Below are 450,898 nucleotides of genomic sequence, written 5' to 3'. Positions count from 1 at the left end.
GGCGGACTCCAATCGAACAAGATCAACAAAAGAAAAGAAACAAAACTGTATGATTCAGGATCATCTTTTTGACACAGATTACCGTGATGCAACCTGCGAACCGCCTTAAACGGTTTTTCCCGCGACGGATCTCGCGGAGATCCCGCCAGGGAGTGCGGATAATAACGCAAACCGCGCCACAGATCCTCCTCTTCTACACAGTTTTCATCCTTTTTATCCACAGGGTAACCGGGCGCTTGGGAGTGTACCTGATAATCTCCCCGCTGGATAAAAAGTAAGCCTTATGATCGACAAAATTAAGCATAGTCTGAATTTTTCGACCGGGATCGCGGACATGTAATCCTGACAGGAATAGACTAGATCCCGCAGGATCCTTGCGCTTTGGCGGGAACCCCGTATAATTCTCTGCCCTACACGTGACGTCTGTTGTCCTGTCCGACTTGCCGGACGGAGATTCTTGTATGGACACGGGTATTCAGGAGGCGGGCAAGCGCGATGTGAATTGACTCGGGACTGTACAATTATTACAATCCCGCCTCTTTAATCGTTATGCGATTGAGGCGTCGGTCGTTTTCACACCGAGCGGCCAAACGCGTTTACTGATCAGTAATTATCAAAGTTTAGGTAGAAATCGCTATGAAACGCACTTTCCAACCGTCCGTATTGAAACGCAACCGTTCCCACGGTTTCCGTGCTCGTATGGCAACGAAGAACGGTCGTCAGGTTTTGGCACGTCGTCGTGCAAAAGGCCGTACACGCCTGACCTTATCTTCCAAGTAAGAAAGCTTGCCCACCGGGTGGTTAAGCTCGCATTTCCCCGGGAGTTACGGTTGTTAACTCCCAATCACTTTACTTTTGTCTTCCAGCAGCCTCAATGGGCCGGCACGCCGCATGTTACCATCCTCGGCCGCCTGAACACGCTGGGGCATCCCCGCGTCGGTCTCACGGTCGCCAAAAAACATGTAAAACGGGCCCATGAACGTAACCGGATCAAGCGCTTGACGCGCGAAAGTTTCCGCCTGCATCAGCATGCCCTGCCCACCATGGATTTTGTGGTCATCGCCAAAAAAGGCGTGGCCGATCTGGATAACCATACCCTGACGGAAGCGTTAGAAAAATTATGGCGCCGCCATTGTCGCCAGTCTCAAAGCTGCTGATCGGGTTGATACGCGGTTATCAACTCGTCATCAGCCCGTTGCTGGGGCCTCATTGCCGGTTCCGGCCCACTTGTTCGCAGTATGGAATTGAGGCAATACGCAGGTTTGGTATGTTAAAAGGCAGTTGGTTGACATTAAAACGCGTATTAAAATGCCACCCTTTGAACCCAGGTGGCGAAGATCCCGTGCCACCAAAAAACTTTGACAACAGAGAACACTAACAATGGATTCGCAACGCAATCTTCTTGTCATCGCTCTGCTGTTCGTGTCTTTCATGATCTGGCAGGCCTGGCAGACGGACCATGCTCCTACGCCTACCGCCCAGACCACGCAACAGACCGCGAACACCACTGCGGCAGACCCGAACAGCCAGGGTGTGCCCGCCAGCGGACAAGGCCAGCTCATTACGGTTAAAACCGACGTGCTGTCGCTGAAAATCAACACTCGCGGCGGTGACATCGAACAGGCTTTCCTGCTATCCTATCCCGATAAACTGGGTTCACCGCAGCCTTTCCATTTGCTGGAAACGTCCCCGGAATTCGTCTATCAGGCGCAAAGCGGCCTGACAGGCAAAAACGGCCCGGACAATCCCGCCAACGGCGAGCGCCCGCTGTTTACCACGAACCAGGACACCTATGTTCTGGCGGATAACCAGAGCGAATTGCGCGTGCCGTTGACCTACACCACCCCTGACGGCGTGGTGTACACCAAGGCCTTTATTCTGAAACGCGGCGATTTCGCGTTGAATGTCAATTACGATATTAATAACGCCAGCGCGCAGCCGCTCGAGCTGACGTTATTCGGTCAGTTGAAGCAATCCATTGATTTGCCCAAGGCGCGTAATACCGACAGCAGCAACTTCGCGCTGCACACCTACCGTGGCGCGGCCTATTCCACCACCGACGACAAATATCAGAAGTACAGCTTCAAGGATATCAAAGGCGAGAACCTGAGCGTCAGCACCGAAGGCGGCTGGGTCGCCATGCTCCAGCAGTATTTCGCCACGGCCTGGGTGCCTTTCACTCCGGGTAAAAACACGTTCTACACCTCGGACTTAGGCAACGGCCTGGCGGCGGTCGGCTTCAAATCCGCCCCCGTCACCGTCGCGGCCGGCGGCCAAAGTGAGCTTAAAGCCACGTTGTGGCTCGGTCCTGAGATTCAGGACAAGATGGCGGCCATAGCCCCGCATCTGGATCTGGCGGTCGATTACGGCTGGCTATGGTTTATTTCCCAACCGCTGTTCAAGCTGCTGAAATTCATCCACAGCTATATCGGCAACTGGGGCTTCTCCATCATTATCATCACCTTCATCGTGCGCGGCATCATGTACCCGCTGACCAAGGCGCAGTACACCTCGATGGCCAAGATGCGGATGCTGCAACCGAAACTGGCGGCGATGCGCGAGCGTCTGGGTGACGATAAGCAACGGCAAAGCCAGGAAATGATGGCGCTGTACAAGGCGGAAAAGGTCAATCCGCTGGGCGGCTGTCTGCCACTGGTGATCCAGATGCCCATCTTTCTAGCGCTTTATTACATGCTGTCAGGCTCCATTGAATTGCGCCATGCGCCGTTCGCGCTGTGGATCCATGACCTGTCGGCACAAGACCCGTACTACATCCTGCCGCTCTTGATGGGCATTACCATGTTCTTCATCCAGAAGATGTCGCCCACCACCGTCACTGATCTGATGCAGCAGAAGATCATGACTTTTATGCCGGTCATTTTCACCGTGTTCTTCCTGTGGTTCCCGTCAGGTCTGGTGTTGTACTATATCGTCAGCAACCTGGTGACCATCATCCAGCAGCAGCTTATTTATCGCGGCCTGGAAAAGCGCGGCCTGCATAGCAGGGATAAAAAAGCCAAGTAACAGCGCATGCCCGGCCAGATAGCCACGCTGATAAGGCGGTCATCAATATGACCGCCTTTATTTTTTACAACCGCGCCCCGCGGCGCAAAGCGAGCGTTTCAATGAGCCAGACGGATACCATTACTGCCCTTGCTACTCCGCCCGGACGCGGCAGCGTCGGCATATTGCGCGTCTCCGGCCCCTTAGCCGCCCCGGTAGCCCGCGCGCTGCTGGGCAAGCTGCCGCGACCGCGTCAGGCTGAATATCTGCCCTTTCGCGACGACGACGGCACGACGCTTGATCAGGGCATCGCGCTGTTTTTTCCCGGCCCCCACTCCTTTACCGGCGAAGATGTCCTGGAATTGCAGGGCCATGGCGGCCCAGTCATATTGGATTTGTTGCTACAGCGTATCGTCGCGATGCCCGGCGTGCGCATTGCGCGCCCCGGCGAGTTTTCGGAACGCGCCTTTCTTAACGACAAACTGGATTTGGCCCAGGCAGAGGCTATTGCCGATCTCATCGACGCCAGCTCGGCTCAGGCCGCACGCTCGGCGATCAATTCGCTACAGGGCGCGTTTTCCGGCCGTATTCATGAATTAGTGAAAGCGCTTACTAATCTACGTATCTATGTCGAAGCGGCCATCGACTTTCCCGATGAAGAGATTGATTTCCTCTCCGAAGGTAAAATTGAAGCCAGCCTGAACGACGTTATCGCCAGACTGGAACGGGTGCGCACCGAAGCGCGCCAGGGCAGTCTTCTGCGCGAAGGGATGAAAGTGGTAATTGCCGGTAAGCCGAACGCCGGTAAATCCAGTTTGCTTAATGCGCTGGCGGGGCGCGAAGCGGCTATCGTCACCGCCATTGCGGGCACGACACGCGACGTGCTGCGTGAACATATCCATCTCGACGGTATGCCGCTGCATATTATCGACACCGCCGGCCTGCGCAACGCCGGCGACGAGGTGGAGCGGATCGGCATTGAGCGCGCCTGGCGTGAAATTGAACAAGCCGACCATGTGCTGCTGATGGTGGACGGCGCTGCCACCCCCCTCAGCGACCCGGATATGCTTTGGCCAGCGTTCATCGCCCGTTTGCCTTCCGGAATGCCGGTTACGGTAGTGCGCAATAAAGCCGACCTCACCGGCGAAAGCGTCGCTATTAGTGATATAAGCGGTTACTTACTTATTACCCTATCCGCCCAGTCCGGTGTGGGCATGGACCTGCTGCGTACCCATTTGAAACAGAGCATGGGCTTTACCGGCGGCACCGAGGGGGGTTTTTTGGCCCGCAGGCGTCATCTCGACGCACTGGAGACTGCCGCGACCCATTTACAACAGGGAAAAGAACAGCTAGTAAGCGCTTGCTATGGAGAGTTGCTCGCTGAGGAGCTGCGTCTGGCGCAGCAGTCTCTGAGCGAGATAACCGGCGAATTCAGCTCAGATGACCTGCTCGGCAGGATTTTTTCCAGTTTTTGCATTGGAAAGTGAGTCCAGTTCCATCAACATCCTCACTATTCCGCTTTATCCCCAGCGGGCAAATTTCCCCCCTTCGCTGATTAAATCCATCCTGCCTGTGACCGCATGATGGTCTGCGGCAGGAGATTTGGGAAAATCCGTTAAAACATAAATACGATTTCTGTCGCCGACGGCACGCGAAAACCGGGGAATGGCTAACGCTACCCGATGGCAATGCGGAACGTGGGGATCTACCAGCGCCAAATCTATGAGGTGGTTGTCTTTCGCCCACTCCGGCGCTTGCGAAACCCGCGTGAAAGCAACAAGGTAACCTTTAATCGGTTCTATGTGAAAAGGTTACCCATGTCCGCGAAATGCGTATTAATTTGTTTATGCATCTGGCGGCGATGATCGAACGACTGATGACCCACGATGGCTTAAATCATCGTGAAGATAGAGAGCTGCCCAAGCAGCAGCGCCATTTTATCGCCCTGACGCCGGAAGCCTCCCGACCGCTCATCAACAAGTAACATTTTGCCATGACCACCACGGAATGCCTAATGATTTATGAGCTGATGGAGCCCTGGATCACTGTTGACCAGTCTCTGCTAGTGTTGAAAGCGGACAAAATATAGTGTGCAGGCTTCCGGCGAAGTCTAAATACTAACTTTAACTATATGAAAATAAAGTAAAATAAAAGCTGGCACGCCTTTTATATTATCTCTAGCACTACCTGGCTTCAACTTCATTTGGAGAGAATGCAATGGCGTCGAATAAGTGAATAGATCTTGATCAGCGGGTCGTTATCGTTACCGGTGGAAGCTCCGGGATTGGTGCGCATATTGTCAGCGACCTACTGGAAAATAATGCCCAGGTCATTGTTGCTGATATCCAATTACCGGACGCGGCCAACCGCGCGACCGGCGTAGATTACCGCTTATGCGATATCACCGATCGCACATCATTTAAGAAGTTTGTCGACGACGTCTATCATCAGTACCAGCGTATTGATGGTTTGGTCAACAATGCAGGGGTCAACCGCGCCCGGTTGTTGGTCGACTATTATAGCGAAACGCCGCAGTATAAATTAAGCAACGATGATTTTGACTTTATGGTGCGAGTCAACCAAAAAGGGCCTTTTATTTGCACGCAGGAAGGTGAATATCCTTTCCGAGGCCGGCATCGAAGGATCTGTTATTCCGCGACCAAAGCCGCCGTGCATGGTTTCACCCTATCCTGGGCGAAGGAGCTGGGTGAGTTCTGTATTCGGGTAGTTGGCGTTGCACCCGGCATCAATGAGCCGACGCCTATGGGGGATGCCAAGCACCGCGAAGCGCTGGCCTACACGCGAGGTATAAAGACGACGAACATTGATGAAGATTACAGCCAAAAAATACCTCTTGGCCGTCAGGGAAAACTGGATGAAATTGCCAATCTGGTTACCTGTCTGCTGTCCGATAAGTCCAGCTATATCACAGGCACCATCATAAACATCACGGGGGGCAAATCTCGCGGCTAATCCTTTTCATTTCTGGCAGGAAATTTTATGGATAAATCAAACGTGGTTCCCTGGTTATTTGTCATTTCACATGGTCGCTTTGGCAACGAATTGGTTAATAGCTGCGAAATGATCTTGGGTAAAATTGAGAATATTTATTGTTTTTCATTAATGCCGGGCATGGCGCCTGAGCAATTAATGAAAGAAATGAGCGAGGTGTTAAAACGGGCACCCACCCATAGCATTATCTTTACCGATATCTATGCCGGCACGCCATCAAACGTAGCAACGGTATTCGCCAAACGCAAAGGGTTTCCGGTGATTTGCGGCATGAATCTACCCATGCTAATTGAAGCCGAGATGTACCGTAATGAATTAAATATTGAGGAACTGGTAAACCGAATTATTGAAGCAGGCGGTGAAAGTATCAAAAACGTGACATCAATAGCTAACGGGAATACCTATGAATAATATAAAACTGGTACGGGTCGATTTTCTCCTCATTCATGGGAAAGTCATTACAAAATGGCGAAATATTATTTCCGCAACCGAAATCGTTATTGTGGATGACAAATTATCCAAAGACTCTTTTTTGGCCGAAATTTATGTGATGGCGCCACCACTAGGCGTCGATGTCCATGTCATGGCTGAAGAGGATTTTATTAAAGCCTCTCAGGAGGGGTACTTCGACACGAATAAAATCAACATACTGGTTTTATTCAAATCCATCGGTAACATCAAGCATCTGATGGCAAAGGATATCGTATTTAATGCAGTTCAGGTTGGGGAACTCGGTGGTGGTGTAAACCGGCGCAGCGTAGTGAACGACATATCTATTGATGATCAGGATTTACAGGATCTCAAATTTATTCAGTCGCAGGGAACCGCCGTTTACTTCCAGGTCACCCCGTAGGAAGTCAAATTAACGTTGGATAAGGTCATTACGCGTCTGGAGGGTTGACTATGTGGGAAGTCGCGATTTTTACAGGGCTTTGGTATTGGATATGTAAAACTGATGTCGGTTATGCCATTACCCACGCCATCCGCCAGCCATTATTTGCGTCGGTGCTGATTGGCTTGATAATGGGTGACGTCACACAGGCGGTCATTATCAGTGCGGCGATTCAAATTTTGTACATCGGTCTGGTAGCGGCGGGCTCCAACCTGCCGGCCGATGACTGCCTGGCCGGCCTTATCGCCATACCACTCGCTTTGAATACCGGTCTTTCGCCGACGCTGGCTATCGCTATAGCGGTGCCGGTCGGGGTAATGGGCGTTTTTCTTGGCCAATTAAGGAAAACCGTCAACGCCGTCTTCGTGCATATGGCGGATAAATACGCCGAAGAAGGCAATGTACGCCAGATTAAGTTGTGCACCATCATCTGGCCGACCCTGCTTGGCTTTTTCATCCGTTTCCCGGTCCCCTTCCTGGCCAATCTTTACGGGAAAGACAGTATCAATGCATTTCTGAACAGCGTACCGAAATGGCTGATTCATGGTTTCAGCGTCGTGGGCGGCCTGCTCCCTGCGCTCGGCTTTGCCTTGACCATTTTTGTTATTGGCAAAAAGGCGTTGCTACCCTGGTTTTTCATCGGCTATTTCCTGGTGCAATTCAGCGGTATTCCCGTTTTCGGCGCGGCAATTTTCGGCCTCAGTGCAGTATTGCTCATTTCTTATTATCAAAATAAAAAAGAAGCGTGAGGATCTTACCTATGTACCCTAAAGAGATAACAGAAAAGCAACTGTCTTGAACGATAAAATTATAGAGAAACGTGATGGTACGATTCATCCTACTCTTCTGTTTTTGGGAAAAAGATTCATGCCAAAGCCGCCTTTGACGCCAGTCATTGCTTGGGCTCGTACGCTGTCCTAGTCCTTACGCTTTCGGAGTTAGCTTATGGCATTGTGGTTAATTCCCAGTGTGTTATATCCTGCACGCCATGGGGCATTGTTCACGCGGGGTCCGTCATACTTCATCATATATAGCACTTTACAAGTAAACATCTTGCAATTGATGATTAATTTACTTTAGTATCATTTTTATGATAACTATCACAGCACTATAAGTTCATTTTGGAAATTACATAGCGGAATGACCCAATAAAAAATGTCATTTTACCGATTGTAAGTATCAAATTGAACCGCTCTTTGTTCAGAAATGGCTAAAAAGGTAGAGGGAAGTTAAGCATGCCAGCTCGTATTCCACCCCAAAACATTGTCATTCTCTGCATTCCGCCGATCGACCTTTTTAATGTTGTGGGGCCGATGGAGGCATTCCGGTTGGCAAACCAGCTGGCGAACAAAAAATCCTCTTATCAAATAGAACTGGTTTCTACCAGGGCGGATCTGGCTATCGAGAGCGAGACCGGCATTAACCTGCAAGCCAACTACTCGCTGTCCGATGACAGATGGCAAACAAGCAAAATCGACACCCTGATTATCACCTCGAATATCCTATTATCCAGCGGTAATCCTCCAGAGGCGATAAAATGGATCAATACGCAAACGAAAAACGCGCGCCGCATATGCTCGCTGTGCGGCGGCATTTTCGCTCTGGCGCAGACGGGAATGCTCAACGGTAAGCGGGTAACCACCCATTGGCGCGTTGTGGAGCAATTCGCTCAGCAGCATCCGCAAATCAAGGTCGACGATCAGCCCGTTTGGGTGAAAGACGGCAACATTTATACTTCGGCGGGAATGTCCGCCAGTATTGATATGGCTCTTAGCCTTATTGCCGAGGATCGCGGGGATGCGCTGGCGGCTGAAGTGTCGCGCGAAATGGTGCTTTTTTTGCGACGCCCCAGCCATCAACCTCAGCAAAGCTTGTCCCTGCTGGCGCAAAGCAGCAACAACCGTAATCTGAAGGCGCTGCAGCCCTGGCTTCAGGAGCATCTGACACAAGAGTTGAGCGTTGAGATACTGGCCGATCAGTTGGCGATGAGCCGCAGCACGTTAATTCGCATCTTTAAAACCGAGCTGAACACCACACCGGCGAAATATGTAGAGAATGTGCGCTTGGAAACCGCGCGACGCTTTTTGCTTATGACGTCGATGAATCTCGACAGGATCGCCGCCCGCTGCGGTTTCACCAGCGCCGATGTGATGCGGCGGGTCTTTATGCGCAATTTAGGCATTAACCCGCTGCATTACCGTCAACAGTTTGGCAGCAGCGAATAAGTCGTCGTTCCGATTCGCCTGTACGTAGTGCTTCTCACTGGCGAGGCCGTTAGCCGATGCGATTATTACTGCCGCCGCCGTGGTCTTAACGCGTAAAATAGCTGGACGCGACGGTTAAAGGCTACAGTACCGACTTAACCAAAGGGCTAGCGCCGGTTGTCGCAGCGGTGGTCTGCGGTGCATTGGTGCTGGCAATCGCCAATGCGTCTTTCTCGCTACTCACCCCATTTCGCATTGCAAATTGCGGATCGTTAATTTCCTGAGCCACCCATTGGGCGATATTCTGATAAGGAACGAAAATTGTTTGTCTCCGCTTGGGATGCGTCGCCGTCAACACGCCGATAATTGCGCCGTCTTTGCCGTAAACTGGCCCTCCACTCATACCCTGAATACCGCCAGCGTTAGATAACCCCATCAGACAACTGGTGCCGGGCTGTTTCCACCAGCCAAATTCTTGTACGGTTCCGCTGGATGAGGTCGGCATCGCCGTGTAGGCATTGTAACCATACATATTGAGTTGCTCGCCTTTATTAGCGGCCTCCAGCCGCGGCAGGGCCCGGCGTTTATTGTCATGATAGATAATGGCGACATCACAGATCGGGTTGTATGCTTTTACCCTGACCATCATCACTTTCGCCACATGCCCTGCGGTAAGGCTGTATTATTCATTGATAGGAAAACTGGAGCCAATTGCCCCCGCAAGAACGGGTATTCCGAAGCTTTGTTGAATAAATATAACTTTTAGGTGATCGTCTGCTCAGATCACTACCGTCATTTCAACATCTGCACTCCATGGCAAAGCAAAAGTTTAAAATAACCAACTAGTCGCTGATCAGCAAGCGAGCAAAGACAGTTAAGATCAGCATAAAAACGCCGACCCGTGGTGAAATCTCACCTCTAGTCATTGACGGAACCGAATGGAAAGTCCGACAGCATGGTGCCGACAGACGGAGGGTGTGGCGTAAGCTGCATATGGCCGCAGACAGTGTAATGCATGAGATTATCTGTGCTGACTTATCGCTCAGCGGTACGACGGATGCTCAGGCCCTACCAAGCTCTGATAAACCAGACCCAGCGGAAAATCAGGGAAGCGTTGGCTGATGGCGCTTACGATACCCGCTACTGTCATGATGCTCTGCTGAGGAAGAAAATAAGGTCTCTTATTCCTCCACGAGGTGGGGCGCAATATTGGCCAGACCGATACCATGAGCGTAACTACGCCGTTGCGAATCAGCATATAAGCGGCAGTAACGATGTATGGAAAAAGCAAGTGGGCTATCATCGACGCCAGTGGCTGAAACAGCTATATTCCGGTTCAAAACGCTTATGGGCGATCATCTAAGTCTGCGTGACTATTATGATGCGCAGGTAGGTGAGGCAATAGCGATGGTCAAAGCGCTTAACAAAATGACGCTGTTAGGAATGCCGAACAGCATCCGGATCGCATAACAATCGATCTGCTAGGGGGGCGTAGTCACACAAGTTCTGATTTATTCAACAAAGCCGTATTCCGACAAAATGGAAATCTGCTTTATCCGAGGCTGTTTTATCGACATTATAATGTCCCACTGCGCTGCAGCCGGATAAAAATAATGACAACACGATGACAAACAAAAAACTTTTCATGAATATCTCCAGGAGATATAAGTAAATAAGATGGATATCGCAGTAGGCTACTAGCTTTTGCGAGGTATAAGCTCTCCCTATGCCAAGAACGCAGGCATATCGCTAGGTAAACGTAATTACACCGACGAACGACTTTATTGCGCCCCGTGAAATATGGGGGGCATCATACATAAAATTACTCATCCATCAATCATATCGATGATTTATTAATAATAATATAACATAAGTATCAACGTTATTATCATTATATAAAGCCTCTGCGCGGCGGCGAACAAAACCCATGAATAACATGAGATTATGTCTCTCCTCTACGCCCGGATTTACACAGAAACGAATTCACTACACATTGGCACAAAAAATAATCAACATAATTATAATACATATTTTTATACTATATTTAATATAATTTATATTAATTTTATGTAGCATAAATCCTCACCGAATTTACGGCGTAATAACTCTCATCACTGGCATTTTCCATACTTGGCTAATTTTGCTAAAAACTCACCCCGCCGTCGAAATAAACAGCGCTAAGCTTCCAGGCAAAGATTATCTGTTTGTTACGCGAACGATATGGCACGCTAATGTATTGTTTCGCCCTTGCAGCCATTCGCCAAAAATTATTTACATTGTGTTAATCTCGTATACTCATGTCTTATCAGACGCTATTTGCCTGGCGGTAAACTTCAGGAGGCCCCCAGCGGCCGTGCCCGCACCGACAGGGTTATTGCCTGCTTTGGCACGCCCATTCCAGGGATTGTGCCCGAATTACCCAACACAGCGTTATGATGCTGATGGCGACCTCATGAATGAGTTTTCTCAATTCAATTCATAAAGCATGCTAAAAACATGCTTATTCTTATGTTCATGAACATCGCTGTTTTAACGCCACTCTTATGACTCTTCCCCGCCGCAGCCGTGACGACATCGCCCTGCAAACGAGAGAAGATAAGTCTTTTCAACCGTCGTGAAAGCACCGGAATTTTCAACGCCGCTTATCATGCGGCGCAAGAGGCAACTGTATACGATTGAGTGACGTTATTGGCGCCCGTTGGCGCTATCAAGCAGCCTTAATCACTATATGATATTCACGCTGAACCACTACTAAACGTTCTTTAATAGCTTCAGTCAAAGTGATGCGGGCCTCAATCGGATTTATCACACGAGTCAGAGTGCGAGAATGCGCGTGTCTTTTGTGATCGACTCGGGGGAGCTGGCGGCTTTCTATTAATCGGTTATGCCGATAAAAACTGTAGCCGGAAATAAACGCACCGACGAACAATGCAAAAATGAAATTCATGATAACGACCTCAATATGCTGGCGGCAGGAGGTATTCATTCCTGTGTGTGCCGATAAATAACGAATGTTTTATCTGACGATACCGTGGACTAACGCAGGGCATCCTTGATAGACATCATTATTAGCAGGACAATCCTGTCATGCATCATCGCCCGCAGGCGCGGTTTGATGCTTAATGTGCTCGAATAATAGTGAGGCCACCCGATATGTTAAGACGAATTAGGAAATAAAGAATCTTTCTTTATTATCGCTTTGTATGTCAACCATTGGACCAGCACGCAAAAAACCCTACACAACATTTGACAAAATTCTCGATAATGGCTCACATTGCATGCAATAATTTAACACCCCCCTGGTCAAACGTCCGTTGCATGGACGGCAGCTCTGTACTTAATTACAAACCAGGCTCGATTAACAGGGTGTGAGCGTAGGAATCTGGGGAGTTGAGAACATGGAGAGTTGGACGTTAAAGGTTAAAAAGTCAGGAAGTTAGGGCGTTAAGGAACGGAAAAGAGGAGCAGGAGAGGAATAATAGGGATTATGGAATAGGAGATTTGACAAAGAAAAGAACCATAGCAGAGTGAGGTAGGGTCAGGCAGTAACAAGATCTCGCCGTGAGGGGATAATTCACGTCGGCGCCTGCGCGAACTTTAGCGGGACAGAAGGTAAGGGCTGCCGGGTCGCTCAGCCGAATTCGGCAAACGGCATAATGCGAACGCGCCTGGCCCCACGCCTACGGTCGCCGTACGGCCGCGTATCAGGCGTCGTGGCCTTAATCTAACCCGGTCTGGGGCGCCAGGGGCCTCTTTGCAGAAGCGCTCAGCCGCGTGCTGGAGAGCAGCCCGACATAAACCCGCTACTCTTCTTCAAACCATTGACTATTGCGCTGGGCTATGGTAATGATAGTGAGGATCATTTGCTGCAGGTGACGGCGCAGCGCATCCTCCGCTGTATCGGCATCACGCGCTTTAACGCATAGAAAATTTCTTGATGCTGACCGATCAATATCTCCGGCGGCGACACTTCGCTTGGTAAGAAAGCGTACGCGGTCCAGCGCAGCTTTGATATTTTCCACGGTTTCACAGGCCAGCTCACAATCAATACTTTGCGCTATCAGGCGGTGAAATTCATCGTCCAGCCGCAAAAACTCATGGCTATTGTGGTAGGACGCCGCCAGCGACTGCTGCTGTAGGTAGATTGTGCTCGAGCTGCATTAACGATGCGGGCGACATTTGCAGTGCGGCCCGACGCACCACCACCGTTTCCACCGCCACGGATGAAGCGGCCGTCTGCGACCCGCCGTGCGGAAATCTTGCGTACAAAGGTACCGCGCTGGGGCAGCCCTGCACCAGACCCGCTTCGGTCAGCTTGATAAACGCCTCCCTCACCAGCTGGCGCGAAACGGTAAACCGCAACGCAATCTCTTTTTTCCGACAGCAGCGAACCCGGAGGAATCGCACAGGTGACGATATCATGACGCAGAAAACGATAAATCTGCTGATTGACGGGTTCACCGGCGGTGATGGCATAAGAAATCGACATTCGATACGATCCGTTTTGTCAGTAGTAGCCACAAGACAGGCTTTTGGACGATAAGTCTAAGGTGGGGGCGGCGGCAAACGCCAGACTTTTTTGTCGGATCCTTGCACTAAAAGGGATACAAGCCATCCCAAGACGCGGCGGATGGCGCAATGACCAGTGGCCACCAAATGGACGGAACGCTGCCGTGATGACGCCGCAGCCATCGCAGCCCTCTGGCGGTGTGCGCTGGGACCGATTGTTGTCGTGAGGCGCCGCCACAGCGGCAATAAACTTTGCGCGCATGGCGCTCGAATGCTGGCCAGCGCCATCACTTCCGGCAGGATGGAGGGATGGTAGGCGGCGTCAATGATGAGCGTCGGACGCAGACCGTCCAGCTGTTCCGCCAGCGGCGTTTGACTGTTATCTAGCACCTGATCTGCCCCGTTGGCGCGCGCCAGCGTCAGCCGCTCTTCGATCCGATCGACCACGATGACCTTAGACACATCATATATCCCCTTCAGCACCTGAATGGCGGCCAGCCAGCCCCATCGGGCCCGCGCCGTAAATCAGCGCCACATCCGCCGGTATCGGTTTGAGGTAGGCAGTAATATTGGCGGCGATGGTGAAAGGCTCGATCAGGCTGGCGAGTCCGCCAGAAAGGCTTTTTTCTTGCCGGCGGGGAAAGTTGCGGGCTCCTCAACCGGCACCGTTAATGACAATCTCTTTGCCAGCACATGCAGCCATAACAGCGTGGCTAGACTGCCGATAGGGGTGATTTTCGGCCCTAAATCGCAGCCGATGACGTTGGCATAAACATTCCCTGCCTTACCACGCCGGCGGTATGGCTGCGTCGATGGAGAGCGCGCCAACCAGCACCGAAGGCAGGTTGTTCATTACCAGTGACAACAGCGCGGTAAGCACCCCGTACCCAGGGTGGCGGTCCATAACCCTTTGGCCGCCAGCCAATTTAACGCGCTGGCCAGGACATCGGTCAATCCGGCGTTGCGCAATCCGTAGACCACCAAATACATACCGAGGGAAAAAATGACAATTTGCCAGGGGGCGTGACGCAACACGCGAGTGATATCGATGATCCTTGTGCGGCGCGCCACGCAATACAAGATGAGTGCCGCCACGGCGGCGATCAGACTAACGGGAACCCCGAGCGGCTCCAACGCAAAAAAACCCACCAATAACAGCGCGAGCACGCCCCAACCGGTCATAAACGTGCGCCGATCTCGAATGGCCTCAGTCGGCGGTTTTAATTTCGCCAGCGAATAGCCGGAGGGAATATCACGGCCGTAAACCAGAAACAGTATGCTCAGAGTCGCGATCACGGCGACGATATTTACCGGCACCATTACCGCGGCATAATGATTGAACGGCAGGGCAAAGAAATCGGCGGAAACGATATTGACCAGATTGGAGACTACCAGCGGCAAACTGGACGTATCGGCGATAAAACCTGCCGCCATGACAAAGGCCAATGTAGCGCGCCAGCTGAATCCCAGCGCCAGCAGCATCGCCATCACGATAGGCGTGAGGATCAGCGCGGCGCCATCGTTGGCAAACAGGGCCGCGACGCAGGCACCGCCCAGTACGATGAAAATAAAAAGACGTCTGCCGTTGCCCTTTCCCCAGCGCCCACATACAACGCCGCCCATTCAAAAAACCCCGACTCATCCAGCAGCAGGCTGATAATGATAATGGCGATAAAGGTGGCGGTAGCATTCCAAACGATGTGCCAGACAAGGGGAATATCGCTCAGATGCACGATGCCGCCCACCAGCGATAGCGCCGCGCCGATGAGCGCGCTCCAACCAATAACGAGCCCCTTGGGTTGTGCGATGACTAATATCATAGTCACCACAAATATCGCCGACGCCAGCCACATATCTCCCTCCGGGAATTTTTTGCTGCTTATTACAATTCAATCACGCCGGCGGGCGCATCACGGCGGGGACTTTCCCTGTCGTTAAGGCGTGTATTCTCCTGGGCCCGATCCGCGTTTGCGCAGACGACGGCGCAAAAGCCCCAGACGCCAGCAAAACCCGGTTTTGGGTAGAAAACCTTTTTGCAGACACGATATTAATTGACATGGGGATGTTGATCGATAAGGGTTTGCCGTTTTTTCTGTAACACTATAATTTCAGCATCGATTTCGTCAATTTGCTGCTCAATGGTGTCATAACCCTCTTGCAGGATCTCCTTGGCTTCTGCCCGATCGGTGGCGGAAGGCTTGGCGCCTTTCAGCGGCCGGTTGGCCGTTTCCGGCATGAACAGACCCGTCGCCAACCCGATTACCGCAATCACCATCAGATAGTAAGCCGGCAATCAAAACCGAAATATTAAAGGAAATCGCCAAAGCACTATAGCGGATTTGCGTGGGAAACATGGCCGGGAGTGTGGAAGCCATGACGCCGATAAAGGCGTTAAGCAGCAGACCGAGGAATATCAGCCCCAGCACATTGCTGTTTATCAGGGAAAAACAGGGGATCTCCAGGATAAACAGGCCAATACTGCCGCCGATGACAAAGGCTTTACAGCCCACTTTATCGCTCCACATCCCGACCACCGGCTGCACGAACAGCATGCCGACCATAATGGCGATAATAATCAATACGCCATGATCTTCCGAATAGTGCAGATTGTGCAATAAATAGCTGGGCATGTAGGTCAACAGCATGTAATAGGTAACATTGGTGGCAATCACCAGCCCCACGCAGGCCAACAATCCTTTCCAGTGTTTGGACGCGACCTCACGTACCGAAAGGCGCGGCCGCTCTTTCAGCGTTTCGCGATCGGCGGACTCCATTTTATCCATATGCTGCTGGAGGGTCGGCGTTTCCTCTAGCGCATTGCGCAAATACAGGCCGATGATGCCCAGGGGGCCACCAGGAAAAAAGGGATTCTCCAGCCCCAGTCGAGGAAATTTTATTCGCTGACAATGCTTGAGATCAGCACCACGAGACCGGCGCCTAAGACAAACCCGGCGATGGAGCCAAAATCCAGCCAGCTCCCCATGAATCCGCGCTTACTGTCCGGGGAATATTCAGCCAGAAGATGGCCGCGCCGGAATATTCGCCGCCGACCGAAAACCCCTGCGCGAGCTTGGCCAACAGCAGCAGCACCAGCGCCCAGATACCAATTGAGGCATAAGAGGGGATGAGCCCGATACAGAAGGTGCTTATCGCCATGATGATAATGGTGATCGAGAGTACCTTTTGCCGGCCGAATTTATCGCCCAGCGCGCCGAAAAAGACACCGCCCAACGGACGCACCAGAAACGGCACCGAGAAGGTCGCCAGTGCAGCGATCATTTGGATTCCGAGAGCGGCATCCGGGAAGAAAACTTGCCCTAAGGCAAAGGCTACAAAACCATAAACGCCAAAATCAAACCACTCCATCGCATTTCCCAGCGCGGCCGCGGTAATGGCTTTTTTTAATTTGGCGTCGTCAATAATGGTGATGTCGTTGATGCGCAGCGGCTTATGTTTGCTTTTCCCTAATTTCATTAACGCGATATCCTGTAAAACATTGTAAATGAGCCTTAAACCTCATTTTAGTTCAGGTATCGGCACCTGTCACAGTGCAGCGATCTTCGGCGCCGTGCTGACACGTTATTTGCCGCGATTCCCGTTGACGATTGACGAAAACTCGCATACCACCGCGTGATGCTTCCGTGGTAAAGCGATAGCACGCAAATTTCGCCGCAAAGAGAAGAAACTAGGCCTGCGGCTAACAGGACGTCCAGTATGACGGGGTATCGTTTGACGCTATCTTCCTGGTTCGCGCGCGCCATAACGGCGATAGCGCAATATCACCACCCCTAGCAGCAGCAAAATCAACAGCAAAGTGAGGCGTGGATTGCCCGTAAGCCAATAGACGGCTAACGTTCCACATTCGCCCAATGCACCCGCCAAGGAGAGCAGGCCCAGATAAAGCATCATCCTGCCGCGATAACAGACATTCAGCGCCTGTTGATAGAGATAGCCGAACGCGAGATGGACCCCGGCGGTCTGCACCGCCACCGCCAGCATCAGCAACAGACCGGTCACGGCGCTGCCGCCTGCCCGTCTGTGAAACCCCTTTCTCTCCAGCAGGGTGAGCGCGGCCATGTTGACGGCGTACCAGGAAAACCAGAAATTGATGCCGTCATTACCGAAGAGATGGGCGTCGAAAGACGGTAAGATAACATACAACACCGCTCCGCCGGACCATGCGCTGCAGGTCGCGACCACAGTTTAAGAAAACGCCGGTCCAGACCTTTGCCGTCCGAGGGCGGCAGCGCCAAATTGTGCACGGCGTGATAGCCCTCACCCGTTGCGTTCGCCGCCTCCGGCACGCCCAGCCGATAGAGATTCCACAGCAAAAACAACAGCACTGCCGCCACCAGGATGATAAACGCCCGGTAATCGCCGATCGGCAGCCAGCCACAGCCCGGCGCCAGAAAGGCAGCCGTATACAGCAACAGCCGGCAGGGATCGGCACAGGGGACCAGACCCCAGCGTTTTTCCGCCGCCGCGCGCGGCCCACCGGGAGCAAGCAGGCCATTTAACATAGCGGGCACGCCCCCGGCGCCTAGGCCGGCAAGGGCATGCTTGCCGATAGCGCCGCGCATGGACTACGGGAACCTTTGCCGCGGCACGCAGGAACCGCGGCTGTCCGCACGTCGGCGCACGGCGCCTGGCTTGTGCCCGCGATCGCTATCCCGATTACATAGTTGCGGCCGCGCGATGATTCCTTTCATAAGCGCCCCTTGCCAATGCCAGAAGATTGATCGCAGTGCCCGTGCAGACGGCGCGTTGACCCCTGCCGACATCGCCGGGTAAGGCAGGGCACGCCGCGAGGAAAGCCGCCGGTGGATGGCGCCCGTTGCGGGACCACGAACCCATTTAACCTATATGCTCCCTGATATTACCGCTCAAAAGGTAAACAGTACTCCAATGAGAACATGACATGAAACGGACGCCGGCGCGACATGCGCGGGATCGTTCTGTCAGTCACTGAGCGGCCTTTCATGGCGTCAGATCCCTTTCAACACAAGTCTTCATCGAACTGCATACTCGGGCTGGTCTGGGTGTGACTGGCACCGGTACCATCGTACCATAGGGTAGTTAGAGGGCGGGGAGGCAAAGGGTCGCGGCGTGGGTTACCTCTGGGTTCACCGTCCCCCATTGCGGCGCACTGGCTGAACCGGCTGAACCGGCTGAACCGGCTGAACCGGCTGAACCGGCTGAACCGGCTGAACCGACGCCACGCTATTCACGACTACAGGAGCAGTCCAATAAAAAGGGGCTCATGTTTTCTCTCTGGTCGAAGCCGGAATTTCCGCGACGAAATAACTATAACGGGTGGCCGCCAATAGCTTACCCGCTTCAGGTGTGTGCCATCGCCACAACATGGGGCGTAGTGGTGCGGAAGCTCGCCCATTGCTAAATTTGCCATCGGGCTCACACGCGACATGGGAAGCCAACTCGGGCAAAATCGATACCAGCTTTTTTGTTTTCACCCATCCTGTGGAAATCAGCGTGACGTAAAATGCGATTCCCCCCTCTTCTTTAAGTGCACCAGGTGCGGTATTTCCGCTTTCGCTTGCAGGTGAAACGAAAGTGTTTTTAATCACTTAGCGACAAAAAATAAGCTGTGACCGTGCTCACAACACGCTCCTACGGCCTTTGCTGTAATAGAGTCGAGGTCAAGTGTAATCCTTTCACCTCCCTCACCTTGCAGGCTGACATTGCAGTAACCGGGAGTAGAACAACATGGCGCTGGACACCCTGAGTCGTCGTGAAAAAATCATCGAAACACGCCGGCGAGGCGAGCCTCAATCGCACCATGTGCGAAGTCGCGCACGAAATCATCGCCGTGGCGGACGCCAGTAAATTTAGTCGCAAGAGCTTTTGCCTGATCCGTCCTGCGCGCGGGATCCAGCGGCTGATTACCGATAGCCGCATCCCCGATGATTACCGATTGGCGCTGACCAATATGGGTGTCGAGGTCATTATCGCCGGCGACTAGCCCCTATCGAATTGTTTTTGTCCCGGGTCTGTGTTCCTGGGAAGCAAGGAGTATGAAGATGAAACAGCTGTATTCCTATCCCGAGGAGTGGTTGCGCCAGCGTCAGGCGCTGCACACCGCCCGCGAGATCCACCAGCAACCCTGGCTTTGGCGCCAGGTAGTCCAGCACGTGCAACAGCTTCAGCCTGACTGGCAGCCGTTCTTGCAGACACTTCTGCGCCAGCCGGATCTGCGCATCGTGCTGTGCGGCGCCGGCTCTTCAGACTTTATCGGCCGTGCTCTGGCGCCCTGGCTCCTTGAGGCGACAGGCCGGGATGTCGTCGCGTCCAACACTGCTGGTTTCCTACGACCGCTCCGGCAACAGCCCTGAGAGTCTGGCCGCAGTAACGCTGGCAGAGCGCGTGCTGCCCGACTGTCATCATCTCGTTATTATCTGTAACGCCGAGGGAGAACTGGCTCGTTTCGGCTAGGATCGGGAGCGCGTGTGTACTCTGCTCATGCCGCCGGAAGCGCTGGATCAGGGGTTCGCCATGACCTCAAGCTTTAGCTGCATGCTGCTGGTGCTGGGTCCTTGGTCACTGGCACAGAGCGGCGAGATGTTGCATTCGGTCGCCGATTGGTGCGACCACCAGCAGGCGTCATGGCAGCAGCAGATCAAGCCATTGGCGCGCGGTGGGTTCACGCATGTCATGTGTCTCGGTGCTGGTTGTTTGTGCGGCGTGCCGGAAACGCTGGCCGTCGCCGGCGCGCAGCAGGATATCTGGCTGAGCTTGCCCTATTTGATGTTCCTGCAGCTGTTGGAGCTGGAAACCTCGCTAACGCTCGGCGTCACCCCCGACAATTCCTGTCCTACCGGCGAGGTAAACTGCGTCGTGCAGGGCGTGACACTTTATCCCTATCCAGCCGGCCAAGGCGCCGGTCAACGCAAACAGCAGGAGGAAGACGCATGACCGCGCCAAATATCTTACTGACCCGGATTGATAACCTGCTGGTACATGGCCAGGGGGTGTGACCTGGGCCAATTCCCTGAGCGCGAATTTATTGCTGGTGGCCAACGATCAGGCCGCCGCCGATCCGATACAGCAAAGTTTAATGGATATGGTGTGTCGCCGGGCGTGGAAACCCGCTATTTCACTCTGCAAAAAACCATCGACGTTATTCATCGTGCCGCACCACGTCAGCGAATTTTCATCGTCTGCAAAACCCCGCAGGACGTGCTGACGCTGGTGCGCGGCGATGTGCCAATCCAAGCGGTCAACGTCGGTAATATGCATTTCGCCGAGGGCAAACGGCAGATTCATAAGACTGTCTCGGTGGATGACGACGATATTGCGGCATTTCGCGAACTGGCGCGTCTGGGCGTGCGATGCGAAATTCGCCGGGTACCGGACGAAAGCGGTGAGCCAGTCGACCGGCTCTTGGACTGACGGAAGGAGAAGTCTATGTTTACCGAGGCGCTGTTGATTGGTCTGCTGGCGGGCCTGGCCGGCGTGGATATGTTTAACGGGCTGACGCACTTTCACCGACCGGTGGTGGGGCTTATTTTAGGCGACGTGCATACCGGTCTTTTGGTGGGTGGGACGCTGGAGCTGGTGTGGATGGGCATGGTCCCGCTGGCCGGTGCGCAACCGCCGAATGTGGTGATAGGCGGGATTATCGGCACCGCTTTCGCCATATTGATCCACGCGGACGCCAATTTACCCTGTTCTCGCCGCTGATGCATCATTGCGACCGCCTGGTCAGCCGCGGCGATTGGCGCGGTATTGACCTGACGGGCCTTCCCACGCGATCTCATAACGACCGCTAACGGAGATCCCCACCCAGTGCAGTTGACACCGCTCCAGGCAACCCAGCTTACGCGGCGGATGGCGGCGAAGCCCGGTACTGGCGATAGAGGGTGGCGGAACCGGAAAGCGCGATGCTGGCAGAGTGACGATTTGGCGTTTTATGACTTGCACAGGCTCGGTGGACACCACCCGCCGCGATGCTGAGTCGTGCCGACCTTAACCGGATGGCGTGGCGCTCGCTGCTACTACAGGCGTCTTTCAATTATGAGCGTATGCAGGCCCGGAGGCTGGCTTTATACCTTGATCCCGGGATTGCGTAAAATCCACCGTAACGAACAGGATTTGTCCAACGCCATGAAAATGCACATGGTGTTTATCAATGTGCATCCGTTTGACGTGACGTTTCTCAGCGGGCTGGTACTGGCCATGGAGGGCGCTAAAGAAAATTTATCGACGATTCGCGCCGTTAAGGTTGTGCTAATGGGACCGCTTGGCGGAATCAGCGATGCGTTATTCTGGCTAACGCTACTACCGGTCTGCGCAGGTGTCGGCGCCTCGCTGGCGCTCTCAGGCAGCCTGTTCGGGCCGCTGGTATTCCTTTTGATGTTTAACGTGGTGCATTTCGGGTTACGTTTCGGTTTGGCGCATTATGGCTATCACGCCGGCACTAGCGCGCTTGCCAAGCTAAAGACCCATACCCGAAATATTTCCCACGCCGCCTCCATTATCGGCATGGCGGTTATCGGTGCGCTGGTGGCGTCTTATGTGCAATTGTCGACGCAGCTGGTGATGCATGCCGGTAAGGCAAGCGTAGCGCTGCAAACCAACGTCTTGGATAAACTGATGCCGAATCTGCTGCCGCTGTGCTTCACGCTGCTAGTGTATTGGCTGATGAAACGCGGTTTTTCGCCGGTTAAGCTTATTGGACTGACGGTAGTCATCGGCGTCGCCGGTAAAGCCATCGGCCTGCTGTAAGTAAGGAGGAACTATGTTGGGTGTAATCATTACCTGACACGGCACATTCGCCAGCGGTTTATTGCAGGTGCTGGAACAAGTCCCAGGCCGGCAAACGCTGTGCGTGGCGGTAGATTTTCCCGAGGGGCACACCTGGGCAAGCGTCTGACGGCCGCCTGTTCCCGCTGTGACGACGGGGAAGGCGTCATCTTCCTGAGTGATATGCTGGGTGGAAGCCCCTTTCGTGAAGCGGCCAATATCGCCCTCGCCCGCCCGGGCTATGAGGTCATTACCGGCACTAATCTGCAAATGGCGGTGGAAATGATGTTGGATCGCCAGCATTTGGATACCGAGACATTCCGCGACCGGGCGCTGGAATGCGGACAGTGCTGCATTACCAGCCTCTGGCACCAGCAACATCGATCTGCGCCCGTATTGTCCACAGAATCGGGGATTTGAACAATAAGGCAACGGGCAGCTTGACCCTCCGCGGCGTCTTCTGACAGCGACCGACCCTCCCCTCGGTGCGACCGTCGGAGGATGCCGGTTGGGTCGGTGTGTCTGCTGCCGCCCGAACCCGCCCTCGCCTGCCATCCCCTCATCAGGCGTGTGAAAAGAGCCGGTCGTAGGATCTCGCTACTATCTGCGTTGCAAAAGCACTCCCCATTATCATTAAAAGTCTTCAATGTAATAAAAAATCAACTACTATCAATCATAAAATTAACATAAAATATTATTAATATAAATATCATCACCTGAAAAAAATGCCTGGAATATACGGTTTTGATAAAGATTTTATTTACTTCTCTGCCGCAATTGCTATTATCGTCTCGTCACTGCAGTACTGTGTCATCCTGGATGCATACTGTGTCTAGAGCATCCGGGAATCGTTTATTCAGTAATATTATATACTTTGAAAATAAAGTAATAGTTAAAAATACCCGATATATTTCTCCCGCTGTTTTTCATTTCCACTTAACAGCCCGCGCCTGACGCAGCGTTCTTTTCCCTCACCGGTCCCTGCACACCTAACGCTAGCCGGCGCCAAACACCCTGATCCCCTTTGTTTATCACCATGCCTTGAAATCGTGTAAAGTAAAGACAATATACCGCGGCACTTCCGCAACGAGGCGGCACTCATGACCGATATTTCCTACGTATTATTTGACTGTGATGGCACGTTGGTTGACAGCGAGACTCTCTGCTGCGAAGCCTACACCGTGGTGTGTGCCCTCTATGGCATTGATATCAGCCTTGAGGAGGCAATCAAGCACTTTAAAGGCATCAAGCTCTATCAGATCTTTGACGACTTCCGGCAGCAATATGGCCTCACGCAGCCGATTGAGGTGTTGGAACGCCAATATCGTCAGGAGGTGGCGCGGTTGTTCGATCTCGGCCTGAAACCTATCGAAGGTATCCGCGCGCTGCTGGAGCAAATTATGGTGCCGATGGCGGGGTCTCTAACGGGCCGGTCAGCAAAATGGAACACTCGCTGGGGCTGACGTCATTGCTGCCCTTTTTCAACGATCGGCTCTTTAGCGGTTATACTCTCGGCCGCTGGAAACCAGACCCTGCGCTCATCCATCATGCCGCCGCGGAGATGTCATTGCCGGTCCGAGCGCTGCATTTTGATCGAAGATTCCCTGGCGGGTGCCCAAGCCGGCATGATGGCGTGAACGCGGCTGGATCCTGACGCACGCGCCGGCCCCGTCACTGTAACCACGGTTCAGAAAAAACGGACGGGTAAAAAAGGGTTGGATAACACCGACGACGTTGGGAAGGCGCCATCGCAGGGAAATCCGCTGGCCACGCAGACAGGTGCGACGAGCGGCCTCTGGCTGATGAGACGTTACTCCATCGCCGCCGGGTCTTCCGGCTTGTCGGTCAACAAACTTTCCAGCGCGTCACCGCCGAGATGGCGGAAATCCTGACCTTTGACAAAATAGAAAATAAATTCGCAAATATTCTGGCAACGATCGCCAATGCGTTCGATAGAGCGCGCGCAAAAGAGCGCAGTCAAAACGCTGGGAATGGTGCGGGTATCTTCCATTATATAGGTCATCAACTGACGAACAATCCCTTCGTATTCTTTATCGACTTTGTGATCTTCACGATAAATCCGCACCGCTTCATTCAAATCCATACGGGCGAAGGCATCAAGGACATCGTGCAACATCTGCATAGTATGGCGGCCGAGGGATTCCAGGCTGACCAGCATAGGTAAATGCTGTTGGGAATACTTTTCCAGCGCGGTGCGGCAAATTTTATCGGCCACGTCGCCGATGCGTTCCAGCTCGGAAATGGTCTTAATAATAACCATCACCAGGCGCAGGTCGCTGGCGGTCGGCTGGCGTTTCGCGATGATATGCGCACGCAAGCTTCGTCGATCGCCACTTCCATCATGTTTACCTTGGCATCGCCCGCGATGACGCGTCGGGCCAGCTCCCATCCTAGTTGTGCATGGCGCTGATGGCGTCGGTCAATTGCTGTTCAACCAGTCCCCCCATCGCCATCACCTGGGTGCGGATATGCTCCAGTTCAGCGTTGAACTGGCCGGAAATATGTTTGTTAAGATTCAGATTATCCATAGCATGCCCCGTGATTAACCATAGCGGCCGGTGATGTAGTCTTCGGTCTGTTTGTGCTGCGGCGCGGTGAACAGACTGTCGGTATCGCTGAATTCGACAGTTCTCCCAGGTACATAAACGCCGTATAATCAGAGCAGCGCGCCGCCTGCTGCATATTATGCGTTACGATCACCAGCGTATAGTCAGTTTTCAGCTAGGAAATAAGCTCTCCGATACGCCCGGTCGAGATCGGATCCAGCGCCGAGCAGGGTTCCATCCAGCAGTAGCACGTCGGGGCGGACGCGATGCCGCGCGCGATGCATAGACGCTGCTGTTGGCCTCCCGAAAGGCTGTAGCCGCTTTGATGCAGCTTATCACGCGTTTCGTTCCACAGGGCGGCTTTGGTCAATGACCATTGTACCCGTTCATCCATATCCGCACGCGACAGCTTCTCGAATAAGCGTACGCCAAAGGCGATATTGTCATAAATCGACATGGGAAAGGGGGTAGGTTTTTGGAAAATCATTCCCACCCTGGCGCGTAATAGAGACACATCGCCGGTATCGGCCAGGATATCCTGTCCGTCGAGCATGATTTCTCCCTGCGCACGCTGATCGGGATAAAGCTGATACATTTTATTAAACGTACGCAACAGCGTGGATTTACCGCAGCCGGACGGTCTGATAAACGCTGTAACCTGATTACGTTTGATATTGAGGCTGATATTTTTCAGCGCATGATATTTCCCATAATAAAAATTAAGATCCCTGACCTGTAGCTTACTCTTACCGGCGGGGTGAATCGGGTTCATACTTCTCTCCTGGCCGCGGCGCACAACGCCGCCGGCGCTTAATGGTTTTTCCTGGCAAATATTGTCCGGGCGATAATATTTAGCAGCAGCACGCACAAGGTGATAATCAATACCCCGGCCAGACCAACTGCTGCCATTCCACAAACGGGCTCATAGCAAATTTGAAAATCGTGACCGGCAGGTTGGCGATAGGCTGTATCAGGTCGGTGCTCCAGAATTGATTGGACAACGACGTGAAGAGCAGCGGCGCGGTTTCGCCGGCAATTCGCGCCACCACCAGCAGCACCCCAGTCAAAATACCGGATAGGGAGGCTTTCAGGGTGATGGCCGAAATCATTTTCCATTTTGGGGTACCCAGCGCATAAGCCGCTTCGTGCAGCGTATCGGGAACCAGCCGCATCATATTTTCGGTAGTCGGATAACGATTGGTACCTGCATCACCCCGGGGCCCAGCCGGAGAAATGCTGCATCCGTGTCACCACCAGACTGTAAACAAACAGACCAATTACGATGGAGGGAGCAGAAAGCAGGATGTCGTTGATGAAGCGGATCACCTCCGCCAGCCAGGATCGACGGCCATACTCCGCCAGATACACCCAAGCCAGCACGCCGAGGGGGGTACCGATTAGCGTGGCCCACAAAATCAGCAGGCCGCTACCCATCAGCTCATTCGCCAGCCCGCTGCCGGCGGTATTCGACGGCGGCGTTATTTCTAAAAACGTAGCGGCCGACGGTCGCAATCAGGATCCAGCATAGCCAGAATAGCCAGAATAGGCCAAAGGCCATGGTCAATAGCGATAAACACAGCGCGATACGGTTTTTCATCCGCCGCCAGCTTTGGCGTTTGCGCAGCGCTTCTTGTTGCGGCACGTTACGTACCAACGGTTCCATCGTCGCCATTATCTGCCTCCTTCATGTTTCGCCAGCCGCTTTATCATTAATCGCGAACAGGCCAGTACAATAAAGGTGATGACGAAGAGAATAAGGCCCAGCTCCATGAGCGCCGCGGTGTGAAGCCCTTCTTGCGCCTCGGCGAATTCATTGGCCAACGCCGACGTGATACTGTTCCCCGGCACAAACAGCGACAGGCTGTCCAGCTGGTAGGTATTGCCGATAATAAAGGTCACCGCCATGGTTTCCCCCAGCGCCCGCCCCAGCATCACGCCGCCTATCACACCTTTTTTGGTGAACGGCAAAACGATGTGCCATATCACTTCCCAGGTGGTGCAGCCGATACCGTACGCTGATTCTTTCATCAGCACCGGCGTTTGTTCAAAGACGTCACGCATGACCGCGGTGATATAGGGAATAATCATGATGGCGAGTACGATACCCACCGCCAAAATACCGATACCAAATGCCGGGCCGGAAAACAGCACGCCCACAAAAGGCACCGCCGACAGCACATCTCCCAGCGGCTGCTGGAAGTAGCGGGCGAACAGGGGGGCAAAGACAAACAGCCCCCACATGCCATAGACGATACTCAGTATGGCCGCCAGGAGCTCGATAGCCACTCCGAGCGGACGTTTTAACCAACTTGGCGCCAGTTCAGTGAGAAACAGCGCGATACCGAAACTGACCGGTACCACAATCAGCAGGGCGATAAACGAGGTCATCAGCGTGCCGTAAATGGGTACCAGAGCGCCAAAACGTTCCGCTGGCGCATCCCATTCACGGGTCCACAAGAAGGAGAAGCCAAACTTTTTTATACTCGGCAAGGACACGACGAAAAGCGAGACGATAATGCCGCCCAACAGCAGCAATGTGACCAGCGCTGCCGCGCGCACCAGCGTGCCAAATAACAGATCGCCCCTTTTTCCCGGCGCGCGTGTCACCGATTTCATTTCCGCCATAGCTTGCTCACATCAAGGTGATTCTCCCGCAGGAGAGAAAACGCCATTACCAAATGCTCTTACCGTCGCTGCCTTTAAGTTCGGTTTTCCAGGCCGCGCGGATACGAGTAGTGACCATATCGGGCAGTGCCGCATAGTCCAGTTCGCTCGCCTGTTGCACACCGTGGCTATAGGCCCAGTCAAAGAATTTCAGGACTTCTTTTCCTTGCTCAGGACAATTTTGTTGTTTATGCAGCAAAATGAAAGTGGTGGAGGTAATCGGCCATGCGTCGTTGCCCGGCTGGTTGGTCAGGTCCCGGGCGAAAGAGCTTTCCCAATCGGCGCCTTTCGCCGCCGCGCTGAAGTTTTGCTCGGTAGGCGATACCGGCTTGCCGTCGGCGGTGATAAGTTTGGTATAGGCGAAATGATTTTGTTTGGCATAGGCATATTCCACATAGCCGATGGCGCCCGGTAAACGCTGTACAAAATCGGCCACGCCGTCATTGCCTTTGCCACCCAAACCGACCGGCCAGTTAACCGTTGAGCCAGCACCGATTTTCTGTTTCCAATCGGGATTGACCTTGGAGAGATAGCTGGTGAAGACGAACGAGGTGCCTGAACCATCGGCGCGGCGTACGACCGCAATCGCCTGATCTGGCAGATTCAGCCCGGGGTTAAGTTTGATGATAGCCGGATCGTTCCATTTTTTGATTTGACCGAGATAGATATCACCCAGCGTTTTACCGTCCAGCGTCAGCTCACCGCTTTTTACGCCCGGCACGTTAATGGCCAGTACGACGCCGCCGATAACAGCGGGGAATTGGAACAGGCCATCTTTATTAAGCTGTTCATCGCTAAGCGGTGCGTCAGAGGCGCCAAAATCAACGGTATTGGCGACGATTTGTTTTACTCCGCCGGAGGAACCGATGCCCTGATAGTTGACTTTTACGCCGGTGGATTTTTGATAAGAATCCGCCCATTTAGCGTAAACCGGCGCCGGAAAGGTCGCACCTGCACCGGTCAGGCTGGCGGCGGCAAAAGCGGGAACCGCCGCCATCGTGAAAGAGGCTGCAACATACCGGCTAGGGTGGTACGAATCAGTTTCATAATCCCTCCTGTGGGATAAACAATGTCGACATCGGATACTTGTTGTTAGTAAAGATGACTGCCGTGCAGGAGGGAAAATAGGTCAGTTTGGTGACAGCAAGATGTACGAAATATGACTGCTAGATGACAATGGCGCCGTTGACCGTTGCGCTCGATGACAAGCGTCAATTTCCCGGCCGGGGTATCAGCCAGTAACGGGCGGATATCGCTAATCGCTTCCGGCATGACCGCGTGGCCATTGACTTCACGGAGCTGGTCGCCATTTTGCAGACCGTAGCGGGCCAGGTCCTGCGGTTGATTATAGAAAATCTCCACCCGTTGCTGGTGAAAGCGTATACCGATATTGCGCAACGGCGCTTTATCATTACGCGTGAATTGGCGGGCGTTATAGCAAAACAACATTTGGTCCGGGACAAACAGATAATTGTCGAAACGGCCGAAGAAATCCATACCCAAGTTATACATGTCGTTTTTATTGCCGCTGATTTTCATGCGACCCACCGGCATACCCGTTAAAGGTCAGGCCGTCTATCAAGTAGTCATTATCGTGGCCCAGTCCGCTGGCGGTGGCGCTGGGAGATTGCCGGTAGCTAGAGGTAACATTGTGATACTGCTTTTTCATTCTGCCGATAAGATCTTCGCTGACGAAACTTTGTACCGCGCCGGTATCTATTGCGCCGCTGGCCCGTCCGCATCGCCGCAGACACCCCGAGTCAGACGTGCAGCGGCATCCCGGCGTAGTAGTCGCTATGGTTTTTTCGCCTTAAAGGGGCAAAGCGAGGAGCACAGGGCGGCGCTGAGAGCCCCCTTGACCTTGATGACAGCGGGCGCCGCCGGCACGCTGTCACCGACGACGACGCCGCACGTGATAAGGTTATTCTACCGTTACCGATTTGGCCAGGTTACGCGGCTGATCAACGTCAGTCCCCTTAATCAGGGCGATATGATAGGCCAGCAGTTGCATGGGTACAGTGTAGAAAATAGGCGCCACAATCTGCTCCACGTGCGGCAGGGGAATAATCTTCATATTCTCGCTGGCGGTGAAACCGGCATCCTGTTCCGCGAACACATACAGTAAACCGCCCCGGGCACGAACTTCCTCGATATTGGATTTCAGCTTTTCCAACAGTTCATTGTTCGGTGCGATGACAATGACCGGCATATCGGCGTCAATTAGCGCCAGCGGCCCGTGCTTGAGTTCTCCCGCGGCATAAGCTTCCGCGTGGATATAGGAGATTTCTTTCAGCTTCAGCGCCCCTTCCATGGCGATAGGATAAAGATCGCCGCGACCCAGGAATAGCGCGTGGTGTTTATCGGAGAAACCTTCGGCCAGGGTTTCAATAGGCTCATCCAGCGACAGCATCTGCTCAATCCGGCTCGGTAGCGCTTGCAGAGCATGAACGATATCTTCCTCCACCCGTTTTTCCATACCACGCAGGCGACCAATACGGACCACCAGCATCAACAACACCGTCAACTGCGTGGTAAACGCTTTGGTGGAAGCGACGCCGATTTCGGTGCCGGCCCGGGTCATCAGCGCCATATCCGATTCGCGCACCAGTGAGGAGCCGGAAACATTACAGATAGCCAGCGAACCGAGATAGCCCAGCGTTTTGGTCAGCCGCAGCGCCGCCAGCGTATCAGCGGTTTCGCCGGATTGGGACAGGGTAATCAATAGGCTGCCCGGGCGCACCGCGGGTTTGCGATAGCGGAATTCGGAGGCGATTTCTACATCGCAGGGTACGCCGGCCAGCGCCTCGAACCAGTAACGGGACACCATGGCGGAATGATAAGACGTGCCGCAGGCGATAATTTGCACGTGCTGCACCTGGCTCAATAACGCATTGGCGCCCTCACCCAGTTCCGACAGCGTCACCTCACCGTGGCTGAAGCGGCCTTTCAGGGTATTTTTGATCCCCTGCGGCTGTTCAAAGATCTCCTTTTGCATGTAATGGCGGAACAGCCCTTTATCTCCGGCATCATATTTAACCTGGGATTCGATTTCCGGGCGTTCCACAATCTGGCCCGCCTTATCCCAAACCTGAACGGTACGACGGGTGATTTCAGCAATATCTCCCTCTTCGAGGTACATGAAGCGGCGGGTGACGGGCAGCAGCGCCAATTGATCGGAGGCCAGGAAGTTCTCGCTGACGCCGAGGCCGATGACCAGCGGACTGCCGGAACGCGCCGCGACCAGCATGTTGGGATCGCGGCTATCCATGATAACCGTTCCGTAGGCGCCGCGCAGCGCGCCGACCACCCGCTGCATTACCTCGACCAGCGCGCCGTTCTGCTGGCGCTGCTCCCAATGCACCAGATGCGCGATCACTTCGGTATCGGTTTCCGTAACAAAAGTGTAACCACGTGAGCGCAGTTGCTCGCGCAGAGGTTCATGGTTTTCGATGATACCGTTATGGACGACCACGATATGGCCGGAGACGTGGGGATGCGCGTTGTTTTCCGTCGGCTCGCCGTGGGTCGCCCAGCGGGTATGGGCAATGCCGGTACCGCCGGACAGAGGATGAGCCTGGGCCGCTTCGGTCAGGGCTCTCACTTTCCCCACGCGGCGCAGGCGTTGCAGATGACCGTCTTTATCCACCACCGCCAGCCCGGCGGAATCATACCCACGATACTCAAGACGACGTAATCCTTCCAACAGGATCTCGGCAATATCACGCTGCGCAACCGCGCCTACTATTCCACACATCTCGGTTATTCCTGATTGAACGGCGGCAGTCGCCGTTATGAGCTAGCACAAAATCCGACCGGTGCGGCGCCGCAACACGCCAAGGGTTTTGCCGGCCGTGGTAACGTTAGGCGGCGGGCAAAATCGCCCGCAGGGGCGGCCGCATCCTCATTTTTTCTTCACCGGTCGCGTCCAGTTGGCAAGGGGAAACTGACGTATCCGGCTGATAATCATTTCACCCTCGGCCACATCGCGCGTCACGGTGGTGCCGGCGCCGATGGTGGCGCCGCGGCCGATGGTCACCGGCGCCACCAGCTGACTATCGGAACCGACGAAAACATCGTCGCCGATGTGGGTCTTATGCTTGTTGGCGCCATCGTAATTGCAGGTGATGGTACCGGCGCCGATATTGACCTGAGCGCCAATTTCGGCGTCCCCCAGATAGCTGAGGTGGCCGGCTTTCGAGCCCTTACCCAGGCGGGCCTGTTTCATCTCGACGAAATTCCCCACGTGTGCGTCTTCCTCCAGCTCGCTGCCGGGGCGCAGGCGGGCAAAGGGGCCGAGAGTACTGCGCGCCGCCACGCGCGCGTCTTCAATCACGGTATAAGGGCTGATGATCACATCATCACCGATGACCACATTCTTCAGGACGCAGCCGGTGCCGATAATCACCCGATCGCCCAGCGTGACCTGCCCTTCGAGAATGACATTGGTATCAATGGATACATCCTGCCCGTGGCGAAATTCGCCGCGCAGATCGAAACGGTCAGGATCGGACAACATCACGCCGGCCAGCAGCAGACGCTCCGCCTGCTCCCGCTGAAAGAGCCGCTCCAGCCGCGCAAGCTGCAGCCGATTGTTCACGCCTTCGACCTCAGTCTGCCGGGTGGGCTGCACCGCATTGATTTTACGGCCTTCATGCCAGGCCATGGCGATGATGTCCGTCAAATAGAACTCGCCCTGCGCGTTCTTGTTGGTTAACTGTCCAAGCCAGCGTTTGATATCCTCGCCGCCGGCGACCAGAATGCCGGTGTTGATTTCCTTAATCTGCCGCTGTTGCTCGCTGGCATCTTTCTGCTCGACGATACCGGCCACCTCACCGTTAAGACGCACGATACGGCCATAGCCCTCAGGATTATCGAGCGTCACCGTCAGCAGGCCGATGCCCCCCTGCGGACGCGCCGCCAGCAGGCACTGCAATGTGTCAGGAGAGATAAGCGGCACATCGCCGTACAGGATCAAGACATCTTCTTCGTCGCGCAGGCAGGTCAGCGTCTGCTGAACGGCATGACCTGTGCCGCGCTGTTCGGCCTGCAGCACCCAATTCAAAGGCGCATACTGCCGGGCAAGCCGTTCGCGCAGCAGCTCGCCGCCGTGACCATAGACCAGGTGAATGCGCGACGCGCCCAGCCGCATAGCGGTATCGATAACGTGTTGCACCATGGCTTTGCCGGCAAGGGGATGCAGCACTTTCGGCAAGGTGGAAAACATACGACTTCCCTTGCCCGCGGCAAGGACAACCACGCTTAATGCTCGATTCGACATAACCATCCTGTGGAACCTTATTTATCAGACGAAAGTAAACCCGTTCGCACGCGGGATTTCTACATATCTTGGCATGAAAAACACTTTACAGGGCGTCGTCGTCCAGCGCTAAGGCTATTTGTCACGATTGTGTTGCCAGAAAGGAAAATGGCGGTGCTCTTGACGTTTTTTTCAGCATTACAGGCGCGAAATCCCCTTTGCTGACCTCACTTTGGCCGGCCACTTAATTAAAGATAAAAAAAGCCGGTCATGATGACCGGCCTCTTTACATACGCTCTTGATTACATCGCTTTTTTGGTCAATTCGATGACCCGCAGCTTCGCCAGCGCTTTGGAGAGCTCGGCAGAGGCCTGGGCATAATCAATATCACCGTGGGAGTTATTGATATGCTCTTCCGCTTTACGCTTGGACTCCATTGCTCTCGCTTCGTCAAGATCCTCGCCACGAATGGCGGTATCGGCCAATACGGTAACCGTACTGGGCTGCACTTCGAGCACGCCACCGGACAGGTAGATATACTCTTCGTTGCCGTGCTCTTTAACGATACGCACCATACCGGGCTTAATAGCGGTGAGCAGCGGCGCGTGGCCGGGGAAAATCCCCAGTTCGCCTTCGCTGCCCGTCACCTGGATTTTTTCAACCAGCCCGGAAAACATCTGTTTTTCGGCGCTGACCACATCCAGATGGTAAATTTTTGCAGCCATATCACCCTCCTCTCAAGGCGTTACAGTTTCTTGCCTTTTTCCACGGCTTCGTCGATGGAACCCACCATGTAGAACGCCTGCTCCGGCAGATGATCGTATTCGCCGTCCATGATGCCTTTAAAGCCACGGATCGTGTCTTTCAGCGCCACGTACTTGCCGGGCGAGCCGGTGAACACTTCCGCCACGAAGAACGGCTGAGACAGGAAGCGCTGGATCTTACGCGCGCGCGATACCACCAGCTTGTCATCTTCGGACAGCTCGTCCATGCCGAGGATAGCGATGATGTCTTTCAGTTCCTGATAGCGCTGCAAAATGGACTGCACACCACGGGCCACATCATAATGCTCCTGGCCTACCACTAACGGATCCAGCTGACGGCTGGTGGAGTCGAGCGGGTCAACCGCCGGGTAAATACCCAGTGAGGCAATTTGGCGGCTCAGAACCACGGTTGCGTCAAGGTGGGCGAAGGTGGTCGCCGGCGACGGGTCAGTCAAGTCATCCGCGGGGACGTAAACAGCCTGCACCGAGGTAATAGACCCAGTTTTGGTGGAAGTGATACGTTCCTGCAACACGCCCATTTCTTCCGCCAGCGTCGGCTGGTAGCCCACCGCGGACGGCATACGGCCCAGCAGTGCAGACACTTCGGTCCCGGCCAGGGTATAACGGTAGATGTTGTCGATGAACAGCAGAACGTCACGACCTTCATCACGGAATTTCTCCGCCATGGTCAGACCGGTCAGCGCCACGCGCAGACGGTTGCCCGGCGGCTCGTTCATCTGGCCATACACCAACGATACTTTATCGATAACGTTGGAATCGGTCATTTCATGATAGAAGTCGTTACCTTCACGGGTACGTTCACCCACGCCAGCGAACACGGAATACCCCGAGTGCTCGATAGCGATGTTGCGGATGAGCTCCATCATGTTAACGGTCTTGCCCACGCCGGCACCGCCGAACAGGCCGACTTTACCGCCCTTGGCGAACGGACACATCAGATCGATAACCTTGATACCGGTTTCCAGCAAATCCTGGGAACTGGCCAGCTCTTCATAGCTCGGCGCTGGGCGGTGAATGGACCAACGCTCTTCCTCGCCGATATCGCCCTTCATGTCGACCGGCTCGCCCAGCACGTTCATGATGCGGCCCAGGGTAGCTTTACCCACCGGCACTTCAATCGCGCGTTCGAGATCGGTCACTTTCAGGCCGCGACGCAAACCGTCGGAGGAGCCCATCGCGATGCAGCGGACGACGCCGCCGCCCAGCTGTTGTTCTACTTCCAGCACCAGTTTCGCGGCGCCGTTTTCCACTTCAAGAGCATTGTACACCTTGGGTACGGCGTCTTGCGGGAACTCGACGTCGACCACGGCGCCGATAACCTGGATAACATTTCCAGTAGCCATCTTGAATCCTCTACGTAATTCGTAACCTAAACCTAAACCGCGGCGGCTCCCGAGACGATTTCGGTGAGTTCCTGAGTGATGCTGGTCTGTCGAGCCTTATTGTAAACAAGTTGCAGCTCTTTAATCAGGCTGCCGCCGTTGTCCGTTGCGGCTTTCATCGCTACCATACGCGCGGCCTGTTCGCTGGCCAGGTTTTCAACGACGCCCTGATAAACCTGCGATTCCACATAACGACGCAGCAGGGTATCCAGCAGCGTTTTGGGATCGGGTTCATACAGATAATCCCAGGATTTGATCTTCAAATCCGCTTCTTCCGCAGGCGGCAGAGGCAGGATTTGCAGAATCTGCGGCACCTGGGACATGGTATTGACAAATTTGTTGCTGACAATATAGAGCTTGTCCAGGCGGCCTTCGTCATAGGCCTGTAGCATAACCTTTACCGGCCCGATCAATTCAGACAGCATGGGGTTGTCCCCCATGCCCGTCACCTGTGCAACCACTTTGCTTCCGACCGAATTGAAGAAAGACACCGCCTTGGAGCCAATCAGCGCCAGTTCGGTTTCCACGCCTTTCCCGTTCCACTCTTTCATGTCGGCCAGCAGCTTTTTGAACAAATTGATGTTCAGGCCGCCCGCCAGACCGCGGTCGGTTGCCACCACCAGGTAACCTACGCGCTTCACGTCGCGCTCGTCCAGGTAGGAGTGTTTGTATTCCAGATTACCCAGTGCAAGGTGACCAATCACTTTGCGCATCGTTTCTGCATAAGGACGGCTGGACGCCATGCGTTCCTGAGTTTTACGCATTTTGGAGGCGGCGACCATTTCCATCGCTTTGGTGATCTTTTGCGTATTCTGGACGCTTGCAATCTTACTACGTATCTCTTTTGCGCCGGCCATTTCTGCTTCTCCTTATTGCTTTATGGCCTGCGTGAGCAGGCCATAGCGCGTTACCAGGACTGGGTTGCCTTGAAGGTATCGAGAATGCCTTTCAGCTTGCCTTCGATATAATCGTTATAAGCGCCGGTCTGGTTGATTTGTTGCATCAATTCGCCCTGCTCGCGGTCCACGTAGGCCATTAGCGCGGCTTCAAAATCGCCGATTTTCGCCAGCTCGACATCTTCCAGATAACCGCGTTCCGCCGCGAACAGCACTAGCGCCTGCTGGGCGACCGACATCGGCGCATACTGTTTCTGCTTCAGCAGTTCGGTCACTTTCTGACCGTGATTCAGCTGTTTACGGGTCGCGTCATCCAGATCGGAGGCGAACTGGGAGAAAGCGGCCAATTCACGGTACTGCGCCAGCGCGGTACGGATACCGCCGGACAGTTTTTTCATGATCTTGGTCTGGGCGGCGCCGCCGACGCGGGAAACCGAGATCCCCGGGTTAACGGCGGGACGGATACCGGCGTTGAACAGGTTCGATTCCAGGAAGATCTGACCATCGGTGATGGAAATCACGTTGGTCGGAACGAAGGCGGAAACGTCACCTGCCTGGGTTTCGATGATAGGCAGCGCGGTTAACGAACCGGTTTTGCCCTTCACTTCGCCCTTGGTGTAGTTTTCAACGTATTCCGCGTTAACGCGGGAAGCGCGCTCCAGCAAACGGGAGTGCAGGTAGAACACGTCGCCGGGATAGGCTTCACGGCCGGGCGGACGGCGGAGCAGCAGGGAGATTTGGCGATACGCCACGGCCTGCTTGGAGAGATCATCATAAATGATCAACGCGTCTTCACCGCGATCGCGAAAGTATTCGCCCATGGCGCAACCGGCATACGGCGCCAGATACTGCAGCGCAGCGGATTCGGATGCGGTGGCGACCACGACGATAGTATTCGCCAGCGCGCCGTGCTCTTCCAGCTTACGCACCACGTTGGCGATAGTCGACGCTTTCTGGCCGATGGCGACATAGATACATTTGATGCCGCTGTCGCGCTGATTGATGATGGCATCGATGGCCAGCGCCGATTTACCAGTCTGACGGTCGCCGATGATAAGCTCACGCTGACCGCGGCCGATAGGAATCATGGCGTCGACGGATTTATAACCGGTCTGTACCGGCTCATCGACCGACTGACGCTCGATAACGCCCGGCGCAATCGCTTCAACGGCGGAGAAGCCGTCGTGCTCCAGCGGGACTTTACCGTCGATAGGCGCACCCAGGGTGTTCACCACGCGGCCAAGCAGGCCGCGACCGACCGGCACTTCCAGAATACGGCCGGTGCATTTGACTTTCATGCCTTCGGCCAGATCGGCATACGGTCCCATAACCACGGCGCCGACGGAATCGCGTTCCAGGTTCAGGGCGATGGCGAAACGGTTGCCGGGTAGCGCGATCATTTCACCCTGCATAACTTCGGCCAGGCCGTGTACACGGATGATCCCATCGCTGACGGAAACGATAGTACCTTCATTGTGAGCTTCGCTCACTACATTGAACTGAGCAATGCGCTGCTTGATCAGTTCGCTGATTTCGGTGGAATTCAGTTGCATGCTCCAGTCCCCTTAAGACTGCAAGACGTCTGCCAGGCGCTCCAGACGACCGCGTACACTGCCGTCTATCACCATATCGCCCGCGCGAATAACGACGCCGGCCACAACAGACTTATCAATTTTGCAATTCAGCTTAACTTTGCGTGACAGACGTTGTTCCATCGCGGCGCTGATTTTTGCCAGTTGTTCTTCTTTCAGCGTGCTGGCGGAAATAACGTCCACTTCCACAGTCGCCTCCTGCGCCGCGCGCCAAAGGGTGAACTGCTCCAGCACATCCGGCAAAACCGTCAGACGCCCGTTTTCCGCCATCACCCGTATCAGGTTCTGGCCGGCGGCATCAAGCTCCTCGCCACAGACCGCGATAAACGTCTCCGCCAACTTCTCGGGCACAACCGCGCCTGATAACAGTTCGGCGATCCGCTCATTGCGGCTCACCTCGGCACAGAACGTCAGCATCGCCTGCCAGTGCGCCACAGCCTGGTGCTCGACGGCAAAGTCAAAAGCCGCTTTGGCGTAGGGGCGAGCTACAGTTACCAGTTCAGACATCGGCCCCTCCCTCCTTACAGTTCAGCGACAATTTTATCGACGATGTCGCTGTTGGCAGCGTCATCCACGGAACGTTCGATGATCTTCTCGGCACCCGCTAAAGCCAGCATAGCGACCTGCTTGCGCAACTCCTCGCGGGCGCGCTTGCGTTCGGCGTCAATTTCCGCCTGTGCCTGCGCCAGGATTTTGTTGCGTTCCGCTTCCGCTTCGGCTTTGGCTTCATCGACCACTTGCGCTTTACGCTTGTTGGCCTGTTCAATGATTGCCTGGGCTTCCACCTTCGCTTGCTTCAAATGATCGGTTGCTTCGGCCTGGGCGATGTCCAGATCTTTTTTGGCGCGTTCCGCGGAAGCCAGACCGTCAGCAATTTCTTTCTGACGTTTCTCGATGGATGCCATCAACGGCGGCCATACATACTTCATGCAGAAGAGCACAAACAGGACAAACGCGATAGCCTGGCCGAGGATTGTTGCATTAAGATTCACAGCACAATGCCTCTTGTAAAGTTAACGGTTCGATGTTGGTTAGCTTGGCGTTTAACACTACGCTACGGCGAACATTACGTACAGGCCCAGGCCCACGGCGATCATGGGGATGGCGTCAACCAGACCCATAACGATAAAGAACTGCGTGCGCAGCAGAGGGATCAGATCAGGCTGACGCGCGGCACCTTCCAAAAATTTACCACCCAGGATGCCGATACCGATCGCAGCACCGATTGCCGCCAGACCCATCATCACAGCGGCAGCCATGTACAGCAGATCCATATTCAGGTTTTCCATGACAGTCTCCAGTTTGTTTCAGTTAAACGCAGTATTAAAGTGAATAAAAATCAATGTTCTTCAGACGCCATCGCGAGATAGACAATCGTCAGGACCATGAAGATAAAGGCTTGCAGCGTAATAATCAGGATGTGGAAAATGGCCCAGGGCACATTCAGAATCCACTGCGACCACCACGGTAACAGACCGGCAATCAGGATGAAGATCAACTCACCTGCATACATGTTGCCAAACAACCGAAGGCCCAGCGAAACTGGTTTGGACAGCAGGCTGACGCCTTCGAGAATCAGGTTGACAGGAATGAAAATCGGATGATTGAACGGTTGCAGGGTCAGTTCTTTAACGAAGCCGCCGATCCCCTTCATCATCACGCTGTAATACAGGATGAGAATAAATACGCCCAGCGCCATCGACAGCGTGATATTGACGTCAGCCGAGGGAACCACACGCAGCGCCGGCAGGCCCAGCACGTGCTCGCCAAGGTAAGGCAGCAAGTCGATGGGCAGCAGATCCATCAGGTTCATCAGGAATACCCAGACGAAGATGGTTAGCGCTAGCGGGGCGATGAGCTTGCTTTTGCCGTGAAACATGTCCCGTACGCTGCCGTCGACAAAGCCCACTACCAGCTCGACGAAGGTCTGCATCTTGCCGGGTACGCCGCTGGTTGCGCCTTTGGCGACGCGGCCGAAGATCAGCAGGAAAATCGCGCCGAGCAGCAGTGAGAAGAACATGGAATCAATGTTCAGGACCCAGAAAGACGATGCCGTGTGGTGATTGACCAGTTCAAAAGTACGCATGTCCAGCTGAAGGTTGTTCAGGTGGTGGCCTATGTATTCCTGTGGAGTAGAGATTTCTCCTGATGCAGACATGATGCCTCTTACCCTTTGTTGTTAATTACGGCCGGTGCCAATATCTGCACAATCAGCACCGATAAATAGGTCAGGCCCAATGGGACAAACGCAGCCTTAAACATACTAAGCGCGACGACCAGCAAGGCGATGGTCGCCACCATTTTCAGCCCCTCGCCGATAGCGAACGACAAGGCAATGTGACCCGGGACCGCGGCCAGCGCCTGATGACGACATGCGTGCAGCATGAACGCGACATTGGGCAACCAGGCCGCCAACCCGCCCCCCGCGGCAGATGCGGCGGCGCGGGGACTATGCAGAGCGAACAGAGCGCTGAACAGCACCAAAGTCATCAACTGGGCAAACAGCAGCTTTCCAGCGACTTTGACGCTGTAAAGGGCTAAGGTCATGACTTTGAGACTCTCCCTACCCGCTCAACTTCGGCTGAGTGTGTATAAAACTGCTTTTGCCGCGATCAGTCAAGCGGTGAAAAACGTGCAAATTATACGGGTCAGTACTACGAATTCAATCGATAAGTAGCGAAAAGGTGAACAATAATTTAAAGATTGCCGTTTTCATCTTTTTTACCGCAAAAGCGCGGGAATCATAACACGCAAAACTTTCTAACGCTTCACCAATTATCGCCTGTAAAACTGTGTACAAGATCACATCACAGCACATTTTAAATCGCAGCCCACGCGTTAATTCAATTGATATTTAAAATAACCATTGAAAAAATATGTTAAAATTCAGTATGTTAAATATTTTTCTCACGCTGGGCGCTCTTATTTGCCTCACTACATTGCCACACTTGTGCCGCTCAGGTTTATATTGCCGTGCGGTTTAGTAATGTGGGTGTAATTTTTTTATTACATATATTTAATGTAGTTACTATTATTACATGTACTATTTAGCGGCGGGATTCAATTGCTAATAAAATGTAAAGCAGAAGTAAAGGAGTTTCGGGAGACATACATTATCGCCGACGAATTTATTAATAAAGCGCGCGGCGCTTCTATTTGCCTTTTTGTTGACGAAAAACAAATTAATTTGCAGCGAGCACCACGATATGCCGTTCGCCTTCCAGGCACGGCACCTGAAGTCCGATCACCGATTCAACCCGAAAACCTGCCGGCAGCGCGTTCAGCTCCTCCTCGGACAGCTGGCCTTTGAGAGCGTAAAATCGCCCTTCTTCTTTACGCGGCAGCGCCGCACACCAGGTCAGCATGTCGCCGAGCGAGGCGAAAGCACGGCTTATTACGCCGTCAAAGCCGGCAGGCGGCGCAAAGCTCTCCACCCGGCTCTGTACCGCCGTAATATTGTCGAGCCCTAGCTCATGCTGTACCTGGCGTAAAAAACATATGCGCTTGCCCAGACTGTCCAACAGGGTGAAATGTGCATCGGGACGTACGATAGCCAACGGAATGCCCGGCAAGCCCGGACCGGTGCCGACATCGATGAAACGATCCCCACGCAAGTGCGGATTCACGACAATACTGTCCATGATATGGCGAACAAGCATCTGTTCAGGGGAGCGCACCGACGTCAGGTTGTAAGCCTTGTTCCATTTATGCAGCAGCGCCACATAACCCAGTAGCTTCTCTTTTTGCGCCGAGGTTAGCGCCATATCCGCCTGCGCCAGCAGGGACTCCAGTCTCTTGAGCATCGATGCTTTCCGTCGTTATCAGGGGCTGCGGTGCCGCAGCCCCTGTTTTTTTAGCCAGACCAGCAAGATAGAAATCGCCGCAGGCGTGACGCCGGAAATGCGTGACGCCTGACCGATAGAATTGGGTTTATGATCGTTGAGCTTGGCGATCACTTCGTTGGACAGACCCGACACGGTGCTAAAATCCATCGCCGCCGGCAGCAAGGTATGTTCATTGCGCATCTGACGTGCAATCTCCTCCTGCTGACGGGCGATGTAGCCTTGGTATTTGATCTGGATTTCGACCTGCTCTGCCGCCTGGCTGTCGACCAGCGCCGGGCCAAAACGTTCCAGGTGGGTCAGGCGCGCGTAATCCATCTCCGGGCGGCGCAGAAGTTCTTCGCCATTGGCTTCGCGCGTCAGCGACGCTTTAAGCAGCGGATTAAGCTGCTCGACGCCATCGCTACCGGGGTGTACCCAGATATCGCGCAGGCGCTGACGCTCGCGCTCAATTTGCTCCTGCTTGGCGCAAAAGCGCTCCCAGCGCACGTCATCCACCATGCCTAGCTGCCGACCGGTTTCCGTTAGGCGAAGATCGGCATTGTCTTCCCGCAGCAGCAGTCGGTATTCGGCGCGCGAGGTAAACATGCGGTAGGGCTCTTTGGTGCCCAGCGTGCATAAATCGTCTACCAGCACGCCGAGATAGGCCTGATCGCGTCGCGGCGACCAACCGTCTTTCCCCATGGCCAGCCGTGCCGCGTTCAGACCAGCCAGCATGCCTTGGGCGGCGGCCTCTTCATAGCCGGTGGTACCGTTGATTTGACCGGCGAAAAACAGCCCTTCGATCAGTTTGCTTTCCAGCGTCAGCTTAAGATCGCGCGGATCAAAGAAGTCATACTCGATCGCATAGCCGGGCCGCACAATACGCGCGTTCTCAAGCCCCTGCATGGAGTGGACGATTTTCATCTGCACGTCGAACGGCAGGCTGGTCGAGATGCCGTTAGGATAAATTTCGTTGCTGGTCAGTCCTTCCGGCTCAAGAAAGATCTGATGGGCATCGCGATCGGCAAAGCGCATCACCTTATCTTCAATGGACGGACAATAACGCGGCCCGACGCCTTCAATGATGCCGGCGTACATAGGACTGCGGTCCAGGTTCTGGCGGATGACCTCATGTGTCTTGTCGTTGGTATAGGTGATATAACAGGGGATCTGTCGCGGATGCTGATCCGCCGAGCCCAGGAACGAGAAAACGGGCAGCGGATCGTCGCCGTGCTGTGTCGCCAGCCGTGAGAAGTCGATACTGTGCGCATCAATACGCGGCGGCGTACCGGTTTTTAAACGGTTAACCCGGAAAGGCAACTCGCGCAAACGGCGAGACAGGGAAACCGAAGGCGGATCGCCTGCCCGACCGCCGCTATAATGATCCATGCCGATATGGATCTTGCCATCGAGGAAGGTTCCCACGGTCAGCACGACGGCACGGGCGCGAAATTTCAGCCCTATTTGGGTGACGGCGCCGACCACCCTGTCGCCTTCCATGATCAGATCCTCAACCGCCTGCTGGAAGATCATCAGATTAGGCTGGTTCTCCAGCGCGCCGCGTACCGCTTGCCGGTAAAGCACGCGATCCGCCTGTGCGCGAGTGGCCCTGACCGCGGGTCCTTTGCTGGCGTTTAATATCCTGAACTGGATGCCGCCCTTATCGATAGCCTGAGCCATCAGACCGCCCATGGCGTCGATTTCCTTGACCAAATGCCCCTTGCCGATACCGCCGATCGCCGGGTTACAGGACATTTGTCCTAGCGTATCAATGTTATGCGTCAGCAGAAGGGTTTGGCATCCCATTCGTGCCGACGCCATTGCCGCTTCCGTACCGGCATGGCCGCCACCGATAATGATGACGTCAAAGTGATCGGGATAAAACATGGTAAAAACACCTCATGTGAAAGCGAAGGATCGTCAAGGGGCTCGGGGAAGAGGATTCTACTCAAGTTTAAGCGGGATACAAGCCCGGAAGATCCGCAGGTAATTAAAGAAAGATCTTTTTATTTAAAGATCCCTTATTATGTCTACTACTAGGATCGCGATCCTCTGTGGATAAGACGTTTTTGATCAACCGATACAAGATATTATAGATCCACTGAGCCTGTGAATGATCGATGATCCCCGCCGGTATAAGCTGGGATCTTCTGTCCTGTTTATCCACAGGTCCTCGTGGTGATAAAGGTTATACATTGGATAACTACCGGTTATCTGCGGTTTTTAACGAGAGTTATACACAAAAAAGTGATATCAGCGTGCTTTTATTTGCGTGATCCACTCCGCCACCCAGACTTCCGCCGGATCCTCCGGGATTTCATGCTGGGTAATGTCGATCTTAAGCACGTCGCCGATCCGTTTGGCGCCGAGCGAAGTAAGCTGACGATCCAACGTGTCGATCGCGCCGCAGAACGTATCGTATGCGCTGTTGCCAATACCGATAGCGCCGAAGGTAACCGTGGATAGCGAAGGTGTTTGCGCCTTTAACTCTTCCAGCAGCGGCTGAAGATTCTCCGGCAATTCGCCGGCGCCGTGGGTCGAAGTGACCAGCAGCCACATACCTTCAGTACTCAACTCCGCCAGTTCGGCACCGTGCAAGATATCGGTGCTGAGCCCCTGCTGTTCCAGGATGCCGGCGACATGCTCGGCAACATATTCGGCGCTACCCAGGGTGCTGCCGCTAATGATGGTTACGTCGGCCATGATGGTCCCGTCAGATAAATGAGCCGGTATTGTACGCTGTGTACCGGCTGGGATCTACCTGTGGATAATTGTGGGTATTGTCAGAGCCGTTAAGGCACGATGGTACGGCTGATGGGGTTTTGCAGCGAGATCAGAGTCTCGGTGGATTGGATTTCGTCGATAGTCTGGATCTTGTTGATAAGTACCTGCTGAAGGGTGTCTATAGAGCGGCACATCACTTTGATGAAGATACTGTAATGACCGGTGGTGTAATACGCTTCCACTACCTCTTCCAACGCCTCCAATTTCTTAAGCGCCGATGGGTAGTCCTTGGCGCTTTTAAGGATAATGCCAATAAAGCAGCACACGTCATAGCCTAGCTGTTTCGGACTGACATCCACCCGAGCCCCGGTGATGATGCCCGCCTGTTTCATTTTTTCCACCCGCACGTGCACGGTGCTGGGACTGACGTTAAGGTGCTTGGCCAGCTCGGCGTAGGCGGTGCGCGCGTTGGCCATCAGCGCCTGCAAAATGGCGCGATCGAGGGCGTCGATCTGATAAGTTTCCGCCATGGTGATGTCCTCTGTGGCAATCCCGGCGGCAGATCCATTGTTCGCCCGCGGGATCACGCTTTACGGCGCCAGCAGCGCATAAGCCGCTGTTTCAGTCCGGTGTCGAAGCGCCAGATGTGATCGAAGATCTTCATAATACCGGGTTTTCCCATCGACGATAGCGCAACGGCGTGAAAGCGTTGCTGGCGATGGCGATGGCGATGGCGATGGCGATGGCGATGGCGCTGCTCGCGTATGCGTAGTTGGACCGTTTCAGACAGGCGGCCAGATCGGTGCCGCCGCGAAAGCGCTGGCCCAGGAAGCGGATAGCTTGCTCCAAGCCGCCGTCGGCGTTCAGTTCGTAATCCACCTGACCCGTAGAGAATAGGCTGATGAAGCAGCGTCGATTATCGGCCAGCGCTATCCGCATCAGCGCCAAACAGAACCCCTTCGCGCAGGCTTCGTTGAGCCGCCCATTGAACCGAAGGTATACACGCAGACAATCATCGGCCCACTCGGCTGCTGATCGTGCTGCTCACTGCTGGCCGGCTGCAGGATGCGTTGCGTCTGCCAGGCATCACCGTGCAGGCGGTAGGTCAGAAGCCGTTTCTCCAGCAAACGGCGGTAAAACTCGTATTCCAGCTCGTCGATACCGAGAGCGGCCAGCTCCCCCGGCAGTAGCCGCAGCAAATTGTCGCTCTGGTGGATGCCGCTTATCTCTTCCGGTTGTACCGCCGGCTCACGTACCCGCTTTATCACTTCGCGCTGCAACTTGTGTGGCGCGGCGACAAAGTGCGCCTCGCGGCTGCGTCCCAATTGCTCGGCCAACTGCTGCAGCTCCGGTTGCTGGTGCAGAAATTCGCCGTAATGCACCAACAGGCGATAGTCACCCTGTTCCACCCGGCCGGCAGTCATGTCCCATAACCGCCGGCGGCGTGCTGATTCTCCGCCAGCAACGGCGCCAGCGAGCCGCTCATCGCCAACTGCCGCTGTAGCTCGTCAAGCAGCCTTTCCCGCTCTTTTTCCAGCAACTGATGCTGTAGCGTCGTAGCCTGCAGCGTCAAACTGATGCACCAGCGCTGTAAAAATAAGGTTTGAAATGCGCTATCGGGACGCGCTGTTTCCCTTGATGCGGCCTGATAAAGTCTTTCCGCTTCAGAGCAAAAAGGCGATGTGAGACTGGCGAGCTGCGCCAGAGTTTCCGGCAACTGGGCGGCAAATACGTGATGATCTTGCAGTTAGCTTTGTTGAAAGAGATAAAATTCACTCGCAAGCGAAGGAGGTACTTTCCCCTGACGCAGCGCCTGTTCCAGTCGCGGTTTCATCAGCGGCACCCATTTCATCAAGGTTTTCTTCAGCGCTGGAAACTGTTCCAATAACAAAACGACCTGTGGACTGCCAAGCAAGGTCAAAATGATGTCATCCAGCAGCTGTCTCTGATCAATGGATAACAGGAGATTAAGCGTATCCAGCGTCACCACAGCGCGTTAGTCCTGCCTGGCCTGGGCTAACTGCTGGGAGAGGTCCAGCAGACTGGCTTCAATCCGCGCCACCCAATCCTGGGTAATAAAGAGACAATGTTGCTGTTCGTGAAACAAGCTCCGCTGTTGATGATAAAGGCGTGTGGCTTCCTCAAGGTCATCCAGCAAGGCTGCCGGTATCGCCTGCGCTGGCGTAGTTTCCGTCAGCGCCAGCAATGAGGGTTGCAGGCTGATATCGACTATCTCAAGCTGATGCTGAGCATTAATGCGCGCATCCACCCCCTGGGCGAAACCGATACCATTCAGTCGGGCCTTGAAAGCGCCTACTTTATTCAGCCACTGTTGCAGGGCATCACGCTCGACCGTGAGATGGTCGACGTGACCAGAGGCGTTTGCAGCAGAAAGGTCAATACCGGCTCGGTCAGCGATGCAGGCAGGCTGTAATGGGGTTTACGGCTCATCAGGGTTTTGGCGGGCGTAAGGGTTAATGCCCGCTGGGCCTGACTTTGCGCGATATGTTGACGTTTTTGCCGGTTGAAAGTCTGAATTTTGGTCAAAATCGCCTGTTGTTGATAGCCCTGCTCCACCATCAGCAGCTCAAATTGCTGATTGATAAGCTGGTAACTGGCAGGGTCATGCCACAAGCACTCTTTCAATAGGATGATATCCACCGGGGTAATACTTTGTCGATCGCTGAAAAACGCGCTGGCCTGAAGCAGGCGCAACGCTTTCTTCCAGCGCCGATAGGAGATTGTATGGCGCATCGGGTAACGCTTCCAGCCGCTGACGCAGTTGATAAATAAGCTCAAAACAGGCTGCCGGCAACGTCACCCGGTCGATTTGCCGTTGCCAGTCCTGGTATTCCTCGTCACTCACCCTCAACTGTGCCGGAACATCCTGCGGCTGGCTGTCGCCATGGCTTGTCGGCAGCGCGTGAAAATTGCTTCTTCTCCTTGACCTTATCCAGCCACAGGCGGATTAACATCCGGTCATACAACGCCTCCAGCCCGCTATCGGCCTCCGGCAATTCGTTGGAGGCGGTGATAAGCAGCCGCAGCGGCATCGTCTGCTCCTGATCGCCGTTACGGAACCGCCGTTCATTAATCGCGGTAAGCAGGGTGTTTAAAATTGCCGGGCCCGCTTTCCATATTTCATCCAGAAAGACAATTTCCGCCTCCGGTAAATACCCTTGGGTCATGCGATGATAGCGGCCATCCTCTTTCAGCGCCCGAATGGACAGAGGGCTGAACACTTCCTCCGGCGTAGAAAACTGGGTCATCAAATAATCGAAAGCGCGCGTATGGCTGAATGCCAGCTTCAGACGGCGGGCGATGAGGCTTTTGGCAATGCCGGGCGGTCCCAGCAAAAACACTCTTTCGCTGGAAAGCACCGCCAGCAGGCAAAGTCGCATAGTATGCTTGCGCTCATATAACCCGCTTTCCAGCACGCTGCTAAGGCGAGAAATTCTTTCCGCCAGAAGGGGCATAGAAGCCATAGTGTGATAGGTTATCCCTGTAAGTGGTGAAAACGATACAATAAACCAGCGCATTTTATAAAGAAATGCCCAGTTAATTTTATCCGTTATCAAATTTTTTGCGTTACACCCTTCAACGGGGGGTAATCAGGATTAGAATTAGGGTTTCGGCATTTTTCAGGCATACTGTGCGCTTTTGGTTTTCGAGGAAGTGCATTCACGCATGCTCCTGGACGACAAAATAGCTCGGGAAAGGTTATGAATAAAGATCATAAGCAGTCGCTGCCGGCGGTCACGCTTGCCGCCATAGGTGTCGTGTATGGTGATATTGGTACCAGTCCTCTCTATACCTTACGTGAATGTCTTGCCGGCCATTATGGTTTTGGCGTTGAACGCGTGGCGGTATTTGGTTTCTTATCCCTCATTTTCTGGCTTCTGATCCTGATCGTTTCCCTGAAATATCTTCTCTTCGTCATGCGCGCCGACAATGCCGGCGAAGGCGGTATTTTGACGCTAATGTCGCTCGCCGGCAGAAATACCGGCGCCAAATTGACCCCGGTACTGGTGATAATCGGGCTTATCGGCGGCAGCTTCTTTTACGGCGAGGTCGTTATCACGCCGGCCGTCTCTGTGATGTCGGCGATTGAAGGGCTGCAAATCGTGGCCCCCTCGCTACAGGAATTTATCGTTCCTCTCTCCGTGGTGGTGCTGACGTTGCTGTTTTTCATCCAAAAGAAAGGGACCGGCAGCGTCGGCAAACTTTTCGCGCCGGTGATGTTATTATGGTTTCTCACGCTGGGTGTACTGGGCGTGCGCGGTATCATCTATAATCCCGAAGTGCTCTATGCCCTTAATCCGAAATGGGCTATCGCCTTTTTTGCCGAATATCGAACCGTCTCCTTCTTCGCTCTGGGCGCGGTAGTGTTGGCTATCACCGGCGTAGAGGCGTTGTATGCCGATATGGGCCATTTCGGTAAATTGCCTATTCGCATCGCTTGGTTTAGCGCGGTGCTACCGTCCTTGGTGCTTAATTATTTCGGTCAGGGCGCGCTGTTATTGTCCAAGCCGGCGGCAATCAAAAACCCTTTCTTTTTACTCGCCCCCGATTGGGCGATGATTCCATTGCTTATTCTTGCCACGCTTGCAACGGTCATCGCTTCACAGGCGGTGATCTCCGGCGTATTTTCCCTGACTCGCCAGGCGGTGCGCCTGGGGTATATGCCGCCGATGCGCATCATTCATACCTCCGAGATGGAGGTGGGCCAGATTTATATTCCTTTCATCAACTGGCTGCTGTATATCGCCGTGGTGCTGGTAATTGTCAGCTTTGAGCACTCCAGCAATCTGGCGGCGGCCTACGGTATCGCGGTGACTGGCACCATGGTGCTGACCAGCATCCTGTCTTGTACCGTGGCCAGAAAAAACTGGCACTTGAATCTGTTAATTGTGTCCGTGCTGCTGCTGGCGCTGTTGTGCCTCGATGTGTCTATGTTTGCCGCCAACGCCCTGAAGATTTTCTCTGGCGGCTGGCTACCGTTGCTGCTGGGTTTCCTGATGTTCATCGCCATGATCACCTGGAAAAGCGAACGGTTCCTCTTGTTGCGACGGATCCATGAACATGGAAATTCCCTGGAAGCGCTGATTGCCTCTTTGGAAAAATCGCCGCCGGTGCGGGTCCCCGGTACGGCCGTGTTTATGTCGCGCGCTATGAACGTGATCCCGTTTGCCCTGCTACATAACCTCAAGCATAACAAAGTGCTGCATGAGCGCGTTGTGCTGCTGACGCTGCGTACAGAGGATGCCCCTTTTGTCCATAATGTACGGCGGGTCACTATCGAAGCGCTATCGCCCACTTTCTGGCGCGTCGTGGCAAGCTATGGTTTCAAAGAGGCGCCGGATATGGAGGAGATTTTCCACAGCTGCGGGCTTGAGGGGCTATCCTGCCGGATGATGGAAACGTCCTTTTTCATGTCTCATGAATCGCTTATTCTCGGCAAGCGGCCCTGGTATCTGATGATACGGGGCAAACTTTTCATGGTGTTAAGCCGTAACGCCCTGCGCGCGCCGGATCAATATCTCATACCGCCTAACCGGGTCATTGAGTTGGGAACGCAAATAGAGATCTGACGATTCAATCATTTTCAGCCAGCAACTGCTGGCAGGCGGCGAAAGCGCCCGGACCATCGCCGGCGAAAATGGCATCCACGATGGCCTGATGCCGGCCAAGCTTGATGACATCATCGCTGGCAATAGCGCGAAAGTAGTTCTGATAAATTGAACTGAACACATTAGCGAACGAAGACAGAAACGGGTTACCGCTGATTTCATAAATATGGTGGTGGAAATCCGCATCGACGCTTATCCAGCGCTCGCGGTCGAAATGCTGGTGAAGCCTGCGCATCTCTTCCATTAACGTTCCCAGCCGCTACCGTTCACCGCTGCCAATGCGCAGGCTTGCGGCTCCAGGCTGATCCTCATAATCAGAAAATGCGCCAGGATACGCTGGCTTAATTTTTCAGCCAGTACAATAGGAGAGGTTGCGTTGAGCGGCCCGTTGCTGCATGGATAAATGCATAGCGTTATTCCCTATACCCTCATGACAATTAACCTATACATACTATGCCAGCGTGGTGATTGCGGGGGGGGGGGGGGGGAATTCCCGTTTCTGGCGCATGATAACGCCATTTTTATTGCTTTTGCTGAAAAATAAATCAATCAGATCGTATTTGTGAAATAGCGCTTGTCACCGGCCGTGAAGGCCCTATAATGCGCCTCCACTGACCGGAAACAGTCGCTACGGCGCACCGGTTCAGCCAGAGGCAGGCGGCCCGCTACGGGAAAATAAAAGCTTGACTTTACAGCAGAAAAGCGTAATATGTGCCACTCGTGCGGGTCGAGAAAACAGCCGGCACTGCTCTTTAACAATTTATCAGACAATCTGTGTGGGCACTCACAAGACGATATCGACATACCGAAATATCAAGTCTTGAAGAGTGAACAACAAATATTCATATGAATACCAGTTTTGATTCTTTGAGCATCAAGCTTTTAATTGAAGAGTTTGATCATGGCTCAGATTGAACGCTGGCGGCAGGCCTAACACATGCAAGTCGAGCGGCAGCGGAAAGAAGCTTGCTTCTTTGCCGGCGAGCGGCGGACGGGTGAGTAATGTCTGGGGATCTGCCCGATGGAGGGGGATAACTACTGGAAACGGTAGCTAATACCGCATAACGTCGCAAGACTAAAGTGGGGGACCTTCGGGCCTCACACCATCGGATGAACCCAGATGGGATTAGCTAGTAGGTGGGGTAATGGCTCACCTAGGCGACGATCCCTAGCTGGTCTGAGAGGATGACCAGCCACACTGGAACTGAGACACGGTCCAGACTCCTACGGGAGGCAGCAGTGGGGAATATTGCACAATGGGGGAAACCCTGATGCAGCCATGCCGCGTGTGTGAAGAAGGCCTTCGGGTTGTAAAGCACTTTCAGCGGGGAAGAAGGCGTTAGCGTTAACAGCGCTATCGATTGACGTTACCTGCAGAAGAAGCACCGGCTAACTCCGTGCCAGCAGCCGCGGTAATACGGAGGGTGCAAGCGTTAATCGGAATTACTGGGCGTAAAGCGTACGCAGGCGGTCTGTTAAGTCAGATGTGAAATCCCCGGGCTTAACCTGGGAACTGCATTTGAAACTGGCAGGCTAGAGTCTCGTAGAGGGGGGTAGAATTCCAGGTGTAGCGGTGAAATGCGTAGAGATCTGGAGGAATACCGGTGGCGAAGGCGGCCCCCTGGACGAAGACTGACGCTCAGGTACGAAAGCGTGGGGAGCAAACAGGATTAGATACCCTGGTAGTCCACGCTGTAAACGATGTCGATTTGAAGGTTGTGGCCTTGAGCTGTGGCTTTCGGAGCTAACGCGTTAAATCGACCGCCTGGGGAGTACGGCCGCAAGGTTAAAACTCAAATGAATTGACGGGGGCCCGCACAAGCGGTGGAGCATGTGGTTTAATTCGATGCAACGCGAAGAACCTTACCTACTCTTGACATCCAGAGAACTTGGCAGAGATGCCTTGGTGCCTTCGGGAGCTCTGAGACAGGTGCTGCATGGCTGTCGTCAGCTCGTGTTGTGAAATGTTGGGTTAAGTCCCGCAACGAGCGCAACCCTTATCCTTTGTTGCCAGCGATTTGGTCGGGAACTCAAAGGAGACTGCCGGTGATAAACCGGAGGAAGGTGGGGATGACGTCAAGTCATCATGGCCCTTACGAGTAGGGCTACACACGTGCTACAATGGCGCATACAAAGAGAAGCGATCTCGCGAGAGTCAGCGGACCTCACAAAGTGCGTCGTAGTCCGGATTGGAGTCTGCAACTCGACTCCATGAAGTCGGAATCGCTAGTAATCGTGGATCAGAATGCCACGGTGAATACGTTCCTGGGCCTTGTACACACCGCCCGTCACACCATGGGAGTGGGTTGCAAAAGAAGTAGGTAGCTTAACCTTCGGGAGGGCGCTTACCACTTTGTGATTCATGACTGGGGTGAAGTCGTAACAAGGTAACCGTAGGGGAACCTGCGGTTGGATCACCTCCTTACCTAAGCGATACGTTGAGTGACGTGTCCACACAGATTGTCTGATAACTGTCACGAGCAAAGCAGCCCGTCGGCGGCTTTTTCCTGTTCACCCGGCGAGCAAGGTAAAAGTCATTGGCGGCTGAGCGAAGTTACCACCGCTTTTGCGGTCAGGGTTACCCGCTTTGCCTTACTGAAAGCGGTGCCTTCCACGCCAAAGTATCGCGATGCCCGCGCTTTTCGAGTCCCCTTCGTCTAGTGGCCTAGGACACTGCCCTTTCACGGCGGTAACAGGGGTTCGAACCCCCTAGGGGACGCCACTTTGCTTGTTATTTCAGAGCGCGTTTATCAAGCGCGCTGCGAAATACCGCTCTTTAACAATCCGGAACAAGCTGAAAATTTGAAACACATGCTGAAGTGCAAACTCAGTATGCGAGTCTCTCAAACGAAGTAAGCAAACCTGAGGTAACGCGCAAGCGTTATCACTGTAGCGCGCAGACAGCTCAGGGTTGTGAGGTTAAGTGACTAAGCGTACACGGTGGATGCCTAGGCAGTCAGAGGCGATGAAGGACGTGCTAATCTGCGAAAAGCGCCGGTGAGCTGATATGAAGCGTTATCAGCCGGCGATGTCCGAATGGGGAAACCCGGTGCAACTCGTTGCATCATTGTCAGGTGAATCCATAGCTTGACGAAGCGAACCAGGGGAACTGAAACATCTCAGTACCTTGAGGAAAAGAAATCAACCGAGATTCCCCCAGTAGCGGCGAGCGAACGGGGAACAGCCCAGAGCCATCATCAGCTTGCGCATCAGGAGAACGGTCTGGAAAGTCCGGCGACAGAGGGTGATAGCCCCGTATCCGAAGGTGCGCTTGTTGTGAGCTCGATGAGTAGGGCGGGACACGTGATATCCTGTCTGAAGATGGGGGGACCATCCTCCAAGGCTAAATACTCCTGACTGACCGATAGTGAACCAGTACCGTGAGGGAAAGGCGAAAAGAACCCCGGCGAGGGGAGTGAAATAGAACCTGAAACCGTGTACGTACAAGCAGTGGAAGCATCCTTCGGGGTGTGACTGCGTACCTTTTGTATAATGGGTCAGCGACTTATATTCTGTAGCAAGGTTAACCGTATAGGGGAGCCGTAGGGAAACCGAGTCTTAACTGGGCGTCTAGTTGCAGGGTATAGACCCGAAACCCGGTGATCTAGCCATGGGCAGGTTGAAGGTTGGGTAACACTAACTGGAGGACCGAACCGACTAATGTTGAAAAATTAGCGGATGACTTGTGGCTGGGGGTGAAAGGCCAATCAAACCGGGAGATAGCTGGTTCTCCCCGAAAGCTATTTAGGTAGCGCCTCGTGAAGTCATCTACGGGGGTAGAGCACTGTTTCGGCTAGGGGTCCATCCCGGATTACCAACCCGATGCAAACTGCGAATACCGTAGAATGTTATCACGGGAGACACACGGCGGGTGCTAACGTCCGTCGTGAAGAGGGAAACAACCCAGACCGCCAGCTAAGGTCCCAAAGTCATGGTTAAGTGGGAAACGATGTGGGAAGGCCCAGACAGCCAGGATGTTGGCTTAGAAGCAGCCATCATTTAAAGAAAGCGTAATAGCTCACTGGTCGAGTCGGCCTGCGCGGAAGATGTAACGGGGCTAAACCATGCACCGAAGCTGCGGCAGCGGACGTATCACTTAAAACGCTCCACGCGACGATGAGCGGGCGCGTGCAAGCCACATTCCCGTTAAGTCGGCAACAGCCGGACAAGGGCAAGGCGTTTTAAGGATACGTCCGTTGGGTAGGGGAGCGTTCTGTAAGCCTGTGAAGGTGGCCTGTGAGGGCTGCTGGAGGTATCAGAAGTGCGAATGCTGACATAAGTAACGATAAAGTGGGTGAAAAGCCCGCTCGCCGGAAGACCAAGGGTTCCTGTTCAACGTTAATCGGAGCAGGGTGAGTCGACCCCTAAGGCGAGGCCGAAAGGCGTAGTCGATGGGAAACAGGTTAATATTCCTGTACTAGGTGTGACTGCGAAGGGGGGACGGAGAAAGCTAGGTTTGCCGGGCGACGGTTGTCCCGGTTCAAGCGTGCAGGTGGAAAGAGCAGGCAAATCCGCTCTTTCATAACACTGAGGCGTGATGACGAGCTACCACGGTAGTGAAGGAATTGATGCTACGCTTCCAGGAAAAGCCTCTAAGCTCCAGGTCACATCGAATCGTACCCCAAACCGACACAGGTGGTCAGGTAGAGGATACCCAGGCGCTTGAGAGAACTCGGGTGAAGGAACTAGGCAAAATGGTGCCGTAACTTCGGGAGAAGGCACGCTGGCATGTAGGTGGAGGGCCTTGCGCCCCGAGCTGAAGCCAGTCGCAGATACCAGCTGGCTGCAACTGTTTATTAAAAACACAGCACTGTGCAAACACGAAAGTGGACGTATACGGTGTGACGCCTGCCCGGTGCCGGAAGGTTAATTGATGGGGTTATCCGTAAGGAGAAGCTCTTGATCGAAGCCCCGGTAAACGGCGGCCGTAACTATAACGGTCCTAAGGTAGCGAAATTCCTTGTCGGGTAAGTTCCGACCTGCACGAATGGCGTAATGATGGTCAGGCTGTCTCCACCCGAGACTCAGTGAAATTGAACTCGCCGTGAAGATGCGGTGTACCCGCGGCAAGACGGAAAGACCCCGTGAACCTTTACTATAGCTTGACACTGAACATTGAGCCTTGATGTGTAGGATAGGTGGGAGGCTTTGAAGTGTGGACGCCAGTCTGCATGGAGCCAACCTTGAAATACCACCCTTTAATGTTTGATGTTCTCACTCAGGCCCGTCATCCGGGCCGAGGACAGTGTCTGGTGGGTAGTTTGACTGGGGCGGTCTCCTCCCAAAGCGTAACGGAGGAGCACGAAGGTTAGCTAATCACGGTCGGACATCGTGAGGTTAGTGCAAAGGCATAAGCTAGCTTGACTGCGAGAGTGACGGCTCGAGCAGGTGCGAAAGCAGGTCTTAGTGATCCGGTGGTTCTGCATGGAAGGGCCATCGCTCAACGGATAAAAGGTACTCCGGGGATAACAGGCTGATACCGCCCAAGAGTTCATATCGACGGCGGTGTTTGGCACCTCGATGTCGGCTCATCACATCCTGGGGCTGAAGTAGGTCCCAAGGGTATGGCTGTTCGCCATTTAAAGTGGTACGCGAGCTGGGTTTAGAACGTCGTGAGACAGTTCGGTCCCTATCTGCCGTGGGCGCTGGAAGATTGAGAGGGGCTGCTCCTAGTACGAGAGGACCGGAGTGGACGCACCACTGGTGTTCGGGTTGTCATGCCAATGGCATTGCCCGGTAGCTACGTGCGGAAGAGATAACCGCTGAAAGCATCTAAGCGGGAAACTTGCCTCGAGATGAGTCTTCCCTGAGGCCTTGAGCCTCCTAAAGGGACGTTAAAGACGATGACGTTGATAGGTCGGGTGTGTAAGCGCTGCGAGGTGTTGAGCTAACCGATACTAATGACCCGTGAGACTTAACCTTACAACACCTGAGCTGTTTGAGAGAGGGCGAAAGCCAGAGCTGTAACGAACGTTAGCGGCAAAGCGCAAGCGACATGAACGCGAGCGCCAGAAAGACGATATCAGCGATGTTCCGGATAACGCCCGATGGTCACGCAAGTGAGGGTTGGGCAGCAAGAGCAGTCTGCATGGTGAAAGCGGTGCGGAAAACGAATTTGCCTGGCGGCACGAGCGCGGTGGTCCCACCTGACCCCATGCCGAACTCAGAAGTGAAACGCCGTAGCGCCGATGGTAGTGTGGGGTCTCCCCATGCGAGAGTAGGGAACTGCCAGGCATCCATTACGTCCTAACGGGTAGCCCGTGACGAGCAGTATCAACAGGTAGCGCGAGCTGCGGTAACACCCGGGATGGTCAACAGGCGTCTGACCTCGCTCATGTTAATCTGGTGTGTGTGTGTGTAGTGATTCGGTGGTGCGGTAGTTCAGTCGGTTAGAATACCGGCCTGTCACGCCGGGGGTCGCGGGTTCGAGTCCCGTCCGCACCGCCACCCTATTTAGGGGCGTAGTTCAATTGGTAGAGCACCGGTCTCCAAAACCGGGTGTTGGGAGTTCGAGTCTCTCCGCCCCTGCCAGCCATGGAAAACCCTTCGCAAACGCGAAGGGTTTTTTTCGCCCGTTGGTTTTTCCCCGCACAGCAGCTGTTGCCACATCACCGCCTGATCTGAATCAGCTAAACATATGCACAAAAACACTGTTCGTTCAGGGTGTGATACCGCTCATCATAATTATTTCTATTAAAACTAATTAATACCTATAGACAATAAGGGAGATGCATCCATTACTCATCCAGCATTACCGTCCCAAAAAGCGCCCGGCCATTAGCCGCTGGCCGAAGGCTGGGTGCGCCTCACCCCTGCAAAAAGAGAAAAATAAGGAAGGTCACATGATGGTCAAGCGCATGATAATTGCTTTGGCGGTAAGCGTTGCCTTGGGTCAGACGGCGCAGGCGGCAGCACCGGTGGTGGGTTTCTACCAAATTGGTTCGGAATCCGGCTGGCGTTCGGCGGAAACCAAAGTCGCGAAAACCGAAGCGGAAAAGCGCGGCATTACACTGAAAATCGCCGATGCGTAGCAAAAACAGGAAAACCAAATTAAAGCGGTACGCTCCTTTATCGTACAGGGGTGGACGCCATCTTTATTGCGCTGGTGGTCGCCACCGGCTGGACGCCCGTATTGCAGGAGGCCAAGGAAGCCAAAATCCCCGTCTTTTTGCTGGACTGCATGATAGAGGTCAATGACCCATCGCTTTATACCTCCGCAGTCGCCTCTGATAGCGTGCATGGAGGGTAAAGTCGCCGGCGAGTGGTTGGCGAAGGACGTAGGCGATAAAGCCTGTAACGTGGTGGAACTGCGGGGCACGGTCGGAGCCAGCGTCGCTATCAACCGTAAAAAAGGGTTTGCAGAGGGCATCAGCGCGCATTCTAATATCAAGATCATTCGTTCGCAGTCCGGTGATTTTACCCTTAGTAAGGGAAAAGAGATGATGGAAAGCTTTATCAAAGCGGAACAAAACGGCAAGAATATCTGCGCCGTTTACGCCCATAACGATGATATGGCCATCGGCGCTATTCAGGCGATTAAAGAGGCGGGTCTGAAACCGGGTTTGCAGATTAAAGTGATCTCAATTGACGGCGTTCCGGATATTTTTAAAGCCATGATGAATGGCGAAGCCAATGCCACGGTCGAGTTGACGCCCAACATGGCAGGCCCGGCTTTCGATGCTCTGCTGGCGATGAAGAAAGACGGTAAAGCACCGCCGAAGTTTATCCAGACCGACTCACGATTATTGCTGCTCGATACCGCCAAACAAGAATATGACGCCAAGCAGAGCATGGGCTATTAACAAACGGTGACGACTTCGCCGCCTGCCAGGGTAGCGGCTGGCGTATCGATGACGGGGGGAAACAGGCATGGCATCCGCACCGCTATTGGAGCTTAAAAGCGTCAGCGTGGAATTTCCCGGCGTAAAAGCCCTCAAGTGGACTTTACCCTGCATAGTGACGAGGTGGTTGCGCTGTTGAGTGAAAATGGCGCCGGCAAGTCAACGCTGATTAAAGCGCTGACCAGCGTTTATCGCCGCTCGGCCGGCGAGATCATGCTTGCCGGTCGGAGGGTGGATCCCGAGGGTACCGCCGACGCGCAAGCCATGGGTATTGGAACCGTCTATCAGGAAGTTAATCTACTGCCGAATCTGTCGGTAGCGGCCAATCTTTTTATCGGCCACGAGCCTGTTTCCTTAGGCCTGGTTTCGCATCGGAAAATGAACGCCCGTGCCCGGCAGATTTTGGCTCAATACGGCTTGGCGGTCGATGTCAGTCAGCCCTTGGCCAATTACTTCATCGCGATACAGCAAATCGTGGCTATCGCCCGGGCGGTCGATCTTTCCGCGCGGGTATTGATCCTCGACGAGCCTACCGCCAGCCTGGACGCGAATGAAGTAGCGATGTTGCTTGCGATATTGCGTCAGTTGCGCGATGAAGGGGTCGGGATGATCTTCGTCACGCATTTCCTCGATCAGGTCTATTATCAAATCAGCGATCGCATTACCGTGCTGCGCAACGGTCAACTGGTCGGCACCCGCGATGCCGCCACGTTGCCGCGGTTGGAACTGGTGCAAATGATGTTGGGTAAAATGTTCAATGAGGCTGACTTGAAACGTTCCGACCGGCCGGTGAGCCACGTGGATCCTCTGGTGGCTTTCCACCGGTACGGCCGGCGCGGCATGGTGGCGCCCTTTGATTTGCAGGTGCGGCCTGGCGAAATCGTCGGCCTGGCCGGGTTGCTGGGATCTGGCCGTACCGAGACCGCGCAACTGCTGTTTGGTATTAAACCTGCGGACAGCGGTGAAGCCCGCCTGGCCGGAAAACGTATTCATCTCTCGAACCCGCGCCGCCCATCTTGGTTTCGGCTATTGCCCGGAAGACCGGAAAAACGAGGGCATTATCGGTTCCGCCACGGTGCGTGAAAACATCATCCTGGCGCTACAGGCGCAGCGCGGCTGGTTCCGGCCGTTACCGTTACGGAGCAATTGCGCATCAGCACCCCGGCACGGAACAGGAGATTCAGTATCTCTCCAGCGGCAATCAGCAGAAAGTATTACTGTCACGCTGGTTGGCTACACAGCCGTGCTTTTTGATTTTGGATGAACCCATCCGCGGTATCGATCTCGGCGCCCATGCGGATATCATCCGGGCGATCGAGGCGCTGTGCGCCGACGGCATGGCGCTGCTGGCCATCTCTGGTCTCGCCGCATTTTTTTTCACTGCGTATTCATGACGGTAGGCTGTTCGGAGCGTGATCGATCTCATCAACCGCGGAGCGCCGGTGCGGCGCAGATGATTACCGAGGACCAGATTGTCACTTTCGATAATGCGGCGTTTGGCGAAATCGGCCACGGGGCGTTGCTATGGTTACCGATTCCGGTGATTATCGCCGTCGCGATGCTGCTGCTGTTGTGGGGGCTGACCCGCAAAACCGCGCTAGGGCTCTTTATCGAGGCGGCCGGCATCAACATCCGTTCGGCGCATAACACGGGGGTGAACACGCGTCTGGTGCTGATGGTGGTGTATATGCTGTGCGGGCTGTGCGCCGCCGTCGCCGGAATTATTATTACCGCCGATATTTCAGGGGGCAGATGCCAACAATGCCGGTTTGTGGCTGGAGCTGGACGCCATTTTGGCGGTGGTCATCGGTGGCGGCTCGCTTTTAGGCGGCCGTTTCTATTTGCTGTTATCGGTAGTGGGAGCGCTGATTCTTCAGGGGATGAACACCGGTATTTTGCTTTCCGGCTTCCAGCCCGAATTTAACCTGGTAGTGAAAGCGATTGTGGTGCTGCTGTTTTTGATGGTGCAGTCGCCGCGAATATCGCTGTCGATGCTGCGGAGGCGCCGCTGATGCTGAAACGAAACTTGCCGCTGGCGATGACTATCGTGGTGTTCATTGCCGGTTACTTGTACTGTCTGAGCCAATATCCCGGCTTTGCCTCTACACGGGTCATTGGTGATTTACTGACGGACAATGCTTTTCTGGGTATCGTGGCGGTGGGAATGACCTTCGTTATTTTCTCCGGCGGTATTGATTTGTCGGTGGGATCTACAATTGCGTTTACCAGTGTGTTGCTGGCGAAGATGATTGGGGAATATGACGTTCCGCCCGGACTGGCCTTTGTTATCGTGCTGGCGCTGATCATGTTGTTGGCCGCTGGGGTGCTCTGGCGCACCGTACACGCTTCGGCCTTACGTTTACGCGATGGGCGGCAACGGTTATTCAGCCGCTCTGATGGGCGTGCCGGTGAGGAGCACGACGGTGCGGATCTACATGCTATCAAGTTCTCTGGCGGTGTTATCAGGTATCGTGTTTTCTCTTTATACCTCAGCAGGCTATGCTCTGGCGGCCAGCGGCGTGGAACTGGATACTATCGCGGCGGTGGTCATTGGCGATACGTTATTGACCGGTGGCGTCGGCACCCTGTTAGGCGCCTTGTTTGGGTCATGATCTAGGGGCTGATTCAAAAGTATATCACCTTTGACGGTACGCTCAGCTCCTGGTGGACCAAGATCGTCATCGGGATCCTGCTGTTCGGTTTTATCGGCTTACAGAAAGGATTAAACGCTTTCTGGCTGGCGCGCCGTGGAAGCGGTACCGCAGTAGTAGCCCGGCCCACGCCAATGAGCGAAACCGCGCCAACCGATGCAGCGCGCCGCGAACCTTTATAGCACGGCGGTTTTTAATAGCTGTCTAATCATCGGACGCTGATCGCTGTTTTGTAACCACACCGCATACAGCGGACGGACTATCGACGGCACATCGTTGACAGATCGCAAATCCGCGAAGCGTTGGGCCCAATGACTGGGCAGAAAGGCGCAGGCGGCAGTGACCTGCAATAGTTGGCGCGTCAACTGCGCCGAAGTCGTTGTGACGAGCGGCGCCTGCTGGTTTAACTGCAGCCGGTTTTCATGCGTGTGAAAATCGGCGCCCCATTCAAGCTGAATATAGGGACGTCTGTCGCTTACTGACGCGCCGTTGACATCGGTAAACAGCGTCAGGGAGAAACTGCCGAGCTGCTGACTGGCTAACTCTTCCATTTTTGGCGCTTCGGTGGTAATCAGCAAATCCAATTGGCGTTCGTGCAGCTCTTTTATCAGCCCCTGACGCAGGGCAATGCGTGCTTCCAATTGTAGATCCGGCCATTGTTGATAAAGATTTTGCAGCCAGTCCCCCAGCCATGCTTCCCACAGCGAGGCGCTGGCGCCGATGGACAGCGGATTGTGCTGTAACGAGCGCGTCACTTCCTGCTTGGCGACCTGCCAGGTAACCATCAGATTTTCAGCATAGGGCAATAGCCGTTCGCCCGCCGCCGTCAAGCGAATATTATTCCTATGGCGGGTGAAAAGGCTGACGCCGAGCTGTGTTTCCAACTGGCGGATGCGAAAACTTACCGCCGATTGTGTCAAATAGAGTGCTTCCGCCGCACGCCCAAAATGTCGGGTACGGCTTACTTCCAAGAATGTTTTCAGTAATTCCGAGTCCACTACGCTCTCCAAAAAAATTTTGTCTTACTGATTAAAATGTTTCGTTTTACAGAAAGTCAAGCCTAACTAATACTCCGCGCCATAAACAGCATGGCTTATGTAGAGGTGGGAGCGCGTAAGATGGCGGACAGCTTTTTTACTACTAATCGTTATTTTGATAACAAAAATTATCCTCGCGGCTTCTCCCGGCATGGTCATTTTACCATTCGGGAAGCGCAATTATTGGAGCGTTGCGGCCATGCCTACAATGATCTTGATAGTGGCAAACGAGAGCCGGTAACTGAGGATGAGTGGCAGTTTGTTGCGGTGTGCCACGGTGAACTTGCCCCCACCAATGAACATGAGAAGGTTTGGTTCAAGTACATAGAGCATACTCGCCGTCCCAAGCGTTTTCATACCCTTTCCGGCGGTAAACCGCAGATGGATGTGGTGGAAGACTACACCGACACCGAAGATTGATAAAGAAGGGGCTGCGGCCCCTTTAATCTCTCTGTTATTCCCGCTGCTGCCACAGTTCGTGCAGCAGCCGGTCAATGCAGCGATAGCTGAGCGCTTCCGCCAGATGAATCCGGCTAATGTGGGCTTCACCCGCCAGATCTGCTAGGGTACGGGCTACCTTTAATAGGCGATGCCAGGCACGTACCGATAATCCCAGCGCCGTTAGCGCATTTTCCAGAAATAGGCCATCGGCTTCCGACAAATGACAGCATTGCGCCAGCTGCGTATTGCTCAATCTGGCGTTGAGGCTCTGCGCGCGCTGTCCTCGCCGGGCTGCAGCAGCGGAACGTCCACCGACAGATCGAAGCGATCGAGAAATGGACCCGACAGGCGATTCAGATAGCGTACTATCTCGGCGGCTCCACAGCGGGCGTGTACGCCGCTGCGATCGCCGGAAGGGCTGGGATTCATCGCCGCTACCAGCTGGAAGCGCGCCGGCAGGCAGATGCTGGCCTGGACCCGTGCGATATGGATTTCGTCCGTCTCCAGCGGTTCGCGCTGCTGATGCTGACCAGGCTGGTGATGGTGGCGGTTTCCATGGCCTCGTCATCCGACAGCGGCGGCAATTTACAGCGCGCGCCTGGCGTGCTGCTGGCCGATAACCTCCGCAAGATCACCGCCGTCAGGCGGGGTCAGCTGGGTGAATGCAGTCGGATCGGCGAAGGTCAGCGCGTCGTTGCCCTGTAGGAAACGGCACACCTGGTGCAAACAACCGGCGAGATAGGCCTGGCTGTCCGGCAGCAGCGCGATTTCCTCACTATTGGCTTGGGGCAGGATAAGCTGCCGCCCGTCGGCCGCCGCGCCATGGGCGGCCGGTATAGCGCCGTACACCCCCCCGCAACTCCCCGGCGAGCGACAGCTCGCCAAGAAACTCGTGCTGGTCAAGCCGCGTACAGGGAATCTGTTGCGTTGCGGCAAGGATAGCGAGTGCGACCGGTAAATCGTAGCTCGCCCCTTCTTTCGGCAGATCCGCCGGCACCAGATTCACGGTGATGCACCGGGCGGGGAATTGATATCCGCTGTTAAGGATGGCGCTGCGCACCCGATCCCGCGCCGCGCGCACGGTGCTTTCCGGCAACCCCACCAGGGTGAAAGCGGGCAGCCCTTTACCCGCATGTGCCTCTACCGTCATAAAGGGCGCATGGATGCCGATCAACCCGCGGGTATAAATTGTCGCCATTGCGATGAGGCCTTCCTTTTTAACCGGAGCTGAGTATGTCAGTCATTGTGGTGGCGTGGAGGGGGGGTGATGGGAAGTGCAGCACAACCGTGAAAAAAAACATTGCCATTGCAGCATTGCGGCAAAAGACACAATGGCGATCGTCTTTTCTGGTTGCAGGGGCGGGTCTCCCGGACTCGCTGCGCCACTATCCTGTCTTATACCCGTAGCGACATCCAGGACGCGTGAAAAGAGGGAGGCGGACAATGATCGCTTTCCGCCTAACCCCCGCCTATATCCAACTTCTCCCCCACCTAACTCCCATCAATGCGTATACACTCTTGCAACGGCCTGCATATCACTGGTCGTGCACGCTCCCCTTCCTATCACAAATGATCTGCGCCTAGGGTGCCTCAAGGGAGTTATCCCCGGCTAACATGAAAAATTTTCACTTAAAAATAACCCAATATAAATCATAGGTTAGAAGCATGATTCCTGGTCATGTCTGCTATGGTGAAAACGAAATTAGTTGTCACGCTTACACTAACTGTGATAACTCTATAGGTATTCATTCGATGCCAACATAATGAAAACCTATTTATGAAAGCTGTTGTTCAAGTGATTAGCCTAGTCGTGATTAGCGTGGTGGTGATTATTATCCCACCGTGCGGGGCTGCACTTGGACGAAGAAAAGCTTACTAAACAAGCTTAAATCTCAAGAAAACCCCCGTACCAACTGGTCGGGGGTTTTTTTTGGGGCATCAATCAAGCGACAGGAGAACACTCAATGATAATTAGAATATTGTTCTGTCCCTGCGGCGCGAAGGCGGGGAACTAACCATGAATGGAGCTCAATGGGTAATACAGGCGCTGCGGGCACAGGGTGTGGACATGGTTTTCGGCTACCCCGGCGGCGCTATCATGCCGGTATACGACGCGCTATTCGACGGCGGGGTGGAACACCTGCTATGCCGTCATGAGCAGGGCGCGGCCATCGCAGCAATCGGCTACGCACGGGCTACCGGTAAAGTGGGCGTGTGCATCGCTACCTCCGGCCCTGGCGCCACCAACCTTATTACCGGGCTGGCCGATGCTTTATTGGATTCGGTGCCGGTTGTGGCGATCACTGGGCAGGTCGGGTCGGCGTTCATCGGCACCGACGCTTTTCAAGAGATTGATGTACTGGGCCTGTCGCTCGCCTGTACGAAACATAGCTTTCTGGTGGAGTCGCTGGACGCGCTGCCAGGCATCATCACCGAAGCCTTCGCTATCGCCACCAGCGGGCGCACGGGACCCGTTTTGATTGATATTCCCAAAGATATTCAATTGGCGGACGGCGATCTGACGCCGCATTTACTGAGTCTCGACGATCAGGCCAGCAGCATTCAGGGCGATCTGGATGGCGCGCGTCGGCTGATGCGCCAGGCGACACGCCCGATTCTCTATGTCGGCGGCGGCGTCGGCATGGCCGGTGCGGTTCCGGCGTTGCGGCAATTGATTACCCAAACCGGCCTTCCCGCCGTGGCGACGCTAAAAGGTCTGGGTGCGCCGGATGTCGATGATGCTTGTTATTTAGGCATGCTGGGTATGCATGGCAATCAGGCCGCCAATCTGGCGGTACAGGCCTGCGATTTGCTGATCGCGGTTGGCGCGCGTTTCGACGATCGGGTGACCGGCCGGCTGAATGCGTTTGCTCCCCATGCCAAGGTGATTCATCTGGATATAGATCCTGCCGAGTTGGGCAAGTTGCGCCAGGCGCACATCGCGCTGCTGGGAGATTTGAATCATCTGCTGCCGGCGCTGGCGCAACCGTTGTCTATCGACGCCTGGCGCGTTGAGACCCAGGCGCTGAAAGCGGAGTACCGCTGGCGCTATGACAATCCCGGCGCGGGGATTTACGCCCCGGCGCTGCTGCGGGCCATCAGCGATCGCGCCCCCGACGAGGCTGTGGTGACCACTGATGTCGGGCAACATCAAATGTGGGCCGCCCAGCATATGCGTTTCAGCCGGCCGGAGAATTTCATCACCTCCAGCGGCCTGGGGACTATGGGATTCGGCATTCCCGCCGCGATAGGAGCGCAAATTGCGCGGCTGGAGGATACCGTCATCTGCATCTCCGGCGACGGCTCCTTCATGATGAATGTGCAGGAGCTGACCACGATTAAGCGAAAACGGTTACCGCTGAAGATCGTGCTGCTGGATAATCAGCGCTTAGGCATGGTCCGTCAATGGCAGCAATTGTTCTTCGATAAACGTTATAGCGAAACCACCCTGACCGATAACCCCGATTTTCTCACGCTGGCCAGCGCCTTCAATATTCCCGGCCTGCATATCACCCGTAAAGACCAAATCCCGCAGGCGCTTGACTCCCTGTTTAACCAACCAGGACCGTTCCTGCTGCATGTCTCTATCGATGAGCTTGAGAATGTCTGGCCCCTGGTGCCTCCCGGCGCCGGTAATGAAACCATGCTGGAGAAATCATTATGATGCAACATTCCCTTTCCATTCAGGCGCGCTTTCGCCCGGAAGTCGTGGAACGTATATTGCGGGTTGTCCGCCACCGCGGTTTTGAACTGTGCGCCTTAAATATGACGCCGCGCGCGGAGGTTGAAAATATAAATATTCATTTGACCGTTGCCAGCAAGCGGTCTGTGGACTTATTGTCTGCACAATTAAGCAAACTAATGGATGTTTCCTGTGTCGAGATCCAGCAATTAACAACACAAAAAATACGTGCCTAAGGCCGGGTAAGGAAAGAAAAAAATGACAACGAAGAAAGCTGATTTCATTTGGTTTAACGGTGAAATGGTTCCGTGGGCAGAAGCCAAAGTCCATGTAATGTCGCATGCGCTGCATTACGGGTCATCAGTCTTTGAAGGTGTACGTTGCTACGATTCGCATAAAGGCCCGGTGGTATTTCGTCATCGTGAACACATGCAGCGCCTACACAACTCGGCCAAAATCTATCGCATGCCGGTCACGCAAAGTGTCGATGAGCTTATGGCGGCCACGCGCGCCGTTATACTGAAAAATAACCTGGTCAGCGCCTACATCCGACCGCTGGTGTTTGTCGGAGATGTCGGCATGGGCGTTAACCCGCCGGCGGGCTATACCACCGACGTCATTATCGCCGCGTTCCCCTGGGGCGCTTATCTGGGCGAAGAAGCCCTGGATCAGGGGATCGACGCGATGGTGTCTTCGTGGAACCGCGCGGCGGCCAATACTATCCCTACCGCGGTCAAAGCCGGCGGCAATTACCTGTCTTCAATGCTGGTGGGCAGCGAAGCCCGCCGCCATGGTTATCAAGAGGGTATCGCGCTGGACGTACATGGTTATGTCTCCGAAGGTGCCGGCGAGAATTTGTTTGAAGTGAAGGACGGTATTTTGTTTACGCCGCCGTTCACCTCATCCGCGCTGCCCGGCATTACGCGCGACGCCATTATCAAGCTGGCCATCGCGGCCGGGCTGGAAGTGCGGGAACAGGTCTTGTCCCGTGAGTCCCTCTATTTGGCCGACGAAGTCTTTATGTCCGGTACCGCCGCCGAGATTACCCCGGTGCGCAGCGTTGACGGCATCAAAGTCGGCATCGGTAAATGCGGCCCGGTGACCAAGCAATTGCAGCAGGCGTTCTTCGGCTTGTTTACCGGCGAGACTGAAGATAAATGGGGCTGGCTGGATCCGGTCAATCAATAACGATAACGCTTTCGTGCCGCGGCGCTGCGGCTGCCCTGGCCATCTGAATAACTGGAGTTATGAGCATGCCTAAGTACCGTTCCGCTACCACCACGCACGGCCGAAATATGGCCGGTGCACGCGCCCTGTGGCGCGCCACGGGAATGACCGACGACGATTTTGGCAAACCGATTATCGCCGTGGTCAACTCCTTTACCCAGTTTGTGCCGGGCCACGTCCATCTGCGCGATTTGGGTAAACTGGTCGCCGAACAGATCGAAGCGTCCGGCGGCGTCGCGAAGGAGTTCAACACCATTGCGGTGGACGACGGTATTGCGATGGGGCACGGCGGCATGCTGTACTCTCTGCCCTCGCGCGAGCTTATCGCCGATTCGGTGGAATACATGGTGAATGCCCACTGTGCCGACGCCATGGTATGTATTTCCAACTGCGATAAAATCACTCCCGGCATGCTGATGGCGTCCTTGCGCCTGAACATACCGGTCATCTTTGTCTCTGGCGGCCCGATGGAAGCCGGGAAAACCAAGCTGTTGGACAAAATCATCAAGCTGGACCTGATAGACGCCATGATTCAAGGCGCTAATCCCGACGTCTCGGATGAAGATAGCAACCAGATCGAGCGTTCCGCCTGTCCGACCTGTGGATCGTGCTCGGGGATGTTTACCGCCAACTCGATGAACTGTCTCACCGAGGCGCTCGGCCTTTCGCAGCCGGGCAATGGTTCACTGCTGGCGACCCACGCCGACCGCAAGCAGCTGTTCTTGAACGCCGGCGAGCGTATCGTCGGCTTAGCCAAACGCTATTATGAACAAGATGATACCAGCGCGTTGCCGCGCAGTATCGCCAGCAAAGCGGCGTTTGAAAACGCCATGACCCTGGATATCGCCATGGGCGGCTCGACCAACACTGTGCTCCATCTGCTTGCCGCGGCGCAGGAAGGCGAAGTGGACTTTACCATGGCGGATATCGATCGCCTGTCGCGCAAAGTGCCGCACTTATGCAAGGTTGCGCCCAGCACCCAAAAGTATCATATGGAAGATGTACACCGCTCCGGCGGCGTTATCGGCATTCTCGGCGAGCTGGGCCGCAGCGGGCTGCTTAATGGCGATGTGCACAATGTGCTCGGTTTGTCGCTGCCGGAAACCCTGGCGCGCTATGATGTCATGGTGAGCGATGACGCGGCGGTAAAAAGCATGTATGCCGCGGGGCCTGCGGGCATTCGTACCACACAGGCGTTTTCCCAGGATTGTCGCTGGCCGTCGCTGGACACCGACCGTCAGGAAGGCTGTATCCGCGCCCGTGAATTCGCCTACAGCCAGGACGGTGGGCTGGCGGTGCTGTACGGCAACATTGCCGAAGACGGCTGTATAGTGAAAACCGCCGGCGTTGACAAAGGTAGCCTGGTATTCCGCGGTCCGGCCAAAGTATATGAAAGTCAGGAAGCCGCGTCGGAGGCGATTCTTGGCGGTAAGGTGGTTGCCGGCGATGTAGTCGTTATTCGCTACGAAGGCCCGAAAGGCGGTCCGGGGATGCAGGAAATGCTCTATCCGACTACCTTCCTTAAATCCGTGGGACTGGGTAAAAGCTGCGCTCTGATTACCGATGGCCGCTTTTCTGGCGGTACTTCGGGACTGTCTATCGGCCATGTGTCGCCAGAAGCCGCCAGCGGCGGCCTGATCGGGCTGGTGCGCGATGGCGATATTATCGATATCAATATCGCCGGCCGCGGTATTGTGCTGGATGTGGCCGACAGCGAACTGGCGGCACGGCGCGAGACCGAACTGGCGCGCGGTGCTGCGGCCTGGACGCCGGTCGCGCGTGAACGGCAGGTGTCGTTCGCCCTGAAAGCCTATGCCAGTTTGGCGACCAGTGCAGACAAAGGCGCGGTGCGCGATAAAGCCAAGTTGGGAGGATAAGGCACCATGGCTGAGTCTCAACCGTTTTCCGCCGAGCCCTGCCCTGCGGAGTACCTGCGCGCGGCGTTACGCGCGCAGGTGTATGAAGTGGCCCAGGTGACACCGCTGCAGGTGATGAATAAAGTGTCGGAACGCCTCGGCAATACCGTACTGGTGAAACGTGAAGACCGTCAGCCGGTGCACAGCTTTAAACTGCGGGGCGCTTACGCGATGATTGAGGGGTTCAGCGAAGCACAGCGCGCGTGCGGCGTCATTACCGCCTCGGCGGGCAACCATGCCCAAGGGGTGGCGTTGTCCGCCAGCCAGCTCGGCATTCCGTCGCTTATTGTCATGCCGACCAACACCGCCGATATCAAAGTGGATGCGGTGCGCGGCTTCGGCGGCGAGCCGCTGTTGTTCGGCGCCAACTTTGATGAAGCTAAGGCCAAAGCCATTGCGCTGGCGCGCGAACGCCATATGACTTTTGTGCCGCCGTTCGATCATCCTGCGGTGATCGCCGGGCAGGGGACGCTGGCGATGGAGCTGCTTCAGCAAGACGCCCATCTGGACCGCATATTTGTGCCGGTGGGCGGCGGCGGTCTGGCGGCGGGCGTGGCGGTGTTGATAAAGCATCTGATGCCACAGATCAAAGTCATCGGCGTCGAAGCGGAAGAGTCCGCCTGTCTGGCGGCGGCGCTACACGCCGGCGAGCCGGTGGATTTACAGCGGGTCGGTCTGTTTGCTGAGGGGGTGGCGGTAAGGCGTATCGGCGATGAAACCTTCCGTCTTTGCCGCGATTACCTTGATGATGTGGTCACCGTGGACAGCGACGCGATTTGCGCGGCGGTAAAAGATTTGTTTGAGGACGTACGGGCGATTGCCGAACCCTCCGGCGCGCTGGCGCTGGCGGGGATGAAAAAATATGTCCAACAACACGGGATCCGGGATGAGCGTCTGGCGCACGTACTGTCCGGCGCTAATGTCAATTTCCATGGCCTGCGCTATGTCTCGGAGCGCTGCGAGCTGGGCGAGCAACGCGAGGCGCTGATGGCGGTGACCATTCCGGAAAGGAAGGGCAGTTTTCTGGCCTTCTGCGAGCTCCTAGGCGGTCGGCCGGTAACGGAGTTCAATTATCGCTACAGCGATGCCGACAACGCCTGTATTTTCGTCGGCGTCAGGCTGACGCGCGGGTGCGAGGAGCGCGAGGAAATCCTGGCGGAGATGGTTGCCGGCGGCTATCAGGTGGCGGATCTATCCGACGACGAAATGGCCAAGCTGCATGTCCGCTATATGGTGGGTGGGCGACCGTCGAAACCGCTGCGCGAGCGTTTGTACAGCTTCGAGTTCCCCGAATCCCCGGGAGCATTGCTGAAATTCCTCTACACGCTGGGCACGCGCTGGAATATCACCTTATTCCACTACCGCAGTCACGGCACGGATTTCGGCCGGGTCTTGGCGGGCTTTGAACTGGCGGAGCGTGAGCCGGAGTTCGATCATCACCTGTTGGCATTGGGCTATGAATGCCACGATGTCACCGCCAATCCGGCGTTTCGTTTGTTCCTGGCGGATTAACCGCGCTGGCGGCCGGGGCGAGTGCATCTTCTGGCGCCGGTCAGCGTTCCAGCAGTTGCCAGAAGGCGTCGATCAGCGGTTCATGTAGCCGCTTTATTTGCGCGCAAACCCCGAGCGCCAGCGGCGCGACCGGGGTGCCGTGCTCCAGCAGGGTAATGCGGCTGCGCACCGGCTCCGGCGAATTGTCCATCACCACCGACGGGATCAGCGCGATGCCGCAGCCCAGTGCCACCATCGACACAATCGCCTCATTGCCGGCAACGGTAGCGTAAATCAGCGGATTGCTGATATGGTTGCTGCGAAACCACAGTTCAATACGCCGGCGCGCCGGACCGTGCTCCGGCAGTATGAACGGGGTGTGCGACCAGTCAGGCTGAGGGGTCTTCACCCGGGCGCGAACCGGGCAAGGCAGCGCCGGCGCGATTAATATCATGGGAATTTCGCCGATCGGGGTGAAATCAATACTCGCTGGCAGGATTTCGGGATGGCCGGCAATCCCGAAATCCGCTTCGCCGGACTGCACTTTATCTAGTGCATTGGCGGCGTCGCCGGTGGTGAGTTTGATTTCCACCAGCGGGTGCTCGGCGCGGAACAGATCCAGTATCGGCGGCAAATGACTGTAGGCGGCGGTCACCGAGCAGAACAGCCGCAGTTCGCCGCTGAGCGAGGGGCCATTCTGGCCGAGGCGGTGGCGCAACTGCTGGTATTGCAGCAGGGTTTGCTGCGCGAACTCTTTAAGTTGCTGGCCGGCTTCGGTCAATTGCACCGTGCGGTTGTTGCGTAGAAAAAGCGTCTGCCCGACGTTCTCTTCCAGGCGCTGAATCTGGCGCGACAAGGTCGACGTGCTGACGTGCATCGCCTTGGAGCTACGGCCGAAATGGCGGCTTTCCGCCAGGTGGAGAAACAACTTGAGGTCGCGGATATCCATGAATTCGCCCTGAGAGAGTGAATGAACCCACCGTCGTGTATTGTCGGCAAGGTGTATTGCAGATTCTGCAAGGTCAGATTGTTAATATATCAATTTAAGCAATGCTTTTCCTGCTTTATAGTGGTCGGCAGAGAAGAATCCTGTCCGCGGGCGAACGCCTGCGGCAAGCCCTAATACCTGATGATGGAGTTGCTACATGGCTAACTATTTCAATACCTTAAACCTTCGTCAGCAGTTGGCGCAGTTAGGTAAATGTCGTTTCATGAGCCGGGATGAATTCGTCGATGAAGCGGATTACTTGAAAGGCAAAAAAGTGGTGATCATTGGCTGTGGTGCCCAAGGCTTGAACCAAGGGCTGAATATGCGCGACTCCGGACTGGATATTGCCTATGCGCTGCGTAAAGAAGCCATTGCCGAGAAACGTCCCTCCTGGCGCAAGGCGACCGAAAACGGTTTCCGCGTCGGCACCTATGAAGAGCTGGTGCCGGAAGCAGGCCTGGTGGTCAACCTGACCCCGGACAAGCAACATTCCGCCGTGGTGCAGGCGGTACAGCCGCTGATGAAGCAAGGCGCCGCATTGGGCTATTCCCACGGCTTCAACATCGTTGAAGTGGGCGAGCAAATCCGTCACGACATCACCGTTATCATGGTGGCGCCGAAATGTCCGGGTACCGAGGTGCGTGAAGAGTACAAGCGCGGCTTCGGCGTGCCGACCCTTATCGCCGTGCATCCGGAAAACGATCCGAAGGGTGAGGGCATGACGCTGGCCAAAGCCTGGGCGGCCGCGACCGGCGGCCATCGCGCGGGGGTTCTGGAATCCTCTTTCGTCGCCGAGGTCAAGTCAGATCTGATGGGCGAGCAGACCATTCTGTGCGGCATGCTGCAGGCCGGCTCGCTGCTGTGCTTCGACAAAATGGTGGCCGATGGCGTCGACCCGGCCTATGCCGGAAAACTGATTCAATTTGGCTGGGAAACCACTACCGAAGCGCTGAAACAGGGCGGCATCACGCTGATGATGGACCGGCTGTCCAACAGCGCGAAATTGCGCGCTTATGCGTTGTCCGAGCAGCTCAAGCAATTGATGCAGCCGCTGTTTGAAAAACATATGGACGATATCATCACCGGTGCCTTCTCCAGCGGCATGATGGCCGATTGGGCCAACGGTGATGTTAAACTGCTCGGCTGGCGTGAAGAAACCGGCCGTTCGCCGTTCGAGAATGCACCGCAGTTCGACGGCAAAATCAGCGAGCAGACCTACTTCGACCACGGCGTATTGATGATCGCCATGGCAAAAGCCGGCGTGGAACTGGCGTTTGAAACCATGACCCGTTCCGGCATTATCGCCGAGTCGGCCTATTACGAATCGCTGCACGAATTGCCGCTCATCGCCAACACCGTCGCGCGCAAGCGTTTGTATGAAATGAATGTGGTCATTTCTGACACCGCCGAGTACGGCAACTATCTGTTCGCCAATGCCGCCGTGCCGTTGCTGAAAGAGGCGTTTATGGGCAACCTGCAGGTGGGCGATCTGGGTAAACCGGTGGCCGACGGTGAAATCGATAATGCGCGTCTGCGTGATGTCAATGAGGCTATCCGCCAGCATCCTATTGAAATCGTGGGCGCCGAACTGCGTGGCTATATGAAGGATATGAAACGCATCGCGGTCGCGAACTGACCGGCGGGAGGGGCATCCCGACGGGTGACGCTCCGTTCAAACTTCAGCCTCCACCGTCCGGCGGGGGGGGGGGCCGCCGTGGGGATAAACCCCGGCGCCGCTTTCTGCTACAATCCCCCTCCGTTCTCCTCCATCGTTTTTGCCCGGGATTCATTTATGCGCCTTAATCCAAGCCAACAACAAGCCGTCGAATTCGTCACCGGACCCTGTCTGGTGCTGGCCGGCGCCGGCTCGGGCAAGACGCGGGTTATCACCAATAAAATCGCCCATCTGATCCGCGGTTGCGGCTATCAGGTGCGGCATATCGCGGCGGTGACGTTTACCAATAAAGCCTCCAGGGAGATGAAGGAGCGGGTGGCGCAAACGCTCGGTCGTGCAGAGGCGCGCGGGCTGACCGTCGCCACGTTCCATACGCTCGGACTGGCTATCATCAAGCGCGAATATAAAGCGCTGGGCATGAAGGCCAAATTCTCTCTATTTGATGAGCAAGACCAACTAGCGCTGCTAAAGGATCTCTCCGAGCAGTGGCTGGAAGGGGACAAAGACCTGCTCAAGTCGCTGACTTCCGCCATTTCCAACTGGAAGAACGATTTGCTGTCGCCGGCGCAGGCGGCCGACGCCGCCCGTTCCGAACGGGATAAGCTGTTCGCCCATTGCTATGCGCTCTATGACGACCATCTCATCGCCTTCAATGTGTTGGATTTCGATGATTTGATTCTAAGGCCGACCCAGCTGTTGCAGCGCGACGAGGCGGTGCGCGAGCGCTGGCAAAACCGGCTGCGCTATTTGCTGGTGGATGAGTATCAGGATACCAATACCAGCCAGTATGAACTGGTGAAGCTGCTGGTAGGGCCGCGGGGCCGTTTCACCGTGGTGGGCGACGACGATCAATCGATCTATTCCTGGCGCGGCGCGCGGCCGCAAAATCTGGCGTTGCTGCAACAAGATTTCCCGACGCTTGCGGTTATCAAGCTGGAGCAGAATTATCGCTCCACCGAGCGCATCCTGAATGCCGCCAATATTCTTATCGCCAACAATCCACATGTCTTTGAAAAGCGTCTTTTTTCCCGGCTGGGCTATGGCGACATCCTGAAAGTCATCACCGCCAATAATGAAGACCACGAGGCTGAGCGGGTGGTGGGGGAGCTGATCGCCCACCACTTCATCAACAAGACCCGTTATCGGGATTACGCCATTTTGTATCGCGGCAATCACCAGTCGCGGCTGTTTGAAAAGATGCTGATGCAAAACCGCATTCCTTATCGCATCTCCGGCGGGACGTCGTTTTTTTCACGGCCGGAGATTAAGGACTTGCTCGCCTATCTGCGCGTGCTGACCAATCCCGATGACGATAGCGCGTTTTTACGGATAGTGAACACGCCACGCCGAGAGATAGGCGCGGCGACGCTGGCCAAATTGGGCACCTGGGCGACGCAGCGCGATAAAAGCTTGTTTACTGCCAGTTTTGATTTGGGCCTTGGGCAAACGCTTAGCGGCCGCGGCCTTGAGTCGCTGCAACAGTTTACTCACTGGCTGGATGGCGTCGCCCGTCAGGTGGAACGAGAGCCGGTGGCAGCAGTGCGTGAACTTATCCACGGCATCGACTATGAAAGCTGGTTGTATGAGAGTTCCACCAGTCCGAAAGCGGCGGAAATGCGAATGAAAAATGTTAATCAACTGTTCAGTTGGATGACCGAAATGCTTACCGGTTCCGATTTGAATGAGGCGATGACGCTGGATCAGGTGGTCACCCGATTCACTCTGCGCGATATGATGGAACGTGGCGAGAGCGAGGAGGAACTCGATCAGGTGCAGCTGATGACGTTGCATGCCTCCAAGGGGCTGGAGTTTCCTTATGTGTTCCTGGTCGGCATGGAAGAGGGGTTATTGCCGCATCAAGGCAGTATCGATGAGAACAATATCGAAGAGGAGCGCCGGCTGGCTTATGTCGGCATTACCCGCGCGCAAAAGGAATTAACCTTCACCCTGTGCCGCGAGCGGCGTCAATACGGTGAACTGGTCAAGCCAGAGCCGAGCCGCTTCCTGCTTGAATTACCTCAGGACGATGTGCAATGGGAGCAGATACGCAAACCGGTTAGCGCCGAGGAGCGCATGAGCCGCGGCCAGGGGCATTTGGCGAGCCTGCGCGCCCAACTGGCCAAGGCACGCGGCGAGGCCGACTAACTTTCCCCACGCTGAGCGGGTAAGCGGTTAGGCGGGCGGCATCCTCAGGGCACTTCCTGCGGCAGAACGGTTGACGGTGAGGGGAGAGCAGGCGGCTCAATGTCGGGGCATTTCCAGCGGCAGTCGCCGTCAATGGCAAGGTGGCATTCGCCAGCTCAGACTTGCGACGTTTCTTCCAGCAATAAGGGCCAGTGGACATAACTCTGCCATTGGCTTTCTTGCTCAAGGTATTCCGCCCGCAGCGGATGCTGGCTCAACCAGCCCTGGGGCAAGATGACATACAATGTCTCTTCCGCGGCGCGCAGCTCTACTGCGGGTAACGCGTCGTCGCGGCGGCGGCTGGCAAAGATGATCGCCAGCCGCATCAACCGGCACAAACGCTGGGCGATGCGCGGTGCCAGACAGTTTTGCTCATTGAGCTGGGTTAAGTTGATATGGTTGCTCTGATTTTGCAGCAGCGTGGCGATGAGCTTTTGCTGGGCGGGGGTAAAACCGGGAAGGTCGGTATGGCGGACGAGATAGGCGGCGTGTTGCGGAGCGCGTTTGATATCAATACTGAGACCGATTTCGTGGATCATGCTGGCGCAACGCAAGAGGGTGAAACATCGCTCGTCCAACTGCCAGGCTTCGGCCACCTGACGGGCAAATCCGTCCGCCAGCCAGGTCACCCGCTGCGCCTGCTCGGTATCCAACTGGTAGCGGCGCTGCAGATTTTCCAAGGTACGCTGGCGGATATCGCCGCCGACCGGCAGCGCCATCATCCCGTACATCATGCCCTCGCGCAGCGCGCCGCCCGCCAGGGTCATGGTCGTGATGCCAAGCTCGGCAAACACCGCCAGCAGAATCGCCAGCCCGCTCGGGAACACCAGCGCCCGCTCCAGCGTTAAACCTTCTATTTCCAGCTCTTCGAGCTTGCCGCAGTGAATGGCGCGCTGTTTGAGCTGCAACAGCTTGCTGAGCGTAATGTGCTCATCCATCCCCTGGGCGACCATAATTTCCTGTAGCGCCTGAACGGTGCCGGAGGCGCCGACGCACACTTGCCAGCCTTGTGCCAGCAGCCGGAAGGCGACCGGCCGGATTTTTTCGCGCGCCGCCTGCTCCGCCCGCTCGAAGTTTTCCCGGGTCAGGCTGCGATCGTTAAAATAGCGCTCAAGCCAGGTGACGCAGCCCATTTCCAGACTGAACAGCTCTAGCGCCTGCGCGCCGCGCCCTACAACCAGCTCGGTGCTGCCGCCGCCGATGTCCACGACCAGACGCTCATCAGAGCCGCCGGTGGTATGGGCGACGCCCTGATAGATAAGCCGTGCTTCTTCTTCGCCGGAAATGACCTGCACCGGGCAGCCTAGAATGGCACTGGCCGGGCCGAGAAACTCCGCCGCGTTGGTGGCCAGACGCAGGGTGGCGGTGGCAACCACGCGTACCTGGGTGGGGGGAATATCCTGCAAATGTTCGGCAAACAGACGCAGGCACTGCCAGCCCCGCTGCATCGCGTCGCTGGACAGCCGGTTATCGCCGTAAAGTCCGGCGGCCAGCCGCACTTTACGCTTGATACGAGCCAGCGTCTGAAGGGTGCCGGCCACCTCACGCACGACCAACATATGAAAGCTGTTGGAACCTAGGTCAATGGCGGCATAGAGAGAGGTGGCTCTTATCATCTGTGTTTCAGCCCGGACGTTTACGGTTATGGCGCGGTGCGCCGCTGCGGCGGCGGGTCAACCGTTTTGGCGCGGGCAGGTCGGTCAGCAGCGCGTCGCTGTTATATTTACTGACGGGGATCTGATGGCCAATATAGCTTTCAATTGCGGTAAGATTCAACGCATATTCTTCGCACGCCAGGCTGATGGAGCAACCGCTCTCGCCGGCGCGTCCGGTGCGGCCGATGCGGTGCACATAATCTTCGCAGTCGTCGGGTAAATCGTAGTTGAATACATGGGTCACGGAAGGAATATGCAGTCCGCGGGCGGCCACGTCCGTCGCCACCAGTATATCCAGCGCGCCCTGGGTAAACTTCTCCAAAATGCGCAGGCGCCGTTTCTGCGAAACATCGCCGGTCAGCAGTCCGACGCGATGACCGTCAGCGGCCAGATGGCCCCAGATATCTTCACAGCGGTGCTTGGTATTGGCGAAAATTATACACCGGTCGGGCCATTCTTCCTCGATCAGCGTTTGCAGAAGCCGCATTTTTTCTTCGTTGGAGGGGTAAAACAGTTCTTCTTGTATGCGGTGACCCGTTTTTTGCAGCGGTTCCACTTCGACATATTCGGCGTTATTCATATGCTCGAAGGCCAGCTCACGCACCCGATAGGAGAGCGTGGCGGAGAACAGCATATTCAGCCGTCCGGCGGCGGCGGGCATCCGGCGGAACAGCCAACGGATATCCTTGATGAAACCGAGGTCGAACATCCTGTCGGCTTCGTCCAGCACCACTACCTGTATGGCGCTCATATTGACGTAGTTTTGTTTGGTATAATCAATCAGCCTGCCGGTCGTGCCCACCAGGATATCGACCCCGGCTTCCAGCACTTTCAACTGCTTATCATAACCATCGCCGCCGTAGGCCAACCCCATTTTCAGGCCGGTCGCCTGGGCTAATGGTTCAGCATCGGAATGGATTTGCACCGCCAGCTCGCGGGTGGGCGCCATGATCAGCGCGCGTGGCTGATTGGTTTGACGTCCCTCGGCGGCAGGGTGGGTGAGTAGATGATGAAACGTGGCCGTTAAGAAGGCCAGCGTTTTGCCGGTACCGGTTTGCGCCTGGCCCGCGACGTCTTTGCCTGCAAGCGTAGTGGGCAAAGTCAGCGCTTGAATGGGTGTACAATTGTTAAAGCCTTTAGAATCAAGCACTTCAACGATTGGCGGGTACAGGGCGAAGTCGGAAAACTTCTTTTCTGTTAAGTGTGTTTTGCTCATAGTGTGGTAGAATAACAGTTAACTATTGCATTACGAAAGTGTATACAGTGAAATAAAGTCAACCTGTTGTTGGGCATTGCTGCAACGGCAGGTAACGATAATCCTGTGGAGTAAAACATGAGCGATAAAATTATTCATCTGAGTGACGATAGCTTCGAAAAGGACGTATTACAGGCCAAAGGGCTATTTCTGGTCGATTTCTGGGCAGAATGGTGTGGTCCTTGTAAAATGATTGCGCCTATTCTGGCAGAAGTCGCTGATGAATTCGACGGCAAACTGACCGTCGCTAAATTGAACATCGACGAGAATCCGGCCACTGCACCGAAGTATGGTATCCGCGGCATTCCAACCCTGTTGTTGTTCCGCGATGGTGAAGTGGTAGCCACCAAGGTTGGAGCCCTGTCTAAAGGACAGTTGAAAGAGTTCCTTAACGCAAATCTGTAAGCGGTATTGCGAATCTTCCTCTGGGCGCTGGCGTTCATAAGCATTTCTCATATTGACCGCTAGACGCCCATCAAGAACCATGCTAAGTTTATGCGCACTGCATTGTGATCTTACCTGTAGTTTGAATCTGAGCTTTACTCTTTGCCCGCACCCCGTTGCAAGAAAGCACCAAACGTGACCAACGAGGCGTTAGGCAGGCGGGATTTAAATTAATCCGTTGTTCGGCACTCTTAATCTCAGTCTTCTTGTTATTCATAATTGCATGAGTCGCTGTTCATCAGCCCAAACGGGATATACCGGGATTAAATGCCATAGACAGGCACGATTTTACGCTGCCATACCATCCACAAAATCAGTTCGAGCGAGCGAGATATACCCCGAGTTTAAGAACCCACCATTATGAACCTTACCGAATTAAAAAATACGCCGGTTTCAGAGCTAGTGACCCTCGGCGAAAATATGGGGCTGGAAAACCTGGCCCGCATGCGTAAACAAGACATCATCTTCGCCATCCTCAAGCAGCATGCCAAGAGCGGCGAGGATATCTTCGGCGATGGTGTACTGGAAATTTTGCAGGACGGATTCGGTTTTCTCCGCTCCAGCGACAGTTCCTACCTTGCCGGCCCCGATGATATCTATGTTTCTCCCAGCCAGATCCGCCGTTTCAACCTGCGTACCGGCGACACCATTTCGGGCAAGATCCGCCCGCCGAAAGAGGGCGAGCGTTACTTTGCGCTGCTGAAGGTTAACGAAGTCAACTATGACAAGCCGGAAAACGCCCGCAACAAGATTTTGTTTGAAAACCTGACGCCGCTGCACGCCAATTCGCGTTTGCGCATGGAGCGCGGTAATGGCTCTACCGAAGACCTGACCGCGCGCGTTCTGGATCTAGCCTCACCTATCGGCCGTGGCCAGCGTGGGCTTATTGTGGCGCCGCCGAAAGCTGGTAAGACCATGCTGCTGCAAAATATTGCCCAAAGCATCGCTTATAACCATCCCGACTGTGTGCTGATGGTGCTGCTGATTGACGAGCGTCCGGAAGAAGTCACCGAAATGCAGCGTCTGGTGAAAGGCGAAGTGATCGCCTCGACCTTTGATGAGCCGGCGTCCCGCCATGTTCAGGTCGCCGAAATGGTGATTGAAAAAGCCAAGCGCCTGGTCGAACATAAGAAAGACGTTATTATCCTGCTAGACTCCATTACTCGTCTGGCGCGTGCCTATAACACCGTAGTGCCTGCTTCCGGCAAGGTATTGACTGGTGGTGTGGATGCCAACGCCCTGCATCGTCCCAAGCGTTTCTTCGGCGCCGCGCGCAATATGGAAGAAGGCGGTAGCCTGACCATCATCGCCACCGCGCTTATCGACACCGGCTCGAAGATGGACGAAGTGATTTACGAAGAGTTCAAGGGAACGGGCAACATGGAATTGCACCTGTCGCGTAAAATCGCCGAGAAACGCGTCTTCCCTGCGATCGATTACAACCGCTCGGGGACCCGTAAAGAAGAATTGCTCACCACTCAGGAAGAGCTACAGAAAATGTGGATCCTGCGCAAAATTATTCATCCTATGGGTGAAATTGACGCAATGGAATTCCTGATGAACAAGTTGGCGATGACCAAAACCAACGACGAATTCTTTGACATGATGAAACGTTCGTAAGTCACAAAAACTCGGGTAGCGCCACGTGAGAACGTGGCGTTTTTCGTTTCTGATGCTAGGATAGTCACATCTTTGGTGTGCCCGGTTACATGCTTCTCAGCCTGTCCGGGCGATTTTGATCTTATCTGCACGCCTGACGGAGATTCGGGTGGAAAATAAAGAGATAACAGAAACCCTATTTCGTTGTCACAAAACTCAGTGACGGGTAAGGCATCGGAGTTAAGGCATAAACTATGGTGACGCATTGAACGGCCTGATGGATGCAGAGAGCTTTCTATTGTGAACATACTCAATATGAGTACTGATTTTGTTGCTATTTTTCTGTTTTCTTTGCTCTTTTTGTTTTTAGCGCGCAAGGTTGCCAAAAAAATAGGCCTGGTTGACAAGCCCAACTACCGCAAACGCCATCAGGGGCAGATCCCCCTGGTCGGCGGCATTTCCATTTATGCCGGCATCTGTTTCGCCTTTCTCTATACTGATCATTATATTCCCCATGTCGCGCTGTATCTTATGTGCGCGGGCGTCCTGGTAGTGACCGGCGCGCTCGACGATCGATTTGATATCAGCGTGGTAGCGCGCGCCATTATCCAGGCCTTGGTCGCGGTGGCGATGATGGTGTTCAGCGGCCGCTATATCAATAGCCTGGGCTATATCTTCGGACCGTGGGAGATGGTGCTGGGTCCTTTTGGCTATCTGGTGACGCTGTTTGCCGTCTGGGCGGCGATCAACGCCTTCAATATGGTGGACGGTATCGACGGACTGCTGGGCGGGCTCTCCTGCGTGTCCCTCGGCGCGATGGGTATCCTGCTTACGCTTGATAATAATCCCGGCCTGGCGCTGTGGTGCTTTGCAATGATTGCTGCCATTTTGCCCTATATTTTACTGAACCTGGGGGGTTTCGGCCGGCGCTATAAAGTGTTTATGGGCGATGCCGGCAGCACAATGATTGGCTTTACCATCATCTGGCTGCTGCTGCAAAGCACCCAGGGCTGGGGGCATCCGATGAATCCCGTGACCGCGCTGTGGATTATCGCCGTGCCGCTGATGGATATGATCGCCATCATGTATCGCCGGATGCGCAAAGGCATGAGCCCGTTTGCGCCGGACAGGCAGCATATCCACCATCTCATCATGCGCGCGGGTTTCAGCTCGCGCCAGGCGTTTATCATTATCACGCTTACCGCCGCGCTGTTAGCGTTTTTCGGCGTGGCGGGAGAGCGTTGGCTGCGCTGGCCGGAGTCGGTCATGCTGTTGCTGTGGATCGGAGTGTTTTTGTTGTATGGCTATGTACTGAAATGCGCCTGGCGGGTTGCCCGCTTCGTCAAGCGGACCAAGCGACGGCTCAGCCAATATAAAAAAAGCACCACCTTAAACGGAAATTCAGGGCGAAAATGACACCTGCAAGCTCACCATCTTCCGCCGGCCGGGAACAGGCTATCGACAATGAACTGGACTTGCGCGGCCTGCTGTGTTCCCTGTGGCGCGGCAAACTCACCGTTATCGCCTGTGCTGTCGTGTTTGCACTGGGCGCATTGATTTACTCCCTGGTGGTGCGCCAGGAGTGGACCGCCATCGCCATTACCGACAAACCTACGGTGAATGTGCTGGGCAGCTACTTCTCCCAGCAGCAGTTTCTGCGCAACCTGGATGTGAAAAATACCGCGCTGCCGACCACCGACACCCTTTCGATTGCCGACGAGGCCTATCAGGAGTTTTTGCGCCAGCTCGCTTCCTATGATACCCGGCGGGATTTCTGGTTCGCCAGCCCCTATTACCAGTCGCGCAAAAAGGGCGACGTTCATGCCGACGCGGTGCTGCTGGATGAATTAATAAACGCCATTCAGTTCTTGCCGCACGACGACGTGAAAAAGCTGCCGGACAGCGCGCGGCTGGTGGTGGAAACCGCGCCGGACGCCAATCAACTGTTGCGGCGCTATGTGGATTTCGCCAACCAGCGTGCGGCCAACCACCTCAATGAGGACGTTGTGGCCGCCTGGGCTGCGCGCACCGTCTCGCTCAAGGCGCAGGTAAAACGGCAGGAGGCAGTGGCTGCGGCGGTTTACCATCGCGAGCAGCTACAGCTTAATCAGGCGCTGAAACTGGCGCACGCGCAGGGCATCGATCGCAGCCGAACCAATGTCGTCGCCGACAGTTTGCCTCAATCCGAAATGTTCCTGCTGGGCCATCCGCTGTTACAGGCACGTTTGGACGCTCTGCAGGCGGCCGGACCGGCCTATGATACCGATTACGACCAAAACCGCGCGATGTTGACTACCCTCAATGTAGGGCCGGTATTGAACAAGAGCTTCAAGACCTACCGTTATTTAAGGACCCCTGAAGAGCCGGTAAAACGCGATAAGCCACGCCGCCTGTTCCTGCTTATTCTGTGGGGCGCTGTGGGTACGTTGATCGGTGCGGGAGTCGCGCTGGCGCGCCGTCGTTAATGCCGCCGACAGGCATTAAACTGTCGGAATAGACCGCTGCCATTAGCCGCGCGGCCCACCGAATTCTAAGCCGTAGCCGGCTTTGCTCAGAATGAAGGGAACTGTTGTGAAAGTGTTGATCGTCTTTGGCACACGGCCGGAAGCCATCAAGATGGCGCCGCTGGTTCTGGCTTTGGCCAATGATCTGGCCTTTGAAACCCGCGTCTGCGTGACGGCCCAGCATCGTGAGATGCTGGATCAGGTATTGCGCCTGTTCGCGATCGTGCCTGATTACGATCTGGATATCATGCGCCCGGCACAGGGCTTGAGTGAGATAACCAGCCGTATCCTGACCGGCATGCAGCCGGTATTGGAAGATTTCCGCCCGGATGTCGTGCTGGTGCATGGCGATACCACCACGACCTTGGCCGCCAGCCTGGCGGCGTTTTACCAGCATATTCCCGTGGGACATGTAGAAGCGGGCTTGCGCACCGGCGATCTGCTTTCCCCGTGGCCGGAAGAGGCGAATCGCAAATTGACCGGCCACCTGGCCCGCTGGCATTTTGCGCCCACCGAAAATGCGCGCGCCAATTTGCTGGCGGAGGGACTGCCGGCGGCACGAATTGCTGTGACCGGCAATACGGTTATCGATGCGCTGTTCTGGGTGCGTGATCGTGTCATGAGCGACGCGGCACTGCGCGCCAGTCTGGAGCGGCGTTACGCATTTCTCGATGGCGTGCAGAAGATGATTTTGGTTACCGGCCACCGCCGAGAGAGTTTTGGTGACGGCTTCAAGCGCATTTGCGCCGCCTTGGCGCGCATTGCGCTCGATCATCCCGACGTGCAGGTGGTCTACCCGGTGCACCTCAATCCTAACGTCAGCGAACCGGTTAACCGTATGCTTAGCGGTATCGCCAATATAAAATTAATTGATCCGCAGGACTATTTGCCGTTCGTGTATTTAATGGATCGCGCCACGATTATTCTGACCGATTCCGGCGGGATCCAGGAAGAGGCGCCTTCTCTGGGAAGGCCGGTTCTGGTGATGCGTGATGCCACCGAGCGACCGGAGGCGGTGGCGGCCGGCACCGTACGGCTGGTAGGGACGGACGAGCAGGCGATTCACCAGGCGGTATCGCAACTGCTGAATGATTCCCAGGCGTATCAACGGATGAGTCGGGCACATAACCCCTACGGCGACGGCCACGCCTGTGAGCGGATTATCACGGTATTAAAAAAAGATAGCAGGTGAATCCATGAGTTTTGACACAATTTCCGTAATTGGACTGGGGTACATCGGTCTGCCCACCGCCGCGGCGTTTGCCTCGCGCCGCAAGCGGGTAATAGGGGTAGACACCAATCAGCACGCGGTGGATACCATTAACCGCGGCGCGATTCATATCATTGAACCCGATTTGGACCGGGTCGTAACCGAAGCCGTGCACGAGGGGCTGCTGCGGGCGGTAAGCCAGCCGCAGCCGGCGGACGCGTTCCTTATTGCCGTACCAACCCCTTTTAAAGGCGCTCATCAACCCGATCTCAGCTATGTGCAGGCGGCGGCGTTAGCGTTAGCGCCGGTGTTAACGCCGGGCTGTCTGGTGATCCTCGAATCCACCTCTCCGGTGGGGACAACCGAACAGATGGCCGACTGGCTGGCCGGTGCACGTCCCGATCTGACCTTCCCACACCAGGTGGGCGAAGCGGCGGATATCAATATCGCCTATTGCCCGGAGCGCGTGCTGCCCGGTAAGGTAATGGTGGAACTGATTAAAAATGACCGGGTGATCGGCGGTATGACGCCGCGCTGTTCGGCACGCGCCGCCGAGCTGTATCGCATTTTCCTGGAAGGGGAGTGCGTCGTAACACATGTCCGTACCGCCGAAATGTGTAAATTGACCGAAAACAGCTTCCGCGATGTCAATATTGCCTTCGCTAATGAACTGTCGGTGCTCTGTGCGGAACAGCAGATTAATGTCTGGGAACTGATAGCGCTGGCCAATCGCCATCCGCGGGTCAATATTCTGCAGCCGGGGCCAGGCGTCGGCGGCCATTGTATCGCGGTGGATCCCTGGTTCATTGTGGCGCAGAACCCGGCGCAGGCGCGGCTTATCCGCACCGCCCGCCAGGTCAACGATGATAAGCCCGACTGGGTGGTGGAAAAAGTAAAGGCGGCGGTGGTGGATTGCCTCAACGACAGCGGGCGCGGCAGTAGCGATGTGACCATCGCCTGCTTCGGGCTGGCGTTCAAGCCCGATATTGACGATTTGCGCGAAAGCCCCGCGCTGCACGTGACGCAGCTGATTGCCCGTTGGCATCGCGGCCAGACGCTGGCGGTGGAGCCGAATGTCCATGCACTGCCGGCATCGCTGGACGGGCTGGTCACGCTGGTTGACCGCGATCAGGCGCTGGCGACCGCCGATGTGCTGGTGATGCTGGTGGATCATCAACAGTTTCGCGCCATGGCGCCTGGTGCAATTCACCAGCGCTGGGTGGTGGATACCCGGGGAGTCTGGCGATGAGATGCCTGCTGATTACCGGCGGCGCGGGGTTTATCGGCTCGGCGCTGGTGCGCTATATCCTTGGCGCTACCGACTATCGGGTGCTGGTCGTCGACAAGTTGACCTATGCCGGCAATCTGGACTCGCTCGCGCCGGTGGCAGGGCATCCCCATTATCGCTTCGCCCGCGCCGATATCGGCGATGGCCCGGCGATGGCGCGGCTGCTCGCGGAGTTTCAGCCTTACGCCATCATGCATCTGGCGGCGGAAAGCCATGTCGATCGCTCCATTGACGGTCCGGCGGCGTTTATCGATACCAATATCACCGGGACCTCGATCCTTCTGGAAGCGGCGCGCGAATATTGGCAGGCTTTACCCCCCGCTGCCCGCGCCGCTTTTCGCTTTCATCATGTCTCCACCGATGAAGTATACGGCGATTTGCCCGATGACGGCAGCCGGTTTAACGAAAGCTCGCCCTATGCGCCCAGCAGCCCGTACTCCGCCTCGAAAGCCGCCAGCGATCATTTGGCGCGCGCCTGGATGCGCACTTACGGTCTGCCGGTGCTGGTAACCCATTGCTCCAATAATTATGGACCCTATCATTTTCCGGAAAAGCTGATTCCGCTGATGATTATCAACGCGCTGGCGGGCAAGCCGTTACCGGTTTACGGCGACGGCGGCCAGATTCGTGACTGGCTGTATGTGGAAGATCATGCCCGCGCGCTCTATCAGGTGGTGACCCGCGGCCGTCCCGGTGAAACCTATACCATCGGCGGCCATAACGAGCGGCGCAATATTGAGGTGGTCGAGGCGCTGTGCGCGCTATTGGAGCAGGCTGGTGCGCCTCATCCTGCCGGCGTCACGGCGTTCAGGCAACTCATTACGCTTGTAGAAGATCGGCCGGGGCATGACCGGCGCTATGCGATTGACGCCGGCAAAATTGCCCGGGAATTAGGCTGGCGGCCGCAGGAAACGTTTGACAGCGGCCTGGCGAAAACCGTGCAGTGGTATTTGACCCATCGTGAGTGGTGGCAGCGCGTTCTGGACGGCAGCTATCGCGGCGAACGTCTCGGTCTCGGGCCAGGCTTGTAAGGCGAGGAGTGCAGATGAAAGGTATTGTCTTGGCGGGCGGCAGCGGCAGTCGCCTCTATCCGATTACCCGCGGTATTTCCAAACAGCTGTTGCCCGTGTACGACAAGCCGATGATTTATTATCCGCTATCTGTACTGATGCTGGCGGGGATCCGCGACATTCTGATTATCACCACACCAGAAGAGATGCCATTATTCAAGCGGTTGCTCGGCGCGGGCGAGGCGTTTGGCGTTCGTCTGACTTATGCCGCCCAGCCGAGTCCCGACGGCATAGCGCAGGCGTTCCTGATTGGCGAAAGCTTTATCGGCGGTGACCGTTGCTGCCTGGTGCTCGGCGATAATATCTATTTCGGTCAGGGGTTCAGTCCCAAGCTGCGGCAGGTGGCGTCACGCGAGCAGGGCGCGACGCTATTCGCCTATCAGGTGATGGATCCTGAGCGTTTCGGCGTGGTGGCGTTCGACGACGATTTTCGCGCCGTCGCGCTTGAGGAAAAACCGGCCCATCCACGCTCACGCTGGGCGGTGACCGGGCTTTATTTCTATGATCGTCAGGTGGTGGATTTCGCCAGGCGGGTCACGCCTTCGGCGCGCGGAGAACTGGAGATTACGTCGATAAACCAGATGTATCTGGAGCAGCGCGGGCTGCACGTCGAGCTGCTGGGGCGGGGTTTTGCCTGGCTGGATACCGGCACTCATGACAGCCTGATTGAAGCCAGTACCTTTGTGCAGACCGTTGAGAAGCGCCAGGGGTTTAAAATCGCCTGTCTGGAGGAAATCGGTTGGCGCAACGGTTGGCTCGATGATGACGGCGCGCGGCGCGCGGCGCAGGCACTGGCGAAAACCGGTTATGGACAATATCTGTTGGATCTGCTCAATGTCCGTCCACGCCAATACTGATCTCCTGACCTGGGAGAGCGACTTTTTTGGCCGCCGTCTGGGCCGTGTCGCATTTGATGATGCCGCGCCCTGTCTGACGTCCGGGGGACTTACGGCGTTTGCGTTGGTGCAGGCGAAAGTGGCGGCGCAGGCAACGGCGCAAATGGATGCGCTCAGCGCCCTAGGCTTTCGGCCGGTAGAAGGTGAAATAGACTGCTGCTATACCTTGCCAGCCAGCTCCGGCGGTGCGCCCGTCGCGGCGTTGCCGGCGGCGGAAATGCGCGTGGCGGAGGCCTCCGATATTCCCGCGCTGCGCGCGTTGGCGGCGCAGACGCTGACGCTGAGCCGCTTTCGGCCGCCGTGGTTTAGCGATGAGGAGCGCCAGCGTTTTTATGCCCAGTGGGTGGAAAACGCCGTGCGCGGCAGTTTTGATCATCTCTGCCTGGTGGCGGACGGGCCCACCGGCCTGGAAGGGCTGGTGACGCTCAGGGATATCGGCGAACAAACGGCGCGTATCGGCCTGTTGGCGGTGTCTTACGCCGCCCGCGGTCGCGGTACCGGCAAATTGCTGTGCCGCGCGGCGTTGGGCTGGTGTCGCAGTCGCGGCTTCAGTCAACTGCGGGTGGCGACGCAAACCGCCAATCTGCCGGCGCTGCGGCTTTATCTGGCAAGCGGCGCGCAGATTGTGCATGCCGCGCATTGGTTATACCGAGGACCTCATGATTCCATTTAACGCGCCACCTGTGGTCGGTACCGAACTGGGCTTTATGCAGGCCGCCATGGGCAGCGGCAAGTTGTGCGGCGACGGCGGATTTACCCAGCGCTGCCAGCAATGGCTGCAGCAGCGCTTCGGCAGCGCGAAGGTGTTGCTTACGCCTTCTTGCACCGCCTCGCTGGAGATGGCGGCCATCCTGCTGGATATTCGTCCCGGCGATGAAGTCATTATGCCGAGCTACACTTTCGTTTCCACCGCTAACGCCTTTGTACTGCGCGGTGCGACCATTGTGTTCGTCGATATCCGCCCGGACACCCTGAATATCGATGAAACGCTGATAGAGGCGGCGATTACGCTAAAAACCCGCGCCATTGTGCCGGTCCACTATGCCGGTGTAGCCTGCGAAATGGATACTATAATGGCCATCGCCGAGCGGCATCGTTTGTGGGTCGTGGAGGATGCCGCCCAGGGGGTCATGGCGACCTATAAGGGGCGCGCCCTGGGCACTATCGGCCATATCGGCTGCTTTAGTTTCCACGAAACCAAAAACTATACCGCCGGTGGTGAAGGCGGCGCGACACTTATCAATGACGCGACTCTGGTCGAGCGGGCGGAGATCATTCGCGAAAAAGGCACCAACCGCAGCCAGTTTTTCCTCGGGCAGGTGGATAAATATACCTGGCTCGATATTGGTTCCAGTTACTTGATGGCCGATTTGCAAGCCGCCTACTTATGGGCACAGCTGGAGGCGGCGGACACCATCAATCTACGCCGCCTGGCGCTGTGGCATCGCTACGCTTCCGCGCTGGAACCTCTGGGCGGCCTGATGTTGCCGTCCGTTCCGGCGACTTGTCAGCACAATGCGCATATGTTTTACGTCAAATTGCGCGATATCGATGACCGCGACGCCTTCATCCGCCATATGAAAGCGGCGGACATCTTGACCGTGTTTCATTATATCCCGCTACACGACAGTCCGGCGGGCCGCCGCTTTGGCCGGTTCCACGGCAGCGATCGCTACACGGGTAGCGAAAGCCGACGCCTGGTGCGTCTACCGCTGTTTTATAATCTGAGCGACGACGATCAGCAACGCGTCATCGACGCGATACACGGCTACTACCGCTGATATGCCGCTGGTGAACGCCTCGGTCTGGACTGCACTGTCCACGCTGATTAAAATCGGCGCCGGCCTGCTGGTAGTAAAAGTGTTAGCGGTGGCCTTTGGCCCCGACGGCGTGGGGCAGGTGGGGAATTACCGCCAGTTGGTCACGGTGCTGGGCGTGTTGTCCGGCGCCGGCATCTTCAACGGTATGACCAAATTGGTGGCGGAGCACCAGCATCAGCCGGAGCAGCTGCGCGCGGCGTTGGGCACCGGTTCGGCGATGGTCCTCGGCTCCTCGCTGCTGCTGGCGGCCGTGTTCATCTTTGCCGCTGATCCGGTCAGCCGCGCACTGTTCGGCCACGAGCGATATCGGGGCGCCATTGTTGCGTTGGCGGTGATCCAGCTTGGCATCGCCTGCGCCAATCTGGGGCTGGCTATCTTGAAAGGATACCGCGACGCCGCCGGCAATGCCCTTGCCGTCAGCGCCGGCAGTCTGCTCGGCGTCGCGGCCTTCTTCGCCTGCTATCGCCTGGGTGGTTATGCGGGGGCGTTGGCCGGATTGGCGCTGCTGCCGGCGATGGCGCTGTTGCCGGTAGTGTTCATGTTGTGGTACCGGCGTCGACTGCCGCTGTCATTCTTGTTGCCCGCCTGGGACAGCGGCTATGCCGCCTTGTTGAGCAAGTTCACCGTTATGGCGCTCATTACCGCGGTCACGCTGCCGGTGGCCTATGTGATGATGCGGAATTTACTGGCGCGCAGCGAGGGGTGGGCGGCGGTGGGGATCTGGCAGGGCGTCAGCAGTATCTCGGACGCCTATTTGCAGTTTATCACCGCCTCGTTTACCGTTTATTTATTGCCCACGCTTTCGCGATTAACCGATAAACGGGCGGTGGCACGGGAAATCGCGTGCGCGCTGCGGTTTGTCTTGCCGGCGGTGGCGGCGGTCAGTCTGGCGCTTTGGCGGCTGCGCGATGTGGCGATACGGATTTTGTTTTCCGCCGAATTCAGCGCGATGAGCGGCTTATTTGCCTGGCAACTGGTGGGGGATGTTCTTAAAGTGGGCGCCTATGTTTTTGGCTATCTGGTGGTGGCCCGGGCGGCGCTGCGAGTCTATTTATTGGCTGAAATCACCCAGTTTGTCCTGCTGACCGGGTTTTCCCACTGGCTTATTCCGCGTCACGGCGCGCTGGGCGCGACCCAGGCCTATATGGCCACCTATATCGTCTATTTCGCGCTGTGCGGCGGTTTGTTCTTACTCTATCTTAGGAAAAAATGAGTAATTTGATCCATGTGCTGGGTTCCGATATCCCGCATCATAATGTGACGGTGTTGCGTTTCTTTAACGATACGCTGGCGGCAATTTGCCCGCCGGCGCAGACCCGGCGTTTTATGGTGGTTGCCCGGGACAACGCGCCTTTTTCCCATTGCGGCCAGCTGGATATTGAACGGTTCGACAGCAAACGGGCATTGACCAAAGCGCTGATCCGCGGCGCCGCCGCGGCGCCGGACGAACGCTATTTTCTGCACGGCCAATTCAATCCCTCGCTCTGGCTGGCGATGCTGACGGGCAAAATACGCCCGGCGCGCCTGAGTTGGCACGTATGGGGCGCGGATCTGTATGAAGATTCACGCCGTCTGCGCCACCGGTGGTTCTATCTGCTGCGCCGCCGTGCTCAGGGACGGGTTGGCCATGTGCTCGCGACCCGGGGCGACCTGGCCTGTTACCGCCAGCGTCATCCGTCGGTACCGGCTTCGCTGCTCTATTTTCCCACCCGTCTGGCCACGGATATCGCGCGGGCGACGCCTGATAAGGCAGACAATCGGCCGCTGACGCTGCTGGTGGGGAATTCCGGTGATGCGTCTAACCGCCACAGTCAGGCACTGCGCGCCATTCATCATCACTTTGGTACCGGAGTAAGCATAATTGTGCCGATGGGCTATCCCGCCGGCAACGATGCCTATATTGCCACGGTGCGGGCGCAGGCAGAGCGCTGCTTCCCGGCTGGGCAGGTACAGATTCTCACCGAACAGTTGGCCTTTGACGATTATCTCGCGCTACTGCGGCAGTGCGATGCCGGCTATTTTCTGTTTCCACGCCAGCAGGGTATCGGCACGCTGAGCCTGTTGATCCAGCTTGGCCTGCCTTTCGTGCTCAGCCGGCACAATCCGTTCTGCCAGGATCTTCAGGCGCAGCAGGTGCCGGTGCTGTATGAGGATGACGCGCTCGACGCCGCCATGATCCGCGAGGCGCAGCGGCGCATGCTAGCGCTGGATCCGGCGCGCATCGACTTTTTTTACCCCAATATCCTGCAAGGCTGGCGCCAGGCGCTCTCCATCGCCGCGGGAGTACCGCTATGACCCTTGCGCAGTTCGGCGGCCTGCTGGTGGTCTATATATTATCGCTCACGTTGGTGGCGGCGCTGACCTACCGGGAGTTTCGGTGGGTCAGGTTTAATTTCAATGTCTTTTTCTCCTTGTTATACCTGTTGACGTTTTATCTCGGCTTCCCTTTTACCTGCCTGCTGGTGTTTCGCTACGGCGTTGAGGTGGTCCCGGTGGACAACCTGCTTGAGGCATTATTGGCGGCGACCTCCTTCTACGGCATCTATTATGTCAGCTACAAAACCCGTCTTTTCGCTCGTCCACGCGGCCCTCGGCCGCCCTGGTTCAGCATCAGCCGCACCGAAATTCATTTGCTTTGGCTGCTGCTTGCACTCATTGCCTTAGCAACGGTTTTAATCTTCTTCATGCAGAACGGTTTCCTGCTGTTCCGGCTGCGCGCCTACAGCCAGATCTTCTCAAGCGATGTCTCCGGCGTTGCGTTAAAGCGCTTCTTTTATTTTTTCATCCCCGCCATGCTGCTGATTTACTTCCTGCAGCCGACCCGGCGCCGCTGGATAATATTCCTCATCACCACGGTCGCCTTCGGTATTTTCACCTATCTCGTGGTGGGCGGCACCCGCGCCAATATCATCATTGCCTTCGCATTGTTTTTGTTTATCGGTATTCAACGCGGCTGGATCACGTTGTGGATGCTGGCGGGCGCTGGCGTTGTGGCGATCGGGGGCATGTTCTGGCTGGCGCTGAAACGCTATGGTCTGAATGTCAGCAGCGATGAGGCGTTTTATACTTTTCTCTATTTAACGCGTGATACCTTCTCGCCCTGGGAAAATCTGGCGCTGCTGCTGCAAAACTATGGCCATATTGATTTTCAGGGGTTGGCGCCCATCGTGCGTGATTTTTACGTCTTTATTCCCGGCTGGCTGTGGCCTGACAGGCCATCATTGGTGCTCAATACGGCGAATTACTTTACCTGGGAAGTGCTGGTCAACCATTCAGGATTGGCGATATCACCCACGCTAATCGGCTCGCTCGTGGTGATGGGCGGGGTAGGTTTTATCCCGCTGGGCGCTGTCGTGGTCGGGCTTGTTATTAAGGGGTTCGATACGCTCTATGAACGCGGCAAGGCGGCGGGGGATCGCTACCGCGCTTCGTTGCTGCAATCATTTTGCTTTGGTGCGGTATTCAATATGATTGTATTGGCGCGTGAAGGCGTGGATGCGTTTGTTTCACGGGTGGTGTTTTTCTGTCTGATATTCGGGCTATGTCTGCTCGTGGCCAAACTTTTGTTCCTGCTGTTCCGACATGCGGGATTCATTCGGCCGCGCACCGCCGGATTAAACGACTACAACGCTATGCCGTAACCGATTACACCCCATGGGAAAAAGAGAATGCATAATAACGACGGGGTACCCCACTATCAAATCCGCGGCCTGTCCCTGTGGGGATTTCGCGATCGGGCTGACTTCATCGATTATCTGTTTGCAGGCGGACGGCTTAAAACCGGCACGCTGGTGGCGATTAACGCCGAGAAAGTGCTCAACGCCGAGCGGGATGCGGCGCTGAAAAAGTTGCTCGACGAGGCGGAATACAAATATGCCGATGGTATCAGCATCGTGCGTTCGATCCGCCGTAAATATCGCCATGCCGAAGTAAGCCGTATTGCAGGGGCGGATTTATGGGAAGATTTAATGGCCCGCGCCGGCAGGGAGGGTGTGCCGGTGTTTTTGGTCGGCGGCCGCCCGGTGGTGCTGATGCGGACCGAAGCGCAACTGCGCGCACGCTGGAATGTCAACATTGTCGGCCGGCAGGATGGTTATTTTAGCGTCGACGCACAGCCGGCCCTGGTTGAACGCATCCGCGCCAGCGGGGCCGCCATTGTCACCGTTGCCATGGGGTCGCCGCGTCAGGAGCAACTGATAGCGTTAATCCGGCGGGAGCATCCTGCGGCGCTGTACATGGGCGTGGGCGGTACCTATGACGTGTTTACCAGACACGTCAAGCGCGCGCCCAAGGGATGGCAGGATCTTGGTCTGGAGTGGCTTTACCGTCTATTAAGCCAGCCGTCACGCCTGCAGCGCCAGCTTAAACTTTTACGTTATCTGGGCTATCATATCAGCGGACGCCTGTAGCGAGTGGAAGGAAAAGGCGCGCCGTCGACGTAAGTGAGCAAAGGGTAATCGAACGCATCATTTCTTTGAAAAATCACTAGACAGCCGGCGCGTAAATCCGTACTATCCCCACCCGCAACGGCGCTACGCGCCCGTAGCTCAGCTGGATAGAGCGCTGCCCTCCGGAGGCAGAGGTCTCAGGTTCGAATCCTGTCGGGCGCACCATCACATTTGTGCGCAGAGCCGTGGTAAGTCTAATGCCGCGTTGCGATAGTAATCAGTAATGGTGATTGTAGCTCAGTTGGTAGAGCCCTGGATTGTGATTCCAGTTGTCGTGGGTTCGAGTCCCATCAGTCACCCCATTATTAGTGGGCATGCGAAGGTGGCGGAATTGGTAGACGCGCTAGCTTCAGGTGTTAGTGTCTTAACGGACGTGAGGGTTCAAGTCCCTCTCTTCGCACCACATCCTTGATTTGCCAGTATTACATGCCTGTCGGTGCCCGGTATGAGCTTGCTCACGGTGGCATGCGTAGCGTATCATCTCGGCGAGTAGCGCAGCTTGGTAGCGCAACTGGTTTGGGACCAGTGGGTCGGAGGTTCGAATCCTCTCTCGCCGACCATATTCCCCAAAGAGCTTGTTAGACGATGTCCAGGAAATTTTTCCAATAGAAACAGCAAGTTATTATGGCTTGTTGTTGTTTTGGCCCGCATCCTCTGATGCTAACGCTTAACTCACCTTTGCCGATAAGGCGTTCGCTACCCCTTGGATTAGGGGCTTATTACGGCGGTTTGTCCCGCTTGGTGTGTGATGACCAAGTCCCACAACACGGCCCAATACACCCGCTGAGACAAAGATGAGTCCCGCCATAGCGCTTATCACTCGCTCTTTTTTAAAAGAGTCCCTTTTTTTCGATTAAAATAGGTTCGAGTAAAACACGATGGCACATCCACTGCTCTTTTAGCGCGATGGCAACACGTCAGCAAAATGAAATATTGTTTATTATTAATATAATAAGTAAATATATTAGCGCTTATTCGCCTTATTAATCCCTAACTCAAATTAATGCTTTTATACCAGTAATAAAATAAGTGATAAGCTTAAATAAGTAAATAAGACCTGAGATTTACTGATCTTTGAAAATAGAGACATAAAATTATAAAAAAAGTCATTACTTAATTGTAAAAAATACTTACATCATATATTTAGTTAAATATGACATGATATGGCTATAAAAAACAACATGAGTATTTTTATTATTTCCTTACTTGACTGCAATCTAATCATATAACTACCATTAATGTTGTAGATAATGAAATGAATATTCCATCTAACGGAAATAGGATTCGTCATTTAATGGATAGTGGAAACGGGTATGGAAAGGATTCTTGTTACAGGTGGAGCTGGCTACATCGGTACCCATTTAGTGAGACAGCTACTTTCTCAGGGTCACTTTGTCCGCGTTTTGGATAATGGGACATTCGGTCTGTCAGGATTACGGCCCTTTTATGGATTGAATCGTTTTGAGATGCAAAAAGGGGATATACAAATCACAGCGCATCTTCGCAAATCGATCAGCACTATTGATAAAATTATTCATTTGGCTGGGATTGTAGGCAATCCGGCATGTTCCTTTGATAAAGATTTTTGTCATGAAGTTAATGTCGTTGCCACCAGACGAATCTTTGATGAGGCCGCCAGAGGAAATGTCAAAAACATAGTCTTTGCCTCCAGCTGTAGCGTGTACGGTTATGGTGATGATATTTTTACCGAAGATTCAAGATTGAATCCGTTCGATTACTACTCAGAAACCAAAGTCAAAGGTGAAGCTATCGCGCAGGCCTACAAAGATGACTTAGTCGTGACGCTATGTCGATTCTCTACGGTTTTTGGTGCATTCACGGAGAATGCGATTTGATTTAGCGGTGAATGGTATGACCGCTAGTGCAGTCAACAGGGGAGAATACGTGATTCATGGCGGGCAACAATGGCGTCCGTTTATTCATTGTCGGGATGTGGCCAAGGCCATAACCCTAATCCTGGATTCGCCGGAGGGGAAGGTGAGCGGGAAGACGTTCAATATCGGTGATGACCAATTGAATATGACTTTGTCTGAATTGGGAAATATGATCTGCGGCTGTCTTCCTGACATCCTGCTAAAAAATGAGTCAACAATAACAGATAATAGAAGCTATCGCGTTTCTTTTGGTAAAATCCGAGACGAACTAGGGTTTTCTGCTGATTATGACATAAGCAGAGGTATTAGAGAGATAGAGATGCTGGTGAGAAGCCATATGGTGCCAGATCCTGATCTGACTATCTACAGTAATGTTAAAACCCTGAAACATAACTTACCTTAAAAGGAATTTCCTTCGATCGACACCCTGCAAGAGAGAATAGCGGAAATCATGACGTCGGGCATGCTTACCAAGGTAAAGTATCTACAGGTATATTAACAGATGGCTAAAGAGTATGCGGAAGACCCGCGTATGCATGTCGTTGCCGTATCTTCTGTCACGATTGGCCTCACCATCACGCTGGAAGCGCTTGGCATAACCGGGGAAGTATTGGTGCCATCATTTACCTTTTGTGCATCGGCTAATGCCATTGTTCAAGCAGGCGCCACGTCTGTGTTTGTGGATAGTTGTCCAGAAACCTATAATATCAGCGTCAGTGATTTGGAGAAGAAAATAACCAAGCAGACGGAAGCCATACTTGCAGTTCATGTTTTCGGCGTGCCAGCCGATTGTCTTGCCCTCGAAAAAATTGCCAAAGGCAATAACATCAAGCTTATATTCGATGCCGCCCATGGTATGGGATCAACATTGAATAACGTGAAAATGGGGCGTTTTGGTGACGCTGAAGTCTTTAGCACTACCCCGACGAAAACGCTGGTGACGGGAGAAGGTGGCCTTGTTTTCACGCGGGATGCTGCCTTGGCCCAACGGTTACGAATCTACCGAGAATACGGCAATCCCGGTGATTGCACCTATATAGGGACTAATGGAAGACTCAATGAGATAAGTTGTTTGATGGGTATTGCTTCCTTCGATTTGCTGCCGGAGCACCTTAGATTAAGACAGGCAGCCGCTAAAGCCTATGCCGAAAAATTAACCTCGATACCCGGTATTCACCTGCAGCAGATACCAGCTTTGTTGAATAAATCATAACTTGTGTGACTACGCCCCCCCTAGCAGATCGATTGTTATGCGATCCGGATGCTGTTCGGCATTCCTAACAGCGTCATTTTGTTAAGCGCTTTGACCATCGCCATTGTCTCACCTACCTGCGCATCATAGTCACGCAGACTTAGATGATAGCCCACTTGCTTTTTCCATACATCGTTATTGCCGCTTAGACGCTGATTCGCAACGGCGTAGTTACGCTCATGGTATCGGTCTGGCCAATATTGCGCCCCACCTCGTGGAGGAATAAGAGGCCTTATTTTCTTCCTCAGCAGAGCATCATGACAGTAGCGGGTATCGCAAGCGCCATCAGCCGACGCTTCCCTGCTTTTCCGCTGGGTCTGGTTTATCAGAGCTGGTAGGGCCTGAGCATCCGTCTTACCGCTGGGCGATAAGTCAGCACAGATAATCTCATGCGTTACACTGTCTGCGGCCATATGCAGCTTACGCCACACCCTCCGTCTGTCGGCACCATGCTGTCGGACTTTCCATTCGCCTTCGCCAAAGACCTTCAGGCCGGTTCCGTCAATGACTAGAGGTGAGATTTCACCACGGGTAGGCGTTTTTATGCTGATCTTAACTGTCTTTGCTCGCTTGCTGATCAGCGAGTAGTCTGGGTATCTTAGCGGCAGCACCATCAGTTTAAAAATGGCGTCAACGAAGCCCTGTAAAGCGCTTAACGAAAGGCCAAACACGCGTTTCATCATCAGAACAGTGGTGATAGCCATATCTGCGTAGTGAAGCGGCCGGCCACGCCGTTCAGGCGTTGTTTTTTCCGTCCATGCAACAATTGCCGACTCATCCAGCCATATCGTCAGAGCCCCGCGCTGCTTGAGAGCTTTGTTGTAAGTGGACCAGTTGGTTATTTTAAACTTTTGCTTTGCCATGGAGTGCAGATGTTGAAATGACGGTAGTGATCTGAGCAGACGATCACCTAAAAGTTATATTTATTCAACAAAGCCGTTTACACCGCTCATCGCGACCTCACTGGCGCGCTACGACGGCGGCCGCGCTGTATGTGACCGCCGCGTCGATGGTCACCGTACTCACAGCCTTCTTCTTGAAAGAACGCCACGGCCGCCAGGCTGAAAAAGCCGTAACACGGCAGGGAAATGTGTCCGTTGATGCCGCCGACTAATAAAGCGGGGGCGCGCAATATTCATTATTCATATGGTAGTTAATTACAGGAGTAGGGCATGTGTAAGTCTTTCCCGGGTGGGGTATGGCCAGTGATGTTGACGCCCTTTAAAAAAATGGCGACGTAGATTATGAGTCATTAAAAACATTGGTCAATTGGTACATTGACCAGGGCGTAGCGGGACTTTTTACCGTCTGCTAATCAAGCGAGCAATTCTTTCTGACGCTTGAGGAACGCGTTAACGTTACCCGAACGGTGAAAGACATCAGCGCGGGACGCGTGCCGGTCATCACCTCCGGTCACGTCTCGGATGATATCGGTGATCAAATAACGGAAATGCAGGCGATGGAGAAGACCGGTGCCGAGGCGTTGATCTTAATTACCAACCGCTTGGCGCGTGAGAATGAAAGCGATGAATGCTGGATTCGGAATTGCCAGGCATTGCTGGATAATCTGGATCCGGAAATGGCGCTGGGCTTATACGAATGTCCTTATCCCTATAAACGCCTGCTGTCTGATGAGATCATTAAGTTTTGTTTGTCAACCGGCAGGTTCTATTTCATTAAAGATACCTGCTGAGATGCGACAATATTGTTGCGAAGAATTGCGTTAACCCAAGGTAGTACCATAAAGATTTATAACGCCAATACCATCACCTTGCTTGATTCGTTGAAACAAGGAGCAGCGGGCTACAGCGGCGTCATGGCTAATTTCCACCCGAAACTGTATGTGTGGTTATGTGAAAATTACCAGGATGAAAGGGCACAAGAATTGGCGTAGGACCTGTCGATTATGTACTTAATTGAACGGCAATATTACCCGGTCAATGCCAAATATTATCTTGCCAGCGTCATGTATTTGCCGATGGGTACCACCAGCCGGCAACAAAATGATAATGGCTTAACCGAAACCTTTAAAAAAGAGACCTCTTATCTTTCCCATCTTACTGAAAAACTAGAGAAGCGTTTTTATTAAGGAGTAGACAGAATGAAAAGTTTTAAATCAGAATATGATGTCATCGTTGTTGGCAGCGTACCGGCCGGCGTTATGGCCGCATTGGCTTCAGCCAAGACGGAGGCGAAAACGCTTGTCGTGGAACTGTTGGGCTTTCTCGGCGGTACCGCTACAAACTCGCTTATCGGGCCTATTTCACCTTTTCATTATGGTGATGAGCAGGTCATTGACGGCATTCCGCAGGAATTCATGGATGAGCTGATGGCGGCCGGCGGCAGCACCGAACATCTTAAAACCTTGGATCCCTACGGTAGCGGCGCGTCGCTGGGCTTTTACGATCGTGAGAAATACAAATACGTAGCGCAGGAAATGCTGGTGGAAGCAGGTGTTGATATCTTTTTTCACGTATTTATCCGCGATATTCTCAAAGAAGGAAATAAAGTTACCGGCGTAACCATCTCCGCCAAGGACAAAGATTATACGTTCCGCAGTAAAGTCGTGATCGATTGCTCGGACGACGGCGATGTCGCCATTAAAGCCGGCGCGGATTATGTTTACGGCGATGTGGTAACCCATAAAGCGCAGCCCGGTTCGGCGATGTTTGAAATGGCGGACTTGGATGTAGATAAAGTGTATGACTATATCTGCGCCAACCCGGACGATTTCGAGTTTAAAACCGATTGTGTCCCGCTGCGTCCGTATGACGATCGTTTAAAGCAGCACTATTTTGTGGCACAGGGCTTCAAGAAACTGGTGAAACAGAGGCGGTAGACGCCGGCGAGTTGAAATTCGGCCGCGATAGCATCATTGTCCTCAATAGCGTACACTCGGGCAGCATCCACTTTAACGCTACCTGCGTTTATGGCTTCGATTTATCCGATTCGGAATAACGTTCTCTCGCCGAGCTGGAAGGACGCCGGCAGCTTGAATCGGTATCGGAGTTCATGATCAAGTATGTTCCGGGCTTTGAAAAAGCTTGGGTGAACGATACCAGTAACGAAGTGGGCTCGCGCGGCTATTTCCAGATTTATATTCACAACCCCAACGGTGCCGAAGGTTACCGCCAAGATGGACAAGGCGGTCACTGGATCGATCTGAAAGACACCTATGATATTCCGCTGCGTTGCCTGGTGCCTGCGAATATCGATGGCATCGTCTTGAGCGGTCGCTGTATTTCCGGTACTAGTCAGGCGCACGGATCTTACCGTACCCAAGGCGGGATTATGGGCATTGGTCAGGCTTCGGGCGTAGTAGAGGGACTGTGCGCAATAAAGGGCGTACAACCGCGTGAAATCGACGTTAAAGCGGTTCAGGAACAGCTGCTGGCTTTCGGTGCGTCACTCTGGCGCGATAAGGAAAAAACTGCCCGTGAACAGGCTCACACGACGGAATGTGTGAAAGCGTATATCAAAGGACGGGATAAATTCATTACCCGTGACGATGTGTTGAAAAAATTTCAAGACTAGCCGTATTGCCATTCTGGCCACTGTCAATGCCCGCCATGAAGGCGGGCATTTTTTTTGCACCGGCGCCCTGTGAGCGGTCAGCCGTTTAGCGCGTTGGAGCCTGCTATAAGCATGCTAACCCCTCTTGCCCACTGTCATCGTGCGCTACGCGCGGCCCATATTTTAACTATTATTTAATTAACATAAAGTTGAAGCTAGACAAGCGTCATGGGAATAATGCGGAGCACGTGTCGGGGCGCTTCCCGCTGCAGGATGTGCAGCATGGTATTGAAGGCTTCATCGGCCCAGATATTTTCATCCTGTTTGACCGACCAGAGATTGTTGGGCAGAAAACTCAGCATGGGATGTTCATCGAAAGTGCCGATGTTGATGTCGCGGGAAATATAGCCGTGCAACGTTCTTAACTGGCTTAATGCCCCTTCCAGCACCTGCAGCGATGAGGCAATGAAGGCGTTCGGCGGCGTAGCGTGCTGCGACAGATAATCATGCATCATTTTTTCGCCGTCCATTCGGCGGTTATGGGCGCTTTCCAGGATCCATTGGGGCTGTACAGGCAACCCATGATCCGCCAACGCTTGCTGATATCCCTGCAAGCGCGCGCGGATGCTGGGCTGCTGAATGTCGCCTCCCAGAAAAATGATCGGTTCTGCGCGCGCGTTCAGCATGGCGCGGGTGAGTTCCGCGCTCCCGTTGAAGTTATCACTCACGACCAGGGCGCAATTATCCAGGCCGAAATCCCGGTCGAGAACTACGATGGGTTTCTTGGCGCGTTCAACGTGATATTTTTGTGCGGCGCGGGACGAGGGGACGATAAACAGCCCATCGATATTGCGCTGCACCATGGATTCCACCAGTTTCTTTTCGCGCTGTGAATCGCTATAGCTACTGCTAATGACCAGGTGATAGCCTTCTTCACGACAGCGTAACTCAAGTTTTTCTGCCAAATTGGAGAAAAAGGAGTTTGATAATCGGGGAACGATTAACCCCAGAGTATCGGTTTTATTTAGCTTCAGGCTGCGCGCCGTATAGTTGAGGGTATAGCCATGTTCTGCGACATAGCTATTTATCCTTTCCTGTGTACGCGCGCTGATCCGATATTGTTCGGCCTTTCCATTAAGTACCAGCCTGATGGTGGTGATGGATAAGCCTAATTCAGTTGCTATTTGCTCTACACTTTTGGCCATAATCCAGCATGATAAAAAAAGTCCAGAACGCCAGTATAACGCTTTTTCTGCGTCGGCGCAGCTTAAGACAAATTCAATGAGATCTCACGCAGCTTGGAAAAATCATGCCGGACGGGTATCATCACGGCAGGCAAACGTTCCCGCGTCCGGGCCAGGTCGTATTCGGTATCGTTGCGGTGGCCGGTTTCCTCAGGAAGCGGCGCATGGGCGATTGGCAGCCTAAGCAGGGGCGGCATCTGGCGACGTTCGCTCATCCGTTAATTCATTATCGCAGGTCATTGTTATGCTTATTTATCCGCTGATGCACCATCCCCGTATCGCTTAATCCGGCAGTGAAAGTTGAACGTGCTTTCACTGCTGCGGAATGACGTTCCGTGGCTTTTATCCCTTTATGAGATTTAAACCATATCTGACAACATTAAACCTTGGTTCAAGGTAGAATATCTTCACCAGACGGTGACCAACTCGAATATTCACATCTCGGGCGAACACAGTTATTACAGCGAATACTGGGATGACGGCTTTGAAAAAAGCGTGGTCCGCTACCTGCACGGCGACAGCGTCAGCCAGCAATGGGTGCCGCTCGGCACCCTTGACCAGCTGTGGATTGGCGATTACGTTTGCATCGCTGATGGGGGGGAATAACACCCACCGTGCTGATTGGTTTTCTTTATATCCGTTTATGGAAACCATTCAAGCGTCCTATGTGCCGAAAGGCGATACCCGGCTCGGGGATGGCTGTTGGCTCGGCATGCGCGCCATGATTATGCCCGGTGTCACCATCGGCGAAGGGGCAATCATCGCCGCCGGAAGCGTCGTAACCCGCGACGCTTCCGGCCGCCGGGGCGGTTGAGGCGGAGGGGTTGCTGGCGACGATTATTGAAGAAATACAATTGACCGACCGTCCCGTCAGCCCTAAATTGATTCTGGCGCTGTTGCTGGTGCGTCTCTGGAAACCGAACATGATCCGCAGAAGCAGGATCGCTATCGTGAGGTGTTTAATAGCTTCATGCATGCCAGCGTCATGGACGATATTTGACCTATCACGCCGGCACGCGCTGTCCCCCGCCGTGCGGCGCAATGCCCATAAAGCGACGCGGGACAGGCATCGCCGGCTACGTCGCACGGTTTCTAGGCCGTATCAGTAAGGCGCCGACGCGATAAGGCGACGCCTGTTCAGGTTTTCTACGCAGCCCGGATAGGGTCACCCATGCCACCGCCTTTCGCGGCGCGTGGTTCATCCGCATGCGAGGTGTACAGATGGCAATCGATTTTCACGCTGGCTCTAATCAATATACCTATGCTAAGTGCGTAGCCCATGCCGGCTGGGGCGATTTTATTCAACAGCGGGTGGATCCCGCCTGTAAAGCGATTGCTGATATCGGCGGCGGCATTTACAGCGCTGTCTGGGCTGGATTGGGCGCCCAGCAGGTCACCGGCGTCGATTTTTCCGCGCAGATGTTACAGGATGCGCGGGAAACCGTGCAGGGATTGACCAATGTCCCGTTTGTGCAGGGCGACGCGGCCGCTACCGGGCTGGCAGATGCCAGTCAGGATATCGTTTTCGCCCGCGCCCTAATTCATCATTTCGCTTCGCCTCCCCCTTTTTTGCATGAAGCATGGAGCATCCTCTCGCAGGGGGGACTTCTGCTGATTCAGGATCGAACGCCGGAAGATATTTTTTTGCCGGGATCGCCCGATCATATGCGCGGCTGGTTCTTTGATCTGTTCCCGCAGCTGGCCGCCTTTGAAAGGGAACGTCGCCCCGCCCGCGGTGCGATTGAGGCGGTGCGAGTACGCCGTAGCACCGCGTTGGCAGCCGATTTGCGCGGCCGTACCGGGCGCTCGATTCTGCATGAATTAAGCGATGAGGCGCTGGGGCAGTTGATTGCTTATATCCTTGCGCGCTTGCCGGCGGGACAGCGGATTGTGGAAAACGACCGCTGGACGTTTTGGTGGGCGCGAAAATCGGATGTTGCTGGCACGACGGCCACCGACCCTGCGTCGGCACAATAGCGACTGGTGCGCGCCGGCGTCAGGGCTCGTACGACCGTGCCGCAAACATTATACCGCCTGCTGCGCGGTGAGGGATACTCACGCCCGTTCGGGAACGAACATGCCGCCTGCCGCTAGACACTCACGCTTGTGCGGAAAGCAACGTGCCGTCTGCTGTGCTCTGGCTGGCAGAGTAAGCTTATACTAGAGCAAATACACCGCTGGTCGCCTGAGAAGGATACCCCGCTTGGGGCTTGGAATGGGCGATAGATAAAAAAAGCCGGTGGCACCTGGAACGTCCTGTTCCGGCCCCCAGCCAGTAAGCAAATTCCCTACGCCGTTAGGCGTTTTGCTATAAATACAAGTTGGTAGAAAGCAAAAATGCACTGCCCGGTCATTTTTCATCGCCGGGCAATTTTCGTCAAGCTGCACTAAAGGATAGGCTCACGTCTGACGGGGCCTGTAGCGCTGTTATTTTACTCGCAGGTTAGGAGGCGATGTATGAAGCTATTACGTTACGGTCCGCCGGGCGAAGAGCGTCCGGGTCTGCTGAACGGGACTGGTCAACTCCGATCCCTCGCCGGGGTGATAGACGATATTGCCGGCGGGCCTGATGATTTGCTTTGCGGCATGGCCAGCGTCAACCCCTCGCGCTGCATCTGCGCTGTATGCAGCCGGTCAAGCACGTCCGCTAGCCAAGCGTAGTCATGGGCATCAGGGCACTGCTTAAGCGCGGCGCGGAAGGCATCGGCGGCGGCCTGCCATTCGCCGCGTTTCATTAACAGTTGCCCCAGCGTACTGTTTAACAGCGGCGTATCCCCCTGTTGGCGGATTTGTTGCCGCAGTGCTTTTTCAACCTGCTCCGGATCGCAGCTTTTCAGCCGCGGCAGCAGCAGGAGCAATCTATCGTCGGCGTGATGCTTAAGCGCTTTGACGATAAGGCTCTGTGCGGTGTTGTGATCGTTACATTCGATAAGATGTTCGGCCAGCTCCACTTGCAGAGGGACGTCGTTGCGCACCTTCCGGCTCTGCTCGCGCCACCAGCGGTTTAACCCCTCGCTGCCCTGATCTTCCATAATCTGGTCCATTAGCCCGTTGAAAGCCTGGTACTGCAGGCAGTTCAACATCTCTTCGTCATACACCTGCCCCTTACGCATTGCCGGCAGAATATCCAGCAGCGATTGCCAGGCACGGGTACGGATAAATGCCTGTTCCGCCAGACGCAGCATCTCCGGATGGCGCAGCGCGGTCTCCAGAAACCGGTCGACGTGATCGGCATTGCGCACCAACAGTTTTTCCAACTGCGATAATCCCCTTCGGCCAGCTTCATCAGTGCCGCCCGGGTATGCTTGTGGGCGCGATGATTTTTGCGACCGTGGAACCAGCGGCGGGTACGTGCGCCGGTCCGAAACAGTCGGCGGATGGCCCATTCGATGATAAAGAGGACGATAAACGCCAGAATGAGAATAATCACCAAACCGGTAACGCTGGTTTCAATATTGTAATTGTCGGTCTGAATCAGCACATAACCCTGATGACCGGCGACAAGCGGACCGAGTACAACGCCCGCGAACAGCAGGATGAACAGCAATAAGACCTTGAGCATCGCTTATTCTCCCTGTGCGGCGGGGACCGCCGGCTGGGCCAGCAGGTTGCGCACCCGGGTCTGCATCAGTTTATCCAGCAGCGGCTGGCTTTGCAGGCTGTCCGGCAGGTTCATGGTGATATCCTCCTGACTCAACGCGTCGAGCTGGCTCAGGAAGGCGCGGGTATTGGCGTCGTCAGTGTCGAAATAAGCGCGCCCCCAGGTGGAGACCGAATCTAGCGACTGCTGGTAGATTTCATTTTGATGGCGCGGCACCGCCTGGGCTGCAACCAGTAGCCGGGCACGGATATTTTCCCGCAGGTAGACATCTTGATTCGGCGCCAGCAGCGGCTCGGCGCCGGTGTCGCGGCGGTGCACGGTAATAAATTCGTTCATAAAGTTGTGCCAGCTTTTGCTAAGATTCTGTCTCCACTCCTGAATTGATCCCGACAATTCACCGCTGTCGCTATCCATGGGCGCTTCATCGCTGTCGTTATCCGCCAGACGCAGGTTATCTACCTGATTGGTTAACTGATTGAGCTTGAGAATAATGCCGTCGAAGTCAATCTGGCTGACGCCGGCCAACGTGCCGATATCTTCGGTGATCGCACGTCGTGCTTCGGTCAGGCTGGGATCGTTCATTTGCGCCAGACTGGCGTCAGCGCTTTTCAGCAGAGCGCCGGCGGTAACGACATCCCGGTCGCTCCACAATTTACGCCCGGCCATTTTTACCAGAAAATCCGCCTGCGACAGCAGCCAGGTATTGGCGTTGGTCCTGGTAATCGCCGTCAATTTATTTTGCAAATCTTCCAGCTCGCGCCCCTGCGCGTCTTGCTGCGCCCGTGCCACGTCGAGCGCCCGCCCTTGGGCGGCCAGCGCGTCCTGGTATTGCTGGCGTTGCCTCTGCTGGGCCTGACTGAGCGCATCAAGCACCTCTTGCAACTGCGCACGGGCGGCCTCCTGTTGATGTGCCTGCTGGCGCGCGGCGATATAGACGCCCAGCGCCAATAATAGCGCAATGATCAGCGCCAGCACCGCCACTATCAGCGCGAGCGGCCGGCGTCCGCCGGCCGTCTTGCCCAGTTTGCCATTATCGACCGGAGGGGTTTTCTCCCCCGCGGCGCGTGTTGAGGCGGTGGGCCGAGGCCCGGCATCGCCGGATAGTGGGGTCGAAGCATGCGGGCTATCAGTCTTCCTGGTCGCGTCATCCTGCGGGATCGTTGGAGTAGTGTGTTCCGTCATGTTGGCCTGTCCCATGTTTAAATTTAGAGCAATACGCGCATCAAAGCATCGTTGTCGGCCGCGTTCGCTACGACGATATCCGTCCAGCCCAATTGGCGGGCAAGTATGGCTAAACGTTCGCTGATGACTATCAGCCGGCAGTGCATCAGCCAGGCGTGGCGATAGTATTCAGGCATTAAAGTATAGAATTGTTGTAACATTTCGCCGCTGGTAATTACCAGCGTGTCGATGCTCAGCGTTTGCACCCGCCGGCCCTGTTCTTCGCCGTTGTAGTGGATCGGGCTGCGGCGGTAGCATTCGCAATAGGTGGTGTGCACGCCGCGCTGGCGCAACGTTTGCTCCAGCACTTCCCGCCCGCCGTTACCGCGTAAGATCAGGGCGCGCTTGCCCTCGATGCGCGCAAGCGCCGGCAGGCGCAGCAAATCCTCGCTGGTTTCCCCCTCATCGGGATAGCTGACCGGCAGCCCGCATAGACCGTGCAGCCGTAGGCCGGTAGTGCGGCCTACGGCAAAATACTGTAGCCCGGCAGGCCAGGTGACGCCTTGTTGCGTCAGCCAGGGATGGGCGTAATTAATTGCATGTTGGGAGACGATAAACAGCAAATCCCCCGCACTCAGATCGGCGAGGCGCTGGGCGAGTTGCGGCAGATCGTTGCCCGGAGTAAATTCGATAAGCGGCAGATGCCAGGCGGATTTGCCGCGTGCGCGCAGCCTGTTCACCAGCTGTTCGCCCGCGGGCGATGGGCGGGTGACGAGGATGCTCATTGCGGGGGATTATCCTGATAAACGTCGGCCAGGATGGCGCGGGCGCCGCGATTCAGCAAATCATCCGCCAGACGCAGGCCAAGCTGTTCCGCCTGCGCCAGCGGCGCGCGTCCTTCGCTGCGGATGACGGTGGTGCCGTCAGGCGATCCCACCAGCGCGCGCAGCCATATCTCCTCGCCGTCAAGCACGGCATAACTACCGATAGGTACTTGACATCCGCCCTGCAGGCGGGCGTTCATGGCGCGTTCGGCGCCGACGCGCAAGGAGGTTTCCCGGTGATGCAGCGGCGCCAGCAGCGCCAGCGTGCGGGCATCGTCCAGCCGGCATTCAATGCCGACCGCCCCTTGGCCCACCGCCGGCAGCGAGTCTGCCGGATCGATAGCGTGGCGAATGCGATCCTCCAGACCCAACCGTTTCAGGCCGGCCACCGCCAGAATGACCGCATCAAAGTTGCCCCGATCGAGTTTCGCCAGCCGGGTGCCGACATTGCCGCGCAAATCGTGCACGATCACATCGGGACGCCGCTCGCGCAACTGGCATTGCCGGCGCAGGCTTGAGGTGCCCACAATCGCGCCCGGCGGCAGAACGTCAAGATTGGCGTAACGCGGACTGACGAAGGCATCACGTGGGTCGTCGCGCTCGCATAGCACGCAAAGCCCCAGGCCGGCGGGGAATGACACCGTGACATCCTTCATCGAATGGACGGCGATATCGGCGCGATGCTCCAGAAGTGCCAGTTCCAATTCCTTGATAAATAATCCTTTTCCGCCGACTTTTGCCAGCGGCGTGTCAAGGGTGATGTCGCCGCGGGTCACCAGTGGCACCAGCTCGACCTGCAGATGCGGGTGATGGCGCAGTAATTCATCGCGCACGTACCCCGCCTGCCAAAGCGCTAAGGGACTTTGCCGGGTGGTGATTCGTAGAAGGTTGTCTTGCATAGTCATTACCGATTTTATCATTCACTCACCATCCTAACACCGATAGTGAAGCACTGTCAGTTTTCGGCGGCGGTGAAACGAGGCGGTAAAGGGGAAAAAAGGAATAACAAGTTGCCGTTGGGGAAAGTAATTTATTATCTCCATGCTTGTAAATGCTTTTCATAAATCCATTGATAATCATGACTATATATTAAAATATTCTTTCTTGTTGTTTCTATGCTTTTTGATGCTTGTGCCATTTTGCAGTAAATTGTGCATAACAATTCGAGTAACACTTTGGAGCAGTGCATGGGCGGAGAACTTAACAAACTCTCGGATAAGAAGCTAAGAAATCTATTGGGTGTACCCAGGGATAAGTACGAATTCTTTGCCGATGGTGCGGGGCTTAGCGTTAGGGTATCGACGGTAGGCGGCATTAGCTGGACGTTCACTTATCGTAACAGTGGTACGATACAGCGTGTGACACTGGGACGTTATCCGGATATGAGTCTCAAGAGAGCAAGGGAGAAGCGTGACGAGTGCCGCACATGGTTATCAGAAGGTAAAGACCCTCGGCGGCAATTGAAACTGATTAAGCAGGAATCACTGAAGCCAGTTACCGTTAGAGAAGCAATCGAGTATTGGATAAAGCATTACGCGATGGATAATAGAACTGATATTGGTGACCGTGTATTACAATTAAAAAAGCATATCTATCCTTACATCGGAGAGATGGCTTTATCGGACTGTGAAACACGCTATTGGTTGCAATGTTTCGACAGAATGAAAAAAACGGTTCCTGTTAGCGCAGGGAAGCTACTTCAATTGTGTAAGCAGGCACTTAAATTTTGCCGCGTGCGTCGATATGCCGTCAGCAATGCTCTTGATGATTTAGTTGTATCTGATGTCGGCCAGAAGGAATCAAAGCGCGACAGAGTCTTAACTGATGTCGAAGTTGGACAGATATGGAATGCTATAAACAACACAAATACCTTTCAGCCTTATTATTCTGCGTGGTTGAAAATATTAATATCGTTTGGCTGTAGAGGTGCTGAGGCTAGATTGTCACGCTGGGATGAATGGGATTTTAATAACTGGCTATGGACAGTACCTAGGGCGCATAGTAAAAGCGACACACCAATAGTAAGGCCGGTACCAGAAAAAATGCGACCATATATGGAAAAATTAAAAGCTTGCAATTACAAAACAGGATATTTATTTGGTGAGATAAAGCATGACGTCAGTGTCAGTTCATGGGGTATTAGAATATGAAAGAAGTTGCAGCATGATAAACACTGGACACCTCACGACCTGCGACGGACGCTGGCAACCAAGCTCAATGACATGGGCGTAGCTCCACATGTCGTAGAGCAGCTTCTAGGCCACGCTATGCCGGGGGTGATGGGTATCTACAACCGGAGTCAGTACTTGCCAGAGAAGCTTGATGCGCTGAATCGCTGGGTGGATAGGCTAGATGAATTGGCAGCACAGCATGGCGATGTAGTCCTACAGCCGCACAGAAAGGGCAGGAGGATCAGCTAGGAAGAATAATTTCCCACGTGAGAAAAATATCAGTAGTTTAGGTGGTTTGGAAGGGTGTTGGTTATCATTAATATAATGATTTTATTTGCTTTTATTATTTGATAACTAAACCACTGAGGCCGGTTTTAAAACCACTAAACAGGAGCGGTATCTATCAGTAATGGCGGCTATGTGGCATGGGGGAGGATGCTTTAGATCGGGATAGGGGCGGCCAGGGCCGATCCCCTCCCACACCACCCGGCATGCGGGTCCGCACCGGGCGGTTGGAATGGTTGAGGTCGCCGGGTTTGTGTCACTGCCGACCTGACGCCCGAGTTCGCCTTGATCTGATTCGGCGGATTCGATTCCTCGCTGCCACGGCCTGTTGGGCTTCACCCTCTGGAACCCTCTGGCGAGCTTCGCTTTCGCGAACATCTGAAGCGCTTCGCTTCCGATAATCAGAGAGCTTGCCCTTCCAATCCTTCGGTCCTTCGCCGTTTGACTTACGGACTCATCGGCCCCGCTACTGCGGCTACTACGACATCTGCTGATTTCTCACTCCAGCTTTAACTGTTGCCCTTTCAGGCACGAGGCGAAAGAACGTACTCCTTCATCGCACAACCGCCGCATCTACGCCACCTCGCCTTGATCACCAGAGCTTCGCGGTTTCTGGCCCGCTCGCCCTACTTGGCAACGCCTTCTATGCGGTTCTTGTTCATCGGCTCGCGATTTATGCTCCACGCTTCCTTCCCACGATCAGTCACCCTCACGCAGTTGCGCTTCGCTTCGTTCGTCGTGATCAACTTACGGCGGGACTTGCACCCGCAGTAGTGCGCCCATGCTGGGCGCACCAGAAAAGCCTCCTCTCTGGCTGGCTAATTATTGAGCAAATAGCGCACCCACGTCTTGATCTGCTGGCATACCTTCGTCAGAGTGAATAGTCCAGAACATAGCCATACGTTTAGCCATTTTTCAATGGCTAAAGAGTTTTTAACATAAAGTATAGGTATACATATGAGCTTGCCAGAATTGAAATATTACTCTTTAACAAAAGCTGCTAAATTTTTAAAATGTGAAACAGATGATATTCTCTACTATGCTTCTGTTGGTTTATTAGATGTTGGTGTTAGATTAGATTTCTCTGAGTTTATTAAAAAAACAAAGTGGTTGTCTCAGCAACAACTATAAAAGATAAAGGAAGAGTGATTCCACACGAGTCGTGTGGTTTGAAAAGAAGGAGATTAAAATATAAAACGAATCATGCACAAATATTAGAAGATGCATTATATTATGAACAGGATGGAAAAGTAATAATACAAGATAGAAAAGTAATAACTGCAAAGGGAATATTCTCAATAAACAAGAGGTGGTTTTTTGAATCAACAAGTGATATAAGAAAAGTAAAAATTGAAGGTTTTCTCATAAGTCGCCTTCCTGAATTTCTTATCGAAGAACTTGAGGTTTATACTCCATATGCCGTAAATATTATTGATGACTTTGTTGAGTTATAATTAGATGATCTAATTATAACCAGTGAAGAAATCGAGTTAATAAAAAATGGAGGGATAACCACGAACTTCAGATTAAATAAAGGCCATTTCAAAGGGCTAACCGAAGAAATGATAAAAAAATCCCTGGGAAAGATAAAAAGGTAAATGAAAGAATCTCAAGTAATATGATTTCTTTTTTAGGGCTGCTTTTTTATTGCCATCCAGATTTGGGATCTGAACTTGCAAAAACACCATATAAAGCTGTAAATGCCATGGCTAAATCCTCGGGAAAAATATAACTATTAATGCAGAAACTCTAAAAAACTGTTTGATAATATCTGGTCTATTAGAACCCTAAATTAAGCTAACAATGATTTATTTTTTAAATTTCTTGGTGATTATGTCTCTGCATCCTAAGTTTGGACTTTGCTAGAGGTTAATTGACATGACTCGCAAGAAAGAAACGATGATATCGAAAAAAACATTCAAATTAATTGTGCTTTTGATTTCCCCCTCTGATGAAGGGGATTCTTTATGAGTACATACACCCACCCAACACCAGAGCAGTGCCAACGCGTGCTTACGGAGTACGGCGAACTTCAAGACCGCCTCGTTCGTGAACCAGAGCGCAAGCGCATCACGTCTATCTGTCGTTCCACATCACACAAAATGGAAAAGGAAGGTCGCTTCCCTGCCCGTAAGTTTATCGGGGGCAATTCCTGCGCGTGGTTACTCAGTGATTTGTTGCACTGGATGCACAACATGCCGGACGTGGAAAAAGTTAACAGCCCACATAATCACGTAGCTAAATAACCGAGATTTAAATATGAAAATGCCAAACATGGCTAATGGCCGTGACGGGTTTCCCTGCGCCTTAAATCCAGTGGGCGATATATTCCCGCGTGGCACGCTTCCGTTTGAAACGGAGAAGTCAATAGACTTGGGGGATGCCAGCCAGAAAGGAGGTTTCCCCTTGCTGGCCCACTGAGCTTAATATTTAGCTCAGTCAAAGTGACGGCCTCGAAAGAATCAACGGATAGCGCCGAGGTCACTGTATCGATGACCTCGGGAGCATCAAAGACTTCCGGTAAATGTGATTCTGGCTCCCATTTGAGTTCGCCGAAACTGGCGAGCGCAAAATATCACTAGCACCACAGCCTCATGCCGGGGGTCACTGTGACCTCTAGCAATGCAATCAATGGGTTAGCTTCCGCTCATATTGTGGAGGTGCGTGCAGGCCACTTAATGAATATCAAGACGGATTCGGAATTTGTCCAGACAGCAAGCAGCGGAAAAGAGCCACGTACTCACCTTACCCTTGCAAGCTACCGGTGATCTATCCTATAGTCATCACCAGCACCCCTGGTAAAACGGGTGCCGGGTTTAGTAGCCCGAGTGTCAGAGCGGACAGAATAAGCCGCTCAAAAGTGCGGTTTTTTTACGTCTGTTTCCTGCGTTGTGCCCCTATAATGGTGAGGCGTAACGAGGGAGCCTCTGCGCTCGCCGGGTTCTCTGACACCGGTCTACTAACCTCGATACGTCTCTCCACCCCGTTTAGTAGCGGGGAGCGAGGTTCTAAGGAATTTGTCAGAGAGGCCACAGCTATGGCTACCACCCAAACTCGCCCTGAATTTATTGATACCTACTGGATTATTCCCGAATACTCATCTGCGCCCTACGGCAAAGTGTCGTTTACCCGTCAAGATCGCCGTACCTTCATCGCCATGTTCAAAGATAGCCGCCTAATCTGGGCAGGGCATCAACGTGTGCAGGACTTCACTGAGAACGTTAAACGTACCGAGTCGCCAAAGCTGCCCGTCGAAGGGACAGAGTCACGCTCACAATTCAACCAATCTCCCGGACTATTAGTCCGCAAGATGCCGCATGAAGGCATAGAGGAAATCTCTATTCCCCAAGGTATGGTCAACATCTCCACCTTCAACCCCAGCCATAACGAACATCGTTACAGTTCAGGGGGTGGCTCATGTCTAACTTCGTCGCTATCCAGAACACCGCCATGCCTGTAGTCGAGTACCAAGGTAAGCGCGTGGTCACCTTCGCCATGATTGATAAGGTGCATGGTCGTCCGAAGGGAACGGCATGTGCAGCCTTTAACCGTAACCGTCGTCGGTTTGTTGAAGGTCGAGATTTCTTTAATGTAACCTCATACGTTAAACGTATGAGGTCGTTGGAGGGGGTATTCCCCGCTCGTTCCTCGAAAGGGATCCTCATCACAGAGTTCGGCTATTTGATACTGATCAAGTCATTTAACGATGATCTATCCTGGGATGTACAAAACCAGATGGTCGAAAGCTACTTCCGCCGCAACACCCTGGGCGAACTCCGTCACGTCGAGATACCCAGTCTTGAAGAATTAAGCCAAATGCCAGCGGAGAAAGCCCAGCATATTGTTGCCAAGGCCGAGAAAGAATTCTCCTTCGGTCACGGTAAGCCCGGAAGTGCCGCCATGACATTACGCCGCAAGGAATTAAAGCAGATACGTCCGGCTATCAGGACATTCATTGATTTGCACCAGATTTCCATTTGCGACTTAGGCGATTTTGTCAAAGTGAAAAATAACACCTAACTGTTTGTACCGATGGATAGGAGTGGTTCTATCGTTACTAACATCTAGGGCCTATAAAGACAGGAGGGTTATTCTAACCGGGTGGCGGAATTATCACTTTTTAAAGGTGATGATATCGAGATAAATAAAAGAGGGTGCTCTTAGCAGCAATAGTTAGTACTAATAAATGAATAGGTGATTTTAAATGATGCGGAATAACCGCAGGGCACCCCCTTAGCTAAATACAGGATGCGACATGAGTAACTTATATTACGAAGAGGCTAACCACGCCGTAGAGATGGAAAGGCAATGCCATAAAGTGGCTGAATACGCATGGACGCGGGCAGCGCAATATGCCAAAAACCCTAAAAACAAGGCATATGCTCTAGGGCGAGCGTTACTAAACAGTAAACGTCATTCGCTGGACGAACGTTATTGGCTGTTGAAACTGGAAGGCCAGCGATTACATGCCGAGCAAAAACAAAAGAAAGCTATTGCAGACGCTTTGCAAGCCTATCTTTGCGAGGAGAAGGTCTCATGAAGGATTGGACACGCCTTGCCGAGACTGCTGAGCGACTGGAGTGCAGAGGGCTTTACCGTCGGGCTGTGCCGCTGTCCCCCTAACATGAAAAACAGAACATCTGTATTAACGCCATCAAGCGTTGCTCCGGGCGTAAAGGGTATTAATGAATCAGGAGTCATACGAATGAATCTAGATGAAATGAGTGAAAAAGAACTGGTGGAATTTATCAGGAAAAGCGGTGTCGAGGTGCCCAATGGTTGCTCGACATGAAGCCCGGAGAAAAATATCGCCAATTGACACGCGAACAGCAATTAGAGTTTGCCGAAATTCACTGCATCTAGCTAAGGGCTTGTGCTGCGCTCTACTATATCGGCGAGTGTATTAAACGCTTTGGCCGTGGCCCGGACGGACAACTGATTTTTTGCCATGAGAATACGGTGGTGGAAATCAACAAACCGGTGATTGAAAAGCTGCTCAAGGTGCAAATTGAAGACGTCCTGATAGATGAAATGCCCGAGGATAAATATATCTCCGTCATGAAGTTCTATAAGCGGGATGAAATTAACCGCAAGCGTAGCTCGTCGCCCTGGCTGGTTGACTTTATCGACGCACCTAAATCTAAACAAATTCATTAAGGAAAGAATCATGACCCAGATTATCACTATTCAGAATACCCAACTGCCTGTTATCGAATATCAGGGCCAGAGTGTGATTACGACCGAGCTGTTAGCTCAGGGGTATGGCGCTGAAGTAGATAGCATACGCCAAAATTTCAAACGCAACAAAAACCGCTTTATCGAAGGGAAGCACTACTTTCAGATAGAGGGTGAAGAACTGAATGTTTTGTGCGTGACTTATAGTCACGCACAAATTTCGAGCAAAGTACGTTATCTCACCCTCTGGACTGAGCGCGGGGCCTCCCGTCACGCCAAGATGCTGGAGACCGACCAGGCGTGGGAATGGTATGAGGCGCTGGAAGATAACTACTTCCGCTTACGCGAACAAAAATCCCCCGTCGAACTCGGCCTACCGAACTTCCTTGACCCGGCAGAAGCGGCTATCGCATGGGGCCAAGAGCGCAAGACTGTGCAACTGATTTCCTTCGAGCGTGACCAGGCAATCCGCACCAAGGCCGAAATTGGCAGCCGCCGTGAAGCAACCGCGATGGCAACGGCTTCAGTAGTGGTACGTGAGCGCAACAAGTTGGCGGCCCGTCTGGGTGAATGCACCCGTCACGCAACGGTGCTGGCAGTGATGAATAAAACCGGCAAGGAATACCCGTGGCGTCCACTGCGTAAATGGTGTGCCGACCATGATGTCGCGGTTATCCGCATCCCAGATGCCCGCTACGGCTCCGTCAACGCATGGCCCATACCGTTCACGGTATCAATCTGCCTGAACTGTTTGGTGAGGTAGCCCATGTATAACGCCACCTTGCGTCGTCAGGTCATTTCCGGCGTCTCCGTACATGAGGCTGATAGCGATACCGGGTTGACGGGCAGCGATAAGGTATCGCATGAGTATCACGAGGGGATATGTCCAGATAATAAACTGAATAGTAAGGATTATTTTGGCTTTGTCCACCCACATAAAATTGATGATTACTGCCTGAATATCCTAACCAATAGCGCCGCACATGCCATTTTTGAGCAACGAAAGGATGGTAAGGCACTGGCAACTTTTGCCTTACAGTTCTCCGTCAACGAACGCAAGAAAGCGGCTGATGGTTGGGCGCTTTACCGTAACCTTATCCAACCGGACAAGTACACGATATTCGACACAAAGCGTTAGTCGATGAAGTCCGCGCTGCGTGGGTAAGACTCGCTACCGCTTCGACGATTTAGAGGGCCGCGGCACTCACTATTGCTCTCACTGTGGCGCAGGGAAGGGGCTGGATTTGGTGATGAAGGTCAAGCAATACACTGCACCCGCGGCTGCCACGGTACGCCCGAAAGCTGGCGGGATAACGTGGCCCGTCTGGTCGAGGGGAATCCGTCAATGATGACGGCGGTTGCAGCAGTATTGGCCGCGCCATTGATTGGTCTGGCGGAGAATGACGGCTTCGGCATTCACTTCTTTGAGCAATCGAGCTCAGGGAAGACAACCACCGCCAATGTTGCCAGTAGCTTGTATGGCAATCCTGATGCCCTACGTCTGACCTGGTACGGGACCGCGCTGGGATTGGCCAATGAAGCCTCCGCCCACAATGACGCGCTGATGCCACTGGATGAAGTGGGGCAGGGGGCAGACCCGCACAGCGTCTCGCAGTCCACCTACGCGCTGTTTAACGGCGTAGGGAAGCTACAGGGGGCGAAAGAAGGCGGTAACCGCGACTTGAAGCGCTGGCGCACCATTGCCATCAGCACCGGTGAGATGGATATGGAGATTTTTATCGCTACCTCCGGGCGTAAGGTCAAGGCAGGACAGCTGGTACGCCTGCTGAATATCCCGCTGTGCAAGGCAGTATGTTTCCATGAGCACGCTAACGGTAAGCAACATGCCGATGCCCTGAAGGCGGCCTATCAGCAACACTACGGTGCTGCGGGCCGTGCATGGGTGAAATACCTCGCCGACCACCAACAAGACGCGGTAGCGGCAGTAAGGACGGCTGAAGCTAGCTGGCGCAGTCTGATACCCGCCAACTATGGTGAGCAGGTACACCGGGTAGCGGCACTGGAAGCAGCGTTATTGCTGGGACGGATCATGACGGGCTGGGATGAGCAGGGGTGTCGAGATGCCATTCAGCACAGCTACAATGCATGGGTGAATCTGTTTGGCACTGGCAACAAGGAGTACGAGCAGATCATTGAGCAAGCCGAGGCGTTTCTGAGTGCATACGGCATTAGCCGCTTTGCGCCACTGGATTATAACGAGAAGTATACCCAATCTTGCCGGATACCGCGTCTGTAAGCACTATGGTGACCCGGTGATGTTCTACGTGCTGCCCAAGCCCTTCAAAGAAGAGATGGCGAAGGGTTTTGATTCGACACAGTTTGCCAGGACGCTCAACGAGTCAGGACGCCTGAAGAAGCCAGCCAAGGGAAAGGGCTATCAGACTCTCACGCCACGCCTTGAGCACCTGGAGGGTATTCAGCAAAGAGCCTATCTGGTAGTACAGCTTACAGCAGCAGAAGAGTAATCTCTCACGTGAGGAAAAAATAGGTTGTTTCAGTTGTTTTAATGAGTGGTTTTTCATTTAACTAACTGTTATTAAATGGATTTATTTTCCATCCTGAAACAACTCAAGGGGTTTTGAAACAACCGCCCCGGAAGCACAGCTATCAACACATTGAGGATGCTGGGGCATTGGGGAGATGATTTAGCAGAAAAGCTCTTTCCTTGGCTGGCCCCCATGCCAATGCATCGTTTACCAGACAGGCATTCTATGAACACAGGGTGTGCAAATGAACAAAGACAGCAAGTGTGACATTTTACAATTAAAGCAAGAAGGTAAGGGCTACAAGACGGTTTCCCGCTTGACCGGCGTCAATATCAATACCGTCAAAAGTCTATGCCGCCGTTCGGGTTTATTTCAGGATAATCCCGAGCACAAACGACTTTTCACTATCCCGGAAAGGCAATACAGCACAGCGGTATCGGAGCCAAAACCCTTACCCCCCCAGCGGATCATTACCGGTCATAAACAAACGGATGCATATCTATGGATACTGGAGGTGATTAAACTAAATGAGCCTGCCCACTTGCCCGCAGCCGAAGAAGCGCTAACCAGGCTCACCATTACGCCGAAAGAAGCGCAAGAAAAATATACTGAATATCTGATTAGCCACGGCGTGAATGGTTTTCAGTTGGTATTTAGCACTATGACGCTGGATAATCCTCAACATTTTATTGACCAAGCAAAAGCGCAATTTATTCAGGCAGAAGAAGTCCGCTCTGTATTCGGTAGCTGCGAGGCTGCTTACTATGAATTCACCGAACCGGAAAAGCGCTTGGAAGATACGCTGGGCTATCTTTACGATAATTGCTTAGGTTGGACAAAGGCAGAGAAGAAGCGTGGAAGCATTCAAGGTAAACGGGTAAACGGGTAAACGGGTAAACGAAGTCGATGAATTGCGCAAAAAGGAAGCTTTCAAGGTCATGAAGGATATCTTGCCTGAACCGCATACTTTATCTGATGTAGTACGCGAATTTCAGTATTGGGACTGGCGTTATCGTATGCGCAGTGCTGCGGGGAAAGAGATTGCTCCCAATGCATTGGGTGATGGCGAGGGACCAATTTATGTGCGTGAATCCTGGCTTGAGAAGAAGTTGGCAATTATTCATCCGCGAACGCGTTAGGAGGCAATAGACGTATTGAAATAGTATATAGACTTTCCACACTTTGAGGACGGGAATAGCGATAACGTTTATCTCAATCTTATTGGTCAGCATCAGGTCGAATAGGCCTTACTGGCCGTGCCTTATTATGAGATAATTAATCCATTAGAAAATACTGAATAGCTTGTCGCAAGCGTTGAATTGATTTGAGTTCAACGGTCTTCTTTTTGGTACCGTCAAAAATTTATTATGGGAGGCAGCATGAAAGATATTCGATACCTGTTGACGGCATGGGGACATTGGAGCGGCTCACGCATTGGCACCGAGTACAAGGCTGCATGGCCCATCGTCACGGCAAGCAGCGATATCCGGCCCATGCTGTCCGATGAGGACGGGGAGATAGTTGACCGGGCGGTAGGGCGGCTGAAGGTCTTCGACCCGCTGGGCTACGATATCGTGGTGGCGTATTACAAGGGCAAAGTGTCGTGCAGGGCGATAGGCCGGGAAATTGATCGGGACCACAAGTATGTTGCTGCTATTCTAACTCGCGCTGAAGCATACATTGCTGGTCAAGTGGACGCTATTTCGGTTGTTGCATGAAAATACTGATCAAACGATCAGTTAAATGCTTGACTGGGTCCCCGGGACCCCACATAATACCCCCATTCGCGGCAAAAGCGCGCAGGACATGAAGCCTCAACTCCCTCTGGTGGTTGGGGCTTTTTGCTATTGACAGCTACTGATTTCTGAATAAAATTATTGGGTCGCACATCTGATTGTTGTCCAGTCCGTATCAGTTTTGCACAGATGTGCGATAGGGCCTCGGCTAATACCGGGGCTTTTTATTTTGATTCGGACACGATGGGTCAATGCATTTAAAATGGCAGAGGAATGAAATGAATCACATAGGACAGCACAGGTGTACGCTTTTTGCAGGGCTAGATAGCGACACACCTAAGATATTTTCGCTTGAGTTCAAGTCTTGCTCTGTCATTACTACGCTAAATGCAATGGAAAGAGCCATAACAGAGTTAAGATATCGGCAGTTTCAATTCGGTAATAAAAATAGTGATGGTGTAAAGGCAATCGTTCGTCATTCCTGAACTTTTTTTCCAACCTTTGCAGGTAATGGGATTAGTATTTCCCAGAATGGAGGAGTTCCCTCAGATGTTTGATCAGTCATTCCTTTCCAATACAAGTCAAGTCGATAAGATAATTCTACAGGTGTGCAATTCATGTTAAGAAGCCTCATATCGCCTCTGTGCCAGCCGGTTAAAGCGTGAATCTCAAATATTGGGGTATCGATGGGGGATTTTGAAAAACCACGAAACCAAGCAGCGTCTCTAACTGATTTACACACGAATAAAGATTGAAAACGAGATGGTTTTTCGGGGAAACTATTTCTTCTGCGTTCTTCAAGAAGCATTTCAATGGTAGCACCAAACCTTTCTTCTGATTGGACTAGATTAATTTGATAATTGAAGAAATAGTTGTTTGCATGATAAGATGCTCCACTGTTAAATATTGACAATGCATGAGCTACCAAGGGTTTTATGGGACATGATGGTGTGACTAAATCTAATATGTCTCCTGTATTAAGGCACAGCCCTCTATCCTCTGAGTAAAAAAATACTCACATAATTCTCCATATCTGAATAGTAAACTTTTGCGAATTAACGATATCAGATGTGGAAATGCGCCGCCAGACGCTATCTGGCACTTGTTCCAAGGCTACGCTCCCGCGTGGCCTTTTTCTTGGCTGGAATTTACAGAAGGAGCGAACATGCTATCCGCTATCTGCGCAAATTCGTCCATCACCCCCACCATCCGCCCTTTACCCAGTCGCACGACGTTGAATCCGCTAGCGGGAAGTATTGCCAGTGTCCGCAACCGGGCGGTAGGCTTTGACAGCAAGCCCTCGTGCTGGTCGTTAGTTACGCACATTGGCCTCATTGCTTCGTAAGGTAGTGCGTGTCTGCCAGACCATCCCTGAAGCGTTGGCGACCCTGGCGTCATGCCGGGGGCGAACTAAAAACAGTCCATCAAAGCCGGATATGGCTCGCACACGCCTGATGACGAAGAAACCCTAAACGGCGGGCATACTGCGCTATCTCGACCATCTGGTTAAAGAGACGGATATCGGTTGGGCTGAAGTCAATCACGATAATCCTGAGCGCCTGTGTGACCAGGTTGCCCGGCGCAACTTTAACCGCACAGTGCTGACGGCAGAGCTTGAAAGCCAGTCGTTTAATGCCTGTACCCGGATGCTAGCGCATCTGGAAGGGGGATACGGCCAACACCTTCGGGGTGTACTGGACTTCGCTGCCGAGCAGGTAGGGCAGACGGAGGAAGATCCGGTGAAAGTCTCTACCGCTTACAAGTACCCCACCCTCGTTGAGGACGTCATCATCGCCTTGCACGAACGGCTGGGGCGCTACGATGTACTGGTTGACCCTGGCGCCTATATCCAGCAGCATAGTGAGATGACTTCCAAGGACATCAAGGCGTTATCCTCTGTTGGCATTGGCACCGACTTGTTGACAGCGAATGCCTGATTGTATGGCTACCACTGAATGGAAAAATACACACCGGCTCTGCCTACAGCTGGGCCCTTGTCACGTGTCTGCTGAGTGCGTTCTCGCTCAGTGAATGGGCATTGATTACCGGTATCGCCTGTACGCTGGCGACCTTCCTGCTGAACTGGATTTACCGGCACAAGGAATACCGTTTTAGGACGAAAAGCGATGAGCATTAAACAGGCTGCCGCCCCGATGTGCGCCGTGACCGCCATTATTGCGTTGGTCGTTTCACACGGACAGGTGCGCACCAATACCGATGGACTTAAGCTTATCGGCAATGCGGAAGGTTGTCTCCAGGAGCCGTATCGTTGCCCCGCCGGTCGATTAACCGACGGCATTGGCAATACCCATGGCGTCAAGCCCGGCACTCACAAGACCGACCAGCAGATAGCCGCAGACTGGCAGCGTAATATTCTGGATGCAGAGCACTGTATCAACACCTATTTCCGCGGGCGTGAGATGTCGGACAACACCTTTAGCGCGATGACTTCCGCCGCATTCACCACGGGTTGCTACGGCTTGCGTACTTACAAAGGGGAGGACGGCCAGCGCCATGAGACGACCCTTCATAAACTGGCGCAGCAGGGAAAATGGCGTGAGATGTGTGAGCGCCTGCCAGAGTCAACAACGGCGGTAAGTACCCCGGACTGACGACGCGCCGGGAAGCCGAGCGTCAGCTGTGCCTGAAAGGGCGGCCATGATGCACTGGAAAATTTCCCTCGTCATTGCCGCCTTGCTGACGTCGATGACCGGCGCGGCGCTTCACTATCGCGCCCTGTATCTGGGCGCAGAGCAAGCCCAGCAACACATTCAGGCGCAGGCCGAAGCCCAACACGCGGCGCTGGCGCAGGTCAATAGACAGATGCAGACCGTCGCCGCGCTGGATTTGCAACACACGCGGGAGCTTGAGAATGATAAAAAACATATTGCGCAGCTTGAGCACGATGTGGCTGCTGGTCGTCGTCGGTTGCACGCAAAGGTAACTGTCCAGTCGGCACTACCCGCCCCGGCAGCCTGGGCCATACAGGAACCATCGAACTCTCTTAAATTGCTGGACGAAACGTTCTCGCTATCAGATCTGGAATCATCAGCGACCAAGCAAAAATAAAATACCTCCAAGATTACATAAGGCAACTTTGTTTTAATAAATAAAATTAATTTTTATCATCATTAATATCACGTGAACTGGATGTATCCATAGCATCAGCAACTTGATTGACTACCTCTTTAAATAATTCCATGCCACTTATTTTGTCTAATAATTCTGCTGTTATACGAAACATCTCTGCATCAAAACCAGAGGAATTAGCATCCTTTACAGATAAATCGACAATGGTTGCGATGGCATCTAATTGTTCTTTTGTCATTGGCTATCCCTTTGTTATGTGTTAACTGTAACAATAAAGAGATTATTATGCCAAGCAGAATCCCCAGACCTTGCCACAAGCATGGATGCGCAGGAACAACGACCGATAATTCCGGTTACTGCGACAAGCACCGGAATGAAGGTTGGGTACAGCACCAACGCGGCAGATCTCGGCAGCAACAGGGCTACGGACGTGCTTGGGAAATTCTTCGAGCAAGAATATTGAAGCGCGATAAGTACCTTTGCCAAACGTGCTTACGACAAGGGATCGCTACCGAAGCCAAAGCCGTTGACCACATTAAGGCGAAAGCGTTTGGAGGAACGGATGAAAAGATAAATTTGGAATCAATTTGTAAACAATGTCACCTCATTAAAACAGCAAGAGAAAGGTGGGGTGGGTAAAATATCTAAATAAACAAACACTTAGTAGCGACGCCCTACCTTTTTTACATCTCCGCAGGTTAGAAACCTTTTTATGGGTATCCCTAACAGCGTGATTAATAGGAGTTTTCAATTGTGTCAGGGCCACCAAAAACCCCGACCCATCTACGTTTGGTCAGGGGTAACCCTTCAAAAAGGGCAATCAATAAAAATGAACCACAACCCGAAAAAGGGATCCCCTCAACACCAAAACACTTCAATAAGCAAGAGCGATACTGGTTTAAGGTTCTCGGCGAACGCCTAGAAGCTATGGGAGTGATTACTGTTCTTGATCGTATAGCGCTTGAGCTACTGGTTGGTGCTTATATCGAGTGGAGACTTCACCGTGACATTATCGAGCAGGAAGGGGATTCTTATAAAACAACCTCAGCCGATGGCAGCATGATGATCCGTCCTCACCCTCAAGTCGCATGATGGCTGATGCGTGGAAGCGTATTTGCAGGATGCAAGCCGAATTCGGCATGATTAAAAACGGTGAAGAGTGCGGAATTTATTTCAGCTAGCCTCGCGCCCAGCATGTACTTAATTTCTATAAAGTTATCCCACACGTCAAAGGCAACCTTGCGGGTCAGCCGATTGAACTGATGGATTGGCACACCTTTATTCTTATCAATATTTTTGGTTTCGTTATCCCATTAGTTGACGAGAAAACAGGTGAAATCGTTCTCAAGTCTGACGGCAGCGGCAAGCCTGTGATGATGCGGCGTTTTCGTACTGCCTACAACGAAGTGGCGCGAAAGAACGCCAAGTCCACGCTTTCATCGGGGATTTCCCTGTACATGACGGGGGCGGACAGCGAAGGTGGCGCAGAAGTCTATTCCGCTGCGACCACGCGAGATCAGGCTAGGATTGTATTTGAGGACGCCAAGAGCATATTAAAAAGGCTCCGCTAACACTTGGACGCTTTTTTGAATTTAATAAGCTGACTATCTATCAAGAACATTCTGCCTCTCGATTTCAACCGTTATCGTCAGATGCTCACAGTCTCGACGGGTTAAATATTCATTGCGGAATAGTCGATGAGCTTCACGCTCACAAGACCCGTGATGTTTGGGATGTGCTGGAAACAGCAACCGGCGCACGTCTGCAATCGCTGATTTTTGGTATCACAACCGCGGGATTCAACAAGGAGGGCATTTGCTACGAGTTGCGAGATTATGCCATTAAGGTATTGCGCGGCTTTGATAGCAAGGTTGAAGGAGCCATCAAAGATGACGCCTTCTTTGCAATCATCTACACGCTCGACGAAAACGATGATCCCTTTGATGAAAGCATCTGGTTAAAAGCGAACCCCGGCTTGGGTACCTGTAAACGCTGGGATGATTTATGCCGTTTGGCAAAAAAAGCACAAGAGCAGGTATCTGCACGTGTCAATTTCTTTACAAAACACATGAATATGTGGGTGACGGTGGAATCGGCATGGATGGATATGATCAAGTGGGAGAAATGCGAATATATCGCGCCACAACATGAATTAAACACCTATCCACTGTGGGTAGGCGTTGATCTGTCAAACAAAATTGATATTTGTGCGGCGGTCAAAGTCTGGCGGACGAATGAGGGGCATGTCCACGTCGATGGCAAATTCTGGCTACCGTCGTCAGGACGGCTAGAGCGATGCTCGCGCCAAATGGCCGAAATGTACCGTAAGTGGGCGGCGCTGGATAGGCTCACTTTAACGGAGGGGGATGTTATCGACCATACGCAAATCAAGGAAGAGCTACAGGCTTGGGTGTCAGGTGAAAGCCTGAAGGAAATTGCTTTCGACCCGTGGAGTGCGACCCAGTTCAGTTTATCGCTTGCTGAAGAGGGCTTGCCGCTGGTTGAGGTACCGCAAACGGTAAAGAATTTATCCGAAGCCATGAAAGAGGTGGAAGCGCTGGTTTATAGCGGACGTTTTCACCACACACAAAACCCGTTAATGAACTGGATGATGTCGAATATCACGGTAAAAATCGATAAAAACGACAATATTTTTCCCAATAAATCAACGCCTGAAGCAAAAATAGACGGCCCGGTTGCCTTGTTTACCGCGATGAGTCGAGTCGTGCTTAATGGTGGCAACAAAACCGATTTTCTCTCAACACTGGATCCGACCGAAGATCTCCTTATGCTATGAAAAATTTGATCATTGATATTGTCGGGCTGGTCGGTTTTGGCTTGCTCTCCGCTGGGGTGTACCTGCGATTTGGCTTGCCCTGTTTACTGATGTTTTCCGGCGCTCTCGTGCTGGCATGGGCGCTATTAGCCGCCATGAGGAGGAGAAATGCTACTTGATGCAATTTTCCGCCATGAGCCACTGGAAAACCCACAAACAGGCATTAGTGCAGAGATGACAGAGGAAGACGGATTATTCCGATCTGGCACCTACGTTAGTCCGGAAACCTCGCTGAAACTGGCCGCCGTCTACTCCTATATCACGGTGCTGGCGTCAAACATGGCACAGATGCCGCTGCATGTGATGAGAAAGACGGATAAAGGCGTCGATATTGCCCGTGATCATCCGGCGTTCTATCTGGTTCATGATGAGCCAAATACGTGGCAAACGAGTTACAAGTGGCGGTAATTAACCCAGCGGCATATTTTGGGCTGGGGCAATGGCTTTACTCGCGTGATGCGCTCTCGTCGGGGCGAGGTGCTATCACTGGAAAGCCTGTATGCCGTGGGAAACCACGCTGATTAATACAGGAGGACGCTATACCTACGGCGTTTACAACGAGCAAGGCAATTTTGCCGTGCCAATGGACGATATGATCCACATCCAAGCGCTGGGCAATAATCAGAAAATGGGGCTAAGTCCGATTTTGCAACACGCAGATACGATTGGCATAGGCATGAGCGGCCAACAATATACCGCCAGTTTCTTTGCCGGTAATGCGCGTACCGGTATTGTGTCAGTTAAAGGCGAACTTCAGGAGGAAGGCTGGAAACGATTAAAGGCGATGTGGGCGAATGCACTGTCGGCATTACGGCGCGAAGAAAATAAAACGCTGCTTATCCCGGCAGATCTGGATTACAAGGGGCGCTAACCGTTTCGCCTGTCGATGCGCAAATTATCGATATGATGAAACTGAATCGTTCAATGATTGCCGGTATTTTTAATTTGCCATCGCATATGATTAACGATTTGGAGAAAGCCACTTACAGCAATATCACTGCGCAAGCCATTCATTTTGTGCGTTATATAGCATTATGCCTTGGGTGGCTAATTGGGAACAGGAGCTTAACCGGCGTCTATTTACTCGCGCTGAACGACGGGCGAGCTTTTACGTACGCTTTAATCTTGCTGGTTTGATGCGAGGAACGCCACAAGAGCGCGCCCAATTTTATCACTATGCGATTATTGACGGTTGGATGAGCCGCAACGAAGCACGTGCGTTTGAGGATATGAATCCGGTTGATGGACTCGATGAAATACTGGTCAGTGTCAACGCCGCTAATCCCTCGTTATTCGCGCCTGAAAATGAAAGCAAAAACAAAGAGGAACTTACCGATGTGTGACAGGGAAACGCGCTGTTACAGCGGAGAAATAAGGGCGGAACAGCAGGATACCCAACCCACGCGAATTATTGGCTATGGCTCCGTGTTCAATAGTCGCTCCGAGCCGCTATGGGGTTTTAGAGAAATCATCAAGCCCGGCGCATTTGATGGTGTGCTAAATGATGATGTCAGAGCGCTATTTAATCATGATGCCAATTTCATTCTTGGCCGCACCGTGGCGGGAACACTGGCGTTATCGGTTGATGAACGTGGTTTGCAGTATGATATCTCGGCACCCGATACCCAGACAATCCGCGATTTGGTGCTGGAGCCAATGCGACGAGGCGATATTGACCAATCATCATTTGGATTTTGCATAGCTCACGATGGTGAGTATTGGTATGAGGACGATGAAGGCATTGTAATACGTGAAATCAACCGATTTTCCCGGCTTTTCGATGTGAGTCCGGTCACCCATCCCGCCTATCAGGATACGGATTCGGCTGTCCGATCATTAAAAGCATGGCAGGAAGCAAAAGAAACAGGCGCACTTCAACACGCCATAAACCAACGAATGGCGCGCGAGCTCCTGCTGACTTTACTTAACGTTTAAGGAAACAACATGAAACTCCACGAATTAAAGCAAAAACGTCAGACTATTGCGACGGATATGCGGGCACTCAATGAAAAAATTGGCAATAACGCATGGACAGAAGAGCAGCGCACCGAATGGAATAAGGCCAAGGCGTCACTGCAAAACATCGATGAACAGATAAGCCGGGAAGAGGAATTGCGCCAACTGGATCAGGTTGTTGTCGATGAACAGGCCGACGAACAGCGCCAAGCACTGGATAAAGCCAACCCGGAACAGCAAAGCGAGCGACGCACTGCTGCGTTCGACAAATTCTTGCGTTGCGGGCTGGGTGATATGAGTCCAGAGGAGCGGCAAGCATTGAGAGAGCTTCGCGCACAGGGTACGACGCCTGACGATAAAGGCGGCTATACCGTGCCGAAAATCATGTTAAACAAGATCATCGATTCAATGAAAGCGTATGGTGGGATCGCCAGTGTTGCGCAAATCCTCAATACCGCCAACGGGCAAACTATCACCTGGAGTACGTCGGACGGCACAACAGAAGAGGGTGAGCTTCTGGGGGAAAATACACAGGCCAACGAAGGTGATGTCACTTTTGGCACGGCTAACCTTGAGGCCAAAAAACTTTCATCAAAAATCATTCTCATATCAAACGAACTATTACAGAACAGTGGCGTAGATATTGAAGCCTATCTTGCCTCACGCATCGCGCAACGCCTTGGGCGTGGTGAATCCCGGTATCTGGTGCAAGGGACAGGAAAGGGCAATCCTCAGCAGCCCAACGGACTGGAAGTCTCCGTTACCACAACGACCGCCACTGCCGACGCGAAGAAATTTAGCTGGCAGGAGGTGCTGGCGCTGAAGCACAGTATTGATCCGGCCTACCGCAAAGGCAGTACCTTCCGTCTGGCGTTTAACGACAACACCTTAAAAATGCTCAGTGAAATGGAAGATGGTCAAAAACGTCCGCTATGGTTGCCGGATATCGTTGGTGTAGCTCCGGCATCGGTGCTGAATGTCCCCTATGTCATTGATCCGGCTATTGCCGATATCGGCGCGGGCAAGAAGTTTATTTACTGCGGCGACTTTAACCGTTTTATCGTGCGGCGCGTCAGCTACATGACATTAAAACGACTGGTTGAACGTTATGCCGATTATGATCAAACGGCGTTTCTTGCTTTCCATCGCTTCGATTGTGTACTGGAAGATTCTGCCGCTATCAAGGCGCTGGTTGGTAAAGTCTGACATCACCTTAAATTCTGGCTTTATCCTCTACCGCTTTGGCGGTTTTTTTATGCCCGTCATGCGGCGGGCATAGGAGATGCTTATGCTATTAACGCTTGAAGAAATTAAGGAGCATTGTCGTCTTGAGGCCGATTTTGACGAAGAAGATAGCGTCCTTGATTTGATTGGCCGCGCTGTTCAGCAACGCACAGAGACGTACTTAAACCGAAAGTTATACCCCTATGAAGCAAAGATACCGCCAGAGGATAAAGACGGTATATGCCTGACGGATGATATTAAAATCGCTATGTTGCTATTGGCTTCTCACTATTATTTAAATCGGACGGCCTCATCCGATTTTGAAAAAAGCGATTTGCCAATGGGGTTTATCTGGAATGTACAACCGTACCGAATAATACCGCTATGAAACTTCATCACACAGAAATTATCACAACGTATCGCTATCCAGATTGCGGAGAGATGAATCATCGCATTACTGTGCGTCGCCGCACTGATGTTCCGGGAACGGGGGCCGGATTAGAGCCAACATTTACCGAAACCTTTAAAGCATGGGCAAAAATAGCGCAAGTGAGTGCGACGGCCTACCAAAACTCAATGCAAATTAACCATACCATCACCCACAGGATCACACTGGACTATCGTCGCGGGCGAACGATTACGACAGATCATGAGGTTGTCTTTGGCGATACCGTTTTTAAAGTGAAACGCATTATCGATATCAATCATACACAACGTTTCTGGGTGCTGGAATGTGAGGCATTAGGAAGCACATCGTCGGAGAATTATCTTTATGCACTTGCATATTGACTTTCAACAACCGAAAGAACTCGTCTTTAACCGCGCACGATTGAGGCGGGGATTTGCCGAGATAGGCAAGGCACACGTCGCGGTGACTCGACGGTTATTAAGACGAACGCGGAGACACGCGTCTAAGCCGGGGGCCAATCCTGCGATGCAAACCGGGAAACTGGCACGTTCTATTGCCTACAACGTGCTAAGGGCATCGGCGCGCCGTCCGGGACTCATGGTCAAAATTGCGCCAAGCTGGAAAGGGGGAAAAGAAAAAGCTTTTGGGGTAAAGGGCATCGCATTACACACAAGTCCTAAGAGCTATCTGCCGTGCATAGCAGGCACCCTCAACGAAGATTGATACCTCCTGTAAGCCAAGCCAGAGCGTCCTTGTGCCCGGTTCACCATCACCTTTTCGGCCTAGAAAACCGCCGCGTCGTGCGATCAAACGAATGACTTGGTTCAGTGTGGGCATGGTCTTTGGGATCGGCTTTTTGTTCAGTATGAAGGCCGCTCGCCACTCATCAGTCTCAAATAACAGATCTGCATCCAGTTCAGGGAGATTGCGCCCTAGGCGCATCAGGCGGTTGATACGCCACGCAATTACCATGTAGAGGGCCAGAGCCGTTTCTAGTCTGTTTTTATTGCCTAACTGCAGGCGCTCAACTCGACAGCCTTCTTTGAGCACGAGGAAGAAGAGCTCAATTTCCCAGCGGGCCCGGTACCTGGCGATTAGACAACTCACTTCGAGCTTCCCCCCGACACCATCCGAAATACTAAGGTATTGCAGCCGGATTTCCTGCTCTACTTGGCGCGTTTTGCGCCCGCGCCCGCGCGGCAACTCGAAACGTATGCGGCCCAGTAGTGGAGCAGCCTGCACTTGGTCCCAGAGCTTGCCACTCCCAGGCAGGGCGTGGTTGTGCCGATTGCGGATCAGGTAGTCCACGGGATAGCCGAGATTACGTGCACAGAGCATCAATTCTATCATATCCGACTCACGGTCACCCACACAGACGTGCCGTGTGGTCGGCAGAGCAGCCGCACTTTCAGCCATTCGCTCGTAGCTCTCGATCCAGCGGATACTTTCAGTTATACCACCGCGTACGCCCTCATCATCTTTGAATTTGCGTGCCCAACTCCAGGCATTGGTTACGCCCAGCGGCTCGCGCTGAGTGCTCACGACATAGGTTGGGTGCAGGTATAGTCCGCGTTGCGTTTCATAGTTCAGGGGACCCAGCCCCTCGATATCCTGGCCGTTGTAGTTCAGCTCTGTGGTGTCTTGCAGGCATAGTACTACTTCGTGCTGCCCCATACGCGCCTGGCTGGCTTGCCAGTGAGGCTCCATCACCCTGTTCCAACGCACATCATCGTTGCGTAGGAATCGATACGCTGCTGCTGTCTCTGCCCAACATTCACATGCCCTTGGAATGCTTGCTGAGGGCTTCTGATCGAGCCGCTCCAGCAGCAAAACTGCGCGGCGATCACGTCTCGCATCACCAAGATTTACAGTCCCTAGCTCTTCTTCTGCCCAGCTCATCGTTTTTGCTCAAATTTAGTTGCGGATAGGCTGAAGTTTACCAGCGGAGACTTGTGTGTAATGGGATGGGTAAAGGGGGAATGCCCATTCAAGGTACTTACTATCCGGCAATGCTTTATTACGGTGTAAGAAACGCGTCGTATCGTCTTTCAAAACAGCAGTGCCGTAACAAGATACACCACAAATATGGCGGATGGCGTATCGAGCCTCGCAAAAATTACATGACCGAGGCAGTAGAAAAACTTCAAGGCTGGACGCGGCATAAGCTGCTTCATGATTTAAAAGGCTCATTAAGATCCGAACGTCGAAAAAGGAATAAAAAATGAAACTCAGTCCAATTATCGGGGCGATCCGCACCTATTGCCCACGTTTTGAGAGCCGTGTAGGAGGTGCGGCGGAATATGTTGCAGCACTGGAAACCAACTATCTTCCATTACCCTCGGCCTACGTGATCCCCGGCGAAGATGCCACTGGCGAACAGCGCTCACAAACGGATTATTGGCAAGCGCTAACTGAAAATTTCAGCGTTGCTGTGTTTCTCAGAAATACCGATGAGCGCGCGCAAGAAGCCGCCTGTGATATCATCGATGAGGTACGCCGTGAAATTTGGCATGCCATTCTCGGTTGGGAGACAGAATCAGGCTGCTGCGCGATTGAATACGACTCAAGCGATCTTATCGATGTTAACCGTGCCAGACTGGTTTGGCAGTTTAATTTTAAAGTAGACACCGACATTCATTTTGAAAGTACCCGGCAATATGCCGACATTAACAATCTGCATAATTTACATACTGTATCTATCGACTTGACCGAGCAATCAAGCTCAATTCACCACAATACTACCGTTCATTACGACGAGGCAGGCGCTTAATGACTAATCTTGTTTTTATCAAGCCGAAGCACGGGAGCATGGTACCGATGCCTCTCTATCTTTGTCCTCCGGGGCGTCCTGACATGCTCGTTCCTCCAGAGGGCATTAGCGTTATCGAGGATGCCTACTGGTGGAGGCGAATGCAGGATGATGACATCGAGGTGTTCAGGGAGGGCAGTGAAGGTGAAATTCCCGACAACAACAACACCAAAAGCAAAAAGCTTAAAGCAGAGGGTGAAAAATGAGTCTGAGTTTTAATGTTATTCCGAGCGATCTCCGCGTCCCTCTGTTTTATGCAGAGATGGACAACAGCGCCGCCAATACGGCGCAGGACAGCGGCCCGGCACTACTAATCGGTCATGTCTTGCCGGGTGCGGATATTCAACTTAATTCGCCCGTGATTATGCCCTCTGCGGAGATGATGCAAGCACATGCTGGGCGCGGCAGCCAATTGCACCGCATGGTAACCGCCTATCGCCGTATCGACCCCATCGGCGAGCTTTGGGTGATTGCCGTGCCCGAGCCAAAAGGCGCAGCAGCGAGTGGCAAGATTACGATGAGGGGACAGCACAAGATTCAGGTGTTGTCACATTGTATATCGGTGATCAACGCATAGTAGCTAGCGTTGCCAAATCAAACACGGCGAACACGGTTGCGACCGAATTAAGCAATGCCATTAATAGCAATCAGGCTTTGCCGGTAACGGCTGCGGTTGAGGCGGCAGAGATCACCTTAACAGCAAGGCACAAAGGGCTAATCGGCAATAATATTCCTTTGGCGCTTAACTATTATGCGCCAGCGGGAGGGGAAAAGACGCCGCCAGGACTGAATGTATCCATCGCGGCCATGAGCGGAGGCACAGGATCGCCCGATATGACCGCTGTGATCACCGCGATGGGCGATACCCTCTTTGATTTTATCGGACTCCCCTTCGGCGATACTGACTCTTTGTAAAAAATCAGCGGCGAGATGAATGATACCAGCGGGCGCTGGAATCCTTATCGGCAATTGTACGGGCATGTCTACACGGTAAAAACAGGCACGGTCGCTGAACTTATCGCCTTTGGTGCGGCGTTTAATGATCCACACCTCACTATCGCGGGATACGAAACCACTATCCAGACCGCATTAGTAGAAGGTGGCGCATTGCGTATTCAACGTGACGTCACAACCTACAAGAAAAACAGTTACGGGGTTGCCGATAATAGCTATCTGGATAAGGAATATGCCGCCCGCGCCGCGACGACGGCAAATGCGATACAACTGTTCAAAAATCAGATGTACGCCGCCAGCGTCAGTATGGGTGAAATATTTCTTCCAACGATAAACAGAACAATCAAAAGATTCATGCCGTTTATCGAGAAGTTTAGAGAATGGGCAAAAACGCATAAAGAAGTCATCAAATCCGTTGCCAAGATGGGCCTTTATCTGCTGGGAACCGCAACCGCCGTTGGTGTGGTCACTCGCGCTTTCAGGATTTTTAATAGCGTGATGAAAATGTCAACGTTAGGGAAGCTGATAACGCTGATGGTGATAGGCGGTGGGCTTATCGTCGATAACTGGGATACGATTGGGCCGATAGTAAAATCCGTCTGGCATAATATTGATGGCGTTATTCAGGCAATTGGCGGTTGGGAAACCGTGCTCGCAGGTATTCTGGTTTTTGTTACGACAAAATGGGCTGTCGATATGGTGAAATCGATTCGGAATGTCACCCGTGAGATGAAAACATTGGCTAAAAACAGTCCCTCTGGCATCAAGGGCGTACTGGGAAAAGCCGGGCTGATTGAGGGGATATCACTGGGAGTCGAACCGCTTGTCGACAAGGGTCTTAATGCTGGCGGCAATGAATGGTTTCAAAACCTCCGAACAGCGCGGGATTGGGGCGAGTTTGGCCGTTCACTCATGGCAATAGTCACCTGGTTAAAGATGACAAGGGTAACTGGCAATTTACGGAAGCCCCCAAAAATGCCCTAGATTCACTAGGCAAAACTGACCCCCGAGACGGTGAAGTCAGGCTGATCTTTGAAAATACCCCACTAGGTATGCGTGTCTCCCCCGTTGGCAATGCACTACCCTGGCTAAGTTACGATGTCGGCTATAACCGATTTTCCAGGCAGTAAGTAAAAATAAAGGAGAAGTAACATGAGTTTTTTAACAATAGAAGTTGATAATTACGACAATGGCAACGCCTACGAATCAACGAAAACGATAGGGATTAATTTTGAGGCTATAGTAGAAATAAGTAAAAAGGTCATTTTAGGCATCCCTCAAATATTAATTTTATCAGAAAGAAAATCTTTTAAAACCATCAGGGAGCGTGATGATTATTTTGATTATATAGTCAGTAAGTTAGAGATCATTGATTTATCACCAAAAGAAAATAATAAGGAATGATAATCATGAAATTTGTAAGAGTAAAATATCGTGAAGATAGTGAAAACCAAGATGTGATAGTTAACTTATCAAAAATCCCCTATGTTAACAGGACTTTTTCCGATAAACTCAATCCTAATCTTACTTGTGACATTTTATTTTCTGCGCCAGGGAGCGGATTTTATCGATTAAAATTTAATAATAAAGCAGATACCGATAATTATTTTAATTATGTGATGGAAAAACTTCGTACTGTTGAGCTGAAAAACAAGCCGTGGTAATACTATCTTCATTGATTAACACTTAAATGTTTCCTACATTTTTTAGATTAAGGGAGGTGAGATAACGGTATGGAAAAATAAACTCCATCCGGCATCCTTTCGCGGCGTGCCGTTTCAGGTAGACGATGACGAGGGGACGTTCGGACGGCGCGTACAGGTTCACGAATACCCCAATCGCGACAAGCCGTATACGGAAGGTTTAGGGCGTGCAACAAGGCGTTTTAACATTGGCGCTTATTTGGTCGGTGATGATTTTTTCGAGGCCAGAGATCGGCTTATTGCGGCTATCGACACGCCAGGGCCAGGGACACTGGTATATCCCTACTACGACGAAATTGCGGTTTGTATTGATGGCGAGGTCAGAGTCAGCCATAGCGGACGCGAAGGCCGCATGTGCCGCGTCAGTTTTAGTGTGGTCGAAGCCGGTGAATTATCTTTCCCTATTGTGGGTATCGCCACGAGTTACACACTGATTTCTTCCAGTTCCACGCTCAATGATCGAATTGGGGCTGTTTTTGCTGATTTAGGGTTAAAAGGATTGGCAGATTTTAGCCAGAATGGTGTGTTGAATCAGGCTAAATCCATGATCAGCCATGTTACCAAAGCTTTTGACACTATCGATAGCAGCATTACCACAGCATCAAGACTGCTACACGGTGATATTTCGGTACTCTTGAAATCTGGCTCATCCGGTAAAAGTGTTGTGGAAGCGATACAGCGGATGTGGCGTTCTGGCAGGCGTACTATTCAGGATGCCGCAACACTAGCACAGCAAATTAAGACGCTATCCGGTGTAACGTTGGGGCATGATTTAGCGCCACGGGGTGTATGGAAAAGCGACAGACCCAGTATTCAGGCTGAACGTATGCGCCGTAATCGTATTGCCGCTTTGTTGCGTACCAATGCCATCCATGAGGCTACGTGGCGATTAACACAACTCCCCCTACCACGTACCGCTACGTTACCGGTTAATCAACTTGAGAAACGTCAGGTACACGTCAATATTTCCCATCCTGCATTACACGCGGTTTCTCATGCGGCAGGCAGCCATCTTGAAGGACTGGCGGCGGTAACGTGGGATACTTTGGTCACCGTGCGAGAAACGCTGAATCAAGCTATCGAACACGAACAGGCATTAACGCTTGATGATACTCTGTTCCTTGCCTTGCAACAGGTGAAAACCGATGCTAACCGGGATATTGCAACACGACTGGCACAGGTTGAAAAAACCGTCACACGCACCCCAGAGGCGGTGCTACCCGCTCTGGTTCTGGCCGCTAAGTGGTATGATAATGCGGCACGGGAAACCGATATCACCAGCCGGAATGCCGTTAATCATCCTGGCTTTATGCCGGTTAAACCTTTGAGAGTACCCGCAAGATGAGTAATCACGTGATATTGCGCGTCAACGAGCGCGAATGGGGAGGCTGGACTCGGGTACAGATTTCAGCAGGCATAGAGCGACTCTCACGCGATTTCAATGTAGAAATCACCCGCCAATGGCTTGGTGAATCAGGAAGAGTACCGTTACAGCCCAGAATTAAAAAAGGTGAACTTGTCGAAGTCCTCATCGGTCAGGATAAAGTCCTAACCGGCTGGATTGAAGCCACACCGATACGTTATGATGCTAAAAGTATCCAGGTTGGTATCAGTGGTCGTAGTAAAACAGCAGATTTAATCGACTGTGCTGCGAATACGACGCTTTTTACGGGCAAAACCTTACATCAAATCGCGTCAGAACTGGCAAAACCGTTTAGCATTAAGGTCATTAGCCAAAAGGCCCCAAAAACGCCGCTACAGGCTTTTCAGGCCGATTACGGCGACAACAGTACACGAAGTATTAAACAAGGCGCTAGGAAGCCAACAGGCGCTCGCCTGGGATGACGAAAACGGCAATTTGTTAATTGGTTTGGTTGGTAATGACAAAGCCACCACCGCGCTGGTCTGGGGTGAAAATATTCTGAGCTGTGATACCGAGCAGAGTATCCGTGAACGTTTTTCGGAATATCAGGTTGCAGGTCAACGCTCAGGTGATGATGACGACTTCGGGGAAGCAACATTAACCGCAATCCGAGCCAGAGCCAGGGATAGCGAAATCAGGCGCTATCGCCCTCAACATATACAACAATCCGGCAATGCCACAGGGGCCAGTTGTCGCGCACGGAGTAAATTTGAAGCGCAGCAACGGGCAGCCAGAACCGAAGAAACCACTTATACGGTGCAAGGTTGGCAGCAAGGTGACGGCAGTCTGTGGAAACCTAACCAGCGAGTTATCGTCTTTGACCCCGTGTTAGGTTTTAACAATAGGGAACTGGTCATTAGCGAAGTTGTTTATACGCAGGATGAGAGTGGTACGTTATGCGAATTACGTATTACACCCGAGGCCGCGTATATTCCGCCGCTTGAAGCGTTAAAGGAAAAAGAGACAGACAATATCGGCGATCTATAGAAATTTTAAAATATTCTTTTTTCTTCAGTTTAACCTATTAATGAGTGAAACAATGCAAAATATTTTTTCTCGTTTGCAGCGAAACCTTGCGCGCCTCTGGTCGCGAGCGGTAATACAACGTCTGAATAACACGACCGCTTGCCAACAGGTTGATATATCCATAATGGCGGGCGAAACGAAAGACGGTATGGAATACCTCGAGCCTTATGGCTTTACCTCGACCGCGCATTCTGGCGCAGAAGGTGTCGCGCTATTCGTTTCCGGTGACCGTTCTCACGGCATTGTGATTAACGTCGATGACCGTCGCTATCGGCTTAAGGGGCTGAAAGAAGGCGAGGTGGCTATCTATACCGATGAAGGCGATAGCATCTTGCTCAAACGCGGACGGTTGATAGAGGCGACGACGGAGACGTTCATCCTGAATGCTAAAAACAAGGTGGTACTTAATACCGCATTAATTGAAACATCCAGTGCAATCAAGGCGGAGAAATCGATCACATCTGCCGCAGAGGTACAAGATAAAGTGGGTTCATTAAGTACGATGAGGAAACAGTACAACAGCCAGCTCACTCGGGCGATAGCGACGGCATGACCGGAACACCCACTCAAGGTATGAAATAAAATGACAGGCATTCCCATTCAACATGATGACCGATTAAGCCGTGCCGTGATTGTCTCGCTATTCACCTGGCGACGTGCTGAGCCGGATGATGACACCGATACGCCGTTCGGATGGTGGGGAGATACGTGGCCAACTGTGCAAAATGACCGTATTGGCTCCCGCTTGTATCTACTGAGACGCAGTACACTCACGAACCAGACGGCGCAAAAGGCGAAGGAATATATCACGTAAGCACTGAAATGGATGACAGACGACGCTATCGCATTTCGGATTGATGTCGACGTGGTGCGCACAGGCATCGATAAGTTAACCGCAACCGTTACCCTTACTTAATCATTATACAAAAAAGATGAATATCAATAATTTGTGGAGCGTAATTTATGCAAAATAGCGGTTTCTCGCGCCCGACACTGCCACAACTGATAGACACCATTCGCGGTGATTTGCTCACGCGATTTAATGAAGATAGCGTGTTGCGCCGTCTCGATGCTGAAGTGTACGTAAGAGTACAGGCTGCCGCCATTCATACTCTATACGGCTATATCGATTATTTAGCGCGCAATATCTTGCCGGATTTAGCCGATGAAGATTGGTTGACCCGACACGGTAATATCAAGCGTTGTCCACGAAAAGGGGCAACCAAAGCGAGTTGATTTGTTCGGTGGGAGGGTGTACAAAATGCAGTATCGATACCTTCTGATTCTGAAATACACCGTGATGATGGTCAAATATACACCACAACACCATCAGCAAAGGGTGTACTTCGCGTGCCCGTCGTTGCAAAAAGCAGCGGTCAGGCTGGCAATTGTGAGGACGGCATCGCGCTACGACTTGCTACGCCTATTTCTGGTTTATCTTCGACCGGTTATGCCGATAACATCAGGACAGGAACCGATATTGAAGACCTGGACAGCTGGCGACAACGTATCATGGCGCGCTGGTACGATACGCCACAAGGCGGTGCGGATAGTGATTATGTTCGCGCTGGGCGAAAGAAGTCCTGGGCATAAGTCGCGCATGGACACATCGACATAAAAACGGTATCGGCACGGTTGGGGTCATGGTGGCGAGTGATGATGTAGACCATCCTGCCCTCACACAGGAAATCTTAACCAAAGTCAGAGAGCATATATTACCCCTTGCCCCTGTTGCCGGAAGTGGCTTGACTATTTTCCCCGTTACAGCAAAAACCGTTGCTATTTCGATAGCCTTATCAACGGATACGCCAGAAATGCGGGCAGCGGTTATCGCAGAAATCAAAGCCTTCTTACAGCGAGAAGGCGAACCTGGCAGCAAGCTTTTTCTTTCAAGACTCGCTGAAGCCATCAGTCTTGCGGCAGGTGAAATCGCCCATCGTCTTATTGCGCCAACGGCAGATATTGAATTGGCCAATACGGAAGTGCTGGTATTGGGCGAGGTCACGTGGGTAAAATACAAGGAGTGAGCGTCATGATAAATCTGGGCGACGAATATACGCAATTGTTGAGAACGTTATTACCGCCTGGCCCCGCATGGGATGAAGAAGATGCGCTGATTAAAGGGCTAGCCCCTTCACTGGCACAAGCCCATCAACATGCTGATAGCCTGATGATTGAAATTAACCCGGCCCAATCGGTTGAATTAATTAACCGCTACGAAAAATTATGCGGGCTGCCGGATAAATGCCTCGCTAATAGAGCGCAAACGCTAGAAGAAAGGCAACAAGTGCTTGATGCCAAGGTGAATACTGTGGGCGGTATTAATGAGGCTTTTTTCAAAAAGCAGTTGGAAATATTGGGCTATCCAGCAGCAACAATAGAACAATTTCAACATCTTGATAGTACGCCAGATCCGACATGGGGAGACAGCGCCGTTGAATGCGTTATCGAGCGCCAGTATCCTTCGCATACCAAAGTTATTTTTGCTTACCCAAAAGGAAGAAGTGATGCATCGCATTGATACACCGACAGCACAAAAAGATAAGTTCGGATAGGGAAAAAACGGCTTTACCAATGGTGACCCAACCACAGGCACACCATCAACAGGTTTGGATGAGGCCATATTTGATGCGTGGCAGGAAGAGGTTTGTGCCGTTATCGAGCGCAGTGGTATAAAGCTGAACAAAGATCAGCATGACCAACTCTATAAGGCCATTCGCACGTTATCGAAGGGGGATTTCTCTAAAGCACTGGCGAAAGACCAGAACGGCGCAGATATTCCCGATAAGCTCGTCTTCAGAGAAAATCTCGGACTGATGGAAGCCGCATTACGCAGCGTGGGCACGGGTGAAAACCAGCTACCCGATATGAGTAGTTTTCCCAATAGGTTCAACGTTAATGGATTTCAGGAATTCCCTGGTGGACTGATTTTACAGTGGGGGCAAGGAGGCACGACCAGCGCAGGCGTCACCATCCAGTTTCCTACGTCATTTCGTCATCAATGCTTCTAGGCTATCGGAAGTGATGTGCATGACGGCGCGCTTTCCTACGGATTTGGTGAATACACCCAATCCACCATGAAAGTCTGGTCAAATAACAATGCTGGTTCAGGTTTTCGTTATGTGGCCATAGGCTATTAATGTTTCGGGTAATGATGATGAACAATGAAAGATATGTATTTAGCGGCACGACCGGCGCATTTTATCCGCTCAGCCGCAAACAAGGTTATGTCGATGCCGGCTCGTGGCCTGATGATGGCGTGGAGGTGAAAGAAGATATTTTCATGAAATTTCAAAATCCGCCGCCCGGAAAGCTGCGTGGTGGCGACGCCAACGGCTACCCGTGTTGGGTCGATACACCGCCGCCCACGTTGGAAGATGAAAGGCGAAGCGCAGCGCTCACGAAAAAGAGCCAGCTGGATGAGGCCGGACGCATTATTGGGCCGCTTCAGGATGCGGTAGACCTCGGCATGACGACGAACACCGAAAAAGCGTCATTGCTGACGTGGAAGAAATACCGCATGCTGCTTAACCGTGTCGATATTAGCACAGCGCCAGATAAACTGGCCGACGCCGCCCAACGCGGAAAAGGTGGGGGATTAATGCCCGTCATCGAACAAGGGAAGCCAGCTCATCATCGGAAAGGCCCGTCGACATTTTGACGATAGCGCGATCGACGCCGTTGGCGATAAGTTGCCTTGCAATTTTCAGCGAGGCGCTATGCTCGCCTTCTTGGCGTGATTGTTCTGCAATAGTCATCACATCCTCCCGATAATCCTGTGTCTGTGCTGCTATGGTACTATGGTATGCAAAAATTGTCTGGTGTCTGAGGTTTCGCCTCGACCTACAATGTAGTACATCAGGCTACGGAACTGCTCTTTCGGTATCGCCCATAAATTGAGCAGACGGGCGATATCAGCGGCTATTTCTAACATATCACGGGTCCGGATGTGCTTCTGCACCAATTCCAGCAGAGCCACCCGCCGATGGGACAGTATTTCATCATCCGGCATAGCCGTGATGTCAACCAGCGGGAATGCTTGCCTGTAGACTGATTCTGCCAGTTCGGGGTCAGTAAAGCAATTGAGCCATTGGGTGCTGTAGGGATAGGGCGATGTAGTGCCGTGGTAGAACAGAAGCGGTATCACCACCGGCAAAGCGTCATTGCCTTGTTCAAGATGCCGTTGCATCGCGGCGACCGCATACCGTAGCAACCGAAACGCCATCAGCTTTTCCGGTCGGCTCTGGTATTCAATCAGACAGTAGACGTAGCCATCATGGCCCGTCGTGGTCTTCATCGAATAGAGCATATCCGAGCACTGGCCCCTGAGGTCGTCTTCGATAAAGCTGCCGGACTCCATTGCCAGGGTGCTGAAATCGCAGCGCTCACGCAGATGAGGTGGTAGATGCACTTCCAGAAAGTCACGAGCTACAGCAATGTCGCCGAGGAATTTTTTGAACAGGGCGTCGTGTTGTGAGAGTGAGGATTTTGTCATCGGTGTAGTATATAGCTTGTTCAGATTGCGGTATTCCATCGAAATCCCCGGCCCCTCAACGAGCCGGGGCAGCTGTCAGTGCCTCTGTGCGAACTGGCTGAGCTCGGACTTATGCCAGCGTGTCATGGTATCGGTGAGCATGAAGGCGTTGCTCTGGCTGGCGTCCTTCTTTTGCTGTAGCTCTTGATCTTCATGTTCACTGCGAGCCATTTCATGTAACTTCCAGCCTGAATACTGACCATAGATACGATGGACTTTGTCGAGTATAGCTGCTTCATCAGGCGTAAATTTGCTCATGTCTATCTTGACTGGTGGGACTGGTAGCGGCTCATTTTTATAGTATCGGTATCTTAGTTTCAGTGCATGCACAACAGGACCATCGGGGGAGGCTTCAACTTTTTCATTGAATAATGGTTTTCCAAGCAGCGATAGGGCAAAGACCTGCGCATAGTAAACAAGTCGTTGCAATTTAGTGCTGGTCATCACATCCCCGCAGCCCTCGTTTTGATTTCGGACCAGAAAATAATTTGCTAAATCGAAACAATCTTTCATACACCACTCCTTTGTATAAACGAAAACCAAATAACCACACATCCTTGTAGATGAACTCCAAGTATTTCATACCTTGACAGAAATTAATTTTATATTTCGCTTGATGTTGTTCGTGTAATATCTACAGATTAAGATAGAGTTTTTTGTTCGTATTCAACGCAATGCATCCGATTCCGTTGACTGTTGCACTCCAACGCAAAGTAATATGTACACTGGCGTTTAATCTTTGTTGAACATCCACGGTAGCCACAGCCTCTCTGACTTCAATTCCTCTCCCAACAGCATCAGGCATGCATCCATTCACCGATATCGATTTTAAGGCACCTGTTAGCTTGATAGAGACGCTTTGCCAATGTCTGACATCGATTACCCCTAGAATAGAAATCTTCTCACAATGGCGCACAGACGCTCTCAGGCATGATCGCGTGAGCAGTGAAGTGATTGACGATGTCGGTTGACGTGCACCTGTCTATATTTTGAACTACGAAAATTTTGTAGTTCAACTTTTAAGCAGAAATCAGCTTCCACGACTCCACGGCAGTGGAACTTTGCAAAATCCGGTAAAAGCTGCCGATGAGCACTACTTTTGAGGGTGGCAAGGGGGTTGTGTGCAGCAAAAGCCGCAGCCGACAAGGCTTCCGGGGCAGTTGTCCAGCACATGAGCCAGCCAGAGAGGGAGCTTTTCCAGATGATTTTATCGATAGCTCGGTAGTTTCAGGGGGAGGATTGATTGTTTCAAAACGGGGGCTGGTTGTTTCAAGATTTTCGACAATGTCATTATATATCATGAAGATAATGATTTTGAAACAACTGAAACTACCAAAACAACCCTCTTTTGCTTATATTACAAAAAAGTTGCTGTCGCGTGTTTAGTGTTCGTTTATCTTTCACCATCCCACGGAGCCATCCCTCCGTTTCAAACGGGCTGATGAAAATGTCGCCACCAAGCAGCCATAGGGGGCTTGCGCACAGATAACTCATTGAATATCAGTGCAGATTTCGGATTTGTCCAGCGGTATAGCATGGCAATTAATTTTCCCCCGTTTCGGGGAATAATTACGCACTTGAAAGATGAAAATCACATAGTCGCATTGCAGCGAGATTATTCTACGGGTTATTTGAAGTTTATCACTTGTTAGAAGCGGAGTTTCATATTTACGATTTTCTGGTTAAAAAAGTATCAAAGCATTGATTTTTTAATGTGAATAAAAAATTAGCACCCTATGATAACTCAGTAACCCGTGGCTTTTTTTACTTTTTACAAAAAAATTCCAGCCTACATTTAGTGGGTAAATCCCCGCCCCATCGGATGGTTAAAATATAACCATTCCTCTTAAAGAGGGTTACCTGCCTCCAACCACGTTGCTAAAAGATACGCGGTTAATGTCGCTTTGACTTACGTACGTCTGAAGGACTTGTCCAGCGTCCCCACCCGAAATGATTTCCCGCTTCCTATATCCAACGGCCGTACGCTTCACGGAGATCTACAATATTTTTGTAGGTCGTGTGGTATGTCCAGCAGAATCCGCGTAGCACAAGGGCTGAGGAGATTTTGTGCAGCCATGCGTGAGCTTGGTAGGCATGAACGTAAGCGCCCCATGTAGGACGTCTTGAAATGTTGATTAATATATTGTATGGGCTGCCAGCATCTATCTAACTTCGATGCTTGCTAACACCGCAATCCATAAGGGACTGTGCTCAGATCACCGACAATCCGGCGATGATAGTATCCACTTAAATTTAAGTGGACACTATCACTGGTGTCAAACTCACTAACTTCATCTCGCTTAAATTTAATGAATTAATAAGATAAATAAAATCAATATCTTACTGTGGATTACGTGTGATGTCGGTTTACTGACTACAACAAAACAGGCAATAACGCAAGACGTCCTACATGGGGCGCTTACGCATGAACTCCGTGTGTGCATGGGGAAACTGCTTGTAGGTATGACTATACTAAAGCCATCATTGTCAGAAAAAGTTGTTTCCAAGCGTTCGAGAACTTGCGAGGTTGTGCAGGAAGTTATGAGTGACCATTCGTATAACAAATAAATAAAATTGCTTTATTATTTATTTATATATTTGTTTTTATTGATTTTTATATTACTTTCTGTTGGGGAAAGTAATATACTCACTGGGTAGCTTAACTTTCTTTACGGTCAATCAGCAAGGTGTTAGATTGATCACGTTTCCAGCATTTACCGGCAATAACTCTATAACTCACTACGCCGGTCGGGTGGAGAAACGGGTTCTTATGACACCGGGATAATCAGGCGAGACGTCTTGTACTTCTACATCGAGACCTTGAAACAGAGACTGGACGCGATTAACCAACTACGGGTGGATCGCGCGTTGGCGGCCATGGGGCCGGATTTTCAACACGTATACAGTCTGCTGCCAACCTTACTACATTTTCATCATCCGATGCTTCCGGGTTACCTGGATGGCACCGTGCCCCACGGCATCTGTTTTTATTCCCCCGATGAGACCCAGCGCGCCTGGCTCGACGACATCGGCCGTCAGGCCGGCGCGGCGGTGGCGGCGCCGGACAGCGGTGAGCAGCCCATTACCGGCGTTTACTCCATGGGCAGTACCTCTTCCATCGGCCAGAACGCTAACTCTGATCTCGACATCTGGGTGTGTCATCAGTCCTGGCTGGACAACGAGGAACGCGCTCAATTGCAGCGTAAATGTCATCTGCTTGAGCAGTGGGCGAATCGCCGGGGCGTGGACGTCAATTTCTTCCTGATCGATGAAAACCGTTTTCGCCATAATGAAAGCGGCAGCCTCGGGGACGAGGACTGCGGCTCTACCCAGCACATCCTGCTGCTGGATGAATTCTATCGCACCGCTGTGCGCATGGGCGGTAAGCGTATACTGTGGAAGATGGTGCCCGGCGACGAAGAAGCGCACTACGATGAGTATGTTCTGTCGCTGTACGCCCGCGGCGCGCTGACGCCTAACGAGTGGCTGGATTTGGGGGGCCTCGGCACCCTGTCCGCGGAAGAATACTTCGGTGCCAGCTTGTGGCAGCTGTATAAAAGCATCGATTCTCCTTATAAGGCGGTGCTGAAAACGCTGCTGCTGGAAGCCTACTCCTGGGAATATCCCCACACCGAACTGCTGGCGATGAAAATCAAACAGCGGTTGCATGACGGCGAAATCGTTTCCTTCGGCCTCGACCCCTATTGCATGATGCTGGAGCGGGTGACCTACTATCTGACGCAGATAAACGATATGACGCGGCTGGATATGGTGCGTCGCTGCTTCTATCTGAAGGTGTGCGAAAAACTGTCGCAGGATCCGGCGGGCACGCCCTGGCGGCGGGAGATTCTGACACAGCTGGTGACGAGCTGGGGCTGGGATGACGCGCGGCTGAAGATGCTGGACGATCGCGCCAACTGGAAGATTGCGCAGGTGCGCGAAGCGCACAATGAGCTGCTGGACGCCATGATGCAGAGTTATCGTAATCTGATCCGGTTTGCCCGCCGCAACAACTTGAGCGTCAGCGCCAGCCCTCAGGATATCGGCGTGCTGACCCGCAAGCTGTATGCGGCCTTCGAGGCGCTGCCCGGTAAAGTGACTTTGCTCAATCCGCAGATCTCGCCGGATCTGTCGGAACTGCATCTGACGTTCATCTATGTGCCGCAGGGCCGCGCCAACCGTACCGGCTGGTATTTATACAATCAGTCGCCGTCGATGGATTCCATCATCAGCCATCAGCCGCTGGAATATAACCGCTATCTTAATAAACTGGTGGCCTGGGCCTGGTTTAACGGGCTGTTGACCCGGTCGACCCAGGTGCATATCAAGGGCAGCGACACCTGCGATAGCGCCAAGCTGAATGAGCTTATTGCCGATGTGGCCGGCCACTTCCCGCTGCGGGTGCCGACGCCGACGCCCAAGGCGCTCTGCAGCCCGTGCGAAATCCGTCATCTGGCGATTATTGTCAATCTTGAGCACGATCCCACCGCGGTATTCCGTAATCAGGTGGTGCATTTCGACTTCCGCAAACTGGATGTGTTCAGCTTCGGCCAGCAGCAGCAGTGTCTGGTGGGCAGCATCGATTTACTTTACCGCAACTCCTGGAATGAAGTGCGCACCCTGCATTTCAGCGGCGAGCAGGCGGTGCTGGAAGCGTTGAAAACCATTCTCGGCAAAATGCATCAGGATGCCGCGCCGCCGGATACGGTGGAGGTGTTCTGTTACAGCCAGCATTTGCGCGGGCTTATCCGCACCCGGGTGCAGCAGCTGGTTTCCGAATGTATCGAGCTGCGCCTCTCCAGTACCCGCCAGGATCCGGCGCGGTTCAAGGCGGTGCGTGTGGCGGGACAGACCTGGGGGCTGTTTTTCGAGCGCCTGAGTGTTTCGGTGCAGAAGCTGGAAAACGCGGTGGAGTTTTACGGCGCGATATCCAACAATAAGCTGCACGGGCTGTCCATCCAGATGGAGACCGAGCAGGTCCATCTGCCTCCGGTGGTGGACGGATTCGCCAGCGAAGGCATCATCCAGTTCTTTTTTGAGGACACCACCGACGACAGCGGTTTCAATATCTATATTCTCGATGAAACTAATCGGGTGGAAGCCTATCATCATTGCGAAGGCAGCAAAGAGGAATTGGTGCGCGACGTCAGCCGGTTCTACTCCTCTTCCCACGACCGCTTCACCTACGGCTCCAGTTTCATTAATTTCAATTTGCCGCAGTTCTACCAGATTATGAATCTGGACGGCCGCATCCAGGTTGTGCCGTTCCGCAGCAGCGTTCTGTCCCATTTATGCGGCGCGCCGTTTGACAATGGTGCGCCGCCGCTGGCGCAAAACGCGCGCAGCAGCTAATTCGCCGGCGGGGCACGCTTTCCCCGCGCCCGCCGCGTCGCTTGCCAACGACAATTGCTGTTGCTTTTCAGATGCCAACTGCGATGATAGGAGGCTGAGACGGATGAACAATAGGTAATGGGTGAAATGAAAAGCGAATTGCGCCGTGCGGCGTTGGGGTTGATGCTGCTAGGACTTTACGGCTGTGGCCTGAAAGGTCCCCTTTATTTTCCGCCGGCGGATAAAAGCGAACAGAAGCGTCAACTGATGACCACGCGGTCCTCGACCCAGTCCCCTGTGCAGACCGCCTCGCCCGGGGATGACGGCAGCACCGCCGTCGGGACCGAACAGCCGTAATCGCGACGCAGTCGCTTCCTGCCGGCAGACGCGCTATGCTGCGTTATCGGCTACTCAGCGGAGTGGGATATGCAGTTCTCCAAAATGCACGGCCTGGGTAACGACTTTATGGTCGTGGATGCCGTGACGCAAAATGTTTATTTCTCACCCGAAATGATCCGCCGCCTGTCGGACCGGCATTGCGGTGTAGGGTTTGATCAATTGCTGGTGGTGGAACCACCCTATGATCCGGAACTGGATTTCCATTATCGTATTTTTAACGCCGACGGTAGCGAAGTGGCGCAATGCGGCAACGGCGCCCGCTGTTTTGCCCGTTTTGTGCGCATGAAGAATCTGACCAACAAACGCGATATCCATGTCAGTACCCAAACGGGACGTATGGTATTGACCGTCACTGAAGACGATTCGGTACGCGTTAATATGGGCGAGCCGAATTTCGACCCGCAGCAGGTGCTGTTTCGCGCTGCTAGGGTTGAAAAAACCTATATTATGCGTGCGGCGGAGCAGACGGTGCTCTGCGGCGTGGTGTCCATGGGCAACCCGCACTGCGTAATCGCCGTGGACAGCGTAGACAACGCGCCGGTCGCGACGCTTGGACCGGTATTGGAGAGCCACGAGCGTTTTCCGGAACGGGCCAATATTGGTTTTATGCAGGTGTTGAACCGCGGGCATATCCGCCTGCGGGTCTACGAACGCGGCGCGGGAGAAACCCAAGCCTGCGGCAGCGGCGCCTGTGCCGCGGTCGCGGTGGGGATCTCGCAGGGTCAGCTGGCGGAACAGGTACAGGTGGAACTCACCGGCGGCCGACTCGCCATCAGCTGGCGCGGACCGGGTCATCCGCTGTATATGACTGGCCCGGCCACCCATATCTATGACGGATTTATTCATCTATGAAGCAAGTCGGCGAACAGGCGGACAGCGCGCAAACGCTGGATGACGAACAGGTGGTGCAGTATCTGCTCACGCACCCGGATTTCTTTATCCGTAATGCCCGGATCGTGGAGCAGATGGTGGTGCCGCATCCGGTGCGCGGCTGTGTGTCGCTGCTGGAATGGCAACTGGGACGTCAGCGTGCCCATATTCAGCAGTTGGAAGACGATATTACCCGCCTCATGGAACACGCGAGCACCAACGAGCCGCTGTTCTATCGGTTACTGCGGCTGCAGTCCGATCTGGCGGCGGCAGGGAGTTTGCAGGAGCTGCTTAATCGCCTGCAGCGCTGGGCGCGCGGCCTGGGACTCGCGGGCGCGCATGTGCGGCTGTTCAGCGACCAATGGCAGTTGGGCGCGCCGTCCGGATTCACCCATTTGGCGCTGGCGCGCAGTGCGTTCGAGCCGCTGCGGATCCAGCGCCTCGGCCAGGGCAACCATTATCTCGGCAAGCTTAATGGTCCGGAACTGCTGCTGCTGCCTCAGGTGCGGCAGGTTGGCTCCGTTGCCATGTCTCTGCTGGGGGATGACGGCTCCCTCGGCGTGCTGATGTTTACCAGCCGCGACAGCCAGCATTTCCAGGACGGGATGGGCACGGTGTTATTACAGCAGTTGGCCACGCTGTTACCGGGGCTGCTGGAACGTTGGGTCAGCCGGGCATGACCGGCACAGGCTCTCCGCTGCAGCTGCAGGTAGACGCTTTCCTGCATTATCTGCGTGTGGAGCTGCAACTGAGCGCCAAAACGCGGGAAAGCTATCAGCGGCAGCTGTATACCGTTATCGTCCTGATCGATGAAATGGGGCTGACGGAATGGAGACAGCTGGAGGTGAGCCAGGTGCGTGCGCTGGCCGCGCGCAGCAAGCGCCAGGGGCTACAGTCCGCCAGTTTGGCGCTGCGGCTCTCTGCGCTACGCAGCTTTCTCGACTGGCTGGTGAGCACCGACGCGCTGGGCGCAAACCCGGCACGCGGCGTTTCCGCGCCACGCCACGGACGGCATTTGCCAAAAAACATGGATGTGGATGAAGTTGACCACCTGCTGGATATCGATACCCGCGACCCGCTGGCCCTGCGCGACCGCGCGATGCTTGAAGTGATGTACGGCGCGGGCCTGCGTTTGGCGGAGCTGGTCGGCCTGAATTGCGCGGATGTGGATCTCGGCGGCGGCGAAGTGCGGGTGGTGGGTAAAGGCAACAAAGAGCGTAAATTGCCCATCGGCGCCACCGCCGTCACCTGGCTGACGCGCTGGTTAACGCTACGTGACCGTTACGCGCCCAAGGATGATGCGGTGTTTATCGCCAACAGCGGACGTCGCATTTCCGCGCGCAACGTACAAAAACGTTTCGCCGAATGGGGTGTGAAGCAAGGGGTAAACAGCCATATCCATCCCCATAAGCTGCGCCACTCCTTCGCCACCCATATGCTGGAGTCAAGCGGCAACTTGCGCGCGGTACAGGAGCTGCTTGGCCACGCCAACCTCAGTACCACCCAGATTTACACTCACCTCGATTTTCAGCATTTGGCATCGGTGTATGATGCCGCGCACCCACGAGCCAAACGGGAAAAAACCTGATGCATTTCTATCGTCCTTTGCGACCGCTGCGCGCGTTAACCTTTGATCTCGATGATACCCTGTACGATAACCGGCCGGTGATTGCCCGCACCGAATATGAGTCGGTGCGGTTTCTACAGCATTACCATCCTGCGCTGCGCGACCTGAGGCAAGAAGATTATCAGCGTTTGCGCCGTGAGCTGCGTCAGCGCGAGCCGGAAATCTATCACGATGTGAGCCATTGGCGCTGGCGCTCGATCGAATTGGCGATGCGTAACGCGGGGCTCAGCGAGCACGACGCGCGCGCCGGCGCCGATGTTGCCATGGAGGTCGTCTTGCTCTGGCGAAGTCAGATTGATGTCCCGGCAGACACGCACGAAACGTTGGCGGCCCTTGGCGCCCGCTGGCCGTTGGTGGCGATCACCAACGGCAACGCGTCTCCCGAGGCCTGCGGGCTGGCGGGCTATTTCAGCCACATTCTGCGCGCCGGCCCGGACGGCCGCGCCAAGCCCTGGCAGGATATGTACCATCTGGTGGCGACGCTGCTGAATGTGCCGCCCGAGACTATTTTGCACGTGGGCGACGATCTGGAAGCGGATGTCACCGGCGCCATTCGCTACGGGATGCAGGCCTGCTGGATCAACGATCGCGGCGGTAATTTCGCCGCCGATGCGCGTCTGTTGCCGCATCTGGAAATTTCGCGGTTGGCATCCCTGACAGCCTTGTTATAATCAACGCTAACTCTGTATAAATGACCAGTGTTTCGCCGCCGCCGGGCGGCGTTCCTCATCGCATGTTAAAGGCCACCTATGGACGTTTCTGATTTGCTCAACAGCTTGAACGACAAGCAACGGGAAGCCGTGGTGGCGCCGCGCGGTAATTTGCTGGTGCTGGCCGGCGCCGGCAGCGGCAAAACGCGGGTGCTGGTGCATCGTATCGCCTGGCTGCTGTCGGTGGAAAATTGCTCGCCCTATTCGGTAATGGCGGTCACCTTCACCAACAAGGCGGCGGCGGAGATGCGCCACCGCATCGAACATCTGGTGGGCACCAGCCAGGGCGGCATGTGGATCGGTACCTTCCATGGGCTGGCCCATCGCCTGTTGCGTGCCCACCATCAGGATGCCAACCTGCCGCAGGATTTTCAGATCCTCGATAGTGAAGATCAACTGCGCTTGTTAAAACGCCTTATCCGCGCCATGAATCTGGATGAGAAACAGTGGCCGCCGCGCCAGGCGATGTGGTATATCGGCGGCAAAAAAGACGATGGACTGCGTCCGCAGCATGTGGAGAGTTACGGCAATCCGGTCGAGGCGACCTGGCAGCGCATCTATCAGGCCTATCAGGAAGCGTGCGACCGCGCCGGGCTGGTGGATTTTGCCGAGCTGCTGCTGCGCGCCCACGAGCTGTGGCTAAACAAGCCGCATATTCTGCGCCACTACCGCGAACGTTTTACCAATATCCTGGTGGATGAATTCCAGGATACCAACCAAATTCAATACGCCTGGATCCGCATGCTGGCCGGCGATGACGGCAATGTGATGATCGTCGGCGACGATGACCAGTCGATCTACGGCTGGCGCGGGGCGCAGGTAGAAAACATCCAGCGCTTCCTGGACGATTTCCCCGGCGCGCAGACCATTCGATTGGAGCAAAATTACCGCTCCACCAGCAATATCCTGCAGGCGGCCAACGCCCTTATCGCCCACAACGGCGGCCGGCTGGGCAAAAATCTGTGGACCGAGGGCGCTGAAGGCGAACCGATTACCCTTTACTGCGCCTTTAACGAACTGGACGAGGCGCTCTTTGTGGTAAACCGCATCAAGGTAAGCCAGGAGCAGGGTGGGGCGCTCAAGGACTGCGCCATTTTGTATCGCAGCAACGCCCAGTCGCGCGTGCTGGAAGAGGCGCTGTTGCAAACGGGGTTGCCTTACCGGATTTATGGAGGTATGCGCTTCTTCGAGCGTCAGGAAATCAAGGATGCGCTGGCCTATTTGCGGCTTATCGCCAACCGCAACGATGACGCCGCCTATGAACGGGTCGTCAATACGCCGCCGCGCGGCCTCGGCGATCGCACCCTGGATGTCGTGCGTCAGACCGCCCGCGACCGTCAGCTGACGCTGTGGCAGTCGAGCCGGGCGCTGCTCGCGGAGCGCGTGCTGGCCGGTCGCGCCGCCGCCGCGCTGCAGCGGTTTCTGGAGCTGATTGATGCGCTGGCGGAAGAGACGGCGGAGCTGCCGTTGCATGTGCAAACCGATCGGGTGATCAAAAACTCCGGCCTATGGAGCATGTACGAGCAGGAAAAAGGTGAAAAGGGCCAGGCGCGTATCGAGAACCTGGAAGAGCTGGTCACCGCTACCCGCCAGTTTAGCTACAACGATGAAGATCAGGATTTGCTGCCGCTGCAGGCGTTCCTGTCTCACGCCGCCCTGGAGGCCGGCGAGGGCCAGGCCGACTCCTATCAGGACGCGGTGCAATTAATGACGCTGCATTCCGCCAAAGGGCTAGAATTCCCCCAGGTGTTCATTGTCGGTATGGAAGAGGGAATGTTCCCCAGCCAGATGTCGCTGGACGAAGGCGGGCGCCTAGAAGAAGAGCGCCGCCTGGCGTATGTCGGCGTCACCCGCGCGATGGACAAGCTGACCATTACCTATGCGGAAACCCGCCGGCTGTATGGCAAAGAGGCTTACCACCGGCCGTCGCGCTTTGTCGGCGAACTGCCGCCGGCGTGCGTGGAAGAAGTGCGGCTGCGCGCCAGCGTGACCCGTCCGGCCAGCCAGCAGCGCATTGGTGCGCCGTTAAGCGAAAGCGATAGCGGTTTCACCCTTGGCCAGCGGGTTCGCCATCCGAAATTTGGTGAGGGTACGGTAGTCAATCTGGAAGGCAGCGGCGAACATAGCCGTCTGCAAATTGCGTTTCAAGGCCAGGGCATCAAATGGCTGGTGGTTGCTTACGCCCGCCTGGAAACCGTTTGACCCGCCGCGCTATTGTACAGAAACTGGCCAAACGGTTTTTCTCACGTATTGACAGCCTTTTTCTTCTCGGCGTAACATGCGCGCACTACTATTAGGAGAGGATTACGCCTTGGACACCCCCAGTAGATACTGGCTCGATAATCTGTTTATCAGGTACATCCACTAAGGCTGCCTCCAGCGCTGGCCGCCTCAGTGCTTGTCAGCGGCCTTCAATGAATGTCGCGCAGAGTCGGTCTTTGACGGTCTGAAACTCGACGGTGGCTCCTCACCCCGTATTTCTGTGATCTAATGCGTTTCCCGTTGGTTACCGTGAAGGAAACGAGGGCGTATGCTTAACGCATTTCAACTGGAAAACCATCGTTTGTCGCGTCTTGACGCTGATGAGCAGGGCACCTTACTTGATGCGGTATGGGTGGATCTCATCGAGCCCGGCGATGACGAGCGCGAACGGGTGCAGCACGAGCTAGGGCAGAGCCTAGCGACGCGTCTGGAGCTAGAGGACATCGAAGCGTCCGCCCGCTTTTTCGAGGACGAGGACGGGCTGCATATTCATTCCTTCTTCTTTTATGCCGACGCTGAAGATCACGCCGGTAACGCCACTGTGGCATTTACTATCCGCGACGGTCGGCTTTATACCCTGCGCGAGCGTGAACTGCCGGCGTTTCGCCTGTACCGGATGCGAACCCGCAGCCAGACGCTGATTGACGGCAACGTCTACGAGCTGCTGCTGGATTTGTTCGAGACGAAAATCGAGCAACTGGCGGATGAAATTGAAAATATTTATAGCGATCTGGAAGCGCTGAGCCTGGTCATCATGGATGGCCACCAGGGCGATGAGTATGATAACGCGCTCTCCACGCTCGCCGAGCTTGAGGACGTGGGTTGGAAAGTCAGGCTGTGCCTGATGGATACCCAGCGTGCACTGAACTTTCTGGTGCGCAAGGCGCGGCTGCCGTCGGGGCAGCTGGAGCAGGCGCGGGAGGTGCTGCGCGATATCGAGTCGTTGCTGCCCCATAACGAATCGTTGTTCCAGAAGGTGAACTTCCTGATGCAGGCGGCAATGGGATTTATCAATATCGAGCAGAACCGCATCATCAAGATATTCTCGGTGGTCTCGGTGGTTTTCCTGCCGCCGACCTTGGTTGCCTCCAGTTATGGTATGAACTTCGAGTTTATGCCCGAGCTCAGATGGTCTTTCGGCTATCCGGGCGCCATTATGCTGATGATTTTGGCCGGGCTGGCGCCGTATTTGTATTTCAAGCGCAAAAACTGGCTGTAGGGAGTGGCGGAGGAGACGACGACGGCGGCCGGTCAGGGCGCCGATCCGGACGCAGGATATTTTCCCTCCGCGGCCGCAATGTGATAAAATGGCTACCTACGCCTGCTTTGAAACGACCTTCATTCATGAAAGCTTTGCCGGTTTATCTCCAATTGCTGATCCTGTTGGCGTGTTGGCGTGTTGGCGTGTTGGCGTGTTGGCGTGTTGGCTGGCGCTGGGATTTATCCTGCAACATTACCACGTTCCCGCCGCGCTGCTCTAGGTCCCATGATGGTTGGTCTGGTGATGGCCTTGTCCGGCTCCCGCATCGCCATATCGCCCAAGGTGTTCATCGGCTGCCAGGCCATCCTGGGGTGCATGACTAGCCGGCGCTCTCTCACCTTCCATTTTGGCGGTGCTGGTCAGGTTTAGCAGCCTGCCCGGGCCAACCGGGGGGCTGTCGCGCCGGCGGAATGTGGTTTCCGCCGTTGGACGCTCTGCTTTATCGCCACGCTGGCGGTGGCGGCCCGTGGGGGCGATACTCTCGGCCGCCGGCTGCGTATTCCCGCCGGTCCGCTGCTGCTGGCGCTGGCCTATGCATTTTCGGCTGGAGCGTTGGCCTGCGCTTCACCCGCGCTATCGTGCTGTTGGCGCTAAAAACGCTACCGCAGATGCTGGCGTCCATCGTCGGCCTGATGCTGCTGTGCGGCGCCATGGCCTGGCTGTTGAATAAACTGCTGCCGGTGGATTTGCTGACCGCTTATCTGGCCACCAGCCCCGGAGGCTTGGATATCGTGGCGATTATCGCCGCCGGCAGTCAGGTAAACATCGGTTTTGTCATGGCGATGCAAAGCCTGCGTTTATTCGCCATTCTGCTGTTCGGGCCTGCGATGGCGTGTTTTATCTCCTGCATCTCTGTCCGGCGTCCGACCAGCCAGTCGCGCAGCTGAGGCAGCCTCAAGCGACCGAAAGCCGCCGCCGCTGGGTCAGAAGGGCGTCGGTAATGAAAACCCCGAGCGCCAGCCAAATAAAGGCGAAGGTATAGAGCTTATCGGCGCTTAATGCCTCGCCATAAAATCCTACCGCCAGCAGGAACATCAACGTCGGCCCCAGATACTGGAAAAAACCGAGCGTCGACAGGCGCAGTCGGTTCGCGGCAGTGGTAAATAGCAGCAGCGGTACCGTGGTCAGCACGCCCGCGGAGGCGAGTAGCAGATTAAGATGCCAGCCGTTGGCGCCGAGATGGCTGGTCGGGCTATCGGCGACGATAAACAGGTAATAGGCGGCCGCCGGCATCAGCCAGAGGGTTTCGATGAGCATGCCGGTTTGCGCGTCGATACCGATCGTTTTGCGCAACAGGCCATACAGGGCGAAAGTGAGCGCCAGCCCCAAGGCGATAAGCGGCAGTGAACCGAACATCCACAGTTGTACCAGCACGCCGGCGAACGCCAGCATCCCCGCCAGCCACTGCAGCCGGCGAAACCGTTCCCCCAAAAACAGCATGCCGAGCAATACGTTGACCAGCGGGTTGATAAAGTAGCCGAGGCTGGCTTCCAGCATATGGTGGTGATTGACCGCCCAAATAAACAGCAGCCAGTTGCTGCCGACCAGCACAGAGGTCAGCGCCAGGGCCAGCAGCAATTTGCCGCGCCGTAAAGACTGGCGCACCTGCGGCCAGCGGCGGCCAAGGGTCAGCAGCACCAACATAAACACCACCGACCATAAAATACGGTGCGCGAGAATTTCGTTGGCGGGCACCTGGGCTATCAATTTGAAATAGGCGGGCGCCAGGCCCCAGATAAAATAGGCTCCGAGGGCGCACAACACACCCTGACGGGCGCTATTGTCACTCATCGGTCAGCCTACCAGATAGTTAGCGGTGGCGGTGGCGAGATGATGCCCCCGGTCATTGCGCAGCTCCGCACGCGCCACGGAAATCTTGTTGCCGCCGCGCAGCAGATGGCTGGTGACGATAAACCGCTCACCGTGGCCGGGCAGCAGATAATCCACCCGCATGTCGATTGTGCCCATGCGCGCCAGACGGTGGCGCAGATCCTGCTCCGAAAGCGCGGGCTGGCGCAATAGCGCGCTGGTCACGCAGGTGATCCCGGCGGCGACGTCCAGCACCGACGCGATCACGCCGCCGTGAAGAATGCGCTGAAGGGCGTTGCCCACCAGCTTTTCATCGCGCTCAAATTCGAGTTGTGCGGCATCGCTCTCATGGCGAGTCAAGTTCAGACCCAATTCGCGGTTGAACGGCATATGATAGACAAAGATATCCCTGATCAAGCGGCGGACGTGATCGGCGGTAAGCGGTGTTGCAGACATAGTTAATTCCGGATTGGGGCAACGCTTAATGCGCGGAGTGATGTAATATTTATGTTCATAGTATGCTTAATTAATGTGGATTACCAGCCTTGGGTGGCGCCGTTAACTTTAGGCAGTTTTCCCTAAAACAAAGTTCTAAGAGCGTGTAAAATGATTAGCTTTGAATGATTTTGTTGGTGGGTTACGCGCTTTCGGAGAACATTTTATGCGCAAACTTTGGGGGGCAACCGCTTTCTTGCTGGGATCGACTTCTTTCGTTTACGCTCAAGAAGCCACGGTTGAGAAGATCCATGATACACCGGCGGTGAAGGGAAGCATCATTGCCAATCTGTTACAGGAGCACGACAATCCCTTCACGCTTTACCCGTATGAGAGCAACTACCTGCTCTACACCTATACCAGCAACATCAATAAACAGGCGATAAGCAGCTACGATTGGGCCAATAACGCCAAAAAAGACGAAGTGGCTTTCCAATTAAGCCTGGGATTTCCGTTGTGGCGCGGTATCGCGGGCGATAATTCGTTGCTGGGCGCGTCCTATACCCAGCGCTCTTGGTGGCAGTTATCCAACAGTGAAGAATCGTCGCCCTTTCGCGAAACCAACTATGAACCTCAGCTGTTCATTGGCTGGGCAACGGATTATGATTTCGCAGGCTGGACCTTGCGCGATGTGGAGCTGGGTCTGAACCATCAGTCCAACGGCCGCTCGGATCCCACTTCGCGCAGCTGGAACCGCGCCTATACGCGGCTCATGGCGCAAAACGGGAACTGGCAGGTAGAAGTGAAGCCGTGGCTGCGGCTGGACGACAGCAGCGATAATCCCGATATTATCAAGTATATGGGCCACTACCGGCTGAAGATAGGTTATGCCTGGGGAGAAAGTATCTTCAGCGCGGAAGGACGCTACAACTGGAACAGCGGCTACGGTGGAGCGCAGGTGGGCTGGAGCTATCCCGTCAGCCGGCACGTCCGTTTTTATACCCAGGTGTTTAGTGGTTATGGCGAGTCGCTAATCGATTATAATCATCGCCAGACGTGTATCGGGATGGGCTTTATGCTCAATGATATGATGTAATTCACAGGGACTTAACCACGGACGCCGCTGCGGCGTTCGTTTGAAGACAAAGTTGGAGCAGATGTGTCTACGGCGGAAATAATCCAGCGGGAAGTGTTGGCGGAGCAGGTGTTGCACGACACCTTCGGCTACCAGCAGTTTCGGCCGGGCCAGCAAGCGATCATTCACGCGGTGCTCAGCGGCCGAGACTGTCTGGTGGTCATGCCCACCGGCGGCGGTAAATCGCTGTGCTATCAGATCCCTGCTCTGGTGATGGACGGGCTGACGCTGGTAGTCTCGCCGCTGATTTCGCTGATGAAGGACCAGGTTGATCAACTGCTGGCCAACGGCGTTGCGGCGGCCTGCCTGAACTCCACCCAAAGTCGCGAGCAGCAGTACGAGGTGATGGCGGCGTGCCGCGCCGGGCGCATTAAAATGCTCTACATCGCCCCCGAGCGTCTGATGATGGACAACATGCTCGAGCAATTGCAGCAGTGGCGGCTGGCGATGATCGCTGTGGACGAGGCGCACTGCATTTCTCAATGGGGGCATGACTTCCGCCCGGAATATCGCGCGCTCGGACAAATCAAACGTCATTTCACGACGCTGCCGTTCCTCGCGCTGACCGCCACCGCGGATGAAGCGACGCGGCAGGATATCCTGCGCCTGCTGGACTTACGCGATCCGCTGGTCCAGCTCAGCAGCTTCGACCGTCCCAATATCCGCTACACGCTGGTGGAGAAGTACAAACCCTTTGAGCAGCTCTGGCACTTCGTGCAGGGCCAGCGCGGTAAAAGCGGTATTATTTATTGCAATAGCCGTTCGCGGGTGGAAGATCTGAGCGCGCGTTTGCAAAGTCGCGGCGTCAGCGTGGCCGCCTATCACGCGGGCCTGGAAAACGCTCGCCGCGCTCAGGTGCAAGAGGCGTTTCAGCGTGACGATTTGCAGGTCGTGGTGGCGACGGTCGCCTTCGGCATGGGCATCAATAAGCCCAACGTGCGCTTTGTGCTGCACTTCGACATCCCGCGCACCATCGAATCCTATTACCAGGAAACTGGACGTGCCGGCCGCGACGGTCTGCCGGCAGAAGCCATTTTGCTGTATGATCAGGCGGACATGGCCTGGCTGCGGCGCTGTCTGGAAGAGAAACCTATCGGCCAGCAGCAGGACATCGAGCGCCATAAGCTCAACGCAATGGGCGCCTTCGCCGAGGCGCAGACCTGCCGGCGGCTGGTGCTGCTGAACTATTTCGGCGAAGGTCGTCAGATGGCATGCGGCAACTGCGGCAACTGCGGCAACTGCGGCAACTGCGGCAACTGCGACATCTGCCTTGATCCGCCCAAGCGCTACGATGGGCTGGAAGAAGCGCGCAAAGCGCTCTCCTGCATTTACCGGGTCGGGCAGCGTTTCGGTATGGCCTATGTCGTTGAGGTACTCAGAGGCGCCAACAGCCAGCGTATCCGCGAAAATGCGCACGACCGGCTGCCAGTTTACGGTATCGGCCGCGAGCGCAGCAATGAGCATTGGATAAGCCTGCTGCGGCAATTGATCCATCTGGGGCTGGTCAGCCAGAATATTACTCAGCATTCGGTGTTACAGCTAACAGAGTCGGCGCGGCCAGTGCTCAGGGGTGAGGTGGACTTGATGCTGGCGGAGCCGCGGGTGACCAATCTGAAAACCCGCTCGGCTCCCAAAACCTACGGTGGCAACTATGATCGCCCGCTGTTCGCCAAGCTGCGCAAGCTGCGTAAAGCGCTGGCGGATGAGGCCAATGTCCCGCCCTATGTGGTGTTTAACGACGCCACGCTCTTGGAAATGGCAGAGCAGCTGCCCACCGACAGCGGCCAGATGCTGCGGGTTAATGGGGTGGGCAACCGCAAACTGGAGCGTTTCGGTCTGCCGTTTCTGGCCCTTATCCGTGAACACCTGTCTGATGAGGGCTCGCGGCCGACCCTGCGTTAAAGGCGGTAAGGCCGATAGGTTCGCCAGGCTTTGGCAGCGGCGTCCCGGGATAGGTACCCCCTGACGCGTGGGGCATCGTGCCTCGGCGTTTTATTTCTGGAGCAGGAAAACTATGTTTATGCTGTTTGTTACCGTGGCGCTGGTGCACCTGATTGCCCTGATGTCGCCCGGTCCCGATTCCTTTTTCGTCTCGCAGACGGCCGCCAGCCGCTCGCGTCGCCAGGCGATGTACGGCGTCCTGGGCATTATCCTTGGGGTAGCCATCTGGGCGGCGGTCTGTATCTTTGCTGGATGGGCTGGCAATTGCTGCGCGCAGCGCGCCGACGGGCGCCCGCGGGTGACGCGCCGGCCGTGGAGGTTGCCGCCAGCGGCGGGTGGGAACATCGCTTTTTGCGCGGTTTGTTAACCAATCTAGCCAACCCCAAGGCGGTCATTTACTTTGGTATCGTCTTCTCGCTCTTCGTTGGCGATGATGTGGGCGCCGGCGCCCGCTTAGGAATATTTGCCCTGATTTTGGGCGAAACCCTGCTGTGGTTTTCCCTGGTGGCGGTGGTATTCGCCCTGCCGGCGATGCGCCGCGGCTATCAGCGTCTTGCGCGCTGGATTGATGGCGTGGCCGGTGTGTTGTTTGCCGGCTTCGGCATTAATCTCATTTTGTCGCGCTGAGGCGACGCCGGGCGATGTGCCGGGTGCGTAACGCGGAGTGGTTAACCCGTGAACGGCAATTTGCCGCGTTCTCTGCCGGCGAGCTGCTGGATTTTTGGCGCGGGCGAGAAGAAGGGGAATTCGCCGGGGCGCAGTCGCTGCCGATTCGCTTTGTGCGCTTTTGCGCCCCCGATCATGATAAAGTGGTGGTCATCAGCACTGGCCGTATTGAAAGCTATGTCAAATACCCTGAAGTGGCTTATGATCTGTTTCAGTGCGGCTATGATGTGATGATTATTGATCACCGTGGACAAGGGCTTTCCGGGCGATTGCTGGCGGACAGCCACCGCGGGCATGTATTGCAGTTCGCTGATTATGTCAGCGATTTCGCCCATTTCTGGCAACGGGTTGTCCAACCGGCGGGTTACCGCCGACGCTTCGCGCTGGCGCACTCCATGGGCGGCGCCATATTGGCGCTGTTTCTGGCCCAGCCATGCGCGATCTCTATGCGGTAGGTACCGGCGCCTGGCGGCCCCGGCCGTTCATGGTCAATATGCTGACGCACAGCAGGTGATGGCGCAGGCTGAGGCTATCACCACGCCGGTGCTGCTGCAGGCCGGAGAAGAAAAAATCGTCGACAATCGTAGCCACTGGGCGTTCTGTCAGGCCATGGCCCGGGCAGGTCATCCCTGTGAAAATAACGGCCCGATAACGATGACGGGCGCGCGTCACGAAATTTTATTCGAGACTGACCCGCTGCGCGCGCAGGCGCTCACGCTAATCGCTGATTTCTTTATGCGGCATCATTAATCTGCGGCGCTGGTTTCGCCGCATACACCAGAGGTTCTATCGCCCCATGTTCCATATTGTTGCATCCGATCTAGATGGCACACTGCTTTCCCCGGCCCATAGGCTTACCCCCTACACCAAACAAACCCTGCAACTGCTGACCGCGCGCGGGATCCACTTCGTGTTCGCCACCGGCCGCCACCATGTGGATGTAGCGCAGATGCGCGCCAATCTGGAAATTGACGCCTATATGATCACCTCTAACGGCGCGCGGGTGCACAACACCGCCGGCGAGTTGATCTTCTCCCACAATCTGGACGAGGACATTGCGGCAGAGTTGTGTAGCGTAGTGCATCAGGACCCGAGAATCCTGACCAATATCTTTCGCAATGATGAATGGTTTATGAACCGCAATCGCGCCAATCAGGAAGATTTTTTCCGCGAGTCCACCTTCAAATACCAGGTGTATCAGCAAGGGGCACTGCCCACGGACGGCATTTGCAAAGTGTATTTCACCTGCGACGATCATCAGCGGCTGCTGGTATTGGAAGAGGCGCTCAACGCCCGCTGGGGCGATCGGGTCAACGTCAGTTTCTCACTGCCGGTTTGCCTGGAGGTCATGGCGGGCGGGGTTTCCAAAGGGCATGCACTGCGGCAGGTGGCCGGTTTGCTGGGCTATCAACTACAGGATTGCATTTCCTTCGGCGACGGGATGAATGACCAGGAGATGCTGGTGATGGCCGGCAAGGGCTGCATTATGCAAAACGCCCAACAGCGTCTCAAAGAGGCATTGCCGAACCTGGAGGTCATCGGCAGCAACGAAGATGACGCGGTTCCCCGTTATCTGCTGGCAATGTACCTGGGCGATCGCTAAAAAACTTTACAAGTGCGAATGATAATGATTACTATTTTTGTGCTTACCGGCCATTGCGATCCTGGCACGGGAGCACGACATTGCTCACATTGCTTCCAGTAATTTCAGCCAGCTTGTGCGCTGGCTTTTTTTGTCCCCGATTCGTCCTTTCACGCAGATGTTTCATTCTAATTTTTTGAACTTAGCGATGATATTTTTCCGCTATTATTCTTTCAGGCCGCGTTTAGACTAGAGGAAAACAGTGAGGAGAATATGAATATCCTGCGCGCCGCCAACGATCGCGGTTATGCCCACTACGGCTGGCTGACCAGCTGGCATAGTTTTTCCTTCGCCGATTACTATCACCCGGATTTTATGGGTTTTTCCGCGTTGCGGGTGATAAACGAGGACATCATTACCCCCGGACAGGGTTTCGGCACGCACCCGCATAAGGATATGGAAATTCTGACCTATGTGCGCTCCGGCACGGTCGCGCATCGGGACAGTATGGGCAATCAGGCGCAGATTCACGCCGGTGAGTTTCAGATCATGGGCGCCGGGACCGGGATACGGCACTCCGAATACAATGCCCGCGACGATGCGCCCTTGCATCTCTATCAGATCTGGATAACGCTGGCGCAAACCGGCCTGCCGCCGCGCTACGAACAGCGTCGCTTTGGGGCGCCCGAAGGCCGCTAGTTGGTGCTATCGCCCGACGGCCGCGACGGCTCGCTGCGGGTGTTCCAGGATATGACCCTGACCCGCTGGGCGCTGCCGCGCGGGTGGTCGTATTCGCTGCCCATCGCCCCCGGCCGTCGGATGTGGCTACAGGTCATCGCCGGCGCGTTGACTGTGAATGATATCAATGTGACAACCGGCGATTCGCTCGCGGTAGAGGACGAAAGCCGGATTGCACTGGCGGTGCACGACGACAGCGAAGTGCTGCTGTTTGATCTGTCCCCGGTTTGACCGGAATAAAAATACTCGGCAGCGGATTTTTTTGTTAAACTTAGCTGAATCGTCGGTGGAGGTTAACAAGTTAATAATGAAGAAAAAAAGGCCGGGACTGCAGGATGTCGCCGATCAAGTTGGGGTAACCAAAATGACGGTGAGTCGCTATCTGCGCGATCCGGATCGGGTCTCTCAGGCGCTGCAGGCGAAGATCGCCGCGGCGCTTGATAGCCTGGGTTATATCCCTAACCGGGCGCCGGATATCCTCTCCAACGCCACCAGCCGCGCTATCGGCGTGTTGCTGCCTTCGCTGACTAATCAGGTTTTCGCCGAAGTCCTGCGCGGGATTGAGCAGGTCACCGATGCCAACGGCTATCAGACCATGCTGGCGCACTACGGTTATTCGCCGGAGCTGGAAGAGCTGCGGCTGACCTCGCTACTGTCTTATAACATTGACGGCCTTATCCTGTCCGAACGCCATCATTCCCCCCGTACGCTGAAAATGATCGAAGTGGCCGGTATTCCGGTGGTGGAGATCATGGATTGCGTCTCCCCCTGTCTGGATATGGCGGTGGGGTTTGATAATTTCGAGGCGGCACGGCAAATGACCCGGCTTATCGTCGAGCGTGGGCATCATCAAGTGGTGTATTTCGGCGCCCGACAGGATGAACGTACCCTAATTAAGCAGCAAGGGTATGAGCAAGGCATGCGCGACGCCGGCCTGCCCGCCTATAGCGTCATGATGGCGGACTCCTCCAACTATTCCGCCGGCGTGGAATTACTGTGCCAGACGCAGCGGGAGTATCCCGGTATCAACGGCATAATCAGCACCAATGACGACTTGGCCATAGGCGCATTGTTTGAATGCCAGCGCCAGGGGATTACCGTGCCCGACAGGATGGCGATAGCTGGTTTTCACGGTCACGACTTCTCCCGCGTTGCTCATCCACGCTTGGCCAGCGTACTTACTCCCCGTGAAGAAATGGGGCGCCTGAGCGCCGACTGCCTGTTGGCCCGCCTGCGGGGCGAACCGCGCGCCGACGGGCAAATCGACGTCGGTTTTACGTTACTGACCGGGGAAAGTATTTGACCCTTACAGCGTAGCAGGCAACTTACCGTCGCAACGTTCATAGGAACAGGGCCGTCCACTTTCTTCCTTCACCCTGCCGACCGGGAGAATTCTCTGACCCTGCGCCTCAGGCCATAATATGATCCCGCTCCCAAAACGCTAATTTAGTTCCCCTATCCATTCCTTAGCGCAGGATGTTACCGGTATCATGATACCGGTAACATCATATCATAAGATATGATTTGAAGACTATCATATATTGACCGGCGCGCGACTCACCGGTTCGGACAGATATCCATTGGGGGAATTATCATGCCACTTTTTATTGTTGCCATTGGGGTAGCACTCCTGTTGCTCCTGATGATCCGTTTTAAACTAAACGGTTTCATCGCGTTAATCCTGGTTGCACTGGCTGTAGGGATCCTGCAGGGCATGCCGGTCAACAAAGTCATCGAATCGATCAAAAACGGCGTTGGCGGCACGCTGGGCAGTCTGGCGCTGATTATGGGTTTCGGCGCCATGCTGGGAAAATTGCTGGCGGATTGCGGCGGTGCTCAGCGTATTGCCACCACGCTTATCGACAAATTTGGACAGCTTTATATTCAATGGGCGGTGGTATTAACGGGTTTCACCGTCGGTTTCGCGCTGTTTTATGAGATTGGTTTTGTGCTGATGCTGCCGCTGGTGTTCAGTATCGCCGCCAACGCGCGTATTTCGCTACTGTACGTGGGCGTACCAATGGCCGCCGCGCTGTCGGTAACGCACGGCTTCCTGCCGCCGCACCCTGGCCCTACCGCGATTGCCGCCATCTTCCACGCTGACATGGGCAGAACGCTGTTATACGGCACCATCCTCGCCATTCCGACGGTCATTCTGGCCGGACCGGTCTATTCGCGTTTCCTGTTCCATATTGACAAGCCGGTGCCGGAAGGTCTGTATAACCCGAAAAAGTTTACCGAGCAGGAGATGCCGAGCTTTGCCGTCAGCGTCTGGACTTCGCTGGTACCGGTGGTATTAATGGCGCTGCGTGCCGTTACCGAAATGGTATTACCGGCGGGCAATCCCATCCTGGCGTATACCGAGTTCTTCGGCGAACCGATTATGGCCACGTTTATCGCCGTGCTGATCGCCATCTTCACGTTCGGTCTTAATCGCGGCCGCTCTATGGATGAGGTGATGAATACCATTACCGATTCCATAAAAATTATCGCCATGATGCTCTTGATTATCGGCGGCGGCGGGGCCTTTAAACAGGTCCTGGTAGACAGCGGCGTGGATAAATATATCGCTTCGCTGATGGAAGGCAGCACCATTTCACCGTTGTTGCTCGCCTGGACCATCGCCGCTACGCTGCGCATTGCGCTGGGTTCGGCGACGGTCGCCGCGATCACCGCCGGCGGTATCGCCGCACCGCTTATCGCCACCACCGGCGTCAGCCCCGAGCTGATGGTTATCGCCGTCGGCTCCGGCAGCGTGATCTTTTCTCACGTCAATGACCCCGGCTTCTGGCTGTTCAAGGAGTATTTCAACCTGACCATTGGCGAGACCATCCGCTCCTGGTCAGTGCTGGAAACCATCATCGCGGTCGGCGGCCTGGTGGGCTGTCTGCTGCTGAATATGGTGATTTAAGCTTTAGCGAATAGCACGTGGTAACACGTGCGGTCCGGCGTGGCAGTGTGCCCGCCGGGCCTTATTTTATCTTGTCGGCCTGCCGGCTCCCTTACCCGAGCTGCTTGGAAACGTTTACGCCCGGTCAATTAGCCGGCGATGACGTTTCCCCCTCAGGCGTGCAGGTAGGTGCGGACGCCGTCTAAAAACATCTGGGTCGAGATCATCAACAGCAATAACCCCATCAACCGCTCAAGCGCGCTGACGCCTTTATTGCCCAACAAGCGTAAAAAGACGTTGGACAGCATCAGTATAACCACAGACAGGCCCCAGGCTATCAGCAACGCCAGCAACAAATGATTGATTTGTAGGGGATATTGATGCGATAGCAGCATTAATGCCGCAATGATAGACGGCCCGGCGACCAGCGGAATCGCTAGCGGCACCAAAAACGGTTCCTCTCCCGCCGGCAGGCCGGAGCTATTGCCTTCCTGTGACGGAAAGATCATTTTGATGGCGATTAAAAATAAAATAATGCCGCCGGAGATCGACACCGTTTCGGTGCGCAGGTTGAGGAACGACAGAATATGCTTGCCGGCGAACAAAAAAATCAGCATCAGCAGCAGCGCCATCAGCATTTCCCGGATGACGATAATACGCCGCCGCTTCGGCTCCAAATGTTTAAGCACCGACATGAAAATGGGCAAATTGCCCAAAGGATCTATAATCAAAAATAACAAAACGGTAGCCGATATCATTTCGCTCATTATCACCTCGACGTCATCAGCGCCGGCATCCCGGCAACGGAAGAGTATAAGCGCCGTTGCTGAAAAAGGGCTTAAAATCGAATAATTTCACTTGCGGCATTTCAACCACATTTTGTAAGGTGGACAAAGTGTTTCCTGCTGAGGCTTCGCAGTAAGAGCACGCGGAATAGTTTGTCCACCCCCCTACGGCAGGACAGTTAAACATGAAAAACGTTGGTTTTATCGGCTGGCGCGGTATGGTCGGTTCAGTGCTGATACAGCGCATGACCGAAGAGCGCGATTTTGACGCCATCCGCCCGGTATTTTTTTCCACTTCCCAGCATGGCCAGCCCGCGCCGGCGGTAAACGGCCAGCAGGGTGTGTTGCAAGATGCGCGGGATCTGGCGGCGCTCAGCGCGCTGGACATTATTGTTACCTGTCAAGGCGGCGATTATACCAACGAAATCTATCCCCAGCTGCGTGAAATTGACTGGCAGGGCTACTGGATTGATGCGGCGTCGTCGCTGCGTATGCGCGATGACGCGATTATCATCCTGGATCCCGTCAATCAGGCCGTCATCCAGCAAGGGCTGGAACGCGGCATTAAAACCTTTGTCGGCGGTAATTGCACTGTGAGTCTGATGCTGATGTCGCTGGGCGGTTTGTTTGCCCAAGATTTGGTGGAATGGGCCTCGGTGGCCACCTATCAGGCGGCATCCGGCGGCGGCGCGCGCCATATGCGCGAGCTCTTGGTACAAATAGGACAATTACACGGCGCGGTAGCCAAACCGTTGCAGGATCCGGCTTCGGCCATTTTGGATATCGAGCGTCGGGTCACCGAACTGACCCGCAGCGGTACCCTGCCGACGGATAATTTTGGCGTACCGCTGGCCGGTAGCCTGATCCCCTGGATCGATAAGCAGCTGGAAAACGGCCAGAGCCGCGAAGAGTGGAAAGGTCAGGCGGAAACCAACAAGATCCTTAATACCCGCCAGCCGATACCGGTGGACGGGCTGTGCGTGCGTATAGGCGCTCTGCGCTGCCATAGCCAGGTGTTTACGCTGAAGCTGAAGAAGGATGTACCGCTGGCGGAAATTGAGCAACTGCTCGCTACCCATAATGATTGGGTGACCGTGGTGCCCAACGATCGTGAATTGTCGATGCGGGAGCTGACGCCGGCAGCGGTGACCGGCACACTGAAAACCCCGGTCGGTCGGCTGCGGAAATTGAATATGGGCCCGGAGTATCTTTCGGCCTTTACCGTCGGCGACCAGCTATTGTGGGGCGCTGCCGAGCCTCTGCGCCGTATGCTGCGCCAATTGGCGCATTAAACGACCCTCGGCGGTTGCCGCCTGCGCTGTGTTTCCGGTTGCCGTTAGCTGCCGCCGACGCATTGTGATGGGGCAGGGGCCGTTTGTCGCGTGAAGAAAGACACCTTTTTGCTGCCGATGGGCGAGATTATTCCCTTAATGCTTTCACTCTGTCCTTGGCTGAAACGCGTCGCACTTTAAGCGCTATCGTGCGCTAACGATTCATGTACGCTGCTACTTTCTTTCCTTTAGCGGAAGAGGGGGACAAGGCGGCCCATCGCCTGCTCCTGCCTGAGCGTGGCCAACCCAGCGTCGCCGTCGCAAGTGGCCGCGGTGACGATAATCCGCTCATCCGTTAACGCATTACCTGCTGGTGCAGGACATTGACTGCCCCTGATGCCGCACCTATCGCCAACGTGTTTTTTTGGATGATAAAAAATTTAACTTAGCGAAGTTAAGTTTTTCATAGGCTTAATAGTTAATAAAAAATTTCGTTAAGCAAGCCTGAACGCGCCGTAAAAATTTGTCTATGATTATTATTTATATTTACATGATTACGTCATCATCATAATCGTCTCTCACTATGGCATTTTCTGCTCCCTTGTCACGTACGTTAACCGCCAACGAGCCATTGCGCGCGCGGCTGACGGTGCGAGACTGTACTGGCGGGTAGGTTATAGGCATTTATCTTTTTGCAATATCCTTTTATTTCATGGAGTAAGAAAAGGAAGAATACATGGCAGGATATCCCGACCAAGACGTTATTACTGCACTGGTGGCCAGCCATTATGCCGATCCATTTTCTTTATTGGGCATGTATCAAACCGCTGCGGGATTGGTAGTACGCGCCTTATTGCCCTAGGCCAGCGCGGTAACGGTAATTGAGGCTAAAAATGGACGCCGTGTCACAGAGTTAACCTGTGAAGATCAACGCGGCTTTTTTAGCGGGATTGTCCCGCGGCGTAAAAATCCTTTCCATTATCAACTGGCCGTCACCTGGCATGACCATAACTATATTATCGAGGATCCCTATCGTTTCGGTCCTTTGTTGCAGGATATTGACAGTTGGCTGCTGGCGGAAGGAACCCATTTACGTCCCTGGGAACGGTTGGGGGCGCATCCGGAAGTGTTGGATGAGGTCGCCGGCATGCGCTTCGCCGTTTGGGCGCCTAATGCGCAGCGGGTTTCGGTGGTCGGAGAGTTTAATTTTTGGGATGGCCGCCGCCATCCGATGCGCCAGCGGCGGGAAAATGGTCTCTGGGAATTGTTTCTGCCGGCGGTAACCCTAGGGCAATTATATAAATATGAAATTATCGATTGCCACGGGCAGACGCGACTCAAAGCCGATCCCTATGCGTTTGAGGCGCAGATGCGTCCGGACACGGCGTCGCCTGATGCGGCACGCTGCCAGGCCAATCTGATGAACCAGCCTATCGCCATTTATGAAGTGCATCTTGGCTCCTGGCGCCGCCACGACGAGAACAATTATTGGCTCAGTTATCTGGAGCTGGCAGAGCAATTGGTTAGTTATGTCAAGTACATGTGCTTTACCCATATCGAATTGCTGCCGATTAACGAGCACCCTTCGATGGGAGCTGGGGGTATCAGCCTCTCGGCATTTATGCCCCGACCCGCCGCTTCGGCACGCCGGAGGATTTTCGTGCGCTGATTGATGCCGCTCATCAGGCCGGACTGAACGCGCTGCTGGACTGGGTGCCGGGCCATTTCCCGAGCGACGAGTTCGGGCTGGCCCAGTTCGACGGTGAATATGCCGATTGCCGGACGTGATTGTCGGACGCTCCTGCCGGCTGCGGCGATGTATTGTCGACCGCGCCTGCAAGATCCCTGATGACATGATAATTGGCGAAGATGCGGATTTGGATCGGCAACGCTTTCACCTTACGGAGGAAGGCATTGTGCTGGTCACCCGCGATACGTTGGCAAAACTCAGTTAGGGAAGACCCCAAACTGTCACTAGGAAAGCACTAAGCCACAACAGGAGCGATGATGCAGGTTCTACATGTTTGTTCTAAATTGTTCCCTTGCTAAAAACCGGGGGACTGGCAGATGTGGTAGGGGCGCTCCCGCTGCGCAAATCGCAGAGGGCGATGATGCGCAGGTATTATTACCAGCCTTTCCGGATTTACGTAAAGGCGTTCCCGATAGCCGGGTGGTAAAAGAATTTGATGCGCTGTCCCGCCACGGCGTGCTGCTGTACGGCCGCTTCAATGGCGTCGGTATCTATTTGATTGATATCCCCGATCTCTACGATCGCCACGGCAGTCCTTATCACGACCTATAACCGCGATGGGGCTGACGGTGGATGAAAAGGTGCCGCTTTTTGCCGTCGTCAGCCGGCTGACCAGCCAGAAAGGGTTGGATCTGGTGCTGGAAGTCCTGCCGGACCTGCTTGAGCAAGGGGGGCAGCTTACCCTGCTCGGCGCCGGTGACGCCACGTTGCAGCAAGGCTTTCTGGCCGCAGCGGTGGAATATCCCAGCCATGTGGGTGTAAATTGGGATACCATGAGGCGTTTTCGCACCGCATTATCGGCGTCGCAGACGTGTTGATGGTGCCGAGCCGCTTTGAACCTTGCGGTCTCACCCAGCTTTATGCTCTAAAGTACGGCACCCTGCCGCTGGTACGCCGTACCGGCGGGCTGGCGGATACCGTCACCGATAGCTCGTTGGAGAACCTGTCGGACGGCGTCGCCAGCGGTTTTGTGTTTGAGGATGCCACCGCCGCGGGCCTGCAGCGCGCTATTCGCCGCGCTTTTGTCTTGTGGTCGCGGCCGTCGCTGTGGCGTTATGTACAGCGGCAGGTGATGGGACTCGATTTTAGCTGGCGCGTTGCCGCGAAAGCGTATCAGTCGTTGTATCAATGCCTTTAAGGTTAATCAGGGGAACACGGGCATGAATTCACCGTTTATCTATGCGTCACCTACCCTCAGCGTCGAGGCGCTTAAACATTCCATCGCCTATAAGTTGATGTTTACTATCGGCAAAGATCCGGCCATGGCGAATAAACACGAGTGGCTCAATGCCGTGTTGCTGGCGGTAAGGGATCGCATGGTGGAGCGCTGGCTGTGTCCAACCGCGCCCAGCTGTCGCAGGATGTGCGCCAGGTTTATTATCTGTCGATGGAATTTTTGCTCGGCCGCACGCTGTCTAACGCGCTGCTGGCGATGGAAATTTACGAGGATACCCGGGTCGCGCTTGATGAAATGGGGCTGGAACTGGATGACCTGCTGACCGAGGAGAACGATCCCAGTCTGGGAAACGGCGGCCTGGGGCGGCGGCTGGCGGCCTGTTTTCTCGACTCTATGGCGACGCTGGCGCTGCCGGGACGCGGCTACGGCATCCGCTATGAATACGGCATATTCAAGCAAAATATCGTCAACGGCCAGCAGGCCGAATCCCCCGATTATTGGCTGGAGTACGGTAACCCCTGGGAATTCCCCCGCCACCCCAGCCGCTACAAAGTCCGTTTCGGCGGCAGGTTGCAGCATGAAGGCGCCAAAATACTCTGGGTGGAAACCGAAGAGGTACTGGCCTGCACCTATGATCAGATAATCCCGGGGTTTGATACCGATACCACCAACACCCTGCGGCTTTGGAGCGCGCAGGGAGCAGTGAAATTAATCTCGGTAAATTCAATCAGGGAGACTACTTCGCCGCGGTGGAAGATAAAAACTATTCCGAAAACGTCTCCCGCGTACTCTATCCCGACGATTCAACGTATTCCGGCCGCGAACTGTGGCTGCGGAGGAATATTTTCTCGTCTCCGCCACGGTGCAGGATATCCTTAATCGGCATTGGTTACTGCACAACACCTTCGACAATCTGGGCGATAAGATTGCTATCCATTTGAACGACACGCCCCCGGTGCTGGCGATTCCCGAACTGATGCTTCTGCTCATTGATGAGCATAAGTTTGACTGGTCACGCGCCTGGGAGGTGGTTTGCCAAGCGTTTTCCTATACCAATCATACGTTGATGAGCGAGGCGCTGGAAATCTGGCCGGTGGATATGCTGGGCAAGATCCTGCCGCGCCATTTGCAGATTATCTTCGATATCAACGATCACTTCCTGAATCAGGTTCAGACGCAGGTACCGGGAGACAGCGAGTTGCTGTCGCGAGTGTCTATCATCGATGAACATAACGGCCGTATGGTGCGTATGGCCTGGCTGGCGGTGATCGCCAGCCATAAGGTCAACGGCGTTTCCGAACTGCATTCGGAGCTGATAATGCAGTCGTTATTTGCCGATTTCGCCCGCCTGTTTCCCGATCAATTTGCAATAAAACCAACGGCGTTACCACACGGCGCTGGCCAATCCGCCTCTGTCGGCGGTGCTGGATGCCACCATTGGCCAGACCTGGTGCACCGACCTCGGGCAGCTGGAGGAATTAAAAGGGCATATCGATTTTCCGGCGTTTATCGTGCAACTGCAGCAGGCCAAATTAAGCAATAAAAAACAGCTGGCGGCCTATCTGGCCAACCAACTGGACGAGGTCGTCAATCCGGCGGCGCTGCTCGACGTGCAAATCAAACGCATCCACGAATACAAACGCCAGCTGCTTAACGTGCTGCATATCATCACCTGTTATAACCGTATCCGCGAAAATCCGGACGGCGATAGGGTGCCTCGGGTGAATATTTTCGCCGGCAAAGCCGCGTTGGCCTATTGCATGGCTAAACATATCATCCGACTCATTAACGATGTGGCGGCGGTTATCAATCGCGATCCGCTGATGAAAAACCGGCTCAAGGTAATTTTCGTGCCGAACTATAGCGTCAGCCTGGCGCAGCTGATTATTCCGGCGGCGTATCTCTCCGAGCAAATCTCCCTGGCGGGGACCGAGGCGTCAGGTATCAGCAATATGAAGTTTGCCCTTAACGGTGCTCTGACTATCGGCACCCTCGACGGCGCGAATATTGAAATGCGCCAGAATATGGGCGAAGAGAATATGTTTATTTTCGGCAATACCGCTCTATAGGTCGAGGCGCTGCGCAGCGACGGCTACAATCCGCGCAGCCATTACGAGCAGGATGCGGAGCTGCATTTGGCACTGTCGCAGATAGCCACCGGCGTATTCAGTCCCGGCGAGCCGGGACGTTATAGTAATCTGTTAGATTCGCTAGTCAATTTGGACGACCATTATCAGTTGTTGGCGGATTACCGCAGCTATGTGGACAACCTGGATGAGGTGGACGGACTGTATCAGCGCCCGTATGAGTGGACGCGGCGCGCGGCGCTGAGTATTGCCAACATGGGGTATTTCTCCTCCGATCGGACTATCCGCGAATATGCCAAGGAGATTTGGAAAGTGGCGCCCGTCCGCCTGTAGAGGAGCCAGCAGGCGGGAGGGGTTTAGGACGCCAGCGACAGCCGCGCCGGGCTGACGTGCTGACCAGCCAGTCGGTAATTCGCGTCTGCTGGGCTTCGTCCAGCCACATGCCGAGCTTGGTGCGGCGCCAGATAGCGTCGTCCAAGGTGACCACCCACTCCTGCGCCACCAGATAACGGAGTTCCGCTTCATACAGGCCGTGACCAAAATCTTCGCCGAGATCCGCAAGACCGGTCACGCCGGCCAGCAGCTGTTCGCTGCGGGTGCCGTATGTGTGGCTGTAGCGCCGCGCCAGCGCTTCCGGCAAAAAGGCGAATTTGCGGCGCAGCACGGCGGTGTAGTCGTCGCGGGTACCGGCGAAATCGCCACCCGGCAGCACCGCGTTGCTGGTCCAGGCGCCTTTGGCGTGAGGATAATAATGAGCCAGTTTTTCCAGCGCATATTCGGCCAGCTTGCGGTAAGTGGTGAGTTTGCCGCCAAAAACTGACAGCAGCGGCGCCTGCCCGTTTTCGTCGCTCAGCGACAGCGTGTAGTCGCGGGTCACCGCCTGGGGTGAATTGGACTCGTCGTCGCACAGGGGGCGGACGCCGGAAAAGGTCCAGACAATGTCTTCACGGCCTAGGGGACGTTGGAAATGGGCGTTGTAGACCTTGAGCAGATAGTCAATTTCACTCTCGTCGATATGGACCTCGCCCGGATCGCCGTGATATTCCACGTCGGTCGTACCGATGATGGAAAACGTTTCCATCCACGGAATGACGAACACAATGCGGTGATCCTCGTTTTGCAGGATGTACGCCTGCGGCTGGTGATGGACGCACGGTACGACGATGTGGCTGCCTTTTATTAGGCGGATGCCATATTGCGACGGCAAATGCAGGCTTTCATCGATGAAATGTTTCGCCCAGGGGCCGGTGGCGTTAGCCAGACCTTTTGCGTGCCAGCGATGCTGTTTGCCGGTCAGACTATCCCGGGCCTCAACCTGCCACAGTCCGTTTTTCCGCCAGGCGCGGGTTACTTGGGTACGTGTCTTGACCTCACCACCGTGTGCCACCACTTCCTGAGCGTTGAGCACTACCAGGCGCGCATCGTCTACCCAGCAGTCGGAATACTCGAAACCGCGCATGATTTCGGGTTTCAGGACCGAATCCGCGCCAAAGCGAACGCTCTGACTCGCCGGTAGGCTGGTGCGTTTGCCGAGATGATCATACATAAACAGGCCGACACGGATCATCCACGCCGGCCGCAGGTGTGGGCGGTGCGGCAGCCGGAACCGCATCGGAAAAGCGATATGGGGGGCCATTTTCAGCAGAACTTCCCGTTCAGCCAGAGCTTCGCTCACCAAACGAATCTCATAATGTTCGAGATAGCGCAGGCCGCCGTGAATAAGTTTGGAGCTGGCGGAAGAGGTGGCGCACGCCAAATCCTGCGCTTCCAGCAATAATACGGACAGTCCGCGCCCGGCAGCGTCGGAAGCGATGCCGGTACCGTTGATCCCGCCGCCGATGACGATCAAGTCTTTGGTTTCCACGTTACCTTCCTCCAAATGCGCGTTATAGTTCTTTTATGTTCGTTTTTGCTCACAATTGTACGCGCAAACAAACATTCACGCCACGTTCTCTGTACAAAAAATCTGTCATGCGTGACGAAGGTAACGTTTTTACCCTTGCGGCGCGCGTCGCTGCCAGGATGATAAGGTCAGGTGGCACGATTCAAGCGTCGATATTGCGCGGCCGATCGCCGCTGAAAAGCGCTGCACGCCGGCCCGAGCCTTGCTACACTTCATGCGCTGCCGTAAGGCGCATTCCCTTTTGGTGAAACCGAGGCGTCAGTTTATGGATCAATTTGCAACAATCAGCATGGAGCAGGCCAGAGAACGCTGGCGGCAAGGGGAGGCGGTGCTGGTGGATATCCGCGATCCTCAAAGCTTCGCTGCAGGCCACCTCCGCGGCGCGTTTCATCTGACCAACGACACCCTACCGGCATTTTTGGCACAGCATGACCTCGCACGTCCGGTCATGGTGCTGTGCTATCACGGTAACAGTAGTAAAGGCGCCGCCCAGTACCTGTTAACGCAGGGGGTGGAGGTCGCTTACAGCGTGGATGGCGGGTTTGATGCCTGGCTGAAAGCCTTTCCGCTGGAAACGGAATCGTTATAACGTCGGTCCGCGAAATACCGGGCGCTGCGTACCGTTAACCACCCCTATGGGAAAGAGACCTGTTTGCCCGCTCGCCCGGCCTTGCGATGAGATATAGATCGCAAAATCGGCGGGTATCGGCGCGGCGCAATCTGCCGTAGCAGGGTTTCGCCTGATGGCCTTTTTCCTTTATCCTCAGGGGATTGCCTGGCGGCGTCGGCGCCAGGGGTGAATCGTTGTCGGACCGCACGTCCAGTCTGCGGATCCTGTATTTTGTTCCCCCATTACCTCATTATGGAAGCGTAAGAGAACCATGATTCGAGTTACCGCCTTGTCTAATGCGCGCCTGGCCCTGGCCTTCATTGATTATATGAAAACGCAGGGGGTGGACATGGAGCTGCGCCCGCAGGGGCGTTATGCCGAGTTGTGGCTGGCGCAGGACGAGAAACTGGCACAGGTTGAATCAGCGCTGGAAGCGTTTCTGCTTGACCCGCAGCATCCCCGTTATCAAGCCGCCAGCTGGCGCACCGGCTCATTACATTACCGCGGCGAGACCGGCGCCGGTCTGCGTGGCTGGCTGCCGGCGCTACGCCAGCAGGCGGGCCCTTTAACGCTAGGCGTGACGGCGCTGTGCGTGCTGGTGTTTTTCCTCATGGCGCTAATCGGTGACGATCGGGTAATGGCCGCGCTGTTGTATCCCGCCGGTCCGGCCCAATACGGTCAGATTTGGCGCTGGGTCAGCCATGCCTTTTTGCATTTCTCACTATTGCATCTGCTGTTCAATGTGGTGTGGTGGTGGTATCTGGCCGGCCTGACGGAGCGCTATCGCGGCAGGGCGTCATTGGCTATTTTGTTCGTGCTCTCTGCGGTGGTCAGCGGCATGGTGCAGTCGCACTTCAGCGGGATTTTTTTCGGCGGTCTGTCCGGCGTGGTGTATGCGCTAATGGGCTATGTCTGGTGGCACGGCGAGAAAAATCCGGGCGGGCCGCTGTTTATGCCGCTCGGGGTCATCGTTTTCGCCCTGTTGTGGCTTATCGCCGGCTATTTCAATATTTTGGGTATCGCCATTGCCAATGCCGCGCACGTGGCGGGTCTGGTCACGGGCCTGCTAATGGCATTCTGGCAAACGCGGCGGGGTCAGAGTCACGGCTATCAGCGCTGATCGGCCGGCAGCAGAGGAATCAACGTGAAGCAAACGCAGCGGCATGATGCCATCATCGATCTGGTTCGCCAGCAGGGCTACGTCAGCACCGAGGAACTGGTAGATCACTTTGCCGTCAGTCCGCAGACGATACGGCGCGATCTCAACGATTTGGCCGAGCAGAACAAGATCCAGCGTCATCACGGCGGTGCGGCGCTGCCGTCGAGTTCGGTTAACGCCGCCTATCATGACCGCAAAGTGATGTGGTCGGCGGAAAAGGCGCGCATTGCGGCGCGTGTCGCGAGCCAGATCCCCGACGGGGCAACGCTATTTATCGATATCGGCACTACGCCGGAGGCGGTGGCGCATGCGCTGTTGGGTCATAAAAACCTGCGGGTAGTGACCAATAATCTCAACGTGGCGACGCTGCTTACCGCCAAGGAGGATTTCCGCCTGATCCTGGCCGGGGGGGAAGTGCGGACGCGCGACGGCGGTATTATCGGCGAGGCCACTCTCGATTTTATTTCTCAATTCCGGCTTGATTACGGCATTCTCGGCATCAGCAGTATCGATTTGGACGGCTCACTGCTGGAGTTCGATTATCACGAAGTACGCACCAAACGGGCGATTATCGACAATTCCCGCTGTGTGATGCTGGTGACAGACCATTCCAAATTCGGCCGCAGCGCCATGGTGAACCTCGGCAAAATGGATCTGGTGGACTATCTGTTTACCGACCAACTGCCACCCCCGGGCGTGATGACGCTTATCGAACATTCCGATGTCAAACTGGAGCTGTGCTGAGCGCAAAAGCGACAGCATAAAAATCCTCGCCGGCGCACTCTTTTTCAACGGCGTTGTCTATTCTTTGATCATCACGACGTTAGCCAGACTCTTCCGCTATCCTTCGCAAGACAATAGGGACTGCCCCCGAGGGTGCTGCCGGGGCAGCCGTGTTTTGTTGGCGACCTGCTCGGCTATTGCTTGTGATGCGCCACCGGCATCGCCGTGACGATGGCGGGCTCATGGGGTGGGGCGCCGGTTTCGGCGCTTTCCACGTTATGTCGACAGGAGAGAGACGTTCATATGCCAAAACCCAAACTCGATAAAGCTGCCTTCCAGGTCGCGCTTGACCGCCAATGGCAACGTTACGGTCTTGCCGGCGCGCGGGAAATGACCCCGTTACAATGGTGGCAGGCGGTCAGTACGGCGGTCAATGAATGCCTCCCCCTTCAACCGCTGCCGGACGGGGTATCCGGGACTTGGACGCTTATCGAGGAATCGGGCAGGCAGCATCACGGGTAGACCCGGGCGGAGCCTGTGGCCGGCGACGATGCATCCGGAGTCGCGGCGAAGCGTGGTGCGCATCATCTGACGCTGTCGGCGGGGATGTCCGATGGTTACCACCGGTTGACGCTATGTACCGCAGATCATAGCTGGGCGTGTAAGGTGATTGTCGCCCCCGAGCGCTGTTATGAACCGCTGGCGCTCCGTGCGGGCCAGCGGCTTTGGGGCAGTACTGTCCAGCTCTACACGCTGCGTTCGGCGCGCAATTGGGGCATTGGCGCTCTGGCGCAAATGATCGCAGGCGTCGCTAAGCTCGGCGGAGCATTCGTCGGCATCAATCCGCTGCATGCGCTGTATCCGGCACTGCCTGACTGGGCTAGTCCCTACAGTCCCTCCTCGCGCCGCTGGCTGAACATTATCTATATCGATGTTGGCGGAGTGGACGACTTTTTACAAAGTGAACCCGCGCAGCAATGGTGGCGGCAGCCAGAAACCGGGCATCGCCTGTAGGCGTTGCGATCGGATGACTACGTTAACTATGCGCAGGTGATGCAGCTCAAGCTGACGGCGCTGCGTTACGCCTGGACGCAATTCAAGCGGCGGCCGGAAAGCTGTCCTGAACGTCGCTCTCTGGCGGCGGCAGTCTGTATCAGCAGGCCACCTTCGATGCGTTGTACCTGCAACAGGTGGCAGTCCGGGATGGCGTGCCTGGCCGGCGGACTATCCCGTCAGGCGATGGCGACGTTGACCACCCATGATCTCGCGACGTTAAGCGGCTTTTGGCAGGGGGCGGACATCGACCTGGCCCATCGGCTGGGCCTGTATGACGACGAGCAAACCTGGCAACGGCTACTGGCAGAGCGTCATCAGGAACGGCAGGCACTATTGGATGTGCTGCGGCGTGCGGACTGCTTGTCGGCCAATACTCCTGCGCGGGCGGAGGAGGTCGCTATGTCATCCACGTTGAACGCTGCCATACACCGTTTATGGCGCAAAGCCGCAGCGCGCTGCTGGGATTACAGCCCGAAGACTGGCTGGAAATGGCGACGCCGGTCAATGTGCCCGGTACCACCGATGCCTATCCTAACTGGCGGCGTAAACTGACGCGGGATCTGGAAACGATGTTTAGCGACCCTGACATAATCCGGCTGCTGACGGTGTTGGGAGACGGGCGACGCCTTGCTTTGGCGCCTGCGCCCGTTCTGGGCCGTTCGGTTAGAAGAGCGCAGGACGGTAACGACGATCGTCCGGGGTAATGGCGTTAATAAGATAGTCGTCACCGGGTGCAGGGGCCCGCAGTCAGCAGCACAGCGCAAGCCTTTTGCCCGGGCACACCGATCCAGGAGCGTGGCGGCTGGACGACCCCCACCTGCTTGAGGGCCGTCAGGCATTAATAGTAGGAATGCTCTCCGCGCTGATGCTCGGTGAGATCGCGCACGCCCTTCAGTTCAGGGAATTTTTCCAGCAGCTCTTTCTCAATCCCTTCTTTAAGGGTGTAGTCCACCATTGAGCAGCCATTACAGCCGCCGCCAAACTGCAGGATGGCGAGCATATCGTCGGTGATTTCCATCAGCGTCACCTGGCCGCCGTGGCCGGCCAACTGCGGATTAATCTGCGACTGCAGCAGATATTCCACGCGCTCGATAAGCGGCGCTTCGTCGCTCACTTTGCGCATCTTGGCATTGGGCGCTTTGAGGGTCAGCTGAGAGCCAAGCTTATCCGTAACGAAGTCAATTTCCGCATCCTGCAGATAAGGGGCAGAAAGTTCATCCACATAGGCAGAGATCTTATCGAATTTCAGTTCGGTATCTGTGGCTTCCACCGCATCCGGCGGGCAGTACGAGACGCCGCATTCCGCATTGGGCGTGCCAGGATTGATAACGAACACGCGGATCTGGGTGCCCGGTTCCTGATTGGACAGTAATTTGGCAAAATGTTCCTGGGCAGCATCAGTAATACGGATCATAATATTCACTCAATAGTTGACTAAAATAGTCGGATATTATACGCCCTTTCCCCTACAGACTACAAGGTGCGGCAAATGCTCCATAGCCGCACTTCACGGGCATGATGACGCAACAATAGACGGCTGATTTCACCGGCTGTGCTGCCCGTGGTAACTCACATCATCCACCAGCGCCACCCGTTTGCCGGCTACATCGGCGAGGCACAGAAAGGCGCCGCAAAGGTTATGCCGGCGTTGGCGGGCGCCTAATCGCTGCTGAGGTGGCCCGCCGCGTGCGTGAAATAACCCTTGAGCCTGCCAGGGCACCCGCAAACATGTGCCAGGGCGCGGGTGAGCAGTTCGGTTTGATTATAGCCTCTCCGTCAGTGACGGTAAGCTGCAAAGGCACATTAAGCAACAAATCCGGCTTCTCCTCACCCGCGGCGGCGCGCTCGCTCCAGCGCAGCCATAGCAGACGGGCAAGCACGCGGTCAAAGCCGGTGTCGCCGTGATATTTAAGTTTTTTCACCAGGCGGCTGAGCGGCGGGCGGTAATCCCCCCACCGCAAGCAGGCTGTGCCAGGGCGGGGCCCACAGCTGGCAGCGTCCGCACGGCTGCCATTCGCTGCGCGCCGGCAACCCGTAGCGTGGGCAGGCGGTTTCCCGTTCCGCCAGCAGAACGCTGACGCAGCCGCGGCAAATGCCGTGATGGCTAAACCAAAGTGGCTGTCGGCATAGCCAACAGAGGGCGCCGATTGTTAGCATGGTGTCATACTTCCTTGTTTCCGACTTTTGGACAATAGCAAATGGTGTCACTGTTTTGGCAAACAACCGGTACCGGCGATCGCGATCTTGTGCTGCTGCACGGATGGGGATTGAATGCCGAGGTCTGGTCTTACATTGTTCCGCGGCTGGCGACGCACTTTCGCCTGCACCTGGTGGATCTGCCGGGTTATGGCCGTAGCCGCGGTTATGGCGCGCTGACCCTTGAGGAGATGGCGGAGGAAGTGGCGTCGCGAGCTCCCCACGGCGCGTTATGGCTGGGCTGGTCACTTGGCGGACTGGTGGCGACGACGGTAGCGCGCCGGTGCCCACATGCGGTCGCGGGTTTGGTAACCGTTGCCTCTTCCCCGCGTTTTTGCGCCGACGGTGACTGGCCGGGGATACGACCTGAGGTGCTGGAAGGGTTTGCGCGCGAGCTGCGCCAGGATTTCACCCGCACCGTCAGCCGTTTTCTCGGTCTGCAAACGCTGGGAACGGCGTCCGCGCGTCAGGATACGCGCTGGTTGAAGAGCGTGGTACTGGCGCACCCGGCGCCCGCGATCGAGGTTCTGACCGGCGGGCTGGCGCTACTGCGCACCAGCGACGTGCGCAAGGCGCTGGACCAACTTGACGTGCCGCTGCTGCGCCTATACGGCTATCTGGATGGTCTGGTGCCGCGTAAAGTGGTCCCGCTGGTGGATGAATTGAGCACCGCCAGCCACAGCATTGTCTTTGCCGGCGCGGCGCATGCGCCGTTCATTTCCCACCCGGTGCCGTTTTGCCAGGCGCTGTGCGATTTCAGTCAGCTCGAATCCTGAGCGTTGGCGGCCGGCAAGGGTTTAGCTATGAGACGGTTTAGGGCGCAGAGCGAGCAGATTCACTCGGTCGCTAACGATCGCTAAGCGTTTCCAGCCAATAGAAAGAATAGGGTGCGAGGGTTAGTGGGCCGCCGCTGACCGTACCCTCGGCGGTCAGCAGGCGATAATCGCCGTCAGGTAAGGTGCAACTTACCGTTTTATTCGCCAAATTAAAGAGACACAGCAGCCGCTGGCCGGCGGCGCGGTAAAAAGCGAGCAGGGTATTATCCCACTCCAGGACTTCCATGGCTGCATCAGGATGAAACGCCTGTTGTCGGCGGCGCAGGCGAATAAGCGCGCTCAACGCCTGGAAAACCCGCGAGCGCAGGCTGGTTTCATCATCCAGCATCGCTTCAATGGTTTTCAGCGGGTACTTCTCTCGATTAACCGCGCGGTTATGGCCGGCGGCCTTGACCTCTTCATAGTCATTACGCGACCCAAGGATACTTTGCACATAGATCGCCGGCACGCCGGGAAACTCCAGCAGGATGGCATGGGCGAGAATAAAGCGGCCAAGCCGCGTCTCGTCACTATCCTCGCGCCGATTGAACGCATCCAGATAGGTGACATTGATTTCATAAGGGCTGGTGGTACCGTCAGTGTTTTGTTTATACGAAACCAGGGCGCTTTCCGACTCCAGATCGCTCACCAGCCGGATGATCTCCGCCTCCGGCAGAATGCCGAGCAGCGGGTTCATCTCGATCCCATCATGGGAGGCGAGAAAATTGAAGAATAATGTAGTAGCACCGCTACCGATCTCAAGCCCTGCAGCCCAATGACGCAGGGCGCGGCGGCTGCTGTTGTGCAGGGCGTGTAACACCAGCGGCGGAAGCGGGAACTGATAGACCATCTGCGCTTTATCTCGGCCATTGCCGAAATAGCTGATATTGTCCTTATGGGGCACGTTGGTTTCGGTAATAATCACCGTTCCCGGCGCCACCTCATCGCAGATGGCGCGAAACAACTTTACCAGCAGATGGGTATGGGGTAGATGGAGACAACGGGTGCCCACCTCTTTCCACAAGTAGCCCACCGCGTCCAGACGGATATAGTCCGCCTCCTGTATCAGGTAATGTAGCAATACGCCGATAACGGCGATCAAAACCTGGGGGTTGTTGAAATTGAGATCCACCTGATCGGCGCTGAGGGTGGTCCATAAATAACGGGTGCTGCCGTCCTGTGCGGTAAAAGGCGTCAGCAGCGGTGATGTGCGCGGGCGCGTCACGCTGGCAGTCGCGGGGGGAAGCGCAATAAAAAAATCGTCATAAGCCTGTTGGCCCGCCAGATAGCCTTTCACCCACCGGCTTTCGGCAGACATATGGTTGCAGATGAAATCGAACATCAGCCGGGTGGTGAGATTGAGTTCGCCTATCTGCTGCCAACTGCCGACGATAGGATTGACCTGCTGATAATCGATGACGGAAAAGCCATAGTCGGAAGAGTAGGGATAGAACGGTAGCAGATGCACCAGGGAAAAGGTGTTGCGCAGGCGATGGTTGAAAAAGGTGGTAAAGGTATCAAGCGTGGGTTTTTCAGCCTCCATGAACTGGTCGGCATAGGTAATAAGCACGACATCATCCTCATCCCAATGCGCTTTGCGCGCCTGATGCGGCGTGGATTTGGTGAAGCTGATTTGGCCCTTGATGGTATCCAGTTGCCCCTGGCTTAAGGTGGCTGGGTAAATCTTTCTCAGCAAGCGGGTTATGGCTTCCATCATGGCACCTTTTTAACGTGACACCCGACGTTGGTGCAACGCTACTAGCATCACCGGCGAGAGGGTAGCTGGCGGCGGCTGCGATCGCATGAACGGCAGGCACAGGGTGCGGGCATCCCCTTGGCCCATCAATTAGACCGGACACCGCGTCTCCTTAGTGACAGCTTTCGCCGCCGGCGGGTTGGCAACAGGGTGTCGATTCCGACGCGCTTAGCTCCGGCTGGAAACGATCCCGACAACGGTAAAGACAAGCGATCAGCAGCCGTTGACGACGATAACGGTGGCTATCGCAATCGCGCTGTACAGCGGATGGTGCATGAAGGTGGCCGTCTGATAAAACAGCGTTGCCGCGAATAGGCACATTGACGCCCCACAGGGCGGACAGCAGCATCCAGCCACGACTGCTTTCGCGGGTGATGGCGCCCAGGACCGAAATACAGGGCACATACAACAGGACAAAGATCAGATAGCTATAGGCGGCAATGGCGCTGCCGAACTTACTGCTCATCATTCCCATAGCGTCACCGCTCATCTCGCCGTCGCCTTTGCTGGCTTCGATAGGGTTGGCGAGGACGCTGAAACTGAAGAAATCCTGTAGACCTTTCCAGGTTTCCGTCATCGCGCCGGATAATTCATCCAGCAAATCGAACGCCTCCGGTCGAACGGGGTACGGGTGATCTGTTCGGCGGTATATAACGTATTCAGCATCCCCACCACCACCTCTTTTGCCATTGCACCGCTGATAAGACCGACCGTAGCCTGCCAGTTATCCTCATGAACGCCCATCGGTTTCAGCAGGGGGGTCTTGCTCACCGCTGCCAGCGCTGAATGGTTAACGCTGTCCGCCGCTTCGCCGTGCAGGGTGAAGCTGTTCAAGGTGCCAATCACCATGCTGGCGAGGACAATGACTTTACCGGCCCGCAATACGAAGCCCTTCAGCCGCTGCCAGGTTTGCAACAGCAGGCTTTTGATATGCGGCACGTGATACACCGGCAGTTCCATGATGAAGGGAGTCGCTTCGCCCCGCATCAGCGTGTATTTCAGCATCAGGCCGGTCAGGACCGCGACCACAATGCCCAGCACGTACAGCGAGAACACCAGTGTAGCGCCATGTCGGCCGAAGAAGGTCGCGGCGAAAATCGCTAGCCGTGCGCCGCAGGACATGAAGGGCGCCATCATGATGGTCATCAGCCGCTCGCGCGACGCGTTGGTACATTGCAGCCGAAACCGACAATCAGCGGAACAAACGACTTGCCCGGCAGACCAAGGGATTGCATCAAGCGGTCGATGACGAACGCGGCGGACCCGCCCTCGAACATCGGCTGCAGGGCGCCGCCAAGGTTGATGGCGAGGATGAACATCAGATACATCACCATAAAAAACAATGGCACGCCAAGTCAGCGGTTGAGCAGCAGGGCGTTAAGTCGCGCGGTCAGGCGATTTGCCGGCGTCAAATGGCCGTTACTCACGGCCTGACAGAGGGCGATGATGGTGGTATAGCGGGCGTCGGCGATCATCAACGCCGCATCCTGCTGCATGACTGCGCGCAGACTTTCCAGCCGCTGGGGCGAGGTCAACAGATCCCGGCTGTGAATATCCCTTTCCAGCATGTGCAGTACCAGCCAACGTCGCTGTCGCGGCGTGTAGTAGCCGGGGGTAAACGGCTGCAGCTGTTCTACCGCTTGACGGACGGCGGGCGGATAGTCAATTGTAAGGGACGGTGCTGCCGGTAGCGGACTGTCAAACTCCGCCTTCAACGCTTCAATGCCTTCGGCGCGGGTGGAAACCAGGGGAATTACCGGCAACCCAGCCGCCGCTCCAGCGCCGGAATATCGATGGTAATGCCCTGGCTGCGGGCGATATCCAGCATATTCAGCGCCACGATGCAGGGAATACCTAGCTCCAACAATTGCAGCGTCAGGTAGAGATTTCGCTCCAGATTGGCGGCGTCGACCACGTTGATAAGCACATCGGCCTGCCGTTCGAGGATGTAGCGACAGGCGATTTGCTCGTCAAGCAAGCTTTGCTGCGACAGCGTCGTCAGGGAATAGGCGCCCGGCAGATCAACGAGCGTTATGCGCTGCGCGGGGGGTGGTGAAAAAGCCTTCTTTGCGTTCCACCATAACGCCGGCCCAGTTACCGACCCGCTGGCGAGCGCCGGTCAACTGGTTAAAGAGGGTCGTTTTGCCGGCGTTGGGATTACCGATCAAAGCCACAGTGCGTGTAGTGATCATTAATGAAACCTATAAGCAGAAACAAATACAACGGATTGTCCCGAGCGAGCGGCGCGAGCGGGCGGATCAATGGCCGGTACGGCTCAACAAGAGCAGTGACAAATCTTTTTTTCGCAGCACCAGCAGCACCCGTCGCACCTCTATCTGCACGGGATCGCCCAGCGGCGCGACACGCACTACCTGAAACGAGCTACCGGGCAACATGCCGAGCGACAGCATTCTCTGCCGAAAGGCAGGGGGGATCTCTTTGGCATAGCCGGTAATTTTATAATGGTGCTGCAATTGCATAATGACCTTCTTGATGGCGACCGTAAGCGCGTTGGAAACGGCAATAACCTCGATACTCGTCAGTACTGCCTGTTGGGTCGGGCTGGCGCGATGTTAAATAATGCAAATGGCAAAAGTAATAGTTATTAATAAGAATAATTTTAACATCTTATCACCCGAGTCAAATAAAACAAAACCTCAACAAAATTCTTTTTTTCAATGACGGATGGAAAAACATATTGCTGGTTATGTGATATAACTTCATGTTTTTAAGGTAATAATTGTCGATTTTCGGCATAAGGGTATCTTTCGTGCAGGTGGGATGCTGTTATTTTATTTTGCAATAACGCACGGCGAAGAAATGAAAATAACCCTGCGCTCCTAGGCCATAAATATTAAATAAGCGACGGAAATGGGTTAATAAAAATATTATGTTAATTATTAAAATTGAATTAAATTAGCCGGCAAATGGGGTTATATTTAATTTAAAATAATTTCATAAATTATTTATTTACTCCCTTACCATTTCCGAGGCCGATGCCGTAAAGTCGCCTTGGCGCCATTTCACCGCTAAAAGCCAGTGACCCATCCCTGACCACTAGGGGTCAGGCATCACCAGGCGGCGCCGTTGGGCCGACGCCTCGCTAACGCCTATAGCGCGGGCCTGCTTGCGTATCCCACAGGCCCGTTGACGCTAGCCGGCGTATTAACGCCGTTTGCCCAGCGCGGTCGCCAGCGCGTCACCCATGGCGCTATTACCGCCCGCGGCAGGGCCGGATTGACGGCCGCCGCTGCGCGCGGGTGGGCGGGACGCCGTCGTATTGCTATCCCGCCGGTACTCGCCCGGGTCACGGCGCGCCGGCGCCTCCCCCGGTCGCTCATCGAGCCGCATGGATAGCGCGATGCGCTTGCGCGCAATATCGACTTCCATGACCTTCACTTTGACAATATCGCCGGCTTTCACCACCTTGTGCGGATCGTCGATAAACCGATCGGACAATGAGGAGATGTGCACCAATCCGTCCTGATGCACGCCTATATCCACAAAGGCGCCGAAATTGGTCACGTTGGTCACCGTGCCTTCCAGCACCATGCCCTGCGCCAGGTCCTGCAGCGTTTCCACGCCGTCGGCAAACGTGGCGGTTTTGAACTCCGGCCGCGGGTCGCGCCCCGGTTTCTCCAGCTCTTTGATAATATCGGTCACGGTGGGTAACCCGACGCGCTCATCGGTGAAGCGGGACGGGCTCAGGCCGCGCAGCGTCGCGGGGTCGCCCATCAGATCGCTGAGTGATTTCTCCGTGGCCTGTAAAATCCGCTGTACCACCGGATAACTCTCCGGATGTACGGTAGAGGCGTCGAGCGGATTGTCGCCGTGATTGATGCGCAGGAAGCCGGCGCATTGTTCAAACGCTTTGGGGCCCAGGCGGGGAACTTTCAGCAACTGTTGACGATCGCGGAAACGGCCATTCTCATCCCGCCAGCTGACGATGTTTTGCGCCATCATGCGCGTCAGGCCGGCGACGCGAATCAGCAGCGGCACCGAAGCGGTATTCAGATCCACGCCGACGGCGTTGACGCAGTCCTCGACTACCGTGTCCAGCTTTTTCGCCAGCATGCTTTGGCTGACATCGTGCTGATATTGACCCACGCCGATGGATTTCGGGTCGATTTTGGCCAGTTCAGCCAGCGGATCCTGCAATCTGCGGGCGATGGAAACCGCCCCGCGCAGCGAGACGTCCAAATCGGGAAACTCCAACGCCGCCAGCTCCGAGGCGGAATACACCGACGCGCCGGCCTCGCTGACGATGACTTTTTGCCCTTTCACGTCGGGATAACGCTTCTGGACTTCGGCATAAAATCGTTCGGTTTCTCGCGACGCGGTCCCGTTGCCGATGGCGACCAGTTCCACGTTATGTTTCAGACATAGCGCCGCGACGGCCGCCGCGGCTTTGTCGGCCTGGCCGGTGTGGGGATAAAGCGTCTCTGTCGCGACCAGCTTGCCGGTGGCATCCACCACCGCGACCTTGACGCCGGTGCGCAGCCCCGGATCAAGGCCCATGGTAGCGCGCAGCCCCGCCGGCGGCGCCATCAGTAAATCATGCATATTGCGGGCGAAGACCTGTATCGCTTCTTCCTCGGCCTTTTCACGCATGCTGCCCATCAGTTCGGTTTCCAGATGCATGAGGATTTTGATGCGCCAGGTCCAACTGATGACCGTTTTACGCCAGCTATCGGCCGGCGCCTGACCGAAGCACACTTGCAAATGATCGGCGATCATCTGCTCGCAGTAGCTGGCACGTGGCGGCTCGTCGACGTGCGGATCGGCGTTCAGCGCAAGCTTCAACACACCCTCGTTGCGTCCGCGCAACATGGCCAGCGCACGGTGTGAGGGGACCTGAGACAGCGGTTCGTGATGATCGAAGTAGTCGCGGAATTTGGCGCCTTCTTCCTCTTTACCGGGCACCACCCGCGCCACCAGATGAGCATTTTTCCACAGATAAGCGCGGATTTTCGCCAGCAGCGCGGCATCTTCGGCAAAGCGCTCCATCAGGATATAACGCGCGCTGTCAAGGGCCGCTTTGGCGTCGGCCACGCCGGCATCAGGGTTAACAAAACCGGCCGCCGCGGTATCGGGGTCCGTTGACGAGTCCTGCCAAAGCCGATCTGCCAGCGGCGCCAGCCCCGCCTCGATGGCTATCTGGCCGCGGGTGCGGCGTTTGGGTTTATAGGGCAGGTAGAGATCTTCCAGCTCGGTCTTGCTCAAGGTCGCCTGGATAGCCGATGCCAGCGCCTCGGTAAGCTTGCCCTGTTCGTCGATGGATTTCAGAATACTCTGGCGCCGTTCATCGAGTTCGCGCAAATAACCCAGACGCGTTTCCAGCGTACGCAGCTGTGTGTCGTCCAGCCCGCCGGTAACTTCTTTACGATAGCGGGCGATAAAAGGCACGGTGTTGCCTTCGTCCAGGAGCCGCACCGCAGCGTCCACTTGCTCCTCCCGGGCTTTCAGTTCGCCGGCGATAAGATGGTTCAATGACTCTCTATTCATGCGTTAACGTTCATTTTGTCATAAGGATTGCTTGGGCCTGCACAGTTATACGGTTTGCGGCGGCAAAATGCCAGCCGCCCGCGTCCGTTCACCCCCGCCGCCGCTATGGTATATTGCCGTTGTTGGCCACAGAGTTCGACGACAGGTGACGATGAAGACCAACCTTATTACCCGCCAGGGCTATCAGGAATTGCAGGATGAGCTGGACCATTTGTGGAAACGCTACCGGCCGGAGATTACCGAGAAGGTTGCCTGGGCCGCCAGTCTGGGCGATCGCAGTGAAAATGCGGATTATCATTACAATAAGAAAATTCTGCGCGAGATTGACCGTCGGGTGCGTTATTTGCGCCGTGTGCTGAAGGAGGCGCGGGTGGTGGATTACTCCCCGCAGCAAGAGGGACGGATATTTTTCGGCGCCTGGGTGGAAGTGGAGAACGCCGAGGGGGAAACGAAACGCTTTCGTATCGCCGGTCCCGATGAAATTTATAAACATAAGGACTATATCTCCATCGATTCACCCATGGCGCGCGCCTTGATCAAAAAGGCGGTGGATGATGAAGCGGAAGTGGTTACCCCCGGCGGACATCGCACCTGGTATATCAACGCCATCTCTTATTAAGGTTGACGTGCGCGGGGCGGTGGAGGAAACGTCGTGGCCGTTAATTATTATTCGCGGCGGCGCGACAGATGTTATTATCGTGGAGATTACGTGCGGAAAGTGTTGATAACTAAGCATCTTTATATGCTTTGTAACAATTTCGCTTAGAATGGTCACCTGAATTCGCTGTCAGTGATCCACCGGTTTTTGAACAATATCCTTTATGGGCGTTTCGCCTTTGGGAGAGAGATAATGCAAGAGAATTACAAAATCCTAGTTGTGGATGACGATATGCGCCTGCGGGCGCTCCTTGAGCGTTATTTGACCGAGCAGGGCTTTCAGGTACGCAGCGTCGCCAACGCCGAACAGATGGACCGTTTGCTGACGCGTGAATCCTTCCATCTGATGGTGCTGGATTTGATGCTGCCGGGAGAGGATGGGCTGTCTATTTGCCGCCGGCTGCGCAGCCAAAGCAACCCGATGCCGATCATTATGGTCACCGCCAAGGGGGAGGAAGTGGACCGCATTGTTGGCCTGGAAATCGGTGCCGATGACTATATTCCCAAGCCCTTCAACCCCCGTGAACTGCTGGCGCGTATCCGCGCGGTACTACGCCGGCAGGCTAACGAGCTGCCGGGGGCGCCGTCGCAGGAAGAGGCTATCATCGCCTTTGGCAAGTTCAAGCTTAATCTCGGTACCCGTGAGATGTTCCGCGAAGATGAGCCGATGCCGCTGACCAGCGGTGAGTTCGCGGTGCTTAAAGCGTTGGTCAGCCACCCGCGGGAGCCGTTGTCCCGTGATAAACTGATGAATCTGGCGCGCGGCCGTGAATATAGCGCCATGGAACGCTCAATCGATGTGCAGATCTCGCGTCTGCGGCGCATGGTGGAAGAAGATCCCGCCCATCCGCGCTATATTCAGACCGTATGGGGTCTGGGCTATGTCTTTGTGCCGGATGGCAGTAAAGCATGATGCGATGGCGCATCTCTCCGCGCAGTTCCTTCGCCCGCAGCCTCTTGTTAATCGTTACCTTGCTGTTCGTCAGCCTGGTAACGACCTACCTGGTGGTCTTGAATTTCGCCATCTTACCGAGTCTGCAACAGTTCAATAAAGTGCTGGCTTATGAAGTCAGAATGTTGATGACAGACCAGTTGCAGCTGGAGGACGGTACCTTACTGGAAGTGCCGCCGGCGTTCCGGCGCGAAATTTACCGTGAATTGGGTATCTCGCTGTATACCAATCCAGCCGCGGAAGAGAGCGGCTTGCGCTGGGCGCAACATTATGAATTCCTGAGCCAGCAAATGGCTCAGCAGCTCGGCAGCCCGACCGATGTACGCGTCGAAGTCACCAAAAATTCCCCAGTTGTCTGGCTGAAAACCTGGTTATCGCCGGATATCTGGGTACGCATTCCGTTGACCGAAATCCATCAGGGCGGCTTCTCGCCGTTATTCCGTTACACCCTGGCGATTATGTTGCTGGCTATCGGCGGTGCCTGGCTGTTTATCCGTATTCAAAACCGGCCGCTGGTGGATTTGGAACATGCCGCGCTGCAGGTGGGTAAGGGCATCATTCCACCGCCGCTGCGGGAGTATGGCGCCTCGGAGGTGCGCTCGGTGACGCGGGCGTTCAACCAGATGACGGCCGGCGTCAAGCTATTGGCGGATGACCGGACCTTGTTGATGGCCGGCGTCAGCCATGATTTGCGCACGCCGCTGACCCGTATCCGCCTGGCGACGGAAATGATGAGTGCGGAAGACGGCTATCTTGCCGAGTCGATCAATAAAGATATCGAAGAGTGCAACGCTATCATCGAGCAGTTCATCGATTATCTGCGCACCGGCCAGGAGATGCAGACCGAAATGGCGGATCTCAACAGCATCCTGACCGAGGTGGTGGCGGCGGAGAGCGGCTATGAGCGCGTGATCGAAACCGATATTTGCGGCGAGGAGCTTATTGTTAACGTCAATCCGCTGTCCATTAAACGCGCGGCGCTGAATATGGTGGTGAATGCCGCGCGCTACGGCAACGGCTGTATAAAGGTAAATAGCGGACGCGAAACCAATCGGGTCTGGTTTGAGGTCGAGGATGATGGTCCGGGCATCCAGCCGGATCAATTACAATATTTATTTCAACCGTTCGTGCGCGGCGACAGCGCGCGCAGCACCAGCGGTACCGGCCTCGGTCTGGCCATTGTCCAGCGCATCATCGATGCGCATGCCGGTAAGCTGGAAATCGGCCGCAGCGCGCGGCAGGGCTTGCGTATCCGCGCCTATTTGCCGCTACCGGTCGCGTCGGTGGATCACGGTGCCAGCGTCAGTAAAGCCAAAGCCGCCGGCAAAAGCGCCGACTAAGCGGCGGCTTAGGCAAAGTGCGCCGCCGCCGGGCCGGTCAACGTCATACGCGTGACGGTATGGCCTCTTCCTGAGCGGCTGTCTTACCAAGGTGTCAGGGCGCGGCTCTGCCGGTTCAGCGCTGCGGACCCGCGCTCACCAGCGCCACCCCGGCCGGCGTGTCGGTGAACTTGCTGAAATTATCGATGAAGCGCTGGGCCAGATCGTCCGCCTTGGCCCGCCATTCGTCGACGCTGGCGTAAGTAGTGCGCGGATCGAGTATCGCGCCGTTCACGCCCGGCAGCGCGGTCGGGATCGTTAGATTGAAAACCGGCAGGGTAGCGGTTGGCGCATCGTCGATATCACTGCGTAGTATGGCGTTGATAATCGTCCGGGTATCTTTGAGGGAAATCCGTTTGCCGCTGCCGTTCCAGCCGGTATTGACCAAATAGGCGCGGGCGCCGGCGGCGTGCATGCGTTTGGCCAGGACATCCGCATAGGCGGTGGGATGTAGCGACAAAAACGCCGCGCCAAAGCAGGCGGAGAAGGTGGGTACCGGCGCCACCACACCCCGCTCGGTTCCCCCCAGTTTGGCGGTAAAGCCGGACAGAAAATGATACTGTGCCTGTTCCATCGACAGGCTGGCGACCGGCGGCAGTACGCCGAAGGCATCTGCCGTCAGAAAGATGACGCGCGTAGCGTGTCCGGCGCGTGACACCGGTTTAACGATATTATCGATATGATCGATGGGATAGGACACGCGGGCGTTTTCGGTTTTGCTGCCATCGTCGTAATCCACGCTACCGTCCGCCCGCACTACCACATTTTCCAACAGCGCGTTACGGCGAATCGCTTGATAGATCTCCGGCTCCGCCTCGGGCGAAAGGCGGATGGTTTTGGCGTAACAGCCCCCTTCAAAATTGAAGACGCCGTCGTCGTCCCAGCCGTGTTCATCATCGCCTATCAGACGGCGGCGAGGGTCAGTCGATAGCGTGGTTTTGCCGGTGCCGGACAGACCGAAGAACAGTGCCACGTCGTCATCGGTGCCGACGTTGGCCGAGCAATGCATGGAAGCGATTCCTTTAAGCGGCAGCAGGTAATTCATCACCGAGAACAGGCCCTTTTTCATTTCGCCGCCGTACCAGGTTCCCCCGATAAGCTGAATGCCTTCTGTCAGGTTGAAAGCGACAAAGTTTTCCGAATGCAGACCCTGTTCACGCCAATCGGGATTGGTACATTTGGCGCCGTTAAGCACCACAAAATCCGGTTCAAAGTCGCGCAGTTCTTCGTCGCTTGGCCGAATGAACATGTTTTTAACGAAATGCGCCTGCCAGGCGACTTCGGTCACAAAACGCACCCGCAGCCGGCTGTCCTCATTGGCGCCGCAGAAAGCATCAATGACAAACAGGCGCTTGCCGCTTAGCTGCTTGCCGACCCGCCTTTTGAGGTGAACCCAGGTCTGCTGGTCAAGGGGATGATTGTCATTGGCGCCTTTGCCCTGGTCTGACCACCAAAGAGTGTCACGGGTTTTGTCGTCACGCACCACATACTTATCAAAGGGTGACCGGCCGGTGAAAATTCCGGTGTCGACCGCCACAGCGCCCGATTGGGTTAGCGTGCCGCGTTCAAAACCGCTGAGGGCGGGGTCGATTTCTTCTGCAAACAACTGATCGTAGCCCGGGTTGTACACCAGTTCGCGGTAGCCCGTTATTCCATAACTGATCCATTGCTGCGGGGTAATACTCTCACTTACCATGTCACTGCTCCTTAGTTCAATAAGTACCGTTAGCGATTGTAGGGATTAGCGGTGGGCCGCGCCGAGAGATAAATCAAGGATTAACCTGAGCGTGCAGGCTTTACATTATTTTGCAGACGGGCGCACGGAAAATAAGTTATTACCTTAACATACGCCGCTGGAGAGGCAATCGTCCGGCGGGGCAATAGGGTAAATCCTAAGCCTGCGGCGAATATCCCTGCGCTGCCTGCTGTTGCAGGTCAGCAATGGCGTCGGCATCGAAACGATAATGGCTACCGCAAAAATCGCAATGCATATCCACTTCGCCGTCCTGCTCAAGCATGTCGTGCAACTCTTGCTCGCCCAAGGTCATCAGCGCATCGGCGCAGCGCTGGCGTGAGCAGGTACAAAGGAATTGCACCGACTGCGCCGGGTAAACGGTCACGTTATCTTGATGATAAAGGCGATACAAAACGTCGTTGGCCGGCAATGCAAATAGTTCGTCGCCCTTCACCGTTGCGGTGAGCTGCGCCAGATGATCGAAATCGTCGGCGTGGGCATCTTGGCCGGGTAATACCTGCAGCAGCAGACCGGCGGCGGCCACCTCTCCCTGATACTCGCCGGTGCGGATAAACAGCCGCGTTGGCAACTGCTCCGATTGCAGGAAGTAGTTTTCCAGGCAGTCAGCCAAACGGGGCCCTTCCAGGCCAACTACTCCCTGATACCGCTCGCCTTCGGCAGGGGTCAGGGTAATCACCAAATACCCGTTGCCCACCATTTGTGCCAGGGTGGCGTCGTCGGCGATATCGCCGTTGATGCACGCCAGCCCGCGCATGTTCTGCCGATCGTCGCCGTTAATGACCGCCAGCCGCAGCGGGCCATCTCCTTGTAACTGCACGGTAATTTCGCTGGTGAATTTCAACGTGGCGGTTAGCAGGCTGGTAGCGACCAGGAGTTCCCCCAGCAGCGTTTTCACCGCCGGCGGATAATTGTGCTGGCCCAGCACCTGGCGGTAGGTTTCTTGTAAGGACACCAGTTCACCTCTGACGGCATAGTCTTCAAAAAGGTAACGGTGCAGTTGGTCTTGATGGGTCATCATGGTCTCTCATGCCTGCGGCGCCGGGAGGGGTTATTCTGCCTCGCCCGATTCGCCATATTTAAATTTAATCAGATTGCGGCGTTCTTTTTTGTCCGGGCGCCGGTCCGGATGGGGCATGGTCAGGGCGTTATGTTTTCGCGCCTCGGCCATTTTCTCCCGTTTGGCGATACTGGTGTCGGTCTCCTGATACAGTAGCTGCGCATCGCTGGCAGGACGGCGTTGATCGCTTAACGCACGCACGCGCACCTGACGCTCGTCGTTGCCTTGGCGCAGGGTGATTTCCGCGCCCAGCTCCATGGTTTTACCGGGTTTGCTGCGCTGGCCATTGTAATGGACCTTGCCGCCCTCAATCATCTCGCGGGCCAGGGCGCGGGTTTTATAAAAACGCGCCGCCCACAGCCACTTGTCCAGCCGTACGGCCGGAGTATCGCCGTTAGCGTCTTTGGGTTTCATTTCGCCTCCTGAGTGTCAGCACATCATTCCAGCCAGCGCAGGCAGCAGCGTCCGATAATCATTCAGTGACGAATGTCGCCGGAAGGTTTGCGGCGCCACTCCGGAATCAGGATTACTGACGCCGAGACAATAGCGGATACCAAAGCGGCTAGCCGCATCGAGAATCGGCTCGCTGTCATCGATGAACAGAGTTCGCGCCGGATCAAAACCGGTATGCGTTTGAACGCGTTGCCACAAATGCTGATCTTCCTTGGGATAACCAAATGTATGGGTAGAAAGTAATAAATCAAGGTGTTGACCCAGACCGGTGTGGCGCATTTTCACCGCCAGACCGTCGGGGTGGGCGTTGGTCAGCAGGATGGAGCGGCGGCCGTGCTGACGCAATGCGCTCAATAGCGGCAGCGTATCGTCGCGCAACCGTACGGTATGACCAAATTCAGCGTTCATGGCGGCGATATCCAGCGTCAGCCGCCGGCTCCAGTAATCGAAACAGTACCAGTTCAAGGTATGGCGCACGCTGTGGTATTCGCGGTCTATCAAGGCGCTGGCCTCAGCCGGGGTGATACCGCGCCGTTGGGTAAGGGCTGCCGGTACGCGAGCCAGCCAGAAGTCACGATCGAAGGCCAAATCCAGCAGCGTGCCGTCCATATCAAGAATGACGGTATCAATATGGCGCCAGTCGATGACTGTGGACATGCGGACTCCAGAGCATAAGCAGGGCAAGGGGGAGGGTCTGTGGCATGGCGCCAAACGGCCCGGTCAACATTCAGAGTAGCATACTTGCCGCCCGCCCGGGGATGACATTGATGGCTATCAGTCGCGCCAAACGCGGTTGCCGTTCGCGGCTATCGCCTCGTGGCTGAAGCAACAGTCATAATAGCGCTGGATGTCCCGCGCGCGGCGCCGGCCGTTGTGCAGGCGACGCACCAGCAGGATAGCGTTGAACGCGGCGAGCGTCAGCAACAGTATCAGCAGCAGGGTTGCGCCCACGTTGCGCCACAGGGATACCCTTTCAGGCTCATTGTGCAGCGCAATATGGCGGGTGCCGTTGGCGTCGACGGTAATATTGGTGATGATGCCCTCGGCGTTAAACGGTGTATGCAACAGTTGGGTAGATAGCCGCTGCAGCTCGTGCCATTGCGCCAGGCCATTATAATCGTTGAAATTTATGGCGGGGGGTGGGGTCTCGACCAGCTGTTTGTCTTCATCGCTGCGGATCAAAAACCCGCCCGGTGGCGGGCTGTTGAGCGCGTTGGTGGCGTTGCGAGTCTCGCTGGCAAAGTAGTACGAGGTAGCGGCGTTGACCAAGGCTTCCAGCGTATCGGCGCTTACCGGCCGCAGCAGCACATTTATTCCTCTCAGCGATCCGGCGCGGGCGCGTTTGACGATAGTCGGCCAGTCGCGCCCATTGGCCAGATTTACCAGAGCCGCCTGCAACCGTTGGCAGGGCGCAGCGTCATCCTGACACAACTCCTGGGTTTTCAGCACAATGTCGCTGAAATCATCAAGCAAGATCATGCCGGATTTCTGAATGGCGGAGGCCAACCCCGGGGTTATTTTATTTTCATTGTCCAAAGCCGGGTGCAACTGGTTATTCACCGTCGTCAGCAACGCTTCGGCGCGATCGACGGTATCGGACTCCGGCATCGGCAGCGGTACCGCGTTGTTCCAGTAAATAGCTGAACAGTCAAACGGAAAAAACGGGGTTCTGCCGCCGTCGCTTTGTACATAGCACATCCCGGTACCGCGGGCCGACAGAGTATCGCCAATGCGCAGCATCGCCTGGTTCAAGGTAGCGACGCTGTCGACGGGCACCGTTTGCGCGCCCTGAAGCCAGGTAACGCTCAATTTCAGCGGCAGCGAGAGCGGGACATAGGCCAGCAGCAACGACAAGACCAGTAGCGAACTGCATAGCATCATCAGATTTCCGCCCCAGCGCTGAAGGGGGAAATAAGTGACTTCGTCATGAAGCGACAGAAAGCGGCCCTGGCGCACCACCTGGCTGTTGACGTATATATCGATGTCGGTTTTCTTGTCCAGATCGCGGGCGATATACGGCTGCCAATGTGCCGGGTATTTCAGATCGAGGCTGCTGAGGGAAATATTGCTGATACTGCCCTGACCAGATTCGCCGAACAGCCCCCAGCGCCGGGGGATCCCACGCAGGCAGTTAACATCCTGCCGATTGCGCTGCGGCGTCGGGCGAAATCGCAGCCAGGCGGCCAGTGCGGCCGGTAACGCGGCCAATGCCGCAAGCCAGAGCTGCGCCATGATGGGTGCCAGCAGACTCAGAAGTATCAATAGCAGCGCCGCGCTGCACAGTGCCGCTTCGCGTTGTCCGGATGGCTGGCTGATAGCGCGCTCCTGCGGCGTTTCCTTGCGCACCTTGAGCAGCTCAACCTGTTCATTGCCCTGCTCGCGCATCGATGAATTTGGTACCGCCGCATGTGCTGGCGCAGGGGTCAACGCAGACGGCGCGTCATTCAGCAACGAGTGGCCATTGAGCGAAATCACCAGCGGCATGCTGTCGGTGCGGATCAACTCGACATGGTTTTCTTCCGCAATGTATTGTTCCCATTGCGCTGGTAAATGAATTTCAATGCTGTCGAGATAATAACGCCATTTATGTGGCGCATCGGTCGCCAGACCATAGCGGGTGATGGCGTGGGTCCCGGCATAGACGTTATCGCTGCGGGGCGTCAAAGGCACACTCGCCGCCGCGGGTTCCGGCGCGCTGAGGGGTGTCGTGCGCGTAAGCGGTTGACTATGATGAAAGTAATGTTCAATGGCCGCGCGCTCTTCCGCGGTCAACTTTCGGGGAAAGGGTTTGATAAACGACAGACGTTTGACGGATACAGGGCGGGCACGCCGGCGATAGAAGCGCCAGCCGATAACGGAAACAATCGCACAGGCAAGCACGCCAGCCAGTACATAGACGATTGCGCTCATGCTAACCCCACCCACAACTTCATAATAATACACCAAAATTTACCGCCGCTGCAAAGATTCTCGTCACCGCCGCTGTTTGACATGGGCCTGCGCAGGCGGTCATCGGCGAAAAACAGGCATACTAACCAATATTATGGCGAGAGTAACAAGCCCGCTGCCGAGGATATATCAGCATTTTCCTATTTTATTCGCTGCTAGACGTATTTACCTATTGCCGATTTGACGTGGCCAGAAGTCATGCTGTGAAGACAGGTTGCGGCCCGGTCCATTCTTAACGCACAATGTTGACCAGGCAGGCCGATGGGCGGGCATCTCCTGGCCATCCAGTGCGCAATCTCGGGAACGATATGGATAAGAATCTGCAAAAACCCAAAATACATCGCGTGGCGACCGTTGCCCAGTCCCGCCTGTTCACGGTTGAGTCCGTCGATCTGGAGTTCAGCAACGGCGCGCGGCGGGTCTATGAGCGCATGAAGCCTTCCCATCACGAGACGGTGATGGTCGTACCGGTGCTGGACGACCATCTACTGCTGATCCGTGAATACGGCGCCGGCATCGAGGATTATGAATTGGGGTTTCCAAAAGGACTTATCGACCCCGGCGAAGTGGTGATGGAAGCGGCCAACCGCGAGCTGATGGAGGAGGCGGGCTTTGGAGGGCGCAACTTTACGTTTTTGCGCCGCTTGAGTATGGCGCCGTCCTATTTCTCCAGCAAAATGCACATTGTTGTGGCGCAAAATTTGTATCCCCAGCGGTTGCAGGGCGATGAGCCGGAACCGTTGCCGCTGGTGCGCTGGCCGATAAGCCGTATGCTGGCGCTGCTTGACGAGCCCGATTTTTGCGAGGCGCGTAACGTGAGCGCGCTGTTTCTCGCCCATGCCTGGCTTAATCGTACACCGGGAGAAGAGTAAGCCCGGGCCGGGTCCAAAGACATCCGGCCCGGCGAGCGGTCAGAACAGTTCCTGCTGCTGGCCGTTGTCCATCAGCGTCGTGCCGACTTCATGTACTACCCGGTATTTCGGCTGGGTACCGTCGATAAAATATTCCGGCCGGCTGTTGCCGCCGCCGTCGGACAATTTGCCGCTGCTCTTATCGATGGTGACGGTAACGACGCCCGGCGGCGGATCCTGTTTCTCTTCGGGGATACCTTCCAGCGCTATCTTCATATAATCATCCCAGATAGGTTGGGCGCTTTTAGCGCCGCCCTCGGCACCGGAAGCCGTGCTTCTGCCCAAATTGCGGCGGTGATCGTCAAACCCTATCCATACCGTGGTGACCGTACCGGGGCCGTAGCCGGAGAACCAGGCGTCTTTAGAGTCGTTGGTGGTACCGGTTTTACCGCCGATATCATGACGCTTCAGATCGCGGGCGGCACGCCAGCCGGTGCCCATCCAGCCGGGTTCGCCAAAGATGTTGCTGTTAAGGGCATCGCGCATCAAAAACGACAGCGGCGTGCTAATTACGTGAGGGGCGTACAGTTGTTCGCCGTCTGCCGCGGCCTGTGCCGGTGAAACCCGTTCCAGTCGCGGCATGGGTACCGTGCCGTTAGCGTCAGCCTGGCGGGAGACGGCTACGTTTTCCATACTGTCGTCCGACAGCACCGCCGATTTCGGTGTATCGCCATAGATGACCGGCAAATCGCAGCTGCTGCACACCACTTTAGGTTTGGCGGTAAACAGCATCTGATCGTTTTCATCGGTGATTTTAGTGATGAGGTAGGGGTCGACCAGATAACCGCCATTGGCCAGCACCGCATAGCCCCGCACCAGCTGGAGAGGGTTGAAGGACGCGGATCCCAGCGCCAGGGATTCGGTGTGGACGATGTTCTGCGCCGGGAAGCCGAAGCGTTGCAGATATTCCGCGGCATAATCCACGCCCATGGCGCGCATGGCGCGAACCATTACCACGTTTTTCGACTGCCCCAGACCCTGGCGCAGGCGAATCGGGCCAGCATAGGTCGGCGGCGAGTTGCGCGGCCGCCAGTCGGAGCCGGCGCCGGCATCCCAGCGGGAGATAGGTGCATCATTGAGAATGGTCGCCAGCGTCAACCCTTTATCCAGCGCGGCGGTATACAGAAACGGCTTGATATTGGAACCCACCTGACGCAGCGCCTGGGTGATACGGTTGAATTTGCTCTGATTGAAGTCGAAACCGCCGACCAGGGCTTTGACCGCGCCGTCCTGCGGATCCAGCGACACCAGCGCAGAATTGACGTCCGGGACCTGCGAGAGCGACCAACCCTCGTCCGTTTGCCGCACCCAGACTTGTTGTCCCGCCTGCACCACATCGGTGACTTTTTTCGGCGTCGGCCCCTGCTGTGTATCGCTTCTAAACGGCCGCGCCCAGCGCATGCCCGCCAGCGATAATGCCACGTTACTGCCATCGGCCATCATCGCCACCGCGCCGTCGACGCCGGTTTCGGTAATGACCGCCGCGTGCAATGGACCGTAAACCGGCAGGGTTTTCAATCTGTCGCGGATATGCTGCGCGTCCCAGGGCGACTCTCCCACTTTCCACAACACGCTGCTTGGACCGCGGTAACCGTGGCGCATATCGTAAGCCAGCACGTTGTTGCGCACTACGTTCTGCGCCGCCTGCTGCAGCGGTTTGGTGATGGTGGTATACACCTTAAAACCGTCGGTATAGGCATTTTCTCCGTAGCGCTTGAGCATATCCTGGCGCACCATTTCCGATACATAGGGCGCGGAAAAGTCGATTTCCGTCGCGTGGTAACGTGCCACCAGCGCCGCGTCGCGTGCCTGCTCATATTCAGCCTGGGTGATGTAGTTTTCATCCCGCATACGCGCCAGCACAGTGTTGCGCCGCGCCAGCGCCCGTTCAGGAGAATAGAGCGGGTTGAAGGTGGAAGGGGCTTTCGGCAAACCGGCAATCATGGCCATTTCGCTCAGCGTGAGCTGGCTGACGTCCTTGCCGAAATAGACCTGCGCCGCCGCGCCCACGCCATAGGCGCGGTAACCCAGGTAGATCTTATTCAGATACAGTTCCAGGATTTCATCTTTGGTTAGCAATTGCTCAATCCGTACCGCCAGAAACGCCTCTTTGATTTTACGAATAAGCGTCCGTTCCGGGCTGAGGAAAAAATTGCGGGCCAGCTGCTGGGTGATGGTGCTCGCGCCCTGTGAGGCATTGCCGGAAAGCAGGGCGATGGAGGCTGCGCGCAAAATCCCCACCGGATCCACGCCGTGATGCTCGTAAAAGCGGCTGTCTTCGGTGGCGACAAACGCATGCACCAGTTCGGGCGGCATCTGATCGAGCCGGAGCGGGATGCGGCGTTTCTCACCGTACTGAGCGATAAGCTTACCGTCCGCCGAGAAGATCTGCATCGGCGTTTGCAGGCGGATGTCTTTCAGCGTCGCCACATCGGGTAATTGGGGCGCAATATAGCGGTACATACCATATATCGATGCGGCTCCCAACAAAATGCAACACACTGCAAAGATAAATAAATATTTTACGAACTTCACCTGAGAATTCCCATTTTTTGTCATTTGGGCAGTTTATAAACAACCGCGCGCTAGTATAAAGGTTAGCCTTGCTATTGGATACGTAATTTAAGTCCCGGGCCTCAGGGAACGAGGAACCATGGCGTTTGACCGTTGGCGGATCGGTATGGATATGGAGCCGGACGTCCTGCGCGCGCTGGCCTGGGACTGGAGCCTTGACGCCGCGCACCCTGAGCGCGTGCTGATCATCAGCGCCCGGCTGTCGGCGCTTATCACGTTGCACCGCTGGCGCAGCCGTTGGACTTTGTCTTTGGCGCCGAATCGGCGGCGGCCTGCCATTTTACCCGTACCGAACCCGGCCCGGTTCCCGAGGGCGGTGAGCTCTGGTCGCTATTCGACGTCTTGCGCGCCGCTTCCCGACGGCCTGGGTGATTGCCGCCGGGCTGGCGCTGGCGCCGGAAGAGCGGCTGTGGAGCAGGTGAATCTGTGGCCTGGCGGCAAATACGCCGGCGACGTCGTGTCCGCGCTTCCAGCAGCGGTTGGGCGTCGGTAATCAATGCTATTTGCGTCTGTTTCGCCAACTCTCCTGGCGCTGCTGCCGCAGCAGCTGTGGTTCACGCATATCGAGCAGCGCAACGGCCGGATCTATTTCAGCGACTGCAGCGAGGGGTATTCGCCAGTGGTTGTCCTGCGGCGCCGGCTGTCTGACTACCCGCTGCTGCCGAGTGTGCGCTGGCGCGAGGTCAGGCGGCGGGATGCGGTACGCTGGCAATTTTTTCTGGAAGCGGACTGGCCGGCGGAGGATGCAGCATGACTTTGCCGGCTGCGGAAACAGGGTGCGATCGACGGATCATAAAATGGCTGGGGGGGCTATGCGCTGCTGACGGTCGCCTTTATGTTTGCCGGGGGCAGTAGGTCCTGCTGCCGGAAAAACGGCGCCTTGAGCAGGTGCAACGGGCGTTCAACGCTCAGCCGCTGCCGCACGATGGCTGCAGCAACATTGCCCAGCCGTTGAACGCGGAGAAGGCTGGGGCCGTGCCGCGGTTGTTCGGTGAGGCTGCGGGAACGTGGCCGCCGCCATCCGCCGTAAAAGCCGGCGCTGCGTCGGCTTCCGCGGGCGGCACAACGCAAACTGCGCCAGCCACCGGCGACGACGCACGGGTGCGGCGCTGCCAGCGACTTGCGAAGGATCCTATTTCGCTGTTCATGACGCCGGAGCACGGTCCGCCCGCCGCGCTGCGCTGGCGGGTGACGCCCACGGGGATTGATGCGAACAGGCGGGGCTGGTCGGTCGCACTCACTACGGATTATGCCGGACTTGAACGCTATCGCGGCGCTCCAGGGCTGTCTCGGCCTGCAGGCGTTAGCGTTGAAAGCGACACCCGAAGGATTGATGCTGGAATTCAGATTAACGTCTGCAGACAAAAAGGAGGGCGACAATGGGTAGAGGCCGGCTGGGGCATAGCGGAACATGCCGCGTAAAACCGGGGACGGGTCGACATGACGCCAGGTTCGATCCAGCGCTGTGTCCGTGGCTGCTGTTGGTTGTTGTTTTCGCCGTTGCGAGCGTTTCACGGGGCGTATCTGCGAATGGAGTGCCGGCGGTGGCAATCGGTACCTCGGCGGCTGCAGCGGATGACGTAGGCGCGGCGGTGCAGGATCCGTTCCAGCCGTCCTCTCCAGGCTCATCGCAGCGGGAAAGCGCCGGGGTAAAAGCCGGTCTGCCGGCCGACATGCCGCCGTCCACTCTGTTTTCTCTGCGGCGCGGCGCCGCATCGGGCACGTTGACGCTGCGTGCTGATGATGCGCCGGTACTGCAGGCGCTGGCCTCCCTGCGTGGGCTGAATCTGGTGGTGACGCCGGGTGTTGAAGGCGAGATTACGCTGCGGCTGTACGAGATGCCCTGGCGCCAAGTACTGGAACTGGTTCTGACGGCAGGCGGCCTGCAGCAAACGCGTCAGGGACGCACGCTGGTGGTATCGCTGCAAGAAGAGCGCCGGATGACACGCGGCCGGAAAAAGCCGCGACGCCGGCGAGGGGGGAGGGCGTGCCGCTGGTTAACCGGTTGATTACCCTGCAATACGCCGATGCGGCCGAGGTGGGGCGCAGCATTGACGCCCAGCGCAGTTCGCTGCTGTCACCCCGGGGAAGCGTTCGGCTCGATAAGCGCACCAATTCGCTGGTGCTGCGCGATATCGCCTCCGCGCTGGCCGCCGTGGGGGATTGGATCGCCGTCTGGGATGTTCCGCTGGAGCAGGTGCTCATTACCGCCCATATTGTCACCATCAGCCGGGAAAATTTGCGCGAAGTCGGGGTCAACTGGCGCTATCCGGCGGAGAGCGCGCAAGCGGATGCGCGTACATTAGTAAAAATGCCCGTCGGCGGACATCTAGCCCGCATCGGACTCCCGTTGGCGCGCCTGAATGGTCGTATGCTGGAGCTGACCGCGCTTGAGCAGGAAAATAAGGTGGATATCCTGGCGAGCCCGTGGCTGTTACTGCCCATCAGCAAACCGCCAGCATCAAGCAGGGGGCGCAAATTCCGTATCCGATGACCAGCGGCCACGGCAAACACCCTTCTATCCAGTTTAAGGAGGCGGTGCTGTGCATGGAGGTGACGCCGCGTATTCTGCGCAACGGGCGCATTACCCTGGATTTGCGGCTGAGCCAGAACGTGCCGGGCAGTATCATCAAGCAAGGAGACAGCCAGGGTGTTCCATCGATACAGAAGAAATCAAAACTCAGGTAACGATTGCCGACGGTGAAATCATCGTGCTCGGCGGCATATTTCAGCATCAAAAGCAGCGCAGCCACGATCGGGTACCGCTATTGGCCGATATCCCGCTGGTCGGGGCGTTATTTAAGCACAAGCGAGCTAATTATAAACAACATGAATTAGTTATTTTTATTACGCTCACCCGCATATGAGGATAGACTACCGCCCCTTGCATCTAACAAAAGCGGGTACGCGGCAACAATTTATGCGTTTTTTTCGTTATCAATTTGACGCTGTCGGCGATTTCGCTTACAAGGGTAACCCATTGAGCAACGCTGATTTTGCGTCAAATGTCATACCGGTGGTGATACCGGGAATTCCGCTTGCGGTGTGGGCATCGATTTAATCGGTTGCCAAACTACCCGGAGTGTTGAGATAATTTTCGCCTGATTCTCGCACTAACGCTCATGAGGTTTCAGTTTAGGTCCCGCCGCTAATTTGATTGGCGGGGCGGGTTGTCATTAACGAATAATCTTAGTAATACCGAAAAACATGGCAGAGAAACGCAATATCTTTCTGGTTGGGCCTATGGGTGCCGGCAAAAGCACTATTGGTCGTCAGTTGGCTCAACAACTTAATATGGAGTTTTTCGATTCTGATCAAGAGATTGAGCGACGCACCGGGGCTGATGTAGGCTGGGTATTTGACGTGGAAGGCGAAGACGGCTTCCGCGATCGAGAAGAAAAAGTCATCAACGAACTGACCGAAAAGCAGGGGATTGTGCTGGCTACCGGCGGTGGCTCCGTGAAATCGCGCGAAACACGCAACCGCCTCTCCGCCCGCGGTGTGGTTGTCTATCTCGAAACCACCATTGAAAAACAGCTGGCCCGTACGCAGCGTGATAAGAAACGCCCGCTGTTGCAAGTCGAAGCTCCGCCGCGTGAGGTACTTGAAGCGCTGGCTCGCGAGCGCAACCCGCTGTATGAAGAAATAGCGGACGTGACTATCCGTACTGATGAACAAAGCGCCAAGGTTGTTGCTAACCAAATTATCAATATGCTGGAAAGCAGCTAATCTAAATTAACGAGATGCCGAAAAGGTCACTGAGCGTCCCATGGAGAGGATTACCGTTACATTAGGGGAGCGCAGCTACCCGATTACCATTGCCGCCGGATTATTCAATGATCCGGCGTCTTTCTGGCCGTTAACGCGCGGCGATAGCGCCATGCTGGTGACGAACGACCGCCTCGCTCCCCTGTATCTGGAATCCCTGTGCGAGCGGCTGACCCAGGCCGGCGTCAAGGTCGATCGGGTCGTATTGCCTGACGGTGAACAGAATAAATCGTTGACCGTGCTGGATCAGGTTTTCACCGCGCTGCTGGCTAAATCCCATGGTCGCGATACTACCCTTATCGCGCTCGGTGGCGGCGTCATCGGCGATCTGGCCGGTTTCGCCGCCGCCAGTTATCAACGCGGTGTGCGTTTTATCCAGGCACCTACCACGCTACTCTCACAGGTTGACTCCTCAGTTGGCGGCAAAACCGCCGTCAATCATTCTCTCGGCAAGAACATGATCGGCGCCTTCTATCAACCTGCGTCAGTGGTCATTGACTTGGACTGTCTCAACACGCTTCCGCGGCGGGAACTCTCCTCGGGCCTGGCGGAAGTTATCAAGTACGGTATTATTCTTGATGCGGCTTTTTTTGCCTGGCTTGAAGACAATCTCGAAGCGCTGTTGGCGCTAGAGCCGCAAGCGCTGGCCTATTGCATCCGTCGCTGCTGCGAGCTGAAAGCCGACGTAGTGGCTGCCGATGAACGCGAGCAGGGCCAGCGTGCTCTGCTGAATCTTGGCCACACCTACGGCCATGCCATCGAAACCCACATGGGTTATGGCAACTGGCTGCATGGCGAAGCCGTGGCCGCCGGCATGATGATGGCGGTGCGCGCCGCGCGTCGGCTCGGTCAATTCAGCGATGCTGATGCTGAACGGGTGAGTGCGCTGCTGCAGCGCGCCGGCCTGACGATGAGCGGTCCGGCGGAAATGGCGCCGGAAGATTACCTGCCGCATATGATGCGTGATAAAAAAGTCATCGCCGGCCGGCTGCGTCTGGTCCTGCCGGTGACGCTGGGCAATGCGGAAGTGCGTACCGGCGTGGCTGATGATATGGTGGTGGCGTCTATTAAGGATTGCCAGGCCTGAGCCGGCCGGCCGCGCGCCAGGGCGCGTCGGTGAAGCCCGGTTTAATGTGATAAACCCTTCCCGCGCTCCGGCGCTGGAAAAACCCCTCTCATGTCGGAGAGTTTTATATGGATGAGTTCAAGTCGGAAGACGAACTGAGACCCGATAGCAGCGACCGCCGTCCCCCCCGCCAGCGGAAAAGACCTACCGTGCCGAAAGTACCTGTATCCAGACAGCATTTGATGATAGGTATCGGTATTTTGGTGCTGCTGTTGCTGGTGATAAGTATTGGTTCAGCGCTGAAATCTCCGTCCCGAACCGATTCAGGCCACCAGGGCGCGGACAATAACGGTCAGCGTAATATCGATCTCTCCGGCTCCGACGCGGGTCCGTCTTCGCCTGGCGCTACCGCGCCGACAGCAAACAACGCACAGAACGGCGCGCCGGTGACTACGCCGAGCGGACAGCAACGCGTGGAATTACCGGGCAACATGGCCGATGCCTTGTCGCAGCAGGGAAGCCAGGTCAACGGCGGGACCGCACAAATGAACGGCCAAGGGCCGGTTTCCACCTTGCCCACCGCTGCCCGCTGGGAGCCGAAACAAACGCCGATGGTGCCGAGTGCCGACCGCCAGACCGCCAGACCGCCAAAAGCGGCTGCGAGCTCTCGCGCCCCTGCGCCGTCCGCTTCTTCCACGTCCAGTGGGGGCGCCGCGGGTTCGATACAGTCTGCGCCCGCCGGTTATTACACGCTACAGTTGAGTAGCGCTTCGCAGCCGGCGACGCTCAACGCCTATGCGCGTCAACAGCAGCTGAGCCATTACTGGGTTTATCAGACCCGCCGCGACGGCAAGCCTTGGTACGTGTTGGTAAACGGGGTTTATCCTTCGCTATCGCAGGCCAAAAACGCGGTGGCAAAATTGCCCGCCGATGTACAGGCTAAAAAGCCCTGGGCGCGGCAAATTGGTCAGGTTAAAAAGGACCAAAATAATTAAGCGTTCCTGAAGATAGCACTGTAGCGTTATGGTAAACAGGGTACAATCCGCGGTTCTGAAGAGTGTGAGTAAGTAGCGAAGGCATGAAGAAGAACCGCGCATTTTTGAAATGGGCCGGCGGCAAGTATCCGCTGATTGAGGATATTCGCCGTCACCTGCCGGAGGGTGATTGTTTAATAGAGCCTTTTGTCGGCGCCGGTTCGGTGTTTCTCAATACCGATTACGACCGATACATCCTCGCCGATATCAACAGTGATCTCATCAATCTGTTCAATATCGTTAAAGAGCGCCCGAACGATTTTATCCGCGATGCCCGGGCTTTATTTGCCGCCGACGCCAACATCTCTGAGGTGTACTACCTGCTGCGCAGCGAGTTTAATCTCTGCACGGACGCCCATCGGCGCGCAGTGCTGTTTCTATATCTCAACCGGCATTGCTACAACGGTCTGTGCCGATATAACCTGAGAGGTGAGTTCAACGTTCCTTTCGGCCGCTATAAAAAGCCGTACTTTCCGGAGTTGGAACTGCACCGGTTCGCCGAGAAGGCCAGTCGGGCGATGTTTGTTTGCGAGCACTACCAACAAACGCTATCCCGCGCCGTACCGGGTTCGGTGGTATATTGTGATCCGCCTTATGTGCCGCTCTCGACCACCGCAAACTTTACGGCATACCATACCAACAGTTTTAGTCTGACCGAGCAGAAGAACCTGGCGCGCCTCGCCAGCAAGCTGGCTCGTGAAAGCCGGATACCGGTTCTGATTTCCAATCACGATACCGCGCTGACCCGGCAATGGTATGGCGATGCGGTGCTGCATCATGTCACGGCACGCCGCACCATCAGCAGCAATATTTTCGGGCGCAGCAGCGTGAATGAACTGCTGGCGTTATATCTCTGAGCGGGGCCGCCCCGCCGCAGACTGACCGTAACTGACGGGAGACATGGATGAAAAACTATTTAATCGCTCCTTCCATCCTTTCCGCGGATTTTGCCCGCCTGGGTGGAGATACTGCCCGGGTGTTAGCCGCCGGGGCGGACGTGGTGCATTTTGATGTGATGGATAATCATTATGTTCCGAATCTCACCATGGGGCCGATGGTGCTTAAAGCGCTGCGTAACTATGGCATTACCGCCCCCATTGACGTGCATTTGATGGTAAAGCCGGTCGATCGCCTGATCCCGGATTTTGCCGCCGCCGGCGCCAGTTACATTACCTTCCACCCGGAGGCGTCGCAGCATGTTGACCGCTCACTGCAGCTCATCAAGGAGCACGGCTGCAAAGCCGGGCTGGTCTTCAATCCCGCCACGCCGCTAAGCTGCCTTGAGTATGTGATGGATAAACTTGATGTCATTTTGCTGATGTCGGTCAACCCCGGTTTTGGAGGCCAGTCTTTCCTGCCTTCGACCCTGGATAAATTGCGCCAGGCGCGTCAGATTATCGATCGCAGCGGCAGGGATATCCGGCTTGAGGTGGACGGCGGCGTCAAAGTGGACAACATCGGCGCTATCGCCGCCGCGGGCGCCGATATGTTCGTTGCCGGCTCTGCTATATTCAGCCAGCCGGATTACCGACCCGTTATCGACGCCATGCGTCAGGCATTAGCGGGAGCGGCGGGGAATGCGTGAAGAACAGCCTATCCGCGGTATCGCATTCGATCTTGACGGCACTTTGACCGACAGCGCCCCCGGCTTAACGGTCGCTCTTGATCGAACGCTGTCAGAGCAGGGGCTGCCCCAGGCCGGTCTGGCGCGCATTGCCACCTGGATTGGCAACGGCGCCGATATGTGCTGGTGGAGCGCGCGCTGCAACGCGCTACCCGTCTGCGCTTCGATGAACATTATGCCGGGACGGTGGCGTCGGGCAGTTTGCTGTTTCCCGAGGTCGCGGATATGTTGGCGCAGTTGGCGCTTCAGGGGCTGCCGATGGCGGTGGTGACCAATAAGCCCACACCCTTTGTCGCACCGTTGCTGGCCTCGCTCGGCATCGAGCGCCATTTTGTGCTGATTATCGGCGGCGATGATGTTACGGCCAAGAAGCCGCATCTCGCCCCGCTTTATCTGGTGCTCGGACATTTGGGGCTTTATGCCCGTGAGCTGCTGTTCGTCGGCGATTTGCGCAATGATATCCTCGCGGCCAAAGCCGCCGGCTGCCCAAGCGCCGGCATGACCTATGGCTATAACTATGGTGAAGCGATCACGCTGAGCCGCCCGGATTACGTTCTGGACCGTTTTGCCGATCTTTTGCCCGTGCTCGGGCTGCCACCTTTCGTTAATCAGGGCCGTTTAAAATGAGTAAGCCCATCGTATTCAGCGGCGCGCAGCCGTCAGGGGAACTGACTATTGGCAACTATATGGGTGCGCTGCGTCAGTGGGTCAGCATGCAGGACGAGTATGACTGTATTTATTGCATCGTCGACCTACATGCCATTACCGCCCGTCAGGATGCCCAGCAGCTGCGTAAGGCAACGCTGGACGTTCTGGCGCTGTATCTGGCCTGCGGTATCGATCCGGCTAAAAGTACGGTTTTCATTCAGTCGCATGTGCCGGAGCATAGCCAACTGGGCTGGTTGCTGAACTGTTATACCTATTTTGGTGAACTGAGCCGGATGACCCAGTTCAAGGATAAATCGGCCCGTTACGCCGAAAATATCAATGCCGGGCTGTTTGATTACCCGGTGCTGATGGCGGCAGACATTCTGCTTTATCAGACCAACCAGGTGCCGGTCGGGGAGGATCAGAAACAGCATTTGGAGCTGAGCCGCGATATCGCCAAACGGTTTAACGCGCTGTATGGCGAGATCTTCACCATTCCTGAACCGTTTATTCCCAAATCCGGCGCGCGCGTGATGTCGTTGCTGGATCCTTTGAAAAAGATGTCGAAATCCGATGACAACCGTAATAACGTCATCACCCTGCTGGAAGATCCCAAATCCGTAGTCAAGAAGCTTAAACGGGCGGTAACCGACTCCGATGAACCGCCGGTGGTGCGCTATGATCCTGTGGCCAAACCCGGCGTCTCCAACTTGCTGGATATTTTATCCGGCGTGACCGGTACGCCGGTGGCGGAACTGGAACAGGCGTTTGCCGGAAAAATGTACGGCCATCTGAAATCCGCCGTGGCCGATGCGGTGTCGGAAATGCTGACCGCGTTACAGGCTCGTTACCACGCCCTGTGCGCCGACGAAGCTTATTTGAATCAAGTGTTACGGGACGGGGCGGAAAAAGCCCGCGCTCAAGCCAGCGTGACCTTGGCCAAGGTCTATGAAGCCGTCGGCTTTGTCGCCAAACCCTGAGTCATTTATACCCCTCGCGCGCCCGGCCTGATCCCGATAGGGCCGGGCGGCACGTCACTACGCTTTTTCCGCGACTCCCGGCAAAGGTAATGAATTATATGCGGTTGTTATTCTGCCGCGGTTACGCTATCTATCAAGCAGGCACCTGATAAAAGCGAGGTAACCCGTGCCAAATCCCCTGCTGCATACTATCAGTCACGTCCGGCGGCTGCCCTGGCGTGAAGGTTTATGTCAAATCACCCTCGAGCAGGGAATCATCTGCCGTCTGGCGCCGCAAAATCATGGTCAGCAGGACGGCGAAGGCGTCCTTAATGCCGAGGGCGGATTAGCAATACCGCCGTTTGTCGAACCCCACATTTATCTGGATACTACACAGACCGCCGGAGACCTCCACTGGAACGATTCCGGTACGCTGTTTGAGGGCATTGCCCGTTGGGCCGAGCGCAAAGCGATCCTGACCCATGAAGACGTCAAGACGCCGCCGCGCTATGTTATCCGTCACGGGCAGGTGATCGCGGAAACCCCGTCATCGCCATCGCGGCTGTATTTAGCGCAGCCGGAGACCGTGGATTTCCGCTGAGTAGGTGGGGTATTACTGTTCGTCCTGCGCCGTTTCCGCTGCCGGGTTCAGCCTGGCGCAGGCCTACAACTGCTGTTCCACCGTTTCGCCGATGCATTTTACAGCGGTTTCTATTGCCGGCATCATACGGTTGGCATAATTGAGGCGCAGGCAGTGGCGGTATTTCCCGGAGGCTGAGAAAATGGGTCCAACCGCCACCTGCACGCCCTTGCTTTCCAATTGACGGTTCAGCCGCATGGTATCAAACGCCGGCGGTAACTCTATCCACAGCAGGAACCCCCCCCCTGCGGTCGGCTTATCCGGGGCCCTTGCGGAAAATAACGCTGCACCCATTCCGTCATGATGTCGCGATTAAGTTGATAGCGGGCGTGCATCCGGCTCACGTGCTTGAGGTAGTGCCCCCCTGACGCAGAAATTCGGCGATGGCCAGCTGCGGCTGCGTGGCGCCGGTGCCGATATATTTCATGTGCAGTACCTGCTCCATATAGCGGCCTGGCTCGATCCAGACGATACGCAATCCCGGCGCCAGCGTTTTGGAAAACGAGCTGCACAGCAGCACCCGCCCATCTTCGTCAAAAGATTTTATCGTCCGCGGATAGTGATAGGCCAGATTGGCATAAACATCGTCTTCAATGATCGGCGTATCGTAACGTTGCGCCAGGGTCAATAACGCCACCTTGTGGGCGTCCGGTATGATATACCCGAGCGGATTATTGTAATTGGGCGTCAGTTGGATAGCCTTGATTGGCCACTGTTCGAGAGCAAGTTCCAATGCCTCCAGGCTGATGCCGGTAAGGGGATCGGTGGGAATTTCCAGCGCCTTCATGCCAAACCCTTTTAGGATTTGGGTGACACCATGAAAGCTGGGTGAGTCTACCGCCACAATATCCCCCCGGCCGGCATAGCGCATGAATGGCGATAGACAATGCTTCGTGACAGCCGGTGGTGATGATGATCCCCTCCGGCGCCACGTGGCTTCCGCTGTCTATCATGAGGCGCGCGATCTGCTCGCGCAGCGGAGCCGTTCAGTTCATCATAGTGCATGCTGCGCAGGTCCGGGTGTAGCGCCACGCGGCTCATGAGGGTCCGCAGCGGTTTCAGGGTGGTGGCGGTAACGTCAGGTACGCCGGGCCCTAAATGAATGACGTCGCGGGCGATGAGGGTACGGGTGAGTTGCAGCATCATGTCCCATTGCGAAATCTCCACCGGTCGCTGTGCGGGCCGGCACATTTCCGGCAGTCCGTGCTGCTGACAGACGAAATAGCCGGATTTGGGGCGGGCGGTGATTAACTGGCGGTGTTCGAGCACGCGATAGGCTTGCTGTACGGTACTGATGCTAACGCCATGTTCCACGCTTAGCGCGCGCACAGAGGGCAGGCGCTGGCCGCGGTTGTAAAGCCCTTGTTCAATGCGTTCGCCGATGATGTCGGCCAGATGATGGTAGCGGGTCATAGTTGCCTCATACAGATGGCCGTGTTAGCGGGAAAACCAGTACAGATCGCGCTTCAGAATACCATTACAGATGAAATAATCGCAATCTGTATGCTTAAAATAGTGCCTTTATGAATCTGTACCGTATTAGGGCGATCTTTCGTCATAGTCCTGTCCCCCAGCCACAGAAGCTATGATGAAAACGCCACCAAAATACTGTACCGCCTCACTAATGGCGCAATCCGACCATGCCGTTTGCCCGGCCGCCCTGGGTCGGTCAGGCTTTGTGCGCCGCATCTGGGCGCGGCTCCGCCGCTGGCTGCTCTACCGGCGCGACAAACGTATCCTGCTCGGCCTCAGTGACGACCAGCTACGGGACATCGGGTTGACACGCGACGACATTCATCGCGACAACGAGACGCTACACTCGCGCTGGAGCACCCGTCGGCGCTAAAGACGTCAACGCGGATGCTGTCAGGGCGTCTGGCCTGTAAGGCGCCCACGTCGGGCAAGGATACCGGCCATGATGGGCACATCAGGGCTGATGGCGCCATCGCCGGGCTTCGCGCGCCTTCAGGCCGCCAGCGGTAGTTAAGCACCGAAATTCCCCAGCACACGGCAAACAGTCCTATTGCCACAAAACCGGCGTTGCCCAAATGATCATTGAGCGAGGCTACCAGCCGCCAGGGGGCGCCCTCCAGATCAAACTTTTCCGCTAGCAGTCCTGCCGCCTCGAGTCCGCCGATGACCAGCGCCACCAGCACCGAGGTGGCGGTGACCGTCATATTGTAATAAAGCCTGCGCTGCGGCTTATTCAGCGCCCAACCATAGGCGTTAATCATCATCAGATTATCTAGGGTGTCCACAGCGCCATGCCGCTGGCGAACAGCGCCGGAAAGATCATTATCGACCAGATAGCGATACCCGCCGATGCGTCGGTGGCCGACAAGCCAAGCAGACCCACCTAGGTCGTGGTATCAAACCCCAGCCCGAATAGAAAACCTACCAGGTACATATGCCAGCTTTTACGCGTTAACCGGATTAGCGCGCCGAATAGACGGTACATCAGTCCGCCGCCCAGCGGCTCCTCGGGCGTCACGCCGCTTCCTTGCTTAAGCTTGCGAAAACGGCGGGGGAAGCTCCGGTCATGGTTACAAAATCCTTATAGACAGGGAAAGGGTAAACGTTTGTGCGCTCGTGGACATCGTGGACATCGTGGACACCGCGGCGGCTGACGGCGCACCGGGTCTCGTGACGGCCTTTCCGGCGGCGGACGGGTGCGGGCGCAGCATGCCACTGCGCAAACGATTGCGAGTCAGATCAATCCAGCCCCTTACGGCGCGCGAAACTACTATGACATGATGAAGGAAAGTGGATAAATAGATGATGTTGAGTTGCATTAACGCGGCGCCGTCAGAACCCGGCGCGGCGATTGTTTCCGGCAACGGTCGGCATGGAAAGGGTCTGGCCTTGGGCGCGCAGTGCTCGCCGGACTACCGTAGAAGGGGAGAGTGGTGAAAGAGGCCGGCTTGGGCAACAAGCCGGCCTAGACATTAGCCGACGGCCTGGCTATGGGTACGGTAACGACTGACAAAGCCCAGTAGCAAACACAGGACAAACACCGTCACATACAACAGATTGGAGGCTTGCAGCGCCGCGCCGACGCCATAACGGGCGACAATAGGACCGGTAATGACAAATGGCAGCATGGTGCCGATCGTGCCGTAAGTCAGAATAAAATTGACCAGTTTGGGCGATGTTACCGGGTCTGCTGCGATCCCAGCGTGATAATCGTGGTGTAAATCGCGCTGGAAACAAAGCCCAGCGCCAGCGAACACCAGGACAACAAAGTGGGGTCGCTGGCGTGGATAAACAGATACATGAAAAACGCCGACAGCGCTGCAAGCACCGTGACAGTACGCTGCAAATCGAAAAAGTGCAGCAGTGCGCTAAAGACCCACATCCCGATCATATAGGCGGTCCAGAAATTACCTACCAGTCCGCCGGCCTGTTGAATATCCATATCAAAACGCTACGTGGCGTATTCCGGCACCCAGGAGATGAAACCGAGCTGACCCAGGATGTAGCAGAGTGCGGCCAGTGCCAGCAGTGCCACGCCCGGCCCCCCAAGATTCCCGTGTTTGCTGCCTCTGCTCGCCCGCGGTGTCGGCGTCGCGCGCACTCAACACTGGAAAATCAGATAGTAGGATAAAGATCACCATATACCCCCGCCAATGCAGGCATACACCCAGTACCAGGTAATATGGCGCGCCAGCAGCACGCCGGCTAGCATGGGGAATAGCGTACCGGCCATACTGAAGAGTCGGTAAACAACAGGTGCGAGCCGCGCTGCCGCCCCGCATACAGATGGGTGATAAGATAGGTGCCGATGGACATCGTGATGCCGCTGACGACCCCTAAAACAAACATCGACAGGGAAAATATCGTCAGAGCTAATCCATGTTAGTCTTAATTTATTGTTTTAATTCATTTTAAACCTAGTTTTAATCTGATATCGACCGATGAAAGCCTGGCCTCTATCTAAAGTGATGACATCCTGCTTGTCTGCGAGAGGCGCAATCCTATCATGGCTTATTTATTATTTGCTGTTAAATATCTGGCAGATAATATCTTCACCGGCAGCAGGTGGGAAGGGTGGGCGTTTCATCACACTTTGGTCGGCACCGACGTAAATACTCCGTTACGTAAAAAAAGGTAAATGGCTGGCACTGCCGGAAACGGCTCTTTAGAATCTAATCGCTTCCCGTGGCCTTATCTCTTAAAAGGAATTCTTATGCTCAAACGCTCTCTGGCGACCGCTACTACCCTGCTTGCCCTGACATTTTGCTCTGCGGGTGCGTATGCCGCGGCACAGGACTCTCATGTGCTGTTGACCACTTCGGCGGGTAATATCGAGCTGGAATTGGACAGCGCCAAAGCGCCGGTTTCGGTAAACAACTTTGTGCAATACGTGAACAGCGGGTTTTATAACAACACCATTTTCCACCGCGTGATCCCCGGTTTTATGATCCAGGGTGGCGGTTTCAACCAGGACATGTCGCAAAAGCCCACCCAGGCGCCAATCAAAAATGAAGCCGACAATGGCCTGCGCAACACCCGCGGCACCATCGCCATGGCGCGAACCGCCGATAAAGATAGCGCGACCAGCCAATTCTTTATCAACGTGGCGGACAATGCTTTCCTCGATCACGGCCAGCGCGATTTCGGCTATGCCGTGTTCGGCAAGGTGGTGAAAGGGATCGAGGTGGCGGATAAAATTGCCCAGGTGCCCACCAAGAATGAGGGGCCATACCAGAACGTGCCGGTTGAGCCGATTGTCATTCTCTCTGCCAAAGTGCTGCCCTAGAGCTGAACCTAAAGTAAAGGTATCGACGCATAGCGGCCGGGCTTGCAGCAGGTCCCGCCGTGATGCTGCCTGGCGCGAGCTGACGTCCTACACCCCGCGGCGCAGGTTTTCTGGCGCGGATCTTTCCTACCCGTTGAGGCCGTCCCCTCTCTCTGCGTATCCGTGTCGGCGGGAGCGGCGCTTTTGCCTGACGTGCATCCCCGCCGCAGATTTTCAATCGTTCGTGGCCGTATCTACCCTGATCTCTTTCTCCCTGTTATGCCATGATGTCGGCTCGCTCAGTCTGTCCCAATGAAGCCGCTAATGCGGTTTATACTTACTCTTTCCAGGAACCCGGCAGTCTCTGACAGGAGCGACTGATGAAAAAAATGACCAAGAAACAAAAAGCGCGGCTATTCGCACAGCGCCGGAATGAAAATTTTTGCGCCAGTACCCCTTGAAGGTTATGACATCGTGCCAGTCACGCTGGAAGGCGAAGCACTCTCTGCCCGTCTGGACGCGCTGAGGAGGCACTATGAACGATAAAATCGGCGACGATCGCGATCCTTATCTTTATCCGGGCCTGAAGGTGCTGCGTAATCGCCTGAATATTCATGAAGCCGCAGGACTGCAAGAGGCGGAACTGGCGCTGAGAGCGCCGCGCGCCGCCTCGCTGGAGCTCGGACCGGCCACGATGGGGGTTGCCCTGGTTGTGCGCTATTTATACACCAGCTTTTCCAGGATATTTGTCCCTGGGCGGGCCAGTTGCGCAGCGTGGATATCTATCAAAACGATACCCGCTTTTGCCACTTCGCCTATTTGGAAACGGAAGGTAATGAGGTTATGCAGCGTTTGGAAGAAGAAGATTATCTGCGTGACCTGGCGTTTGAGCCGTTCTGTGACAAAGTGGCGACCTATTACGCTGATATCAATATGTTGCACCCTTTTCGGGAGGGGAATGGGCGTGCGTAGCTGATTATCCATGCCGGCTATGATATTCACTGGCATCCCATCAACTGGCAGGACTGGCTGAATGCCAACGAGGCCGGGGCGTTTGGCGATCCGGCGCTGCTGGCTGCATTATTCCGGCTGGCGGTGAGCGAGCCGGAGGAGCATCGTTAACCCCCTCCGCGTGGCGACCTGCTCTTTCGCGATATCGGCGCTCGCAGGGTAGCCGCACCTCAATGTGACACCTTGACCGCCTGGCGACAGGCCTGCCTAAGGCCTCCCCATCCGCGCGGCGTTAACGCCCCCTGTTGGCGCGGTATCCCACCGCTAACCCCTGAACCCGTATTGCCCGCTGTTGATCGGCGTCCGATACCGGGTTGCACCTCAGCCTGTGCCAGCGAATATCGCCTGCGGCTAACAGGAAAGCGCGGCTGTTTAACCGCCGAATCCCGGTTCTCCCCGTGTGTGATACCCCGGCCAAACATCTTTTCATACTGGACTTTTGCGGCAGTGTCCGTAGTCATGTCGCCGCCGTTGTCATACACTCGTTGCTAATCGGGATTCGGCGTCGAGCGGTGCGCGAAGGTGTGGCGGCAGAGGCGCATGAGCTATAGTTTAAGGAGAGTTATGAACGGATTGCTGATAATCGATAATTACGACTCATTCACCTGGAATCTTTATCAGTATTTCTGTGAACTGGGGGCGCAGGTGATGGTGCGCCGTCATGACAGTCTGGATCTCGCGGATATTGAGCGGCTGGCGCCGGCGCGTCTGGTCATCTCCCCCGGTCCGGGCAACCCGGACGAGGCGGGGATCTCCCTTACCGCTATTCGCCATTTTGCTGGCAGACTGCCGATCCTGGGGATCTGTCTGGGGCATCAGGCTATCGGGCAGGCGTTTGGCGCGCGTATCGTTCGTGCACGTCGGGTTATGCACGGTAAAACCTCCGTTATCCGGCACGATGGCCAAGGGGTGTTTGCCGGCCTGGCGCAGCCGCTGACGGTAACACGCTACCACTCGCTTATCATCGACGCCGCCAGTGTGCCGTCCTGTCTGGCGGTGACCGCCTGGAGCCAGCGTGAAGGGGAGCTGGATGAAATTATGGCCATCCGCCATCGTTCCTTGCCGCTGGAAGGTGTACAGTTTCATCCTGAAAGCATTATGAGTGAACAAGGTCATTATTTGCTGGCGAATTTCCTCAACCGTTGACATGGGTGTATTTTATTCTTTGACGGCAATGGCTCTTGACTTGAGTGTGACTTTTTATTCATATTATATGATTATATTTTCATTTCTTATCACGCCTTAGACAGAGTAAATACCTTATGAAAACAGACGATTCGGCAGTCACTCGGGAAACGTTCGATCAGGTTATTTTGCCGTTTTATGCACCCGCGCAGTTCATTCCGGTAAAAGGAGCCGGCAGCCGGGTTTGGGATCAGCAGGGCAAAGAATACGTCGATTTCTCCGGCGGTATCGCGGTTACCGCGCTGGGGCACTGTCATCCGGCGCTGGTGGCGGCGTTGAAAACGCAGGGGGAAACGTTGTGGCATACCAGCAACGTTTTTACTAACGAACCGGCGCTGCGCCTGGCGCGTAAGCTTATTTATGCAACCTTTGCCGATCGCTTATTCTTCGCCAATTCCGGCGGCGAGGCGAACGAGGCGGCGTTTAAACTGGCGCGCCATTACGCCATTACGCCATTACCCGCCACAGTCCGTACAAGACCAAAATCATTGCGTTTCATAATGCCTTCCATGGCCGCACGCTGTTTACCGTGTCGGTGGGAGGACAGCCCAAGTATTCGGACGGGTTTGGGCCGAAACCGGCGGATATCGTCCATGTGCCGTTCAACGATCTCGACGCGGTGAAAGCCGTCATTGATGATCACACCTGCTCTATCGTCCTTGAGCCGATACAGGGGGAAGGGGGCATTACCCCGGCGACGCCGGCGTTTTTACAAGGCGTGCGTGAATTATGCGATAAGCATCAGGCGCTGCTGGTGATGGATGAAGTGCAATGCGGCATGGGCCGCAGTGGCAAATTGTTCACCTATATGCATTACGGCGTGCAGCCGGATATCCTTACCGCCGCCAAAGCACTGGGCGGCGGTTTCCCCATTAGCGCGATGTTGACCACCGAAGACATTGCTTCTGTCATGGCGGTCGGCACCCACGGCACGACTTACGGCGGCAACCCGCTGGCCTGTGCGGTGGCGGAAGCCGCGCTGGACGTCATTAACTTGCCTGAGGTGCTGGCCGGTATCAATGAGCGTCATGAGCGTTTCATTCAGGCTTTGCATGACATTAACGCAAAGCATCATGTTTTCACCCAGGTGCGCGGCATGGGGCTGCTGTTGGGCGCGGAGTTGGCGCCGGGCTTTCAGGGACGGGCACGGGATTTCCTGCATGCCGCCGCGCTGGAAGGGGTCATGATCCTCAACGCCGGCCCCGATGTGATTCGCTTCGCTCCCTCGCTGGTGGTGGCGTTTGACGATATCGCCGAGGGGCTGGCGCGTTTTGAGAAAGCCGTGGCGCACGTCACCCGCTCGGCTTGACTGCCGTCGAAGGTTCCCCGCCTGCGGCGTATCGCGCAAGCCAAAACCCGTGCTGGGGCCGCTGCGGCCAGGCTACCGACGAAATGGTGTGCATCACGCCCAGATGGAACAAAATGCGCCGTAAATGGCGCTCCATCAGCGTTACCGCCTGATCCTGTGGTCCGTCGGTATTAAAATTTCCCGGGTTCTCGGTGCTCGGGCCGTCATATTCCAGCCGCTGCTGACAGCTTTGCAGCGCCACCTCGCAGGAGGCCAGATAATCGGCCGCAAGCGTAGCGGTCAGCATATAGTGATCGCGCGCCAGCGTGGTCATGGCGTTGATATATTCCACAATAAACTGACTGTGGGTGACCCACAGGCGCATATCGCTCAGGTACCGGGAGTTAAACCCTAGCTCCTGCATAGCCTGGCTTAGGGAAGTGAACAGGGCATTATGCGCCTGATTGACCCGCATGCGGGCATAGGCCAACGCCGGCGCGGTGGGGTCAGGTTGCAGCAGCAACCGTAGCGCTTCCTGATCGCGCTCCAGCGCCTGGTGGGCGTTTTTGCGCAGCAGACCGCTCTGCCATTGCGGCCACAGCCATAGCGTGCCGCCAAACGCCAGCATACAGCCAATCAAGGTATCGACCAGCCGCGGCAGCAGGAAATGCGCGCCGTTTAACGACAGCAGTTGCAGGGTATACACGGTCACTAGCGTCATGCCGGTCATCGCCAGACCGTAATTTTTACGCAGCACCAAATAGCCGGCAAGCGTCACCAGCAGCATGCCGGTCAGGATAACGCCATCGCCCATCTGCAACTGGAGCGTCCCCGTGGCGATGACCAAGCACGCCAGGGTGCCCAGCGCCCGATGCTGAATGCGCACCCGGGTAGCGTTATAGCCATTCTGGCTGACAAACATGATAGTCATCAAGATCCAATAGGGTTTCGGTAGGTTGAACACCAGGCCCAGACTACTGCCGACAGCCAGCATAAGGCCTAGGCGGGCGGCATTACGCAGCGCCATGGATTTAAGGGAACAATAAATTTTCAGCGCCGGCCAGAACGGCAAACGCTGCTGGTTATCCGCCATCACATCACGACGATAAAGAGGACGTTGGGAGCGCAACAGGCGGTAGATGCGGCTGAAATGGAAATAGCAGAACTGGCCTACCGGATTATCCGGATTGGTGGCGGGCGATCTTTTCCAGCGCCGACAGGCCGGCATCGGCAGAAAAACGGTCAGGCGGGCGATGATAAAGAATATCGTCCGCCAAGACGCGCAGCCGGGCGGCGGCGACACGCGCGTTATAGCGCAATACCCGCCTCGGCGTGGCTTTGCTGCACCAGCTTTTGCACTTCGTCCGGCTGGTGCAGGTTCACCGCGATATGCTCTTGTAAATCCAGCGCAACCTGGAAGGCGCGTAGCAGTTTCTTGTACTGGGTGAGATGGTTAGCGGAGAGCATATGCAACTGCTGATACACTTGCGATATCTGGTCGATAACTTTCTGCTGGCGGGCAAACAGCGGCGGCAGCGCGCTGTCGGGATCGGTATGCTGAGTCAGCAGGCTGTATTTTGCTTCAATATAATCCGCTAGCTCTCGGTACAGCAAACTGAGCGCTTCGCGCATCGGCTGCTCTTGCCACAGCCGGAACCACAGCGCGTTGAACAGCCCATACCAGGCGGGGTCCCCGCACATAGAGCAGCGGTGGCAGCCAGAGCGGCACATTGCCGGTCAGTCCCAGGGTAAATACCGCAGCGATAAGCGATGCCGGCAGCAGGAGGCCATGCAGCGGACTGATTTCGCCGCTGACGCCGAACAGGAGCGCCAGGCCCAACATGACAAACGGCAGCGGGGCGCCGTGCGCCAACAGCAACTGGATAAATATACTGCTCAGGGCAAACAGCGAGCCGCCGACGGCCAGCCGTTTAAAGAAACGCTTATGGAGCTGATCCAGGCCGGCGATGTTACAGCAGGCGGGCACCAGAGAGAACAGCAGCCCCTGTTGCAGACTGTTGAACATTAGGCCGATAGCGACCGGCAGGCACAGGACTATCGTTTGCCTCAGGGCATAATTTACTTCGGGGTGATAAATGAGTCTGCGCCACATAAGTCAACTAAAGGGGCGTGGCCGTCCTGACCATGCCCGTGGTGAGAGAGATTAGCGGGTACCGTAAACGACAATGGTTTTTCCGTGGGCGGAGATGAGATTCTGATCCTCAAGCATTTTCAAAATACGGCCGACCGTTTCCCGTGAACAGCCGACAATCTGGCCGATTTCCTGCCGGGTAATTTTGATTTGCATACCGTCCGGATGGGTCATGGCGTCCGGCTGCTTGGCCAGGTTCAGCAATGTTTGCGCGATTCGCCCGGTCACATCCAGGAAGGCCAGGTTGCCGACTTTCTCTGAGGTTACCTGAAGGCGGCTGGCCATTTGTGAAGACAGACGCATCAAGATGTCGGGATTCACCTGGATCAACTGGCGAAATTTCTTATAGGAGATTTCCGCCACTTCACAGGCCGTTTTCGCCCGCACCCAGGCGCTGCGCTCCTGCCCTTCTTCAAACAACCCCAGCTCGCCGATAAAATCGCCCTGATTAAGATAGGAAAGGATCATCTCCTTACCCTCTTCATCCTTGATAAGCACCGCGACGGAGCCTTTGACGATGTAGTAGAGCGTTTCAGCCTTTTCACCCTGGTGAATCAACGTACTCTTCGATGGATACTTATGAATATGGCAATGAGACAGGAACCATTCGAGAGTCGGGTCTGTTTGCGGTTTGCCAAGAACCATTCGCTGTTATCCTCTTTTGTCATCGCTGTCCTGTGTCAGGAGCAACGTATTCCCTGTAATGTAAGGTGTTATTATGATGTCATTCCGTTCATAAACGGAACCTATAAAGGGAACTTATCAGGTCCAATGTTGGTGACGTTTCGATCGCTCTCTTGCTCTTTCACTGTCAGTGAGTTCGATCCTGCCTTGTTTTTAGCATAGCTTTGAGAGGCTGTCTTGTATTGTCTCGCTTCAGCATGATGCATCTGCGGTTACATTGCCAGTTTGCCGGCAAAAAGGTAGTCTTTCATAAAGAATTTTATCAGGAGTTAACGCTATGCAAGCGCGAGTGAAGTGGGTGGAAGGGCTGTCATTTATCGGCGAATCCGCCTCGGGCCATCAGATTATCATGGATGGCAACAGCGGCGAAAAGGCCCCCAGCCCGATGGAAATGCTGCTGATGTCCGCCGGCGGCTGTAGCGCTATTGACGTGGTATCGATTCTGCAAAAGGGCCGCGCCGACGTGCGCGACTGCGAGGTCAAACTGACGTCGACCCGCCGCGAAGAAGCGCCGCGCCTGTTTACCCATATTAATCTGCATTTCGTTGTCACCGGCCGCGACCTGACGGACAAGATCGTGGAGCGGGCGGTCGCGCTTTCGGCGGAAAAGTACTGTTCGGTATCGCTGATGTTGGGCAAAGCCGCCACTATTACGCACAGCTTCGAGGTGCGTAATCTCGACTGAGAACAGGGATTGGCGTCGCCTGCAACGGGGACGCCATCGTTGCCCTTTAGCGAATTCGTTTTCCTTCCAGCAATTGTTTGACCAGCGGCGCCATAATCAATTCCATTGCCAGACCCATTTTGCCACCCGGCACCACCAGCGTGTTGATGTTGGAAATAAACCATCCCTGCAGCATGGCCAATAAATAGGGAAAGTCGATGTCGTCCAGGTCGCGGAAGTGAATGACGACAAAACTTTCGTACAATGACGGAATCGCTTTAGCTGCAAAGGGATTGGATGTGTCCACCGTCGGCACCCGCTGAAAGTTGATATGGGTACGGGAAAATTGCGGCGTGATAAAATTGATGTAATCTTCCATGGAGCGCACCACGGAATCCATAACGGCTTCGTGTGAATGACCACGTTCATTAGTATCGCGCACCAATTTTTGGATCCACTCCAGGTTGACTATCGGCACCACGCCCACCAGCAAATCCACATGGCGCGCAACATCATTTTGTTCGGTCACGACGCCGCCGTGCAGCCCTTCGTAAAAGAGAACATCGGTCGGCTCCGGCAGTGGCTGCCAGGGGGTAAAGGTACCAAGTACCTGATTATAGGGAACCGCTTCGCCATAGGTATGCAAGTATTTACGCGCTTGTCCGCGCCCGCTTTCCCCATAATGGTAAAACGTTCTCTCCAGTAGGTCGAAGTTATTCGCATCCGGGCCGAAATAACTCACGTGCCGGCCTAAATCACGCGCTTTACGAATAGCCAGATCCATTTCCGGCCGGGTGAAGTGGTGAAAGCTGTCGCCTTCCAGCTCCGCGGCGCGGATAGTTAATTGCTGAAAGATTTTGCGAAAAGCCAGGCTGGTGGTGGTACCGGCGCCGCTGGAGCCGGTGACCCTAATAATGTTGATAACCTCTGTCAAATGACGTGCGGTCGGGCGCAGGTTATCGTTATCACGTTTGGCACCGCAGGGCCACCGCGAGGCTTGCTCGTTTCCGCCGTGCGTTAGCCGGGAGCGGGGTTGACCGCACCGGCGGCGCCGCTAATAGGGACGATATTGGCCGCGCGGCATAATGTTAATGCTTTCATGCAGTTCCGACCACACCAGCACCGCTTCGCCGGATTGCACCTGGCGTAACACATCCGCGACCTTTTGCTGCAGGCTTTTTTCCTGTAAGCCATAATCCGTGCCTTCGCGCAGCACAAACGATTCGATCAAATTATACAGCGTGGTGGGATCAATCTGTTGCCAGGGAATGATCATGATCGGTATTTCTCCAGTGGTTGGCGGGCCGGCGGCGCGACGAAAATTCACCGACAATTCGCTTGTCGAATCGGCACCGCGCTGTTAATTTCATAAACGTCATTGCCGGGAGCAATAGTGCGGGATATATGGAGCTGGGTCTGTTTTTATCGATGCTGGGTTTTCTCTGGGTTGCCGCTATCACTCCCGGTCCAAATAATATGCTGCTTACCGCCTCGGCCGCCCATTTCGGCTTTTGGCGTTCCATGCCGCTGATGCTCGGCATGCAGTGCATGCTGCTGCTGGCCTGCGGCGTCGGTAGCCTCATCACGCTCTATCCCGCCCTGCATTCTACGCTAAAAGTGGCCGGCAGCCTCTACTTGCTGTGGCTTTGTTGGAAAATCGCGACCGCCGTTTATGAAAAGCTGGATACCGATACGGCGCCGCTGCAGCCGGTGCCATTTTATCAGGGCGGCCTGCTACAGTTTCTCAATCCGAAGGCGTGGCTGATGGCCCTGGGCGCGGTGGCCAGCTTTAGCCTGGCCGGGGAAGCGTACGCGGGTTCGGTGATGGCGATAAGCATCGGTATCGCCGCCGTCAATATTGTCTCGGGCGCCATCTGGCTGGCCTTTGGCACGGTGATTGGCCGCTGCTGAAAAGCCGGCGTGCCTGGACGCTATTCAATCTGGCCATGGGGCTGCTGACCGCCGCCTGTGTCGTGCTGATTTGGCGTTAAGCGCGGTCTGCGCGTTACCCCTCTGGCCCCGCGCGAGGTTTGCTCGCTACTTTCAGGCGCTGCGCACGGTGCGTGCGCTGCCACTGAAGCGCTCTGCCTATCGTCGCTTTGGTGTTGAGTGCGGCTACTCTGCGTCGAACGCCTTTGTCAGCGCCTCCAATTGTTCCTGCGCTTCCAGCCAGCCCAGCTCTGCCTCCTCCAGCGCCGATTTGAGTTTACCTTGTCGCTGCAGGCAGTCGTTTAGCTCGCTTTTGCGCGCGTTGTCGTACAGTGTGCTGTCGCCAAGCTGGCCTTCGACCTCGGCCAGTTCCGCCCCCAGCGAAGCCAGTTGTTGCTCATAGCGACCGATGGCCTGACGCAGCGGTTGGGTCTCTTTGCGGAATTCCGCCTCGCGCCGTTTCTGATCTTTGCGCGTCTGTGCCGTGTTCACGGTGGCAGGTGGGGCGTCCGTATCGTTATTTTGCCCGCGCGGCCGCTGTTGTTCCGCCAGCCACTGCTGATAATCCTCCAGATCGCCATCGAAGGGCGCGACCTGACTATCATGCACCAGATAAAATTCGTCAGTGGTGGAACGCAGCAGATGGCGATCGTGGGACACCACAACCAGCGCGCCGTCGAAGTCGATCAGCGCTTCGGTCAGCGCCTGACGCATGTCCAGATCCAGATGGTTGGTGGGTTCATCAAGCAGCAGCAGATTAGGACGCTGCCAGACAATTAATGCCAACACCAGCCGCGCTTTCTCGCCGCCGGAAAAACGCGCCGTCTGCTCCGTCACTTGGTCGCCCTGGAAACCGAAGCCGCCCAGAAAATCGCGCAGCGACTGCTCATACGCCTTCGGCGCCAGCCGGCTGAGGTGCTGCAGCGGCGTCTCATCGGCGCGCAAGAACTCCAACTGGTGCTGGGCAAAGTAGCCAAGCTTAATGCCTTTTGCCAGCGACAGCGTCCCTGACTGCGGCGCCAGGGTTCCGGCCAGCAGCTTGATAAGCGTCGATTTACCGGCGCCGTTGCGCCCCAGCAGACCGATGCGTGAACCGGGTACCAAGTTAAGCTTAATAAAGTGTAAAATCAGGTTATCGCCATAGCCGGCGCTGACCTTCTCCATCGCCAGCAGGGGATTTAGCAAATTCTCCGGCGCGCGAAAACTGAACTGGAAGGGATTATCCACATGGGCCGGCGCGATGAGTTCCATCCGTTCCAGCATCTTGATGCGGCTTTGCGCCTGCTTGGCCTTGGTCGCTTTGGCGCGAAATCTGTCGATGTAGTGCTGCAAATGAGCCACTTTTTCCTGCTGGTGCTGGTAGAGCGACTGTTGCTGAGCCAGTTTGGTCGCGCGCTGTAGCTCAAACGATGAATAGTTGCCGGCGTACTCATTCAGGGTCTGTTGCTCGATATGCAAGACCCGGTTAATGATAGGGTCAAGGAAATCCCGGTCGTGGGAAATCAGGATAAGCGTGCCGGGGTAATTTCTCAGCCACTTTTCCAGCCAGATGATCGCATCCAAATCCAGATGGTTGGTGGGTTCGTCCAGCAGCAGCAGGTCGGAGCGGCATATCAGGGCCTGCGCCAGATTCAGACGCATACGCCATCCGCCGGAGAATGCCCGTACCGGCTGCGTCAGCTGCGGTTGGCTGAAGCCGAGACCGCTCAATAGGCTGGCGGCGCGGGCGCGAATCGTCCAGGCGTCTATCGTGTCCAGTTTACCGTGTAGCGTGGCGATGGCATGTCCGTCATTTTTTTCATTGGCAATAAGTAATTCAGATTCAAGCTGACGATATTCCCGGTCGCCATCGATAACATACTCCAATGCCGGCACGTCCAGCGCGGTGGTTTCCTGATTGACCCAGGCCATCGCCCAATTCGCGGGCAGGTTAACGCTGCCGGCGTCGGCGCTGAGCTCTTTTTTCAGAAGCGAGAGCAGCGTGGATTTGCCACAGCCGTTTTTGCCGACCAGCCCGACTTTTTGCCCCGGATTGACCGTAGCGGTGGCGTTGTCCAACAGTACGAGGGTACCGCGACGAATTTGCAACGAGGAGAAAACGATCATAAAGCGCCGTAGTTAAGGTATGTTAAATTGACATAGTTGAATGTTAAACAGGATATCGCGTCCTGATGTTTACGTTGCGAAGCATAGTAGCGGAAATCCTGCTGCCTGACGACGCTTTAGAGGGGAATTGATCGCTGAGCCGCCCAAAGTTTTGCTGTTTTACGCGCATCCTGATGCCCAGGATTCGGTGGCGAACCAGGTGTTACTCAAGGTCGCGGCAACGCTCAATCATGTCACCGTACATGAATCTGTATGCGCATTATCCGGATTTTTTTATCGATATACCTCACGAACAGCAGCTACTGCGTGATCACCAGGTAATCGTGTTCCAACACCCGTTATACACTTACAGCTGCCCGGGATTGCTCAAGGAGTGGCTGGATCGCGTGCTGACCCGCGGCTTCGCCAGCGGCGTCGGCGGCAACGCGCTGGCCGGCAAACATTGGCGGTCGGTTATCACCACCGGCGATGCCGAGAGCGCCTATCAGACCCGCGGCGCGTTAGGGGTGGAGAGACAGATATCCTGCGTCTTTTCGCTCTGACCGCAGCACTGTGCCGCATGCATCGGCGCAGTGCTGGGCTATCTGGCCGCCGGCATCGCCATCGACCCCTGGGGCCTGGGCTTTATTCGCGATGTCGATGAGATACTGCATTTCTCGGAGCTGGGGGTGGTGTTCTTGATGTTCATCATCGGCCTGGAGCTGAACCCCGCCAAGCTCTGGCACCTGCGGCACTCGATATTCGGCGTCGGCGCCGCGCAGGTAGCCATCACCGCGGTGCTGCTGGGTGCCGCGCTTACCTTTACCGGTATGCGCTGGCAGGCGGCGCTTATCGGCGGCATTGGCATCGCCATGTCCTCTACCGCCATTGCGCTGCAGTTGATGCGCGACAAAGGCATGAACCGCAATGAGGGCGGCCAATTGGGGTTTTCGGTGTTACTGTTTCAGGATATGGCGGTGATCCCGGCACTGTCTCTGATTCCCTTTCTCGCAGGCTGCGCCGGCGGGCACGGCGATTGGATGAAGATCAGCATTAAACTGGCGGCATTCTTTGGAATGCTGGTCGGCGGGCGCTTCCTACTGCGGTCGCTGTTTCGCTATATCGCCTCGGTGAACGTGCACGAGGTGCTTACCGCCGCCAGCCTGCTGTTGGTGCTGGGTGCCGCGTTATTCATGGATTTGCGTGGCCTGTCGATGGCCCTTGGCACCTTTATCGCCGGCGTGCTGCTGGCTGAAAGCGAGTACCGCCATGAATTCGAGATCGCTATTGAGCCGTTCAAGGGGCTGCTGCTGGGATTGTTTTTTATCTCGGTCGGCATGGCGCTGAACCTGGGGATCCTGTATGTGCACGTCCTGACAGTGCTGGCCGGCGTCGCCATCCTGGTGGCCATCAAGGGAACGGTGTTGTATATCCTGGCGCGCCTGTCGGGGCTGAAACGTTCGGTCCGGCTGCAATTCGCCGGCGTACTGAGCCAGGGCGGGGAATTTGCCTTCGTTTTGTTCTCGGCGGCCTCGGTGCAGAAAATCCTCACCGGCGATCAATTATCGTTATTGCTGGTGATCGTCACCTTGTCGATGATCACCACCCCGATATTGATGCAATTGATCGATCGTATCCTGGTCCGGCGTTATAATGCAGTAGAAGAAAACGATGAAAAACCCTTCGTCAACGACGATGACCCGCAGGTTATCATTGTCGGCTTCGGCCGTTTCGGTCAGGTGATAGGTCGCCTGCTGATGGCAAATAAAACCCGTATTACGGTGCTTGAGCGTGATATCAGCGTGGTCAGCTTGATGCGCGGCTATGGTTATAAAGTGTATTACGGCGATGCCACCGAACTGGAGCTGTTGCGGGCGGCGGGAGCGGAGAAGGCCAGAACGATCGTCGTTGCGGCCAATACGCCTGAAGATAATATGGCCATCATCCGCCTGTGCCAGCAGCATTTTCCCCAGTTGCAGATTTTGGCGCGCGGGCGTGTCGAAGCGCATGAGCTACTGCAGGTCGGCGTGTCGCGATTTTCAAGGGAAACGTTCTCCAGCGCTTTGGAGCTGGGGCGCAAGGTGCTGCAATCGTTAGGTATGCATCCACATCAGGCCTACCGGGCGCAGCAGCATTTCCGCCGGCTGGATATGCGCATGCTGCGTGAGTTGATGCCCCAGGAGGAGGGGGGCACAGTTCGCGTGTAAAGGAAGCGCGGCGCGAACTGGAAGACATTTTCCAGCGCGAGATGCAACAGGAGCAGCGGCTGCTCGACGGCTGGGGCGAGGATGATCAACAGGGAGAACGACCCTATGACAGCAAAGCGTAAACGCTTCATCGCCGGCGCCACCTGTCCCGTCTGCCACAGCGCTGATACGCTGGCGGTATGGCGTGAGGATAATAGCTATCGGGTGGCTTGCGTCAAGTGCGGCTATACCCAGGGGCAGGACGACGACATGATTAGCGCAAAACGACCGGATAAAGAAAACATTATTGGTATTTTTCATCCGGAGTAATGTTATTAGCAGCTTTTTTACGGCTAAAGCGTACATACGTGCGGTTTTTAGTTAGAATCAGCGCCAAATGAGTTTCCAATGGTGGGAGAGAGCATGAAAGTAGCAAAAGATCGGGTGGTCAGTCTGGCCTACCAGTTGAGAACAGAAGACGGTGTGTTGGTCGATGAATCCCCGGTGAGCGCACCGTTGGAGTACCTCCATGGCCACGGCTCGCTGATTTCTGAGCTGGAAAAAGCGCTGGATGATCGCGGTGCGGGAGACATCTTCGATATCAGCATCGAAGCCAATGATGCTTACGGCCCTTACGATGAAAATCTGGTGCAGCGCGTACCCAAAGATGTATTCATGGGCGTCGACGAACTGGAAGTGGGAATGCGTTTCCTTGCCGAAACGGATCAGGATCAGGTACCGGTCGAAATTACTGAAATCGATGGCGATCATGTCGTGGTTGACGGTAATCCTATGCTGGCTGGCCAGAACCTCAACTTTCATGTGGAAGTCATCGCCATTCGCGAAGCCACCGCGGAAGAGCTGGCCCGCGGCCATGTCCATGGTGCGCACGGCCATGATCACGACCATGACCACGGTGATGGCTGCTGCTGCGGTCACTAAGCATGGGGTTCGGGACCCTGAGCGGGCCCCGGCCTCACCCGCTCAGTAATGGGGCGGGGGCGTTTCCTCGCTTTGCGAGGCGATGATTGAGGTGTTCTGCTCGCGCAATTTGTCCGACAGCAGGCGCAATTGCTCCTGTAGTCGGCTGATATCGCGCTGGTGGGCCACCACCGTCTGATTCAGTTCCTCAATCGTGACTTCCTGGAAAGCAACCCGTCCCTCTAACACTTCCAGACGCTGTTCCAGCTGCGATAGTTCCATCCTATTCCCCTCTCGGTACCGATCAAGACCAATGAAACCGGTGTCGCACCGTTCCCATTCCGCGGTTTGCTTCGCGCGGGCAATCTCAGTAGATTCTACCTTGCTTTACGAAGATCGCCCGCACAAAGGTCATCATTAGGCGGCGATATCAAACCAGGCCGCAATGAAATTGCATTATCAGGAAACTTCTTGTTGTAAAAAAAGCCCCAGAAAGGGTTAAGCAACCGGCATAGCGATTGTGTTGTGTTTATGCTTACAGCTATAGTATTTGCCTGACTTTGCTATCGACCCTCGGGACCGCTTACCCAGGAAAATGGAGATTTATGAAATCATTGATTAAAGTATCGCTGCTGGCCTCTACTATGGCATTTGCCTTTAACACGAGCAACGCCCTGGCCGCCGATGCGGCGCCTAGTGCTACCCCGCTGGCGACCGCAGCACCCGCCAGCGTCACCTCGGACAAATTCAAAAGCAGCGAAGATCAGGCCGCCTATGCCCTGGGCGCCTCCCTGGGACGTTACATGGATAATTCGCTGAAAGAGCAGGAGAAGCTGGGTATCAAGCTGAGTAAAGATCAGCTGATCACCGGCGTTCAGGACGCTTTCGCCAACAGCAGCAAGCTGTCCGATCAGGAAATTGAAGCCACGCTGCAAAGCTTTGAAGCGCGCGTGAAGCAGGCCGCCCAAACCAAAATGGAGCAGGAGGCCAAGGACAACGCCGCCAAAGGCGACAAATACCGCGTCGACTACGTCAACGAAAAGGGCGTGAAGAAAACCGCCAACGGCGTCCTGTATAAAGTGGATAAGGCCGGCACCGGCAACGCGCCGACCGATAGCGATACCGTCGTGGTGAACTATAAAGGCACCCTGGTCGACGGGACGGAATTCGATAATTCCTACAAGCGCGGCGAGCCTCTGTCCTTCCGCCTGGACGGCGTTATTCCTGGCTGGACCGAAGGGCTGAAACACATTAAGAAAGGCGGGAAAATACAGCTGGTTATCCCGCCGGAGCAGGCTTACGGCAAGACCAGCGTTCCCGGTATCCCGGCCAACTCGACGCTGGTGTTTGATGTGGAACTGCTGGACATCAAACCGGCCCCGGCCGCCCCGGCCGCCGGCGACGCCGATGCCGGTCAGTCCCCGGACGCGGGCGCGCAGCAGAAATAACGCTGCCGTCCCACCCAAAAGGGCCGCTGCCCGTATGCGTTTTGCAAGCCATCCCCGTGGGATGGCTTTTTTTTCGCCGCGCTGCCGGCCAAACGCTTCCACCGTTTATGGCTGCCGCGCGCGGTGGGCGGATAATATCACTGCCGAATAATAAAAAACTTCACCAAACACAAGGACAGTGTTTTGCCGGATTTGCTAGACTAGCGGCCGGATAACAGAATTACAGCCAAATCTGCCCGATACTATCCCGGCAGATTCACAACCACGGGTGGTATTTCCACATGTCTACGTCTCTTCCTCATTCTGATGCCGGCGAGCTGGATTTATTGGACGAACGTCCATTCAGCGCCGTGGATCATGAAATTCTCGCCTCTTATGAAGCCGTCGTGGATGGCCTGGCGATGCTTATTGGCGGACATTGCGAGATTGTATTGCACTCCCTGGAGGACCTGAAATGCTCGGCCGTGCGTATCGCCAACGGCGAACATACCGGGCGTAAAGTGGGGTCACCGATATCGGATCTCGCGCTGCGCATGCTGCATGATATGGCGGGAGAGGACAGCAGCGTCTCCCGCGCCTACTTTACCCGGGCCAAAAATGGCGTTCTGATGAAATCGGTCACCATTGCCATCCGCAATAGTGAGGAACGGGTGATAGGGCTGCTGTGCATTAACATGAATCTGGACGTACCCTTCTCGCAGATTATGCAAACCTTTATACCGCCGGAAACGCAGGACATTGCCACCTTGGTGAATTTTGCTTCCTCGGTTGACGATCTGGTGGCCCAGACGTTGGAGTTCACCATTGAGGAAGTCAACGCCGATCGCAACGTGTCCAACAACGCCAAGAACCGCCAGATCGTGCTCAATCTGTATGAGAAAGGCATCTTCGATATCAAAGACGCCATCAACCAGGTTGCCGACAGGCTCAACATCTCCAAGCACACGGTTTACTTGTATATCCGTCAGTTTAAGAGCGGTGATTTCGTGGGGCAGGAGCGATGAGCCTGGACTATTGCCTGATGGTCACCGGGCCGGCCTATGGCAATCAGCGCGCCAGCAGCGCGCTACAGTTCGCCCGGGCGCTGCTGGAGTGCGGCCACCGTCTCGGCACGGTGTTTTTTTACCAGGACGGCGTACATAACGCCAACCGCTTGAGTGCGCCCGCCGGCGATGAGGTGGATCTGGTGCGCGCCTGGCACGAGCTGGCGCAGCAGCATCAGGTGGCGCTGCATGTCTGCGCCGCCGCCGCCCTGCGTCGTGGCGTAACCGATGCCCTTCAGGCGTCGCTGCTTAAGCGTAGCGGCGAAAATCTTCAGCCCGGCTTTGAGCTCAGCGGCCTGGGCAGCCTGGTACAGGCGGCGCTCGGCTGCGATCGCTTTATCCAGTTCTAAGGCTTCCATGAACCGTATCGCATTTGTTTTCACCCACGGTCCGCACGGCGACGCCGCTGGACGGGAAGGGCTTGACGCGCTGTTGGCGACCTCGGCATTGGCGGAGGATATCGGTGTCTTTTTTATCGCCGATGGCGTATTGCTGTTGCTGGAGCAGCAGCAGCCGGCGCAAATCCTGGCGCGGGACTTTGTCGCCACCTTCGGCGTGCTCTCGCTGTATGATGTGGACAGTCTTTATCTCTGCGCCGAATCGGCGGCGGAGCGCGGTCTGGATGCCGATGCTGGCTGGGTATTGAACGCTGAATGGTTGTCGGCGGCGGACTGGCGCCAGCGTCTTAGCGCCTATGATACCGTGATGACGTTTTAACGCCGGAGGCGCCCATGCTGTATACCCTGAGCCGTTCTCCCTATGCCTGCGATCTGGCGGCGTTGCTGCGTATCGCGCAGCACGGCGACGACCTGCTGCTGCTGTCCGATGGCGTTATCGCCGGGCTCACCGGCTCACCGGCCGCGTGCGCGCTCGGTGCCTCTCCCCTGACGCTGCACGCGCTGGAAAACGATATTGTCGCTCGCGGTCTGTCTGCTCATCTTTCGCCCAACATCGCGATAATCAGTTATACTGATTTCGTCAGGCTGACCGAAAAACAGCCGCAGCAGATGGCGTGGTAAGCAAGGGTGAGTTGTATATTTCTTGACACCTTTACCCGTCAGCCATAAAATTCTGCGTCCTCGTACTTTGCCCCGCAGCATCACGAGGCGATTTATTACGTGTTTACGAAGCAAAACCCAGGAGCTTTATTGAATGGCAACGATTAACCAGCTGGTACGCAAACCGCGCTCCATGAAGGTTGCGAAGAGCAACGTTCCGGCGCTGGACGCCTGCCCGCAGAAACGTGGCGTATGTACCCGCGTATATACCACCACCCCGAAAAAACCGAACTCTGCGCTGCGTAAAGTATGCCGTGTTCGTTTAACCAACGGGTTTGAAGTTACCTCCTACATCGGCGGTGAAGGTCATAACCTGCAGGAGCACTCCGTGATCCTGATCCGCGGCGGTCGTGTAAAAGACCTGCCGGGTGTGCGTTACCACACCGTTCGTGGCGCGCTTGACTGCTCCGGCGTTAAAGACCGCAAGCAGGGCCGCTCCAAGTACGGCGTAAAGAAGCCAAAGGCTTAATGGTTCTCCGTTAAGTAAGGCCAAACGTTTTATTAACTTTGTCAAAGAACTCATTGAGTTTTGGACAACCCTGAATAACAACGGAGTATTTCCATGCCACGTCGTCGCGTCATTGGTCAACGTAAAATCCTGCCGGATCCGAAGTTCGGATCTGAGCTTTTGGCCAAATTTGTTAACATCCTGATGGTAGATGGCAAAAAATCTACCGCAGAAGCAATCGTCTATACCGCGCTGGAGACCCTGGCTCAGCGTTCTGGTAAAGGCCATCTGGAAGCTTTTGAAGTAGCCCTGGACAACGTGCGTCCGACTGTCGAAGTCAAATCGCGCCGCGTCGGTGGTTCTACTTATCAGGTGCCAGTAGAAGTCCGTCCGGTTCGCCGCAATGCCCTGGCAATGCGTTGGATCGTTGAAGCTGCTCGTAAACGCGGTGATAAATCTATGGCTCTGCGCTTGGCGAACGAACTTTCCGATGCAGCAGAAAACAAAGGTACTGCTGTGAAGAAACGTGAAGACGTTCACCGTATGGCAGATGCCAACAAGGCGTTCGCCCACTACCGCTGGTAATCGCACCGCAGTAGTCACGCTAACCCGGCGGACGCTCATGAGCTGTCCCAGCCGGGTTAGCTCGAAATGAACGCCCTAGTAATCGAGGATTCAAATGGCTCGTATAACCCCCATCGCACGCTATCGTAACATCGGTATCAGTGCACACATCGACGCGGGTAAAACCACCACGACTGAACGTATCCTGTTCTATACGGGTGTGAACCACAAGATCGGTGAGGTTCATAATGGCGCTGCCACCATGGACTGGATGGCGCAGGAGCAGGAACGTGGTATCACCATCACGTCCGCCGCAACCACCTGTTTCTGGGCCGGCATGGCCAAACAGTTTGATTCGCACCGCATTAACATCATCGACACCCCGGGACATGTTGACTTCACCATCGAAGTAGAACGTTCCATGCGCGTGCTCGATGGCGCCGTGATGGTTTACTGTGCGGTTGGCGGCGTGCAGCCGCAGTCTGAAACCGTGTGGCGTCAGGCAAACAAATACAAAGTGCCGCGTATCGCGTTCGTCAATAAAATGGACCGTATGGGCGCCAACTACCTGCGCGTCGTTGAACAGCTGAAAACCCGTCTGGCCGCTAACCCGGTTCCGATCCAGCTGGCTATCGGCGCGGAAGAAAAATTCACCGGCGTCGTCGACCTGGTGAAGATGAAAGCGATCAACTGGAGCGAAGCGGACCAGGGCGTGACCTTCACTTATGAAGACATCCCTGCCGATTTGACCGAGCTGGCCGACAAATGGCACCAGCATCTGGTGGAATCCGCAGCTGAAGCGTCTGAAGAGCTGATGGACAAGTACCTGGGCGGCGAAGAGCTGACCGAAGAAGAGATCAAACACGGTCTGCGTCAGCGCGTTCTGAACAACGAAATCATTCTGGTTACCTGTGGTTCCGCGTTTAAGAACAAGGGCGTGCAGGCTATGCTGGATGCGGTCATTGAGTATCTGCCGGCACCGACTGACGTTGCTGCCATTAACGGCGTACTGGAAGACGGCGAAACCCACGCTGAACGTCATTCCAGCGATGAAGAGCCGTTCTCGGCGCTGGCGTTTAAAATCGCCACCGACCCGTTCGTCGGCAACCTGACCTTCTTCCGCGTCTACTCCGGCGTCGTCAATTCCGGCGACACCGTGCTGAACTCGGTGAAGGACAAGCGCGAGCGTTTCGGTCGTATCGTACAGATGCACGCCAACAAGCGTGAAGAAATCAAGGAAGTGCGTGCCGGCGATATCGCCGCGGCCATCGGCCTGAAGGACGTCACCACCGGGGATACCCTGTGCGATACCTCCGCGCCGATCATCCTTGAGCGTATGGAATTCCCGGAGCCGGTTATCTCCGTTGCCGTGGAACCGAAAACCAAGGCCGACCAGGAAAAAATGGGTCTGGCACTGGGCCGTCTGGCGCAGGAAGACCCGTCTTTCCGCGTGTGGACCGATGAAGAATCCGGTCAGACTATCATCGCCGGTATGGGTGAACTGCACCTTGAAATCCTCGTCGACCGTATGCGTCGCGAATTCAACGTGGAAGCCAACGTCGGTAAGCCGCAGGTGGCCTACCGCGAAACGATCCGCTCCATTGTCGAGCAAGAAGGTAAATTTGTTCGTCAGTCCGGTGGTCGCGGTCAGTTCGGTCACGTTTGGCTGCGTATCGAACCGATGGAACCGGGTGGTAAAGGCTACGAGTTCCTGAACGAAATCGTCGGTGGTGTGGTACCGAAAGAATACGTTCCGGCGGTAGATAAAGGCGTTCAGGAACAGCTGAAAAGCGGTGTTCTGGCCGGTTACCCGATCGTAGACGTCCGTGTTGCCGCCTTCGATGGTTCTTACCACGAAGTCGACTCCTCGGAAATGGCGTTCAAGATTGCCGGTTCCATGGCGTTCAAAGAAGGCTTCATGAAGGCAAAACCGGTTCTGCTGGAACCCATCATGAAGGTCGAAGTTGAAACGCCTGAAGACTACATGGGTGATGTGATTGGTGACTTGAACCGTCGTCGCGGTATGATTGACGGTATGGAAGACACCACGACCGGTAAAACCGTTCGTGCGCAGGTCCCCTTGTCTGAAATGTTCGGTTATGCTACTGATCTGCGTTCACAGACTCAGGGCCGTGCTTCTTACTCCATGGAGTTCCTGAAGTACAATGAAGCACCGAACAACGTTGCTCAGGCCATTATCGAAACCCGCAGAGCCAAGTAAGCTTCAAGGGTTACAATTAATATCCCGTGCTCTCACCCCGTTGGTGAGAGCATAAGAGTAAGGAATATAGCCGTGTCTAAAGAAAAGTTTCAACGCACCAAACCCCACGTTAACGTCGGTACTATCGGCCACGTTGACCATGGTAAAACGACCCTGACTGCCGCCATCACCACCGTTCTGGCCAAGGCCTACGGCGGTAGCGCGCGCGCGTTCGATCAGATCGACAACGCGCCGGAAGAAAAGGCCCGTGGTATCACCATCAACACCTCACACGTTGAATACGATACCCCGACCCGCCACTACGCGCACGTAGACTGCCCGGGACACGCCGACTATGTGAAAAACATGATCACCGGCGCGGCGCAGATGGACGGCGCTATTCTGGTGGTTGCCGCGACAGACGGCCCGATGCCGCAGACCCGCGAGCACATCCTGCTGGGTCGCCAGGTCGGCGTACCGTACATCATCGTGTTCATGAACAAATGCGACATGGTCGATGACGAAGAGCTGCTGGAACTGGTAGAAATGGAAGTGCGCGAACTGCTGTCGCAGTACGACTTCCCGGGCGACGACACGCCGGTTATCCGCGGCTCGGCGCTGAAAGCGCTGGAAGGCGATGAAGCCTGGACCGCCAAGATCATCGAACTGGCAGAAGCGCTGGACAGCTACATTCCGGAACCGGAACGCGCCATTGACAAGCCGTTTCTGCTGCCGATCGAAGACGTGTTCTCCATCTCCGGCCGCGGTACCGTGGTCACCGGTCGTGTAGAGCGCGGCATCGTCAAAGTGGGTGAAGAAGTGGAAATCGTCGGCATCAAAGACACCACCAAAACCACTTGCACCGGCGTTGAAATGTTTCGTAAACTGCTGGACGAAGGCCGTGCCGGCGAGAACGTTGGCGTTCTGCTGCGCGGTACCAAGCGTGACGATGTAGAGCGTGGTCAGGTTCTGGCCAAGCCGGGCTCGATAAAGCCGCACACCCAGTTTGAATCAGAAGTTTATATTCTGAGCAAAGACGAAGGCGGCCGCCACACGCCGTTCTTCAAAGGCTACCGCCCGCAGTTCTACTTCCGTACGACTGACGTGACCGGTACCATCGAACTGCCGGAAGGCGTTGAAATGGTCATGCCTGGCGACAACATCAAGATGGTTGTTAATCTGATTGCCCCGATCGCCATGGACGACGGTCTGCGTTTCGCTATCCGCGAAGGCGGCCGTACCGTTGGCGCCGGCGTTGTTGCCAAAGTTATCGCTTAAGACAACACGTCTTACAGCCAATGCCGGCGTTAAGCCGGCAGTATAAAAGGGCGCCCGAGGCGCCCTTTTTTATGGTTGCGGCATCTGAGCGGCGGTTGCTGCCGCAGTCGGGTTCGCGGCACGCATTGGGCGTTGCGGCGCTATCGCGCCCGAGCGGGCACGGTGGTCCGATAAGTTTTCCGCTGGTTCACATCAACATTAGCGTATCTGATTGTCTCGCCACCTAAAGGCGTATAAGGCCACCATGGCCGCGGTAAATCCCGCCGCTGCGCCCAGGCCAAGCGCCCAGCGCGGGCCGAAATGATCGGCCACGCCACCGACAATAGGTGCGCCGATAGGCGCTCCACCCAAAGCGATGCCCAAACGCAGCGCCATCACCCTCCCGCGCATGGCCGGTTCGGCGGCAAGCAAGGCGCCCGATAAGGTACCGATAGCCATAATCTAGTACAACAGGCCAAAACCTCGGGCATCGGTATGGAACACGTTAACGGCCATCGTGGATATAAAGATGGGAAAATTTAGTCCAAAGGTGCCGATGAGCAACAACATGACCGGGATGACTTTTAAATCCGGACGGGACGCGACATAGCGGAACCCTTCCGTCAAACTTCCTCGGGTGCGACGCGCACGCGCATTCTCCTGCAGATCGGCGACACGTAGGAACGATAACGACACCAGTACCGCCAGGAAAGAGACGCCGTTAAGCAGAAAAGCCCAGCCGGTGCCGACCGAGGCAATAATGACGCCGGCGATGGCCGGTCCAACCACGCGCGCGCCGTTATACAGGGTCGAGTTAAGTGCCACGGCATTGGGCAAATCCGCATCACCCACCATTTCCGCGACAAAGGTTTGCGCACGGGGGCGTCGAACGTCGCCGCGCAGCCGAACAATAACGCGAAAAGATAAACATGCCAGAGTTGAACGACACCGAAAAGGGTCACCAGCGCAAGTATTCCCATCGACGCCTGGGTGGCGAGCAGAAGTCGATGTTGATTGAAATGGTCGGCCGCAAAACCGGTCCAGGGTAACAACAGTAGCTGTGGACCAAATTGTAACGCCATGACCGTGCCCACGGCCGAGGCATTATGCTGCGTGAGTTGGGTCATCACTAACCAGTCTTCCCCGGTGTTTTGCATCCAGGTGCCCAGATTGGAAACCAGGGCGCCGGCGGCCCACAGGCGATAATTGTAAAGCCGCAGCGAACGGAAAACCCCGCTTGTCGGGGAATTCATCGCCGTTGAACCGGATTCACGCCCTGCAGGCGGCCGAAATGCACAGCCAGAAACAGCGCCATTGCCAGCATGCCGAACCCGAAAGCGGCGGCGGCAATGCGGATGTCGAAATTGCCAATACGACAGAGAAACACATAACCGAGAACCAGATTAATCCACCCCCAAAGTACGTTGACCGGCGCGGAGGAAAGCCCGCGCGCCCTTGGTTTGGCAAAGGGGGTTGGGAACGCGTGGCCCGTCAAACCGCTGCAAAGGTGGGGCACAGCATTGCTAAGCAAGAGCCCGCCAGCGAACCAGGAAAACCAATAATGCTACATCAAAGATCTCCTTTCGGATCGCCAACGGTAGGGTGCGAGTTTGTTCCACGCTGATTCAGTCGGCCGCGAAAAGGCATCATCTATAGGGTAATTGCACGCTTTAACGGCCGTTCACGTAGCGCCAACCGCCAGGCTAAGGTTGAAAGCCCATAGGCCGGGTACCCCGCGATCTCATGCCGGTCGCGCGTGGCGACGCCTGTGAACGGAACGGGGAAACGGCATCGCCATCGGCGTTTGTCGCACCCCTTCGCGGTATCAGGCGCCACGTGCGTTGCTGCCATTATCCCTTTGCTCTGGCTAAGAACGGGTCAATAATCGGCAAGCCGCTTCAGCAACCTGACCGCGGCGGCGAGCTGAGCCTGCTCGGCGGCGGACGGCTGTGTTTCCAGGGCGCCGTGCAGCCAGTTGTTCTTCGCCGAGCGATGAGCCTGCAGCGCCACTACCGTGCTGCGCATAGACTGCGGACGCACGCTTTCGGCCCACGCCAGTGCTGACACGGTGGCGGGACCATCGCGATCCAGACGCAGCAACATCGATTTTTGCGCGGAGGTGAAATCGTTGGCCGGTGTTTGCTCGTGTAGCCGTCGCACCAGTTTACCCAGGGAAATACGCAGCTCGCCGGCCAACGCGGCTAAAGAAGTTTCTTCAGCGTTAAGATTAGGATTCGTCATACGCAGAGTATGGCCTGAACAGGGATAAACTGTACAGATTAACTGTTGATATTCATTTCCGCGCCTACAGGGCGCATAGCGTTCACAACACAGCGGCATTAACAACCGCCCGTGCAGAGATCGTTGCGTCCTGCCTATAAAAAAACTTCCTCATTAAGCGGTCTAGGATCAGCAGGTTAATCAACAAAACGCAAACAGCAATACTTTCGATATTGTAATGACACGCGTTCTCATCTAAATTGGCGTGAGATTAGCCAGTGAGTGCCAGCAATGTATGTTTGTTTATGTAATGCGGTAAGCGACAAAGCCATACGCGTCGCAGTGAGGCTGCACCAGCCCCAGACTTTCCAGCAATTGAAACGGTTGGTGCCGGTGGGTACTCAATGCGGAAAATGCGTTTGCGTCGCGCGCCGTATAATGGAGGATGAACTACAGCACATTGCGCCGTTGGAAAATATCGCCTAAAAAAGTAAGGTTATTCCTTTGCATTACTCTGTCGCGGTTATATTCTGATATAACACGCAACTGAGGAGCTTGTCATGAAAGGTGATGCACAGATTATCAACCATCTCAACAAGCTGCTTGGCAACGAGCTTGTAGCTATCAATCAGTATTTCCTACATGCCCGGATGTTCAAGAATTGGGGCCTGATGCGTCTCAACGATGTTGAATATCACGAATCCATTGACGAAATGAAACACGCGGATTGCTACATCGAACGCATTCTCTTCCTGGAGGGGCTGCCTAATCTGCAGGATTTCGGCCGGCTGAATATCGGTGAGGACGTGGAAGAAATGCTGCGCTCCGATCTCTATTTGGAATTGCAGGGCGCGCAAGATCTGCGTGAAGGTATCGTCTACGCGGACTCGATACGCGACTATGTGTCGCGGGACCTGATGATTGAAATCCTACCGACGAAGAAGAGCATATTGATTTTCTGGAAACCGAGCTGGCGCTTATTACCCGTATCGGCATTCAGAACCATCTGCAATCACAGTTGAAAGACGCCGCGCAATAAGCCGGGCCGCGATGGTCAATGTAACGGGGCGGCGGTGCCAGCTTCACTGCACCTCGCGCCGCTGCACAGGGCAGGGCGTCGCTTTCCTTTACCGTCCGCTGAGGGCAAGAGGCTTGGCGCATAACGTCAAGACCTTTCCACCGTACGCCCAGAAGAGGGGACTTTGCGCCCTACTGTCTATCCGAATAATATCAACCTAATGCGGCCAGCGCCGAGCATGGTCATTTCCGCCGCAGCGCTTCTCCCTTTTCACCGCCCGCGCTTGCTTCCTGTACAGATTTGCGTATAATGCGCGGGCTTGTCTTGTATAGTTATTCAACTTGACGAGCCGACCCGCTCGTTGGGTCCGCTCAGGCGGTAAGCCAGCTGACAACATCCCCAATTGGGGGATAAGACTGAACGATTGCACTCCCCCATCAATCGAAATGGGCGTGAGGAGTATTTTTTTACGTTTATAAATAATTGGAGCTCTGGTCTCATGCAGAACCAAAGAATCCGTATCCGTTTGAAAGCGTTTGATCATCGTCTGATTGATCAATCAACCGCGGAAATCGTCGAGACTGCCAAACGTACCGGTGCTCAGGTACGTGGTCCGATCCCGCTGCCGACCCGCAAAGAGCGCTTTACCATTCTGATCTCTCCGCATGTCAACAAAGATGCGCGCGATCAGTATGAAATCCGCACTCACAAGCGTCTGGTTGACATCGTTGAGCCAACCGAAAAAACCGTTGATGCTCTGATGCGTCTGGACCTGGCTGCCGGTGTAGACGTGCAGATCAGCCTGGGTTAATCAGGTCGTAGAACGATTGAGAGGTTGAAACAATGAAGGGTTTAATCGGACGTAAAGTGGGCATGACTCGCATCTTCACTGAAGATGGCGTTTCTATCCCAGTCACCGTTATCGAAATTGAAGCAAACCGCGTGACCCAGGTTAAAGATCTGGAAAACGACGGATACCGCGCTATCCAGGTTACCGCCGGTACTAAAAAAGCCAATCGCGTAATCAAACCGGAAGCCGGTCATTTTGCGAAGGCGGGCGTTGAAGCCGGCCGTGGTCTGTGGGAATTCCGCGTCGAAGACGGCGAAGAAGTCACCGTTGGCCAGAGCATCACCGTAGAACTGTTTGCTGATGTCAAAAAAGTCGACGTTACTGGTACCTCCAAAGGTAAAGGATTTGCCGGCACTGTAAAGCGCTGGAACTTCCGCACCCAGGATGCTACCCACGGTAACTCCTTGTCCCACCGCGTTCCGGGTTCTATCGGTCAGAACCAGACTCCGGGAAAAGTATTCAAGGGCAAGAAAATGGCAGGCCAGCTGGGCAACGAACGCGTAACCGTTCAGAGCCTGGACGTGGTACGTGTTGACGTAGAACGCAACCTGCTGCTGGTCAAAGGCGCCGTCCCGGGAGCAACCGGTGGTGACTTGATCGTTAAACCGGCTGTCAAGGCGTAACGTCGAGGAGATAGGAATGGAATTGGTATTGAAAGACGCGCAAAGCGCGCTGACTGTTTCCGAAACTACCTTCGGGCGTGACTTCAACGAAGCGCTGGTCCACCAGGTTGTTGTGGCTTACGCAGCAGGTGCCCGTCAGGGGAGCCGCGGTCAGAAGACCCGAGCCGAAGTCACTGGTTCCGGTAAAAAACCCTGGCGTCAGAAGGGTACCGGCCGTGCGCGTTCCGGTAGCGTTAAGAGCCCGATCTGGCGTTCTGGTGGCGTTACTTTTGCCGCCAAGCCGCAGGATCACAGTCAGAAAGTGAATAAGAAGATGTACCGCGGGGCGCTGAAAAGTATCCTGTCTGAACTGGTACGTCAGGATCGTTTGATCGTTGTTGAACAGTTCTCTGTCAAAGCGCCGAAAACCAAGCTGCTGGCACAGAAACTGAAAGACATGGCGTTGGAAGATGTGCTGATCATTACCGGCGAACTGGACGAAAACCTGTTCCTGGCTGCGCGTAACCTCTACAAAGTAGACGTACGCGATGCTAATGGTATCGACCCGGTTAGCCTGATCGCCTTCGACAAAGTTGTTATGACGGCTGACGCTGTTAAGCAAGTTGAGGAGATGCTGGCATGATTCGTGAAGAACGTCTGCTGAAAGTACTGCGCGCGCCGCATGTTTCTGAAAAAGCATCTACCGCGATGGAAAAACACAACACCATCGTACTCAAAGTAGCTAAAGATGCGACCAAAGCAGAAATCAAAGCCGCTGTGCATAAACTGTTTGAAGTCGAAGTCAATGACGTGCGTACCCTGGTTGTCAAAGGGAAAACCAAACGTCACGGACAGCGTATCGGTCGTCGTAGCGACTGGAAAAAAGCTTACGTCACCCTGAAAGAAGGCCAGAACCTGGACTTCATCGGCGGCGCAGAGTAAGTCGGAGGAGTAAGAACAATGGCAATTGTTAAATGTAAACCGACATCTCCGGGTCGTCGCCACGTTGTTAAAGTGGTCAACCCTGAGCTGCACAAGGGCAAACCTTATGCCCCGTTGCTGGAAACTCTCAGCAAATCCGGTGGCCGTAACAACAATGGCCGTATCACTACGCGCCATATTGGCGGTGGCCACAAGCAACACTATCGCCTGATTGACTTTAAACGCAATAAAGACGGTATTCCGGCAGTGGTAGAACGTCTGGAGTATGATCCTAACCGTTCCGCCAATATCGCGCTGGTGTTGTACAAAGATGGTGAACGTCGTTATATCCTGGCACCGAAAGGCCTGAAGGCCGGTGAGCAGATTCAATCTGGCGTCGATGCGGCAATCAAAGCCGGTAACGCTCTGCCGATGCGCAATATTCCGGTTGGCTCCACCGTGCATAACGTGGAAATGAAACCGGGTAAAGGCGGTCAGCTGGCGCGTTCAGCAGGTGCTTATGTTCAGATCGTGGCTCGTGATGGCGCTTATGTCACGCTGCGTCTGCGTTCCGGTGAAATGCGCAAAATTCAGTCCGAATGCCGTGCTACCCTGGGCGAAGTAGGTAATGCCGAACACATGCTGCGTGTACTGGGTAAAGCCGGTGCCAGCCGCTGGCGTGGCATCCGTCCGACCGTTCGCGGTACGGCGATGAACCCGGTCGACCACCCGCACGGTGGTGGTGAAGGTCGTAACTTTGGTAAGCATCCGGTAACCCCGTGGGGCATTCAGACCAAAGGTAAGAAGACCCGTAGCAATAAGCGTACTGATAAATTCATCGTACGTCGCCGTAGCAAATAATATTAGAGGATAAACCATGCCACGTTCTCTCAAGAAAGGTCCATTTATTGACCTGCACTTGCTGAAGAAGGTAGAGAAAGCGGTGGAAAGCGGTGACAAGAAGCCTATTCGCACTTGGTCCCGTCGTTCAACGATCTTTCCAACAATGATCGGTTTGACCATCGCTGTCCATAATGGTCGTCAGCACGTACCCGTTTTTGTCGCCGATGAAATGGTCGGTCACAAACTGGGTGAATTCGCGCCGACGCGTACTTATCGCGGCCATGCGGCCGACAAAAAGGCCAAAAAGCGCTAAGGTAGGAGGAAGAGATGGAAACTATCGCTCAACATCGCCACGCTCGCTCTTCTGCTCAAAAGGTTCGCCTGGTGGCCGACCTAATTCGCGGTAAGAAAGTGTCGCAAGCTCTGGAAGTTCTGACCTATACCAACAAGAAAGCTGCTGGTCTGGTGAAGAAAGTACTGGAGTCTGCCATTGCTAACGCTGAACACAACGATGGCGCAGATATCGATGATCTGAAAGTCGCGAAGATTTTCGTCGACGCTGGCCCGAGCATGAAGCGCATTATGCCGCGTGCCAAGGGGCGTGCAGATCGTATCCTGAAGCGCACCAGCCACATTACTGTGGTTGTGTCCGATCGCTGAGACTCTGGAGACTAGCAATGGGTCAGAAAGTACATCCTAATGGTATTCGCTTGGGTATTGTTAAACCCTGGAATTCTACCTGGTATGCGAATACTAAAGAATTCGCTGACAACCTGGACAGTGACTTTAAAGTTCGTCAGTTCCTGACCAAGGAATTGTCGAAAGCTTCGGTTTCCCGCTTGGTGATCGAACGTCCGGCCAAGAGCATCCGTGTGACCATTCACACCGCTCGTCCGGGCATCGTGATCGGCAAGAAAGGCGAAGACGTTGAAAAACTGCGTAAGGTCGTAGCGGATATCGCTGGCGTACCGGCGCAGATTAATATCGCTGAAGTCCGTAAGCCAGAACTGGACGCCAAACTGGTCGCCGACAGCATCTCTTCGCAGCTGGAACGTCGCGTTATGTTCCGTCGTGCGATGAAGCGTGCCGTGCAGAACGCCATGCGTCTTGGCGCTAAGGGGATTAAAGTTGAAGTCAGCGGCCGTCTGGGCGGCGCTGAAATCGCACGTACCGAATGGTACCGCGAAGGTCGTGTTCCGTTGCACACCCTGCGTGCGGATATCGACTACAACACCTCCGAAGCGCACACCACTTATGGTGTCATCGGCGTAAAAGTGTGGATCTTCAAAGGTGAGATCTTAGGTGGTATGGCTGCCGTTGAACAACCGGAACCGGCTGCTCAACCTAAAAAGCAGCAGCGTAAAGGCCGCAAGTAAGGAGAGTCGCTGATGTTACAACCAAAGCGTACAAAATTCCGTAAGATGCACAAAGGCCGCAACCGTGGTCTGGCAGTAGGTACGGATGTTAGCTTCGGTACTTTCGGTCTGAAAGCTGTTGGCCGTGGTCGTTTGACCGCTCGTCAAATCGAAGCAGCACGTCGTGCCATGACACGTGCAGTTAAGCGTCAAGGTAAGATCTGGATCCGGATTTTCCCGGACAAACCGATCACCGAAAAGCCGCTTGAAGTGCGTATGGGTAAAGGTAAAGGTAACGTAGAATACTGGGTTGCCTTGATTCAGCCGGGTAAAGTCCTGTACGAAATGGACGGCGTTCCGGAAGAGCTTGCCCGTGAAGCCTTCAAGCTGGCAGCAGCAAAACTGCCGATTAAAACCACCTTTGTAACTAAGACGGTGATGTAATGAAAGCAAATGAGCTGCGTGAAAAAAGCGCTGAAGAGCTGAACACCGAACTGCTGAACCTGCTGCGCGAGCAATTCAACCTGCGTATGCAGGCTTCCAGTGGCCAGCTGCAGCAGACCCACCTGTTAAAGCAGGTGCGCCGCAATGTTGCGCGCGTGAAGACGTTATTGACTGAGAAGGCGGGTGCTTAATGAGTGACAAAATCCGTACTCTGCAAGGTCGTGTGGTCAGCGATAAAATGGAGAAATCCATTGTTGTGGCCATCGAACGTTTTGTGAAACACCCGATCTACGGCAAGTTCATCAAACGTACGACCAAGCTCCACGTACATGACGAGAACAATGACAGCAACATCGGCGACATCGTTGAAATCAGCGAATGTCGTCCGATTTCCAAGACCAAGTCCTGGACGCTGGTTCGCGTTGTAGAGAAAGCGATTCTGTAAAACGGTAAGCGCGCTCTAAACAGATAAACGGCTCGTCCTTTGAGCTGTTTATTTTTCTACCCATACACCAGGAGCAGTGTTATAATACTGCACCCTGTATTTGGGTTTTTTCTTACGACCGATTCAGGTCATTAAGTATAAGTAGTAGTTGACATTAGCGGAGCACTAACATGATCCAAGAACAGACTATGCTGACCGTGGCCGACAACTCCGGTGCACGTCGCGTAATGTGTATCAAGGTTCTAGGTGGCTCGCACCGTCGCTACGCAGGCGTCGGCGACATTATCAAAATTACCATCAAGGAAGCGATTCCTCGTGGCAAAGTAAAAAAAGGTGATGTCCTGAAGGCGGTAGTGGTGCGCACCAAGAAGGGTGTTCGTCGCCCTGACGGTTCTGTCGTTCGCTTCGATGGTAATGCTTGTGTTTTGTTGAACAACAACAGTGAGCAACCTATCGGTACGCGTATTTTTGGGCCGGTGACTCGTGAACTGCGTACCGAAAAGTTCATGAAGATCATTTCCCTGGCACCTGAAGTACTCTAAGGAGCGAATCATGGCAGCGAAAATCCGTCGTGATGACGAAGTTATCGTGCTGACCGGCAAAGATAAAGGTAAGCGCGGTAAAGTAAAAAATGTCCTATCTTCCGGCAAGGCGATTGTTGAAGGTATCAATCTGATCAAGAAACATCAAAAACCAGTACCGGCCATGAACCAGCCGGGTGGCATCGTTGAGAAAGAAGCGGCAATCGATCTTTCCAACCTTGCAATCTTCAATGCGGCGGCCAGCAAGGCGGACCGTGTGGGCTTTAAGATTGAAGACGGCAAAAAAGTGCGTGTCTTCAAATCTAACGGCGAAACTATCAAGTAATTTGGAGTAGTACGATGGCGAAACTGCATGATTACTACAAAGACGAAGCAGTCTCTCAACTGATGAAACAGTTCGGCTACCATTCTGTCATGCAAGTCCCTCGGGTCGAGAAGATCACCCTGAATATGGGTGTGGGTGAAGCAATTGCCGATAAAAAGCTGCTGGATAACGCCGCAGCCGATTTGACCGCGATTTCAGGCCAAAAGCCGCTTATCACCAAAGCACGCAAATCTGTTGCTGGCTTTAAAATCCGTCAGGGCTATCCGATCGGTTGTAAAGTAACCCTGCGTGGCGAACGCATGTGGGAGTTCTTTGATCGACTGATTTCCATTGCTGTACCGCGTATCCGTGACTTCCGTGGCCTGTCCGCCAAATCATTTGATGGCCGTGGCAACTACAGCATGGGCGTGCATGAACAGATCATCTTCCCGGAAATCGACTATGACAAAGTCGATCGCGTTCGTGGCATGGATATTACCATCACCACCACTGCGAAATCCGATGATGAAGGCCGTGCGCTGTTGACCGCCTTTAACTTCCCATTCCGAAAGTAAGGTAGGGTTACTGATGGCTAAACAATCCATGAAAGCACGCGAAGTAAAACGCGTGAAATTAGCTGATAAATTCTTCGCCAAACGCGCTGAACTTAAAACCATCATCTCCGACGTGAATGCTTCCGATGAAGACCGTTGGGATGCGGTTCTCAAGCTGCAGACTCTGCCGCGTGATTCCAGCCCGTCTCGTCAGCGTAACCGCTGCCGTCAAACAGGTCGTCCGCACGCTTTCCTGCGGAAATTCGGGTTGAGCCGTATCAAGGTCCGTGAAGCCGCTATGCGCGGTGAAATCCCGGGTCTGAGAAAGGCTAGCTGGTAAATTGTCACCAATTGAATCACGGGAGTAAAGACAGATGAGCATGCAAGATCCGATCGCGGATATGCTGACCCGTATCCGTAACGGTCAAGCCGCGAACAAAACCGCGGTCTCCATGCCTTCTTCCAAGCTTAAAGTGGCAATTGCCAACTTGCTGAAAGAAGAAGGCTTTATCGAAGATTACAAAGTTGAAGGCGACACCAAGCCGACGCTGGAACTGGTACTGAAGTACTTCCAGGGTAAGCCGGTGGTAGAAACCATTCAGCGTATCAGCCGCCCCGGCCTGCGTATCTACAAGAAAAAAGATGCGTTGCCGAAAGTAATGGCAGGCATGGGTATCGCGGTGATTTCTACCTCTAAAGGTGTCATGACTGATCGTGCGGCTCGCCAGGCTGGTCTTGGTGGCGAGATTATCTGCTACGTAGCGTAATTGGGAGGAAAGAATGTCTCGTGTTGCTAAAGCACCCGTCGTCATTCCTGCCGGCGTAGAGGTAAAACTCAACGGTCAGGTTATTTCGATTAAGGGTAAAAACGGCGAGCTGACTCGTACTATCCACGAAGCTGTTGACGTTCAGCATGCTGATAACCAGCTGTCTTTTGCTCCGCGCGAAGGTCATGCCAACGGTTGGGCCCTTGCAGGCACCACGCGTGCGTTGCTGAACGGTATGGTGATTGGTGTGACCGACGGCTTCACTAAAAAGCTACAGCTGGTAGGCGTAGGTTACCGTGCTGCAGTGAAAGGTAATGTGGTGAATTTGTCTCTGGGATTTTCTCACCCCATCGACCATCAACTGCCGGCAGGTATCACCGCAGAATGCCCGAGCCAAACTGAAATCGTGCTGAAAGGCGCTGATAAGCAGATTATTGGCCAGGTTGCGGCAGATCTGCGTGCCTATCGTCGTCCTGAGCCTTATAAAGGCAAGGGTGTTCGTTACGCCGACGAAGTCGTGCGTACCAAAGAGGCTAAGAAGAAGTAAGGTAACACTATGGATAAGAAAGCAGCTCGTATCCGTCGTGCGACCCGCGCACGCCGCAAGCTCCAGGAATTGGGTGCTACCCGCCTGGTAGTACATCGTACCCCACGTCATATTTACGCACAGGTTATTGCACCAAACGGTTCTGAAGTCCTGGTAGCCGCTTCTACAGTGGAAAAAGCTATCGCGGAGCAATTAAAGGGTACCGGTAATAAAGACGCCGCCGCCGCAGTAGGTAAAACTATCGCCGTGCGGGCGCTGGAAAAAGGCATTAAAGATGTGTCCTTTGACCGTTCCGGGTTTCAATATCATGGTCGAGTCCAGGCACTGGCAGATGCTGCCCGTGAAGCTGGCCTTCAGTTCTAAGGTAGAGGTGTAAGATGGCACACATCGAAAAACAAGCTGGCGAACTGCAGGAAAAGCTGATCGCGGTAAACCGCGTATCTAAAACCGTAAAAGGTGGCCGTATTTTCAGCTTTACCGCACTGACGGTTGTCGGTGACGGTAACGGTCGCGTTGGTTTTGGCTACGGCAAAGCACGCGAAGTTCCGGCAGCTATCCAGAAAGCGATGGAAAAAGCCCGTCGCAACATGATGAATGTCGCGCTGAACAGTGGCACCCTGCAGCACCCGATTAAAGGTGTGCACACGGGTTCCCGCGTGTTCATGCAGCCGGCTTCCGAAGGTACCGGTATTATCGCCGGTGGTGCAATGCGCGCCGTCCTGGAAGTCGCAGGGGTTCACAACGTACTGGCAAAAGCCTATGGTTCCACCAACCCAATCAACGTGGTTCGTGCAACTATCGACGCTCTTGGCAATATGAAGTCTCCTGAAATGGTCGCTGCCAAGCGTGGTAAATCCGTTGAAGAAATTCTGGGGTAATTGACCATGGCACAGACTATCAAAATCACTCAGACTCGCAGTTCCATCGGTCGTCTGCCGAAACACAAGGCAACTCTGGTTGGCTTGGGCCTGCGTCGCATTGGCCATACCGTAGAGCGTGAAGATACTCCTGCTGTACGCGGTATGGTCAATTTGGTTTCCTATATGGTCAAAGTTGAGGAGTAAGAGATGCGTTTAAATACTCTGTCTCCGGCTGAGGGTTCCAAACACGCCTCTAAGCGTCCAGGCCGCGGTATTGGTTCTGGCTTGGGCAAAACCGGCGGTCGCGGTCACAAGGGTCAGAAGTCTCGTTCTGGCGGTGGCGTACGTCGCGGGTTTGAAGGCGGCCAGATGCCTCTGTACCGTCGTCTGCCGAAATTCGGCTTTACGTCGCGCAAATCCATGGTCACCGCGGAAATCCGCCTGTCCGATTTGGCGCACGTAGAAGGCGATGTGGTGGATCTGAACACGCTGAAAGCTGCTAACATCGTTGGCATCCAGACTGAATTCGCCAAAATCATGCTGTCCGGCGAAGTCAAACGTGCGGTAACCATACGTGGCCTGCGTGTTAGCAAAGGCGCGCGTGCTGCGATCGAAGCTGCCGGCGGTAAAATTGAGGAATAAGTAGCAGATGGCTAAACAACCGGGATTAGATTTTCAAAGCGCCAAAGGCGGACTGAGTGAACTGAAACGCAGACTTTTGTTTGTTATCGGGGCGCTTATTGTCTTCCGCATAGGCTCTTTTATTCCGATCCCTGGTATTGATGCCACCGTGCTTGCGAAATTGCTCGAACAGCAGCGGGGCACCATCATTGAAATGTTTAACATGTTCTCTGGTGGTGCGCTCAGCCGTGCTTCTATCTTCGCGTTGGGGATCATGCCGTATATTTCGGCATCGATAATCATTCAGCTGCTGACGGTGGTTCACCCGGCGCTGGCGGAGATAAAAAAAGAGGGTGAAGCTGGCAGACGTAAAATCAGCCAGTACACTCGCTATGGCACGTTGGTGTTGGCGATATTTCAGTCAATCGGTATTGCTACCGGTTTGCCGAATATGCCTGGAATGCAAGGTCTGGTGATTAATCCGGGCTTTGCGTTTTACTTTACTGCGGTAGTGAGCCTGGTCTGCGGGACGATGTTCCTGATGTGGCTGGGTGAACAGATTACTGAACGGGGTATCGGCAACGGTATCTCTATCATTATCTTCGCGGGTATCGTAGCGGGCTTGCCGCCTGCCATCGGCCACACTATTGAGCAAGCTCGACAAGGCGAAATGCACTTCCTCGTGTTGCTATTGGTTGCAGTTCTGGTGTTTGCGGTAACGTTTTTCGTGGTGTTCGTTGAACGTGGTCAGCGTCGTATCGTCGTTAACTACGCCAAGCGTCAGCAGGGACGTCGCGTTTATGCAGCCCAGAGCACGCATTTGCCGCTGAAAGTGAACATGGCTGGGGTTATCCCAGCAATTTTCGCCTCCAGTATCATTCTGTTTCCGGCCACGATCGCATCCTGGTTCGGAGGTGGCACAGGTTGGGACTGGCTGACTGCGATTTCGCTCTATTTGCAGCCTGGTCAACCGCTTTATGTGTTACTATATGCGGCTGCAATCATATTCTTCTGTTTCTTTTACACGGCGTTGGTATTCAACCCGCGCGAGACAGCAGATAACCTGAAGAAGTCCGGTGCATTTGTACCAGGCATTCGTCCGGGAGAGCAAACGGCAAGGTACATTGATAAGGTGATGACCCGCCTGACGTTGGTCGGTGCCATGTACATTACCTTCATCTGCCTAATCCCGGAGTTCATGCGTGACGCAATGAAAGCCCCCTTCTATTTTGGGGGCACGTCTTTATTGATCGTCGTTGTGGTTATCATGGACTTTATGGCTCAAGTGCAGACTCTGATGATGTCGAGTCAATACGAGTCCGCATTGAAGAAAGCAAACCTGAAAGGCTATAACCGCTAATTCAGGAAGCTTGAGAAGTTACGGAGAGTAAAAATGAAAGTTCGTGCTTCCGTCAAGAAATTATGTCGTAACTGTAAAATCGTTAAGCGTAACGGTGTCGTTCGTGTGATTTGCAGCGCTGAGCCTAAGCATAAACAACGCCAAGGCTAATATTTCCGGCATTTTTTTCTTGCAAAGTTGGGTTGAGCTGGCTAGATTAGCCAGCCAATCTTTTGTATGTTGCTGCAACATTGTTTGAGTATCCTGAAAACGGGCTTTTCAGAATGGTGTTGCCGTTAAAAATTTTAGGAGTGCATAGTGGCCCGTATAGCAGGCATTAACATTCCTGATCATAAACATACCGTTATTGCCCTAACGTCAATCTACGGTATCGGCAAAACCCGCTCGCAGCACATCTGCGCGGCTACGGGTATTGCTGAACATGTTAAGATCAGTGAGCTGTCTGAAGAGCAGATTGACACGCTGCGTGAAGCAGTTACCAAGTTTGTTGTCGAAGGCGATCTGCGCCGTGAAGTCACCCTGAGTATCAAGCGTCTGATGGACCTTGGTACCTATCGTGGTTTGCGTCATCGTCGTGGTCTTCCGGTTCGCGGTCAGCGTACCAAGACCAATGCCCGTACCCGTAAGGGTCCGCGCAAACCGATCAAGAAATAATCGGGGTGAGTAAATAATGGCTAAGGCACCTATTCGTGCACGTAAGCGTGTTAAAAAACAAGTTTCAGATGGTGTGGCTCATATCCATGCGTCTTTCAACAATACCATCGTAACTATTACCGATCGTCAGGGTAATGCGTTGGGTTGGGCTACCGCCGGTGGTTCCGGTTTCCGTGGTTCTCGTAAGTCTACTCCTTTCGCCGCGCAGGTCGCAGCAGAACGTTGCGCCGAAGCCGTGAAAGAATATGGCATCAAGAATCTGGAAGTTGTGGTTAAAGGACCAGGTCCAGGCCGCGAGTCTACCGTCCGCGCGTTAAACGCGGCTGGTTTCCGCATCACGAACATTACTGATGTGACTCCGATTCCCCATAACGGTTGTCGTCCGCCTAAAAAGCGCCGCGTATAACGCCGCTTTTAGGTTAGTTGGAGAAAGAAAATGGCAAGATATTTGGGTCCTAAGCTCAAGCTGAGCCGTCGTGAGGGCACAGACCTTTTCCTGAAGTCTGGCGTTCGCGCGATCGATTCCAAGTGCAAAATTGAGCAACCGCCCGGTCAGCACGGTGCGCGTAAACCGCGTCTATCTGATTACGGCGTACAGTTGCGCGAAAAACAAAAAGTTCGTCGTATTTACGGCGTGCTGGAACGTCAATTCCGCAACTACTACAAAGAAGCAGCACGCCTGAAAGGCAATACTGGTGAAAACCTGTTGCAGTTGCTTGAAGGTCGTCTCGACAACGTTGTTTACCGCATGGGCTTTGGTGCTACCCGCGCTGAATCACGTCAATTGGTCAGCCATAAGGCGATCATGGTGAATGGCCGCGTTGTTAACATCGCTTCTTACCAGGTTACTCCGAATGACGTTGTCAGCATCCGCGAGAAAGCGAAAAAGCAATCCCGTGTTCGTGCCTCATTGGAACTGGCTGAGCAGCGTGAAAAGCCGACCTGGCTTGAAGTCGACGCTGCTAAGATGGAAGGGGTGTTCAAACGTATTCCAGAACGTACCGATCTGTCTGCGGACATTAATGAACACCTGATCGTCGAGCTTTACTCCAAGTAAGGCTCGGTACCAAAGAGAGGACACAATGCAGGGTTCTGTGACAGAGTTTCTAAAACCGCGCCTGGTAGATATCGAGCAAGTCAGTTCGACGCATGCCAAGGTGACCCTTGAGCCCTTAGAGCGTGGCTTTGGCCATACTCTGGGTAACGCACTGCGCCGTATTCTGCTTTCATCGATGCCGGGTTGCGCGGTGACCGAGGTTGAGATTGATGGTGTACTGCACGAGTACAGCACCAAAGAAGGTGTACAGGAAGACATCCTGGAGATTCTGCTCAACCTGAAAGGGCTGGCGGTGAAAGTTCAAGGTAAAGATGACGTTATCTTGACCCTGAATAAATCTGGCATTGGCCCTGTGACCGCAGCCGACATCACCCATGATGGGGATGTCGAAATCGTCAAACCGCAGCATGTCCTGTGCCACCTGACCGATGAAAACGCCGCTATCAGCATGCGTATCAAGGTTCAGCGTGGACGTGGTTATGTTCCGGCTTCTGCCCGAATTCATTCGGAAGAATATGAGCGCCCGATCGGCCGTCTGCTGGTAGATGCATGCTATAGCCCCGTAGAGCGTATTGCCTACAATGTGGAAGCAGCGCGCGTTGAACAGCGTACCGACCTGGACAAGCTGGTTATCGAAATGGAAACCAATGGCACGATCGATCCTGAAGAGGCGATCCGCCGTGCGGCAACCATTCTGGCTGAACAACTGGAAGCTTTTGTTGACTTACGTGATGTACGTCAGCCGGAAGTGAAAGAAGAGAAACCAGAATTCGATCCGATCCTGCTGCGCCCCGTTGACGATCTGGAATTGACTGTCCGCTCTGCTAACTGCCTCAAGGCAGAAGCTATCCACTACATCGGTGATCTGGTACAGCGCACCGAGGTTGAGTTACTGAAAACGCCCAACCTTGGTAAAAAATCTCTTACCGAGATCAAAGACGTGTTGGCTTCCCGTGGGTTGTCTCTAGGCATGCGCCTTGAGAACTGGCCTCCGGCAAGTATCGCTGATGAATAACCCGATCACAGGTTAAGGTTTTACTGAGAAGGATAAGGTCATGCGCCATCGTAAGAGTGGTCGTCAACTGAACCGTAACAGCAGCCATCGCCAGGCCATGTTCCGTAACATGGCCGGCTCTTTGGTTCGTCATGAAATCATCAAGACGACCCTGCCGAAAGCGAAAGAGCTGCGCCGCGTTGTTGAACCGCTGATTACACTTGCCAAGACCGACAGCGTAGCAAATCGTCGTCTGGCATTCGCCCGCACTCGTGATAACGAGATCGTGGCAAAACTGTTTAACGAGCTGGGCCCGCGTTTCGCGAGCCGCGCCGGTGGTTACACTCGCATTTTGAAGTGTGGCTTCCGTGCAGGCGACAACGCACCGATGGCATACATCGAATTCGTTGATCACGCTGAAGCAACAGCTCCAGCAGCGGAAGCAACCGCAGAGTAATCTGCCGTTGTGCAAGCTTGTAAAAAACCGGGCCTGGCCCGGTTTTTTTATGCCCCAAAGTTGCCTGCCGCTTGGCGTAATAGGTGTGCCGCTGTGGTTGTTTTAGCGCGCAAAAGTCCATGGCGGGCATTTCAAGCCACAACCGTAGCCCGCATAATTTTCTGTTGGCGCGCGGGCCACCGTGGTCGGGCTGAAATTTCCCTTCTGCCATTAACAACTGCAAACGTCCCTCCAATGTTGCCGTCACCGTTTTCTATGGCCGATGATAAAGCCTATGTCGTTGTCCCAAACCAGCTCCTGGTCTAGCCCCTACGTCCGTCTTAGAAATGATTAATCAAGTAATAAGAACTGCATAAGATATGTGCCGACAGCGCCTCTTCCTCGGCGTGTTAATAAACTTTCGTTAATGAAAAAATGAACATACAAGATATATCATTCATTCAGATCACATTACGGTCAAATAAGTGATCACTTAACTAATGAGAGGGGAGAGAATGATGACAGTGTCCAGTACTTCATCTTCATTATGTCGTTATCCTTCTGCGACATCAGTTTCATCGGCGTTGATTTAAAGAACAAGATAGACACAGGCGATCATAACGCCTTTACCGCCTTTGCGCACCATATTGATCGACGCAGAGGGGTTGCCCGTTCCCGTCATCAGCCCATTTGCGCCCCGCACGACTTCTACCCGGTCATACAGTGCAGTGTCGGTGGCGGAATCACCCAGATTCCAGCGTGACTCAAAGTAGGTGGGAATGCCATCGACCATGTAGTTGTCGATGAGAAAACCGCGTGAATAATAAAGGTCGCGATCGGAGCCAGACAGATTTCTACTAATCCCGGTGGTGTAGGTCATCACATCACCCAACGACTAGAGTTGCTGATCTTCCATGCGCTGTTGGCTGATAATGCTGACCGATTGCGGGATATCGCGAAGTACCATTGGCATTTTGGTGCCGCTGGTGGTGGTGGGCACGCTGTAATCCTGATTCTGGCTGTCCGTCGCCGCACCGGCGTCTGCGGTTCCCTTTACTACGATGGTGTCATGGTGCTGTCGGTCGCAGTGGTGGCGGCAAAGGCGGCGCCAGGCATCAAAGCCAAGGCAATGGCGGCGGCCAAGAACGATGGACCTCGCCCCACTGATGAATCATTGGCGGCAAACATTACATCTCCTATCTCATTTGTTATCGTTGTTCGGCATCAAAGTGATGCCAAGCCAGAATTATGTTAAATTATTTAGCTTGTAACTAATATTTATTAAATAATAATTTTAATTACCATTGTAAATAGATGTTGCGTCATATAACTGATAATGGCCATCGTCGGATGCACTAGCTTGAAACACTTGCCCTCCTAGCACGGCCGTCGTCGCATCGCTTCGGCCGGAAAGCTTTATTGTTGTCTTGCGGAAACCTGGGTTAATCATCTCAATAACTAGGATGACAGGATACGCTGCTGCCGAGAGTTGAGCGCCTGAGACGCAGGAGCGCTGCCGTCGGTAGCGGCTCGCATCAGAGCGACGGATGTATCGTTGTATGTTACTGCGCACACGGCTTAAGGCCGGTTCACGCCGACGGCTTTCGCTCGCTCCGCAGGGGAGCTGCAAACCTTTTACGCTTCAAATCATATTAATAAAGTCTGGTATTTAAATTTTGTTGTCTCTAAACCCGGAGGGCGTTGTCACATTTCTATCTCGGAAAAGTTTGCATGATGAACGGCGTTAAACTAAAAAAACATAAATAATAGATGTGTTTACGAATTGATAGGTTGCGTTTATACACGGATCCTCATGCCTTACTCTCTAAACACCTGCGAGTGAATGAGATTAGAAACAAGCTTATGCTATTGAGAAAACAAAGGTAGCATGATAAATAAAGATATAAAATCATCAAATGATTGAGTCGGCGTAAGAATGCTAGTCTTCGCCACCTTAAGAAATTGATTTATTACGTTCTGACTCATGCACAACATCTACTGAGGCCCGAAAGAACTAAAAGATGCTAAAATGTACGCTCTATGGGGTACCAGGAATATTACATGTTGATTTAACTGGCAGCCAGAAAAAAGAATGATGAAAAATGAATACAATAGAATTTATTTTTATTCGTAATAAAATTTCGTGTGCAATCACTTCTGCTTTTGATAATGCAAACTATATCGTGAAAAAAAAGGAGGAGACTTTTGTAAGACTAACATGACAGCTAAAAATGGAAAATCTTACCATTTTAAGCGAAAGTCTCCTAACACTTATGCCGACATTAAACGTTGTGAAGTGACAGTCTTTTATGGGAGTTTTTTCCATCCCGTAGCCACTGTCATGATGAAGCTGGGGTTTAATCATTTAGGTCAGGTAAAGCTCCTGCGAGAAAATTTGTGCAACGATGACTATTTTCCGTTATGGCGTTATGCCTTCTATTGGGCAAGCTCCACTTAACATGTAAAGACAATTTTTCAGTCTTCCCCCTTGAATAAAACGATTTTAAATTGATCTTACCCAGATTAAACGATAGTGTGAACGAAGCTATGGACTTAATGCGTCAAGACGATTACCCTTATTTTGACAGTTATCGCTGAAGGATTAACCAAGATATTGTGAATGTAAAAATATTTCTATGTTGAAGATGGAGGATTTTTTCCCTAAGGCGAGTATGCGCCTGACGTTAATAATTACTGGCTCCTGTATTTATCAATGAATACAACAACTACCTGGCTCCTCGAATCTTTTTTATATCACTTTCTCACACGTAAGGAAAGGCTGTCAAGCGATGTGTATTGCTAGGGTCGCCAAAAATAGCTTTATTAGTCAGCCTGCTCAAGATAAGAGCCATTAGCCTGCTTAGCCTCAATGATCTGTCGTTATCACTACGTGGTCTGACCCCGACAATCCGTTTGAAGCGAATTGCTTATACAAAAGTTGAAATTACCATGATAATCAATAACAGATATTTTCTTTGACGCTAAATTATATGCGATAACTGATCACGCGTGAAATTTTTCGATACATAAATCGAGTGCCTCGCGATGATAAAACTCAGTGCATGCGTTTGAATTTAATATCGAATATAACGCCTGCCCTACACCTAACTAATGTTGAAAAGTCATTAGTCACTTTTTGATCTATTGATTAGTTACACTAACACTATTAAGTTAAATGATAGACATGGCAGCAGGACCTGCGATAGTGATGAAAATAGTTAAAGAAAGAGTTTTTCTTAAATAAAGTTAAAGATGACGATGTTTCTGTCGTTAAATTCTCGTTTAATTGCCAAACAACACGCCTCAATATTTTTTGAGTTAACCATGCTGATAGAATTCTTTCATCGGCAAGGAGGAAATTTCTGCTTCTATAATTCACTAAGCTTAATTTTTTATTTAAAGGAACACAATATGTCAATTAACTAAGATAAGGCTGGATTTACTCTTAATATTCGTTTGGTGGATAATATTAATGATGAAGAAGGTAAGTTTAAAATGTCTTTTAGTGGCGGTAGACTTGGTATCGTCGAGGACATCAAATCTGTTAAAGGCTTAGATGAATTGGGATATACTCCTTTGACGCCTGTTACCGAAGCTTCCTTGTACGAATGCAATATTTCTGTTGCTCGTTACCCGGAAAACGATTTGCATATCACAGGCAGGTAGGTATTCGTATTGATCCCATGATGGGAACAGTCAGAATTGTTAATTCTGAATTTAAAGGCCCCGGAAATATTGAATTGGTCGCCCAAAAAGCCGGCAAAGATAAGATTGATTTTGTGGTTTATTCAATTAGTAGATAAATATTCTTCTGCATTTATGTATAATTAGTCGTACCTCAAGACAGATTGAAAGCACTCTTATATTCCTCCAGCAATGTTATAACATTTTCATTCTTAAAGCGTCAGCGCCTTCGTCTTCCTGTAATGCGTAATCAACAGCACGCTGGCCCACAGAGGTATGCCGGTTGTTTTCGTCTAGTGCGAGTAAGCGGTAGCGGTATCCCCTTATGAGGTTGTGACATTATCTTCCGTTCGGTTAAGATAACGCTAATTTAACCCGGGCCGTGATTGGCGACTGCTTATGTTAAACACGTTGAGGTAACACAATGGGACTCATTGACGACTGGGCCGAACGTCATATACAGCAAGCGCAGCAGGCGGGAGAGTTCGATGCACTGCCTGGCCATGGCAAGCCGCTGCAGCTGGATGACGATAGCGCAGTGCCGGCAGAGCTGCAAGATCGTAAAGACGCTCTGCAGCTTGCGGACCTGCTCAAGACGCTGGACGAGGACGATCCTCTTGTTGCGCCTTTGGACGCCCGGCTATGGCTGCTGGATATGAAGCTTCGCCAGGCCGGAATGAGCACTGGCTTCCTCCATCAACATTACCAGCGACAACTGCGTGCGCGTTTTATCCGATCCGGACGTAGCTAGCGTTAGATCATTTTTCCAATCGACGAGAGAATAGCTATGAACGATAACTATCGCCACACCAAAGGCGCGATTCAGGACAATGCGCTTGCGCGCTGCTGCACGATCCGCTGTTTCGTCAACGGCGCGAAAAGAACAAGAAAGGGAAGGGCAGCTATAGCCGTAAGCACCAATCGAAAGGGAACTGGGAGGCCAGTGGCAAACGTATTATCGGTACGATTGCCACTGGTTTTCTTTATCGCATTCGGTCCCTGGCGGACAAAGGTTGTCCGCCTACAGCCGATAAATGATTTAGAGTTTAGGCGGCGCGGCATCTGGCCTCTTAATCGTCGTTGTACCCGGCGCCATGGCGTTGTTTTGTTGTTTCAAGAGATCGCGGATCTCGGTAAGCAGCGTCTCTTCCGCACTCGGTTTGGACGGCTCGGCGGGTTTTTCCGCCTCTTTGCGATGCATTCCTGTTAATCAGTTTGATGATACAGAACACGGCAAAGGCTACGATGATGAAATCAAAGATGTTTTGCAGGAAAATCCCATACTTCATTACCACCGCCGGCGTGTCTCCCTGCGCCGGCTTTAGCACCCAACTGAATTGCTTAAAATCAATCCCGCCGATCAGCAACCCCAGCTGCGGCATAATGACGTTGGCCACTAAAGATGAGACGATTTTGCCGAACGCGGCACCGATGATAATACCGACCGCCAGGTCGACCACATTGCCACGCATCGCGAATTTGCGGAATTTTTGTAAGAAACTCATAGGCTTTCTTCATCATTTATGAATGACCTAAGTCTAACAAAGGATGAATGATTTACCAGGGGGTATTTTTCCGAATAGGCCGGTGCATAGCGACGCTCAGAGGAAAAAGGGACTGGGCTGGAACAACCGTTCCACATCGCTGACGAATTTTTTATCGGTCAGGAACATGATCACGTGGTCGCCCTGTGCGATGCGACTGTTGCGGTTGGCGATAATCACTTCGTCGCCGCGCACTATGGCGCCGATAATGGTACCGGGCGGCAGCTTGATGGCATCGATATGGCGGCCGACCACGCGTGAGGTGCTCTCATCGCCGTGGGCAATGGCCTCAATCGCCTCCGCCACCCCGCGCCGCAGCGAGGAAACGCTGACGATATCCGCTTTGCGCACGTGCCCGAGCAGCGCGGAAATCGTGGCCTGTTGCGGGGAAATGGCGATGTCAATAACGCTGCCCTGCACTAAATCCACATAGGCGCGCCGCTGGATAAGTACCAACACCTTTTTCGCGCCCATGCGTTTGGCCAGCATGGCGGACATGATATTGGCTTCATCGTCGTTGGTAATGGCGATAAAGACGTCAATCTGCTCTATGTGCTCTTGCACCAGCAGCTCTTGATCTGAGGCGTCGCCGTAGAAGACGATGGTATCATGCAGCCTTTCCGCCAGCTCCGCGGCGCGTTCCTGATCGCGCTCAATCAACTTCACGCTATAATCTTTTTCCAGCCGATAAGCCAGACCGGCGCCGATATTGCCGCCGCCGACGATCATGATGCGCTTATAGGGTTTTTCCAGCCGCTGCATTTCACTCATTACCGCGCGAATATGCTGCGAGGCGACGACAAAAAACACTTCGTCGCCTGCCTCGATAATGGTCGAGCCCTGCGGACGAATCGGCCGGTCCTGGCGAAAAATCGCCGCGACGCGGGTTTCGATATGCGGCATATGCTCGCGTAGCGAAGAAAGGGCATTGCCCACCAGCGGCCCGCCATAATAGGCCTTTACCGCCACCAGGCTGACTTTGCCTTCCGCAAAATTGACTACCTGCAGCGCACCGGGATATTCAATCAGCTTGTAGATGTTATCGGTGACCAGCTGCTCCGGGGAAATCAAATGATCAATAGGCACCGCTTCGGGTGAAAACAACCGCTCCGCTTCGCGGACATAGTCGTGGGAGCGGATGCGGGCGATACGGTTTGGCGTTTTAAACAGCGTATAAGCTATCTGGCAGGCAATCATATTCGTTTCGTCGGAGTTGGTGACTGCCACCAGCATATCGGCATCCTCAGCCCCGGCATCGCGCAGAACCCGCGGATGAGATACATGTCCCTGAATCGCACGCAGGTCAAATTTGTCCTGCAGTTGGCGCAACTGGTCAGGGTTGGTATCGACGATGGTGATGTCATTGTTCTCACCCACCAGGTTTTCCGCCAGCGTGCCGCCGACCTGCCCCACACCAAGAATAATGATTTTCATAGAAGACCCGTTGTGTTCAGCCCGGCGCACCTGCAACGGGTGCGCATACCGTTATCATCTGTGCCGTTAGTCGGAGCGCTTACCGTTTATCATCTGCGTCCTCAGCAGGCCTGAGTCTCTTTTATCATCTTAGCGTAAAAGAAACCATCGCCCGAGGTCGGCACCGGCAAACATTGCAGGCCAGGTGCGGCGGCATCACCTGTTTCCTGCAGCAGGGCGTCGGGGTGGTCGGCGAGAAACGCAGCAATTTGCCCACGGTTCTCTTCCGGCAAAATGGAACAGGTGGCATACAGCAATGTGCCGCCGAGCTTCAGAACTCGCCAGGCAGCGCACAGGATTTGCCGCTGCAGTTCGGCCAGCTCGGCGATATCGCCGTCACGGCGCAGCCATTTAATATCCGGATGCCGACGTATGACGCCGGTCGCGGAGCAGGGGGCGTCCAGCAGAATGCGATCGAAAAGCATGCCGCTGCGCCAGGCGTCCGGTGTGCGGCCGTCGCCAATCACCACCTCCGCCTGCATGCCCAGACGCTGTAAGTTGTCATGGATTCGTGCCGCGCGCTGCCCATCCACATCCACCGCCATAACCCGCGCCGCGGGTGCGATTTCCAGTATATGGGTGGTCTTGCCGCCGGGGGCGGCGCACAAATCGAGAATGGTTTCACTGTTTTGCGGCGCGAGCAGCAGGGCGCAGCCCTGTGCCGAAGCATCCTGCACTGTTACCCAGCCCCGATCGAAGCCGGGAAGACGGCCGACGTTGCAGGGCATTTCCAGCCTGATGGCATCTGGTAACTGCGAGTGTGCGACGGCCGCAATATCCGTGCCGGCCAGCAGCGCCAGATAGGCGTCACGGCTGTGGTGCAGCCGGTTGACACGCAACCACATCGGCGGCCGTTGATTGTTGGCGTCGATGATCTGCGCATACTGCGCCGGCCAGGCGGCCAGGATCCGTTTTTGCAACCAGGAGGGGTGCAGATGGCGGATATCCTGCCGCTCGGCGTCGGCCAGCAGGGCTGGCTGCTGGCGTTGAAATTGGCGCAGCACGCCGTTAATCAGCCCCTTGAACTGTGGTCGTTTCATCGCCACCGCGCCCTCAACCGTCTCTGCCAGCGCGGCATGCGGAGGAATGCGGGTGTATGTCAGCTGATACAGACCAACCATCAGCAGATAATGTACCGGGCGTTGTTTCCCGGTCAGCGGCTTTGCCATCAGTTGGCGCAGTAACCATTCCAATTGCGGCAGGACGCGCATGATGCCAAAGCACAGCTCCTGCAGCAACGCGCGGTCCTTCTCGCTCAAAGGAGCCTGCAGCGGCGGCAACAGGGCTCCGAGGGACTGGCCCTGATCCAATACCTGCGCCACCGCTCTGGCGGCGATAACGCGGAGATTATAGTGTGTTTTCATAGCTGATCGGGCCGTGGGCGCTCGCTTTACAACCGATGGAAGAGGCCGTCGGCTCACCTCCAAGGTGAAGATTAATCCAGAACAGTGCCGGGAATAAACGATTCACGGCGTGAATTGAGCAAATCCTGAACCGACATCGCTTTTTTACCCGCAGGCTGCAACTGTGTCAGCGTCAATACACCCGCGCCGGTGGCGATGTGAATGCCTGCCTTGTCCGCAGCCAATATCGTCCCGGGCGCGTGTGAAGACGTCTGCCCGTCATCGACACCGGCGGCCCAGACTTTTATCGGCTGTTCTGCCAGCGAAAAATAGCTGATGGGCCACGGATTAAAGGCACGGATGCAGCGCTCAAGCTGCGCCGCGGGTAGACGCCAGTCGAGTCGGGCTTCTTCCTTGCTGAGTTTGTCTGCGTAGGTGGCAAGGGCGTTGTCTTGCGACTCTGCGACGGCGCGGCCTGCAGCGATCTGCGTTAGCGTGGATAAAAGAGCGTTTGGCCCGATTTGCGCCAGTTTGTCATACAGTGAGGCGCTGGTATCGTCATGCTGGATTGCGCAGACGGCCTTATGCAGCATGGCGCCGGTGTCGAGCCCGGCGTCCATCTGCATAATCGTCACGCCTGTGCGATCGTCGCCGGCCCATAATGCTCGCTGAATGGGTGCTGCTCCACGCCAGCGCGGCAATAACGACCCGTGCACATTGATACAGCCGAGCAGCGGCAGGTCCAACACGGCTTGGGGAAGGATCAGGCCGTAAGCCACGACCACCATGATATCCGCATTCAGTTCCGCCACGCTCCGTTGCCCCTCAGGTTTGCGCAACGAAGCAGGCTGAAACACGGGCAAGTCATGCCGCTCAGCCAATTCCTTCACCGGACTGGGTGTCAGACGGTTGCCGCGGCCTGCGGGCCGATCCGGCTGGGTGAAAACCCCGACCACCTGCTGTTTGGCATCTATCAAAGCGTCCAGATGACGCGCAGCAAAATCCGGAGTACCGGCGAAGATGATACGTAAAGAGTCAGACACGATGTTTCCTATGGCGTTGGATTACTTTTCCGCCCGCGCGGTCATACGCGCCAGTTTTTCCATTTTTTGACGAATGCGCTGACGTTTCAGCGGCGAGAGGTAATCGACAAACAGCTTACCTACCAGGTGATCCATCTCATGCTGGATACAGATCGCCAGCAGATCGTCCGCCTCCAGCTCGAAACTGTTACCGTCGCGATCCAGCGCCTGCACCTTCACTTTTTCGGCCCGAGGTACGAAGCCACGCTGATCGGGGATTGACAAACAGCCTTCATCAATACCGGTTTCACCGCTTTTCTCCAGTAATTCGGGATTGATCATCACCAGGCGCTGATCGCGACTTTCCGAGACATCGATCACGATGATCCGCTGGTGGATGTCGACCTGGGTGGCGGCCAAACCGATGCCCTCTTCGGCGTACATAGTCTCAAACATATCATCCACGATGCGGCGGATGGCGTCATTGACGTCGACGACGGGTTTGGCGACTTTGCGCAGTCGCTCATCGGGATAATGTAATACCTGCAATAATGACATAGTGGTCTGAATCTGCATCTGAGTATGAAATCGAAATTTAGCCTTATTCTAGACATTTCCAGCACTGATTGACAGCATTGGACAGAAAATGTCCGGGCGTTGGCCGGTCGCCAGGCAAGGGAAGGAGGGGGAATGCCATTAAGCGAAATGTGGCTGCGCATGGCGGCGGTAAAAGGTGTGAACGGCGCCCGGGCCAAGGAATATTTAAACAAAACGACGGATTCGTCGCCGTTGGACACGCAAGCGTTGTTAAAGACGGTTTTAACCCCGCGGCAGCACCAGCGCTACCAACATTGTCCTCCGGACGAACTGTAGGCCGCGCGCCGCTGGCCGCCGGGGGAAAGACCTTAGCGGTATTGGGCTTGTGGGATCGGTTACGGCTATCCGCGCCAGCATCGTCGGTTGGCCGCCGATATTGTCGCGCAGGACGGTGCGCTGGTATCAGAGTTTTTGCCTTTTGCACCGCCGCTGGCGATGCATTTTCCTTTTCGTAATCGTTTAATCAGTGGTTTTAGCCTAGGAGTGCTGGTAGTTGAGGCGGCTATAAAAAGCGGCTCGCTGGGCAGCCCTTCCAGTGCCGGCACCCACTGGCTTATCCGCCAGGGCGCGACGCTCATTACCCGTCCGGAGGAGATATTTGAACAGCTATGCGGTGACCTGAAAGGGAGTTATTATCAAATCTGGTGTATGGCGATCAGGCTACGTTCTGCTCTGATGCTTCGTGAATCTGTTCTCCATCCTGAAATTGGACGTTGTTTACCACCAGGGTCAGCAGGTCAAATCCTCTTAGCCGGTTCCAGCTTTTCTGAGCAGACTGGAGCAGCTTAAATACCATTGACAGGGTGGTTTCTCTCGAACCACACTTCTTTGCGCGTCTGCTTCGTAGCCTCATAGTCGCAAAAGCCGATTCAATCGGCTTTGTCGTTCTTATTGATGCCCAGAGCTCTGACGGGAAGTCGTAGAATGCCAGCAGTTCTTCTCGATCTTTCTCCAGCTTCTTCATCGCTGCAGGATACTTCGCTGAAAACCTTGCCAACAAAACATCAAAAGCGTCATTAGCGGCATCGCGGCTTTCTGCTAGCCAGATCTCCCGAAGCTCAGCCTTAACTTTCGGTTGCATGGTTTTGGGGAGTGAAGCTAGCACATTAGCCGTTTTGTGCACCAACAGCGTTGGTGCTGCGTGTCCGGGAATATCTTTGCCATTGCATTCCAAAAACCAAGGGCACCGTCTCCCGTAGCTAGCTTGGGAGATACGGTTAGGCCACCTGCTTGCAGGCCATGGAGAAGTTCGGCCCAGTTTGCTTCTGATTCTCGATAACCCTCTTCGACCGCAACCAGCTCCTGACGTCCATGCTCAGTGACGCCGGTAGGCAAAGGCGATCATCTTGCCTGACATGGCTGTATATGCCATCAGCCCAGAAATAAACGTAGCGCGTATCGCTTAAATCACGCAGGCACCATTGCCTGTGCACTTCAAGCCATTGCTGTTTCAGTCTGCTGATGGTACTCGCGGAGAGGCCATGGGCTTTTTCACCGAGTAGCGTCCCCCAGGGCTTCATGAAAATCACCGGTGGATATGCCTCGCAGATACAGCCATGGCAGCAACGCGCTGTTGAACGCTGTGGCAAATAACCGTTACGGACGACGGCATGACGCCCATCGTCAAGACGGCGTTCAGCATGGCTTCGAGCTCAGCCTCAACGACGGCGGCCATCAGTTGTCTGGCACCATGACGGATGAGTTCATGCAGGGATCACCGGTAATATCTGGTTCTGCGGAAACCTGTAGGGTAGACTTTTTCATGGCGTATCATCTCTCTGTTGTTGAAGTCATCCACGAAATCAATCAGCAGCATACGCCACCCTCTCCGAAAACTCATACACCAGAAATGAGCATAACTCGACCTGAAATGGTTGGTGTCGAACAAGACGGAAATTATTTCTGCACCAGAATGCGAAGTTAAATTGCCATTTGCCGATGTGTTGGCTAACGTAGGGGATGAGGTTACACCTGTTGACGTCGTCGCTGAACGTGCCGGCCAACCTGTGCCAGAGGTGGTGGTGAAACTGCTCGAACTGGAGTTAGCAGGATGGATCGCAGTTGTACCCGGCGGCTATGTCCGATTAAGGAGGGCAGGCCATGTTCGACGTACTAATGTATTTGTTTGAAACCTACATCCATAATGAAGTCGAGATGCGCGTGGATCAGGATAAATTGACCGATGACCTTACCCAGGCGGGCTTTCATCAGGACGATATTTATAATGCGTTAAACTGGCTGGAGAAACTGGCAGATTTGCAGGACGGGACGGGCAGAGCGTTTGCGCTCAATGCCGATCCGCTTGCCATGCGTATCTATACTGATGAAGAAAGTCAGTTCCTGGATACCGATTGTCGCGGTTTCTTGTTATTTCTCGAACAGATTCAGGTGTTAAACCTTGAGACCCGCGAGATGGTCATCGATCGTGTGATGGCGCTGGACGCGGCGGAATTTGATCTGGAAGATCTGAAGTGGGTTATTCTTATGGTGCTGTTCAATATTCCCGGCTGCGAAAATGCCTATCAGCAAATGGAAGATTTGGTTTTTGAAGAAGACGAACAGCATCTGCATTGATGCATCAAAGATGATTTAACGCTATGACCAAAGCTGCGCTTTTTGCCGCGAAGCAAACGAAGGCCTGCCCCGAATGCGGGGCAGAGCTTGTTATTCGCTCTGGCCAGCACGGCCCCTTTCTGGGCTGCTCTCATTACCCACAATGCGACTATATTCGTCCACTGAGGCCGCAGGGCGACGGACATGTGGTAAAAGTGCTTGAAGGGCAGCTTTGCCTCGCATGTCACTCCACGCTGGTATTGCGCCAAGGACGCTTTGGTATGTTTATCGGCTGCTCGAACTATCCCGAGTGCGAGCACATTGCACCCACGGCGGTGGCCGACACCACCGCTTTTACCTGTCCAGAGTGCCGTTCCGGTAAATTGGTGCAGCGTACCTCGCGCTTTGGCAAAAGTTTTTACGCCTGTGATCGGTACCCAGCCTGTAAATATGCCTTGAATAATCAACCTGTGGCGGGTGAATGCGAGTATTGCCATTTTCCGCTGTTGATGGCGAAAAATACTGCCCGCAACGTAAAGCGCTTTTGCGCTGATAAGCGTTGCGGCCGACTGGTAGCGATAAACGACAATGATGATTGAATCCTCCTCCCAGGACGTGGCGAGTCTGGTCATTGCGCTACGTCAACAGCAGGTTATCGCTTATCCGACGGAGGCCGTGTTCGGGTTGGGCTGCAATCCTGACAGCGAAAGCGCGGTCCAGGCGCTGTTGGCGTTAAAACAACGCCCGTGGCAAAAAGGGCTAATTCTAGTCGCCGCGCATTACGCTCAGTTAAAGGAATATATTGACGACGACGCGTTAGATGATGCTGCACGATCGCGGATCTTCGCCAGCTGGCCTGGTCCCGTGACGTGGGTGATACCGGTCTGTCCGACAACACCGAGCTGGCTTACGGGGCAACATGCATCCCTTGCGGTACGCGTCAGCGCGTTTGAACCCGTACGGCGTCTTTGTCTTGCGTTCGGCAAGCCGCTGGTGTCCACCAGTGCTAATCTGACCGGCCAACCGCCGGCGCGTAGCGCCGACGAAGTGCGCGGGCAATTGGGCGCCGCTTTCCTGGTGCTGGACGAAGCGGTGGAAGGACGACTCAATCCCACTGAGATACGCGATGCTCTGAGCGGCGAATTGATTCGACAGGGCTGATTATAACCGGAGTGTCACCATGGATACCTTTGCCGTTTTTGGTAATCCGATTAACCATAGTCGTTCACCGCGCATCCATGCGCTATTTGTCGCCGAGACAGGTATAACCCATCCTTACGGTCGGGTACTGGCGCCGCTGGATGGCTTTGAGCAAACGCTGCGGCAGTTTTTCGACGCGGGCGGCTTGGGGGCGAATATTACCCTGCCGTTTAAAGAACGTGCGTTTTCGCTATGCGATCAACTCACCGAGCGAGGCGCTTTGGCGGGGGCGGTGAATACCATCAAGAAACAGCCGGACGGTTCCTTGCTGGGGGACAATACCGACGGCATTGGTCTGGTCAGCGATTTGCAGCGTCTCGATCTACTGCGCCAGGACAGCCGAGTTCTGTTAGTAGGTGTCGGCGGCGCGGCGCGGGGCGTGGTCCTGCCGCTGCTGGCCTACGGCTGCAAAGTGGTGCTGACTAACCGCACTTTTCCGCGCGCGCAGAAGCTGGTCGGGTTTTATCACCATGTGGGCGATATTAGCGCGCTGCCGCTGGAGCGCCTGGGCACGCCGGATTATGATCTGATTATTAACGCGACTTCCACCGGTGTGCAGGGCAGTATCCCGCCGCTGCCGGCATCGCTCATTACATCATCGGTCTGTTGCTATGACATGTATTACCAACAAGGCGATACGCCGTTCATCACCTGGTGCCGTCGGCAGGGCTCGCTGCGCTGCGCCGATGGCCTCGGTATGCTGGTGGGCCAGGCGGCCTCGTCTTTTTTGCTGTGGCATGGTGTTTTACCCTCAGTTTTGCCGGTGTTGGAAACGTTGCGCGCGGAGCTGAGTGCATGAACCAGGCGATCCATTTTCCCGATCTTGAACAATGGGATGACGAGCGTCAAAGCATGTGTTTTCCGGCGTTGGTGAGCGGCATGCGCGTGGAGTGCCAGGTTAGTGCAGGCTGGTTATATAACCGGTTTGTCTCTGAGACTAATGGTGCTACTCCTCTGGTGATCTTCCATCAGCACCGCCTGGACGTAGAGGATGCAATCGAAACACTTATTGCTCAGGGGGCCGACCTCGACGGTCCATTTTGTTTATCGTAACGCAATGGCCCACGCCCATGCTATTGCCAGATTGCGACCCCGATGATTTCCTTTATGACAGCGCGCCGAAGAAAACGTCAGGGTAAAACCTCATGATCGGGTTCCTTCGGCGTGCGACCGCTCTTCATCCGCCTGCATAAGGTAGTTATCCTTCCACTGTACATAATTATTGACCGAGTAAATGAGATTGCCGATCTCAACAGGAGTCAGACGGCGTATTCGCCGCGCCGGACTGCCAAAATAGAGATAGCCACTGTGTAGACGTTTGCCGGACGCCACCAGGCTGCCGGCACCAATGATGACTTCATCCTCTACAACGGCGCCGTCTAAAATAATGCTCCCCATTCCAACCAGAACACGATTGCCAATAGTGCAGCCATGCAACATGGCTTTATGCCCTACTGTGACCTCCTCGCCGATGATCAGGGGACGGCCCGTCGGGTTACGCTCGGAGCAATGGGTAACGTGCAACACGCAACCGTCCTGAATGTTGGTACGCGCACCGATCTGCACGCGATTGACGTCGCCGCGAATAGCGGCCAGCGGCCAAATGCTGACATCGTCGCCGAGGGTGACATGGCCGATGACCACGCTGCTGGGATCGATCATGATCCGCTGGCCGAGCTGGGGGGAGGTACCTCGGTAAGGACGCAACGGTTCAACGTGTTGTAGCATGATTGGGATCCTTTTGTGGTGTGCTGGATAGACTGTATCGTCTCAAAAGTGCTCATGACAACCTTTCGCCGACCGCCATTTGCCGTTTTTGCGCAGACGATCGCTTAAGATCAAAGCGGAAAAAAATAAACAGTCAGCGGCAAAAGATCAAAAAAGGCTTGTGCAATAAATTCTGATCCTTATGATGCGCCTCCATCGACCGGTCATGTGAACATCATCACGGTGAACGGAAGGGTTCAGAAACAGGCGAAACTGCTTGACACTGAATGAGGAAGGCGTAATATGCGCCACCCGTGCGGGTCGAGAAAACAGCCGGCACTGCTCTTTAACAATTTATCAGACAATCTGTGTGGGCACTCACAAGACGATATCGACATACCGAAATATCAAGTCTTGAAGAGTGAACAACAAATATTCATATGAATACCAGTTTTGATTCTTTGAGCATCAAGCTTTTAATTGAAGAGTTTGATCATGGCTCAGATTGAACGCTGGCGGCAGGCCTAACACATGCAAGTCGAGCGGCAGCGGAAAGAAGCTTGCTTCTTTGCCGGCGAGCGGCGGACGGGTGAGTAATGTCTGGGGATCTGCCCGATGGAGGGGGATAACTACTGGAAACGGTAGCTAATACCGCATAACGTCGCAAGACTAAAGTGGGGGACCTTCGGGCCTCACACCATCGGATGAACCCAGATGGGATTAGCTAGTAGGTGGGGTAATGGCTCACCTAGGCGACGATCCCTAGCTGGTCTGAGAGGATGACCAGCCACACTGGAACTGAGACACGGTCCAGACTCCTACGGGAGGCAGCAGTGGGGAATATTGCACAATGGGGGAAACCCTGATGCAGCCATGCCGCGTGTGTGAAGAAGGCCTTCGGGTTGTAAAGCACTTTCAGCGGGGAAGAAGGCGTTAGCGTTAACAGCGCTATCGATTGACGTTACCTGCAGAAGAAGCACCGGCTAACTCCGTGCCAGCAGCCGCGGTAATACGGAGGGTGCAAGCGTTAATCGGAATTACTGGGCGTAAAGCGTACGCAGGCGGTCTGTTAAGTCAGATGTGAAATCCCCGGGCTTAACCTGGGAACTGCATTTGAAACTGGCAGGCTAGAGTCTCGTAGAGGGGGGTAGAATTCCAGGTGTAGCGGTGAAATGCGTAGAGATCTGGAGGAATACCGGTGGCGAAGGCGGCCCCCTGGACGAAGACTGACGCTCAGGTACGAAAGCGTGGGGAGCAAACAGGATTAGATACCCTGGTAGTCCACGCTGTAAACGATGTCGATTTGAAGGTTGTGGCCTTGAGCTGTGGCTTTCGGAGCTAACGCGTTAAATCGACCGCCTGGGGAGTACGGCCGCAAGGTTAAAACTCAAATGAATTGACGGGGGCCCGCACAAGCGGTGGAGCATGTGGTTTAATTCGATGCAACGCGAAGAACCTTACCTACTCTTGACATCCAGAGAACTTGGCAGAGATGCCTTGGTGCCTTCGGGAGCTCTGAGACAGGTGCTGCATGGCTGTCGTCAGCTCGTGTTGTGAAATGTTGGGTTAAGTCCCGCAACGAGCGCAACCCTTATCCTTTGTTGCCAGCGATTTGGTCGGGAACTCAAAGGAGACTGCCGGTGATAAACCGGAGGAAGGTGGGGATGACGTCAAGTCATCATGGCCCTTACGAGTAGGGCTACACACGTGCTACAATGGCGCATACAAAGAGAAGCGATCTCGCGAGAGTCAGCGGACCTCACAAAGTGCGTCGTAGTCCGGATTGGAGTCTGCAACTCGACTCCATGAAGTCGGAATCGCTAGTAATCGTGGATCAGAATGCCACGGTGAATACGTTCCTGGGCCTTGTACACACCGCCCGTCACACCATGGGAGTGGGTTGCAAAAGAAGTAGGTAGCTTAACCTTCGGGAGGGCGCTTACCACTTTGTGATTCATGACTGGGGTGAAGTCGTAACAAGGTAACCGTAGGGGAACCTGCGGTTGGATCACCTCCTTACCTAAGCGATACGTTGAGTGACGTGTCCACACAGATTGTCTGATAATTGTCACGAGCAAGAAAAACCTGCTATAGGCTTGTAGCTCAGGTGGTTAGAGCGCACCCCTGATAAGGGTGAGGTCGGTGGTTCAAGTCCACTCAGGCCTACCAGTTCTGCTTATTTCCGTGGGTTCCCGTGATGAGGAGGGCAGCATGTTGCCGACAGGCGGCATGAGAGGCTGTGCGTCAGGGGGGCGAAGAAGGCGAGACTGGCTGTCGTACTGTAACGTCGCGGTGCGGTATCGGGTTTACCGGCAGGTAAACGGTATCGTCGCGGGTGAGCGACGGCATATGCAAGGTAAACGACTTGGGGCTATAGCTCAGCTGGGAGAGCGCCTGCTTTGCACGCAGGAGGTCAGCGGTTCGATCCCGCTTAGCTCCACCATTTCGCTGTGGAGTCGGGTTTGGTCATTTGTGGGTATGAGAAGGTTTTTTTTGCTGTAGTGTTATTTCAGAGCGCGTTTATCAAGCGCGCTGCGAAATACCGCTCTTTAACAATCCGGAACAAGCTGAAAATTTGAAACACATGCTGAAGTGCAAACTCAGTATGCGAGTCTCTCAAACGAAGTAAGCAAACCTGAGGTAACGCGCAAGCGTTATCACTGTAGCGCGCAGACAGCTCAGGGTTGTGAGGTTAAGTGACTAAGCGTACACGGTGGATGCCTAGGCAGTCAGAGGCGATGAAGGACGTGCTAATCTGCGAAAAGCGCCGGTGAGCTGATATGAAGCGTTATCAGCCGGCGATGTCCGAATGGGGAAACCCGGTGCAACTCGTTGCATCATTGTCAGGTGAATCCATAGCTTGACGAAGCGAACCAGGGGAACTGAAACATCTCAGTACCTTGAGGAAAAGAAATCAACCGAGATTCCCCCAGTAGCGGCGAGCGAACGGGGAACAGCCCAGAGCCATCATCAGCTTGCGCATCAGGAGAACGGTCTGGAAAGTCCGGCGACAGAGGGTGATAGCCCCGTATCCGAAGGTGCGCTTGTTGTGAGCTCGATGAGTAGGGCGGGACACGTGATATCCTGTCTGAAGATGGGGGGACCATCCTCCAAGGCTAAATACTCCTGACTGACCGATAGTGAACCAGTACCGTGAGGGAAAGGCGAAAAGAACCCCGGCGAGGGGAGTGAAATAGAACCTGAAACCGTGTACGTACAAGCAGTGGAAGCATCCTTCGGGGTGTGACTGCGTACCTTTTGTATAATGGGTCAGCGACTTATATTCTGTAGCAAGGTTAACCGTATAGGGGAGCCGTAGGGAAACCGAGTCTTAACTGGGCGTCTAGTTGCAGGGTATAGACCCGAAACCCGGTGATCTAGCCATGGGCAGGTTGAAGGTTGGGTAACACTAACTGGAGGACCGAACCGACTAATGTTGAAAAATTAGCGGATGACTTGTGGCTGGGGGTGAAAGGCCAATCAAACCGGGAGATAGCTGGTTCTCCCCGAAAGCTATTTAGGTAGCGCCTCGTGAAGTCATCTACGGGGGTAGAGCACTGTTTCGGCTAGGGGTCCATCCCGGATTACCAACCCGATGCAAACTGCGAATACCGTAGAATGTTATCACGGGAGACACACGGCGGGTGCTAACGTCCGTCGTGAAGAGGGAAACAACCCAGACCGCCAGCTAAGGTCCCAAAGTCATGGTTAAGTGGGAAACGATGTGGGAAGGCCCAGACAGCCAGGATGTTGGCTTAGAAGCAGCCATCATTTAAAGAAAGCGTAATAGCTCACTGGTCGAGTCGGCCTGCGCGGAAGATGTAACGGGGCTAAACCATGCACCGAAGCTGCGGCAGCGGACGTATCACTTAAAACGCTCCACGCGACGATGAGCGGGCGCGTGCAAGCCACATTCCCGTTAAGTCGGCAACAGCCGGACAAGGGCAAGGCGTTTTAAGGATACGTCCGTTGGGTAGGGGAGCGTTCTGTAAGCCTGTGAAGGTGGCCTGTGAGGGCTGCTGGAGGTATCAGAAGTGCGAATGCTGACATAAGTAACGATAAAGTGGGTGAAAAGCCCGCTCGCCGGAAGACCAAGGGTTCCTGTTCAACGTTAATCGGAGCAGGGTGAGTCGACCCCTAAGGCGAGGCCGAAAGGCGTAGTCGATGGGAAACAGGTTAATATTCCTGTACTAGGTGTGACTGCGAAGGGGGGACGGAGAAAGCTAGGTTTGCCGGGCGACGGTTGTCCCGGTTCAAGCGTGCAGGTGGAAAGAGCAGGCAAATCCGCTCTTTCATAACACTGAGGCGTGATGACGAGCTACCACGGTAGTGAAGGAATTGATGCTACGCTTCCAGGAAAAGCCTCTAAGCTCCAGGTCACATCGAATCGTACCCCAAACCGACACAGGTGGTCAGGTAGAGGATACCCAGGCGCTTGAGAGAACTCGGGTGAAGGAACTAGGCAAAATGGTGCCGTAACTTCGGGAGAAGGCACGCTGGCATGTAGGTGGAGGGCCTTGCGCCCCGAGCTGAAGCCAGTCGCAGATACCAGCTGGCTGCAACTGTTTATTAAAAACACAGCACTGTGCAAACACGAAAGTGGACGTATACGGTGTGACGCCTGCCCGGTGCCGGAAGGTTAATTGATGGGGTTATCCGTAAGGAGAAGCTCTTGATCGAAGCCCCGGTAAACGGCGGCCGTAACTATAACGGTCCTAAGGTAGCGAAATTCCTTGTCGGGTAAGTTCCGACCTGCACGAATGGCGTAATGATGGTCAGGCTGTCTCCACCCGAGACTCAGTGAAATTGAACTCGCCGTGAAGATGCGGTGTACCCGCGGCAAGACGGAAAGACCCCGTGAACCTTTACTATAGCTTGACACTGAACATTGAGCCTTGATGTGTAGGATAGGTGGGAGGCTTTGAAGTGTGGACGCCAGTCTGCATGGAGCCAACCTTGAAATACCACCCTTTAATGTTTGATGTTCTCACTCAGGCCCGTCATCCGGGCCGAGGACAGTGTCTGGTGGGTAGTTTGACTGGGGCGGTCTCCTCCCAAAGCGTAACGGAGGAGCACGAAGGTTAGCTAATCACGGTCGGACATCGTGAGGTTAGTGCAAAGGCATAAGCTAGCTTGACTGCGAGAGTGACGGCTCGAGCAGGTGCGAAAGCAGGTCTTAGTGATCCGGTGGTTCTGCATGGAAGGGCCATCGCTCAACGGATAAAAGGTACTCCGGGGATAACAGGCTGATACCGCCCAAGAGTTCATATCGACGGCGGTGTTTGGCACCTCGATGTCGGCTCATCACATCCTGGGGCTGAAGTAGGTCCCAAGGGTATGGCTGTTCGCCATTTAAAGTGGTACGCGAGCTGGGTTTAGAACGTCGTGAGACAGTTCGGTCCCTATCTGCCGTGGGCGCTGGAAGATTGAGAGGGGCTGCTCCTAGTACGAGAGGACCGGAGTGGACGCACCACTGGTGTTCGGGTTGTCATGCCAATGGCATTGCCCGGTAGCTACGTGCGGAAGAGATAACCGCTGAAAGCATCTAAGCGGGAAACTTGCCTCGAGATGAGTCTTCCCTGAGGCCTTGAGCCTCCTAAAGGGACGTTAAAGACGATGACGTTGATAGGTCGGGTGTGTAAGCGCTGCGAGGTGTTGAGCTAACCGATACTAATGACCCGTGAGACTTAACCTTACAACACCTGAGCTGTTTGAGAGAGGGCGAAAGCCAGAGCTGTAACGAACGTTAGCGGCAAAGCGCAAGCGACATGAACGCGAGCGCCAGAAAGACGATATCAGCGATGTTCCGGATAACGCCCGATGGTCACGCAAGTGAGGGTTGGGCAGCAAGAGCAGTCTGCATGGTGAAAGCGGTGCGGAAAACGAATTTGCCTGGCGGCACGAGCGCGGTGGTCCCACCTGACCCCATGCCGAACTCAGAAGTGAAACGCCGTAGCGCCGATGGTAGTGTGGGGTCTCCCCATGCGAGAGTAGGGAACTGCCAGGCATCCATTACGTCCTAACGGGTAGCCCGTGACGAGCAGTATCAACGAGCCCTCTGCAACCGCAGAGGGCTTTTTGTTTTTGAGGACCATGGCGACCTGCTGCCGGCGACGCAACAGTCAACGCCCCGCCGGTCGACAAGCAAGCGATAGGTAAGTACAACAGCGCACCAGAACCGCAATGACGGGCGCCAAACGGGTCGGCCCGCCGCGACAGGTGCCCTCGATTGCGGGCGTTACACAGGGCGGCAGGCGCAGCCAAACATGTTGCTACACGAGTGATACTCAGGGCGACAGGTACACAGAGCCTCTCTATATTAATACGCGGCAGCATAGGGCAGGTACCGGTTGGCGGACACGATAACGCGTATGCAGGCTTAGGCGTGCGCGAGCCAATCGATGATAAAGCGGGCAATATCGGCAGGTTGATTGATATTCAGCTGCGGTAGCGCGCTGTCCAGCCGCACATCGCTGGCTATTGCGATAACATGGCGATCGATGAGCGTGCGCCAATCCTGACCGGTCGCAGAACGATGGAGAGCGATCTTATTGACCGGCTAGCCACTCTAAGGAAGGCATTTGAGTAGGCACGTTTTCAGTCATCAATGCCCAGCGCGCTGAATTCTCCACCATCGTCTGCCGCGCACCGGCCTTGCGTAACATGTAGCTGTCTTTGCCGGGCGTATCCACATCCATTTTATGATGGGTATGCTTGATGATTCCGACGCGCAGACCGTATTGGTCAAGCAGCGGGATAAGCTGCTGCAAAAGGGTGGTTTTACCGGTACCGCTATAAGCGGCAACGGCCAGCAAGGGAAGGGGGAAAGGCTCATGGCAGTAGTCCGTGTGTCCACAGGGCAAGATCCTGCGGCGTATTAAGATTCACGAAATAAGGTGGGGGAGACGTTAAACACTACCCGCTGTGACGGGATAGCAGACAGAAAAAGTCTGACCCGCCGCCCCCCGCGGTGCAAAAACGCTTCCAGATCTGGTGCCAAAGAGCGGTGCAGTAGCGTAAACGTGGGATGGTCATGGCTGTCATCACAGGCAAAAGCCGCCGGGGCCTGCTGTCGATTCGCCCAAAGATTCGCCACCAAATCCTCCGGAAACACCGGCACATCGCAGGGGACAAACGCAACCCACTCGCTACCGGCTTGGCTTAAATCTGCCAGCATTCCGGCCAGCGGTCCGGCAAACCCTGGGAACGTATCCGCCACCACCGGTAAACCACTTTGCCGATACTCGTCCTCGTGACGATTAGCGTTAATCATCAATAAAGCAACCTGCGGCGCGAGGCGTTCGGCTACGTAACGGTATAATGGCTTGTGATTAATTTGCAGCAGCCCCTTATCTTCACCGCCCATTCGCGTCGAGGGTCAACCCGCCAGGATCACGCCGGTAATGCTATTGTTGTCATGGCCCTCTCTAGGATGAAATTCTAAGGTGCAGGGATTACCCTTCATATTAGGATACAATGTTTTAGCGAATGCAGGATAATGATGTTTATCCCCGTTCGCGAATCTTGCTACAGTACTGTCAGACGTTAACTAAGGAATGTGTTATGAAATGCCATCGCGTTAATGAATTAGTGGAGTTGTTGCACCCCGCCTGGCAACAAGAGCCTGATCTTAACCTGGTACAATTTCTGCAAAAGTTGGCGCAGGAGGCTGGTTATCAGGGTAATCTGAACGGCCTGACCGATGATATTCTGATTTATCATTTAAAAATGCGCGGCAGCGATAAAACGGACGCTATTCCTGGCCTGGTGAAAGATTATGAAGAAGATTTTAAAACGGCCATTTTGCGTGCCCGCGGAATTATCAAGGAGTAAGCGGGGCTAATGAACTCTTTTACTAGAGCGTCCATTTTTTTCACACGATGGCATATCGCGGCGGCGGATTATGAGCACAGGATTTAATTTCCAGGCATTAATGCCCGATTTGATCATGGACGCCCTGCAACAGACGGGGATCGTCGTCGATTCTGGTTCGACCGCTCTAAACAGCTACGAAAATCGCGTCTATCAGTTTCTGGACGAAGAGAAAAAGCGCTATGTGGTGAAATTTTATCGTCCTGAGCGCTGGAGTGCCGAGCAAATTCTGGAAGAGCACCAGCTGGCGCATGAGCTCGCGGCAGCCGAAATACCTGTGGTGGCGCCGCTTGTGATTCATAATGCGACGCTGCACCACTATCTTGGCTATTATTTTGCCCTGTTTCCCAGCGTGGGTGGCCGGGCTTTCGAGCAAGATAACGATGACCAGCTGGAATGGGTAGGGCGCTTTCTTGGCCGTATTCACCGACACAATGGCAGTCGCTGCTTTAGCGCGCGACCCACCATGGGACTGGAAGAATATCTGACGCATCCGCGTCGCGAGCTGGAAAATAGCACTCTGATTGCTGGCCGGCAGAAAGCAATGTTTTTACAGGCCTGTGACCAACTGATAGCGCAGGTGCATGCGGTATGGAACACCGATTGGCGTCCGCTCCGTCTGCATGGCGATCTGCACGCCGGAAATATCTTGTGGCGCGACGGTCCGACATTTGTTGATCTGGACGATGCCCGCAATGGTCCAGCCATCCAGGATCTTTGGATGCTGCTTAATGGCGATCGCCGCGACAGACTTTATCAGCTGTCGCTGCTGTTGGATGCATATACTGAATTCATAGACTTCGATTCCCGTGAACTGGCGCTGATTGAGCCGCTACGGGCAATGAGGATGATCCACTATCTCGCCTGGGTTAGCCGGCGTTGGGATGACCCGTCTTTTCCGCGTAGTTTTCCGTGGATGATTGAGGGGGAATTCTGGTCGCAACAAACGGCGCTATTTATTGAACAGGCAACGCTGCTGCAACAGCCGCCGTTGCAGCTGATGCCGGTATATTAAACGTTTTATCGCCGATGTTATTCATTTTGGAGAGACACTATTTATGAAAAAAATATGGTTTGCGTTGGTGGTTATCGCGTTGGCGTTCAGCGCCTCGGCCGCGCAATTTACTGAAGGTCAGCAATATGTCCAGCTCGACAAGCCGGTGACCAGTGAACCCCAAGTGCTGGAATTTTTCTCGTTTTATTGCGCGAATTGTTATCAATTCGAGCAGGTCTATCACATCTCCAGCACGGTGAAAAAAGCGCTGCCTGCCGGCACCAAAATGACCAAATACCATGTGGATTTTCTGGGGCCGATGGGCAAACAGCTGACCCAGGCCTGGGCCGTAGCCATGGCGCTGGGGGTGGAAGACAAAGTAAGTCCGCTGCTGTTTGGTGGTCTGCAAAAAACGCAAACCATACAAACGCCGGACGACATCCGCGCGGTGTTTGTCAAAGCGGGCGTCAGCGCGGAAGAGTATGATTCCGCCTGGAACAGCTTTGTCGTGAAATCTCTGGTCGTACAGCAGGAGAAAGCGGCCACCGATCTGCAGCTGCGCGGCGTGCCGGCGATGTTTGTCAACGGCAAATATATGGTGAAAAACGATGGGCTGGATATGTCGTCAATGGACGCTTATACCAAACAATTTGCCGATGTCGTGAAATTTTTGCTTAGCCAAAAGTAAACTCTCCTGCGGGTGAATGACGTACAACGCCGGCAGATGCCGGCGTTGTCGTTTGTGGCGAAGCCGCAAACAGCCAGTATCTCCTTAATCTGCCGAAGGATAATGCTATTGCCCGCAACGGGCCATAGCAGGTTTATATCCACAATGGCAATACCCTTGTGATGATATTTGCTATTGCCAGGTTAATATATTAATCACTTGATAATAAAGATTTTTTGTCTAGAGACATCGAAAATATAGCGGCTGTCAATAAAAACTATATTTTTTACTCACAAAGTTATCCACAGCATGATCCTGCGGATCTGGCCGCATTTGCGGTATTTTTATCGCCCTTATGCTACGCTAACCATCGTCTCCGGCTGCCGGCTGTGGCATGCTACCCCTAATGTTTGCTGACTAAAAAGAACGAAATACGCTATGGTCCAAATCGCAGAAAACCCGATTATTTTGGTGGATGGTTCTTCTTATCTTTACCGCGCCTATCACGCCTTTCCGCCGCTGACCAATAGAGCGGGGGAACCGACCGGGGCGATGTACGGCGTATTGAATATGCTTAAGAGCCTGCTGGTACAGTACCGGCCAAGCCATGTTGCGGTGGTGTTTGACGCCAAGGGCAAGACGTTCCGCGATGAGTTGTTCGAGCATTACAAATCCCACCGGCCTCCCATGCCGGACGATCTGCGTAGTCAGATAGCGCCGCTGCATGATATGGTTAAAGCGATGGGTTTGCCGTTGCTGGCCGTTAGCGGCGTCGAGGCCGATGACGTTATCGGGACGCTGGCGCTGGCGGCGGCGCGCGGCGGCCGGGATGTGCTGATAAGCACCGGCGATAAGGACATGGCGCAGCTGGTGTCGCCCAAGATTACCCTGATCAATACCATGTCCAACACCATTCTCGGCCCGGAGGAGGTGCAGCTGAAGTTCGGCGTGCCGCCGGAGCTTATCATTGATTATCTGGCGCTGATGGGCGACAGCTCCGATAATATTCCGGGAGTGCCGGGAGTGGGTGAGAAAACTGCGCAGGCGCTATTGCAGGGGCTGGGCGGGCTGGAAAGCCTGTATCAACAGCTTGATAGCGTCAGTAGCCTGAGCTTCCGCGGCGCTAAAACCATGGCCGCTAAGCTTGAGCAGCACCGTGAGGTAGCTTTTCTCTCCTACCAGCTGGCGACCATTAAAACCGATGTGCCGTTGGACTTGCCTTATGACCGGTTAACGGTGGAAGAGCCCGAGGCCGAAGCATTGATGCTTTTGTTTCAGCGTTATGAATTCAAACGCTGGCTAAGCGATTTGGAAGCGGGTAAATGGCTGCAACGCAAAAGTGCCGTCGCGCCGTCGCCGCCGTTTACTGCGCCCCGTCCAGCGGCGGCCGAGGAGCCGACCGAGGCGTTGTCGAAAGACGGCTATGTGATTATCGACACTATGGCGACCCTGGAGATGTGGATCGGTGCGATTCGCCACGCTGGCGTGTTCGCCTTTGATACCGAAACCGACGGTCTGGATACGCTTACCGCCAATCTGATAGGGCTGTGTTTTGCTGTGAAGCCGGGTGAGGCGGCCTATCTGCCGGTGGGGCACGACTATCTGGATGCGCCGGACCAGCTTGACCGCGCGACGGTATTGGCGGCGCTGAAACCGGTTATGGAAGATCCCACCATCGGCAAGATTGGCCAAAATCTCAAATTCGATCGCGGGGTTCTGAAACGATACGATATCGAGCTGGCCGGCATTGCGTTCGATACCATGCTGGAATCTTACGTGTTGGACAGCGTCGCCGGCCGCCACGATATGGACAGCCTGGCAGAGCGTTTTTTACAGCACACCACCGTGAGCTTTGAGGAGATAGCGGGTAAAGGCCGCAATCAGCTTACGTTCAATCAGATAGCAATGGAGCAGGCCGCGTCTTACGCTGCTGAAGATGCCGACGTGACGCTGCGTCTGCACCAAAAGCTGTGGCCACGTATTGAGCAGGCCCCGGAGCTGAGGAGGGTGTTTGAGGAAATCGAAATGCCGCTGGTGCCGGTCCTGTCGCGTATTGAGCGCACCGGCGTGCTTATCGACGAATCTATTCTTGCTGCACATTCGGTGGAGTTGGCCAAACGCCTGGAAGAGCTGGAAGGGGAAGCGCATCAACTGGCGGAGGAACCGTTTAACCTCTCCTCCACCAAACAGCTGCAGGAGATTTTGTACGATAAGCAGAAATTGCCGGTGCTAAAGAAAACCCCCGGCGGTGCCCCTTCTACCAATGAAGAAGTGCTGGCCGAGCTGGCGCTGGACTATCCGCTGCCGAAGCTGATTTTAGAATATCGTGGCCTGGCCAAGCTAAAATCCACCTACACAGATAAGCTGCCACAGATGATCAACCCGCTGTCGAAGCGGGTGCATACCTCCTATCATCAGGCCGTCACCGCTACCGGGCGGCTGTCCTCGAGCGACCCGAACCTGCAAAATATTCCCGTCCGCAATGATGAAGGTCGGCGCATCCGGCAGGCGTTCATCGCGCCGCCGGATGCGCTTATCGTGGCAGCGGACTATTCACAGATTGAGCTGCGCATTATGGCGCATCTCGCGCGCGACCCCGGATTACTGAACGCCTTCGCTGCCGGCAAGGATATTCACCGTGCCACCGCCGCCGAAGTATTTGGTATGTCGCTCGAGAAAGTCACCCAGGATCAGCGCCGCAGCGCCAAGGCGATTAACTTTGGCCTGATTTATGGCATGAGCGCTTTCGGTCTGGCGCGTCAGCTGTCGGTGCCGCGATCGGAAGCGCAGAAATATATGAATCTCTATTTCGAGCGGTACCCCGGCGTTTTGGAATATATGGAGCGCACCCGCAGGCAGGCCAGCGATCGGGGTTATGTTGAAACCCTGGACGGCCGCCGGCTGTATTTACTGGATATCCACTCGCGCAACGGTATGCGCAAAAAGGGCGTGGAGCGCGCCGCTATTAACGCCCCGATGCAAGGCACCTCCGCTGATATTATTAAGCGGGCGATGATTGCAATCGATGGCTGGCTGCAGCAGGAAGCGCCGCCGGTTCGCATGATTATGCAGGTGCACGATGAATTGGTATTTGAAGTACAGCGCGATGCGGTTGAAAGTGCCAAAGCCCGAATTAAGGCGCTGATGGAAGGCTGCTTTAAACTGGATGTACCGCTGCAGGTGGACGTGGGCGTTGGAGAAAACTGGGATCAAGCTCACTAAGTGGCGAATGACTAAGCACTTTTTATAATTAAGCTACATTAAAGTGTGATGTATTATTTACAATAAGCATTCCTTATACGTAAAAAGGTGAAAGTAAACTACAAAAAATTCTTTTGCCCCATCAAAAAATAGGGTAAAGTTATCGGCGTAGGGTACACAGAGGTAAGATGTTCTATCTTTCAGGCCTTTTACTTCACGTAATCGGACTTGGCTAAGTATTAGCTGCCCCAGTCATTTAATGACTGGGGCGTTTTTTATTGGGCGCTGATAAACTCGACCAGGGGTGCCGCCGTCGCGACCATCAAGGCACTCGCGGCGGGCTGCACTCCTTAAACGATGGCTTCGATTCTATGATCCGAGGGCGTTAGCAGCGCCGTCTACTGATTAGGCTAGCGTGCCGGGTGCCTAAATGCACCGTCGCCCCTGTTAGGCTGAGATGTCGCGGACACGGAGGCTAATAGCGCTCTCGCCGCATAGAGCCGTGACGACCCAGTCAGGGCTTAAGCGGGGGACGTCAGGCTGCAGCGCCGCGGCACGGGCATTGAATGGCGCTATTATCGCCATCAGGCCGTGACGTGAGTAGATTTTAGCGCGTTATTCTGTCTCCGGGGACCCTTGTGCTGGCGGGATGGCGGCAAACCAATCGTCCAACTTTTGCCGCAGCTTATCTACCCCCTGTTTTTTAAGCGATGAGAAGGTTTCAACTTGAACATCGCCCATAAAGGCCAGCGCCGCTTCGCGCACTTGATTCAGCTGCTCCTTGCGTGAGCCCGAAGCCAGCTTATCGGCCTTGGTGAGCAGGACCAGCACCGGGATATTGACATCGACCGCCCATTGCACCATTTGCTGGTCGAGATCTTTCATTGGATGGCGGATATCCATTAATACCACCAGCCCCTTGAGGCTGTCGCGCATTTGCAGATATTCGCCCAGGGCGCGTTGCCATTTGCGTTTCAGTTCTTCAGGGACTTCGGCGTAGCCATAGCCGGGCAAATCGACCAGTCGGATGCCGGATTCCACCTCAAACAGGTTGATAAGCCGGGTGCGTCCGGGGGTTTTACTGGTCCTGGCCAGGCTTTTTTGATTGGTCAGGGTATTGAGCGCGCTGGATTTTCCGGCGTTGGAGCGCCCTGCGAAAGCGATTTCAATCCCGCTGTCGACCGGCAAATGGCGGATATCCGGCGCGCTGGTCACGAAATGGGTCAGCTTATAGTTATAGGATTTGGTCAACGGTATCCTCTCTCTGGAGATGGCATATTAACGGCAATTATACCGGTTATGGCCCGGGACGCGTTTTTTATCTTCGTCCGCGGGCGCAGTCACCTTTTTTCTTGCGCGGCTTTCTGATAGATTCCGCCGCAATGGTAGATGTGATTACCCTTACCCAAGAGCAAACATTATGAATCCATCAGAACGGGGCGGCCGCGGCAAGTCCGGCGACGCGCGCAAGAAGAAGCAGCGTAAAAGCCGCGAAGAATTGAATATCGAAAGGTGCGAGCGTAAGCGGCAGAAAAAACGCCGCGGGCTGGTCGCCGGTTCGCGCAGCCAGGGCGGCGTCGGCGACACCGTGCGCCAGAATACCCGTGCACCGCAGGATAGCCGCATCGGTAGTAAGAAGCCCGTGCCGCTGACGGTGGAGGGGGCGGTGACGCCACACAAAGAGCCCTCTGGCACGCCGCCGCCGCAAGAGCCGCTGGAAACGGCCGAGCAGGAGCTGGCTCGCCTGGAAAATGACGAGTGTCTGGATGCCTTACTACAGCGCCTTGAGCAGGATGAACCCCTTTCCACTGCCGAAAGACGTTATGTGGACCAGGCGCTTGATCGTATCGATGAACTGATGACCAAACTGGGCATCGAACTTATTGACGATGAGGAAGAAGAACAGACGCAGCAGGAAGATATGATGCAACTCCTCAAACGCGGCTTCGACAAAGACAGATCTTAACCCTTGCAGGCATTGATGCTACTGTTGGCGCTATTGTTAACCTGTTATCTTGTGTGGTTATCGGGTAAACTATGGCGCCTCTCGCGACGCAAGGCGCGGCTGCAGGCGGCGCGCGGCGCGGTACGCCGACCCGCTCTTCCCGTCAGACGGCGCCGTCGACGTCCCCCGGGTAAGGAGTAAGCTGTGAAATTACTGCCAGCAATCGAATAGGATTTGGCCCTCATTCAGAAATATAACCACTCCGTGCCGCGTTATTCCTCCTATCCCACCGCGCTGGAATTCAGTGAAAACTATGATGATGCCGCATTTGCCGCCGCGGCGAGCCGTTATCCCGAACGGTCCCTGTCGCTGTATGTTCACATCCCTTTCTGTCACAAGCTGTGCTATTTCTGCGGCTGCAATAAGATAGTCACGCGTCATAGCGAAAAAGTCGATGAGTATCTCGACACGCTGGCGCGAGAAATCCGCGCGCGATCGCTGCTGTTCGCCCGCAGGCGGGTCACACAAATGCACTGGGGCGGCGGTACGCCGACTTTTTTATCGGTGGCGCAGATGGCGCCGCTGGTAGCGGACGGGCTGGTGACGATGAGCGCTGGCGCCTTGGAAATAACCGCCCGGGGCCGCCTGCTGGTGCCGCAACATCTGTATGTGTTTCGATGCCTATCTGCGCGCCAGCCAGCGCCAACGGCAGTTTTCTCGGGTGATATGAACCGCCCCTTTCCGCCATCAGACAGAAAGGGGCGTAATGAGGGTATGAGGACGGCCGCTCACTTCAATGAATTAATGAGCGCGGCACACATGACCGACGCCAGCGCTGTTTGTGGGGCATGCCCCGCAACGATGACTGCGTCCAACCCATGCGTCACGTAAGTGATAAGTGTCTGCAACATGGCTTGTCTCCCGTTGTGCACAGAAATAATACTGAGCCGGCCCACAATGTAAACAGTTTATACGCCAATGTGGCATTGCCGGCGCACTCTGTGCGTCGCGATCGAGATTACTCCATTCCCAGCTCTTTCAATTTGCGCGTAAGTGTGTTGCGGCCCCAACCGAGCAAACGGGCGGCTTCCTGCTTATGGCCCTGGGTATGGAGCAGCGCGGTGGTCAGCAGGGTGCGCTCCATTTCCGGCTGTGCTTCCGACAGCAAATTTTGATGACCGGAACGCAACGCGCGATCGGCCCACTGCGCCAGTAGCGTGGCCCAGCTGTCCGGCAGCGATTGCACCACATTGTCCGGCGCGGTGGTTTCAAACAGCTCCGGCGGCAGATCCTGAATCAATACTTCTTGTCCGGCGGCCATCACTGTCAGCCAGCGGCAGGTATTTTCCAACTGGCGCACGTTTCCCGGCCAGGGCAGGTGGGTCAGCGCGGTCTCGGTCTCCGGATGCATATTTTTCGGCTCCACGCCTAGCTCCCTGGCCGCCACTTGCAGGAAATACCGCGCCAGCCGTGGGATATCTTCCCAGCGCTCGCGCAGCGGCGGCAGATGTACCCGGATAACGTTCAGACGATGGAATAAATCCTCGCGAAAACGGCCTTCCTGCACGCGTAGTTCCAGGTTCTGGTGGGTGGCGGCGATAATGCGCACATCGACCTTAATCGGGGCATAACCGCCGACGCGGTAAAACTGGCCGTCCGCCAGCACGCGCAACAGACGGGTTTGCACATCCAGCGGCATATCGCCGATTTCGTCCAAAAACAGTGTGCCGCCGTCGGCCTGCTCGAAACGGCCCTGACGGATTTGATTGGCGCCGGTAAACGCTCCTTTTTCATGGCCAAACAATTCCGACTCAATCAAATCCTTCGGAATCGCCGCCATATTCAGCGCGATAAACGGCGCCTTGGCGCGCGGGCTATGGCGATGCAGGGCGTGCGCCACCAGTTCTTTACCGGTGCCGGATTCGCCGTTGATAAGCACGCTGATTGATGAGCGCGACAGGCGGCCGATGATACGGAATACGTCCTGCATCGCCGGCGCTTCGCCAATGATATCGGCGGTCGGGCCGCTGGCGGGCTGACTGCGTGGGGGCTGCTGCTGCTCCAGATAGTGGCTGACCGCACGCTCCACCAAGGCAACAGCCTCGTCGATATCGAAAGGTTTCGGCAGATAATCGAACGTCCCTTGCTGGTAGGCGCTGACTGCGGCATCCAAATCTGAATGGGCGGTCATGATGATGACCGGCAGCATCGGATAACGCTGTTTGATTTGCTTGAGCAATGCCAGCCCATCTATGCCGGGCATGCGAATATCGGATAATAATACGTTCGGCGTTTGGGTGGCGAGCGCGTCCAGCACCTGGCTGCCACCTTCAAAGGTGGTGCAGGTCAACCCGGCTCCAGTGAGTGCGCGTTCAAGCACCCAGCGGATGGAGCTATCGTCGTCGACGATCCAGACTATCCCTCGTTGCATACAGAACCTCACTGGCGAATAGGCAGGTAGACCGAAAACTCGGTATGTCCCGGCCAACTGTTAAATTCAATCTTTCCTGAATTCTGATCGATCAGACTGCGGGCGATGGAAAGTCCCAGGCCGGTTCCCCCTTCGCGGCCGCTGACCATGGGATAAAACAGCGTATCCTGAAATTGCGCCGGGATTCCCGGACCATCGTCCTCGATATCAATGCGCGCCACCAGCCGGTAGCGCACCCCGTGCAGCGTCAGCTGAAAGGCGGTACGCGTTCTGAGGGTAATGGTGCCGCCCTGCTCGCCCAGCGCCTGCAGCGAATTGCGGGTGATATTCAGCAAGACTTGTTCCATCTGATCCGGATCATGGGTCAACTCCGGCAGGCTGGGATCATAATCCCGTACCAGCGTGACATTGTCCGGCATCTCAAGCGACACCAGTTTGAATACCCTCTCGCAGACCTGATGAATACTTTGCGTCACATGCATACCGGGCTGCTGTGGGCCCAATAAACGGTCGACCAGATTGCGCAACCGATCGGCCTGTTCTATGATCACCTTGGTGTATTCCGTTAACGCCGGGTCCGGCAGTGCTTTGGCCAGCAGCTGCGCGGCGCCGCGAAGGCCGCCAAGGGGATTTTTAATCTCATGGGCGAGGCCGCGCACCAAATCCCGCGCTGCAACCTGCTGTGCATGCTGCAGTTGTTCCTGGCTGAGGCGGCGCTGATTATCCATAGGCGCCAGCTCCATCAGAATAGTCTCTTCCGGCAGCCGCTGCGCGGTCAGCGACAGGATATGCGCCCTGCCGTCTACCACCAGCGTCACTTCGTTATCGGTGAATCCCTGTCCTGCGTCCAGACTTTCGCGCATTAGCTCGACATTGAGGGAAAAATAACCCAGCAATTCCGGCAGCGGAGTGCCGAACAGCTTACGCGAGCTTTGTGCCAGCAGCTGTTGCGCCGCCGGGTTAGCGTAATGCACCGCCAGATCATTATCCAGCAGCAAAATACTGGTAATTAACGAATTAAGGATCTGCCCAGCTTCGGGCAGTGTGCCGGTTGCCATTTAGCAGTCTCCCGCACTCTGTTAATGCAAAGCGCTTGATTATCGGTGATGGCGCATGGCATCGCGCCAGGTTTGGTGGAGAAAAAAGCCCATCCGAAGATGGGCTGAAAGTTTCCACGGCAACAAAAAACTCGGGTGATTAAACGCTGTAATACAGCTCGAACTCTACCGGGTGCGGCGTTATGCGTACGCGGTCGTTTTCTTCCGTGCGCAGCGCGATATAGGCATCGATAGTGTCGTCGGTAAACACGCCGCCGCGGGTCAGGAACTCGCGATCCGCATCCAGGGTGTTCAATGCTTCCTCAAGGGAACCGGCCACGGTTGGGATTTCGCTGGCTTCTTCCGCCGGCAGATCGTAGAGGTTTTTATCCATGGCATCGCCGGGATGGATTTTGTTGATAATGCCGTCCAGGCCGGCCATCAACAGTGCGGAGAACGCCAGGTATGGGTTGGCGGCCGGATCCGGGAAGCGAACTTCGATACGGCGTGCTTTCGGGCTGGCGACCACCGGAATACGGATGGAAGCGGAGCGGTTACGGGTGGAGTAAGCCAGCATGACCGGTGCTTCATAACCCGGGACCAGACGCTTGTAGGAGTTGGTGGTCGGGTTGGTCAGCGCATTGATGGCTTTTGCATGCTTGATAACGCCGCCGATGTAGAACAGCGCCGCTTCAGACAGGCCGCCGTACTTGTCGCCGGAGAACAGGTTGTTGCCGTCTTTGGTCAAGGACATATGGCAGTGCATACCGGAGCCGTTATCGCCAAAAATCGGTTTCGGCATGAAGGTCGCGGTTTTGCCGAACGCGTGGGCAACGTTATGAACGACGTATTTGTAAATCTGGATTTCGTCAGCTTTTTTAGTCAGGGTATTGAAGCGGGTGGCCACTTCGTTCTGGCCGGCGGTTGCCACTTCGTGGTGATGTGCTTCCACGACCAGGCCCATTTCCGCCATGGTCAAACATATGGTAGAACGCAGATCCTGCGAGGAGTCGACCGGCGGAACCGGGAAATAGCCGCCCTTCACGCCCGGACGGTGGCCTTTGTTGCCGCCTTTGTAAGCTTTACCGGTATTCCAGGCCGCTTCAATATCATCGATCGCGACATGCGAACCGGAGATGGAGGTGCCGAAACGAATGTCGTCGAACAAGAAGAATTCGGGCTCGGGTCCAAACAGGACCTGATCGGCGATGCCGGAGGACTTCAAGAAGTCTTCGGCACGTTTGGCGATGGAACGCGGATCGCGATCGTAGCCCTGCATGGTTGCCGGCTCAAGAATGTCGCAGCGGATGATAAGCGTCGACTCTTCATAAAACGGATCCATGACGGCGGAGGATGCGTCGGGCATCAGCACCATGTCTGACTCGTTAATGCCTTTCCAGCCGCCAATAGAGGAGCCGTCGAACATTTTGCCTTCTTCAAAGAAGTCTTTTACGTCTTCTTCGCTGACCGGCGCAGGGATCGTAACGTGCTGCTCTTTACCTTTGGTATCGGTGAAACGTAAGTCGATGAATTTTACTTCATGTTCTTTAAGCATCGACATGACTTGTTCAACGGACATAACTCATATTCTCCTTCTCCCGGATGTTGCTTGTCGTCGTCGTGGAACGAACGCCTATGGATTGAATTTTCTGCCTTATAAGGTCTATAGCTAAAACTGTGCCAACATTGCCAAACCGGCGCAAAACGCATCGCTGCGGACTTTTGCGGTGCGCCGGACTGCACCAGATTGGCCGGATTGAACCATGGTAGTGCATTTAGAGAGGGCGGGCACTATTTTGGTGCATGTGGCCGGGCGGAAGGGAATTTTGCACCGGGAAGGGGATGCGGCGGCGTGCAAAAAGACACAATCGCCAAGAACGACGGATCTTGTTTAGTCCCTCGCCTAATCCGTGTACAATAGCGCGCCATTTCTAACTCTAATGCCTGAGGCAAAGTTGTGATCGAAAATCTGCGTAACATCGCCATCATCGCGCACGTAGACCATGGTAAAACTACCTTGGTTGACAAATTGTTGCAACAATCCGGCACGCTTGGTGACCGTAACGATGCAACCGAACGCGTGATGGACTCCAACGATTTGGAGAAAGAGCGTGGGATTACCATCCTCGCTAAAAATACCGCCATCAACTGGCACGATTACCGCATCAACATCGTCGACACCCCCGGACACGCCGACTTCGGCGGCGAAGTTGAGCGCGTAATGTCAATGGTTGACTCGGTATTGCTGCTGGTCGATGCCATGGATGGTCCGATGCCCCAGACCCGTTTCGTGACGCAGAAAGCGTTCGCTTATGGTCTGAAACCTATCGTGGTTATCAACAAAGTTGACCGCCCCGGCGCGCGCCCTGACTGGGTAGTGGATCAGGTCTTCGATCTGTTCGTCAATCTGGGCGCCACCGACGAGCAGCTTGATTTTCCGATCGTCTACGCATCAGCGCTGCTGGGTATTGCCGGTCTGGAACATGAAAACATGGCCGACGATATGACGCCGCTGTTTGAATCCATCGTGAAAAATGTCGAAGCGCCGAACGTTGACGTCGACGGCCTGTTCCAGATGCAGATTTCCCAGCTGGACTATAACAGCTATGTCGGTGTTATCGGCGTCGGGCGCATCAAGCGCGGCTCGGTAAAACCGCACCAGAACGTGACCGTGGTGGACAGCGAAGGTAAACGCCGCAACGGTAAAGTGGGCCAGGTTCTGGGCCATATGGGCCTGCAGCGCATTGAATCCAAACTGGCCGAAGCCGGCGATATCATCGCGATTACCGGGTTGGGCGAGCTGAATATTTCCGATACCCTTTGCGATCAGGCTCAGGTAGAAGCGCTGCCGCCGTTGACGGTCGATGAACCGACCGTCTCCATGTCGTTCGGCGTCAACACCTCGCCGTTCTGCGGTAAAGAAGGGAAATACGTTACCTCGCGCCAGATCCTGGAGCGTCTGAACAAAGAGCTGGTACATAACGTGGCGTTGCGGGTGGAAGAAACCGAAGATCCGGATACCTTCCGCGTTTCCGGCCGCGGCGAGCTGCACCTCTCGGTGCTTATCGAAAACATGCGTCGTGAAGGGTTCGAGATCGCCGTTTCCCGCCCGAAAGTCATTTTCCGTACCGTCGATGGCGCTAAACAGGAACCTTTTGAATCGGTTACGCTAGATATTGAAGAGCAGCATCAGGGACCGGTCATGGAAGCGATGGGCATCCGTAAAGGTGAGATGCGCGACATGCTGCCGGACGGCAAAGGCCGCATCCGTCTGGATTATGTGATCCCGAGCCGGGGCTTGATCGGTTTCCGTACTGATTTTCTGACCATGACCTCGGGAACCGGTCTTTTGTACTCCACCTTTAGTCACTACGACGATGTGCGTCCCGGTGAAATCGGCCAGCGCCAGAACGGCGTGTTGATCTCCAACGGTCAGGGTAAAGCGGTAGCCTACGCCCTGTACAGCCTGCAGGATCGTGGTCGCCTGTTCCTGGGGCACGGTGCGGAAGTTTACGAAGGCCAGATCATCGGTATTCACACCCGCTCCAACGATCTGACGGTGAACTGTCTGACCGGCAAGAAGCTGACCAACATGCGCGCGTCCGGTACCGACGAAGCGACGACGCTGGTGCCGGCGATCAAGATGTCTCTGGAGCAGGCGTTGGAATTCATCGATGATGATGAATTGGTAGAAGTGACGCCGCAATCCATCCGTTTGCGTAAGCGTTATCTGACCGAAAACGAACGTAAGCGCGCCAATCGCTTGTAACGGTTGACGCCCCCCGGGCGGCACCGAAATCGCGATGCCGGTTGACCCAGTTCAACCGGCATTTTTTTTGCCGCGCGCCGCCGCGCGCCTTACTACGAAGGGATGGCACCCGCCTTCGCCTGGAAGCGCTTTTCCGTTATATCCCCTCATAGCGCAGCGTAATCGCCTGCTGCTGGCAATAATCGACAAATTTTGGCGCCGGCCGTCTGTCTGTGACTAACGTGGCAAAGGCAGTCAGCGGGCCGATGCGGGCGGGGCGGACGCAGTCGAATTTACCGTGATCGACCACCAGAATGGGGTGCTGCGCCATGGCGATCGCGCGTTGTTTTAACGCTAATTCATCGAAATGAAAGCAAGTGGCGCCGCTTTGCAGGCAGAGGCCCGCGGCGGAAAAGAACGATTTGGTCGGGCAGATATCGTCAAGCAGCGAGTCGGGCGTCAGCGGGGTAAAGGTGGCGTTGGCAGGATGATAGCGTCCGCCGCACAAAATGGCGTTACAGCGCGGTTTCTCCCTCAGCGCTAAAAAGGTGTTTAGCGAATAGCAGACGGCGGTAAACGCCAGAGCGTCGTCAATGGCATCGATGATAAAGGGCGTTGTGGTGCCGCAATCGAAAAACAGCGTGTCATCCGGTTCAATCAGTGCCGCCGCCAGATGGCCGGCCTGCGCTTTTTCGTCGACGTGACGCAGTTGCTGATCCGATACGAAATAGCGCGTCACCGCGTTGTTGCGCGGCGCAGTGACGACATAACCGCCCAGCAGCACCACCGACGCCGTTTCGGCGCTTAAATCCCGGCGGACGGTCATCTCGGAAACGCCAAGCAGCGCGGCGGCGTCTTTTAGATGCAGTTTGTCCGTTCGCTTCAACGCCTGCCTCAGTCTATTAATCCGTTCTTCGCGCCGCATTTCCATGGGACTATCCCGCTGTTGCCTGAAAGAAGGAGACCAGGGTCCGCCCTTTGAACTGAGTCGCGTTTGACTCCTCGCGCACCCTCAAGGTCCGTACGCGCCGTGCAGACCGTTGCGGGGATATTACCCGCAATGGCACTACCACGCAAATGGCCTCATTCACTATCCCCCCTGATTCGCAGGCCATTTGCAACCCAGACCGCAGAGGGGGATGACCCAGCAGGGTTTTGTCTGCCGATACAGGGGGGGGAGATTTAATGTTTATAGAATAATATCATTTATATTTAATAAGTAATTTACCAGCATATCCATCCTTAATAATCGTTATCTTTAAATCTAATTACATTTATCATTTGTTGATTTTGGCTAAATGACACTAGGAAACTTAACTCATGAAGAGGATATGGATATTACAGCCATCGGTGTCTTACGTTTCACTCCGCGCCACGGCAACGGCGGAATGCCCCGGTACCCTCAACGCCGGTATCTCGCCGACGTTACCCCAGCCGGCGACCTTGTGGTGCAACATTTACGCATTCCGGTAACAATACAGGTCATAAACCTTCCTGCCATTACCGTCATACTCCCAGCGGCGAGACATATTGCCGTGACGAGCGACGCTGTCGCCACGCCTGTTGAGGATTAGCCCATGCCTCAGCCAAGCGTACAATTAGCCGACGGTTACCTGAATAAAACGCCGGTGTTCCAGTTTATCCTGCTGTCATGACTGTTTCCGCTTTGGGGCTGCGCCGCCAGTCTCAATGACATTTTGATTACCCAATTCAAAAGCGTATTTGCGCTAAGCGATTTCGCCAGCGCTTTGGTGCAAAGCGCCTTTTACGGCGGTTACTTCTTGATTGCCATCCCGGCGTCGCTGGTGATCAGCAGCAGTTACAAACTTGCCATTATTCTCGGTCTGACGGGCTTTGTTGAATAAATCAGAACTTGTGTGAATACGCCCCCCTAGCAGATCGATTGTTATGCGATCCGGATTCTGTTCGGCATTCCTAACAGCGTCATTTTGTTAAGCGCTTTGATCATCGCCATTGCCTCACCTACCTGCGCATCATAGTCACGCAGACTTAGATGATAGCCCACTTGCTTTTTCCATACATCGTTACTGCCGCTTAGACGCTGATTCGCAACGGCGTAGTTACGCTCATGGTATCGGTCTGGCCAATATTGCGCCCCACCTCGTGGAGGAATAAGAGGCCTTATTTTCTTCCTCAGCAGAGCATCATGACAGTAGCGGGTATCGTAAGCGCCATCAGCCAACGCTTCCCTGATTTTCCGCTGGTCTGGTTTATCAGAGCTGGTAGGGCCTGAGCATCCGTCGTACTGATCAGCGAGTAGTCTGGGCATCTTAGCAGCAGCACCATCAGTTTAAAAATGGCGTCAACGAAGCCCTGTAAAGCCCTTAACGAAAGGCCAAACACGTGTTTCATCATCAGAACAGTGGTGATAGCCATATCTGCGTAGTGAAGCGACCGGCCACGCCGTTCAGGCGTTGTTTTTTCCGTCCATGCAACAATTGCCGACTCATCCAGCCATGTCGTCAGAGCCCCGCGCTGCTTGAGAGCTTTATTGTAAGTGGAACAGTTGGTTATTTTAAATTTTTGCTTTGCCATGGAGTGCAGATGTTGAAATGACGGTAGTGATCTGAGCAGACGATCACCTAAAAGTTATATTTATTCAACAAAGCCGGTCTGACGCTGTACATCATCGGTTGCGCGCTTTTTTATCCCGCAGCGCGTATGGCGACCTATACCATGTTTCTGGCGGCGATATTCGCTATCTCCATCGGACTCAGCTTTCTGGAAACCGCCGCCAATACTTACAGCGTGATGATAGGCCATCGCGACTAGCCACCCTGCGTCTCAATATCAGTCAGACTTTCTATCCGGTCGGCGCGCTTATGGGCATTGTGCTGGGGAAATACCTGGTATTCGACGAGGGCGGCAGTCTGGAAAGCCGCATGGCATCAATGACGGTCGAACAGATTCATGCGTTTCGGCTGTCGATGCTGGAAAATACGCTTGAGCCCTATAAATATCTGATTATGGTGCTGATGTGCGTGCTTTTCTTGTTTATGCTTACCCGATTCCCTACTGTAAACCCCAGGCCATACAGCGCTGCGCGTCGCCGGGCATGGGAGAAACCTTGCGCTATCTGGCAGCCAACCGCCGGTTTCGTCGTGGCGTGATGGCGCAGTTTCTCTATGTGGGGTTGCAGGTGGTGGTATGGTCGTTCACCATTCGTTTGGCGCTGTCGCTAGGGGCGGCGAATGAGCGCCATGCGTCCAATTTCATGATTTATAGTTTCATTGGCTTTTTTATCGGCAAATTTATCGCCAATTGTCTGATGACTCGCTACAACGTGCAGAAAGTGCTGATCGCCTATTCCGCCATCGGCGTCGCGATGCTGGTGCCGGATTTTAGCGCTGTCTATGCTGCCGTCGCCGTCAGCGCGTTGTTCGGCCCCTGTTGGGTCACCATTTACACCGGCACGATTAAAACGGTAGAGAACTGGTACACTGAAGTAGCGGGAGCGGTAATTGTGATGTCCATCGGGGGCGCGGCGATCGTACCGGCACTACAGGGTTATGTTTCCGATTACCTGGGCTCCCTGCAGCGATCTTTTGGCGTGTCGCTGCTGTGCTTTGCGTTTGTCGGCTATTATTTCTGGGGGGAGCTGCGTCATCAGGGGAGTCGGCGTACGGCACTGAGCGCCGCCGCGCAAAGCAAATTTTAGCCGGCGACCGCTGGCGGTGGCTTAAGTCGCTTCAGCTCGGCCGAAGGTCAGCAACGGGCTCCCCTGGGCGGAGGTTCGAGTCGATCCAGTCTGTGAACGGCGAGTGTCGGCTTCGTTCGGCGGCGCACCCAGCCCTGTCATGTGCTACCCGGCTCTGTTTGGCGGGTGCCTGATGCTCGCCCGCAGGTCCACAGCGCGGTGGCGGGAAGAATAGCCTCTTCGGGCATCCCGCCGGTTCGCTGGCGGCCTCGGTGGGGCCTCTTTTTTCCCTCCGGGAAGCCGCTCGCACTGTTCAGTCAGGCCGTTTCTCGCTACAGTGAAGATCTTACGAAGGATTCCGGAGGGGGACCATGCTATATATCTTTGATCTGGGGAATGTCGTCATTGATATCGACTTTAACCGCGTGCTAGGGGTCTGGAGCAACTTCAGCCGTGTCCCGCTGGCCATCCTGCAAAAAGAGTTTGTCATGGGTGAAGCTTTTGAACAGCATGAGCGCGGCGATATCACCGATGAAGCTTTCGCCGCTAAAATTTGCGGCGAACTGGGCATCGCGCTGAGCTTCGAGCAATTTACCGCCGGCTGGCAGGCGGTATTCGTCGGTCTGCGGCCCGAGATGGTGGCTATTTTGACCCGGCTGCGCGAACAGGGCCATCGGGTGGTGATCCTCTCCAATACCAATCGTTTGCATTGCGATTATTGGCCGAGCCAGTATCCCGAAGTGCAAGCCTGTGTCGATAAACTCTATTTGTCGCAGGATCTGGGCATGCGTAAGCCGGATCCGGCCATTTATCGCTACGTGCTGGCGCAGGAAGGGGCGACGGCCGACGGGGCGGTTTTCTTTGATGATAATGCCGATAATATTGCCGCGGCGCGTGAGGTGGGTATCCGCAGCATGCATGTGACGGACCGAGAGGTTGTGCCGGCATTTTTTGCCTGACGGCAGAAAAGCGTGGACGTCCTGCGCTGATGCGATCACCGCAAAGAGGGTGGCGATGATGGGTCTTCGGCTGCATAAGCTGCCGGTGCTGCACTTTATCCAGCACTTGGGCAAGCGGGTTTATCGTGATGATATTACTGTACTGGCAGGCCATCTGGCGTATGTGTCGCTACTGTCGTTGGTGCCGCTGGTGACGGTCATTTTTGCGCTGTTCGCCGCCTTTCCGGTGTTTTCCGACGTCAGTGTCGAGCTGCGCCATTTTATTTTCACCAATTTCATGCCGGCGACCGGCGACGTTATCCAGCTCTATCTGGAACAATTCATTCTCAATTCGAGCCGAATGACCGCGGTGGGCACCTGTGGCCTCATCGTCACCGCGCTGCTTCTGATTTACTCGGTGGATACGGTGCTCAATAGTATCTGGCGCAGTAAAAATAAGCGGCCAATTATTTTCTCTTTCGCCGTCTATTGGATGGTGTTAACCCTGGGCCCGCTGCTGGTGGGCGCCAGCATGGTGTTGAGCTCGTATCTGTTTTCGCTTACCTGGCTGAATGTCAGCGGCGCCAAAGGTATAGTGACGCTCCTGCTGCGAATTTTTCCGCTACTGCTTTCCTGCGCGTCGTTCTGGCTGCTTTATAGTCTGGTGCCGACGGTGCGGGTGCCGGCGCGGGATGCGCTGGTGGGCGCGTTGGTGGCGGGAGCGTTGTTTGAACTGGGGAAAAAAGGATTCGGGCTGTATGTCACCCTGTTTCCATCCTACCAGCTGATTTACGGGGTACTGGCGGTAATCCCCATTCTGTTTCTTTGGGTGTACTGGAGCTGGTGCATTGTATTATTGGGGGCGGAGATCACGGCGTCGCTCAGCGAGCACCGACAGGCCGCCGCGCATCACGCCGCCCAGATTGTAAGGGATACTGATGATAGCCTTGATACAACGGGTCACGCAGGCCAGGGTCACCATCGACAATGAGGTGGCGGGCGCGATAGGTCCGGGGCTCCTGATCCTGCTGGGTGTTGAGCGGCAGGACGATGAACAGAAGGCGGCCAAATTGTGTGAACGCGTGCTGGCTTACCGTATATTCAGCGATGAGCAGGGTAAGATGAACTTGAATGTGCGCCAGTCGGGAGGGAGAGTACTGGTCGTGTCCCAGTTTACTCTGGCGGTGGACACCGATCGGGGCCTGCGTCCGGGGTTTTCCCGCGGTGCGGCGCCGGCGGATGCCCGGCGGCTGTATGATGACTTTACCGACCGCTGCCGGCAAACCGGTATTCGGACCGAAACCGGCCGATTCGGCGCTGATATGCAGGTGGCGCTGGTCAACGACGGGCCGGTAACCTTCTGGCTGCAGGTCTGAACGGCCGGACGGCATATTTAATTAAGAGAGATCGGTATGTATCACTTGCGCGTTCCGGAAACTGAACAGGAGCTTCAACAATACTATCAGTTCCGCTGGGAGATGCTGCGCAAACCGCTACATCAGCACCCGGGTTCCGAACGTGACGCTTATGACGGTATGGCGCATCACCAGATGGTGGTGGATGAGCAGGGGCAGCCCCGGTGGCAGTGGGGCGACTTTATGTCAATGCTGATAATGAAGCCTCGATACGCTTTCTGGCGGTGCATCCGCAGGTGCAGGATAAGGGTCTCGGTACGCTGGTCGCAATGACGCTGGAGTCCGTGGCGCGCCAGGAGGGAGTCAAGCGGGTGGTGTGTAGCGCCCGTGAAGATGCGGTGGCTTTTTTCGCCAAACTGGGGTTCGTCAATCAAGGTGAAATTATTACCCCCTCTACCACCCCTATCCGGCATTTTCTGATGATAAAGCTCATCGTCACCCTGGATGACATCCTGCATCGACCTGACTGGTGCGGGCAGTTGCAGCAGGTCTGGTATCAGCATATACCGCTCAGCGAGAAAATGGGCGTGCGCATCAGTCAGTATACCGGGCAGAAGTTTATGACAACCATGCCCGAGACCGGCAACCAGAATCCACACCATACGCTTTTTGCCGGCAGGCCTGTTTTTGCTGGCGACGCTGACCGGCTGGGGGCTGATTTGGTTGCTGCTGCGCGAGCGCCAGCTGGGCGGTACCATCATTCTGGCCGATGCGCACATCCGCTACATCAAACCGGTGATCGGCAGGCCGGGGGCGATAGCGGATTTGGGATCGCTATCGGGCGATTTGGATCAGCTGGCGCCAGGGCGCAAAGCGAGAGTGCAGCTGTACGGCAATGATGTCAAGGGGCCATCTTTGAAGGCATTTTTCTGGTCCTGCCGCCGTCGCTGGATATTCCTCTTGAGCGAGGCGGCTCCAACGCCGGCTGAGGTTGAGCGCGGTGTTGTGCCTTACGGCGCGAGCGACCCTGTCAGGGCTCAGGCGTCGTCACAACGTCCCCGTGGCGCATGCTTTGATTGAGCAGTGCCCTGCACCTGCAGTGCGCCGTTCAGCGAGGGCTTGAGCGGCGCGGCCGCTGTCATCTGTCCCCGCAGTTGCAGTTTGAGATTGGCGTTGCCCGTCAGCGGCAGCGTCGGCCACCCCCAATTATGCAGCACGTTGACCAGGACCGCCCGCCCGTTGAGGTTGAGCGTAAAATCCCGCGCCGGGCGCTGGCTGACGGTCGCGTTGGCTTCCAGCAGACCCTCGCCGGTGAAAGCGCTCAGCTCGCTGATAGAGAGTGCATCACCGGTAGCGTCCAGCGTCAGCGACGGCTGGCGCACATCGGTTTTGTTGAATGTGGCATCGCTGCCGTTCAGGGTCAGGTTGCCGGACCAGACTCCCCATTGATGGTCGCGCGCCAGCACCAGTTGCCTGACGGTGACGTCCAGGGCGGTGATCTGGAAGGGAAAAGCCGGCGTAATATCAATAATCAGGTTGCGGTTGGCGCTCAGCCTGTCCACCGACACGCCCGCCAGCCAGGATGGTAGCGGCTGGAGCCAGGTCGTGCGCCAGTTCGCGGGCAAAGTATATTCCAGGCCGGCTATCATCAGCTCATCCAGAGCCAGCTTGCGATCCTGCCGCAGCCAGCGCCCGCTGGCGCGCAGTAACCCTCTTTCCCAGCGGCCGCTGAATTGGCGGATCTCAACGCCCTGCGGCGAAAAAGTCATATTGGCAAGGGTGTCCGTCAAATGCACGCCGCCGTTGATTAAATCGCTGGCGTTGAACGAGAGCGAACCGTCCTGCGCCGACCAGTCGCCGTTCTGGAAAGTCATCTCGCGCAGGGTTAAATCCAGATCGTTAAACGCCCAGTTGCGTCCCTCCATACGCGCATTAATCAAATCGACGCGGCGCAGAGTGATTTTGGGCACTGAGAACACCTGGCGCAAAAAATCGTGCAGCGTCTTTTCCGACTGCAAACGCACATTGCTCAGCCGTAGGGTATCGACCTGCCAACTGCCGTCGGGCGCGCGTCGGGCGGTGCCGGTGAGCTCCCCTTTATACAGATCGGCGCCGAGATTATCCAGGGTGAGCGCCTGATTGTTAACTTCCGCCTGGACCAGGACATTTTGCGCCGGAACGCCGTTGAGCGTGAGCGAACGGGCGCTGAGCTAGAAACGCGCCTGCCGGCCCAGAGGATAGCCGACCTGCGGCTGCCAGGGCGAGATGTCGGCGTTGACGTTCTGGCCGTTGAGCCGCCAGTCGCCGTGCGCTGACCGCCATGCCGTTGAGCTGTAGTGTATCCGCCTGCAACGGCCAGGCCGGCGCGGCCGGGTCAAGGTTCAGGGTTCCATCCTGCAATTGCAGGCGATTCACGTGCCAGGGGTCGGTGAGTGGCGCACGTCAAGCTCTGCCACTACCCGCTTGGCCACAAGCGTCGGCAGCGCGCCCTTCTTGCCGAGGGTGACGTTATCGAGCTGGATCTCGCTGAAATTGGTCCAGCTGTGATTGATGCCGCCGAGAGAAACCTGATAATCGCTATGCCGGGTCAACTGTTGGCTCAGCCGGCCGGCCCCCCAGGAGGTTTGCAGCAGCATATAGATAAGCACAATGAGCAATATGAGAACGAGGATCAGAGAGATCAGCAGTTTGCCTAGCAATTTCATTGCACATTCCACAGCGGTGAAGACAGATACACTGTTTATGCCGCAATTGACCGGCTATCTCAAGTGACAAAGGGGTGCTGCAACAAAAAAAAGACCGCGACGTTATCGCCGCGGTCTGAATTGTGCTCGGTCGCCCTAGTTAGTTTTTTCGTGCGGAAACAGGATGTTGAGGAAGATAGCGGTAATGCCGCCGGCGGCGATGCCGGACGAGAGCAGCGTTTTCAGCCACTGCGGCGCGTATTGCAGGATGAGCGGCTGCTGAGAGACGCAGAGCCCTACCGCCAGAGACAGGGCGATAATCATTATCGTCCGGCGGTTAAGACGCTCGCGGGAAACGATTCGTACCCCCGACGCTGCAATGGTGCCGAACATCACAATCGTCGCGCCGCCCAGTACCGGCTCGGGAATATGCTGCACCACGCCGCTCACCGCCGGGAACAGGCCGAGTGCGATAAGCATCAGCGCCACCACAAAACCCACATAGCGACTGGCGACGCCCGTAAGCTGGATCACTCCGTTGTTCTGACCAAAACAGGAGTTTGGAAAGGTATTAAACACCGCCGATAGCATGGAGTTCAGGCAGTTGGACAATACACCGCCTTTCTCAGGTGCTGCATGTATATAGGACCTCGCACCGGCTGTTCGGACACGTCCGAGGTAGCGGTGATATCGCCAATAGTCTCGATAGAGGTAACCATAAACACCAGCATCAGCGGAATAAGCAGATCCTAGTCAAAACCCAGACCGTAGTACAGCGGCGTCGGCACCACAATTAATGGCTGTGCCGACGCCGACGGCGGCAGCATTCCGGTCGCCCAGGCCAGCAAATAGCCCACTACCATGGCGATCACCAGCGAGGCGACGCGCAAATAGGGGTTGCGCTGTCGATTCAGCAAAATAATCACCAACAACACCGCGCCGGCCAGCATCAGATTTTTCGGTGCGCCGAAAGTATGGTCGTTCAGCGCCAGGCCGCCCATAATCAGCGGCGTCACGAAATTAAAGCTGGTGCCCTGAATGGACAGCAGGCCCGAACCCACCGGCCCCCAGGTTTTGATTTGCAGAATGGACGCCAACCCGCAGGCAAACAGCGACATGCTGATAATATGGCGGGTATCCTACGCCGGCAGGCCCAGCGCCTGGCAGATCAGTAGCGCCGGCGTAATGACCGCCACAAACATCGCCAGCAGATGCTGACAGGCGGCAAACAACGTTTGTGGCAGCGGCGGCCGGTCATCAAGGCGATAAATCAGTTCGCTGGGAGCGCCGTCGGCGTGGGGGAAGAGGTGTTAATCACGGGCGATGTCATGGCAAAGAACGTTCCTGGGAGGCAAAGAGGGCATTTTAATCATCCTGACCGGAAAAGCAATCGATTGCACCGCCCTCGGCACGGTTCATTGATATCGATCAATGATTCGCCCCAAACGGCACAGCAGCGGGGCTGTCACGCCAACGCGCCCGCGGGCGCTGGTCAGGCAAAGGTGTAGCGTACGTGCTCCGGCATCCAGCGTTCAATCAGGGCGCGGGCCGCGTCGGGGTGATGTTGATGGATATGCCGCGCCAGGCGCTGTACTTCCGGGATCATCCCCTGATCGCGCAGCAGATTCGCCACCCGAAATTCGGCGTTGCCGGTTTGGCGGGTGCCCAACAGTTCGCCAGGGCCGCGAATTTCCAGGTCCCGCTGGGCGATGACAAAGCCGTCGTTGCTGTTGCGCAGAACCTGCAAACGCGACTGCGCGGTTTTGCTCAGCGGCGATTTGTACAGCAGTACGCAGTGGGAGGCCACCGCGCCGCGGCCAACCCGTCCACGCAACTGATGCAGCTGCGCCAGCCCGAGGCGCTCGGGGTTTTCGATAATCATCAGGCTGGCGTTAGGCACATCGACGCCGACTTCGATGACCGTGGTCGCCACCAGCAGCTGTACGTCGCCCGCCTTGAACGCCTGCATGAGCTGCTGTTTTTCCAGCGCCTTCATGCGCCCATGCACAAGCCCGACGCGCAACTCGGGCAGGGAGCTTTTCAGTTCCTGCCAGGTGGCCTCCGCCGCCTGCGCCTCCAGTAGGTCCGACTCCTCTATCAGGGTACAGACCCAGTACGCCTGGCGTTGCTCCTGCAGGCAGGCCTGGCGGACGCGCTGAATAATTTCGGCGCGCCGGGTATCCGGAATAGCGACCGTGGTCACCGGCGTGCGTCCCGGCGGTAGTTCATCGATGACCGAGGTATCCAGGTCAGCATAGGTCGTCATCGCCAGAGTTCGGGGAATAGGGGTGGCGGTCATGATCAACTGATGCGGATGAAAGCCCTGCACGAGTCCTTTTTCCCAAAGCGCCAGCCGCTGGTGGACGCCGAAACGATGCTGCTCATCGATTATCACCAGCGCCAGGCCGGCAAAGCGCACCTGTTCCTGAAAAATGGCGTGTGTGCCCACTATCATCGATACCCGACCGTCACTAATAGCCTCCTGCTGCGCCTGACGCGCTTTCCCTTTCTGCTTGCCCGCCAGCCAACCGACCTCGATGCCCAGTGGCGCAAACCAGTCGCGGAAGTTCTGCGCATGCTGTTCGGCCAGCAGTTCCGTAGGCGCCATTAGCGCCACCTGCCGGCCATCGCTGATGGCGCAGAGCGCCGCCAGCGCCGCCGCCAGCGTTTTGCCAGAGCCGACGTCTCCTTGCACCAACCGCATCATCGGGACGTCGCGCGCCAAATCTTGATTGATTTCCGCCACCACGCGCCGCTGGGCGCCGGTCGGCGCAAACGGCAGCGCGGCAAGAAAGCGCTGGGACAGAAGGCTGTCGGCGCGCAGCGGCAGCGCGCGATCTTTTTGCACCCCGGCCCTGATCGCCAGCATGCTGAGATTATGTGCCAACAGTTCTTCCAGAATCAGCCGGCGCTGCGCCGGGTGACGGCCCAGCACCAAATCGTCTAGAGAGATTGCCGGAGGTGGGCGGTGCAGCATCCGTAAAGCATCGGGCAGGCTCATTAACCCGTCGCTCAGTTCCGGCGGCAGTAGCTCGGCGACCGGGGTGATATCCAGCAGTTTCAGGGCCTGGTCGACCGCGTTGCGCAGCGTTGCCTGTCGAACGCCCTCTGTGGTCGGATACACCGGCGTCAGCGCGGCGGCAAGCGTCACCTCGCTGCGCTCATTGATGACATGGTATTCTGGATGGATAATCTCGCCGCCATGCTGGCCGCGGCGGATTTCGCCATAGGCGGTGACCCATTGGCCGGGGGAGAGGCTATTTTTCATCGCCGCGTTGAAATGGAAGAAACGCAGCGTCAGCACGCCGCTGTCGTCACGCAGGCGACAGGTGAGCATGCATTTGCGGCCAAAACTGATGTCGCTGTTCAGGACTTCTCCCTGCACGGTCACCGTCATACCGGGCAGCGCCTCGCCAATAGGATACAGTTTGGTGCGGTCTTCATAGCGGGCCGGCAGGTGTAACAACAGATCCTGCAGGTTTTCCAGCCCGAGCCGGGCAAATTTGCTGACAAGACTCGGGCCGACCCCTGATAGAGTATTCAGCGGAATGGCGCTCAACAAGCGGCCTTCGGTCATATCAGCACTCCGTGGCGTGTAAAAAAGGCCCGCTATTTGGGGAAGCGATGGGCTCAGGCCGGGGTCTTGCCCATAGTGTGTTTTCGCGCCTCCTAAGAATACAGGTCGGGCGGGTATAATCAAGGGTGGGGGACCCGCCGTGCGCGGCTTAAGGGGGAAGATTCAGCGTTGACCGGCGGGCGCTCTGCACGGTCAACGTCTTGTAAAGCGTTCCAAAGGCAGGCTTTAGTTTCTGTTGCGGTTCACACGGATGACATCTGGCATGATGCGGATTTTGCGCATGATATTCGCCAGATGGATACGATCGCGGGTTGTCAGACGAATGAACGCGCTATATACCCGGCCGTCCTTCTCTTCGGTGTTCAGGCTCTGGATATTGGAATTGGCGGCGTTAATCGACGCGGTCAAATTGGTCAGCGCGCCTTGATGGTTGAACATATCCACCTTGATCTCGGCGATAAATTCCTGTTCACTCACCATCTCCCACTCTACCGGCATGAATTTCTCGGGTTCTTTCTGATAGCCCCGGATGTTGCGGCAGGATTCATGATGCACTACCAGCCCTTTGCCGGGGCTGACATGGGCAATAATCGGGTCACCGGGGATAGGCCGGCAGCATTTGGCAAAGGTGATTAGCACGCCGTCGGCGCCTTTGATCGGCAGCGTGCGTGGGCCGGTTGTTGGGGGTGTCAGGTTGGACCGATCGCCCTGTAAATTCTTGGCTATCACCACACTCATTGCGTTACCGAGACCGATTTCCGCCAGCAAATCATCAAGCGTCGCCAGTTTCATTCTGTCCAGCTCGCGCTGGATATCCTCCGCCGGCAGCTCGACGAGTTTGCGTCTGCCGCCCAGAGCATGGTTAAGCAAGCGGCGGCCGAGACTGACGGAATCGTCGCGCTTGAGATTCTTCAACATCTGGCGGATTTTGGCGCGCGCCTTGGAGCTTACGACGAAATTCAGCCAGGCGGCGTTAGGCCGTGCGCCGGGAGCGGTAATGATTTCCACGGTCTGGCCGCTGCTGAGCGACTGGGAAAGCGGGTAGGGCTGCCTGTCCACGCGGGCACCCACGCAGGCGTGGCCGATATCGGTATGCACCGCATAGGCAAAATCCACCGGCGTGGCGCCCGCCGGCAGTTCGACGATACGCCCTTCCGGGGTAAAAACATAAATTTCGTCAGGAAAGAGATCGGACTTAACGCTTTCAATGAATTCAAACGAGCTGCCGGCACTCTGCTGAAGCTCAAGAAGGCTTTGCATCCAGCGCTGGGCGCGGATTTGTGCCGTGGTGCCGGTTTCGCCCTGCTCTTTATACGCCCAGTGCGCCGCCACCCCCATCTCCGCCATTTGATCCATGTCCTCGGTGCGGATCTGCACTTCGACCGGCACGCCGTGCGGACCTATCATCGAGGTATGCAGCGATTGGTAGCTGTTGGCTTTGGGGATCGCGATATAATCCTTCACCCGTCCGGGGCGCGGTTTATACAGGCTATGCATTTGACCTAGCACCCGGTAACAGGTATCCACTTCGCTGACGATCACCCGAAAAGCGTAAATGTCCATGATGGAGTGAAAACGCTGCTCTTTCAGATGCATCTTGCAATAAATGGAGTAGAGATGTTTTTCTCGTCCGCTGACGCGACAAGGAATGCCTGCTTCGGTTAAACGACCCTCTATTTCGGCGAGGATTTTCTGGATCATTTCCTTGCGGTTGCCGCGCGCCGCTTTGACTACTTCTTTAATCACCCGGTAGCGGTTGGGATACAGCGCCTCGAAGCCCAGTTCTTCCAGCTCGGTCTTCAGGTGATGAATCCCCAGCCGGTGGGCCAATGGACTGTAGATTTCCAGCGTTTCGCGTGCGATGCGGCGGCGTTTATCCGGCCGCAGGGCACCCAGGGTGCGCATATTATGGGTACGGTCAGCGAGCTTTATCAGCACGACGCGGATATCCTGAACCATCGCCATGATCATTTTACGAAAGTTTTCCGCCTGGGCTTCTTTCTTGTCTCGGAATTTAAGCTTGTCCAGCTTGGATACGCCTTCCACCAGCTCGGCGACGCTTTTGCCGAACAGCTGTTCCATGTCCTGATAAGTGGCTGAGGTATCTTCGATAACGTCATGCAGCAGCGCCGCCATCAGCGTCTCGTGATCGAGACGCATCTCGGCCAGAATGCAGGCGACGGCCACCGGATGGGTGATGTAAGGCTCACCGCTGGAACGAGTTTGTCCCTCGTGCGCATCACGAGCGACAAGATAAGCCTGCTGGAGGAGTTTTATCTGATCCTCTGGCAGATAGCGTTGAATCAGTAGATTCAGACTTTCAAACAGATACAAGGTAGGGTAGTAACCTGCTGTTAGCGGCGGCCTTCAGCGATCGCGGTCACCGCTTGAATCTCAGCGGCTTCCTGCTCTTGCTGCTCTTGGCGATCCCGTAAATCCAGGATCTGGCTGGTAATCAGGCCTTCCTCGATTTCACGCAGGGCGATAACGGTGTATTTATCGTTTTCTTCTGCAACTAGTGGATCCTTACCGCCAACCTGAATCTGACGCGCGCGACGCGCGGCGACCAGCACCAGGTCAAAACGGTTACCTATTTTCTCGACGGCGTCTTGTACTGTTACGCGTGCCATATGTGAGCTACTCCACAGATGAAGAAATGACTGGGCATCATACTGAAAGTTGTGTCAGTCTGCCAACAATTTGCTGATTAATGCGTCATGGTGTAATTTCTGACGCCCAAGGCGCAGCCGTTCAGCCCGGATTATAGTTTTCAGATCAAGCAATGCGGTATTGAAGTCGTCATTGACGATTAAATAATCATACTCCGCAAAGTGGGTCATTTCAGCTACCGCCTGCGCCATGCGCCGGCCGATCACCTCTTCACTGTCCTGATCGCGGCCACGCAGCCGGCGATCCAGCTCCTCCTTGGAGGGCGGCAAAACAAAGATGCTGCGCGCGTCCGGCATTTTAGCGCGGATCTGCTGTGCGCCTTGCCAATCGATGTCGAGGAAGACATCGACGCCGGTGGCCAGCACCTGCTGAATGGCTTCGCGTGAGGTGCCGTAGTAATTGTCAAATACGCGGGCGTATTCGAGAAAGGCATCTTCAGCAATCATGTGCTCAAATTCCGCCACTGGCACGAAAAAGTAATGCTGACCGTGCGCTTCGCCGGGACGCATGGCGCGAGTAGTGTGGGAAATCGACACCTGGGTGTCATAGAGCGGCTGGGTTTTCAGCAACGCTTGGATCAGGCTCGATTTTCCTGCGCCGCTTGGGGCGGAAACGATATAGAGCGTACCTTGAATCATCATGAACATGAAATAGTCAGCTGAGGTTGAAAGAGCAACAGGGCGCGTTTCTATTATACACGGCATTAGAGGGTGTTGCAGCAATCAACGTAGCGGCAGGGTCAGCGTAGGGGGCAAACAAGACCGCGGGCGAGAACAAATAAAGGAGCACGGTCGCCGGAGAAGGCGTAAATCGCCCGTGCTTTCCCTTTTTGAACGTTTGAGATATTTAGGCAAAAATCCACCAGTAAAAAAGACCACCTTTGAGTATTAAAAACCGCAATAAAGTGTCTATTATCTGGTAGCCGGAATAGTCGGTCGTCCGACCCGTCAGTCCGGTCACGATAAATGACTACAACTATCCGGCCCTTTTTTTACTGCGGATTTCAATGCTGATATAACATTATAAGCCGTGCTATTTTTGCTGAGCTTCAAGTACATTGCAGACTTCGCTGAACTTTTCTAACTGCATCTCGGATAACGGGGCAAACATGCGATCCAGAATGACTTTGTGGGTCTGTTCGGCAATACGCAATTTCTCACGTCCTTTCTCCGTGATATAGACATACTTCACCCGGCGGTCGGTGGGGCTTTGCTGGCGCTGCAGCATCTCCTCTTTTTCCAGTGCATCGAGCACGGTCACCACGGTGCGGGATGAAAAGCCCATATAGTTCTTGATATCGGTGGCGCTGGTTTCGCCGGTGGTAATCAGGTGCAAAATTTTCATTTTCGACATCGAGAGACCTTCGTTCACCAGCTGACCATTCACTTCTTTTCGCAGGCGGTGATAGATACGTGATAGGGACTCTACCATGACTGAAATATCGGTTGATTTATCCATGTTCTAATCTCTATATGTTATTTATTCGCTATCAGTTATTCCCAAAGCACGTTAGATTTCCGTTTAGTATTACTGATGGCTTTAATGGCATAGGGTAAATATTACACTTATACAGAATCGATGACGCTGGGAAATATTCTAAATAAGCAATGTTGTTAGCTTACGCTAACAAGAAATACATTTTTTTAACAAAAATAGTGAAGTTCTCTGAACCTCCATTAAATAGGGGCATCCTGGAGACAGAAGAGTATGGGTTACTTCCAGGTTATTATTAACGCCCAATCGGAGTATGATCGGACCCCCTGCTTCATTACTGACTGCCCAAGCAGTTTATCGAAGTTTTTTTAAATTTGAAATATGACTATAAGAAAAAGGCGCATATATTATGAAAATATAATGGCAAATATATATTTTTATGTTTTATTAGTGATACTTTACATTAATACCATGCTAATCTTTACCAGAATTTACAGAGCTGAGTGATGCAATATGCTGTTGTAAAAGAATTTTTAAAAATTTTTTTAGATGAAACGACGTGCCGGTTTAGTTGCATTAGATCACAAAAAAATCGAGCTAACAAAAAATAATCGCAAATTAAAATCTCACAAAAAAGCTAAAAAATCCTCAATGCGCCTTAAGTCTTTATCGGCAATTTTAAGTAACCCATTGAAATTAATAGGTATGCTATTTTTATCTTTTTCTCTAAAAATCTAAATTAAGTAAACATTTATGGTATTTTTATCATTAAAATCAATAAATTGTAGAATTTATAATCTATTGGCGCGGCAATAGCCTTCGGCGACGACCATTGCTCTCCCTGTGCGGTGACAAAGGCGGCTGAAATAGTCCGCAAAAAGGCTTCTTTTCGGGCAATAATTAAAGCGGTCAGTGTCTACTCTTGCTTATGGATATGAGATAAAAAACGCGGAATACATCCCTGAAAATATCCCCTCATCATCCTGAGAGCGGCGTAATTCAATCGCGCTGCCGGCGTTTGTTGTGGCGATCTATGCCCTGCTGATTTTCTCGGTGTTGCTGAAATGGTTTCCGGCAATCGGCGCCGGCCATCACGGCGATCTGGCTTCGCAATTGCATGCGCTGGTACTGCTGACGGTGGCGCTGGGCTGGATCGGCTATCTTTCCCGGCTGGTGCGGGCCTCCATGCTCGAAGTTCTGAAGGAAAACCATATCCTCACCTTCCGCGCATTTGGTATGCCTGACCGGCTGATAGCCCTGCGTTATGAGCTGCCAATTGCGGTGGTACCGGAGTATCGGTGTTGGGGGTCGCATTGGCTCGCTGCTTTCCGACGCGGTGCTGACGGAAATCGTCTTCGCCCGGCTGGGGCTCGGCAAATTGGCGTTTGATTCGGTGATTTCCCGCAATTTTCCGGAGTGATGGGTACGGTAGTGGTGACGTCTGGCCTGTACGTTCTGGCTAACCTCCTCGCCGATGTGATTAACACCTGTCTCGATCCGCGCGTGCGGCAGGGGTTGTCATGATAGAACTGTCAACGCCGGTCGACGGCGCAGGCTGTCGACCACGCCGCCGCGGATAGGCATTGCTCGGGTACTGCGTCAGGTCTGGTCGACCGGTATCGGACGCTTCGCCCTACTATGCGTCATCGCGCTGTTATTGTGTGCGCTGTTCGCCCCATGGCTGGCGCTACATAATCCTATCGCTATCAAGGCTGTCCTGCGGTTGAAGGGACCGAGCATAAACTATTGGCTGGGCAACGTCAACTGGGGCGGGATATTCTCTCGCGGCTGATTTACGGCACGCGCGTTGCGATGATAGTCGCTTTTGCCAGCACGGGTGGCACCTTGCTGGTAGGTTCACTGCTCGGGCTGGTCGCCGGCTACGGGCCGCGCCAGCTCGATACGCTATTTATGCTGCTATGTGATTCGCTGATGTCGATTCCGATGATTTGTTTGCTCTGGCGGTAGTGACGCTGGCCGGCTCCAGTCTGGCCACCATTATTCTTATCATTATTACTTTCATGGGCCGGGGTATTTCCGGGTGGTGCGCAGCCAAACCCGGGTGCTCAAGCGGATGGAGTATATCGTCGCGGCCCGGGTCATGGGCGCGTCGCCGGTCAGCGTTGTCGTCCGGCATCTCATTCCCAATTTGACCGGCACCCTGCTTGTCATGGTGGCGATGGATATTCCCGCGGTGATCGCCATCGAGTCGGGTCTTAGCTTCCTCGGCCAAGGGATCCAGCCGCCGGACGCCAGCTGGGGCACGGTACTCAATGACGGCTACTCCTACATCCGCCAGGCGCCGCATATCGTTATCGCTGCCGGCATGCTGATCGTTCTCGCTACTCTGGGCTTCACCTCCTCGGCGACGCGCTGGATCCCCGTACTGCCACCCATACCGGAGGCGATCGCGCATGATATTGCTCACTATTAATCAGTTAACCGTCAGCTACGACTCTCCTAGCGGGCCGCTACAGGCGGTACGCAACATCAACCTTACGGTCAATAAGGGCGAAGTCCTGGGATTGGTGGGCGAAAGCGGTTCCGGAAAATCGACGCTGGTCAGCGCCATGTTGACCCTACTACCGCCCAACGCCCGGGCCAGCGGTGAACTGCGCTACCGCGGCGTCGACTTGCTAACGCTGCCGGAGGAGGGACGACGCAAACTGCGCGGCAACGGTGTCGCCACCGTCTCGCAGGATCCGTTTACCGCGCTTAATTCTGTGGTGACGATCGGTAAACAGCTGGTCGCTTTTCAGCATCACAAGGGCGGTATGCGTTCGGAAAAACGCCAGCGCGCCCGCCATATGCTGGAACGCGTGGGCATTTCCGATCCCGCTGGCCGGCTTACGCAATATCCCCATGAGCTGAGCGGCGGTATTCGCCAACGTATCACCATCGCCGCGGCGTTGCTTACCGAGCAGGAATTGCTGATAGCCGATGAGCCGACTACCGCGCTGGACGCCACGACGGAAATGCAGGTGGTGGAGGTCTTGAAGGCCAGCCGGAAACTGGTGGACGGCGCGATTATATTTGTCACCCACGATTTTCATCTGGTCAGCGCGCTGTGCGACAAGGTGGCGGTCATGTACGCCGGCGAAATTGTAGAGGCGGGGCCGATAGAGCGTCTGTTTTCCGCGCCATCGCATCCCTATACCCAGGCGCTGCTGGCCTGCGATCCGGCGCGTATCCCCGGGTCAGCCGCGAATTGCCGTTCATCGCCGGCACCGTTCCTCCGCCCGGCGGCGAGTGGGTCGGATGTCCTTTTGAGCCCCGTTGCGCCTCGGCCTTCGGGCCGTGTCGCGGTGTGACGCCGGCCTTGACCTGCCTGGGACAAGATGATTGGACGGTACGTTGCCATAAGGTCGGTTCTCATGCTTGAAATCAAAGATTTGTTGGTGCGCTACCGTACGGGTAGTCTCCTCAGCCGGCTCAAACCGGGCTCGGTGCGATCGGTGGATATATTGGCCGGCGTTAGCCTGCATGTGGCGCCGGGCAAAACGCTGGGCCTTATCGGCGAAAGCGGCAGCGGCAAAACCACCCTTGGCCGGGCGGTGATCGGCCTGACGCCGATTGGCGGCGGATGGTACAGGTCAACGGCCGCGAGCCCCGGGACGCCAGCGATTGGTCCTGGCGCGGGATCCGGCGCAACACCGGCCTGATCTTCCAGGATCCGATGGCGGCGCTCGATCCGCGCATGCGCGTGGAAAAACTGGTGACTGAACCTTTCAGTGTCAACGGTCGCGCGGGAGCTGGCACTCCGACCGAAACTCATTATCGCCGACGAGCCGACCGCCGGTCTCGATTTATCGGTACAGGGCGAGTTGCTGAATTTGCTCACTTCCCTGCAGCGCGAGCTGGGCATGAGCTATTTGATGATCACCCACAATCTGGCTATCACCCGCCATGTTACCGACGACATCGCCATCATGTATCTCGGACGCATCGTCGAAGGCAGGTCGACCGCGGCCCTGTTTTGCGCGCCAGCGCATCCCTACACCGCAGCGCTGTTAAGCGCCAAAAGCAGCGACGGCGCGGCGAGATCCTGACGCTTGCCCATCGTCCCACCGGTTGTGAATTTCATACAAGCTACTGCGGCCGATGACCGGCGGGCAGCACGTTGCCTGTCATTTTCCTCTTCTCCGCGCGGCACACGCTTCCGCCCGGTCCGGTGCCATTATTTTCAAGGAGATACATGCATGAAAGGCCTTTCGATGAACAGACGCGAGTTGATTAAAACGCTGGCGGTGCTGGCCGCCGGCGCGTCCGGCTCGCTGGTGGTGGGCGGTCAGCGGCGAGTTTTCGCCGCCGATAGCCATAACAAGGTGCTGTGGGTGCAAAATGACCTGGACATTACCAATCTAGACCCCGCCAACCGCAGCGGCTGGTATGACGAAATGGTGATGTTCGCTATTTATTCCGGGCTGTGCCAATACAAACCGGGGACCGAATGGGGCTGGCAACTGGATGCAGCACAATCGCTGGAGCAGGTCGACCCGCTCACTATCCGTTTCGCGCTGCGTCCCGGCATCCAATGGACCGGCGGGTTTGGCGAAATGACCGCCGAGGACGTGAAATACTCCTACGAACGGTTTTTAAACAAAGAGCTGGCGGCGATTTATGCCTCCGACTGGGAAGCGCTGGAAGCCACCCAGGATAAAAAAATCGGCACCGCGTCCGCGGCCTGCTCCGGGCATTACAAGATCGGCGATTGGCAGCCGCGGGAGCGGTTGACGCTGGTGCGTAATGAAGGATGGAACGGCCGCCGCAGCGAGTACGATCAAATTCAGCTGGTGCCGATTGGTGATTTGAATACCGTCCAGATCGCGTTTGAAGCCGGCGATCTGGATATGACCAAAATTAACATTAGCGCTATCGGTAAATACCGCGACGATCCGGGTGACAATCTCTGACCGTACGGCCTGCGCTGGCCTACACCTGGCTCGGCATGAATGTGGATCACCCAAACTGAAAGATGTGCAGGTGCGTTGGGCTATTCAGCAGGCTATCGACGTCCCTGGCATTCTGGATGCCACCTTCGGCGGCGCGGTAAAACCGGCCTATGGCCTGGTGCCGCCGCCGCTGGCCGGCGCGCGCAGCAAAAATATCTATCCTTACGATCCGGCGCAGTCGAAAGCGCTGTTGAAAAAGGCCGGTGTTACGGGGTTGCAGCTCCGTCTGGAACTTTCTACCTCTACCGATGCCGATGGCGGGACCGTGGCCCAGGTCATTCAGGCACAGCTGGCGGAAGTGGGGATCGATCTCAAAATCAACCAAATGGACGGGGCGGCGTTTGTCGCCGCGGGGCAGGAGTCGGAAGGGGATGCCTGGAAGGATTCCCAGTTGCGTCTCACCACCTTTACTACCGCGCCGGACGCTAGTTGGGTCACCGCCTGGTTTACCTGCGATCAGGTCGGTATCTGGAACACCCAGCGCACCTGCGACAAAAAGTGGGATGCGCTCAATGCCGCGGCCGCGGTTGAGCTGGATCAGGCGAAACGGGCGGCCATGTATGTCACGTTGCAAGACCAGTTGGAAGAGACCGGTGCCTATGTCTTTTTATACCACGGCAGCAACGCTTGGTTGACGCCGAAAACCGTGCATGGGGCCTGGACGCCCGATGGCCAGTGGCTGTTGTTTCGGGATGTTACCGGCGCCTGAAATGCCGGTTATCTGCCCGGGCGATGCAGCCCGGGATCTTGTCTCGCCGGCATTCCCCTTGAGGGAAGCTGTAGCGCGCGGCCGTTTGTGGGAGTTTCCTTGACTATTGCCCGTTTTTCCCTTTCGCCTAAAAAGGGATTGCGTCCTTCAGGCAACGCCTTGCGGCACGCCAATTATCGCCGATTTTTCGGCGGACAACTGCTGTCGGTTATTGGCAATTGGGTCCATACTATCGTCCTTGGCTGGCTTATCTGGCGTTTGGGGGTGTCATCGCCCGTATTGCTGGGAATGTTGGCGTTTTGCAGCCAGGGGCCGATTTTATTTTTCGGCTTGTTTACCGCATTTGATTTACCCGGCCGGCAGTCGCTGGTGGTCGATTTGGTGGCGCACGACGATTTGGCGAATGCGCTGGCGCTGAATTCGGTGATTTTCAACGGCGCGCGCCTGATAGGACCGGCGTTGGGCGGCGTATTGGTAGATACCGTCGGCGAGGGGTGCCCGCTTGACTGTGGCGGTAGCGCGCCAGAGTTTCAGGCCGATCAGCGCAGCGATGACGGCCTGTCGTTGTGCTTTGATACGCCGTGGCTGACGGCGCCGTTGTCGCTGGACGTTGCGGTGGCCTTCGATTACCCCTCGGCGTTGCTGGTGCTGCAGCTGAATGAAGTAAGCGCCGACGGACACTCCGCGCGGGTGACGTTCGGCGTACACCGGCTTACGCGTCCTAAGGGCGTCGCGCCGGGCGAGTCATTCCGCGTCAGGTTATCGATTAAAGGGTGGCCTATCGCTTTTCAGCCGGCTGCGGCTGGCGCTTTCTACCGCCTATTGGCCAATGGTTTGGGCAGAGCCGGGTCAAGGACCGGTGCAGCTGTGGACGGACGGCGCGTTATTACAGTTACCGGGCTCTGGAGACGCCATTACCGAAGACGGGCCGGCGTTCGGCGCTGCCCCATCCCCATGAGGTGGTGGCGCCGGAGGTGACCCGCCGCCAGGTGGAATGGGTTGTTGGCGCGGGCATACATCGGGTGGTCATGGACGTGCAACGGCAGCAAACGCAGATTGGCGAACTGCGCTTCGGCAGCCAAGGACACGAAGTTTACACCATTGGCGCGCTGGCGGAGAGCGCGCGCATGGAAGCCCATCGTGTCCAGCGTTACACCCGTCCCGGTTGGGATATCAAGCTGCAATGCGACACAGAGCTCGCCTGGCAGGCGGGGGGTTGGTGTTGACTTCGCGTTATCAGGCGTGGGAAAACGAGGTCTCGGTATTTAGCCGCGAATGGTGCCATCGTTTCCCCTCTCGCCACCGCGATGAAAACGGCGGCGGGGATAGCTGAAACACAGCGAAAATGGTACAGTCATGGTAAACGGGGACGGCGTGTGGTCGTTCGCGCCAAACCGGGCCCGCGCCAGCTGGAACGCTTATTCAACCGACATTTTGGCAAGACGCCGCAGCGTTATTATCTGGAGCTGCGGCTGGAGTAGGCGCGCGAGATGCTGATTTACTCCGACCGGTCGATTATCGATATTGCTGTCTCGGTGGGATTCAGTTCCACGTCCCATTTCGCCGGCTGGTTTCGGCGCACCTTTTGGGGGCTCCCCGGGGGGCGTCAGCGCCGGCGCGATGAGCGGCATTACCGCGAGGCGCTAATTAGCGGGCATAACGCCGTTGAGGTACCGGTCATGGCGGCTATCGGTCGCCCAGGGATGCAGCCGACGCCAGCGCGTCAGCGTTTGACGGTCCAGCGTGGCGCTGAGCGTGAAGGCGTCCGCGGCAGGCGCGCTGGCCAGAATGTCGCCGTCGGGGCCGACGATGCGGCTTTAACCGATACAGGCGAATGCGCCATCGCCGTCACCGCGGTTGGCAAAAGCGATGTAGCAGCCATTTTCGTACGCCCGCGCCGGCACGACATGGCGCGGTACCACGTCATAGCCGCTGGTCGTGGCGCTGATACACAACAGGCAATCCATACCGGTCAAGGCCTGGGCGCGGACCAGCTCCGGAAAATCCAGGTCATAGCAAATTGCCATGCCGAAACGGAACCCCCGCAGTGAAAATCCCGTCAGCCGATCGCCGGTGCGAAATAACGCCTGTTCATACCCCGACCAGAGATGGAGCTTACGGTAATTGGCGCAGACGTTGCCCTGCGCGTCAATAGCCATCATGGCGTTATAGCGCGCTTCGCCATCACTTTCCGCATAGCCGAATACCAGCGCATGACGCCGCGCACGCGCCATGCGCCGGATGGCATCCTGGTGTTGATACCCGCACAGCGCCAGCTCCGGCAACAGCAGCAGATCCGCCGCCGGCGCGTCGGCGGTTTGGATGATGCCAATCCTCATGCGGGCTCGTCTCCCTGGGCAGGATAAAATGGAAAGTCGTGCCGCCAGCGCCGGGAGAAACAGTGCTCCTCGCCATCCCAGGCGCATTTACAAGCCTTTTACCGTGGTCTGGGCTTCGCGGCGGTGACGAGTCTGTACGATGAAGATGGCATTCCCCATATCGGCATGCGTTGCCCGCTCTCGTGCACGTTGAAGGACTGACTAACGCATGGCCAATAAGCCGATCCGTTAGATCCACTGCGACAAACTCATTTCGGCGGTAATACCGGGGCCGAAGCCGGCGATAATCGCCTTGCCGCCGCGTGCGAAAATCCCTTTTTCATGCATGCGGCGATAGGCCTCGAACACTACCGAACTGGCGATATTGCCGCAATTGGCCAACGTGTCGCGGCTGAAAGAAAACTGCTCCAAATCCACGCGCAGATACTTGGCAAGATCATCCAGGATACGCTGTCCGCCGGCATGAATAATGCAATAGGCCAGGTTTTCGATATCCCAACCGTGATCGCAGGCTAATTGACGCATCACCGGTGCAAGCGGTTTCATTGTGCCCGGCACGCGCTTGTCCAGGCGGAAATGAAAACCGGTATCTTTCACCTGATAGCGAATCCATTCATCGGTCTCAGGGATCAGATAGCTGGCGTTACGTTCGAGCGAGAGGCCCTCGCCCGGTTCCGCGGTGACAACCGCTGCGCTGATGGCATCGCCAAATAGCCTATCGGAGAGCAGGCTGCCGACATCGCCGTCGGTAGGCTGATAACTCAGCGAGCAAAACTCACAGCTGATGATCAATACGTTACTGCCGGGATGGGCCAGAACATAGTCATGCGCCCGGTTGATAGCAGAGCCGCCTGTGGCACAGCCCAGCTGGGCTATCGGCAATTGCATGGTGTTATCCGGTAGCCCCATATGGTTAATAAGCCAGGCGGTTAGCGACGGCATCAAAAAACCCGAGCAAGAGACATAGATAATCGCGGCGATTTGGCTAGCGCTGGCGGCGGCATTGTTTAGCGCTTGCTCAACCACGCTGGGCACTAAACGTTTCGACTCATATTCAAATACCGCATTTCGGTAGCCGAATCCGGGATGCAGCGTGGCAAGCTTGATTGGCTGTATAATATGTCTTTTCATAACACCGGTATTAATAATCAATTCTATCGATTTTTCCAGATTAGGATTGTCTTTAAAGTTTGTCCTGGCCAAATTAATTGTGTCTTGCTGGGAAATAATGTACTCTGGCAAATAAACTGCGGGCTTGTGCAAGGTTGGTATATTTACAATCTCCATAGATACTTGAATAATAATGAGTTGTCGAGCTGAGCGATTATCCTTGTCGGCGCTCATCTTGTTAAGTTGACTGAAATTTGTCAATGTGCTCTGGCAGAAGAATTAATTTTCCTGCTGGATTTTTTCAGGGAAATTTACAGATATATAAATGGCTTAATTATGGAATTTGCGTTTTGCGCTACCGGGAGAGGAAGATGGGAAATATATGTTTACGCTAGCAGCTATTGCAGGCATTAATAACGCCCCTTGTCTGTCGATCCGCTTGCTGCTGGGGGCATGATGCATTGCGGCGGAAAATGTCCTTATCGCTGGCGCTGGTTCAACCTGCCGGCAATCGCCCGTATATTGGCGGCCAGACCGTGCGATATGATCACTTCCTGCAATATCCGACCCTCGCTATCCTTTAAATTGCCGTAACAACAGCGATATGGCGATGAGGGAAGATATGTTACGACGAATTTTTACGCCGGGCTACGTGCCTGCGTCCCTAACGAATTATCAGGCCGGTGGAAACCGGGCACCGTTTGCCGCGGCGGAGCGTCTGAAAACCGCGGCACGCGCCTCGATTACGGCCGCAGACGGCGGCGCGGTGGTGCAACGAGTCATGCCGGCGACCTCGATTCAGGGCCAGGGCGGCGGCGATTACATTACATGCGGCATTCTGCCGCAACAGGGGGATTATCACTTAGCGCAGGTCGCCGGCGATGTCTACGCTAAGCACTCTGCCCTGCCACCGGGCGCTTTCCGCCGTTTTACCACGGACGAATTGCGCCGCTACGGCTTCGATAAGCGCATGTTGCGCGATCCGAGTTCAGGCTTTCAAGCCAATTTCTATGACAACGGCAGGCAGGTGGCGCTAGCTTTTGCCGGCACCAACGATTTCAACGACTGGCTGACTAATTTACGCGCGTCGTTGGGCTTGCGGGATGCACAATATCGCGCATCGGTAGCATTGGCGCGGCAGGCCAAACGCCGTTTTGGCGACAAAGTGCTGTTTACCGGCCATTCTCTCGGCGGTTCGCTGGCCGCGATCGCCGCCGTGGCGACCGGCTCGTTGGCGGTAACATTTAATCCGGCGGGCGTAGCTGAAAAAACCTTCAGCCGTTACGGGGCCTCTCCCGTCAGGGCGAGATGGCGTTCGGGTAACGGCAGCATCCGCTGTTACAGTGGACAATATGACCCGCTGTATTGCGTGCAACGCTTGCTGCCCCTGCTGCCCAGGGTGCCGGGGCATCGTATTCTGCTCAGGCCCCCGGAGGATGCTGCCGGTAACGTGCCGCTGCTACAGACGATGGTCTCAATCTGGCGGTCCCACGGTATCAAGAACGTCATTGCGGCTATGGCCCGCGCCGTCAAATCTGCTGCTTATGGATAGGGGGCGCCTTGATCGGGACCGTCGGGGCGGATATCGAATGTCGGGGTGATAAGGACGTGACGGACCGGCGCCGCGGCCGACGGCACCCGCACCAGCAGGCCCGCAGTGGACGAGAGCGGCGGAGCGAGATCCGGTTGGAAAAGCGGGCAATCCGCCCAGCGTCCGCAACAGTTTACGACCCTGTCGGCATAGAGCGCACGGCCGCTTGCCAGGATGACGCCGGTGAATCGATTGCCCTGACGGATAATGCTGGCGACGGGGGTAGTGGTGGCTACGCTCCCGCCGCCGTCGATCACCCCATCCAGCAGGGTCTCTATGTACAGCCGCGTATTCAGCCAACCTTCCCGCTCACACCATAATACCGGCGTGGTCGGTACGGCGTCGCGCGCCAGCGCGGGTTCTCGTGCCAGTAACGTTTCTTTGTCCAGCCAGTGGGTAGGGTACCCCCATGCCGTCAGCTGTTGCGCCTTTGCCGCCAACGCAGGCGCGTCGTGAGGATGACGATACTCGGCGCTGCCGGTGAGATGTAGCCAGCGATGGTGAGGGAAGCGCGCCTGCAGCTCCTGATGCGTGTCTATGCCGGCATCATTCAATCGTTGATAGTCCCGCGGGGTTTTGCCGTGGGCGTTGACCCAGGCGAAAGAGGTGCCGGACGTGCCGCTGACCCGTTCGCCGGCGTTGAGAACGGTCACACTGGTGCCAAGATTGGCGGCCTCAAAGGCCAGTGACGCGCCGATCACTCCGGCGCCGATAATGATGATGTCCATCCACTTTGCCTGTTGATCATTCGCGGGGGCTCTGTCGGCGTTTCGTCGACGTCCGCAAACATAATGGAAATAATGAATTTACAGGTTAATGATTGGGCGGGCGGGACGCAAGCGATGCCGTCCGGGAGCCGTCGCAGGCGCAGGACGATTAATGAGGCAGCATAGTGCTCATTATAATTGAGGTAATGATTCCCGTGGCGGCGGCAATCAGCACATAATTGCCGTCGATATAGGCCCAATGCTCTCCGGGCGGCGGTGCCTGCAGGCCGCGCGCATGCCAATCGTACACGCGATAATCATCGCCGCGAAAACGCTCTGGCGCGGGATGGCCGCGGCCGCCGCCGTGTCCTCCTGGTCCACCCTGACCGCCATGGACCTATTGCCACTGCTGCTGGGATGGCGTCCCTGCGGGCCGTCGGTCCGGGAAAACGCGGAAAAGCTGCTGGTGGCCGCGAAAACCGTCAAAACCAATGCAAGCGTGGTCTTTTTCATCATTGCTTCCTCATTAAACAACTGCCGGGTATTACCTGTTATTGACTAATATGGGATACACTTTGGCGGTATTAAATAACGAAATATCTTAAAAGGTGCGATCTGACCCAGCTTTACTCCGTTTAGTAAATTCTAAACATATGTAACAGGAAAAACGCATCTTGGCAGGTTGTTGTTCGCGGCCAGGTTGAATAGGGGGGTGTTGAACCCTAGTGAGGTAAATCACTCTCGGCGCAGAATGGCAGTAGGGCGTCACGTTCATACAAATAACGTCAACCCTTTCTTGGGGAATATGCGTTAACGAAATAACCCGATAAGTAATGGTTTTTCTAACGTTATGGCCGTATTCGTTATCGTAAATACCTTTCTGGGCTGAGGGCGATTATACGGATGAATGGACACGGATTACCGCCATTTATTGGCATGATAATAAGGTCTACCCTTCGGTTACAGGATAAAGGAACGACTTTGTTGAATAAATCAGAACTTGTGACTACGCCCCCCTAGCAGATCGATTGTGATGCGATCCGGATGCTGTTCGGCATTCCTAACAGCGTCATTTTGTTAAGCGCTTTGACCATCGCCATTGCCTCACCTACCTGCGCATCATAGTCACGCAGACTTAGATGATCGCCCATAAGCGTTTTGAACCGGAATATCGCTGTTTCAGCCACTGAGCGTCGATGATAGCCCACTTGCTTTTTCCATACATTGTTACTGCCGCTTAGATGCTGATTCGCAACGGCGTAGTTACGCTCATGGTATCGGTCTGGCCAATATTGCGCCCCACCTCGTGGAGGAATAAGAGGCCTTATTTTCTTCCTCAGCAGAGCATCATGATAGAGCGGGTATCGTAAGCGCCATCAGCCGACGCTTCCCTGATTTTCCGCTGGGTCTGGTTTATCAGAGCTGGTAGGGCCTGAGCATCCGTCGTACCGCTGATCGATAAGTCAGCACAGATAATCTCATGCGTTACACTGTCTGCGGCCATATACAGCTTACGCCACACCCTCCGTCTGTCGGCACCATGCTGTCGGACTTTCCATTCGCTTTCGCCAAAGACCTTCAGGCCGGTTCCGTCAATGACTAGAGGTGAGATTTCACTACGGGTCGGCGTTTTTATGCTGATCTTAACTGTCTTTGCTCGCTTGCTGATCAGCGAGTAGTCTGGGGGTATCTTAGCGGCAGCACCATCAGTTTAAAAATGACGTCAACGAAGCCCTGTAAAGCGCTTAACGAAAGGCCAAACACGCGTTTCATCATCAAAACAGTGGTGATAGCTATATCTGCGTAGTGAAGCGGCTGGCCACGCCGTTCAGGCGTTGTTTTTTCCATCCATGCAACAATTGCCGACTCATCCAGCCATATCGTCAGAGCCCCACGCTGCTTGAGAGCTTTGTTGTAAGTGGACCAGTTGGTTATTTTAAACTTTTGCTTTGCCATGGAGTGCAGATGTTGAAATGACGGTAGTGATCTGAGCAGACGATCACCTAAAAGTTATATTTATTCAACAAAGCCTAAAGGAACATGAATTCCGGGTGAGATGAGTCTCCCCGCGAGCAACCACCAGCGCATATGAGAGAAGCAGCGCCACGCCATGCCCGGTAGAATACCCGTGGGAAATAATGCGTTTGGCCTTGGGCAGCGGCAGCTTCAATAGATAGGTTAACACGGGTTCGCATACGATATCCGCAATCGCCCATAGCAGAAAACCAGCGGCCGCAAGATTGAGCTGTCGGGCGGCGCCAAGGGAAAAGTATTGCCCTTGACGATAAATGCCGAATAGCCGGTAAAGGGCAAACATACAGAAGGCCAGCGACAGTAATGGCAGGGTTGTGACAAGCATGCCTAGCGACATTTGCCCGCTATTCGTCGTATTATTGCCGGGTTGTTAATGACTCTCTGGGTTACAAAAAGGCCGAGTCCATAGGTATTGAGCATGATCTCGGGAATATACCAGCTCAAGATGTTAATAATAATCATTAATAGAATTATCAGCAGTGAAATTTTAGACACTACACTGCCGTAATAGATAATAGACTGGTGTTTTTCATCGATTTTCATTATAATGGTATAATCTGCGGGAAGAGAGAATATTTTAGTGGCTTCTGGGTAAAATATTGACGCAGATAATTGCTCAGGGTCGTTTCTTGTTATTTTTTAAATCATCGTAAAATGTCGGTTCATTCAGTGCGCAGTGTTTATATTGCGCCAATAAATAATACCAACCCGGGCCCCCGGCTTTACCTTTAACTCGCTCAGAGGGCTTGCTCTCTGGCGGACGCCGTGTTTGACGAGCGACACGACATTCGGCGCCGCGGCCCTGTAGGGTCCCTGCCGCGCCTGTTTACCGATGCCGCCGGCGACAATCCTTCCGCCAGCGACGATAAGGTCATCGACCAAGTCGATGCGGATGGCGCGGGGGGAGATGACCGTCACGTCAGAGGGGATTGGCATGTCAGCGTCAATCGAACCAGGCGTCGGCGTCCGCTGCGTTCTTGATGATGTCCAGACTGGTATAAATCTCTTCGGGGACGATACGGGTGAGGGACAGCGGCGGCAACCTCTCCGGATCGAAGAAACCGATATCCAGCGATTAAGGTCTTAAGCGCAACGCGCCGCCGCGGCAATGGAAAATCAGTTTATACACGTGCCAGGGATAGGGGGATTGCCGTGCAGGTTACGATCCCATAATCCAAGCAGGCGGGTCGCCTCCACCTGTAGCCCGGTCTCTTCCCTGACTTCGCGGCAAACCGCCATGGATGGACGGTCGCCAACATCGGCCCAGCCGCCGGGCAGACTCCAGGCTGAATCGTCCGCCTCCTTGACCAGCAGGATTTTGCCCTGGCGCAGAATCAGCGCGCGGGTGTCGACCTTTGGCGTGGCATAGCCCTCCTGCTGTTTAAACGCACTGATAAACGTCTGGGCGTCGGTGGGGGAGAGCTGCGCAAACAGCGCGCCGGCGATATCGCGAAGTTGTTCATAGCGTTTGATATCGTATGCGTCAGCGGCGTAGGTCAGGCCAGTTTGCGCAATTGCCTGAATTCTCTGTGCCATGGCCGTTAAGGCCGTGCTGGCAGCTTCGGATGAGTCCGGTAACGTGGACATAATTCCTTCCAATGGGACGAAGCCTTATTCACCGCACGTGGCGCGCACCTGACGTTGCGCCCATGCCCATATCATCAGACCGGCGAAGGCGATAACCATGCCGGTAGACAGTAAGCTGGGGGTACCGAGGCGTTCGAGCAGTAACCCGCCCGCCATCGCGCCGCCGCCGATACCGATATTGAACGCCATGACATACAGCGCCGAGGCAAATTCGGCCTTATCGGGCGCGAGCGTAATGACCCAGCTTTGCAGCGCGATAATCAAAACGGCAATGGCGCCTCCCCAGAGAGCCATAACAAGCCAGGAATAACCCGCCCAAGGCCGGGCCGTCAATATCAGCTATAAACTGACGAACACGCCGGCCCCGGCGAGCGCGGTCATTATTGCCGGGCGCAGAGAAAGTGTACCGGAGAGCAGCGTGCCGAGGGCGCCCGCCACGCCGAAGAGTAATAAATGGAGCGGGATCGCAGCCCTGGCAATGTTGAGCTGTGAATGCAGCAGCGCGGTGATATAGGTGTAACAGGTGAAATGGCCGGTCACCATCAGCAGCGTAACGCCAATCGCGCCCAATAGCGGCGCTGAGGGTGTTTCTGTTTGGGGTTTAGCTCTCGGGATATCGTCTTGCAGCGACGGTAACCAGAGATAGCTGGCAGCGAAAATCATCAGCCCCAGCATCCCGAATAGCGCGAACCCCCGCTGCCAGCCGAAAGCCTGGCCGAGTGCCGCCACAATGCGCAATATCATCAGCAGCCAATAGATACCGTCTTGCCAGTTATCTTGCAAGACATATTCCAGCATCGAACACCTGTCCTGATTTCAGCACTCCGTAAGCTTGTTGCAATAGTTTCTTCATTGCCGCACACACGACAACTTTCCCTGATTTATTACGTGCATTCATACGCTCTTTCAGCGCTATTATTGCTGGGTTATAGCGCATTGCCGTCAGGGCCGGCATATACAGGGCTTTACGTATCATGGCGTTGCCCACCTTTGATATCCGACTTTTACCTTTCCACAGCCCAGACTCCTGCAACATCGGATTCAGACCAGCACGCGCGATCATGCGTGCATCGCCTTTATCTGTCTTGTTACGACTCAGTTCACTGCAGCCGAATGATTTTATGCGTGCTGGATTTTCCACGCTCACAGCGTAACCTGCATCAGCCAGGAAAGTAGACAATGGCTCACTGTAAGCACCTGTTGCTTCCATGCATATATGGCAGTCACCGAACGGCTCAAGCCATTTTTTCAGCGCATCGAAACCCTTAGGCGTGTTAGAAAAGGCTTTGGATTTGTAGGCTGCTTTACCTTTCCAGACTGCAACGTCAAATTTCTGGGAAGCAACATCAATGCCGACAGGGGTGAGAATTTGCACGTGCTATCTCCTTCTGGGTGAATCAGGAAACCGCCATGACCTTCCTTATAGATACGTGCTCCAGGCACAGGATACCGTCCAGTCTTGAAGGCGGGAGATAAGTCGTGGGGGATGAATCTATTGGACAGGCTCTAAGCCCGAGGGAGGGTTCCATCTCACCCACGACTTCCCGATGATCAGTCGGGGAGCATAATACCCTGAGTACAATGATCGAGATATAAGTGGAGGGTTACGATGGCCAGGCCATTGCACACGGCGATGATGGCCAGCAGCCATAAAAACAGCACGCGCCTATCGACCCATGGTGTGCAACAACATGCATGCGCGGCGAGATTTCGCCAGAAAGGGCCTGGGGCTTGCCTGGTTGCCCGATTATTACGTGCAGGAGGATCTTCGGCGGGGGGCGTTGGTGTGCCTGCTGAACTTTGCGAGCCACTGTGGGAGCTTTGGCCCGCCGGGCCTTTTATGCCGCTGAAAAGCAGCGTGTTTATCGATTTCCTTGGAGAAGCGCTGGGGGAGGCGGCGGTCGCGCATCAAGCGGCGACGAAGACGGGAAGCGATGCAACGTCCCGGCTGGTAAACGGCGAAATGACGTTTGATCGCGACGCGGCCGCCAAAGCGATTGAAGAGCGCATTGCCCGACCGCAGGGCCTGACGGTGGAAGACGCCGCAAGCGGCGTCACCACCTTACGCAGGCACGCTGGCGGTGAGGGAGGGGATCCTGGGGACATCTGAGTTAATCATCAGAAGGTGTGAACTTAAATGCATTTATTTGAATCAAATGCAGATATCTGATTTTAAATGAGAACACGTTTAACTGCACGTTAAGCATGCGCTATAGTGATACGAGACAAGACGTTATAAAACAGAAAGGCCATAATTTTTCATGGTCTTTATATCCTGGTGAGGTAACGCGATAGCGCGTGAAGCCTTACTCGATGTTCTGGATCTGCTCGCGCATTTGTTCAATCAACACTTTCAATTCGATAGCAGATGCCGTCACGCTGGCATTAATGGATTTCGACGCCAGGGTATTCGCTTCGCGGTTAAATTCCTGCATCATGAAATCCAACCGACGGCCTACGACCTCTTTTTTAGTCAAAATCTGGTAGGTTTCTTTTACATGGGCATCCAGGCGATCCAGCTCTTCCGCAACGTCTATTCGCTGCGCCAGCATCACCAGTTCCTGCTCCAGCCGGTTACCGTCCAGCTGCACCTGAGCCTCTTCCAGTTTATTTAGCAGCCTTTCACGCTGCCAATTCAATACCGCCGGCATCTGCTGGCGCACAGTGGCCGCCTCGGCGCTGACACCCGCCAGTCGCTGTTCAATTAATGCTTTAAGCGCGTTACCTTCGGTTTCGCGGGCGCTGATGAAGTCGTTGAGCGTGGCGTCGAGCCCGGACAGCAACTCGGTGCTGATGGCGTCCAAATCCTGCTCCGTCGCGGCCATCACGCCCGGCCAGCGCAGAATGGCCAGCGGGTCTATCTCGCCTTCGTCGCTTTGCATTTTCACCCACTGCGCGGCTTCCACCAGCTGTTTGGCGAGTTTTTCATTAAGTATGAGCGCGCTTTGCGCGCCGGGATTCACATCGAAGCGCAGGTTACACTCCACCTTGCCTCGGGTAAGGCGCAGGCGGATACGCTCGCGAATAGTCGGCTCCAGGCCGCGGAATTGTTCCGGCAGGCGGATGTAGGTTTCCAGATACCGTTGATTAACGGAGCGTAGCTCCCAGGCGGCAGTGCCCCAAGTGCCCTTAATTTCACGCCGGGCGAAGGCGGTCATACTGCGGATCATAGGCGTACCCGTTTATTAAGAAGTTGCTGGGATTATAGCCCCGCTGGGGCAGGCAAGATAGGCATTAGGCGGTGAAGTCCGTATAATGCGCAGCCAACCTTTGATTTGCGAGCCGGAGAAACCCCTATGCGTCCAGCAGGCCGAAGCGTACAGCAAGTACGCCCAGTAACGATTACCCGCCATTTTACCCGTCATGCGGAAGGCTCAGTGCTGATAGCATTCGGCGACACCCGCGTGCTGTGTACTGCGTCGGTGGAAGAGGGGGTGCCGCGGTTTCTCAAGGGGCAGGGGCAGGGCTGGATCACCGCCGAATACGGCATGCTGCCGCGCGCAACTCATACCCGCAATCCTCGCGAAGCGGCGAAGGGCAAGCAAGGCGGCCGTACCCTGGAAATTCAGCGACTTATTGCCCGTTCGCTGCGCGCCGCGGTGGATTTAACCAAATTAGGTGAATATACCATTACCCTGGATTGCGACGTGATACAGGCCGACGGCGGCACCCGAACGGCGTCCATTACCGGTGCCTGCGTGGCGCTGGCCGACGCCCTGAGCAGCATGCAAAAGAAAGGTCAGCTAAAAACCAACCCGATGAAAGGGTTCGTGGCAGCGATTTCGGTGGGTATTGTGGCCGGTGAAGCGGTGTGTGATTTGGAGTATGTCGAAGATTCGGCTGCTGAAACCGATATGAACGTGGTGATGATGGAAGACGGTCGCATGATTGAGGTACAAGGTACCGCGGAAGGAGAACCTTTCAGTCAGCAGGAACTCAACACGCTGCTTGAGCTGGCCCGTGGCGGCATCGATAGCCTGGTTCAGGCGCAAAAAGCCGCGCTGGTGGGAGCATAGTCCACCGCGATCGCGGGCTGTTAGCGCCTGCTTCGTGATGTTGATCACCGTTTGGCGCCCGCTACGCTCGAGTGTTGATTAAGCAGGCGTCTGGGCGGGCACCTGCATTATCATGAGACGCCCGCCCTTCACACTCTACATCCCCACTGCTGTTAGGGCCAATTGTCTTCCGCCGTCAGCGCATATCGCCCGGCGGATAAATGATAGTCCGCCGCTTTTTAAGCGGTCTCACAATACCCGTCGGCCCTCCTTTGCTGCCCTTAATCTTTCAATCTTCCTAGCGATTGACGTCGTGGCGCTGTTTAACCCGTCAGATGGTATAGGCCATCCTTAAGGGCGTATCCGCACCTTTTATCCCCATAAGGGGCAAATACAAGGCCATTAACCTGCCGCGGCTTGACGTTTAACGATGTCTCTGCCGCATCGCTTAATCGCAGCATTAAAGAAGGGGCGCCTGTAGGGGAGATTATCTATAAGCAAATTAAATCCAAGTCGGCTTAAGTAAGCCTAACCAGTCTAGCCGCTGCTATTTGCGACTAGTGGTGCGATGGCGCACTAATCCTATCCGTTTAGGCACGCAATTACGAGAACTAACACCAATAAATCAAGATATTTATCTTAAGATGAAGGCTCACAAAAGCCAATCCGGTCATATGCTGAATGCCGACATTGCTTACCACTATCGTTACAAGCTTGTTGAGCAGGCTCATATCCGGCAATTGCTCTCAACAGTAAACTTTTGCTATAACCATGCCGTAGAGGATAATAAGGCGAAGTTCAATAAAGACACCTTAGCGTTGATTATGTCGTCTAGTTTGTTTGCAAAAACTAAGCCGGAGTTGCCCAATGAATTCAAGAAAGACATGCCCGGCCTGTTTAAAGAGATATTCGCGAATTGGCCCGTAAGAACCACCAGTGCTGCAGGTGTGCCTTCCTCATCAAGCAGCACGCCCCTGCCGGGCCCAAGCCATCCGATGGGTGCCGCTGGAGAACAGGTGTCACCGGTTAGATCAGAGCGGGCAATTTGGCAACAAGGTTCGGGGAGGTTGTCGGTGGCAGAATTGCGCAAGTTTTTTTCTAACGAATAGAGTCTTAAACAGTAAGCAATGAAACGCCATTGCATAGAGAACGTCTGATCGATACCGCCAACCTGTGCCCACTTGCCGGCGTTTGTACAGAAGCATGCCGCTAGCCGATTTATGGCTGGCATCTTGGTAACGGCCATTTTATCATCCCCCCGGCGCTGATACCTTTCAGGTACTCTGCACCATAGCTTGTCCAACCCACCGGTGAGGAGTAACAGTCCGTGAAAGAGTACCAGAGTAAATTTATCGAGTATGCATTAAACAAACAGGTATTAAAATTCGGCGAATTTACGCTTAAATCCGGCCGTATCAGCCCCTATTTTTTTAATGCCGGTTTGTTTAACACCGGTCGCGATCTGGCTTTCCTGGGGCGGGTTTACGCCGCGGCGCTGATGGATTCCGGCGTGCGTTTCGATGTGTTATTCGGGCCGGCCTACAAGGGGATTCCCATTGCGACGACCACCGCGGTGGCACTGGCTGAGCAACATCAACGGGACGTTCCCTACTGTTTTAATCGCAAGGAAGCGAAGGACCACGGCGAAGGCGGTACGCTGGTCGGCAGCCCGCTTCAGGGTAAAGTGATGCTGGTGGATGATGTTATCACCGCGGGTACCGCTATTCGCGAGTCGATGGAGATTATCGCCGCGCACCAGGCAACGCTTGCCGGTGTAATGATTTCCCTGGACAGGCAGGAAAAAGGGCGCAGTGAGATTTCCGCTATTCAGGAGGTGGAGCGGGATTATCACTGCCAGGTGCTTGCCATCATCACGTTGGCGGATTTAATCGCCTATCTGGAAGAAAAAGGCGAAATGGCCGGCCATCTCGCCGCGGTCCGTGCCTATCAGCAGCAATACGGCATTTAAACGGGCCGGGCGAGACGGGCGTTCCGCGTTGGTGCCGATCGTTGTAAAGGTGCGTCGCGGCGCTCAGTGCAGCTGCGCTACCAAAAGCGGCCAGCGTAGCTCAAACTCCTGCGTGGGCCGGTATTTAAACTCGGTGCGCACAAAGCGTGACAGCATCCCTTCGCAAAAGGCCAGCAGTTGGCTGGCAAGCAGCGATTCATCCAGCTCAAACGCTTCACCCTCGCGCAGTTTGCGCTCGCGTAATACCTGGCGCAGCTGAACCTCGATACGTTCATACAGCTGGTTAATGCGGCCCTGAAGCCTGTCTTGTTCAAACATCAGCGCGTGACCGGTCATGATACGCGTAAGACCCGGATTACGTTCTGCGAAGCCGAGGAGCAACAACAATATCAGACGAAGCCGATTCAGGGTCTCTTTCTCATCCTGTAGGATCAAATTTATCCGGCTAATCAGGCTGTCCTCAATAAATTCGATCAGGCTGTCGAACATCCGGGTTTTGCTGGGAAAGTGGCGGTAAAGCGCGGCTTCCGAAACGCCAACATTGGCTGCCAGTTTCGCGGTAGTGATACGTTGGCTACCATCGCTGGATTCAAGCATCTGCGCCAATGCCTGCAGAATCTCCTCGCGGCGGTTGCGTTTCGTATTCTCTTTTTCTGCCATGCTAAATGGGTCCCTGAGTCATCACTGTCAATAATGGTTAAACACCCGGCACCGGCCATAGCGCGCGGCGTTATGGCGTTAATGGATTTTTTTCGATGCCGGGTAGTGGGCCGAATCGTCAGGGGCTATTGTCGCCCGGAGTGGCCGAAGCCGCCCTCGCCCCGTTCGCTGGTATCGAAGGATTCCACCAAATTGAACTCCGCCTGCACAACCGGCACAAAGACCATCTGCGCCATGCGCTCCCCGGGTTCAATAGTGAAAATGTCCTGGCCGCGGTTCCATACCGAAACCATTAGCGGTCCCTGGTAGTCGGAGTCAATCAGTCCCACCAAATTGCCCAAAACGATACCGTGCTTATGGCCCAGTCCGGAGCGCGGCAGGATCACAGCCGCCAGATTGGCATCGGCAATGTGAATGGCCAGCCCGGTCGGGATCAGGGTGGTTTCCCCCGGCGCCAGCACCATCGGCTCATCGATGCAGGCGCGTAAATCCAGACCGGCGGACCCCGTAGTGGCGTAAGCCGGCAGCGGGAAACGATCGCAAATGCGGCGGTCTAGGATCTTAACGTCGATTTTTTTCATCATAACGGCTGACAATCTCGTCAATTAGTTGTTGAGAGAGCAGTGATTTATCGCTCAGAGGTAATTGGAGTTCCCCGTCCTGCCAGAACAGATGCAACGCATTGTTGTCACTGTTAAACCCTTGACCGGTCCGGGAAACGTCATTGGCGCAAATCAAATCCATCTGTTTATTGATACGCTTTTGCCGGGCGTATTCTTCCATATTGTGGGTTTCGGCGGCAAATCCGACGACGTAAGGCCGGTGTTCGGTTAACGCACCCACGGCCGCCACAATATCAGGATTTTTAATCAGGGTGATCATCAGGTCATCGCCCTGTTTTTTGATTTTTTCCGGTGAAAAGCGGCTGGCGCGGTAATCCGCCACCGCTGCACAGCCGATGAAGATGTGCTGCTGCGCGATGGTACGCATCACCGCATCCTGCATTTCAAGCGCGCTGGTTACGTCTATACGCGCCACGCCGGCAGGCGTTGGCAGAGAGACCGGGCCCGCTATCAAGGTTACCTGTGCTCCCTTGGCCGAGGCGGCGCGGGCGATGGCGAAGCCCATTTTGCCCGAGCTGTGATTGCTGAGAAAACGTACCGGATCCAGCGCTTCCCGTGTCGGCCCGGCGGTTAGCATGATATTGAGGTGGCTCAGCGAGCGATCGGAGGTGAAGTGCTGCACCACAAAGTCCACCAGCACCAGCGGGTCGGGCATCCGACCCGCGCCGATATCGCCGCAGGCCTGGCTGCCGCTGTCCGGCCCCCACAACAGCACACCCCGGCCTTCAAGCGTGGCCAGGTTAGCCTGCGTGGCCGCTGCCCAGTACATTTGTTGGTTCATGGCCGGCGCTGCTGCGACAGGGGCCGCTGTCGCCAAGCACAGGGTGCTGAGCAGATCGTTGGACAATCCCGCCGCCAGGCGCGCCAGCAGATCGGCGGTCGCAGGCGCCAGCAGCAACAGATCGGCCCACTTTGCCAGCTCGATATGGCCCATTGCCGCCTCGGCGGCAGGATCCAACAGATCGTCCGCCACCGTGTAGCCCGATACCGCCTGCAGGCTTAGCGGGGTAATAAACGCCTTCGCCGCTGCCGTCATGACCACGCGTACCTCGGCACCCCGTTCGCGCAAACGGCGCACCAGTTCTGGGGCTTTATAGGCGGCGATACCGCCGCTTACGCCCAGTACAATGTGTTTATCGGCCAGTCCCGTCATCTTGCATGTCCCGTTGAGAATATGGTTATAGGCATTTTACCATAACCCTCCGCGCCACGGTCATTTGTCTGTTTACGGCCATTTTGGAATCGTGATTCGCCTTTTTATCGCGCCACGTCGAACGACTTTGTCGCCGCTGGCATCATACAACCAGCGATGAACGGTGCCCGGGGAGGAGCAGGCGGTGGAGAAAACGAGTAAGAAAATCTGGCCATCAACGATGGCGCCGCGTGAAGAGCTGATTGCGCTCGGTCCCGACGCTCTGACGGACATCGAATTGCTGGCGCTGTTGCACCCGTGGCAAGCATGTTCTGCAATTCGCGGAGGAACTGCTGGAGGAGTTTGGATCGTTCGACAAACTGATGACCGCCGATCTCCGGACCCTCAGCGCCACGCATGGACTGGGGATCTCGAAATGTACGCAACTGCGGGCGATTGGCGAAATGGGCCCAGCGCATCTTTCGTTCGCATCTGATGCGCGAGGATGCGATGACCAGTCCGGATATGGCCCGGCGTTACCTGCAGCAGATTCTGGTGTGCCGGGAAAGAGAAGTGTTTGTGGTCATGTTTCTTGATAACCGCAATCGTCTTATCAACCATCAGGAATTATTTCAAGGAACGGTCAATAGCGTAGAGGTCCATCCGCGGGAAATCGTCCGTGCGGCGCTCAAGATCAATGCGGCGGCGATTATTTTGGCGCACAATCATCCCTCAGGTAACGCCGAGCCGAGTCGCGCCGATCGCGAAGTGACGGCGAGGGTGGTCAAAGCCTGCCTGTAAGCTTTTTTCCCGCGATCCTGCGGGATCTTTAGCCGTGCGGGACTTGAGCAGTTGCGCGTCAAAGCGTATACTATGCCACCTTTGAGAATCTTGGGTGTAGCGTTGAGAGCCTATCTCAGCAGAGTCTCTCTGTTGAACGTCTCTCCTCAGTGAAGAAGATGCTGAGATAGGCTCTAAAGCCTGACGAGGCGGCTACCACCTTTCTTAGAGCTCGAGCTGATTTGATTTTTGGAGATATAGACATGTCCCGAGTCTGCCAAGTTACTGGCAAGCGCCCGGTGAGCGGCAACAACCGCTCCCACGCAATGAATGCGACCAAACGCCGTTTTCTGCCTAACCTGCACTCTCACCGTTTTTGGGTTGAGAGCGAAAAACGCTTTGTCACGCTGCGCGTATCTGCTAAAGGTATGCGTGTAATCGATAAGAAGGGCATCGAAACGGTTTTGGCCGATCTCTGTGTCCGCGGTGAGAAGTATTAAGGTAAGGAACTGAATCATGGCTAAGGGTGTTCGCGAGAAGATCAAGCTGGTTTCTTCTGCTGGTACTGGTCACTTCTATACCACCACGAAGAACAAGCGTACCAAACCTGAAAAGATGGAATTGAAAAAATTCGATCCGGTAGTACGCCAGCATGTGATTTACAAAGAAGCCAAAATCAAATAATTTTGGCGACTGGTTAAAAAACCCGGCTTCGGCCGGGTTTTTTATGGGCCGCCGGGCGTGCTATTCTCGGCCGGCGGACATCCCGCTGACATGGAGCATCAGATGCCGGAATTACCGGAAGTGGAAACCAGCCGCCGGGGAATTGAACCTTGGGTAGCGGGGCAGACCATCCTGCGGGCGGAGGTGCGCAATGCGCGGCTGCGCTGGCCGGTGGATGAAGAAATCATCGCGCTGCGGGACCAGCGGGTGCTGAGCGTACAGCGCCGGGCGAAATATCTGCTGTTGGAGCTGGAGAAGGGCTGGATCATTATCCATCTCGGCATGTCGGGACGTTTGCGCGTGCTGCCGCAGCCGCAGCCGCCGGAAAAGCACGACCATGTTGATTTGGTTATCGGCAACGGCTGCATCATCCGCTACACCGATCCCCGGCGCTTCGGCGCCTGGCTGTGGAGCGATGATCTGCGCACCAGTCGGGCACTGGCCCACCTGGGACCTGAGCCGCTGAGCGATAAGTTCGATGGTCGCTGGCTGTACCAAAAGTCGCACAATAAACGCACGTCAATCAAACCTTGGCTGATGGATAACACGCTGGTGGTCGGCGTCGGTAATATTTACGCCAGCGAATCCTTGTTTGTCGCCGGTATTCTGCCCGGCCGCGCCGCCGGTTCATTGAGCGAAGAAGAAGCGGGATTGTTGGCTGAGAGTATCAAGGCGGTGCTGCTGCGCTCCATTGAGCAGGGCGGCACCACGCTGCGGGATTTTTTGCAGTCCGACGGCAAGCCGGGCTATTTTGTGCAGGAGCTCCAGGTTTACGGTCGCGGGGGCGAACCCTGCCGGGTATGTGGGACGCCAATACAGATGGCCAAGCACGGCCAGCGCAGCACCTTTTTCTGTCCTGCATGCCAACACTAGAAGGGCGGCGCTAACGGGGCCGCCATACGCTGAGCCGATTCGCGGCCGCGTCAGGGGTGCAGCCGCGCCCGGACTTCTTTGGCGATGGGCGCAGGCAGAAAGTGGTCCACATCGCCGCCGTGCAGCGCCACCTCTTTCACCAGGGTGGAGGAGATATAGGACCAGGCCTCGGCGGGTAGCATAAACACGGTTTCCAGCGCCGGCATCAGGTGACGATTCATTTTCGCCAGCGGCATCTCATAATCGACATCCGTCATTGCGCGCACGCCGCGGATGAGGATATTCGCCTGCTGCTGGCGGGCGAAATCGGCCATCAGATCGCTAAAGCCTGTGACTTTCACATTGGGCAGGTGGGCGGTAACCTGGGTTGCCAGCGCGACACGTTCATTTAAATCAAAAAGCGGACGTTTGCTGGGGCTGGCGGCTATCGCCAGCACGACGACATCAAACATTTTTGCGGCGCGGGTCACCAAATCCAGATGGCCATTGGTCAGCGGGTCGAAGGTGCCGGGATAGATGGCTTTGTTGGTCATTGGTCATTTCCCCTCACGGTGTGGCTTAAGGCCCACAGGGTGGCGTATTTATTGAAAGTATATTGCGCGTTCACCACCGCGAGCAACCAGCCCTGTTTACCGTCTAGAAAACCGGCGCGCAGCAGCCAGGTCTTGAAAAAAGCGCCGCTGGTGTGGCTGATAATGGCGAACAGGCCGCATTTGCGCCCCTGGCGATGGCGCTCACGCGCCCAGGCTTCCGCGTAATGTAGCTGTTTACGCTGAAAAGCTGGCAAATCGCGGAAGGTCAGATGCTGTAAATCCCCCGTCAAAGCAACGACATCGGCGTCGCCCGTCGCCAAAGATTCATGTACCGGCAGTGCGTTATAGCGATAGCGCTCGCGCGCGTACAGCCGTACTACCCGATCCGGATACCAGCCACTGTGGCGCATGAAGCGGCCGAGAAACAGATTACGCCGAGCGCAGCTGTAAACCGCATTGGGATCGGGATGTTGTAGCACGTCTTGAATCGCCTGGCGTAACGGTGGCGTGACGCGCTCATCAGCGTCAAGCATCAGGATATAATCGCCGCTGGCATACGCCTGCGCCCGCTGACGCTGTATGCCGAAACCCGGCCAGTCCGTAGACTGGAAGACGCGTGCGCCGGCCTGTGCGGCGATATGGCGCGTTTCGTCAACGCTGCCGGCATCCAGCACCACGATTTCATCCGCCCAGCTCACTGACGCCAGACAATCCGGCAGCAGTTCAGCCTCATTGCGGGTAATGAGCACTACCGACAGACGCTTTCTATGCGACATTCACTGACTCCGTTGCGGCAGATAGGGTTCCAGCAGATTCAACAGGCGCTGGAGTGCGCCCTGATTCTGGTGCAGCACCTCGACGGCGTGACGGCCGTAGTACAGACGGTAATCCTCGTCGGTCAACAGGGTGGAGACCGACGTGACCAACGACGCTACGTCGGTCACGGTAATCAAACCGCCGGCTTCGTCCAGTTTGCTGCAAATATCGCGGAAATTCAAAGTATGCGGCCCCATTAGCACGGGGATGGCGTGTGCTGCCGCCTCCAGAGGGTTATGGCCGCCTCGCTCCACCAGGCTGCCGCCGACAAAGGCCAGATCGGCGATACCGTACAGCAGCATCAGCTCGCCCATGGTATCCCCTACCACCACCTGCGTGCTGCCGGACGGAATTTCCCCGCTGCTGCGCATGATGTAATTGAAGCCGGCCTTGATGGTCATTTCCCGCGCCGCCGGAAATCGTTCCGGGTGGCGCGGGACCAGGATCAGCAGCAGATCGGGAAAGTTGGCCAGCAGCTGGCTATGGGCCTGTAATAACAGCGTCTCTTCGCCCTCATGGGTGCTGGTGGCTATCCATACCGGGCGCCGGGGCGCCCATTGGCGACGCAGCGTAAGCGCCCGCGCCGCCAGCTCAGGCGTTACGGAAATATCAAATTTCAGGCTGCCCGTGACCGCCAACTGGTTCTTTTTCAGCCCGAGCTCCAGGAAGCGGGCGCCGTCCTCTTCATTTTGCGCCGCGATGAGCGTAATACGGCGCATGATGCCGGCGACGAAACCGCTAAACCTTTTATAGCCGACGGCGGAGCGGGCAGACAGACGCGCATTGGTGACCACCAGCGGGATGCTGCGGTGGTGCAGCGCCTTGATAAGGTTAGGCCACAGCTCCGTTTCCATGATGATAACCAGCTTGGGGTTCACTTGATCGAGAAAACGGCTCATCGCCCCAGGCAGATCATAGGGTAGGTAGACATGATGGACATCTTTACCGAACGCCGACTGTACCCGCTCCGAGCCGGTGGGCGTCATCGTCGTGACGGTAATGGGCAGCAGCGGATAGCGGTGGCGAAGTGCACGCACCAAAGGGATGGCCGCGAGCGTCTCGCCGACCGACACGGAATGCAGCATGATGCCGCCGGGTTTTACTTTGCCCCGGCAAAAGCCGTAACGTTCGGCCCAGCGCCGGCGGTAGGCAGGCGCTTTTCTGCTGCGCCATAATAATCGTATCCATACCAGCGGCTGGATTAAGACTATGATTATATTGTAGATCATTATAATTAACTATTGTAAGGCACAGCGACTCATGTGCTGAGTGAGTTTTTAACCAGATAATGTGAATGTCCCCAAACCGGGGACATGCTAGCAGATAAGTCATTATTCCTCATTAGCGGTGAGGCATTTATCTGATTAGTGCTGAAGCCGGCTGTGCCGCGAGCCAGCAAAACCGGCGCCAGGTCTATGATAACAGTTGCCGATACAGCGTCGTAAGCTGACGCGAAAGATGCTCAGGCGTACAGTGACTCACCCGTTGACGTGCGGCCTCCCCCATCGTGGGGTCCTGCTCTCGGGAGGGCACCTCGGCGGCAAACGTCCGCAGACTGGCGGTATCCAGTGTGTCGCAGACAAAGCCCTCGCGTCCCTGCTCGATGAACTCCGCACCGCCGCAGCGCTGGCTTGTGATAACCGGCAGGCCGCAGGACATGGCCTCAAGAATCACATTGGGAAACGGATCGTACAGTGTCGGCAGGATCAGCGCGTCAGCGGCGTGGTAACAGGGCATTACTTCCTGGCGAACCCCGGCGAAACGCACGCGCGACAGGCAACCCAGGCTTCGCGCCAGCGCCTGATAGCGGCGCTGATGTTTGTCTTGTCCGACGACGATCAGGTAGCGATCGGTGGCCGCCACTGCCTCAAGGGCCTGGCGCAGCCCTTTGCGTGCAAAACCGGAACCGACGAAAATCAGCGCGCAGGCCTGCTCGGGAATCGCCAGCGCTTCCCGGGCCGCCCGGCGTTGCTCCCCGTCGGCGGGCGCGAATCGCTGGGGATCAATGGCGTTGTATATCAGAGCGAACTTATCCTCCGCTACGCCGTAGTAACGCATGATATCGTTTTGCACCATCGCCGAATTGCAGATGATTTTCTTAAGCGTGGGCGAATGAAACATTTCACTCTCCGCCGATAGGACATAACGGTGATAGCGGCTGATATGCGTCAGCCAGCGCTGGTGGGCGGGGATGATACGCGCGCGCTGCTCCAGCCACGCCTGGTGGACGCCATCGCCGGCGCGAAAGACATCGCAGCCGGCGATGCGCTCGTGGCTTTGCACCAGACTGAACTGGTGCTGTTGCCAGTACTGCCGGGCGGCCGCGGCAAAACCGCGCTCGCGTGCTATGCGGCCGCTGCCGCCTGGATTACAGATATGCACATGCCAGTCGGGTCTGGGCTCCCCTGACCACTGGCGGGTAATGATGTTTAGCTCCAGGCCGCTGTTATCAAGCGCCTCCAGGGCGCGGGAGATAAAGCGTTCCGCGCCGCCGTCGGGACGGTATTTTTGCCGTACTATCGCCAGGCGGATAGTTGTCATATCGAATTTTCCCTTGCCGCCGCGGTCCGCGGGCGGCCGTTTACGATGGCGTAAATGCTCCTGTTTGCATCGCACCCTGTGCAGGCGGCGATTTTTCTGCCGGCGCCGTGCCGTTTTATGGCGCAGACTCCCTTACCACCGTCGGCTTTTCTGTCGCAAGAGAGGTCATTGCCGCCGCCAGTACCGGCTCAAGCGGTATGGCGCTCAGGTAGCGCTGCGGGGCTTGAGTATCAATGGTATCCGGATCCGGTAGTTCAGTATAATCCCCTGCCCACAGCACGATACTTTTTTCGCTCCATGGCCGCCAGCGCTGCAGTTTCGTGGGGCCGAACAGCGCCACACAGGGGGTATTCAGCGCCGCTGCCATATGCATTGGCGCTGAATCGACGCCGATGAACAGATGTGCGCCATCAATAACCGCCGCCAACTGAGGAAGCGATAGCTGCCCTGCCAGATTGACGGGCTTTACCCCGCGGCAAAGCGAAATAATATGCGCCACCATCTCTTGTTCATGCTTATCCGGTCCGGCGGTCAGCACCACCGGCAACCGGCACGTTGCCAAACCTTCAATCAGCTGTGCCATTTTGGTGTCGTCCCAGCATTTATACAACCAACGCGATGTGGGCTGGATGACGATGTAATCGCCCATCACCTGATGTTCGCGCAGCAACGCTTCGCCGCGTGCTTTATCCGCCGTGGCATAGTACATGCTGCTACTGCAGTCGGTAATCGCCAGGTTAAGCGGGTCCAGGATACTGAGGTTTTGCTCCACGGTGTGCAACCGGGCGTGATCGGCGGTGGTGACTAAATGATTGTGGGCCAGGCTCCAGAGAAAAGAGCGCCGCTTGGTATAGTCAAAACCAATCCGCTGCGCTGCGCCGCTGAGCAGGGCGACAATCGCGCTGCGCCATTGGTCGGCGAGATTGATGACCAGGTCGTAATGGCGAGCGCGTAAAGTTTGCGCGAGAGCATATTCGTGCTCCAGCTGACGCAACAGACCCTGCTTTTTCCATTCACGATCGATGACATGAATGTGGGCGATGGCCGGGTAATGTGCCAGAATCGGCGCTGTCTCTTTATACAAAAGCACGTCAATTTCCGCCTCCGGGTAGTGCTGGAGCAGATTATTGATAACCGGTGTGGTTAAAATCATATCGCCGTGGTGGCGCAATTTAATCAGCAGGATCTTGTGGGGCACGGCGGGGGTGACGTCATGACGCGTGGGCATGTTGGCGCGGACCTGTAATAAACAGTGAATTACTGAGCAGGACTGGCCAGGAAATGCAAATTGCCAAGGGTGAACGCCTGCTTTATCCGGTAAATTCTAGTAATAAATATCATTATTAGATAATTATATGTATAGAATATGGTAACGACAACCTCTAATCATGCAGGGAGCGTCAGTTAGAGAACGGCGCCGTGGCGGCAGCATGAACGATTCATGTCCCGGTCCGCGCCCGGAATGAATTTATGCGTCGGGCCAAGAAGGGAGGAGGCCAGGCGGTCGGCTAAGACTATGTCGACGGCCGGCGGTGATGCTGAAGGGGTTAGCGGCGACGCCAGACGTAGAGGCGGCACAGCCACAATAGCAGCTGATACCCTTGGCGGATGCCGCGGGCATTGCGGATCATGCGCTTGTGGGTATCGGTGCTGAAAATATCATGGATGATCATCCGCCGCGCCGCATGGCAGACAGAGAGCGCCTCGTGGGTCACCTGCCGCGCAAATTCAGGGTAGAGACGAATTTTGCCGCGATAGCGCTGGTTGATATCTTCGAGCAATTCGGCGATACGCAGATAATGTCGCTGGTATTCGACGTTTTTCATGCCGGTTCGTTTACGGTTGCTTATCGACTGGTCGTGGATGTAATAGCGGTACAGCACGTCTTGGGTATAGCGGACGCGGCGGGCGTTGAACATTAGCTCGGTGGTCCAGGGGATATCCTGATGATGCAGCCCGGGCTCAAAGCGCAAATCCAGCTGCCTTATCAATGACAGCCGATAGATGCTGAGCCATACCACATGCAGGTAACGTCGGGTCGCCAACGCACGGCGCAGAGCCACTGGGGACCCGCTCAGCACGCCGGTCGAGCTCAAACGATCGAGAGGGATCAGGGTCTTTATTCGCTGAGAGCCGGCGAAAAAACTCTCGCCGTTGCATTGCGCCACATCCAGATCCTCTTGCTCCGCCATCGTCACCAGCCGCTGGTAGAGGGTGGGGTAGAGCATGTCGTCGGCGTCGGGAAAGGTGACATAGACACCGCGCGACGCCGCCGTTAGCCTGGTCGATCACCCGGACATGAGGATGCCGCTCGGCGTATTCCCGCGCTAGTACTTCCGATCTGTCGGTCGAGCCGTCGTTAACCAGAATGATTTCCAGATCGGTGAGCGTTTGCGCCAACAGGGAAGACATAAAGGTGTGAAACATGGCGCCGGCGTTATACAGGGGCACGATGACGCTAAGCTTGATCGCTGCGGATTCCGGTTGAGTCATTGTCGTCATGGGTCTTTCTTCGGATGATTTGCGTCCGGCGCTGCCGCCGCCGTCAGGACGCATTATGTGCCAGGGCGATATATTGCCGGCAAATTGTCGCTATCTCGTAGGCCTCTAGATGGGAAGGCAAAATAGCCGGCGGCCGGTCATAAACCGCCCGCATGGTCTTCGCCAGCGAAGCGCTGCTTAACTCTGCCAGCCCCGCGGACAGATCGCCGTCCAGAATTTCCACTGGACCGCCGGGACAGCGGGTGCTTACCACCGGCGTATGGCAGATAAGTGCCTCTACCAACACATTGCCGAACCCCTCGCTGTCAGAGCTCAGAATCAACATACGGGCATGGCGAATATAGGGATAGGGATTGGTGTTGAAGGCTTTAAACCGCATCCGATCGGTAATTTGCAGATCCTGCGCCAGGGACTGCAGACGGCGCAGCATCGCATCGCTGCCTTTACCCAGAATCACCAGCGGCGCCTGAATACCGCTTTCGGCGTACGCTTTCAGCAGGCGATCCTGGCGCTTGTTTTCATGCAGGCGACCCACGTGGATTACATAATCCTGCCCGGCCAATTCGCAAGGTGCGTTGGCCAGCCGGCGGATAGCGGCGAAATCGAAAGGATTGTAAATGACTTCGGCCTGACGCGGTGTCACCTTGAAGGCCTGGCACATATCCTCCAATACGCCGCGGGAAACGGCGATAATATTGCGATCCTGGTAAAGCGCGTGGATTTTATGGCGCTTCAGCCAACGCGAAAGACCTTTACGATGGCCCAAATAACCCAATGAGAACATGGTGTGCAAACAAAACCAGATACGATCTCGCGGCAGTACCCGGCTGCGCGCTACTATGCGATCGGTTTTGTGCAGATGAGAAACCACCAGATCGAATTCGCCGTTGCGCTGTTGTGACGCCAGAACCGCCTTATCCAGCGTCCGCGCCCGGCGCGACAGTTCCGTCAATTTGCGCCAGGGGGTATGGGCGTGGTCAGCGATAATCTGGTATTCGATACCTTCCGGTAACGCGTAATCGCACACGCCCCGCAGCGAAAATATCGATACACGATGGCCCTGGGACACTAACCCCTGCGCGAGGGTAAGTAGTACTTTCTCTGCCCCTCCGCCGGGTAAACCATCAATGATCATCAATATATGCATGCTGAGTTCCGCTCTATGCCGCTGTACACGGTCTATTTTCCCCATGATCCTACCCTAAGGCGAGATGAAAATCTCTTTTGTTTTCATCATAGCCGTCAAGGCATGCATCACGCAGGCTCACCGGCAGGGTAGATTATCGCGAACAATCCAGTTTGCGCTGTTCACGGCGGCTGCGTAACATGGATTTCTCTGATTTCAGACTGGATTCGGTATGGCTACACCTGCTTTTATTATTACTATAGATACAGAAGGCGACAATCTCTGGGAAAACCATCGGCATATTACGACCGAGAACGCCCATTATTTGCCGCGTTTCCAGGCACTCTGCGAAAGGTATCGCTTCAAGCCGGTTTATCTCACCAATTATGAAATGGCGATGGACGATGTGTTTGTCGAATTCGCCCGCGACGCCGTCGCGCGCGGCAACGGGGAAGTCGGTATGCATCTGCACGCCTGGAACAGCCCGCCGGCCCACGATCTCACCGGCGATGACGGGCGTCATAAGCCTTACCTGATCGAATATCCCGCGGCGGTCATGCGGGAAAAAATACTTTTTATGACCCAACTGCTGGAAGACACATTCCAGACAAAAATGTTGAGCCATCGCGCCGGCCGCTGGGCGTTTGACGAGCGTTATGCCGCGATGCTGCTTGAGCTGGGCTACCAAGTGGATTGCTCCGTCACCCCGCGGGTGGATTGGCGTCGCTCCCCCGGTGCGCCGGTAGGGACGGGCGGCAGCAATTATCGCCATTTCCCCGATCGCGCCTATTTTATCGATCCCGACAATATTGCTCGCCCTGGCGCCTCACGGCTGCTGGAAGTGCCGATGACCACCCGCGACAAGCATGCGCCCTGGGTGAATGCGGTCAGTCAGATGTACGATCGTCTGCGTGGCAAACGGCGCGGTTCCTCGGTGCAATGGCTACGGCCCGCGGGCGGCAATGCCGCGCAAATGTGCCGGGTGGCGGCGCAGAGCCTGGCCGCAGGCAATGATTATGTGGAGTTTATGCTGCATTCATCTGAATTTATGCCGGGCGGCAGCCCGACGTTTAGAGACAAGGCCGCCATTGAGGGATTATATCGCGATTTGGAACAGCTGTTTGACTGGCTGCAAGACCGGGTAACCGGGATGACCCTGGCGCAGTATTATCAGCGCTGTCTGGGGCAGTCGGGGGCGTCGGCATGAGAGGCCGCCGCCGGCAGCGTCAGCACCACCGCCAGCGGGAACCAGAACATATTCCAGGCGACGGCGGGGTTGCCGATGATAAACATCCCCTGGGTGAGATAAAACTCGGTGGCGAACAGAAACAGCGCGCCTTCCAGCCCCTGCCGGCGATCACATTGCTGCTTGGCCATGATGAAGCCGTAAACTAACACCAGCGCCAGCAGCAGCATGCCGCACGCGCCTCCTTTCAACAGCGCAGCCATATACAGGCTATGCGTAGTGGTGATGGTATCGCCCAGCAGGTTGACAAACGACAGCTGTTTATCTAGTCCCCAGCCGAAGAAGGGTTTTTGCGCCACCAGCTCCAGCGTGTGGCGCCAAATGCCAAAGCGGATGAAGCTTTGTTGATAGCCGCTCACAATGCGCTGCAAAAAGATATCGCCAAAACGCGTCATGAACAGCAGGGTGGGCACCCCTGCTCCTATCAACGCCATTGCCAGGAGATGGCGCCCGCGCATCGTCGACCGTAAGGCCGACAGGACGACCAGAGCACAGAGCAAGGACAGCAGGGGGCCGCGACTCTGGGTAAGCAGTAGGGCGATCAACAGCACGGTGACCGGCAGATAGAGCCAGCGCGCGCCTGTATCGCGTATCAGGATAAGACACATGAAAATACCCAAAGCGAAATAGCCCGCTAAATCGATAACGTTAGGCGGCGCGCCGAAAAAGCCATCCGTCATGCGATGGCTCAGCATCGTTTTGGGATCAACCGTAAGAAAGGTGAGTACGACCAGTACCATCCCCCCGGATGCTACGGCCCATAGCGCTATCGACCGCCGGCCTTGCAGGGTCATCAGCCGGAACATGAGAAGAAACAGCAGCAGATAAAGAGCATGGGTGAGGTCGGAAATCAGCGTCTGGGGATGGGGGGACCACAAGGTGGTGAGGCAAAAATAGCCCAGCATCAATGTGGTTAATGACAGCCCAATGTTGAACCTGCGGTCGCTGAAAAGTTGACGGCGCAGGACGGCATTGCCCGCCAGCATCACAAGCAGGCATAGCGCAGACAGGTGAAAGAGATTATTGACCCGCGTGTAGCCACAAAAGATAGCGCTAAAGAACAGAAATAGCGGAAAGAAAACCTGGAATCCCTTTCCAGCATACTCGCTAGCTCTGGAAAGCATCATGGAAGCTCACCTTCTCGAAAATCTCATTGCTTAGCGCGCTGTGCACAGAAAGGTTTTTCACCACCACGCCGTTTTGCTGCAGCACCTCGCTGGCCAAGGTGAACGCGGGAACGATGAGTGTGGCAAATTTCTCCGCCAGGAACGAGGGCAGTTTGTCTTCATCGGTTTCATAGAAACGCGGTTGATGGAAATTGGTCATGTCCAGCCCGGCGATGTACAGACGAGTGAAACCCAGGAAGAGCAAAATTTGCAGCGCCCAGAATACCACCGTGCAGGCATCAAACACCCCGCCGCGGATATCGGTGGTAAAGGCGATATTGGGATAGTTCGGACTAAACTGGATATGGGGATCCTGGCCGAAACGGAGGCCCACGTCATCGCTGGCAACCTTGGGTTGATAGATGCGATAACAGGCGTCTTCAATCAGCGCCAGCCGGCAGCGCACCGCCGCCAGCGTGAAACGGTCGATAATCCGGGCAATACCGTGCAAGGTGGTGAACAGGGTTATTGCCGGATCGGCGATTATCGACTGCAAAACATCGGTGCGGCGATCGATGAAATTCATGTCCACGATGATATACAGCTGAAAATCGAGCCGATCTTTAAGCGCGTAGGCGCCGTTAACGCCCACCACCGTTATCGGCGGCAGCCCGGCGAAATCCATTTCTTTGATGGATGGGCCGGTTGCGGTAATCAGCGCGTCGCCGCTATACCGGTGACGCCATTCGGCCAGTGGCACCAGCGGCACCGACTGTCCCTTATAGCGCAGGTGGGTGATCTCTCCTGTGCTGCCGCGGGTGATGCGGCAAAAAGGCCAGAGGTTTTCATTGTGCCGGTAGGCACGTGGTCGGGTATAGCGGTAAATTTGCTTAAATAATGTGCTCATTTCTCGGTTCTTACGCCATAGCGTTCAGGTTAGCGCAATTAGCCAGGAGGCCAATCAGGGGGCGGATATATCCGACCGTCTGGCGGTCAGCCGTTGGCTGGCGGGCAAGCCCCCCACAAAGTGATAAATATTTTCCCGATCTTCCGGAGTCAAGGCGTAAAGTTCCGTTGCCGGATGAGCGAAATGATACAGTGCGGCGAAGACAAAAGAGGAGGGAGGGATACTTTCGGGGCGAATTATCAAAGCCTTGTTTAACGGCAGTTGTTCTTTTGCCTCGCAAGGACCTGCAAAGCAGATAACGGGTACCTGCAACGCATCGGCGATATAGACATTGCCCGAATCGGTGGCGATATAACAGTCCATGCGGCGGATCGCATCGGGCACGTCCTGAAGCGGCAGTAATCCTATCAGGCTGACGATATCAGCCTCGGCGCCGGCGTGGCGAACCAGCGCATCGAGATAACCTTGCTCACTGGCCGGGCCGAACACATAGTATCGGCACGGCAGGCTCGCGAGCAGCGTGAAAATGTCGCCCCACACCGACGGCGGCAGCGTTTTGGCCTTGTTGCCGGCGGAGATACTGATACCGATGTTGAGGGTGTCAGTGGAGGTCGCCAGTTCAGGGCGCGGCGTCAACGGCCGCCATAGAGGCGAGGTGGCGTGTTTAGGCTGGCTGCGCCAGGTCAGGGAACGATCCGCCAGGCGCAGATAGTTTTGCAGCGTCAACGTATCGCGCCGATGTTCAACCACGCCGCTGGCGGTGAGATAAAACAGCTTATGGTACCAGCGTCGCGTATAGGTGCTGAGAAACTGCTTGTCCGGGGCGTTACACAAAGCGGCAAAAAACAGATTACTGTTGTTGGGATGCAGCAAATAGACATGGCTGTAGCGATTTACCAGCCGTAAGCCCAGGCGGATCTTGCTAAACAGATTTTGCTTGTAATCCTCAATATACAGGCACTCCGCCAGCGTATTATCACGCTCCGCCAGCGGCTGGACTGTACGGCTGAGCAGCGCGTCCGACACACCCAGATGGCGCAGCAAAGGGGTGATATTAACAAAATCGCCAATTTTCGCCGTCTGTATCACCAGCTTTTTGCCCGTGGGCCGCTGCATCAGCTTTAACAGCATCTTCACCGGCAACAACAGAAGAAAGATGAACAGATAATTCATGATGCGCTATCCCTATTCCCGCGACGGCAGCATCGGTTGCAGCGTCCGCCAGACGTACTCTGCCGCCAGGAACTCCATACTACCGTCTTCCGCGCGCAACTCCTGCTGATGGAGTCCGTAACCGCCGATAAGCCCCGGATCGGTAGGACCATACAGCGTCAGGTTCGGACGGTCGAGGGCGGCGGCCAGATGACTGAGGCCGGTATCCACCGACACGACCGCCGTCGCGCCCGCCAGCTGCGCCGCTACCTGCGCCAGCGTCAAAGGGGGGAGCACTTCCGCTGCGCTGAACCCCTCGGCCAGCCGGTGGGCGCGCAGGCGTTCATGTTCTGCCCCCCAGGGTAACTTGATGCGATAGCCGGCTTCACCGGCAAGTTGGATCAGCGCGCGCCAGTGGGCCTCCGGCCAATGCTTACCGGGACGGGTCGTGGCATGCAGAAAAACCAGATAGGTATCGTCGCCCGGCAGAGGGGGAAAATGGCCGGCAATGGCATAGTCGCCGGGCGTGGCAGGAAGCGGGTAGCCCAGGCTGGCGGCGAACAGTTGGCGTATGCGCTCGATAGCGTGCTGCTGTTTGCTTACGTCGTGCCGCCGATGATAAAACCAGCTGGCGAAGGGTTCGCGCGCGCTTTTGCAGTCCAGACCATGTTTTTCGCCGTGCGCCACGCGGGTGACGAGCGCCGCGCTTTTCATCAGGCCCTGCGCATCGATAACCGCGTCGTAGCGCTCACGCTGTAGCTGACGTTTGAAGTTGCAGCGCTCCTGGCGCACGGCCGCGCCGAACCAGTTTTTGCGCCAGCGGCGGATAGCCACCTGTATCACCCGCCGCACCGCCGGATGCCAGGTGGGGATTTGGGCAAAATTCTCTTCTACCACCCAGTCGAAACGGATCCCCGGCATTGCGCGCGCCGCATCGGTCAGCGCAGGTAGAGTATGCAATACATCACCCATTGAGGACGTTTTGACGATAAGGACCTGCATTAATTCTCCTCTTGGGGGGCCAATAACGGTTCCAGTTCGCTGAGCAACCGGGCAGGTTGAATCGCGATTAGGCTCTGATGGTAGCCTTGCTCGTTGTCACCTTTACGAATTTTATGGTAACCACTAATTAAACGAATTACCCGTGCCTGATGGGAAAGCGGCGGGGTAAAATCCGGGCTGCTGGGCCCGTATAGCGCGACCAGCGGACGATCCAGCGCGCTGGCCACGTGCATCAGCCCGGAATCGTTGCTGACGATCCCCTGGCAGGCGGCAATGAGCGTAACCGCCTGCTCCAGTGAAGTCTGACCGGCCAGATTGTGGCAGTGGCTGCGTGCGCCCGCGGTCAGCGCGGCGCCGATGGCATCGCCGGCCGCGTGATCTTTGGGGGAGCCGAACAACGCTATCTGATAGCCGCGGCGGATAAGCGCTTCGGCCAGCTCGGCATAATGATAATGCGGCCAGCGTTTGGCCGGGCCGAACTCGGCGCCGGGACAAAAACCGATAAGCGGGCGCGCATCGTCAGGCACAAACGTGCTCAGTGCCTGCGCTTTCTCCGCCGCACTGACCGTAAGGCGCGGCCAAGGCAGCGGCGTGGGTAAATCGGCGGCGCTGCGCATTGTCCGGCGATCAAAAGCCAGGGCGGCGTAACGCTGCACCATAAGCGGAAAAGCCTGCTTATCCAGCGTGCGCAGGTCGTTGAGTAGTCCATAACGCATTTCGCCGCGCCAGCCAGTCCGCTGAGGAATGTCAGCGAAAAACGGAACCAGCGCCGATTTAAACGAATTAGGCAGCACCATCGCCTGCTGGTAGCCACTTTGCCGCAGCGATTGCCCCAGCCGGCGGCGCTCGCCCAGCGCCAAAGCGCCGTGGCTGAGCGGCATCGCCAGCGCCTGGTTGACCTCCGGCATGCGGTTTAGCAAAGGGCGACACCAGGCCGGGGCCATCACGTCTATCTGTACGCCAGGGTGGCGCTGCGCCAGCAGGCGATACAGGCTCTGGGACATCATCATATCGCCGACCCAGGATGGTCCGATCACCAGTATTTTCATGCCGCCGCTCTCTTTCTTGCACTCAAGGATATCAATAGTTGTGGTTCAGCCAGCGTAGATATTCCGCGACCCCTTCGGCGACGGTTTTGAAGGGTTGCGTGTAGCCGGCGGCACGCAGCTGGGTTAAATCCGCCTGGGTATAGGCCTGATAGCGCCCTTTGAGTTTTTCCGGGAACGGAATGTATTCCAACTGGCCTTTTTTATGGTAATCCAGCACGGCGTCCGACACTGCCTGGAACGATTCTGCCCGTCCAGTGCCGCAGTTGAAAATCCCCGAGACGTTGTTTTGCCAGAACCACAGATTTACCGCTGCGACGTCGCCAACGTAAATGAAGTCGCGTTTGAAACCTTCACTCCCGGCGAACAGTTTCGGATTTTCGCCGGCGTTAATTTGATTATTTAGATGGAAAGCCACACTCGCCATGCCGCCTTTATGCCCTTCGCGCGGACCGTAGACATTAAAATAGCGGAAACCGCAGATTTGCGATTCGGCCTGCGGCAATAGGGCGCGCACATATTGATCGAACAGGAATTTGGAATAGCCATAGACGTTCAAGGGCTGCTCGTATTGTCGATCCTCAATGAAATGTTCCGTCCTGCCGCCGTAGGTTGCCGCGGAAGAGGCATACAGAAAGGGGATGGTGCGCTCCATACAGTAGTGCAGAAGTTCTTTGGAGTACTGATAGTTATTATCCATCATGTACTTGCCGTCCCACTCGGTCGTGGAAGAACAGGCGCCTTCATGAAATACCGCGTCGATATCGCCGAAGTCATCGCCGGCGACAATGCTGGCGATAAAATCCTCTTTATCCATATAATCGGAGATATTCAGGTCGACTAGATTGGCATATTTGGTGCCGTCCTTGAGGTTATCCACCACCAAAACATCGTTGTAGCCAATCTGATTTAACGCCTTGACGATATTACTGCCGATAAAACCGGCCCCACCGGTGACAACTATCATGGGTTACCCTTGCGATTCAATGGCGCCGGCACAACGTCGGCCCCTGATAATGCTCCTATCATAGCATTTCCTCTCCGGGCTTTATATCTTCCCGGTTGACCGCAAATGCGCTACCGCCGCTAGCGCGCAAGCCGCTCTTTATCACTGAGATAGTATACTTTTCCATGTAGGTTTGCGGCTTGAACAGCAGCGGCGTATCGTGTGAGTGCAGATATTTATGCCATTCCGACAGCGGGAAACCGCCGTGGGCGCCCACCACCTGCGGCGGAATAACCGAAGGCGTACCGCCAATGCGTTTCGCCGCTGGCCAGTTCATCCACTCGCCCAGGTTAATGGAGCGAATATCCAGCATCGCCGCCAGCGCGAGGCCGCTCAATTTGTCGATCATTTTTCCCTGGCGAAAGCTGGCGTAAATATGATCATCCTGTAGCGCTATTTGCGGCATCGAGAGCAAATTCAAATCGGAATCGATCATCAGAATACAGTCGGTGCGCGCTTGGAGCGGCGCCTGCATTTTGACCAGGCGACTGAGATAAATTTGCTTATAAGGATAATCGCCGCCGGGGGTCTCATCTCTGAGCGTTGCGACGCGGGTTTTCGCCGGTAACGCGAGAAAGACGGCGGCGCTCTGGTCGGTGACGATCACTATCTCGGTTAACGCCGGTGCAAAGCGCGCGGCGCACTTAACAGCTCTTCTTCAATATAATCGGCGCCCACGTAGGGGATGACCACCGACGTGACCGGTAAGCCGCCGGCCACTGCCTGATAGGGCAGATTATGGCGCGCGCGAATACGTCGGTATCTGGTATTGAACACACAAAGTCTCAGGGTAAATGGGCGTCTGCAAGCACGGCTTCGACGCCAGCGATATAGTTTTCGATAGCAAGCTCCCGGTGAACCCGCTCATTGGCGCGCCGTGCCAGCAAACGGCGCTGGTCGACATCGCTGTAAAGCGTTGCAAGGTGGTGCGCCAATTGCGCCACATCGCCATAGGGAAACAGCAGGCCAGTGTCCTGATGGCGTACCAATTCGGTGGTGCCGGTGACCGCTGAACCGATGACCGGCGTTTCGAGCAGCATCGCTTCCAGTACTACCCGAGGCAGGCCCTCGCTGCGGGAGGCGAGTATCAGCGCGTCGAAGGCGGCCAGATATTCCATCGCATTGCGCTGAAAGCCGGTAAAAATGACGCGATCGCCGAGGCCGGATTGTTCCGCCTGACGCGCCAGATTGGCCTGTTCGTTACCCGATCCCACCAGCACCATTTTCCAGCGTGCGTCGGGGTGGGCCTGATGGAATGCCTGTAGCGCCTGTAGCGTGTGATCATGCGCCTTGCGGGCGATGAGCGAGCCGATGCTGCCGAACAGAACGGTGCCCGCATCGGCGCCGAAGGATTGGCGCAGTCGGGCGCCGTCCGGCAGCGATTGATAAATATCGATGCCGTTAAACACCGTTTGGCACAGCGCCGGCCGGATATCGCCGCGGATGAGGGTTTGCCGTACGCCGTCGGATACTGCGATGATACTGCGCGCGACCCGGTTAACCCGGGCGACGATGTACGGGTCGAGGACCGGCTCAATGCGGCAATGTTGCACGACCGCCACCGGCATGCCCTCGGCCGCTCTATAGCCTTCCACATTGGAGCTGGGCTACAGCAGATGATAGTCTCCTGCGTGCAGCAGGGCGGTAAGCTGTCGTGCGTTCGGAGCGATGCGCCAGAAATGGTCGATAGCTTGCACGGCGCGTTGGCGCCAGGGGGCGTGGAACAGCAAAAGCCCGAGCAGGATTTCCTTGCTTATTTTAGCCCAAACCGGTTGCCGGCGCTGCGCAATAAACCGCGTCGGGATGCCGATGGCGCGTAAAACGTCGCCGATGGTTTTTTCATTATCACACTGATAATTATGATAAAAACAGCAGGTAATCTCAAACCGGCTGCGGTCGGTATGTTTAAGGAGTTTCAACAGACTATTGGTGACGCCGTCCCACTCTTTGCCGTTATCCAACAACAGAATTTTCAACCGACCTTGTGGCATCGTCATGCATTTCCACCGCACAAACCATCCATAATTTAGATGCATGGTAACATAGATGCGTTACCTTCGCTATTTCACCGCTGAAAGGCGGCGAGCGTCGATGGTTCACGCCAGATGGGCAAAGGGACGGCCGCGGATGAGCAAAAGAGCGGCGCCGCTTCATTGCCTGAGCGCCTGAGGCAGCGGTCGCGTTTTGCGGTCAGTTATTGTCCGGCAGGTTTGCCCGCGGTGGGTTTCTCAGCGGCAGGGGGCCTCTCGCCGCGCAGTATAATGCGCCACGTGTCGGCAACGCTTGAAGCGATGGCGCCCAGCATGGCATCGGCATACACCGGCGTCGGCGCCTGACGACTCGAACAATAGGGCACGCCACGGAAGGGATGCGGGCGCGCCGGCGTCGGTTTTGCCACAGGCGAAGCGGCGGGGGCTATTGTGGGACGTTCGTTGAGCAGCATGCTCGGGCGCACCAGGACGATATCTCCCGGCAGGGACGGCAGCATCTGTTGCAGCACGCGCACCGTGGCCGGATGCGGATGACCGATAGCGATAGCGAAACCGTTACGGCGGGCCAGCGCCACCGCGCGATTGAACTGGTGACGGATGTCGGCCTCATTGGCGGTATCGTCCAGAAACACCTGCCGCTTGAGGACCCGGACGCCAGTGCCGGCAGAGGCGGGCACCGCCTGACTGTTGCCGATCGTCACGCTATCAAGGAAGTAGTAAGAATAGTGGCTTAACGCCTGCATCACATGTTGCATGCCGCTGAGACTGGATGTCATCGCGCTGCCCATATGATTGTTTAACCCCACTGCGTAAGGGACTTTTTGGGTCGCCTGCTGGATAATGTCCGACACCTGGTCGCGGCTCATCGCCGGCGTGAGCGTATTGCGCTCCAGTGGCTGTTTGCTTAAGGGCGCCATCGGCAAATGAATGAGGATTTCGCGCCTCTGTCGATGGGCTTTAAGCGCCATCTCCCGGGCATAGGGCGCATCCGGCAGCACCGCGATGGAAACGTTAACCGGCATGGCCAGGACCTGATTCTCGGTCGCGGGCCGGTAGCCAAAATCATCAATGACGATGGCCAGCTTCCCGGCCTGCGCCACAGGGCATGCCAGCAGCAGAAACATAACGATAGCGGTGCTACATGTTTTAATCGACAAACTACCTTCCTAACCAGGGTATGGGATTTTTTAATTAATTCATTGTTTAAAATTGTTATTTTTTAAATTTAAAGCCCCCGTTTGGAGCCCTTTTCGAGATTTCGTCAATCTGCAATGAGCGAAAAGTAAACAGATAACGTTCATACCAGTCTACACGCATCTACGTACCGCTTACAGGCTATTTCCAAGCCACAGGGATAAATATCAAAGTAAACTATTTCTAATATTTAACAGGGGCATGTCGCCAAGGCGTTAGTAGTGAGAGCAGCACCAGAAGATTAAGGCACAGGACAGAAGTCAAATGTTAATGAAATGTTTTCATTAAACATTCAAGTAACAAAGGTCGAAAACACAACAAATAGAAATTATTATTTATCAATACCTTATGTTTTTCACCTCTAGAATCTATATATGTTGCTCCAACTGTTCAGACTGGCACCTAATTCTATGTTTTTAAATATAAAAATAGCCTGAACACTTGTGTTCAGGATTTTTGGGTTTTCAGAGTCGAAATGTTAAATCTATGTTTCAGATAAAAAGCCCCGGAAAGGAGCTTTGAAGGGTGTTTGGGTAAAATATTATAGTGCTAAGGTATCATCCTCCGCCACGTCCTGCAACCATTCCTCGGCGCTCTCCGTCAGTTCCAGGTTGTACCGAACGCCTTTTTCTTTCTTGTCTTTCTTCAACTCCGTACCGTACTCTTTCAGCACGATGGGCAGTCCCGTCCAAAGGTGGTCAGCGTCAACGGGCGCTGGTGTCTGCAAGCCTCCAGATAGGTCAGATACGCATGGTAGAGGTATACTCTGGGGTCTGACGGGATACGGTTATTCCCCATATATATCCCATTGGCGTTTTCCAACGCTTTCAGGTGCTCGCAGAAGCTGTAGAGCGTGTCGTTGATATTTTTAACCGCCAACGCCTCGCTGGAATCCCGTTGCAGCACCAACAGGCGTTTAGCACGTTCTGGCTCGCTAAACGCCTCCAGTAGGGCGCGGACGATGACCGGTACCTCCGCACTGATTTTCTCTAATTAATAGCGGGTCTTGCTGCGATTCCTTTACCGAATGATTAAATGGAAAAATCACACGGCGTCGGGCGATGCCCTCTTGCCGTTCAGTAAAAAGCTCATCGGCTCGTTGTCGATAATAATCACCACGGCTTTTAGCACAAGGCTGTAGGGCTTAAGGTGCTTGGGGTCAATCAGCACACTATCGCTCCCGGTTACCGTCTTGATACCTGCACCCGCCCCGACGTAGCGCACCTGGTCGGGCAAGGTGATTAGACTCTTGCCAACAAACGGTTCACGCTCGCGGGCGCTATCCAATGCCGCCATGCTGCCGCTTTCCGCGTTGTGCTCCCCGGCCAGCAGCGTTGCAATACCGGTAAAGACGCTTTTTCCACTCCCCCCCCGGTGCCGGTTACCTCCAAAAAAGCTGCCAGTCATAGCGGTTTGCCAGTACCATAAACAGCACTGCCTTGATGCAAGCGGCTTTACGCTCTTCGCTATCGGCGCATGCGCTTTCGGCGTTTCGCCGGGCAACGGTGGTGTGTAGCTAATACCGTTATGGGTCGTCAGCCAGTCCTCGGCCTTGTGCGCCCGGAACGTTTTGGCGTTCAGGTCGTATACACCGTTCGCAAAGCCGACAAGGTGGCGGCTGGCCTCACCCATGAGCGGGATTTGCCATTTCATCGTATCCACGGCGTTAGTGATATCGCGAGGAGAGAATGTCGCCTCGTTCTCGCAAAATATCTGCGCCATCTGACGTTTCAACTCGCCATCCGGCAGATGCTACCATATCTGACCATTATAGCGATGCACCATCTCGCCGCACGCCTTGAGCCGCACATCGCCGTAGTACTCTGCCAGCAACGCGCCTCTTTGACTGGCGGCCATCTTTTTTTCAACCAACTGTGCGCGAAGGTGGTAAGCGCCGCGATTTACCCAGCCGAGGTCTTGAGCGTCATTGAAGATTGCCCGGCAGTTGGTGGTACTGGCCTTTAATGCATCCCAGCGTTTGGCGGCGACTTCTTCCAAATCCTCCTCGTAAGCCTCTTGGGCCGTTGCCGACCAGTCAATAAACAGTTGGCGCGCCTCGTCTTCGTCTCAGCGATCCTCTTCGCGACCAGCGCAGCAACGCGCAGCGGGAGCGCGTCAACGTCCACTGGCGCACCGTCAAAGGTCATGGCCCTGGCGCGGCTGTCGGGGCAATAGAGGAAGCTCTGCGCGCCATAGACGCTACGGTCCAGCAAGAGATAATCATCGCCGCTGGTTCATGTCGCCTTGCTCACGTCTACACTGTCAAGCGTGAAGCCGATATCAGCCATCAGTAGGCCCTCAAACGCTTCACACACTGCCGGATGCATCGGGATGCACCAGTCGAGAAAACGCCACCACGAGGCGTATACGCGGCGATTGAGGCGTATGGCTGGCCGTCTGATAGGAAAAGGCCGCATAGCGTGGTAAATGGTCGGTCAGTTTGCGCACCGCCCTCGGCGTACAGGCGTCGAAGTCATAGCCGCCAAAGGCGCAGGCAGCCATATTTTTCTTGATACGCAGCATACCGGCCTCCTTGACCGGCGGTGCGAACCAGAACAGTTTGGCTTTTTCAGCGCGCAGCGCTTGAGCGCTAATGTCCGGCGTTATGGCAATTGTCGTGCGCTTAGCAATAATGCGCTGGCGAAACGCATTAAACTATCCACAGTCTGCAGCTCGGGGGGGGGGGAGGTACTCGAAGATTATTTTTACTGTGCTCGAATTCTAGGTAGTGGATGTTAGTTTCTACATCACCCTTGCGATCTATTTCATAACCTGGATGTGCCTCCACCCAATCATCGTTAGCTATTTTTTCAGTGTAAGGACGAACTAACATTTCTGGTGCCGCTATAAATTCACAGTGAAAATTGCTTATTTCCTCAAACAGGTCGTGATATCTTGTAGCGCCATCGCTTCGGCGGCACGCTCAAGTGTGTATTCAGGAAGGAAAAAATTAGGTGGGATAGACTTGGCTTTTTTGCTCATTAAACGTTCGCCTTATTGCAATCGCCTCGAGAATGAAGTGAGGCAGGGTGGTAAGGCGAAACCGCCGGTTCTTCCCGTCGGGATAGCCTCAGTGACATTTTGTCATACCCCAGACGCAGATCAACGGCTGTAGACTGCACTGGACGACTTACGGGGTTTTTGCCAGAATCGGCGGAAAGTAGAGGGTGTGAGAATTTGCAATTCTAGCCGAGCGATAGAATTAAGCTTAATCAATGGGTTACATATACGGGCAAGGGTGGAATTTGAAATGCGCCCCTTGAGCGGAGGGGAGTTTGCGCTCGCCCGTTTTGGGGTGCTCAAATTGTAACCGAAGGTGGGATTCCACTATCGCTTATAATTTGAGCAAAATTTTGATTCGGGGTGTTTACCTCTTGCCATGTGCACAGAGTGTGTCGGCTGGGCTTTTGCAGCTAAGATATTGATATATATGGTATATTAGATTTGCGCTACGGCTAAGCACTCGTTTTTGGGTGTTTACCTAGCGTTTGCGAGTTACCGATGGTAACGCACAAATTTCGAGCAATGCTCAGAAATGAGCTTCGGGATTTCCCGATTTCAAATCGGCAAATTCCGATACGGTTACTTTTTGAACTACAAAATTTTTGTAGTTGCGAGTCGCTAGAAGATACGCTCAACCCTGAGCGTATCTGGCAAGGGCGAATTTGAAATCCGTGCTATGCGTCATGACACCGGGTGTTCAGAGTGGCAGATTGCCGCAACGTATTGCTATTTACCATGGCTCAACATTGAGCCATCTACCCCCTGCCCGAAAGCGTAGAGTCGATTCCGGCGTTTCGACGGAATTAAACAAAATCAATGGGTTGGCAGATTACCCGAATTTGGGTAATTAAATAAAATCAATGGATTATGCAAGAGCAACGAAATTAGTTGCTCTGACCTCCCCGGATTCGGGGAGCGCAAAAATCGGCATTGGTATTCAATATGTTATCTGGGCACAAGCCCCCTCTAGTCTCGCTGATTTTGCGAGTAACTTAATAGTAACGCACAAAGTTTGAGCGAAGCATTGATTAATGCTCCGGGGCTGCACAAATCTCCAATCGGCATTAACATTCAATAGGTTATCTGCACATACCCCATGAACTGCGTCGAAATAATCGACGCGGTTGGCCGTGCTGCACAAATCAAAAATATCCTAGCTATTTCAATCTATTATCTGCACACAACACCCTGTATCACACTCGAAAGTAGTGCTCATCGTCAGCTTTTTCCGGATTTTGCAAAGTTCCACTGCCGTGGAGTCGTGGAAGCTGATTTCTGCTTAAAAGTTGAACTACAAAATTTTCATAGTTCAAAATATAGAAAGGTGCACGTCAACCGACATCGTCAATCACTTCACTGCTCACGCGACCATGCCTGAAAGCGTCTGTGCGCCATTGTGAGAAGATTTCTATTCTAGGGGTAATCGAGTCAGACATTGGCAAAGCGTCTCTATCAAGCTAACAGGTGCCTTAAAATCGATATCGGTGAATGGATGCATGCCTGAAAGCGTCTGTAAGCCATCAGGTGCGTTTTATCTGCCAACTCAGTGTTTGAGGATGGAGAGAGAAGAAAATCGCTTACAGCGCCAACACGTGGGCCAAATGGGAAATTGCTGGAGACTGTTGGATGTGCCGGAAATGCGGATAACAAGATAGGTTTATAATGACATTGGTATTTATTTATGTGGGGGTGATTTCAGTAACGGTGAGGCCGAGACCAGCCAGAGCAACACCTTCATGCTCACCGATACGCTGACCCGCTGGCATAAATCCGAACTCGGCCAGTTCGCCCAGAGGCACTGACATCCATCTCGGCTCGTCGAGTTTGACATAAAAGCAATCATTCAACTCCCTCTGTGGCTCATCAGCCACCAAAAACCTTCATGTCTTCATCTCTCTTAAAGAAAGATGAAGACATTACCGGATAATAAAAATATTCTTTTTTAATTAAAGCACCATGTTTATTTTAAATTTCGCTCCTCGACAGGCCGGTATAAAATACCCAAAAACCATGAAAGATATAATAACACAGATCATAACAAGCTTATACACCTCATGGTTAATAGCACGCCAGAATATGCATTAAAAAATTTTATCTATATATTATAAAACAAAATTTAAAATATAAATAGCAAAAGAAAAAATTGACATGCAAAAAACACAAAAACAAATAAAAAAATCGATCGAAACGATCTATAACCTTTTCTTTTCTTTTGTTTTTTTTCTGGATAAATTAGCCTCAGCTTTTAAAGCAGAATAAATTTTTAACAAACCTTAACCATGGAAATATAAAACACATGAAAAAAATGTTACCGCCAATGGTGGCAACTCTGTATTTAATTCATATTCCTTGTGTACTTGCTGAAGAAGATAAAGGGCATCATGCAAAGCTTTATCACAATCAACAAATTAAACAGCCAGAACAAGAAACACATGCGTACGCACCTAACTATGGCACTGTCGTTGGAAATAACGGTAGTGCTATGGCTATGGGAATACAAAGCCGAGTAGATAGCGACACTCCCGCCATAGCCATGGGTGACTCTGCGATTGCAGCAGCTGATTATTCTATCAGTATCGGGGGATCAAGTTATTCCGACGGAATAAGCTCTATTGCAATGGGCGTTTTATCTTATACTGGCGGTAATTATGGCCTTGCAGTAGGTGCATCGAGTCACGCTAGAGCAACAGAATCTACCGCGTTGGGTAGCAATAGTTTTTCTTTGTCACCAAGCTCTGTCGCATTAGGCTCTGAATCTATGACAGAGAGACAGCCCGGAATTATAACCGAACTCTTTACTAATGCTAATAGACAGACATCTGGTGAAGTATCTATAGGTAATAACTATCAACTGAGACAAATAACTCATATTGCAGGAGGCACTGAAAAAACAGATGCTGCAAATATAGGTCAGTTACAAGCAATAGACAATAAAATAACCAACTTAAATTCACGATTTGATGAAAATGTATCTAAAAATAAAGAATTCATGGAAAATATGGAAAAGAATACACAAATTATCGCTGATAGTACTGAAGACATCAAAAAACATACTCAGGACGCAAGTCAATTTTCTACTTTAACTCAAGAGCACAAGGAACATGCTTTCTCTGCATTGCAAAAAACACAAAGCCATGAAAGCGCCGCAAGTATCTCTGCTCAAAATGCAGCTGAACATGAATCATTCGCCCATTCCAGTGCAGCTCAAGTGGCAAAATTTAAAGATATAGCAGAACATGATGCACAATCAATTGAGGGAAATAAAAGAGTTTCTGAAGGAGCATTAACACATATTGAAAAATCAAGAAAAGACGCAAAAGAAATGGCGGATATGACGAATAATTTGGAAATGGCTGCCAGTAAATCTTCCCATAAAGCAGCTGAACACGAAGAAACCGCTCGCGTCAGCGCAAACGAGGCAGGACAGCATCGTGATGCTACCCTTCACGCGCGAAATACTGCTGTAGATTTAGCGACGCAAACAATCGAATACAAGGATAAAGCAAAAAAATCATTTGTGCAAATTGAGGGATATCAGCAACAGGCTCATAGAAATTTTATCGCATTAAAAAAACAACATAATAAATTATTAACGCAAGAAAGAAGAGATAAGAAAAATATAGATAGAAAAATCACTGAAGACGCGAATGGTGTTATTCACATTGGTCAGTATGAAAATGGGACATCCATTTCTGTGAGTGGTCAGCAGGGTGACAGAACCATCACCGGCGTGGCTGAAGGTGTCAGAGGCAATGACGCTGCCAATATTGCTCAACTAAACCGTGTGAAAAATACCGCCACTACCGCGCATGCGATAGCTCAAAAAAATACTTCACGCATTAAAAACCTTGAAAATCAATTATCCAAAACCAACGCTAAAATAGACAGAGGATTAGCCGCATCTGCTGCACTAACCAGCCTTTTTCAGCCTTACGGAGTAGGTAAATTCAATGTTACGGCAGGCATCGGTGGGTACGGCTCTTCTCAGGCGCTAGCTATAGGGACTGGATATCGTATCAATAAAAATATGGCGATTAAAGCCGGAGCTGCTTATTCTGCGAGTGGTAGCATGATGTATAATGCATCATTTAACGTTGAATGGTAAGAAAGAACAATTAATACTTACCTCGGTGCAAAAATCTCCGTCCGGCCACGACATAATGCCCATTCCACCCCGCTATAATCGCACTGTAGCCGGTCAAGCTTTGAGGGAAGGAGCCGCACCACATCGGGATGCGAATGCACTATCATCACGATATCGCCCTGCACTGCCGCCTGCGCATAATCGTCCGGGGCTAGCGTAAAATGGTCCGTCGGAGACGGGTGGATATTGCGACACGGCAGGTAGTGCGCCCCTGTAGCCGTCTGAACAATCAGCCCGCACGCTTCTTTCGGGTATTCCCGCACCACATGCTCGCGGATGGGGCCTAACAGTGTCTCATCCATGTTACCGTCCCTGGAGGTTAGCGCTGGGTTGACCACCAAATGATAACGGCTGGTCGGGGCCGAAACGCGATTTACAATCCGCCAGTCGACCGCCACAAACATCTTTGGACGGGTCATTGGTTGGTACGCCGGCCTTGGTGAAATATTTTATCCCCTGATAGTCACAGCCATTACCGGAGCGATACCAGCCGCGCATCGCCCAGATACAGACCGGCGAAATCTGGCGCGTCGGGAGCTGAAGGTTTTGGATGTCGAAGGGGGTGCACAGCTCAAAATCCATCTGCTCCGGGGTCTCTGACACCTTGGCGTTGACGTAAAACAGCTGCACCCGCTCCTGTGTGTTGTCAGCAAGCGGGTTCCCCTCCTGCCAGTTGGCCGCGTCCAGGTATTTCGCCAGCGTGGTATGGATTTTTACCTTGGCCTGCACCAGGTCGTCATAGGCCAGACACAGCGTGGTAACATGGTTGCCGATGTTGCCCACCGACAGCCCAGGCTGTGGCTGCGACCCGGTACTAGTTGATGCCAGTCCGGTCACGGTGTAAGGGTGCGGATCGTACTCGTTGCCCTGCCAGCGGATAGAAGGCAGATTTTCCCCAGCAAAGGAGGCCCAGCCGTCAACATTGATATTATGGGCATGAAAGCGCAGCACCCTATCCATACCAAATGCCGTGCCGTCAACTTCGACCAGCTGAACCAGCGATCCCGGCTCAAGCGACTGTAAATCCTGTGTCAGACTCATGTCGAAAACGCCTCCCCGAAAGTAAAACCGATTTCCACCAGAGCGCCGTGAAGAAATCGCGTCCGGATCGCATCAGACTTGACGCGATAACGTTTTTTCTCCCCCCAGGGGTTAACCCACCAGAAGGCACTGGTTACATGGTTTATCAGAAAACGCCGAACGGCCAGCAGCGACGCCCGATCGCCGTTACAACTCAGTAACCAGCTTTCGCTGATATCATGAATGCCTTTACTGCTCACCTGCTTATAACCCTCGCCGAATTGCGCTTCAATCGTCGCCACTTTCAGCTGTTCACTGCTGTTTACCCTGACAGGCCAGCTAAATGTGTCCATTTTTACCGTCCCTTAATGGCATACCAGAGGGGAGATCCCTGTCTGCCCGCCTGTTCATTGACCACATTGATAATGAGTGGCTTTAATTGGTTCGCGATGCCATTAACATCCATCCCCCGCCCCGGCCGCGCTGTCACTGCGTTCATCGGTAGTGAAAACAAAGCCCCCCATATTCACAATCACATCGCCACCGCGTCCGCCGCCGTCCACGGCCTGCACACCCAGACTACCGTCGGGTCCACGCTTGAGTGGCATAATGGCTTCCGGGCCGGATTCCCCCATCAGCCCGGCGCCGTGGGAAAACGCAAACAGCGTCGGTTGACTGACCACCTGCCCGCTAAAGGCGCTCAGACTCCGGGAGGCGTAGACACCGCCTTTAGCGTTCAGGCTCAGCCCGTTATAGGCTCCACTGCTGAACGCATTGGCCGCAGAACGCCCGCCACCGCCAAAACCGCCCATAAACGAGGAGAAAAGTGTTTTGGTGATCAGCGCCTGCGCCGCCGTATCCACCAGATTTTTAATGACCGATTGCGCCAGTGAGGCAAACAGCCCCGACAGACTCTCCTTGAAAGAGCGGGCCCCGGTCAACATATTGGTTGTCCTTTCGCGCAGGGTCTCCGCCAGTGACAGCGACAGCTTGTGCAACCGGCTTTGGCCGCCATACAGGGCTAATGCGGCCTGATATTGCGCGTCCGCCGAATCCTGAGCGGTTTTTTGCATCAGCGCTTCGTACTGGGTTTTACTCAGGCTGCCGTTGGCATAGTACGCATCCAGAAGACTTTGTTGCCGGACCAACTGATTTTGCAGCGCCACTACCGGGTCAATCTCACCGGCAAGGCTAAGGCGAGGGGCAGCGGCAGACTCGGCCTGTGCTTTCGCTAGCGCCTGCGTACGGGTATAGGTCAGTTGATGGCGAGCCATGTGTTAGTCCTGCTCGCTCAGCAAGCGCGCCGCCCACAACGCATTCAACTCGCGGCTGGCGTCCCGCTCGTGGCGTAGCTGCGTTTTGACCGGGGAATAGCGCTCAGCCAGCTGTTGGCGCTGCCGCTGATAATTCTCTGCCTGCATTCCCTGCACACGCTGGAGATCAGACTGTGCCACCCCGGTGGCCTTGGCGCTCGCCAGCAACCGTGACTGCGCCGCCTGCTCTTGCAGGGCAAGGCGCTGTAAACTACCGGCGTGAGCTTGTTCAATCTCCTGGCGCAACTGCTGATACTGATTCAAGGCCAGTTTTTGACCCGATTTTGCCGTGGGGCTGTCCAGACCGGACCAGGGCGTTTTTACCGTTTCCGGCGGTGTGGCCTGTTTCGGCTTGACAGGGCCGTATGCCCCTGCTTTCAGATGTGCAAGCGCCTGGTGCGCATTGTCCAGCGAAGCCTTAACGGTTTGTGCCCCTTTATTGACGGCTTCCCAATCTGCCAGGGCGCGTTTTTTATCCGCCTCCACCTCTGAACGCTGGCCGAAAGGATCAAAGGCATTCAGGCCTTCCAGACGACTGTCGTAATCCTGCACCGCCTTCATCAGCTGGTTACGTTGGGTGATTTGGTTTTGATACTGCGCCGACAAATCCAGCACCTTGACACCAGCTGTTTTGACGACAGCGCCATCAGCGCCTCGGTGGTCTCCGTCACCGCCTCTTTCAGCCCAATCGCTGACTCACGGGCGTCTTTGGCCTTTTGATGAAAATAGAGCAAGGCGGAGCCCGCCAGTATGGCCGCCCACCAGAGAGCGCGCGCCCCGCGCGCCCCGTTGTAGACGAACGAGGCAAGCGCGGCTTTTTGGTTCTCAGTCAATGGTGCAGTGACATTGGCATCGACTATTGCCATCGCCGCTTTCTGGTCGCTATCCAGCAGGGATGTAGCGCTTACCGGGGACGATATCGCCACCGCACCGGTATGACCATAGCAGACCGATAACACGCCGCCGGAATCCCGGTATGGCGTGTAGAGTACGCCCTCGTGCCATTGGATTAGCACGGTCGCTAATGCGATAGCGCCGCCTGCTGTGGCTTTTATCAATCGGTTACGCAGCTCGGGATTCATTGGTCGCGCTTCGTCCTAAAACGGTATTCCTTATGCCGGTAAATCCAGTTCAGCAAAAAGGTAGCCAGCGTACAGGCGATACCGGTAATCAATGCCCATTCACTGAGCGAGAACGCACCTAGCAGGACGTGACAAGGGCCCAGATGTAGGCAGAGCCGGTAGTAAGTTTTTCCATTGGAGTTATCGGGGTTATTACGCACCTCGTCCGGGGTGCTATCGGTCAGAAAAAGGATTTCAGTCGGAGAGCTATAGCGTCATCATGCTTTCTAAGCGTAATTGATACGGCATCATCGAAGTTCCCTGCATGAGCGTTGACCGCATTCATGCCGGGCGACAAAAAACCGCCATGCTTACTTCTCATGGCATTCTCGACAATCGCCTCGCGATTAGCCGTGATGCATTCATCTGACGCAGCGCTAATCACGGTGTTCTTTATCGGCGCTTCTTCGATGAAAACCGTACCTGCTTCAATCTTGAAGGGCAGCTTGGTTGCCTCTCTGTTATACCAGCTTAACTACTCGCCTTTGGCCTGAATCAAGGCTTCTTCCAAGGCGGTGATGATTTGGTCCTGTGTGCCGTCCCGTAAATAACCAAGCGCGGCAAGGCCCTCACCTTTATCGGTATCACTGAACCAGATGACCTCGCCTTTCGTCTCTACAGAAACTTTCATTTATTTATCCTCTCGCCAGACGGCATTACGCGACGCACGACGTTACGCTCAGCCCTTTCAAATCCGGGCGATTATGCTTAACCCGGAGCGGCTCGTCTGAACATGCAACATCGTAGTCATGACGGTACGCCACTGTACTTCCGCCGTAAAGTGTATCGTCGATCAGCAGGTTATCGCCCTGCCATACCTTGAAAGCGGCGGAAGTCCCAACAGGAGCGCCATCACGCGTTTCGTTTAACACAGACAGGGTAACTATCACTTTTTGCATTTTCGTTTCTCCAGATAGCAAAAAGGCCACGCCGGAGCGCAGCCTTGAGATTATTTCGGAGAGTGAAGCATCTATACAAAAGTATGGATGCCTCGTCTTTAATTTTAAGCTATCTTGCCCACTATACATTTTCCTTGAAAGAAACGGTCATTTGACCTCCCCTCTTACGTTTCCGCTGCCTACGGAACGGAGGGGGCATATTTTTATCAAAAAAATGCGAATAAGAATAACATCTACTTTTTTTATCTTATAACAAAAAGCCCCAGAATTAACCGAGGCTTTATCGCACATCTGTGCAAAACTGATACGGACTGGACAACAATCAGATGCGCGACTCAATAATTTTATTCAGCAATCAGTAGCTGTCAATGGCAAAAAGCCCCAACCACCAGAGGGAGTTGAGGCCTCGAAGAGCCAGATTTGATGCATCCAAGCTTTAGCTACAATTTAGACGCCATATAGATTTATAGTCAAATTATAGGCAAAAACCGAAGTTTTGCAAATTCTTTCTCTTTTTCATCTCGATAAACCCCTTTCGTTGTCGATACAGCTCAGTCAATGCGTATCCATCTAGTACAGAAACTTCAGCCATCAAGGCGCGCCAATAGCCAGAATAACTTACCCGCGAATTATCAGACGTTACACCGATCATATCCGCCAGTTCGGTGTAGGTGTAGTGATTCGTGCGACCACCTGCACAGCGAGCAACGCCAACCTTTGTAAGCGCTGCTTCACCTTACCGGAAATACGCCCCGGTTGCTGCTCAATGAATTTCTGCCAGACGTAGGGCACCACCTTGAGTTGTTCAGCGTGGTACCGGTAAGCGTATCCACGCCTGTAGCGTCTCATCGAGGATGCCGATGGCACGAGGTAATAATCGTACTCATGCATCAGAATGGCTGATTTGCCCTTCACCCGTGTTTGCTTCGCTTTTACCGGCGACGATGGCACCCTAACCATGCGCCCGTTTGCATAGCTCAAGAAGCGCGGAGGGTTACGATTGAAACGTGAGGTCTCTATCCGCGTCCGCTCCGCCAGATTGCCCAACTGCCCGTTCCTGATTTGGCGAGTATCCGCCAACGCGTATTTGACCCGACCCCGCACCCACTCAATGTTCATTTCACCGCCCTCCAGCTCTTCTTGTTCTTAATGCTGTTTAGTCGGCCAGGTAATGTAGAACTCAGTCACGGCGGGCGTTATCGGACAATCGCCCAACTGCTCAATTGCCTGAACTTCGGCATTGGGAGGGATGTCGATCGCGAGGAGAGAAATGCATAATATCGGAAATTAATGCATATATTTTGCATTATTATTCAATCAGGGTCACGAAGTTAAGTGCCTTTCGCTAGGCAATTCCGGGGAAGGGGTGTGCAAACAGGGTGCGCAGCGTTGCATACGGCCGTTTGAGACAACCAAGGCAATAATATTGACTTGGTTCATTGTGGTCTTTTGCGAATCAGTAATGCTGACGCACAAAATGTGAGCGGTACCGGGATTCCGGTACCGGTCTGCACATACCCCCCCAACCAACTGACTATACGACGGTTAGTTACGTTCTGACCTACAAAATTTTTGTAGGTCCCTGTAGGCCATGTGGCTGGCCCCATGCTTAGGTCAAATTTTAAACTACGAAATTTTCGTAGTTCTCATCAGGCCCCAATGAGCTCTGCTATTTGCTTTTAGCTTATTGTAGGATAGATCTCTCCTACAAAATAAGAAAAGACCATTCACCCTATGCGCATGACCCGCCGCCCCTCGACGTGCAGGGGGTAGCATGGCTTCTGCATGGAATGCAGACCAACGACAAGAAAAGCGTGGTTGAATCTGTCCGGTGCACATTGGAGAGAATGGCCGCCGGTGGCTTACTGGAACGCATCACCGTTTACGAACGACGGCAGAACAGAACACAAAGTTCTGGAACTGCGGCAGGCGTCCGCTACGGATTACCGGGACGCTGTCATGTGGTGCAAGATGCTGAAGGCAGTGGCAAGTCCATAGATGGCGAATACAGAGTCGTAGAGGTAGAGGGTTGAAGCCTCAGATCCGGGTTTATCCACTTGATAAGTGAAAGATTATAGGCGGCGGTAATCGCCCGCACTGGCTTCCTCAAACTGAGGATTCCGAAAATATCAATAGCTTAGCTACCCCTGTTGACCTCGCGCCAATGGCGTTCTATCGAAACCCGCGAGTTAAGTGCGGCTCCGTACGTCCTTGTGCCCGCCAACTGGCTACAGCGCCGCTTTTCAGGTCGTGCCTATAACCCCTGGCCTAGCAGTGGGGCAAGCGAGGTCTCGCGACATCTACTAGGTCGGTAGCTCGCCCCCCGGCGCAGGGAAGCGCCTGTACGCCTCTCTGCGCAATTTTAACGCTTTCAACCTACGTAGCGGGCTAAAACCGAGAAAACGCCGTAGCGGTCTTTCTACGTGCCTTAAAACCGAAAATCCCCCATCCCCTTGAGCCGCACCGCTCGCCGCAGTTTCATGACCGAGCGCAGCGAGCGAATGAGCGAGGAAGTGGAATGTCATCGAATGGTGGGCCGATATCGGTCACTCTGTGCTGAGGGTATTTTTACGGGCAGGGAGTAGTAAATAAACCATACTATATAAATATATTTTTAGTAATCAAATCCTGAACAGTCCTGTTCAGGGTATTTTTCTATTATATATCATATTTTTAACCACTATCCTGAACAGTCTTAACAGTTAAACCCAAATAATACACGCGAGAAAAATAGCAAAAAATGTAAAGTGTTGACTTTATTGTGAAAAGCTCAATTCGCTTACAGATAGGAGCTTTCTATTGATATGTAGCATATGAAATTAATATTATTGAATCTAATTACCTACCTCTGCTTGTTACGCCGTGCAAAGTCGTAGAGTGAGATGTAGCTCTCCCGATTAGCATCAAGATAATCCGCCCACCACTGCATCATGAGGCGGCGCTCTTCAAGGTACTTGGTGGTGTGGAGATAGGCGGCCTTGACCCCGTTACGCTCGATATGACTCATCTGTAGTTCTATCACGTCGTCGGCCCACAGTCCCGACTCATCAATAGCGCCTCGCGCCATCGTCCTAAAACCATGCCCACAAACCTCCGTCTTAGTGTCGTAGCCCATGGCCTGTAAGGTTTTGATTGTGCGCCCATTGATTACCCTGTAAGGGTCGTGATCTCCGGGGAAAATATGCTCCTCCTCGCTGCGTAGCGCTTCGAGCTGTCGGAGTACATCTAGCGCCTGTCGGCTCAATGGAACTATGTGGGGAGACTTCATCTTCATACCGCGCTCGGAGTAGATCACCCCTGCTAGTGGTTCACGTTTGGCGGGGATCTCCCATACAGCACGCTCAACGTCAATCTCGCCCCATCTAGCGAAACGAAGCTCGCTGGAACGTACAAATGTTAGCAAATTTAGCTCTAGTGCCAGGCGGGTCAGTTTTCGTCCTTTGTAGTTGTCTATGCGCGAGAGGAGTTCAGGGATTCGTTCTGGAGTGAGAGCTGCCCTGTGGGTAGTGTGGGGAGGAATTAATGCACCAGCCATATCTAATGCTGGATTGCTTTCAATAATTTCATGTTTGCACAGCATAACGCATGACCCTAGTTATTCTTTGTTGAAGACGCTGTGCTATGTCGTGTTTACCACACTTCTCTACTGCGCGAACTACGGCTAACAGATGGCGCGTTTTTAGCTGGCGAATGTCGGCTTTACCGACCACAGGAAAAACATGAATTTCAAGATTGCGGAGTATAGAAACTCGAGTATAGTCTCCTCAGCGTTTATTGTTGGCATGCCACTTTCGCGCAATATGTTCAAAGGTGAATTTGCCTTTTGCTTCGGTCATCCCCTCTTGCTGAACTTTCTTTGGGTCTATTCTTTTCGCTAACAGCTTTTTGGCTTCATCCCGTTTTGCTCTTGCTTCAGCCAGTGAAACAGCGGGGTAAACGCCAAAAGCCAGCTTATCTTCTTTACTGTCGCCGGGGCGATAGTACTTCATCCGCCAGTACTTAGCGCCGCGGGGGGTGACTTCAAGGTACATGTCTCCACTATCAGAGAGCTTATAGTTTTTTTCTTTCAGCCTGGTGGTGTCTACCTGTCGGGGGTTTAGCTTCATAGTGGCCTCTTTTAGCAAGAATAAAAAGAGGCCACCAATAATGCCCCTACTGATGGATGGATTGCAATAGACCGTAGAAAACTGAAGTGCACAACATTGATTTGTTAAATAAAGAATTTTTATGCAACGAATAGACTGGTGTGGATTGCTATAAACTAAGGCTTTGTTCCTAACCAGGGTATGGGATTGACCGCCTGGCCCTGACGACGAATTTCAAAATAAAGCGACGGCGTGCCCTGGCCGCCGCTGGCCCCGACCAGCGCAATAGGCTGCCCGGCTTTGACCTGATCGCCGACGTTAACCAGCGCGCTTTGGTTGTAACCATAGAGGCTCATATCGCCTTTACCGTGCTCGATGACCACCATCAGGCCGTAGCCCTGCAACCAGTCGGCCATCAGCACACGGCCGGCGGCGATGGCTTTCACTTCGCTGCCTTCCGGCGCCGCAATGACCAGCCCTTTATAGCGCAATTCTCCCTGCTGAGGCTCGCCAAAGCGATGTAGCGTACGACCGCGCACCGGCCACAAATCCTGTCCCGCCGGTCGGCCGAGCCCACCAGTACGGGCGACCAGCGCCCGCTCGCTTTCGCTGGGCTTATAGGTGATGCCGCGGCTCTTCGCCTGCGCTTCCCGTTTCCGCACCCGCTGCGCCTCACGTGCTTCCCGCTCCGCACGGGCTTTGGCTTCCCGCTCGGCGCGGGCGATAGTATCGCGTAACCGTGCCTCGTTTTGATGCAGTTCCGCCAAACGTTGCTTGTCTTCCGCGATGGATGAATTCAGACCGCTCAAGGTTTTTTGGCGCGCGGCGCGGGCGCTTTGCAAGGTTTGTTGTTGCTTTTGCTGAAGCTGTAGCACCTGCTGCTGCTGCTGTTGTTTCTGCTGCTGTTCGTGCTTTTGCGCCGCCAGATCGGTTCGGGTCTGGCGCAGGTCATTAATGGTTTTTGTGCGCGCTTCGTTCAGGTAGCTGAAATAGGCCAGGATGCGTTCGCTGCGCAGGCTTTCCTCGTTACTGAGGATCAATTGCAGTCCGGAATGCTGCCCCTGACGAAAAGCGGTGTCCAACTGCTGCGCCAGCAATTTCTGCTGCGCGGCCTGACGGTCTTGCAACTGACGGATGGAACGCGTGAGCTTATCAATATCGCCCTTTAGCGTCTCCAGACTACGCTGCGTATCCCTCAGGGCGCGGGTCGAACGGGCGATGGACTGTTCTTGTTCCTTCAACTGGCCGAGCAAGGCGGTGCGCTGTTTTTGCTGCTGCTGAACGCTTTTTTCTTTGGCTAGAATAGATTGTTGCACCGTTTTAAGCTGTTGCTTGTTGTCCGCGGCGTGACCGGCGGCAGGCAATAGCAGAGTACCGGCGCAAAGCATGCCGGCGCAAAGACAAGACCTGAATCCGGTGGCGCGATGCCGATCGCCGGCGCGCGTGGGATATGAATGTTTTAACGGTGCATTTTCCCTCATGGCGGCGATTATTTCACGTTGAACAGCGGCTTACCAGTCATCTATTAATGCTTTGGCATCGGTTTCGTCCGAGATTTTTGCGCCGTGACGCGCATTGCCGCCAGTTTCTTGACGATGTATCGGTATATAGGGCTGAATTTGCCCGACGGCGAGGGTATACTCGAATGCTTTGACGTTGGGTCATTTATTAACGGGAGTCTTCTCACCCCATGCAAGAAATTATGCAATTTGTCGGCAATCATCCCATGCTTAGTCTGGCGTGGGTGGTCATTTTGGGTGCCGTAATTTTTACCACTTTCCAAAGCCGTTTTTCCAAGGTGGGCGACATCGCACGTGGTGAAGCTATCCGCCTGATCAATAAGGAAGATGCGGTGATTGTTGATCTGCGCAACCGCGATGATTACCGTAAGGGGCATATCGCCAACAGCCTGAGTCTGACGGCGGCAGACATCAAATCCGGCAATCTGGGCGAGCTGGAAAAAGCAAAGGGTAAACCGGTCATCGTGGTCTGCGCCAGCGGCACCAGCTCGCGCGATCCGGCGCAAAACCTGATCAAAGCCGGCTTTGAACGGGTTTATGTGCTTAAAGAAGGCATATCCGGCTGGAGCGGGGAAAATTTACCGCTGGTCCGAGGTAAATAACTCTTTTCCATCAAGAAGAGAAAACCATGGCCAATATCAAAATTTATACTAAAGCAACCTGCCCCTATTGTCATCGCGCCAAAGCGTTAATCACCCGTAAAGGGGTACCTTTTCAGGAGATACCCATTGATGGCGACGTGGATTTGCGCGAAGAGATGATAAAGCGCAGCGGCCGCACCACTGTGCCGCAAATTTTTATCGACGGCAAGCACGTGGGCGGGTGTGACGATTTGCATGCGCTCGATGCGCGCGGCGGCCTGGACCCCCTGCTCAAATAATCAGAACCGACGGGTTGTGCGCCTTAGCCTTCGTACCCGGCACTTTAACCAAAGGGTTTTTCAATGTCAGAACAAAATAATAATGAGATGGCGTTTCAGATTCAGCGCATTTACACCAAGGATGTTTCGTTTGAAGCGCCGAATGCGCCCAAGTTTTTCCAGCAGGAATGGCAGCCTGAAATCAAACTGGATCTGGATACTGCCTCCAGCCAGTTGGCAGAGGACACCTATGAGGTCGTACTGCGGGTCACCGTGACGGCGACGTTGGGCGAAGATACCGCGTTTTTGTGCGAGGTCCAGCAGGCAGGCATTTTCACCATCTCCGGCATTGACGGCACCCAAATGGCGCACTGCTTCGGCGCGTACTGCCCGAATATTCTATTCCCCTACGCCCGCGAATGCATCACCAGCCAGGTATCCCGCGGCACTTTCCCACAATTGAATCTGGCGCCGGTCAATTTTGACGCGCTGTTCATGAATTACCTGCAGCAGCAGGCCGACGGCGCAGGCAGCCAGCCGGCTCAGGAAGCCTGATCATGCCCGGCGATGCTTCAATGATTGTTATCGGTGCCGGCTCGTACGGTACGGCCCTGGCTATCACCCTAGCGCGTAACGGTCATGAGGTGTTGCTGTGGGGGCACGATCCGGCCCATATTCAGGCGTTGGAGGCGGTACGCTGCAATCAGGCTTTTTTGCCCGATGTGCCGTTTCCGCCGACGCTGCGCCTGGAAGCATCGCTGCCGACGGCGCTGGCCGCCAGCCGCGATGTGCTGATTGTGGTGCCAAGCCACGTATTCGGATCCGTGCTTACCGAGCTCAAACCGCATTTGCGCCAAGATGCCCGCATTGTCTGGGCCACCAAGGGATTGGAGGCGGAAACCGGCCGGCTGTTGCAGGAGGTGGCGCGGGAGGTGCTGGGCGACCAGATACCGCTGGCGGTCTTGTCGGGGCCTACGTTCGCGCGCGAGCTGGCGGCAGGGCTGCCTACCGCCATTGCGCTGGCGGCCACTGACGCCACGTTTAGTGCCGATTTACAGCGGCTGTTACACTGCGGTAAAAGTTTCCGGGTTTACAGTAATCCCGATCTTATCGGCGTCCAGTTGGGTGGCGCGGTGAAGAACGTGATCGCCATCGGCGCCGGCATTTCTGACGGCATCGGTTTTGGCGCCAACGCGCGCACCGCATTAATTACCCGCGGTCTGGCCGAAATGTCGCGCCTGGGCGCGGCGATGGGCGCAGAGCCCGGCACCTTTATGGGCATGGCGGGATTGGGGGATCTGGTGCTTACCTGTACCGACAATCAGTCGCGTAATCGCCGCTTCGGCCTGCTGCTGGGGCAGGGCGTCGGCTTCGAAGCGGTGCAGGAAACGATCGGACAGGTGGTGGAGGGTTACCGCAATACCAAGGAAGTATTAGCGCTGGCCGGCCGCTATGGGGTGGAGATGCCCATCACCGAGCAGATCTATCAGGTGCTTTACCAAAACAAAAATGCTCACCAGGCGGCGCTGACGCTGCTTGGTCGTGCGCAGAAAGATGAAAGGGCCGGCGGCTGAGGCCGGTCACCCAGCAACAGAGCAAAAGGCGGGCGGTATGTCGACAGAAGAATTGGAACTTGTATGGAACAACATTAAAACTGAAGCGCGATTGCTGGCCGATTGTGAACCCATGCTGGCCAGTTTTTTCCATGCAACTCTGCTCAAGCACGAAAACCTGGGCAGCGCATTGAGCTATATGCTGGCCAATAAACTCAGCAACCCCATTATGCCCGCCATTGCCATCCGTGAAGTGGTGGAGGAAGCCTACGGCGCCGATCCCGGCATGATTTTCTCCGCCGCGCGCGATATTCACGCGGTGCGATTGCGCGATCCGGCGGTGGATAAATATTCCACCCCGCTGCTGTATCTCAAGGGGTTCCACGCCCTGCAGGCATACCGGATCGGCCACTGGTTGTGGTATCAAAACCGTCAGGCGCTGGCGATTTATTTCCAGAATGAAATATCCGTCTCTTTCGGGGTGGATATTCATCCGGCGGCGCGCATCGGCTGCGGTATCATGCTCGACCACGCCACGGGTATCGTGATTGGCGAAACAGCGGTGGTGGAAGATGACGTTTCCATCCTGCAATCCGTCACGCTCGGCGGTACCGGCAAGACCAGCGGCGATCGGCATCCCAAAATCCGCGAAGGGGTGATGATTGGCGCCGGCGCCACCATTCTCGGCAATATCGAGGTGGGCAGAGGGGCGAAAATCGGCGCCGGTTCGGTCGTCTTGCGCTCGGTGCCGGTCCATACCACCGCCGCCGGCGTACCGGCACGGGTCGTGGGGAAACCGGACAGCGACCGGCCATCGGAAGAGATGGATCAGTCTTTTAGCAGCCCCGGTTTTGAATTTGGCGATGGTATCTGAAGAAGGTTAGTCTCGTGCGCTGGCGTAATCTAACTGGCGCCAGGCTTCATACACCACCACCGATACCGCATTGGACAGGTTCATGCTGCGGCTGTCCGGTTGCATCGGGATGCGGATTTTCTGCGTCATGGGCAGCGCGTCGAGAATTGACGGCGGCAACCCGCGGGTTTCCGGCCCAAACAGCAAATAGTCCCCGGCCTGATAGCGCACGGCGCTGTGTGCCGGCTGGCCCTTGGTGGTCAGGGCAAACAGCCGCGCCTGCTGCGCCTGCGCCAGAAAAGCGGCGTAGTCGCGGTGATGGCGAATCGCGGCGAACTCATGGTAATCCAGCCCCGCGCGGCGTAGCCGCTTGTCATCCCAGGTAAATCCGAGCGGTTGTATGATGTGAAGGTGAAAACCGGTGTTCGCGCACAGGCGGATGATATTGCCGGTGTTGGGCGGAATTTCCGGTTCATATAATACGATGTTCAGCATGATGCCCCCTTAAGCAGGGCGCAGGATAGCAAATAGTTCGCGCTTGCCGCCACTTCCTGATGACTTGAGGGGCTTCACTCCTCCCCCCGTTAGCCATGCTTGGCGCGCCGAGGTCTGTCGCGCCCGGGCAGGGGCATTGGCGGCCGGTGAGCCGGACGGGCGGCTTTCAATTCCGGGCTGCGGCTCTGGCATTCGCGCCGGGCTGGCTTAGCGCTGAGGCAATAACGGCAGCCAGATAATTAGCCGCAAACCGCCGAGCGGGCTGTCCTCGGCTTTGACCCAACCGCGGTGCTGCATGACGGCGGTTTCGACAATCGCCAGCCCCAGGCCGGTACCGCCGGACTCGCGATCGCGCGCTTCATCGGTACGGTAGAAGGGGCGGAAAATCTGCTCGCGATCGTCCTCGCTGACGCCGGGGCCATCATCATCCACGGTAATGGTGATCCCCTGCTGATCGGCGCTGAACCCGACCGTAATACGCTGGTGCGAATAACGCAGGGCATTGCGCACGATATTTTCCAGCGCGCTGTCCAGTGCGGAGGGGTTACCCAGCAGTGTCCAGTTGCCCGGCGGCGAGGTGACCTCCAGGCTTTTGCCCATCTGCTCGGCTTCAAACGTGGCGTCATTAAGCACATCCGACCACAGATCATTCGCCTTGAGCACTTCCCGCGACAGCTCGTTTTTATGCTGATTACGTGACAGTACCAGCAGATCGTTGATCATCGAGTCAAGCCGCTGCGCTTCCGTCTCGATGCGCGTAAGTTCATGTCCCTCGCCGTGCCGTCGACGCATCAGCGCGGTGGCCAACTGGAGCCGGGTTAACGGAGTACGCAGCTCATGGGAGATATCGGAAAGCAGGCGCTGCTGCGCGGTGACCATCCGTTCCAGGGCGCTTACCATCTGATTAAAGCTAACGCCGGTAGCCAGAAACTCCTGCGGCCCCGCTTCCAGCTCAGGGTGCTGCCGCAGATTCCCGCGTGCCACTTCATCGGCGGCATGCTTCAGTTTACGCGCCGGTTTGGCCAGACTCCAGGCCAGCCACAACAGGAACGGAATACTGATAAGCATGGTGACAATCAGCAATAGCAGCGGGCGATCGAACAACAGACTGATAAAGTCGGACTGGGCGCTGCCTGCCGGGCGAATCTGGTAAAGTTGATAATTGTCCTCGCCGTCGCGAATGGCAAAAGGCCCCACCAGCTCGGCGCGGCCGTATTTTTTCTTTTGGGGATGATTGGCATTGTCCGATTGGCCGATAAAGTTGCGGATAATCTGCATTTCATTGCGCTGGGCGCCAATGACCCGCCCTTCGCTGGTCACCAGAATCAAACGCTGGCCGGGCGGCGCCCACTTATCAATGGCGCGAAACAGCCGGCGCCACCACATCAAATCGTTGGCCGGATCGGCAGCCAGCTCCGCCTCCACATGCTGCTGCAGCATTACGCCCTGGCGCTGCTCGCTGTCGAGCAGTTGCGTCATTTGCCGGGAATCCAGCTTGGGCACCATAAGTACCAACATAAGCACCAGCGCGAGGGTCAACCAGAATATGGCGAAAATGCGTGCGGTCAAGCTATTGATCATGTAACGGATACCATCAAATAGCCCCGGCCACGTAACGTTTTGAACCACGGATGCCCATCTTTGCGTTCCGGCAGCTTACGACGCAAATTGGAAATATGCATATCAATGGCCCGGTCAAACGGCGTCAGGCGTTTGCCCAGCACTTCCTGACTCAAATGCTCCCGCGACACCACCTGGCCTAAATGCTGCGCCAGCAGATACAGCAAAGTAAACTCGGTACCGGTTAACTCCAGCGGCGTTCCGTCAAAGGTGGCCTCCTGCCGGCCCGGATTCAGGCGCAGAAAATCTACCTCCAGCGACGGCGTGCCGGCCTCGCCGGTCTGCTGTTGTTCCGTCCAGTGTGAACGGCGCAATATTGCCCGGATGCGCGCGACCAGTTCCCGGTCGTTAAACGGCTTGGGCAAATAATCATCCGCGCCTAACTCCAGGCCCAAAACGCGATCCAGCTCGCTACCGCGGGCGGTCAACATAATCACCGGCGTCTGTTGCTGCTGCCGCAGCTCTTTAAGAGTGTCAATGCCGTTCTTACGCGGCATCATCACATCGAGAAGCAAGAGATCAATGGAACTGTCCAACTGGCTCAACGCCTGTTCGCCGTCATGGGCCACCTGGACGTTAAAGCCTTCCATTTCCAATAGTTCCTTCAACAGCGACGTTAATTCGCGGTCATCATCAACCAAAAGGATTTTATTCATTTTATTCACCTCCTGACGCAAAATACGTCATCAATCCCTTCCAATCCATGACTTTACGTAGCTTTACACCGCCTGACGCATGTTTGCAGCAGTTTGGGTAAACTCACTTCCATCGTATAGCGAAAAAGAAACATGCTAAGGGGGGCCGGGATGCACAAAAACATCCTCTTGTTCATCGCCGCCGCGCTGGTCTCTGTTAATACTGTAGCTGCTGATAACAATACTTTGGAAAGCTGGCAACAGGATGCCATTACACATCGGATACAGGAAAGCCATTACAGCATGTTTGACGACGTTAAGCTGACGGAACAGCAGCGGCAACAAATGCGTGACCTCATGAGCCTCGCCGGCCGCGATGCGCCCCGTATCAATATTAGCGAAATGGAACGCCTGCATACGCTGGTCACCGATAAAACTTTCGACGAGGCTGCTGTCAGGGAACAAACGGAAAAGATGGCCCAGGAGCAGGTTGCTCGTCAGGTCGAAATGGCCCGGGTGCGCAACCAAATGTATAACTTGCTTACGCCGGAACAGCAACAGATTCTAGAGCAAAAGCATCTGCAGCGGGTGAGTGATTTGAAGCTGCAGATGGCGGACAAGATTTCAACTTCTGCCCAGAAGCCAGCAGTAAACGAATAAAGAATGACTTTTTTCCTTGCCATAGACACCATCCCTGTCTTCCCCGCCTCATCAGCGGGGTGTTTTTTGCGTCTCGGTTGAGCTAATTTACCGTTTGTGATTGCAAGAGCAAAGGAATGAGCTGCTTTTGGGTAAGCGGTGCCAGCGGAACATTTGGATTGGCTGACGGATCAAGCGACATGACGTCAGCTATCTCCGTGGCGGGGGTGACCCCATGATCAGGAGCAGGCACGGCAAAAATATCGGCAATTAGCCTGTGACCGGGCTCGTTGGCGGCGATATCGGTGAACTGGCCGAGAAAAGTGACCTGCTGTTCCGGTATCTGAAGCTGAAGCTTCTCGTGCAGCTCACGCACCAGAGCCGTTTCCGGCCTCAATTTTGCCACCCGGCTGCATAAAAAAACCGAATTTTGTTTTCTTACCAGCAGTAGTCGACCCCGCGCGTCAATGATGACCGCCGCAGCAATGTGAATGACCTTTTCATCTGCCATTTTCTGTCCCCTCACTGTGATCATTTGACGGCCGGGGCGCGATAGTCAGCAAAATATTGTGTAATTTCGTTCAGATTTTCAGAAAAAAGCAGCATATCTTCATAGCTCTTTTTTAGAAATCCCTTATCAACCATCTGACGAATCATCTCTTTTAGAGGGCGGTAAAAACCGTCGACATCAAGAAACACGCAGGGTTTGGTATGTAACCCCAGCTGCGCCCAGGTCTATTGCTCGAAAATCTCTTCCAGCGTCCCGGCACCGCCGGGCATAGCGATAAACGCATCGGCCAGCGCCGCCATCTTCATTTTACGTTCGTGCATGTTCGCCACTATGTGGAGGTGAGTTCAGCCCGGTGTGAGCGATTTCACGCTCGACCAACGATTGAGGGATCACCCCGGTGACCTGGCCGCCGTGCTTTAATGCCGCATCAGCGACAGCGCCCATCAGGCCGACCTTTTCCCCGCCGTAGACGATACCCATTCCTTTTTCGGCCAATAGCTGACCCGTCTCTGGCTGGCGGCTTCCCTGTAAACCGGGTCACTGCCGTTAGCAGAACCACAAAAAATCCCGATGTTAATCATATTATTATCCTGTTATTCAGCTAGCGAACACTTTCCCCTTGGAGGGGGCTATCCGGCGAGCTTAGCGGTTAAGTCAAGGTGCTTAACGCTGCCCCTGCCGCGCTCACCTTGTCACCCATATGCATAGCCTTTTAGCCGCAGCGGCTATGCCCACCATAAAGGATGCGAGAGTGTCAAAACTCTATCAGTCTGCCGCTGACTTTTTCATCAACACGTGAAGGATCTCGTCGTCATCTTTGCTCTCGATATCTCCATGAAAGACATCCCCCTATCGTTATGGCCATTTCATTAGCAGTAAAAATCCAATGATGATACCGCTGATGTTTGTCTGGGAGAAATATCATATCAGCGTGCCACCAGGATAGAGTATCGCGTCACAGCCAGGTGAATTTACCGCCCGTAGGCGATTGTCGCCAGCCAAGGCCCTGCAAAGCCTAGGAGAAGGTCAGTGCATAATCGGCTGTTGCCATTAATTTCGCTACTGCGATCGGATCATAAGGCGGTGATAAGACCCTCTGGATGCGCAAGCTTACCCGCACGATCTGCGCACGACGTTTCTTATTGCAGTGAAGCACCCTATGGGATACGGCCTGGTGGTGCGCCGTTTCCGGGTGCGTCGATTCCCCCGTTGTGCAACAAGCCCCATTATGGGGGAAAGGCGTGGCGATAATTTCTTGCCGGTAATAGGTGAAGATGATGCCAGGGATCCATTCTTTTGACGGTCGTCAGGGCAAAGCTTCGTGCATTCCGTACCCGCAAAGCAGAGCGAGATCATCGTGCAAAGAGGTTCTGATTTTGAGATCAATTTGATACTCATTAATATAGGGATAAATCAGGAAAATGAGCTGAGGCATGGTTAAGCTTAATGCGGCGACGGGATCGGCGTTCACAAATTCTGTTTAGGTAAAACCGGTCAAGGGGTATTGTATCTGTTGTTTTGCTGGACCTTCATCCCCGCGTTTATAGCGTTCATTGAATTTATTATTTATGTACTTCTGATGAATATTTCGCCAGGAAATACGGTTAATCCGCGGCGGTTATCTTAGACCGGCGCAGGGTGAAGTGTTCCTCTCCATGTATGACGCTCCGCGTCGCGTATCGCCTTAAGCTACGGCAAATTTCAGGGCCGGGTCGATAAAATCACAACGGCCAATAACTCAGCCCGCCTGGCTTGCGCCAGCGGCCGGCTCCTAAGTCACCGGACAGCGTAAGCGCCGGTGCGCAAATCATCACGCCGCAGAATCTGCGACTCTACCAACTCACCCGCAGAGGCGGGCTTTGACGGCGTCTGCGGCAGCGGTTTCGAGCTGGCGGCCAGCTACGCGGTGCCGGATGCCAATATTCTGCCGATGAGTATGCATCTGGAAATGATGAGCGCTATCGCTGCCGCCGTGGCGGCGGTGGTGATGAAGGATAAGACCTTTCCAAAAGACACCAGCCTGCGCGCCGGTGGGCGACAGGAACTGGGCAGCATCGAGACCTTTCAAGGCAAGATTGGCGCTGCCATCGATGCCCGTCAGGATAGCAATTTGGTCATTATCGCCCGGGTCGAGGCGTTGATTGCCGGGCTGCGGCAGGACGACGCGCTGCGCTGGGCGTACGCGTATCAAGACGCCAGTGCGGATGCGATACTCATTCATTCCCGGCAAAAAACCCCCGCGGAGATCCTCTCTTTCATCGATGCTTGGAAAGGCCGGATTCCGCTGGTGCTGGTGCCTATGGCCTATCCGCAGCTTACCGAGTCGGCCATTGCCGAGAGCGGCAAAGTGGGGATCGTCATTTACGGTAATCATGCCATCCGCGCGGCGGTGGGCGCGATGGTGGCATCTATGGTGTGGAAACCGCCTTACCGACCGTCAACGATATCATGACGTTGCAGGGGGACGAACGAATGCGCACGGTGGAAGGCCGGTTTCTGCGGTAAAAGCAACGGCAAAACCGGGCAGGGCGGCGGCGCCAACAGGCGCCTGTCGCGCTAGGCTGCTTAAGTGCCGGGCGTTATTCGCGCATCAGCCTTGTGCTGTTTGCCAGCCATAACGTGATCATCAGTATCAGAATGGCGGTGAAATAACACAGCGTATCCAGCGGGTTTTCATGATCGACGACGATGAGGCGAATAATGGCCATAATGCCAATATAAATAAAGTAACGCCGGGGAAAATGATACCGTGATTGGAAATATTTCATTATCAGGGCGATAAACTCGAAGTTTAGAAAATAGGTAACAATACCTTCAATCAACAGATAGGTGGAACTTTGTTCCCCAGCGTTAAGCAGCACCCGCCCTCAATCAAAGGTTTGCCTACCCAGAAAAATAATCAATATAATGCTTAGGCATACCAGGCCGATATTTAAAACCAATTGCAGTCATCGGCAATACGCGTTCCGGAGATCATGGTGTCATTACCCTGCGTTAATGTTGTCGGGGGGGAGGCACCGGCAGTATAACGCTTTTCAATGTGATTTATATAACAAAACGGGGCTGATGCCCCTAAATGTTATCCGGTTTAACCTATTCCAGAGCGAAATCAGCGCTCAACGCACTAGGAGAATGACATCTGGATAGGGCAAGCTACTGGTACTAAAAGAGGGATAAAGTAGCATCATATTAGCGCCGTTAAACGCTGACAGACGCGGTTTTTCATGCAGCAGTGATAGAGAGAGGGTGCATTAAAGCGGAAGCGGCCATGCATGTTTTACAGTATGATAAAGTAAGTAAAATGGGTATTTATTAGCTGAGTAATAGAAGTTAGTCTGACCTGAATCAATCCAGCTTTGGCGATTTGTTATACTCTTTCTTCACAAGCCCCGGCATTCGTTGCGGGTGGGAAAAGCGGTAACAAACGTATTGTATTCTACAAGCGGTATCTTAAGTTCAGAGGTAGTCATGATTAAAAAAATCGGTGTACTGACAAGCGGCGGTGATTCACCAGGAATGAATGCGGCCATCCGGGGCGTGGTACGGGCCGGGCTTTCCGAAGGCCTGGAGGTCTACGGCATTTATGACGGTTACCTGGGCCTGTTTCAGGATCGGATAGCGAAACTGGACCGTTATAGCGTTTCAGATATGATTAACCGCGGCGGCACCTTTCTTGGTTCTGCGCGTTTTCCGGAATTTCGAGAGGAAGGCACCCGCGCTATCGCGATTGAGAACATGACCAAACGTGGTCTGGATGCGCTGGTGGTAATCGGTGGCGATGGTTCCTACATGGGCGCCAAGCGTTTGACCGAAATGGGTTTCCCCTGCATTGGCCTGCCGGGCACGATTGATAATGACGTGGCGGGCACCGATTACACCATTGGCTACTTCACCGCGCTGGAAACCGTCGTCGAGGCCATTGACCGGCTGCGCGATACATCTACGTCACATCAGCGTATTTCTATTGTTGAGGTCATGGGCCGGTATTGTGGCGATCTGACCATGGCGGCTGCTATTGCCGGCGGCTGTGAGTTCATCGTGTTGCCTGAAGTGGAATTCAAACCGGAAGACCTGGTCTACGAAATCAAGGCGGGTATCGCTAAGGGTAAAAAACACGCCATTGTCGCGATTACCGAATACATCTGTAATGTTGCTGAGCTTGCGCAATATATTGAAAAAGAGACGGGACGGGAAACCCGCGCCACCGTACTGGGTCATATCCAGCGCGGCGGTAGGCCGGTGGCTTACGACCGTATTTTGGCCTCGCTCATGGGTGCCTATTCTATTGAACTGCTGTTGCAGGGCTACGGCGGCCGTTGCGTCGGGGTGCAAAACGAGCGACTGGTGCATCACGACATCGTCGACGCCATTGAAAATATGAAACGTCCTTTCCGCAGCAATATCCTGGAAACGGCAAAAAAACTCTTCTGATTTTGCCGCTTGTCTTGCCCTCGGATCTGAGGGCAAGTGCTCTAGCGCGCCTGACGCTCACCCCGCCATGCTATAAAGCAAATTATATTCTTTGGTTATATAAAATATTTTTATATTCTTTTAGATCGCTAAATTTTTCTGCCACTCTCTGCAGAAAATGTTTCCAATTCCAAAAAATTTCCATATGGGGTGAATAATGTCCAAATGGCGTGCCGGCGTGTTACTGATGTTGCTGTCGGGAAGCGTAGCAGCAAAGGATATTCAGCTGCTGAATGTTTCCTATGATCCTACCCGGGAATTCTATCAGCAATATAATAAGGCGTTTAGCCAGTACTGGCAGCAAAAAACCGGCGATCATGTTACGGTGCGCCAGTCCCACGGCGGCTCCGGCAAACAGGCGACTTCCGTCATTAACGGCATAGAGGCGGATGTGGTCACGCTGGCGCTGGAGTCGGATGTGGATGCTATCGCCGAACGCGGGCGCATCGATAAAAACTGGATTACGCGCCTGCCCGACAACTCCGCGCCTTACACCTCAACCATCGTTTTCCTGGTGCGCAAGGGCAATCCGAAACAAATTCATGATTGGTCCGATCTGATTAAACCCGGCGTGTCGATCATTACCCCGAACCCGAAAACGTCCGGCGGGGCGCGCTGGAAGTATCTGGCCGCCTGGGGCTATGCGCTGCACCAGAATAATAACGATCAGGCTAAAGCGCAGGCGTTTGTGAAAGTGTTGTTCAAGAATGTGGAAGTTCTCGATTCCGGCGCGCGCGGTGCGACCAACACGTTTGTTGAGCGTGGCCAGGGGGATGTGCTCATCGCGTGGGAAAATGAGGCGCTGTTGGCCATTAATGAGTTAAATAGCAAGGATCAGTTTGAAATCATAACCCCGAGTGAATCGATTTTGGCTGAGCCGACGGTGTCGGTGGTGGATAAGGTGGTGGATAAGCGCGGCACCCGCGATGTGGCCACGGCCTATCTGAACTATCTCTATTCGACTGAAGGGCAACGTATTGCGGCGCAGAACTATTATCGCCCGCGGTACGCCAACGTGGCCAAAGAATATGCTAAAGAGTTTCCAACCCTGAAGCTGTTTACTCTGGCTGAGACCTTCGGCGATTGGACCAAGGTGCAAAAAGAACATTTCGCCAGCGGCGGCAGTTTTGATCAAATCAGCCAGCGTTGAGCACAGGCGGGCGGGGCAACCGCCGCTTGACCTGGTGCTTTTGCGAGGGACTGCGTTACCCCCTCGGCGGGCTTGAGCTATCAGGACTGTTTCGCTTCTGCCGCGGCTTTAACGATCACCGCGAAGGCGTCAGCCTTCAGTGATGCGCCGCCGACCAGGGCGCCATCTATATCTGGTTGGGTGAACAGCTCAGCGGCATTTGCGGCGTTGACCGAGCCCCCGTACTGGATGATAACCTGCTCAGCGATTGCCGCGTCGTGCTTGGCGATATGGTCACGGATAAATTTATGCACCGCCTGCGCCTGCGCCGGCGTGGCGGATTTACCGGTACCAATGGCCCAGATGGGCTCATAGGCGATGACGGTATTCTCGAACGCTTTGGCGCCCAGACTGTTAAGTACCGCATCAATCTGACGGGCGCACACCGCTTCGGTTTGGCCGGCTTCGTTTTCCGCTTCGCTCTCGCCGATACATAATACCGGAATCAATTCGGCTTCTTTCAGCACGGCGAATTTTTCGGCGATAAACTCATCGCTTTCCTTATGATAGGTGCGGCGTTCGGAGTGCCCGATGATGATATATTTCGCGCCGATATCTTTAAGCATTTCAGCAGAAACTTCGCCGGTATAGGCGCCCGAAAGATGGGTGTCGACGTTCTGCGCACCCAGCGCAATCCGGCTGCCGCCAAGATGGTGTTTCGCCAGCTCAAGATAGGTCACCGGCGGCGCGATGGCGACATCGCAACCGACGACGCTGCTGAGTTCGTTGCGCAGCGCTGCGGTCAGGTCATTAACCATGTGTTTGCTGCCGTTAAGTTTCCAATTACCCATCACTAACGGATGTCGCATTGTTATTCCTCCATTCAGGGAACGCGAGAGATGAAAAGTACTGCCACGGGGCAAGTTTTACCTGACCTCAGTATAAAGAGAGGAAATACTAAAGTGGCTTTGTTTTTTGTCATTTATCGTGCATGAATCAAGGCTCGGCCAGCGCGAGTTTGACGGGTTCGACGGCAAATGTCAGGCCTTTGTCGCCATTATCCGCCACCACATAGCGCAGCGCCCCCCACTGTTGCTGAAAAAAGCGTGAACCGTGCCCGCGATTCAGCAAATCCAACACCCGTGCGGTGCTTTGCTCCACGCTTATCGTTGGTTCAAACTCACGCAGGAGCGCCGCCATATAGGAGATGGCGGTCGCGTGAGCGGCCTTCTCGGTGCCGCCTTCCACCGGCAGGTAGGTCAGTTGCAGCGTTTTGATTTTACCACTTCCTTTCTCCAGCGCCGTGGAGGCATACAGGGTTTCGTTGATCTTACTGGCGGCGTGGGTGAGATTTGCCGGTTCGCTCGGGCCTTCCAGGGCGCGAAACTCGCCGATGGGCAAATTCGGGTTGTGGCTGTTGTACCGCTCGCGGAATTTTGTCACCGTAGTATCGAACGTAGGCGCGCCTGCCAGCAGATAGGGGGCGGTCGGGCCAGTGCTGTTCGGCACCGGCGGCCTGGTGATACTGTTGGCGGTTGATGGCGTCGTGCCCGCGGACGGATAGGGAGGGGCCGCGGCAGGCGTCTCTCCGCGGGCGGCGGTGCCGAGGGCCATCGCGCACAACAGCGCCATATGCCAGGCGCAGCGGCGGCGCGGCGGCCTGAAGGCCTTTGTCACCGTCGCCACCATTACCAGTAATGCTCGCTGGTCATATGGCCCGGCTTGCGTTTGAAATGTTTACGCATGCCGTGGCTGTCTTTCAGCAACTGCTGCGTGTCGCGCACCATCTGTGGGTTACCGCACAGCATGACGTGACTGTTTTCGGCATCCAGCCTCACATCCACCGCCGCTTCCAGAGAGCCATTGGTGATAAGGGCAGGCACTCGGCCGGTGAGCGACCCGGGGGCCTGTTCGCGGCTGACCACCGTTTGGATGCGAAGTTTACCGTTAAAGCGCTGCTGGAGATCTAGCATCTGTGGTAAATAGCTCAGATCCTGAGCAAAGCGCGCCGCGTGCACCAGAATGATCTTACTAAAACGCGCTAGTCCTTCGCCTTGTTCAAGAATCGATAAATAGGGGCCTAACGCGGTACCCGTCGCCAGCATCCACAAATTGTCACAGGGCGGGATCTCGTCCAGCACAAAGAAACCCGCCGCTTCCTTGGTCACCATCAGATTATCGCCGGGCTGCAGCCTATGCAGCGGCGGGCTGAGTTTGCCTTCCGGTACGGTGACCAGGTAAAACTCCAGGTTATTATTTCGCGGCGCGTTGACGTAGGAATAGGCGCGCTGAACCTTTTCGCCGTTGATTTCCAGCCCCAGCTTGGCGAATTGTCCGGCGGTAAAGGGGTCGACAGGCGCATGGACGATGAGACTAAAGAGACTGTCCGTCCAGTGCTTTACCTGCACCACGTTACCCGTTACCCATTCAGCCATAGTATTTAACTCCCCTTGATCCTGCCGGTCGTTCCCCGGTCGACATGCATTTATCCACTCTGTCACAGCGGCTGAAATTGTCCTTCAGGACGCGTCGGCGTTCGGCGCACGGCCTGAACTCCCCATCTGCAGACGAGCTATTATCGGCTAATTTCGTTAACGCATCCAGTCCGCGGCGCGGCAAGCGGTTATTCAAGGACGCGTACAGAATAATTTACCATCCGTTCACCAGACATTACAGCACAAGGGTCGGGATAATGAAGATATTAACTGGACTTAAAGCTTGGGTGTGGTATTTATGTCCGAAAATAAACCTCTATTCTGTATATCTCAATATTAACAAGCAGTACATAGAATTAATAAGCTATATAAATAATTTCTATGATGAACCCGCGGGCGTTATCCGTGCTGATGCTATTAATTATCCTGGTGGCCGTTGGGCAGATGGCGCAGACCATTTATGTACCGGGCATTCCTCTTATCGCCCGCGATCTCATGGTGCGCGAAGGGGCGATACAGCGACTGATGGCCGCCTATCTCCTGTGCTATGGCGGTTCGCAGCTTATTTACGGCCCGCTCTCCGATCGGATAGGGCGTCGGCCGGTCATCTTGAGCGGGATGGCCATCTTCTGTCTGGGGACGATGCTGGCCATGCTGAGCCCATCGCTATCGCTGCTGACGCTTGCCTGCGGTATCCAGGGCATCGGCACCGGCGTGGGTGGCGTGATGGCGCGGACGCTGCCGCGGGACATCTGCGATGGACGCTCGCTGCGGCAGGCTAACGGCCTGCTCAATATGGGCATCTTAATCAGTCCGCTGCTGGCGCCGCTGATAGGCGGCGTGCTTGCCGACTGGCTGGGTTGGCGCGCGTGCTTTGCATTTTTGCTGCTGCTGAGCTGTAGCGTTAGTCTGCTGGTCTGGGGGCGTTTACCGGAGACTCGTCCGATGCGCCCGGCAGGCAGCGGCCGCAGCCTTGGTTTTTGGCGTCTGTTAAGCGAAAAGGTGTTTAATCATTACCTGCTGATGCTGGTCGGCGGACTGTCGGGGATCGTCGCGTTCGAGGCCAGCAGCGGCGTGCTATTGGGCAGCATGGGACTGACGGGCCGGGAGGTCAGCCTGCTATTCATCCTGCCTCTGCCGGGTACGTTTCTGGGCGCCTGGTATGCGGGGCGCGCAATCAAGCCCTTCAGCGCGCTGATGTGGCGGGCGGTAATGAGCTGCCTGCTGGCGGGGATATTGATGTGGCTGCCGGCCTGGTTCGGCATCATGACGCTATGGACGTTGCTCTTGCCCGCCGGCCTGTTTTTTTTCGGCGCTGGCATGCTGTTTCCGCTGGCCACTACCGGCGCGATGGAGCCTTATCCCTACTTGGCCGGCACTGCGGGCGCGCTGGTCGGCGGCCTGCAAAATATTGGCTCGGGCGCCGTTGCCGGCTTCTCTTCGCTGCAGCAGCAGCAGGGGCAGTTCAGCCTCGGGATGATAACCTTCGCCATGGGAATGCTGATCCTGCTGTGCTGGCTGCCGCTGTCGCAAACCATGTATCGCTAAGTCGGAGATCTTCTAGGGGAGGCGCACGGCGGCGCCCCGGCTGACGTCAGAGGATGAAAGGATGCAGCGCTGCATCCTTGCGATCGAGATAGTGGATCGAGGTAATGCGGCGAATGGTACGGCTTTTACCGGATAGGCAGCGTTTCGGTGGTCGCGATATTGCCTTTACGCGTGATGCCGTTCAGCAAGTTCTCTTTGGTAATGCCGGTGGCGGAAAAAATAACGTTGTCGTTGTGTGCCATATCTTCCAGCCTTAGCACCTGATTCGCCATGATCCCCATTATCCGCGCCTAGCAGACGGTTCTCTTCTGTGTCGCCTTTCACCTGATGGCGCGGCAGCAGGCGGCCTTGCATATCACCGTCCATGGCGCGGATCACCGGGGCGGAAATCACCCCTTCCGGTGCGCCGCCAATGCCATACATTACGTCCACTTCGCTGTCGGGCATGCAGGTGAGGATGGAGGCGGCGACGTCGCCATCGGGAAACGTGAAGACGTGCACCCCAAGCCGTTGCAGGGACCGAATGCAGGCCTCATGGCGCGGCTTGGCCAGCGGCGATACCGTCAATTCCGACAGGGTTTTACCCAGGCGGCCGCTGGCGCTCGCGCGCAGATTATCTTCCAGCGGAGCGGCAAGATCGATGACGCCCCGTGCCGCCGGGCCAACCACCAATTTTTCCATGTACATATCCGGCGCGTGTAAAAATGCGCCTTTTTCAGCCACGGCCAGCACCGTCAGAGCGTTGGCCTTCCCCAGCGCGGTCATACGGGTTCCTTCGATGGACGGCGATATCCACCGCCTCGCCGGCTCCAGTACCGACCGCTTCACCGATATAGAGCATGGGCGCTTCGTCGATCTCGCCCTCGCCTATCACGATGCGGCCATTGATAGGCACTTGATTCAGGACAATGAGCATGGCCTGAACCGCGGCTTCGGTGACGCGGGAAAACTCAATGGCTAATTCACGTTTCATGACAGTTTCCTGACGGCAAAAAGAGAAGCAATTGCCGTCAGTCTATCACACTCAGCCGTCGCCTCCGGGGAGTCAGGCTGAAGAGCGGCGGCCGTTACTCTTTATCTTGCTCTTCCCAGGCCCGTGCGCGCGCCACCGCTTTCTTCCAGCCCTCATAGCGATAATTACGCTCCACGGTTTCAATACCGGGGCGGAACTCGCGTTCGATAACCGCTTTGCTGCGCACCTCCTCCAGATCGCTCCAGAAGCCGACAGCCAGGCCCGCCAGATAAGCGGCGCCAAGGGCGGTGACTTCCCGGACCTCCGGCCGTTCGACGCGGCTCCCCAAAATATCGGACTGGAACTGCATCAGGAAATTATTGGCTACCGCGCCGCCATCCACCCGTAACGCTTTCAGCCGCTCGCCGGAATCCGCCTGCATGGACTCGATAAGATCGCGGGTTTGGAAGGCGATGGACTCAAGCGTCGCACGGATGATGTGGTTGGCATTCACGCCGCGCGTAATGCCGAAGATGGCACCGCGGGTGTATGGATCCCAATACGGAGCGCCGAGGCCGGTAAAGGCCGGCACTACGTATACGCCGTTGGTATCTTTCACCTTGCTGGCGAAATATTCCGAGTCGGTGGCGTCGTTAATCAGCTTCATCTCATCGCGCAGCCATTGAATGGCGGCGCCGGCGACGAACACCGACCCTTCCAGCGCGTAGTTCACTTCGCCACGCGGTCCGCAGGCGATGGTGGTCAGCAGGCCGTGGCGCGATTGTACCGCTTCGGTGCCGGTATTCATCAGCAAGAAGCAACCGGTGCCGTAGGTATTCTTCGCCATGCCGGGGGTGACGCACAGCTGGCCGTACAGCGCCGCCTGCTGATCGCCCGCGATACCGGCGATGGGAATACGGGTACCGCCTTTGCCGCCTATATTGGTCTGGCCATAAATTTCCGAAGAAGGCCGCACTTTGGGCAACATGGCGCGTGGAATATCGAGGATATCCAGCAGGCGGTCGTCCCATTCCAGTTCATGGATGTTGAACAGCATAGTGCGCGAGGCGTTGGTGTAATCGGTGACATGCACCCGTCTCTGGGTCATTTTCCAGATGAGCCAGCTGTCGACGGTGCCGCACAGCAATTCGCCGCGCTTGGCGCGCTCGCGGGCGCCCTCCACATGGTCGAGGATCCATTTGACTTTGGTCCCGGCGAAATAGGGGTCGATGACCAAGCCCGTAGTGTGGCGCACATACTCTCCTAGCCCGTCGCGTTTCAGCTTCTCGCAGATGTCCGCGGTACGGCGGCACTGCCACACGATGGCGTTGTAGATAGGTTTCCCGCTCTCTTTATCCCACACTACGGCGGTTTCGCGCTGGTTGGTGATGCCGATGCCGGCGATTTGATCGGAGCGGATATCCGCCTTGGCCAGCACTTCCACCAGCGTCGAGCTCTGGCTGGCCCAGATTTCCATCGGGTCATGTTCCACCCAGCCCGGCTTGGGATAAATTTGGGTAAACTCCCGCTGAGAGACACTGACAATGTTGGCGTCGTGATCGAGCACGATCGCGCGCGAGCTGGTGGTTCCCTGGTCGAGCGCGACGATATATTTTTTTTCTGATGGCATAAGAGTTTCTCGCTAGTTTAGACGTTCAACAAAGGAAATCAGGCTTTGGGCTCGGAACGCGTAGCGCGGCTATGCGCGACGGCGACGCCATCGGCCTCTTCACCGCTCAGTTGACCGGGCAGATGGGGCCCAATCAATGCGCGGTAGCCGAAGGCGCCCAGACAGGCACCGACCACAGGCGCAATCAGCGGGACCAGAAAGTACGGGATCTCCCGGCCGCCGGTATAGGCAACTTTGCCCCAGCCGGCCAGGAAGGCGAAGGTTTTCGGGCCAAAATCACGCGCGGGATTCAGGGCGAAGCCGGTCAGCGCCAGAATCAGACAAAGTAGGATGGCGGTAATCACCATTTCCACCAAAAACGCCTGGGCCACCGAAATATGCGGATTAGGGTAGGTCGAGAAAATGCCGGCGAGATCCAGACTTTCGACGCTGCCGCGAACCATATGGTGTGTCTGCTCATAATAAAAAAACGGATTAATAGTAAAGGCCGTAGACCAGCGCTGCGGCGCAGAATGTCCCGAGCATTTGCGCCACGATGTAGGGCAGGACTTTACGCCGCTCGAAGCTGGCGAACAGCCAGAGCGCAATGGTAATGGCCGGGCTGAGGTGCGCACCGGAAACGGCCGCGGTGAGATAGACCGCCATCGCCACGCCCATACCCCAGATGATGCTGATCTCCCATTGACCGAACGACGCGCCGGCCAGCTTCATGGCGGCGACGCAGCCGGCACCGAAGAAAATCAGTAATCCAGTCCCGAGGAATTCGGCGATGCACTGCCCTTTGATTGTCGGTGATGTTAATTGGCTCATAAACGGTTCCTGTGGCTGAGCGGTGTTGGACCAGGCCGATGCAACACCGCTGTCACTGATTGAGAATAGGGTAATAACTTATGTGGTTATAATTTGAATTTATCGTTAACGAGCAAAAACGAGAAATATCGAACGTTAAATGTGTGGGCCGTGTCATAAAAATGCGCGTATTCGCTTAAAAATTAGTTCCTAAAAATCCATTCTTTACTCTACTAAGTACCTTAATGTGCGCCGTGCTTAGGGCTTAAAGGGAAACGAATACGCCGTCGACGGGAAAAGGCTGATGGCGACGCGGAGTTTGTCGCCGCGGGCAGAACCGGCGGCGTTGCCGGGGGTCTAATGTCCTAATTGAGACAATGTGTATGGACACAGGCAGGCAGGCTACTTAAAATCCGCTATGAGTCACAGCATAGGGCAGCGGCAACATGCCTGGGCGGTCGGCTTTTTCGAGTTACACAAGGGTGTGTAGCGACCACTGACCAAGACGCCTTGTGTCTTTAAGGGGAAAAAAATGGCATTTGAAGTATTTGAGAAACTGGAAGCGAAAGTCCAGCAGGCGATCGATACCATCACGCTTTTGCAAATGGAAATCGAAGAGCTGAAAGAAAAGAACAACAGCCTGAGCCAGGAAGTGCAGCAGGCGCAGAACAACCGGGAATCGCTGGTGAACGAAAACGAGCAGCTTAGACAGGAACAGAATGTGTGGCAAGAGCGCCTGCGCGGTCTGTTGAGCAAGATGGATGAGGTCTGAGGTCCCCTGAGTTCTTCCCTGCGGGCGATGCCTGCATCACCTTGCGTGTCAGGCGCGCTACGTCACCTGATCCAGGCAACCCTGGCGGTGATTGCCGCCGAGTATCCCGTCGCCACGAGGTATTGCCGACCGGGCCCGTGCGCCTGGAAGGCACGGAAGACCGCCGTCGCCACTGAACGCGGCGGCGCTAACAGTTATTCCAGATCAAGCGCGTCTTTGGACAAGATGACGCCGGTGTTATCGGCATAGAGATGATCGCCGGAAAAGAACGTGACGCCACCGAAATTGACGCGGGTATCGCTTTCGCCAATGCCTTCGCTTGCGGCGCCAGCCGGGGTGGCGGCCATGGCCTGAATGCCCAGATCCAGCTCTTCCAGGTCATCCACCTGGCGCACCGCGCCATAAACCACGATCCCTTCCCACTCGTTCTGCACTGCGAGATTGCCCAATTCGGCATCGATGAGCGCCCGTCGAACCGATCCGCCGCCGTCCACAAGCAGGACGCGGCCGTGGCCGTTTTCTTGCAGCAGATCGTAAAGTAAACCGTTATCCTCAAAACACTTCACAGTCGTGATCTGACCGCCGAAGGAGGTTCTGCCGCCAAAATTAGTGAAAAGAGGCTCAACAACGTTCACGTCTTCCTGATAGATGTCACATAATTCTGAGGTATCGTATTTCATAGGATTTACGTCGGTTTGCCACTGGAAACGCAAGTATATCGCGTTCTCAGCAGAGTTGCCAAAGTCATCAAAGGCGAACTTGATGCGCGTCAGAAAAGCGCTGACATCAGGCCAGCAGCAGGCCTAGTGCGAACAAAATGTTGACGATCAATACGCATTTGCCGGTTTTTTCCAGCATGGGCCTGATGCCGGAGGGATCCGTTTCGTGCAGGACGTAACGCGCCTGCATATACAGCGCCGGCACCGCCAGCCGGTAAGATTATGCAGCTCAAGCAGGGCAAAAATCGCCAGGCACAGCACCGCGCCGGCCAACAGGCAGACGTGATAATAACGCGCCCGCTGCGGCCCCGGTCGTCGCTGCCTTTCACCGCATCGCCATAATCGTTGGCCAGGTTGGAGAGGATTTGCAGCATGGAGGCGGTCAATAGCGCCAGCAGCGCCACCACCGGCCGGAATTGTCCTTGCCAGCCGGCTATCGTGGAGCCGGTGACAATGGAGGCGAGCCAGCGGCAGGGTACGTAGCCGCAGGCTGACCATCCAGGCTTTTGTCGGACTGAGTGTGGCTGTGTCGCTCATGTATGCACTCTTCTCTACGGTGGCGGGCGCGCCAAAAAAAACGGGAGGCCTGAGCCCCTCCCGTTGCGTATGTCGATTACCCTGAAATGCGTTACAGGATAAAGCGGCTCAAATCTTCATCAGATACTAACTCATCCAGGTGGCCGTGAACATAATCTGCATCAATAGAAATAGTTTTACCGTTCCACTCGCTGGCGTCATAGGAAATATCTTCCATTAAACGCTCCAGAACGGTATGCAGACGGCGGGCGCCGATGTTCTCGGTGCACTCGTTTACCTGCCAGGCCGCTTCGGCGATCCGCTTGATGCCATCCTCGGTGAAGGTGATGCTCACCCCTTCGGTCGCCATCAGCGCGATATATTGGGTGGTGAGCGAGGCGCTCGGTTCGGTCAGGATGCGCTCAAAATCCTCGGTAGTCAGGGCTTCAAGCTCGACGCGGATCGGCAGACGGCCCTGGAGTTCGGGAATCAAATCCGACGGGCTGGAAACCTGGAACGCGCCAGAGGCGATAAACAGGATATGGTCTGTTTTCACCATGCCGTGTTTGGTAGAGACCGTGCAGCCTTCTACCAGCGGCAGCAGGTCCCGCTGAACCCCTTCCCGGGAAACGTCCAGTCCGGAAACTTCGTCCCGTTTGCAGATTTTATCGATTTCGTCGATAAATACGATGCCGTGCTGCTCTACCGCTTCGATCGCCTTCTCTTTCAGTTCTTCCGGATTCACCAGCTTGGCAGCCTCTTCCTCCACCAGCAGCTTCATGGCCTCTTTGATCTTTATCTTGCGCGGCTTCTGTTTCTGGCCGGCCAGATTTTTGAACATCGATTGCAGCTGATTGGTCATCTCCTCCATGCCGGGAGGCGCCATGATTTCGACGCCCATCGGCGCCGCGGCGAGATTGATTTCGATTTCTTTCTCATCCAGCTGGCCTTCGCGCAGCTTTTTACGGAAATTCTGGCGCGCGCTGGAGGGCTCGCCGCTCTCCTCCGGTTGGCCCCAGTTATTCTTGGCCGGTGGGATCAGCACGTCCAGCACCCGCTCTTCCGCCAGCTCTTCGGCGCGAAAACGATTTTGTTCAATGGATTGCAGACGCACCATTTTGACGGCCGCATCGGTCAAGTCGCGGATGATGGAATCCACTTCTTTACCTACATAGCCGACTTCGGTGAATTTGGTGGCCTCGACTTTGATGAACGGGGCGTTGGCCAGTTTTGCCAGGCGACGGGCGATTTCCGTCTTACCGACGCCGGTGGGGCCAATCATGAGAATATTTTTCGGCGTCACTTCATGGCGCAGCGCTTCGTCCAGTTGCATGCGACGCCAACGGTTACGCAACGCGATGGCCACGGCTCGCTTGGCGTTGTGCTGGCCGACGATATAGCCATCGAGTTCACTGACGATTTCCCGTGGGGTCATTTCAGACATTTTCAGGATCCTTCGCTTTGGACGTTAATTCTTCAATAGTGTGGAACTGGTTGGTGTAAATACAGATATCACCAGCAATTCCCAACGCTTTTTCGACGATCTCGCGGGCACCCAGTTCAGTGTTTTCCAACAGCGCGCGTGCCGCCGACTGGGCATAAGGGCCGCCGGAGCCAATAGCGATAAGGTCATTTTCCGGCTGAATGACGTCACCATTGCCGGTGATAATGAGCGAGTCTGATTCATTGGCGACCGCCAGCAGGGCTTCCAGACGGCGCAGCATGCGATCGGTACGCCAGTCTTTGGCTAATTCAACCGCGGCTTTGACCAGATGGCCCTGATGGACTTCCAATTTACGTTCAAATAGTTCAAACAGGGTAAAGGCATCCGCGGTGCCACCGGCGAAGCCCGCGATAACTTTGTCATTATACAGGCGGCGAACTTTGCGTACGTTACCTTTCATGACGGTATTACCCAGAGTAGCCTGTCCGTCACCACCGATGACGACATGCCCTTTGCGGCGTACGCTTACGATTGTTGTCACGAGCAACCCCTTGGAATGGAAATAGTGAGCGCCTCGTAAAGAATACGAGGCGAGGATAACTATTAAATGGGGTGGGATTCGGGGTTTTCAACCCCCGGCGGCAACGGGGATGCAATTTGATACCCCGGCAGCGCGCACGCTTTGCAGGATCTTATCGGCGCCGGCGCGGCTGGAATAGGGACCCAGCAGGACGCGGTTCCAGCCGCCGCCGGTGGTGATGCGGCTCTCAATACCGGCGAGTGCCAGCTGTGCCCGCACCGACTCCGCCTGGTCCATCGCCTTGAACGAGCCGCACTGGACCAGCCAGCGCTGCGGTTTCTCTTTCGGCGTCTCTTTCGCCGCGCCCGCTTCGGCGCTCTTCTGCACCGGCTGCGGCGCGACCGTGGTCGGTGCCGCCTGGCGCGGGGCCTGCACGGGTTGCTGATTGAAAGGATTGCGCGGCGCTTGCGTCGTCGGACGCGTTTGCGCCGCACCCGTCGTTTTACTTTGATCGTTGTAGGGGACTTCGTTCAGATGCGTAGGCTCCCGGCGCATATCCGCCTGCATCTGCTCCAGCAACTGGCGCTGTTCATTGGTCAGCTGCGCCGGTGAGTTCACCTCGCCGCCCGCGGTGGGCTCGGTCGGGGAGTGTACGCCAATATGACGATTTTCCAGCTCTTTGATATAACGCCAGCGTTCCTCCGGCTTGGGCGGTAGCCCGTTGCAGGCGTTCTTGCCGCGGTTAGGTACAATCACCGCATCTTCCGATTTATTATGCGCTATGAAATAGAGACCGCCAATAAACGTAATCAATACGGCCGCCGCCAGTGCGATCATCGTTTTGGACGTGCCGGAGGAGGAATGTTTCTTTTTACGGTTGGTCGTTTTACGCCGCGTGCCCGAGGACTTGCCATGGCCTACATAGTCTCTTTGTGCCACTATCGTTTCGCTAAATTTGAGATAATCATCAGGCCGTCATGTTACTGAAGGCAATAATATTTGACCAGTGTCAGCATTCCGAAAGCGCATCAGTAATGCGTCTGCGGCAGGGCACTGGTGCCGCGTATGAGTAATTCACTGTCGAGCATCATTGATGCTGACCCTGTGGCATGTTGCCTGAGTTAGCGCAAGAGTAACAGCACTGCTTCGCGGCCAATACGATAACAGGGTGGCGCCACCGTCGTCAGCGGCGGACAGCAGTAGGCCGCCGCCAGATTGCTAAACCCGGTCAGGGAGAGTTCTTCAGGTACCCTGAGGCCGAGCTGCTTCGCCTACGCTAGCGCCCCCAGCGCTATCATATCGCTATGGCAAAAGATAGCGGTAGGCGGCTGTGGTCGTGAAATCAACATGTTAAGTCCCGCTTTGCCGGTCTGGCACGTCAGCGGGCCCAGGAAGATGCTCTGTTCTCGCGGCGTTATGCCGTGGCGCTGCAACGCCTGCCGATACCCCTCCAAGGTTCAGCCGGCACGCGGGCAACTGCGCTGGACCGCTGATACAGCGGTGTCCAAGCCGGTGAAGATAATCCACCATCCGCCAGGCTGCGGTCAGATTATCAGTATGCACCGTTGGCAGCGCCAGCGCCGGCACAGGGCGATAAGGCAGCAGCCAATAACCCTGGTCGGCGGCGGTTTCCTGAATACCGCGCAGCACCTCGCTAAGATGCGGGTCGCCGCTATCAGGCACTAATGCCAGGAGCGTGGCGCTTTCGTGACTTTTTATCAGCCGGCCAGAATAGAGCGGCGCATAGCCAATGTTAAACGCCGCCCGCCGCACCCGCTGCAACGTCGCCGGCTACACCTTTTCCGGACGCATGAGCGCCCGCGAGACGGTCGCGGTGGAAACGCCTGCCTGCTGCGCCACATCCCGCATTGTTGCGGGGCAAGCAGGTTCCACGCATCACTCCTAAGGGCCTCCCTGGCCCTGTTCATACTTGACGGCACCTCCCCTTTGTATCAGATCCCGCGTCGGCGGGAAGAGGCCAGGAGCCTGCCGAAATTCTTTTTTACGTCATTGCCGAAGCGGGATCGCAAAAACGTGCCCTCAACTGTCGAGCGGGTCTACGTCCAAAGACCATTTCACTTTGCGCGCCTGGGACAGGGTGCTCACCAGCGGTAAACTAGCGGCGACCAGGCGCTGTAGCTGTGGACGCGAAGGGTGGGACAGCAGCAATTGCCAGCGAAAACGCCCGTCGCGCTTGGGCGCTAGCGCGGGAATCGGTCCCATCAGCCATAAGGCATTGTCACGCAGCGGGCTGGCGTCCAGCAGTTGACGTAATTGATCGAGAAACAGCCCCGCCTGGCGATTGTCATGATCGTCCGCGCGAAATAGGATATGACTGGTAAAGGGCGGCAACCCGGCCTGGCGACGTTCCTCCAGGGTCTGCTGGGCAAAGTCCATATAACCGCGATGCAGTAACGTTTGCAGCAGGGGATGTTCTGGATGGTGGGTCTGTAACAAAACCTCTCCCTGCTTGCCGGCGCGGCCGGCGCGGCCGGCAACTTGCGTATACAACTGGGCAAAACGTTCGGCGGCGCGAAAATCACCGGAAAATAGTGCGCCGTCCACGTCCAGTAACGACACCAGAGTGACATCCGGAAAATGGTGACCTTTGGCCAGCATCTGAGTGCCGATCAATATGCGCGCGCCGCCGCGCTGTACCTGAGCCAGGTAATCTTCCAGCGCGCCTTTACGCGCCGTGGTGTCGCGATCGATGCGCGTCACCGGCACGTCTGGAAACAAGGGCGTCAGCGCCGCCTCCAATTGCTCGGTGCCCAACCCGACCGCGACCAGTTGGGTAGAACCGCACTGCGGGCATTGATGCGGTAGCGGGCGTTGGCTGTCGCAGTGGTGGCAGCGCAACTGACGCTGATGTTGATGCAGCGTGTAATAGTGATCGCAGCGTTGGCATTCGGCGATCCAGCCGCATTCGTGGCACAACAACGCCGGCGCGAAGCCGCGCCGGTTCAGAAACAGCATGGCCTGATTGCCGGCCTGTAAATGCGCGCGCATTTTATCCAGCAGCGGCGCCGAGAGGCCGTGGGTCAGCGCAAGCCCCTTCATATCCAGCAATTGCTGGCCTGCGGGTCGGGCGCTGCCGGCGCGTTTGCCCAACGTGAGCTGGCGGTATTTTTTCTGCTGCACATTATAAAGGGTTTCAAGAGCAGGTGTGGCGGTGCCAAGCACAATCGGTATCTTTTCTTCCCGCGCGCGAAAAACCGCCAGATCGCGCGCGTGATAGCGCCAGCCTTCATGCTGCTTATAGGAACTATCATGTTCCTCATCGATGACGATAATTCCCAGCCGGGCGAAGGGGGTGAACAGCGCCGAACGGGTGCCGATGACGATAGCGCATTCACCGCGCCGCGCTTTCAGCCAAACCACCAGCCGTTCACTGTCGTTGAGCCCCGAGTGCAGAACCTCAACCGGCGCATTGAAACGCTCGCGAAAGCGGGAAATGGTTTGCGGTGTCAGGCCGATTTCCGGCACCAGCACCAGCGCCTGTTGGCCTTTGTCGAGAATATTTTCCAGCACCGTCAGATACACTTCGGTTTTGCCGGAGCCGGTCACGCCGGCCAGCAACCAGGCGGCAAACCGGTCATCCTCGCTGCGGATAGCCCCGACGGCGGTGGCTTGTTCGGTATTCAGCCGCAGCCGTTCGCCGTTAACCCGGAACCCGGGTCGCCAGTCGTGCGTGTCCACCGCCTGGGGCCGCAAATCGCATAACCCTTTGGCGCGTAGCGCCTGCAGCGCCGTGTCGGCCAGCTGTAGCTCGCTCACCTGATGGCGATACACCGGCCCCCGCAGCAGCGCCGCCAGCGCCTGTTGCTGTTTGGGTGCCCGCTTCAAATTGTCGAGGAGCGTGCTGCGTCCTTGTTCCGTGGCAAACCACTGCCACAGGGGCGCCATCGTCGCAGGTTTGCCCTGGCGCAGCAGAACGGGAAGGGCGTGGAACAGCACTTCGCCGGCAGGATAATGGTAATAGCCGATGGCCCAGTTCAGGATGCGCCACAGGCTGTCCGGAAACAGTGACTGGCTGTCGAGGACGTCGCTGATGGGCTTTAACTTGTCCAGGGCCACCTCGCTGTGATCGTGCACGGCAGTAACGATGCCAATGGCCTGACGTTGACCAAACGGAACCCGGACCCGCCCCCCGATCGCCGGCGCCGCGTTAGCGGGCAAAAGATAATCAAATGTCCGAGCCAGCGGCACCGGTAATGCGACGTTTACAACGAACATGCATCCATCATCCTGGGTGGCAAAAAAGTGCAGCTAGTGTACACTGTGTCGTCTTTGATGTGCGGATTCTGTTTGCAAAGATTGGCGGCATTCTGTATGATTCGCCGCCTTTGATGTTATCCGGCATTAAAGCGATAAACTCCATTCGCGTGGTGTCTGGCTAAAGTAGACTGGATAGCGACGCGGCCTTATGAAGAGGTTTTCCATGCAAAAAGATATTCATCCGAATTACCAAGAAATTACTGCTACCTGTTCTTGCGGTAATGTCATCAAGACCCGCTCCACCGTGGGCCATGACCTGAATCTGGACGTTTGTGGCGCTTGCCATCCGTTCTACACCGGTAAACAACGTGTGGTTGATACCGGCGGTCGTGTTGATCGCTTTAATAAGCGCTTCAGTATTCCGGTCGGCAAGAAATAATTGCCCTGCTGGTAAAGAGAAAAGGCGCCGTTGGTGCCTTTTTACTAATTCACTTGTTGAAAAAGATTTCCTGAGTCTTACCCGCAGCGCGTTCACGCTTCCCGTCTCACTGTGCTTAGCATGGCATTTCAGGTCACCGCCGTTTTAGGGTTACTGTCCCGGCGATAAATACTTTCCGGACTTCATTTCATTACCTCTTCCACAGTTTAATCATCATTGATCCCAGCGTCTTATTTATGGCTATTTTTGATTAGTAATATACTCTATTTGAGCACGGTCATGAGTTAATCTATTAATAAACGTGCGCGAAATGATCATGTCTCGAATAAGATATTCACCTTATTACTACTGTCTACAAAAGATACTACAATGACATGCACGCATTACTTACGAAGGACGTCGCTGAATTTATATCTCTATAGGGCAATAATATATCGCTAACACGTCATATTAAATTATTCTTGCGTGAATGAAATACCGAGTAAAATGCTAGGCCAAGGCCCAAATGCTCTCTTTTTAAAGGAATTGAACTGATTTAACTACTCAACCATTGACAGACGGCAATGACGCCCCTTTAGGCATAAGCTTTATGCTTGAAAATAGATTTTACAACCCTACAACCCTACAACCCTACAACCCTACATCGCTTACGCGTTGTTTAACCAGCAATACATTTATTTAACCAGCTCGCATTCATTTATCCTACAGAGGACAGTATGGTTACAGCTAATACCTCCATCAACGCTACCTTGAAATTTGCTTGCACCGCAGGCACCGGCTCATCTCACGCCATGAAAGATGCCACGTCGCCGACAGGTATTCTCCAGCATTTACTAGATATTTTGACATTTGGCGGTATCCGGCGAGAAAAGAAAAATTTATACACGGTAGTGATGGATAAAATGGTCGAAGCCCTCAAGGTAATAGATATTACCGAGCCGAGGGATATCGTTTTGCATGATGTCAGAGGCTATCAAGTATCGTTCAAACTACCATCCATAATCGACGATGAAAAAAAGTCACGGTGATAGTTGGGGCTGGTGACCATACTGTCAGTCATAAAATTGATCTTAAGACATACCACGATGTTTGCCGAACATTAATGCTTAGAAACGAATTTCACCTTCCGCAAGATCCCGTTATTTTGACTGAACAAGGTAAATTGAACCTGGTCGGCGCCAATCTGGCGCGCGAAGATCTGGCCGGTTTTGATCTGTCGGGGGCTTATTTGACCGACGCGAATCTTTTCCGTGCCAAATTGTCCGATGCTAATTTGGTGCGGGCTGATCTCAACCCAGGCTGACTTAAGCCGTGCTGACTTGACAAAAACCGATCTGACCAACGCTGAGCTGACGGATACTCTCTTAATCGACGCTGAACTGGTCCGTGCTAATCTGACGGAAGCGCATTTATTGCGGACGCGGCTGAATGGTGCTGATTTGTCCAATGCTATCCTTATCAAAGCCAATATGACCTTTGCTAACCTGGCTGAGGCGTAATCTTGCCCATGCCGAGTTAATTGATGCCGATCTGACCTTCGTTAACTTGGTAGGCAGCAATCTAAATGGCGCTAATTGGTCGGCAGCAATTTGAAGGGTGATAAATGGTTGTCAGCAATCTGAAGGGCGTTGATTTGAGGGCGTCAATCTGTCCTTTTCCGACCTGCTTCATATCTATCTGACTTCCTTGACATCACGAGAGCCAAGCTGCCGGGCGCTATTATGTCTTCAGGCTTTGTGGCTTGACGCGATAACAACAATGTGATCAGCGATCTCAACAACACCAGTTGAGATCCTGTTTACCGCAACCCACCAAGCAGCATCAGCTCACTCCCCCTAAGCGCCTGAGACCGTCAACATGCGAGGCGTGCGCATTAGCCAATGCACGGAAATTGACACGGTGCAGGTTTAGCCATTATGACGGCACAGAATTGGCACACGCGGGTTAATATGACCCTGAGACGGGTCAGCGCTGAGTAACCAACAGTACCCGCTGCGTGCGGAGGGTAAACGACCTCAGAGATCCAGTATTTTGCCAGATAACGAGCGACGGTGGTTTTGTGTACCACTACGTCGCGGTTGGGTGGTGTAGTGTTAATATTCCCACGTATCGGGATCGATCCCCATTTCCCGCATCATATCCTTCGCCACTTCCGGGATTTCATCGTTGCGCTCTTTGCGCAGATCGTGATCGTCCGGCAGCGGTTGGCCGGTGAAGGCGTGCAAAAACGCTTCACAAAGCAGCTCGCTGTTGGTGGCATGGCGCAGATTGTTCACCTGGCGCCGGGTTCTTTCGTCGGTCAGAATTTTGAGAACCTTCAGCGGAATGGATACCGTAATCTTTTTGACCTGTTCGCTTTTTTTACCATGTTCAGCATAAGGGCTGACATACTCACCTTTCCATTCCGCCATGGGATACCTTAATGTCTCAACGAATGAATATAAATTGCAGAAAGTTCGCTAATTATGACGTATATGCGGGAAACGCTCTACTTAATGCCGGCTAAATTTGCTGTTTATCACCATTTCCTATAGTTTCGGCCTCGACCCCGCCGTTCGCCTGCGTTACAACATGTGGATGGGTTTGACAGTTCAAATCAGCATAATTTTAGCGGTTATTGTTGCTGTGCTCAATCTATACGCAAAGAAGTTTAGATGTCCAGATGTATTGACGTCTATATTTGCGCGGTTTACTCTTTCACCTCACTTTTAGCATTAGTCAGGATGCGACACCATGACGCGCAAGCAGGCCACCATCGCAGTTCGCAGCGGGTTGAATAACGACGAGCAATTCGGTTGTGTCGTTCCGCCGATTACCCTTTCAAGTACCTATAACTTTACCGAGTTCAACCAGCCGCGCGCCCACGACTACTCCCGGCGTGGTAATCCGACGCGCGACGTTGTGCAGCGGGCCCTGGCGGAACTGGAGGGCGGTGCGGGTGCGGTGATGACCAGCAGCGGTATGTCGGCTATTCATCTGGTGTGTACGGTTTTTCTCAAACCCGGCGATTTGCTGGTGGCGCCGCATGATTGTTATGGCGGCAGCTATCGGCTGTTCGACAGTCTGAGCAAACGCGGCACCTATCGGGTGGAGTTCGTGGATCAGGCAAACCCGCAAGCGCTGGCTCAGGCGCTGGCCGCAAAACCGAAGCTGGTGCTGATTGAAACCCCGAGCAACCCACTCTTGCGGGTTGTGGATATCGCCGCCATCTGTCGTGAAGCGCACAAGGCGGGCGCCTTGTGCGTGGTGGATAACACCTTTATGAGTCCGGCGCTGCAGCAGCCGCTGGCGCTGGGAGCCGATCTGGTTGTGCACTCCTGCACCAAATATCTTAACGGGCATTCCGATGTGGTCGCGGGGGCGGTGATTGCCCGCGAGGCGGATGTGGCCATCGAACTCGCGTGGTGGGGCAACAATATTGGCGTGACCGGCAGCGCGTTCGACAGCTATCTGCTGCTGCGCGGAATACGGACCCTCACGCCGCGTATACGGCAGCAGCAGAGTAATACCCAAGCTATCGTCGCGTATTTACAGCAACATCCGCAGGTGAAAAAGTTGTATTATCCTGGCCTGTCGGAGAATCCGGGGCACGAAATTGCCTGTCGTCAGCAAAGCGGCTTTGGCGCGATGCTCAGTTTTGAACTGGACAGCGACGAAACCACGCTGCGCCGATTCCTGGCCGCGTTGACGCTATTTACTCTGGCCGAATCGCTGGGGGGCGTGGAAAGTCTTATTTGCCACGCCGCGACCATGACGCTTGCGGGAATGGCGGCGGAAGCCCGCGCCCGTGCCGGTATCAGTGAAACGCTGCTGCGCCTGTCGGTCGGGATTGAAGATAGCGAAGATTTAATTGCCGATCTGGAACAGGCTTTCCAGGCGGCACTACAGAGGTAAGCATGAGTCCATTAGTAAGCGTGGACAGCCCGACCGGCCGTCAATTGCATAAATTTGGCGGTAGTAGCCTTGCCGACGTGAAATGTTACCAGCGGGTGGCAGGGATTATGGCCGAGTATAGCCGGCCCGGTGATCTGATGGTGGTTTCCGCGGCGGGCAGCACGACCAACCAGCTGATAAGCTGGCTGACGCTGAGCCAAAGCGATCGCCTGTCCGCCCACCAGGTGCAGCAGAATTTACGCCGCTATCAAAGCGAACTGATTAGCGGCTTGCTGTCTCCCGCAGACGCTGAAGGGTTGCTTAGCGCGTTCATTCTCGACCTGGAGCGGCTGGCGGCATTGCTGGATGCTCCCATAACCGACGCGGTGTACGCCGAGGTGGTCGGCCATGGTGAAATCTGGTCGGCGCGGCTGATGGCCGCGCTGCTCAGCCAGCTGGATATGGAAGCGCAGTGGCTGGACGCACGGGATTTTCTGCGCGCCGAACGCGCCGCTCAACCCCAGATCGATGAGGGCCGTTCTTGGCCGCTGTTGCAGCAATTGTTGACGCAACATCCCTCCAGGCGGCTGGTAGTCACGGGCTTTATTTGCCGCAACCAGGCCGGGGAGACGGTGTTGCTCGGCCGTAACGGCAGCGATTATTCCGCCACCCAGATTGGCGCGCTGGCAAGCGTCGCCCGTGTCACTATCTGGAGCGATGTGGCCGGCGTTTACAGCGCCGATCCGCGCAAGGTGAAAGATGCCTGCCTGTTGCCGCTGCTGCAGCTGTTCTACACCTCCGAGGTCGCCGGCAGCGCGTTGCGTATTCTTGAACAGGCCGGTCTGCCGGCGCATCTGCAACTGCGCGAAGGCGTGGCGCTGGTCGCGCTGGGTGGGCGCCGGCGTGGCGAAAAACCCGCTGCACAGCCACCGTTTTTATCAGCAGCTTAAATATCAACCCATCGAATTCTTCTGGCAGGCAGAGGACGGCATCAGTCTGGTGGCGGTGATGCGCGTAGGGCCTACCGAGCATGTCATTCAGGGGCTGCACACCTCGCTGTTCCGCGCCGAGAAACGTATCGGCCTGATGCTGTTCGGCAAGGGTAATATCGGTTCGCGCTGGCTGGAGCTTTTTGCCCGCGAGCAGAAAAATCTCTCGGCGCGTACCGGTTTTGAATTCATTCTCAGCGGAGTGGTGGACAGCCAGCGCAGCGTGCTGAGCTACGACGGCCTTGACGCCAGCCGGGCGCTGGCCTTTTTCAATGATGAGGCGACGCTCACGGAGCCGGAAGATCTGTTTTTGTGGATGCGCGCCCATCCTTATGACGATCTGGTAGTGCTGGATGTGACCGCCAGCGAAGCCGTGGCGGATCAGTATCTGGATTTTGCCAGCTACGGTTTCCACGTCATCAGCGCCAACAAGCTGGCGGGCGCGTCTGACGGTGATAACTACCGCCAGGTGCGTGACGCCTTCGCCAAGACCGGCCGCCACTGGCTTTACAACGCGACGGTTGGCGCCGGCCTGCCGGTGAACCATACGGTGCGGGATTTGCTCGACAGCGGCGATAGCATTCTCTCCATTAGCGGTATCTTTTCGGGGACCTTGTCGTGGCTGTTTTTACAGTTTGACGGCAGCGTGCCCTTCACCGAACTGGTGGAACAGGCTTGGCAGCAGGGCCTGACCGAGCCGGACCCGCGCGTCGATCTCTCCGGCCAGGATGTCATGAGTAAACTGGTGATTCTGGCCCGCGAGGCGGGGTATGCCATCGAACCCAATCAGGTCCGGGTTGAATTGCTGGTGGCGCCCGGGCATGAAGTGGGGTCAGTGGATCACTTCTTCGAGGAAGGCGGCGAGGCGCTGAACGAACACATGCTACAGCGTCTGGAGGCGGCGCAAGAGATGGGGCTGGTGCTGCGCTATATCGCTCGTTTCGAGGCTAACGGCAAGGCATGGGCGGGCGTGGAGGCGGTACGGCCGGAGCACCCGATGGCCTCATTGCTGCCCTGCGACAACGTATTTGCTATCGAGAGTCGCTGGTACCGCGATAATCCGCTGGTCATTCGCGGCCCTGGGGGCGCCATTCCGGTAGTGATTAATAGGCTTCTTCTCGCCGCGCCGTGCGCGAATGCATCGCGGAAATGCCCGCTCAGCTTTATTCAAAAGGAACCGCCCAGGGCCTTTTCCCCGCGCTATGCGCGAGATCTTTTTACCTCCCAAGTTGTAATCGTTTCAGCTTCACTTGGCTAAATTGAAAATTATTCACGCTCCTTGAATATTAATCGCCTTCGGTAACAATTAATTGATTGACGAAACTCGTGAATTCAGTCATTTTCCATTTAGAAGTCTAAACGTATAGACGCTTATCTGTGGTGGGCATAATGCCTCTCCTACACTGTGTCATGAGGTAACGGTATGAGTTTCTTTCACGCCAATCAGCGGGAAGCATTGAATCAGAATCTGGCGGAACTGCAGGGCCAGATAAACGTCTCGTTTGAGTTTTTTCCCCCTCGCACCAGCGAGATGGAACAAACTCTCTGGCAATCTATCGACCGGCTGAGCGAACTGAAACAGACTTTTGTCTCGGTGACCTACGGAGCCAATTCCGGCGAACGCGAACGTACCCACAGCATTATTAAAGACATCAAAGAGCGTACCGGTCTGGATGCCGCACCGCATCTGACCTGTATCGACGCCACCCCGCACGAGCTGCAGGCGATAGCACAGGACTATTGGCATAGCGGGATTCGCCATATCGTGGCGTTACGTGGCGATTTACCGCCCGGCAGCGGTCGGCCGGCGATGTACGGCGCCGATCTGGTCGCGCTGCTGAAAAAAGTGGGCGACTTCGATATTTCCGTGGCGGCCTATCCGGAAGTGCATCCGGAAGCCAAGAGTGCTCAATCGGATCTGATCAATCTGAAGAGGAAAGTGGATGCGGGCGCCAGCCGGGCGATTACCCAGTTCTTTTTCGATGTGGAAAGTTATTTGCGTTTTCGCGACCGCTGCGTTGCCGCCGGTATTGATACGGAAATTGTGCCGGGTATTTTGCCGGTGTCCAATTTTCGCCAACTGCAACGTTTCGCCGCCGTCACCAATGTGAAAGTGCCCAACTGGATGACCACTATGTTCGACGGACTGGATCACGATCAGGAAACCCGCAAAATGGTGGGGGCCTCCATCGCCATGGACATGGTGAAAATCCTCAGCCGGGAAGGGGTAAAGGATTTCCATTTTTACACCCTGAATCGCGCCGAGCTTACCTATGCCATCTGCCATACGCTGGGAGTGCGCCCGGAGATCAAGATTGCCCCTGCGGCCAATCGGGCCGCGGGATAACGCTTCCCGCTGCCTGGTTTCTGATTTGCGGGCGTGACGGCCCGTTGTCGCAAGCGCCCATGTCGTTCGCGGGCGGCTTTGCTGCCGCCGCGCGCTTCACCGTCCTTAGCCAGTGTTTCGCATCCCCGCCGGCGATAGTTAACCATTAACGCCTGTTCCACCCTTGTATCTGGATGCTCCTGCTGCCGTGAACGATGCAGCAGCTCCGCCTGCAACACATTGAGCGGATCGGTATACACATTACTTGGGGCGATGGATTCGGCAATCCACGGCAAATCGGCCATGAGATGATCGTCGTTGGAGATCGTCAATACCACGTTAATATCGTCCTCCAGCTGTTGCCGCAGCTGTTTGCCCAGCGGCCACAAGGACTCCTCCACCAGACGCTGATCGTAATATTCAGCCAGCCACAGGTCGCTTTTGGCGAAAACCATCTCCAGCATGCCGATGCGCGTGGAGAAAAAGGGCCAATCGCGGCACATGGTTTCCAATTGGTCTTGCTTGCCGGATTCCACCGCTTTTTGCAGCGCCGTGCCGGACCCCAGCCAAGCGGGCAGCATCAGACTGTTATGCGTCCAGGCGAAAATCCAGGGAATGGCGCGCAGACTCTCGACACCGCCGGAAGGGCGGCGTTTGGCCGGCCGCGAGCCGAGCGGTAATTTGCCCAGCTCCAGCTCCGGGGTCGCTGAACGGAAATAAGGAACGAAATCCGGGTTTTAACGCACGTAGCCGCGATACATATCGCAGGAAACCGTCGATAGCTCCTCCATCAGTGCGCGCCACTCCTGACTAAGCTCGCGGATTAAAAACGCCTGTTTATCGGTTTCCGGCCAGCTGGCATAATCTCCCAGCCCCAGATAGCGGATAATTTCGCTTAATGCCTCGGTATGGCGGGTGCTCTCCTGACGCACGTCGATGCGCACCAACTGAATACCGAAGCGTTTAATGCGCCGCAGCGTATCCAGCAGCTGACCGCTGGCGATAATCTTCATCCCGCAGGCCCGCAGCTATTGATAACAGGCGTAAAGTGGTTCCCAAAGCTGATCGTTGGTTTCCAGCAAATCGGTTGGCGCCGAACGATGTTCGCCGCGCAGTTGCGCCGCCAGCCAGTCCTGGGTGCTCAATAACTGCGCGCGCATACGCTTCATCAGCCAGCGATAAGGCTCCTGATCTTCTTTCGCCACCTCCCGCCAACGCGCGCAGCTCGGGGGTACATTCGCCCATCGACAGCTCCGACACCAACACCTGAATATCGCGTATAAACAGATCTACCGCTATTCACCTCCACCAGCATATGTATCAGGGTGCGGCGGGTAATTTCGGTGGGGTGCTCGGTCAGGACCAGTTCAATCGACAGGGATTCCACCGCGGCGCGAATGGCTTTCTCATTCAGTTCCGGATGATGTTTCAGCCGGGTGAAGACTTTACCCAGCCCTTCAGGATTATTAGCCACTTCGCCATGCATGAGGGGAAATCGAATGAAATTGCTCAGCGGTGTTGGCTAAATTGAGAAATTGGCTGAAGGCACGCGCCACCGGCAGCAGCTCATCATTGGACAGGTTTTGCAGGGTGGAAAGTAACTGCTGGCGATGCTTTTCATTGCCGGCCCGGGACGATTTGCGGATGGTTTCGACCTTTTCCAGGATATTTTCACCCATCGCATCTTTTATCGTGTCGCCCAGAAGCTTCCCGAGCATACTAACATTGCTTCGCATTGCCGAATATTGTTCGTTCATATGGACCCTGATTGGACTCTTTGTAAATTTATTTCACCGGATGGAGTTAATCGTTTGCCTTTATCTAGACACGTATCGTAAGGTCCGTCAATTGCCAACATTTCACGACAAAAAACACCACATTCGCGGCAATTCGCGAAATTTAATTACACCTGCCAATTATAAGAATATCTTATTCATTCGGGCGGTGTTTTCCACGCGCGACCCTGCCAGCGTGGAAAGCGGGTTTTTTATTCAGTGATGGCAGAAATGTTGCACGATCTGCGTAATCAATTCCCGGGCAGGTTTGATGAAAGCGGTATCAATGAATTCATCAGGTTGGTGGGCCTGATTAATTGAGCCCGGCCCCAGTACCAGGGTTGGACATAACGCCTGGATAAACGGGGCTTCGGTACAGTAATTGACCACTTCGGTTTCCACTCCCAGCAGCTTTTCCACCACCTGCACCAGCGGCGCATCCGTCGGGCATTCATAGCCCGGGATGGGCGGATGCAGTGCTGACATCGTGATACGACCCGGCCAGCGTTCGCTGACGGGAGCCAGGGCATCGGTCATCAGCTCTTCCAGGTCGCCCAAGGTCAGACCGGGCAGCGGGCGAATATCCATGTGCAATTCGCAGCCGCCGCAGATGCGGTTGGCCGCGTCGCCGCCGTGAATATGGCCGAAATTCATCGTGGGGTAGGGGATGACAAAAGCCGGATGATGGTAGCGTGTCTGTAGGGTATCGCGCAGCAGCATCAAGTGAGAGATCGCTTCATGCATCACCTCGATGGCGTTGACGCCGCGCTCGGGATCGCTGGAGTGCCCCGACTGACCCATAACGGTGACCGCGTTGGAAAGATGGCCTTTGTGCGCGTGCACCGGCGTCAGCGAGGTAGGTTCGCCGATGATGGCGCAATTCGGCCGCAGCTGACTACTGCGGGCGAAATATCTGGCGCCGGCCATGGAGGTTTCTTCATCCGCGGTCGCCAAGACATACAATGGTTTTTTAAATGAAGCGACATCAATATCCCGCAGGCTGTCCAGCACAAAAGCAAAAAAACCTTTCATATCCGCGGTGCCCAAACCGTAGAGTTTATTGTCGTGCTCGGTCAGAACAAAAGGGTCCCGCGTCCAGCGGCCATCGTCAAAAGGAACCGTATCGCTGTGGCCCGTTAATAATAATCCCCCTGGTCCACTGCCCACGCTGGCCAGCATGTTAAACTTATTGCATGTCCCCGGTACCGGCTGGACCTCCACCTGAAATCCCAGATCGCGGAACCAGCCCGCCAGCAAGGTGATTAAGGCCTCATTACTTTGATCCAGCGCGGCGTCGGTGGCGCTGATGGACGGTGTGGCAATGAGCGCACGGTACAACTCAATAAAAGGGGGTAATTTCATCATCGTGGTTGACAGCCTTTGCTTTGGATGGTATCAATATTTATGCATTTATTATGAATAATAATACGGTAATGTCGAGCATGACGTTTAAGGGTTAATACCAGACTACTACGCTTGACCTCGCGGGTGAACAGCGGATTGGCGCTGATTCGCCCAACTTCCGTTCTGATATTGTTAAGAAGGCAAATAAATTTCATGCTGAATACGCTGATTGTCGGCGCCAGCGGTTACACCGGCGCTGAGCTTGCGTTCTACGTGTGGCCCGCCACCCGCAGATGAATCTCGCCGCGCTGACGGTTTCCGCGCAGAGCGCTGATGCCGGCAAATTTCTGTCCGAGCTACACCCGCAATTGAAAGGCATTGTCGATCTGCCGCTGCAGCCAATGGACGATGTCAGCGAATGTGCGAAGAGCGCCGATGTGGTGTTTCTCGCCACCGCCCATGAAGTGAGCCATGATCTGGCGCCGCAATTTTTGGCGGCCGGCTGCGTGGTGCTTGATCTTTCCGGCGCCTACCGAGTCAATCAGGCGGCCTTTTACAGCCAATACTACGGTTTTGAACATCAGCACGGCGACTGGCTGGATCGTGCGGTCTACGGACTGGCGGAGTGGCAGGAAGCGGCGTTGAAAACCGCCCAACTGGTGGCGGTGCCCGGCTGTTATCCCACCGCCTCACAGCTGGCGCTTAAACCTCTGGTCGAGAGTGGGTTGCTACATGGCGACCAGTGGCCGGTGATCAATGCGGTCAGCGGGGGCAGCGGCGCAGGGCGTAAGGCGTCGCTCGGCAATAGTTTTTGCGAAGTCAGCCTGCAACCTTATGGCATTTTCAACCACCGGCATCAGCCAGAGATTGCCAGTCATTTAGGTATTCCGGTGATCTTCACACCGCACCTGGGCAATTTCGCCCGCGGCATTCTGGCGACCATCACCTGCCGGCTGCAGCCCGGAGTGACGTCTGCGGCGGTAGCGGCCAGTTTCCATCAGGCCTATGACAATAAACCGCTGGTGCGGCTTTACGACCAAGGCGTGCCGGCGCTGAAGGTGGTAGTGGGCACGCCGTTTTGCGATATCGGTTTCAAAATGCAGGGCGAACATCTGATCGTGGTCGCCGCCGAGGATAACCTGCTAAAAGGGGCGGCGGCGAAGGCGGTGCAGTGCGCCAATATCCGTTTTGATTTTGCGCAGACGCTGGCGCTTTGCTAAGCACTAATGAGGCCAATAACATAATGAATCCATTGATTATCAAACTGGGCGGCGTTTTGCTGGATAGCGACGAGGCGCTGGAGCGTTTGTTTACCGCGCTGGACAGTTATCGCGCCGAGCACCGGTGCCCTTTGCTTATCGTCCACGGCGGCGGTTGCCTGGTGGACGAGTTGATGCACAAACTTTCCCTGCCGGTGGTAAAGAAAAACGGCCTGCGGGTGACGCCTGCGGATCAGATCGCGATTATTACCGGCGCGCTGGCCGGCACCGCCAATAAAACGTTGCTGGCGTGGGCGAAAAAACACGCCATCAATGCGGTAGGACTGTGCCTCGGGGATGGCGATAGCGTGAACGTCACGCCGCTCGATCCGGCGCTGGGTCATGTCGGCCGTGCTCACCCCGGTTCGCCGGTGCTGCTGACGACGCTGTTGGAGGCGGGCTATCTGCCCATTATTAGCTCGATTGGGCTGACCCATGACGGCGAACTGATGAACGTTAACGCCGATCAGGCGGCCACCGCGCTGGCCGCTACGTTGGGCGCCGACCTGATTTTGCTATCGGACATCAGCGGGATTCTCGATGGCAAAGGCCAACGCATCGCGGAAATGACCGCCCAGAAAGCCGAGCAATTAATCGAGCAGGGGATCATCACCGACGGTATGATAGTGAAGGTCAACGCCGCGCTTGATGCGGCCCGAACGCTGGGCAGGCCGGTGGATATCGCCAGCTGGCGGCACGCCGAGCAACTGCCGGCGCTGTTCAACGGCGTTGCCATCGGCACCCGTATACTGGCCTGATTGCCGGCCTCGCCGGCAGCGTGACGCCGGCCGGTTCGTTTTACCCTCTTACGGCGCGGCACGAGGCCGCGTACGCACCTTTACCGCGCGCGGTGCGCGTCAGCATCGTTTTCAGGAGAGCAGGTTATGGCACTTTGGGGCGGACGATTCAGTCAGGCGGCGGATCAACGTTTTAAATCTTTTAACGACTCGCTGCGGTTCGACTACCGTCTGACCGAACAGGACATTGTCGGCTCCGTGGCTTGGTCCCGCGCGCTGGTGACCGTGGGGGTGTTGAGCGAAACGGAGCAGCAACAGCTGGAAGACGCTCTGAACGTGACCCTGGAGGAGGTGCGCACCGCGCCGGAAGCCATCCTCGCGAGCGATGCAGAAGATATCCATAGCTGGGTAGAGCAGTGCTTGATTGATAAAGTGGGCGATTTAGGCAAAAAGTTGCACACCGGACGCAGCCGAAACGATCAGGTGGCGACCGATCTCAAGCTGTGGTGTAGAGCGCAGGTCACCGAGCTGCTTGGCGCGATACACTTATTGCAGCAGGCGCTGGTCATGACCGCCGAGGCCCATCAGGATGTGGTGATGCCCGGCTATACCCATTTACAGCGCGCGCAACCCATCACCTTCGCCCACTGGTGTCTGGCCTACAGCGAAATGCTCGCCCGCGATGAAAGCCGCCTGCGCGACACGTTGACGCGTCTTGACGTCAGCCCACTCGGCGCCGGCGCGCTGGCCGGTACCGCCTATGCTATCGATCGCGACAAGCTGGCCGGCTGGCTGGGTTTTGCTTCTGCGACACGCAATAGTCTGGATAGCGTTTCCGATCGCGATCATGTTCTTGAACTCCTGTCGTATGCGGCGATTGGCATGGTGCACCTTTCCCGCTTCGCCGAAGATCTGATTTTCTTTAATACCGGCGAGGCGGGCTTCATCGAATTATCGGATCGCGTCACTTCCGGTTCGTCGCTGATGCCGCAGAAGAAAAATCCCGATGCGCTGGAGCTTATCCGCGGCAAATGCGGACGAGTACAGGGAGCGTTGACCGGCATGATGATGACGTTGAAGGGCCTGCCGCTGGCCTATAACAAGGATATGCAGGAAGATAAAGAGGGACTTTTCGACGCGCTGGATACTTGGCTTGACTGTCTGCATATGGCGGCGCTGGTGCTCGATGGGATCCAACTGAAATCGCCGCGCTGCCGCGAAGCGGCGCAGCAGGGTTATGCCAACGCCACCGAATTGGCGGATTATCTGGTGGCGCGGGGGATCCCTTTTCGCGAAGCGCACCATATTGTCGGCGAGGCAGTGGTGGAAGCTATCCGTCAGGGAGTGCCCCTGGAAACGCTACCGCTGGCGCGACTGCAGGCTTTCAGCCCGGTGATCGATGAGGATGTCTATCCGGTCCTGGCGCTGGCGTCGTGCCTGGCGCAGCGCAAGGCGAAAGGCGGCGTGGCGCCGGAGCAGATCGCGCAGGCTATCGCCGAGGCAAAACAGCGGCTGGCATAAAGGCCGCGGTGCGGCGCCTGCCGATTGCTATTACCCGGCAGATGGGTGGGTTGACGCGGTGGGTCAGCGTGGCCGGACATTGGCCCGCGGAGGCCACTTCTGCGGGCGGCCCGCGTCTTCTACCAAAACGCTGACCGTTTTCGCGCTGCACGGTGCATCCATTGGTGCCTTTAGCTAATGATCGTCCTGATAGGCGGGGAATATCGCCTGCGGGACCTTTTCCCTTTCTGACCCTGAACTTTATCTCATCATTTTAACGAGATGGATGAAGTTCGACACCATTGATCTGTAGCGGTAATTATTATTGATTTTAGTTATTGATAGGGTTAATCGTTGATTGCTATTCTATCTATCGACGCGGACTATCGCGTCGATGGAGGAATTCATGAACATTCGCGATCTAGAATATTTGGTGGCTCTGGCCGAGCATCGTCATTTTCGACGCGCCGCCGACTCCTGCCACGTCAGTCAGCCCACTCTCAGCGGACAGGTGCGCAAGCTGGAAGATGAATTGGGCGTGATGCTGTTGGAACGAACTAGCCGTAAAGTGCTGTTCACCCAAGCCGGCCTGCTGCTGGTGGATCAGGCGCGTACGGTGCTGCGGGAAGTAAAAGTTCTGCGCGAGATGGCCAGCCAGCAGGGAGAATCCATGTCGGGGCCGCTGCATATCGGCCTTATCCCTACCGTGGGGCCGTATCTGCTGTCGCATATTGTTCCGATGCTGCACCAGGCCTTTCCCAAGCTGGAAATGTATTTACATGAGTCCCAAACCAGCCAATTGCTACAGCAGCTCGACAGCGGCAGACTGGACTGCGTCATTTTGGCGCTGGTAAAAGAGTCGGAAGCGTTTATTGAAGTGCCTTTGTTTGACGAAACGATGCAGTTGGCGATTTATGCCGATCATCCCTGGGCGGATCGCGATCGGGTGCCGATGTCCGATCTGGCCGGCGAGCGGCTACTCATGCTTGAGGATGGTCACTGTTTGCGCGATCAGGCGATGGGCTTTTGCTTCCAGGCCGGTGCCGACGAGGACACCCATTTCCGCGCCACCAGCCTGGAAACCCTGCGCAATATGGTGGCGGCGGGCAGCGGCATTACCCTGCTGCCTTCCCTGGCGGTACCGCGGGAGCGCAAGCGGGATGGTGTTTGCTATCTCCCCTGTTACAGACCGGAACCGAAACGTACCATTGCGCTGGTGTATCGCCCCGGTTCACCGCTGCGTGCCCGCTATGAGCAACTGGCGGACTGTATCCGCAGTCATATGCAAGCCTACATGGGCACCGGCTTAAAACAGGCGGTTTAAGCCGTTAAGCGCCGCCACCCGGTAGGCTTCCGCCATGGTGGGATAATTGAAGGTCGTATTGACGAAATATTCGATGGTATTACCTTCCCCCTTCTGCTCCATGATGGCCTGGCCGATATGGATAATCTCGGCGGCGCGTTCGCCAAAACAGTGGATGCCGAGGATTTGCTTCGTCTCGCGGTGAAATAACAATTTCAGGCTACCGACATTCATGCCGACGATTTGCGCCCGCGCCAAATGTTTGAACTGTGCGCGTCCGACTTCATACGGGACTTTCATAGCCGTAAGCTCTTGCTCGGTTTTGCCGACAGAGCTGATTTCGGGGATGGTATAAATGCCGGTGGGAATATTTTCAATCAGCTGCACATTGGCCTGCCCTTTGATGATCACCTGCGCGGCGATACGGCCCTGATCATAAGCTGCGGAGGCCAGGCTGGGGTAGCCTATCACATCGCCGACCGCGTAAATATGGCGGGCCGCGGTCTGGTACATGCTGTTGACCTTGATAAGCCCGCGGCTGTCCGCTTCCAGCTCGACCTTGTCCAGCTTGAGCGTATCGGTATTGCCGGTGCGGCCGTTGGCGTAAAGCAGACAATCGGCTTTCATGCGCTTGCCGGAGCGGAAACGCACCTCGACGCCGTCATCGAGCCCTTTGATTTCTTCGTATTCCTCGTTGTGGCGGATAACCACCCCGTTTTCCCAGAAATGGTAGGACAGGGCGTCGGACATCTCCTGATCGAGGAAAGCCAGCAGCCGATCCCGGGTATTGATCAAATCCACCTTAACGTTCATGCCGCGGAAAATCGAGGCGTACTCGCAGCCGATAACGCCGGCGCCGTAAATAATCACATGGTGGGGATCGTGCTTCAGGTCGAGGATAGAGTCGCTGTCGTAAATACGCGGATGGTCAAAATCCACATCCTGGGGTTGATAGGGCCGGGAGCCGCAGGCGATGACGATATTTTCCGCGCTGAGGGTTTCGGTAGTGTTATCGCCGTAGTGGATCTGCACCTGGTGTTCATCGACGAAGCTGGCCTCGCCGGTGAAAATCTGGCAGTGGTTGCGCTCGTAAAAACCCTGGCGCATGTGGGTTTGCTGGTTTATGACCTGATCGGCATGACACAGAATATCGGAGAAGCCGGTGTGGGGCAGACGGGTATTGCCGTGCAGCGGGCTTTGATTGATTTCAATAATCCGGCTGACCGCCTGGCGCAGCGCTTTGGAGGGAATGGTGCCCCAGTGGGTGCAGCCGCCGCCGACGTTGTCATAGCGCTCGATGATCGCGACGCGCGCGCCACGCTTGGTCAATCCCATGGCGGCGCCTTCGCCGCCGGGACCGGAACCGATAATAATGGCATCGTAATCGTACTTTGGTTGCATAGCTGTCCCAACCCGATGAATACAAATTGACAACCTATATTGTAACATCAATGCCCGCATATCCCAATTGTCAACGCATCGGGCGGGCGGTAATCGCACGGAACGTCCTTAGCGCTTCCGGGCACGGCCCAGGGTCGTGGCAGGAGGCTCGGGACGTTAAAATACACAGTTTGTATCAACGCTGTTGCAACAAATTTTGATATAGTTGTTTTTTTACATTAATGGCGAGGCTGGATGGTTTATATGGGCGTCAGAGCGCAACAGAAAGAGCGGACCCGGCGTTCGCTCATTGAGGCGGCATTCAGCCAGTTGAGCGCTGAACGCAGTTTCGCCAGCCTGAGCCTGCGTGAAGTCGCCCGCCAAGCTGGTATTGCGCCCACCTCGTTTTATCGCCATTTCCGCGATGTGGATGAGTTGGGCCTCACTATGGTGGACGAAAGCGGACTGATGTTGCGCCAGCTGATGCGCCAGGCGCGTCAGCGTATCGCCAAGGGCGGCAGCGTGATCCGCACGTCGGTGGCCACGTTTATGGAATTTATCGGTAACAACCCCAACGCTTTCCGCCTGCTGCTGCGTGAACGTTCCGGCACCTCCAGCGCCTTCCGCGCCGCGGTGGCGCGGGAAATCCAGCATTTCATCGCCGAGCTCGCCGATTATTTGGAAATCGAGAACCATATGTCGCGCAGCTTTACCGAAGCGCAGGCGGAGGCGATGGTTATCATCGTGTTCAATGCCGGCGCCGAGGCGCTGGATGTCGATCTTGAGCAGCGCCGCCAGCTGGAAGAGCGGCTGGTGCTGCAGCTGCGCATGATATCCAAAGGGGCTTTTTATTGGTACCGTCGCGAGCAGGAAAAAGCGCTGACCCTTACTCAGAATAATGGCAGGTAACAGATGACCCAACACACCCTCGCAGAGAAAGGCACACTGCTGTTGGCACTGATCGCGGGCTTGTCCCTTAACGGCAGTTTCACCGCGCTTTTCAGCGCCATCGTTCCCTTTTCCCTCTTTCCGCCGATTGCGCTGGCTCTGGCGCTGTATTGCCTGCATCAGCGTTATCACCAGAGTGCCATGCCGCCGGGTTATCTGCTGCTGGTGGCAGCAAATTTTCTGCTTGGACTGTTATTGTACAGCGCGATTGTCCGCGCCGAATATCCTGCTATCGGCTCCAATTTCGTGCCGTCGATATTGGCGGTGGTGCTGGTCTTGTGGATTGGCCGGCGGCTGAAAATCCTGAGCCGCACGCAAGCGGACGGTGATGAAAATTACTGATGTTTGAATCAGGCATGGGCATGGCGCCGACGGCTTAAACCGCCGTCGCCTTGCGCACCAGCAACACGCCACATTCCATATGATGGGTGTAGGGGAACTGATCAAACAGCGCCAGCCGCTCGATAGTGTGGGTGGTAGATAGCGTGGAAAGGTTGCGGCACAGAGAATCAGGGTTACAGGAGATGTACAGGATCTGTGGATACGCCTGCACCATGCTGACTGTCGCCTCGTCCAGCCCGCTACGCGGCGGATCAACGAAAATCGTTTCGCAACGGTAGCTCTGTAAATCAATCTCCTTGAGACGGGTAAACTCGCGCTCTTTGCGCATCGCCTGGGTAAACTCCTCAGCCGACATACGGACTATCTGCACATTATCGATGTGGTTTGCGGCGATGTTATAGTGCGCGGCTTCCACCGATAGTTTGGCGATTTCGGTGGCAAGCACTCGGTCGAAATGACGCGCCAGCGCCAGCGAAAAATTGCCGTTGCCGCAGTAGAGTTCCAGCAAATCTCCCTGCGCGCCTTCGGTGGCCGCCAGCGCCCATTCCAGCATGTGTACATTGATTCCGGCATTGGGCTGGGTAAAGCTGTTCTCGATCTGCTGGTAAATGAGCGTGCGGCCGGCGACGGTCAAACGCTCGTCGACATAATCGCGATCCAGGTAGATTTTAGTCTTGTTGGCGCGACCGATGAACTGGATATGGTAACCGCGCGCGCGTAAGGCGTCGCGCAGGCCTGCGGCGCACTCGCGCCAGGCGTCGTCCAGCGGCCGGTGATAAATGAGGGTCACGACCGCCTCACCGCTTTGCGTCGTTAGATAGTCTATTTGAAACAGCTTGGCGCGCAACAGAGGTTCTGGTCGGATGGCCGTCATCATTTCGGCCATAAGTGCATTGATGAGCGGACTACCGGGCATGAAATGATCGATGCGGATCCGCGCTTTAGTCTGCGGATCGAACATGATGTGATACAGGTCATCCTCATCATGCCAGATGCGAAATTCGGCGCGCATGCGATAATGCGCGGGCTGTGAGCGGAAAATCTGCGCCTCAGGTGCCTGAAACGCCAGCATCATCTGCCGCAGACGCGCCGCTTTTTCCGCCAACTGCTGTTCATACTGATCGATGGGTAACGTCTCGGGCGTCATAGTCGTTTCCTGCTGGCCAGGCGGTCATTACCGCTTTTGCCCGGGATTGTAGGGAATAAACCGTTAATGTCCAGTTTTGTCGCATGTCATTGTTCTGGTGCATTTGTTTCCTGAACACGTTTATTACCGGGACGGTAGGATTATTGGCCGGCCAGAACGTGGCCGATTTTCCGTCGCCTGCTCAAGGTCCGCCACCGGCGGCCGATACCTGTCGCCCGCGGCGTCCTGCCAATCGATTGGATGCGAAAAGATGTTTAAAACAAAAACGACCGTGCTGGTGACGCTTTCCGTTACGGCCTTTTCCGGCTAGGGGCAAGAGACTGCCGCACCTCAGGCAGACGACGGTAATGAGCTGATAGTCTCTGCGAACCGTTTCCCGCAACCCGTTTCCACGGTACTGGCGCTGGTTAGCGTGGTCACCCGCGACGACATCGATCGTAGACAGATCAAATCCGTGGCCGAGGCGCTAAGCCGGTTGCCTGGGGTGGACATCGGTCAGAACGGCGGTCTCGGCCAGCAAAGCTCGCTTTTCATTCGCGGCACGAACGTCAGCCATGCGCTGGTGTTAATCGACGGCGTGCGGATGAATCAGGCGGGCATATCTGGCTCATCCGATCTCAGCCAGATCCCCATCGCGCTGGTACAGCGAATTGAATATATCCGCGGACCGCGTTCGGCGGTCTAAGCTCGGATGCGATCGGCGGCGTGGTCAATATTATCACTACCCGTGAGTAGAACGGCAGCACGCTCAGCGCCGGCATGGGCTCCCACGGTTATCAGACCTACGATGGCGCTACCCGCCAGCAGTTGGGGGAGAATACGACCGCCACCCTGGCGGGTAATTATACCTATACCCGTGGATTCGATGTTCGGGCCAATTTGCCGGATACCTACGGTGACCCGGCACAGCTCGATCGCGATGGTTTTATGAGTAAAACGCTGTACGCCGGGCTGGAACATCGGTTTAACGATCGGTTCAGCGGGTTTGCCCGCACCTACGGTTTCAGCAACCGCAGCGCCTACGACGGTACCTATTCTTATAGCGACTTCAATCATCCGGATGCGCTACCGGATACCCGCCAGCTCTACAGCCGCACCTGGGACACCGGCCTGCGCTTCCAGCAAGGGATCTATGCGTCCCAATTATCCTTCAGCTACAACCATACTAAAGACTATAACTACGATCCTCACTATGGCCCCTATGCGGATTCCGCCACGCTGGATGATTCTCAGCAGTATTATTTAGCGTGGGGAAACACGCTGCAAATTACGCACGGCACTGCCAGCGCAGGGGTGGATTGGCAGAAGCAGACTACCGAGCCCGACACCAATTATCTCAGCGATGGCTACGAATAGCGCAACACCGGCCTGTATGCCACGGTGCAGCAATTGTACGGTCCTGTCACCTGGAGAGGGTGGCCAGAGAGGATGATAATTCGCAATTTGGCTGGCACGGTACATGGCAGGGCAGCGCCGCCTGGGAAGTGGTCGAAGGCTATCGCCTCCTGTTGTCTTATGGCACCGCGTATAAGGCACCCAATCTCGGCCAGCTTTACAGCGCCTATGCGCAGCTCAATCCCGAGCAGAGCAAGCAATGGGAAGGGGGAATCGAAGGCTTGACCGGCCCGCTTGATTGGCGTTTAACGGCCTATCGTAATGACATCGACGATATGATTGCGTGAGATAGCGGCGAGGAAGCTTATTACAATATCGGCAAGGCGCGCATTGAAGGGGTAGAATGGACCGGCTCGTTTACCACGGGTCTGCTATCCCACCAGGTGACGCTGGAATATCTCGATCCGAGTGATGCCAAGACCAATGAGATTTTGGCCCGCCGCGCGAAACAACAGGGAAATACCAGCTGGACTGGCGGGTAGCCGATATTGATTGGTCGCTGAATTACCGTTACCTGGGGCAGCGTTGGGATACTAATTACAACACCAATCAACGCGTACGGCTGGGCGGGATCAGTCTGTGGGATATTGCGGCGTCATATCCGCTGACAACCCGGTTGACGGTTCGTGGTAGACTGGCCAATGTGTTCGATAAAAATTATGAGACAGCTTATGGCTACCAGACTGCAGGATGGGAATTCTATCTCACCGGAACCTATGCTTTCTGACGGCAGCGCCGCCAAACGGCCCACCATTCTTGTCTTTGACTCTGGCGTGGGGGGCCTATCAATATATAATGAAGTCAGGCAAACGTTGCCCAATGCCCATTATTTGTACGTTTTTGACAATGAGGCCTTCCCGTATGGGGAAAAACCGGAGCAATTCATTGTCGATAGGGTCGTCGCCATTGTTGGTGCGATGTGGCGACAGCATAAGATCGACTTGGTCATCGTTGCCTGCAATACCGCCAGCACTATTTCACTGCCGGCGCTGCGCGAGCGTTTCCCCTGTCCGATTATCGGCGTGGTACCGGCGATCAAACCGGCGGCCCGACTCACCCGCAATGGTATCGTCGGGTTGCTGGCGACGCGCGCTACAGTACAACGCAGTTACACCCATGATCTCATCAGTCAATACGCCGGCGATTGCCAAATTTTGCAGTTAGGGACGGCCGAACTGGTGGATATGGCGGAAGCCAGATTGCATGGCGAATTGGTGCCCCTGCCGGTGTTGCGCAAACTTCTGCGCCCCTGGCTAAGGGCAGCGGAGCCGCCTGACACGGTCGTACTGGGCTGTACCCACTTCCCCTTGCTGAGCCAGGAACTCCAGGCGGTACTACCGGAAGGAACCCGTCTGGTCGATTCCGGGTCGGCCATTGCCCGCCGCGCGGCTTGGCTGGTGGAGCATGACATGGACGTCAGCAGTCTGCAGGGCGAAACAGGACCGAATAAAACTTATTGCCTCGTTACCACGCCACAGGCGGTAGCGCTGATGCCGGCACTGACGCGCTATGGTTTCGGCTCATCGGGAATGCTTACGCTTTAACAGCACCCGATGCGGCCTCTCGGCGCGCGTTATTGCCCGTCCTTTCGCGAGTCGGATGTCAGCCGCCCCAGGGATAGCACAAGTGGCGGAAAGATTATGGCCGGCGGGCAATTTGGGAATAGGGGAATAGGGGGATAGGGGGATAAGGGAATATGGGTTTTGTAGCGTATCGGCATCGGACTTGACTGAAAATCAGCGTCAGATCGTTCATTGGATAAGGGAAAACAGGCGATTCGTTTAATTTATCGCTAGTTGGCGCAAAAATTGCGATTAACTCTTGTCACCGGCCGTGAAGGCCCTATAATGCGCCTCCACTGACCGGGAACAGTCGCTACGGCGCACAGGCTCAGCCAGAGGCAGGCGGCCCGCTACGGGAAAATAAAAGCTTGACTTTACAGCAGAAAAGCGTAATATGTGCCACCCGTGCGGGTCGAGAAAACAGCCGGCACTGCTCTTTAACAATTTATCAGACAATCTGTGTGGGCACTCACAAGACGATATCGACATACCGAAATATCAAGTCTTGAAGAGTGAACAACAAATATTCATATGAATACCAGTTTTGATTCTTTGAGCATCAAGCTTTTAATTGAAGAGTTTGATCATGGCTCAGATTGAACGCTGGCGGCAGGCCTAACACATGCAAGTCGAGCGGCAGCGGAAAGAAGCTTGCTTCTTTGCCGGCGAGCGGCGGACGGGTGAGTAATGTCTGGGGATCTGCCCGATGGAGGGGGATAACTACTGGAAACGGTAGCTAATACCGCATAACGTCGCAAGACTAAAGTGGGGGACCTTCGGGCCTCACACCATCGGATGAACCCAGATGGGATTAGCTAGTAGGTGGGGTAATGGCTCACCTAGGCGACGATCCCTAGCTGGTCTGAGAGGATGACCAGCCACACTGGAACTGAGACACGGTCCAGACTCCTACGGGAGGCAGCAGTGGGGAATATTGCACAATGGGGGAAACCCTGATGCAGCCATGCCGCGTGTGTGAAGAAGGCCTTCGGGTTGTAAAGCACTTTCAGCGGGGAAGAAGGCGTTAGCGTTAACAGCGCTATCGATTGACGTTACCTGCAGAAGAAGCACCGGCTAACTCCGTGCCAGCAGCCGCGGTAATACGGAGGGTGCAAGCGTTAATCGGAATTACTGGGCGTAAAGCGTACGCAGGCGGTCTGTTAAGTCAGATGTGAAATCCCCGGGCTTAACCTGGGAACTGCATTTGAAACTGGCAGGCTAGAGTCTCGTAGAGGGGGGTAGAATTCCAGGTGTAGCGGTGAAATGCGTAGAGATCTGGAGGAATACCGGTGGCGAAGGCGGCCCCCTGGACGAAGACTGACGCTCAGGTACGAAAGCGTGGGGAGCAAACAGGATTAGATACCCTGGTAGTCCACGCTGTAAACGATGTCGATTTGAAGGTTGTGGCCTTGAGCTGTGGCTTTCGGAGCTAACGCGTTAAATCGACCGCCTGGGGAGTACGGCCGCAAGGTTAAAACTCAAATGAATTGACGGGGGCCCGCACAAGCGGTGGAGCATGTGGTTTAATTCGATGCAACGCGAAGAACCTTACCTACTCTTGACATCCAGAGAACTTGGCAGAGATGCCTTGGTGCCTTCGGGAGCTCTGAGACAGGTGCTGCATGGCTGTCGTCAGCTCGTGTTGTGAAATGTTGGGTTAAGTCCCGCAACGAGCGCAACCCTTATCCTTTGTTGCCAGCGATTTGGTCGGGAACTCAAAGGAGACTGCCGGTGATAAACCGGAGGAAGGTGGGGATGACGTCAAGTCATCATGGCCCTTACGAGTAGGGCTACACACGTGCTACAATGGCGCATACAAAGAGAAGCGATCTCGCGAGAGTCAGCGGACCTCACAAAGTGCGTCGTAGTCCGGATTGGAGTCTGCAACTCGACTCCATGAAGTCGGAATCGCTAGTAATCGTGGATCAGAATGCCACGGTGAATACGTTCCTGGGCCTTGTACACACCGCCCGTCACACCATGGGAGTGGGTTGCAAAAGAAGTAGGTAGCTTAACCTTCGGGAGGGCGCTTACCACTTTGTGATTCATGACTGGGGTGAAGTCGTAACAAGGTAACCGTAGGGGAACCTGCGGTTGGATCACCTCCTTACCTAAGCGATACGTTGAGTGACGTGTCCACACAGATTGTCTGATAATTGTCACGAGCAAGAAAAACCTGCTATAGGCTTGTAGCTCAGGTGGTTAGAGCGCACCCCTGATAAGGGTGAGGTCGGTGGTTCAAGTCCACTCAGGCCTACCAGTTCTGCTTATTTCCGTGGGTTCCCGTGATGAGGAGGGCAGCATGTTGCCGACAGGCGGCATGAGAGGCTGTGCGTCAGGGGGGCGAAGAAGGCGAGACTGGCTGTCGTACTGTAACGTCGCGGTGCGGTATCGGGTTTACCGGCAGGTAAACGGTATCGTCGCGGGTGAGCGACGGCATATGCAAGGTAAACGACTTGGGGCTATAGCTCAGCTGGGAGAGCGCCTGCTTTGCACGCAGGAGGTCAGCGGTTCGATCCCGCTTAGCTCCACCATTTCGCTGTGGAGTCGGGTTTGGTCATTTGTGGGTATGAGAAGGTTTTTTTTGCTGTAGTGTTATTTCAGAGCGCGTTTATCAAGCGCGCTGCGAAATACCGCTCTTTAACAATCCGGAACAAGCTGAAAATTTGAAACACATGCTGAAGTGCAAACTCAGTATGCGAGTCTCTCAAACGAAGTAAGCAAACCTGAGGTAACGCGCAAGCGTTATCACTGTAGCGCGCAGACAGCTCAGGGTTGTGAGGTTAAGTGACTAAGCGTACACGGTGGATGCCTAGGCAGTCAGAGGCGATGAAGGACGTGCTAATCTGCGAAAAGCGCCGGTGAGCTGATATGAAGCGTTATCAGCCGGCGATGTCCGAATGGGGAAACCCGGTGCAACTCGTTGCATCATTGTCAGGTGAATCCATAGCTTGACGAAGCGAACCAGGGGAACTGAAACATCTCAGTACCTTGAGGAAAAGAAATCAACCGAGATTCCCCCAGTAGCGGCGAGCGAACGGGGAACAGCCCAGAGCCATCATCAGCTTGCGCATCAGGAGAACGGTCTGGAAAGTCCGGCGACAGAGGGTGATAGCCCCGTATCCGAAGGTGCGCTTGTTGTGAGCTCGATGAGTAGGGCGGGACACGTGATATCCTGTCTGAAGATGGGGGGACCATCCTCCAAGGCTAAATACTCCTGACTGACCGATAGTGAACCAGTACCGTGAGGGAAAGGCGAAAAGAACCCCGGCGAGGGGAGTGAAATAGAACCTGAAACCGTGTACGTACAAGCAGTGGAAGCATCCTTCGGGGTGTGACTGCGTACCTTTTGTATAATGGGTCAGCGACTTATATTCTGTAGCAAGGTTAACCGTATAGGGGAGCCGTAGGGAAACCGAGTCTTAACTGGGCGTCTAGTTGCAGGGTATAGACCCGAAACCCGGTGATCTAGCCATGGGCAGGTTGAAGGTTGGGTAACACTAACTGGAGGACCGAACCGACTAATGTTGAAAAATTAGCGGATGACTTGTGGCTGGGGGTGAAAGGCCAATCAAACCGGGAGATAGCTGGTTCTCCCCGAAAGCTATTTAGGTAGCGCCTCGTGAAGTCATCTACGGGGGTAGAGCACTGTTTCGGCTAGGGGTCCATCCCGGATTACCAACCCGATGCAAACTGCGAATACCGTAGAATGTTATCACGGGAGACACACGGCGGGTGCTAACGTCCGTCGTGAAGAGGGAAACAACCCAGACCGCCAGCTAAGGTCCCAAAGTCATGGTTAAGTGGGAAACGATGTGGGAAGGCCCAGACAGCCAGGATGTTGGCTTAGAAGCAGCCATCATTTAAAGAAAGCGTAATAGCTCACTGGTCGAGTCGGCCTGCGCGGAAGATGTAACGGGGCTAAACCATGCACCGAAGCTGCGGCAGCGGACGTATCACTTAAAACGCTCCACGCGACGATGAGCGGGCGCGTGCAAGCCACATTCCCGTTAAGTCGGCAACAGCCGGACAAGGGCAAGGCGTTTTAAGGATACGTCCGTTGGGTAGGGGAGCGTTCTGTAAGCCTGTGAAGGTGGCCTGTGAGGGCTGCTGGAGGTATCAGAAGTGCGAATGCTGACATAAGTAACGATAAAGTGGGTGAAAAGCCCGCTCGCCGGAAGACCAAGGGTTCCTGTTCAACGTTAATCGGAGCAGGGTGAGTCGACCCCTAAGGCGAGGCCGAAAGGCGTAGTCGATGGGAAACAGGTTAATATTCCTGTACTAGGTGTGACTGCGAAGGGGGGACGGAGAAAGCTAGGTTTGCCGGGCGACGGTTGTCCCGGTTCAAGCGTGCAGGTGGAAAGAGCAGGCAAATCCGCTCTTTCATAACACTGAGGCGTGATGACGAGCTACCACGGTAGTGAAGGAATTGATGCTACGCTTCCAGGAAAAGCCTCTAAGCTCCAGGTCACATCGAATCGTACCCCAAACCGACACAGGTGGTCAGGTAGAGGATACCCAGGCGCTTGAGAGAACTCGGGTGAAGGAACTAGGCAAAATGGTGCCGTAACTTCGGGAGAAGGCACGCTGGCATGTAGGTGGAGGGCCTTGCGCCCCGAGCTGAAGCCAGTCGCAGATACCAGCTGGCTGCAACTGTTTATTAAAAACACAGCACTGTGCAAACACGAAAGTGGACGTATACGGTGTGACGCCTGCCCGGTGCCGGAAGGTTAATTGATGGGGTTATCCGTAAGGAGAAGCTCTTGATCGAAGCCCCGGTAAACGGCGGCCGTAACTATAACGGTCCTAAGGTAGCGAAATTCCTTGTCGGGTAAGTTCCGACCTGCACGAATGGCGTAATGATGGTCAGGCTGTCTCCACCCGAGACTCAGTGAAATTGAACTCGCCGTGAAGATGCGGTGTACCCGCGGCAAGACGGAAAGACCCCGTGAACCTTTACTATAGCTTGACACTGAACATTGAGCCTTGATGTGTAGGATAGGTGGGAGGCTTTGAAGTGTGGACGCCAGTCTGCATGGAGCCAACCTTGAAATACCACCCTTTAATGTTTGATGTTCTCACTCAGGCCCGTCATCCGGGCCGAGGACAGTGTCTGGTGGGTAGTTTGACTGGGGCGGTCTCCTCCCAAAGCGTAACGGAGGAGCACGAAGGTTAGCTAATCACGGTCGGACATCGTGAGGTTAGTGCAAAGGCATAAGCTAGCTTGACTGCGAGAGTGACGGCTCGAGCAGGTGCGAAAGCAGGTCTTAGTGATCCGGTGGTTCTGCATGGAAGGGCCATCGCTCAACGGATAAAAGGTACTCCGGGGATAACAGGCTGATACCGCCCAAGAGTTCATATCGACGGCGGTGTTTGGCACCTCGATGTCGGCTCATCACATCCTGGGGCTGAAGTAGGTCCCAAGGGTATGGCTGTTCGCCATTTAAAGTGGTACGCGAGCTGGGTTTAGAACGTCGTGAGACAGTTCGGTCCCTATCTGCCGTGGGCGCTGGAAGATTGAGAGGGGCTGCTCCTAGTACGAGAGGACCGGAGTGGACGCACCACTGGTGTTCGGGTTGTCATGCCAATGGCATTGCCCGGTAGCTACGTGCGGAAGAGATAACCGCTGAAAGCATCTAAGCGGGAAACTTGCCTCGAGATGAGTCTTCCCTGAGGCCTTGAGCCTCCTAAAGGGACGTTAAAGACGATGACGTTGATAGGTCGGGTGTGTAAGCGCTGCGAGGTGTTGAGCTAACCGATACTAATGACCCGTGAGACTTAACCTTACAACACCTGAGCTGTTTGAGAGAGGGCGAAAGCCAGAGCTGTAACGAACGTTAGCGGCAAAGCGCAAGCGACATGAACGCGAGCGCCAGAAAGACGATATCAGCGATGTTCCGGATAACGCCCGATGGTCACGCAAGTGAGGGTTGGGCAGCAAGAGCAGTCTGCATGGTGAAAGCGGTGCGGAAAACGAATTTGCCTGGCGGCACGAGCGCGGTGGTCCCACCTGACCCCATGCCGAACTCAGAAGTGAAACGCCGTAGCGCCGATGGTAGTGTGGGGTCTCCCCATGCGAGAGTAGGGAACTGCCAGGCATCCATTACGTCCTAACGGGTAGCCCGTGACGAGCAGTATCAACGAGCCCTCTGCAACCTACGGGTAAAACAAGAACGCTAGAGCACTTTTCTATTCCGGTTTTTTCGCATATAGCACTGCCTCAGTAGATAGAATTTCTAATCCATAGATGCGCCGAAATAGATGAAAACCGCTCTAGCGGTACAGCCCTATCCATTTACCACCGGTTGCCAAAAGAACGCGTTCTGCGGGATGGCCTGGGCCAAAGGGTACTTCATCTCTCCATCACATTCCACCTCCAGCGATAATAGAGATTGATGCTATAAGCGTCTCCCGATGCGCTATATTCCGGCATTAAGGCGGTTTATTTTCGCGTTAAAAGAATACTTTTTCAGCATTATATAAAATTTTCCGCGAGATCAAGGTGACGAGATGGCGTTTTGCCGACCTAAACGTTATTTCACGCCGTGCAGAGAATATGAAGCCTTGTTCATTCTCTGTGTCACCTGGTGCCGAAAGATAACGGATTTAACGCTTTACTGACAATTGTTGCGCCTATCGCTAATCAGGTATGTTTTAAATAATGATATTAATCAACGGGTAATTTTAACTCTCCAAAAATATGAAGAGAATATGTTGGAGATTAATAGGTTTTATGTTGCAAAAAATTCTGGATGGATTGCCTTGTACTTGCTGCTCGCCTAATCGAAATACCAGGAGATAAAAATGAAAAAGGCATGTTTTGTCTTAGCGGTGGTTCTTTCCCTTAGCGCCTGCTCTTGCGGAATGACGGTAGGAGAAGACAAATTCAGTACTTCTTATGTTGAGTCGCATATCGTTAAAGGAAAAACGACACAAAGTCGGTACAGAGTTTGTATGGAGTGCCTGATGATAATGAAAAATCTTCCAATCGCGTCATTGGGTCTATTACAAAAACGGTAATTTAAATGATTCCTCCAGCCTGACAAACTATATTCCTGGCACTAGCGCAATTTCCAGTGCATTAGGGATGGCGAGTATGGCAGATTCAGCATCTTTTCAGGCGAGTAAAGTTTCCGGGAAAATGAGCGGTAACACTGAAATCCACGGTAAACGTTTATACGTTACCTTCGATAATAAAAACACTGTGGATTACTGGAGCCTTAATTGACCATTCTGTTGTTGCAAATGCGATCCCGGCCGGTCTATACCTGCCGGGGTATCGTCATCGGCAAGTCTGGCTAACCGGGCGCTTTCTCGCTAATGCTTTTTCTAGAATAAGATGAAACATTTTCAACTAACGGCTGAGAACTCGACATCCGGCGGCAAAGGGGCTATCTTCAGGTATCTGGATGTCTAAATGTATGCTTTGAGGATCTAAGGTTATGCCGATTCGGGTATTCGACGAGTTACCTGCAGTGAATTTTCTGCGTAACGAAAATGTCTTTGTGATGACGTCCTCGCGCGCCAGCACGCAGGAAATACGCTCGTTAAAAGTGCTGATCCTCAATCTGATGCCGAAGAAAATCGAAACCGAAAACCAATTTCTGCGTTTATTATCCAATTCGCCGCTGCAGGTGGATATTCAACTATTGCGCATCGACAGTCGAGAATCCAAGAACACGCCCGCCGAGCATCTGAATAATTTTTACTGTAATTTTGAAGACATTCAGCATGATAATTTCGATGGCTTGGTGGTGACCGGAGCGCCGCTGAGCCTGGTGGATTTTCATGATGTGGTCTTCTGGCCGCAGATTGACCGCGTGCTGCACTGGGCACGCGATCATGTGACGTCCACGCTGTTTGTCTGTTGGGCGGTTCAGGCGGCGTTGAATATCCTTTACGGCATTCCCAAAATGACCCGGCAGCAGAAACTGGCGGGCGTCTATCAGCATCACCTGCTGAAACCGCATGCATTGTTGACGCGAGGCTTTGATGAGACCTTTCTGGCCCCCCATTCCCGCAATGCGGATTTCCCTACGGCGATGATTCGCCAGCATACTGATCTGGAAATATTGGCGGAATCCGATGAGGCGGGAGCCTACTTGTTTGCCAGCCATGATAAGCGTCTGGCGTTTGTCACCGGGCATCCTGAATATGATGCGCTGACCCTGGCCAGCGAGTATCACCGCGATCGGGAAAACGGTCTTAATCCATCGTTACCGGTTAACTATTTCCTGCAGGATAACCCCGACCTGACGCCAAAGGCCAGCTGGCGCAGCCACGGTCATTTGCTGGTTGCTAACTGGCTCAATTACTACGTCTATCAGATAACGCCGTACGATTTGCGGCGTATGAATCCGACGCTGGAATAGGCGTTATCCGTCGATTAGGTCCTCTTCGACATTCTGCGCCGCTGTCCCCGGCGGCCGGGAGCGATTAAAAGTCGATGCAACTGGCGCCCTGTTCCACGCCGGACAGCTGATGGCGCAGTGCGCCGAACAGTTCTCGGCCGCAGCCCACCGCACCGGCTGAAAGATCCGGTACCGATACCTGGCGCAGCGCCAGTTCAGCTTCATCTACCAGCAACGCCAATTCGCCCGTCTTGCCATTTACCCGCACGATATCGCCATTACGGATTTTGCCGAGCAGACCGCCATTGTGCGCTTCCGGTGTCAATGAATGGCAGAAGGCACTTTGCCCGAGGCGCCTGAAAGACGGCCATCGGTCACTAACGCCACTTTGTAACCGCGATCAAGCAATACCTCCAGCGGCGGCATCAGCTTATGCAGTTCCGGCATGCCGTTGGCGCGCGGTCCTTGATAACGCACCACCACTACGCAGTCTTTGTTCAGTAAACCAGCGTCAAACACCGGACCGACGTCGTGCTGACTTGCAGATACCATTGCCTGCGCTTCAATGACTTGATTTTCCTTGGGCACGGCGGAGGTTTTCATTACCGCACGGCCAAGATTGCCGTTGAGGACTTTGGTACCGCCGCGGGGCGCAAAAGGATGCTCGCCACTGGCGATAATGGCCGCATCCAGCGACGCCGCTGGACCGTCGCGCCAGGCCAACCGACCTTCATCCAGCCACGGCTCAAGGGTATAGTGGCTTAGGCCGAAACCGGAAATGGTATGCACGTCTTCATGTAATAGTCCGACGGCCAGCAGTTCGCGCACCAGTAGCGCAACGCCGCCCGCTGCATGGAATTGATTGATATCCGCCGGCCCATTGGGGTATATCCTGGCAAGGAGCGGTACCGCATCCGATAATTCAGAGAAGTCGTCCCAGTTAATGATGATACCGGCGGCGCGGGCCATGGCCACCAAATACATGGTATGGTTGGTTGAGCCGCCGGTCGCCAGTAGCGCCACGATACCATTGACCACCACCTTTTCATCCACCAGCTTACCGATAGGCAGATAGTTACCGCTGGTCTCGGTCATCCGCGTCACCTGTATTGCGCCGCATCGGTCAGCGCGTCACGTAGCGGACTGTCACCATCTGGTTGGAGTTGGCGGTGCCGTAAAACGTGCAGGTGCCGGCGCTATGATAGGAGGCGGCTTCCACCTCCAGCATCACTTGGCGATCCACTTTCCCCTCGGCGAAAAGCTGGCGAATACGCACTTTTTCTTTATTCGGCAAGCCGGTGGGCATCGGGCCGGCGGGAACAAATACCGAAGGCAAATGGCCGAACGACAGTGCTGCCATCACAAGGCCTGGGACAATTTTATCGCAGATGCCCAGGTAGAGCGCGCCATCAAACATGTTATGCGACAGTCCAATGGCCGCCGACATGGCTATGATTTCGCGGCTCATCAACGATAATTCCATACCGTCCTGGCCCTGGGTGACACCGTCGCACATTGCCGGTACGCCTGTGGCCACCTGGCCTACCGCACAGGCGCTCTGCAGCGCCTGTTTTAACCGCTGCGGGTAGTGCTCGTATGGCTGATGGGCGGAAAGCATATCGGTATAGGAGTTGATGATGGCGATATCGCTATGGGTCAGACTCTTTAACGCCGCCTTATCGCCAGGCTGGCAGGCAGCGAAGCCGTGCGCCAGATTACCGCAAGCCAGTTGCGCTCGGTGGACAGTCTGGCTGCGCGCGACGTCAATGCGGGTCAAGTATGTATCGCGGCTGGCGCGCGAGCGATCGATAATGCGTTGGGTTACGCGCTGTAAAGTGGCATTCATACCTTTCTCACTTACTACCGCGTCATTCTCTTCGCGCCCTGGTGCTGGAGGGTAAAGTTGAATTACAATGGGTAAACCGTTTGTTGTTATTCACTGCGCGACCTGCGGCGATTATGTCAGACGGGGAAGCCGCGCCTGATTAATGAAACGATTCATCTAGCGCAAACGAAACATTCCGCATAAAGGACGCTGTTGCGCGGCGATTGCCGCGTTTATCTTTAACGGCAATCCGCATCCGGTTTGGCAACCGACGGAAACACAGCCCACCATCCATGATGGGCTTGGGTAACATCAGCGTACGGACTGAGGTTCTTTTCAACTGCCGGCGCACGGGCATACCCGCTGGATGGACAGGGTGCCTTATGCCCGCCCCGGCGACGACTCAGCCGGCGGTGGCGGTACGGATCCAGGCAACAGTATCGGCAATGACATTATCCAGAGGCTGATCGATATTAATGGCATGCACATCCGGCTCATCGCTGCCCGGCTCTTCCAGGGTCTCGAATTGGGATACCAGCATTTGCGGTTTAAAGAAGTGTCCTTTACGGGCTTTCATGCGCTCTTCGATTACCTCAAAGTGACCTTTCATGTAAATGAAGGACAAATTGGGGTTCCCTTCACGCAAACGATCGCGGTAATGCTTTTTCAACGCTGAACACACGATAATGGAGATGGCGTTGGTACGCTGCATCGCGAAAGCGGCGTCATTGATGGCGCCCAGCCAAGGGGCCCGGTCATCGTCATTGAGCGCATGGCCGGCGGACATCTTATTAATGTTGGCGCGCGGATGCAGAAAATCGCCGTCGAGAAAGGCCGCGGACAGCTCCCGGGACAGGGCGGTGGCCACAACGGATTTGCCGCTGCCCGACACGCCCATCAGGACGAAAATATGGTTTTGAGTTTGGGTGGTCATAGGCAGAGCTCCGTGAGCATTAGTATAGTACACAATGATGTTACAAGTAACATTGTGCGCGCTTTTTATAATGTTTCAACTATTATGGCGTAATAAATCTTTAAATGTGATAAATATCAAACATTTCACCGTCGATAAAACATTATTTTTCGCGAGATTAACAAAACGTTAAGCATCCCCGCCGCTGGCTGAAAAACTCTCATGCGGCGACGCCTGGGTTCATTATTAACCTGTGATAGGATATTGCTCTGTTTCCGGCGAAATGCCGCCTTTTATCGGCGATAAATGAGATCATCGTGACAAATCGGATTAACGAACTGGGCGCCACGCTGGCGCAGCGGATTATGGTGCTGGACGGTGGCATGGGCACCATGATTCAGAGTTATCAGCTGGAAGAGGCGGATTACCGCGGACAACGCTTCGCGGATTGGCCGTGCGATGTGAAAGGCAACAATGACCTGCTGGTGCTGAGCAAACCCGATGTCATCAGCGCCATTCACGATGCCTATTTAACCGCCGGGGCCGATATTCTTGAAACGAATACGTTACGCCACTACCATCGCAATGGCCGATTATCAGATGGAATCGCTGGTGAGCGAAATCAACCTTGCCGCCTCCCGTCTGGAGCGAGAATGCGCGGATGCCTGGAGCGTGCGGACGCCGAATAAGCCGCGATATGTCGCGGGCGTGTTAGGCCCCACCAATCGCACCGCCTCTATCTCGCCGAATGTGAATGATCCCGCCTACCGCAATATCGATTTTGACCAGTTAGTGAATGCTTGCCGCCAGAGTGCTGATGGAAGGCGGCGTCGATCTCATAATGGTAGAAACCATCTTCGATACTCTTAATTCCAAAGCCGCCGTTTTTTCGCTGGAATTGGAATTTGAGGCGCAGAATCTTGCTCTGCCGGTGATGATTTCGGGCACCATTACCGATGCCTCAGGGCGTACGCTTTCCGGACAGACCTACAATTCGCTGCGCCACGCGCGGCCGCTGTCGTTTAGCCTGAACTGCGTATTGGGGCCTGATGAATTGCGCCAATACGTGGCAGAACTATCGCGTATTGCCGATTGCTTTGTTAGCGCTCATCCCAATGCCGGCCTGCCGAATGCATTCGGCTAATATGATCTGGGGGCGCAGGCAATGGCGCGCCATATTGGCGAATGGGCTCACACGGGCTTTCTGAATATCGTCGGTGGCTGCTGCGGCAAGGCGCCTGAGCATGTCGCTGCGATGGCCAACGCCGTCGAGGAGGTGGCGCCACGTTAGTTGCCGGCGCTACCGGTCTCCTGCCGGCTTGCGGGCCTGGAGCCGCTGAATATTACGGCAGCGTTGCTTGGAGAACGGCGCGCAGATTATCGACATCAACATGGAAGAGGGTATGCTTGACGCCATGGTGCGCTTCCTGCACTTGATCGCCGGCGAGCCGGATATCGCGCGCGTGCCGATTATGATCGACTCCTCCAAATGGCAGGTAATAGAGCAGGGGCTGAAGTGTATTCAGGGAAAGGGCATCGTTAATTCGATTTCCATGAAAGAGGGGAAGGCGGCGTTTCTTCATCACGCGCTCCTGGTACGCCGCTACGGCGCCGCCCTGGTGGTAATGGCGTTTGACGAGAACGGCCAGGCCGACACCCGGGCGCGTAAAATCGAGATTTGCCGCCGCGCCTACCGGTTGCTGACCGAGACGTTGGACTTTCCGCCGGAAGATATCATCTTCGATCCCAATATCTTCGCCGTGGCGACCGGTATTGAAGAACATAATAACTATGCCCAGGACTTTATTGGCGCTTGTGCTGACATCAAGGCGAAACTGCCCCATGCGCTGATTGCCGGCGGTTCATGCCATTCGCAACGGTCTGGATATGGGCATCGTCAACGCCGGTCAGCTGGCTATCTATGACGATTTGCCGCCAGCGCTGCGTGAGCGGGTAGAAGATGTGGTGCTAAATCGGCGCGTGTATGGCACCGAGCGGCTGCTGGCGCTGGCTGAGGAGTATCGCGACAGCAAAGGCGATGGCGAGACGCCGCCCCAGCAGGCGGAATGGCGAGGATGGGAGGTAGGCAAACGTTTGGAATATGCCCTGGTCAAAGGAATCCGACTTTATCGAGCAGGACACCGAAGAAGCGCACCAGCAGGCGTCACGCCCCATCGAGGTGATCGAAGGGCCGCTTATGGCCGGCATGAACGCGTGGGTGATTTATTTGGCGCCGGTAGTGTCGGCTCGGGTGATGAAACAGGCTGTGGGCCTACCTTGAGCCTTATATTCAGGCTGGGAAAACCGAACTTAAAGCCGCCGGTAAAATTCTGCTGGCGACCGTGAAGGGCGATGTGCACGATATCGGCAAAAATATTGTCGGCGTGGTACTCTCCTGTAATAACTATGACATTATCGATCTCGGCGTCATGGTGCCGATGGACAAAATTCTCAAGACCGCGCGCGAACAGCAGGTGGATATCATTGGTTTGTAGGGGCTGATTACGCCTTCGCTGGATGAAATGGTCAGCGTTGCCAAAGAAATGGAACGCCAGGGATTTCTGGGCAATGAGGCGTTGATCCGTGAAAGTTATCAGGGTATTCGCCCGGCGCCCGGCTATCCCGCCTGTCCTGATCATACTGAAAAGCAAACCCTATGGGCATTGCTGGATGTCACGCGTCATACCGGTATGCAATTGACTGAATCGTTCGCCATGTGGCCCGGGGCATCTGTTGCGGGTTGGTACTTCAGCCATCCAGAAAGCAAATACTTCGCCGTGGAGCAGATCCAGCGCGATCAGGTGGAGGGACTATGCGGCGCGCAAACGACTACCGCTGGAAGAGGTCGAACGCTGGCTGGGGCCAAATCTCGGTTACGACTCCGACTAACGACCGTTTTGCACCCGTTATTAAGGCCTGAGGCGTGCGCCGGGAGCGCACGCCATCCTACTAAGGCAACCGTTGACGGCGGGTTACGGCTTACTGCTGATATTGGCAACATCTCTTGTCTTGATAACCTACGATATTCACTTTGCCTTTATCATCAACTATTCCATAATAATGTTCCTTTGTTATTTATATTAACAACGAATACTAAACTAAAATCGCAGAAGGCCGACTATTTTCTGGGCGGATTACGGCGCTTGCAACAGCACTACCCGTTTATTCAACAGACCGAGGGGCAGGGAATGTTGTTTAGCGTGACCTTTGCAACTCAGGAGGGTCTGCTCTGGCGTAATGCCGGTAAGCAAGTGGTCACGCTGGCGCAGGATAATGATTATATCTACCAGGGGGAGACACTGCGCCTGATCCTCAATAGCGGCGGCTATTACGACGAGAAAATCAAAATGTCCCCATGGCTGGACATTGGTTATGAAGAGATGGAGCGCATGCTGACCCTTCACCAGGTTTTAAGTAACAAAATTACCTGCGGTGAATGCGAGTATTGTCAGGAAGGCTGGCTAAACCATTGTTTACAAATGAAAGCGTTAGGAGTGACTCATCACGGCGGTTTCGCGACCCATATTTGCGCACCGAAAAGTCATTTGCATGCCTTATCGCTGAGGGATCCTCGTCTGGGTGTGCTGGTAGAGCTGCTGGCGAGCGTAATGCATGGTCTGCATCGTTTAATAACCGCCGCAGCATTACAGCAAACCGAGGCGCCGCGTATGTTGCTTGTCGGGTAGGGGGTGGCCGGCAAAATGTTCGTCTATTTACTGCTTCACCGTTGGCCAGAAGCATATCTGGCGCTTTGCGACATTCGTATGGCGCCATGGACTGGGCGCAGGGATATCCCATTTCGTGCCTGCAGGTCCCCAAGGATAGGCACTACCACCTGGTCATCGTTTGCACCAACGACCAAAGCGGGTTGCAGGAGGGTTCATGATAGAGCACAACGTCTTTCTGCAATTCCGTCAAGATGCTTCAAAAGAAACGATTCAGTCAGTAGCGCAGGCGCTGTTGGCATTCCGGGCATCAAAAACGCGCGCTGGCACGAAAACCGCAGCCGCGTACAGCGCTATAAAGGCTTCCGCCACATGCTTGCGCTGTGGTTCGACGATAGGGCTGCGCTGGAAGTGTATATGGCCCATCCCCATCATCATTCGGTCAGTGCTGACGTTCTGTTGCCGGCATTGGCGCAGGGGGGCGAGTCTCGCTAATGGTTTTCGATCGGTTGGCGGAGGAGGGTAACGATGGTCGCTGAGGCTTTCGCACTACGACCCCCCGGAGCCGTATGGTTACGCTTAATCCTGCCATGCGGCCGATGGCGTACGGGTAAATTCCGTGTGTCCCAGCCTGGCCATGACCGGCTTGATAGCGGGGGCTGCAGCCGACACCTGCGATAATTTACATCGGCGTATCTCCATGGCGCGCGTCGGGGAAGCCAGCGAGGTCGCCTCCGCGATGGGTGTTTCTGGCCAGCGATGACGCCAGTTTTATCACCGGCGTAAATTTGCCGGTGGACGGTGGCGCCACTGCGTCTGACGGGCGGCCCCGCCAGTTGGCGGACGCGTTTTAAGCATGCTATCGCCACCGCCGGGAAGGTTGTGGGACACATATCAAAGCGCACGTTTCCGTAGCGGATATCGTAACGGTTGGCATAGAGTTCGGTCAGCGAGGCGGTGAGATCCTGCTGCAATATCGCTGGAAAAAAGACCGGATTCAGGTAATGCTCAACGTACAGCACCGCCCGGCCATCAATCCGCCGCACACGTCGGATGCGGTAAACTACCTCCCGCGCGTCCAGCACCAGCGTGGCCGGCCGTCGCCCCTGATCGTGCGCCATGGCATGAAAATGGCTGCGCTGCAGCGGGTTATACACCACCCGCGCCGCTCTTCGCGGTAAATGACTCCTCTGGCCTCAAGTTGCCCAAGCGCTTCACGCAGGGTGATGCGGGTGGTGGCAAAGTGCGCGCTCATCATCCGCTCCGCCGGCAAACGGTCGTTATGGCCCAGCCGACCGGCGTCTATCCAGTCGGCGATAGTCTGGCAGATGGCATCCACCGTCCTGTAGCGCGCGCTCTCGCTGGGGGAGAACGCCTTCTCAGTGAGCATGTTTATCACCGGTATGTCTGAATTTGAGTGCTCTTTTTTCGTCAGCAGCGGCAGAATCAAAGCAACCATAACAAAAAAAACGGCCCCGAGAGCGGCTGTCATTAAATATTCATCCCGCTGTGCTAGATTGGCTTGGCTATGTTGGACTAGACCAGCAAGGCCAGGCAATTTCATCCTCTAAGCGGAGCTTCAGCTATGAAATTTTTGTACGCTTCTGTGTTAACGACAGCGCTGCTGGCCATAGGCCCGGCAGGTTATGCCGCGGTGGCCGACGACGTGGCGGCGCGCCAGGAAGGTCAGGTCATGAGCGTCGGTATGCCCGATTCGTGGGCCAACTGGAAACAGACCTGGTAGGATTTGGCCAGCCAATACCAAATACAGCACAGCGATACGGATATGAGTTCCGCGCAGGAAATCGCCAAATTTTTGGCGGAGAAGAATAACGCCAGCGCCGATATCGGCGTCTCCTTTGCCCCGCTGGCGGTACAAAAGGGAGTGACGCAACCCTATAAACCCAGCACCTGTGATCAAATTCCTGCCTGGGCGAAAGATAAGGACGGCGACTGGGCGGTGGCCTACACCGGCACAATTGCTTTTATCGTGAATAAACAGACGGTGAAGGTTATTCCCCATAGCTGTGCGGATTTGCTCAAGGGCGATTATAAAGTCGCCTTAGGGGATGTCGGCACCGCGGCGCAAGCGGTAAACGGCGTGCTGGCGGCCGCTTATGCCATGGGCGGCAACGAAACGAATCTGCAACCGGGCCTCGATTTCTTTGCCAAACTGGTCAAAGCCGGCCGGCTGGGCTTGAACGATCCCACTATCGCCGCTCTGGAGAAGGGCGAGGTGGACGTCGGGATCATCTGGGACTTTAACGGCCTGAACTACCGCGACACCATTGATAAAACCCGGTTTGAAGTGCTGATCCCTGCCGATGGCACCATCACCTCCGGCTACAGCACCATCATCAACAAATATGCCAAACATCCTAACGCCGCCAAATTCGCCCGTGAATATATCTTCTCGGACGCCGGGCAGATCAATTTGGCCCGTGGCTACGCCCGTCCGATTCGAGTCGATCATCTGACGTTGCAGGCTAACGTCCAGGCGAAACTGCTGCCCGAGGAACAGTATAAGAATGCCCACCCGATAGCCTATACCGCGGCCTGGGGAAAGAACGCCAAAGCGCTGCCGCGTCTGTGGCAGGAAAACGTGATGATGGCGATGAAGCAATAAACAGATTTCCCTGGCGCCGTGCCAGCGGTATGGCCCTGCTCACCGGTGTCGCGCGCCTCGCAGCGGTAATCGACCGCGGCGGGGACGTCCGCGCGAGACTGACAGGCATGAGGAACGGGTGTGAAAACAATTTTAGTGATATTGGACGGACTCAGCTATGTGGTGGCCTATGACGCCATGGGTTACCTGCATGGCGAATGCACCGCCGGACGCGGCCGGCTTTACTCGTTGACCTGTGAATTGCCGTCGTTATCGCGTCCGTTGTACGAATGTATTCTTACCGGTGTTCCGCCGGTAGTAAGCGGAGTGGTACATAATGAGGTTATCCGCCTGTCGCACCACCACAGTATTTTCTACTTCGCGCGTGCGGCCGGACTCACCACGGCGGCAGCGGCTTATCATTGGGTGAGTGAACTGTATGACCGCGCACCCTTCAATGTCGCGGAAGACAGACACACGCTGGAGCCAGCGCTGCCGATTCAGTACGGGCATTTTTATCATGCGGATCATTACCCGGATTCCCACGTGTTCGAGGATGCAGAAAGCTTGCGGGTGCGCCATAAGCCTGACTTTCTGCTGATCCATTCGATGAATATCGACGACGCCGGCCATTGCCACGGCCTGTCGACGCCCCAGTACCGCCACGCCGGTATTTTACCGGAAGAACGCCAGGTGCCGCTGTTTGTGTTTGGCGACGCCTTCACACTCTCCCCGGCGCGGCCCCTGCAAATGCCAGTTGCTCGGCGTGGACCATGACAGACCAGCCTGGGGGATCTGTTGCGATGAATGGTAAAGGATGGCGGCGCTGGTGCTCCTGCTGTTTGCGCTACTCTTTAGCGCGTTTCAGATAGCGCCACTGGTGTGGATGGCTATCAGGAGTTTCCTGAGCGACTTCGACGGATGGGGCTTGCCAACTAACGCACGATTTTCAGCTCGCCGTTCTATCGCCAGGCAATGCAGTTCTCCCTGCAACTGACGTTTTCCTCCAGCCTGTGCGGCCTGCTGATTGCCACCGTCGCCAGCTACTCCTTACATCGACTGGGCGCCTCGCGCCTGCGCCATCGCCTTCACCAATATGACCATCAATTTTACCGGTGTGCCGCTGGCTTTCGCTTTCATTATTTTGCTGGGCGCCAACGGCTGCGTCACCTTGCTGCTGCGCTGCTATGGCTGGATGACGGATTTCAGCCTGTATTCCAAAACCGGCTTAACGGTGCTTTATACCTATTTTCAGATCCCGTTAGGGGTATTCCTGCTTTATCCCGCCTTCGGTGCGCTGTGCGAAGAATGGCGCGAATCCGCGGCGCTGCTCGGTGCGAGCCGTTTGCGTTTCTGGTGGCACATCGGTTTGCCGGTATTGATCCCGGTGCTGCTCGGCATCTTTGTGATCCTGCTGGCGAATGCGCTCGGGGCCTACGCCACCCTCTTTGCGCTGACTACCGGTAATTACAACATTATTCCGATCCACATCTCTGCGCTGGTGGCAGGCGATCTCGATCCGCACCTGGCCAGCACGTTGGGTATGGTGCTGGTGGCGCTGATGGTGTTGATAACCCTGGTGCATCAACTGCTGGTGCGCCGCCGCTATATCCGCGCGCTTTAAGCGTGCAAGGAGAAAGGGATGAGTCAGGCCGAAATACTCTGGCACCGCGGCGTGGTAGTCATGCTGCTGGTGGTGCTGTTATTACCGCTGGCGGTAACGCTGATTTATGCCCTCAGCAGCACCTGGGGGCCACGATTTTACCGCAGGGTTTTGAGATTAACTGGTTTTTGGATCTGTGGCGCGACCCGCGATTTTTGACCGCCTTGGGCCATTCTCTGCTTATTTGCCTGGGCGCGCTGCTGCTGCCGATGATTTTTGTTATCGCCTACTTCTTTCCCTGGCTGGACGGGGTGATGAATATCTTCATCCTATTGCCGTTCGCCGTCCCCCCCATCGTCTCCTCGGTAAAGCTATTGCAACTATATTCCGACGGCCTGCTGGCGCTAACCGGCACCCCCTGGATATTAATCGGCTGCTACTTTACCTTGATGCTGCCGTTTATGTACCGCGCCGTGAACAATAACATGCAGGCGATCAACTTGCGCAGCCTGATGGATGCGGCCCATCTGCTGGGCGCCAGCACCGGACAGGCGGCGCTGTTGGTTATCCTGCCCAATCTGCGCAAGGGTTGTATGATAGCGATGCTGCTGTCATTTTCCTTTCTTATCGGCAAGTTCGTGTTCGCCAACCTGTTCGTGGGTAATCGCTACGAAACCCTGCAGGTCTATCTCTACAACATGCGTAACGGCAGCGGTCACTTCACCAGCGCGCTGGTCATTTCCTATTTTGTGGTGGTGCTGCTGTTGACATTGCTGGCCAATGCGGTCGGTAAGGAAAAGGAGTGAAGATGGCGTATTTAACGGTTAAGTAACTGAACAAACATTGTGGTCCGACCCAGGTGTTCACCAATATCGATTTCAACGCTGACGAAGGCGAATTTGTCTCCTTGCTGGGCCCGAGCGGTTGCGGGAAATCGACGTTATTGCGCTGTCTTGTCGGTTTAACCGCGGTAGACAGTGGCGAGATTACGCTTGATGGACAAGAGCTGCTGCCGCTGCCGCCACAACAGCGCGGTATCGGCATGGTTTTCCAGAGCTACGCGCTGTTTCCCAATATGACGGTCGCGGCCAATGTCGCGTTTGGCCTGAAGATGCAAAAGCTGGCCCCCGATGTTATCCGCCAGCGCACCGATGGCACTGGTAGAGTTGCAGACTTTCGCCCACCGCTATCGGCGCTGGATGCGCGTATTCGTCGCTATTTGCGCGACTAAATCCGCCTCATCCAGCAGGAGCTTAAATTAACCGCTATTTTCGTCACCCACGACCAAGAAGAAGCGCTGACGCTGTCCGACAGAGTCGTGCGGATGAATCAGGGGCACATTGTACAAAACGACAGCGCGGAAATGCTCTATACCCGGCCGGTAAATGCTTTTGCCGCCGGATTCATCGGCAGTTACAATATACTGGAGCCCGAGCAGGCCAGCGCGCTCACCGGGCGAGGTCATACAACTCGGGTCGCCATACGGCCGGAATCCATTACGCTGTTGCCGTCCGGGCAAGGGCTTGACGCGGTTATCCTCGGCCATAGCCTGTTGGGCAACGTGATACGCTATCGTATGGAATGCCGCCATGTTTTGCTGTTGGTGGATGTTTTGAACCGTTCTGTGGCAGATTGCTATCCAAATGGCGTTCGAATTGGTCTACAGTTAGAGTTATCAACACTATGCGAGGTTGCCTGATGCGCGGCCCCATGAACCTCCTTATCAACACAGGGTCGCCGGTAAGGAGCGCCGGTATTCATCTATAATAGGGGGCTTCAAACCGAGTGTTAACGCTGTTACATCTATTGTCCGCCGTGGCGTTGCTGGTATGGGGCACTCATATCGTTCGCACGGGCATAATGCGTGTCTATGGGCCCGGCTACGGCAGGTGCTCAGCCGCAGCGTAGAGAAGAAAACCATGGCCTTTATGGCCGGCCTCGGCGTGACCGCGCTGGTGCAGAGCAGCAACGCCACCGCCATGCTGGTGACGTCCTTCGTGGCCCAGAAATTGGTGGCGCTGACGCCGGCGCTGGTGATCATTCTCGGCGCCGATGTGGGTACCGCCCTGATGGCGCGAGTGCTGACCTTCGATCTTTCCTGGCTGTCGCCGCTGCTTATTTTCATTGGTGTCTGCCTGTTCCTCGGTCGTAAACAATCCCGCGTCGGCCAACTGGGGCGAGTCGCTATCGGTCTGGGTCTGATTCTGCTGGCTCTGGAGCTTATTGTCAGCGCCTCTACGCCCATCACCCAGGCCAACGGCGTCAAAGACCTGTTCTCGTCACTGACCGGCGATGTTCTGCTGGATGCTTTGACCGGGGCGCTGTTTGCTATTATCAGTTATTCCAGCCTGGCGGCGGTGCTGCTGACCGCGACTCTCTCCGCCACCGATGTCATTTCCTTTAAAGTGGCGCTATGCCTGGCGATCGGGGCGAATCTCGGCAGCGGGATCCTGGCGATGCTCAACGCCAGCGGCCAGAACGCCGAAGGTAAACGCGTCGCCCTGGGCAGCTTACTGTTCAAACTTATTGGTTGTCTTATCGTGCTACCGTTCGTCTCGCCGCTGGCGGGATTGCTGGAACGGCTGCCGCTGGCGGATTCAGAACTGGTTATCTATTTCCACGTGTTCTACAACCTGCTTCGTTGCCTGGCCATGGTGCCCTTCACCGATCCTATGGTGCGTCTGTGCAGCAAGTGGATTGCCGATACGCCGATAGATGATCGGAGTGTGCGTCCACGTCATTTGGATACCAGCGCGCTGGATACGCCGGCGCTGGCGCTGGTCAACGCTGCCCGGGAAGCCCTGCGAATGGGCGATGTGGTGGAGAGTATGCTGCTGCTGCACACCGAAGTGCTGCACGGGCAGGTTGATAAAAACCGCGAGGTACGTCGTCTGGACGACGACGTCGATGTGCTGTATACGGCCATCAAACTCTATCTGGCGCAGATCTCGAAGGAGGATCTGGACGAAGCCGATTCCTGTCGCTGGGCGGAGATTATTGAAATGGCGCTTAATCTTGAGCAGGCGGGGGATATCATCGAACGTATGACGGGAGATATCGCCGCGAAATCGCTTAACGCGCGCCGGGCTTTCTCGGAGCAGGGGATGAAGGAGCTGGATACGCTGCATGAGCAGCTGATGTCGAATTTACGGTTAAGCCTGTCGGTGTTCTTGTCTAACGACATGACCAGCACCCGCCGTCTGCGCCGCGCCAAACACCGCTTTCGTATCACCGACCGCCGTTATGCCCATGCCCATGTGGACCGGTTGCATCAGCAGAATGTGCAGAGCCTGGAGACCAGCTCGCTGCATTTGAGTCTGCTGGGGGATCTGAAACGGGTCAATTCGTTGTTCTGCTCGGTGGCTTATAACGTGCTGGAGCTGGACGAAGAATCCGAAGATGATGAAGTTCGCGAACGTGACGACAGCCGACCACCGGCCGCCGGCACGTCCTGACGGCGCTCGCCGCCGAAAAGGCTCAGTCGAACAGCGCGCTGTGCAGGGTTCGCACCACCTGCTCGGCGTCGTGGCCCGGCACCAGCAGGCAAAGATTATGGCTGCTGGCGCCGTAACAGATAAGCCGGATGTTGAACGGATCCAGAACCCCGAACACCTCTTTTCCCACCCCGCAGGCCTGCGACAGTTTATTACCAATCAATGCCACTAACGCCAGATCCTCTTCCACTTCTACCCGGCACAACGAGGAGAGCTCGGTCAGCAGCGCCTGCGTGAGCAGGCTCGCGCAGGTGGTGGTGGAGCCGGTGGTATCCATGGTCAACGCCACGCTGACTTCGGAGGTGGTGATAGGATCCACCGAGATGGCATGCCGCGCCAGAATATTAAACACTTCCGCCAAAAAACCGCGGGCGTGCAGCATATTGAGGCTGTGCAATGTCAGCAGCGTCTGGCGCCGGCGCAAAGCTAAAGCGCTGAACAACGGCGGATTGTCGGTGTGATTATACACCAGCGTGCCGCCAGCGCCGGGATCCTTACTGGAGCCGACGAAGACCGGAATCGCGCTGCGTACCGCCGGCAGAAGCGTCGCCGGGTGCAGAATTTTGGCGCCAAAGGTGGCCATTTCCGCGGCTTCCTCGAAGCTGATTTCGTCAATGCGCTTGGCCGTCGGCACGACGCGCGGATCGGTGGTATAGATGCCGGGCACATCGGTCCAGATATCGATTCGCCCCGCCTCCAGCGCTTCCCCGAGCAGCGCTGCGGTATAGTCGCTGCCGCCGCGTCCGAGTGTGGTGGTGCGCTCCTTTGCCTCGCTGCCGATAAAGCCTTGGGTGATGACCAGCTCAGTTTCCAGGCGCGGCAGCAGCAGGGTGCGCGCCTGCGCCTTAAGGGCATGGCTGTCCGGTTCGGCACGGCCGAATTGATCGTTGGTACGCATGACTTTACGCACATCAAACCACGCCGCCGGCACGCCGCGTTGGCGCAAGACTTCCACAAACAGCAGCGTTGACATCAATTCGCCGTGGCTGACCAGCTCATCGGTCAGTGCCAGAGACGTCGCCAGACCCGCCGCCTCGGCCAGCATGGCGATATTATCGATCATCCGGTCGATCTCTTCACGGATCACCGTCTGCTCCGCCAAACGGTCGATAATGCTGTATTGAATGCGGCGGATTTCATCCAGATAGTAGGCGCGGCGCTCCGCTTCGTTGCCTTCCGACAGTGTGACCAGCACATTGGTGACGCCGGCCGAGGCGGAAAGCACCACCAGACGCACCGAGGGATTGGCTAAAACGATATCCGCGCTGCGGTCCATCGCGTCGAAATCGGCCACGCTGGTGCCGCCGAATTTGGCTACCCGCAGGGGAACAGCAGAGTTGTTTGACATGCCTAAAAATGCCTCGTGTCGGATGCGATGGCTGATGACATCGGTGAAAACAGACCAGGCACGAGTCAAGCGCGGGAAACAGGAAGCAGGCGTAAAAGTTGGCTACGGTACACCCAGAAGCGCCCCACTGTGCTGATCGCCTGGTGGCGAATAATGCTGGTGACAACCCAGGGGATTCAGCCCCTGTGGTCGACGGCGGCCGGCCCGTATGCCCGCTATCGTCTCGGCATCGCTCCCCCTGAGGTGTGGTCACGGGAAAACGGATTCTCACACACCCTGCCTGTGCGACGCGCCTCTTATGGTTAACGCATCAGATGCGTCACTAGGCCATTATAAATAACGGGTAATAACGGTGATGTCAACGTAGCAAGGCGTGATTTTATTATCGCCGGCCCGTTTCCCGGAGACGGTAATTTGCAGCAGGAAAATCAGCGTGAGTCTGTTAGGCTGAATAAAGGCATGCCGCAAGGTGACGCCGGTTCTGGCACCAGGCGATATCATTAGCGCAAGAAAAGGCATCCCCTGCGCGGCGTTAAGCGATACAATCGAAAAAATATGCGACGATTTAATCACCTATAAGAGTATTGTTATGAAAGATATCAATCCTAGTCATACCGCGGCCTGGAAAGCGCTGCAACAACATTTCGCTACGATGAAAGACGTGCAGATAAGCGACCTGTTCGCGCAGGAGCCTGAGCGTTTTTCCTCTTTCTCGGCCACCTTCAACGATCAGATGCTGGTGGACTACTCGAAAAACCGCATCACCGCCGAAACATTGACCCGGCTGCTGGCGCTGGCGGAAGAGTGTGGCGTCAAGGAGGCTATCGCCGCCATGTTCAGCGGCGAGAAAATCAACCGTACCGAAGATCGAGCGGTGTTGCATGTTGCGCTGCGCAACCGCAGCAATACGCCGATTAACGTGGACGACAAAGATGTCATGCCGGACGTTAATGCGGTGCTGGTAAAAATGAAACAATTTTGCGATCGGGTAATCGGCGGCGAATGGAAAGGGTATACCGGCCGCATCATTACCGATATCGTTAATATCGGCATCGGTGGCTCCGATCTTGGCCCGTATATGGTGACCGAGGCGCTGCGGCCTTATAAAAATCATCTCAATATGCACTATGTGTCCAACGTGGATGGAACGCATATTGCCGAAACGATAAAAGACCTGGATCCGGCTACCACGTTATTCCTGGTTGCGTCCAAGACCTTTACTACCCAGGAAACCATGACCAACGCCCACAGCGCCCGGGATTGGTTCTTGAAAACCGCCGGGGATGAGCAACATGTCGCCCGCCATTTCGCCGCGCTGTCTACCAACGCAAAAGCGGTAGCGGAATTTGGCATCGATACCGAGAATATGTTTGAGTTCTGGGATTGGGTGGGAGGCCGCTATTCGCTCTGGTCCGCCATCGGTCTGTCCATTGCGCTGTCGCTCGGTTTCGATAATTTTGAAAAACTGCTCAGCGGCGCGCACGCTATGGACCACCACTTCGTCTCGACGCCGCTGGATAAGAATTTACCGGTGCTGCTGGCGCTCATCGGTATTTGGTATAACAATTTCTTCGGCATGGAGACGGAGGCGATTTTACCTTACGATCAATACATGCACCGTTTCGCCGCTTATTTCCAGCAGGGAAATATGGAGTCGAACGGGAAATATGTCGATCGTGAGGGGCATCCTGTCAGCTATCAAACCGGACCTATTATTTGGGGTGAACCGGGCACCAACGGTCAGCATTCGTTTTATCAGCTGATCCACCAAGGCACTAAAATTGTCCCCTGCGACTTTATCGCGCCTGCCATCAGCCACAATCCCCTTACCGATCATCACGCCAAGCTGCTCTCCAATTTCTTTGCTCAGACCGAAGCGCTGGCTTTCGGCAAGTCACGCGAAGCGGTGGAGCAGGAATTCAGCGCGGCCGGGAAATCACCGGATCAAGTGCAGCATGTTGCGCCGTTTAAAGTGTTTGAGGGCAATCGCCCCACCAACTCCATCTTGCTGCGCGAGATTACCCCTTATAGTCTGGGCGCGCTGATTGCGCTGTACGAACACAAGATTTTCACGCAAGGGGCGATATTGAATATTTATACCTTTGACCAGTGGGGCGTTGAGTTAGGCAAACAACTCGCCAACCGCATTCTGCCGGAATTGGCGCAGGATAATCCGATTGATGCCCATGATAGTTCCACCAACGGCCTGATCAATCGCTATAAATCCTGGCGTCACTGATAAACTTTTCTTGAGAGCACGCGGCCAGTTTCTGGTCGCCATTCTGTTAGCGCCTGGCGATCAACAGAGTAAAGCGTGACGGCGGTAGCGATTTAGAAACACTTTTAGGGTTATTCTTAAAAAAAACCGGCAGGTGTCGGATAATTACTGTAAAAATTAACGATAATTTTCCATCTTTAATATTTATAAAACAATAGGTTAATGCCAATTCTTTATCTGCATTATTGCTACTGACCACAGGCGTTAACGTAATACATCGTTGCAACTTTTTACCTTAGGCAGGGTCAATATTGTATGCCTTTCAGCAAATTATCGCGACCATAAAGGAGCGATGGCGATATTTAATTTTACATCGTGACAACATAGTAGTGTAATAGTCCACAATAGTCCGTTCTTAACCACCTTTCAGCACTTTTTCGACCTTCTCATGAGTCAAGAATGCAACCTGTATTTTATTGCATTATATTTATTATAATTATATATTTTATATAAATATTAAATTTATTTATAGTAATTATATTCATGAGTTAAAGGTATTTAATATGAAAAAACTGTTAAGTGTAGTAATAGCTGCAGCGTTGATGGCGAGTGGTTCCTATGCTATCGCAGCACTGGCCACCACCGGTACTGACCAGGGCGGCACCGCAGGTGGCGCAACGGCTTCCGGCCTGAGTGCTGGCGTATGCCGAACAGGGTAATTTGAAATGGGCTACCCGCGCAAGCTATGCTGGTGACGCGCAACGGGCGTCTCGTCAAGACTCTGGGATTGACGGATAACCTGCTGGAAGTGAACAACCTCGACACCGATCCCCTCATCCATCCCGATCGCATTCTAAATGGTACCGAATGAACGTCCACCCGTTCCTGGACAGAAAAGGGCCAACTGCGGGCAGCGACATTTATTTCCCGCTTTAGTCTGGCGGATAATGAAACGCTGACGATACCCAATGTCCCCCGCGCGACCCGAGTGCTTGAGGAAGATGTCACCGTGACAGAACTCAAGACGCATTACCATAACCGCTACTGGGTGGATGCGCGATCCGGTGCCGTGATAAAAACCGAACAATTTATCGGACCGGACTACTTCCCGATCGAAACCACCATCTTAAATCCCTATAAACCATGAAAAAACAACTCTTAGTCGCCGTGAGTTTATGTGCTGGTTTTATTGCGTCCGCCATGGCCGACAGCCGGGTGGCGATTCATTATCCTGGGCAATCCCAGGCGCTGGTGTTGCAAGGTGCCGCCAATCTGGAACAGCAGCAGGCGCAACAGCAGTTGCTGGCTCGATTAAGTGCTTTCAGCGCTGAACTGCGCGGCGATAATGACGGCGAACTGGCCGACTTGGTGGACAGGGTGCGCGCGCAGTTGGCCGCCATGCGGATAACCGGGCGGCAATTTGTGCCGCTGGATCCGGACTGGATACGTTTGCGTTCCGAGGCCAATCGCCGATTGAGCGGCGAATATAGCGTTTATACGTTATCCCGGCCCACCAGCATACAGGTGGTTGGCGTCACGACGCCTGCCGGCCCGCAGCCCTATCAGCCCGGTCGCGATGTCGCCGAATATCTGCAAACCCACCAGCGCTTTAGCGGCGCGGAAAAGAACGTGGTCTGAGTTATTCAGCCTGATGGCAAGACCGAGCAAGTGCCCGTGGCGTACTGGAATCACCGTCATGTGGAAGTGGCGCCGGGCAGCATCATCTACGTCGGGTTCTCTTCCTGGTCACTGCCAAGGGCCTACCGGGATGTAAATGAACAAATTGTCTCCTTACTGACTCACCGGATCCCCCCCTGACTGATGAATAAAAAATATCTTCTCAGTTTTATTGCACTATCGGTGGCCAGCGCCTGTCAGGCCGCTTCTTACCCCGCGCCGATAGGGCCGTCGCAAATGGATCAGGGTGGTGTGGGCCTGTTGCAAACGCCAACCGGGCGTATGGCGCGGGAAGGCGAGTTCAGCATGAACTATCGCGATAACGATCAGTACCGTTTCTACTCCCTGAACTTACAGCTGTTCCCTTGGCTGGAAAGCACCATCCGCTATACCGATGTGCGTACACTGCAATACAGCGGCGTGGAAAGTTTCAGCGGCGATCAGACCTATAAAGATAAGGGCATTGATTTCAAGCTGCGCGTGCTGTAGGAAAGCTACTGGCTGCCCGAATTGTCGGTGGGCGTACGTGACTTTGGCGGTACAGGTCTGTTTGACAGCGAATTCATCGCCGCCAGCAAGGCCTGGGGACCGTTCGATTTCAGTCTCGGCTTGGGATGGGCTATCTCGCAGCCGCGGTAACGTCACCAACCCGTTTTGTAAGGTCAAGGACAGCTATTGCTATCGCGATAACTCCAACCGCCAGGCCGATAACTTCAATACCGGCTCCTTTTTCCACGGGACTTCGGCCGTCTTTGGCGGCGTTGAATGCCAGACGCTGCGCCTGAAAGTCGAGTACGAAGGCAACAATTACCAGGATGATTTCGCCGGAACCCTCGATCAGAAATCACCCGTCAACGTCGGGGCGATTTACCGCGTCGCCGATTGGGAGGATGTTAACGTAAGCTACGAGCGAGGCAATACCTTCATGTTCGGTTTTACGCTGCGCACCAACTTCAACGATCTCAAACAGCAGCATATCGACGAGAAGAAACCGGATTACGCCCCGCATCCGCAATCGGAGATCCTGCAATATCAGGTCGTGGCGCAGCAGTTGACCGACATGCAGAGCAACGCTGGTTATTCGTCGCCGCATATCCAGTTTAAAGGTCATACCATGTATATGACCGGCCAACAGTATAAGTACCGCGATAGCGCGGAGGGCGCGCGCCACCCGCATTATGGTGAATAATCTGCCGGAAAATATCGATACGCTGAAAGTCACCGAAATGCGCGAAAATATGCCGATGGTGACGACCGAAACCAATGTGCATAGTCTGCAGGATACACTGGAAGGCTACCCGCTGGGCCATGAGCAGCCGTTGATTCAGCGCCGCGTCGAGCCTGACGTGCCGAAAACCGCTGAGCAAGGCTATTATATTGATCGCAGCCGGCTGCAGCTGAGTTGGTCGCCGGTGCTGAATCAATCCTTCGGCGGCCCGGAAAGCTTCTACATGTATCAGATTGGCGTGGAAGGCACGGCCAATTACTGGCTGACCAATCACTGGTCGTTGTCGGGTAGCCTGTTTGGCAATATCGTTAACAACTACGATAAATTTAACTACACCGAACCGCCGTCAGATTCCCATACCGTCCGCTGGACAGAAACTGGGCGTTGGGCGTTGACGGTAACTACGTCAAACAGCGCGATTGGAACAATATGATAAAGTTTACATATTATAAAGTCGCCACCGGTAATTTAACGGGCTATTGGCAGCCGACCTTCCTGAAGGGCGTTTTGGTCAAGGCGAGCGTCGGGCAATATTTGGCGAAGGACAAAGGGGTGACGTTTGACCTCTCGAAACGTTTCGACAGTGGTATCACCGCCGGTGCGTATGCGACCTTCACCAATGTTTCGAAAGAGGAATACGGTGAAGGTTCCTTTACTAAAGGCTTCTATCTCTCAATCCCGCTGGATGTCCTGACGGTCACGCCGAACTGGACCCGTGCGCAGTTCAACTGGACGCCGCTCACCCGCGACGACGGCCAGATGGTGGGACGCAAATACTACCTGTATGGCCTGACCGACGAACGGTCGCCTGCGGTAGAATAAGCGCGCTGGCGCGATTCACAATGCAGATGGCCTCCTCTGGGAGGCCTTTTTTTTCCGACAGACGGTCCTGAACGTGGTGTTTTTACCGCTGCGCGCGCCTACTGTTTATCGTAGCGGCCGCCGTGGCCCGCAGTGGTGCATGGCGCGCCGGATTGTGTTTACGACATGTCAATGAATGGAGGTTCTGGGCTACAATGAAATCTTTGAGTACGGGAGCGCGGACCCTATGCAGGATCAGGCCATAGTGGCGATACTTGACGGTATTCGCTGGCTCCAGGAGCCGCCGGTGTGGCCCGACGACGCCACGCGAAGCTGGCTGACCGAGCGCGGGTCGATGACTCAACGTCTTGAAAAGCACTGCGGGAAAATTCGCGTCCGGCGCTATCGTGAAGGGTTTGTCACCGCCTGCATCGAAGCGTGGGAGGCGGCGTTATTGCCGGATTGCGGGCGATTCTGGCTCCGGGAGGTGGTGCTGTATGGTCATGACCGTCCTTGGTTGACCGCGCGCACGTTGGTGCCCGCCGCCGCGGAGGCGGGGCCGGCGCAGCAGGTGCTGAGCCTGGGGGATGTGCCGCTGGGGCAATGGCTGTTCCGCCACCGTCCGCCGGCGCGCGACGTTATCCAATTCGGCCGGGTTGGCACGTTATGGGCGCGACGCGCCCGCCTGCGGCTTACCGAGGGGCAACCGTTGCTGCTGACGGAAGCGTTTTTACCCGACTGCCCGCTGTATATTAGCGGCGGCGATGCGCCACAACAGTAAAGGAGAATTCCGTTGGATCACAGTCTGACACAGGATAGATGGCAGGCATGGTGCCGTTTGATGCGAATCGATAAGCCTATCGGTTCGCTGCTGCTGCTGTGGCCGACGCTATGGGCTTTGTGGCTGGCGGGTATGGCTATACCTGCGCTGGGAACGTTAACGGTGTTCATTCTGGGTGTCTTCTTCATGCGCGCCGCCGGCTGCGTGATAAACGATTATGCGGATCGAAAAATAGATGGTCATGTTAAACGCACCCGCGCCCGCCCGTTGCCCAGCGGCGCGATAGGTGAAAAAGAAGCCAAACTGTTGTTCGGCGCGCTGGTGGGGATCTCTTTTGCGCTGGTGTTGACGCTAAATAGTATGACCATCGCGTTGTCGACGGTGGCGCTGGCGTTAGCCTGGGTTTACCCCTTCATGAAGCGGTATACGCATTTGCCGCAGCTGGTGCTTGGTGCGGCGTTCGGCTGGTCGATACCGATGGTGTTTACCGCAGTAAGTGAGTCTTTACCTTTAAGCTGTTGGTTGTTGTTCCTGGCGAATATTACCTGGACGGTGGCTTACGACACCCAATATGCCATGGTGGATCGGGATGATGATCTGCGCATCGGCGTCAAATCCACCGCCATCCTGTTTGGGCGTTTCGATAAGCTTATCATTGGGTTGCTGCAATTGGCGACGCTGCTGCTGCTAGGCGTTATCGGCTGGCAGCTCGGGCTTGGCAGGATCTACTATCTGGCGCTGGCGGGCGCGGCGGGGTTGTTCCTCTGGCAACAAAAGCTTATCGTCGACCGCGAACGGGAGGCCTGCTTCCGGGCGTTTTTAAATAATAACCTCGTCGGGATGCTGATTTTTGTCGGCATTTTGCTGAGCTTACTGTCCTATTGACCCCTGTCTCAAACGCGTTTCAGCGCGTTAGCGCGGCGTTTGCACCAATGCGTCTTCCGGCAGATGTCGCCGGTGCGTATAAAGTAACGCCGGCGGTGAACGGCGCCGGCGAAAGTGTTTACTAAGGCGGCGCGCGATGCTATAGCCGCGGGGCGTAAAGGGCAGCGTAGCCGCTAGTCCGCCGGCAGTGCCGCACTCGCCGGTCCGTGTGCCAGTAAGCTGGCGCTTTCGATGGTGCCAAGCACGTCGGGAGTAATCAATTCACTGAGAATGTCGCACATCTCACTGACCTTTTCGTCAATCGCATCGCCGGTATCGCTGATATATTCCTCGGCGCGCAGCGTCGCCACCAGCGTTGAAAACACCGCTTTATCAAAAAATTCCGGCGCGTTGATGCCGTGCAATACCGATAGCCGCTGAGCCATAATGCGGCTCTCTTTTTCCAGCGTTCCGCGGTTAAGCTGCGGATTGGCGCGTAATAACGAAAAGGTAATGGCATACCGCTGCAGCGTCTCTCTGACACTTGCGGCCAACAGTTGCAGAACATGCAGACGCGTTTGCGCCGGATATAGCCGCGTTTCCTGCGCGTCCACCAGTCCCTGACGCGCCAGTTCGGCGATGAGGCTGTCGATAACCGGCGATAACTCTTGCTTGCTATACCGCATAAACAGCTCCGCTTTTAACAGCGGATAAAGGAGAGTGATCCGCTGCTGCAACTGAGCACGTTCGATCCCCGGATGGCCGCAAATGATACTTGCCACCAGCGACGGCAGAATCAAGAGATGCTGAATATTGTTGCGGTAATAGGTCATCAGTACGGCCTGATCGCGCGACAAGCAGATGATATCGCCGATGGTGTCATGCTCGACGGTGAATTTGTTCATCGCCAGCGCATGGGCTAACAACGCCTCCGGCGTCAGATCGGGCACCGTGATGTCCGGCGCATAGGGCACATTGCGCAGTAGCTCAAAATAGCAGGCCAGCTGCGCCAGCAAATGCGGGCGG

379 protein-coding genes, 11 tRNA genes, 9 rRNA genes, 105 pseudogenes and 1 riboswitch (1 of these 505 running past the window's edge) are annotated in these 450,898 nt (G+C 54.9%); of the genes and pseudogenes, 320 read left to right on the top strand and 184 right to left on the bottom strand.

Features of this window, described 5'->3' with window-relative positions; translation table 11 throughout:
- Positions 1-636 precede the first annotated feature (636 nt).
- The 11 genes from rpmH (at position 637) to SGP1_RS22020 (ending at position 9,132) form a co-directional block, all read left to right on the top strand.
- Positions 637-780: a 50S ribosomal protein L34 gene (rpmH, locus tag SGP1_RS28645; protein WP_011412237.1), complete on the top strand. Its 144-nt coding sequence runs from the start codon at positions 637-639 to the stop codon at positions 778-780.
- Positions 781-797: 17 nt separating this feature from the next.
- Positions 798-1,157 carry a ribonuclease P protein component gene (gene rnpA / locus SGP1_RS22055; protein ID WP_011412236.1) on the top strand — a complete coding sequence of 120 codons (360 nt, stop codon included), beginning with the start codon at positions 798-800 and terminating at the stop codon, positions 1,155-1,157.
- The gene (gene yidD, locus SGP1_RS28640) at positions 1,121-1,378 is read left to right on the top strand and encodes a membrane protein insertion efficiency factor YidD (RefSeq protein WP_011412235.1); all 258 of its coding nucleotides are present in this window, start codon (positions 1,121-1,123) and stop codon (positions 1,376-1,378) included. The genes rnpA and yidD overlap by 37 nt, the downstream gene beginning before the upstream one ends.
- A 2-nt stretch (positions 1,379-1,380) precedes the next feature.
- Positions 1,381-3,024: a membrane protein insertase YidC gene (gene yidC, locus SGP1_RS22050; protein WP_011412234.1), complete on the top strand. Its 1,644-nt coding sequence runs from the start codon at positions 1,381-1,383 to the stop codon at positions 3,022-3,024.
- Positions 3,025-3,125: 101 nt separating this feature from the next.
- Positions 3,126-4,490, top strand: coding sequence for a tRNA uridine-5-carboxymethylaminomethyl(34) synthesis GTPase MnmE (gene mnmE / locus SGP1_RS22045; protein ID WP_011412233.1), 1,365 nt, complete (start codon positions 3,126-3,128; stop codon positions 4,488-4,490).
- Positions 4,491-4,831: 341 nt separating this feature from the next.
- Positions 4,832-4,987, top strand: a complete 156-nt coding sequence (locus SGP1_RS31050) for a hypothetical protein (RefSeq protein WP_158302472.1) — start codon at positions 4,832-4,834, stop codon at positions 4,985-4,987.
- 251 nt (positions 4,988-5,238) lie between these two features.
- The gene (locus SGP1_RS22040) at positions 5,239-5,976 is read left to right on the top strand and encodes an SDR family oxidoreductase (RefSeq protein WP_041867300.1); all 738 of its coding nucleotides are present in this window, start codon (positions 5,239-5,241) and stop codon (positions 5,974-5,976) included.
- Positions 5,977-6,003: 27 nt separating this feature from the next.
- Positions 6,004-6,426, top strand: coding sequence for a PTS sugar transporter subunit IIA (locus tag SGP1_RS22035; RefSeq protein WP_011412232.1), 423 nt, complete (start codon positions 6,004-6,006; stop codon positions 6,424-6,426).
- Positions 6,419-6,868, top strand: coding sequence for a PTS sugar transporter subunit IIB (locus tag SGP1_RS22030; protein ID WP_011412231.1), 450 nt, complete (start codon positions 6,419-6,421; stop codon positions 6,866-6,868). Before SGP1_RS22035 ends, SGP1_RS22030 begins: the two co-directional genes overlap by 8 nt.
- 50 nt (positions 6,869-6,918) lie before the next feature.
- A complete protein-coding gene (locus tag SGP1_RS22025; RefSeq protein WP_041867299.1) occupies positions 6,919-7,656 on the top strand; it encodes a PTS mannose/fructose/sorbose/N-acetylgalactosamine transporter subunit IIC in 738 nt (245 codons plus the stop codon).
- 486 nt (positions 7,657-8,142) lie between these two features.
- Positions 8,143-9,132 (top strand): GlxA family transcriptional regulator, encoded by a 990-nt coding sequence (locus SGP1_RS22020; protein ID WP_011412229.1) that lies wholly within the window; start codon positions 8,143-8,145, stop codon positions 9,130-9,132.
- A 121-nt stretch (positions 9,133-9,253) separates the two neighbouring features.
- Here the strand turns inward: SGP1_RS22020 and SGP1_RS25225 are convergent, their stop codons facing one another.
- Positions 9,254-9,760 (bottom strand): trypsin-like peptidase domain-containing protein, encoded by a 507-nt coding sequence (locus SGP1_RS25225; protein WP_148203629.1) that lies wholly within the window; start codon positions 9,758-9,760, stop codon positions 9,254-9,256.
- 197 nt (positions 9,761-9,957) lie between these two features.
- Here SGP1_RS25225 and SGP1_RS28635 point away from each other — a divergent pair.
- Positions 9,958-10,581, top strand: a pseudogene (locus tag SGP1_RS28635) (IS5 family transposase); the annotation flags it as partial.
- Positions 10,582-12,914: 2,333 nt separating this feature from the next.
- Here SGP1_RS28635 and SGP1_RS34675 read toward each other — a convergent pair.
- The 8 genes and pseudogenes from SGP1_RS34675 to SGP1_RS30425 form a co-directional block, all read right to left on the bottom strand.
- A complete protein-coding gene (locus SGP1_RS34675) occupies positions 12,915-13,202 on the bottom strand; it encodes an FCD domain-containing protein (protein WP_243466130.1) in 288 nt (95 codons plus the stop codon).
- Entirely contained in the window at positions 13,172-13,600 is a 429-nt protein-coding gene (locus SGP1_RS34670) for a hypothetical protein (protein ID WP_243466129.1), read from the bottom strand. The genes SGP1_RS34675 and SGP1_RS34670 overlap by 31 nt, the downstream gene beginning before the upstream one ends.
- Before the next feature lie 293 nt (positions 13,601-13,893).
- Positions 13,894-14,254: pseudogene (locus SGP1_RS31045) on the bottom strand (zinc-binding dehydrogenase); the annotation flags it as partial.
- Positions 14,215-15,440 (bottom strand): annotated as a pseudogene (locus SGP1_RS21985) (arsenic transporter). The pseudogenes SGP1_RS21985 and SGP1_RS31045, both read right to left, overlap by 40 nt.
- 227 nt (positions 15,441-15,667) lie before the next feature.
- Positions 15,668-17,094 (bottom strand): annotated as a pseudogene (gene proP, locus SGP1_RS21980) (glycine betaine/L-proline transporter ProP).
- A 261-nt stretch (positions 17,095-17,355) separates the two neighbouring features.
- Positions 17,356-17,637, bottom strand: a complete 282-nt coding sequence (locus tag SGP1_RS21975; RefSeq protein ID WP_041867296.1) for a hypothetical protein — start codon at positions 17,635-17,637, stop codon at positions 17,356-17,358.
- Complete coding sequence (locus tag SGP1_RS21970; RefSeq protein WP_041867295.1) at positions 17,634-18,200, bottom strand: hypothetical protein; 567 nt, start codon at positions 18,198-18,200, stop codon at positions 17,634-17,636. The genes SGP1_RS21975 and SGP1_RS21970 overlap by 4 nt, the downstream gene beginning before the upstream one ends.
- 678 nt (positions 18,201-18,878) lie before the next feature.
- On the bottom strand, positions 18,879-19,205 hold the full coding sequence (locus tag SGP1_RS30425; protein WP_148203627.1) for a hypothetical protein: 327 nt from the start codon (positions 19,203-19,205) through the stop codon (positions 18,879-18,881).
- A 173-nt stretch (positions 19,206-19,378) separates the two neighbouring features.
- On the opposite strand from SGP1_RS30425, the pseudogene SGP1_RS21965 reads away from it, so the two are divergent.
- The 8 genes and pseudogenes from SGP1_RS21965 to yieH all read left to right on the top strand — a co-directional run.
- Positions 19,379-19,600, top strand: a pseudogene (locus tag SGP1_RS21965) (transcriptional repressor AgaR); the annotation flags it as partial.
- Positions 19,601-19,658: 58 nt separating this feature from the next.
- The gene (locus tag SGP1_RS35890) at positions 19,659-19,970 is read left to right on the top strand and encodes a hypothetical protein (RefSeq protein WP_050747914.1); all 312 of its coding nucleotides are present in this window, start codon (positions 19,659-19,661) and stop codon (positions 19,968-19,970) included.
- A gap of 112 nt (positions 19,971-20,082) precedes the next feature.
- Complete coding sequence (locus tag SGP1_RS35885; RefSeq protein ID WP_341532828.1) at positions 20,083-20,550, top strand: hypothetical protein; 468 nt, start codon at positions 20,083-20,085, stop codon at positions 20,548-20,550.
- A gap of 58 nt (positions 20,551-20,608) precedes the next feature.
- Positions 20,609-21,027: pseudogene (locus SGP1_RS21955) on the top strand (PTS sugar transporter subunit IIB).
- 15 nt (positions 21,028-21,042) lie between these two features.
- Positions 21,043-21,276 (top strand): annotated as a pseudogene (locus SGP1_RS21950) (PTS sugar transporter subunit IIC); the annotation flags it as partial.
- Positions 21,277-21,581: 305 nt separating this feature from the next.
- Positions 21,582-22,362 (top strand): annotated as a pseudogene (locus tag SGP1_RS21945) (PTS system mannose/fructose/sorbose family transporter subunit IID); the annotation flags it as partial.
- 99 nt (positions 22,363-22,461) lie between these two features.
- A complete protein-coding gene (locus SGP1_RS21940) occupies positions 22,462-22,800 on the top strand; it encodes a PTS galactosamine/N-acetylgalactosamine transporter subunit IIA (RefSeq protein WP_424141130.1) in 339 nt (112 codons plus the stop codon).
- A gap of 680 nt (positions 22,801-23,480) precedes the next feature.
- Positions 23,481-24,014 (top strand): annotated as a pseudogene (gene yieH / locus SGP1_RS21935) (6-phosphogluconate phosphatase); the annotation flags it as partial.
- A 176-nt stretch (positions 24,015-24,190) separates the two neighbouring features.
- Here the strand turns inward: yieH and phoU are convergent.
- The 24 genes and pseudogenes from phoU to ravA all read right to left on the bottom strand — a co-directional run bounded on the left by phoU (position 24,191) and on the right by ravA (position 47,556).
- Positions 24,191-24,929, bottom strand: a pseudogene (gene phoU, locus SGP1_RS21930) (phosphate signaling complex protein PhoU).
- Between the two features lie 14 nt (positions 24,930-24,943).
- A pseudogene (gene pstB / locus SGP1_RS21925) lies at positions 24,944-25,719 on the bottom strand (phosphate ABC transporter ATP-binding protein PstB).
- 38 nt (positions 25,720-25,757) lie between these two features.
- A pseudogene (gene pstA / locus SGP1_RS21920) lies at positions 25,758-26,619 on the bottom strand (phosphate ABC transporter permease PstA).
- Entirely contained in the window at positions 26,619-27,572 is a 954-nt protein-coding gene (gene pstC, locus SGP1_RS21915) for a phosphate ABC transporter permease PstC (RefSeq protein WP_011412224.1), read from the bottom strand. Before pstC ends, pstA begins: the two are co-directional and overlap by 1 nt.
- A gap of 46 nt (positions 27,573-27,618) precedes the next feature.
- Positions 27,619-28,658 (bottom strand): annotated as a pseudogene (pstS, locus tag SGP1_RS21910) (phosphate ABC transporter substrate-binding protein PstS).
- 45 nt (positions 28,659-28,703) lie between these two features.
- Entirely contained in the window at positions 28,704-29,150 is a 447-nt protein-coding gene (locus SGP1_RS21905; protein WP_050747912.1) for a hypothetical protein, read from the bottom strand.
- Complete coding sequence (locus SGP1_RS31040; protein ID WP_158302471.1) at positions 29,131-29,280, bottom strand: hypothetical protein; 150 nt, start codon at positions 29,278-29,280, stop codon at positions 29,131-29,133. Before SGP1_RS31040 ends, SGP1_RS21905 begins: the two co-directional genes overlap by 20 nt.
- 252 nt (positions 29,281-29,532) lie before the next feature.
- On the bottom strand, positions 29,533-31,365 hold the full coding sequence (gene glmS, locus SGP1_RS21900) for a glutamine--fructose-6-phosphate transaminase (isomerizing) (protein WP_011412222.1): 1,833 nt from the start codon (positions 31,363-31,365) through the stop codon (positions 29,533-29,535).
- 147 nt (positions 31,366-31,512) lie between these two features.
- On the bottom strand, positions 31,513-32,889 hold the full coding sequence (gene glmU / locus SGP1_RS21895; RefSeq protein ID WP_011412221.1) for a bifunctional UDP-N-acetylglucosamine diphosphorylase/glucosamine-1-phosphate N-acetyltransferase GlmU: 1,377 nt from the start codon (positions 32,887-32,889) through the stop codon (positions 31,513-31,515).
- 281 nt (positions 32,890-33,170) lie between these two features.
- Positions 33,171-33,593 carry a F0F1 ATP synthase subunit epsilon gene (locus SGP1_RS21890; RefSeq protein WP_011412220.1) on the bottom strand — a complete coding sequence of 141 codons (423 nt, stop codon included), beginning with the start codon at positions 33,591-33,593 and terminating at the stop codon, positions 33,171-33,173.
- Between the two features lie 20 nt (positions 33,594-33,613).
- Positions 33,614-34,996, bottom strand: a complete 1,383-nt coding sequence (gene atpD, locus SGP1_RS21885; RefSeq protein ID WP_011412219.1) for a F0F1 ATP synthase subunit beta — start codon at positions 34,994-34,996, stop codon at positions 33,614-33,616.
- A 32-nt stretch (positions 34,997-35,028) separates the two neighbouring features.
- On the bottom strand, positions 35,029-35,892 hold the full coding sequence (gene atpG, locus SGP1_RS21880) for a F0F1 ATP synthase subunit gamma (RefSeq protein ID WP_011412218.1): 864 nt from the start codon (positions 35,890-35,892) through the stop codon (positions 35,029-35,031).
- A gap of 50 nt (positions 35,893-35,942) precedes the next feature.
- Positions 35,943-37,484 (bottom strand): F0F1 ATP synthase subunit alpha, encoded by a 1,542-nt coding sequence (atpA, locus tag SGP1_RS21875; RefSeq protein WP_011412217.1) that lies wholly within the window; start codon positions 37,482-37,484, stop codon positions 35,943-35,945.
- 12 nt (positions 37,485-37,496) lie between these two features.
- Entirely contained in the window at positions 37,497-38,030 is a 534-nt protein-coding gene (gene atpH / locus SGP1_RS21870) for a F0F1 ATP synthase subunit delta (protein ID WP_011412216.1), read from the bottom strand.
- 14 nt (positions 38,031-38,044) lie between these two features.
- Entirely contained in the window at positions 38,045-38,515 is a 471-nt protein-coding gene (gene atpF / locus SGP1_RS21865) for a F0F1 ATP synthase subunit B (protein ID WP_011412215.1), read from the bottom strand.
- 57 nt (positions 38,516-38,572) lie between these two features.
- Entirely contained in the window at positions 38,573-38,812 is a 240-nt protein-coding gene (atpE, locus tag SGP1_RS21860) for a F0F1 ATP synthase subunit C (protein ID WP_000429386.1), read from the bottom strand.
- Positions 38,813-38,862: 50 nt separating this feature from the next.
- Positions 38,863-39,681, bottom strand: a complete 819-nt coding sequence (gene atpB / locus SGP1_RS21855) for a F0F1 ATP synthase subunit A (RefSeq protein WP_011412214.1) — start codon at positions 39,679-39,681, stop codon at positions 38,863-38,865.
- Between the two features lie 8 nt (positions 39,682-39,689).
- Positions 39,690-40,070 carry a F0F1 ATP synthase subunit I gene (gene atpI / locus SGP1_RS21850; RefSeq protein ID WP_011412213.1) on the bottom strand — a complete coding sequence of 127 codons (381 nt, stop codon included), beginning with the start codon at positions 40,068-40,070 and terminating at the stop codon, positions 39,690-39,692.
- A gap of 635 nt (positions 40,071-40,705) precedes the next feature.
- Positions 40,706-41,326, bottom strand: coding sequence for a 16S rRNA (guanine(527)-N(7))-methyltransferase RsmG (gene rsmG, locus SGP1_RS21845; protein WP_011412212.1), 621 nt, complete (start codon positions 41,324-41,326; stop codon positions 40,706-40,708).
- Between the two features lie 18 nt (positions 41,327-41,344).
- A complete protein-coding gene (mnmG, locus tag SGP1_RS21840) occupies positions 41,345-43,234 on the bottom strand; it encodes a tRNA uridine-5-carboxymethylaminomethyl(34) synthesis enzyme MnmG (RefSeq protein ID WP_011412211.1) in 1,890 nt (629 codons plus the stop codon).
- A gap of 366 nt (positions 43,235-43,600) precedes the next feature.
- The gene (gene mioC / locus SGP1_RS21835; protein ID WP_011412210.1) at positions 43,601-44,050 is read right to left on the bottom strand and encodes an FMN-binding protein MioC; all 450 of its coding nucleotides are present in this window, start codon (positions 44,048-44,050) and stop codon (positions 43,601-43,603) included.
- Between the two features lie 89 nt (positions 44,051-44,139).
- Positions 44,140-44,601, bottom strand: coding sequence for a transcriptional regulator AsnC (asnC, locus tag SGP1_RS21830; protein ID WP_011412209.1), 462 nt, complete (start codon positions 44,599-44,601; stop codon positions 44,140-44,142).
- 53 nt (positions 44,602-44,654) lie between these two features.
- Positions 44,655-46,058, bottom strand: a pseudogene (viaA, locus tag SGP1_RS21825) (ATPase RavA stimulator ViaA).
- 9 nt (positions 46,059-46,067) lie between these two features.
- Positions 46,068-47,556: pseudogene (ravA, locus tag SGP1_RS21820) on the bottom strand (ATPase RavA).
- 237 nt (positions 47,557-47,793) lie between these two features.
- Between ravA and kup the strand changes: the two are divergent.
- A complete protein-coding gene (gene kup, locus SGP1_RS21815) occupies positions 47,794-49,662 on the top strand; it encodes a low affinity potassium transporter Kup (protein WP_011412208.1) in 1,869 nt (622 codons plus the stop codon).
- Between the two features lie 4 nt (positions 49,663-49,666).
- Here kup and SGP1_RS26010 read toward each other — a convergent pair.
- Positions 49,667-50,037, bottom strand: a pseudogene (locus SGP1_RS26010) (FadR/GntR family transcriptional regulator); the annotation flags it as partial.
- Positions 50,038-50,584: 547 nt separating this feature from the next.
- On the opposite strand from SGP1_RS26010, the gene SGP1_RS21805 reads away from it, so the two are divergent.
- From SGP1_RS21805 to SGP1_RS21760, 11 genes and pseudogenes are all read left to right on the top strand, one after another.
- A 16S ribosomal RNA gene (locus SGP1_RS21805) occupies positions 50,585-52,126 on the top strand.
- 35 nt (positions 52,127-52,161) lie between these two features.
- Positions 52,162-52,362, top strand: a complete 201-nt coding sequence (locus SGP1_RS30420; protein ID WP_148203372.1) for a hypothetical protein — start codon at positions 52,162-52,164, stop codon at positions 52,360-52,362.
- Positions 52,348-52,423: transfer RNA gene (locus SGP1_RS21800), tRNA-Glu, on the top strand. Before SGP1_RS30420 ends, SGP1_RS21800 begins: the two co-directional genes overlap by 15 nt.
- Positions 52,424-52,618: 195 nt before the next feature.
- Positions 52,619-55,623, top strand: a 23S ribosomal RNA gene (locus SGP1_RS21795).
- A 196-nt stretch (positions 55,624-55,819) separates the two neighbouring features.
- A 5S ribosomal RNA gene (rrf, locus tag SGP1_RS21790) occupies positions 55,820-55,935 on the top strand.
- Together the 16S, 23S and 5S rRNA genes with 3 tRNA genes alongside form the textbook arrangement of a ribosomal RNA operon.
- Positions 55,936-56,071: 136 nt before the next feature.
- A tRNA-Asp gene (locus SGP1_RS21785) sits at positions 56,072-56,148 on the top strand.
- Positions 56,149-56,156: 8 nt separating this feature from the next.
- Positions 56,157-56,232, top strand: a tRNA-Trp gene (locus SGP1_RS21780).
- A 314-nt stretch (positions 56,233-56,546) separates the two neighbouring features.
- Positions 56,547-57,503, top strand: a pseudogene (gene ytfQ / locus SGP1_RS21775) (galactofuranose ABC transporter, galactofuranose-binding protein YtfQ).
- Between the two features lie 67 nt (positions 57,504-57,570).
- Positions 57,571-58,900 (top strand): annotated as a pseudogene (locus tag SGP1_RS21770) (sugar ABC transporter ATP-binding protein); the annotation flags it as partial.
- 83 nt (positions 58,901-58,983) lie between these two features.
- Positions 58,984-59,554 (top strand): annotated as a pseudogene (locus SGP1_RS21765) (ABC transporter permease); the annotation flags it as partial.
- A pseudogene (locus SGP1_RS21760) lies at positions 59,554-60,375 on the top strand (ABC transporter permease subunit). The pseudogenes SGP1_RS21765 and SGP1_RS21760, both read left to right, overlap by 1 nt.
- On the opposite strand, the gene hdfR reads toward SGP1_RS21760, so the two are convergent.
- Positions 60,370-61,191 (bottom strand): HTH-type transcriptional regulator HdfR, encoded by an 822-nt coding sequence (gene hdfR / locus SGP1_RS21755; RefSeq protein WP_011412206.1) that lies wholly within the window; start codon positions 61,189-61,191, stop codon positions 60,370-60,372. The pseudogene SGP1_RS21760 and the gene hdfR overlap by 6 nt on opposite strands.
- 120 nt (positions 61,192-61,311) lie before the next feature.
- On the opposite strand from hdfR, the gene SGP1_RS21750 reads away from it, so the two are divergent.
- Positions 61,312-61,650 (top strand): DUF413 domain-containing protein, encoded by a 339-nt coding sequence (locus tag SGP1_RS21750; protein ID WP_011412205.1) that lies wholly within the window; start codon positions 61,312-61,314, stop codon positions 61,648-61,650.
- 34 nt (positions 61,651-61,684) lie between these two features.
- Here SGP1_RS21750 and SGP1_RS26005 read toward each other — a convergent pair.
- Positions 61,685-62,875 (bottom strand): annotated as a pseudogene (locus SGP1_RS26005) (YifB family Mg chelatase-like AAA ATPase).
- Between the two features lie 573 nt (positions 62,876-63,448).
- Between SGP1_RS26005 and ilvL the strand changes: the two are divergent.
- From ilvL to ilvA, 6 genes are all read left to right on the top strand, one after another.
- Positions 63,449-63,550, top strand: a complete 102-nt coding sequence (gene ilvL / locus SGP1_RS28625; protein WP_011412204.1) for an ilv operon leader peptide — start codon at positions 63,449-63,451, stop codon at positions 63,548-63,550.
- 138 nt (positions 63,551-63,688) lie between these two features.
- Positions 63,689-65,335, top strand: a complete 1,647-nt coding sequence (gene ilvG, locus SGP1_RS21740; protein WP_011412203.1) for an acetolactate synthase 2 catalytic subunit — start codon at positions 63,689-63,691, stop codon at positions 65,333-65,335.
- Complete coding sequence (gene ilvM / locus SGP1_RS21735; RefSeq protein ID WP_011412202.1) at positions 65,332-65,589, top strand: acetolactate synthase 2 small subunit; 258 nt, start codon at positions 65,332-65,334, stop codon at positions 65,587-65,589. The genes ilvG and ilvM overlap by 4 nt, the downstream gene beginning before the upstream one ends.
- A 22-nt stretch (positions 65,590-65,611) precedes the next feature.
- Positions 65,612-66,541 carry a branched-chain amino acid transaminase gene (locus SGP1_RS21730; RefSeq protein ID WP_011412201.1) on the top strand — a complete coding sequence of 310 codons (930 nt, stop codon included), beginning with the start codon at positions 65,612-65,614 and terminating at the stop codon, positions 66,539-66,541.
- Between the two features lie 65 nt (positions 66,542-66,606).
- Positions 66,607-68,457 carry a dihydroxy-acid dehydratase gene (ilvD, locus tag SGP1_RS21725; protein WP_011412200.1) on the top strand — a complete coding sequence of 617 codons (1,851 nt, stop codon included), beginning with the start codon at positions 66,607-66,609 and terminating at the stop codon, positions 68,455-68,457.
- A gap of 6 nt (positions 68,458-68,463) precedes the next feature.
- Complete coding sequence (gene ilvA, locus SGP1_RS21720) at positions 68,464-70,008, top strand: threonine ammonia-lyase, biosynthetic (protein WP_011412199.1); 1,545 nt, start codon at positions 68,464-68,466, stop codon at positions 70,006-70,008.
- 40 nt (positions 70,009-70,048) lie between these two features.
- Here the strand turns inward: ilvA and ilvY are convergent, their stop codons facing one another.
- Positions 70,049-70,936, bottom strand: coding sequence for an HTH-type transcriptional activator IlvY (ilvY, locus tag SGP1_RS21715; RefSeq protein WP_011412198.1), 888 nt, complete (start codon positions 70,934-70,936; stop codon positions 70,049-70,051).
- Positions 70,937-71,132: 196 nt separating this feature from the next.
- Between ilvY and ilvC the strand changes: the two genes are divergently transcribed.
- Together ilvC and rep are read left to right on the top strand one after the other, a co-directional pair.
- Positions 71,133-72,611, top strand: coding sequence for a ketol-acid reductoisomerase (gene ilvC / locus SGP1_RS21710; protein ID WP_011412197.1), 1,479 nt, complete (start codon positions 71,133-71,135; stop codon positions 72,609-72,611).
- 156 nt (positions 72,612-72,767) lie between these two features.
- Positions 72,768-74,795: a DNA helicase Rep gene (gene rep / locus SGP1_RS21705; RefSeq protein ID WP_011412196.1), complete on the top strand. Its 2,028-nt coding sequence runs from the start codon at positions 72,768-72,770 to the stop codon at positions 74,793-74,795.
- A 155-nt stretch (positions 74,796-74,950) separates the two neighbouring features.
- Here the strand turns inward: rep and gppA are convergent, their stop codons facing one another.
- On the bottom strand, positions 74,951-76,450 hold the full coding sequence (gene gppA, locus SGP1_RS21700) for a guanosine-5'-triphosphate,3'-diphosphate diphosphatase (RefSeq protein WP_011412195.1): 1,500 nt from the start codon (positions 76,448-76,450) through the stop codon (positions 74,951-74,953).
- Between the two features lie 7 nt (positions 76,451-76,457).
- Positions 76,458-77,705, bottom strand: a complete 1,248-nt coding sequence (rhlB, locus tag SGP1_RS21695) for an ATP-dependent RNA helicase RhlB (RefSeq protein ID WP_011412194.1) — start codon at positions 77,703-77,705, stop codon at positions 76,458-76,460.
- A 117-nt stretch (positions 77,706-77,822) separates the two neighbouring features.
- Between rhlB and trxA the strand changes: the two genes are divergently transcribed.
- The 21 genes from trxA to SGP1_RS21595 all read left to right on the top strand — a co-directional run bounded on the left by trxA (position 77,823) and on the right by SGP1_RS21595 (position 96,131).
- Entirely contained in the window at positions 77,823-78,149 is a 327-nt protein-coding gene (trxA, locus tag SGP1_RS21690) for a thioredoxin TrxA (RefSeq protein WP_011412193.1), read from the top strand.
- Positions 78,150-78,548: 399 nt separating this feature from the next.
- Complete coding sequence (gene rho / locus SGP1_RS21685) at positions 78,549-79,808, top strand: transcription termination factor Rho (protein WP_011412192.1); 1,260 nt, start codon at positions 78,549-78,551, stop codon at positions 79,806-79,808.
- A gap of 279 nt (positions 79,809-80,087) precedes the next feature.
- Complete coding sequence (gene wecA / locus SGP1_RS21680; protein ID WP_011412191.1) at positions 80,088-81,203, top strand: UDP-N-acetylglucosamine--undecaprenyl-phosphate N-acetylglucosaminephosphotransferase; 1,116 nt, start codon at positions 80,088-80,090, stop codon at positions 81,201-81,203.
- Positions 81,200-82,252: an ECA polysaccharide chain length modulation protein gene (gene wzzE / locus SGP1_RS21675; RefSeq protein ID WP_011412190.1), complete on the top strand. Its 1,053-nt coding sequence runs from the start codon at positions 81,200-81,202 to the stop codon at positions 82,250-82,252. Before wecA ends, wzzE begins: the two co-directional genes overlap by 4 nt.
- A 106-nt stretch (positions 82,253-82,358) precedes the next feature.
- Positions 82,359-83,483 carry a non-hydrolyzing UDP-N-acetylglucosamine 2-epimerase gene (gene wecB / locus SGP1_RS21670; RefSeq protein WP_011412189.1) on the top strand — a complete coding sequence of 375 codons (1,125 nt, stop codon included), beginning with the start codon at positions 82,359-82,361 and terminating at the stop codon, positions 83,481-83,483.
- Between the two features lie 4 nt (positions 83,484-83,487).
- Entirely contained in the window at positions 83,488-84,750 is a 1,263-nt protein-coding gene (wecC, locus tag SGP1_RS21665; RefSeq protein WP_011412188.1) for a UDP-N-acetyl-D-mannosamine dehydrogenase, read from the top strand.
- Positions 84,747-85,820, top strand: coding sequence for a dTDP-glucose 4,6-dehydratase (gene rfbB, locus SGP1_RS21660; protein WP_011412187.1), 1,074 nt, complete (start codon positions 84,747-84,749; stop codon positions 85,818-85,820). Before wecC ends, rfbB begins: the two co-directional genes overlap by 4 nt.
- A 14-nt stretch (positions 85,821-85,834) precedes the next feature.
- Positions 85,835-86,716, top strand: coding sequence for a glucose-1-phosphate thymidylyltransferase RfbA (gene rfbA, locus SGP1_RS21655; protein WP_011412186.1), 882 nt, complete (start codon positions 85,835-85,837; stop codon positions 86,714-86,716).
- Positions 86,694-87,428 carry a dTDP-4-amino-4,6-dideoxy-D-galactose acyltransferase gene (rffC, locus tag SGP1_RS21650; protein WP_041867293.1) on the top strand — a complete coding sequence of 245 codons (735 nt, stop codon included), beginning with the start codon at positions 86,694-86,696 and terminating at the stop codon, positions 87,426-87,428. The genes rfbA and rffC overlap by 23 nt, the downstream gene beginning before the upstream one ends.
- Entirely contained in the window at positions 87,415-88,536 is a 1,122-nt protein-coding gene (gene rffA, locus SGP1_RS21645) for a dTDP-4-amino-4,6-dideoxygalactose transaminase (protein ID WP_011412184.1), read from the top strand. The genes rffC and rffA overlap by 14 nt, the downstream gene beginning before the upstream one ends.
- Position 88,537: 1 nt before the next feature.
- The gene (wzxE, locus tag SGP1_RS21640; protein WP_011412183.1) at positions 88,538-89,788 is read left to right on the top strand and encodes a lipid III flippase WzxE; all 1,251 of its coding nucleotides are present in this window, start codon (positions 88,538-88,540) and stop codon (positions 89,786-89,788) included.
- Complete coding sequence (locus SGP1_RS21635) at positions 89,785-90,870, top strand: TDP-N-acetylfucosamine:lipid II N-acetylfucosaminyltransferase (RefSeq protein WP_011412182.1); 1,086 nt, start codon at positions 89,785-89,787, stop codon at positions 90,868-90,870. Before wzxE ends, SGP1_RS21635 begins: the two co-directional genes overlap by 4 nt.
- Positions 90,867-92,216: an ECA oligosaccharide polymerase gene (wzyE, locus tag SGP1_RS21630; protein ID WP_011412181.1), complete on the top strand. Its 1,350-nt coding sequence runs from the start codon at positions 90,867-90,869 to the stop codon at positions 92,214-92,216. The genes SGP1_RS21635 and wzyE overlap by 4 nt, the downstream gene beginning before the upstream one ends.
- Before the next feature lie 27 nt (positions 92,217-92,243).
- On the top strand, positions 92,244-92,984 hold the full coding sequence (gene wecG, locus SGP1_RS21625; RefSeq protein ID WP_011412180.1) for a lipopolysaccharide N-acetylmannosaminouronosyltransferase: 741 nt from the start codon (positions 92,244-92,246) through the stop codon (positions 92,982-92,984).
- 127 nt (positions 92,985-93,111) lie between these two features.
- Positions 93,112-93,188: transfer RNA gene (locus tag SGP1_RS21620), tRNA-Arg, on the top strand.
- A gap of 61 nt (positions 93,189-93,249) precedes the next feature.
- A tRNA-His gene (locus tag SGP1_RS21615) sits at positions 93,250-93,325 on the top strand.
- Positions 93,326-93,339: 14 nt separating this feature from the next.
- Positions 93,340-93,426: transfer RNA gene (locus SGP1_RS21610), tRNA-Leu, on the top strand.
- Between the two features lie 80 nt (positions 93,427-93,506).
- Positions 93,507-93,583 (top strand) — tRNA-Pro (locus SGP1_RS21605).
- Positions 93,584-94,336: 753 nt separating this feature from the next.
- Positions 94,337-94,879 carry an NAD-dependent epimerase/dehydratase family protein gene (locus SGP1_RS35410; RefSeq protein ID WP_083765043.1) on the top strand — a complete coding sequence of 181 codons (543 nt, stop codon included), beginning with the start codon at positions 94,337-94,339 and terminating at the stop codon, positions 94,877-94,879.
- Positions 94,880-94,895: 16 nt separating this feature from the next.
- On the top strand, positions 94,896-95,321 hold the full coding sequence (locus tag SGP1_RS35405; protein WP_158302470.1) for an NAD-dependent epimerase/dehydratase family protein: 426 nt from the start codon (positions 94,896-94,898) through the stop codon (positions 95,319-95,321).
- Positions 95,322-95,420: 99 nt separating this feature from the next.
- Positions 95,421-96,131, top strand: a complete 711-nt coding sequence (locus SGP1_RS21595; RefSeq protein ID WP_050747904.1) for a DegT/DnrJ/EryC1/StrS family aminotransferase — start codon at positions 95,421-95,423, stop codon at positions 96,129-96,131.
- A 35-nt stretch (positions 96,132-96,166) separates the two neighbouring features.
- Here SGP1_RS21595 and SGP1_RS21590 read toward each other — a convergent pair whose 3' ends face one another.
- A complete protein-coding gene (locus tag SGP1_RS21590; protein WP_011412178.1) occupies positions 96,167-97,033 on the bottom strand; it encodes an IS5 family transposase in 867 nt (288 codons plus the stop codon).
- 530 nt (positions 97,034-97,563) lie between these two features.
- On the opposite strand from SGP1_RS21590, the gene SGP1_RS32230 reads away from it, so the two are divergent.
- The 4 genes from SGP1_RS32230 to SGP1_RS32215 all read left to right on the top strand — a co-directional run bounded on the left by SGP1_RS32230 (position 97,564) and on the right by SGP1_RS32215 (position 99,704).
- A complete protein-coding gene (locus SGP1_RS32230) occupies positions 97,564-97,863 on the top strand; it encodes a hypothetical protein (RefSeq protein ID WP_198408758.1) in 300 nt (99 codons plus the stop codon).
- A 213-nt stretch (positions 97,864-98,076) separates the two neighbouring features.
- On the top strand, positions 98,077-98,259 hold the full coding sequence (locus SGP1_RS32225) for a hypothetical protein (protein ID WP_198408757.1): 183 nt from the start codon (positions 98,077-98,079) through the stop codon (positions 98,257-98,259).
- A 12-nt stretch (positions 98,260-98,271) separates the two neighbouring features.
- Entirely contained in the window at positions 98,272-99,009 is a 738-nt protein-coding gene (locus SGP1_RS32220) for an FAD-dependent oxidoreductase (RefSeq protein ID WP_198408756.1), read from the top strand.
- Between the two features lie 173 nt (positions 99,010-99,182).
- Positions 99,183-99,704 (top strand): FAD-dependent oxidoreductase, encoded by a 522-nt coding sequence (locus tag SGP1_RS32215; RefSeq protein WP_041867292.1) that lies wholly within the window; start codon positions 99,183-99,185, stop codon positions 99,702-99,704.
- A 194-nt stretch (positions 99,705-99,898) separates the two neighbouring features.
- Here the strand turns inward: SGP1_RS32215 and SGP1_RS21570 are convergent, their stop codons facing one another.
- Entirely contained in the window at positions 99,899-100,888 is a 990-nt protein-coding gene (locus tag SGP1_RS21570) for a LacI family DNA-binding transcriptional regulator (RefSeq protein ID WP_011412177.1), read from the bottom strand.
- A gap of 62 nt (positions 100,889-100,950) precedes the next feature.
- Positions 100,951-101,142, bottom strand: coding sequence for a hypothetical protein (locus SGP1_RS21565; protein ID WP_041867291.1), 192 nt, complete (start codon positions 101,140-101,142; stop codon positions 100,951-100,953).
- Between the two features lie 163 nt (positions 101,143-101,305).
- Between SGP1_RS21565 and SGP1_RS35400 the strand changes: the two are divergent.
- From SGP1_RS35400 to SGP1_RS34650, 3 genes and pseudogenes are all read left to right on the top strand, one after another.
- Positions 101,306-101,717 (top strand): annotated as a pseudogene (locus tag SGP1_RS35400) (DapH/DapD/GlmU-related protein); the annotation flags it as partial.
- A 431-nt stretch (positions 101,718-102,148) separates the two neighbouring features.
- Positions 102,149-102,904 (top strand): class I SAM-dependent methyltransferase, encoded by a 756-nt coding sequence (locus SGP1_RS21555; protein WP_050747903.1) that lies wholly within the window; start codon positions 102,149-102,151, stop codon positions 102,902-102,904.
- A gap of 480 nt (positions 102,905-103,384) precedes the next feature.
- A pseudogene (locus tag SGP1_RS34650) lies at positions 103,385-103,489 on the top strand (ureidoglycolate lyase); the annotation flags it as partial.
- Here SGP1_RS34650 and SGP1_RS21550 read toward each other — a convergent pair.
- From SGP1_RS21550 to hemC, 4 genes and pseudogenes are all read right to left on the bottom strand, one after another.
- A pseudogene (locus tag SGP1_RS21550) lies at positions 103,447-104,489 on the bottom strand (heme biosynthesis HemY N-terminal domain-containing protein). The pseudogenes SGP1_RS34650 and SGP1_RS21550 overlap by 43 nt on opposite strands.
- Before the next feature lie 3 nt (positions 104,490-104,492).
- On the bottom strand, positions 104,493-105,710 hold the full coding sequence (hemX, locus tag SGP1_RS21545) for a uroporphyrinogen-III C-methyltransferase (protein WP_083765040.1): 1,218 nt from the start codon (positions 105,708-105,710) through the stop codon (positions 104,493-104,495).
- A 23-nt stretch (positions 105,711-105,733) separates the two neighbouring features.
- Positions 105,734-106,474 (bottom strand): uroporphyrinogen-III synthase, encoded by a 741-nt coding sequence (hemD, locus tag SGP1_RS21540; protein WP_011412173.1) that lies wholly within the window; start codon positions 106,472-106,474, stop codon positions 105,734-105,736.
- Complete coding sequence (hemC, locus tag SGP1_RS21535; RefSeq protein ID WP_041867717.1) at positions 106,471-107,412, bottom strand: hydroxymethylbilane synthase; 942 nt, start codon at positions 107,410-107,412, stop codon at positions 106,471-106,473. Before hemC ends, hemD begins: the two co-directional genes overlap by 4 nt.
- 288 nt (positions 107,413-107,700) lie before the next feature.
- Here hemC and SGP1_RS21530 point away from each other — a divergent pair.
- From SGP1_RS21530 to SGP1_RS21485, 16 genes and pseudogenes are all read left to right on the top strand, one after another.
- Positions 107,701-108,933 (top strand): annotated as a pseudogene (locus tag SGP1_RS21530) (tyrosine-type recombinase/integrase).
- A gap of 993 nt (positions 108,934-109,926) precedes the next feature.
- Complete coding sequence (locus SGP1_RS31035; protein WP_158302469.1) at positions 109,927-110,100, top strand: hypothetical protein; 174 nt, start codon at positions 109,927-109,929, stop codon at positions 110,098-110,100.
- Between the two features lie 38 nt (positions 110,101-110,138).
- On the top strand, positions 110,139-110,423 hold the full coding sequence (locus SGP1_RS21525) for a hypothetical protein (RefSeq protein WP_041867290.1): 285 nt from the start codon (positions 110,139-110,141) through the stop codon (positions 110,421-110,423).
- Between the two features lie 513 nt (positions 110,424-110,936).
- Positions 110,937-111,215 carry a helix-turn-helix transcriptional regulator gene (locus SGP1_RS28615; RefSeq protein ID WP_083765037.1) on the top strand — a complete coding sequence of 93 codons (279 nt, stop codon included), beginning with the start codon at positions 110,937-110,939 and terminating at the stop codon, positions 111,213-111,215.
- A gap of 791 nt (positions 111,216-112,006) precedes the next feature.
- Complete coding sequence (locus SGP1_RS30400) at positions 112,007-112,429, top strand: hypothetical protein (protein WP_148203623.1); 423 nt, start codon at positions 112,007-112,009, stop codon at positions 112,427-112,429.
- The gene (locus SGP1_RS21520) at positions 112,387-112,989 is read left to right on the top strand and encodes an ORF6N domain-containing protein (RefSeq protein ID WP_011412170.1); all 603 of its coding nucleotides are present in this window, start codon (positions 112,387-112,389) and stop codon (positions 112,987-112,989) included. Before SGP1_RS30400 ends, SGP1_RS21520 begins: the two co-directional genes overlap by 43 nt.
- 235 nt (positions 112,990-113,224) lie before the next feature.
- Positions 113,225-113,509 carry a hypothetical protein gene (locus SGP1_RS21515; RefSeq protein ID WP_041867289.1) on the top strand — a complete coding sequence of 95 codons (285 nt, stop codon included), beginning with the start codon at positions 113,225-113,227 and terminating at the stop codon, positions 113,507-113,509.
- Positions 113,510-113,524: 15 nt separating this feature from the next.
- Positions 113,525-113,761 carry a hypothetical protein gene (locus SGP1_RS30395; protein WP_148203622.1) on the top strand — a complete coding sequence of 79 codons (237 nt, stop codon included), beginning with the start codon at positions 113,525-113,527 and terminating at the stop codon, positions 113,759-113,761.
- A gap of 170 nt (positions 113,762-113,931) precedes the next feature.
- The gene (locus tag SGP1_RS31030; protein ID WP_158302468.1) at positions 113,932-114,126 is read left to right on the top strand and encodes a hypothetical protein; all 195 of its coding nucleotides are present in this window, start codon (positions 113,932-113,934) and stop codon (positions 114,124-114,126) included.
- 10 nt (positions 114,127-114,136) lie between these two features.
- On the top strand, positions 114,137-114,907 hold the full coding sequence (locus tag SGP1_RS21505) for an ORF6N domain-containing protein (RefSeq protein ID WP_011412169.1): 771 nt from the start codon (positions 114,137-114,139) through the stop codon (positions 114,905-114,907).
- Between the two features lie 3 nt (positions 114,908-114,910).
- Positions 114,911-115,282, top strand: a complete 372-nt coding sequence (locus SGP1_RS21500) for a hypothetical protein (RefSeq protein WP_041867287.1) — start codon at positions 114,911-114,913, stop codon at positions 115,280-115,282.
- Between the two features lie 19 nt (positions 115,283-115,301).
- Positions 115,302-115,493 (top strand): primase-helicase zinc-binding domain-containing protein, encoded by a 192-nt coding sequence (locus SGP1_RS36915; protein ID WP_243466128.1) that lies wholly within the window; start codon positions 115,302-115,304, stop codon positions 115,491-115,493.
- Positions 115,433-116,630 (top strand): annotated as a pseudogene (locus SGP1_RS34640) (DUF927 domain-containing protein); the annotation flags it as partial. The gene SGP1_RS36915 and the pseudogene SGP1_RS34640, both read left to right, overlap by 61 nt.
- A gap of 265 nt (positions 116,631-116,895) precedes the next feature.
- Positions 116,896-117,540 carry a hypothetical protein gene (locus SGP1_RS34635; RefSeq protein ID WP_243466127.1) on the top strand — a complete coding sequence of 215 codons (645 nt, stop codon included), beginning with the start codon at positions 116,896-116,898 and terminating at the stop codon, positions 117,538-117,540.
- Between the two features lie 49 nt (positions 117,541-117,589).
- Complete coding sequence (locus SGP1_RS34630; RefSeq protein ID WP_243466126.1) at positions 117,590-117,790, top strand: hypothetical protein; 201 nt, start codon at positions 117,590-117,592, stop codon at positions 117,788-117,790.
- Positions 117,791-118,030: 240 nt separating this feature from the next.
- The gene (locus tag SGP1_RS21485; protein WP_041866945.1) at positions 118,031-118,369 is read left to right on the top strand and encodes an antiterminator Q family protein; all 339 of its coding nucleotides are present in this window, start codon (positions 118,031-118,033) and stop codon (positions 118,367-118,369) included.
- Between the two features lie 493 nt (positions 118,370-118,862).
- On the opposite strand, the gene SGP1_RS30390 is transcribed toward SGP1_RS21485, so the two are convergent.
- Complete coding sequence (locus tag SGP1_RS30390) at positions 118,863-119,300, bottom strand: DUF2441 domain-containing protein (protein WP_158302467.1); 438 nt, start codon at positions 119,298-119,300, stop codon at positions 118,863-118,865.
- Between the two features lie 733 nt (positions 119,301-120,033).
- Between SGP1_RS30390 and SGP1_RS21475 the strand changes: the two genes are divergently transcribed.
- The 4 genes and pseudogenes from SGP1_RS21475 (at position 120,034) to SGP1_RS36910 (ending at position 121,456) form a co-directional block, all read left to right on the top strand.
- A complete protein-coding gene (locus SGP1_RS21475; RefSeq protein ID WP_158302466.1) occupies positions 120,034-120,324 on the top strand; it encodes a hypothetical protein in 291 nt (96 codons plus the stop codon).
- A complete protein-coding gene (locus SGP1_RS35880) occupies positions 120,279-120,524 on the top strand; it encodes a phage holin family protein (RefSeq protein ID WP_341532871.1) in 246 nt (81 codons plus the stop codon). Before SGP1_RS21475 ends, SGP1_RS35880 begins: the two co-directional genes overlap by 46 nt.
- Before the next feature lie 16 nt (positions 120,525-120,540).
- Positions 120,541-121,049: pseudogene (locus SGP1_RS21470) on the top strand (lysozyme).
- Positions 121,046-121,456 carry an Rz1 family lipoprotein gene (locus SGP1_RS36910; RefSeq protein ID WP_050747901.1) on the top strand — a complete coding sequence of 137 codons (411 nt, stop codon included), beginning with the start codon at positions 121,046-121,048 and terminating at the stop codon, positions 121,454-121,456. The pseudogene SGP1_RS21470 and the gene SGP1_RS36910 overlap by 4 nt, the downstream one beginning before the upstream one ends.
- Positions 121,457-121,502: 46 nt before the next feature.
- On the opposite strand, the gene SGP1_RS21455 is transcribed toward SGP1_RS36910, so the two are convergent.
- Positions 121,503-121,715 carry a hypothetical protein gene (locus SGP1_RS21455; RefSeq protein WP_041867285.1) on the bottom strand — a complete coding sequence of 71 codons (213 nt, stop codon included), beginning with the start codon at positions 121,713-121,715 and terminating at the stop codon, positions 121,503-121,505.
- A 47-nt stretch (positions 121,716-121,762) separates the two neighbouring features.
- Here SGP1_RS21455 and SGP1_RS28600 point away from each other — a divergent pair, with 47 nt between their 5' ends.
- From SGP1_RS28600 to SGP1_RS21410, 9 genes and pseudogenes are all read left to right on the top strand, one after another.
- Positions 121,763-122,116, top strand: coding sequence for an HNH endonuclease (locus SGP1_RS28600; RefSeq protein WP_011412165.1), 354 nt, complete (start codon positions 121,763-121,765; stop codon positions 122,114-122,116).
- A gap of 114 nt (positions 122,117-122,230) precedes the next feature.
- Positions 122,231-122,619 (top strand): annotated as a pseudogene (locus tag SGP1_RS21445) (phage terminase small subunit P27 family); the annotation flags it as partial.
- Positions 122,620-124,274, top strand: a pseudogene (locus tag SGP1_RS21440) (terminase large subunit); the annotation flags it as partial.
- The gene (locus tag SGP1_RS31605; protein ID WP_041867284.1) at positions 124,271-124,432 is read left to right on the top strand and encodes a hypothetical protein; all 162 of its coding nucleotides are present in this window, start codon (positions 124,271-124,273) and stop codon (positions 124,430-124,432) included. The pseudogene SGP1_RS21440 and the gene SGP1_RS31605, both read left to right, overlap by 4 nt.
- Positions 124,422-125,656, top strand: a pseudogene (locus tag SGP1_RS21430) (phage portal protein). The gene SGP1_RS31605 and the pseudogene SGP1_RS21430 overlap by 11 nt, the downstream one beginning before the upstream one ends.
- Positions 125,649-126,248: an HK97 family phage prohead protease gene (locus tag SGP1_RS21425; RefSeq protein WP_011412164.1), complete on the top strand. Its 600-nt coding sequence runs from the start codon at positions 125,649-125,651 to the stop codon at positions 126,246-126,248. Before SGP1_RS21430 ends, SGP1_RS21425 begins: the two are co-directional and overlap by 8 nt.
- 9 nt (positions 126,249-126,257) lie before the next feature.
- Positions 126,258-127,475 (top strand): phage major capsid protein, encoded by a 1,218-nt coding sequence (locus SGP1_RS21420; RefSeq protein WP_011412163.1) that lies wholly within the window; start codon positions 126,258-126,260, stop codon positions 127,473-127,475.
- An 82-nt stretch (positions 127,476-127,557) separates the two neighbouring features.
- Positions 127,558-127,881: a head-tail connector protein gene (locus SGP1_RS21415; protein WP_011412162.1), complete on the top strand. Its 324-nt coding sequence runs from the start codon at positions 127,558-127,560 to the stop codon at positions 127,879-127,881.
- On the top strand, positions 127,878-128,282 hold the full coding sequence (locus tag SGP1_RS21410) for a phage head closure protein (RefSeq protein ID WP_011412161.1): 405 nt from the start codon (positions 127,878-127,880) through the stop codon (positions 128,280-128,282). The genes SGP1_RS21415 and SGP1_RS21410 overlap by 4 nt, the downstream gene beginning before the upstream one ends.
- A 283-nt stretch (positions 128,283-128,565) precedes the next feature.
- On the opposite strand, the gene SGP1_RS21405 is transcribed toward SGP1_RS21410, so the two are convergent.
- Entirely contained in the window at positions 128,566-129,801 is a 1,236-nt protein-coding gene (locus tag SGP1_RS21405) for an IS4/Tn5 family transposase DNA-binding protein (protein ID WP_011412160.1), read from the bottom strand.
- Between the two features lie 322 nt (positions 129,802-130,123).
- Here SGP1_RS21405 and SGP1_RS21400 point away from each other — a divergent pair, with 322 nt between their 5' ends.
- From SGP1_RS21400 to SGP1_RS21335, 15 genes and pseudogenes are all read left to right on the top strand, one after another.
- On the top strand, positions 130,124-130,672 hold the full coding sequence (locus SGP1_RS21400) for a phage tail terminator protein (protein WP_011412159.1): 549 nt from the start codon (positions 130,124-130,126) through the stop codon (positions 130,670-130,672).
- Positions 130,672-130,917: a DUF2635 domain-containing protein gene (locus SGP1_RS21395; RefSeq protein ID WP_041867283.1), complete on the top strand. Its 246-nt coding sequence runs from the start codon at positions 130,672-130,674 to the stop codon at positions 130,915-130,917. The genes SGP1_RS21400 and SGP1_RS21395 overlap by 1 nt, the downstream gene beginning before the upstream one ends.
- Positions 130,914-131,288: a hypothetical protein gene (locus SGP1_RS31600; RefSeq protein WP_050747899.1), complete on the top strand. Its 375-nt coding sequence runs from the start codon at positions 130,914-130,916 to the stop codon at positions 131,286-131,288. Before SGP1_RS21395 ends, SGP1_RS31600 begins: the two co-directional genes overlap by 4 nt.
- On the top strand, positions 131,264-131,626 hold the full coding sequence (locus SGP1_RS31595; RefSeq protein WP_050747898.1) for a hypothetical protein: 363 nt from the start codon (positions 131,264-131,266) through the stop codon (positions 131,624-131,626). The genes SGP1_RS31600 and SGP1_RS31595 overlap by 25 nt, the downstream gene beginning before the upstream one ends.
- A 15-nt stretch (positions 131,627-131,641) precedes the next feature.
- The gene (locus SGP1_RS31590) at positions 131,642-132,649 is read left to right on the top strand and encodes a phage tail tape measure protein (protein WP_050747897.1); all 1,008 of its coding nucleotides are present in this window, start codon (positions 131,642-131,644) and stop codon (positions 132,647-132,649) included.
- A 168-nt stretch (positions 132,650-132,817) separates the two neighbouring features.
- On the top strand, positions 132,818-133,069 hold the full coding sequence (locus SGP1_RS21380) for a hypothetical protein (RefSeq protein WP_041867282.1): 252 nt from the start codon (positions 132,818-132,820) through the stop codon (positions 133,067-133,069).
- A 5-nt stretch (positions 133,070-133,074) separates the two neighbouring features.
- Entirely contained in the window at positions 133,075-133,329 is a 255-nt protein-coding gene (locus SGP1_RS21375; RefSeq protein WP_041867281.1) for a hypothetical protein, read from the top strand.
- Between the two features lie 61 nt (positions 133,330-133,390).
- Positions 133,391-134,713: a DNA circularization protein gene (locus SGP1_RS21370; protein WP_041867280.1), complete on the top strand. Its 1,323-nt coding sequence runs from the start codon at positions 133,391-133,393 to the stop codon at positions 134,711-134,713.
- A pseudogene (locus tag SGP1_RS21365) lies at positions 134,710-135,778 on the top strand (phage baseplate assembly protein). Before SGP1_RS21370 ends, SGP1_RS21365 begins: the two are co-directional and overlap by 4 nt.
- A 52-nt stretch (positions 135,779-135,830) precedes the next feature.
- A complete protein-coding gene (locus tag SGP1_RS21360; protein ID WP_041867279.1) occupies positions 135,831-136,370 on the top strand; it encodes a phage baseplate assembly protein V in 540 nt (179 codons plus the stop codon).
- 30 nt (positions 136,371-136,400) lie between these two features.
- A pseudogene (locus tag SGP1_RS28590) lies at positions 136,401-136,727 on the top strand (phage GP46 family protein); the annotation flags it as partial.
- Positions 136,728-136,780: 53 nt separating this feature from the next.
- Positions 136,781-137,844, top strand: a pseudogene (locus tag SGP1_RS28585) (baseplate J/gp47 family protein).
- 5 nt (positions 137,845-137,849) lie between these two features.
- Positions 137,850-138,338, top strand: a complete 489-nt coding sequence (locus SGP1_RS21345) for a putative phage tail protein (RefSeq protein ID WP_011412157.1) — start codon at positions 137,850-137,852, stop codon at positions 138,336-138,338.
- Between the two features lie 88 nt (positions 138,339-138,426).
- Positions 138,427-138,828, top strand: a complete 402-nt coding sequence (locus SGP1_RS34610; protein ID WP_050747896.1) for a gp53-like domain-containing protein — start codon at positions 138,427-138,429, stop codon at positions 138,826-138,828.
- Between the two features lie 140 nt (positions 138,829-138,968).
- Positions 138,969-139,478 carry a tail fiber assembly protein gene (locus SGP1_RS21335; RefSeq protein WP_279379420.1) on the top strand — a complete coding sequence of 170 codons (510 nt, stop codon included), beginning with the start codon at positions 138,969-138,971 and terminating at the stop codon, positions 139,476-139,478.
- On the opposite strand, the pseudogene SGP1_RS21330 reads toward SGP1_RS21335, so the two are convergent.
- Positions 139,426-140,312, bottom strand: a pseudogene (locus SGP1_RS21330) (Rpn family recombination-promoting nuclease/putative transposase). The gene SGP1_RS21335 and the pseudogene SGP1_RS21330 overlap by 53 nt on opposite strands.
- 75 nt (positions 140,313-140,387) lie before the next feature.
- Complete coding sequence (locus SGP1_RS21325; RefSeq protein WP_050747719.1) at positions 140,388-140,864, bottom strand: Panacea domain-containing protein; 477 nt, start codon at positions 140,862-140,864, stop codon at positions 140,388-140,390.
- 573 nt (positions 140,865-141,437) lie between these two features.
- Here SGP1_RS21325 and SGP1_RS30360 point away from each other — a divergent pair.
- The 11 genes and pseudogenes from SGP1_RS30360 to SGP1_RS21280 all read left to right on the top strand — a co-directional run.
- Positions 141,438-141,737, top strand: coding sequence for a hypothetical protein (locus SGP1_RS30360; protein WP_148203486.1), 300 nt, complete (start codon positions 141,438-141,440; stop codon positions 141,735-141,737).
- A 1,413-nt stretch (positions 141,738-143,150) separates the two neighbouring features.
- Positions 143,151-145,703, top strand: a complete 2,553-nt coding sequence (locus SGP1_RS21320; RefSeq protein ID WP_011412154.1) for a class I adenylate cyclase — start codon at positions 143,151-143,153, stop codon at positions 145,701-145,703.
- Between the two features lie 126 nt (positions 145,704-145,829).
- A complete protein-coding gene (lptM, locus tag SGP1_RS21315; RefSeq protein ID WP_041867712.1) occupies positions 145,830-146,039 on the top strand; it encodes an LPS translocon maturation chaperone LptM in 210 nt (69 codons plus the stop codon).
- A gap of 69 nt (positions 146,040-146,108) precedes the next feature.
- Positions 146,109-146,933: a diaminopimelate epimerase gene (gene dapF, locus SGP1_RS21310; RefSeq protein ID WP_011412153.1), complete on the top strand. Its 825-nt coding sequence runs from the start codon at positions 146,109-146,111 to the stop codon at positions 146,931-146,933.
- Positions 146,930-147,631 carry a DUF484 domain-containing protein gene (locus SGP1_RS21305; RefSeq protein ID WP_011412152.1) on the top strand — a complete coding sequence of 234 codons (702 nt, stop codon included), beginning with the start codon at positions 146,930-146,932 and terminating at the stop codon, positions 147,629-147,631. Before dapF ends, SGP1_RS21305 begins: the two co-directional genes overlap by 4 nt.
- Complete coding sequence (gene xerC / locus SGP1_RS21300; protein ID WP_011412151.1) at positions 147,628-148,539, top strand: tyrosine recombinase XerC; 912 nt, start codon at positions 147,628-147,630, stop codon at positions 148,537-148,539. The genes SGP1_RS21305 and xerC overlap by 4 nt, the downstream gene beginning before the upstream one ends.
- Positions 148,539-149,249: a 5-amino-6-(5-phospho-D-ribitylamino)uracil phosphatase YigB gene (yigB, locus tag SGP1_RS21295; RefSeq protein WP_011412150.1), complete on the top strand. Its 711-nt coding sequence runs from the start codon at positions 148,539-148,541 to the stop codon at positions 149,247-149,249. The genes xerC and yigB overlap by 1 nt, the downstream gene beginning before the upstream one ends.
- 78 nt (positions 149,250-149,327) lie before the next feature.
- Complete coding sequence (gene uvrD / locus SGP1_RS21290) at positions 149,328-151,490, top strand: DNA helicase II (protein ID WP_011412149.1); 2,163 nt, start codon at positions 149,328-149,330, stop codon at positions 151,488-151,490.
- Between the two features lie 328 nt (positions 151,491-151,818).
- A complete protein-coding gene (corA, locus tag SGP1_RS21285) occupies positions 151,819-152,769 on the top strand; it encodes a magnesium/cobalt transporter CorA (RefSeq protein ID WP_011412148.1) in 951 nt (316 codons plus the stop codon).
- Positions 152,770-152,857: 88 nt separating this feature from the next.
- The gene (locus SGP1_RS31025; protein ID WP_158302465.1) at positions 152,858-153,031 is read left to right on the top strand and encodes a hypothetical protein; all 174 of its coding nucleotides are present in this window, start codon (positions 152,858-152,860) and stop codon (positions 153,029-153,031) included.
- A gap of 190 nt (positions 153,032-153,221) precedes the next feature.
- Positions 153,222-153,698 (top strand): annotated as a pseudogene (locus SGP1_RS21280) (AbrB family transcriptional regulator); the annotation flags it as partial.
- Between the two features lie 7 nt (positions 153,699-153,705).
- On the opposite strand, the gene rarD reads toward SGP1_RS21280, so the two are convergent.
- Both rarD and SGP1_RS21270 read right to left on the bottom strand, forming a co-directional pair.
- A complete protein-coding gene (rarD, locus tag SGP1_RS21275) occupies positions 153,706-154,602 on the bottom strand; it encodes an EamA family transporter RarD (RefSeq protein ID WP_011412147.1) in 897 nt (298 codons plus the stop codon).
- A gap of 3 nt (positions 154,603-154,605) precedes the next feature.
- Positions 154,606-155,076, bottom strand: coding sequence for a thioesterase family protein (locus tag SGP1_RS21270; protein ID WP_011412146.1), 471 nt, complete (start codon positions 155,074-155,076; stop codon positions 154,606-154,608).
- 205 nt (positions 155,077-155,281) lie between these two features.
- Here SGP1_RS21270 and pldA point away from each other — a divergent pair, with 205 nt between their 5' ends.
- From pldA to gntT, 8 genes and pseudogenes are all read left to right on the top strand, one after another.
- Positions 155,282-156,151 (top strand): phospholipase A, encoded by an 870-nt coding sequence (gene pldA, locus SGP1_RS21265; RefSeq protein ID WP_011412145.1) that lies wholly within the window; start codon positions 155,282-155,284, stop codon positions 156,149-156,151.
- Between the two features lie 63 nt (positions 156,152-156,214).
- Complete coding sequence (gene recQ / locus SGP1_RS21260) at positions 156,215-158,092, top strand: ATP-dependent DNA helicase RecQ (RefSeq protein ID WP_011412144.1); 1,878 nt, start codon at positions 156,215-156,217, stop codon at positions 158,090-158,092.
- A gap of 112 nt (positions 158,093-158,204) precedes the next feature.
- Positions 158,205-158,758, top strand: a pseudogene (locus tag SGP1_RS21255) (LysE family transporter).
- 14 nt (positions 158,759-158,772) lie between these two features.
- A pseudogene (locus SGP1_RS21250) lies at positions 158,773-159,547 on the top strand (alpha/beta fold hydrolase).
- A 46-nt stretch (positions 159,548-159,593) separates the two neighbouring features.
- Positions 159,594-160,400: a sugar/pyridoxal phosphate phosphatase YigL gene (gene yigL / locus SGP1_RS21245; protein ID WP_011412142.1), complete on the top strand. Its 807-nt coding sequence runs from the start codon at positions 159,594-159,596 to the stop codon at positions 160,398-160,400.
- Between the two features lie 252 nt (positions 160,401-160,652).
- Positions 160,653-161,348 (top strand): annotated as a pseudogene (locus SGP1_RS21240) (pirin family protein).
- Between the two features lie 76 nt (positions 161,349-161,424).
- Positions 161,425-162,420 (top strand): gluconate operon transcriptional repressor GntR, encoded by a 996-nt coding sequence (gntR, locus tag SGP1_RS21235; protein ID WP_011412140.1) that lies wholly within the window; start codon positions 161,425-161,427, stop codon positions 162,418-162,420.
- A gap of 291 nt (positions 162,421-162,711) precedes the next feature.
- Positions 162,712-164,028 (top strand): gluconate transporter, encoded by a 1,317-nt coding sequence (gene gntT / locus SGP1_RS21230; protein WP_011412139.1) that lies wholly within the window; start codon positions 162,712-162,714, stop codon positions 164,026-164,028.
- Between the two features lie 152 nt (positions 164,029-164,180).
- Here gntT and SGP1_RS21225 read toward each other — a convergent pair whose 3' ends face one another.
- Positions 164,181-164,774: a YhgN family NAAT transporter gene (locus tag SGP1_RS21225; RefSeq protein ID WP_011412138.1), complete on the bottom strand. Its 594-nt coding sequence runs from the start codon at positions 164,772-164,774 to the stop codon at positions 164,181-164,183.
- Between the two features lie 203 nt (positions 164,775-164,977).
- Between SGP1_RS21225 and asd the strand changes: the two genes are divergently transcribed.
- The 5 genes and pseudogenes from asd to glgP all read left to right on the top strand — a co-directional run bounded on the left by asd (position 164,978) and on the right by glgP (position 171,410).
- Positions 164,978-166,084 (top strand): aspartate-semialdehyde dehydrogenase, encoded by a 1,107-nt coding sequence (gene asd, locus SGP1_RS21220; protein WP_011412137.1) that lies wholly within the window; start codon positions 164,978-164,980, stop codon positions 166,082-166,084.
- A gap of 715 nt (positions 166,085-166,799) precedes the next feature.
- Positions 166,800-167,845: pseudogene (locus SGP1_RS21215) on the top strand (GlgB N-terminal domain-containing protein); the annotation flags it as partial.
- A pseudogene (gene glgC / locus SGP1_RS21210) lies at positions 167,839-168,018 on the top strand (glucose-1-phosphate adenylyltransferase); the annotation flags it as partial. The pseudogenes SGP1_RS21215 and glgC, both read left to right, overlap by 7 nt.
- A gap of 52 nt (positions 168,019-168,070) precedes the next feature.
- Positions 168,071-168,951 (top strand): annotated as a pseudogene (locus SGP1_RS25990) (glycogen/starch synthase).
- A 22-nt stretch (positions 168,952-168,973) separates the two neighbouring features.
- Positions 168,974-171,410: pseudogene (gene glgP / locus SGP1_RS21200) on the top strand (glycogen phosphorylase).
- Here glgP and glpD read toward each other — a convergent pair.
- Complete coding sequence (glpD, locus tag SGP1_RS21195; RefSeq protein WP_011412136.1) at positions 171,358-172,941, bottom strand: glycerol-3-phosphate dehydrogenase; 1,584 nt, start codon at positions 172,939-172,941, stop codon at positions 171,358-171,360. The pseudogene glgP and the gene glpD overlap by 53 nt on opposite strands.
- A gap of 304 nt (positions 172,942-173,245) precedes the next feature.
- On the opposite strand from glpD, the gene glpE reads away from it, so the two are divergent.
- The 7 genes from glpE (at position 173,246) to SGP1_RS36900 (ending at position 177,232) form a co-directional block, all read left to right on the top strand.
- Positions 173,246-173,569, top strand: coding sequence for a thiosulfate sulfurtransferase GlpE (gene glpE / locus SGP1_RS21190; RefSeq protein WP_011412135.1), 324 nt, complete (start codon positions 173,246-173,248; stop codon positions 173,567-173,569).
- Positions 173,570-173,861: 292 nt separating this feature from the next.
- Positions 173,862-174,710 carry a rhomboid family intramembrane serine protease GlpG gene (glpG, locus tag SGP1_RS21185; protein ID WP_011412134.1) on the top strand — a complete coding sequence of 283 codons (849 nt, stop codon included), beginning with the start codon at positions 173,862-173,864 and terminating at the stop codon, positions 174,708-174,710.
- A 24-nt stretch (positions 174,711-174,734) separates the two neighbouring features.
- A complete protein-coding gene (locus SGP1_RS21180) occupies positions 174,735-175,493 on the top strand; it encodes a DeoR/GlpR family transcriptional regulator (RefSeq protein WP_011412133.1) in 759 nt (252 codons plus the stop codon).
- Positions 175,494-175,775: 282 nt separating this feature from the next.
- Positions 175,776-175,994, top strand: a complete 219-nt coding sequence (locus tag SGP1_RS21175; RefSeq protein ID WP_041867277.1) for a hypothetical protein — start codon at positions 175,776-175,778, stop codon at positions 175,992-175,994.
- Positions 175,995-176,009: 15 nt separating this feature from the next.
- Positions 176,010-176,486: a 4-alpha-glucanotransferase gene (locus SGP1_RS32205; protein WP_041867276.1), complete on the top strand. Its 477-nt coding sequence runs from the start codon at positions 176,010-176,012 to the stop codon at positions 176,484-176,486.
- A gap of 3 nt (positions 176,487-176,489) precedes the next feature.
- Positions 176,490-177,080: a hypothetical protein gene (locus SGP1_RS36905; RefSeq protein ID WP_424141186.1), complete on the top strand. Its 591-nt coding sequence runs from the start codon at positions 176,490-176,492 to the stop codon at positions 177,078-177,080.
- Positions 176,963-177,232: a 4-alpha-glucanotransferase gene (locus SGP1_RS36900; protein ID WP_041867275.1), complete on the top strand. Its 270-nt coding sequence runs from the start codon at positions 176,963-176,965 to the stop codon at positions 177,230-177,232. Before SGP1_RS36905 ends, SGP1_RS36900 begins: the two co-directional genes overlap by 118 nt.
- Positions 177,233-177,366: 134 nt before the next feature.
- On the opposite strand, the gene nfuA is transcribed toward SGP1_RS36900, so the two are convergent.
- Both nfuA and SGP1_RS21155 read right to left on the bottom strand, forming a co-directional pair.
- Entirely contained in the window at positions 177,367-177,942 is a 576-nt protein-coding gene (nfuA, locus tag SGP1_RS21160) for a Fe-S biogenesis protein NfuA (RefSeq protein WP_011412132.1), read from the bottom strand.
- 59 nt (positions 177,943-178,001) lie between these two features.
- A pseudogene (locus SGP1_RS21155) lies at positions 178,002-178,685 on the bottom strand (phosphoribosyltransferase family protein).
- Positions 178,686-178,726: 41 nt separating this feature from the next.
- On the opposite strand from SGP1_RS21155, the gene bioH reads away from it, so the two are divergent.
- On the top strand, positions 178,727-179,500 hold the full coding sequence (gene bioH / locus SGP1_RS21150) for a pimeloyl-ACP methyl ester esterase BioH (RefSeq protein WP_011412131.1): 774 nt from the start codon (positions 178,727-178,729) through the stop codon (positions 179,498-179,500).
- A 70-nt stretch (positions 179,501-179,570) separates the two neighbouring features.
- On the opposite strand, the gene SGP1_RS21145 is transcribed toward bioH, so the two are convergent.
- The 4 genes and pseudogenes from SGP1_RS21145 to SGP1_RS21130 form a co-directional block, all read right to left on the bottom strand.
- Positions 179,571-181,253: an alpha-amylase family glycosyl hydrolase gene (locus SGP1_RS21145; protein ID WP_041867274.1), complete on the bottom strand. Its 1,683-nt coding sequence runs from the start codon at positions 181,251-181,253 to the stop codon at positions 179,571-179,573.
- A 154-nt stretch (positions 181,254-181,407) separates the two neighbouring features.
- Positions 181,408-183,484: pseudogene (locus tag SGP1_RS21140) on the bottom strand (FeoB small GTPase domain-containing protein).
- Between the two features lie 69 nt (positions 183,485-183,553).
- Positions 183,554-183,775, bottom strand: a complete 222-nt coding sequence (gene feoA / locus SGP1_RS21135; RefSeq protein ID WP_011412129.1) for a ferrous iron transporter A — start codon at positions 183,773-183,775, stop codon at positions 183,554-183,556.
- A 685-nt stretch (positions 183,776-184,460) separates the two neighbouring features.
- A complete protein-coding gene (locus tag SGP1_RS21130; RefSeq protein WP_011412128.1) occupies positions 184,461-186,800 on the bottom strand; it encodes a Tex family protein in 2,340 nt (779 codons plus the stop codon).
- 151 nt (positions 186,801-186,951) lie between these two features.
- On the opposite strand from SGP1_RS21130, the gene greB reads away from it, so the two are divergent.
- The 3 genes from greB (at position 186,952) to envZ (ending at position 189,749) form a co-directional block, all read left to right on the top strand.
- A complete protein-coding gene (gene greB / locus SGP1_RS21125) occupies positions 186,952-187,419 on the top strand; it encodes a transcription elongation factor GreB (protein ID WP_011412127.1) in 468 nt (155 codons plus the stop codon).
- 231 nt (positions 187,420-187,650) lie between these two features.
- Positions 187,651-188,370: an osmolarity response regulator transcription factor OmpR gene (gene ompR, locus SGP1_RS21120; protein WP_003853014.1), complete on the top strand. Its 720-nt coding sequence runs from the start codon at positions 187,651-187,653 to the stop codon at positions 188,368-188,370.
- Positions 188,367-189,749 (top strand): two-component system sensor histidine kinase EnvZ, encoded by a 1,383-nt coding sequence (envZ, locus tag SGP1_RS21115; protein WP_011412126.1) that lies wholly within the window; start codon positions 188,367-188,369, stop codon positions 189,747-189,749. Before ompR ends, envZ begins: the two co-directional genes overlap by 4 nt.
- Positions 189,750-189,864: 115 nt before the next feature.
- On the opposite strand, the gene pckA is transcribed toward envZ, so the two are convergent.
- The 5 genes from pckA to SGP1_RS21090 all read right to left on the bottom strand — a co-directional run bounded on the left by pckA (position 189,865) and on the right by SGP1_RS21090 (position 195,964).
- Complete coding sequence (pckA, locus tag SGP1_RS21110) at positions 189,865-191,484, bottom strand: phosphoenolpyruvate carboxykinase (ATP) (protein WP_011412125.1); 1,620 nt, start codon at positions 191,482-191,484, stop codon at positions 189,865-189,867.
- A 196-nt stretch (positions 191,485-191,680) separates the two neighbouring features.
- The gene (gene hslO, locus SGP1_RS21105; RefSeq protein WP_011412124.1) at positions 191,681-192,559 is read right to left on the bottom strand and encodes an Hsp33 family molecular chaperone HslO; all 879 of its coding nucleotides are present in this window, start codon (positions 192,557-192,559) and stop codon (positions 191,681-191,683) included.
- A 33-nt stretch (positions 192,560-192,592) separates the two neighbouring features.
- Positions 192,593-193,015 carry a ribosome-associated heat shock protein Hsp15 gene (gene hslR / locus SGP1_RS21100; protein ID WP_011412123.1) on the bottom strand — a complete coding sequence of 141 codons (423 nt, stop codon included), beginning with the start codon at positions 193,013-193,015 and terminating at the stop codon, positions 192,593-192,595.
- Positions 193,016-193,030: 15 nt separating this feature from the next.
- Positions 193,031-193,711 (bottom strand): GMP/IMP nucleotidase, encoded by a 681-nt coding sequence (gene yrfG, locus SGP1_RS21095; RefSeq protein ID WP_011412122.1) that lies wholly within the window; start codon positions 193,709-193,711, stop codon positions 193,031-193,033.
- Between the two features lie 117 nt (positions 193,712-193,828).
- Positions 193,829-195,964, bottom strand: a complete 2,136-nt coding sequence (locus tag SGP1_RS21090; protein ID WP_011412121.1) for an IgaA/UmoB family intracellular growth attenuator — start codon at positions 195,962-195,964, stop codon at positions 193,829-193,831.
- Positions 195,965-196,311: 347 nt separating this feature from the next.
- On the opposite strand from SGP1_RS21090, the gene nudE reads away from it, so the two are divergent.
- The gene (gene nudE / locus SGP1_RS21085; protein WP_011412120.1) at positions 196,312-196,875 is read left to right on the top strand and encodes an ADP compounds hydrolase NudE; all 564 of its coding nucleotides are present in this window, start codon (positions 196,312-196,314) and stop codon (positions 196,873-196,875) included.
- 39 nt (positions 196,876-196,914) lie between these two features.
- Here the strand turns inward: nudE and mrcA are convergent, their stop codons facing one another.
- Positions 196,915-199,449 (bottom strand): peptidoglycan glycosyltransferase/peptidoglycan DD-transpeptidase MrcA, encoded by a 2,535-nt coding sequence (gene mrcA / locus SGP1_RS21080; RefSeq protein ID WP_011412119.1) that lies wholly within the window; start codon positions 199,447-199,449, stop codon positions 196,915-196,917.
- A gap of 118 nt (positions 199,450-199,567) precedes the next feature.
- On the opposite strand from mrcA, the gene SGP1_RS21075 reads away from it, so the two are divergent.
- From SGP1_RS21075 to SGP1_RS21015, 14 genes and pseudogenes are all read left to right on the top strand, one after another.
- Positions 199,568-199,981, top strand: a complete 414-nt coding sequence (locus SGP1_RS21075; protein WP_041867273.1) for a hypothetical protein — start codon at positions 199,568-199,570, stop codon at positions 199,979-199,981.
- 3 nt (positions 199,982-199,984) lie between these two features.
- Positions 199,985-200,242: a hypothetical protein gene (locus SGP1_RS21070; protein WP_041867272.1), complete on the top strand. Its 258-nt coding sequence runs from the start codon at positions 199,985-199,987 to the stop codon at positions 200,240-200,242.
- Between the two features lie 134 nt (positions 200,243-200,376).
- Entirely contained in the window at positions 200,377-200,910 is a 534-nt protein-coding gene (locus SGP1_RS30350) for a hypothetical protein (RefSeq protein ID WP_148203618.1), read from the top strand.
- Positions 200,911-201,032: 122 nt separating this feature from the next.
- A complete protein-coding gene (locus SGP1_RS34605; RefSeq protein ID WP_243466125.1) occupies positions 201,033-201,497 on the top strand; it encodes a hypothetical protein in 465 nt (154 codons plus the stop codon).
- Positions 201,476-201,982 (top strand): secretin N-terminal domain-containing protein, encoded by a 507-nt coding sequence (locus SGP1_RS34600; protein WP_243466124.1) that lies wholly within the window; start codon positions 201,476-201,478, stop codon positions 201,980-201,982. Before SGP1_RS34605 ends, SGP1_RS34600 begins: the two co-directional genes overlap by 22 nt.
- Positions 201,916-202,355, top strand: a pseudogene (locus SGP1_RS36895) (hypothetical protein). The gene SGP1_RS34600 and the pseudogene SGP1_RS36895 overlap by 67 nt, the downstream one beginning before the upstream one ends.
- Before the next feature lie 340 nt (positions 202,356-202,695).
- Entirely contained in the window at positions 202,696-203,217 is a 522-nt protein-coding gene (gene aroK / locus SGP1_RS21050) for a shikimate kinase AroK (protein ID WP_011412117.1), read from the top strand.
- 40 nt (positions 203,218-203,257) lie between these two features.
- Positions 203,258-204,343: a 3-dehydroquinate synthase gene (aroB, locus tag SGP1_RS21045; RefSeq protein WP_011412116.1), complete on the top strand. Its 1,086-nt coding sequence runs from the start codon at positions 203,258-203,260 to the stop codon at positions 204,341-204,343.
- 107 nt (positions 204,344-204,450) lie between these two features.
- A complete protein-coding gene (locus SGP1_RS21040) occupies positions 204,451-205,317 on the top strand; it encodes an SPOR domain-containing protein (protein ID WP_011412115.1) in 867 nt (288 codons plus the stop codon).
- 83 nt (positions 205,318-205,400) lie between these two features.
- Positions 205,401-206,213 carry an adenine-specific DNA-methyltransferase gene (gene dam / locus SGP1_RS21035; protein ID WP_011412114.1) on the top strand — a complete coding sequence of 271 codons (813 nt, stop codon included), beginning with the start codon at positions 205,401-205,403 and terminating at the stop codon, positions 206,211-206,213.
- Positions 206,214-206,260: 47 nt separating this feature from the next.
- Positions 206,261-206,941, top strand: a complete 681-nt coding sequence (rpe, locus tag SGP1_RS21030; RefSeq protein ID WP_011412113.1) for a ribulose-phosphate 3-epimerase — start codon at positions 206,261-206,263, stop codon at positions 206,939-206,941.
- Positions 206,934-207,607 (top strand): annotated as a pseudogene (locus SGP1_RS21025) (phosphoglycolate phosphatase). Before rpe ends, SGP1_RS21025 begins: the two are co-directional and overlap by 8 nt.
- On the top strand, positions 207,604-208,608 hold the full coding sequence (gene trpS / locus SGP1_RS21020) for a tryptophan--tRNA ligase (RefSeq protein ID WP_011412112.1): 1,005 nt from the start codon (positions 207,604-207,606) through the stop codon (positions 208,606-208,608). Before SGP1_RS21025 ends, trpS begins: the two are co-directional and overlap by 4 nt.
- Before the next feature lie 166 nt (positions 208,609-208,774).
- A pseudogene (locus SGP1_RS21015) lies at positions 208,775-209,086 on the top strand (cytosine deaminase); the annotation flags it as partial.
- Positions 209,087-209,251: 165 nt separating this feature from the next.
- On the opposite strand, the pseudogene SGP1_RS21010 reads toward SGP1_RS21015, so the two are convergent.
- A pseudogene (locus SGP1_RS21010) lies at positions 209,252-210,640 on the bottom strand (PLP-dependent aminotransferase family protein).
- Positions 210,641-210,812: 172 nt separating this feature from the next.
- On the opposite strand from SGP1_RS21010, the gene SGP1_RS36890 reads away from it, so the two are divergent.
- A complete protein-coding gene (locus SGP1_RS36890) occupies positions 210,813-211,073 on the top strand; it encodes a DUF1127 domain-containing protein (protein ID WP_083765028.1) in 261 nt (86 codons plus the stop codon).
- 124 nt (positions 211,074-211,197) lie between these two features.
- Here the strand turns inward: SGP1_RS36890 and SGP1_RS34585 are convergent.
- Positions 211,198-211,763, bottom strand: a pseudogene (locus SGP1_RS34585) (HoxN/HupN/NixA family nickel/cobalt transporter); the annotation flags it as partial.
- Positions 211,764-212,172: 409 nt separating this feature from the next.
- Positions 212,173-213,079 (bottom strand): annotated as a pseudogene (gene tsgA, locus SGP1_RS34580) (MFS transporter TsgA); the annotation flags it as partial.
- Between the two features lie 334 nt (positions 213,080-213,413).
- Here tsgA and ppiA point away from each other — a divergent pair.
- The 6 genes and pseudogenes from ppiA to argD all read left to right on the top strand — a co-directional run bounded on the left by ppiA (position 213,414) and on the right by argD (position 217,470).
- Complete coding sequence (ppiA, locus tag SGP1_RS20990; RefSeq protein ID WP_011412111.1) at positions 213,414-213,986, top strand: peptidylprolyl isomerase A; 573 nt, start codon at positions 213,414-213,416, stop codon at positions 213,984-213,986.
- A 359-nt stretch (positions 213,987-214,345) separates the two neighbouring features.
- Entirely contained in the window at positions 214,346-214,426 is an 81-nt protein-coding gene (locus SGP1_RS36885) for a YhfG family protein (protein ID WP_083765025.1), read from the top strand.
- A complete protein-coding gene (locus tag SGP1_RS35875) occupies positions 214,398-214,511 on the top strand; it encodes a YhfG family protein (protein ID WP_083765022.1) in 114 nt (37 codons plus the stop codon). The genes SGP1_RS36885 and SGP1_RS35875 overlap by 29 nt, the downstream gene beginning before the upstream one ends.
- Positions 214,501-215,087: pseudogene (locus tag SGP1_RS20985) on the top strand (putative adenosine monophosphate-protein transferase Fic). The gene SGP1_RS35875 and the pseudogene SGP1_RS20985 overlap by 11 nt, the downstream one beginning before the upstream one ends.
- A gap of 453 nt (positions 215,088-215,540) precedes the next feature.
- Positions 215,541-216,122: an aminodeoxychorismate synthase component II gene (locus SGP1_RS20980; protein WP_011412110.1), complete on the top strand. Its 582-nt coding sequence runs from the start codon at positions 215,541-215,543 to the stop codon at positions 216,120-216,122.
- Between the two features lie 116 nt (positions 216,123-216,238).
- Positions 216,239-217,470 (top strand): annotated as a pseudogene (argD, locus tag SGP1_RS20975) (bifunctional acetylornithine/succinyldiaminopimelate transaminase).
- On the opposite strand, the gene SGP1_RS36880 reads toward argD, so the two are convergent.
- The 4 genes from SGP1_RS36880 to crp all read right to left on the bottom strand — a co-directional run bounded on the left by SGP1_RS36880 (position 217,454) and on the right by crp (position 220,246).
- A complete protein-coding gene (locus tag SGP1_RS36880) occupies positions 217,454-218,371 on the bottom strand; it encodes an FUSC family protein (RefSeq protein WP_424141183.1) in 918 nt (305 codons plus the stop codon). The pseudogene argD and the gene SGP1_RS36880 overlap by 17 nt on opposite strands.
- Positions 218,372-218,757: 386 nt before the next feature.
- Entirely contained in the window at positions 218,758-219,081 is a 324-nt protein-coding gene (locus SGP1_RS36875; protein WP_424141129.1) for an FUSC family membrane protein, read from the bottom strand.
- Positions 219,032-219,562, bottom strand: coding sequence for an FUSC family membrane protein (locus tag SGP1_RS36870; RefSeq protein ID WP_424141128.1), 531 nt, complete (start codon positions 219,560-219,562; stop codon positions 219,032-219,034). Before SGP1_RS36870 ends, SGP1_RS36875 begins: the two co-directional genes overlap by 50 nt.
- Positions 219,563-219,613: 51 nt before the next feature.
- Positions 219,614-220,246, bottom strand: a complete 633-nt coding sequence (crp, locus tag SGP1_RS20965) for a cAMP-activated global transcriptional regulator CRP (RefSeq protein WP_011412109.1) — start codon at positions 220,244-220,246, stop codon at positions 219,614-219,616.
- A gap of 316 nt (positions 220,247-220,562) precedes the next feature.
- On the opposite strand from crp, the gene SGP1_RS20960 reads away from it, so the two are divergent.
- Entirely contained in the window at positions 220,563-220,970 is a 408-nt protein-coding gene (locus SGP1_RS20960) for an OsmC family protein (protein WP_011412108.1), read from the top strand.
- 46 nt (positions 220,971-221,016) lie between these two features.
- Here SGP1_RS20960 and SGP1_RS20955 read toward each other — a convergent pair whose 3' ends face one another.
- Positions 221,017-221,883 carry a phosphoribulokinase gene (locus tag SGP1_RS20955; protein WP_011412107.1) on the bottom strand — a complete coding sequence of 289 codons (867 nt, stop codon included), beginning with the start codon at positions 221,881-221,883 and terminating at the stop codon, positions 221,017-221,019.
- Between the two features lie 120 nt (positions 221,884-222,003).
- A complete protein-coding gene (locus tag SGP1_RS20950) occupies positions 222,004-222,225 on the bottom strand; it encodes a YheU family protein (RefSeq protein ID WP_011412106.1) in 222 nt (73 codons plus the stop codon).
- A 128-nt stretch (positions 222,226-222,353) separates the two neighbouring features.
- On the opposite strand from SGP1_RS20950, the pseudogene SGP1_RS20945 reads away from it, so the two are divergent.
- Positions 222,354-222,940, top strand: a pseudogene (locus SGP1_RS20945) (LysE family translocator).
- A 124-nt stretch (positions 222,941-223,064) separates the two neighbouring features.
- Here the strand turns inward: SGP1_RS20945 and SGP1_RS20940 are convergent.
- Positions 223,065-224,984 (bottom strand): ABC transporter ATP-binding protein, encoded by a 1,920-nt coding sequence (locus SGP1_RS20940; protein WP_011412104.1) that lies wholly within the window; start codon positions 224,982-224,984, stop codon positions 223,065-223,067.
- A gap of 130 nt (positions 224,985-225,114) precedes the next feature.
- Between SGP1_RS20940 and kefG the strand changes: the two are divergent.
- The 4 genes and pseudogenes from kefG to slyD all read left to right on the top strand — a co-directional run.
- Positions 225,115-225,549: pseudogene (gene kefG, locus SGP1_RS20935) on the top strand (glutathione-regulated potassium-efflux system ancillary protein KefG); the annotation flags it as partial.
- A pseudogene (kefB, locus tag SGP1_RS20930) lies at positions 225,548-227,292 on the top strand (glutathione-regulated potassium-efflux system protein KefB). The pseudogenes kefG and kefB, both read left to right, overlap by 2 nt.
- Positions 227,276-227,479: a YheV family putative zinc ribbon protein gene (locus SGP1_RS20925; RefSeq protein WP_011412102.1), complete on the top strand. Its 204-nt coding sequence runs from the start codon at positions 227,276-227,278 to the stop codon at positions 227,477-227,479. Before kefB ends, SGP1_RS20925 begins: the two are co-directional and overlap by 17 nt.
- A gap of 93 nt (positions 227,480-227,572) precedes the next feature.
- On the top strand, positions 227,573-228,091 hold the full coding sequence (gene slyD, locus SGP1_RS20920; RefSeq protein ID WP_011412101.1) for a peptidylprolyl isomerase: 519 nt from the start codon (positions 227,573-227,575) through the stop codon (positions 228,089-228,091).
- A gap of 42 nt (positions 228,092-228,133) precedes the next feature.
- Here the strand turns inward: slyD and SGP1_RS20915 are convergent, their stop codons facing one another.
- Entirely contained in the window at positions 228,134-228,352 is a 219-nt protein-coding gene (locus SGP1_RS20915) for a protein SlyX (protein WP_011412100.1), read from the bottom strand.
- Positions 228,353-228,675: 323 nt separating this feature from the next.
- Here SGP1_RS20915 and fkpA point away from each other — a divergent pair, with 323 nt between their 5' ends.
- The 9 genes from fkpA to tuf all read left to right on the top strand — a co-directional run bounded on the left by fkpA (position 228,676) and on the right by tuf (position 236,109).
- A complete protein-coding gene (gene fkpA, locus SGP1_RS20910) occupies positions 228,676-229,518 on the top strand; it encodes an FKBP-type peptidyl-prolyl cis-trans isomerase (RefSeq protein ID WP_011412099.1) in 843 nt (280 codons plus the stop codon).
- Between the two features lie 281 nt (positions 229,519-229,799).
- The gene (locus SGP1_RS20905) at positions 229,800-230,522 is read left to right on the top strand and encodes a helix-turn-helix transcriptional regulator (RefSeq protein WP_011412098.1); all 723 of its coding nucleotides are present in this window, start codon (positions 229,800-229,802) and stop codon (positions 230,520-230,522) included.
- Entirely contained in the window at positions 230,519-230,911 is a 393-nt protein-coding gene (gene tusD / locus SGP1_RS20900; RefSeq protein ID WP_011412097.1) for a sulfurtransferase complex subunit TusD, read from the top strand. Before SGP1_RS20905 ends, tusD begins: the two co-directional genes overlap by 4 nt.
- A gap of 7 nt (positions 230,912-230,918) precedes the next feature.
- Positions 230,919-231,278, top strand: a complete 360-nt coding sequence (tusC, locus tag SGP1_RS20895) for a sulfurtransferase complex subunit TusC (protein WP_011412096.1) — start codon at positions 230,919-230,921, stop codon at positions 231,276-231,278.
- 14 nt (positions 231,279-231,292) lie between these two features.
- Positions 231,293-231,580, top strand: coding sequence for a sulfurtransferase complex subunit TusB (tusB, locus tag SGP1_RS20890; RefSeq protein ID WP_011412095.1), 288 nt, complete (start codon positions 231,293-231,295; stop codon positions 231,578-231,580).
- A gap of 133 nt (positions 231,581-231,713) precedes the next feature.
- A complete protein-coding gene (gene rpsL / locus SGP1_RS20885; RefSeq protein WP_011412094.1) occupies positions 231,714-232,088 on the top strand; it encodes a 30S ribosomal protein S12 in 375 nt (124 codons plus the stop codon).
- Between the two features lie 93 nt (positions 232,089-232,181).
- Positions 232,182-232,652 (top strand): 30S ribosomal protein S7, encoded by a 471-nt coding sequence (rpsG, locus tag SGP1_RS20880; protein WP_011412093.1) that lies wholly within the window; start codon positions 232,182-232,184, stop codon positions 232,650-232,652.
- Positions 232,653-232,746: 94 nt separating this feature from the next.
- Positions 232,747-234,852 carry an elongation factor G gene (fusA, locus tag SGP1_RS20875; RefSeq protein WP_011412092.1) on the top strand — a complete coding sequence of 702 codons (2,106 nt, stop codon included), beginning with the start codon at positions 232,747-232,749 and terminating at the stop codon, positions 234,850-234,852.
- A gap of 72 nt (positions 234,853-234,924) precedes the next feature.
- Positions 234,925-236,109 carry an elongation factor Tu gene (tuf, locus tag SGP1_RS20870; RefSeq protein WP_011409992.1) on the top strand — a complete coding sequence of 395 codons (1,185 nt, stop codon included), beginning with the start codon at positions 234,925-234,927 and terminating at the stop codon, positions 236,107-236,109.
- A gap of 198 nt (positions 236,110-236,307) precedes the next feature.
- On the opposite strand, the gene SGP1_RS32195 is transcribed toward tuf, so the two are convergent.
- The 4 genes and pseudogenes from SGP1_RS32195 to SGP1_RS20855 form a co-directional block, all read right to left on the bottom strand.
- Positions 236,308-236,547, bottom strand: a complete 240-nt coding sequence (locus SGP1_RS32195) for a hypothetical protein (RefSeq protein ID WP_198408755.1) — start codon at positions 236,545-236,547, stop codon at positions 236,308-236,310.
- Positions 236,548-236,550: 3 nt separating this feature from the next.
- Positions 236,551-237,245, bottom strand: a pseudogene (locus SGP1_RS32190) (MFS transporter).
- Positions 237,246-237,337: 92 nt separating this feature from the next.
- Positions 237,338-237,619, bottom strand: coding sequence for a hypothetical protein (locus SGP1_RS20860; protein WP_050747890.1), 282 nt, complete (start codon positions 237,617-237,619; stop codon positions 237,338-237,340).
- A gap of 347 nt (positions 237,620-237,966) precedes the next feature.
- Positions 237,967-238,329 (bottom strand): hypothetical protein, encoded by a 363-nt coding sequence (locus SGP1_RS20855; protein WP_041867267.1) that lies wholly within the window; start codon positions 238,327-238,329, stop codon positions 237,967-237,969.
- Positions 238,330-238,599: 270 nt separating this feature from the next.
- On the opposite strand from SGP1_RS20855, the gene bfd reads away from it, so the two are divergent.
- From bfd to rplQ, 30 genes and pseudogenes are all read left to right on the top strand, one after another.
- Positions 238,600-238,794, top strand: coding sequence for a bacterioferritin-associated ferredoxin (gene bfd, locus SGP1_RS28550; RefSeq protein ID WP_083765018.1), 195 nt, complete (start codon positions 238,600-238,602; stop codon positions 238,792-238,794).
- A gap of 74 nt (positions 238,795-238,868) precedes the next feature.
- A pseudogene (bfr, locus tag SGP1_RS20850) lies at positions 238,869-239,347 on the top strand (bacterioferritin).
- A gap of 478 nt (positions 239,348-239,825) precedes the next feature.
- Positions 239,826-240,137 (top strand): 30S ribosomal protein S10, encoded by a 312-nt coding sequence (gene rpsJ, locus SGP1_RS20845; protein WP_009639175.1) that lies wholly within the window; start codon positions 239,826-239,828, stop codon positions 240,135-240,137.
- Between the two features lie 32 nt (positions 240,138-240,169).
- Positions 240,170-240,799, top strand: a complete 630-nt coding sequence (rplC, locus tag SGP1_RS20840) for a 50S ribosomal protein L3 (protein WP_011412088.1) — start codon at positions 240,170-240,172, stop codon at positions 240,797-240,799.
- 16 nt (positions 240,800-240,815) lie between these two features.
- Positions 240,816-241,421 (top strand): 50S ribosomal protein L4, encoded by a 606-nt coding sequence (rplD, locus tag SGP1_RS20835; RefSeq protein ID WP_011412087.1) that lies wholly within the window; start codon positions 240,816-240,818, stop codon positions 241,419-241,421.
- Positions 241,418-241,720 carry a 50S ribosomal protein L23 gene (gene rplW, locus SGP1_RS20830; protein ID WP_011412086.1) on the top strand — a complete coding sequence of 101 codons (303 nt, stop codon included), beginning with the start codon at positions 241,418-241,420 and terminating at the stop codon, positions 241,718-241,720. The genes rplD and rplW overlap by 4 nt, the downstream gene beginning before the upstream one ends.
- A gap of 18 nt (positions 241,721-241,738) precedes the next feature.
- A complete protein-coding gene (gene rplB / locus SGP1_RS20825; RefSeq protein ID WP_011412085.1) occupies positions 241,739-242,560 on the top strand; it encodes a 50S ribosomal protein L2 in 822 nt (273 codons plus the stop codon).
- A gap of 16 nt (positions 242,561-242,576) precedes the next feature.
- The gene (gene rpsS, locus SGP1_RS20820) at positions 242,577-242,855 is read left to right on the top strand and encodes a 30S ribosomal protein S19 (RefSeq protein ID WP_011412084.1); all 279 of its coding nucleotides are present in this window, start codon (positions 242,577-242,579) and stop codon (positions 242,853-242,855) included.
- A 14-nt stretch (positions 242,856-242,869) separates the two neighbouring features.
- Positions 242,870-243,202, top strand: coding sequence for a 50S ribosomal protein L22 (gene rplV, locus SGP1_RS20815; protein ID WP_011412083.1), 333 nt, complete (start codon positions 242,870-242,872; stop codon positions 243,200-243,202).
- 17 nt (positions 243,203-243,219) lie between these two features.
- Entirely contained in the window at positions 243,220-243,918 is a 699-nt protein-coding gene (rpsC, locus tag SGP1_RS20810; protein ID WP_011412082.1) for a 30S ribosomal protein S3, read from the top strand.
- Positions 243,919-243,930: 12 nt separating this feature from the next.
- The gene (gene rplP, locus SGP1_RS20805; RefSeq protein ID WP_011412081.1) at positions 243,931-244,341 is read left to right on the top strand and encodes a 50S ribosomal protein L16; all 411 of its coding nucleotides are present in this window, start codon (positions 243,931-243,933) and stop codon (positions 244,339-244,341) included.
- Positions 244,341-244,532, top strand: coding sequence for a 50S ribosomal protein L29 (gene rpmC, locus SGP1_RS20800; protein ID WP_011412080.1), 192 nt, complete (start codon positions 244,341-244,343; stop codon positions 244,530-244,532). Before rplP ends, rpmC begins: the two co-directional genes overlap by 1 nt.
- Positions 244,532-244,786: a 30S ribosomal protein S17 gene (gene rpsQ, locus SGP1_RS20795; RefSeq protein ID WP_011412079.1), complete on the top strand. Its 255-nt coding sequence runs from the start codon at positions 244,532-244,534 to the stop codon at positions 244,784-244,786. Before rpmC ends, rpsQ begins: the two co-directional genes overlap by 1 nt.
- A gap of 170 nt (positions 244,787-244,956) precedes the next feature.
- Complete coding sequence (rplN, locus tag SGP1_RS20790; protein ID WP_011412078.1) at positions 244,957-245,328, top strand: 50S ribosomal protein L14; 372 nt, start codon at positions 244,957-244,959, stop codon at positions 245,326-245,328.
- Positions 245,329-245,338: 10 nt separating this feature from the next.
- Positions 245,339-245,653: a 50S ribosomal protein L24 gene (gene rplX, locus SGP1_RS20785; RefSeq protein WP_011412077.1), complete on the top strand. Its 315-nt coding sequence runs from the start codon at positions 245,339-245,341 to the stop codon at positions 245,651-245,653.
- A gap of 14 nt (positions 245,654-245,667) precedes the next feature.
- Complete coding sequence (rplE, locus tag SGP1_RS20780) at positions 245,668-246,207, top strand: 50S ribosomal protein L5 (protein ID WP_011412076.1); 540 nt, start codon at positions 245,668-245,670, stop codon at positions 246,205-246,207.
- A 13-nt stretch (positions 246,208-246,220) separates the two neighbouring features.
- Positions 246,221-246,526 (top strand): 30S ribosomal protein S14, encoded by a 306-nt coding sequence (rpsN, locus tag SGP1_RS20775; protein ID WP_011412075.1) that lies wholly within the window; start codon positions 246,221-246,223, stop codon positions 246,524-246,526.
- A gap of 34 nt (positions 246,527-246,560) precedes the next feature.
- Positions 246,561-246,953: a 30S ribosomal protein S8 gene (gene rpsH, locus SGP1_RS20770; RefSeq protein WP_011412074.1), complete on the top strand. Its 393-nt coding sequence runs from the start codon at positions 246,561-246,563 to the stop codon at positions 246,951-246,953.
- A 13-nt stretch (positions 246,954-246,966) separates the two neighbouring features.
- Positions 246,967-247,500: a 50S ribosomal protein L6 gene (rplF, locus tag SGP1_RS20765; RefSeq protein WP_011412073.1), complete on the top strand. Its 534-nt coding sequence runs from the start codon at positions 246,967-246,969 to the stop codon at positions 247,498-247,500.
- Positions 247,501-247,509: 9 nt separating this feature from the next.
- Positions 247,510-247,863 (top strand): 50S ribosomal protein L18, encoded by a 354-nt coding sequence (gene rplR / locus SGP1_RS20760; protein ID WP_011412072.1) that lies wholly within the window; start codon positions 247,510-247,512, stop codon positions 247,861-247,863.
- Between the two features lie 14 nt (positions 247,864-247,877).
- Positions 247,878-248,378, top strand: a complete 501-nt coding sequence (gene rpsE, locus SGP1_RS20755; RefSeq protein WP_011412071.1) for a 30S ribosomal protein S5 — start codon at positions 247,878-247,880, stop codon at positions 248,376-248,378.
- Positions 248,379-248,384: 6 nt separating this feature from the next.
- The gene (gene rpmD, locus SGP1_RS20750) at positions 248,385-248,564 is read left to right on the top strand and encodes a 50S ribosomal protein L30 (RefSeq protein WP_011412070.1); all 180 of its coding nucleotides are present in this window, start codon (positions 248,385-248,387) and stop codon (positions 248,562-248,564) included.
- Between the two features lie 3 nt (positions 248,565-248,567).
- Positions 248,568-249,002 carry a 50S ribosomal protein L15 gene (gene rplO / locus SGP1_RS20745; protein ID WP_011412069.1) on the top strand — a complete coding sequence of 145 codons (435 nt, stop codon included), beginning with the start codon at positions 248,568-248,570 and terminating at the stop codon, positions 249,000-249,002.
- A 7-nt stretch (positions 249,003-249,009) separates the two neighbouring features.
- Entirely contained in the window at positions 249,010-250,341 is a 1,332-nt protein-coding gene (gene secY / locus SGP1_RS20740) for a preprotein translocase subunit SecY (RefSeq protein ID WP_011412068.1), read from the top strand.
- Between the two features lie 33 nt (positions 250,342-250,374).
- Complete coding sequence (gene rpmJ / locus SGP1_RS28545) at positions 250,375-250,491, top strand: 50S ribosomal protein L36 (protein WP_002227352.1); 117 nt, start codon at positions 250,375-250,377, stop codon at positions 250,489-250,491.
- Between the two features lie 147 nt (positions 250,492-250,638).
- Positions 250,639-250,995 carry a 30S ribosomal protein S13 gene (gene rpsM, locus SGP1_RS20735; RefSeq protein WP_011412067.1) on the top strand — a complete coding sequence of 119 codons (357 nt, stop codon included), beginning with the start codon at positions 250,639-250,641 and terminating at the stop codon, positions 250,993-250,995.
- Positions 250,996-251,011: 16 nt separating this feature from the next.
- Positions 251,012-251,401, top strand: coding sequence for a 30S ribosomal protein S11 (gene rpsK / locus SGP1_RS20730; RefSeq protein WP_011412066.1), 390 nt, complete (start codon positions 251,012-251,014; stop codon positions 251,399-251,401).
- Between the two features lie 30 nt (positions 251,402-251,431).
- Positions 251,432-252,052, top strand: coding sequence for a 30S ribosomal protein S4 (rpsD, locus tag SGP1_RS20725; protein WP_011412065.1), 621 nt, complete (start codon positions 251,432-251,434; stop codon positions 252,050-252,052).
- 25 nt (positions 252,053-252,077) lie between these two features.
- Positions 252,078-253,067 (top strand): DNA-directed RNA polymerase subunit alpha, encoded by a 990-nt coding sequence (locus SGP1_RS20720; protein ID WP_011412064.1) that lies wholly within the window; start codon positions 252,078-252,080, stop codon positions 253,065-253,067.
- 40 nt (positions 253,068-253,107) lie between these two features.
- Positions 253,108-253,503 (top strand): 50S ribosomal protein L17, encoded by a 396-nt coding sequence (rplQ, locus tag SGP1_RS20715; protein ID WP_011412063.1) that lies wholly within the window; start codon positions 253,108-253,110, stop codon positions 253,501-253,503.
- A 613-nt stretch (positions 253,504-254,116) separates the two neighbouring features.
- On the opposite strand, the pseudogene SGP1_RS32185 reads toward rplQ, so the two are convergent.
- A pseudogene (locus SGP1_RS32185) lies at positions 254,117-254,670 on the bottom strand (TonB-dependent receptor plug domain-containing protein); the annotation flags it as partial.
- 2,271 nt (positions 254,671-256,941) lie between these two features.
- Here SGP1_RS32185 and SGP1_RS28535 point away from each other — a divergent pair.
- From SGP1_RS28535 to SGP1_RS28530, 3 genes and pseudogenes are all read left to right on the top strand, one after another.
- Positions 256,942-257,148: a hypothetical protein gene (locus tag SGP1_RS28535; RefSeq protein ID WP_158302463.1), complete on the top strand. Its 207-nt coding sequence runs from the start codon at positions 256,942-256,944 to the stop codon at positions 257,146-257,148.
- Positions 257,149-257,590: 442 nt separating this feature from the next.
- The gene (locus tag SGP1_RS20700) at positions 257,591-257,917 is read left to right on the top strand and encodes a DnaJ family domain-containing protein (RefSeq protein WP_011412062.1); all 327 of its coding nucleotides are present in this window, start codon (positions 257,591-257,593) and stop codon (positions 257,915-257,917) included.
- 36 nt (positions 257,918-257,953) lie between these two features.
- Positions 257,954-258,204 (top strand): annotated as a pseudogene (locus SGP1_RS28530) (alternative ribosome-rescue factor A).
- Position 258,205: 1 nt separating this feature from the next.
- Here SGP1_RS28530 and mscL read toward each other — a convergent pair.
- The 5 genes and pseudogenes from mscL to def form a co-directional block, all read right to left on the bottom strand.
- Positions 258,206-258,671 (bottom strand): annotated as a pseudogene (gene mscL, locus SGP1_RS20695) (large-conductance mechanosensitive channel protein MscL).
- A 96-nt stretch (positions 258,672-258,767) separates the two neighbouring features.
- A complete protein-coding gene (trkA, locus tag SGP1_RS20690) occupies positions 258,768-260,144 on the bottom strand; it encodes a Trk system potassium transporter TrkA (RefSeq protein ID WP_011412060.1) in 1,377 nt (458 codons plus the stop codon).
- 101 nt (positions 260,145-260,245) lie between these two features.
- Entirely contained in the window at positions 260,246-261,547 is a 1,302-nt protein-coding gene (rsmB, locus tag SGP1_RS20685) for a 16S rRNA (cytosine(967)-C(5))-methyltransferase RsmB (protein ID WP_011412059.1), read from the bottom strand.
- A gap of 71 nt (positions 261,548-261,618) precedes the next feature.
- A complete protein-coding gene (fmt, locus tag SGP1_RS20680) occupies positions 261,619-262,569 on the bottom strand; it encodes a methionyl-tRNA formyltransferase (protein ID WP_011412058.1) in 951 nt (316 codons plus the stop codon).
- Between the two features lie 21 nt (positions 262,570-262,590).
- Entirely contained in the window at positions 262,591-263,106 is a 516-nt protein-coding gene (gene def / locus SGP1_RS20675; RefSeq protein WP_011412057.1) for a peptide deformylase, read from the bottom strand.
- A 132-nt stretch (positions 263,107-263,238) separates the two neighbouring features.
- Here def and SGP1_RS34575 point away from each other — a divergent pair, with 132 nt between their 5' ends.
- Positions 263,239-263,421, top strand: coding sequence for a hypothetical protein (locus SGP1_RS34575; protein WP_041867264.1), 183 nt, complete (start codon positions 263,239-263,241; stop codon positions 263,419-263,421).
- A gap of 87 nt (positions 263,422-263,508) precedes the next feature.
- Positions 263,509-263,613, top strand: a pseudogene (locus tag SGP1_RS36865) (hypothetical protein); the annotation flags it as partial.
- A 187-nt stretch (positions 263,614-263,800) separates the two neighbouring features.
- Here the strand turns inward: SGP1_RS36865 and SGP1_RS20665 are convergent.
- Positions 263,801-264,909: pseudogene (locus SGP1_RS20665) on the bottom strand (IS256 family transposase).
- A gap of 128 nt (positions 264,910-265,037) precedes the next feature.
- Between SGP1_RS20665 and SGP1_RS28520 the strand changes: the two are divergent.
- From SGP1_RS28520 to SGP1_RS20640, 6 genes and pseudogenes are all read left to right on the top strand, one after another.
- A pseudogene (locus SGP1_RS28520) lies at positions 265,038-265,274 on the top strand (DNA-protecting protein DprA); the annotation flags it as partial.
- Entirely contained in the window at positions 265,246-265,719 is a 474-nt protein-coding gene (locus tag SGP1_RS20660; protein WP_011412056.1) for a DUF494 family protein, read from the top strand. The pseudogene SGP1_RS28520 and the gene SGP1_RS20660, both read left to right, overlap by 29 nt.
- 23 nt (positions 265,720-265,742) lie before the next feature.
- Complete coding sequence (locus tag SGP1_RS20655) at positions 265,743-266,297, top strand: DNA topoisomerase family protein (RefSeq protein ID WP_011412055.1); 555 nt, start codon at positions 265,743-265,745, stop codon at positions 266,295-266,297.
- A complete protein-coding gene (locus SGP1_RS20650; protein ID WP_011412054.1) occupies positions 266,287-266,859 on the top strand; it encodes a Sua5/YciO/YrdC/YwlC family protein in 573 nt (190 codons plus the stop codon). The genes SGP1_RS20655 and SGP1_RS20650 overlap by 11 nt, the downstream gene beginning before the upstream one ends.
- Before the next feature lie 19 nt (positions 266,860-266,878).
- Positions 266,879-267,697 (top strand): shikimate dehydrogenase, encoded by an 819-nt coding sequence (gene aroE / locus SGP1_RS20645; RefSeq protein ID WP_011412053.1) that lies wholly within the window; start codon positions 266,879-266,881, stop codon positions 267,695-267,697.
- The gene (locus SGP1_RS20640; RefSeq protein WP_011412052.1) at positions 267,694-267,951 is read left to right on the top strand and encodes a DUF1488 domain-containing protein; all 258 of its coding nucleotides are present in this window, start codon (positions 267,694-267,696) and stop codon (positions 267,949-267,951) included. Before aroE ends, SGP1_RS20640 begins: the two co-directional genes overlap by 4 nt.
- 90 nt (positions 267,952-268,041) lie before the next feature.
- Here the strand turns inward: SGP1_RS20640 and SGP1_RS20635 are convergent, their stop codons facing one another.
- On the bottom strand, positions 268,042-268,626 hold the full coding sequence (locus tag SGP1_RS20635; RefSeq protein ID WP_011412051.1) for a gamma carbonic anhydrase family protein: 585 nt from the start codon (positions 268,624-268,626) through the stop codon (positions 268,042-268,044).
- A 456-nt stretch (positions 268,627-269,082) separates the two neighbouring features.
- On the opposite strand from SGP1_RS20635, the gene SGP1_RS20630 reads away from it, so the two are divergent.
- The 5 genes from SGP1_RS20630 to rrf (SGP1_RS20610) all read left to right on the top strand — a co-directional run bounded on the left by SGP1_RS20630 (position 269,083) and on the right by rrf (SGP1_RS20610) (position 274,612).
- Positions 269,083-270,624: ribosomal RNA gene (locus SGP1_RS20630) — 16S ribosomal RNA — on the top strand.
- A 73-nt stretch (positions 270,625-270,697) separates the two neighbouring features.
- Positions 270,698-270,774: transfer RNA gene (locus SGP1_RS20625), tRNA-Ile, on the top strand.
- A 198-nt stretch (positions 270,775-270,972) separates the two neighbouring features.
- Positions 270,973-271,048 (top strand) — tRNA-Ala (locus tag SGP1_RS20620).
- Positions 271,049-271,295: 247 nt separating this feature from the next.
- Positions 271,296-274,300, top strand: a 23S ribosomal RNA gene (locus tag SGP1_RS20615).
- 196 nt (positions 274,301-274,496) lie between these two features.
- Positions 274,497-274,612 (top strand): 5S ribosomal RNA (gene rrf, locus SGP1_RS20610).
- Between the two features lie 372 nt (positions 274,613-274,984).
- Here rrf (SGP1_RS20610) and mobB read toward each other — a convergent pair.
- Together mobB and mobA are read right to left on the bottom strand one after the other, a co-directional pair.
- Positions 274,985-275,468: pseudogene (gene mobB / locus SGP1_RS20605) on the bottom strand (molybdopterin-guanine dinucleotide biosynthesis protein B).
- Positions 275,437-275,971: pseudogene (gene mobA / locus SGP1_RS20600) on the bottom strand (molybdenum cofactor guanylyltransferase MobA). Before mobA ends, mobB begins: the two co-directional pseudogenes overlap by 32 nt.
- A gap of 197 nt (positions 275,972-276,168) precedes the next feature.
- Here mobA and SGP1_RS20595 point away from each other — a divergent pair.
- From SGP1_RS20595 to polA, 4 genes are all read left to right on the top strand, one after another.
- Positions 276,169-276,438 (top strand): YihD family protein, encoded by a 270-nt coding sequence (locus SGP1_RS20595; protein ID WP_011412049.1) that lies wholly within the window; start codon positions 276,169-276,171, stop codon positions 276,436-276,438.
- 67 nt (positions 276,439-276,505) lie between these two features.
- Positions 276,506-277,492, top strand: a complete 987-nt coding sequence (locus SGP1_RS20590; RefSeq protein ID WP_041867263.1) for a serine/threonine protein kinase — start codon at positions 276,506-276,508, stop codon at positions 277,490-277,492.
- Positions 277,493-277,535: 43 nt separating this feature from the next.
- Positions 277,536-278,159, top strand: a complete 624-nt coding sequence (gene dsbA, locus SGP1_RS20585) for a thiol:disulfide interchange protein DsbA (RefSeq protein WP_011412047.1) — start codon at positions 277,536-277,538, stop codon at positions 278,157-278,159.
- 417 nt (positions 278,160-278,576) lie between these two features.
- Positions 278,577-281,360: a DNA polymerase I gene (polA, locus tag SGP1_RS20580; protein WP_011412046.1), complete on the top strand. Its 2,784-nt coding sequence runs from the start codon at positions 278,577-278,579 to the stop codon at positions 281,358-281,360.
- A 594-nt stretch (positions 281,361-281,954) separates the two neighbouring features.
- Here the strand turns inward: polA and yihA are convergent.
- A complete protein-coding gene (gene yihA, locus SGP1_RS20575) occupies positions 281,955-282,590 on the bottom strand; it encodes a ribosome biogenesis GTP-binding protein YihA/YsxC (RefSeq protein ID WP_011412045.1) in 636 nt (211 codons plus the stop codon).
- Positions 282,591-282,759: 169 nt separating this feature from the next.
- Here yihA and yihI point away from each other — a divergent pair, with 169 nt between their 5' ends.
- Together yihI and SGP1_RS28515 are read left to right on the top strand one after the other, a co-directional pair.
- Positions 282,760-283,305 (top strand): Der GTPase-activating protein YihI, encoded by a 546-nt coding sequence (gene yihI, locus SGP1_RS20570; RefSeq protein ID WP_011412044.1) that lies wholly within the window; start codon positions 282,760-282,762, stop codon positions 283,303-283,305.
- 213 nt (positions 283,306-283,518) lie between these two features.
- A pseudogene (locus SGP1_RS28515) lies at positions 283,519-283,875 on the top strand (oxygen-independent coproporphyrinogen III oxidase); the annotation flags it as partial.
- Between the two features lie 197 nt (positions 283,876-284,072).
- Here SGP1_RS28515 and SGP1_RS30335 read toward each other — a convergent pair.
- From SGP1_RS30335 to glnA, 4 genes are all read right to left on the bottom strand, one after another.
- The gene (locus SGP1_RS30335) at positions 284,073-284,195 is read right to left on the bottom strand and encodes a YshB family small membrane protein (RefSeq protein ID WP_148203614.1); all 123 of its coding nucleotides are present in this window, start codon (positions 284,193-284,195) and stop codon (positions 284,073-284,075) included.
- A 107-nt stretch (positions 284,196-284,302) separates the two neighbouring features.
- Entirely contained in the window at positions 284,303-285,715 is a 1,413-nt protein-coding gene (gene glnG / locus SGP1_RS20560) for a nitrogen regulation protein NR(I) (protein ID WP_011412043.1), read from the bottom strand.
- Between the two features lie 8 nt (positions 285,716-285,723).
- Positions 285,724-286,773 carry a nitrogen regulation protein NR(II) gene (glnL, locus tag SGP1_RS20555; protein WP_011412042.1) on the bottom strand — a complete coding sequence of 350 codons (1,050 nt, stop codon included), beginning with the start codon at positions 286,771-286,773 and terminating at the stop codon, positions 285,724-285,726.
- A gap of 139 nt (positions 286,774-286,912) precedes the next feature.
- Entirely contained in the window at positions 286,913-288,331 is a 1,419-nt protein-coding gene (glnA, locus tag SGP1_RS20550; protein ID WP_011412041.1) for a glutamate--ammonia ligase, read from the bottom strand.
- A gap of 378 nt (positions 288,332-288,709) precedes the next feature.
- Here glnA and typA point away from each other — a divergent pair, with 378 nt between their 5' ends.
- Positions 288,710-290,521 carry a translational GTPase TypA gene (gene typA, locus SGP1_RS20545; RefSeq protein WP_011412040.1) on the top strand — a complete coding sequence of 604 codons (1,812 nt, stop codon included), beginning with the start codon at positions 288,710-288,712 and terminating at the stop codon, positions 290,519-290,521.
- A 136-nt stretch (positions 290,522-290,657) separates the two neighbouring features.
- Here typA and deoR read toward each other — a convergent pair whose 3' ends face one another.
- Positions 290,658-291,431 (bottom strand): DNA-binding transcriptional repressor DeoR, encoded by a 774-nt coding sequence (gene deoR / locus SGP1_RS20540; RefSeq protein ID WP_011412039.1) that lies wholly within the window; start codon positions 291,429-291,431, stop codon positions 290,658-290,660.
- Positions 291,432-292,077: 646 nt separating this feature from the next.
- Between deoR and SGP1_RS30330 the strand changes: the two are divergent.
- Positions 292,078-292,359: pseudogene (locus SGP1_RS30330) on the top strand (hypothetical protein); the annotation flags it as partial.
- A gap of 47 nt (positions 292,360-292,406) precedes the next feature.
- Here the strand turns inward: SGP1_RS30330 and SGP1_RS28510 are convergent.
- A pseudogene (locus SGP1_RS28510) lies at positions 292,407-293,056 on the bottom strand (transposase).
- Between the two features lie 75 nt (positions 293,057-293,131).
- Between SGP1_RS28510 and SGP1_RS36860 the strand changes: the two are divergent.
- The 5 genes and pseudogenes from SGP1_RS36860 to fabY all read left to right on the top strand — a co-directional run.
- A pseudogene (locus SGP1_RS36860) lies at positions 293,132-294,179 on the top strand (L-fucose:H+ symporter permease); the annotation flags it as partial.
- Positions 294,180-294,529: 350 nt separating this feature from the next.
- Positions 294,530-295,117: a glucose-1-phosphatase gene (gene yihX, locus SGP1_RS20515; protein WP_011412038.1), complete on the top strand. Its 588-nt coding sequence runs from the start codon at positions 294,530-294,532 to the stop codon at positions 295,115-295,117.
- 55 nt (positions 295,118-295,172) lie between these two features.
- On the top strand, positions 295,173-296,087 hold the full coding sequence (locus SGP1_RS20510; protein ID WP_011412037.1) for a virulence factor BrkB family protein: 915 nt from the start codon (positions 295,173-295,175) through the stop codon (positions 296,085-296,087).
- Positions 296,035-296,472, top strand: a complete 438-nt coding sequence (dtd, locus tag SGP1_RS20505) for a D-aminoacyl-tRNA deacylase (protein ID WP_011412036.1) — start codon at positions 296,035-296,037, stop codon at positions 296,470-296,472. The genes SGP1_RS20510 and dtd overlap by 53 nt, the downstream gene beginning before the upstream one ends.
- 36 nt (positions 296,473-296,508) lie before the next feature.
- A pseudogene (fabY, locus tag SGP1_RS20500) lies at positions 296,509-297,440 on the top strand (fatty acid biosynthesis protein FabY).
- 41 nt (positions 297,441-297,481) lie between these two features.
- Here the strand turns inward: fabY and SGP1_RS36855 are convergent.
- The 7 genes and pseudogenes from SGP1_RS36855 to SGP1_RS20465 form a co-directional block, all read right to left on the bottom strand.
- A pseudogene (locus SGP1_RS36855) lies at positions 297,482-299,156 on the bottom strand (AsmA family protein).
- Positions 299,157-299,291: 135 nt separating this feature from the next.
- A pseudogene (locus tag SGP1_RS20490) lies at positions 299,292-300,409 on the bottom strand (uracil-xanthine permease family protein).
- A gap of 218 nt (positions 300,410-300,627) precedes the next feature.
- Positions 300,628-302,712, bottom strand: coding sequence for an ATP-dependent DNA helicase RecG (recG, locus tag SGP1_RS20485; protein WP_011412035.1), 2,085 nt, complete (start codon positions 302,710-302,712; stop codon positions 300,628-300,630).
- A gap of 225 nt (positions 302,713-302,937) precedes the next feature.
- Positions 302,938-305,046 carry a bifunctional GTP diphosphokinase/guanosine-3',5'-bis pyrophosphate 3'-pyrophosphohydrolase gene (gene spoT, locus SGP1_RS20480; RefSeq protein WP_011412034.1) on the bottom strand — a complete coding sequence of 703 codons (2,109 nt, stop codon included), beginning with the start codon at positions 305,044-305,046 and terminating at the stop codon, positions 302,938-302,940.
- A gap of 20 nt (positions 305,047-305,066) precedes the next feature.
- Positions 305,067-305,342, bottom strand: coding sequence for a DNA-directed RNA polymerase subunit omega (gene rpoZ, locus SGP1_RS20475; protein ID WP_011412033.1), 276 nt, complete (start codon positions 305,340-305,342; stop codon positions 305,067-305,069).
- Positions 305,343-305,396: 54 nt separating this feature from the next.
- Positions 305,397-306,020 carry a guanylate kinase gene (gmk, locus tag SGP1_RS20470; protein WP_011412032.1) on the bottom strand — a complete coding sequence of 208 codons (624 nt, stop codon included), beginning with the start codon at positions 306,018-306,020 and terminating at the stop codon, positions 305,397-305,399.
- A gap of 394 nt (positions 306,021-306,414) precedes the next feature.
- Complete coding sequence (locus SGP1_RS20465; RefSeq protein WP_011412031.1) at positions 306,415-306,840, bottom strand: MarR family winged helix-turn-helix transcriptional regulator; 426 nt, start codon at positions 306,838-306,840, stop codon at positions 306,415-306,417.
- A 999-nt stretch (positions 306,841-307,839) separates the two neighbouring features.
- On the opposite strand from SGP1_RS20465, the gene SGP1_RS20460 reads away from it, so the two are divergent.
- The 10 genes from SGP1_RS20460 to SGP1_RS25115 all read left to right on the top strand — a co-directional run bounded on the left by SGP1_RS20460 (position 307,840) and on the right by SGP1_RS25115 (position 313,703).
- The gene (locus SGP1_RS20460; RefSeq protein ID WP_050747888.1) at positions 307,840-308,205 is read left to right on the top strand and encodes a hypothetical protein; all 366 of its coding nucleotides are present in this window, start codon (positions 307,840-307,842) and stop codon (positions 308,203-308,205) included.
- A gap of 357 nt (positions 308,206-308,562) precedes the next feature.
- On the top strand, positions 308,563-308,784 hold the full coding sequence (locus tag SGP1_RS25135) for a hypothetical protein (RefSeq protein WP_050747887.1): 222 nt from the start codon (positions 308,563-308,565) through the stop codon (positions 308,782-308,784).
- A 76-nt stretch (positions 308,785-308,860) separates the two neighbouring features.
- Positions 308,861-309,250, top strand: coding sequence for an ABC transporter permease (locus SGP1_RS25130; RefSeq protein WP_158302462.1), 390 nt, complete (start codon positions 308,861-308,863; stop codon positions 309,248-309,250).
- A complete protein-coding gene (locus SGP1_RS20450; protein ID WP_148203612.1) occupies positions 309,231-310,127 on the top strand; it encodes an ABC transporter ATP-binding protein in 897 nt (298 codons plus the stop codon). The genes SGP1_RS25130 and SGP1_RS20450 overlap by 20 nt, the downstream gene beginning before the upstream one ends.
- 63 nt (positions 310,128-310,190) lie before the next feature.
- Positions 310,191-310,478, top strand: a complete 288-nt coding sequence (locus SGP1_RS32180) for an ATP-binding cassette domain-containing protein (protein WP_050747885.1) — start codon at positions 310,191-310,193, stop codon at positions 310,476-310,478.
- Between the two features lie 69 nt (positions 310,479-310,547).
- Positions 310,548-310,865, top strand: a complete 318-nt coding sequence (locus tag SGP1_RS32175) for an ABC transporter ATP-binding protein (protein WP_050747884.1) — start codon at positions 310,548-310,550, stop codon at positions 310,863-310,865.
- A gap of 150 nt (positions 310,866-311,015) precedes the next feature.
- On the top strand, positions 311,016-311,729 hold the full coding sequence (locus tag SGP1_RS35395; RefSeq protein ID WP_198408754.1) for an ABC transporter substrate-binding protein: 714 nt from the start codon (positions 311,016-311,018) through the stop codon (positions 311,727-311,729).
- Between the two features lie 70 nt (positions 311,730-311,799).
- Positions 311,800-312,477, top strand: coding sequence for an ABC transporter substrate-binding protein (locus SGP1_RS35390; RefSeq protein ID WP_198408753.1), 678 nt, complete (start codon positions 311,800-311,802; stop codon positions 312,475-312,477).
- A 99-nt stretch (positions 312,478-312,576) separates the two neighbouring features.
- Entirely contained in the window at positions 312,577-313,455 is an 879-nt protein-coding gene (locus tag SGP1_RS20435) for an MFS transporter (RefSeq protein WP_148203611.1), read from the top strand.
- Positions 313,437-313,703: a hypothetical protein gene (locus SGP1_RS25115; protein WP_050747882.1), complete on the top strand. Its 267-nt coding sequence runs from the start codon at positions 313,437-313,439 to the stop codon at positions 313,701-313,703. The genes SGP1_RS20435 and SGP1_RS25115 overlap by 19 nt, the downstream gene beginning before the upstream one ends.
- 591 nt (positions 313,704-314,294) lie before the next feature.
- Here SGP1_RS25115 and SGP1_RS20430 read toward each other — a convergent pair.
- Complete coding sequence (locus SGP1_RS20430; RefSeq protein WP_050747881.1) at positions 314,295-314,816, bottom strand: nitrilase-related carbon-nitrogen hydrolase; 522 nt, start codon at positions 314,814-314,816, stop codon at positions 314,295-314,297.
- 75 nt (positions 314,817-314,891) lie between these two features.
- Here SGP1_RS20430 and SGP1_RS28500 point away from each other — a divergent pair.
- Positions 314,892-315,017, top strand: a pseudogene (locus SGP1_RS28500) (hypothetical protein); the annotation flags it as partial.
- A gap of 27 nt (positions 315,018-315,044) precedes the next feature.
- On the opposite strand, the gene SGP1_RS20425 reads toward SGP1_RS28500, so the two are convergent.
- On the bottom strand, positions 315,045-316,103 hold the full coding sequence (locus tag SGP1_RS20425; protein ID WP_011412030.1) for a type III polyketide synthase: 1,059 nt from the start codon (positions 316,101-316,103) through the stop codon (positions 315,045-315,047).
- Between the two features lie 445 nt (positions 316,104-316,548).
- On the opposite strand from SGP1_RS20425, the gene SGP1_RS20420 reads away from it, so the two are divergent.
- Positions 316,549-317,478 (top strand): DUF2974 domain-containing protein, encoded by a 930-nt coding sequence (locus SGP1_RS20420; RefSeq protein ID WP_158302461.1) that lies wholly within the window; start codon positions 316,549-316,551, stop codon positions 317,476-317,478.
- On the opposite strand, the gene SGP1_RS20415 is transcribed toward SGP1_RS20420, so the two are convergent.
- Complete coding sequence (locus SGP1_RS20415; protein ID WP_050747879.1) at positions 317,469-318,245, bottom strand: NAD(P)/FAD-dependent oxidoreductase; 777 nt, start codon at positions 318,243-318,245, stop codon at positions 317,469-317,471. The genes SGP1_RS20420 and SGP1_RS20415 overlap by 10 nt on opposite strands.
- Before the next feature lie 148 nt (positions 318,246-318,393).
- Positions 318,394-318,594 (bottom strand): annotated as a pseudogene (locus SGP1_RS20410) (RcnB family protein); the annotation flags it as partial.
- Between SGP1_RS20410 and SGP1_RS20405 the strand changes: the two are divergent.
- On the top strand, positions 318,520-318,786 hold the full coding sequence (locus tag SGP1_RS20405; protein WP_148203610.1) for a hypothetical protein: 267 nt from the start codon (positions 318,520-318,522) through the stop codon (positions 318,784-318,786). The pseudogene SGP1_RS20410 and the gene SGP1_RS20405 overlap by 75 nt on opposite strands.
- Positions 318,787-319,240: 454 nt before the next feature.
- Here SGP1_RS20405 and SGP1_RS28495 read toward each other — a convergent pair.
- Positions 319,241-320,180: pseudogene (locus SGP1_RS28495) on the bottom strand (IS5 family transposase).
- Between the two features lie 64 nt (positions 320,181-320,244).
- Complete coding sequence (locus SGP1_RS20390; protein ID WP_158302460.1) at positions 320,245-320,583, bottom strand: hypothetical protein; 339 nt, start codon at positions 320,581-320,583, stop codon at positions 320,245-320,247.
- Positions 320,584-321,023: 440 nt separating this feature from the next.
- Between SGP1_RS20390 and SGP1_RS30320 the strand changes: the two genes are divergently transcribed.
- On the top strand, positions 321,024-321,239 hold the full coding sequence (locus tag SGP1_RS30320) for a hypothetical protein (protein ID WP_148203609.1): 216 nt from the start codon (positions 321,024-321,026) through the stop codon (positions 321,237-321,239).
- A 135-nt stretch (positions 321,240-321,374) separates the two neighbouring features.
- Here the strand turns inward: SGP1_RS30320 and SGP1_RS20375 are convergent, their stop codons facing one another.
- From SGP1_RS20375 to SGP1_RS20360, 4 genes are read right to left on the bottom strand one after another with little or no spacing between them, the layout of a single operon-like run.
- On the bottom strand, positions 321,375-321,845 hold the full coding sequence (locus tag SGP1_RS20375) for an NUDIX hydrolase (RefSeq protein WP_243466119.1): 471 nt from the start codon (positions 321,843-321,845) through the stop codon (positions 321,375-321,377).
- 24 nt (positions 321,846-321,869) lie between these two features.
- Positions 321,870-322,139, bottom strand: a complete 270-nt coding sequence (locus SGP1_RS20370) for a hypothetical protein (protein WP_148203608.1) — start codon at positions 322,137-322,139, stop codon at positions 321,870-321,872.
- A gap of 45 nt (positions 322,140-322,184) precedes the next feature.
- A complete protein-coding gene (locus tag SGP1_RS20365; protein WP_041867253.1) occupies positions 322,185-322,643 on the bottom strand; it encodes an MFS transporter in 459 nt (152 codons plus the stop codon).
- On the bottom strand, positions 322,618-323,220 hold the full coding sequence (locus tag SGP1_RS20360) for an IS110 family transposase (RefSeq protein WP_011412027.1): 603 nt from the start codon (positions 323,218-323,220) through the stop codon (positions 322,618-322,620). The genes SGP1_RS20365 and SGP1_RS20360 overlap by 26 nt, the downstream gene beginning before the upstream one ends.
- 301 nt (positions 323,221-323,521) lie before the next feature.
- Between SGP1_RS20360 and SGP1_RS36850 the strand changes: the two genes are divergently transcribed.
- On the top strand, positions 323,522-323,695 hold the full coding sequence (locus SGP1_RS36850; protein WP_083765003.1) for a LysR substrate-binding domain-containing protein: 174 nt from the start codon (positions 323,522-323,524) through the stop codon (positions 323,693-323,695).
- Positions 323,632-323,955: a hypothetical protein gene (locus tag SGP1_RS20355; RefSeq protein WP_162010789.1), complete on the top strand. Its 324-nt coding sequence runs from the start codon at positions 323,632-323,634 to the stop codon at positions 323,953-323,955. Before SGP1_RS36850 ends, SGP1_RS20355 begins: the two co-directional genes overlap by 64 nt.
- A 196-nt stretch (positions 323,956-324,151) precedes the next feature.
- On the opposite strand, the gene SGP1_RS20350 is transcribed toward SGP1_RS20355, so the two are convergent.
- Entirely contained in the window at positions 324,152-325,015 is an 864-nt protein-coding gene (locus tag SGP1_RS20350) for a YicC/YloC family endoribonuclease (RefSeq protein ID WP_011412025.1), read from the bottom strand.
- Between the two features lie 126 nt (positions 325,016-325,141).
- On the opposite strand from SGP1_RS20350, the gene rph reads away from it, so the two are divergent.
- The 3 genes from rph to pyrE all read left to right on the top strand — a co-directional run bounded on the left by rph (position 325,142) and on the right by pyrE (position 327,809).
- Positions 325,142-325,861 (top strand): ribonuclease PH, encoded by a 720-nt coding sequence (gene rph, locus SGP1_RS20345; protein WP_011412024.1) that lies wholly within the window; start codon positions 325,142-325,144, stop codon positions 325,859-325,861.
- A gap of 653 nt (positions 325,862-326,514) precedes the next feature.
- Positions 326,515-326,949 (top strand): hypothetical protein, encoded by a 435-nt coding sequence (locus tag SGP1_RS20340; protein ID WP_041867251.1) that lies wholly within the window; start codon positions 326,515-326,517, stop codon positions 326,947-326,949.
- A 218-nt stretch (positions 326,950-327,167) separates the two neighbouring features.
- The gene (gene pyrE / locus SGP1_RS20335) at positions 327,168-327,809 is read left to right on the top strand and encodes an orotate phosphoribosyltransferase (RefSeq protein ID WP_011412023.1); all 642 of its coding nucleotides are present in this window, start codon (positions 327,168-327,170) and stop codon (positions 327,807-327,809) included.
- A 63-nt stretch (positions 327,810-327,872) separates the two neighbouring features.
- On the opposite strand, the gene slmA is transcribed toward pyrE, so the two are convergent.
- From slmA to coaBC, 3 genes are all read right to left on the bottom strand, one after another.
- Positions 327,873-328,469, bottom strand: a complete 597-nt coding sequence (slmA, locus tag SGP1_RS20330) for a nucleoid occlusion factor SlmA (protein WP_011412022.1) — start codon at positions 328,467-328,469, stop codon at positions 327,873-327,875.
- 125 nt (positions 328,470-328,594) lie between these two features.
- The gene (gene dut / locus SGP1_RS20325) at positions 328,595-329,053 is read right to left on the bottom strand and encodes a dUTP diphosphatase (RefSeq protein ID WP_041867250.1); all 459 of its coding nucleotides are present in this window, start codon (positions 329,051-329,053) and stop codon (positions 328,595-328,597) included.
- Complete coding sequence (coaBC, locus tag SGP1_RS20320) at positions 329,031-330,245, bottom strand: bifunctional phosphopantothenoylcysteine decarboxylase/phosphopantothenate--cysteine ligase CoaBC (protein WP_011412020.1); 1,215 nt, start codon at positions 330,243-330,245, stop codon at positions 329,031-329,033. Before coaBC ends, dut begins: the two co-directional genes overlap by 23 nt.
- Positions 330,246-330,465: 220 nt before the next feature.
- On the opposite strand from coaBC, the pseudogene radC reads away from it, so the two are divergent.
- The 4 genes and pseudogenes from radC to mutM form a co-directional block, all read left to right on the top strand.
- Positions 330,466-331,022 (top strand): annotated as a pseudogene (gene radC, locus SGP1_RS28485) (RadC family protein); the annotation flags it as partial.
- Positions 331,023-331,267: 245 nt separating this feature from the next.
- A complete protein-coding gene (rpmB, locus tag SGP1_RS28480) occupies positions 331,268-331,504 on the top strand; it encodes a 50S ribosomal protein L28 (RefSeq protein WP_011412019.1) in 237 nt (78 codons plus the stop codon).
- 16 nt (positions 331,505-331,520) lie between these two features.
- On the top strand, positions 331,521-331,688 hold the full coding sequence (gene rpmG, locus SGP1_RS20305; protein ID WP_011412018.1) for a 50S ribosomal protein L33: 168 nt from the start codon (positions 331,521-331,523) through the stop codon (positions 331,686-331,688).
- A gap of 102 nt (positions 331,689-331,790) precedes the next feature.
- Positions 331,791-332,600 (top strand): bifunctional DNA-formamidopyrimidine glycosylase/DNA-(apurinic or apyrimidinic site) lyase, encoded by an 810-nt coding sequence (gene mutM / locus SGP1_RS20300; RefSeq protein ID WP_011412017.1) that lies wholly within the window; start codon positions 331,791-331,793, stop codon positions 332,598-332,600.
- A gap of 50 nt (positions 332,601-332,650) precedes the next feature.
- Here mutM and coaD read toward each other — a convergent pair whose 3' ends face one another.
- From coaD to SGP1_RS20265, 7 genes and pseudogenes are all read right to left on the bottom strand, one after another.
- Entirely contained in the window at positions 332,651-333,133 is a 483-nt protein-coding gene (gene coaD / locus SGP1_RS20295) for a pantetheine-phosphate adenylyltransferase (protein ID WP_011412016.1), read from the bottom strand.
- Positions 333,130-333,909, bottom strand: a complete 780-nt coding sequence (locus tag SGP1_RS20290; protein WP_011412015.1) for a glycosyltransferase family 2 protein — start codon at positions 333,907-333,909, stop codon at positions 333,130-333,132. The genes coaD and SGP1_RS20290 overlap by 4 nt, the downstream gene beginning before the upstream one ends.
- On the bottom strand, positions 333,910-335,178 hold the full coding sequence (gene waaA / locus SGP1_RS20285; protein ID WP_011412014.1) for a lipid IV(A) 3-deoxy-D-manno-octulosonic acid transferase: 1,269 nt from the start codon (positions 335,176-335,178) through the stop codon (positions 333,910-333,912).
- A gap of 184 nt (positions 335,179-335,362) precedes the next feature.
- Positions 335,363-336,490 (bottom strand): glycosyltransferase family 4 protein, encoded by a 1,128-nt coding sequence (locus SGP1_RS20280; RefSeq protein ID WP_011412013.1) that lies wholly within the window; start codon positions 336,488-336,490, stop codon positions 335,363-335,365.
- A gap of 115 nt (positions 336,491-336,605) precedes the next feature.
- On the bottom strand, positions 336,606-337,718 hold the full coding sequence (gene rfaQ / locus SGP1_RS20275; RefSeq protein WP_011412012.1) for a putative lipopolysaccharide heptosyltransferase III: 1,113 nt from the start codon (positions 337,716-337,718) through the stop codon (positions 336,606-336,608).
- Between the two features lie 319 nt (positions 337,719-338,037).
- Positions 338,038-338,983 (bottom strand): annotated as a pseudogene (locus tag SGP1_RS20270) (glycosyltransferase).
- A 52-nt stretch (positions 338,984-339,035) separates the two neighbouring features.
- Positions 339,036-340,139, bottom strand: a complete 1,104-nt coding sequence (locus SGP1_RS20265) for a glycosyltransferase (protein ID WP_011412011.1) — start codon at positions 340,137-340,139, stop codon at positions 339,036-339,038.
- A gap of 211 nt (positions 340,140-340,350) precedes the next feature.
- Between SGP1_RS20265 and SGP1_RS20260 the strand changes: the two genes are divergently transcribed.
- Complete coding sequence (locus SGP1_RS20260; RefSeq protein ID WP_011412010.1) at positions 340,351-341,325, top strand: polysaccharide deacetylase family protein; 975 nt, start codon at positions 340,351-340,353, stop codon at positions 341,323-341,325.
- Here SGP1_RS20260 and SGP1_RS20255 read toward each other — a convergent pair.
- The 15 genes and pseudogenes from SGP1_RS20255 to SGP1_RS35380 all read right to left on the bottom strand — a co-directional run bounded on the left by SGP1_RS20255 (position 341,289) and on the right by SGP1_RS35380 (position 355,576).
- Positions 341,289-342,491, bottom strand: a complete 1,203-nt coding sequence (locus SGP1_RS20255) for an O-antigen ligase family protein (RefSeq protein WP_011412009.1) — start codon at positions 342,489-342,491, stop codon at positions 341,289-341,291. The genes SGP1_RS20260 and SGP1_RS20255 overlap by 37 nt on opposite strands.
- Complete coding sequence (locus SGP1_RS20250; protein WP_011412008.1) at positions 342,472-343,377, bottom strand: sugar glycosyltransferase; 906 nt, start codon at positions 343,375-343,377, stop codon at positions 342,472-342,474. Before SGP1_RS20250 ends, SGP1_RS20255 begins: the two co-directional genes overlap by 20 nt.
- A 54-nt stretch (positions 343,378-343,431) precedes the next feature.
- Positions 343,432-344,550: a glycosyltransferase family 9 protein gene (locus tag SGP1_RS20245; protein WP_011412007.1), complete on the bottom strand. Its 1,119-nt coding sequence runs from the start codon at positions 344,548-344,550 to the stop codon at positions 343,432-343,434.
- Positions 344,551-344,562: 12 nt separating this feature from the next.
- Positions 344,563-345,531, bottom strand: a complete 969-nt coding sequence (gene rfaC / locus SGP1_RS20240) for a lipopolysaccharide heptosyltransferase RfaC (protein ID WP_011412006.1) — start codon at positions 345,529-345,531, stop codon at positions 344,563-344,565.
- The gene (gene rfaF / locus SGP1_RS20235; protein WP_011412005.1) at positions 345,531-346,580 is read right to left on the bottom strand and encodes an ADP-heptose--LPS heptosyltransferase RfaF; all 1,050 of its coding nucleotides are present in this window, start codon (positions 346,578-346,580) and stop codon (positions 345,531-345,533) included. Before rfaF ends, rfaC begins: the two co-directional genes overlap by 1 nt.
- 31 nt (positions 346,581-346,611) lie before the next feature.
- Positions 346,612-347,544, bottom strand: a complete 933-nt coding sequence (gene rfaD / locus SGP1_RS20230) for an ADP-glyceromanno-heptose 6-epimerase (RefSeq protein WP_011412004.1) — start codon at positions 347,542-347,544, stop codon at positions 346,612-346,614.
- Positions 347,545-347,663: 119 nt separating this feature from the next.
- Positions 347,664-348,360 (bottom strand): annotated as a pseudogene (locus tag SGP1_RS20225) (hypothetical protein).
- A gap of 8 nt (positions 348,361-348,368) precedes the next feature.
- Positions 348,369-349,574: pseudogene (locus tag SGP1_RS20220) on the bottom strand (glycosyltransferase).
- 203 nt (positions 349,575-349,777) lie between these two features.
- Positions 349,778-350,698, bottom strand: coding sequence for a divergent polysaccharide deacetylase family protein (locus SGP1_RS20215; RefSeq protein WP_050747877.1), 921 nt, complete (start codon positions 350,696-350,698; stop codon positions 349,778-349,780).
- A 611-nt stretch (positions 350,699-351,309) separates the two neighbouring features.
- A complete protein-coding gene (locus SGP1_RS35385; RefSeq protein ID WP_279379419.1) occupies positions 351,310-351,441 on the bottom strand; it encodes a hypothetical protein in 132 nt (43 codons plus the stop codon).
- Entirely contained in the window at positions 351,435-351,674 is a 240-nt protein-coding gene (locus SGP1_RS34540) for a primase-like DNA-binding domain-containing protein (protein ID WP_243466313.1), read from the bottom strand. Before SGP1_RS34540 ends, SGP1_RS35385 begins: the two co-directional genes overlap by 7 nt.
- Before the next feature lie 138 nt (positions 351,675-351,812).
- A complete protein-coding gene (locus tag SGP1_RS25100; RefSeq protein ID WP_050747313.1) occupies positions 351,813-352,502 on the bottom strand; it encodes a DUF5906 domain-containing protein in 690 nt (229 codons plus the stop codon).
- An 18-nt stretch (positions 352,503-352,520) separates the two neighbouring features.
- A complete protein-coding gene (locus SGP1_RS25095) occupies positions 352,521-352,766 on the bottom strand; it encodes a hypothetical protein (protein ID WP_050747312.1) in 246 nt (81 codons plus the stop codon).
- A gap of 309 nt (positions 352,767-353,075) precedes the next feature.
- Entirely contained in the window at positions 353,076-353,291 is a 216-nt protein-coding gene (locus SGP1_RS20205; RefSeq protein WP_041866507.1) for a hypothetical protein, read from the bottom strand.
- 2,159 nt (positions 353,292-355,450) lie between these two features.
- On the bottom strand, positions 355,451-355,576 hold the full coding sequence (locus SGP1_RS35380; protein WP_279379418.1) for a hypothetical protein: 126 nt from the start codon (positions 355,574-355,576) through the stop codon (positions 355,451-355,453).
- A gap of 491 nt (positions 355,577-356,067) precedes the next feature.
- Between SGP1_RS35380 and SGP1_RS31015 the strand changes: the two genes are divergently transcribed.
- Positions 356,068-357,876 carry a YadA-like family protein gene (locus tag SGP1_RS31015; protein ID WP_158302299.1) on the top strand — a complete coding sequence of 603 codons (1,809 nt, stop codon included), beginning with the start codon at positions 356,068-356,070 and terminating at the stop codon, positions 357,874-357,876.
- A 17-nt stretch (positions 357,877-357,893) separates the two neighbouring features.
- Here the strand turns inward: SGP1_RS31015 and SGP1_RS20190 are convergent, their stop codons facing one another.
- The 12 genes and pseudogenes from SGP1_RS20190 to envC form a co-directional block, all read right to left on the bottom strand.
- Entirely contained in the window at positions 357,894-358,217 is a 324-nt protein-coding gene (locus tag SGP1_RS20190; RefSeq protein WP_050747310.1) for a C40 family peptidase, read from the bottom strand.
- A 1-nt stretch (position 358,218) separates the two neighbouring features.
- On the bottom strand, positions 358,219-358,956 hold the full coding sequence (locus SGP1_RS20185; protein WP_011409971.1) for a phage minor tail protein L: 738 nt from the start codon (positions 358,954-358,956) through the stop codon (positions 358,219-358,221).
- Positions 358,953-359,288, bottom strand: a complete 336-nt coding sequence (locus SGP1_RS20180) for a phage tail protein (RefSeq protein ID WP_041866505.1) — start codon at positions 359,286-359,288, stop codon at positions 358,953-358,955. The genes SGP1_RS20185 and SGP1_RS20180 overlap by 4 nt, the downstream gene beginning before the upstream one ends.
- Positions 359,289-359,390: 102 nt before the next feature.
- Positions 359,391-360,209, bottom strand: coding sequence for a phage tail tape measure protein (locus SGP1_RS25085; protein WP_050747309.1), 819 nt, complete (start codon positions 360,207-360,209; stop codon positions 359,391-359,393).
- Positions 360,210-360,212: 3 nt separating this feature from the next.
- Positions 360,213-360,854 (bottom strand): hypothetical protein, encoded by a 642-nt coding sequence (locus tag SGP1_RS25080; RefSeq protein WP_148203606.1) that lies wholly within the window; start codon positions 360,852-360,854, stop codon positions 360,213-360,215.
- Positions 360,809-361,330: a glycoside hydrolase family protein gene (locus SGP1_RS34535; protein ID WP_011412001.1), complete on the bottom strand. Its 522-nt coding sequence runs from the start codon at positions 361,328-361,330 to the stop codon at positions 360,809-360,811. The genes SGP1_RS25080 and SGP1_RS34535 overlap by 46 nt, the downstream gene beginning before the upstream one ends.
- Positions 361,327-361,530 (bottom strand): phage holin family protein, encoded by a 204-nt coding sequence (locus SGP1_RS28470; RefSeq protein ID WP_243466118.1) that lies wholly within the window; start codon positions 361,528-361,530, stop codon positions 361,327-361,329. The genes SGP1_RS34535 and SGP1_RS28470 overlap by 4 nt, the downstream gene beginning before the upstream one ends.
- A gap of 314 nt (positions 361,531-361,844) precedes the next feature.
- Entirely contained in the window at positions 361,845-362,000 is a 156-nt protein-coding gene (locus SGP1_RS20165) for a hypothetical protein (protein ID WP_041866494.1), read from the bottom strand.
- A 25-nt stretch (positions 362,001-362,025) separates the two neighbouring features.
- Positions 362,026-362,268, bottom strand: a complete 243-nt coding sequence (locus tag SGP1_RS20160) for a hypothetical protein (RefSeq protein ID WP_041866493.1) — start codon at positions 362,266-362,268, stop codon at positions 362,026-362,028.
- A gap of 648 nt (positions 362,269-362,916) precedes the next feature.
- Positions 362,917-363,387 carry a bacteriophage antitermination protein Q gene (locus SGP1_RS20155; RefSeq protein ID WP_041866492.1) on the bottom strand — a complete coding sequence of 157 codons (471 nt, stop codon included), beginning with the start codon at positions 363,385-363,387 and terminating at the stop codon, positions 362,917-362,919.
- A 1,723-nt stretch (positions 363,388-365,110) separates the two neighbouring features.
- A pseudogene (locus tag SGP1_RS20150) lies at positions 365,111-366,374 on the bottom strand (tyrosine-type recombinase/integrase).
- 155 nt (positions 366,375-366,529) lie between these two features.
- Complete coding sequence (envC, locus tag SGP1_RS20145) at positions 366,530-367,834, bottom strand: murein hydrolase activator EnvC (protein ID WP_011412000.1); 1,305 nt, start codon at positions 367,832-367,834, stop codon at positions 366,530-366,532.
- Positions 367,835-368,043: 209 nt separating this feature from the next.
- Here envC and SGP1_RS20140 point away from each other — a divergent pair, with 209 nt between their 5' ends.
- From SGP1_RS20140 to cysE, 5 genes are all read left to right on the top strand, one after another.
- Complete coding sequence (locus SGP1_RS20140; protein WP_011411999.1) at positions 368,044-368,475, top strand: rhodanese-like domain-containing protein; 432 nt, start codon at positions 368,044-368,046, stop codon at positions 368,473-368,475.
- A 26-nt stretch (positions 368,476-368,501) separates the two neighbouring features.
- Positions 368,502-368,753: a glutaredoxin 3 gene (grxC, locus tag SGP1_RS20135; RefSeq protein WP_011411998.1), complete on the top strand. Its 252-nt coding sequence runs from the start codon at positions 368,502-368,504 to the stop codon at positions 368,751-368,753.
- A 63-nt stretch (positions 368,754-368,816) separates the two neighbouring features.
- Complete coding sequence (gene secB, locus SGP1_RS20130) at positions 368,817-369,287, top strand: protein-export chaperone SecB (RefSeq protein ID WP_011411997.1); 471 nt, start codon at positions 368,817-368,819, stop codon at positions 369,285-369,287.
- 2 nt (positions 369,288-369,289) lie between these two features.
- The gene (gene gpsA / locus SGP1_RS20125; RefSeq protein WP_011411996.1) at positions 369,290-370,306 is read left to right on the top strand and encodes an NAD(P)H-dependent glycerol-3-phosphate dehydrogenase; all 1,017 of its coding nucleotides are present in this window, start codon (positions 369,290-369,292) and stop codon (positions 370,304-370,306) included.
- Between the two features lie 37 nt (positions 370,307-370,343).
- Positions 370,344-371,159 carry a serine O-acetyltransferase gene (gene cysE / locus SGP1_RS20120; protein WP_011411995.1) on the top strand — a complete coding sequence of 272 codons (816 nt, stop codon included), beginning with the start codon at positions 370,344-370,346 and terminating at the stop codon, positions 371,157-371,159.
- Between the two features lie 6 nt (positions 371,160-371,165).
- On the opposite strand, the gene trmL is transcribed toward cysE, so the two are convergent.
- The 3 genes from trmL to cpxR all read right to left on the bottom strand — a co-directional run bounded on the left by trmL (position 371,166) and on the right by cpxR (position 373,909).
- Positions 371,166-371,633, bottom strand: coding sequence for a tRNA (uridine(34)/cytosine(34)/5-carboxymethylaminomethyluridine(34)-2'-O)-methyltransferase TrmL (trmL, locus tag SGP1_RS20115; protein ID WP_011411994.1), 468 nt, complete (start codon positions 371,631-371,633; stop codon positions 371,166-371,168).
- Between the two features lie 207 nt (positions 371,634-371,840).
- Complete coding sequence (gene cpxA / locus SGP1_RS20110; protein WP_011411993.1) at positions 371,841-373,214, bottom strand: envelope stress sensor histidine kinase CpxA; 1,374 nt, start codon at positions 373,212-373,214, stop codon at positions 371,841-371,843.
- Positions 373,211-373,909: an envelope stress response regulator transcription factor CpxR gene (gene cpxR, locus SGP1_RS20105; RefSeq protein ID WP_011411992.1), complete on the bottom strand. Its 699-nt coding sequence runs from the start codon at positions 373,907-373,909 to the stop codon at positions 373,211-373,213. The genes cpxA and cpxR overlap by 4 nt, the downstream gene beginning before the upstream one ends.
- Positions 373,910-374,059: 150 nt before the next feature.
- On the opposite strand from cpxR, the gene cpxP reads away from it, so the two are divergent.
- Positions 374,060-374,548: a cell-envelope stress modulator CpxP gene (gene cpxP, locus SGP1_RS20100; protein WP_041867247.1), complete on the top strand. Its 489-nt coding sequence runs from the start codon at positions 374,060-374,062 to the stop codon at positions 374,546-374,548.
- An 82-nt stretch (positions 374,549-374,630) separates the two neighbouring features.
- On the opposite strand, the gene SGP1_RS20095 is transcribed toward cpxP, so the two are convergent.
- Positions 374,631-375,038 (bottom strand): NUDIX hydrolase, encoded by a 408-nt coding sequence (locus SGP1_RS20095; RefSeq protein ID WP_041867246.1) that lies wholly within the window; start codon positions 375,036-375,038, stop codon positions 374,631-374,633.
- Between the two features lie 20 nt (positions 375,039-375,058).
- Positions 375,059-375,619, bottom strand: a pseudogene (locus tag SGP1_RS20090) (TIGR00730 family Rossman fold protein).
- An 875-nt stretch (positions 375,620-376,494) separates the two neighbouring features.
- Between SGP1_RS20090 and SGP1_RS28465 the strand changes: the two are divergent.
- Together SGP1_RS28465 and SGP1_RS20085 are read left to right on the top strand one after the other, a co-directional pair.
- Positions 376,495-376,646 (top strand): annotated as a pseudogene (locus tag SGP1_RS28465) (TM2 domain-containing protein); the annotation flags it as partial.
- A 190-nt stretch (positions 376,647-376,836) separates the two neighbouring features.
- Positions 376,837-377,490: an isocitrate lyase/phosphoenolpyruvate mutase family protein gene (locus SGP1_RS20085; protein WP_050747876.1), complete on the top strand. Its 654-nt coding sequence runs from the start codon at positions 376,837-376,839 to the stop codon at positions 377,488-377,490.
- A 127-nt stretch (positions 377,491-377,617) separates the two neighbouring features.
- On the opposite strand, the pseudogene SGP1_RS20080 reads toward SGP1_RS20085, so the two are convergent.
- A pseudogene (locus SGP1_RS20080) lies at positions 377,618-377,986 on the bottom strand (phosphate-starvation-inducible protein PsiE).
- A gap of 520 nt (positions 377,987-378,506) precedes the next feature.
- Here SGP1_RS20080 and pfkA point away from each other — a divergent pair.
- Both pfkA and SGP1_RS20070 read left to right on the top strand, forming a co-directional pair.
- On the top strand, positions 378,507-379,469 hold the full coding sequence (pfkA, locus tag SGP1_RS20075; protein ID WP_011411990.1) for a 6-phosphofructokinase: 963 nt from the start codon (positions 378,507-378,509) through the stop codon (positions 379,467-379,469).
- Positions 379,470-379,665: 196 nt separating this feature from the next.
- Positions 379,666-380,658 carry a sulfate ABC transporter substrate-binding protein gene (locus SGP1_RS20070; protein ID WP_011411989.1) on the top strand — a complete coding sequence of 331 codons (993 nt, stop codon included), beginning with the start codon at positions 379,666-379,668 and terminating at the stop codon, positions 380,656-380,658.
- Between the two features lie 80 nt (positions 380,659-380,738).
- Here SGP1_RS20070 and tpiA read toward each other — a convergent pair whose 3' ends face one another.
- From tpiA to fpr, 3 genes are all read right to left on the bottom strand, one after another.
- A complete protein-coding gene (tpiA, locus tag SGP1_RS20065; protein ID WP_011411988.1) occupies positions 380,739-381,506 on the bottom strand; it encodes a triose-phosphate isomerase in 768 nt (255 codons plus the stop codon).
- A gap of 127 nt (positions 381,507-381,633) precedes the next feature.
- Positions 381,634-382,269: a DUF1454 family protein gene (locus SGP1_RS20060; protein ID WP_011411987.1), complete on the bottom strand. Its 636-nt coding sequence runs from the start codon at positions 382,267-382,269 to the stop codon at positions 381,634-381,636.
- Positions 382,270-382,325: 56 nt separating this feature from the next.
- Positions 382,326-383,072 (bottom strand): ferredoxin--NADP(+) reductase, encoded by a 747-nt coding sequence (gene fpr / locus SGP1_RS20055; protein ID WP_011411986.1) that lies wholly within the window; start codon positions 383,070-383,072, stop codon positions 382,326-382,328.
- A gap of 381 nt (positions 383,073-383,453) precedes the next feature.
- Between fpr and emrD the strand changes: the two genes are divergently transcribed.
- A complete protein-coding gene (gene emrD / locus SGP1_RS20050; protein WP_011411985.1) occupies positions 383,454-384,620 on the top strand; it encodes a multidrug efflux MFS transporter EmrD in 1,167 nt (388 codons plus the stop codon).
- Positions 384,621-384,666: 46 nt separating this feature from the next.
- Here emrD and glpX read toward each other — a convergent pair.
- From glpX to SGP1_RS20035, 3 genes and pseudogenes are all read right to left on the bottom strand, one after another.
- Positions 384,667-385,593 (bottom strand): annotated as a pseudogene (gene glpX / locus SGP1_RS20045) (class II fructose-bisphosphatase).
- A gap of 94 nt (positions 385,594-385,687) precedes the next feature.
- A complete protein-coding gene (glpK, locus tag SGP1_RS20040) occupies positions 385,688-387,202 on the bottom strand; it encodes a glycerol kinase GlpK (RefSeq protein WP_011411984.1) in 1,515 nt (504 codons plus the stop codon).
- A 38-nt stretch (positions 387,203-387,240) separates the two neighbouring features.
- Positions 387,241-388,012: pseudogene (locus SGP1_RS20035) on the bottom strand (MIP/aquaporin family protein).
- A 511-nt stretch (positions 388,013-388,523) separates the two neighbouring features.
- On the opposite strand from SGP1_RS20035, the gene zapB reads away from it, so the two are divergent.
- Positions 388,524-388,763, top strand: a complete 240-nt coding sequence (gene zapB, locus SGP1_RS20030; RefSeq protein WP_011411983.1) for a cell division protein ZapB — start codon at positions 388,524-388,526, stop codon at positions 388,761-388,763.
- A 194-nt stretch (positions 388,764-388,957) separates the two neighbouring features.
- On the opposite strand, the gene rraA is transcribed toward zapB, so the two are convergent.
- The 7 genes and pseudogenes from rraA to priA all read right to left on the bottom strand — a co-directional run bounded on the left by rraA (position 388,958) and on the right by priA (position 396,198).
- Positions 388,958-389,443, bottom strand: coding sequence for a ribonuclease E activity regulator RraA (gene rraA, locus SGP1_RS20025; protein ID WP_011411982.1), 486 nt, complete (start codon positions 389,441-389,443; stop codon positions 388,958-388,960).
- 106 nt (positions 389,444-389,549) lie between these two features.
- Positions 389,550-390,019: pseudogene (locus SGP1_RS28460) on the bottom strand (hypothetical protein).
- A 91-nt stretch (positions 390,020-390,110) separates the two neighbouring features.
- Positions 390,111-391,442, bottom strand: a complete 1,332-nt coding sequence (gene hslU / locus SGP1_RS20020) for an HslU--HslV peptidase ATPase subunit (RefSeq protein WP_011411981.1) — start codon at positions 391,440-391,442, stop codon at positions 390,111-390,113.
- On the bottom strand, positions 391,435-391,983 hold the full coding sequence (gene hslV, locus SGP1_RS20015; RefSeq protein ID WP_011411980.1) for an ATP-dependent protease subunit HslV: 549 nt from the start codon (positions 391,981-391,983) through the stop codon (positions 391,435-391,437). The genes hslU and hslV overlap by 8 nt, the downstream gene beginning before the upstream one ends.
- A gap of 87 nt (positions 391,984-392,070) precedes the next feature.
- Positions 392,071-392,901: a cell division protein FtsN gene (gene ftsN / locus SGP1_RS20010; protein ID WP_011411979.1), complete on the bottom strand. Its 831-nt coding sequence runs from the start codon at positions 392,899-392,901 to the stop codon at positions 392,071-392,073.
- A gap of 89 nt (positions 392,902-392,990) precedes the next feature.
- A pseudogene (locus SGP1_RS25980) lies at positions 392,991-393,831 on the bottom strand (substrate-binding domain-containing protein).
- 171 nt (positions 393,832-394,002) lie between these two features.
- Positions 394,003-396,198, bottom strand: a complete 2,196-nt coding sequence (gene priA, locus SGP1_RS20000) for a primosomal protein N' (protein WP_011411978.1) — start codon at positions 396,196-396,198, stop codon at positions 394,003-394,005.
- A gap of 205 nt (positions 396,199-396,403) precedes the next feature.
- Here priA and rpmE point away from each other — a divergent pair, with 205 nt between their 5' ends.
- The 5 genes from rpmE (at position 396,404) to SGP1_RS36845 (ending at position 398,212) form a co-directional block, all read left to right on the top strand.
- Positions 396,404-396,619, top strand: coding sequence for a 50S ribosomal protein L31 (gene rpmE, locus SGP1_RS19995; protein WP_011411977.1), 216 nt, complete (start codon positions 396,404-396,406; stop codon positions 396,617-396,619).
- Between the two features lie 716 nt (positions 396,620-397,335).
- Positions 397,336-397,647, top strand: coding sequence for a hypothetical protein (locus SGP1_RS19990; RefSeq protein WP_148203605.1), 312 nt, complete (start codon positions 397,336-397,338; stop codon positions 397,645-397,647).
- 116 nt (positions 397,648-397,763) lie between these two features.
- Complete coding sequence (locus tag SGP1_RS31010) at positions 397,764-397,922, top strand: pentapeptide repeat-containing protein (protein WP_158302459.1); 159 nt, start codon at positions 397,764-397,766, stop codon at positions 397,920-397,922.
- Positions 397,923-397,938: 16 nt separating this feature from the next.
- Complete coding sequence (locus SGP1_RS25065; protein WP_050747873.1) at positions 397,939-398,118, top strand: pentapeptide repeat-containing protein; 180 nt, start codon at positions 397,939-397,941, stop codon at positions 398,116-398,118.
- Positions 398,096-398,212, top strand: a complete 117-nt coding sequence (locus tag SGP1_RS36845; RefSeq protein WP_083764996.1) for a pentapeptide repeat-containing protein — start codon at positions 398,096-398,098, stop codon at positions 398,210-398,212. Before SGP1_RS25065 ends, SGP1_RS36845 begins: the two co-directional genes overlap by 23 nt.
- A gap of 500 nt (positions 398,213-398,712) precedes the next feature.
- Here the strand turns inward: SGP1_RS36845 and metJ are convergent, their stop codons facing one another.
- A complete protein-coding gene (gene metJ / locus SGP1_RS19980; RefSeq protein ID WP_011411976.1) occupies positions 398,713-399,030 on the bottom strand; it encodes a met regulon transcriptional regulator MetJ in 318 nt (105 codons plus the stop codon).
- 322 nt (positions 399,031-399,352) lie between these two features.
- Between metJ and metB the strand changes: the two genes are divergently transcribed.
- The 3 genes and pseudogenes from metB (at position 399,353) to metF (ending at position 403,828) form a co-directional block, all read left to right on the top strand.
- Entirely contained in the window at positions 399,353-400,513 is a 1,161-nt protein-coding gene (gene metB / locus SGP1_RS19975) for a cystathionine gamma-synthase (RefSeq protein ID WP_011411975.1), read from the top strand.
- Positions 400,514-400,515: 2 nt separating this feature from the next.
- Positions 400,516-402,595: pseudogene (locus tag SGP1_RS19970) on the top strand (bifunctional aspartate kinase/homoserine dehydrogenase II); the annotation flags it as partial.
- Between the two features lie 309 nt (positions 402,596-402,904).
- Positions 402,905-403,828, top strand: coding sequence for a methylenetetrahydrofolate reductase (gene metF / locus SGP1_RS19965; protein ID WP_011411974.1), 924 nt, complete (start codon positions 402,905-402,907; stop codon positions 403,826-403,828).
- A 105-nt stretch (positions 403,829-403,933) separates the two neighbouring features.
- Here the strand turns inward: metF and SGP1_RS25975 are convergent.
- From SGP1_RS25975 to argE, 3 genes and pseudogenes are all read right to left on the bottom strand, one after another.
- Positions 403,934-405,067, bottom strand: a pseudogene (locus tag SGP1_RS25975) (phosphoenolpyruvate carboxylase); the annotation flags it as partial.
- A 34-nt stretch (positions 405,068-405,101) separates the two neighbouring features.
- Positions 405,102-405,564, bottom strand: a pseudogene (locus SGP1_RS36840) (phosphoenolpyruvate carboxylase); the annotation flags it as partial.
- A 234-nt stretch (positions 405,565-405,798) separates the two neighbouring features.
- Positions 405,799-406,944: an acetylornithine deacetylase gene (argE, locus tag SGP1_RS19955; RefSeq protein WP_041867696.1), complete on the bottom strand. Its 1,146-nt coding sequence runs from the start codon at positions 406,942-406,944 to the stop codon at positions 405,799-405,801.
- 195 nt (positions 406,945-407,139) lie between these two features.
- On the opposite strand from argE, the pseudogene argC reads away from it, so the two are divergent.
- The 4 genes and pseudogenes from argC to oxyR all read left to right on the top strand — a co-directional run bounded on the left by argC (position 407,140) and on the right by oxyR (position 411,746).
- Positions 407,140-408,146: pseudogene (argC, locus tag SGP1_RS19945) on the top strand (N-acetyl-gamma-glutamyl-phosphate reductase).
- Between the two features lie 20 nt (positions 408,147-408,166).
- Positions 408,167-408,943 carry an acetylglutamate kinase gene (gene argB / locus SGP1_RS19940; protein ID WP_173340376.1) on the top strand — a complete coding sequence of 259 codons (777 nt, stop codon included), beginning with the start codon at positions 408,167-408,169 and terminating at the stop codon, positions 408,941-408,943.
- Positions 408,944-409,069: 126 nt separating this feature from the next.
- Positions 409,070-410,443: an argininosuccinate lyase gene (gene argH, locus SGP1_RS19935; RefSeq protein WP_011411971.1), complete on the top strand. Its 1,374-nt coding sequence runs from the start codon at positions 409,070-409,072 to the stop codon at positions 410,441-410,443.
- A 385-nt stretch (positions 410,444-410,828) separates the two neighbouring features.
- Entirely contained in the window at positions 410,829-411,746 is a 918-nt protein-coding gene (gene oxyR, locus SGP1_RS19930) for a DNA-binding transcriptional regulator OxyR (RefSeq protein ID WP_011411970.1), read from the top strand.
- On the opposite strand, the gene sthA is transcribed toward oxyR, so the two are convergent.
- The gene (sthA, locus tag SGP1_RS19925; RefSeq protein ID WP_011411969.1) at positions 411,729-413,126 is read right to left on the bottom strand and encodes a Si-specific NAD(P)(+) transhydrogenase; all 1,398 of its coding nucleotides are present in this window, start codon (positions 413,124-413,126) and stop codon (positions 411,729-411,731) included. The genes oxyR and sthA overlap by 18 nt on opposite strands.
- A 243-nt stretch (positions 413,127-413,369) precedes the next feature.
- On the opposite strand from sthA, the gene fabR reads away from it, so the two are divergent.
- On the top strand, positions 413,370-414,014 hold the full coding sequence (gene fabR, locus SGP1_RS19920) for an HTH-type transcriptional repressor FabR (protein ID WP_041867695.1): 645 nt from the start codon (positions 413,370-413,372) through the stop codon (positions 414,012-414,014).
- Positions 414,015-414,017: 3 nt separating this feature from the next.
- The gene (locus tag SGP1_RS19915; RefSeq protein ID WP_011411967.1) at positions 414,018-414,395 is read left to right on the top strand and encodes a YijD family membrane protein; all 378 of its coding nucleotides are present in this window, start codon (positions 414,018-414,020) and stop codon (positions 414,393-414,395) included.
- Between the two features lie 34 nt (positions 414,396-414,429).
- Here the strand turns inward: SGP1_RS19915 and trmA are convergent, their stop codons facing one another.
- Positions 414,430-415,542, bottom strand: coding sequence for a tRNA (uridine(54)-C5)-methyltransferase TrmA (gene trmA, locus SGP1_RS19910; protein ID WP_011411966.1), 1,113 nt, complete (start codon positions 415,540-415,542; stop codon positions 414,430-414,432).
- A gap of 250 nt (positions 415,543-415,792) precedes the next feature.
- Here trmA and btuB point away from each other — a divergent pair.
- The 8 genes and pseudogenes from btuB (at position 415,793) to metA (ending at position 426,871) form a co-directional block, all read left to right on the top strand.
- Positions 415,793-417,664: pseudogene (gene btuB, locus SGP1_RS25970) on the top strand (TonB-dependent vitamin B12 receptor BtuB).
- Positions 417,609-418,481, top strand: a complete 873-nt coding sequence (gene murI, locus SGP1_RS19895; RefSeq protein ID WP_011411965.1) for a glutamate racemase — start codon at positions 417,609-417,611, stop codon at positions 418,479-418,481. The pseudogene btuB and the gene murI overlap by 56 nt, the downstream one beginning before the upstream one ends.
- Before the next feature lie 586 nt (positions 418,482-419,067).
- A 16S ribosomal RNA gene (locus tag SGP1_RS19890) occupies positions 419,068-420,609 on the top strand.
- Positions 420,610-420,682: 73 nt separating this feature from the next.
- Positions 420,683-420,759, top strand: a tRNA-Ile gene (locus SGP1_RS19885).
- 198 nt (positions 420,760-420,957) lie between these two features.
- Positions 420,958-421,033 (top strand) — tRNA-Ala (locus tag SGP1_RS19880).
- Positions 421,034-421,280: 247 nt separating this feature from the next.
- Positions 421,281-424,285: ribosomal RNA gene (locus SGP1_RS19875) — 23S ribosomal RNA — on the top strand.
- A 196-nt stretch (positions 424,286-424,481) separates the two neighbouring features.
- Positions 424,482-424,597, top strand: a 5S ribosomal RNA gene (gene rrf / locus SGP1_RS19870).
- A gap of 1,344 nt (positions 424,598-425,941) precedes the next feature.
- On the top strand, positions 425,942-426,871 hold the full coding sequence (gene metA / locus SGP1_RS19865) for a homoserine O-acetyltransferase MetA (protein ID WP_011411964.1): 930 nt from the start codon (positions 425,942-425,944) through the stop codon (positions 426,869-426,871).
- A gap of 64 nt (positions 426,872-426,935) precedes the next feature.
- Here metA and edd read toward each other — a convergent pair.
- Positions 426,936-428,696, bottom strand: a pseudogene (edd, locus tag SGP1_RS30310) (phosphogluconate dehydratase).
- A 382-nt stretch (positions 428,697-429,078) separates the two neighbouring features.
- On the bottom strand, positions 429,079-429,609 hold the full coding sequence (gene gntK / locus SGP1_RS19850; RefSeq protein ID WP_011411963.1) for a gluconokinase: 531 nt from the start codon (positions 429,607-429,609) through the stop codon (positions 429,079-429,081).
- Positions 429,610-429,905: 296 nt separating this feature from the next.
- On the opposite strand from gntK, the pseudogene SGP1_RS35870 reads away from it, so the two are divergent.
- The 4 genes and pseudogenes from SGP1_RS35870 to SGP1_RS36835 all read left to right on the top strand — a co-directional run.
- Positions 429,906-432,477 (top strand): annotated as a pseudogene (locus SGP1_RS35870) (homocysteine S-methyltransferase family protein).
- A gap of 299 nt (positions 432,478-432,776) precedes the next feature.
- Positions 432,777-433,274 (top strand): alcohol dehydrogenase catalytic domain-containing protein, encoded by a 498-nt coding sequence (locus tag SGP1_RS35865; RefSeq protein ID WP_041867240.1) that lies wholly within the window; start codon positions 432,777-432,779, stop codon positions 433,272-433,274.
- 15 nt (positions 433,275-433,289) lie between these two features.
- Positions 433,290-433,748, top strand: a complete 459-nt coding sequence (locus SGP1_RS28430) for a Dabb family protein (protein WP_148203602.1) — start codon at positions 433,290-433,292, stop codon at positions 433,746-433,748.
- A 220-nt stretch (positions 433,749-433,968) separates the two neighbouring features.
- A pseudogene (locus tag SGP1_RS36835) lies at positions 433,969-434,107 on the top strand (SDR family oxidoreductase); the annotation flags it as partial.
- On the opposite strand, the pseudogene SGP1_RS28425 reads toward SGP1_RS36835, so the two are convergent.
- Positions 434,102-434,643 (bottom strand): annotated as a pseudogene (locus tag SGP1_RS28425) (UTRA domain-containing protein); the annotation flags it as partial. The pseudogenes SGP1_RS36835 and SGP1_RS28425 overlap by 6 nt on opposite strands.
- A 195-nt stretch (positions 434,644-434,838) precedes the next feature.
- Between SGP1_RS28425 and SGP1_RS19830 the strand changes: the two are divergent.
- The 6 pseudogenes from SGP1_RS19830 to SGP1_RS19805 all read left to right on the top strand — a co-directional run bounded on the left by SGP1_RS19830 (position 434,839) and on the right by SGP1_RS19805 (position 440,916).
- Positions 434,839-435,879: pseudogene (locus SGP1_RS19830) on the top strand (ABC transporter substrate-binding protein).
- 120 nt (positions 435,880-435,999) lie between these two features.
- Positions 436,000-436,672: pseudogene (locus SGP1_RS19825) on the top strand (alkaline phosphatase family protein).
- 3 nt (positions 436,673-436,675) lie between these two features.
- Positions 436,676-437,482 (top strand): annotated as a pseudogene (locus SGP1_RS19820) (ABC transporter permease).
- An 18-nt stretch (positions 437,483-437,500) separates the two neighbouring features.
- Positions 437,501-438,267, top strand: a pseudogene (locus SGP1_RS19815) (ABC transporter permease).
- A 26-nt stretch (positions 438,268-438,293) separates the two neighbouring features.
- A pseudogene (locus SGP1_RS19810) lies at positions 438,294-439,160 on the top strand (ABC transporter ATP-binding protein).
- A gap of 86 nt (positions 439,161-439,246) precedes the next feature.
- Positions 439,247-440,916, top strand: a pseudogene (locus SGP1_RS19805) (Na/Pi cotransporter family protein).
- Positions 440,917-440,938: 22 nt separating this feature from the next.
- Here SGP1_RS19805 and lysC read toward each other — a convergent pair.
- Positions 440,939-442,303 (bottom strand): lysine-sensitive aspartokinase 3, encoded by a 1,365-nt coding sequence (gene lysC, locus SGP1_RS19800; protein WP_011411959.1) that lies wholly within the window; start codon positions 442,301-442,303, stop codon positions 440,939-440,941.
- A gap of 109 nt (positions 442,304-442,412) precedes the next feature.
- Positions 442,413-442,609: riboswitch (Lysine riboswitch) on the bottom strand.
- 283 nt (positions 442,610-442,892) lie between these two features.
- Between lysC and pgi the strand changes: the two genes are divergently transcribed.
- The 7 genes and pseudogenes from pgi (at position 442,893) to ubiA (ending at position 449,893) form a co-directional block, all read left to right on the top strand.
- Positions 442,893-444,542: a glucose-6-phosphate isomerase gene (gene pgi / locus SGP1_RS19795; RefSeq protein WP_011411958.1), complete on the top strand. Its 1,650-nt coding sequence runs from the start codon at positions 442,893-442,895 to the stop codon at positions 444,540-444,542.
- Between the two features lie 455 nt (positions 444,543-444,997).
- On the top strand, positions 444,998-445,240 hold the full coding sequence (locus SGP1_RS19790) for a hypothetical protein (RefSeq protein WP_041867239.1): 243 nt from the start codon (positions 444,998-445,000) through the stop codon (positions 445,238-445,240).
- Between the two features lie 26 nt (positions 445,241-445,266).
- Positions 445,267-445,668: pseudogene (locus SGP1_RS34495) on the top strand (YjbF family lipoprotein).
- Positions 445,665-446,339, top strand: a pseudogene (locus tag SGP1_RS19780) (capsule biosynthesis GfcC family protein). Before SGP1_RS34495 ends, SGP1_RS19780 begins: the two co-directional pseudogenes overlap by 4 nt.
- A gap of 3 nt (positions 446,340-446,342) precedes the next feature.
- Positions 446,343-448,248, top strand: a pseudogene (locus SGP1_RS19775) (YjbH domain-containing protein).
- 226 nt (positions 448,249-448,474) lie between these two features.
- Complete coding sequence (gene ubiC / locus SGP1_RS19770) at positions 448,475-449,008, top strand: chorismate lyase (protein ID WP_011411956.1); 534 nt, start codon at positions 448,475-448,477, stop codon at positions 449,006-449,008.
- A gap of 60 nt (positions 449,009-449,068) precedes the next feature.
- A complete protein-coding gene (gene ubiA, locus SGP1_RS19765; protein WP_424141182.1) occupies positions 449,069-449,893 on the top strand; it encodes a 4-hydroxybenzoate octaprenyltransferase in 825 nt (274 codons plus the stop codon).
- 173 nt (positions 449,894-450,066) lie between these two features.
- On the opposite strand, the gene plsB is transcribed toward ubiA, so the two are convergent.
- Positions 450,067-450,898 carry the 3' end of a glycerol-3-phosphate 1-O-acyltransferase PlsB gene (gene plsB, locus SGP1_RS19760; RefSeq protein WP_011411954.1) on the bottom strand. It continues 1,628 nt past the right edge of the window, so the window shows 832 of its 2,460 coding nt (coding positions 1,629-2,460); its start codon lies off the right edge, out of view — the gene reads right to left on this strand; its stop codon occupies positions 450,067-450,069.

Origin of the sequence: Sodalis glossinidius str. 'morsitans', assembly GCF_000010085.1 — a bacterium.
In the GTDB taxonomy this organism is placed as follows: domain Bacteria; phylum Pseudomonadota; class Gammaproteobacteria; order Enterobacterales; family Enterobacteriaceae; genus Sodalis; species Sodalis glossinidius.
The sequence above is the reverse complement of the archived record's forward strand: the minus strand, read 5'-3'. Positions and strand labels throughout refer to the sequence as shown.

What these genes read in the sequence shown, in the direction of transcription:
- rpmH (WP_011412237.1), top strand. Translation starts at nt 637, where the DNA reads ATGAAACGCACTTTCCAACCGTCCGTATTGAAACGCAACCGTTCCCAC.
- yidD (WP_011412235.1), top strand. Translation starts at nt 1,121, where the DNA reads ATGGCGCCGCCATTGTCGCCAGTCTCAAAGCTGCTGATCGGGTTGATA.
- yidC (WP_011412234.1), top strand. Translation starts at nt 1,381, where the DNA reads ATGGATTCGCAACGCAATCTTCTTGTCATCGCTCTGCTGTTCGTGTCT.
- mnmE (WP_011412233.1), top strand. Translation starts at nt 3,126, where the DNA reads ATGAGCCAGACGGATACCATTACTGCCCTTGCTACTCCGCCCGGACGC.
- SGP1_RS31050 (WP_158302472.1), top strand. Translation starts at nt 4,832, where the DNA reads ATGCGTATTAATTTGTTTATGCATCTGGCGGCGATGATCGAACGACTG.
- SGP1_RS22035 (WP_011412232.1), top strand. Translation starts at nt 6,004, where the DNA reads ATGGATAAATCAAACGTGGTTCCCTGGTTATTTGTCATTTCACATGGT.
- SGP1_RS22030 (WP_011412231.1), top strand. Translation starts at nt 6,419, where the DNA reads ATGAATAATATAAAACTGGTACGGGTCGATTTTCTCCTCATTCATGGG.
- SGP1_RS22025 (WP_041867299.1), top strand. Translation starts at nt 6,919, where the DNA reads ATGTGGGAAGTCGCGATTTTTACAGGGCTTTGGTATTGGATATGTAAA.
- SGP1_RS22020 (WP_011412229.1), top strand. Translation starts at nt 8,143, where the DNA reads ATGCCAGCTCGTATTCCACCCCAAAACATTGTCATTCTCTGCATTCCG.
- SGP1_RS25225 (WP_148203629.1), bottom strand. Translation starts at nt 9,760, where the DNA reads ATGATGGTCAGGGTAAAAGCATACAACCCGATCTGTGATGTCGCCATT.
- SGP1_RS34670 (WP_243466129.1), bottom strand. Translation starts at nt 13,600, where the DNA reads ATGTCGATTTCTTATGCCATCACCGCCGGTGAACCCGTCAATCAGCAG.
- SGP1_RS21970 (WP_041867295.1), bottom strand. Translation starts at nt 18,200, where the DNA reads ATGCGCGGCGCTATCGGCAAGCATGCCCTTGCCGGCCTAGGCGCCGGG.
- SGP1_RS35890 (WP_050747914.1), top strand. Translation starts at nt 19,659, where the DNA reads ATGAAACAGCTGTATTCCTATCCCGAGGAGTGGTTGCGCCAGCGTCAG.
- pstC (WP_011412224.1), bottom strand. Translation starts at nt 27,572, where the DNA reads ATGGCGGAAATGAAATCGGTGACACGCGCGCCGGGAAAAAGGGGCGAT.
- SGP1_RS21905 (WP_050747912.1), bottom strand. Translation starts at nt 29,150, where the DNA reads ATGAAAATCAGCGGCAATAAAAACGACATGTATAACTTGGGTATGGAT.
- SGP1_RS31040 (WP_158302471.1), bottom strand. Translation starts at nt 29,280, where the DNA reads ATGAAAAAGCAGTATCACAATGTTACCTCTAGCTACCGGCAATCTCCC.
- glmS (WP_011412222.1), bottom strand. Translation starts at nt 31,365, where the DNA reads ATGTGTGGAATAGTAGGCGCGGTTGCGCAGCGTGATATTGCCGAGATC.
- glmU (WP_011412221.1), bottom strand. Translation starts at nt 32,889, where the DNA reads ATGTCGAATCGAGCATTAAGCGTGGTTGTCCTTGCCGCGGGCAAGGGA.
- SGP1_RS21890 (WP_011412220.1), bottom strand. Translation starts at nt 33,593, where the DNA reads ATGGCTGCAAAAATTTACCATCTGGATGTGGTCAGCGCCGAAAAACAG.
- atpD (WP_011412219.1), bottom strand. Translation starts at nt 34,996, where the DNA reads ATGGCTACTGGAAATGTTATCCAGGTTATCGGCGCCGTGGTCGACGTC.
- atpG (WP_011412218.1), bottom strand. Translation starts at nt 35,892, where the DNA reads ATGGCCGGCGCAAAAGAGATACGTAGTAAGATTGCAAGCGTCCAGAAT.
- atpA (WP_011412217.1), bottom strand. Translation starts at nt 37,484, where the DNA reads ATGCAACTGAATTCCACCGAAATCAGCGAACTGATCAAGCAGCGCATT.
- atpH (WP_011412216.1), bottom strand. Translation starts at nt 38,030, where the DNA reads ATGTCTGAACTGGTAACTGTAGCTCGCCCCTACGCCAAAGCGGCTTTT.
- atpE (WP_000429386.1), bottom strand. Translation starts at nt 38,812, where the DNA reads ATGGAAAACCTGAATATGGATCTGCTGTACATGGCTGCCGCTGTGATG.
- atpB (WP_011412214.1), bottom strand. Translation starts at nt 39,681, where the DNA reads ATGTCTGCATCAGGAGAAATCTCTACTCCACAGGAATACATAGGCCAC.
- atpI (WP_011412213.1), bottom strand. Translation starts at nt 40,070, where the DNA reads ATGACCTTAGCCCTTTACAGCGTCAAAGTCGCTGGAAAGCTGCTGTTT.
- rsmG (WP_011412212.1), bottom strand. Translation starts at nt 41,326, where the DNA reads ATGCTCAAGAGACTGGAGTCCCTGCTGGCGCAGGCGGATATGGCGCTA.
- mnmG (WP_011412211.1), bottom strand. Translation starts at nt 43,234, where the DNA reads ATGTTTTATCCCGATCACTTTGACGTCATCATTATCGGTGGCGGCCAT.
- mioC (WP_011412210.1), bottom strand. Translation starts at nt 44,050, where the DNA reads ATGGCCGACGTAACCATCATTAGCGGCAGCACCCTGGGTAGCGCCGAA.
- asnC (WP_011412209.1), bottom strand. Translation starts at nt 44,601, where the DNA reads ATGGCGGAAACTTATCAGATCGACGCCCTCGATCGCGCCATTTTGCAG.
- kup (WP_011412208.1), top strand. Translation starts at nt 47,794, where the DNA reads ATGAATAAAGATCATAAGCAGTCGCTGCCGGCGGTCACGCTTGCCGCC.
- SGP1_RS21750 (WP_011412205.1), top strand. Translation starts at nt 61,312, where the DNA reads ATGGCGGACAGCTTTTTTACTACTAATCGTTATTTTGATAACAAAAAT.
- ilvL (WP_011412204.1), top strand. Translation starts at nt 63,449, where the DNA reads ATGAAAGCTGTTGTTCAAGTGATTAGCCTAGTCGTGATTAGCGTGGTG.
- ilvG (WP_011412203.1), top strand. Translation starts at nt 63,689, where the DNA reads ATGAATGGAGCTCAATGGGTAATACAGGCGCTGCGGGCACAGGGTGTG.
- ilvM (WP_011412202.1), top strand. Translation starts at nt 65,332, where the DNA reads ATGATGCAACATTCCCTTTCCATTCAGGCGCGCTTTCGCCCGGAAGTC.
- SGP1_RS21730 (WP_011412201.1), top strand. Translation starts at nt 65,612, where the DNA reads ATGACAACGAAGAAAGCTGATTTCATTTGGTTTAACGGTGAAATGGTT.
- ilvD (WP_011412200.1), top strand. Translation starts at nt 66,607, where the DNA reads ATGCCTAAGTACCGTTCCGCTACCACCACGCACGGCCGAAATATGGCC.
- ilvA (WP_011412199.1), top strand. Translation starts at nt 68,464, where the DNA reads ATGGCTGAGTCTCAACCGTTTTCCGCCGAGCCCTGCCCTGCGGAGTAC.
- ilvY (WP_011412198.1), bottom strand. Translation starts at nt 70,936, where the DNA reads ATGGATATCCGCGACCTCAAGTTGTTTCTCCACCTGGCGGAAAGCCGC.
- ilvC (WP_011412197.1), top strand. Translation starts at nt 71,133, where the DNA reads ATGGCTAACTATTTCAATACCTTAAACCTTCGTCAGCAGTTGGCGCAG.
- rep (WP_011412196.1), top strand. Translation starts at nt 72,768, where the DNA reads ATGCGCCTTAATCCAAGCCAACAACAAGCCGTCGAATTCGTCACCGGA.
- gppA (WP_011412195.1), bottom strand. Translation starts at nt 76,450, where the DNA reads ATGATAAGAGCCACCTCTCTCTATGCCGCCATTGACCTAGGTTCCAAC.
- rhlB (WP_011412194.1), bottom strand. Translation starts at nt 77,705, where the DNA reads ATGAGCAAAACACACTTAACAGAAAAGAAGTTTTCCGACTTCGCCCTG.
- trxA (WP_011412193.1), top strand. Translation starts at nt 77,823, where the DNA reads ATGAGCGATAAAATTATTCATCTGAGTGACGATAGCTTCGAAAAGGAC.
- rho (WP_011412192.1), top strand. Translation starts at nt 78,549, where the DNA reads ATGAACCTTACCGAATTAAAAAATACGCCGGTTTCAGAGCTAGTGACC.
- wzzE (WP_011412190.1), top strand. Translation starts at nt 81,200, where the DNA reads ATGACACCTGCAAGCTCACCATCTTCCGCCGGCCGGGAACAGGCTATC.
- wecC (WP_011412188.1), top strand. Translation starts at nt 83,488, where the DNA reads ATGAGTTTTGACACAATTTCCGTAATTGGACTGGGGTACATCGGTCTG.
- rfbB (WP_011412187.1), top strand. Translation starts at nt 84,747, where the DNA reads ATGAGATGCCTGCTGATTACCGGCGGCGCGGGGTTTATCGGCTCGGCG.
- rfbA (WP_011412186.1), top strand. Translation starts at nt 85,835, where the DNA reads ATGAAAGGTATTGTCTTGGCGGGCGGCAGCGGCAGTCGCCTCTATCCG.
- rffC (WP_041867293.1), top strand. Translation starts at nt 86,694, where the DNA reads ATGTCCGTCCACGCCAATACTGATCTCCTGACCTGGGAGAGCGACTTT.
- rffA (WP_011412184.1), top strand. Translation starts at nt 87,415, where the DNA reads ATGATTCCATTTAACGCGCCACCTGTGGTCGGTACCGAACTGGGCTTT.
- wzxE (WP_011412183.1), top strand. Translation starts at nt 88,538, where the DNA reads ATGCCGCTGGTGAACGCCTCGGTCTGGACTGCACTGTCCACGCTGATT.
- SGP1_RS21635 (WP_011412182.1), top strand. Translation starts at nt 89,785, where the DNA reads ATGAGTAATTTGATCCATGTGCTGGGTTCCGATATCCCGCATCATAAT.
- wzyE (WP_011412181.1), top strand. Translation starts at nt 90,867, where the DNA reads ATGACCCTTGCGCAGTTCGGCGGCCTGCTGGTGGTCTATATATTATCG.
- wecG (WP_011412180.1), top strand. Translation starts at nt 92,244, where the DNA reads ATGCATAATAACGACGGGGTACCCCACTATCAAATCCGCGGCCTGTCC.
- SGP1_RS35410 (WP_083765043.1), top strand. Translation starts at nt 94,337, where the DNA reads ATGGAAAGGATTCTTGTTACAGGTGGAGCTGGCTACATCGGTACCCAT.
- SGP1_RS35405 (WP_158302470.1), top strand. Translation starts at nt 94,896, where the DNA reads ATGACCGCTAGTGCAGTCAACAGGGGAGAATACGTGATTCATGGCGGG.
- SGP1_RS21595 (WP_050747904.1), top strand. Translation starts at nt 95,421, where the DNA reads ATGGCTAAAGAGTATGCGGAAGACCCGCGTATGCATGTCGTTGCCGTA.
- SGP1_RS21590 (WP_011412178.1), bottom strand. Translation starts at nt 97,033, where the DNA reads ATGGCAAAGCAAAAGTTTAAAATAACCAACTGGTCCACTTACAACAAA.
- SGP1_RS32225 (WP_198408757.1), top strand. Translation starts at nt 98,077, where the DNA reads ATGTACTTAATTGAACGGCAATATTACCCGGTCAATGCCAAATATTAT.
- SGP1_RS32220 (WP_198408756.1), top strand. Translation starts at nt 98,272, where the DNA reads ATGAAAAGTTTTAAATCAGAATATGATGTCATCGTTGTTGGCAGCGTA.
- SGP1_RS32215 (WP_041867292.1), top strand. Translation starts at nt 99,183, where the DNA reads ATGATCAAGTATGTTCCGGGCTTTGAAAAAGCTTGGGTGAACGATACC.
- SGP1_RS21570 (WP_011412177.1), bottom strand. Translation starts at nt 100,888, where the DNA reads ATGGCCAAAAGTGTAGAGCAAATAGCAACTGAATTAGGCTTATCCATC.
- SGP1_RS21565 (WP_041867291.1), bottom strand. Translation starts at nt 101,142, where the DNA reads ATGAGCGAACGTCGCCAGATGCCGCCCCTGCTTAGGCTGCCAATCGCC.
- SGP1_RS21555 (WP_050747903.1), top strand. Translation starts at nt 102,149, where the DNA reads ATGGCAATCGATTTTCACGCTGGCTCTAATCAATATACCTATGCTAAG.
- hemX (WP_083765040.1), bottom strand. Translation starts at nt 105,710, where the DNA reads ATGACGGAACACACTACTCCAACGATCCCGCAGGATGACGCGACCAGG.
- hemD (WP_011412173.1), bottom strand. Translation starts at nt 106,474, where the DNA reads ATGAGCATCCTCGTCACCCGCCCATCGCCCGCGGGCGAACAGCTGGTG.
- hemC (WP_041867717.1), bottom strand. Translation starts at nt 107,412, where the DNA reads ATGCAAGACAACCTTCTACGAATCACCACCCGGCAAAGTCCCTTAGCG.
- SGP1_RS31035 (WP_158302469.1), top strand. Translation starts at nt 109,927, where the DNA reads ATGAGCTTGCCAGAATTGAAATATTACTCTTTAACAAAAGCTGCTAAA.
- SGP1_RS28615 (WP_083765037.1), top strand. Translation starts at nt 110,937, where the DNA reads ATGAGTACATACACCCACCCAACACCAGAGCAGTGCCAACGCGTGCTT.
- SGP1_RS30400 (WP_148203623.1), top strand. Translation starts at nt 112,007, where the DNA reads ATGGCTACCACCCAAACTCGCCCTGAATTTATTGATACCTACTGGATT.
- SGP1_RS21520 (WP_011412170.1), top strand. Translation starts at nt 112,387, where the DNA reads ATGTCTAACTTCGTCGCTATCCAGAACACCGCCATGCCTGTAGTCGAG.
- SGP1_RS21515 (WP_041867289.1), top strand. Translation starts at nt 113,225, where the DNA reads ATGAGTAACTTATATTACGAAGAGGCTAACCACGCCGTAGAGATGGAA.
- SGP1_RS21505 (WP_011412169.1), top strand. Translation starts at nt 114,137, where the DNA reads ATGACCCAGATTATCACTATTCAGAATACCCAACTGCCTGTTATCGAA.
- SGP1_RS21500 (WP_041867287.1), top strand. Translation starts at nt 114,911, where the DNA reads ATGTATAACGCCACCTTGCGTCGTCAGGTCATTTCCGGCGTCTCCGTA.
- SGP1_RS34635 (WP_243466127.1), top strand. Translation starts at nt 116,896, where the DNA reads ATGAACAAAGACAGCAAGTGTGACATTTTACAATTAAAGCAAGAAGGT.
- SGP1_RS34630 (WP_243466126.1), top strand. Translation starts at nt 117,590, where the DNA reads ATGAAGGATATCTTGCCTGAACCGCATACTTTATCTGATGTAGTACGC.
- SGP1_RS21485 (WP_041866945.1), top strand. Translation starts at nt 118,031, where the DNA reads ATGAAAGATATTCGATACCTGTTGACGGCATGGGGACATTGGAGCGGC.
- SGP1_RS21475 (WP_158302466.1), top strand. Translation starts at nt 120,034, where the DNA reads ATGCTAGCGCATCTGGAAGGGGGATACGGCCAACACCTTCGGGGTGTA.
- SGP1_RS36910 (WP_050747901.1), top strand. Translation starts at nt 121,046, where the DNA reads ATGATGCACTGGAAAATTTCCCTCGTCATTGCCGCCTTGCTGACGTCG.
- SGP1_RS21455 (WP_041867285.1), bottom strand. Translation starts at nt 121,715, where the DNA reads ATGACAAAAGAACAATTAGATGCCATCGCAACCATTGTCGATTTATCT.
- SGP1_RS28600 (WP_011412165.1), top strand. Translation starts at nt 121,763, where the DNA reads ATGCCAAGCAGAATCCCCAGACCTTGCCACAAGCATGGATGCGCAGGA.
- SGP1_RS31605 (WP_041867284.1), top strand. Translation starts at nt 124,271, where the DNA reads ATGAAAAATTTGATCATTGATATTGTCGGGCTGGTCGGTTTTGGCTTG.
- SGP1_RS21425 (WP_011412164.1), top strand. Translation starts at nt 125,649, where the DNA reads ATGTGTGACAGGGAAACGCGCTGTTACAGCGGAGAAATAAGGGCGGAA.
- SGP1_RS21420 (WP_011412163.1), top strand. Translation starts at nt 126,258, where the DNA reads ATGAAACTCCACGAATTAAAGCAAAAACGTCAGACTATTGCGACGGAT.
- SGP1_RS21415 (WP_011412162.1), top strand. Translation starts at nt 127,558, where the DNA reads ATGCTATTAACGCTTGAAGAAATTAAGGAGCATTGTCGTCTTGAGGCC.
- SGP1_RS21410 (WP_011412161.1), top strand. Translation starts at nt 127,878, where the DNA reads ATGAAACTTCATCACACAGAAATTATCACAACGTATCGCTATCCAGAT.
- SGP1_RS21405 (WP_011412160.1), bottom strand. Translation starts at nt 129,801, where the DNA reads ATGAGCTGGGCAGAAGAAGAGCTAGGGACTGTAAATCTTGGTGATGCG.
- SGP1_RS21400 (WP_011412159.1), top strand. Translation starts at nt 130,124, where the DNA reads ATGAAACTCAGTCCAATTATCGGGGCGATCCGCACCTATTGCCCACGT.
- SGP1_RS21395 (WP_041867283.1), top strand. Translation starts at nt 130,672, where the DNA reads ATGACTAATCTTGTTTTTATCAAGCCGAAGCACGGGAGCATGGTACCG.
- SGP1_RS31600 (WP_050747899.1), top strand. Translation starts at nt 130,914, where the DNA reads ATGAGTCTGAGTTTTAATGTTATTCCGAGCGATCTCCGCGTCCCTCTG.
- SGP1_RS31590 (WP_050747897.1), top strand. Translation starts at nt 131,642, where the DNA reads ATGAATGATACCAGCGGGCGCTGGAATCCTTATCGGCAATTGTACGGG.
- SGP1_RS21380 (WP_041867282.1), top strand. Translation starts at nt 132,818, where the DNA reads ATGAGTTTTTTAACAATAGAAGTTGATAATTACGACAATGGCAACGCC.
- SGP1_RS21375 (WP_041867281.1), top strand. Translation starts at nt 133,075, where the DNA reads ATGAAATTTGTAAGAGTAAAATATCGTGAAGATAGTGAAAACCAAGAT.
- SGP1_RS21360 (WP_041867279.1), top strand. Translation starts at nt 135,831, where the DNA reads ATGCAAAATATTTTTTCTCGTTTGCAGCGAAACCTTGCGCGCCTCTGG.
- SGP1_RS21345 (WP_011412157.1), top strand. Translation starts at nt 137,850, where the DNA reads ATGATAAATCTGGGCGACGAATATACGCAATTGTTGAGAACGTTATTA.
- SGP1_RS21335 (WP_279379420.1), top strand. Translation starts at nt 138,969, where the DNA reads ATGATGATGAACAATGAAAGATATGTATTTAGCGGCACGACCGGCGCA.
- SGP1_RS21325 (WP_050747719.1), bottom strand. Translation starts at nt 140,864, where the DNA reads ATGAAAGATTGTTTCGATTTAGCAAATTATTTTCTGGTCCGAAATCAA.
- SGP1_RS30360 (WP_148203486.1), top strand. Translation starts at nt 141,438, where the DNA reads ATGAGCACTACTTTTGAGGGTGGCAAGGGGGTTGTGTGCAGCAAAAGC.
- lptM (WP_041867712.1), top strand. Translation starts at nt 145,830, where the DNA reads ATGAAAAGCGAATTGCGCCGTGCGGCGTTGGGGTTGATGCTGCTAGGA.
- dapF (WP_011412153.1), top strand. Translation starts at nt 146,109, where the DNA reads ATGCAGTTCTCCAAAATGCACGGCCTGGGTAACGACTTTATGGTCGTG.
- SGP1_RS21305 (WP_011412152.1), top strand. Translation starts at nt 146,930, where the DNA reads ATGAAGCAAGTCGGCGAACAGGCGGACAGCGCGCAAACGCTGGATGAC.
- xerC (WP_011412151.1), top strand. Translation starts at nt 147,628, where the DNA reads ATGACCGGCACAGGCTCTCCGCTGCAGCTGCAGGTAGACGCTTTCCTG.
- yigB (WP_011412150.1), top strand. Translation starts at nt 148,539, where the DNA reads ATGCATTTCTATCGTCCTTTGCGACCGCTGCGCGCGTTAACCTTTGAT.
- uvrD (WP_011412149.1), top strand. Translation starts at nt 149,328, where the DNA reads ATGGACGTTTCTGATTTGCTCAACAGCTTGAACGACAAGCAACGGGAA.
- corA (WP_011412148.1), top strand. Translation starts at nt 151,819, where the DNA reads ATGCTTAACGCATTTCAACTGGAAAACCATCGTTTGTCGCGTCTTGAC.
- SGP1_RS31025 (WP_158302465.1), top strand. Translation starts at nt 152,858, where the DNA reads ATGGCTACCTACGCCTGCTTTGAAACGACCTTCATTCATGAAAGCTTT.
- rarD (WP_011412147.1), bottom strand. Translation starts at nt 154,602, where the DNA reads ATGAGTGACAATAGCGCCCGTCAGGGTGTGTTGTGCGCCCTCGGAGCC.
- SGP1_RS21270 (WP_011412146.1), bottom strand. Translation starts at nt 155,076, where the DNA reads ATGTCTGCAACACCGCTTACCGCCGATCACGTCCGCCGCTTGATCAGG.
- pldA (WP_011412145.1), top strand. Translation starts at nt 155,282, where the DNA reads ATGCGCAAACTTTGGGGGGCAACCGCTTTCTTGCTGGGATCGACTTCT.
- yigL (WP_011412142.1), top strand. Translation starts at nt 159,594, where the DNA reads ATGTTCCATATTGTTGCATCCGATCTAGATGGCACACTGCTTTCCCCG.
- gntR (WP_011412140.1), top strand. Translation starts at nt 161,425, where the DNA reads ATGAAGAAAAAAAGGCCGGGACTGCAGGATGTCGCCGATCAAGTTGGG.
- gntT (WP_011412139.1), top strand. Translation starts at nt 162,712, where the DNA reads ATGCCACTTTTTATTGTTGCCATTGGGGTAGCACTCCTGTTGCTCCTG.
- SGP1_RS21225 (WP_011412138.1), bottom strand. Translation starts at nt 164,774, where the DNA reads ATGAGCGAAATGATATCGGCTACCGTTTTGTTATTTTTGATTATAGAT.
- asd (WP_011412137.1), top strand. Translation starts at nt 164,978, where the DNA reads ATGAAAAACGTTGGTTTTATCGGCTGGCGCGGTATGGTCGGTTCAGTG.
- glpE (WP_011412135.1), top strand. Translation starts at nt 173,246, where the DNA reads ATGGATCAATTTGCAACAATCAGCATGGAGCAGGCCAGAGAACGCTGG.
- glpG (WP_011412134.1), top strand. Translation starts at nt 173,862, where the DNA reads ATGATTCGAGTTACCGCCTTGTCTAATGCGCGCCTGGCCCTGGCCTTC.
- SGP1_RS21175 (WP_041867277.1), top strand. Translation starts at nt 175,776, where the DNA reads ATGCCAAAACCCAAACTCGATAAAGCTGCCTTCCAGGTCGCGCTTGAC.
- SGP1_RS36900 (WP_041867275.1), top strand. Translation starts at nt 176,963, where the DNA reads ATGGCGCAAAGCCGCAGCGCGCTGCTGGGATTACAGCCCGAAGACTGG.
- nfuA (WP_011412132.1), bottom strand. Translation starts at nt 177,942, where the DNA reads ATGATCCGTATTACTGATGCTGCCCAGGAACATTTTGCCAAATTACTG.
- bioH (WP_011412131.1), top strand. Translation starts at nt 178,727, where the DNA reads ATGGTGTCACTGTTTTGGCAAACAACCGGTACCGGCGATCGCGATCTT.
- SGP1_RS21145 (WP_041867274.1), bottom strand. Translation starts at nt 181,253, where the DNA reads ATGGAAGCCATAACCCGCTTGCTGAGAAAGATTTACCCAGCCACCTTA.
- feoA (WP_011412129.1), bottom strand. Translation starts at nt 183,775, where the DNA reads ATGCAATTGCAGCACCATTATAAAATTACCGGCTATGCCAAAGAGATC.
- SGP1_RS21130 (WP_011412128.1), bottom strand. Translation starts at nt 186,800, where the DNA reads ATGAATAGAGAGTCATTGAACCATCTTATCGCCGGCGAACTGAAAGCC.
- greB (WP_011412127.1), top strand. Translation starts at nt 186,952, where the DNA reads ATGAAGACCAACCTTATTACCCGCCAGGGCTATCAGGAATTGCAGGAT.
- ompR (WP_003853014.1), top strand. Translation starts at nt 187,651, where the DNA reads ATGCAAGAGAATTACAAAATCCTAGTTGTGGATGACGATATGCGCCTG.
- envZ (WP_011412126.1), top strand. Translation starts at nt 188,367, where the DNA reads ATGATGCGATGGCGCATCTCTCCGCGCAGTTCCTTCGCCCGCAGCCTC.
- pckA (WP_011412125.1), bottom strand. Translation starts at nt 191,484, where the DNA reads ATGGTAAGTGAGAGTATTACCCCGCAGCAATGGATCAGTTATGGAATA.
- hslO (WP_011412124.1), bottom strand. Translation starts at nt 192,559, where the DNA reads ATGACCCATCAAGACCAACTGCACCGTTACCTTTTTGAAGACTATGCC.
- hslR (WP_011412123.1), bottom strand. Translation starts at nt 193,015, where the DNA reads ATGAAACCCAAAGACGCTAACGGCGATACTCCGGCCGTACGGCTGGAC.
- yrfG (WP_011412122.1), bottom strand. Translation starts at nt 193,711, where the DNA reads ATGTCCACAGTCATCGACTGGCGCCATATTGATACCGTCATTCTTGAT.
- SGP1_RS21090 (WP_011412121.1), bottom strand. Translation starts at nt 195,964, where the DNA reads ATGAGCGCAATCGTCTATGTACTGGCTGGCGTGCTTGCCTGTGCGATT.
- nudE (WP_011412120.1), top strand. Translation starts at nt 196,312, where the DNA reads ATGGATAAGAATCTGCAAAAACCCAAAATACATCGCGTGGCGACCGTT.
- SGP1_RS21075 (WP_041867273.1), top strand. Translation starts at nt 199,568, where the DNA reads ATGGCGTTTGACCGTTGGCGGATCGGTATGGATATGGAGCCGGACGTC.
- SGP1_RS21070 (WP_041867272.1), top strand. Translation starts at nt 199,985, where the DNA reads ATGCTATTTGCGTCTGTTTCGCCAACTCTCCTGGCGCTGCTGCCGCAG.
- aroK (WP_011412117.1), top strand. Translation starts at nt 202,696, where the DNA reads ATGGCAGAGAAACGCAATATCTTTCTGGTTGGGCCTATGGGTGCCGGC.
- aroB (WP_011412116.1), top strand. Translation starts at nt 203,258, where the DNA reads ATGGAGAGGATTACCGTTACATTAGGGGAGCGCAGCTACCCGATTACC.
- SGP1_RS21040 (WP_011412115.1), top strand. Translation starts at nt 204,451, where the DNA reads ATGGATGAGTTCAAGTCGGAAGACGAACTGAGACCCGATAGCAGCGAC.
- dam (WP_011412114.1), top strand. Translation starts at nt 205,401, where the DNA reads ATGAAGAAGAACCGCGCATTTTTGAAATGGGCCGGCGGCAAGTATCCG.
- rpe (WP_011412113.1), top strand. Translation starts at nt 206,261, where the DNA reads ATGAAAAACTATTTAATCGCTCCTTCCATCCTTTCCGCGGATTTTGCC.
- trpS (WP_011412112.1), top strand. Translation starts at nt 207,604, where the DNA reads ATGAGTAAGCCCATCGTATTCAGCGGCGCGCAGCCGTCAGGGGAACTG.
- SGP1_RS36890 (WP_083765028.1), top strand. Translation starts at nt 210,813, where the DNA reads ATGATGAAAACGCCACCAAAATACTGTACCGCCTCACTAATGGCGCAA.
- ppiA (WP_011412111.1), top strand. Translation starts at nt 213,414, where the DNA reads ATGCTCAAACGCTCTCTGGCGACCGCTACTACCCTGCTTGCCCTGACA.
- SGP1_RS36885 (WP_083765025.1), top strand. Translation starts at nt 214,346, where the DNA reads ATGAAAAAAATGACCAAGAAACAAAAAGCGCGGCTATTCGCACAGCGC.
- SGP1_RS35875 (WP_083765022.1), top strand. Translation starts at nt 214,398, where the DNA reads ATGAAAATTTTTGCGCCAGTACCCCTTGAAGGTTATGACATCGTGCCA.
- SGP1_RS20980 (WP_011412110.1), top strand. Translation starts at nt 215,541, where the DNA reads ATGAACGGATTGCTGATAATCGATAATTACGACTCATTCACCTGGAAT.
- SGP1_RS36880 (WP_424141183.1), bottom strand. Translation starts at nt 218,371, where the DNA reads ATGTTTGTCAGCCAGAATGGCTATAACGCTACCCGGGTGCGCATTCAG.
- SGP1_RS36875 (WP_424141129.1), bottom strand. Translation starts at nt 219,081, where the DNA reads ATGCGCGAAGCGCTCAGTTTGCTGTACCGAGAGCTAGCGGATTATATT.
- SGP1_RS36870 (WP_424141128.1), bottom strand. Translation starts at nt 219,562, where the DNA reads ATGTGGCGCAGACTCATTTATCACCCCGAAGTAAATTATGCCCTGAGG.
- crp (WP_011412109.1), bottom strand. Translation starts at nt 220,246, where the DNA reads ATGGTTCTTGGCAAACCGCAAACAGACCCGACTCTCGAATGGTTCCTG.
- SGP1_RS20960 (WP_011412108.1), top strand. Translation starts at nt 220,563, where the DNA reads ATGCAAGCGCGAGTGAAGTGGGTGGAAGGGCTGTCATTTATCGGCGAA.
- SGP1_RS20950 (WP_011412106.1), bottom strand. Translation starts at nt 222,225, where the DNA reads ATGATCATTCCCTGGCAACAGATTGATCCCACCACGCTGTATAATTTG.
- SGP1_RS20940 (WP_011412104.1), bottom strand. Translation starts at nt 224,984, where the DNA reads ATGATCGTTTTCTCCTCGTTGCAAATTCGTCGCGGTACCCTCGTACTG.
- SGP1_RS20925 (WP_011412102.1), top strand. Translation starts at nt 227,276, where the DNA reads ATGACAGCAAAGCGTAAACGCTTCATCGCCGGCGCCACCTGTCCCGTC.
- slyD (WP_011412101.1), top strand. Translation starts at nt 227,573, where the DNA reads ATGAAAGTAGCAAAAGATCGGGTGGTCAGTCTGGCCTACCAGTTGAGA.
- SGP1_RS20915 (WP_011412100.1), bottom strand. Translation starts at nt 228,352, where the DNA reads ATGGAACTATCGCAGCTGGAACAGCGTCTGGAAGTGTTAGAGGGACGG.
- fkpA (WP_011412099.1), top strand. Translation starts at nt 228,676, where the DNA reads ATGAAATCATTGATTAAAGTATCGCTGCTGGCCTCTACTATGGCATTT.
- SGP1_RS20905 (WP_011412098.1), top strand. Translation starts at nt 229,800, where the DNA reads ATGTCTACGTCTCTTCCTCATTCTGATGCCGGCGAGCTGGATTTATTG.
- tusD (WP_011412097.1), top strand. Translation starts at nt 230,519, where the DNA reads ATGAGCCTGGACTATTGCCTGATGGTCACCGGGCCGGCCTATGGCAAT.
- tusC (WP_011412096.1), top strand. Translation starts at nt 230,919, where the DNA reads ATGAACCGTATCGCATTTGTTTTCACCCACGGTCCGCACGGCGACGCC.
- tusB (WP_011412095.1), top strand. Translation starts at nt 231,293, where the DNA reads ATGCTGTATACCCTGAGCCGTTCTCCCTATGCCTGCGATCTGGCGGCG.
- rpsL (WP_011412094.1), top strand. Translation starts at nt 231,714, where the DNA reads ATGGCAACGATTAACCAGCTGGTACGCAAACCGCGCTCCATGAAGGTT.
- rpsG (WP_011412093.1), top strand. Translation starts at nt 232,182, where the DNA reads ATGCCACGTCGTCGCGTCATTGGTCAACGTAAAATCCTGCCGGATCCG.
- fusA (WP_011412092.1), top strand. Translation starts at nt 232,747, where the DNA reads ATGGCTCGTATAACCCCCATCGCACGCTATCGTAACATCGGTATCAGT.
- SGP1_RS32195 (WP_198408755.1), bottom strand. Translation starts at nt 236,547, where the DNA reads ATGGCTATCGGTACCTTATCGGGCGCCTTGCTTGCCGCCGAACCGGCC.
- SGP1_RS20855 (WP_041867267.1), bottom strand. Translation starts at nt 238,329, where the DNA reads ATGACGAATCCTAATCTTAACGCTGAAGAAACTTCTTTAGCCGCGTTG.
- bfd (WP_083765018.1), top strand. Translation starts at nt 238,600, where the DNA reads ATGTATGTTTGTTTATGTAATGCGGTAAGCGACAAAGCCATACGCGTC.
- rpsJ (WP_009639175.1), top strand. Translation starts at nt 239,826, where the DNA reads ATGCAGAACCAAAGAATCCGTATCCGTTTGAAAGCGTTTGATCATCGT.
- rplC (WP_011412088.1), top strand. Translation starts at nt 240,170, where the DNA reads ATGAAGGGTTTAATCGGACGTAAAGTGGGCATGACTCGCATCTTCACT.
- rplD (WP_011412087.1), top strand. Translation starts at nt 240,816, where the DNA reads ATGGAATTGGTATTGAAAGACGCGCAAAGCGCGCTGACTGTTTCCGAA.
- rplW (WP_011412086.1), top strand. Translation starts at nt 241,418, where the DNA reads ATGATTCGTGAAGAACGTCTGCTGAAAGTACTGCGCGCGCCGCATGTT.
- rplB (WP_011412085.1), top strand. Translation starts at nt 241,739, where the DNA reads ATGGCAATTGTTAAATGTAAACCGACATCTCCGGGTCGTCGCCACGTT.
- rpsS (WP_011412084.1), top strand. Translation starts at nt 242,577, where the DNA reads ATGCCACGTTCTCTCAAGAAAGGTCCATTTATTGACCTGCACTTGCTG.
- rplV (WP_011412083.1), top strand. Translation starts at nt 242,870, where the DNA reads ATGGAAACTATCGCTCAACATCGCCACGCTCGCTCTTCTGCTCAAAAG.
- rpsC (WP_011412082.1), top strand. Translation starts at nt 243,220, where the DNA reads ATGGGTCAGAAAGTACATCCTAATGGTATTCGCTTGGGTATTGTTAAA.
- rplP (WP_011412081.1), top strand. Translation starts at nt 243,931, where the DNA reads ATGTTACAACCAAAGCGTACAAAATTCCGTAAGATGCACAAAGGCCGC.
- rpmC (WP_011412080.1), top strand. Translation starts at nt 244,341, where the DNA reads ATGAAAGCAAATGAGCTGCGTGAAAAAAGCGCTGAAGAGCTGAACACC.
- rpsQ (WP_011412079.1), top strand. Translation starts at nt 244,532, where the DNA reads ATGAGTGACAAAATCCGTACTCTGCAAGGTCGTGTGGTCAGCGATAAA.
- rplN (WP_011412078.1), top strand. Translation starts at nt 244,957, where the DNA reads ATGATCCAAGAACAGACTATGCTGACCGTGGCCGACAACTCCGGTGCA.
- rplX (WP_011412077.1), top strand. Translation starts at nt 245,339, where the DNA reads ATGGCAGCGAAAATCCGTCGTGATGACGAAGTTATCGTGCTGACCGGC.
- rplE (WP_011412076.1), top strand. Translation starts at nt 245,668, where the DNA reads ATGGCGAAACTGCATGATTACTACAAAGACGAAGCAGTCTCTCAACTG.
- rpsN (WP_011412075.1), top strand. Translation starts at nt 246,221, where the DNA reads ATGGCTAAACAATCCATGAAAGCACGCGAAGTAAAACGCGTGAAATTA.
- rpsH (WP_011412074.1), top strand. Translation starts at nt 246,561, where the DNA reads ATGAGCATGCAAGATCCGATCGCGGATATGCTGACCCGTATCCGTAAC.
- rplF (WP_011412073.1), top strand. Translation starts at nt 246,967, where the DNA reads ATGTCTCGTGTTGCTAAAGCACCCGTCGTCATTCCTGCCGGCGTAGAG.
- rplR (WP_011412072.1), top strand. Translation starts at nt 247,510, where the DNA reads ATGGATAAGAAAGCAGCTCGTATCCGTCGTGCGACCCGCGCACGCCGC.
- rpsE (WP_011412071.1), top strand. Translation starts at nt 247,878, where the DNA reads ATGGCACACATCGAAAAACAAGCTGGCGAACTGCAGGAAAAGCTGATC.
- rpmD (WP_011412070.1), top strand. Translation starts at nt 248,385, where the DNA reads ATGGCACAGACTATCAAAATCACTCAGACTCGCAGTTCCATCGGTCGT.
- rplO (WP_011412069.1), top strand. Translation starts at nt 248,568, where the DNA reads ATGCGTTTAAATACTCTGTCTCCGGCTGAGGGTTCCAAACACGCCTCT.
- secY (WP_011412068.1), top strand. Translation starts at nt 249,010, where the DNA reads ATGGCTAAACAACCGGGATTAGATTTTCAAAGCGCCAAAGGCGGACTG.
- rpmJ (WP_002227352.1), top strand. Translation starts at nt 250,375, where the DNA reads ATGAAAGTTCGTGCTTCCGTCAAGAAATTATGTCGTAACTGTAAAATC.
- rpsK (WP_011412066.1), top strand. Translation starts at nt 251,012, where the DNA reads ATGGCTAAGGCACCTATTCGTGCACGTAAGCGTGTTAAAAAACAAGTT.
- rpsD (WP_011412065.1), top strand. Translation starts at nt 251,432, where the DNA reads ATGGCAAGATATTTGGGTCCTAAGCTCAAGCTGAGCCGTCGTGAGGGC.
- SGP1_RS20720 (WP_011412064.1), top strand. Translation starts at nt 252,078, where the DNA reads ATGCAGGGTTCTGTGACAGAGTTTCTAAAACCGCGCCTGGTAGATATC.
- rplQ (WP_011412063.1), top strand. Translation starts at nt 253,108, where the DNA reads ATGCGCCATCGTAAGAGTGGTCGTCAACTGAACCGTAACAGCAGCCAT.
- SGP1_RS20700 (WP_011412062.1), top strand. Translation starts at nt 257,591, where the DNA reads ATGGGACTCATTGACGACTGGGCCGAACGTCATATACAGCAAGCGCAG.
- trkA (WP_011412060.1), bottom strand. Translation starts at nt 260,144, where the DNA reads ATGAAAATCATTATTCTTGGTGTGGGGCAGGTCGGCGGCACGCTGGCG.
- rsmB (WP_011412059.1), bottom strand. Translation starts at nt 261,547, where the DNA reads ATGAAAACACACTATAATCTCCGCGTTATCGCCGCCAGAGCGGTGGCG.
- def (WP_011412057.1), bottom strand. Translation starts at nt 263,106, where the DNA reads ATGTCATTATTGCAGGTATTACATTATCCCGATGAGCGACTGCGCAAA.
- SGP1_RS34575 (WP_041867264.1), top strand. Translation starts at nt 263,239, where the DNA reads ATGCCATTAAGCGAAATGTGGCTGCGCATGGCGGCGGTAAAAGGTGTG.
- SGP1_RS20660 (WP_011412056.1), top strand. Translation starts at nt 265,246, where the DNA reads ATGTTCGACGTACTAATGTATTTGTTTGAAACCTACATCCATAATGAA.
- SGP1_RS20655 (WP_011412055.1), top strand. Translation starts at nt 265,743, where the DNA reads ATGACCAAAGCTGCGCTTTTTGCCGCGAAGCAAACGAAGGCCTGCCCC.
- SGP1_RS20650 (WP_011412054.1), top strand. Translation starts at nt 266,287, where the DNA reads ATGATGATTGAATCCTCCTCCCAGGACGTGGCGAGTCTGGTCATTGCG.
- aroE (WP_011412053.1), top strand. Translation starts at nt 266,879, where the DNA reads ATGGATACCTTTGCCGTTTTTGGTAATCCGATTAACCATAGTCGTTCA.
- SGP1_RS20640 (WP_011412052.1), top strand. Translation starts at nt 267,694, where the DNA reads ATGAACCAGGCGATCCATTTTCCCGATCTTGAACAATGGGATGACGAG.
- SGP1_RS20635 (WP_011412051.1), bottom strand. Translation starts at nt 268,626, where the DNA reads ATGCTACAACACGTTGAACCGTTGCGTCCTTACCGAGGTACCTCCCCC.
- SGP1_RS20595 (WP_011412049.1), top strand. Translation starts at nt 276,169, where the DNA reads ATGAAATGCCATCGCGTTAATGAATTAGTGGAGTTGTTGCACCCCGCC.
- dsbA (WP_011412047.1), top strand. Translation starts at nt 277,536, where the DNA reads ATGAAAAAAATATGGTTTGCGTTGGTGGTTATCGCGTTGGCGTTCAGC.
- polA (WP_011412046.1), top strand. Translation starts at nt 278,577, where the DNA reads ATGGTCCAAATCGCAGAAAACCCGATTATTTTGGTGGATGGTTCTTCT.
- yihI (WP_011412044.1), top strand. Translation starts at nt 282,760, where the DNA reads ATGAATCCATCAGAACGGGGCGGCCGCGGCAAGTCCGGCGACGCGCGC.
- SGP1_RS30335 (WP_148203614.1), bottom strand. Translation starts at nt 284,195, where the DNA reads ATGTTGCAGACACTTATCACTTACGTGACGCATGGGTTGGACGCAGTC.
- glnG (WP_011412043.1), bottom strand. Translation starts at nt 285,715, where the DNA reads ATGCAACGAGGGATAGTCTGGATCGTCGACGACGATAGCTCCATCCGC.
- glnL (WP_011412042.1), bottom strand. Translation starts at nt 286,773, where the DNA reads ATGGCAACCGGCACACTGCCCGAAGCTGGGCAGATCCTTAATTCGTTA.
- glnA (WP_011412041.1), bottom strand. Translation starts at nt 288,331, where the DNA reads ATGTCCGTTGAACAAGTCATGTCGATGCTTAAAGAACATGAAGTAAAA.
- deoR (WP_011412039.1), bottom strand. Translation starts at nt 291,431, where the DNA reads ATGGAAATGCGGCGCGAAGAACGGATTAATAGACTGAGGCAGGCGTTG.
- yihX (WP_011412038.1), top strand. Translation starts at nt 294,530, where the DNA reads ATGCTATATATCTTTGATCTGGGGAATGTCGTCATTGATATCGACTTT.
- SGP1_RS20510 (WP_011412037.1), top strand. Translation starts at nt 295,173, where the DNA reads ATGATGGGTCTTCGGCTGCATAAGCTGCCGGTGCTGCACTTTATCCAG.
- dtd (WP_011412036.1), top strand. Translation starts at nt 296,035, where the DNA reads ATGATAGCCTTGATACAACGGGTCACGCAGGCCAGGGTCACCATCGAC.
- recG (WP_011412035.1), bottom strand. Translation starts at nt 302,712, where the DNA reads ATGACCGAAGGCCGCTTGTTGAGCGCCATTCCGCTGAATACTCTATCA.
- rpoZ (WP_011412033.1), bottom strand. Translation starts at nt 305,342, where the DNA reads ATGGCACGCGTAACAGTACAAGACGCCGTCGAGAAAATAGGTAACCGT.
- gmk (WP_011412032.1), bottom strand. Translation starts at nt 306,020, where the DNA reads ATGATTCAAGGTACGCTCTATATCGTTTCCGCCCCAAGCGGCGCAGGA.
- SGP1_RS20465 (WP_011412031.1), bottom strand. Translation starts at nt 306,840, where the DNA reads ATGGATAAATCAACCGATATTTCAGTCATGGTAGAGTCCCTATCACGT.
- SGP1_RS20450 (WP_148203612.1), top strand. Translation starts at nt 309,231, where the DNA reads ATGATATTGCTCACTATTAATCAGTTAACCGTCAGCTACGACTCTCCT.
- SGP1_RS32180 (WP_050747885.1), top strand. Translation starts at nt 310,191, where the DNA reads ATGCTTGAAATCAAAGATTTGTTGGTGCGCTACCGTACGGGTAGTCTC.
- SGP1_RS35395 (WP_198408754.1), top strand. Translation starts at nt 311,016, where the DNA reads ATGAAAGGCCTTTCGATGAACAGACGCGAGTTGATTAAAACGCTGGCG.
- SGP1_RS20430 (WP_050747881.1), bottom strand. Translation starts at nt 314,816, where the DNA reads ATGAGGATTGGCATCATCCAAACCGCCGACGCGCCGGCGGCGGATCTG.
- SGP1_RS20425 (WP_011412030.1), bottom strand. Translation starts at nt 316,103, where the DNA reads ATGGAGATTGTAAATATACCAACCTTGCACAAGCCCGCAGTTTATTTG.
- SGP1_RS20420 (WP_158302461.1), top strand. Translation starts at nt 316,549, where the DNA reads ATGTTACGACGAATTTTTACGCCGGGCTACGTGCCTGCGTCCCTAACG.
- SGP1_RS20415 (WP_050747879.1), bottom strand. Translation starts at nt 318,245, where the DNA reads ATGGACATCATCATTATCGGCGCCGGAGTGATCGGCGCGTCACTGGCC.
- SGP1_RS20405 (WP_148203610.1), top strand. Translation starts at nt 318,520, where the DNA reads ATGCCAATCGTACACGCGATAATCATCGCCGCGAAAACGCTCTGGCGC.
- SGP1_RS20390 (WP_158302460.1), bottom strand. Translation starts at nt 320,583, where the DNA reads ATGCTTGTCACAACCCTGCCATTACTGTCGCTGGCCTTCTGTATGTTT.
- SGP1_RS20375 (WP_243466119.1), bottom strand. Translation starts at nt 321,845, where the DNA reads ATGTCCACGTTACCGGACTCATCCGAAGCTGCCAGCACGGCCTTAACG.
- SGP1_RS20370 (WP_148203608.1), bottom strand. Translation starts at nt 322,139, where the DNA reads ATGGCTCTCTGGGGAGGCGCCATTGCCGTTTTGATTATCGCGCTGCAA.
- SGP1_RS20365 (WP_041867253.1), bottom strand. Translation starts at nt 322,643, where the DNA reads ATGCTGGAATATGTCTTGCAAGATAACTGGCAAGACGGTATCTATTGG.
- SGP1_RS36850 (WP_083765003.1), top strand. Translation starts at nt 323,522, where the DNA reads ATGGTGTGCAACAACATGCATGCGCGGCGAGATTTCGCCAGAAAGGGC.
- SGP1_RS20350 (WP_011412025.1), bottom strand. Translation starts at nt 325,015, where the DNA reads ATGATCCGCAGTATGACCGCCTTCGCCCGGCGTGAAATTAAGGGCACT.
- rph (WP_011412024.1), top strand. Translation starts at nt 325,142, where the DNA reads ATGCGTCCAGCAGGCCGAAGCGTACAGCAAGTACGCCCAGTAACGATT.
- SGP1_RS20340 (WP_041867251.1), top strand. Translation starts at nt 326,515, where the DNA reads ATGCTGAATGCCGACATTGCTTACCACTATCGTTACAAGCTTGTTGAG.
- slmA (WP_011412022.1), bottom strand. Translation starts at nt 328,469, where the DNA reads ATGGCAGAAAAAGAGAATACGAAACGCAACCGCCGCGAGGAGATTCTG.
- dut (WP_041867250.1), bottom strand. Translation starts at nt 329,053, where the DNA reads ATGATGAAAAAAATCGACGTTAAGATCCTAGACCGCCGCATTTGCGAT.
- coaBC (WP_011412020.1), bottom strand. Translation starts at nt 330,245, where the DNA reads ATGACGGGACTGGCCGATAAACACATTGTACTGGGCGTAAGCGGCGGT.
- rpmB (WP_011412019.1), top strand. Translation starts at nt 331,268, where the DNA reads ATGTCCCGAGTCTGCCAAGTTACTGGCAAGCGCCCGGTGAGCGGCAAC.
- rpmG (WP_011412018.1), top strand. Translation starts at nt 331,521, where the DNA reads ATGGCTAAGGGTGTTCGCGAGAAGATCAAGCTGGTTTCTTCTGCTGGT.
- mutM (WP_011412017.1), top strand. Translation starts at nt 331,791, where the DNA reads ATGCCGGAATTACCGGAAGTGGAAACCAGCCGCCGGGGAATTGAACCT.
- coaD (WP_011412016.1), bottom strand. Translation starts at nt 333,133, where the DNA reads ATGACCAACAAAGCCATCTATCCCGGCACCTTCGACCCGCTGACCAAT.
- SGP1_RS20290 (WP_011412015.1), bottom strand. Translation starts at nt 333,909, where the DNA reads ATGTCGCATAGAAAGCGTCTGTCGGTAGTGCTCATTACCCGCAATGAG.
- waaA (WP_011412014.1), bottom strand. Translation starts at nt 335,178, where the DNA reads ATGATCTACAATATAATCATAGTCTTAATCCAGCCGCTGGTATGGATA.
- SGP1_RS20280 (WP_011412013.1), bottom strand. Translation starts at nt 336,490, where the DNA reads ATGACAACTATCCGCCTGGCGATAGTACGGCAAAAATACCGTCCCGAC.
- rfaQ (WP_011412012.1), bottom strand. Translation starts at nt 337,718, where the DNA reads ATGCCCACGCGTCATGACGTCACCCCCGCCGTGCCCCACAAGATCCTG.
- SGP1_RS20265 (WP_011412011.1), bottom strand. Translation starts at nt 340,139, where the DNA reads ATGCATATATTGATGATCATTGATGGTTTACCCGGCGGAGGGGCAGAG.
- SGP1_RS20260 (WP_011412010.1), top strand. Translation starts at nt 340,351, where the DNA reads ATGGCTACACCTGCTTTTATTATTACTATAGATACAGAAGGCGACAAT.
- SGP1_RS20255 (WP_011412009.1), bottom strand. Translation starts at nt 342,491, where the DNA reads ATGATGCTTTCCAGAGCTAGCGAGTATGCTGGAAAGGGATTCCAGGTT.
- SGP1_RS20250 (WP_011412008.1), bottom strand. Translation starts at nt 343,377, where the DNA reads ATGAGCACATTATTTAAGCAAATTTACCGCTATACCCGACCACGTGCC.
- SGP1_RS20245 (WP_011412007.1), bottom strand. Translation starts at nt 344,550, where the DNA reads ATGAATTATCTGTTCATCTTTCTTCTGTTGTTGCCGGTGAAGATGCTG.
- rfaC (WP_011412006.1), bottom strand. Translation starts at nt 345,531, where the DNA reads ATGCAGGTCCTTATCGTCAAAACGTCCTCAATGGGTGATGTATTGCAT.
- rfaF (WP_011412005.1), bottom strand. Translation starts at nt 346,580, where the DNA reads ATGAAAATACTGGTGATCGGACCATCCTGGGTCGGCGATATGATGATG.
- rfaD (WP_011412004.1), bottom strand. Translation starts at nt 347,544, where the DNA reads ATGATAGTTGTCACCGGTGGGGCCGGTTTTATCGGCAGTAATATCGTC.
- SGP1_RS20215 (WP_050747877.1), bottom strand. Translation starts at nt 350,698, where the DNA reads ATGTTTCTGCTGCTGGCATGCCCTGTGGCGCAGGCCGGGAAGCTGGCC.
- SGP1_RS20205 (WP_041866507.1), bottom strand. Translation starts at nt 353,291, where the DNA reads ATGCTGCGTATCAAGAAAAATATGGCTGCCTGCGCCTTTGGCGGCTAT.
- SGP1_RS35380 (WP_279379418.1), bottom strand. Translation starts at nt 355,576, where the DNA reads ATGTCAGTGCCTCTGGGCGAACTGGCCGAGTTCGGATTTATGCCAGCG.
- SGP1_RS31015 (WP_158302299.1), top strand. Translation starts at nt 356,068, where the DNA reads ATGAAAAAAATGTTACCGCCAATGGTGGCAACTCTGTATTTAATTCAT.
- SGP1_RS20190 (WP_050747310.1), bottom strand. Translation starts at nt 358,217, where the DNA reads ATGGATGAGACACTGTTAGGCCCCATCCGCGAGCATGTGGTGCGGGAA.
- SGP1_RS20185 (WP_011409971.1), bottom strand. Translation starts at nt 358,956, where the DNA reads ATGAGTCTGACACAGGATTTACAGTCGCTTGAGCCGGGATCGCTGGTT.
- SGP1_RS20180 (WP_041866505.1), bottom strand. Translation starts at nt 359,288, where the DNA reads ATGGACACATTTAGCTGGCCTGTCAGGGTAAACAGCAGTGAACAGCTG.
- SGP1_RS25085 (WP_050747309.1), bottom strand. Translation starts at nt 360,209, where the DNA reads ATGGCTCGCCATCAACTGACCTATACCCGTACGCAGGCGCTAGCGAAA.
- SGP1_RS34535 (WP_011412001.1), bottom strand. Translation starts at nt 361,330, where the DNA reads ATGAATCCCGAGCTGCGTAACCGATTGATAAAAGCCACAGCAGGCGGC.
- SGP1_RS20165 (WP_041866494.1), bottom strand. Translation starts at nt 362,000, where the DNA reads ATGAAAGTTTCTGTAGAGACGAAAGGCGAGGTCATCTGGTTCAGTGAT.
- SGP1_RS20160 (WP_041866493.1), bottom strand. Translation starts at nt 362,268, where the DNA reads ATGCAAAAAGTGATAGTTACCCTGTCTGTGTTAAACGAAACGCGTGAT.
- SGP1_RS20155 (WP_041866492.1), bottom strand. Translation starts at nt 363,387, where the DNA reads ATGAACATTGAGTGGGTGCGGGGTCGGGTCAAATACGCGTTGGCGGAT.
- envC (WP_011412000.1), bottom strand. Translation starts at nt 367,834, where the DNA reads ATGAGGGAAAATGCACCGTTAAAACATTCATATCCCACGCGCGCCGGC.
- SGP1_RS20140 (WP_011411999.1), top strand. Translation starts at nt 368,044, where the DNA reads ATGCAAGAAATTATGCAATTTGTCGGCAATCATCCCATGCTTAGTCTG.
- grxC (WP_011411998.1), top strand. Translation starts at nt 368,502, where the DNA reads ATGGCCAATATCAAAATTTATACTAAAGCAACCTGCCCCTATTGTCAT.
- secB (WP_011411997.1), top strand. Translation starts at nt 368,817, where the DNA reads ATGTCAGAACAAAATAATAATGAGATGGCGTTTCAGATTCAGCGCATT.
- gpsA (WP_011411996.1), top strand. Translation starts at nt 369,290, where the DNA reads ATGCCCGGCGATGCTTCAATGATTGTTATCGGTGCCGGCTCGTACGGT.
- cysE (WP_011411995.1), top strand. Translation starts at nt 370,344, where the DNA reads ATGTCGACAGAAGAATTGGAACTTGTATGGAACAACATTAAAACTGAA.
- trmL (WP_011411994.1), bottom strand. Translation starts at nt 371,633, where the DNA reads ATGCTGAACATCGTATTATATGAACCGGAAATTCCGCCCAACACCGGC.
- cpxA (WP_011411993.1), bottom strand. Translation starts at nt 373,214, where the DNA reads ATGATCAATAGCTTGACCGCACGCATTTTCGCCATATTCTGGTTGACC.
- cpxR (WP_011411992.1), bottom strand. Translation starts at nt 373,909, where the DNA reads ATGAATAAAATCCTTTTGGTTGATGATGACCGCGAATTAACGTCGCTG.
- cpxP (WP_041867247.1), top strand. Translation starts at nt 374,060, where the DNA reads ATGCACAAAAACATCCTCTTGTTCATCGCCGCCGCGCTGGTCTCTGTT.
- SGP1_RS20095 (WP_041867246.1), bottom strand. Translation starts at nt 375,038, where the DNA reads ATGGCAGATGAAAAGGTCATTCACATTGCTGCGGCGGTCATCATTGAC.
- pfkA (WP_011411990.1), top strand. Translation starts at nt 378,507, where the DNA reads ATGATTAAAAAAATCGGTGTACTGACAAGCGGCGGTGATTCACCAGGA.
- SGP1_RS20070 (WP_011411989.1), top strand. Translation starts at nt 379,666, where the DNA reads ATGTCCAAATGGCGTGCCGGCGTGTTACTGATGTTGCTGTCGGGAAGC.
- tpiA (WP_011411988.1), bottom strand. Translation starts at nt 381,506, where the DNA reads ATGCGACATCCGTTAGTGATGGGTAATTGGAAACTTAACGGCAGCAAA.
- SGP1_RS20060 (WP_011411987.1), bottom strand. Translation starts at nt 382,269, where the DNA reads ATGGCGCTGTTGTGCGCGATGGCCCTCGGCACCGCCGCCCGCGGAGAG.
- fpr (WP_011411986.1), bottom strand. Translation starts at nt 383,072, where the DNA reads ATGGCTGAATGGGTAACGGGTAACGTGGTGCAGGTAAAGCACTGGACG.
- emrD (WP_011411985.1), top strand. Translation starts at nt 383,454, where the DNA reads ATGATGAACCCGCGGGCGTTATCCGTGCTGATGCTATTAATTATCCTG.
- glpK (WP_011411984.1), bottom strand. Translation starts at nt 387,202, where the DNA reads ATGCCATCAGAAAAAAAATATATCGTCGCGCTCGACCAGGGAACCACC.
- zapB (WP_011411983.1), top strand. Translation starts at nt 388,524, where the DNA reads ATGGCATTTGAAGTATTTGAGAAACTGGAAGCGAAAGTCCAGCAGGCG.
- rraA (WP_011411982.1), bottom strand. Translation starts at nt 389,443, where the DNA reads ATGAAATACGATACCTCAGAATTATGTGACATCTATCAGGAAGACGTG.
- hslU (WP_011411981.1), bottom strand. Translation starts at nt 391,442, where the DNA reads ATGTCTGAAATGACCCCACGGGAAATCGTCAGTGAACTCGATGGCTAT.
- priA (WP_011411978.1), bottom strand. Translation starts at nt 396,198, where the DNA reads ATGTTCGTTGTAAACGTCGCATTACCGGTGCCGCTGGCTCGGACATTT.
- rpmE (WP_011411977.1), top strand. Translation starts at nt 396,404, where the DNA reads ATGCAAAAAGATATTCATCCGAATTACCAAGAAATTACTGCTACCTGT.
- SGP1_RS19990 (WP_148203605.1), top strand. Translation starts at nt 397,336, where the DNA reads ATGGTTACAGCTAATACCTCCATCAACGCTACCTTGAAATTTGCTTGC.
- metJ (WP_011411976.1), bottom strand. Translation starts at nt 399,030, where the DNA reads ATGGCGGAATGGAAAGGTGAGTATGTCAGCCCTTATGCTGAACATGGT.
- metB (WP_011411975.1), top strand. Translation starts at nt 399,353, where the DNA reads ATGACGCGCAAGCAGGCCACCATCGCAGTTCGCAGCGGGTTGAATAAC.
- metF (WP_011411974.1), top strand. Translation starts at nt 402,905, where the DNA reads ATGAGTTTCTTTCACGCCAATCAGCGGGAAGCATTGAATCAGAATCTG.
- argE (WP_041867696.1), bottom strand. Translation starts at nt 406,944, where the DNA reads ATGAAATTACCCCCTTTTATTGAGTTGTACCGTGCGCTCATTGCCACA.
- argH (WP_011411971.1), top strand. Translation starts at nt 409,070, where the DNA reads ATGGCACTTTGGGGCGGACGATTCAGTCAGGCGGCGGATCAACGTTTT.
- oxyR (WP_011411970.1), top strand. Translation starts at nt 410,829, where the DNA reads ATGAACATTCGCGATCTAGAATATTTGGTGGCTCTGGCCGAGCATCGT.
- sthA (WP_011411969.1), bottom strand. Translation starts at nt 413,126, where the DNA reads ATGCAACCAAAGTACGATTACGATGCCATTATTATCGGTTCCGGTCCC.
- fabR (WP_041867695.1), top strand. Translation starts at nt 413,370, where the DNA reads ATGGGCGTCAGAGCGCAACAGAAAGAGCGGACCCGGCGTTCGCTCATT.
- SGP1_RS19915 (WP_011411967.1), top strand. Translation starts at nt 414,018, where the DNA reads ATGACCCAACACACCCTCGCAGAGAAAGGCACACTGCTGTTGGCACTG.
- trmA (WP_011411966.1), bottom strand. Translation starts at nt 415,542, where the DNA reads ATGACGCCCGAGACGTTACCCATCGATCAGTATGAACAGCAGTTGGCG.
- murI (WP_011411965.1), top strand. Translation starts at nt 417,609, where the DNA reads ATGGCTACCAGACTGCAGGATGGGAATTCTATCTCACCGGAACCTATG.
- metA (WP_011411964.1), top strand. Translation starts at nt 425,942, where the DNA reads ATGCCGATTCGGGTATTCGACGAGTTACCTGCAGTGAATTTTCTGCGT.
- gntK (WP_011411963.1), bottom strand. Translation starts at nt 429,609, where the DNA reads ATGACCACCCAAACTCAAAACCATATTTTCGTCCTGATGGGCGTGTCG.
- SGP1_RS35865 (WP_041867240.1), top strand. Translation starts at nt 432,777, where the DNA reads ATGTTGTTTAGCGTGACCTTTGCAACTCAGGAGGGTCTGCTCTGGCGT.
- SGP1_RS28430 (WP_148203602.1), top strand. Translation starts at nt 433,290, where the DNA reads ATGTTCGTCTATTTACTGCTTCACCGTTGGCCAGAAGCATATCTGGCG.
- lysC (WP_011411959.1), bottom strand. Translation starts at nt 442,303, where the DNA reads ATGTCAAACAACTCTGCTGTTCCCCTGCGGGTAGCCAAATTCGGCGGC.
- pgi (WP_011411958.1), top strand. Translation starts at nt 442,893, where the DNA reads ATGAAAGATATCAATCCTAGTCATACCGCGGCCTGGAAAGCGCTGCAA.
- ubiC (WP_011411956.1), top strand. Translation starts at nt 448,475, where the DNA reads ATGCAGGATCAGGCCATAGTGGCGATACTTGACGGTATTCGCTGGCTC.
- ubiA (WP_424141182.1), top strand. Translation starts at nt 449,069, where the DNA reads ATGCGAATCGATAAGCCTATCGGTTCGCTGCTGCTGCTGTGGCCGACG.